The 457911-nt window shown below is 73.7% G+C and carries 404 protein-coding genes, 4 pseudogenes and 3 riboswitches (1 of these 411 only partly in view); of the genes and pseudogenes, 165 read left to right on the top strand and 243 right to left on the bottom strand.

All coding sequences use genetic code 11. From position 1 onward, the window contains the following. Both GA0070213_RS02015 and GA0070213_RS02010 read right to left on the bottom strand, forming a co-directional pair. Window positions 1–883 carry the 5' portion of a L,D-transpeptidase gene (locus tag GA0070213_RS02015; RefSeq protein WP_175441165.1) on the bottom strand. 389 nt of this gene lie to the left of the window's left edge, so only the first 883 of its 1272 coding nucleotides appear in the window; its start codon is at window positions 881–883; its stop codon lies beyond the left edge, outside the window. 194 nt (window positions 884–1077) lie between these two features. After that, entirely contained in the window at window positions 1078–2076 is a 999-nt protein-coding gene (locus tag GA0070213_RS02010; RefSeq protein ID WP_091056111.1) for a helix-turn-helix domain-containing protein, read from the bottom strand. A 71-nt stretch (window positions 2077–2147) separates the two neighbouring features. Between GA0070213_RS02010 and GA0070213_RS02005 the strand changes: the two genes are divergently transcribed. Continuing rightward, window positions 2148–2600 (top strand): rhodanese-like domain-containing protein, encoded by a 453-nt coding sequence (locus tag GA0070213_RS02005; RefSeq protein ID WP_091056109.1) that lies wholly within the window; start codon window positions 2148–2150, stop codon window positions 2598–2600. Between the two features lie 47 nt (window positions 2601–2647). Here GA0070213_RS02005 and GA0070213_RS02000 read toward each other — a convergent pair whose 3' ends face one another. From GA0070213_RS02000 to pdhA, 3 genes are read right to left on the bottom strand one after another with little or no spacing between them, the layout of a single operon-like run. After that, a complete protein-coding gene (locus tag GA0070213_RS02000; protein WP_091056107.1) occupies window positions 2648–4111 on the bottom strand; it encodes a dihydrolipoamide acetyltransferase family protein in 1464 nt (487 codons plus the stop codon). After that, entirely contained in the window at window positions 4096–5100 is a 1005-nt protein-coding gene (locus GA0070213_RS01995) for an alpha-ketoacid dehydrogenase subunit beta (RefSeq protein WP_091056104.1), read from the bottom strand. Before GA0070213_RS01995 ends, GA0070213_RS02000 begins: the two co-directional genes overlap by 16 nt. Then, window positions 5100–6305: a pyruvate dehydrogenase (acetyl-transferring) E1 component subunit alpha gene (pdhA, locus tag GA0070213_RS01990; RefSeq protein WP_175441180.1), complete on the bottom strand. Its 1206-nt coding sequence runs from the start codon at window positions 6303–6305 to the stop codon at window positions 5100–5102. The genes GA0070213_RS01995 and pdhA overlap by 1 nt, the downstream gene beginning before the upstream one ends. A 72-nt stretch (window positions 6306–6377) precedes the next feature. Here pdhA and GA0070213_RS01985 point away from each other — a divergent pair, with 72 nt between their 5' ends. After that, the gene (locus tag GA0070213_RS01985) at window positions 6378–6884 is read left to right on the top strand and encodes an Lrp/AsnC family transcriptional regulator (RefSeq protein WP_091056638.1); all 507 of its coding nucleotides are present in this window, start codon (window positions 6378–6380) and stop codon (window positions 6882–6884) included. A gap of 4 nt (window positions 6885–6888) precedes the next feature. Here GA0070213_RS01985 and GA0070213_RS01980 read toward each other — a convergent pair whose 3' ends face one another. Continuing rightward, entirely contained in the window at window positions 6889–7872 is a 984-nt protein-coding gene (locus tag GA0070213_RS01980) for a DNA polymerase domain-containing protein (protein ID WP_091056099.1), read from the bottom strand. A gap of 35 nt (window positions 7873–7907) precedes the next feature. Continuing rightward, window positions 7908–8237: a hypothetical protein gene (locus GA0070213_RS01975; RefSeq protein WP_091056097.1), complete on the bottom strand. Its 330-nt coding sequence runs from the start codon at window positions 8235–8237 to the stop codon at window positions 7908–7910. A gap of 187 nt (window positions 8238–8424) precedes the next feature. On the opposite strand from GA0070213_RS01975, the gene GA0070213_RS01970 reads away from it, so the two are divergent. The 5 genes from GA0070213_RS01970 (at window position 8425) to GA0070213_RS01950 (ending at window position 13899) form a co-directional block, all read left to right on the top strand. After that, the gene (locus GA0070213_RS01970) at window positions 8425–9156 is read left to right on the top strand and encodes a histidine phosphatase family protein (protein WP_091056094.1); all 732 of its coding nucleotides are present in this window, start codon (window positions 8425–8427) and stop codon (window positions 9154–9156) included. After that, window positions 9140–10003, top strand: coding sequence for an NAD(P)H-hydrate dehydratase (locus GA0070213_RS01965; protein ID WP_091056092.1), 864 nt, complete (start codon window positions 9140–9142; stop codon window positions 10001–10003). The genes GA0070213_RS01970 and GA0070213_RS01965 overlap by 17 nt, the downstream gene beginning before the upstream one ends. 111 nt (window positions 10004–10114) lie before the next feature. Further along, entirely contained in the window at window positions 10115–11590 is a 1476-nt protein-coding gene (locus GA0070213_RS01960) for a S8 family peptidase (protein ID WP_091056090.1), read from the top strand. A 110-nt stretch (window positions 11591–11700) separates the two neighbouring features. Further along, window positions 11701–12201, top strand: coding sequence for a hemerythrin domain-containing protein (locus tag GA0070213_RS01955; protein ID WP_091056088.1), 501 nt, complete (start codon window positions 11701–11703; stop codon window positions 12199–12201). Between the two features lie 153 nt (window positions 12202–12354). Further along, a riboswitch (ZMP/ZTP riboswitch) is annotated at window positions 12355–12444 on the top strand. Window positions 12445–12462: 18 nt separating this feature from the next. Continuing rightward, on the top strand, window positions 12463–13899 hold the full coding sequence (locus tag GA0070213_RS01950; protein WP_091056085.1) for a glycine hydroxymethyltransferase: 1437 nt from the start codon (window positions 12463–12465) through the stop codon (window positions 13897–13899). Window positions 13900–13947: 48 nt separating this feature from the next. Here GA0070213_RS01950 and GA0070213_RS01945 read toward each other — a convergent pair whose 3' ends face one another. From GA0070213_RS01945 to GA0070213_RS01920, 6 genes and pseudogenes are all read right to left on the bottom strand, one after another. Further along, window positions 13948–14199 (bottom strand): hypothetical protein, encoded by a 252-nt coding sequence (locus GA0070213_RS01945; RefSeq protein WP_091056082.1) that lies wholly within the window; start codon window positions 14197–14199, stop codon window positions 13948–13950. A 69-nt stretch (window positions 14200–14268) separates the two neighbouring features. Then, a complete protein-coding gene (locus GA0070213_RS01940) occupies window positions 14269–15573 on the bottom strand; it encodes an aminotransferase-like domain-containing protein (protein WP_091056079.1) in 1305 nt (434 codons plus the stop codon). Between the two features lies 1 nt (window position 15574). After that, complete coding sequence (locus GA0070213_RS01935; RefSeq protein WP_091056636.1) at window positions 15575–16696, bottom strand: alpha-hydroxy acid oxidase; 1122 nt, start codon at window positions 16694–16696, stop codon at window positions 15575–15577. An 82-nt stretch (window positions 16697–16778) separates the two neighbouring features. Beyond that, window positions 16779–17723: pseudogene (locus GA0070213_RS01930) on the bottom strand (alpha/beta hydrolase); the annotation flags it as partial. Further along, entirely contained in the window at window positions 17720–18943 is a 1224-nt protein-coding gene (locus GA0070213_RS01925; RefSeq protein ID WP_091056076.1) for a cytochrome P450, read from the bottom strand. The gene GA0070213_RS01925 and the pseudogene GA0070213_RS01930, both read right to left, overlap by 4 nt. Window positions 18944–19010: 67 nt before the next feature. Then, window positions 19011–20294, bottom strand: a complete 1284-nt coding sequence (locus GA0070213_RS01920) for an SGNH/GDSL hydrolase family protein (protein WP_175441178.1) — start codon at window positions 20292–20294, stop codon at window positions 19011–19013. Window positions 20295–20607: 313 nt separating this feature from the next. On the opposite strand from GA0070213_RS01920, the gene GA0070213_RS01915 reads away from it, so the two are divergent. From GA0070213_RS01915 to GA0070213_RS01900, 4 genes are read left to right on the top strand one after another with little or no spacing between them, the layout of a single operon-like run. After that, on the top strand, window positions 20608–22179 hold the full coding sequence (locus tag GA0070213_RS01915; RefSeq protein ID WP_091056070.1) for a class I adenylate-forming enzyme family protein: 1572 nt from the start codon (window positions 20608–20610) through the stop codon (window positions 22177–22179). Beyond that, window positions 22176–23399: an MFS transporter gene (locus GA0070213_RS01910; RefSeq protein ID WP_091056068.1), complete on the top strand. Its 1224-nt coding sequence runs from the start codon at window positions 22176–22178 to the stop codon at window positions 23397–23399. The genes GA0070213_RS01915 and GA0070213_RS01910 overlap by 4 nt, the downstream gene beginning before the upstream one ends. Before the next feature lie 35 nt (window positions 23400–23434). Then, window positions 23435–23824 carry an MmcQ/YjbR family DNA-binding protein gene (locus GA0070213_RS01905; protein ID WP_091056065.1) on the top strand — a complete coding sequence of 130 codons (390 nt, stop codon included), beginning with the start codon at window positions 23435–23437 and terminating at the stop codon, window positions 23822–23824. Window positions 23825–23864: 40 nt separating this feature from the next. After that, window positions 23865–24563, top strand: coding sequence for an SGNH/GDSL hydrolase family protein (locus GA0070213_RS01900; RefSeq protein WP_091056634.1), 699 nt, complete (start codon window positions 23865–23867; stop codon window positions 24561–24563). Window positions 24564–25145: 582 nt separating this feature from the next. Here the strand turns inward: GA0070213_RS01900 and GA0070213_RS01895 are convergent. Beyond that, complete coding sequence (locus tag GA0070213_RS01895) at window positions 25146–25838, bottom strand: TetR/AcrR family transcriptional regulator (protein WP_091056062.1); 693 nt, start codon at window positions 25836–25838, stop codon at window positions 25146–25148. 57 nt (window positions 25839–25895) lie between these two features. Between GA0070213_RS01895 and GA0070213_RS01890 the strand changes: the two genes are divergently transcribed. Next, a complete protein-coding gene (locus tag GA0070213_RS01890) occupies window positions 25896–26729 on the top strand; it encodes an alpha/beta fold hydrolase (RefSeq protein WP_091056060.1) in 834 nt (277 codons plus the stop codon). Here the strand turns inward: GA0070213_RS01890 and GA0070213_RS01885 are convergent. The 13 genes from GA0070213_RS01885 to GA0070213_RS01825 form a co-directional block, all read right to left on the bottom strand. After that, on the bottom strand, window positions 26719–28068 hold the full coding sequence (locus GA0070213_RS01885; protein ID WP_091056057.1) for an ATP-grasp domain-containing protein: 1350 nt from the start codon (window positions 28066–28068) through the stop codon (window positions 26719–26721). The two genes, GA0070213_RS01890 and GA0070213_RS01885, sit on opposite strands and share 11 nt — an antisense overlap. A 3-nt stretch (window positions 28069–28071) precedes the next feature. Beyond that, window positions 28072–29037, bottom strand: a complete 966-nt coding sequence (locus tag GA0070213_RS01880; RefSeq protein ID WP_091056054.1) for an alpha-ketoacid dehydrogenase subunit beta — start codon at window positions 29035–29037, stop codon at window positions 28072–28074. Continuing rightward, complete coding sequence (locus GA0070213_RS01875; protein ID WP_091056052.1) at window positions 29037–30008, bottom strand: thiamine pyrophosphate-dependent dehydrogenase E1 component subunit alpha; 972 nt, start codon at window positions 30006–30008, stop codon at window positions 29037–29039. The genes GA0070213_RS01880 and GA0070213_RS01875 overlap by 1 nt, the downstream gene beginning before the upstream one ends. After that, on the bottom strand, window positions 30005–30802 hold the full coding sequence (locus GA0070213_RS01870; protein ID WP_091056049.1) for a DUF3050 domain-containing protein: 798 nt from the start codon (window positions 30800–30802) through the stop codon (window positions 30005–30007). Before GA0070213_RS01870 ends, GA0070213_RS01875 begins: the two co-directional genes overlap by 4 nt. A 2-nt stretch (window positions 30803–30804) precedes the next feature. Beyond that, window positions 30805–31728 (bottom strand): phytanoyl-CoA dioxygenase family protein, encoded by a 924-nt coding sequence (locus GA0070213_RS01865; protein ID WP_091056632.1) that lies wholly within the window; start codon window positions 31726–31728, stop codon window positions 30805–30807. Window positions 31729–31781: 53 nt separating this feature from the next. After that, window positions 31782–32855 carry a 4-hydroxyphenylpyruvate dioxygenase gene (gene hppD / locus GA0070213_RS01860; RefSeq protein ID WP_091056046.1) on the bottom strand — a complete coding sequence of 358 codons (1074 nt, stop codon included), beginning with the start codon at window positions 32853–32855 and terminating at the stop codon, window positions 31782–31784. 60 nt (window positions 32856–32915) lie between these two features. Further along, a complete protein-coding gene (locus GA0070213_RS01855) occupies window positions 32916–34157 on the bottom strand; it encodes a beta-ketoacyl-[acyl-carrier-protein] synthase family protein (protein WP_091056044.1) in 1242 nt (413 codons plus the stop codon). Continuing rightward, window positions 34154–35773 carry a class I adenylate-forming enzyme family protein gene (locus tag GA0070213_RS01850; RefSeq protein ID WP_091056041.1) on the bottom strand — a complete coding sequence of 540 codons (1620 nt, stop codon included), beginning with the start codon at window positions 35771–35773 and terminating at the stop codon, window positions 34154–34156. The genes GA0070213_RS01855 and GA0070213_RS01850 overlap by 4 nt, the downstream gene beginning before the upstream one ends. Next, a complete protein-coding gene (locus GA0070213_RS01845) occupies window positions 35770–36261 on the bottom strand; it encodes a hypothetical protein (protein ID WP_091056038.1) in 492 nt (163 codons plus the stop codon). The genes GA0070213_RS01850 and GA0070213_RS01845 overlap by 4 nt, the downstream gene beginning before the upstream one ends. Window positions 36262–36368: 107 nt before the next feature. Continuing rightward, window positions 36369–37499: a beta-ketoacyl-[acyl-carrier-protein] synthase family protein gene (locus GA0070213_RS01840; protein WP_091056036.1), complete on the bottom strand. Its 1131-nt coding sequence runs from the start codon at window positions 37497–37499 to the stop codon at window positions 36369–36371. Further along, a complete protein-coding gene (locus GA0070213_RS01835) occupies window positions 37492–37737 on the bottom strand; it encodes a hypothetical protein (protein WP_091056033.1) in 246 nt (81 codons plus the stop codon). The genes GA0070213_RS01840 and GA0070213_RS01835 overlap by 8 nt, the downstream gene beginning before the upstream one ends. Continuing rightward, complete coding sequence (locus GA0070213_RS01830; protein ID WP_091056030.1) at window positions 37737–38000, bottom strand: acyl carrier protein; 264 nt, start codon at window positions 37998–38000, stop codon at window positions 37737–37739. The genes GA0070213_RS01835 and GA0070213_RS01830 overlap by 1 nt, the downstream gene beginning before the upstream one ends. 214 nt (window positions 38001–38214) lie before the next feature. Then, window positions 38215–39600: a class I adenylate-forming enzyme family protein gene (locus GA0070213_RS01825; protein WP_091056027.1), complete on the bottom strand. Its 1386-nt coding sequence runs from the start codon at window positions 39598–39600 to the stop codon at window positions 38215–38217. A gap of 269 nt (window positions 39601–39869) precedes the next feature. Here GA0070213_RS01825 and GA0070213_RS31370 point away from each other — a divergent pair, with 269 nt between their 5' ends. After that, window positions 39870–40016 (top strand): hypothetical protein, encoded by a 147-nt coding sequence (locus GA0070213_RS31370; protein WP_175441164.1) that lies wholly within the window; start codon window positions 39870–39872, stop codon window positions 40014–40016. 47 nt (window positions 40017–40063) lie between these two features. On the opposite strand, the gene GA0070213_RS01820 is transcribed toward GA0070213_RS31370, so the two are convergent. The 8 genes and pseudogenes from GA0070213_RS01820 to GA0070213_RS01785 form a co-directional block, all read right to left on the bottom strand. Further along, window positions 40064–41311 (bottom strand): beta-ketoacyl synthase N-terminal-like domain-containing protein, encoded by a 1248-nt coding sequence (locus tag GA0070213_RS01820; RefSeq protein ID WP_091056024.1) that lies wholly within the window; start codon window positions 41309–41311, stop codon window positions 40064–40066. Continuing rightward, window positions 41308–42579: a beta-ketoacyl-[acyl-carrier-protein] synthase family protein gene (locus GA0070213_RS01815; protein WP_091056021.1), complete on the bottom strand. Its 1272-nt coding sequence runs from the start codon at window positions 42577–42579 to the stop codon at window positions 41308–41310. Before GA0070213_RS01815 ends, GA0070213_RS01820 begins: the two co-directional genes overlap by 4 nt. After that, the gene (locus tag GA0070213_RS01810) at window positions 42576–42986 is read right to left on the bottom strand and encodes a cupin domain-containing protein (RefSeq protein ID WP_091056018.1); all 411 of its coding nucleotides are present in this window, start codon (window positions 42984–42986) and stop codon (window positions 42576–42578) included. Before GA0070213_RS01810 ends, GA0070213_RS01815 begins: the two co-directional genes overlap by 4 nt. Further along, window positions 42983–43678 (bottom strand): SRPBCC family protein, encoded by a 696-nt coding sequence (locus GA0070213_RS01805; RefSeq protein ID WP_091056016.1) that lies wholly within the window; start codon window positions 43676–43678, stop codon window positions 42983–42985. Before GA0070213_RS01805 ends, GA0070213_RS01810 begins: the two co-directional genes overlap by 4 nt. Next, a complete protein-coding gene (locus tag GA0070213_RS01800; protein WP_091056014.1) occupies window positions 43675–45225 on the bottom strand; it encodes an acetyl-CoA carboxylase biotin carboxylase subunit in 1551 nt (516 codons plus the stop codon). Before GA0070213_RS01800 ends, GA0070213_RS01805 begins: the two co-directional genes overlap by 4 nt. Next, window positions 45225–45701: an acetyl-CoA carboxylase biotin carboxyl carrier protein gene (accB, locus tag GA0070213_RS01795; protein WP_091056011.1), complete on the bottom strand. Its 477-nt coding sequence runs from the start codon at window positions 45699–45701 to the stop codon at window positions 45225–45227. Before accB ends, GA0070213_RS01800 begins: the two co-directional genes overlap by 1 nt. Before the next feature lie 128 nt (window positions 45702–45829). After that, window positions 45830–47521 (bottom strand): annotated as a pseudogene (locus GA0070213_RS01790) (acetyl-CoA carboxylase carboxyltransferase subunit alpha); the annotation flags it as partial. After that, window positions 47518–47880, bottom strand: coding sequence for a TcmI family type II polyketide cyclase (locus GA0070213_RS01785; RefSeq protein ID WP_091056009.1), 363 nt, complete (start codon window positions 47878–47880; stop codon window positions 47518–47520). The pseudogene GA0070213_RS01790 and the gene GA0070213_RS01785, both read right to left, overlap by 4 nt. Before the next feature lie 436 nt (window positions 47881–48316). Here GA0070213_RS01785 and GA0070213_RS01780 point away from each other — a divergent pair, with 436 nt between their 5' ends. The 5 genes from GA0070213_RS01780 (at window position 48317) to GA0070213_RS01760 (ending at window position 52599) form a co-directional block, all read left to right on the top strand. Next, window positions 48317–49156 (top strand): AfsR/SARP family transcriptional regulator, encoded by an 840-nt coding sequence (locus GA0070213_RS01780; RefSeq protein WP_091056006.1) that lies wholly within the window; start codon window positions 48317–48319, stop codon window positions 49154–49156. A gap of 98 nt (window positions 49157–49254) precedes the next feature. After that, a complete protein-coding gene (locus GA0070213_RS01775) occupies window positions 49255–49602 on the top strand; it encodes a TcmI family type II polyketide cyclase (RefSeq protein ID WP_091056003.1) in 348 nt (115 codons plus the stop codon). Between the two features lie 211 nt (window positions 49603–49813). Then, window positions 49814–50908: a helix-hairpin-helix domain-containing protein gene (locus tag GA0070213_RS01770; RefSeq protein WP_091056000.1), complete on the top strand. Its 1095-nt coding sequence runs from the start codon at window positions 49814–49816 to the stop codon at window positions 50906–50908. A 165-nt stretch (window positions 50909–51073) separates the two neighbouring features. After that, a complete protein-coding gene (locus tag GA0070213_RS01765; protein WP_091055997.1) occupies window positions 51074–52276 on the top strand; it encodes a low temperature requirement protein A in 1203 nt (400 codons plus the stop codon). 116 nt (window positions 52277–52392) lie between these two features. Next, on the top strand, window positions 52393–52599 hold the full coding sequence (locus GA0070213_RS01760) for a hypothetical protein (RefSeq protein WP_091055994.1): 207 nt from the start codon (window positions 52393–52395) through the stop codon (window positions 52597–52599). A 193-nt stretch (window positions 52600–52792) separates the two neighbouring features. Here GA0070213_RS01760 and GA0070213_RS01755 read toward each other — a convergent pair whose 3' ends face one another. The 3 genes from GA0070213_RS01755 to GA0070213_RS01745 all read right to left on the bottom strand — a co-directional run bounded on the left by GA0070213_RS01755 (window position 52793) and on the right by GA0070213_RS01745 (window position 58838). Beyond that, on the bottom strand, window positions 52793–54889 hold the full coding sequence (locus GA0070213_RS01755) for an APC family permease (RefSeq protein WP_091055991.1): 2097 nt from the start codon (window positions 54887–54889) through the stop codon (window positions 52793–52795). 123 nt (window positions 54890–55012) lie between these two features. Next, on the bottom strand, window positions 55013–55783 hold the full coding sequence (locus tag GA0070213_RS01750; RefSeq protein WP_091055989.1) for a DUF5995 family protein: 771 nt from the start codon (window positions 55781–55783) through the stop codon (window positions 55013–55015). Between the two features lie 112 nt (window positions 55784–55895). After that, window positions 55896–58838, bottom strand: a complete 2943-nt coding sequence (locus GA0070213_RS01745) for a helix-turn-helix transcriptional regulator (protein WP_091055985.1) — start codon at window positions 58836–58838, stop codon at window positions 55896–55898. Between the two features lie 189 nt (window positions 58839–59027). Here GA0070213_RS01745 and GA0070213_RS32450 point away from each other — a divergent pair, with 189 nt between their 5' ends. Continuing rightward, entirely contained in the window at window positions 59028–61706 is a 2679-nt protein-coding gene (locus tag GA0070213_RS32450; protein WP_091055982.1) for an adenylate/guanylate cyclase domain-containing protein, read from the top strand. Between the two features lie 88 nt (window positions 61707–61794). On the opposite strand, the gene paaI is transcribed toward GA0070213_RS32450, so the two are convergent. The 3 genes from paaI to GA0070213_RS01725 form a co-directional block, all read right to left on the bottom strand. Then, window positions 61795–62211, bottom strand: a complete 417-nt coding sequence (paaI, locus tag GA0070213_RS01735) for a hydroxyphenylacetyl-CoA thioesterase PaaI (protein ID WP_091055979.1) — start codon at window positions 62209–62211, stop codon at window positions 61795–61797. Between the two features lies 1 nt (window position 62212). Then, complete coding sequence (gene paaK, locus GA0070213_RS01730) at window positions 62213–63520, bottom strand: phenylacetate--CoA ligase PaaK (protein ID WP_091055976.1); 1308 nt, start codon at window positions 63518–63520, stop codon at window positions 62213–62215. 106 nt (window positions 63521–63626) lie between these two features. Further along, window positions 63627–64076 carry a MarR family winged helix-turn-helix transcriptional regulator gene (locus GA0070213_RS01725; protein WP_091055974.1) on the bottom strand — a complete coding sequence of 150 codons (450 nt, stop codon included), beginning with the start codon at window positions 64074–64076 and terminating at the stop codon, window positions 63627–63629. 136 nt (window positions 64077–64212) lie between these two features. Between GA0070213_RS01725 and GA0070213_RS01720 the strand changes: the two genes are divergently transcribed. The 4 genes from GA0070213_RS01720 to GA0070213_RS01705 all read left to right on the top strand — a co-directional run bounded on the left by GA0070213_RS01720 (window position 64213) and on the right by GA0070213_RS01705 (window position 67436). Continuing rightward, on the top strand, window positions 64213–65445 hold the full coding sequence (locus GA0070213_RS01720) for an MFS transporter (RefSeq protein WP_091055971.1): 1233 nt from the start codon (window positions 64213–64215) through the stop codon (window positions 65443–65445). 374 nt (window positions 65446–65819) lie between these two features. Then, the gene (locus tag GA0070213_RS01715; protein WP_245716231.1) at window positions 65820–66311 is read left to right on the top strand and encodes a FluC/FEX family fluoride channel; all 492 of its coding nucleotides are present in this window, start codon (window positions 65820–65822) and stop codon (window positions 66309–66311) included. Then, window positions 66308–66670, top strand: coding sequence for a fluoride efflux transporter CrcB (gene crcB / locus GA0070213_RS01710; protein WP_091055966.1), 363 nt, complete (start codon window positions 66308–66310; stop codon window positions 66668–66670). Before GA0070213_RS01715 ends, crcB begins: the two co-directional genes overlap by 4 nt. Window positions 66671–66731: 61 nt before the next feature. Further along, window positions 66732–67436 (top strand): MBL fold metallo-hydrolase, encoded by a 705-nt coding sequence (locus tag GA0070213_RS01705; protein WP_091055964.1) that lies wholly within the window; start codon window positions 66732–66734, stop codon window positions 67434–67436. 21 nt (window positions 67437–67457) lie between these two features. Here GA0070213_RS01705 and GA0070213_RS01700 read toward each other — a convergent pair whose 3' ends face one another. Both GA0070213_RS01700 and GA0070213_RS01695 read right to left on the bottom strand, forming a co-directional pair. Continuing rightward, a complete protein-coding gene (locus GA0070213_RS01700; RefSeq protein WP_091055961.1) occupies window positions 67458–67790 on the bottom strand; it encodes a hypothetical protein in 333 nt (110 codons plus the stop codon). A gap of 89 nt (window positions 67791–67879) precedes the next feature. After that, a complete protein-coding gene (locus GA0070213_RS01695; RefSeq protein ID WP_091055959.1) occupies window positions 67880–69115 on the bottom strand; it encodes an MFS transporter in 1236 nt (411 codons plus the stop codon). A gap of 119 nt (window positions 69116–69234) precedes the next feature. Here GA0070213_RS01695 and GA0070213_RS01690 point away from each other — a divergent pair, with 119 nt between their 5' ends. Then, entirely contained in the window at window positions 69235–70224 is a 990-nt protein-coding gene (locus GA0070213_RS01690) for a LacI family DNA-binding transcriptional regulator (RefSeq protein WP_091055956.1), read from the top strand. A gap of 11 nt (window positions 70225–70235) precedes the next feature. On the opposite strand, the gene GA0070213_RS01685 is transcribed toward GA0070213_RS01690, so the two are convergent. Continuing rightward, on the bottom strand, window positions 70236–71375 hold the full coding sequence (locus GA0070213_RS01685) for an FUSC family protein (protein ID WP_091055953.1): 1140 nt from the start codon (window positions 71373–71375) through the stop codon (window positions 70236–70238). 81 nt (window positions 71376–71456) lie between these two features. Next, on the bottom strand, window positions 71457–72080 hold the full coding sequence (locus tag GA0070213_RS01680; RefSeq protein WP_245716210.1) for a TetR/AcrR family transcriptional regulator: 624 nt from the start codon (window positions 72078–72080) through the stop codon (window positions 71457–71459). A 70-nt stretch (window positions 72081–72150) separates the two neighbouring features. On the opposite strand from GA0070213_RS01680, the gene GA0070213_RS01675 reads away from it, so the two are divergent. Beyond that, entirely contained in the window at window positions 72151–73305 is a 1155-nt protein-coding gene (locus tag GA0070213_RS01675; protein ID WP_091055950.1) for an FAD-dependent oxidoreductase, read from the top strand. 24 nt (window positions 73306–73329) lie between these two features. Here the strand turns inward: GA0070213_RS01675 and GA0070213_RS01670 are convergent, their stop codons facing one another. Next, the gene (locus GA0070213_RS01670; protein ID WP_091055948.1) at window positions 73330–75651 is read right to left on the bottom strand and encodes an isoamylase; all 2322 of its coding nucleotides are present in this window, start codon (window positions 75649–75651) and stop codon (window positions 73330–73332) included. A gap of 193 nt (window positions 75652–75844) precedes the next feature. Here GA0070213_RS01670 and GA0070213_RS01665 point away from each other — a divergent pair, with 193 nt between their 5' ends. The 17 genes from GA0070213_RS01665 (at window position 75845) to GA0070213_RS01585 (ending at window position 91074) form a co-directional block, all read left to right on the top strand. Further along, window positions 75845–76342 (top strand): nitroreductase/quinone reductase family protein, encoded by a 498-nt coding sequence (locus GA0070213_RS01665; RefSeq protein ID WP_091055945.1) that lies wholly within the window; start codon window positions 75845–75847, stop codon window positions 76340–76342. A 131-nt stretch (window positions 76343–76473) separates the two neighbouring features. Further along, window positions 76474–77289, top strand: coding sequence for an LppM family (lipo)protein (locus tag GA0070213_RS01660; protein WP_245716209.1), 816 nt, complete (start codon window positions 76474–76476; stop codon window positions 77287–77289). Window positions 77290–77456: 167 nt separating this feature from the next. Beyond that, a complete protein-coding gene (locus GA0070213_RS01655; RefSeq protein ID WP_091055940.1) occupies window positions 77457–77798 on the top strand; it encodes a hypothetical protein in 342 nt (113 codons plus the stop codon). 14 nt (window positions 77799–77812) lie between these two features. Next, the gene (locus GA0070213_RS01650) at window positions 77813–78421 is read left to right on the top strand and encodes a glycine zipper family protein (RefSeq protein ID WP_091056629.1); all 609 of its coding nucleotides are present in this window, start codon (window positions 77813–77815) and stop codon (window positions 78419–78421) included. Further along, entirely contained in the window at window positions 78418–79101 is a 684-nt protein-coding gene (locus GA0070213_RS01645) for a carboxypeptidase-like regulatory domain-containing protein (protein ID WP_091055937.1), read from the top strand. Before GA0070213_RS01650 ends, GA0070213_RS01645 begins: the two co-directional genes overlap by 4 nt. Window positions 79102–79117: 16 nt before the next feature. Next, complete coding sequence (locus GA0070213_RS01640; protein WP_091055935.1) at window positions 79118–80344, top strand: phage tail sheath family protein; 1227 nt, start codon at window positions 79118–79120, stop codon at window positions 80342–80344. Between the two features lies 1 nt (window position 80345). After that, the gene (locus tag GA0070213_RS01635) at window positions 80346–80828 is read left to right on the top strand and encodes a phage tail protein (protein WP_091055932.1); all 483 of its coding nucleotides are present in this window, start codon (window positions 80346–80348) and stop codon (window positions 80826–80828) included. 1210 nt (window positions 80829–82038) lie between these two features. Then, complete coding sequence (locus tag GA0070213_RS01630) at window positions 82039–82464, top strand: hypothetical protein (protein WP_139128607.1); 426 nt, start codon at window positions 82039–82041, stop codon at window positions 82462–82464. After that, window positions 82464–83225: a CIS tube protein gene (locus tag GA0070213_RS01625; protein ID WP_091055927.1), complete on the top strand. Its 762-nt coding sequence runs from the start codon at window positions 82464–82466 to the stop codon at window positions 83223–83225. Before GA0070213_RS01630 ends, GA0070213_RS01625 begins: the two co-directional genes overlap by 1 nt. Further along, on the top strand, window positions 83222–84793 hold the full coding sequence (locus GA0070213_RS01620; protein WP_091055925.1) for a phage baseplate assembly protein V: 1572 nt from the start codon (window positions 83222–83224) through the stop codon (window positions 84791–84793). The genes GA0070213_RS01625 and GA0070213_RS01620 overlap by 4 nt, the downstream gene beginning before the upstream one ends. Then, window positions 84793–85131 (top strand): hypothetical protein, encoded by a 339-nt coding sequence (locus GA0070213_RS01615; RefSeq protein ID WP_091055923.1) that lies wholly within the window; start codon window positions 84793–84795, stop codon window positions 85129–85131. The genes GA0070213_RS01620 and GA0070213_RS01615 overlap by 1 nt, the downstream gene beginning before the upstream one ends. Beyond that, on the top strand, window positions 85128–85577 hold the full coding sequence (locus tag GA0070213_RS01610; RefSeq protein WP_091055921.1) for a GPW/gp25 family protein: 450 nt from the start codon (window positions 85128–85130) through the stop codon (window positions 85575–85577). Before GA0070213_RS01615 ends, GA0070213_RS01610 begins: the two co-directional genes overlap by 4 nt. Beyond that, complete coding sequence (locus tag GA0070213_RS01605) at window positions 85574–88216, top strand: putative baseplate assembly protein (RefSeq protein ID WP_091055919.1); 2643 nt, start codon at window positions 85574–85576, stop codon at window positions 88214–88216. Before GA0070213_RS01610 ends, GA0070213_RS01605 begins: the two co-directional genes overlap by 4 nt. After that, entirely contained in the window at window positions 88197–88892 is a 696-nt protein-coding gene (locus GA0070213_RS01600; protein WP_091055916.1) for a phage tail protein, read from the top strand. The genes GA0070213_RS01605 and GA0070213_RS01600 overlap by 20 nt, the downstream gene beginning before the upstream one ends. Further along, entirely contained in the window at window positions 88889–89809 is a 921-nt protein-coding gene (locus GA0070213_RS01595) for a hypothetical protein (protein ID WP_091055913.1), read from the top strand. The genes GA0070213_RS01600 and GA0070213_RS01595 overlap by 4 nt, the downstream gene beginning before the upstream one ends. Beyond that, entirely contained in the window at window positions 89806–90282 is a 477-nt protein-coding gene (locus tag GA0070213_RS01590; protein ID WP_091055910.1) for a hypothetical protein, read from the top strand. The genes GA0070213_RS01595 and GA0070213_RS01590 overlap by 4 nt, the downstream gene beginning before the upstream one ends. A gap of 27 nt (window positions 90283–90309) precedes the next feature. Beyond that, window positions 90310–91074: a hypothetical protein gene (locus GA0070213_RS01585; protein WP_091055907.1), complete on the top strand. Its 765-nt coding sequence runs from the start codon at window positions 90310–90312 to the stop codon at window positions 91072–91074. On the opposite strand, the gene GA0070213_RS01580 is transcribed toward GA0070213_RS01585, so the two are convergent. The 8 genes from GA0070213_RS01580 to GA0070213_RS01545 form a co-directional block, all read right to left on the bottom strand. Further along, on the bottom strand, window positions 91067–91681 hold the full coding sequence (locus GA0070213_RS01580; protein ID WP_091056628.1) for a bifunctional 4-hydroxy-2-oxoglutarate aldolase/2-dehydro-3-deoxy-phosphogluconate aldolase: 615 nt from the start codon (window positions 91679–91681) through the stop codon (window positions 91067–91069). The genes GA0070213_RS01585 and GA0070213_RS01580 overlap by 8 nt on opposite strands. Further along, the gene (locus tag GA0070213_RS01575) at window positions 91678–92661 is read right to left on the bottom strand and encodes a sugar kinase (protein ID WP_245716208.1); all 984 of its coding nucleotides are present in this window, start codon (window positions 92659–92661) and stop codon (window positions 91678–91680) included. Before GA0070213_RS01575 ends, GA0070213_RS01580 begins: the two co-directional genes overlap by 4 nt. Next, window positions 92658–93497, bottom strand: coding sequence for a DUF6807 domain-containing protein (locus GA0070213_RS01570; protein ID WP_091055905.1), 840 nt, complete (start codon window positions 93495–93497; stop codon window positions 92658–92660). The genes GA0070213_RS01575 and GA0070213_RS01570 overlap by 4 nt, the downstream gene beginning before the upstream one ends. Beyond that, a complete protein-coding gene (locus tag GA0070213_RS01565) occupies window positions 93494–94102 on the bottom strand; it encodes a hypothetical protein (RefSeq protein ID WP_091055902.1) in 609 nt (202 codons plus the stop codon). The genes GA0070213_RS01570 and GA0070213_RS01565 overlap by 4 nt, the downstream gene beginning before the upstream one ends. Further along, window positions 94099–94962 (bottom strand): carbohydrate ABC transporter permease, encoded by an 864-nt coding sequence (locus GA0070213_RS01560; protein ID WP_091055900.1) that lies wholly within the window; start codon window positions 94960–94962, stop codon window positions 94099–94101. The genes GA0070213_RS01565 and GA0070213_RS01560 overlap by 4 nt, the downstream gene beginning before the upstream one ends. Continuing rightward, window positions 94959–95939, bottom strand: coding sequence for a carbohydrate ABC transporter permease (locus tag GA0070213_RS01555; protein WP_091055898.1), 981 nt, complete (start codon window positions 95937–95939; stop codon window positions 94959–94961). Before GA0070213_RS01555 ends, GA0070213_RS01560 begins: the two co-directional genes overlap by 4 nt. 30 nt (window positions 95940–95969) lie before the next feature. Beyond that, complete coding sequence (locus tag GA0070213_RS01550) at window positions 95970–97307, bottom strand: ABC transporter substrate-binding protein (RefSeq protein WP_091055895.1); 1338 nt, start codon at window positions 97305–97307, stop codon at window positions 95970–95972. 97 nt (window positions 97308–97404) lie between these two features. Then, window positions 97405–98451, bottom strand: a complete 1047-nt coding sequence (locus GA0070213_RS01545) for a LacI family DNA-binding transcriptional regulator (protein WP_091055893.1) — start codon at window positions 98449–98451, stop codon at window positions 97405–97407. A gap of 238 nt (window positions 98452–98689) precedes the next feature. On the opposite strand from GA0070213_RS01545, the gene GA0070213_RS01540 reads away from it, so the two are divergent. The 8 genes from GA0070213_RS01540 (at window position 98690) to GA0070213_RS01505 (ending at window position 108404) form a co-directional block, all read left to right on the top strand. Beyond that, window positions 98690–100018, top strand: a complete 1329-nt coding sequence (locus GA0070213_RS01540) for a Gfo/Idh/MocA family protein (protein WP_091055890.1) — start codon at window positions 98690–98692, stop codon at window positions 100016–100018. 17 nt (window positions 100019–100035) lie between these two features. Continuing rightward, the gene (gene uxaC, locus GA0070213_RS01535) at window positions 100036–101469 is read left to right on the top strand and encodes a glucuronate isomerase (protein ID WP_091055887.1); all 1434 of its coding nucleotides are present in this window, start codon (window positions 100036–100038) and stop codon (window positions 101467–101469) included. Then, window positions 101466–102767 (top strand): enolase C-terminal domain-like protein, encoded by a 1302-nt coding sequence (locus GA0070213_RS01530; RefSeq protein WP_091055884.1) that lies wholly within the window; start codon window positions 101466–101468, stop codon window positions 102765–102767. Before uxaC ends, GA0070213_RS01530 begins: the two co-directional genes overlap by 4 nt. Next, on the top strand, window positions 102758–104248 hold the full coding sequence (locus tag GA0070213_RS01525) for a mannitol dehydrogenase family protein (protein ID WP_091055882.1): 1491 nt from the start codon (window positions 102758–102760) through the stop codon (window positions 104246–104248). The genes GA0070213_RS01530 and GA0070213_RS01525 overlap by 10 nt, the downstream gene beginning before the upstream one ends. Next, window positions 104245–105450 carry a Gfo/Idh/MocA family protein gene (locus GA0070213_RS01520; RefSeq protein WP_091055880.1) on the top strand — a complete coding sequence of 402 codons (1206 nt, stop codon included), beginning with the start codon at window positions 104245–104247 and terminating at the stop codon, window positions 105448–105450. The genes GA0070213_RS01525 and GA0070213_RS01520 overlap by 4 nt, the downstream gene beginning before the upstream one ends. Beyond that, a complete protein-coding gene (locus GA0070213_RS01515) occupies window positions 105443–106822 on the top strand; it encodes a pectate lyase family protein (RefSeq protein ID WP_091055878.1) in 1380 nt (459 codons plus the stop codon). Before GA0070213_RS01520 ends, GA0070213_RS01515 begins: the two co-directional genes overlap by 8 nt. 234 nt (window positions 106823–107056) lie before the next feature. Next, a complete protein-coding gene (locus GA0070213_RS01510) occupies window positions 107057–107467 on the top strand; it encodes an ATP-binding protein (RefSeq protein WP_091055875.1) in 411 nt (136 codons plus the stop codon). A gap of 211 nt (window positions 107468–107678) precedes the next feature. Further along, window positions 107679–108404, top strand: a complete 726-nt coding sequence (locus tag GA0070213_RS01505; protein ID WP_091055873.1) for an HD domain-containing protein — start codon at window positions 107679–107681, stop codon at window positions 108402–108404. A 279-nt stretch (window positions 108405–108683) separates the two neighbouring features. Here the strand turns inward: GA0070213_RS01505 and GA0070213_RS01500 are convergent, their stop codons facing one another. The 7 genes from GA0070213_RS01500 to GA0070213_RS01470 all read right to left on the bottom strand — a co-directional run bounded on the left by GA0070213_RS01500 (window position 108684) and on the right by GA0070213_RS01470 (window position 116392). Beyond that, window positions 108684–109097, bottom strand: coding sequence for a barstar family protein (locus GA0070213_RS01500; protein ID WP_091055870.1), 414 nt, complete (start codon window positions 109095–109097; stop codon window positions 108684–108686). Between the two features lie 28 nt (window positions 109098–109125). Beyond that, window positions 109126–109566: a ribonuclease domain-containing protein gene (locus tag GA0070213_RS01495; RefSeq protein ID WP_091055867.1), complete on the bottom strand. Its 441-nt coding sequence runs from the start codon at window positions 109564–109566 to the stop codon at window positions 109126–109128. 177 nt (window positions 109567–109743) lie between these two features. Beyond that, window positions 109744–112653, bottom strand: coding sequence for a M36 family metallopeptidase (locus GA0070213_RS01490; protein WP_245716207.1), 2910 nt, complete (start codon window positions 112651–112653; stop codon window positions 109744–109746). A 128-nt stretch (window positions 112654–112781) separates the two neighbouring features. Continuing rightward, entirely contained in the window at window positions 112782–113402 is a 621-nt protein-coding gene (locus tag GA0070213_RS01485; RefSeq protein WP_175441163.1) for a hypothetical protein, read from the bottom strand. A gap of 115 nt (window positions 113403–113517) precedes the next feature. Beyond that, window positions 113518–114480 carry a hypothetical protein gene (locus GA0070213_RS01480; protein WP_139128606.1) on the bottom strand — a complete coding sequence of 321 codons (963 nt, stop codon included), beginning with the start codon at window positions 114478–114480 and terminating at the stop codon, window positions 113518–113520. Window positions 114481–114623: 143 nt separating this feature from the next. Further along, window positions 114624–115466 (bottom strand): alpha/beta fold hydrolase, encoded by an 843-nt coding sequence (locus tag GA0070213_RS01475; protein ID WP_091055859.1) that lies wholly within the window; start codon window positions 115464–115466, stop codon window positions 114624–114626. Further along, window positions 115466–116392 carry an oxidoreductase gene (locus GA0070213_RS01470; protein WP_091055857.1) on the bottom strand — a complete coding sequence of 309 codons (927 nt, stop codon included), beginning with the start codon at window positions 116390–116392 and terminating at the stop codon, window positions 115466–115468. Before GA0070213_RS01470 ends, GA0070213_RS01475 begins: the two co-directional genes overlap by 1 nt. Window positions 116393–116455: 63 nt before the next feature. Here GA0070213_RS01470 and GA0070213_RS01465 point away from each other — a divergent pair, with 63 nt between their 5' ends. Beyond that, window positions 116456–117040, top strand: a complete 585-nt coding sequence (locus GA0070213_RS01465) for a TetR/AcrR family transcriptional regulator (RefSeq protein WP_091055854.1) — start codon at window positions 116456–116458, stop codon at window positions 117038–117040. 10 nt (window positions 117041–117050) lie between these two features. On the opposite strand, the gene GA0070213_RS01460 is transcribed toward GA0070213_RS01465, so the two are convergent. Genes GA0070213_RS01460 through pglY form a run of 4 tightly spaced genes read right to left on the bottom strand, consistent with a single transcriptional unit; the run spans window position 117051 to window position 126927 of the window. Then, the gene (locus GA0070213_RS01460) at window positions 117051–119195 is read right to left on the bottom strand and encodes a DEAD/DEAH box helicase (RefSeq protein WP_091055851.1); all 2145 of its coding nucleotides are present in this window, start codon (window positions 119193–119195) and stop codon (window positions 117051–117053) included. A 9-nt stretch (window positions 119196–119204) separates the two neighbouring features. Further along, the gene (gene brxD / locus GA0070213_RS01455; RefSeq protein ID WP_091055849.1) at window positions 119205–120518 is read right to left on the bottom strand and encodes a BREX system ATP-binding protein BrxD; all 1314 of its coding nucleotides are present in this window, start codon (window positions 120516–120518) and stop codon (window positions 119205–119207) included. Further along, window positions 120515–123244: a BREX-2 system phosphatase PglZ gene (gene pglZ / locus GA0070213_RS01450; protein ID WP_091055847.1), complete on the bottom strand. Its 2730-nt coding sequence runs from the start codon at window positions 123242–123244 to the stop codon at window positions 120515–120517. The genes brxD and pglZ overlap by 4 nt, the downstream gene beginning before the upstream one ends. Continuing rightward, complete coding sequence (gene pglY / locus GA0070213_RS01445; RefSeq protein ID WP_091056625.1) at window positions 123241–126927, bottom strand: BREX-2 system ATPase PglY; 3687 nt, start codon at window positions 126925–126927, stop codon at window positions 123241–123243. Before pglY ends, pglZ begins: the two co-directional genes overlap by 4 nt. 303 nt (window positions 126928–127230) lie before the next feature. Between pglY and GA0070213_RS01440 the strand changes: the two genes are divergently transcribed. The 3 genes from GA0070213_RS01440 (at window position 127231) to GA0070213_RS01430 (ending at window position 130980) form a co-directional block, all read left to right on the top strand. Next, window positions 127231–129219: a GmrSD restriction endonuclease domain-containing protein gene (locus tag GA0070213_RS01440; RefSeq protein ID WP_091055845.1), complete on the top strand. Its 1989-nt coding sequence runs from the start codon at window positions 127231–127233 to the stop codon at window positions 129217–129219. Between the two features lie 31 nt (window positions 129220–129250). Beyond that, entirely contained in the window at window positions 129251–130435 is a 1185-nt protein-coding gene (locus tag GA0070213_RS01435; RefSeq protein ID WP_091055843.1) for a restriction endonuclease, read from the top strand. Window positions 130436–130533: 98 nt separating this feature from the next. Then, window positions 130534–130980, top strand: coding sequence for a hypothetical protein (locus GA0070213_RS01430; protein WP_091055841.1), 447 nt, complete (start codon window positions 130534–130536; stop codon window positions 130978–130980). On the opposite strand, the gene GA0070213_RS01425 is transcribed toward GA0070213_RS01430, so the two are convergent. The 5 genes from GA0070213_RS01425 to GA0070213_RS01405 are packed head-to-tail and all read right to left on the bottom strand — an operon-like array spanning window position 130973 to window position 134638. Beyond that, complete coding sequence (locus tag GA0070213_RS01425; protein ID WP_091055838.1) at window positions 130973–131932, bottom strand: hypothetical protein; 960 nt, start codon at window positions 131930–131932, stop codon at window positions 130973–130975. The two genes, GA0070213_RS01430 and GA0070213_RS01425, sit on opposite strands and share 8 nt — an antisense overlap. Next, on the bottom strand, window positions 131929–132537 hold the full coding sequence (locus GA0070213_RS01420; protein ID WP_091055835.1) for a thymidylate synthase: 609 nt from the start codon (window positions 132535–132537) through the stop codon (window positions 131929–131931). The genes GA0070213_RS01425 and GA0070213_RS01420 overlap by 4 nt, the downstream gene beginning before the upstream one ends. Before the next feature lies 1 nt (window position 132538). After that, the gene (locus GA0070213_RS01415) at window positions 132539–133207 is read right to left on the bottom strand and encodes a type 2 periplasmic-binding domain-containing protein (RefSeq protein WP_091055832.1); all 669 of its coding nucleotides are present in this window, start codon (window positions 133205–133207) and stop codon (window positions 132539–132541) included. Further along, entirely contained in the window at window positions 133204–133608 is a 405-nt protein-coding gene (locus GA0070213_RS01410) for a TIR domain-containing protein (RefSeq protein WP_091055830.1), read from the bottom strand. The genes GA0070213_RS01415 and GA0070213_RS01410 overlap by 4 nt, the downstream gene beginning before the upstream one ends. A gap of 22 nt (window positions 133609–133630) precedes the next feature. After that, complete coding sequence (locus tag GA0070213_RS01405) at window positions 133631–134638, bottom strand: radical SAM protein (protein WP_091055828.1); 1008 nt, start codon at window positions 134636–134638, stop codon at window positions 133631–133633. Window positions 134639–135004: 366 nt separating this feature from the next. Between GA0070213_RS01405 and GA0070213_RS31365 the strand changes: the two genes are divergently transcribed. The 3 genes from GA0070213_RS31365 to GA0070213_RS01390 all read left to right on the top strand — a co-directional run bounded on the left by GA0070213_RS31365 (window position 135005) and on the right by GA0070213_RS01390 (window position 136976). Next, complete coding sequence (locus GA0070213_RS31365; protein WP_175441162.1) at window positions 135005–135691, top strand: hypothetical protein; 687 nt, start codon at window positions 135005–135007, stop codon at window positions 135689–135691. A gap of 75 nt (window positions 135692–135766) precedes the next feature. Beyond that, complete coding sequence (locus tag GA0070213_RS01395; protein ID WP_091055823.1) at window positions 135767–136720, top strand: protein NO VEIN domain-containing protein; 954 nt, start codon at window positions 135767–135769, stop codon at window positions 136718–136720. A 4-nt stretch (window positions 136721–136724) separates the two neighbouring features. Beyond that, window positions 136725–136976 (top strand): DUF7662 domain-containing protein, encoded by a 252-nt coding sequence (locus tag GA0070213_RS01390; RefSeq protein WP_139128605.1) that lies wholly within the window; start codon window positions 136725–136727, stop codon window positions 136974–136976. A gap of 21 nt (window positions 136977–136997) precedes the next feature. On the opposite strand, the gene GA0070213_RS01385 is transcribed toward GA0070213_RS01390, so the two are convergent. From GA0070213_RS01385 to GA0070213_RS01365, 5 genes are all read right to left on the bottom strand, one after another. Further along, window positions 136998–137354 (bottom strand): hypothetical protein, encoded by a 357-nt coding sequence (locus GA0070213_RS01385; protein ID WP_245716206.1) that lies wholly within the window; start codon window positions 137352–137354, stop codon window positions 136998–137000. Window positions 137355–137388: 34 nt separating this feature from the next. Next, complete coding sequence (locus GA0070213_RS01380; RefSeq protein WP_091055815.1) at window positions 137389–138387, bottom strand: hypothetical protein; 999 nt, start codon at window positions 138385–138387, stop codon at window positions 137389–137391. 64 nt (window positions 138388–138451) lie between these two features. Next, complete coding sequence (locus tag GA0070213_RS01375; RefSeq protein ID WP_139128604.1) at window positions 138452–139702, bottom strand: hypothetical protein; 1251 nt, start codon at window positions 139700–139702, stop codon at window positions 138452–138454. Beyond that, window positions 139699–143274, bottom strand: coding sequence for a BREX-2 system adenine-specific DNA-methyltransferase PglX (gene pglX, locus GA0070213_RS01370; RefSeq protein ID WP_091055810.1), 3576 nt, complete (start codon window positions 143272–143274; stop codon window positions 139699–139701). The genes GA0070213_RS01375 and pglX overlap by 4 nt, the downstream gene beginning before the upstream one ends. Window positions 143275–143368: 94 nt before the next feature. Next, window positions 143369–144214, bottom strand: a complete 846-nt coding sequence (locus GA0070213_RS01365) for an alpha/beta fold hydrolase (protein ID WP_091055806.1) — start codon at window positions 144212–144214, stop codon at window positions 143369–143371. A gap of 74 nt (window positions 144215–144288) precedes the next feature. Between GA0070213_RS01365 and GA0070213_RS01360 the strand changes: the two genes are divergently transcribed. Continuing rightward, on the top strand, window positions 144289–145059 hold the full coding sequence (locus GA0070213_RS01360) for a phosphotransferase (protein ID WP_091055804.1): 771 nt from the start codon (window positions 144289–144291) through the stop codon (window positions 145057–145059). Between the two features lie 6 nt (window positions 145060–145065). Here the strand turns inward: GA0070213_RS01360 and GA0070213_RS01355 are convergent, their stop codons facing one another. Next, window positions 145066–145305 carry a winged helix-turn-helix domain-containing protein gene (locus GA0070213_RS01355; protein WP_091055801.1) on the bottom strand — a complete coding sequence of 80 codons (240 nt, stop codon included), beginning with the start codon at window positions 145303–145305 and terminating at the stop codon, window positions 145066–145068. Between the two features lie 319 nt (window positions 145306–145624). Here GA0070213_RS01355 and GA0070213_RS01350 point away from each other — a divergent pair, with 319 nt between their 5' ends. From GA0070213_RS01350 to GA0070213_RS01330, 5 genes are all read left to right on the top strand, one after another. Continuing rightward, the gene (locus GA0070213_RS01350) at window positions 145625–145903 is read left to right on the top strand and encodes a cell division protein DivIVA (protein WP_245716205.1); all 279 of its coding nucleotides are present in this window, start codon (window positions 145625–145627) and stop codon (window positions 145901–145903) included. A gap of 2 nt (window positions 145904–145905) precedes the next feature. Then, entirely contained in the window at window positions 145906–146241 is a 336-nt protein-coding gene (locus GA0070213_RS31990; RefSeq protein WP_245716204.1) for a hypothetical protein, read from the top strand. Beyond that, window positions 146174–147214, top strand: a complete 1041-nt coding sequence (locus GA0070213_RS01340; protein WP_217628570.1) for an ADP-ribosylglycohydrolase family protein — start codon at window positions 146174–146176, stop codon at window positions 147212–147214. The genes GA0070213_RS31990 and GA0070213_RS01340 overlap by 68 nt, the downstream gene beginning before the upstream one ends. A gap of 64 nt (window positions 147215–147278) precedes the next feature. Further along, on the top strand, window positions 147279–147596 hold the full coding sequence (locus tag GA0070213_RS01335; RefSeq protein ID WP_091055797.1) for a hypothetical protein: 318 nt from the start codon (window positions 147279–147281) through the stop codon (window positions 147594–147596). Continuing rightward, window positions 147593–148246 (top strand): hypothetical protein, encoded by a 654-nt coding sequence (locus GA0070213_RS01330; RefSeq protein ID WP_139128603.1) that lies wholly within the window; start codon window positions 147593–147595, stop codon window positions 148244–148246. Before GA0070213_RS01335 ends, GA0070213_RS01330 begins: the two co-directional genes overlap by 4 nt. Here GA0070213_RS01330 and GA0070213_RS01325 read toward each other — a convergent pair. The 4 genes from GA0070213_RS01325 to GA0070213_RS01310 all read right to left on the bottom strand — a co-directional run bounded on the left by GA0070213_RS01325 (window position 148243) and on the right by GA0070213_RS01310 (window position 155431). Further along, window positions 148243–149268: a hypothetical protein gene (locus GA0070213_RS01325; protein WP_091055791.1), complete on the bottom strand. Its 1026-nt coding sequence runs from the start codon at window positions 149266–149268 to the stop codon at window positions 148243–148245. The genes GA0070213_RS01330 and GA0070213_RS01325 overlap by 4 nt on opposite strands. A gap of 501 nt (window positions 149269–149769) precedes the next feature. Next, the gene (pglW, locus tag GA0070213_RS01320) at window positions 149770–154185 is read right to left on the bottom strand and encodes a BREX system serine/threonine kinase PglW (RefSeq protein WP_091055788.1); all 4416 of its coding nucleotides are present in this window, start codon (window positions 154183–154185) and stop codon (window positions 149770–149772) included. Between the two features lie 93 nt (window positions 154186–154278). Then, entirely contained in the window at window positions 154279–154824 is a 546-nt protein-coding gene (locus GA0070213_RS01315) for a hypothetical protein (RefSeq protein ID WP_091055785.1), read from the bottom strand. A 4-nt stretch (window positions 154825–154828) separates the two neighbouring features. Next, entirely contained in the window at window positions 154829–155431 is a 603-nt protein-coding gene (locus GA0070213_RS01310; protein WP_139128602.1) for a hypothetical protein, read from the bottom strand. A gap of 436 nt (window positions 155432–155867) precedes the next feature. On the opposite strand from GA0070213_RS01310, the gene GA0070213_RS01305 reads away from it, so the two are divergent. Further along, a complete protein-coding gene (locus GA0070213_RS01305) occupies window positions 155868–156755 on the top strand; it encodes a hypothetical protein (protein ID WP_091055779.1) in 888 nt (295 codons plus the stop codon). A 249-nt stretch (window positions 156756–157004) separates the two neighbouring features. On the opposite strand, the gene GA0070213_RS01300 is transcribed toward GA0070213_RS01305, so the two are convergent. Beyond that, on the bottom strand, window positions 157005–158756 hold the full coding sequence (locus GA0070213_RS01300) for an ABC transporter ATP-binding protein (protein ID WP_245716203.1): 1752 nt from the start codon (window positions 158754–158756) through the stop codon (window positions 157005–157007). A gap of 117 nt (window positions 158757–158873) precedes the next feature. Here GA0070213_RS01300 and GA0070213_RS01295 point away from each other — a divergent pair, with 117 nt between their 5' ends. Continuing rightward, window positions 158874–159293 (top strand): MarR family winged helix-turn-helix transcriptional regulator, encoded by a 420-nt coding sequence (locus GA0070213_RS01295; protein ID WP_091055775.1) that lies wholly within the window; start codon window positions 158874–158876, stop codon window positions 159291–159293. Window positions 159294–159303: 10 nt separating this feature from the next. On the opposite strand, the gene GA0070213_RS01290 is transcribed toward GA0070213_RS01295, so the two are convergent. The 8 genes from GA0070213_RS01290 to GA0070213_RS01255 form a co-directional block, all read right to left on the bottom strand. After that, complete coding sequence (locus tag GA0070213_RS01290; RefSeq protein WP_091055772.1) at window positions 159304–159918, bottom strand: TetR family transcriptional regulator; 615 nt, start codon at window positions 159916–159918, stop codon at window positions 159304–159306. An 87-nt stretch (window positions 159919–160005) separates the two neighbouring features. Then, a complete protein-coding gene (locus GA0070213_RS01285) occupies window positions 160006–161277 on the bottom strand; it encodes an ABC transporter substrate-binding protein (protein WP_091055770.1) in 1272 nt (423 codons plus the stop codon). 39 nt (window positions 161278–161316) lie between these two features. Continuing rightward, window positions 161317–162375, bottom strand: a complete 1059-nt coding sequence (locus GA0070213_RS01280) for a branched-chain amino acid ABC transporter permease (RefSeq protein ID WP_091055767.1) — start codon at window positions 162373–162375, stop codon at window positions 161317–161319. Continuing rightward, window positions 162372–163250 carry a branched-chain amino acid ABC transporter permease gene (locus GA0070213_RS01275; RefSeq protein WP_091055765.1) on the bottom strand — a complete coding sequence of 293 codons (879 nt, stop codon included), beginning with the start codon at window positions 163248–163250 and terminating at the stop codon, window positions 162372–162374. Before GA0070213_RS01275 ends, GA0070213_RS01280 begins: the two co-directional genes overlap by 4 nt. A 22-nt stretch (window positions 163251–163272) precedes the next feature. Then, entirely contained in the window at window positions 163273–163989 is a 717-nt protein-coding gene (locus GA0070213_RS01270) for an ABC transporter ATP-binding protein (RefSeq protein WP_091055762.1), read from the bottom strand. Further along, window positions 163986–164801: an ABC transporter ATP-binding protein gene (locus GA0070213_RS01265; RefSeq protein ID WP_091056620.1), complete on the bottom strand. Its 816-nt coding sequence runs from the start codon at window positions 164799–164801 to the stop codon at window positions 163986–163988. The genes GA0070213_RS01270 and GA0070213_RS01265 overlap by 4 nt, the downstream gene beginning before the upstream one ends. A gap of 70 nt (window positions 164802–164871) precedes the next feature. Beyond that, on the bottom strand, window positions 164872–166092 hold the full coding sequence (locus GA0070213_RS01260) for an RNA polymerase sigma factor (RefSeq protein WP_091055759.1): 1221 nt from the start codon (window positions 166090–166092) through the stop codon (window positions 164872–164874). Continuing rightward, the gene (locus GA0070213_RS01255) at window positions 166089–166439 is read right to left on the bottom strand and encodes a YciI family protein (RefSeq protein WP_091055757.1); all 351 of its coding nucleotides are present in this window, start codon (window positions 166437–166439) and stop codon (window positions 166089–166091) included. The genes GA0070213_RS01260 and GA0070213_RS01255 overlap by 4 nt, the downstream gene beginning before the upstream one ends. Before the next feature lie 121 nt (window positions 166440–166560). Between GA0070213_RS01255 and GA0070213_RS01250 the strand changes: the two genes are divergently transcribed. The 7 genes from GA0070213_RS01250 (at window position 166561) to GA0070213_RS01220 (ending at window position 171851) form a co-directional block, all read left to right on the top strand. Next, a complete protein-coding gene (locus GA0070213_RS01250; RefSeq protein ID WP_091055755.1) occupies window positions 166561–167874 on the top strand; it encodes a flavin monoamine oxidase family protein in 1314 nt (437 codons plus the stop codon). Between the two features lie 122 nt (window positions 167875–167996). After that, the gene (locus GA0070213_RS01245; RefSeq protein ID WP_091055753.1) at window positions 167997–168743 is read left to right on the top strand and encodes a lysozyme; all 747 of its coding nucleotides are present in this window, start codon (window positions 167997–167999) and stop codon (window positions 168741–168743) included. A gap of 68 nt (window positions 168744–168811) precedes the next feature. Then, window positions 168812–169468 carry a peptidoglycan recognition protein family protein gene (locus GA0070213_RS01240; protein WP_091055750.1) on the top strand — a complete coding sequence of 219 codons (657 nt, stop codon included), beginning with the start codon at window positions 168812–168814 and terminating at the stop codon, window positions 169466–169468. 114 nt (window positions 169469–169582) lie between these two features. Further along, complete coding sequence (locus GA0070213_RS01235) at window positions 169583–169948, top strand: ArsR/SmtB family transcription factor (RefSeq protein ID WP_091055748.1); 366 nt, start codon at window positions 169583–169585, stop codon at window positions 169946–169948. Then, window positions 169945–170586, top strand: a complete 642-nt coding sequence (locus tag GA0070213_RS01230) for an SRPBCC family protein (protein ID WP_091055747.1) — start codon at window positions 169945–169947, stop codon at window positions 170584–170586. The genes GA0070213_RS01235 and GA0070213_RS01230 overlap by 4 nt, the downstream gene beginning before the upstream one ends. Before the next feature lie 110 nt (window positions 170587–170696). Next, the gene (locus GA0070213_RS01225; RefSeq protein WP_091055745.1) at window positions 170697–171254 is read left to right on the top strand and encodes a riboflavin biosynthesis intermediates N-glycosidase; all 558 of its coding nucleotides are present in this window, start codon (window positions 170697–170699) and stop codon (window positions 171252–171254) included. 87 nt (window positions 171255–171341) lie between these two features. Next, window positions 171342–171851, top strand: coding sequence for an NUDIX domain-containing protein (locus GA0070213_RS01220; protein WP_091055743.1), 510 nt, complete (start codon window positions 171342–171344; stop codon window positions 171849–171851). A 3-nt stretch (window positions 171852–171854) separates the two neighbouring features. Here the strand turns inward: GA0070213_RS01220 and GA0070213_RS01215 are convergent, their stop codons facing one another. Continuing rightward, window positions 171855–173021: an LLM class flavin-dependent oxidoreductase gene (locus GA0070213_RS01215; protein WP_091055740.1), complete on the bottom strand. Its 1167-nt coding sequence runs from the start codon at window positions 173019–173021 to the stop codon at window positions 171855–171857. 144 nt (window positions 173022–173165) lie between these two features. Between GA0070213_RS01215 and GA0070213_RS01210 the strand changes: the two genes are divergently transcribed. The 6 genes from GA0070213_RS01210 to GA0070213_RS01185 are packed head-to-tail and all read left to right on the top strand — an operon-like array spanning window position 173166 to window position 179047. After that, complete coding sequence (locus GA0070213_RS01210; protein WP_091055737.1) at window positions 173166–174137, top strand: sulfonate ABC transporter substrate-binding protein; 972 nt, start codon at window positions 173166–173168, stop codon at window positions 174135–174137. Further along, window positions 174134–174967: an ABC transporter permease gene (locus GA0070213_RS01205; RefSeq protein ID WP_091055734.1), complete on the top strand. Its 834-nt coding sequence runs from the start codon at window positions 174134–174136 to the stop codon at window positions 174965–174967. The genes GA0070213_RS01210 and GA0070213_RS01205 overlap by 4 nt, the downstream gene beginning before the upstream one ends. Further along, window positions 174940–175665, top strand: coding sequence for an ABC transporter ATP-binding protein (locus tag GA0070213_RS01200; RefSeq protein WP_091055732.1), 726 nt, complete (start codon window positions 174940–174942; stop codon window positions 175663–175665). Before GA0070213_RS01205 ends, GA0070213_RS01200 begins: the two co-directional genes overlap by 28 nt. 16 nt (window positions 175666–175681) lie before the next feature. Continuing rightward, window positions 175682–177088 carry a selenium-binding protein SBP56-related protein gene (locus GA0070213_RS01195; protein WP_091055729.1) on the top strand — a complete coding sequence of 469 codons (1407 nt, stop codon included), beginning with the start codon at window positions 175682–175684 and terminating at the stop codon, window positions 177086–177088. Continuing rightward, complete coding sequence (locus GA0070213_RS01190; RefSeq protein ID WP_091055726.1) at window positions 177085–177723, top strand: hypothetical protein; 639 nt, start codon at window positions 177085–177087, stop codon at window positions 177721–177723. Before GA0070213_RS01195 ends, GA0070213_RS01190 begins: the two co-directional genes overlap by 4 nt. 52 nt (window positions 177724–177775) lie before the next feature. Beyond that, window positions 177776–179047 (top strand): sulfite oxidase, encoded by a 1272-nt coding sequence (locus GA0070213_RS01185; protein WP_091055724.1) that lies wholly within the window; start codon window positions 177776–177778, stop codon window positions 179045–179047. Here the strand turns inward: GA0070213_RS01185 and GA0070213_RS01180 are convergent. The 4 genes from GA0070213_RS01180 to GA0070213_RS01165 all read right to left on the bottom strand — a co-directional run bounded on the left by GA0070213_RS01180 (window position 179034) and on the right by GA0070213_RS01165 (window position 184140). Continuing rightward, complete coding sequence (locus tag GA0070213_RS01180) at window positions 179034–179582, bottom strand: RNA 2'-phosphotransferase (RefSeq protein ID WP_091055722.1); 549 nt, start codon at window positions 179580–179582, stop codon at window positions 179034–179036. The genes GA0070213_RS01185 and GA0070213_RS01180 overlap by 14 nt on opposite strands. Before the next feature lie 41 nt (window positions 179583–179623). Next, window positions 179624–180682, bottom strand: coding sequence for a hypothetical protein (locus GA0070213_RS01175; RefSeq protein ID WP_091055718.1), 1059 nt, complete (start codon window positions 180680–180682; stop codon window positions 179624–179626). A gap of 389 nt (window positions 180683–181071) precedes the next feature. Beyond that, entirely contained in the window at window positions 181072–182121 is a 1050-nt protein-coding gene (locus GA0070213_RS01170; RefSeq protein ID WP_091055715.1) for an aldo/keto reductase, read from the bottom strand. A 78-nt stretch (window positions 182122–182199) separates the two neighbouring features. Beyond that, on the bottom strand, window positions 182200–184140 hold the full coding sequence (locus tag GA0070213_RS01165) for an ABC transporter ATP-binding protein (protein WP_091056618.1): 1941 nt from the start codon (window positions 184138–184140) through the stop codon (window positions 182200–182202). 234 nt (window positions 184141–184374) lie between these two features. On the opposite strand from GA0070213_RS01165, the gene pgi reads away from it, so the two are divergent. Together pgi and GA0070213_RS01155 are read left to right on the top strand one after the other, a co-directional pair. Then, window positions 184375–186006, top strand: coding sequence for a glucose-6-phosphate isomerase (pgi, locus tag GA0070213_RS01160; RefSeq protein WP_091056616.1), 1632 nt, complete (start codon window positions 184375–184377; stop codon window positions 186004–186006). Window positions 186007–186394: 388 nt separating this feature from the next. Continuing rightward, window positions 186395–187819 (top strand): vanadium-dependent haloperoxidase, encoded by a 1425-nt coding sequence (locus GA0070213_RS01155; RefSeq protein ID WP_091055713.1) that lies wholly within the window; start codon window positions 186395–186397, stop codon window positions 187817–187819. Window positions 187820–187986: 167 nt separating this feature from the next. Here the strand turns inward: GA0070213_RS01155 and GA0070213_RS01150 are convergent, their stop codons facing one another. Genes GA0070213_RS01150 through GA0070213_RS01135 form a run of 4 tightly spaced genes read right to left on the bottom strand, consistent with a single transcriptional unit; the run spans window position 187987 to window position 191319 of the window. Further along, window positions 187987–188397: a hypothetical protein gene (locus GA0070213_RS01150; protein ID WP_091055709.1), complete on the bottom strand. Its 411-nt coding sequence runs from the start codon at window positions 188395–188397 to the stop codon at window positions 187987–187989. Between the two features lie 38 nt (window positions 188398–188435). Then, window positions 188436–188978 carry a GNAT family N-acetyltransferase gene (locus GA0070213_RS01145; protein ID WP_091055706.1) on the bottom strand — a complete coding sequence of 181 codons (543 nt, stop codon included), beginning with the start codon at window positions 188976–188978 and terminating at the stop codon, window positions 188436–188438. Window positions 188979–189028: 50 nt separating this feature from the next. Continuing rightward, complete coding sequence (locus GA0070213_RS01140) at window positions 189029–190750, bottom strand: acyl-CoA dehydrogenase family protein (protein WP_091055704.1); 1722 nt, start codon at window positions 190748–190750, stop codon at window positions 189029–189031. Then, entirely contained in the window at window positions 190747–191319 is a 573-nt protein-coding gene (locus tag GA0070213_RS01135; RefSeq protein WP_091056615.1) for a PadR family transcriptional regulator, read from the bottom strand. Before GA0070213_RS01135 ends, GA0070213_RS01140 begins: the two co-directional genes overlap by 4 nt. Before the next feature lie 169 nt (window positions 191320–191488). After that, window positions 191489–191599: riboswitch (SAM riboswitch) on the top strand. A 242-nt stretch (window positions 191600–191841) separates the two neighbouring features. Between GA0070213_RS01135 and GA0070213_RS01130 the strand changes: the two genes are divergently transcribed. Genes GA0070213_RS01130 through GA0070213_RS01120 form a run of 3 tightly spaced genes read left to right on the top strand, consistent with a single transcriptional unit; the run spans window position 191842 to window position 194254 of the window. Then, on the top strand, window positions 191842–192699 hold the full coding sequence (locus GA0070213_RS01130; RefSeq protein WP_091055702.1) for an ABC transporter substrate-binding protein: 858 nt from the start codon (window positions 191842–191844) through the stop codon (window positions 192697–192699). A 38-nt stretch (window positions 192700–192737) separates the two neighbouring features. Beyond that, window positions 192738–193514 carry an amino acid ABC transporter permease gene (locus GA0070213_RS01125; RefSeq protein ID WP_091055699.1) on the top strand — a complete coding sequence of 259 codons (777 nt, stop codon included), beginning with the start codon at window positions 192738–192740 and terminating at the stop codon, window positions 193512–193514. Further along, window positions 193511–194254, top strand: coding sequence for an amino acid ABC transporter ATP-binding protein (locus GA0070213_RS01120; RefSeq protein ID WP_091055696.1), 744 nt, complete (start codon window positions 193511–193513; stop codon window positions 194252–194254). The genes GA0070213_RS01125 and GA0070213_RS01120 overlap by 4 nt, the downstream gene beginning before the upstream one ends. Here GA0070213_RS01120 and GA0070213_RS01115 read toward each other — a convergent pair whose 3' ends face one another. From GA0070213_RS01115 to GA0070213_RS00990, 26 genes are all read right to left on the bottom strand, one after another. After that, on the bottom strand, window positions 194255–195175 hold the full coding sequence (locus GA0070213_RS01115; RefSeq protein ID WP_091055694.1) for a carbohydrate ABC transporter permease: 921 nt from the start codon (window positions 195173–195175) through the stop codon (window positions 194255–194257). Further along, window positions 195172–196185 (bottom strand): ABC transporter permease, encoded by a 1014-nt coding sequence (locus GA0070213_RS01110; RefSeq protein ID WP_091055692.1) that lies wholly within the window; start codon window positions 196183–196185, stop codon window positions 195172–195174. Before GA0070213_RS01110 ends, GA0070213_RS01115 begins: the two co-directional genes overlap by 4 nt. Beyond that, window positions 196182–197861, bottom strand: coding sequence for an extracellular solute-binding protein (locus GA0070213_RS01105; RefSeq protein ID WP_091055689.1), 1680 nt, complete (start codon window positions 197859–197861; stop codon window positions 196182–196184). Before GA0070213_RS01105 ends, GA0070213_RS01110 begins: the two co-directional genes overlap by 4 nt. A gap of 102 nt (window positions 197862–197963) precedes the next feature. Then, window positions 197964–198653, bottom strand: a complete 690-nt coding sequence (locus GA0070213_RS01100; protein ID WP_091055687.1) for a RibD family protein — start codon at window positions 198651–198653, stop codon at window positions 197964–197966. Beyond that, complete coding sequence (locus GA0070213_RS01095; RefSeq protein WP_091055685.1) at window positions 198650–199279, bottom strand: GTP cyclohydrolase II; 630 nt, start codon at window positions 199277–199279, stop codon at window positions 198650–198652. The genes GA0070213_RS01100 and GA0070213_RS01095 overlap by 4 nt, the downstream gene beginning before the upstream one ends. A 67-nt stretch (window positions 199280–199346) precedes the next feature. Continuing rightward, window positions 199347–200288, bottom strand: coding sequence for a lysylphosphatidylglycerol synthase transmembrane domain-containing protein (locus tag GA0070213_RS01090; RefSeq protein WP_175441175.1), 942 nt, complete (start codon window positions 200286–200288; stop codon window positions 199347–199349). Between the two features lie 195 nt (window positions 200289–200483). Continuing rightward, window positions 200484–201290: an SAM-dependent methyltransferase gene (locus GA0070213_RS01085; RefSeq protein ID WP_091055682.1), complete on the bottom strand. Its 807-nt coding sequence runs from the start codon at window positions 201288–201290 to the stop codon at window positions 200484–200486. Continuing rightward, window positions 201287–202324, bottom strand: coding sequence for a glycosyltransferase family 4 protein (locus GA0070213_RS01080; protein WP_091055679.1), 1038 nt, complete (start codon window positions 202322–202324; stop codon window positions 201287–201289). Before GA0070213_RS01080 ends, GA0070213_RS01085 begins: the two co-directional genes overlap by 4 nt. Before the next feature lie 4 nt (window positions 202325–202328). Continuing rightward, on the bottom strand, window positions 202329–202727 hold the full coding sequence (locus GA0070213_RS01075; RefSeq protein ID WP_091055677.1) for a 6-pyruvoyl trahydropterin synthase family protein: 399 nt from the start codon (window positions 202725–202727) through the stop codon (window positions 202329–202331). A 2-nt stretch (window positions 202728–202729) separates the two neighbouring features. Then, complete coding sequence (locus GA0070213_RS01070; RefSeq protein ID WP_091055674.1) at window positions 202730–203707, bottom strand: zinc-dependent alcohol dehydrogenase; 978 nt, start codon at window positions 203705–203707, stop codon at window positions 202730–202732. Between the two features lie 93 nt (window positions 203708–203800). Beyond that, window positions 203801–204079, bottom strand: a complete 279-nt coding sequence (locus GA0070213_RS01065) for a hypothetical protein (protein WP_091055672.1) — start codon at window positions 204077–204079, stop codon at window positions 203801–203803. 110 nt (window positions 204080–204189) lie between these two features. Then, entirely contained in the window at window positions 204190–206307 is a 2118-nt protein-coding gene (locus tag GA0070213_RS01060; RefSeq protein WP_091055669.1) for a heavy metal translocating P-type ATPase, read from the bottom strand. Between the two features lie 16 nt (window positions 206308–206323). After that, the gene (locus GA0070213_RS01055) at window positions 206324–206701 is read right to left on the bottom strand and encodes a DUF1622 domain-containing protein (protein ID WP_091055666.1); all 378 of its coding nucleotides are present in this window, start codon (window positions 206699–206701) and stop codon (window positions 206324–206326) included. 72 nt (window positions 206702–206773) lie between these two features. After that, the gene (locus tag GA0070213_RS01050; protein ID WP_091055664.1) at window positions 206774–207439 is read right to left on the bottom strand and encodes a TcmI family type II polyketide cyclase; all 666 of its coding nucleotides are present in this window, start codon (window positions 207437–207439) and stop codon (window positions 206774–206776) included. A 28-nt stretch (window positions 207440–207467) separates the two neighbouring features. Then, window positions 207468–208694 (bottom strand): cytochrome P450 family protein, encoded by a 1227-nt coding sequence (locus GA0070213_RS01045; RefSeq protein WP_091055661.1) that lies wholly within the window; start codon window positions 208692–208694, stop codon window positions 207468–207470. Then, complete coding sequence (locus GA0070213_RS01040) at window positions 208691–209002, bottom strand: putative quinol monooxygenase (RefSeq protein WP_245716202.1); 312 nt, start codon at window positions 209000–209002, stop codon at window positions 208691–208693. Before GA0070213_RS01040 ends, GA0070213_RS01045 begins: the two co-directional genes overlap by 4 nt. Window positions 209003–209007: 5 nt before the next feature. Continuing rightward, window positions 209008–211287: an FAD-dependent oxidoreductase gene (locus GA0070213_RS01035; RefSeq protein ID WP_091055655.1), complete on the bottom strand. Its 2280-nt coding sequence runs from the start codon at window positions 211285–211287 to the stop codon at window positions 209008–209010. Window positions 211288–211478: 191 nt separating this feature from the next. After that, window positions 211479–214196 carry a helix-turn-helix transcriptional regulator gene (locus GA0070213_RS01030; protein ID WP_091055653.1) on the bottom strand — a complete coding sequence of 906 codons (2718 nt, stop codon included), beginning with the start codon at window positions 214194–214196 and terminating at the stop codon, window positions 211479–211481. Between the two features lie 90 nt (window positions 214197–214286). Beyond that, on the bottom strand, window positions 214287–215183 hold the full coding sequence (locus tag GA0070213_RS01025; protein ID WP_091056612.1) for an alpha/beta hydrolase family protein: 897 nt from the start codon (window positions 215181–215183) through the stop codon (window positions 214287–214289). 110 nt (window positions 215184–215293) lie between these two features. Next, window positions 215294–216403 carry a glycoside hydrolase family 26 protein gene (locus GA0070213_RS01020; RefSeq protein ID WP_091055650.1) on the bottom strand — a complete coding sequence of 370 codons (1110 nt, stop codon included), beginning with the start codon at window positions 216401–216403 and terminating at the stop codon, window positions 215294–215296. Continuing rightward, window positions 216397–218253 carry a glycosyltransferase family 2 protein gene (locus GA0070213_RS01015; RefSeq protein ID WP_091055648.1) on the bottom strand — a complete coding sequence of 619 codons (1857 nt, stop codon included), beginning with the start codon at window positions 218251–218253 and terminating at the stop codon, window positions 216397–216399. Before GA0070213_RS01015 ends, GA0070213_RS01020 begins: the two co-directional genes overlap by 7 nt. Window positions 218254–218310: 57 nt before the next feature. After that, window positions 218311–219450, bottom strand: coding sequence for a glycosyltransferase family 39 protein (locus tag GA0070213_RS01010; RefSeq protein ID WP_091056609.1), 1140 nt, complete (start codon window positions 219448–219450; stop codon window positions 218311–218313). A 178-nt stretch (window positions 219451–219628) separates the two neighbouring features. Continuing rightward, window positions 219629–221953 (bottom strand): beta-xylosidase/alpha-l-arabinosidase, encoded by a 2325-nt coding sequence (locus tag GA0070213_RS01005; protein ID WP_091055646.1) that lies wholly within the window; start codon window positions 221951–221953, stop codon window positions 219629–219631. Between the two features lie 39 nt (window positions 221954–221992). Further along, complete coding sequence (locus GA0070213_RS01000) at window positions 221993–222853, bottom strand: carbohydrate ABC transporter permease (RefSeq protein WP_091055644.1); 861 nt, start codon at window positions 222851–222853, stop codon at window positions 221993–221995. Window positions 222854–222856: 3 nt separating this feature from the next. Continuing rightward, the gene (locus GA0070213_RS00995) at window positions 222857–223855 is read right to left on the bottom strand and encodes a carbohydrate ABC transporter permease (protein WP_091055641.1); all 999 of its coding nucleotides are present in this window, start codon (window positions 223853–223855) and stop codon (window positions 222857–222859) included. Then, a complete protein-coding gene (locus GA0070213_RS00990) occupies window positions 223852–225036 on the bottom strand; it encodes an extracellular solute-binding protein (protein ID WP_245716201.1) in 1185 nt (394 codons plus the stop codon). The genes GA0070213_RS00995 and GA0070213_RS00990 overlap by 4 nt, the downstream gene beginning before the upstream one ends. A gap of 264 nt (window positions 225037–225300) precedes the next feature. On the opposite strand from GA0070213_RS00990, the gene GA0070213_RS00985 reads away from it, so the two are divergent. After that, a complete protein-coding gene (locus GA0070213_RS00985) occupies window positions 225301–226305 on the top strand; it encodes a LacI family DNA-binding transcriptional regulator (RefSeq protein ID WP_091055635.1) in 1005 nt (334 codons plus the stop codon). 7 nt (window positions 226306–226312) lie between these two features. Here the strand turns inward: GA0070213_RS00985 and GA0070213_RS00980 are convergent, their stop codons facing one another. Next, entirely contained in the window at window positions 226313–227797 is a 1485-nt protein-coding gene (locus GA0070213_RS00980) for an RICIN domain-containing protein (protein ID WP_091055633.1), read from the bottom strand. Window positions 227798–227970: 173 nt separating this feature from the next. Here GA0070213_RS00980 and GA0070213_RS00975 point away from each other — a divergent pair, with 173 nt between their 5' ends. Continuing rightward, window positions 227971–229164, top strand: coding sequence for an endo-1,4-beta-xylanase (locus tag GA0070213_RS00975; protein WP_091055630.1), 1194 nt, complete (start codon window positions 227971–227973; stop codon window positions 229162–229164). Between the two features lie 7 nt (window positions 229165–229171). Here the strand turns inward: GA0070213_RS00975 and GA0070213_RS00970 are convergent, their stop codons facing one another. From GA0070213_RS00970 to GA0070213_RS00955, 4 genes are all read right to left on the bottom strand, one after another. Continuing rightward, a complete protein-coding gene (locus GA0070213_RS00970; protein WP_091055628.1) occupies window positions 229172–229729 on the bottom strand; it encodes a DUF5872 domain-containing protein in 558 nt (185 codons plus the stop codon). Between the two features lie 39 nt (window positions 229730–229768). Continuing rightward, complete coding sequence (locus GA0070213_RS00965) at window positions 229769–230278, bottom strand: hypothetical protein (RefSeq protein WP_091055626.1); 510 nt, start codon at window positions 230276–230278, stop codon at window positions 229769–229771. 69 nt (window positions 230279–230347) lie between these two features. Then, the gene (locus GA0070213_RS00960) at window positions 230348–231061 is read right to left on the bottom strand and encodes a hypothetical protein (RefSeq protein WP_091055624.1); all 714 of its coding nucleotides are present in this window, start codon (window positions 231059–231061) and stop codon (window positions 230348–230350) included. After that, on the bottom strand, window positions 231054–231641 hold the full coding sequence (locus GA0070213_RS00955; RefSeq protein WP_245716200.1) for an RNA polymerase sigma factor: 588 nt from the start codon (window positions 231639–231641) through the stop codon (window positions 231054–231056). The genes GA0070213_RS00960 and GA0070213_RS00955 overlap by 8 nt, the downstream gene beginning before the upstream one ends. Window positions 231642–231703: 62 nt before the next feature. On the opposite strand from GA0070213_RS00955, the gene GA0070213_RS00950 reads away from it, so the two are divergent. Continuing rightward, the gene (locus tag GA0070213_RS00950; protein ID WP_091055621.1) at window positions 231704–233278 is read left to right on the top strand and encodes an FMN-binding glutamate synthase family protein; all 1575 of its coding nucleotides are present in this window, start codon (window positions 231704–231706) and stop codon (window positions 233276–233278) included. Between the two features lie 15 nt (window positions 233279–233293). Here the strand turns inward: GA0070213_RS00950 and GA0070213_RS00945 are convergent, their stop codons facing one another. Then, complete coding sequence (locus GA0070213_RS00945; protein WP_091055618.1) at window positions 233294–234535, bottom strand: DUF1501 domain-containing protein; 1242 nt, start codon at window positions 234533–234535, stop codon at window positions 233294–233296. A gap of 12 nt (window positions 234536–234547) precedes the next feature. Next, entirely contained in the window at window positions 234548–235849 is a 1302-nt protein-coding gene (locus GA0070213_RS00940) for a DUF1800 domain-containing protein (RefSeq protein ID WP_091055616.1), read from the bottom strand. 97 nt (window positions 235850–235946) lie between these two features. Here GA0070213_RS00940 and GA0070213_RS00935 point away from each other — a divergent pair, with 97 nt between their 5' ends. Beyond that, the gene (locus tag GA0070213_RS00935; protein WP_245716199.1) at window positions 235947–237152 is read left to right on the top strand and encodes a sugar efflux transporter; all 1206 of its coding nucleotides are present in this window, start codon (window positions 235947–235949) and stop codon (window positions 237150–237152) included. Window positions 237153–237158: 6 nt separating this feature from the next. On the opposite strand, the gene GA0070213_RS00930 is transcribed toward GA0070213_RS00935, so the two are convergent. Then, window positions 237159–237821 (bottom strand): class I SAM-dependent methyltransferase, encoded by a 663-nt coding sequence (locus GA0070213_RS00930; RefSeq protein ID WP_091055613.1) that lies wholly within the window; start codon window positions 237819–237821, stop codon window positions 237159–237161. A gap of 145 nt (window positions 237822–237966) precedes the next feature. Then, complete coding sequence (locus tag GA0070213_RS00925) at window positions 237967–239019, bottom strand: S1 family peptidase (protein ID WP_091055611.1); 1053 nt, start codon at window positions 239017–239019, stop codon at window positions 237967–237969. A gap of 415 nt (window positions 239020–239434) precedes the next feature. On the opposite strand from GA0070213_RS00925, the gene GA0070213_RS00920 reads away from it, so the two are divergent. The 9 genes from GA0070213_RS00920 (at window position 239435) to GA0070213_RS00880 (ending at window position 253596) form a co-directional block, all read left to right on the top strand. Further along, complete coding sequence (locus GA0070213_RS00920) at window positions 239435–239665, top strand: DUF2188 domain-containing protein (protein WP_091055608.1); 231 nt, start codon at window positions 239435–239437, stop codon at window positions 239663–239665. 219 nt (window positions 239666–239884) lie between these two features. Further along, a complete protein-coding gene (locus GA0070213_RS00915) occupies window positions 239885–245347 on the top strand; it encodes an ATP-binding protein (RefSeq protein WP_091055605.1) in 5463 nt (1820 codons plus the stop codon). 152 nt (window positions 245348–245499) lie between these two features. Continuing rightward, window positions 245500–245892 carry an SCO5389 family protein gene (locus GA0070213_RS00910; RefSeq protein ID WP_091055602.1) on the top strand — a complete coding sequence of 131 codons (393 nt, stop codon included), beginning with the start codon at window positions 245500–245502 and terminating at the stop codon, window positions 245890–245892. A gap of 162 nt (window positions 245893–246054) precedes the next feature. Then, window positions 246055–246645 carry a copper chaperone PCu(A)C gene (locus GA0070213_RS00905; RefSeq protein ID WP_091055600.1) on the top strand — a complete coding sequence of 197 codons (591 nt, stop codon included), beginning with the start codon at window positions 246055–246057 and terminating at the stop codon, window positions 246643–246645. Between the two features lie 53 nt (window positions 246646–246698). Then, window positions 246699–247934 (top strand): Dyp-type peroxidase, encoded by a 1236-nt coding sequence (locus tag GA0070213_RS00900; protein ID WP_091056601.1) that lies wholly within the window; start codon window positions 246699–246701, stop codon window positions 247932–247934. Then, on the top strand, window positions 247931–248497 hold the full coding sequence (locus GA0070213_RS00895; protein ID WP_091055596.1) for a copper resistance CopC family protein: 567 nt from the start codon (window positions 247931–247933) through the stop codon (window positions 248495–248497). The genes GA0070213_RS00900 and GA0070213_RS00895 overlap by 4 nt, the downstream gene beginning before the upstream one ends. Window positions 248498–248729: 232 nt before the next feature. Then, a complete protein-coding gene (locus tag GA0070213_RS00890; protein WP_091055594.1) occupies window positions 248730–250709 on the top strand; it encodes a bifunctional copper resistance protein CopD/cytochrome c oxidase assembly protein in 1980 nt (659 codons plus the stop codon). A 137-nt stretch (window positions 250710–250846) separates the two neighbouring features. Then, entirely contained in the window at window positions 250847–252307 is a 1461-nt protein-coding gene (locus GA0070213_RS00885) for a PepSY-associated TM helix domain-containing protein (RefSeq protein WP_091055591.1), read from the top strand. A 65-nt stretch (window positions 252308–252372) separates the two neighbouring features. After that, entirely contained in the window at window positions 252373–253596 is a 1224-nt protein-coding gene (locus tag GA0070213_RS00880) for a cytochrome P450 (RefSeq protein ID WP_091055589.1), read from the top strand. 123 nt (window positions 253597–253719) lie between these two features. Here the strand turns inward: GA0070213_RS00880 and GA0070213_RS00875 are convergent, their stop codons facing one another. Then, a complete protein-coding gene (locus tag GA0070213_RS00875; protein WP_091055586.1) occupies window positions 253720–254523 on the bottom strand; it encodes a PrsW family intramembrane metalloprotease in 804 nt (267 codons plus the stop codon). A 107-nt stretch (window positions 254524–254630) separates the two neighbouring features. Continuing rightward, window positions 254631–254837: riboswitch (cobalamin riboswitch) on the top strand. 123 nt (window positions 254838–254960) lie between these two features. Between GA0070213_RS00875 and GA0070213_RS00870 the strand changes: the two genes are divergently transcribed. Beyond that, window positions 254961–257315 carry a ribonucleoside-diphosphate reductase subunit alpha gene (locus GA0070213_RS00870; RefSeq protein ID WP_091055583.1) on the top strand — a complete coding sequence of 785 codons (2355 nt, stop codon included), beginning with the start codon at window positions 254961–254963 and terminating at the stop codon, window positions 257313–257315. Window positions 257316–257338: 23 nt separating this feature from the next. Then, window positions 257339–258334 (top strand): ribonucleotide-diphosphate reductase subunit beta, encoded by a 996-nt coding sequence (locus tag GA0070213_RS00865; RefSeq protein ID WP_091056599.1) that lies wholly within the window; start codon window positions 257339–257341, stop codon window positions 258332–258334. Between the two features lie 48 nt (window positions 258335–258382). Here the strand turns inward: GA0070213_RS00865 and GA0070213_RS00860 are convergent, their stop codons facing one another. The 3 genes from GA0070213_RS00860 to GA0070213_RS00850 are packed head-to-tail and all read right to left on the bottom strand — an operon-like array spanning window position 258383 to window position 262208. Continuing rightward, window positions 258383–259603, bottom strand: a complete 1221-nt coding sequence (locus GA0070213_RS00860) for an MFS transporter (protein WP_091055580.1) — start codon at window positions 259601–259603, stop codon at window positions 258383–258385. A 39-nt stretch (window positions 259604–259642) separates the two neighbouring features. Next, window positions 259643–261082 carry a condensation domain-containing protein gene (locus tag GA0070213_RS00855; RefSeq protein WP_091055578.1) on the bottom strand — a complete coding sequence of 480 codons (1440 nt, stop codon included), beginning with the start codon at window positions 261080–261082 and terminating at the stop codon, window positions 259643–259645. Window positions 261083–261092: 10 nt separating this feature from the next. Then, complete coding sequence (locus tag GA0070213_RS00850) at window positions 261093–262208, bottom strand: glycosyltransferase (RefSeq protein ID WP_245716198.1); 1116 nt, start codon at window positions 262206–262208, stop codon at window positions 261093–261095. 105 nt (window positions 262209–262313) lie between these two features. On the opposite strand from GA0070213_RS00850, the gene GA0070213_RS00845 reads away from it, so the two are divergent. The 13 genes from GA0070213_RS00845 (at window position 262314) to GA0070213_RS00785 (ending at window position 277211) form a co-directional block, all read left to right on the top strand. After that, window positions 262314–263588, top strand: coding sequence for a DegT/DnrJ/EryC1/StrS family aminotransferase (locus GA0070213_RS00845; protein ID WP_091055575.1), 1275 nt, complete (start codon window positions 262314–262316; stop codon window positions 263586–263588). A gap of 41 nt (window positions 263589–263629) precedes the next feature. After that, on the top strand, window positions 263630–264844 hold the full coding sequence (locus tag GA0070213_RS00840; RefSeq protein WP_091055572.1) for an inositol-3-phosphate synthase: 1215 nt from the start codon (window positions 263630–263632) through the stop codon (window positions 264842–264844). Between the two features lie 77 nt (window positions 264845–264921). Next, entirely contained in the window at window positions 264922–266148 is a 1227-nt protein-coding gene (locus tag GA0070213_RS00835) for an acyl carrier protein (RefSeq protein ID WP_091055569.1), read from the top strand. Further along, window positions 266145–267641 (top strand): class I adenylate-forming enzyme family protein, encoded by a 1497-nt coding sequence (locus GA0070213_RS00830; protein ID WP_091055567.1) that lies wholly within the window; start codon window positions 266145–266147, stop codon window positions 267639–267641. The genes GA0070213_RS00835 and GA0070213_RS00830 overlap by 4 nt, the downstream gene beginning before the upstream one ends. Then, window positions 267634–268881 carry a type III PLP-dependent enzyme domain-containing protein gene (locus GA0070213_RS00825; protein WP_091056597.1) on the top strand — a complete coding sequence of 416 codons (1248 nt, stop codon included), beginning with the start codon at window positions 267634–267636 and terminating at the stop codon, window positions 268879–268881. The genes GA0070213_RS00830 and GA0070213_RS00825 overlap by 8 nt, the downstream gene beginning before the upstream one ends. A 4-nt stretch (window positions 268882–268885) precedes the next feature. Then, window positions 268886–269140 carry a phosphopantetheine-binding protein gene (locus tag GA0070213_RS00820; protein ID WP_091055565.1) on the top strand — a complete coding sequence of 85 codons (255 nt, stop codon included), beginning with the start codon at window positions 268886–268888 and terminating at the stop codon, window positions 269138–269140. Beyond that, window positions 269137–270297 (top strand): acyl-CoA dehydrogenase family protein, encoded by a 1161-nt coding sequence (locus GA0070213_RS00815; protein WP_091055563.1) that lies wholly within the window; start codon window positions 269137–269139, stop codon window positions 270295–270297. The genes GA0070213_RS00820 and GA0070213_RS00815 overlap by 4 nt, the downstream gene beginning before the upstream one ends. Continuing rightward, entirely contained in the window at window positions 270290–271459 is a 1170-nt protein-coding gene (locus GA0070213_RS00810; RefSeq protein WP_245716197.1) for an acyl-CoA dehydrogenase family protein, read from the top strand. The genes GA0070213_RS00815 and GA0070213_RS00810 overlap by 8 nt, the downstream gene beginning before the upstream one ends. A 31-nt stretch (window positions 271460–271490) precedes the next feature. Then, window positions 271491–272990 (top strand): amino acid adenylation domain-containing protein, encoded by a 1500-nt coding sequence (locus tag GA0070213_RS00805; RefSeq protein ID WP_091055561.1) that lies wholly within the window; start codon window positions 271491–271493, stop codon window positions 272988–272990. Further along, window positions 272990–273523, top strand: a complete 534-nt coding sequence (locus tag GA0070213_RS00800; RefSeq protein WP_091055558.1) for a flavin reductase family protein — start codon at window positions 272990–272992, stop codon at window positions 273521–273523. Before GA0070213_RS00805 ends, GA0070213_RS00800 begins: the two co-directional genes overlap by 1 nt. After that, entirely contained in the window at window positions 273520–274359 is an 840-nt protein-coding gene (locus tag GA0070213_RS00795; protein ID WP_091055555.1) for an inositol monophosphatase family protein, read from the top strand. The genes GA0070213_RS00800 and GA0070213_RS00795 overlap by 4 nt, the downstream gene beginning before the upstream one ends. Then, window positions 274346–275302 (top strand): Gfo/Idh/MocA family protein, encoded by a 957-nt coding sequence (locus GA0070213_RS00790; RefSeq protein WP_091055552.1) that lies wholly within the window; start codon window positions 274346–274348, stop codon window positions 275300–275302. Before GA0070213_RS00795 ends, GA0070213_RS00790 begins: the two co-directional genes overlap by 14 nt. A gap of 100 nt (window positions 275303–275402) precedes the next feature. After that, window positions 275403–277211 (top strand): AfsR/SARP family transcriptional regulator, encoded by a 1809-nt coding sequence (locus GA0070213_RS00785; RefSeq protein WP_091055550.1) that lies wholly within the window; start codon window positions 275403–275405, stop codon window positions 277209–277211. Window positions 277212–277266: 55 nt separating this feature from the next. Here GA0070213_RS00785 and GA0070213_RS00780 read toward each other — a convergent pair whose 3' ends face one another. The 9 genes from GA0070213_RS00780 to GA0070213_RS00740 all read right to left on the bottom strand — a co-directional run bounded on the left by GA0070213_RS00780 (window position 277267) and on the right by GA0070213_RS00740 (window position 287964). Then, the gene (locus tag GA0070213_RS00780) at window positions 277267–278265 is read right to left on the bottom strand and encodes a hypothetical protein (RefSeq protein ID WP_091055548.1); all 999 of its coding nucleotides are present in this window, start codon (window positions 278263–278265) and stop codon (window positions 277267–277269) included. 247 nt (window positions 278266–278512) lie between these two features. Next, the gene (locus tag GA0070213_RS00775; protein ID WP_245716196.1) at window positions 278513–279433 is read right to left on the bottom strand and encodes an ROK family protein; all 921 of its coding nucleotides are present in this window, start codon (window positions 279431–279433) and stop codon (window positions 278513–278515) included. 90 nt (window positions 279434–279523) lie between these two features. Further along, complete coding sequence (locus GA0070213_RS00770) at window positions 279524–280981, bottom strand: argininosuccinate lyase (protein ID WP_091055545.1); 1458 nt, start codon at window positions 280979–280981, stop codon at window positions 279524–279526. Beyond that, window positions 280978–281949, bottom strand: coding sequence for an amidohydrolase family protein (locus GA0070213_RS00765; protein ID WP_217628569.1), 972 nt, complete (start codon window positions 281947–281949; stop codon window positions 280978–280980). The genes GA0070213_RS00770 and GA0070213_RS00765 overlap by 4 nt, the downstream gene beginning before the upstream one ends. Next, window positions 281946–282788, bottom strand: coding sequence for a creatininase family protein (locus GA0070213_RS00760; protein ID WP_245716195.1), 843 nt, complete (start codon window positions 282786–282788; stop codon window positions 281946–281948). Before GA0070213_RS00760 ends, GA0070213_RS00765 begins: the two co-directional genes overlap by 4 nt. Beyond that, window positions 282785–284566, bottom strand: a complete 1782-nt coding sequence (locus tag GA0070213_RS00755) for an ABC transporter permease (protein ID WP_245716194.1) — start codon at window positions 284564–284566, stop codon at window positions 282785–282787. The genes GA0070213_RS00760 and GA0070213_RS00755 overlap by 4 nt, the downstream gene beginning before the upstream one ends. Continuing rightward, window positions 284563–285639, bottom strand: a complete 1077-nt coding sequence (locus GA0070213_RS00750; RefSeq protein WP_091055541.1) for an ABC transporter ATP-binding protein — start codon at window positions 285637–285639, stop codon at window positions 284563–284565. Before GA0070213_RS00750 ends, GA0070213_RS00755 begins: the two co-directional genes overlap by 4 nt. Window positions 285640–285718: 79 nt before the next feature. Next, entirely contained in the window at window positions 285719–286762 is a 1044-nt protein-coding gene (locus GA0070213_RS00745) for an extracellular solute-binding protein (protein ID WP_091055538.1), read from the bottom strand. A 35-nt stretch (window positions 286763–286797) separates the two neighbouring features. Beyond that, window positions 286798–287964: an ROK family protein gene (locus tag GA0070213_RS00740; RefSeq protein WP_245716193.1), complete on the bottom strand. Its 1167-nt coding sequence runs from the start codon at window positions 287962–287964 to the stop codon at window positions 286798–286800. A 230-nt stretch (window positions 287965–288194) separates the two neighbouring features. Here GA0070213_RS00740 and GA0070213_RS00735 point away from each other — a divergent pair, with 230 nt between their 5' ends. Beyond that, window positions 288195–288647, top strand: coding sequence for an SDR family oxidoreductase (locus tag GA0070213_RS00735; protein WP_091055535.1), 453 nt, complete (start codon window positions 288195–288197; stop codon window positions 288645–288647). Between the two features lie 92 nt (window positions 288648–288739). Here the strand turns inward: GA0070213_RS00735 and GA0070213_RS00730 are convergent, their stop codons facing one another. Beyond that, the gene (locus GA0070213_RS00730) at window positions 288740–289288 is read right to left on the bottom strand and encodes a YciI family protein (RefSeq protein WP_091055533.1); all 549 of its coding nucleotides are present in this window, start codon (window positions 289286–289288) and stop codon (window positions 288740–288742) included. A 157-nt stretch (window positions 289289–289445) separates the two neighbouring features. Here GA0070213_RS00730 and GA0070213_RS00725 point away from each other — a divergent pair, with 157 nt between their 5' ends. The 3 genes from GA0070213_RS00725 (at window position 289446) to GA0070213_RS00720 (ending at window position 291636) form a co-directional block, all read left to right on the top strand. Then, on the top strand, window positions 289446–290336 hold the full coding sequence (locus GA0070213_RS00725; RefSeq protein ID WP_091055531.1) for an SGNH/GDSL hydrolase family protein: 891 nt from the start codon (window positions 289446–289448) through the stop codon (window positions 290334–290336). Between the two features lie 182 nt (window positions 290337–290518). Further along, a complete protein-coding gene (locus GA0070213_RS31360; protein ID WP_175441161.1) occupies window positions 290519–290671 on the top strand; it encodes a hypothetical protein in 153 nt (50 codons plus the stop codon). Beyond that, the gene (locus GA0070213_RS00720) at window positions 290671–291636 is read left to right on the top strand and encodes a golvesin C-terminal-like domain-containing protein (protein WP_091055529.1); all 966 of its coding nucleotides are present in this window, start codon (window positions 290671–290673) and stop codon (window positions 291634–291636) included. The genes GA0070213_RS31360 and GA0070213_RS00720 overlap by 1 nt, the downstream gene beginning before the upstream one ends. A 223-nt stretch (window positions 291637–291859) precedes the next feature. On the opposite strand, the gene GA0070213_RS31985 is transcribed toward GA0070213_RS00720, so the two are convergent. After that, on the bottom strand, window positions 291860–292405 hold the full coding sequence (locus tag GA0070213_RS31985) for a GNAT family N-acetyltransferase (RefSeq protein WP_245716230.1): 546 nt from the start codon (window positions 292403–292405) through the stop codon (window positions 291860–291862). 39 nt (window positions 292406–292444) lie between these two features. Further along, a pseudogene (locus tag GA0070213_RS00715) lies at window positions 292445–294592 on the bottom strand (penicillin acylase family protein); the annotation flags it as partial. Between the two features lie 96 nt (window positions 294593–294688). Between GA0070213_RS00715 and GA0070213_RS00710 the strand changes: the two are divergent. Genes GA0070213_RS00710 through GA0070213_RS00695 form a run of 4 tightly spaced genes read left to right on the top strand, consistent with a single transcriptional unit; the run spans window position 294689 to window position 299788 of the window. Next, complete coding sequence (locus GA0070213_RS00710) at window positions 294689–296188, top strand: pyridoxal phosphate-dependent decarboxylase family protein (protein WP_091055524.1); 1500 nt, start codon at window positions 294689–294691, stop codon at window positions 296186–296188. A gap of 8 nt (window positions 296189–296196) precedes the next feature. After that, window positions 296197–297453: a lysine N(6)-hydroxylase/L-ornithine N(5)-oxygenase family protein gene (locus GA0070213_RS00705; protein WP_091055521.1), complete on the top strand. Its 1257-nt coding sequence runs from the start codon at window positions 296197–296199 to the stop codon at window positions 297451–297453. After that, window positions 297450–298019: a GNAT family N-acetyltransferase gene (locus GA0070213_RS00700; RefSeq protein ID WP_091055519.1), complete on the top strand. Its 570-nt coding sequence runs from the start codon at window positions 297450–297452 to the stop codon at window positions 298017–298019. Before GA0070213_RS00705 ends, GA0070213_RS00700 begins: the two co-directional genes overlap by 4 nt. Beyond that, entirely contained in the window at window positions 298016–299788 is a 1773-nt protein-coding gene (locus tag GA0070213_RS00695) for an IucA/IucC family protein (protein WP_091055517.1), read from the top strand. The genes GA0070213_RS00700 and GA0070213_RS00695 overlap by 4 nt, the downstream gene beginning before the upstream one ends. Window positions 299789–299801: 13 nt before the next feature. Here GA0070213_RS00695 and GA0070213_RS00690 read toward each other — a convergent pair whose 3' ends face one another. Genes GA0070213_RS00690 through GA0070213_RS32445 form a run of 3 tightly spaced genes read right to left on the bottom strand, consistent with a single transcriptional unit; the run spans window position 299802 to window position 301325 of the window. Then, on the bottom strand, window positions 299802–300083 hold the full coding sequence (locus tag GA0070213_RS00690; RefSeq protein ID WP_175441160.1) for a PqqD family protein: 282 nt from the start codon (window positions 300081–300083) through the stop codon (window positions 299802–299804). After that, window positions 300080–301210, bottom strand: coding sequence for an asparagine synthase-related protein (locus GA0070213_RS31000; RefSeq protein ID WP_175441159.1), 1131 nt, complete (start codon window positions 301208–301210; stop codon window positions 300080–300082). The genes GA0070213_RS00690 and GA0070213_RS31000 overlap by 4 nt, the downstream gene beginning before the upstream one ends. Continuing rightward, window positions 301203–301325 (bottom strand): hypothetical protein, encoded by a 123-nt coding sequence (locus GA0070213_RS32445; protein ID WP_281182208.1) that lies wholly within the window; start codon window positions 301323–301325, stop codon window positions 301203–301205. The genes GA0070213_RS31000 and GA0070213_RS32445 overlap by 8 nt, the downstream gene beginning before the upstream one ends. A 535-nt stretch (window positions 301326–301860) precedes the next feature. Here GA0070213_RS32445 and GA0070213_RS00680 point away from each other — a divergent pair. From GA0070213_RS00680 to GA0070213_RS00670, 3 genes are all read left to right on the top strand, one after another. After that, entirely contained in the window at window positions 301861–302835 is a 975-nt protein-coding gene (locus GA0070213_RS00680; RefSeq protein WP_139128600.1) for an AraC family transcriptional regulator, read from the top strand. Further along, window positions 302832–303800: a helix-turn-helix transcriptional regulator gene (locus GA0070213_RS00675; RefSeq protein ID WP_091055506.1), complete on the top strand. Its 969-nt coding sequence runs from the start codon at window positions 302832–302834 to the stop codon at window positions 303798–303800. The genes GA0070213_RS00680 and GA0070213_RS00675 overlap by 4 nt, the downstream gene beginning before the upstream one ends. An 80-nt stretch (window positions 303801–303880) precedes the next feature. After that, the gene (locus tag GA0070213_RS00670) at window positions 303881–304846 is read left to right on the top strand and encodes an AraC family transcriptional regulator (RefSeq protein WP_139128599.1); all 966 of its coding nucleotides are present in this window, start codon (window positions 303881–303883) and stop codon (window positions 304844–304846) included. A gap of 4 nt (window positions 304847–304850) precedes the next feature. On the opposite strand, the gene GA0070213_RS00665 is transcribed toward GA0070213_RS00670, so the two are convergent. From GA0070213_RS00665 to GA0070213_RS00640, 6 genes are all read right to left on the bottom strand, one after another. Then, window positions 304851–305771 (bottom strand): siderophore-interacting protein, encoded by a 921-nt coding sequence (locus GA0070213_RS00665; RefSeq protein ID WP_091055501.1) that lies wholly within the window; start codon window positions 305769–305771, stop codon window positions 304851–304853. 17 nt (window positions 305772–305788) lie between these two features. After that, a complete protein-coding gene (locus GA0070213_RS00660; protein ID WP_091055498.1) occupies window positions 305789–307882 on the bottom strand; it encodes an iron ABC transporter permease in 2094 nt (697 codons plus the stop codon). A gap of 5 nt (window positions 307883–307887) precedes the next feature. Continuing rightward, complete coding sequence (locus GA0070213_RS00655) at window positions 307888–308874, bottom strand: ABC transporter substrate-binding protein (RefSeq protein ID WP_091055495.1); 987 nt, start codon at window positions 308872–308874, stop codon at window positions 307888–307890. Window positions 308875–308891: 17 nt separating this feature from the next. Beyond that, window positions 308892–309692, bottom strand: a complete 801-nt coding sequence (locus tag GA0070213_RS00650; RefSeq protein WP_091055492.1) for an ABC transporter ATP-binding protein — start codon at window positions 309690–309692, stop codon at window positions 308892–308894. A 225-nt stretch (window positions 309693–309917) separates the two neighbouring features. After that, window positions 309918–310418: an HIT family protein gene (locus tag GA0070213_RS00645; protein WP_091055490.1), complete on the bottom strand. Its 501-nt coding sequence runs from the start codon at window positions 310416–310418 to the stop codon at window positions 309918–309920. Between the two features lie 288 nt (window positions 310419–310706). Next, the gene (locus GA0070213_RS00640; RefSeq protein ID WP_091055488.1) at window positions 310707–312317 is read right to left on the bottom strand and encodes a cellulose-binding domain-containing protein; all 1611 of its coding nucleotides are present in this window, start codon (window positions 312315–312317) and stop codon (window positions 310707–310709) included. A 355-nt stretch (window positions 312318–312672) separates the two neighbouring features. On the opposite strand from GA0070213_RS00640, the gene GA0070213_RS00635 reads away from it, so the two are divergent. Then, window positions 312673–313539, top strand: a complete 867-nt coding sequence (locus GA0070213_RS00635) for a hypothetical protein (RefSeq protein ID WP_091055485.1) — start codon at window positions 312673–312675, stop codon at window positions 313537–313539. A 71-nt stretch (window positions 313540–313610) separates the two neighbouring features. On the opposite strand, the gene GA0070213_RS00630 is transcribed toward GA0070213_RS00635, so the two are convergent. Continuing rightward, window positions 313611–314081: a hemerythrin domain-containing protein gene (locus GA0070213_RS00630; RefSeq protein ID WP_091055483.1), complete on the bottom strand. Its 471-nt coding sequence runs from the start codon at window positions 314079–314081 to the stop codon at window positions 313611–313613. 233 nt (window positions 314082–314314) lie between these two features. On the opposite strand from GA0070213_RS00630, the gene GA0070213_RS00625 reads away from it, so the two are divergent. Then, window positions 314315–315472 carry a serine hydrolase domain-containing protein gene (locus GA0070213_RS00625; protein ID WP_091055481.1) on the top strand — a complete coding sequence of 386 codons (1158 nt, stop codon included), beginning with the start codon at window positions 314315–314317 and terminating at the stop codon, window positions 315470–315472. Window positions 315473–315507: 35 nt separating this feature from the next. Here GA0070213_RS00625 and GA0070213_RS00620 read toward each other — a convergent pair whose 3' ends face one another. The 4 genes from GA0070213_RS00620 to GA0070213_RS00605 form a co-directional block, all read right to left on the bottom strand. Further along, window positions 315508–316170 (bottom strand): response regulator, encoded by a 663-nt coding sequence (locus tag GA0070213_RS00620; RefSeq protein WP_091055479.1) that lies wholly within the window; start codon window positions 316168–316170, stop codon window positions 315508–315510. Beyond that, window positions 316158–317384: a sensor histidine kinase gene (locus GA0070213_RS00615; protein ID WP_091055476.1), complete on the bottom strand. Its 1227-nt coding sequence runs from the start codon at window positions 317382–317384 to the stop codon at window positions 316158–316160. Before GA0070213_RS00615 ends, GA0070213_RS00620 begins: the two co-directional genes overlap by 13 nt. A 104-nt stretch (window positions 317385–317488) precedes the next feature. Further along, a complete protein-coding gene (locus GA0070213_RS00610; protein WP_091055473.1) occupies window positions 317489–318163 on the bottom strand; it encodes an ABC transporter ATP-binding protein in 675 nt (224 codons plus the stop codon). After that, complete coding sequence (locus GA0070213_RS00605; protein WP_245716192.1) at window positions 318160–319167, bottom strand: ABC transporter permease; 1008 nt, start codon at window positions 319165–319167, stop codon at window positions 318160–318162. Before GA0070213_RS00605 ends, GA0070213_RS00610 begins: the two co-directional genes overlap by 4 nt. 221 nt (window positions 319168–319388) lie before the next feature. Here GA0070213_RS00605 and GA0070213_RS00600 point away from each other — a divergent pair, with 221 nt between their 5' ends. Both GA0070213_RS00600 and GA0070213_RS00595 read left to right on the top strand, forming a co-directional pair. Continuing rightward, window positions 319389–320594: a sensor histidine kinase gene (locus tag GA0070213_RS00600; protein ID WP_091055467.1), complete on the top strand. Its 1206-nt coding sequence runs from the start codon at window positions 319389–319391 to the stop codon at window positions 320592–320594. Next, complete coding sequence (locus GA0070213_RS00595; protein ID WP_091055464.1) at window positions 320591–321226, top strand: response regulator; 636 nt, start codon at window positions 320591–320593, stop codon at window positions 321224–321226. The genes GA0070213_RS00600 and GA0070213_RS00595 overlap by 4 nt, the downstream gene beginning before the upstream one ends. Here GA0070213_RS00595 and GA0070213_RS00590 read toward each other — a convergent pair. From GA0070213_RS00590 to GA0070213_RS00560, 7 genes are all read right to left on the bottom strand, one after another. Further along, window positions 321213–322373, bottom strand: coding sequence for a M20/M25/M40 family metallo-hydrolase (locus GA0070213_RS00590; RefSeq protein WP_091055461.1), 1161 nt, complete (start codon window positions 322371–322373; stop codon window positions 321213–321215). The two genes, GA0070213_RS00595 and GA0070213_RS00590, sit on opposite strands and share 14 nt — an antisense overlap. After that, window positions 322373–323134, bottom strand: a complete 762-nt coding sequence (locus tag GA0070213_RS00585; RefSeq protein WP_091055458.1) for an amino acid ABC transporter ATP-binding protein — start codon at window positions 323132–323134, stop codon at window positions 322373–322375. The genes GA0070213_RS00590 and GA0070213_RS00585 overlap by 1 nt, the downstream gene beginning before the upstream one ends. Continuing rightward, window positions 323131–323988 carry an amino acid ABC transporter permease gene (locus GA0070213_RS00580; RefSeq protein ID WP_091055455.1) on the bottom strand — a complete coding sequence of 286 codons (858 nt, stop codon included), beginning with the start codon at window positions 323986–323988 and terminating at the stop codon, window positions 323131–323133. Before GA0070213_RS00580 ends, GA0070213_RS00585 begins: the two co-directional genes overlap by 4 nt. Before the next feature lie 112 nt (window positions 323989–324100). After that, window positions 324101–325042 carry a transporter substrate-binding domain-containing protein gene (locus GA0070213_RS00575; protein WP_091055452.1) on the bottom strand — a complete coding sequence of 314 codons (942 nt, stop codon included), beginning with the start codon at window positions 325040–325042 and terminating at the stop codon, window positions 324101–324103. A gap of 92 nt (window positions 325043–325134) precedes the next feature. Continuing rightward, window positions 325135–326019, bottom strand: coding sequence for a MurR/RpiR family transcriptional regulator (locus GA0070213_RS00570; RefSeq protein ID WP_245716191.1), 885 nt, complete (start codon window positions 326017–326019; stop codon window positions 325135–325137). A 60-nt stretch (window positions 326020–326079) separates the two neighbouring features. After that, on the bottom strand, window positions 326080–327504 hold the full coding sequence (locus tag GA0070213_RS00565) for a pre-peptidase C-terminal domain-containing protein (protein WP_091055448.1): 1425 nt from the start codon (window positions 327502–327504) through the stop codon (window positions 326080–326082). A gap of 133 nt (window positions 327505–327637) precedes the next feature. Then, the gene (locus tag GA0070213_RS00560; RefSeq protein ID WP_091055445.1) at window positions 327638–328900 is read right to left on the bottom strand and encodes a cyanophycinase; all 1263 of its coding nucleotides are present in this window, start codon (window positions 328898–328900) and stop codon (window positions 327638–327640) included. A 202-nt stretch (window positions 328901–329102) separates the two neighbouring features. Here GA0070213_RS00560 and GA0070213_RS00555 point away from each other — a divergent pair, with 202 nt between their 5' ends. Next, complete coding sequence (locus GA0070213_RS00555) at window positions 329103–330581, top strand: arabinofuranosidase catalytic domain-containing protein (protein ID WP_091055442.1); 1479 nt, start codon at window positions 329103–329105, stop codon at window positions 330579–330581. Window positions 330582–330652: 71 nt separating this feature from the next. Continuing rightward, the gene (locus GA0070213_RS00550) at window positions 330653–333409 is read left to right on the top strand and encodes a beta-L-arabinofuranosidase domain-containing protein (protein WP_091055439.1); all 2757 of its coding nucleotides are present in this window, start codon (window positions 330653–330655) and stop codon (window positions 333407–333409) included. Window positions 333410–333665: 256 nt separating this feature from the next. Here the strand turns inward: GA0070213_RS00550 and GA0070213_RS00545 are convergent, their stop codons facing one another. The 9 genes from GA0070213_RS00545 to araB form a co-directional block, all read right to left on the bottom strand. Next, window positions 333666–334655 carry a LacI family DNA-binding transcriptional regulator gene (locus GA0070213_RS00545; protein WP_175441158.1) on the bottom strand — a complete coding sequence of 330 codons (990 nt, stop codon included), beginning with the start codon at window positions 334653–334655 and terminating at the stop codon, window positions 333666–333668. A 309-nt stretch (window positions 334656–334964) separates the two neighbouring features. Beyond that, entirely contained in the window at window positions 334965–337046 is a 2082-nt protein-coding gene (locus GA0070213_RS00540) for an RICIN domain-containing protein (protein WP_245716190.1), read from the bottom strand. 233 nt (window positions 337047–337279) lie between these two features. Further along, complete coding sequence (gene araA / locus GA0070213_RS00535) at window positions 337280–338782, bottom strand: L-arabinose isomerase (RefSeq protein ID WP_091055433.1); 1503 nt, start codon at window positions 338780–338782, stop codon at window positions 337280–337282. Between the two features lie 26 nt (window positions 338783–338808). Next, a complete protein-coding gene (yjfF, locus tag GA0070213_RS00530; RefSeq protein WP_091055431.1) occupies window positions 338809–339801 on the bottom strand; it encodes a galactofuranose ABC transporter, permease protein YjfF in 993 nt (330 codons plus the stop codon). Next, window positions 339798–340868 carry an ABC transporter permease gene (locus GA0070213_RS00525; RefSeq protein WP_091055428.1) on the bottom strand — a complete coding sequence of 357 codons (1071 nt, stop codon included), beginning with the start codon at window positions 340866–340868 and terminating at the stop codon, window positions 339798–339800. The genes yjfF and GA0070213_RS00525 overlap by 4 nt, the downstream gene beginning before the upstream one ends. Continuing rightward, window positions 340865–342406, bottom strand: coding sequence for a sugar ABC transporter ATP-binding protein (locus GA0070213_RS00520; protein WP_091055425.1), 1542 nt, complete (start codon window positions 342404–342406; stop codon window positions 340865–340867). The genes GA0070213_RS00525 and GA0070213_RS00520 overlap by 4 nt, the downstream gene beginning before the upstream one ends. 72 nt (window positions 342407–342478) lie before the next feature. Then, entirely contained in the window at window positions 342479–343477 is a 999-nt protein-coding gene (locus GA0070213_RS00515; protein WP_091055422.1) for an ABC transporter substrate-binding protein, read from the bottom strand. A gap of 93 nt (window positions 343478–343570) precedes the next feature. Next, the gene (locus GA0070213_RS00510) at window positions 343571–344242 is read right to left on the bottom strand and encodes an L-ribulose-5-phosphate 4-epimerase (RefSeq protein WP_091055419.1); all 672 of its coding nucleotides are present in this window, start codon (window positions 344240–344242) and stop codon (window positions 343571–343573) included. Continuing rightward, a complete protein-coding gene (araB, locus tag GA0070213_RS00505; RefSeq protein ID WP_091055417.1) occupies window positions 344239–345921 on the bottom strand; it encodes a ribulokinase in 1683 nt (560 codons plus the stop codon). The genes GA0070213_RS00510 and araB overlap by 4 nt, the downstream gene beginning before the upstream one ends. 645 nt (window positions 345922–346566) lie before the next feature. Here araB and GA0070213_RS00500 point away from each other — a divergent pair. Further along, window positions 346567–348222, top strand: a complete 1656-nt coding sequence (locus GA0070213_RS00500) for a glycoside hydrolase family 27 protein (RefSeq protein ID WP_091055414.1) — start codon at window positions 346567–346569, stop codon at window positions 348220–348222. A gap of 46 nt (window positions 348223–348268) precedes the next feature. Here the strand turns inward: GA0070213_RS00500 and mmsB are convergent, their stop codons facing one another. The 7 genes from mmsB to GA0070213_RS00465 all read right to left on the bottom strand — a co-directional run bounded on the left by mmsB (window position 348269) and on the right by GA0070213_RS00465 (window position 356857). After that, on the bottom strand, window positions 348269–349519 hold the full coding sequence (gene mmsB, locus GA0070213_RS00495; protein ID WP_091055411.1) for a multiple monosaccharide ABC transporter permease: 1251 nt from the start codon (window positions 349517–349519) through the stop codon (window positions 348269–348271). Next, window positions 349516–351054: a multiple monosaccharide ABC transporter ATP-binding protein gene (mmsA, locus tag GA0070213_RS00490; RefSeq protein ID WP_091055408.1), complete on the bottom strand. Its 1539-nt coding sequence runs from the start codon at window positions 351052–351054 to the stop codon at window positions 349516–349518. Before mmsA ends, mmsB begins: the two co-directional genes overlap by 4 nt. Before the next feature lie 82 nt (window positions 351055–351136). Continuing rightward, window positions 351137–352276, bottom strand: coding sequence for a multiple monosaccharide ABC transporter substrate-binding protein (chvE, locus tag GA0070213_RS00485; RefSeq protein ID WP_091055406.1), 1140 nt, complete (start codon window positions 352274–352276; stop codon window positions 351137–351139). A 180-nt stretch (window positions 352277–352456) separates the two neighbouring features. Beyond that, on the bottom strand, window positions 352457–353779 hold the full coding sequence (locus GA0070213_RS00480) for an extracellular catalytic domain type 1 short-chain-length polyhydroxyalkanoate depolymerase (RefSeq protein ID WP_091055403.1): 1323 nt from the start codon (window positions 353777–353779) through the stop codon (window positions 352457–352459). Window positions 353780–353859: 80 nt separating this feature from the next. Then, window positions 353860–355236, bottom strand: a complete 1377-nt coding sequence (locus GA0070213_RS00475; protein WP_091055401.1) for an endo-1,4-beta-xylanase — start codon at window positions 355234–355236, stop codon at window positions 353860–353862. A 126-nt stretch (window positions 355237–355362) separates the two neighbouring features. Then, a complete protein-coding gene (locus tag GA0070213_RS00470; protein WP_091055398.1) occupies window positions 355363–356457 on the bottom strand; it encodes an oxidoreductase in 1095 nt (364 codons plus the stop codon). A gap of 28 nt (window positions 356458–356485) precedes the next feature. Further along, window positions 356486–356857, bottom strand: a complete 372-nt coding sequence (locus tag GA0070213_RS00465) for a MerR family transcriptional regulator (RefSeq protein WP_091055395.1) — start codon at window positions 356855–356857, stop codon at window positions 356486–356488. Window positions 356858–357117: 260 nt separating this feature from the next. Here GA0070213_RS00465 and GA0070213_RS00460 point away from each other — a divergent pair, with 260 nt between their 5' ends. Further along, window positions 357118–358539: an arabinofuranosidase catalytic domain-containing protein gene (locus GA0070213_RS00460; protein WP_091055393.1), complete on the top strand. Its 1422-nt coding sequence runs from the start codon at window positions 357118–357120 to the stop codon at window positions 358537–358539. Window positions 358540–358601: 62 nt separating this feature from the next. Here the strand turns inward: GA0070213_RS00460 and rph are convergent, their stop codons facing one another. Beyond that, a complete protein-coding gene (rph, locus tag GA0070213_RS00455) occupies window positions 358602–361196 on the bottom strand; it encodes a rifamycin-inactivating phosphotransferase (RefSeq protein ID WP_091055390.1) in 2595 nt (864 codons plus the stop codon). A gap of 344 nt (window positions 361197–361540) precedes the next feature. Here rph and GA0070213_RS00450 point away from each other — a divergent pair, with 344 nt between their 5' ends. The 6 genes from GA0070213_RS00450 (at window position 361541) to GA0070213_RS00425 (ending at window position 370935) form a co-directional block, all read left to right on the top strand. After that, window positions 361541–365698 (top strand): SpoIIE family protein phosphatase, encoded by a 4158-nt coding sequence (locus GA0070213_RS00450; RefSeq protein WP_091055387.1) that lies wholly within the window; start codon window positions 361541–361543, stop codon window positions 365696–365698. Further along, a complete protein-coding gene (locus GA0070213_RS00445; protein ID WP_091055384.1) occupies window positions 365695–365994 on the top strand; it encodes an STAS domain-containing protein in 300 nt (99 codons plus the stop codon). The genes GA0070213_RS00450 and GA0070213_RS00445 overlap by 4 nt, the downstream gene beginning before the upstream one ends. Before the next feature lie 218 nt (window positions 365995–366212). Further along, window positions 366213–368195, top strand: coding sequence for an alpha-L-fucosidase (locus tag GA0070213_RS00440; RefSeq protein ID WP_091055381.1), 1983 nt, complete (start codon window positions 366213–366215; stop codon window positions 368193–368195). Between the two features lie 110 nt (window positions 368196–368305). Continuing rightward, window positions 368306–369112 (top strand): hypothetical protein, encoded by an 807-nt coding sequence (locus GA0070213_RS00435; RefSeq protein WP_245716189.1) that lies wholly within the window; start codon window positions 368306–368308, stop codon window positions 369110–369112. Window positions 369113–369137: 25 nt separating this feature from the next. Next, window positions 369138–369614: a hypothetical protein gene (locus GA0070213_RS00430; protein ID WP_245716228.1), complete on the top strand. Its 477-nt coding sequence runs from the start codon at window positions 369138–369140 to the stop codon at window positions 369612–369614. A gap of 67 nt (window positions 369615–369681) precedes the next feature. Then, complete coding sequence (locus tag GA0070213_RS00425; protein WP_091055376.1) at window positions 369682–370935, top strand: MFS transporter; 1254 nt, start codon at window positions 369682–369684, stop codon at window positions 370933–370935. Here the strand turns inward: GA0070213_RS00425 and GA0070213_RS00420 are convergent. Beyond that, window positions 370857–373712, bottom strand: coding sequence for a helix-turn-helix transcriptional regulator (locus GA0070213_RS00420; protein ID WP_091055373.1), 2856 nt, complete (start codon window positions 373710–373712; stop codon window positions 370857–370859). The genes GA0070213_RS00425 and GA0070213_RS00420 overlap by 79 nt on opposite strands. Before the next feature lie 220 nt (window positions 373713–373932). On the opposite strand from GA0070213_RS00420, the gene GA0070213_RS00415 reads away from it, so the two are divergent. Beyond that, entirely contained in the window at window positions 373933–374454 is a 522-nt protein-coding gene (locus GA0070213_RS00415) for an RICIN domain-containing protein (protein ID WP_091055371.1), read from the top strand. Between the two features lie 55 nt (window positions 374455–374509). Here GA0070213_RS00415 and GA0070213_RS00410 read toward each other — a convergent pair whose 3' ends face one another. After that, entirely contained in the window at window positions 374510–376699 is a 2190-nt protein-coding gene (locus GA0070213_RS00410) for a carbohydrate-binding module family 20 domain-containing protein (RefSeq protein ID WP_091055368.1), read from the bottom strand. A gap of 289 nt (window positions 376700–376988) precedes the next feature. Between GA0070213_RS00410 and GA0070213_RS00405 the strand changes: the two genes are divergently transcribed. Further along, window positions 376989–377819, top strand: a complete 831-nt coding sequence (locus GA0070213_RS00405) for a hypothetical protein (protein ID WP_091055365.1) — start codon at window positions 376989–376991, stop codon at window positions 377817–377819. On the opposite strand, the gene GA0070213_RS00400 is transcribed toward GA0070213_RS00405, so the two are convergent. Next, window positions 377797–378567 (bottom strand): hypothetical protein, encoded by a 771-nt coding sequence (locus GA0070213_RS00400; RefSeq protein ID WP_139128597.1) that lies wholly within the window; start codon window positions 378565–378567, stop codon window positions 377797–377799. The two genes, GA0070213_RS00405 and GA0070213_RS00400, sit on opposite strands and share 23 nt — an antisense overlap. Window positions 378568–378702: 135 nt before the next feature. Here GA0070213_RS00400 and GA0070213_RS00395 point away from each other — a divergent pair, with 135 nt between their 5' ends. Continuing rightward, window positions 378703–379869, top strand: a complete 1167-nt coding sequence (locus GA0070213_RS00395) for a sensor histidine kinase (protein ID WP_091055359.1) — start codon at window positions 378703–378705, stop codon at window positions 379867–379869. After that, entirely contained in the window at window positions 379848–380561 is a 714-nt protein-coding gene (locus GA0070213_RS00390) for a response regulator (protein WP_091055357.1), read from the top strand. The genes GA0070213_RS00395 and GA0070213_RS00390 overlap by 22 nt, the downstream gene beginning before the upstream one ends. 43 nt (window positions 380562–380604) lie before the next feature. Here GA0070213_RS00390 and GA0070213_RS31980 read toward each other — a convergent pair whose 3' ends face one another. After that, window positions 380605–381249, bottom strand: coding sequence for a hypothetical protein (locus tag GA0070213_RS31980; protein WP_245716188.1), 645 nt, complete (start codon window positions 381247–381249; stop codon window positions 380605–380607). 247 nt (window positions 381250–381496) lie between these two features. Between GA0070213_RS31980 and GA0070213_RS00380 the strand changes: the two genes are divergently transcribed. Continuing rightward, window positions 381497–382465, top strand: coding sequence for an AraC family transcriptional regulator (locus GA0070213_RS00380; RefSeq protein ID WP_091055355.1), 969 nt, complete (start codon window positions 381497–381499; stop codon window positions 382463–382465). A gap of 69 nt (window positions 382466–382534) precedes the next feature. Here GA0070213_RS00380 and katG read toward each other — a convergent pair whose 3' ends face one another. From katG to GA0070213_RS00360, 4 genes are all read right to left on the bottom strand, one after another. Further along, window positions 382535–384811 (bottom strand): catalase/peroxidase HPI, encoded by a 2277-nt coding sequence (gene katG, locus GA0070213_RS00375; protein WP_091055352.1) that lies wholly within the window; start codon window positions 384809–384811, stop codon window positions 382535–382537. Window positions 384812–384854: 43 nt separating this feature from the next. Then, on the bottom strand, window positions 384855–385283 hold the full coding sequence (locus GA0070213_RS00370) for a Fur family transcriptional regulator (protein WP_091055349.1): 429 nt from the start codon (window positions 385281–385283) through the stop codon (window positions 384855–384857). Between the two features lie 118 nt (window positions 385284–385401). Then, window positions 385402–386409, bottom strand: a complete 1008-nt coding sequence (locus GA0070213_RS00365; RefSeq protein ID WP_091055346.1) for a glycoside hydrolase family 11 protein — start codon at window positions 386407–386409, stop codon at window positions 385402–385404. A 297-nt stretch (window positions 386410–386706) separates the two neighbouring features. Further along, window positions 386707–387243: a TetR/AcrR family transcriptional regulator gene (locus GA0070213_RS00360; RefSeq protein ID WP_091055344.1), complete on the bottom strand. Its 537-nt coding sequence runs from the start codon at window positions 387241–387243 to the stop codon at window positions 386707–386709. Between the two features lie 70 nt (window positions 387244–387313). Between GA0070213_RS00360 and GA0070213_RS00355 the strand changes: the two genes are divergently transcribed. Beyond that, on the top strand, window positions 387314–387787 hold the full coding sequence (locus GA0070213_RS00355; RefSeq protein ID WP_091055341.1) for a nuclear transport factor 2 family protein: 474 nt from the start codon (window positions 387314–387316) through the stop codon (window positions 387785–387787). A gap of 64 nt (window positions 387788–387851) precedes the next feature. Here the strand turns inward: GA0070213_RS00355 and GA0070213_RS00350 are convergent, their stop codons facing one another. Further along, window positions 387852–388640, bottom strand: coding sequence for a nucleotidyltransferase domain-containing protein (locus GA0070213_RS00350; protein WP_091055339.1), 789 nt, complete (start codon window positions 388638–388640; stop codon window positions 387852–387854). A gap of 83 nt (window positions 388641–388723) precedes the next feature. Here GA0070213_RS00350 and GA0070213_RS00345 point away from each other — a divergent pair, with 83 nt between their 5' ends. The 3 genes from GA0070213_RS00345 to GA0070213_RS00335 are packed head-to-tail and all read left to right on the top strand — an operon-like array spanning window position 388724 to window position 389956. Continuing rightward, window positions 388724–389077 (top strand): ArsR/SmtB family transcription factor, encoded by a 354-nt coding sequence (locus GA0070213_RS00345; RefSeq protein ID WP_091055337.1) that lies wholly within the window; start codon window positions 388724–388726, stop codon window positions 389075–389077. Beyond that, complete coding sequence (locus GA0070213_RS00340; RefSeq protein ID WP_091055334.1) at window positions 389074–389541, top strand: SRPBCC family protein; 468 nt, start codon at window positions 389074–389076, stop codon at window positions 389539–389541. The genes GA0070213_RS00345 and GA0070213_RS00340 overlap by 4 nt, the downstream gene beginning before the upstream one ends. Then, on the top strand, window positions 389534–389956 hold the full coding sequence (locus GA0070213_RS00335) for a DUF6069 family protein (RefSeq protein ID WP_091055331.1): 423 nt from the start codon (window positions 389534–389536) through the stop codon (window positions 389954–389956). The genes GA0070213_RS00340 and GA0070213_RS00335 overlap by 8 nt, the downstream gene beginning before the upstream one ends. A gap of 92 nt (window positions 389957–390048) precedes the next feature. On the opposite strand, the gene GA0070213_RS00330 is transcribed toward GA0070213_RS00335, so the two are convergent. After that, window positions 390049–390912, bottom strand: a complete 864-nt coding sequence (locus tag GA0070213_RS00330) for an SDR family oxidoreductase (RefSeq protein WP_091055329.1) — start codon at window positions 390910–390912, stop codon at window positions 390049–390051. An 85-nt stretch (window positions 390913–390997) separates the two neighbouring features. Here GA0070213_RS00330 and GA0070213_RS00325 point away from each other — a divergent pair, with 85 nt between their 5' ends. Further along, window positions 390998–391735, top strand: a complete 738-nt coding sequence (locus GA0070213_RS00325; protein WP_091055326.1) for a TetR/AcrR family transcriptional regulator — start codon at window positions 390998–391000, stop codon at window positions 391733–391735. 28 nt (window positions 391736–391763) lie between these two features. On the opposite strand, the gene GA0070213_RS00320 is transcribed toward GA0070213_RS00325, so the two are convergent. Further along, window positions 391764–392735 (bottom strand): PaaX family transcriptional regulator, encoded by a 972-nt coding sequence (locus GA0070213_RS00320; protein ID WP_091056573.1) that lies wholly within the window; start codon window positions 392733–392735, stop codon window positions 391764–391766. A gap of 204 nt (window positions 392736–392939) precedes the next feature. Here GA0070213_RS00320 and GA0070213_RS00315 point away from each other — a divergent pair, with 204 nt between their 5' ends. Continuing rightward, complete coding sequence (locus GA0070213_RS00315) at window positions 392940–394277, top strand: extracellular catalytic domain type 1 short-chain-length polyhydroxyalkanoate depolymerase (RefSeq protein ID WP_091055323.1); 1338 nt, start codon at window positions 392940–392942, stop codon at window positions 394275–394277. Window positions 394278–394322: 45 nt separating this feature from the next. On the opposite strand, the gene GA0070213_RS00310 is transcribed toward GA0070213_RS00315, so the two are convergent. Further along, window positions 394323–395300 carry an aldo/keto reductase gene (locus tag GA0070213_RS00310; protein WP_217628566.1) on the bottom strand — a complete coding sequence of 326 codons (978 nt, stop codon included), beginning with the start codon at window positions 395298–395300 and terminating at the stop codon, window positions 394323–394325. 58 nt (window positions 395301–395358) lie between these two features. Further along, the gene (locus tag GA0070213_RS00305) at window positions 395359–395673 is read right to left on the bottom strand and encodes a hypothetical protein (protein WP_091055321.1); all 315 of its coding nucleotides are present in this window, start codon (window positions 395671–395673) and stop codon (window positions 395359–395361) included. Between the two features lie 187 nt (window positions 395674–395860). On the opposite strand from GA0070213_RS00305, the gene GA0070213_RS00300 reads away from it, so the two are divergent. Both GA0070213_RS00300 and GA0070213_RS00295 read left to right on the top strand, forming a co-directional pair. Further along, window positions 395861–396658 carry a helix-turn-helix domain-containing protein gene (locus GA0070213_RS00300; RefSeq protein ID WP_091055319.1) on the top strand — a complete coding sequence of 266 codons (798 nt, stop codon included), beginning with the start codon at window positions 395861–395863 and terminating at the stop codon, window positions 396656–396658. Beyond that, window positions 396649–396849: a DUF397 domain-containing protein gene (locus GA0070213_RS00295; RefSeq protein ID WP_425412796.1), complete on the top strand. Its 201-nt coding sequence runs from the start codon at window positions 396649–396651 to the stop codon at window positions 396847–396849. Before GA0070213_RS00300 ends, GA0070213_RS00295 begins: the two co-directional genes overlap by 10 nt. Before the next feature lie 8 nt (window positions 396850–396857). On the opposite strand, the gene GA0070213_RS00290 is transcribed toward GA0070213_RS00295, so the two are convergent. From GA0070213_RS00290 to GA0070213_RS00240, 11 genes are all read right to left on the bottom strand, one after another. Then, window positions 396858–397397, bottom strand: a complete 540-nt coding sequence (locus GA0070213_RS00290; protein ID WP_091056566.1) for a GNAT family N-acetyltransferase — start codon at window positions 397395–397397, stop codon at window positions 396858–396860. 72 nt (window positions 397398–397469) lie between these two features. Further along, window positions 397470–397856, bottom strand: coding sequence for a DUF4913 domain-containing protein (locus GA0070213_RS00285; protein ID WP_091055316.1), 387 nt, complete (start codon window positions 397854–397856; stop codon window positions 397470–397472). Next, a complete protein-coding gene (locus GA0070213_RS30990; protein WP_139128596.1) occupies window positions 397850–399289 on the bottom strand; it encodes a glycoside hydrolase family 19 protein in 1440 nt (479 codons plus the stop codon). Before GA0070213_RS30990 ends, GA0070213_RS00285 begins: the two co-directional genes overlap by 7 nt. Before the next feature lie 6 nt (window positions 399290–399295). After that, window positions 399296–401044, bottom strand: a complete 1749-nt coding sequence (locus GA0070213_RS00275) for a type IV secretory system conjugative DNA transfer family protein (protein WP_091055313.1) — start codon at window positions 401042–401044, stop codon at window positions 399296–399298. Next, window positions 401041–402804, bottom strand: coding sequence for an ATP/GTP-binding protein (locus tag GA0070213_RS00270; protein WP_091055308.1), 1764 nt, complete (start codon window positions 402802–402804; stop codon window positions 401041–401043). Before GA0070213_RS00270 ends, GA0070213_RS00275 begins: the two co-directional genes overlap by 4 nt. Continuing rightward, the gene (locus GA0070213_RS00265) at window positions 402801–404300 is read right to left on the bottom strand and encodes an SCO6880 family protein (RefSeq protein ID WP_091055305.1); all 1500 of its coding nucleotides are present in this window, start codon (window positions 404298–404300) and stop codon (window positions 402801–402803) included. The genes GA0070213_RS00270 and GA0070213_RS00265 overlap by 4 nt, the downstream gene beginning before the upstream one ends. 21 nt (window positions 404301–404321) lie before the next feature. Beyond that, window positions 404322–405818 (bottom strand): hypothetical protein, encoded by a 1497-nt coding sequence (locus GA0070213_RS00260; RefSeq protein ID WP_091055302.1) that lies wholly within the window; start codon window positions 405816–405818, stop codon window positions 404322–404324. Beyond that, the gene (locus GA0070213_RS00255; RefSeq protein ID WP_091055299.1) at window positions 405811–406557 is read right to left on the bottom strand and encodes a DUF8175 domain-containg protein; all 747 of its coding nucleotides are present in this window, start codon (window positions 406555–406557) and stop codon (window positions 405811–405813) included. The genes GA0070213_RS00260 and GA0070213_RS00255 overlap by 8 nt, the downstream gene beginning before the upstream one ends. A 3-nt stretch (window positions 406558–406560) precedes the next feature. Further along, entirely contained in the window at window positions 406561–406932 is a 372-nt protein-coding gene (locus GA0070213_RS00250; protein WP_217628565.1) for a hypothetical protein, read from the bottom strand. A 41-nt stretch (window positions 406933–406973) separates the two neighbouring features. After that, window positions 406974–407663, bottom strand: a complete 690-nt coding sequence (locus GA0070213_RS00245) for a hypothetical protein (RefSeq protein ID WP_091055297.1) — start codon at window positions 407661–407663, stop codon at window positions 406974–406976. Next, window positions 407660–408163 carry a hypothetical protein gene (locus tag GA0070213_RS00240; protein ID WP_245716187.1) on the bottom strand — a complete coding sequence of 168 codons (504 nt, stop codon included), beginning with the start codon at window positions 408161–408163 and terminating at the stop codon, window positions 407660–407662. The genes GA0070213_RS00245 and GA0070213_RS00240 overlap by 4 nt, the downstream gene beginning before the upstream one ends. 265 nt (window positions 408164–408428) lie before the next feature. Between GA0070213_RS00240 and GA0070213_RS00235 the strand changes: the two genes are divergently transcribed. After that, on the top strand, window positions 408429–409367 hold the full coding sequence (locus GA0070213_RS00235; protein WP_091055295.1) for a hypothetical protein: 939 nt from the start codon (window positions 408429–408431) through the stop codon (window positions 409365–409367). A 62-nt stretch (window positions 409368–409429) separates the two neighbouring features. On the opposite strand, the gene GA0070213_RS00230 is transcribed toward GA0070213_RS00235, so the two are convergent. The 3 genes from GA0070213_RS00230 to GA0070213_RS00220 all read right to left on the bottom strand — a co-directional run bounded on the left by GA0070213_RS00230 (window position 409430) and on the right by GA0070213_RS00220 (window position 412488). Further along, window positions 409430–410599, bottom strand: coding sequence for a ricin-type beta-trefoil lectin domain protein (locus tag GA0070213_RS00230; RefSeq protein WP_091055293.1), 1170 nt, complete (start codon window positions 410597–410599; stop codon window positions 409430–409432). A gap of 271 nt (window positions 410600–410870) precedes the next feature. Next, a complete protein-coding gene (locus tag GA0070213_RS32440; protein ID WP_217628564.1) occupies window positions 410871–411917 on the bottom strand; it encodes a zf-HC2 domain-containing protein in 1047 nt (348 codons plus the stop codon). Window positions 411918–411921: 4 nt separating this feature from the next. Then, window positions 411922–412488, bottom strand: coding sequence for a sigma-70 family RNA polymerase sigma factor (locus GA0070213_RS00220; protein WP_245716185.1), 567 nt, complete (start codon window positions 412486–412488; stop codon window positions 411922–411924). 431 nt (window positions 412489–412919) lie between these two features. Here GA0070213_RS00220 and GA0070213_RS00215 point away from each other — a divergent pair, with 431 nt between their 5' ends. Next, a complete protein-coding gene (locus GA0070213_RS00215) occupies window positions 412920–414515 on the top strand; it encodes a ricin-type beta-trefoil lectin domain protein (protein WP_091055290.1) in 1596 nt (531 codons plus the stop codon). Window positions 414516–414584: 69 nt separating this feature from the next. On the opposite strand, the gene GA0070213_RS00210 is transcribed toward GA0070213_RS00215, so the two are convergent. Next, window positions 414585–416069: a S8 family serine peptidase gene (locus GA0070213_RS00210; RefSeq protein ID WP_091055287.1), complete on the bottom strand. Its 1485-nt coding sequence runs from the start codon at window positions 416067–416069 to the stop codon at window positions 414585–414587. A gap of 189 nt (window positions 416070–416258) precedes the next feature. Between GA0070213_RS00210 and GA0070213_RS00205 the strand changes: the two genes are divergently transcribed. Beyond that, window positions 416259–418253, top strand: coding sequence for a hypothetical protein (locus GA0070213_RS00205; protein ID WP_091056554.1), 1995 nt, complete (start codon window positions 416259–416261; stop codon window positions 418251–418253). Here the strand turns inward: GA0070213_RS00205 and GA0070213_RS31355 are convergent. The 6 genes from GA0070213_RS31355 to GA0070213_RS00175 all read right to left on the bottom strand — a co-directional run bounded on the left by GA0070213_RS31355 (window position 418214) and on the right by GA0070213_RS00175 (window position 425356). Continuing rightward, the gene (locus tag GA0070213_RS31355) at window positions 418214–419875 is read right to left on the bottom strand and encodes a hypothetical protein (protein WP_091055285.1); all 1662 of its coding nucleotides are present in this window, start codon (window positions 419873–419875) and stop codon (window positions 418214–418216) included. The two genes, GA0070213_RS00205 and GA0070213_RS31355, sit on opposite strands and share 40 nt — an antisense overlap. 306 nt (window positions 419876–420181) lie before the next feature. Then, complete coding sequence (locus GA0070213_RS00195; RefSeq protein ID WP_091055282.1) at window positions 420182–420667, bottom strand: hypothetical protein; 486 nt, start codon at window positions 420665–420667, stop codon at window positions 420182–420184. Between the two features lie 49 nt (window positions 420668–420716). Continuing rightward, window positions 420717–422360 (bottom strand): class I adenylate-forming enzyme family protein, encoded by a 1644-nt coding sequence (locus GA0070213_RS00190; protein ID WP_091055279.1) that lies wholly within the window; start codon window positions 422358–422360, stop codon window positions 420717–420719. An 80-nt stretch (window positions 422361–422440) separates the two neighbouring features. Beyond that, on the bottom strand, window positions 422441–423205 hold the full coding sequence (locus tag GA0070213_RS00185) for an ABC transporter permease (RefSeq protein ID WP_091055277.1): 765 nt from the start codon (window positions 423203–423205) through the stop codon (window positions 422441–422443). A gap of 1 nt (window position 423206) precedes the next feature. After that, window positions 423207–424184 (bottom strand): ATP-binding cassette domain-containing protein, encoded by a 978-nt coding sequence (locus GA0070213_RS00180; protein WP_091055275.1) that lies wholly within the window; start codon window positions 424182–424184, stop codon window positions 423207–423209. Then, a complete protein-coding gene (locus GA0070213_RS00175) occupies window positions 424181–425356 on the bottom strand; it encodes a glycosyltransferase (RefSeq protein WP_091055273.1) in 1176 nt (391 codons plus the stop codon). Before GA0070213_RS00175 ends, GA0070213_RS00180 begins: the two co-directional genes overlap by 4 nt. A 52-nt stretch (window positions 425357–425408) precedes the next feature. Between GA0070213_RS00175 and GA0070213_RS00170 the strand changes: the two genes are divergently transcribed. From GA0070213_RS00170 to GA0070213_RS00160, 3 genes are all read left to right on the top strand, one after another. Further along, window positions 425409–426365 carry a 3-oxoacyl-[acyl-carrier-protein] synthase III C-terminal domain-containing protein gene (locus GA0070213_RS00170; protein WP_245716184.1) on the top strand — a complete coding sequence of 319 codons (957 nt, stop codon included), beginning with the start codon at window positions 425409–425411 and terminating at the stop codon, window positions 426363–426365. Further along, the gene (locus GA0070213_RS00165) at window positions 426268–427275 is read left to right on the top strand and encodes a 2-hydroxy-acid oxidase (protein WP_245716183.1); all 1008 of its coding nucleotides are present in this window, start codon (window positions 426268–426270) and stop codon (window positions 427273–427275) included. The genes GA0070213_RS00170 and GA0070213_RS00165 overlap by 98 nt, the downstream gene beginning before the upstream one ends. A gap of 121 nt (window positions 427276–427396) precedes the next feature. Beyond that, window positions 427397–428233: a hypothetical protein gene (locus tag GA0070213_RS00160; protein WP_139128594.1), complete on the top strand. Its 837-nt coding sequence runs from the start codon at window positions 427397–427399 to the stop codon at window positions 428231–428233. On the opposite strand, the gene GA0070213_RS31350 is transcribed toward GA0070213_RS00160, so the two are convergent. The 6 genes and pseudogenes from GA0070213_RS31350 to GA0070213_RS00140 form a co-directional block, all read right to left on the bottom strand. Beyond that, window positions 428147–428671, bottom strand: coding sequence for a hypothetical protein (locus tag GA0070213_RS31350; protein ID WP_175441156.1), 525 nt, complete (start codon window positions 428669–428671; stop codon window positions 428147–428149). The two genes, GA0070213_RS00160 and GA0070213_RS31350, sit on opposite strands and share 87 nt — an antisense overlap. A gap of 23 nt (window positions 428672–428694) precedes the next feature. Beyond that, window positions 428695–429300 (bottom strand): hypothetical protein, encoded by a 606-nt coding sequence (locus GA0070213_RS00155; protein ID WP_245716182.1) that lies wholly within the window; start codon window positions 429298–429300, stop codon window positions 428695–428697. Between the two features lie 25 nt (window positions 429301–429325). After that, a complete protein-coding gene (locus tag GA0070213_RS31345) occupies window positions 429326–429472 on the bottom strand; it encodes a hypothetical protein (protein ID WP_175441155.1) in 147 nt (48 codons plus the stop codon). 636 nt (window positions 429473–430108) lie between these two features. Further along, window positions 430109–430456 (bottom strand): annotated as a pseudogene (locus GA0070213_RS00150) (ADP-ribosylation/crystallin J1); the annotation flags it as partial. A 200-nt stretch (window positions 430457–430656) separates the two neighbouring features. Further along, a complete protein-coding gene (locus tag GA0070213_RS00145; RefSeq protein WP_091056548.1) occupies window positions 430657–431019 on the bottom strand; it encodes a cyclic-phosphate processing receiver domain-containing protein in 363 nt (120 codons plus the stop codon). 404 nt (window positions 431020–431423) lie between these two features. Further along, window positions 431424–432776, bottom strand: coding sequence for a glycoside hydrolase family 5 protein (locus GA0070213_RS00140; RefSeq protein WP_245716181.1), 1353 nt, complete (start codon window positions 432774–432776; stop codon window positions 431424–431426). Window positions 432777–433260: 484 nt separating this feature from the next. On the opposite strand from GA0070213_RS00140, the gene GA0070213_RS00135 reads away from it, so the two are divergent. Next, a complete protein-coding gene (locus GA0070213_RS00135; protein ID WP_245716180.1) occupies window positions 433261–433722 on the top strand; it encodes an NUDIX domain-containing protein in 462 nt (153 codons plus the stop codon). Between the two features lie 343 nt (window positions 433723–434065). Here the strand turns inward: GA0070213_RS00135 and GA0070213_RS00130 are convergent, their stop codons facing one another. Together GA0070213_RS00130 and GA0070213_RS00125 are read right to left on the bottom strand one after the other, a co-directional pair. Further along, window positions 434066–434863, bottom strand: a complete 798-nt coding sequence (locus GA0070213_RS00130) for an aminoglycoside phosphotransferase family protein (protein WP_091055260.1) — start codon at window positions 434861–434863, stop codon at window positions 434066–434068. Between the two features lie 19 nt (window positions 434864–434882). Further along, entirely contained in the window at window positions 434883–435332 is a 450-nt protein-coding gene (locus tag GA0070213_RS00125; RefSeq protein WP_091055257.1) for an NUDIX domain-containing protein, read from the bottom strand. Window positions 435333–435404: 72 nt separating this feature from the next. On the opposite strand from GA0070213_RS00125, the gene GA0070213_RS00120 reads away from it, so the two are divergent. Both GA0070213_RS00120 and GA0070213_RS00115 read left to right on the top strand, forming a co-directional pair. After that, window positions 435405–435731 (top strand): DUF6193 family natural product biosynthesis protein, encoded by a 327-nt coding sequence (locus tag GA0070213_RS00120; protein WP_091055254.1) that lies wholly within the window; start codon window positions 435405–435407, stop codon window positions 435729–435731. A gap of 33 nt (window positions 435732–435764) precedes the next feature. After that, entirely contained in the window at window positions 435765–436106 is a 342-nt protein-coding gene (locus tag GA0070213_RS00115) for an MmcQ/YjbR family DNA-binding protein (protein ID WP_091055251.1), read from the top strand. 52 nt (window positions 436107–436158) lie between these two features. On the opposite strand, the gene GA0070213_RS00110 is transcribed toward GA0070213_RS00115, so the two are convergent. The 7 genes from GA0070213_RS00110 to GA0070213_RS00080 form a co-directional block, all read right to left on the bottom strand. Further along, window positions 436159–436917 carry an XRE family transcriptional regulator gene (locus tag GA0070213_RS00110; RefSeq protein WP_139128593.1) on the bottom strand — a complete coding sequence of 253 codons (759 nt, stop codon included), beginning with the start codon at window positions 436915–436917 and terminating at the stop codon, window positions 436159–436161. Between the two features lie 39 nt (window positions 436918–436956). Next, window positions 436957–437526 carry a dihydrofolate reductase family protein gene (locus tag GA0070213_RS00105; protein WP_091055246.1) on the bottom strand — a complete coding sequence of 190 codons (570 nt, stop codon included), beginning with the start codon at window positions 437524–437526 and terminating at the stop codon, window positions 436957–436959. A 94-nt stretch (window positions 437527–437620) separates the two neighbouring features. Next, on the bottom strand, window positions 437621–438637 hold the full coding sequence (locus tag GA0070213_RS00100; protein ID WP_091055244.1) for a histidinol-phosphate transaminase: 1017 nt from the start codon (window positions 438635–438637) through the stop codon (window positions 437621–437623). 6 nt (window positions 438638–438643) lie between these two features. After that, entirely contained in the window at window positions 438644–439900 is a 1257-nt protein-coding gene (locus GA0070213_RS00095; RefSeq protein WP_091055241.1) for an FAD-dependent oxidoreductase, read from the bottom strand. Next, the gene (locus tag GA0070213_RS00090; RefSeq protein WP_091055239.1) at window positions 439897–441597 is read right to left on the bottom strand and encodes a prenyltransferase/squalene oxidase repeat-containing protein; all 1701 of its coding nucleotides are present in this window, start codon (window positions 441595–441597) and stop codon (window positions 439897–439899) included. Before GA0070213_RS00090 ends, GA0070213_RS00095 begins: the two co-directional genes overlap by 4 nt. Beyond that, a complete protein-coding gene (locus tag GA0070213_RS00085; protein ID WP_091055236.1) occupies window positions 441594–442622 on the bottom strand; it encodes a UbiA family prenyltransferase in 1029 nt (342 codons plus the stop codon). Before GA0070213_RS00085 ends, GA0070213_RS00090 begins: the two co-directional genes overlap by 4 nt. Then, entirely contained in the window at window positions 442619–443638 is a 1020-nt protein-coding gene (locus GA0070213_RS00080; protein ID WP_091055233.1) for a polyprenyl synthetase family protein, read from the bottom strand. The genes GA0070213_RS00085 and GA0070213_RS00080 overlap by 4 nt, the downstream gene beginning before the upstream one ends. 219 nt (window positions 443639–443857) lie before the next feature. Here GA0070213_RS00080 and GA0070213_RS00075 point away from each other — a divergent pair, with 219 nt between their 5' ends. After that, a complete protein-coding gene (locus GA0070213_RS00075; RefSeq protein ID WP_091055231.1) occupies window positions 443858–444289 on the top strand; it encodes a DUF1801 domain-containing protein in 432 nt (143 codons plus the stop codon). A gap of 19 nt (window positions 444290–444308) precedes the next feature. Here GA0070213_RS00075 and GA0070213_RS00070 read toward each other — a convergent pair whose 3' ends face one another. Next, window positions 444309–445325, bottom strand: a complete 1017-nt coding sequence (locus GA0070213_RS00070) for a methyltransferase (RefSeq protein WP_245716179.1) — start codon at window positions 445323–445325, stop codon at window positions 444309–444311. 161 nt (window positions 445326–445486) lie between these two features. Here GA0070213_RS00070 and GA0070213_RS00065 point away from each other — a divergent pair, with 161 nt between their 5' ends. Beyond that, window positions 445487–446350 (top strand): TauD/TfdA dioxygenase family protein, encoded by an 864-nt coding sequence (locus GA0070213_RS00065; protein ID WP_091055226.1) that lies wholly within the window; start codon window positions 445487–445489, stop codon window positions 446348–446350. Between the two features lie 7 nt (window positions 446351–446357). Here the strand turns inward: GA0070213_RS00065 and GA0070213_RS00060 are convergent, their stop codons facing one another. Further along, window positions 446358–447545 (bottom strand): cytochrome P450, encoded by a 1188-nt coding sequence (locus GA0070213_RS00060; protein ID WP_245716178.1) that lies wholly within the window; start codon window positions 447543–447545, stop codon window positions 446358–446360. Between the two features lie 91 nt (window positions 447546–447636). Between GA0070213_RS00060 and GA0070213_RS00055 the strand changes: the two genes are divergently transcribed. Both GA0070213_RS00055 and GA0070213_RS00050 read left to right on the top strand, forming a co-directional pair. Further along, window positions 447637–448818, top strand: coding sequence for a nucleotide disphospho-sugar-binding domain-containing protein (locus GA0070213_RS00055; protein WP_175441154.1), 1182 nt, complete (start codon window positions 447637–447639; stop codon window positions 448816–448818). Window positions 448819–448839: 21 nt separating this feature from the next. After that, complete coding sequence (locus tag GA0070213_RS00050) at window positions 448840–450042, top strand: cytochrome P450 (protein WP_091055218.1); 1203 nt, start codon at window positions 448840–448842, stop codon at window positions 450040–450042. Between the two features lie 15 nt (window positions 450043–450057). On the opposite strand, the gene GA0070213_RS00045 is transcribed toward GA0070213_RS00050, so the two are convergent. Further along, window positions 450058–451467, bottom strand: a complete 1410-nt coding sequence (locus tag GA0070213_RS00045; protein WP_091055216.1) for a condensation domain-containing protein — start codon at window positions 451465–451467, stop codon at window positions 450058–450060. A 65-nt stretch (window positions 451468–451532) separates the two neighbouring features. Between GA0070213_RS00045 and GA0070213_RS00040 the strand changes: the two genes are divergently transcribed. Then, entirely contained in the window at window positions 451533–452489 is a 957-nt protein-coding gene (locus GA0070213_RS00040) for a 4'-phosphopantetheinyl transferase family protein (RefSeq protein ID WP_245716177.1), read from the top strand. A 2-nt stretch (window positions 452490–452491) separates the two neighbouring features. Next, entirely contained in the window at window positions 452492–453814 is a 1323-nt protein-coding gene (locus tag GA0070213_RS00030) for a glycosyltransferase (RefSeq protein ID WP_091055214.1), read from the top strand. 6 nt (window positions 453815–453820) lie between these two features. Here the strand turns inward: GA0070213_RS00030 and GA0070213_RS00025 are convergent, their stop codons facing one another. The 4 genes from GA0070213_RS00025 to GA0070213_RS00010 all read right to left on the bottom strand — a co-directional run bounded on the left by GA0070213_RS00025 (window position 453821) and on the right by GA0070213_RS00010 (window position 457286). Next, a complete protein-coding gene (locus tag GA0070213_RS00025; protein ID WP_091055212.1) occupies window positions 453821–455062 on the bottom strand; it encodes a beta-ketoacyl-[acyl-carrier-protein] synthase family protein in 1242 nt (413 codons plus the stop codon). A gap of 14 nt (window positions 455063–455076) precedes the next feature. Beyond that, a complete protein-coding gene (locus GA0070213_RS00020; RefSeq protein ID WP_091055209.1) occupies window positions 455077–455337 on the bottom strand; it encodes an acyl carrier protein in 261 nt (86 codons plus the stop codon). 39 nt (window positions 455338–455376) lie between these two features. Then, entirely contained in the window at window positions 455377–456645 is a 1269-nt protein-coding gene (locus tag GA0070213_RS00015; protein ID WP_245716176.1) for a cytochrome P450, read from the bottom strand. A 68-nt stretch (window positions 456646–456713) separates the two neighbouring features. Beyond that, window positions 456714–457286 carry a hypothetical protein gene (locus GA0070213_RS00010; protein WP_139128592.1) on the bottom strand — a complete coding sequence of 191 codons (573 nt, stop codon included), beginning with the start codon at window positions 457284–457286 and terminating at the stop codon, window positions 456714–456716. Between the two features lie 137 nt (window positions 457287–457423). Here GA0070213_RS00010 and GA0070213_RS00005 point away from each other — a divergent pair. Beyond that, a partial coding sequence (locus tag GA0070213_RS00005) for an ABC transporter permease (protein WP_425412795.1) occupies window positions 457424–457911 on the top strand: 488 nt, incomplete at its 3' end.

The raw sequence follows: 457911 nt of genomic DNA, 5'->3' as shown, positions 1-457911 counted from the left end.
GCTCGCCCCGGGTGTCGAACGTGGTGTGCTCGTGCTTCTCCATGATCACCATGGTGCCGCTGGAACTCGGCGTGCTCGGCTTGCCGAGGCTGACCGGGAGCTTCCGGAGCACCTTGCCGTCCTGGTAGACCGTCATCTGCTTGGTGGTGTTGTCGATGTCGAGCGACACCTGCCGGCCCACCCTGGCGGTCGCCACCCGGTCGACGTCGCCGATCGCCTCCTTGCCGATGGGCAGCCCCTCCAGCGCGCTGCGGACGCTGATCCTCGTGCCAGGCTTCCAGCGGTCGGGCGCCCGGTACTCGGCCTGCTTGCCGTCGGACATCCACGACCAGGCGCCCGGCTGCGGCGGGTCGGTCTTGACGAACAGCCGGCGCTGCACGTCCGCCCGCGCCTGCTCCGGAATCGGCGGGTCGAACCCGAGCACGACCGGCATCGCCGTCCCGTACGTCTGGTTGTCCTGGAAATACAATTCGCTGGTGACGGCCGGTTTGGTGGATTTGGCCATGGTGGTGAACGTCGTCTTCTGTGTCGTCGTCTTCCCCGAATCACCGGCCACGGTCACCTCGGCGGTGTACGTCCGGGAATTGGCCAGCGGGCGGTCCGGCACCCAGCCGGAACCGTCCTCGCGCGCCTGGGCCGGCACCGGGCGACCCTTGTCGTCGGTGAGCTTCACGCCGGTCACCTTGCCGTTGCTGACCCTGGTGCCCACCTCCGCGCTGATCGGCACGTCACGGGCCCGGTCGGCCGGCGTGACCGTGACCGACGGCGGCGCCGCCTCGGCGTGCCGCACCACCGACTTCGGGCCGGCGGTGCACGCGCCGACCGCGAGCGGCGCGGCCGCGACGGTCATCGCGAAAAGCGTCAGTCGCCGCCTCACAAACATATGTCGCCCCCCATTTCCGAACCCCCTCGCCCACATTCTGTAGGCCCGGGACCACCGTGTGGCACCTTCGGCGGAATTGCTCGGAAATGGCTGCGGAGGAAATGAGTCGACTGTTACCGGATCAGCATGTGCGTGGCGGGCTCACCCGTTCTGCGCGAGCCCGCACCGCGCGAGGGGTTCGCCCCGGGCTTTCGTCACTGGCCGCTTTCGGGCGATTGCGCGTCGGCGGCGCGGAACGCTCGACGGTAGGCCGCCGGAGAGTTGCGCATGGCACGACCGAAGTGGTGCCGGTAGGTGATCGGCGACTCGAAGCCGACCGCCCTGGCGATCTGCTCGATGGGGACGGCCGTGGATTCCAGCAGGACGAGGCTGGCCTGCACCCGCTGGTTGATCAACCAGCGGATCGGACTGGTGCCGGTGGCCCGGGCGAAGTGCCGCAGGTACGTGCGGGGCGACATCCGGGCGTGGTGGGCGAGCGTCTCCACCGTGATGGGTCGATCGAGGTGCGCCACCGCCCAGTCCATGCTGCGCGCCACCGCGTCGTCGTCGGCGACGGTGCTCACCGGCGCTTCGACGAACTGGGCCTGCCCGCCGTCGCGGTGCGGTTGGGTCACCAGCCTGCGGGCGACGGCGTTGGCGACGGCGGCACCGTGGTCCTGCCGGACGACGTGCAGGCACAGGTCGAGCCCGGCGGCGCTACCCGCGCTGGTGAGGACGTCCCCACCGTCGACGTAGAGGACGTCGGGGTCGACGTCGACGGTGGGGAACCGGCGGCGCAGCAGGTCGGCGTAGCGCCAGTGGGTGGTGGCCCGGCGCCCGTCGAGCAGTCCCGCGGCCGCCAGGGCGAACGCGCCCGAACAGATCGACATGACGCGCGCGCCGCGCCGGTGCGCCGACCGGAGGGCCTCGGTCACGTCGGGCGAGGGGTCGGCGGTGACGTCCGGAACCCCGGGCACGATCACCGTGGACGCCCGGGCGAAGACGTCCAGGCCGTACGGGGTGTGCAGGCTGGCTCCGCCGAGGACCGGCACCGGCCCGGGCTGCGGGGCGCAGAGGACGACGTCGTACCAGGCGCGGTCGAACTCCGGGCGGGGCAGCCCGAACACCTCGGTGACGATCCCGGTCTCGAAGACCGACATGCCGGGATAGGCCAGCACGGAGACCGTCCGGGCGGCGGTGCTCGGGGTGGGCATGGCGGGATCTTAGCGAGCGACGACGGTCCCGCCACTGGTCCCCGGGGCCGGGCGGCGAGCATGATCACTGCATGTCGAGGTCCTTCTCCGTTCCACCGGCGTCGCCGACGGCGGCGACCGCCCACTTCGCCGCGCGACTGTCCTTCGAGACCGACGTCAGCGACGTCCACGCCGACCTGGAGGCGAACGCCGTCCTGCGGGTGGTCGACTCCCGCGACGAGGCGGCCTGGCGGCAGGGGCACCTCCCCGGCGCCACGCATCTGCCGACGGCCGAGATCGCGGCGCGGGCGGCGGAGTTCATCCCGCCCGGCACCCCGGTGGTGACCTACTGCTGGGGGCCCGGCTGCAACGGCGCGACCAAGGCCGCGTTGGCGTTCGCGCGGCTCGGCTACCCGGTCAAGGAGATGATCGGCGGCTACGAGTACTGGGTCCGGGAGGGCCTCCCGGTGCGGACCGGGTCCGGGCTCACCCGACGCCCGGCCGACGACCTGACCGTTCCCGTCACCGGCTCGTGCGGCTGCTGAGACTCCGCCGGACCCCGGCCCCGCAGGCGGGGCCGGGGTCGCCCGGTTCAGACGTTCGCGACCAGCAGGGCGGGCCGTTCGACGCAGTCGGCCACGTGACGGAGGAACCCGCCGGCCACCCCGCCGTCGCAGACCCGGTGGTCGAAGGTGAGGCTGAGCTGGGTCACCTTGCGAACCGCGAGCTGACCGTCGACCACCCAGGGCTTGTCCACGATCCGCCCGACGCCGAGCAGCGCCGCCTCCGGATGGTTGATGATCGGCGTGGAGCCGTCCACCCCGAACACGCCATAGTTGTTGAGCGTGAACGTGCCGCCGGTCAACCGCCCGGGCGGCAGCGTGCCGGCCCGCGCCGCCGCCGTGGTCTCGGCCAGCGCGGCGGCCAGTTCCCCGGTGGTGAGCCGCTGGGCGTCGCGCAGCACCGGCACGACCAGGCCCCGGTCGGTCTGCGCGGCGATGCCCAGGTGCACCCCGGCGGACTGCACGATCCGCTGGCCCTCGGTGTCGACCCGCGCATTGAGCTGCGGATACTTCCGCAGGCCGCTGAGGCAGATCCGGGCCAGCAGGGCCAGGATGCTCACCGGCGCGTCCGGGCTCGCGGCGTTGATCGTGGCCCGCGTCTCCAGCAGCCCGGTGGCGTCCACGTCCACCCAGATGGTGACCTCGGGGATCTCCCGACGGCTGCGGGACAGCTTGTCCGCGATCACCTTGCGGATGCCGGTGAGCGGCACGACCACGTCGCCGTCGCCCGCCGGGACGAGCCCGACGTGCGCGTCCGGCGCGTCCGGTACCGCCGCCAGCCGCGCCGCCGGAGCGGACCGGGCCGTCTCCACGTCCGCCCGGCGGATCACGCCACCGGGGCCGGTGCCGCGCAGCGACGCCAGGTCGACCCCGCGTTCCTTCGCCAGCCGCCGCACGATCGGCGAGATGACCAGCGGCGCCGCGACCGGGCCACCGGTCCGCACCGGATCGGACGTCCGGTCCACCGACGCGGGCACGCCGGCCGGGCTCGACGGGCCGGCCCCCACCCCCGCGCCGGTCCGGGCCGACGAGCCGGCCGGGGCCGGAGGGCCGGAGCCGGGGTTGGCGGGGGCCGGTGTGCCGGGTTCCTTGGCGACCGACAGGCGAGGTCGGCGCCGCCGCCGCCCCGGCACGCCGTGCCCGGTCCCGTACCCGATCAGGACGTTTCCGGAGCCGGCCCGCTCCTCCTCGCGGTAGGTGGCGTGCGGGTCCGGATCGTCGCCGCCGTCGAGCGCGGCGATGGTGATCAGCGGCTGACCGACCGGGCGGACCTCACCCGCCGCGCCGTGCAGCGCCACGACCCGACCGGGGTACGGGCACGGCACGTCGACCACGGCCTTGGCGGTCTCCACCTCGACCACGGTCTGGTCCACGGTGACCACGTCGCCGACCGCGACCCGCCACTCGACGATCTCCGCCTCGCTCAACCCCTCGCCCAGGTCCGGCAGGAGGAAGTCGCGGGTCCCCACGGTGTCGGTCATGCCGCCACCCACCGGTTGTCGGGCTGGTCGTCCCACTGCAACCGGGCCACCGTGTCCAGTACCCGGTCCACCGAGGGCAGGTGGGTGTGCTCCAGCATCGGCGCGGGATAGGGGATGTCCAGGCCGGACACCCGCAGCACCGGGGCGTGCAACGCGTGGAAGCAGCGCTCCTGCACCCGGGCGGCGATCTCGGCGCCGACGCCGGCGAAGCCCTGCGCCTCCTGGATCACCACGCACCGGCCGGTCCGGCGGACCGACTCGGTGACGGTGGCGTCGTCGAACGGCACGATGCTGCGCACGTCGACCACCTCCAGGTCCCAGCCCTCCTCGCGGGCCGCCTCGGCGGCGGCCAGCGCCACCGGCACCGCCGGGCCGTACGCGACGAGCGTGGCGTCGGTGCCCGGCCGGCGTACCACGGCCGCGCCGATCGGCGCGGTACGCGCCGGCAGCTCCGCCTCCGCGCTGGCGAAGTAGAGCTTCTTCGGCTCCAGGAACACCACCGGGTCCGGGTCGTCGATCGCGGCGCGCAGCAGGGAGTACGCGTCGTCGACGGTGGCCGGCGTGACGACCTTCAGACCAGGGGTGTGCGCGTAGTAGGCCTCGGACGAGTCGCAGTGGTGCTCGACGCCGCCGATGCCGCCGGCGTAGGGCACCCGGATGACGATCGGCACGCTGAGCGCGCCCCGGGTGCGGTTGCGCAGCTTCGCCACGTGCGAGGCGATCTGCTCGAAGGCCGGGTACGCGAACGCGTCGAACTGCATCTCGACCACCGGCCGCAGCCCGGACATGGCCAGGCCGACCGCGAAGCCGACGATGCCCGCCTCGGCCAGCGGGGTGTCGAAGCAGCGCTTGTCGCCGAAGCGGGCCTGCAACCCGTCGGTGATCCGGAAGACGCCGCCGAGCTGGCCGACGTCCTCACCGAAGACGACCACCCGCTCGTCGTCGAGCAGCGCGTCGGCGAGCGCGGCGTTGAGCGCCTTCGCCATGGTCACGGCGGCCATCAGGCGTCCCCCTCCTCGTCGCGGGCCGCGGCCAGCTCGGCGCGGACCAGTTCCCGCTGCTCCACCAGCTGCGGGGTGGGCTCGGCGTAGACGTGGTCGAAGAGGCTGAGCGGGTCGACCGTGGGCTGCTCGTCCATCCGCCGGCGCAGCGTCGCGGCGTACGCCTCGGCCTCCTCGGCGACCGCCGCGACCGCGGCGTCGTCCAGCACGCCCCGGGACCGCAGGTACGCCTCCAGCCGGGCGATCGGGTCGCGGTCGCGCCACGCCTCGACCTCGTCGACGTCGCGGTAGCGGGTCTGGTCGTCGGCGTTGGTGTGCGGTTCCATCCGGTAGGTGTGCGCCTCGATCAGGTAGGGGCCCTGGCCGGAGCGGGCGTGCGCGATCGCCCGGTGCAGCACCGCCAGCACGGCCACCGGGTCGTTGCCGTCGACCTGCTCGCTGGGCACGCCGTAGCCGACGCCCTTGTAGGCCAGGCTCGGCGCGGCGGTCTGCCGGGACAGCGGCACGCTGATCGCGTACTTGTTGTTCTGCACCAGGAACACCACCGGGGCCTTGAACACGGCGGCGAAGTTGACGCCCTCGTGGAAGTCGCCCTCGCTGGTCGCGCCGTCGCCGATGAACGCGAGCGCCACGGTGTCGCGCCCCTGGTAGGACTCGCCGTAGGCCAGCCCGGCGGCGTGCACGGTCTGGGTGGCCAGCGGGGTGCACTGCGGCGCGGTGCGGGTGACGGCCGGGTCGTACCCGCAGTGCCAGTCGCCGCGCAGCAGGGTGAGCACCTCGACCGGGTCGAGGCCGCGCGCGGTCAGCGCCATCGACTCCCGATAGGTGGGGAACACCCAGTCCGAGTCGCGCAGCGCGAGCACGCCGCCGACCTGGCAGGCCTCCTGGCCGCGTGCGGACGGGTAGACGGCGAGGCGGCCCTGCTTGGTCAGCGCGGTGGCCTGGGTGTCGAAGCGGCGGCCGACGACCATCCGGCGGTACATCTCGCGCAACGTCTCGACCGGCGGCTCGGGGTAGTCGTCGCGGGGCGGCAGCGCGGTGCCGTCCGGGTTCAGCAACCGGACCGGCTCGGACTGCGGCAGCAGGCCGGCCGACGGGTCGGCGGCGGCCGGGGTGGCCTTCCGGCGGGTGCGCGGGGATGCCCTGCGGACCGCCTGGGGTGTGGTCGTCACGGCGGGGACCTCCTGGACGTGTGGTGGCCCTATGCTCCTGCCCAGGGATGATTGACTCAACATCCGCGAGGAACGCGGGACGAATGGCATCGGGAGATGAGCACGATGAGCCAGGAGACCGGCGCCACAGCGGGCGCGCCAGGCGGAACGGGACGTTCGGCCGGCCCGCTCGACGAGGTCGACCGGCGGATCCTGGGTGAGCTGGTCGCCGACGCCCGGCTCTCCATCCGCACGCTTGCCGAACGGGTGCACGTCTCGCGCACCAACGCGTACGCCCGGGTGGAGCGGTTGCTGCGCGACGGCGTGCTCACCGGCTTCACCGCGCGGGTGGCGCCCGAGCCGGCCGGGCTGGGCACCTCGGCGTACATCGCGCTGACCATCGAGCAGAACACCTGGCGGGAGGTCTCCGCCGAGCTGGCCCAGGTGCGCTACATCGAGCACGCGGCGCTGCTCAGCGGCGAGCACGACGTGCTGGCGCTGGTCCGCGCGCCGGACAACGCCACCCTGCGGGACGTGGTGCTCGACCGGGTGCAGAGCATCGCCGGCGTGCTCTCCACCCGCACCTGGCTGGTCTTCGAGGAGTTCGACGGCACCCGGAGCCCCTGGGCCTGAGCGCTCAACGCTCAGGTGGCGGCTCCAGCCCCTCGGAGTCGGCCAGGGCCAGCAGCGGCTCCAGCGAGTGCCGGCGGCCGTCCAGGCCGGCGTGCGGATCGCCGCGCTCGGCGAACCGGGCCGGCATGCTGAGCACGTCGAAGTCCTCCGGCCGGGCGTCGTCCAGCTCGGCCCAGTCCAGCGGCGCGGAGACCAGCGCCGCCGGCGTGGGCCGGATCGAGTACGCCGAGGTCATGGTGTGGTCGCGGGCCATCTGGTTGTAGTCGACGAAGACCGGCCGATCACGCTGGTCACGCCACCAGGTCGTGGTGACCAGGTCGGGCAGCCGGCGCTGGACCTCACGGCCGAGCGCCAGCACCGCCCGCCGGCACTCGCCGAAGCTCCACCGCGGCTCGATGGACAGGTAGACGTGGATGCCCCGCCCGCCGGTGGTCTTCGGGAAACCCTCCATCCCCAGCTCGGCCAGGAACGCCCGCACCTCGTGGGCCACCGGCACCACCTGCGCGAACTCCACTCCCGGCATCGGGTCCAGGTCGATGCGCAGCTGGTCGGGGCGTTCCACGTCGCCCTTCGACACCGGCCACGGATGGAACCGCAACGTGCCCAGGTTGGCCGCCCAGACCACCACCGCCAGCTCGCTCGGGGCCACCTCGTCGGCGGTCCGGCCGCTGGGGAACGTGATGTGCGCGGTGCGCACCCAGTCGGGCGCGCCCGCCGGCAGCCGCTTCTGGTAGAACGCGTCACCCTTGTTGGTCTGCCGGGTGGCCACCTTGGCGCCCTCGAACACCCCGCGCGGCCAGCGTTCCAGCATGGTCGGCCGGTCCCGCAGCGCACGCAGGATCCCGTCGCCGACAGCGAGGAAATAGCGCACCACGTCCAGCTTGGTCAGCCCGCGTTCCGGAAAGTAGGGCTTGTCGGGGCTGGAGACACGGACCAGCCGCTCCCCCACCCGGATCTCCTCGGCCGCCGTGGTCGCCACCTGGAACACGGTAGGGCACCGGCCGGCGTCGCGCGGGCATCCGCTCAGGTGATCAGCAGGATCCCCACCACGAACAGCGGGATCGAGACGAAGAGGAAGATGCCGATGCCGGTGAGCACCCGGCCGCCGCCGCCGTCCGCCCGCTCCGGCGCGAGGCCGAACGTGGACCGGGCCGGCAGCATGCCGATCCGGCTCAGGGTGAGGTCGCCGGTCATCCCGATCAGGCCGCCGACCAGCAGGAAGGCCACGCCCAACCGGTGCACGAAGTCGCCCCCGCTGATCGCCACCCAGACGCCCACCGCCACCGCGATCACCACCACCGCGATCACGAAGAGCACCAGCGCCTCGCGCAGCCCTCGCACCACCGTCGACATGCCCACCCCTTCCGCACGGCCCACCCCGACCCGGCGGACATTCTGCCGGGTCGATGCCACTTCGCGCTGCCCCACCGACGGCACCCGGGCGGGTGCGGCCGCGGGCGGGTGCGGCCGCGGGCGGCCGGTGCAGAGCCGGCCGGGCCGGCGCGGTTACCCGGCGCGGGGCCCGGGTACCGGGAGCCGCATGGCGGAGTTGGCAGAGCTCTGGATCGTCCGGCACGGCGAGAGCACCGCGAACGTCGCGGCCACCGCGGCCGAGACGTCCGGCGCCGAGCTGATCGACCTCACCCACCGCGACGCGGACGTGCCGCTGTCGCCGACCGGCGAGGAGCAGGCCCGGGCGACCGGACGGTGGCTGGCCGGCCTGCCCGAGGGGCGCCGGCCCGAGGTGGCCGTGGTGTCGCCCTACCTGCGCGCCCGGCGCACCGCCGAGTTGGCGCTGGCCGGGACCGGGGTGCCGATGAGCCGCGACGAGCGGCTGCGCGACCGGGAGCTGGGCATCCTCGACGGGCTCACCGGGCACGGGGTGCGCCGGCGCCACCCGGAGGAGGCGGGGCGGCGCGACCGGCTCGGCAAGTTCTACTACCGTCCGCCCGGCGGCGAGTCGTGGACGGACGTGGCCCTGCGGCTGCGCACCCTGCTCGGCGACCTGCGGCGCGACCACGACGGCGGCCGGGTGCTGCTGTTCGGCCACGACGCGCTGGTCTTCCTGCTCCGCTACCTGGTGGAGGGGCTCACCGAGGAGGAGCTGATGGCGCTCACCCGCGAGCACGTCATCGCCAACTGCTCGGTGACCGGCTGGCGCGCCGACGACGCCGGGCGGCTGCGCCCGGAGACGTTCAACGACGTCGCCCACCTGCACCGGCAGGGGGCGCGGCCCACCAGGGAGGACGAGGTCCATGCCGAACCGGTCTGACGTGATCACCCCCGCGCTGCTGCGTGACTGGGCGTTGCCCGTGCCCACCGGCGGCAAGGAGGCACGCGGCACGGTGCTGGTGGTCGGCGGTTCCCGGTTCACCCCCGGGGCGGTGCTGCTGGCCGGCGTGGCCGCGCTGCGGGCCGGCGCCGGGGTGCTCCAGCTGGCCGCCGCCGAGTCCACCGCCGCGTCGCTCAGCATCCAGGTCCCCGAGGCCCTCGTGGTCGGCCTGCCGGAGACCGACGACGGCGCGGTCCGCGGCGACCCCGGTGACCTGCTCGGCGGCCTGGTCGCCGACGCGGACGTGGTGACGGTCGGCCCCGGCCTGCGCGACATCGACGCCACCCGGGAGCTGCTGCACGTGGTGCTCGACGCGGCCGGCCGGGAGACCGCGCTGGTGCTCGACGCGTACGCCCTCGGCGCGCTCAGCCACGAGCCGGACCTGCTGGTCGGGTCCGGCCGCAAGGTGGTGCTCACCCCGAACCTCACCGAGGCCCGGCACCTGCTCGACCGCGACCCCGGCGACGACCTGGACACCGAGGCGGTCGAGCTGGCCGGCCGGTACGACGCGGTGGTCTCGCTGTACGGCCACATCGCCACGCCGGACGGCCGGGCCTGGCGGGAGGAGAGCGGCGACGCCGGGCTGGGCACCTCGGGCAGCGGTGACGTGCGGGCCGGCCTGCTCGCCGGGCTGCTGTCCCGGGGCGCCGACCCGGCGCAGGCGGCCTGCTGGGCGGCGTTCGCGCACGCGGTGAGCGGGCAGCGGCTGGTGCCCCGGTACGGCCGGATCGGCTTCCTCGCCCGCGAACTGCTCGACGAGATTCCGTACACGCTGGCGACGGTCTGACGCGCGACGCCGCCGGCCTGTGATGTGTGTAACACCACAGGCACCGCCCACGCTGAACCGGCAACGGCGAGCAGCCTGCTCGTCGGACCGGATCGGCCCCTGGGAGTACGTGTGAAGAACCTTCGTCGCAAGACACTGGCCGGCGCGTCCGCCGCCGCGCTCGGCGCCGGCCTCGCCCTCACCGGTGTGCCGTCACCGGTGGCGGCCGCCGGGCCGGAGACCTCCTACCTGGTCCTCGCCCCGCAGGGCGCCACCACCGGCAAGGCCGCCGCCCGGGTCGCGGCCGCGGACGGCACGGTCGTGGCCAGTTACGACCAGATCGGCGTGCTGGTCGTCCGCTCGACCAACCCGTCGTTCGCCACGCGGGTCGCCGGCGCGGGCGTGCAGTCCGTCGCGTCCACCGCCGGCCTCGGCACCGCCCTCGACGAGGGCGAGACCGTGGAGGTGTCCGCGGCCGACGCCACCGGCGACCCGACCCGCGAGCCGCTCTACGGCCAGCAATGGGACATGGACATGATCCACCTCCCGCAGGCCCACGCGGTGACCACCGGCCGCCCGGACGTGATCGTCGGCGTGCTCGACAGCGGCATCTCCAGCACCCACCCGGACCTGGCGACCCAGATCGCCAAGGACGAGAGCACGTCCTGCGTCGGGGGCGTCACCGACACCGCCGAGGCGGCGTGGAACCCGACCACCAGCGACCACGGCACGCACGTGGCCGGCACCATCGCCGCCGCGCTCAACGGCGTCGGCGTCACCGGTGTCGCGCCGGGGGTCAAGGTCGCCGCCGTCAAGGTGGTCAACGACGACGGCTACATCTTCCCGGAGGCCGCGGTCTGCGGGTTCCTCTGGGCCGCCGACCACGGCATGCGGCTGACCAACAACAGCTACTACATCGACCCGTGGGAGCTGAACTGCCGCAACGACGCCCGGCAGCGCCCGGTGTGGCAGGCCGTGCAGCGGGCGATCCGCTACTCGCAGTCCAAGGGCGTGCTGAACGTGGCATCCGCCGGCAACTCCAACTACGACCTCGCGCACAAGATCACCGACACCGGCAGCCCGAACAACGGCACCCCGGAGGAGCGCGAGAACCTGACCAACGCCTGCCTCGACCTGCCGGCCGAGGTGCCCGGCGTGGTGACCGTCGCCGCGGTCGGCCCGACCGGCGAGAAGAGCTACTACTCCTCGTACGGCCAGGGCGTCATCGACGTGACGGCGCCGGGCGGCGACACCCGGTTCCGCACCCAGGGCGTGCGCTCGACGTCCACCGACGGCATCCTGTCCACCACCTTCAACACGGTCACCCGCACCAACGGGTGGGGGTACAAGCAGGGCACCTCGATGTCCGGCCCGCATGCCACCGGCGTCGCGGCGCTGGCCCTGTCGGCCCACCCGGGCATGACCCCGGGCCAGCTGTCGTCGTTCCTGGAGCGCACGGCGGTGGCGAGGTCCTGCCCGGCCGGCGTCTACAACCCGGTCCCGCTGATTCCGACGGGTCCGAACGCCTACGACGCGACCTGCTCCGGCGGCAAGCGGAACGGGTTCTACGGCGCCGGCCTGGTCGACGCGTACAACGCGGTGCGGTAACCCTCGCGCAGCCACGGACCGGGCCCGGCGACGATCGCCGGGCCCGGTCCGTTTGTCCTGGTCGGACGCCGGGTAGGGGGGCTTCGTCAGCCGACCTAGGAGGTAACCCGGTGTCCACCGACGCGATCGTCCTGCTCAAGGAGGACCACAAGGAGATCCGCCGCCTGTTCAAGGCCTTCCAGGATGCCGAGGACGGGCCGGCGAGCCGGCGCGGGAAGATCGTCACGCAGATCATCGAGGCGCTGACGGTGCACACCTACCTGGAGAACGAGGTGATGTACCCGGAGGTTCGCAAGCTGGTGCCCGACGTCGAGGACGACATCCTCGAGTCGTACGAGGAGCACCACGTCGCGGACGTGCTCTGCCTCGAGCTGTTCGCGATGGACGCCGACGACGAGCGGTTCGTCGCCAAGACGACGGTGCTGATCGAGAACGTGCTGCACCACGTCGAGGAGGAGGAGCAGGAGTGGTTCCCGAAGGTGCGTGACGCGCTCGGCCGTAACCAGCTCCAGGAGATCGGCCAGCGGATGCTCGACCTGCGCCCGAAGGCGCCGAAGACGCCGACCGCCCCCGAGGCGCTGAAGAAGGCCCGCGACGCCGTGACCGCCTGACCCGGACGCACGGCGGGCCCCCGCTCAACACGTGGATGTTAAGCGGGGGCCCCGCCTATGCAGAATGCGTTAACAAGGGGCCCCTCCTTACATCTGTGCCCGCGAGGGGACGCGCGACCCCGCAGGTCCGGCCCGGCGCGGACCGCTAGGATCGGCACGGGCCGTGACTGGCGCGTGGAGATGGAGCACCATCGGGGAGCGGCCTCGTCATGAGGACGCATGCCGAGCGCCTGGGCCTTCCGCACGTCACCAGGAGGTCGCATGTCGCACAACGTCGAGTCCACCGCCTTCCGCAGCGCGATCGAGGTGATCCGCGCCGTCGAGCCGCGGGTGGCGGACGCCATCGGCGCGGAGCTGGCCGACCAGCGTGAGTCGCTGAAGTTGATCGCCAGCGAGAACTACGCCTCCCCCGCGACGCTGCTGGCCATGGGCAACTGGTTCAGCGACAAGTACGCCGAGGGCACGGTCGGCCGCCGCTTCTACGCCGGCTGCCAGAACGTCGACACCGTCGAGGCGCTCGCCGCCGAGCACGCCAAGGAGCTGTTCGGGGCCGCCCACGCCTACGTGCAGCCGCACTCCGGCATCGACGCCAACCTGGTCGCCTTCTGGGCGATCCTGGCCGACCGGGTCGAGTCGCCCGCGTTGAAGAAGGCCCAGGTCCGCCAGGTCAACGACCTCACCGAGGCGGACTGGTTCGCGCTGCGCCGGGAGCTGGGCAACCAGCGGATGCTCGGCATGTCGCTCGACGCCGGCGGGCACCTCACCCACGGCTTCCGGCCGAACATCTCCGGCAAGATGTTCGACCAGCGCAGCTACGGCACCGACCCGGCCACCGGCCTGATCGACTACGACCGGGTGGCCGAGGCGGCCCGGGAGTTCAAGCCGCTGATCCTGGTCGCCGGCTACTCGGCGTACCCCCGGAAGGTCAACTTCCGGGTCATGCGGGAGATCGCCGACTCGGTCGGCGCCACCTTCATGGTCGACATGGCGCACTTCGCCGGGCTGGTCGCCGGCAAGGTCTTCACCGGTGACTTCGACCCGGTGCCGCACGCGCACATCGTCACCACCACCACGCACAAGTCGCTGCGCGGCCCACGCGGCGGCATGGTGCTCTGCGGCCCGGAGCTGGCCGACCAGGTCGACCGGGGCTGCCCGATGGTGCTCGGCGGCCCGCTGCCGCACGTGATGGCCGCCAAGGCGGTCGCGCTGGCCGAGGCCCGGCGCCCCGACTTCGCCGACTACGCCCAGCGGATCGTCGACAACGCCCAGGCGCTCGCCGACGGGCTGCTGCGCCGGGGCGCGACGCTGGTCACCGGCGGCACCGACAACCACCTGGTGCTCATCGACGTCTCCGGGTACGGCCTGACCGGTCGGCAGGCCGAGCAGGCGCTGCTCGACTCCGGCATCGTGACCAACCGCAACGCGGTGCCGCAGGACCCGAACGGCGCGTGGTACACCTCCGGCATCCGGATCGGCACGCCGGCGCTGACCACCCGGGGGCTCGGCACCGCGGAGATGGACGCCACCGCCGAGCTGATGCACACCGTGCTCACCCAGACCAGCGCGGGCACCGGCCCGGACGGCGCCCCGTCGAAGGCGAAGTACGTGCTCGACCCGGCGACCGCCGAATCGGTCGGCAAGCAGGCCGCCGACCTGCTCACCCCGTTCCCGCTCTATCCCGAGGTCGAGCTGGGCTGAGACGCGCCCGCGCCCCTGCCGACCGGGTGGCCGGCAGGGGCGCGGACCTCAGCGCAGCGGGCGCTTGAGGTGATAGCGGTGCACCTCGGTGCTGCCCTGCACGTTGTTCACGTCCTCGGCGGCGGAGACCAGCTCCCAGCCCTCGCGGCCCACCCGGTTGAGGTGCGCGACAGCGGTGTCGCCGTACGCGGTGACGTCGGTGCGGGACCCGTCCGGGCCGTACCAGACGAACGAGACGTGGAAATTCCGGCCCTGCCCCTGATAGCGGCGGACCAGCAACGCGTACTCCCAGGCAACCATCCGTCCATTATCAACGGACACCCGGGCGCGACGGAACACGGGTGGTGCCGGAACGACGACGGTACGGCGTCAGACCGGCGCGGCCGCGGTGTCGGCGACCAGCGCGGCGAGCCGGTCCAGACCCCTGTCGATCTGCGCCGGGGTGACCGCGCTCACCGACAGCCGTAGCGCGTTCACCGGGGTGCCGGCGTCGTAGAAGTGCGCCATCGGGGTCCAGAGCACGCCGTACTCCCGCGCGGAGCGGTGCAGCACCGCGTCGTCGACCGGGAACGGCACGGTCAGCACCACGAAGAAGCCGCCGGCGGGCACGGTCCAGCGCACCGGGCCGCCGGCCGGGAAGCGCCGGGCCAGCCCGTCGACCAGGTGGCCCAGGTTGCGGGCGTACGCGGCCCGCTCCCGGACGTTCGCGGCGACCAGCGAGCAGTCGTGCGCCAGCAGCGCGCCGCCGATCACCGCCTGGCTGATCGGCGACGTGTTCACCGTGACCATGCTCTTGATCTTCGCGAGCTGATCGGCGAGCGGGCCGACGGTGCCGTCCGATCCCCCGACCCGCTGGTCGGCCACCACGTAACCGACCCGGGCGCCGGGCAGCACGGATTTGGCGAACGAGCCGAGGTAGACCACCCGGCGGGCGGTGTCCAGCGCCTTCAGCGTGGGGCGGCGGTCCGTGCCGGCGGCCGGGAAGAGCCCGTACGGGTTGTCCTCGATGAGCAGCAGGTCCTCCTCGGCGGCCAGGTCGAGCAGCCGGCGCCGGCGCGCGGTGTCCATGCTGACCCCGGACGGGTTGGCGAAGTCCGGCATCACGTAGCAGGCCCGTGGCCGCAGCCCCTCGGCGCGGGCCCGGCGCACCCCGGCGCGCAGGTCGGCCAGGTCGACGCCGTCCGGGCCGCCGGCCACCGGGCGCACCGGCAGGTCGACCAGGCGGGCCGCGCCGGTCAGCCCGACGTACGTCGGCGCCACCGCGAACAGCACGTCGGACGGGTCGGCTCGCAACGCGCGCAGCACCAGGAACATCGCCTCCTGGCAGCCGACGGTCACCACGATCGCCTCCGGGTCGACGGTGATCCGCTCGTCGACGGCCAGGTTGCGGGCGATCAGGTGGTGCACGATCCCCTTCGTCCGGCCGTACTGCAACAGCGTCCGGTCCACCTGGGCCGGGTCGAGCCCGAGGTCGTCGGCGAGGTGCCGGCGGAAGCGGTCCAGGTGCTCGGGCAGCCGCGCGGAGTCGAAGAACTCCTCGTAGGGCCGGCCGGCGGCCAGCGACACCGCGTCGGGATAGTGCTGCGCCACCTCGTTGAGGAAGTTCATCGAGTTCAACGCCGGGTCGTCGACGCTGCCGTGCAGCGCCGTGACGGTCAGGTCCACCGGTTCCACGTCAGCCTCCGATCCGGGTGCGCAACCGCCGGGCCGCCGCCGGGTCGGGGCAGCCGCTGAGGATGAGCGCGTCGCGCAACTCGGCCGCGAGCAGGTCGAGGGCGGCCTCCGCGCCGGCCCGGCCGCCGGCGGCGAGCGCCCAGAGCATCGGCCGGCCGACGAGCACGCCGGACGCGCCGAGCGCGAGCGCGCGCAGCACGTCCACGCCCCCGCGCACGCCGCTGTCCAGCAGCACCGCGCACCGCTCCCCCACCGCGTCGACCACCTCCGGCAGCACGCTGACGCTGGCCGGTGCCGCGTCGAGCTGCCGGCCACCGTGGTTGGAGACCACCACCGCGTCCACGCCGGCGTCCGCGGCGCGGACCGCGTCGCGCGCGTCCAGGATGCCCTTGACCAGCAGGGGCACCGGGGTACGCTCGCGCAGCCAGGCCAGGTCCGCCCAGCTCAGCGCCGGGGCGAAGACCGCGCCGGTGTGCACCGCCACGGCCGAGACGCCGGGTGTGCCCCGGTGGGCCAGGTCGTCCCGGCCGCCGGGCAGGTTGGCGGCGGTGACGTGCGGCGGCAGCGCGAAGCCGTTGCGCGCGTCGCGTAACCGCCGGCCCAGCACCGGCACGTCCACGGTCACCACCACCGCCGCGCAACCGGCGCCCAGTGCCCGGTCGAGCAGGTCGGCCACCAGCGCCCGGTCGCGCAGCCAGTAGAGCTGGAACCAGACCGTCCCGCCGGCCGCCGCGATCTCCTCGATCGGCGTGCTGGACAGCGTGCTGGCCACGTAGGGCACCCCGGCCGCGCCGGCCGCCGCCGCGAGCGCCGGCTCGCCGTCGGGATGCACCAACCGCTGGTACGCCATCGGCGCGACCGCCACCGGCAGCGCGGCCCGGCCGCCCGGCAGCGGCGCCGCGGTGGACGCCTCCTCCACGCCGGCCAGCATCCGGGGCACCACCGCCACCCGGTCCAGCGCGGCCCGGTTGGCGGCCAGCGCGGTCTCGGTGCCGCTGCCGCCGTCGACGTAGTCCCACACGTCGGCCGGGAGCACCGCCCGGGCCAGCACCGCGAAGTCGTCCAGGCACGCCGGCGCCCGGCCGGCCACCGGGGTCGGCGTCCCGCCGGTCCGCTCAGCCATGCGCGCGGGCACCCGTCGCGTTCGCGGCCGGCGACCCGCCCGCCCACGTCGGAGCGCCGGACGCGGGAGCCGCCGGCTCCTCGTCCGGCGTCGGGGCCAGGTTGAAGCGCCGGCGCAGGAACGTGGCCGCCCGTTGCTGGGCGTCGCGGCCGGCGTCGAACACGCCGGGCATGGCGAAGAATCCGTGCACCATGCCCGGGTAGTCGGCCGTCTCGGTGGGCACGCCGGCCTCGCGCAGCCGCTCGGCGTAGCGGCGGCCCTCGTCGCGCAGCGGATCGTGCCCGGCGGTGACCACGAGCGCCGGCGGCAGGCCGGACAGGTCCTCGGCGAGCAGCGGTGAGGCGAGCGGGTGGGCCGCGTCGCCCGGGTCGGCCAGGTAGTGCCCGCGGTACCAGCCCACCGAGTGCCTGTTGAACAGCAGCGGGTCCTCGTCGTAGCCCGGACGCCGACCGGGACGCTGGTCGGTGTTCGGGTAGACCAGCACCTGGGCGGCGAGCCGGGGGCCGCCGTCGGCGCGGGCCAGCAGCGTCACCGCGGCGGCCAGGTTGCCGCCGGCGCTGTCCCCGCCGACGGCCAGCCGGCCCGGGTCGACCCGGAACTCGTCGGCGTGGGCGGCCAGGTGGCGCAGCGCGGCGTGGCAGTCGTCCACCGCGGCCGGGAACGGGTGCTCCGGGGCGAGCCGGTAGCCCACGGTCACCGTCTGGCAGCCGGCCAGGTTGACCAGCCGGCGGCAGATCCCGTCGGCGGTGTCCACGCTGCCGAGCGTCCAGCCACCGCCGAAGAAGTAGAGCAGCGTGGGCAGCGGGCCGTCGCCGGCCGGCCGGTGGATCCGCACCGGCAGCGGCCCGGCCGGGCCGGGCACCTGCGTGTCGCGTACCTCCGCCACCGGCTCGACCGCGCCGGCGCCGGCGCGGATCGCGGCGAGGTCGGCGGCGCGGGCCTCGGCGAGGGTCTGGGTGTAGAGCGGCGCGGCGCCGGCGGCCGCGCGCGCGGCCCGCCACGCGACCACCTGCGGATCGAGGGTCATCCGGCCTCCCCGGTGGTGACGAAGAGCTTGTCGATGCCGCGCAGGAAGAGGCTGCCGCTGTAGGTGTGGGGCTGGGTCACCGCGAGCCGGGGAAAACGGGCGAAGAGGCGGGGCAGCGCGAGCCGGCCCTCCAGTTTCGACACCGCCGAGCCGAGGCAGAAGTGCAGCCCGACGCCGAACGCCAACGACGGCGGGCCGTCCCGGTGCGGGTCGAAGCGGTCCGGGTCGGGGAACCGGGCCGGGTCGCGGTTGGCGGCGGCGATCAGCAGCAGCACGTTGTCGTCGCGCTCCACGGGCACGCCGTCCAGCTCGGCGGCGGCGGGCGCGGACCGGGCCAGGAAGTGCACCGGGCTCTCCATCCGCAGCACCTCGTCCACGCAGCCGCGGGCGAGCGCGTCGTCGCCGGGCAGCGCGGCGGTCACCTCCGGGTGGGCGAGCAGCAGCGGCAGTCCGTTGCTGAACATGTAGACGGTGGTGACGAAGCTGGCGTTGAACAGCACGATCAGGTTGCTGATCAGCTCGTCCTCGGTCAGCTCGACCTCGCCGGCGTCGAGCACCTCGACCAGGCCGCTGATCAGGTCGGCGCCCGGCGCGCGGCGGCGGTGCGCGATCAGGTCGCGGTAGAACGACCGGAGTTCCTCGGCGGCCTGGTTCGCCCGGGCCAGCCGCTCCGGCGTCTTGCCGGCGACGTCCATGTACTCGTCGATCCAGTCCACGCGCTGCCGGTACCAGGCCAGGTCCGCCGCCGGCAGGCCGATGAACTCGGCCATCACCAGCGCCGGGACCGGGTACGCGAAGTCGGCGACGAAGTCCACCTCGGTGCCGTCCGCGCCGGCCTCGGCCATCGCCGCCAACCGCTCCTCGACGATCCGCACCACCACCGGCTCCAACGCGCCCAGCCGGCGCGGGGTGAAGGTGCTGGCGAACACCGCGCGCATCCGGGTGTGGTCCGGCGGGTTCACGAACATCATCGAGGTGAGGAAGGTCCGCAGGATCTCCTGCTCCTCCCAGCCGGGCGGAAAGCCCTTGTACCACAGGGGATCGCGCAGGATCCGGTCCACCACGTCGTACCCGCCGGCCACGGCGGTGACGGTGCTGTGCTCGGCGCGGGTGGGAATGGCGTTGATCGGCCCGTGCGCGTGCAGGGCCGTGTAGAAGGGATACGGGTTCTGCCGGCCCTGCTCGCTGTACAGGCCGGTCAGGATCTCACTGACGTCCACGGCGGATCTTCCTCCCCAGGAATGGCGGCGGGGGCGGCCGCCGTGTCGACGCCGCCCCCGCCCGGTGTCACAGCCCGAGCAGTCGCAGTGGGACGGCGTTCGCCATCGCCTGCGCGCCCGCGTCGTTCGGGTGGATGTGGTCCCCGGCGTCGTACGCCGGCAGCAGCCGGCTCGGCCGCGCCGGGTCCCGCAGCACGGCGTCGAAGTCGAGCACGCCGTCGAACTCGGCCCGCCCGGCCCCGCGCAGCCAGGCGTTGACCGCGTTGCGGGTGGCGTCCTTCTCCTCGGTCCACACCCCCGGCCCGCCGTTGCCCTCGTACGGGGTGACGGTGCCGACCAGGCTGGTCAGCCCGCGCGCCTTCACCTGCCGGTTGAGCTTCCGCAGCGACGCGATGATCGCCTCGCTGCTGTCGCCGCTCATCCAGATGTCGTTGATGCCCAGGTGGGTGATGACGGTACGCACCCCGGTCTGCGGGAACACGTCCTCGTTGAGTCGGGCCAGGGCGTTCGGGCCCAGCTCGTAGTAGCCGGGGAAGCCGCCCGCACCGGGCTCGGTGCCCTCGTGGTTGAGGCGGTTGCCGGCCAGGCTGAGGTTGAGCACGCCCGGCGTGCGGACCTCCGGGCGGGCGTCGACGAGCCGCTTCGCGAGCAGGTCCGGCCAGCGCTTGTCGGCGTTGACGGTGCTGCCGTTGCCGTCGCCGATGGAGTCGCCGAGCACGACCACCGAGCCCGGGGTGGCCTTGCGCTCCACGTCGATGCCGGAGAGGAACATCCAGCAGCAGTTCGGCTTGATGGTGAAGCCGGCGCCGTCGGCCGCGGTGGTCAGGTCGGTCGCCCCGATGAAGTTGGTGACCCGGGACTGGCCGTGGAACGTGACCGGCCCGGTGAGCACCGGGAAGTACAGGGTGACGACCAGGTCCTCCTGCTCGGCCACCGGGTAGGCCAGCGGGTCGCTGAGCAGCTCGGCGCCCTTGTTGATGGTCGCCGACGTGCCACCGGAGAAGCGCAGCTCCCGGACGCTGGCCGGGTCGACGTCGGACAGGTCGTCGGCGGTGGCGGTGTTCGGCCGGGCGACGGTGGCGTGACCGACCTTGACGGCCTGCTCGCCGTAGAGGTTGGTGAGCCGCACCCGCAGGCGCGGGCCGCCCACCGTGGTCTGCACCGTCATCCGGATGCTCTGGTCGTTGAGGCCGGTGTTGGTCAGGCCCACGGTGTTCCCGCGGGTCACCGCCGCGGCCCAGCTCCCGGCCCACTCGGCGCGCCCGTGCCCGGCGCGGTCGGTGTCGGTGGGGCCGGCGCTCGCGGTGACCGCCGGGGTGCCGGCGAGCAGCAGCGTTGCGGCGGACGCTATGACGTGCCATCTCTTCGGGGTCGGCATCGAACCTCCATGTTCGGCAGCCCTGGGCGTGGCGCGGTCGGCGCCATCTTCCCGGGCGATGGACCGGAAACTAGCCGTCGGCGGTGACGAGCGTCAATCAACCTGATCGACATGATCAAATGCCCGCGGGATGCCGGGCACCGACGATCGGCTCTGTCCCCGGTGGACCGGCGCTGCCTAGGCTCGGAACCGGCGGCGGTGCGGTCGCCGACCCCGGTACCCGCCGCCTGTGTCCCGGCCCCGACCTGGCCGGACGCCGCTCGCGGACCACGATGGGGGCTGCCCGATGACCGACCGGCCGAACTACGTGCACGAGGCGCTGGAGCTGTTCGCCGGGTTCGGCGACCGGGAGGCGCTGGTCGGCGGTGGACGCCGGCTGACCTACCCGCAGGTGGCGGCCGAGGTGCGCGCCCTGGCCGCCGCGCTGCGCCGGCACGGCGTACGCCCCGGCGCCGCGGTGCTGGTGATGCTCGGCAACACGGTCGAGGGTCCGCTGCTGCAACTGGCCCTGCACCTGCTCGGCTGCCGGAGCATGTGGATCGCCCCGGTCACCTCGCGGCGGGAGATCGACGAGTTCGTCGCGCTCGCCGCGCCGGAGGTCTTCGTGCACGACCCGCGCGACCCACTGGGCGGCGAACTCGCCGCCGGGCTGGCCGGCGTACCGGTGCTCTGCCTCGGCCCCGGCGGCGGCGGGCCGGACCTCACCGCCGGCGGCGACGGCCTGGACCACACCACCGGCGGCGACGACCGGACGGACCCGCCGGCCTCCGGGCCCGCGCCGGAGTCGTTCCTGCAGACCAGCGGCACCACCGGCACGCCGAAGCTGGTGCACCATCGAGAGAGCTTCTACCGGCAGGTGCTCGCGCTCGCGGCCGACTTCCGGGCCGCCGGTTTCCCGCTGCTGCGGCACCTGTCGCACTCGCCGATGTGGCTGGCCAGCGGCCAGGTCACCACGCTGTTCAACCTGTTCACCGGCGGGGTGCTGTTCCTGCGCGAGCGGTGGGACCCGGCCGCGTTCATCGCCACCGCGCACGCCGAGCGGCTCACTTCCACGTTCGTCACCCCGCCGATGCTCTACGAGGTGCTCGACCACCCCGACCTGCCGGGCGCCGACTTCTCCGCCATGTTCATGTTCAACGTCGGCGCCGGGCCCGCCGCCCCGGCCCGGCTGCGCCAGGCGATCGACCGGTTCGGCCCGTGCCTGCGCATCGTCTACGGGCTCAGCGAGGCGGTGATCATCTGCGCGCAGCCGGGGCTCACCGAGGACCCGGCGCACCCGGAGCGGCTGCGTTCCTGCGGCCGCCCGTACGGGGACGTCACGGTCGAGATCCGCGACGCCGACGGCCGGGTGCTGCCGGCCGGCGCCGACGGCGAGGTGTGGGTCCGCACGAAGCTGAGCTTCGTCGGCTACCACGGTCAGCCGGAGCTGACCGCCGAGACGCTGGTCGACGGTTGGGTGCGCACCCGCGACATCGGCCACCTCGACGACGACGGGTTCCTCTACCTGGTCGACCGGATGCAGGACCGGATCCTCACCCGCCAGCGCAGCTGGCCGATCTACTCGCGGCCGATCGAGGACGTGCTCGCCGGGCACCCCGAGGTCCGCGCCGCCGCGGTGATCGGGGTGCCGGACCCGGTGGCGGGGGAACTGCCGCACGCGTACGTGGTGGCGGCGCCGGGCGCGTCGGTCACCGGCGACGAGCTGATCGCCCTGGTGACCCGGGAGCTGAGCGAGACGTGGGCGCCGGGCACGGTCGAGTTCGTTGACGCGCTGCCGCTGAACCGGTCCGCCAAGGTCGACAAACGGGCGCTGCGGGCCCGTTACGCCGCCGCGCACCCGATCGGCAGCCCGGCGTGAACCCGCGCCGGGAGTTGTACACCCTGGTCGGCGCCGACCTGCTGTCCAACCTCGGCACCCGGATCTCGGTGGTCGCCATCCCCTGGCTGGTGCTGGAGACCACCGGCAGCCCCACCCGGATGGGCCTGGTCGCGGCCGCCGAGACGCTGCCGTACATGCTCTCCAGCGCGCTCGCCACGCCGTGGGCGGACCGGTTCGGCGTACGCCGGACGTCGGTCTTCGTGGACGCGGCGAGCGCCGCCGCGATGGCGGTGGTGGCGCTCGCGCCCTGGCTGGGGTTCGGCACGCTGCTGGTGCTGGTGGCGGTCGCCGGCGGGCTGCGGGGCATCGGTGACCGGGTCAAGCACGTGCTGTTCAAGCCGGCCGCCGAGCGGGCCGGGGTGCCGCTGATCCGGCTCACCTCCGCCTACGACGGACTGGCCCGGGGCATGACGTTGTTCGGGGCGGTGCTGGGCGGGCTGCTGATCGACTGGGTGGGGCTGACCCGGGCGATCTGGATCGACGCGGCCACGTTCGCGGTCTGCGCGCTGCTGATCGGGGTGCTGGTCCGGCCGCCCGCGCCCGCGCAGCCGGCGCCCCGCGAGCGCTACCTGCGGGCGCTGCGCGGCGGCTTCGCCTACCTGCGCACCGACCGGACGCTGTTGATCATGCTGATCGTGGTGTCCGCGTCCAACATGTTCGCCAACGCCAGCGTCGCGGTCTGGATCCCGCTCTGGGTGAACCAGGTGCTCGGCGACCCGGCCGGGTTCGGGCTGCTGCTCGGCGTGTTCTCGGCCGGCGCGCTGCTGGGCAATCTGCTGTTCACGCTGGTCGGCACGCGCCTGCCCGGCCGGGCGACGTTCGCCCTCGGGCTGGCGCTCAGCGGCGCGCCCCGGCTGCTGGCGCTGGCGCTCAGCGACGACCTGGTGGTGGTGCTGGTGGTGACGTTCCTGTCCGGCATCGGCATCGCCGCGGTGAACCCGCTGCTCGGCGCCGCGCTCTACCAGCGGGTGCCGGAGGCGTTGCAGACCCGGGTGCTGGGCATCTCCGGCTCGGTGGCGTTCCTCGGCCTGCCGGTGGGGGCGCTGCTCGGTGGCTGGTCGGTGGCGCTGCTGGGCCTGACCCCGGCGCTGCTGGTGATGTCGGTGGCGTGTCTGGTGCTCACCGTGGCGCCGCTGCTGCTCTTCCGTACCGCCGCCGACCGTCCGGCACCGGAACCGGTCAGCCCGACGCCGGCCTGACCGCGCGTGTCGGTGGGTGGGCGTACCGTCGCGGCATGGCCACCTGGGACGACGTCCGGCGCATCGCGCTCGCCCTGCCGGAGACCACCGAGCGCGGGTCCTACGACGACCTGCCGGCCTGGCGGGTGCGCGACAAGATGTTCGTCTGGGAGCGGCCGCTGCGCCGGGGCGACCTCGACGCGCTCGGCGACGCCGCGCCCGTCGGCCCGATCCTCGGCGTCCGGATGCCCGACCCGGGCGCCAAGGAGGCGTTGCTGGCCGACGACCCGGCGGTCCACTTCACCGTGCCGCACCTGGACGGCTCCTCGGTGGTGCTGGTCCGGCTGGACCGGATCGAGGTGGCCGAGCTGACGGAGCTGATCACCGAGGCGTGGTTCGCGCGTGCCCCGAAGCGCCTCGCCGCCGCGCACCGGGCCGACGCCTGACGCCTTCCTCCACGGCGGCGCGTCGGCTAGCGTGCCGGGCATGCCATCGACGTTGACCGAGGCGACCGATCCGTGGTGCCTGCGGCCCGGTGAGGCGGGCGAACTGCTGCGCGGGCATCCGTGGCGCCGGTTCGTGGTGCTGGGCGACAGTGTCGCCGAGGGGTTGTGCGAGCCGGCGGCCGGCTATCCCGACGTGCAGTGGGCCGACCGGATCGCGGCCGAGCTGCGGGCCGTGCGGCCGGAGCTGGCCTACCTGAACCTGGGCCGGCGCGGGCTGCGCGCGCACGAGGTCCGGGCCACCCAACTGGCCGACGCGCTGGCCTTCGCGCCGGACCTGGCGCTGGTGGTGTGCGGCGGCAACGACGCGTTCCGCCCCGGCTACGACCCGGACGCGGTCGACGGCGAACTGACCGAGATCATCACCGCGCTGCGTGCCGCCGGGGCGGACGTGATCACGGTGGGCATGTTCGACGTGTCGCACAGCCCCGCGGTGCCGGCCACCTTGCGGGCCGGCCTCGGCGAGCGGATGCGCCGGCTCTCCCGGCACACCCGGGCGGTGGCCGAGCGGCTCGGCACGCTGCACGTGCACCTGACCGAGCACCCGCTGGTCGCGGACCCGTCGCTGTACAGCAGCGACGGCCGGCACGGCAGCGCTCGCAGCGACGCGGTAGCCACCGCCGAGACGCTCCGCGTCCTGGCCGCCGGCGACCGCGGTGTGCCGTCTGACGGCGGCCGATGATCGCGACCCCCCCGGTCGTCGTCCGCGCCGCCGCGCTACCTCCGGGCCGACCCCGCCGTTCGGACACGCCCCCTCCGGGCCCGCCCCCGCCGTTCGGACACGCTCCCGCCGGGCCCGCCCCCGCCGTTCAGACGTGTCCCATCCAGGCCGACCGCGGCATTCAGACAGTCCCTGCCCATCCGGACCCGCCGCCGCCGGGCAGCCCCGTCGAGGGCGACGCTCACCGCAGCGGTGCCTACAAACTTGATGGCGAGAACGACTCACGGCCGGACGACTGCCGCAGACCCACGCTGATCACCTCGCGGAACGGTGCGGGTCGCGCCGAGGGGGGCGCTCCCCCGCACCCGGGCGACCGGACGAGGTGTCGGTGAGTCAATCACGCCATCAAGTTTGTAGGCGCCTCGGCACTGGCCTTGCGCGCGGCGCGGCGCGCCGCGACGAACGCCCGCCGCGGGCGGACGGCCGCCGCCGGCGGACGGCCGCCCGTGGTCAGGGCCGCACGGACGCACGAGGACCAGGATCGATCGAGAGGCACGGCCGGTCGGGGGTCACGACCGGTCGGAGCACACGGCCGGTCGGGGGTCACGGCCGGTCGGAGGTCAGGAGGCCGGTGAGCAGGGCGCGCAGGGTGCGGTCGAACAGGTCGTCCCCGGGCGGCGGGGCGGACGAGGGGTCGGCGAACGCGGCCGCCAGGTGCGGGTAGGCCGCCATGTCCACGTGGTCGAACGTCACCGTGCCGGTGGCCGCCGCGTTGCGGGCGAAGAGCGTCACCACGCCGGTGACCATGGCGATCGCCTCGAACTTCGCGGCGGAAGCAGCCCGGACCGGTTGCAGGATGCGCAGGCAGGCGTCGAACCAGGCGAGCGTGTTGGGCCCGGGGGCGGTGCGCCGGGTGAGCGCGTCGGCCAGCCACGGGTGCCGCAGGTGCATCGCGAGCTGACGGCGGGCGAGCAGGAGGAACTGCTCCACCCAGTTCCCACCGTCGATGGGGTGGGGACGCAACTCGCCCACGACCCGGTCGACCATCAGGTCCAGCAGGTCGTCGCGGGACGACAGGTGCCGGTAGAGCGAGCCGGCGGCCATGCCGAGCGCTCCGGCCACCGCCCGCATGGAGACGGCGTCGAGACCGCCGGCGTCGGCCAGCGCGACCGCGGCCGAGGTGATCTCGTCCCGGCCGTGCGTCGGGGTCGGTCCCCGGGTGCCGCGGACGGGCCGGGTCCAGATCGACCGACCGGCGGTGCCGTCGCCGGCCGGATTCGTGGATGCGCCGCTCACCCTCCCACTGTAAACTGCAAACGTCGTTCGCACTTTCACGGGTCGGAGGGAACGGTCATGGAGCGGATCACGGCGCCGGACGGCGCGGGCATCGTCCTGCACACCACCGGCACGGGCCCCGGGCTCGTGGTGGTGCACGGCGGCGGGGTGACGATCAGGGAATACCGCCGGCTGGTCGCCCGGCTCGCCGACCGGTTCACGGTGCACATCTACAACCGGCGGGGCCGGGCGGACGCGGCGGCGCGGCGCGAGCCGTACACGGTGGAGCAGGAGATCGACGATCTCGGCGCGGTGCTCGCGCACACCGGCGCCCGCTGGGCGGTCGGGCACAGCTACGGCGCGTTCGTCGTGCTGCGGGCCGCGCTGCGGCTGCCGCTGGAGCGGATCGCGGTCTACGACGCCCCGCTGCGGCTGGCCGGGCACGGCATGTCGACGGCGTTCCTCGACCCGGCCGAGGAGGCCGTCCGGGCCGGGAACACCGCCCGCACCCTGGCGATCGTGGGCGCGGCCGTCAACCCGCAGAGCGCCGCGTCGCGACTGCCGCTGGCGGTGCGCACGGCGCTCTGCCGGGCGTTCCTGCGCACCGAGGTCGGGCGGACGATGGGCGCCTTGGTCGGCATGACGCTCGCCGAGTCGCGGCAGATCGTGGCGTACGAGGGGCCGGCCGAGCAGTACGCCGGGATCACCGCCGAGGCGCTGCTGATCAGCGGCGCCAAGGCCGCGCCGTTCTTCACCGAGACCAACGAGCTGCTGGCCGCCGTCCTCCCCCGGGCGCGCACCCTGCGCGTCCCGGGCAGCCCGCACAACGGCATCGCGGTAGCGCCCCCCGCGCTGATCGACCCCCTGGCCGCCTTCTTCACGGCCCCCGCCACCGGCGGGGTCAGTCGGTGAGCAGGATGCCGGTCATCAGGACGCCCCTGGCCAGGTTGAGCACGCCCTCGCAGCCGGGATAGCCGACGCGCGCCAGCGCGCCGGAGCCGGTGCGGCCGAACAGGTACGGGGCGAGGCTGTACGGGACGTCGGCGGTCACCGTCTCCCCGGTCTCGATCTGCACGAAATCCATCGCCACCCGGTCCGCCTCGTGGTAGCGCTGGAGGATGTGGCCGCCCGCGTCGATCGCGGCGCGGACCCCGTCCTCCCAGGCCACCGCGCTGCACTCCGGCCCGATCAGCACCCCGTGCCCGGCCGAGCCGCCGGCCGGCTTCGCCACCAGGTCGGCCTGCTCGGCCAGCGCCCGGTCGAGCTGGTCGGCGGTGAGCGCGACGGTGTGCGGCACGTACCGGCGGATCAGCGCCCGGTCCGGCTCCGGCAGCAGGTCCAGGTCCTCCCAGAGCCAGGCGTAGTTCAGCTTGTTGCTGAGCAGCCAGGCCGCGCTGCTGACGAACATCGGCAACGTCCCGGCCGCCAGCGCGCCGGCCACCGCGTACAGGCCCGCGCTGGGGGTGACCCGGTTCGGCACGAAGAGCCGGAACAGCGCGTCCACCGGGGCGCCGCCGACGACCAGCCGGCTCTCGTCGTCCAACGTGGCGGTGGCGACCGGGGCGATGACCAGGTCGATGCCGAACCGCCGGGCCTGGTCGGCGAGCGGGGAGAGGATCCGGATGAAGGTCTCCGGGTCGTCCAGCCCCGGATATTCCGCCTCGAAGTCCATCAGCAGCGCCACCCGGGCGCCGTCGGGCAGGCCGAGGCCGTCCCGGATGGCCACGAACCGTTGGTCCAGCAGGGACGGCGCGGGCCGGACGCCGTCGAGCAGGCCGTGCGCCTGGTACAGCTCGGCGTACCGCTGGATGACGGTGTCGGCGTCGAAACCGCCGCCGAGGCTGCTGTCGATGTTGTACTCCACGATGCACGGCACGCCGCCGGAGAACAGCACGTCCGGCCGGTACGCGGCCAGCAGCCCGTCGTGCAGCTCCTCGTCCGGGTCCAGCAGCCGGGTCTCCCCCTCCGGCACGTCGAGCAGCCGGCGCAGCTCCCCGGCGGTGCGGGCCCGCCGCCGGCAGGCGTCCAGGATGAGCTGGACGATCCGGTCGCAGACCTCGTTCAGCTCGCGGAACGCGTCGGCGGTGAGCACCGGCGGGCGGGCCAGCCGCCACTGCTTGTTGTAGGTGGCCCGGCCGTGGAAGATCTTCTCCCAGGCGCCGGCGCCGGCCGTCACCATCGCCGCGCGGGTGGGCTCGGGCAGGTCGGTCCACGCCCGGCCGAGCGGCGGCCACTGATAGTTCGGGTCCATCGTTCATCCGTCCTTGAGGGTCAGTTGGATGGCGGCGGTGAGCTGGTCTCGGCCGGGCTGCACGGCCCGGTCCAGGGCCGGCGCGAAGGGCAGCACGGCACCGTCGGGCCGGGTGACGCGCCGGGGCGGGGCGGCCAGCCGGACCCGCTCCACCACGGTCGCGATGATCTCGCCGGCGATACCGCAGGAGCGGTTGCCGTCGTCGACCACGACCAGCCGGCCGGTGCGGCGCACCGAGTCGACCAGCCCGTCGAAGTCGAACGGGTAGAGCGTGCGGGGGTCGAACACCTCCACCGACGCCTGCCCGGACAGCTCCTCGGCGACCGCGAGCGCGTCGTGCACCAGATGCCCGACCGCGACCACCGTCACGTCGTCGCCCGACCGGCGGACCACGCCCCGACCCAACGGCACCGGCGCCGGCTCGGCCACGTCCTCCCGCAGGTCGAGCGCGCCGGCCGGGGCGAACACCACCACCGGGTCGTCGCAGCGGATCGCGGAGACCAGCAGGCCGTACGCGTCGGCCGGGGTGGCCGGCACCACCGTGGTCACCCCGACGTGGGCGAAGAGCGCGTACGGGTGGTCGGAGTGCTGCCCGGCCCAGCCGGTGCGGGAGCCGGAACCGGGCACCAGGTAGGTGACCGGCACCGCGCACTGGCCGCCGGTCATCAACGGGAACTTGTGCGCGTGGTTGACGATCTGCTCGAAGACCAGGAACAGCAGCGACGGGATCTGGAACTCCACCACCGGGCGGGCCCCGGCCAGCGCCGCGCCGGTGGCGAAGCTGGTGAACGCCTGCTCGGACAGCGGGGTGTCCCGGACCCGCTCCGGGCCGAACTTCTTCAGCAGCCCGGTGGTCACGTTCGCGGCGGCCACCCGGATGTCCTCGCCGAGCACCACTACCGACTCGTCGCGGGTCATCTCGTCGGCGAGCGCCCGGGTGAGCGCCCTGCGGTAGGAGAGCCGGGGCATCAGCCACCTCCGGTCCGGGCGGTCAGCCCGCTGGCGTACAGGTGGTCCAGGGCGGTCGCCGGGTCGGGATGCGGGCCGGCCAGCGCGAAGTCGACGGCGGCGTCGAGGACCGCCTCGACGGATGCGTCCACCTCGGCCCGGACCGCCGGGTCGAGGCGGGCGCCCTGGATGTCGACCGGGTCGCGGGACCGGCCCTCGGCCACCTCCTCCGGCGGCCGGTAGTCGAGGCGTACCCGGTGTTCGAAGGTGTGGTGGGCGTCGAACCGGTAGGTGTGCGCCTCGATCAGCTCGGGACCGCCGCCGGCGCGCATCCGCGCGACGGCGGCGGCGCTCGCCTCGCGTACCCTCTCCGGGTCCTGGCCGTCGACGGCGGTCGACGGCATGCCGAACGCGGCGGCCCGCCCGGCGACGGTGCCGGCGACCGCGCCGGCGACCGGCATGGTGGTGGCGTAGCCGTTGTTCTCGCAGACGAACAGCACCGGCACCTGCCAGAGCGCGGCCAGGTTGAACGCCTCCAGCAGCATCCCCTCGTTGACCGCGCCGTCGCCGAAGAACGTCGCGCCGACGACGTCGGCGCCGCGCCGCCGGCGCTCCCACACCGCGCCGGTGAGGATCGCGCCGGCGGCGCCGACGATGGCGTTGGCGCCGAGCACGCCGACGCCGAAGTCGGCGGCGTGCATCGACCCGCCCCGGCCCCGGTTCAGCCCGGTGACCCGGCCGCACAGCTCGGCCAGCATCCGGGCCGGGTCGGCGCCCTTGGCCAGCACGTGCCCGTGCCCGCGGTGGGTGCCGGTGACCAGGTCGTCGGCGGCCAGCGCCGCGCACACCCCGGCGGCGATCCCCTCCTGGCCCAGGTAGGGGTGGATGCCGCCGACGATTTCCCCGGCGTCGACCAGCTCGATCGCCCGCTCCTCGAAGCGGCGGATCAGCCGGACGGTCCGGTAGAGCCAGACCGGGTCGGGTCCGGTCACGCCGGACGGCCCTCCTTGATCGCGGCGAGGATGTCGTCCCAGAGGCGGGCGCGGGCGGCCAGCGCGCTGTTGACCGTGTCCGCGCACTCCTGCCACTTGGTGTCGTCGTCGCCGCACAGGTCGGCGAGCATCTGCATGGCCATCGGGGTGTGCTGCTCGCCGTCGACCTCGATGTGCCGCTCCAGGTAGTCGACGAACGTGTTCAGCCGGTTGCTGCGCTCGTTGACGGCGACGACCTGGGTGAACATCTCCGGGATGAGGTCCTCCCGGCCGAACGCGAACGCGGCCGCCTGGCAGTGCACCGGGGTGGTCTCGATGATCCGCCAGGTGGTGCCGGCGAACGCGGCCGAGGCCGCCGGCACCCCCGCCTCACCCAGCGCCTCGGTGACCGGCCGGCCGGCGCGCAGCAGGTCGACCAGGCTGTTCACGGCGGTGGTGTCGGCGCCGGCCTCGGTCATGCCGTTGACGTACAGCTCGAAGTGGCTGATGTAGCCCTCGCCCAGTTCGTCGCTCTCCTCCACCATCACGATGTCGTTGATGAGACGGCGGCTGCCGGTCGGGCCGGTCGGGATCCACGGCACCGTGACGCAGGTGAGCTGGCGCTGCAACGACTTCAGCAGCGACATGAAGTCCCAGACCGCGAAGACGTGGTGCTCCATGAACGTGACCAGCGCCTGGTGGGTGTCCAGGTTGGCGTAGAGCGGGTGCTTGACCACCACGTCGCGGCGCTCGGTCACCGCCCGCTCCAGCCGCTCGATGCCCGGGTGCGTCTTTCCCCAGTCGTACCGTGACATTGTCAGCCTCCCTGCTGGGCGCGGTCGCGCCAGATGACCGGGCAGTAATCGGGGTCCGCGTAGTCCGGCCGGCCCTCGTGGGTGCGGCGGACCAGCACGTCGTGGTTGTACGCGGCGAGCGTGCCGTCGGAGAGCGGATACTCCCGCCAGGCGTTCGCGCCGTCCTGCAGGTGCAGCGAGACCGCCCGCCGGGGGCGGCCACTGACGTTCGCGCCGCTGCCGTGGTAGGTGCGGCAGTGGTGGAAGCTCATGTGCCCCTTGGGGATCACCATCGGGATCTTGCGGATCTCGGCGTGGTTGTACGCCGCGTTCTCGGCCAGCATCGCCTCGAGCTGGCCGCGGTCGCGGTCGGCGAAGTGCCGGACCACTGTGTCGTCCGCGCCGATCTCCCGCCACCGGTGGGAGCCGTCGACCACGGTGATGGTGCCCATCTCCTCGCCGCAGTCGTGGAACGGGATGAACGCGGTGAGCATGTCCTCCGACGACGACGAGGCCCAGTAGTGCTTGTCGAAGTGCCAGGGCACGATGTTCGACGGTTCGCCGGCGATCGGCGGCTTCCAGATCAGCGTGGACTGGAAGATCCGGATCTCGGTGGCCCGGGCCAGCCGGGCCGCGACCGCCCCGATCAACGGCTTGCGCAGGATCCGGGCGATCCCGTCGTGCTCGTGGTGGACGTAGTCGTTGTGCCGCTGCACGTCGCCGCGCGACGGCTCCCAGTAGGCGAGCTTCGGCGGGCGCACCGGCAGCCGCCGGTCGCGCTCCCCCGCGTAGTAGCGGTCCGTCGCCGCGACGAGGGCGTCCACCTCGTCGTCGGTGAACAGCTTCTTCGACAGGTACCAGCCGTGCTCGGCGTAGTGCCGGACGTCGTCGTCGGAGGGCAGCAGCGCCTCCTCCTCCGCAGTCAGCCCGGGATCGATGGTGGTCATGCCCAGCTGGCCGGGCATGGCCTCACGGCCCTCGCTTCGCTCGGTGCGTTCACTCATGCCGTAATCCCTTCCGCCGCGGCCAGCTCGCGTTCCTTCGCCTCGTAGAGCGCCTTGATGTTGCCGCTGCCGAAGGTGCGCGCCCCGCGCCGCTCGATCACCTCGAGGAAGAGCGTGCGACGCACGTGCATCGACTCGGTGAAGATCTGCAGGAGCTGCCCGTCGTGGTCGGAGTCGACCAGGATGCTCAGCTCGCGCAGCCGGTCGACGGGCGCGTCGAGCCGCCCGACCCGCTGTTCCAGGTCGTCGTAGTAGGCGCCGGGCGTGCGGGCGAACCGCACCCCCCGGCCGGCGAGCGCGCCGACCGTGGCGACGATGTCGTCGGTGCGCAGCCCCAGGTGCTGCACCCCGGCGCCCGCGTGCCAGCGCAGGAAGTCCTCGATCTGCCCGGGCCGGGCGCCGGTGTCCGGCTCCAGCAGCACCAGCGTCACCTGCCCGGACGGGCTCTGCACCACCTTGGAGTTCATCGCCTGGCCGGCGACCTCGATGTGCTCGTCGAAGATCTCGGCGAAACCGAACACCTTCTCGTAGTGCGCGACCGTCTCGTCGAGCTGCCCGGGCGGCACGCAGACCGCCAGGTGGTCCACCTCGGCGAGCAGCGCGTCGCCGTCCGCGGCCGGCACCGGCTCGATCGCGCCGGGCAGGAACACACTCCGGTCGCCGCGTCGCTCGACGAGGCGGTGCAGCACGTCGCCGAAGCCGCCGACCTCGGCGAGCACCACCTCGGCGTCCGCGCCGGTGTAGGTGCGCGGGGGCGTCACCGGCGTCGCACCCCGGGCCACCAGCTCCGCGTACGCCCCGGCGGCGTCGTCGACCGCGAGGGCCACCACCGCGATGCCGTCGCCGTGCCGGTGCACGTAGCCGGCGGCCGGGTGCTCGGCGGACAGGCCGGTGGTGAGCAGCAGCCGGATGCCGGCCTGTGCCAGCAGCAGCGTGCGTTGCCCGGCGAGCCCGGTCTCCGGGCCGCCCTGGCCGTGCAGCCGGAACCCGACCGCGTTGTCGAAGTAGAAGGCCGCCTGCCGGGCGTCCCCCACGTACAGCTCCAGATGGTCTATGCCGTTGACGTGCATGGGCTTCCCCCTCTTCCCCCGTGATCGCGACCCGGGCACCTCACCCGGGGGTGGAGTCGGTCAGCCCGTCACCGGGGTGGCGACCCGGCGCAGCAGCAGGCTGACGTTCTGGCCGCCGAACCCGAACGAGTTCGTCAGCGCGTGGTCGGTCCGGGTGGGTCGGGGTACGGCGCGGACGTGGTCCGCCTCGCACTCCGGGTCCGGGTCGTCCAGGTGGTACGTGGGTGGGAGCAGGCCGCGCCCGAGCGCCAGCGCGGTGGCCGCCGCCTCCAGCACCCCGGACGCGCCGAGCAGGTGCCCGGTGAGCGCCTTGGTGGAGCTGACCGGCACCCCGCCGACGCCGAACACCTCGGCCAGCGCGGTGGTCTCGGCGACGTCGCCGAGCTTGGTGCCGGTGCCGTGCGCGTTGACGTAGCCGACGTCGGCCGGCGCCATCCCGCCCGCCGCCAGGGCCTTGCGCATGCACGCGGCCGCGCCGGCGCCGTCCGGGCGCGGCGCGGTCGGGTGGTACGCGTCGGTGTTCGTCCCGTAGCCGGCGACCTCGGCGTACCCGGTCACGCCCCGCGCCGCGGCGTGCCCGGCACGCTCCAGCACCAGCAGCGCCGCGCCCTCGGCGAGCACGAACCCGTTGCGCCGCTTGTCGAACGGCCGGCTCGCCTCGGTGGGCTCGTCCCAGCCGCGGGCCAGCGCCCGGGCGTTGCCGAAGGTGTCGGCGAACGTGCCGAACAGCGGCGCCTCGCTCGCCCCGCAGACCACCACGTCGGCCTCGTCGGCGCGGATGAGGCGTACCCCGTCGGCGACGGCCTGGGCGCCGGAGGCGCAGGCCGTGCCGACCGCCGAGCTGTAGCCGCGGATGCCGTGCGCGATGGCGATGCGCGCCGAGGGCATGTTCGGCAGGATGCCGGTGAGCAGGTACGGGCTGACCGCGGCGCGGCCCCGGTCGGCCCGGGCCAGGACCTGGCTCTCCAGCGTGGACATCCCGCCCACCCCGCCGACGATCACCGCGATCCGCTCCGGGTCGACGTCGCGCCCGACCTCGATACCGGCGTCGGCGAGCGCCTCGGCGGCGGTGATCAGGGCCAGCAGCACGACCCGGTCGAGGATCTTCGTCTCCGGTCCGCTGGCGACGCTGCGCGGGTCGATCGGCGGCAGCACCCCGGCCACCTCCAGGCTGTCGTGCGCCGGGTGTCCCTCGGGGGGCCGGCGCAGCCCGGAGCGGCCGGCGAGCAGCGCGTCGATCGTCTCGGCCACGCCGCGCCCGACCGGGGTGAACAGCCCCATGCCGGTGATCAGGGCGGTCATGACGGCGCCTCGGTCAGGTAGCGCTCGCGCAGCGCCACCTTGCGTACCTTGCCGGTCACGGTGACCGGGATGTCGTCGGCGCTCACCGGCACCACCCGGCGCAGCGTGGCCGCGACGTCCGCGCCGAGCGCGGCGCGGATGCGGGCGGTGCGGTCGTGCGCCGGGTCGGCGCCGGCCGCCAGCTCCAGCAGCACGTCCGTGGTGACGCTGCCGTCGTCCGCCTTGACGATCACCACCGTGCAGTCGGTGACGTCGGCGCAGGCGGCGAGGATCCGCTCCTCGGACAGCGCGGTGAAGAAGCGTGTCCCGTCGGCCGTCTCGACCGAGTCGACCGCCCGGTCCAGGTGGTAGTAGCGACCGTCGGCGTCGGCGTACACCAGGTCGCCGGTGAGGTACCAGCCGCGCAGCCGGTAGCGGTAGGTGGTGACCGAGTCGTTCCAGTAGCCGCGGAACAGCGACGGCGAGTCGATGCCCAGCCAGCCGACCTGCCCGGCGGGCAGCTCGTTGCCGTCGGCGTCGAGCACGGCCACGGTGGCGAACCGGTACGGGCGACCGACGCAGCGGCCGTAGTGGTTGGTGTCGACGGTGTGCGTGACGTGGAACATCGAGTGCCCCATCTCGCTGGAGCCGAGCCCGTCGATGAAGACCGAGCCGGGCACCCGGGTCACCCCGGCGCGGGTCACCACGTCCCGCGAGCCGACCGCGACCAGCTTGCGCACGTGCGGCTCGTGCGAGCAGTCACCGGTGTTGAACCACAGCCGCACCGAGTCGAGGTCGTAGCCGGACAGGTCGAAGCGGGCCAGCTCGGCCCAGGTCACCGAGAAGCCGAACACGCCGTCCGGGCGCCAGCGCTGGATCGCGTCGAGGACCCGTTCGCCGCCCTGCTCGGAGAGGAGGAACATCTCGGCCCGGTTGCCCAGCGCCTGGTTGACCATGAGCACGGTGGCGGTGTGCGGGGCGGGCAGCGCGTTGAGGATCCGGCGGGTGCCCTGCGCCTGCGGCATGGACAGCAGGTGCCGGGTGGCGGCGAAGAGGCTGGCGTGCGAGTGCAGCACGGCCTTCGGCACGCCGGTGGTGCCGGAGGTGTGGGTGATCACGATCGGGTCGTCCGGGTGGTGCCGGTAGGGCGCGGGCGCGGCGTCCGGGTCCCCGGCGCCGGCCGTCGCCGGCTCGCCGAGCAGCGGCGCGCCCAGGTCGTGCCCGGCCAGCGCGGCGGCGTGCGCCGCGTCGGCGAGCACCCCGGCGGCGCGCAGCCGGCGGATGTACTCGGCGGCGATCTCCGGGCGCAGCTTGCCGTTCATCAGCGCCGGGATCGCGCCGAGGCGGGTGAGCGCCAGGAACGACAGCACCATGTCGGCCGCGGCGGTGGCCCAGACCGCGACCGGGTCACGCGGCTTCACCCCGCGTTCGTGCAGCCAGGCCGCCCGGGCGGAGACCATCCGGTCCAGCTCGCCGAGCGTCAGCGGGGTCTCCGCCGGCCGCCCGTCGACGGCGGTGTCGAACGTGAGCCCCGGGCCGTCCGGGTCGGCGCCGTGGGCCAGCACCCGGGCCAGCACGTTGCCCGCGCCCAGGTCGGTGTCGGCGGCCAGCGCGCCGCGCAGTCCCTTCGTCCTCATTGACGTGTCCCCTCCCCCAGCAGCACCGCGGTCGCCTCGCCCGGCGTGCCGTCCGGTGCCAGTTCGATCAGGATCAGCAACGCCTGCGCGGCGTCGCCGTCGTGGCGTAACAGCTCGGCCTCGGCCTCCGCCTCGGCCCTCGGGTCGCCGGTGGGGCTCAGGCACACCACCGGCCCGTCCAGTCCCCAGCGCGCCGCGACGTGCCCGGCCACGCTGTTCGGCACCGACTGGAAGAAGAACAGCGGCCCGACCCGCCCGCCGGCGGCCACCGTCGCCCGCACGTGCGCCGCCCCGGCGGTGTCGCCGCTCGCGCTGACCACCAGCACCGCCGTCCGGTTCCCGGCCGGCAGCGGCCCGGACCCGTAGCGCCGTGCGAGGCACCGCTCGGCGACCGCCGCCACCAGCGGCGCGAACTCCGAGTGCACGAACCCCGGCAGGGCCGGAGCTCTCCCGTCCCCGTCCTCGGGCCAGCGCGCCTCGGCCAGCACCCCCCAGCTCGTCGATCTTGCAGTTGGTGCCCCCGGTATGGGCGTTGTGCCACTTCCGTCGGGGCCGAACGTGCAAGATCGCGGAGTGGGGTGGTGCGGTGGGGCGGTCACGGGGCACTCACCAGGAGCGCGGTGTTGGCGCCGCCGAAGGCGGCGTTGAGGGTCAGGGCGTGCCCGCTGGCGGCGGGACGGGGCGCGTCGCGGATGACGTCCAGCGGGCAGTCCGGGTCGGCGGCCAGCCAGCCGGCGGTGGGCGGCAGCGTGCCGTCCCGCAGTGCCAGCACGGTGACCACCAGTTCGAGCAGCCCGGACGCCTCCAACGCGTGCCCGTGCACCGACTTGGTGGAGCTGACCGGAAACCGCCCGGCCCGCTCGCCGAAGACCCGCCGCAACGCCGCCGCCTCGGAGGCGTCGCTGAACGCGGTGCCGGTGGCGTTCGCGTTGACGTAGCCGACCGCGCCCAGGGGCAGCCCGGCGCGGCGCAACGCCGCCTCGACCGCGCGCGCCAGCCCGTCCCCGCCGGGATGCGGCTGGCACGGGTGGTAGGCGTCCCCGGCCCGACCCCACCCGGCCACGGTCGCCACCGTCTCCGCGCCCCGTCGGGCGGCGACGTCGGCCGACTCCAGCACCACCGCCGCCACCCCGTCGCCGAGCAGCAGGCCGGTGCGGCCGGCGCTGAACGGGCGTACCGCGCCGTCGGCGGCGAGCGCCCGGCCGGCGTCGAAGAGTGCGAACTGGTCGGGTTCGACCAGGTAGCCGGCCGCCACCACGACCCGCTCCAGGTCCCCCCGGCGGATCAGCGCGGCCGCGTCGGCGACCGCGGTGCTCGCCGACACGCAGGCGGTGGTGTAGACCCGGGTCCGCCCGCCCAGGCCGCACCGGGACGCCAGGTGGTCGGCGAGCGCCGGCACCGTCGGCTCCGGCGCCCGATCCGGTACGGGCAGCGAGGGCGGCCCGCCGTGGGTGGCCAGGAACAGCGCCGCGCCCGCCCGGTCGGCCGCGCCCAGCCCGGCGACCCGTACCACGTGGTCGATCGCGTCGGTGAGTTCGTCGGCGAGCGTGCCGGTCTCCGGCAGGGTGGCGGCCACGGTGACCCGGCGGCCGGTGGTGTCGAAACGGCGCACCGGGTTGAACGCCGGGGCGCCGGTGAGCACCCCGGCCAGCAGCGCGTCGGCGCCCCTGCCCAGGGCGCTGACCGCGTGCGTGCCGGTGATCCGTACGAGATCCCGGTCAGCCATCAGCGGGAGCGGTGAGCGAGGTGTGGAACACCGCCAGCGCGTCGTCGACGGTGCGGATGCCGGCGAGCTGGTCGTCGGTGAGGTCGAGCCGGCGGTCGTAGCGCTGTTCGACGAGGTGCACCAGCCAGGCCAGCTCCATCGAGCCGACCCGGTCCGGCACCTGGTCGGCGGGTTTCGCGGTCAGTTCGGCGAGCATGCTCACCAGGTCAGCTCGCCCCAGGTCGGGCTGACCGGGCATCAGGAGTGGTCGCTGTTCGCGGCGGCCCGGTCGGCCACCATGGTGGTGAACTCGCCGACCGTCATCAGCGCCAGCTTCTCCGACTCGTCGTCGGCGAACTTCAACCCGTAGCGGTCCTCGACGCGCACGGCGAGGTCGGCCAGCGCCAGCGACTCCAGGTCGACGCCGGACGGGCCGAGGGTGGTGGCGTCGTCGATCTCCTCGACGTCGTAGTTCATGTCGGCGAGCTGCTCGATGACGAAGGTGCGGACCTCGTCGCGCATGGGTGGGACCTCATTTCCGGTGAAACAGTTACCGGTGCCCGGTCGGGACACCGTGTCCTTCAGGGACCGGCCGGGCCGTCGGCGTCGCACGGGAGCGGACGCGGCGGCGAGTCCGGCGCGCGGGTGGCGCGCCGCCCGGCCGGACCGGGTGGGGGATCGGGGTACGCCGAACGCCCGGGCGCCCGGTGGTGGTCGTGCTCGCGCAGCGGGCCGGTCACGAGACCGCCTCCCGCAGCGACGGTACGGAGCGGACCAGCTTGCCGGTGGTGGTGCGCGGCAGCTGTTTCAGCAGGTGCAGGGCGCGGGGTCGTTTGAAGCCGGCCAGCCGCTCGGCGAGCAGGCGGTCCAGCGCGTCCTCGGTCAACGCGCCGTCGTGCTGCACGTAGGCGCTGATCCCGTCGTCCCAGACCACCACCGCGGCGGTGACGCCGGGGAGCCCGGCGACGGTGGCCTCCACCTCGGTCAGGTCGACCTTCAGGCCACCCACCGACACCTGCGAGTCGAGCCGGCCGCGGATGGTCACCAGCCCGGTGTCCGGGTCGACCACGCCGGCGTCGCGGGTGTGCAGCCAGCCGTCGGCCCAGCGGGTCGGGTCGGCGAGCCCGACGTACGGGTTGGCCGGGCAGCTCACCCACAGCTCGCCGTCCTGTTCCCGCACCCGGATGCCGGGGGCGGGGGCGATAGCCGGACGGTGACGCCCGTACAGGTCGGTGCCGATGACGCCGACCTCGGTCATCCCGTACATGTTGCCCAGCGGGACGCCGTAGCGGTCGGTGAAGGCCCGGGCGACCGCGGCGGGCACCAGCTCGCCGCCGGTGGTCATCCGGGTGAGCTGCGGCAGCGGTCCGCCGGGCACGGTGGAGGCGAGCAGGCCGATGTGGAACGGCACGCCGAGCACGGTGGCCGGGGTGTCCTGGGCGGCGACGGCGGCGAGCACCGCGTCGCCGCTGAGCCGCTCCGGCGGGCACAGCTCGACGCCGGCGTGCAGGCCGTAGAGCAGGCCGCCGACCAGGCCGAGCACGTGCACCATGCTGGGCAGCAGGATGATCCGCTCGCCGGGTCGGGCCACCCCGTCGATCTCGGTGTAGCGGCGCACCTCGGCGACCAGGTCCTCGGCGGTGCGACCGATCACCTTGGACGGCCCGGTGGAGCCGGAGCTGAGCTGGATCACCGCGTGCGGGCTGCCGGCGGGCCGGTCGGACCAGGCGCTCACCCCGGCGGTGACGTCGACGAAGACGCGCAGCGCGCCGCCGCCGGAACGCACCGGCGCGACCACGACCTGCGGCTGGAGCCGGTGCAGCGCCCGGTCGACCTCGTGGTCGGTGAGCCGGTGGTCGAGCAGCACCGCCTGGCCGCCGACGCGCCAGGTGGCGAGCAGGTGCGCCACGTACGCCAGCGACGGCGGCAGGCGCAGCGCGACCGCCCCGCCGGGACGCAGCCCGGCCCCGGTCATCCGCTCCTGCGCCTCACCGACCAGCCGGCGCAGCGTGCCCCGGTCGACAGGTTGGGGCAGGCGCAGGCAGACGTCGCCGGCCGGACCGGCGAGCAGGACCTCGTCCACCCAACCCGCCGTCGCCTGTGGATTCTCCGCCCCGGTCACGACCCGCCACCGCCCAGCCTAGAGATACGTGAGACCCGTTCCCCTTGGGAACTGACGGAACCCTACGTCGGGCCTTCTCCGCATCGCCAGATGCAAATGGCTAGATCCAAAACAGCGGCTGGGTGGATTGCTCAGGCTCGATCGGACAGGCAGGATCGGGCGCACGCCGGCTTGGTGGCCCGCCGGCCGCGCCGTCCTGCGCGAGTCGCGGCGGTTGCGCGGCCGGCGTCCGGGGCACTCCGGCATCGGCGGACCGGGGTGGTCCGCCGATGCCGATGGGGGAAGCCATGCGCGGTCTCTACCTGGTCCTGCTCGTCGTGCTGATCGCGGTGCTGATCGGCCTCCGCTTCTGGCTGCCGGGCCGCGCCCGCGACGCCGGCCGCAGCCTGCGCCGTCGCGCCGACCGCCGGCGCTGACCGGCCCGCCGGCCGCCGGTCGGCTCGCCGTCGGCCGGCCGCGCCGGTCAGCTCCCGGCGGCCGGCGGCGGCGCGGCGCCTCGCAGCACCAGCGCGCTGTTGAACCCGTCGAACCCGCGCGCGCCGACGAGCGCGATCCGGCTGCGCGGTGCGCGGGGCTCGCGCAGGAACGTCAGCTCGCATCCGGGCGCCGGCTCCTCCGGGCCGGCGGAGACCGGCAGCACGCCACGGGAGAACGCGAGCAACGCGGTGGCCGCGTCCAACGCCGACGAACCCTGGTGGGCGCGGCCGGTCAGCGGCTTCTGCGTGGTCACCGGCGGGGTCCGGTCGCCGAACACGGCACGCAACGCGCTCGCCTCGGCCCGGTCGTACGCCGGCACGCCGAGCGCGTCCGGCCAGATCACGTCCACGTCGTGCGGGCGGACCGCGGCCCGGTCCAGGGCCAGCTTCACCGCGCGGGCATAGTGCGTCGGGTCCGGCCCGTGCTCCGGGTCGGTGGGTGCGGCGTCGTGGGTGGCCGCCCAGCCGGTGATCTCCCCGTAGATGCGGGCGCCCCGGCCCAGCGCGTGCGCCAGGTCCTCCACCACGAACACCGCGCCCCCCTCTGCCGGCACGTAACCGCTGGCCGCGACGTCGAACGGCCGGTACGCACGCTGCGGGTCGGCGACGTCGCTGAGCAGCCCGGAGCGGAGCTGGCAGGCCAGCGCGTACGGGCTGAGCGGGCACTCGGTGGCCCCGGCGATCACCACCGGGGTGCCCCGCCGCACGGTGCGCACCGCGTGCGCCAGGCTGTCCAGCCCGCCGGCCGACTCGGACACGGTCACCCCGGACGGGCCCTTGAACTGGTGCCGGATCGACAACTGGCCGACGCTCGCCGCGTAGAACCAGGCGATCGACTGGTACGCCCCGACGGTGCGGGTCGGCCCGCCCCAGAGCCGTTGCAGCTCCCGCTGCCCGAACAGGTTGCCGCCGGAGGAACTGGCCAGCGTCACCGCCCACCGGTACGGGTCGGGCGAGACGTCCGCCAGCCCGGCGTCGGCCAGCGCCAGCCGGGTGGCGGCGAAGCCGAGGTGGCTCCACCTGTCGGTCTGCACCCGCTGCCGGGCGTCGACGAACCCGGCCGGGTCGAAGTCGGCCACCTCGCCGGCCACCCGGGTCGGGTAGGACGCCGGGTCGAACAGCGTGATCTGCCCGGTGCGCCGGGTCCCGGCCGCCACGGTGGCCCAGTGCGCGTCCGCGCCGACGCCGCTGGGCGCGACCACGCCGATGCCGGTCACCACCGCCCGCGCGGTCATGCCGGCATCCCGGCGAGCCGGCGGAACACCATCGCGGACTGGAAGCCGCCGAAGCCGCTGCCCACCGAGAGCGCCACGTCCACCGGCACCTCGCGGGCCTCGTTCGGCACGTAGTCCAGGTCGCACTCCGGGTCCCGGGTGGTCCAGTTGGCGGTCGGCGGGACCACGCCGTACTCGATGGCCAGCGCGCAGGCGGCCATCTCGATCGAGCCGATCGCGCCCAGCGAGTGCCCGACCATCGACTTGATCGAGCTGATCGGCACCCGGTACGCGGCCGGGCCGAGGGCCCGCTTGAACGCCGCGGTCTCGTGTCGGTCGTTCTGCCGGGTGCCGGAGCCGTGCGCGCTGACGTACGACACGGCGGACGGGGCGAGCCGGGCCTGGCGCAGCGCGTCGGTGATGGCCACCGCCATCTCCGCGCCGTCCGGCCGCAGGCCGGTCATGTGGAAGCCGTTGCTGCGGCTGGCGTAGCCGGCGACCTCGCAGTAGACGTGCGCGCCCCGGCGGCGGGCGTGCTCGGCCTCCTCCAGCACCAGCACCGCCGCGCCCTCGGCGAGCACGAAGCCGTGCCGGTCGGCGTCGAACGGCCGGGACGCGTGCTCCGGGTCGTCGTTGTCTCCGCTGGTGGCCCCGATGGCGTCGAACGAGGCGACGGTGACCGGGGAGATCGGCGAGTCGGCGGCCCCGGCCAGCACGATGTCGGCCTCGCCGTCGGCGACGAGCTGGTGGGCGTACCCGATCGCGTCGATGCCGGAGGTGCAGCCGGTGGAGACCACCTGGGCCGGGCCGTGCAGGCCGTGCCGGCAGGCCACGTCCGCGGCCAGGCTGCTCGGCACCAGCGCCTGGTAGAGGTACGGGCCGCCGAGGGTGTGGTCGACCAGCCAGTGCCGGCCGGAGTCGCTGACCCGGACGTACTCCTGTTCCAGCGCCATGGTGCCGCCGACGGCGGTGCCCAGCACCACGCCGGCCCGCTCCCGCTCGGCGTCGGTGAGCGTCAGCCCGCTGTCGGCGAGCGCCTCGGCGGAGCAGGCGAGCGCGAACTGCACGTACCTGTCGGCGCGCTGCCGCTCGGCCAGGGTGATCCCGGCGGCGTCCGGGTCGAAGTCGCACTCGGCGGCGATCTGCGAGCGGAACGGCGACGGGTCGAAGAAGCTGATCCGCCGGGTGGCGGTCCGCCCCTCGGTGATCGTCTTCCAGAACCGGTCCCGGGTGGCGCCGCCGGGGGCCACCACCCCGACCCCGGTGACCACGGTGCGCCGGCCGGTCACGACGGCTCCCGTGGCGGTGGGGCGGCGCTCTCGGTGTCGACGTGGCCGAGTTCCGGGCGGGGCGCGAGCGGGCCGAGGTGGAAGACCACCTCGGCGGGCTCGTCGCCGGTGTTGCGCAGCCGGTGCCGGACGTCCTTCGGCACGTACAGCGCCTCGCCGGCGGCCACCGGGACCGGCTGGTCGTCCAGGTCGACGGTGATGGCGCCGCGCGCCACGTAGAGGAACTCCTCGCTGTACGGGTGGTAGTGCTCGGCGATCCGCTCCCCCGGCGCGAGCGTGGCCACCCCCATGAAACCGGAGGTGCTGCCGACGGTCTTCGGGCCGAGCAGCACCCGCAGCTCCCCACCGCGCCGCCGGTCGGCGGGGACGTCGCGCGCGGAGACCCGGGCCGTGGTGGTGTCGGTCATCGCGCCGCCCCCTCGATCTTTTCCTTGATCACGGCGAGCTGGATCGCGCTGTTGGTGTTGATCCGCTCGGTCATGCCGGCGTTGTCGAGCGGCGCCCCGGGTTTCATGGCGAAGTCCTGGATCCAGGTCATCCGGGTGCCGCCGGGGATCTCCTCGTAGCGCCAGTGGATGCGCATGTACTCGAACGGGCCGGTCTCCACCCGCCGGGCGTGCACCTGCCGGGTGACCGGGTCGGCGGTGCGTTCGCTGACCCAGCTCCACGCCACCCCGTTCTCGTCCGGATGCATGGTGAGCCGGAAGCGGACCGTGTCACCGTCGCGGTGCAGGATCTCGGCCACCGCGTACTCGGTGAACAGCTCGGTCCACCGGGCCACATCGTTGGTGACGTCCCAGACCAGTGGCAGCGGCGCGGCGATGTCCACCGCGTTCTCGGTGTGCCCGGGCGGGTCCGCCCGGCGGGCGACCAGGTCGGCGACGCCGGCGATGCTGAGCCCGCCGGCCTGCTCGGGGATCTTCACCCGGTACCGGTCGGCCACGACCGCGGCGAGTTCGAGCAGCGCCAGCGAATCCATGCCCAGCTCCTCCAGGCTGGCCGCCGGCGCGCCGGCGGCGGCGTCCGGGTCCAGGCCGCAGTGCGTCACCAGGATCTCGGTGATCTCGCTGGTCAGCGGGCGGTCGGGGGCGAGGGTCATCGGTTCCTCCAGGTGGTCGGGCCGGCGGCAGGCACGGCGGGAGCGGGGGTACGGGCAGCCGGGTCGGCCTCGGCGCGCGGGTCGGGCACGGTGCGCCCGGCTTCCGGGCGCGGGTCGGCCTCGGGGTACGGGACGGTTTCGGGGTGCGGGACGGCCTCGGCGTGCGGGACGGTTTCGGCGTGCGGGACGGTTTCGGGGCGCGGGGCGAGCAGGTGCTCGACCAGCGCGGTGGTGTGCCGGGCGGCCCGGAACGCGGGGTCGCGCAACACCCGCCGGGCGAACGGGATGGTGGTGCGGACCCCGGGGCCGGCCACGTCGAACTCGGCCAGGGCCCGGTCGAGCCGGTCCAGCGCGGCGTCGCGGTCCGGCGCCCAGACCGCCACCTTGGCCAGCAGCGAGTCGTAGTGCGGGCTGACCAGGTAGCCGACGTGGCCGTGCGTGTCGACCCGGGTGAACGGGCCGCCGGGCGGCCGGAACCGGTCCAGCCGGCCGGGCGCGGGCGCGAAGTCGCGGTCCGGGTCCTCCACGTTGACCCGGCACTCGATCGCCACCCCGTGCAGCCGCACGTCGGACTGCCGCAGGCGCAGCGGCGTGCCGGCGGCGACGTGGAGCTGTTCCCGCACCAGGTCGATGCCGGTGACCATCTCGGTGACCGGGTGCTCCACCTGGATCCGGCAGTTGATCTCCAGGAAGTGGGCGCGTTCCGCGTCGTCGACCAGGAACTCGACGGTGCCGACGCCGGTGAAGCCGACCGACAGCGCGCCGCGCAGGGCCACCTCGGCGAGCGTGTCCAGGGTGGCCGGTCGCAGCGCCGGCGCGGGCGCCTCCTCGATGAGCTTCTGGTGCCGGCGCTGCACCGAGCAGTCCCGGGTGCCCAGGTGCACACCGTTGCCCTGGTCGTCGCAGAGCACCTGCACCTCGACGTGGCGGGCGTCGGCGAGGTAGCGCTCGACGTACACCCGGTCGTCGCCGAAGGCGACCTGCGCGGCGGCGCGGGTACGGGCGTACGCGCGGGGCAGCTCGGCGGCGGAGCGCACCACTGTCATCCCGCGCCCGCCCCCGCCGGCCGCGGCCTTGACGATCACCGGGTAGCCGACCTCGGCGGCCACCTCCTGGGCGTCGGACACGGTCGGCGACGTCCGCACGCTGCCCGGCGGCAGCGGCAGCCCGGCCCGGCTCATCAACGCCCGGGCGGTGGACTTGTCCGCGAGCGCGGCCATCACCTGCGGCGGCGGGCCGACGAAGACGAGCCCGTTCTCGGCGCAGATCTCGGCGAAGTCGGCGTCCTCGGAGAGGAAGCCGTAACCGGGGTGCACCGCCTGGGCGCCGGTCTGCCGGGCCGCCTCGACGATCGCCGCGGCGTTGAGGTAGCTGCGGCGGCTGGCCGCCGGACCGATCCGGACCGCCTCGTCGGCCAGCCGCACCGGCAGCGAGTCGGCGTCGGCGCTGGAGTGCACCACCACCGTCCGCACGCCGAGTTCCCGGCAGGCCCGCAGCACCCGAAGCGCGATCTCGCCCCGGTTGGCGATCAGCACCTTCTCGAACATCAGGCGTCCGCTCCGGCGACCGGGTCCAGCGCGATCAGCGGCTGGTCGTACTCGACCGGCTTGCCGTCTTCGACCAGCACCTCGACCACCCGGCCGGCCTGGCCGGCGGTCACCTCGTTCATCAGCTTCATCGCCTCCACGACGCCGATCACCTGGCCCGGCCGGACCAGGTCGCCGACCGCGACGAACGGTGCGGCGCCCGGCTCCGGGGCCCGGTAGAACGTGCCCACCACCGGTGAGCGCACGGTCGGCCGGTCGGCTGCGGGCGCCGGGTCCGAGTCGGCCCGCGTCACCGGCTCGCCGTCGGGCGGGTGCCCGGCACGCGGCGCCGGCACCGGGTCGTGCCACTCCACCTCCAGCGCGGCGTCACCGCTGCGCAGCCGCACCCGGCGGACCGGGCCGGCCAGGTCGGCGACCAGCCGGTGGGCCTGTCGGCGCAGCCCGTCCAGCAGCTGCTCGGCCTCGCCGTCCGCCATCACGCCACCTCCGTCCGGCCGCCGGCCGACGCGCCCCCGCCCGGCTCGGCGGCGACGCGGCCCGCCACCGGTCCCGGTGAGGGGCCGACGGAGCGGGCCGCCACCGTCGCAGCCGGCGCACCGGCCGCCGCTCCCCCGGCCGACGGGCCGGCGGAGCGCGCCGCGCCGAAGCGACGGAAGCGCTGGCGGCGGCGGCGCACCAGGGTGGCCGGGGGGACCGTGAGCAGCGGGGCGAGGTTCGCCGCGACCGCCCGGCCCAGCAGCTCCGCAGCGCCCACCGGGTCGCCGTGTGCCGCCGGGTGCGGCTCCGGCACCAGTTCGTCGACCACGCCGAGCCGGCACAGGTCGGCGCCGGTCAGCCGCAACGCGCGGGCGGCCTGCGGTGCGGCCGAGCTGTCCGGCCACAGGATCGCGGCGCAGCCCTCCGGGCTGATCACCGAGTAGACGGCGTGCTCCAGCATGAGCACCCGGTCGGCGACGGCCAGGGCCAGCGCGCCGCCGCTGCCGCCCTCCCCGGTGACCACCGCCACCACCGGCGTGGGCAGCACGCTCAGCGCGAGGATGTTCTCCGCGATCGCCGCGGCCTGACCCTGCTGCTCGGCGGTCACCCCCGGGTCGGCGCCCGGGGTGTCCACGAGCGTCACCACCGGCAGCCGGAGCCGGGCCGCGAGGCGCATCAGCCGCAGCGCCTTGCGGTGCCCGGCCGGGGAGGCCATGCCGAAGTTGCGGGCCACCAGCTCGGCGGTGGTGTGCCCCTTCTGGTGGCCGATCACCATCACCGGCCGCCCGTCGAGGCGGGCCACGCCACCGACGATCGCCGGGCAGTCCGCGCCGAGCCGGTCGCCGTGCAGCTCGACGAAACCGTCGAACGCGGTCTCCAGATAGTCCAACGTGGTCGGTCGGCCGGGGTGCCGGGCGGTGCGTACCGTCTCCCAGGGGTCGCGGGCCGGGCGCGCGGCGGCGGGAGACACGGCGGCGGACGGGCGCGGCGCCGGCCCGGTGGCCGGCGGACGGCGGCCGGCCTCGGCGGCGGCGAGCAGCGCGGCCAGCCGGCCCCGCAGGGCGTGCCGGGGCACCACCAGGTCGACCTGCCCGTGCCGCAGCAGATACTCCGCGGTCTGGAACCCGTCCGGCAGCGCCGCGCCGGTGACCTGCCGGATCACCCGGGGGCCGGCGAAGCCCAGCCGGGCGCCGCTCTCGGCCAGCACCACGTCGGTGTTGGTGGCGAACGACGCGGCCACCCCGCCGTACGTCGGGTCGGTGACCACGCTGACCGTGAGCAGACCCGCCTCGCGCAGCCCCGCGAGGGCCTGGCTGACGGTGGCCATCTGCATCAACGACAGCGCGCCCTCCTGCATCCGCGCCCCGCCCGACGCGGTGACCAGCACCAGCGGGATGCCGTCGGCGAGCGCCCGTTCGGCGGTGCGGGTGATCAGCTCGCCGACCGCGCAGCCGAGGCTGCCGCCCAGGAAGCGGAAGTCCATCACCGCCAGCGCGACCGGGTGGCCGCCCAGCCGGGCGGTGCCGCAGACCACCGCCTCGTCCAGGCCGGTGCCGGCGCGGGCGGCGCCGAGCCGGTGCGGATAGGGCAGCGCGTCGACGAAGCCGATCGGGTCGACCCGGACCGCCTGGTCGGGCAGTGGGGCGAACGAGTCCGGGTCGACCAGTTGCGCCACCCGCTCCGGCGCGTCCAACCGGGCGTGCGAGCCGCACTCCGGGCAGACGTCCAGGTTGCGGCGTAGCCGCTTGCGGTAGAGCAGCGAGGCGCAACCGTCGCACCGCGACCAGAGCTGCTCGTCGCGGGGCGCGGTGGTGGTCACGGCCGCCGCCCGGCGGCGTCGTGCGGGTTCGCCTGGCGGCCCGGGGCGTCGTACCGGTAGAAGCAGTGGGCCATGGCGTCGCGGGGCGAGCGCCAGGTCGCCAGGTACGGCGAGACGTACGGCCGCAGCCGCTCGCTGATCCGCACGAACTCGGGGTGCCCGCGGGCGTCCTCGACCGCCCCCTCGGTCGGTGACTCCGTCTCCAGCAGGTGCACGTAGAGGTCGTGCAGCCGGTAGAGGGCGCGGTGGCGCACGCCGACCAGGCCGGGCAGCTCGGTCGCGTCGGACTCGGCGAAGATCTCGGCGACCCGGTCCTCGGCGGTGGGCACCACCTTGGCGACGATGAGCGAACGGTCCATCCGCGGCCTCCCCTGGTACGTCCCGGTGCGCGGCGGATCGGTCACGCCGCACGGATGGCTCACGGTGCCGCCGGCGGCGTCAACCCGGCGTCAACCGGCCACCACCACCGGCCCGCCAGGATGGTGACGCTGCGTTGACGCAAGCTGTGCGCGAGCTATGCGAAGATCCACTTCCGCTTTCCCGTTGACGACACTTTTTCGCAGATCACAGGGGACTTACGAATCCGCTACGGAGCGTCAACGGCAGCTGGGGACGTTGACTGAGAGTAACAGACGTTGATATTCTCCGTTCCGATCGACCCGGCCACGGCACACGTCCGACCACCGTGGTGGAGACGTTCCGACACCGGGGTCGAGGGCGAGAATCCGGGCAGACAGGACAGTCGGGACTCAGGTGCCCGGCGGTGGGGGGTGCGCCGTGTCCGGTGGATCGAGGATGCCGACGGCGGGAGACCACGCCCCCCGGGTGGCGCTGCACCTGCTCGGCGGTTTCCAACTGCTGCACGACGGCACGCCGGTGGTGGTGCCCCGCGGCCTGCAACGCGTCATCGCGCTGATCGGGCTGCGCCCGGGCGCCACCCGCAGCCACCTCGCCGGCCTGCTCTGGCCGGAGAACCCCGAGGAACGGGCGCTCTCCTCGCTGCGTACCGCGCTCTGGCGGCTGCGCCAGGACCCGTGCTGTCCGCTGCGCACCGACGGCGACACCGTCCGCCTCGACCCCACCGTCCACCTCGACACCGACGAACTGGTCGAGGCCGCCGCCCGGGTCCGCGAGGGCGCGGTCCCCCGCGGCGTCACCGGCGCCGGCCGGCACGACCTGCTCCCCGGCTGGTACGACGACTGGGTGCTGCTGGAACGGGAGCGACTGCGCCAACTGCGCCTGCACATGCTGGAGGAGTTGGCCGGCAACCACCTCGTCGCCGGGCGCCACGGCGAGGCCCTCGAAGCGGCGCTGGAGGCGATGGCGGCCGAGCCGCTGCGGGAGACCCCGCACCGCCTGGTCGTCCGCATCCACCTCGCCGAGGGCAACGCGTTCGAGGCGGTGCACTCCTTCTACGTCTACCGCGACCTGCTCCTGCGTGAGCTGCGCCTGGAACCGTCCCCGGCCATGACCGCCCTGCTCGACGACACCCTCGCCCCGATCCGCCGGGCCAGCCGCCCGGAGCCGCCGACACGCCGCGCCGGCCCGGCCACCGGCGCCGCGCCGCGCCGCCCGGCGCCGCATCCGCGCGGCGCGACCACGCCACCGCCATCAATGCCCAGGGGTACGCCGTGACGGCGAGGTGACACCCGCACCGCCACGGTGGAGGCACGACGACCGCCGCCGCCCGGCCCGGGGGCGACGCGGCGGCAGCGCGGCGGAAGGGGACTGCGATGAGTCGACTGTTGGTGGTCAGCCGGATCGTGCCCGGCTCGCAGGGCCGGGTGGCACAGATCTTCGCCGAGTCCGACGCGACCGAGCTGCCCCGGCTCACCGGCGTCCGGCACCGGTCGCTCTACTACCTGCACGACCTGTGCGTGCATCTGATGGAGACCGTCGACGTGGCGCCGGAGCTGGCCGCCGAGCTGCGCGACCACCCGCTCTACGCACACGTCAACGAACGGCTGTCCGCGCACACCGCGCCGTACCTGCCGACCTGGCACTCGCCCCGCGACGCCGTGGCCGGCTGCTTCTACAGCTGGGACTCCGCCGACACCCCCACGCCCGACCGGATCCGCTGACCGGCCACGGGCCACCGACGGGGGCGTCCCGGGACCGCGCACGGCACCAGGTCCCGGGACGCCCTCCCCCACCCACGGTCATCCTCCGGCCACCGGCCGGTCCCACCCGCACGTCCCACCGCCGACCTGCCTGTCGCCCCGCGCGCACGTGTGCGAAGCTGCCCCGAGCTTTCTCGTGACCGTCGTGCACGTACATAGAAGGAGGTTGGCCATGCCGTCGAGCTTCGGGCAGTGGCTGCTCGTGATCCTGGCCCTGCTCATCGGAGTCGGTGTCGGCTGGGTGGCGTTCGGCCGCCGGACCGGCGCCGGCGCGTCGACGCCCACCGTGGAGGGTGCCACCGCCCCGGCCACCGAGGTGACCGCCACCGTCGACGAACCGCACCCGGCAGCGGTGGTCGACGAGACGCCGGCGCCCGCCGCCGTGACCGACCGGCCGGCCCCGGCCGAGGTGGACACCGCCCCCGAGTCCGACCCCGCCACCGAGCCGGTCGTCGTCACCGCCGAGGCCGAGCCCGCTTCCGCGACCGAGCCGGCCGCCGCCGGTTCGACGGAGCCGGTCCTCGAGGCCGAGCCGACCACCACCGCAGAGCCCGTCGCCGCCGCTTCGGCGGAGCCGGTCGCCAGCACGGCCGAGCCCGTCGCCACCACGGCCGAGCCGGTCGCCACCACGGCCGAGCCGGTCGCCGCCACCGCCGAGCCGGAGCCGGCCACCAGGGCGGAGCCCGTCGCCGCCGGTTCGTCGCACCCGGCGCGGGCGGTCGACGCCGCCGAGCCGGCCGGCGCAGGGGCCGAGCCGGCCGCCGAGCCGCTGCCGGCCGCGCCGGCGACCGAGCGGGAGCCCGTGCCCGCCGGCGTGGTGGCGGAACCGGCCGACGCGACGCCCGCGCCCGCCGGCGCGGTGGCGGAACCGGCCGACGCGACGCCCGTACCCGCCGACGCGGTGGCGGAACCGGCCGACGCGACGCCCGCGCCCGTCGGCGCGGTGGCGGAACCGGCCACGTCGGCCGACAGCGAGCCGGCGGCCACGCCGGTCGTCCCGGCGCCCCGGACCTCGGCGGAGAACGCCGGCCCGGACGACTTCCGCCGCATCCAGGGCATCGGGCCGAAGCTGGCCGCCGCGCTCCAGGAGGCCGGCATCCGCACCTACCGGCAACTGGCCGACCTGGACGAGGCCGCGCTGCGGGAGACCGTGAAGGCCGCCGGCCTGCGCGCCGCGCCCGGCCTCGCCACCTGGCCGCAGCAGGCGAAGGTGCTGGCCGGCGCCCGGAGCGAGGCCGAGCAGGTGCTGCCGGCCGGCGCCGAGTAGCCCGTACCGCAGTCCGGGCCGGTGGCGACCGACGGTCGCCACCGGCCCGTCCCGTTCGCGGGCGTCGGAATGCCGAAAGGCCGACGGGCACGCGCGGGCGTGGCTACGGTCGGTGCAGGGGCGGGACGGCCTCACCGCACGATCCGCCACCGCAGGGAGCAGCTCGTGCCCACCGCGACACCGGACCCCGCCGGCCCGCGTCCCCCGGTCCGCGATCCCGAGGCGCCACGCCGGGTGACGCTGCTGGAGCTCTTCTTCGATCTGGTGTACGTGGTGGCGCTCGCCCTGGTCTCCCGCTACCTGATCGGCGGGGTCGGCTGGGAGCGCGCCGCCGAATCGCTGATCATGTTGATGGCCATCTGGTGGACGTGGGCGATCACCACGCTGGTCACCGATCTCTACGATCCGCAGCGCGCCGAGATCAAACTACTGGTGGTGGCGGTGATGTTCGGCGCGCTGCTGATGACCACCGCCATCCCGGAGGCGTTCGGCGCCCGTGGGCTGGTCTTCGCCGGCACGTACGTGGCGATCCATCTCGGACGCGGCCTGTTCCTCATGCCGGCGGTCCGGCGTCACCCGCAGACCCGCCGCCGGGCCATCCGGATCTTCGTCTGGTTCGCGGTGTCGGCGGTGCCCTGGCTGGTTGGGGCGGTCGCCGCGCACGACAACGCCCGGATGTGGTTCTGGGCCGGCGCGCTGGCCATCGACTATCTGGGGTTCCGGCTCGCCTACCCGGTGCCCGGCCTGGGCGCCGTGCCGGACGCCCAGCGCAACGTGACCGCCGAGCACCTCTCCGAGCGCTACCAGCAGTTCTTCATCATCGCGCTGGGCGACGCGGTACTGGTCTCCGGCACCGTGTTCAGCCTGCACCACTCCGAGGTGGAGAACATCGCCGCGTTCACCACCGCGTTCGGCACCACGCTGCTGCTCTGGCGCCTCTACGTGCACAAGTCCGGTGAGCTGCTGCCGGACGCCATCGCGCGGTCGAACCAGCCGAGCAAGTTCCTGAACACCGCCCCGTACACCCACCTGCTGATGGTGGCCGGGGTGGTGACCACCGCGGCCGGCTTCGACCTGGTGCTGCTGGAGCCGACCGGACACACCCCACCGGCCTGGCTGGCGGTCATCCTCGGCGGGCCGGCGCTGTTCCTGGCCGGCCGGGCGGCCTTCGAGTACGAGGTCTTCAGCCGGGTGTCGCCGTCGCGTCCCGGTGGCGTGCTGGCGCTGCTCTGCGTCGCACCGGCGCTGGTGTTCCTGGCGCCGGTGTACGCCTCCCTCGGGGCGATGCTGGTGCTGGCCGGGGTGGCCGCCGCCGACCACCGGCGCAGTCGGGGCCGTCCGCCCGAGGAGCCGATGCCACCGCACTGAGCCGCCGCCGGTAATCGGAATCGGCCGCGCCGCGGCGGTGCGCCGTTTGGCGGATCACCCGCGCGGGGTACATGCCCTCCACCTCGAATCCACCACAACCCCAGTGGAGGCAACTGATGCGCGGCACCTCGATATTCGGCGTCCTGGTCGTCATCTGGCTCATCATCGGCGCCATCGCGGCCGGGCAGCGCGGCTACTACGGCAACGACGAGACCAACTGCGCGGAGGCGGGCACGATCCTCGTCACCATCGTGGCCGGTCCGCTGAACTACATCGGCGCCAACCCGAAGATCGACTGCAAGCTGCCGGAGCCGTCCAAGTAGGCCGCCGCGCTCCGTACTCCCCGCACTTCCCCGGCCCGCGCCCGCCCAGCGAGCGCGGGCCGTTCCGTACCCGCGGTCTGGGGGTCACCACCCCTACAGCATCCTAGGAGGCTGGGTTTGCTGGTCCGGCCGGCGTGTTAAGCGGGGCCCCTTCCTCTACCGAATGCGTTAACAGGGGGCCCCGCCTTACCCCTCAACCACCCACGTGGATACCGGGCCGCCGGGTCGGGTCGGGCTCGGACTTGCGGATGATCTCGCGCACCACCGGCGGGGTGTCGCCGCGCCCCAGGATCAGGTAGCGCAGCAGGTGCGCGATCGGGTTCCCCTCCGACCACTCGAAGTGGCAGTGCGGCCGGACCCCGGTGGCATCGCGCAGCGCGAGCAGGATCGCCGCGATCGCGTTCGGCGCGGCCGGGCTGCGGGCCCGCAGGATCCGGTACTCGCCCACCTCCACCCCGTGCACCCGCAGCACGTCGCTGAACTGCGACGGGTCGCTGATGTCGATCTCCAGGAAGATCACGTCGGCGGCACCGGGCACCGGGTTCATCGACCGCTGGGCCCGCTCCTTGACCCGGTACTCCTTCACCGACCCGCTCTGCCGCTTGTTCGCGATCAGGTGCAGCCGCCCGTCCCGGGCGACGGACTCGTCGACGAACCGGCGGGCCGGCCCGTCGAACTCGATCCGCTCGGCGCGCAGCTCGGTGGTCCGGGTGACCCGGGAGATCAGCGAGACCGCGACGATCCCGGCGATGAAGAACCCGGAGATGGTGATGCCGTCCGGCTTCTCCACCACGTTCTCCGCGAGCGCGTACAGCAGCACGGCGGTGAGCAGCGCGAACCCGGCGGCGGCGACCCGGTGCCGGGCGCGCAGCGCCGAGATGGTCACCGCGATCGCGCCGGAGACCATCATCGCCAGGATGCCGGTGGCGTACGCCCCGGCCTGGGCGTTGACGTCGGCGCGGAACGCGACGGTGATGGCGATGCTGATCGCGGTGTAGACCAGCACCACCGGCCGCACCGCCCGGCCCCACTCCGGCGCCATCCCGTACGACGGCAGGTAGCGCGGCACGATGTTGATCAGCCCGGCCATCGCCGAGGCGCCGGCGAACCAGAGGATGAGCACGCTGCTGATGTCGTAGACGGTGCCGAAGGCCTCACCGAGGCGTTCGTGCGCCAGGTAGGCCAGCGCCCGGCCGTTGGCCGGCCCGCCGGGGGCGAACGCGTCCGGCGGGATCAGCACCGTGGTGACGAACGTGGTCGCCACCAGGTAGACCGACATGATCAGCGCGGCGGTGGTGAGCAGTCGCCGGGTGCTGCGGATCCGGGCGGCCAGCCGCCCTTCCGGGTCCTCGCCGTCGCCTCGGACCAGCGGCATCATGCTCACCCCGGTCTCGAAGCCGGACAGGCCCAGCACCAGCAGCGGGAAGGCGAGCACGCTGGTGGCCAGCACGTCGCCGGCGCCGCCGACCCGGGTCAGCCGGTCGGTCCAGTCGCCGAGCACCCCCGGGTCGGCGGCGACGTCGGCCAGCCCGGCGACCACCACCACCGCGTTCAACGCGAGGAAGACCGCCACCAGCGGGATGGCGACCTGCACGGCCTCGCTGAAGCCGAGCAGGAACACGCCGCCGAGCACCAGCAGCAGCACCACGGTGACGACCACCGCGGCGGTGGTGTCGTGCGGGAACGACCGGGGCAGGACCGGGTTCTCCAGCAGGTGCACGCTGGCGTCGGCGGCGGAGAGCGTGATCGTGATGATCCACGAGGTGGCCACGAAGCCGAGCAGCACCAGCACGAAGACCTTGCCCCGCCAGAACGGCAGCAGCCGCTCCAGCATCGCCACCGAGCCCTGCCCGTGCGGGCTCTCCCGGGCCACCCGCCGATACATGGGCAGCATCCCGAGCAGGGTCAGCGCCACGATGAGCAGGGTGGCCAGCGGGCTGAGCGCGCCGGCCGCGACGGCCGCGATGCCCGGCAGGTAGGACAGGGTGGAGAAGTAGTCGACCCCGGTCAGGCACATCACCTGCCACCACGGGTGCGCCCGGGTCTGGTGTTCCCGCACCTCCGGGCCGACCGGCTCGACCCGGTGCTGGAACAGCCACCGGTGCAGCCGGTCGGCGGGCACCGCCGGCCGGGCCGGCGTCTCCACCCGGTCCGGGAGCGCGCACGGTGCCCGGCCGGCCCCGTCGCCGGGCTCGCCGTGGCGACCGGCCCGGGCCGCGGCGGCGGCGTGCGCCTCGCGGCGCCGGTCCCGCGTACGCCGGGGCTGCTCCCCGTCCCGTGCCTGCGCCATGACCCGACGGTAGGCGGTAGCCGGGTCACGACCCGGCCGAATGCCGATCGAACCAGCGACGAGAGGGACGGCGTCCCCGTGTCCCGCGCCCGGACGGCGGGACACGGGGACCCCCCGTCCCGGCTACTGCAGGAACGCCCCCAGGGGCGACAGCAGCAGCCGGCCGAGCAGCGCGGCGTTGTCGTCCAGCCGCGTCCGCTCACACTCGCGGGCGTCCGGGTCGTGGCGGCAGCGCCAGATCTTCTGGGCGTTGCGCCAGGCCACGTTGCGGGTGTATTCCACCAGCTCGCCCTGGTACCAGTCGTCGATGTCGCCGTTGACCATGTCGATCATGAGTTGCCAGTGGTCCAGGTAGCCCCGCCGCAGCTCCGGGATCCGCTCCGCGAAGATCTTGTTGATCTCCAGGTAGTCGCGGTGCTGGTCGCTGCCGTCGACCGGCTCCGACTCCAGGCTCTCCAGCGTGGTCACCAACGCGAACGGCAGGTCGTAGTTGATGTGCGCGTTGACGCCCGCGGCGGCCGACGGCAGCGGTCGGGCGTCCGGGCCACGCATCCGCTTGAACAGGCAGGACCAGGCCCGCGGCGTGCTCGGGCTGGAGTCGGTCCAGAACCGCAGCGCCTCGAAGTAGCGGGCGGCGAAGTCCACGTCCAGCCGGGCCAGGAACGCCGGGTCGACGAACCGGTCCTCGTAGAGGCCGTCCAGCACGGTGCTGGTGATGACCAGGTAGAGCTTGTTGAAGTCGGCGAGCGGGCAGCTCGCCTCCAGCGGCGGGAGCCGGACCAGCAGGTCCTGCAGCTTCGTCAGATGGTCGACGACCGCCGGCACGTCGGCGGGGTGGTCGGCGAGCAACCCGACGATGTCCTGGTGCACGGGACCCCAGACCGGTTCGGTCATCTCTCCTCCACGATGGTCGGCGTCCCCCACGACGCCACCCGATTCCGCGGCACAGCCTGCCAGCCGGCCCCGGCGCCCCGGATCAGTAGAACGACGTATAACCGACGTACGTCTATTCCGGGCGGTTGCGCAGGAAGATCGCGCTGGCCTGCACCCGCGTGCGGACCTGGAGCTTGTCGAAGATGTGCGACACGTGCACGCCGATGGTCCGTTCGCTGATGAACAGCCGCTGGCCGATCTCCTTGTTCGTCAGCCCCTCGGCGACCGCGGCGAGCACCTCGCGCTCCCGCGCGGTCAGCACCGCCAGCTCGTCCACCGCCGGGGCCGCGGGCACCGCCGTCCGCGGCCGGGGCACCGGCCCGGCCGACGGCGCGTCGTCCAGGGTGACCCGGGCCCGGCCCGCCAGGGTACGGATCTCCGCGCTGAGCGGCACCGCGCCGAGCGACTGCGCCATCGCGTGGGCCTGGCGCAGCAGCTTGCCGGCGGTGGCCACCCGGCTGCGCCGGGCCAGCAGCGCCTCGGCCTGCCGCAACCGCGAGTACGCCGCCGGGTAGGGGTGGTTGCGCCGGTCCCACTCGGTGGCCGAGCGGGCCCACAGCTCGGGGTCGCCCCGGCCGTCGTCGAGCCGGCTCAGCTCGGCGTCGCAGAGCGCCAGGAAGCCGTCGGCCACGTAGCGCACCGGAGCACCGGCCTGGCCGCTCTTGCGGGTCACCCGGTCGACCGCCTCGCGCAGCCGGCGCACCGCGGTCGGGTCCACCTCGACGGTGCGGCTGGCCGTCGCCTCGGCCTCGGCGCGCAGCCCGTGCCAGGCCAGCGTGGCCAGCACGATCACGTCGTCCGAGCGACTCTCGGTCAGGCCCCGCTGGACGGCCTGTCGGGCCAGGTCGTGCCGGCCCTGCCACATGAACAGCCCGGCACGCAGGATCAGCATCGGCAGCACGTGCCGGGCACCGCCGCCGGCCAGCACCGTGGCGACCGCCTCCAGGTCCCGATCGGAGGCCTCGACGTCGCCGTAGCCGACGGAGAGCCGGCACCGGGCCAGCAGCAGCTCGACCGCGTCCGCGCCGGACGGCCGGTGCCGCAGCGCGGCGGCGACGACCTTCTCCGCCTCGGCCCACTGCCCCACCCGGAACAGCCCGTTCGTGGCGACCGCCAGCAGCCGGGTCTCCCAGGTGCGGCCGAGGCCCAGCTCGGCGACCCGCTCGGCGCCGCGGCGGGCCACCACCACCCCCTCCTCGAGGATGTTGAGCGGCCCGGTGAGCAGCTCGGCGAGGTGCAGGTAGGCGCAGGCCACGTCCTCCGGCCGACCGGAGCGTTCGGCGGTCTCCAGCGCCCGGCGCATCACCGCCAGCCCGGCGGTCGGATCCTCCAGGAACGCCTCGCTGAAGCCGAGCGCGGCGCTGGCCAGCACCACCTCGGAGGTGGAGCCGGGGACCTCGGCGGCCAGGTCGAGGGCCTCCCGCGCCTGGGCGCCGGCCTCGGCGTACCGGCCCAGGTGCAGCAGCAGCTCGGCCAGCCGGGCGGCGGCGGTGCACCGCTCGTGCGGCGTGCAGTCGGCCGAGGCGAGCACCCGCCGGTATTCCTCCTCGGCCGGGGCGGAACGGCCGGCGGAGGCCAGGTAGCGGGCCCGCCGGATGTGCAACGCGCAGGCCGGCGGGCCCGCCGGATCGGCGGACAGCTCCTCCAGCAGGGTCAGCGCCCGGGCGTGCTCTCCACTGTGGTGCGCGGCCTCGGCGGCGTGGCTGAGCAGTTCGACCCGGTCCACCTCGACCGGCTCGGGCGGCCGGCTGCCGTCCGGCGGCACCGGGGTCGGGGTGGCCGCCAGGGTCAACGCGGCGGACCAGTGGCGGTGCGCCTCGGCGTACCCGTGCAGCCGTTCCGCCTCGCGGGCGGCGGCCATCGTCGCGGGCAGCGCGCGGGCCGGCTCGCCGGCCTGCCGCCAGTGGTGGGCCAGCCGGGCCTGGTGCAGCTCGGCCGGGGCGGCGGTGAGCGCCTCGGCGTAGCGGCGGTGCAGCGCGGCCCGCTCGGCGGGCAGCAACTCGTGGGCCAGGATCTCGGCGACCAGCCGGTGCCGCAGCCGGTAGCCGTCGTCGGCGCCGACCAGCAGCCGGTGCGCCACCGCCTCGCGCACCGCGTCGAGAAGCTCGTCCTCCGGCAGCCGGACCACCTGGGCCAGCAGCCAGTGCTCGACCGGCTCGACGCCGGCCGCGACCGCCTGCACCACGGCGTGCGCGGGCTGCGGCAACGCGTCCACCCGGTCCAGGAAGACCTCGCGCAGCGTGTCGGAGAGGCCGTCGCGGCCGTCGCGCCGGTCGCGGGCCAGCTCCTCCACCACGAACGGGTTGCCGCCGCTGCGTTGCCACATCTGGTCGGCGGCCTCCGGCGGCAGCGGCGCGCCGGCGATCGCGGCGGCCAGCTCGTCGGTGCCGGCCCGGTCCAGCGGAAGCAGGTCCACCACCCGCACCGACCGCAGGCGGCGCAGTTCGGTGAGCACCCGGCGCAGCGGGTGCGCGCCGCGCAGCGACTCGGCGCGGATCGCGGCGAGCACGGACAGCTGCAGGTCGCCGAGGCCGGCGAGCAGATAGAGCAGGAGCTGGCGGGTGCTCCGGTCGACCCACTGCAGATCGTCGAGGACGAGCACCAGCGGCCGACCGCCGGCAACCAGGTGCAGCCCCTGGGCGACCCGTTCCAGCAGCGCGCCCGCGCCGTCCGGGCCCGGGGTCTCCTCGTCGAAGACCTGCAGCAGGCCACGGACCGCCGACGTGGTGCGCGCCTCGGCCTGGTCGGCGTCGAGCCGGCGCAGCGCCTGGCGCACCGGGTGCAGCGGCGAGGCGTCGCCGATGTCGAGGCAGGTGCCGGTGAGGACCAGGGCGCCGGCCTGCCGCAGGCGCTCACCCACCTCGCCGAGCAGCCGGGTCTTGCCCACCCCGCTCTCGCCGGTGAGGAACACCGCCGCGGTCTGCCCGGGAGCGACGTCGTCGAGCAGTGCCGACCGCAGCGTCGCCAGGGTCCCGGTGCGGCCGACGAGCGGTGCGGTGTCCGGGTCGCTGGCCATGGGACGCAGCCTAGTCACAGGTCCCCGCACCGTTCTACGGCCTCGGGGCCCCACTCGTACTCCTCGCGTCGACAAACCGACTAACGGTTGCGCGTGCCCGACATACGTCGTCCTACCGATCCCCCGACGACCCGGTGGTGAAAGTGTCCGGAGGTCGTCGGGCACCGGACCAGGGAAAGGGTGGGTGCGATGTTGATCACCACGCCCGTGGGGAGTCGGGAAGCCGTCAACGCGTCGCGCTGGCCGGTGCCGGAGGAACGCCGCACCGTCACCGTGCTCTTCGTCGACATCGTCGGCTCGACCGCCCTGGTGGAACGACTCGACCCGGAGGACGTGCGGGCGCTGCAACGGGTCTACTTCGGCACCGTCGGCGGCGTGCTGCGCCGCTGGCGGGGCGTGGTCGAGAAGTACGTCGGCGACGCGGTGATGGCGCTGTTCGGCGCGCCCGACTGCGACGGCTTCGACGCGTACCGGGCGGTGCGGGCCGGGCTGGAGATCCAGGCGGCGCTGGACCGACGGTCGCCGGGCGACGCCCGGCTGCGGGTACGGGTCGGGGTGGCCACCGGCGAGGTGCTGGTCGACCTGACCGGGGCCCGCGACGGCGGACACGGCGCGGCCAGCGGCGCGGTGATCACCACCGCGGCCCGCCTCCAGGAGTACGCGCCGCCCGGCGGGGTGGTGGTCTGCCCGACCACCCGGCGGGCGGTCGCCGGCCTGGTGGACCAGCGCCCGCTCGCCACCGTGAACCTCGCCGGCAAGGCGTCGCCGCTGGACGTCTGGCGGGTGACCGGGCTGTCCCGGCACCGGCCGGCCCGGCATCACGGCCCGTTCATCGGTCGCCGGCGCGAACTGGCGGGCGCTGCCGACGCGGTGACCCGGGCGCTGCGCGAGCGCCGTCCACGATGGATCTCCCTGACCGGGCCGCCCGGCAGTGGACGCAGCCGGCTCCTGCACGAGCTGACCCGGGCCGTCGCCCGGGTGGACGGCACCGCGGTGCGCTGGTGCGTGGCGCACTGCCCGCCGTACCCGGACGGGGACCTCGCTCCGCTGGCCGGCCTGGTCCGCGCGCTGCTCACGCCGGAGCCGGCCGGCGTACGCGCGCTGCCCGGGTCGGTGCCGCGGTGGGTCGCCACCGCCCCCGCGCTGGCCGCGTTCCTCGCCGCGCCCCGCGACCCCGCCGCGGGCGCCCGGGCCGCGGCGGCCTGCCGCGACCTCCTGCTCGACCGGGCCACCGGGAGCCCGGTCGTGGTGGCCGTGGACGACCTGGACCGGGCCGCACCGGCGCTGCACCGCTTCCTGCGCCAGTTGCACGCCGCCGCCGGCGACCGGGGACTCGCGCTGGCGGTGGTCACCACGCACGGCGCCGGACCCGCCGACCCGTGGTCCGGGCCGCTGGGCCACCGGCCCGGGGTGTGGTTGCCGCCGCTGGGCGCCCGCGACACCGGTCGCCTGCTGCGCCACCTGCTCGACCGGGCCGGCCGGCCCGCCGCCCTGGCCGCGCGGCTGCTGCCGCTGGTCGGCGGCAACCCGGGCGTGGCCGCCGCCTACGCCACGGCCGACCCGGCCGACGAGCCGGCCGGGGTGCCCGCCGCGGTACGCCGGCTGGTGGACGCCCGGCTGGACACGCTGGACGGCCGGCAGCGGGCGGTGCTGATGGCCGGGGCCGCGCTGGGCGGCCCGATCGTCGCCGCCACTGTCGAGCGGATGCTCGGCTGGCCGGCCGGGCAGGCCGGGCCGGCGCTGCGCGCCCTGGCTACGGCCGGCCTGCTCCGCCGACCCGACGCCGCCTCGGTGGGCTCGGTCCGCTCGGCCGGCTCGGACCGGTCCACCGGCTCGGCCGGCTGGACGATCGTCGAGCCGGTGGTGGCCCGGGTGGCGGCCCATCGGCTGCCCCGCGCGGTGCGGGCGGAGTTCGCGCGCCGACTGGTCGAGGGCGTGCCGGACGCGGTGCTCCGGACCGACCAACCGAGTGCCCTCGCCACCGCCCGGCCCGCGACCAACGCCGGGCCCGGTGCCGACGACCGGCCGGGTGCCGGTGTCCGGGCCGGAGCCAACGCCGGACCGGGTGCCGGCGCCGCCAGGACCGGCGCCACGAGGTGGACCGGCGCCGCCAGGACCGGCGCCGCGAGGGGGACCGGCGCCGCCAGGACCGGCGCCGCGAGGGGGACCGGCGCGGCGAGGGGGACCGGCGCGGCGAGGGGCGCGGTCGCCGTGCGGGGCGCAGCCTTCGGGCCAGGGGCGGGTGCTGCCGTCCGGGCAGGCACCGGCGTCGCCCGGGACACCGACGGCGGATCGGGTGCCGGCGTCGACCCGGCGGGCGGCGTCCGGCCGGGCCACGACATCGGGACGGCAGCCGCCGCGCGGGCGGGTGCCGGTGTCGTCACGGCCGGAGACATCGGGCCCGAACCGGGTCGCGGGGGCGGCAACCGTGCCACGGGTGGGCCGGACGCGGACGCGGGTCGTCGCACGGCCGGCCCGTCGAACGAGGCTCCCGTCGCATGCCACGCGGCAGCGGCGGGTTCCGGGATCGGCGTTCCCGAGCGGAGCGCCGACGGGCGGGCGAGCTGCCCGCTCGGGGCGGGACGGTCGCGCCGGTCGGGAGGAGGGGCCCGACCGGCGCCCGTCCCGCCGTCCCGCTCCGCCGGATCCGACGCCGGGCCGGTGGTCGGGGCGGGACCCGGGTACGCCGGTTCCGGCGCGACCCGGGCCGGGCCACCGTCGAGGGCCGCGCCGGCCGGCGCGGGACCGGCCGGGGTGGACGCGCCGGCGCACCCGTTCGAGCGGGTCGCTCGCCGGTCCGGGCCGGCGCCGCGTGACCGGCGGGACCGGACGGCGCCGCCGGACACCACGCTCGGGCTCGCGGCCTGAGGAGCGAGTCCGGGTCGGAGCGGGCACGGGGCCACTCCGACCCGGGCGCGGCAGGTGTTAAGCGGGGCCCCTTCCTCTGCAGAATGCGTTAAGAGGGGGCCCCGCCTTTCACGACGCGGCTGCGGCCGCGAAACTCGGCCACCACCTCGTCGCCGCGCCGGACGGTGACGTCGTAGATGCCGCTGCGCCCGTGCCGGACCCGCTCGGTGGCGTACGCCTGGAGCACGTCGCCCTCGCGTACCGGGCGCAGGAAGCTGATCTCGCCGCCGGCCGCCACGGTGACCGGCCCGTGGCTGTTGCAGGCCAGGGCGAAGGCGGTGTCGGCGAGCAGGAACACGAAGCCGCCGTGGCCGATGGCGTGCCCGTTGAGCATCGCCGGGGTGACCCGCATCCGGGCCACCGCCGCGCCGTCGCCGGCCGAGACGAGCTCGATGCCGAGGCCTTTCGACGCCACGTCGGCGTCGAACATGTCGTGCGCCGCGGTGCGGTCGCCGTCGGCCGCCATCTCAGCGCTCCCGTCGCTGGTCGACGATGCGGCGCATCTTGCCCATCGAGCGCTCGACCCCGTCCGGCTCGATCACCCGGACCGCCACGGAGACCCCGATGGTGTTCTTGACCTGCTCGACCAGGGCCGCCCCGGCCCGCTCGGCCTCGTCCACCGCGGCGCCGGCACGCCGTTCCACGTGGACGGTGAGGGTGTCCAGCCGCCCCTGCCGGTCCAGCACGCACTGGAAGTGCGGCGACAGGGCGGGGGTGCGCAGGATCAGCTCCTCGATCTGGGTCGGGAACACGTTCACCCCGCGCAGGATCATCATGTCGTCGGTGCGTCCGGTGATCTTCTCGATCCGCCGCATCGGCCGGGCCGTGCCGGGCAGCAGCCGGGTCAGGTCGCGGGTGCGGTAGCGGACCACCGGCATGGCCTCCTTGGTGAGCGAGGTCAGCACCAGCTCACCCTGCTCGCCGTCGGGCAGCACCGCGCCGGTGAGCGGGTCGATGATCTCCGGGTAGAAGTGGTCCTCCCACAGGTGCAGACCGTCCTTGGTCTCCACGCACTCGACGGCCACCCCGGGGCCCATCACCTCGGAGAGCCCGTAGATGTCGAGCGCGTGCATGTCCAGCCGTTGTTCCAGCTCCCGGCGCATGTCCTCGGTCCACGGCTCGGCGCCGAAGACGCCGACCCGCAGCGAGGTGGCGCGCGGGTCGACGCCCTGGCGCTCCATCTCGTCCACGATGGCCAGCATGTAGCTGGGGGTGACCATGATGACCTCGGGTTCGAGGTCGCGGATCAGCATGACCTGCCGCTCGGTCATGCCGCCGGACACCGGGATCACCGTGCAGCCCAGTTCCTCGGCCCCGTAGTGGGCACCCAACCCACCGGTGAACAGCCCGTAGCCGTACGCGACGTGCACCCGGTCGCCGCGCCGGCCACCGGCGGCCCGGATCGAGCGGGCCATGAGCTTCGCCCAGGTGTCCAGGTCGGCGCGGGTGTAGCCGACCACGGTGGGGCGTCCGGTGGTGCCGGAGGAGGCGTGCAGCCGGGCGATCCGCTCCCGGGGCACGGCGAACATCCCGAACGGGTAGTTCTGCCGCAGCTCGGCCTTGGCGGTGAACGGGAAGCGGGCCAGGTCGGCCAGATCGCGTAGGTCGTCGGGGTGCGCGCCGGCGTCGGCGAACGCGCGCCGGTAGTGCGGCACGTGGTCGTAGGCGTGCCGCAGCGACCGGCGCAGCCGGTCCAGTTGCAGCGCCCGCAGCTCGTCGACGGTGACCCGCTCGACGGGATCCAGCTCGTCCGGACGAGGGGTGCGGTCCTGCACGTTGGCCTCCTGCGCGACGGGCCCGACGCCGCCGCGCCGGGCGAGATGCCGATCACCGTACGCCCGTACGGGCAGTCCTGCCAGGTCAGCGCCGCGGAGGTGACGGTCAGCGGGCGGCCGGCAGGCGGTGCAGCGCGTCGACGAGCGGGGCCAGCTCGGGGGTGCGCTCGGCCTCGGCCAGCGCGTCGGCGAGCACCCGGTCGTGGGTGGGTCGGGCCCGGGCCAGCAGCTCGGACCCGGCGGAGGTGAGCTCGGTGTAGATGCCGCGGCGGTCGTCGGCGCAGAGGATCCGGGTGAGCAGGCCGCGCTCCTCCAGCCGGGTGACCAGGCGGGTGGTGGCGCTGCCGGAGAGCGCGGCGGCGCGGGCCAGCTGCCGCATCCGCATGTGCCAGCCGTCCTGCCGGGACAGCGCGTCGAGCACCGTGTACTCCACGACGGAGAGGTCGTGCTCGGCCTGGAGGGCGCGCTCCAGCGCGGTCTCGATCAGGCCGTGCAGCGCGGCGAGCGTACGCCAGCCCTGGGCGCGGATCTGGACCGCGTCGTCGCCGATGCCCATCGGCCCTCCTCGGGTGTGACGTGGACGTCCCCCAGCCTAGCACGCTTGCGCCTATATAAAGCGCGTGCAACTATTTCGTTGCTGGCGCGGGTAGTTGCACGCGCTTTCTTCATCCTCACGCATGGAATGGGATGTCATGTCCTCACGCACCTCTCCGCTCCCGGGCGGCCTGCTGGCACTGGCGATCGGGGCGTTCGGCATCGGCCTCACCGAGTTCGTGATCATGGGGCTGCTCCCCCAGGTCGCCGCCGACTTCGCGGTCAGCGAGTCGGTCGCCGGCTGGCTCATCTCCGGGTACGCGCTCAGCGTCGCCGTCGGCGGGGTGGCGCTGACCGCCGCGGTCACCCGACTGCGGCGCAAGCCGGTGCTGCTCGGGCTGATGCTGCTCTTCATCGGCGGCAACCTGCTCTCTGCGCTGGCCGGCGACTACGCCACCTTGCTGGCCGGCCGGATCGTTGCGGCGCTCTGCCACGGCGCGTTCTTCGGCATCGGCGCGGTGGTGGCCGCCGGCCTCGTCGCGCCGGCCCGCCGGGCGGGCGCGATCGCGATGATGTTCGCCGGCCTCACCGTGGCGAACGTCCTCGGCGTCCCATTCGGCACGTTCCTCGGCCAGCACTTCGGCTGGCGGTCGACGTTCTGGGCGATCACCGGAATCGGCGTGGTGGCGCTGGCCGGGCTGGCGCTGCTGGTGCCCGGTCGAGGTCCGGCCACCGACGCCGCCACCGGCGGCGGCCTGCGCCGCGAGCTGCGCGCCTTCACCCGTCCGCAGGTCTGGTTCTCGCTGGTGGTCACCGTGCTCGGCTTCGGCGGCATGTTCGGCGCGTTCACCTACATCGCCTACACGCTGACCGAGGTGAGCGGCTTCGCCACCGGCACCGTCCCGTGGTTGCTCGTGCTCTTCGGTGTCGGGCTGTTCGCCGGCAACCTCGCCGGCGGCCGGGCCGCCGACCGGTCGCTGCCGGTCACCCTGGTCACCGTGCTCGCGGTGCTCACCCTGGTGCTCGTCGGCTTCGCGCTCACCGCCGCGAACCCGGTGCTCACCGTGGTCGCGCTGGTGCTGATGGGCGCGTTCGGCTTCGCCACGGTGCCGCCGCTGCAGATGCGGATCATGAGGTACGCCCACCGGGCCCCGACGCTCGCCTCCGGCGCCAACATCGCCGCGTTCAACCTCGGCAACGCGCTCGGCGCCTGGATCGGCGGCCTGACCATCAGCGCCGGCCTGGGCTTCACCGCCCCGATCTGGGCCGGCGCCGGCCTGACCCTGCTCGGCCTGGCGGTCCTGCTGCGCGCCGAACGCGCCGCCCGCCGCACCCCCACCACCCCGCCCCCCACCCCCACCCCACTGGACCTGTCCCCCACCCTTTCCTGACCCACCCACCCCACCCCTTCCGGACCCACCCACCCCGCAGCACCCACCCCCGCCCCGCACCCGCACCGCCACCCGCACCCGCACCCGCACCCGCACCCGCACCCGCACCCGCACCGCGATCTTGCAGTTCCGGCCCCCGAGATGGGCTGTTCGCACCCTTTGTCGGGGCCGAAAGTGCAAGATCGCGGACCGAACCGGAGCGGGCCGAACCGGGGCGGGGCGGACCGGGGCGGGGCGGACCGGGGCGGGGGTGGCGGCGGGGTGGGGAGGGCGGGGTTATGCTCGGGGTCGACCGGCGGTGGGGCCCGCCGTCCCGGGACGCGCCGGGAGAACCGCGACATCGCCAACGGTCCCTGCCAGTGATGCCCGTGCTGGTGGGAGGCACCGTGTCCCGACCGTCCGAGTCCCGCGTCGATCCCGACGTCGATCTCCGCGTACCCGCCGACCGGGCGGAGCTGACCGCGCACCCGGCGGCGGTGCTGGGCGTGATCGCCACCGGTGGCGCGTTGGGCGCGCTGGCCCGCGCCGGCGCCCAGGCCGCCGTGCCGCATCCACCCACCGGTTTTCCGTGGGCCACGTTCGGCGTCAACGTCCTCGGCTGCCTGTTGATCGGCGCGCTGATGGCGGTGCTGACGACCCGCCCGGCCGGCCCGCTGGTGCGGCCGTTCCTCGGCGTCGGGGTGCTCGGCGGGTTCACCACGTTCTCCGCGTACGCGGTCGACGCGCAACACCTGGTGGCGGCCGGGGTGCCGGGTACCGCGCTGGCCTACCTGGCGGCGACCGTGCTCGCCGCGCTGCTGGCGGTCGCCGCCGGGGACGCGCTGACCGGCCGGCTGCTGGCCCTCCGGGGCGGGGCGGCGCGGTGACCGCCCTGCTGATCGTGGTCGGCGCGGCGCTCGGCGCCCCGCTGCGCTACCTCACCGACCGGGCGGTGCAGGCCCGCCACGACTCGGTGTTCCCGTGGGGCACGCTGACCGTCAACGTGGCCGGGTCCCTGCTGCTCGGCGCGGTGCTCGCGGTGCCGGCCGACCCGGGGATCACGGCGCTCGTCGGCACCGGCTTCTGCGGCGCGCTGACCACCTGGTCCACGCTCAGCTACGAGACGCTGCGGCTGGCCCGTACCGGCCCGCGGCTGCACGCGTACGCGAATGTGCTCCTCAGCGTGGTCGCGGGCCTCGGCGCGGCCTTCCTCGGCTACGCGCTGGCCACCGCGGTGGCCGGTTGACGGGGCAGCCGGCGGGGCGGGACGGCGATAGCATCCGGCCAAGCTGCGAGAGGAAGCCGCCATGGAACCGCGCCATCTGGCCGACCGGGTCTGGTTGTTCCCCGGCGATCCCGATCCGGGCGCGATCCGGCCCGCCGTGGCGGTGGTCGCCGACGAGCGCGGCAGCGTGCTGGTCGACGCCGGCCACAGTCCCGCGCACGCCCGGGAGATCCGCGCCGGGCTCGCCGCCGCCCGGCTGCCGGAGCCGCGCTGGCTGGTCTACACCCACCACCACTGGGACCATGTCTGGGGCGCCTGCGCCTGGCCGGGCGTGGAGATCGTCGGGCACGAGGCCGGCGTGGCCCCGCTGCGCGCCGAGGCGGCCCGCCCGTGGAGCCACCGGCACCTGCGTGAGCGGGTGCGCGAGGAGCCCCGGCTCGGCCCCAGCTACCGGGCCCGGGCGCTCGCGATGGACGACTGGGAGGGCTTCGCGGTGCTGCCGCCGACCCGCACGTTCACCGACGAGCTGATGCTGCCCACGGGTGTGGTGCTGCGGCACGTCGGTGGCGGGCACGCACCGGACTCCACGGTGGTGCTGGTGCCGGACTCCCGGGTGCTGCTGCTCGGCGACTGCTGGTACCCGCCTCCGCTGCACGAGCGCTCCCCGACCGACGGGCCGGATCTGGAGCTGGCGCGCAGCCTGCTCTCCGACCACGTCGAGTGGTACGTCTCGGCCCACGACGAGCCGCTGCGTCGGGACCAGGCCCGCGCCGCGCTGGGCGACTGAGCGAGCGCGGCGCGGCACCGGTCAGCGCTTGCGGCGTTCCGGGTGGGCCCGGTTCCAGGCCCGCATCCGCTCCGGGTAGCCGGTGCGGGCCGCCTCGTAGAGCGGCACCGCGTGCCGCCGGGCGATCGTGCCGGCGACCCGGGGCGAGCCGGTGCGGCGGCGGATCCACTCCCCGTCGTGGGCGATGGCGACCACCGTGGTGTCGGTGGCGGTGGTCTCCGGCTCCAGATAGAACTCGACCCCGCGCCGGCTGGTCACGAACGCCTCCAGCTGCGCCAGGTCCTCCCGGTTCGCCTCGCGGTCGAGCTTCGTCGGGGTCGTCGGGTCGGCGGCTCGTCGACTGAACCAGCCCATGCCCGCCTCCTCTCCTCAGCGTCTCGACCAGTGCAGCACGCGCGGCTGGCAGGCGCCTGGGAGCCCGGTGGGAGTCGGCTGGGCCGCGCTCAGCCGGCCGGGCTCTTCGCGGCGGGCGGCTGGCGCAGCACCGGCACCAGCGCGAGCGTGGGCAGCAGGAGCAGCGGCACCACGCCGAGCGCGTTCAGCACGCCGAAGTGGTCGCCGAGGAAGCCGAGCAGCGGCGGCCCGGCGAGGAACGCGGTGTAGCCGATCACCGCGACCACGCTGACCCGGGCGGGTGCCCGGTCCTCGTCGTCGGCGGCGGCGCTCATCCCGACCGGGAACCCGAGCGACGCGCCGATCCCCCACAGCGCCACCCCGACCACGGCCAGCGGGCCGGAGCCGGCCAGCACGGCCAGGGCCGCGCCGGCGGCGGCGAGCCCGATGGTGCCGAACAGCACCGGCACCCGGCCCCAGCGGTCGATGGCGACCGTGCCGGCGGTGCGGCCGAGGGTCATGCCGACCACGAAGACCCCGAACACGGCGGCGCCGACCGCCTCGTCGACGCCGTACCCGTCCACGAACGCCACCGCCAGCCAGTCGTTGGCGCTGCCCTCGGTGAACGCCATGACCAGCACCAGCAGCCCCACCAGCAGGGTGCGCGGCTCCCGCCAGGCGGCCAGCAGCGCGCGCCGCCGGGCCGCCGGCGCGCCCGCGTCGGTCGACTCGGCCGGCGCGGACAGGAACGCCCGGGCACCGAGCAGCGTGCCGGTCAGGATCAGCACGGCCAGCACCGGCAGGTGCACCTCGACCGGTACGCCGAGCCGGGCGGCGCCCGCGCCCAGCCCTGCCCCGGCGACCGAGCCGAGGCTCCAGGCGGCGTGGAAGCGGGGCATGATCGTCCGGCCGAGCCGTTTCTCCACGGCCGCGCCCTCGACGTTCATCGCCACGTCGCACAGGCCGGAGCCGAAGCCGAACGCGGCGAGCCCGAGCCCGACGCCGACCGCCCAGCCGGCCAGGCCGGTGGCGAGGCCGGCCACCGTCATGCCGAGCGCGACCAGCACTGTCGCGACGACCACCGTGCGGGCCGGGCCGAGCCGCTGGGTGACCAGGCCGGCGGCCGGCATGGCCAGCAGCGCGCCCACCGACATGCAGAGCAGCAGCAGGCCGAGCCGGCCCGGGCTGAGGCCGAGCGCCTCCCGGGCCGCCGGCACCCGGGAGAACCAGCTCGCCACCGCGAGCCCGTTGAGGGCGAAGACGACGGCGACCCCGGTGCGGGCGGCCAGCACCGGCCGGGGCGCCGGTGGCCGTCGCGAGGCCGGTGCGTCGAGGGTCTTGCTCACGGTGCGGTCGTCCCTTCCGGCGAATGGTTCCCGACGACGATCGCACACCTGAGAGCGCTACCACCACAAGCCCGCCCGCCCCTTACCCGCCGCGGCCCGGACCGGGCATGATGCGACCCATGGGTACGCCTACCGCACGACCGGCCAGGCTCGACGACGTGGCCCGGGCGGCCGGGGTGTCCCGGGCCACCGCCTCGCGGGTGCTCGGCGGCTACGGCTTCGCCTCGGCGGACGCCCGGGCGCGGGTGGGCGCCGCCGCCGACCGCCTCGGCTACGTGCCGGACCGGACCGCCCGGGCGCTGGTGCGCGGGGCCGGGGTGCGGCTGGTGGTGGCCGTGGTGGGCCGCGACGACCGGGTCTTCGACGACCCGTACGTGCACCGGGTGGTGAGCGCGGCGTCGCGGGTGTGCGCGCCGCACGGGGTCGGGGTGGCGCTGGAGTGGCTGCCGCTGACCGATCCGTCCGGCCTGAGCCGCCTCGGGGCCGACCGGGGCGTCTGCGGCGTGATCCTGGTCAACACCACGCAGGCGGCGCTGGACGCGGTGCCGGCCCGGCTGCGCGGCCGGGTCGTCTCCATCGGACGGGGCTCGGCGACCGTGCCGTCGTTCGACGTGGACAACGCCGGCGGCGCCGGCGCCGTGCTGCGTCACCTGTACGCCACCGGCCGCCGGCGCATCGTCATGGTCACCGGCCCGCGCTGGCTGACCTGCGCGGAGCGGTCGGTGACGGCGTACCGGGAGCTGATGCGCGCGTCGGGGGCGCCGGCCCGGCTGGTGACCGGCGACTTCACCGCGACCCGCGGCGGTTCGGCGGCGCTGGCGGCGCTGCGCCGGTGGCCGGACCTGGACGCGGTCTACGCGGCCAGCGACGCGACCGCGTTCGGCGTGATCGCCGCGTTGCGCGGCCACGGCGTGCGGGTGCCGCACGACGTGGCGGTCGCCGGTTTCGACGACCTGCCGTACGCGGCGATGAGCAGCCCGGCGCTGACCACCGCCACCCATCCGGTCGACCGGATCGCCGCCGCGGCGGCCACGGCCGTGCTGACGGAGGCGCCGGTGGCGCCGAGCACCGCGTTCGCCTCGACGCTGGTGACCCGGGAGAGCGCCTGACCCGACGGCGGTCAGTGCTCCGGCCCGGTGACCGCCGCGTCGACCCGGCTGAGCACGGTGGCGTCGTCGTCCACGCCCACTCCGCGCAGCAGGTCGATGGCGGTGGCCCGGACCTGGCCGATGATCATCGCGAGCGGCAGGGTCGGACCGGCGGTGAAGAGCCGCCCGGCCGACCGCACCGCCTCCAGCGCCGCCGCGTCGGCGCGGCCGGCGTGCCCGTCGGCGACCTGCTCCTGTCCGCCGAGGTCGGCGGCCAGGGCGTCGCCGGCCGCGCGTACCGCCTCGGCCAGCGTGCGGACGGTGCCGCCGAGGTCGGCCGGCACCGGCGCGGCGCCGCGGGTGAACGTGACCGCGGCCCGGGCCAGCACGCGGACGTTGCGCACGGCGTAGTCGATCTGGCGGATCGAACCCTCCACCGAGCGCAGGCGGCCGAGGTGGCGACGGCGTCGGACGTTGAGCCGCAGCGCCTCGCCGGCGGCCTGGACCGCGCCGCGCAGCCGTTCCACAGCGGCGTCGGCGTGCCGGGCCCGTTCCAGCGCGGCCAGCGCGGCGGTGTCGTCGCCGTGGTCGAGCGCGTCGGCGATCTCGTCGAGCACGTCGGCCAGTTCCGCGAACGTGTGCCGGAACTCGGCGACCAGCGGGGCGAGCGGCCGGCGGGCGTCCACCAGCTGGCTGGCGACCACCGCCACCGCGCCGCCGATCAGCGCGTCGACGAACCGGAACGGGATCAGCGACTCGGTCGGCGGTGACACCACCACCAGGTAGAGCGCGGAGACCGCGGCCTGCACCACGGTGACCGAGCTGGCGCCGACCGCCACCGCCAGCGAGACGGTGAGCAGGATGACGGTGAGCACGGTCCAGGTGGTACGCGGGCCGAGCGCCTGCACCACCAGGTCGGCCACGAGCACGCCAGCGGCGACGCCGAGCACCACCTCGACCGCGCGGCGGATCCGCTGGCCGCGCGCCTGGCCGAGCACGATCAGCGCGGCGGCGGGGGCGAAGAACGGCTGCGGGTGCCCGACCAGTCGGGTGGCGAGCATCCAGGCGACGGTGGCCGCCACCGTCGCCTCGACGACCGGCAGCCAGCCCCGCCGCAGCCGCCCGGCCGCCTCGCGTACGGCTGTCGCGGCCCGTCCCGTGGTTCCCGCCATCAGCGACCTTCCTGTTCCACCCGCACCCATCCTGCGGCCTCCCGGGCCGGACGGCAGTGATCGGCGGCATCTGGTCCCGGGTCAGGCGCCGGTGAACGCGCGCAGCAGGGTGCGTACGCCGGCTCTCAGGTCGTCCCGGCTGGCCGGGGTGCCGGGCGGTGGCGCGCTGAGCGCCCCGGCGCCGACCAGGCGGTCGAAGAGCAGCCCGTCGACGAACGCCACGAACTGGTCGCCCTGCCGGACCGGGTCCGCGGCGCCGGCGCGGGCCAGCAGCTCCCGGGCCTGCACCCGCAGGACGCTGCCGTGGTGCAGGATGCGGCGCAGCTCGGGCCGGTGGGTTGCCTCCAGCAGGCACGCGTAGCGGGCGAGGGAGCGGCTGCGCCCGACGGTCAGCCAGCGGTCCAGCACCTCGGCCACCCCGGCGGCGAGCTGGTCGAGCCCGTCCGGCCCGAGCGCCGGGGCGGGGCCGGCCGGGGCCGTGGGCAGGTCGTGCGCGACCAGGTCCTCCCGGTCCAGGTCGGCCAGGCGTTGCACCACCGCCTCGATGAGGGCCTGCCGGGTACGCAGGTACGCCGAGGTGGTGCCGGGTGGCATCCCGGCCCGGGCGTCGACCGCGCGGTGGGTGAGCGCCCGCATGCCGCCGGCGGCGACCAGCTCCACCGCCGCGTCGGCGAGCACGGCCATCCGGGCCGCCCGTGTGCTCACGTCCGCCACCCCCTCGATCGGCTCCGTCGGGCGTAGTATCGCTTTCTACATCTGTAGAAGGAGGCACGGGGTGGACGACACGCACGCGGTGGTGGTCGGCGCGGGCATCGGCGGGCTGGCAGCGGCGCTGGCGCTGCATCGGCGCGGGTGGCGGGTCACCGTGCTGGAGCGCGCCGCCCGCCCCCGCGAACTCGGCACCGGCCTGACCCTGATGACGAACGCGCTGCGCGGTCTCGACGCGCTGGGCCTGGGCGACGCGGTGCGGCGCGACGGCACGCCCGACACCCCCGGCGGGCTGCGCGCCAGCTCCGGCCGGTGGCTGTCCCGGGTCGACGGCGCCGACCTGGAGCGCACGCTCGGCACCTCGGCGCTGGGCATCCACCGGACCGCGCTGCACCGCGTGCTGCGGCACGCGCTGCCCGCCGGGGCGCTCCGCACCGGCGTCGACGTCGTGGACGTCGACGCCGACGCGCCGGCGGTGACCTACCGGGCGGACGGTGGGGTCCACGACCTCGCGGCCGACCTGGTGGTCGGCGCGGACGGGCTGCACAGCCTGCTGCGCCGGCGGTTGTGGCCGGCGCTGCCGCCGCCGGCCTACTCCGGCTCCACCGCGTGGCGCGCGGTGGTCCCCTGGCCCACCCCGGTGGCGACGGCCGTCACCTGGGGCGCCGGGCGCGAGTTCGGCACCGTCCCGCTCGGCGACGGCCGGCTCTACTGGTACGCCGCGGACGTGGCGCCACCGGGCGGCCGGGAGCCGGACGAGCTGGCCGCGGTGCGGGAGCGGTTCGGCGACTGGCACGACCCGATCCCGGCGCTGCTGGCCGCCACGCCGCCGGAGGCGGTGCAGCGCACGGACCTGCTGCACCTGGCCACCCCGCTGCCGAGCTACGTGCGGGGTCGGGTGGCGCTGCTCGGCGACGCCGCGCACGCCATGACACCGCACCTGGGCCAGGGCGCGTGCCAGGCGATCGAGGACGCCGTGGTGCTCGGCGCCACCTGCGCGGGCGGGTCGACCGACCTGGCCGGCGCGCTGGCCGCGTACGACGGGCAACGGCGACCACGCAGCCAGGCCGTGGCCCGGGCGGCGCTGCGCACCGCGCGCTACGGCCAGCAGCTCCGTCACCCGCTGGCGCGGGCCCTGCGCGACACCGCGCTCCGGCTCACCCCGTCCCGGGCGGCGCTGCGCGGCATGGCCCGGTACGCCGACTGGCAGCCACCGGGCTGAGCGTCGGCGTACCGGGCCGGACGCTCAGCGGGCGACCAGCAACAGCAGGCCCCGGCCGCGCAGCAGATAACCGGTGCCCTGGCCGCCCAGCGCCGCCTCGGCGCCCGGCCGGGCCACCTGCTCCGGGCCCTCCGCCCAGGTGGAGGTGTCGGTGACCCGGTACCACTGCCTGCCGGCGCCCGGCGAGGGCAGCGTGAAGCCGACGTCCCCGGACCAGCCGTTGTAGGCGACGTAGATCGCCGACGCCGGATCGCCGAACTCGGTGCCGTCGATCCGCCACCCGAGCGCGTGGTTGTTCGGGTCGTTCCAGTACCCGGCGTCCGGGGCGGTCCCGGCCGGGGTGAACCAGGCGAGCTGGCCCAACCCGTTGCCGTTGCCGTCGGCGGACGAGTAGAACGTCGCCGGCCGCAGCGCCGGGTGCGCGGCGCGGAACGCGGCCAGGCGGGAGGTGAAGGCGCGGAACGCGCTCTGGTTCGCGTCCGGGTTCCAGGTCAGCCAGTTGGCCGACGAGTCGAGGTTGTACGGGTTGTTGTTGCACCGCACGCCGCGCAGCACCTCGTCGCCGCCGGTCATCATCGGGGTGCCGGCGGAGAGCAGCAGCAGCGCCTGGCCGGTGCGGGCGGCCCGGCGCTGGTCGGCCGCGGCGCCGCCCTGGTCCCAGGAGCGGTTGTCGTCGCTGCCGCCGTCGGACGGGCCGTACGGCCAGGGCTGGTTGTTGTTCTTCGCGTTGCAGGCGTAGAGGTCGCGCAGGGTGAACCCGTCGTGGGCGACGAGGAAGTTCACCGAGTTCCCCGGCCGGCGGCCGTCGTCGCCGTACAGGTCCGCGGAGCCGGCGAGCCGGGTGGCGAGCTGGCCCGGGGTGACCGGGTCGTAGCCCATCCGGTTCTGGTCGCTGCGCACCGTGTCCCGGTACTGGCCGTTCCACTCCGACCAGCCGGCCGGCAGGTTGCCCACCTGGTAGGTGCCGGCGCCGATCGCCCACGGCTCGCCGATCCAGTCCACGCCCGCGCCGCCGCCGGCCGGGCGGGCCGGCATCTCCCGGACGATCCGGTTGAGCGCGGTGCCCGGGTCGGTGCGGCTGTAGCGGTAGCAGCCGTGCTGGCAGGTGTTGCCGAGCACGGTGGCCAGGTCGTGTCGGAACCCGTCGACGCCGAGCGTGTCCTTCCAGTACGCCAGCGAGTCGACGATCAGGTCCTGGGCGACCGGGTGGTAGGTGTTGTAGTTGCCACCCACCCCGGTGTTGTCGTACGACGCCTGCCGGTCGGCGGTCAACGAGTAGTAGGTGGGGTTGTCCAGCCCGCGCCAGGACCACAGGTCGTAGGCGGTGGCACCGCCGATCGTGCGCGCCCCGCCCTCGCCGGTGTGGTTGTAGACCACGTCGAGCAGCACCTTGATCCCGGCGTCGTGGAACGCCTTGACCATGGTCTGGAACTCGCGGGTCGGGCCGCCCGGGGAGCGGTCGGCGGCGTACCGCCGGTCGGGGGCGAACCAGTTGAGCGTCATGTAGCCCCAGTAGTTGTCCCCGGCGGTGCCGGTCGGGTCGACGTCGTTGGTGTCGTTCTGCGTCTCCTGCACCGGCAGGAACTCCACCGCTGTCACGCCGAGCGAGGCGAGGTAGCCGGCCTTGGTCGCGGCTCCCCGGTAGGTGCCCCGCCAGGCCGCCGGCACGCTCGGGTCGTCGCGGGTGAGGCCGCGTACGTGCACCTCGTAGAGCACGTCGTCCTTGAACGCCCGGGTGGGTTTGACGCCGGTGGCGCCGGTCGCGACGGCGAGCACCGCGCCCTTCGGGGCGTACGGGCCGCTGTCCACGGTGCGGTGGGCCGGCCCGGAGGCGTAGACGGTGTCGTCGGTAGCGCCGGGGCGCAGCGGGTCGTGGCTGAGTTCCCGGGCGTACGGGTCGACGAGCAGCTTGTTGGGGTTGAACCGGTTGCCGGCGGCGTCCACGTCGGCCACGAAGCCGGCGGACGAACCCTTGGTCCAGGTGCTGGTCCACGGCCAGTTCGGCCCCCAGGCCCGGTAGCCGTACCAGATCGTGCCGGTGAGGCCGTGGGTGTCGCGCAGGGTGGCGACGTCGACGGTGACGCCGAAGACCGCCGACGCGTCGCGGGTGAGCACGTAGCTGACCTTCTCGGCGGCGCCGGTGGGCGCGGCGTACAGGTAGACGGCGATCCGGGTCGCGGCGGCGGAGTGGACCCGGAAGGTGATGGTCGAGCCGGTGGCGTCGTAGCGGGCGCCGAGCGCGCGGGCGTCGACGGCGGCACCGGCGGGTGGTGCGGCGGCGGTGAGGCCGACGGCGGACAGCACCGCGGCGAGCAGCAGGGCGAGGACCGGACGGGGTCTGGGCATGGCGGTCTCCGACGGGGACGCGGGTGGACGGTGCGTGCGGACGTCGGCCGACTTCCGGCTGTTGCAAAAACTTGCAAGTTTTGCCGGAAAGATAACAGTCGATTTCAATCAGGTAAAGAGGTCCGGGCCGATCGACCCTGGCCGCCCCCGGCCCGCCTGGTCCCCAATGGAGGTGAGGAGAGAGGGGGTCCGGATGAGCACGGAATCGTGGCGCCGGCAGCTGAGGTGGATGTACCGGGGTGGCCGACCGAACCGGCTCGCCCGGGTGCTGAACGGGCTCGCCGCGCGGCAGCACGCCGCCGGGCTCGGCCCCCGGCACTGGGTGACGCTGGAGGTGCGGGGCCGGCGCAGCGGCCGGACGGTCGCCCTGCCGCTGGTGGTCGCCGACCACCAGGGTGAGCGCTACCTGGTGTCGATGCTCGGCGACCGGGTCAACTGGGTGGCCAACGTCCGGGCCGCCGGCGGGCGGGCGGTGCTGCGCCACCGCGGCCGGGAGGCGGTCCGACTGGTCGAGGTCGACGTCGCCGACCGGCCGCCGATCCTGCGTCGCCACCTCGCACTCGCCCCCGGCGCGCGCCCGCACGTGCCGGTCGACAGGCACGCCCCGCTCACCGAGTTCGCGCGCGTCGCCCCGACCATCCCGGTCTTCCGGATCGTGGCGGACCGGCCGGCGCCGGAAACGGAGGAATGACAACCTTCCAGGATATCGATCGGGCGCGTTTGCGGGGTCGTCCGAATGGGAGAGGCAGCCGGTAAGATCGGCGACAAAGCGGCGGCTGATCGCTGACTGTCGAGCCCGCCCCGACCGCCCACACTGGGCGCATGAATACGAGACTCCGCCGCAGCCGGATATTCAGCCTCGCGGTGTGTCTCGCCCTCGTGGCGACACTGAGCGGCTGCATGCAGCTCAACCTCGGGTTGACCGTGAACCCCGACGACACGATCTCCGGCCAGCTCCTGCTGACCGCGCAGAAGTCCGTGCTCAAACAGCGCAACCCGGACGTCGCGGTGGCCTTCGCCGAACTGCGGCAGAACATTCCCACGCTTCCCGCCGGAACCGAGACGCGGTACGAGGACCCCAACTTCTACGGCATTCAGATCACCTACCGGAAAACACCGTTGGCGCAATTCACGAGCGAGAGCGTGAATCTTGTTCGGGACAACGATCTCTATCGCTTCTCGCTCCCCCTGGATCCGAAGAAATACGGCGGAAAGGTGGCCGAACAGGATCCACGGAACCAGCAGGCGTTCATGACCTTGATGTCGTTCGAGATCTCGGTGACGTTCCCGGGCCGGGTACTGGACACCAACGGCACGATCACCGGCCGCTCGGTGAGCTGGAAGGTGGTCGCCAACCAGCCCAAGCCGGCCGAACTGCGGGCCGTCGCCGAGGCGCCGCCGGCGCCGCCCACCAGCGCGGTCGCCGCCGTGGTCGACGGTGGCTCCTTCCCCTGGCTGCCGGTCGTCGCCGGCGCGGTCGTGCTGCTGCTGGTCGTGGCCGTGGCGGTCGTGCTGCTGCTGCGCCGCCGCCGGGGCGGGAGCCCGGCCGCGACGCCGGCCGCGCCCACCACCGGACCGGCCACCCCCGCCGCGCCGACGCCCCCCGCGCCGACGCCCCCCGCCGGTCCACCGGCCTGAGTCCCGCCGGCCCGGCCTCCTTCGGAGGTCGACCGTCCGGCCCTCGACCACCGGCGACAACCCGCCGGTTCCACCGCCGACCGGGCGGACCCCGTGGCGACAACCACGGGCCGCCGCACCATCCCACCCGAGGCCGCACCACCGCACCGTCGAAAAGGGGGATCGCCGTGAACGATCTCTTCACCTGGGCCGCTCTGGGCAGTCTGACCGGCGCCAGCGCCGCCACCCTGCTCGCCACCAACGTCATCGGCGGCCTGATCGGGCCGAGCGGCGACAAGGCGCGCAAGTGGATCGCGCTGGGCTTCGCGCTCCTGCTCTCCTACCTGACCGCCGCGTTCGCCGACGCCGGCCCGGAAAAGTGGATCATCGCGTTCTTCAACGGGCTGGTCATCTTCTCCGCCGCGCTCGGCATCAACCAGCTGCCCCCGGGCAACCGGCAGGCGACGCAGGCGTCGCCGACCCAGCTCGCCCAGGGGCGCGAGCCCCGCTACGTCCGCTCCTGGGTCTGAGAGAGGTGACCGTCATGGTCTTCGGCATCCTCAGCGCCGCCGTCCAGGTCGTCTTCGGCGCCGTCCTCGGGCAGTTCGCCGCCGGCACCGTCGGCCTGCTGGTCGGCGCGGTCGTCGGGTTGCTCGTCGGCGCGCCCTTCGGCTGGGCGACCGCCTCGGCCGGCACCTACGGCGCCGACGCGAAGGGGATCTTCCTCTTCGTCGTCGATCACACGTGGAGCCTGCTCAACACGTTCGCCGGGGCGCTCTACCTGGCCCTGCACCTGATCTTCGGCCACCAGCTCGACCGGGTCGTCTCGGCCGGCAGCGGCCGGGTCAATGTGGTCGAGGGCGTCTCGCCCCGCTACGCCACCACCATCGGCACCGTGTGCGCCGGATCCAGCCCGGGCATCCAGCGGCACGAGGACGTGCACGTGTTCCAGGCCCGGCTGCTCGGCCCGCTCTACCTGCCGCTGGTCGCGCTGAACTACGCGCTGTTCACCATCGCCCCGGTGTGGCTGCTCTGGCACGACCACACCAACGCGCCGATCAACCGGTTCACCCGCTACTTCGAGATCGGCGTCTACCCGCACGTCTGGAACGAGGCCATCGCGTACCGGATCCAGGGGACGCCGCCGCGATGACCGGCGCGATCGAGGCGGCCGTCGCGGACGTCACGTCCTGGCTGGCCGGGGCGGCGGGTGAGCCCGTCCCGGTCGGCCCGCCGCGCGACGACCCGGCCGGCGGCCTCACGGTCTGGCCGCTGGACCTGCGGCCGGCCCGGCAGACCGCGACCGGCGGCGCGGCCCGCGAACCGTACCGGTTCGTGGTCCGGCTGCTGGTCAGCGGCGGCGGGCCGGCGGCGCTGCCGGCGCTGGACCGGGTCCTCGCCGCGGCCACCACCGGCACCGGACGGCCGGAGCTGGTGCTCGACGCCGGCGACCCGGCGCTGTGGCGGGCGCTCGGCGTGGCGCCCCGGCCGGCGCTGCTGCTCGACGTGCCGGCGCGGATCGACCGGCCGGCGCCGACCGCGCCGCCGGTGCGGCAGCCGCTGCGGCTGCGGCAGCTCGACATGCGCACCCTCGACGGCCGGGTGGTCGGGCCGCAGGACCAGCCGCTCGCCGCGATGCGGGTGGAGCTGGTCGGCACCGCGCAGGCCACCGAGACCGACGCCGCCGGCCGGTTCCGGCTGGTCGGCGTGCCGCACGACCTCGACGCCCCGGACCGCCCGGTGCGCATCCGGCTGGTCGGCCGGGGGCGCGTGCACACCGCCGAGCTCGACCCGGCCGGCGACGACCTGGTCGTCGTCCACGCCCCCGACTGACTCCCCAGGAGGACCGATGCCCACCTACTTCTCCCCCGGCATCTACGTCGAGGAGGTGCCCTCCGGGGCCCGCCCGATCGGGCCGGTCGGCACCAGCACCGCCGCCTTCGTCGGGGTCGCGCCGAACCCCACCGCCTACGTCGACCGGCCGATGGCGGTCAACAGCTGGACCGAGTTCCTGCGCCTCTACGCCGACGGCGAGCACCTGGAGAGCACGCCGCTGGCCCGGGCCGTGTTCGGCTTCCTGGACAACGGCGGCACCCGCTGCTGGGTGGTCAACGTGGGCGCGGGCGGTCAGCTCACCGGCACCGGCGGCCGGCGCGGCGGCCTGCAGGTGCTGGAGGCGATCGACGAGATCTCCATCCTGGCCGCGCCCGGCTACCACGACCCGGTCTCGCACGAGGCCCTGATCAGCATGGCCGAGCGGCTGCGCACCATGGTCGCGATCTGCGACCCGCCGCCCGAGGTGGCCGACGTCTCCCGGCTCACCCGGGTCGCCACGCCCGCCAAGCCGTCGTCGGGAAAACCCGCCGAGGGTACGCCGAAGGACGGCGACGACGACGCGCCCGGCACCGGCGGCGACCGGCCCCGGCAGTCCGACTTCGCCACCTTCTACTTCCCCTGGATCCGGGTGCGTGACCCGCTCGGCGGCGACCTGGTGCTCACCCCGCCGAGCGGGCACGTGGCCGGCATCTGGGCCCGCACCGACGCGCTGCGCGGGGTGCACAAGGCGCCGGCCAACGAGCCGGTGCGCGGCGCGGTCGACCTGGCGTACCGGGTGACCCGGCCGGAGCACGACGTGCTGAACCCCAAGGGCGTCAACGTGATCCGGTTCTTCGCCGGCGAGGGTATCCGGCTCTGGGGTGCCCGTACGCTCGCCGCCGAGGCCAGCGAGTGGCGCTACCTGAACGTCCGCCGGCTCTCCATCTCCATCGAGCAGGCCATCGCCAACGGCACCCGCTGGATGGTGTTCGAGCCGAACGACTTCACGCTGTGGCGCTCGATCCGGCGCGACATCGGCGCGTTCCTGACCCGGGTGTGGCGCGACGGCGCGCTGCTCGGCCGCACGCCGGAGGAGGCGTTCTTCGTCAAGTGCGACGAGGAGACCAACCCGGCCGACGTCCGCGACGCCGGGATGGTGGTCGCGCACATCGGCATCGCGGTGGTCAAGCCCGCGGAGTTCGTGGTGTTCAAGCTGAGCCAGTGGGCCGGCGGCACCGAGACCGAGACGATCGGAGGCTGACATGCCGACCACTGCCACGCCGCAGCCGGGCGCACCCGTCGACCCGTACCGGGCGTACCACTTCAAGCTGCTCATCAACGGTGTCACCAACGGGCACTTCACCGAGGTCAGCGGCTTCGAGGTGGCGATACCCTCGCTGGCCTACCGGGAGGCCGGCAACGAACGCATCCGGGCCGTGCCCGGGCAGGTCGAGTACGCCCCGGTGACGCTCCACTTCGGCCTGACCAACGCCCGCGAGCTGTGGGACTGGGTGAACGCGGCGGCGAAGGGCACTGTCAACCGGCGCAACGTGTCGGTGGTGCTGCTCGACCCGGCCGGCACCGCCGAGGTGCTGCGCTGGAACATGATCAACGCGTGGCCGACGCGGTGGCGGGGCGCCCACCTGAACACCCTCTCCCAGGAGATCGCGATCGAGGCGCTGACCCTGGCGTACGAGGGACTGGAGCTGGAGTCCGGCAGTGCGGCCGCCCCGGCGACCGCGTGACCGGCTGGCCCGCGCCCTGCGGGCCACCGCCGACCGTCTCTCCGACCCCGCCCACCTCTCGGCGCCCGCCGGAAGCCGGTCCACACTCGCCGGCGAGCCGGCGGCGCGCCGCCCCGGCGAGCCACCCGAGCACTGGCTCCGCCTGGTCGCCGCGCACGCCCCCGGCCTCCTGCACGACCTCCCCGACCTCCCGCGCACGGTCGGTGACCAAGGAGTTCGCGTCGAGAACGACCGCGCAGCCGACACGAACTCCTTGATCACCGACCGGTCGGTGGCGGGTCGGCTGGCCCGACTGTGGCGGGCGTGGCGTGGGGACGGCGTCGGCCGGAGATCTTGGTACGAAAGTGCCCCCCTGGGGGCCGGTTCCTTCCAAGATCTCCCGGCCGTACCGGCTGACGGGAGGGGTGTCCCGTTGGACGGTTCCGGTGCCGACGCGGGGCGTTCCGGCGTGGACGACGTGACGGCGTGGATCGCCGCGGAGTTCGCCCGGCCGGACGGCGCCGGCCCGCGTCCGTCCCGGACGCGGACGGGATCGCGGCCGACCGGAGCCGGACCGACGCGGTGGGGCCGGACCGCCAGGAGTCGCGCGACCGGAGCGTCGTCCGGGCGCGTGCCCGGTGCCGGGCCGGCCGGCGGCGCCGCCGACCCGGGGGCGTCCGGGGGCGGTCCCCCGCCCCTTGCCAGCACGCCGAGGTCGGGCGGAACCGGACCGGACGGAGGGTGGGGAACCGACGGACCGGGCGCTACGCGGGGGACTGCCGCCGCCGGACCGGGCGGCACGTCGGGACGAGCCCGCACCGGACCGGGCGGCAGGTCGGACGCGCCCGGCCGTCCCGGTGCGTCGGGCGGACCCGACAGCACCGACAGGCGGGGCGGACCCGACCCGGCCGACGCGTGGGAGCGGGGCCCCGGAGGATCGGCCGGTCCATGGGGACGGAGCCTCGGGCCAACCGGCACGTCGGGTCCCGGCGGTCCCGCCGGATCGGGGGGAACCGACGGCGTCGCCGGTCCGGGTGACTCCACGGTGCCGGGCGCGTCCGGGGGACGCGGCAGCCGGGCCGACGCGACCGGACCGGCCGGTGGAGACGGGTCGCCGGGGACCACCCGGGCGGGGTGGTCGTCGCGGCGCGAGGGACGGCCCGGCCGGGACGGTGAGCGGGCGGGCCCGCCCGACGGCAGCCGCGCCGCCGCCGGGCCGGAGCGGGGAGGAGTGCCGGGAGTCCGTCCACTCTCGTTCGCCCCGGCGCGGCCCGGTCCGGCGGCCGACGGAGCGGGCGACACCGGCCGCCGCCCGGAGTGGACCGCTGCCGGGCGCCGGGCCGACGACCCGTCGCGCGACGGCGAGCGCCAGGTGCCGCTGTCGTCGCGGCGGCAGTCGACACAGCCAGCGGCGGCGAGCGCGGTGGACGCCGCCGGCCGGCGGCGTCCGTCGAGCCCGTGGCCCACCCTGCCGGACGAGGCCGGCGTCGGGTCACCCGGCAGCGGACGGACGGTCGGGACGCAGCCGGCGGCGGAGATCGGCACGGCGCACCGGGACCCGTGGCCGGCGCTGCCCGACGAGCCGGCGCACCGGCCGGCCGGCGCGGGCGCGACCTGGCGGGAGAGCCGGCTGGACCGGGAACAGGCGGGTGGCTGATGGAACGCGTCGCCTTCCTCGTGGACGAGTCCGGCACCCGGGTCGACTGCCTGCTCAACCCGGAGACCGTGCAGGTCACCCGGCTGGCCGGGCTCAGGCCCCGGGGCGGCCCGGACGGGCCGTTGACCGGCGCCGGCCTGGCCGACGACCCGCTGGTCTTCACCGGCGGCGGGCGCACCGAGCTGGTGCTGGACCTGCTCTTCGACGTCGACTTCGTGGAGTCGCCGGCCCGCCCCGAGGACGTCCGGGCGCTGACCCGGCCGCTGTGGATGCTCGCCGAGAACTCGACCGTGGAGCACGGCTGGCCCCGCCCGCCGCTGGTCCGGCTGGTCTGGGGCAAGACCTGGAACGTGCCGGGCGTGATCGCGGCGATCGCGGAACGGTTCGACGCGTTCACGATCACCGGCACGCCGCGCCGTTCCTGGCTGCGGTTGCGGCTGGTCCGGGTGGCGGAGACCGCCGACGCGGCTCAGGCCGGCTTCGAGGAGGAACTGGCCACGGCGAGCACGCCGACCGTGGCGCCCGGCTCGGCGGTGGTCGCCGCCGCCGACGGCGCGACCGAGCCGGGCTGGTCCGGGGTCCGCTTCGACCTGCTCGCGCACGACGCGCTGGGGTCGCCGCTGCGCTGGCGGCTGCTCGCCGAGCACAACCGGATCACCGACCCGCTGGCGGTGCCGGCCGGTACCGCGCTGGCCGTGCCGGCGATCGGCGGCGCCGCGCCACCACCCGAGGCCGCCACCACGACGGGAGGCACGCCGTGACCCGGGCCGCGACGGTGACCCTGGACGGGCGGCCGTTGGCCGACCCGACCCGGCTGCGCGGGATCCGGGTCGCCGCCCGGCTGGACCGGCCCACGCAGTGCGAACTGGCCCTGGCCACCACGCCCGGCGCGGGCGCCCTCGACCCACCGGTACGCCCCGGCGCCGCCCTCGACGTGCGCCTGGACGGCCACCCGGACGCCCTGTTCGTCGGCGAGGTGACCGCCGTGGAGGTGGAGTACGCCGGTGACGGCGCCGCGCTGCTGCGGATCCGGGGTTACGACAAGCTGCACCGGCTGCGCAAGCGGCAGGAGCTGCGGGTGTTCGAGTCGGTGACGGCCGCCGAGCTGGCCGGTGAGCTGTGCGCCGGGCTGGGCCTGAGCGTGGTCGCCGAGGCCGACGGGCCGCGCCTGGAGCGGCTGCTCCAGCACCGGCACACCGACCTGGAGCTGCTGTGCGAGGTGGCCGGCCGGGCCGGGTTGCACCTGAGCGTGGACGCCGACCGGCTGCGGCTGCTCACCCTGGACGGGCACGGCGAGCCGGTGCCGCTGGCCCTCGGCGAGACCGTGCACGCGCTGCGGGTCACCGAGAACCTGGACCGGGCCGGCGCGCAGTGCGCGGCGCTGGGCTGGCACCCGCAACGCGCCGAGGCGCTGGGGCAGCGGGCCGGCGAGGCGCGCAGCGGGCGGCGGATCCCGCTGCGCCCGGAGCCGGGCGACGTCGGCGCGGACGGGGTGCGTACCGCGGTGGACCAGCCGGCGCGCAGCGACGACGAGCTGGCCGCGCTGGCCCAGGCGGGGCTGGACGCGCGGGTCGCCGCGCTGGTCACCGCCGAGGGCACGGCCGAGGGCGATCCGGCGTTGCGGCCGGGCCGGCGCATCGCGCTGGCCGGTGTCCCGGAGCCGGTGGCCGGCGTGTACGTGCTCACCGAGGTGGTGCACACCGTCGACGCGGACGGCCACCTGACCCGGTTCTCCACCGCCCCGCCCGAGCCGCCCCCGGTCACCGCGCCCCCGGCGGCGACGGTCACGCTCGGCACGGTCACCGACGTCGACGACCCGGACGGGCTGGGCCGGGCCCGGGTGACGCTGCCCGCGTACGGGGACCTGGACGCCGGCTGGCTGGCCGTGCTCTGTCCGGGCGCGGGCCGGGGCAAGGGGATCGTCGCGCTGCCCGACCCGGACGACACCGTGCTGGTGGCGCTGCCCGGCGGCGAGCCGGCGTCGGGCGTGGTGCTCGGTTCGCTGTTCGGCGCCGTCGAGCCCTACGACGCGGGGATCGTCTCCGGGCGGTCCCGGCGGTGGTCGATGCGGACCGGCACCGGCCAGTCGATCGTCATCGACGACGACGGGCGCACGCTGCGGCTGGCCACCGACGCGGGCAGCTTCGTCGAGCTGCGCCCCGAGCTGACCACCGTGCACGCCGCCGGCGACCTGGTGCTCTCCGCGCCGGGACGGGCCATGGTGGTGCGCGCGAAGACCGTCGACTTCCTGCACGCCCCGGCGGCCGAGGACGCCGAGACCGCCGCCGCCCAGGCCCGTACCCTCGCCCGTTCCTCCGGAGGTGGCTGATGCGCTGGATCCACCGCGACTCGCTGATCACCTGCGGGCACGACGGGCGGGTGGCGAACCGCCCGTCGCAGCACTGGGTCACCGTGCGGGGCGTGCCGGCGCTGGTGCGGCCCGACCCGGAGGGGCGCGACATCACCGCCTGCCCGAACTACGGCCCGACGATCAAACCCTGCCTGCACACGATGACCGTGACCGTCGGCTACAGCGCCTGGGTGCGGATCGACCGGCAGCCGGTGGTGCTGTCGCACCTGGACGGCCTCACCGACGGCACCCCGCCGGGCACCGTGCACCACCAGGTCCGCGACCCGCGGCAGATGTTCCTGGGGGCGGACCGGTGAGGGCGTTCCGCTTCGTCGGCGCCGGCTTCGACGCCGGTCGCGCCGGTGGTCTCGCGCTGACCGCCGCCGGCGGGCTCGCCATGACCGAGGGCGACGAGACCGTACGCCAGGCGCTGTACCTGCTGCTGTCCACCACCCCGGGCGAGCGGCTGATGCGCCCCGGATACGGGTCACGGTTGCACCGGCTGGTCTTCGCGCCGAACGACGACACCACCGCCGGGCTGGCCATCCACTACGTGCGGCAGGCGATCCGGCGCTGGGAGCCGCGGGTCGAGGTGCTCGACGTGGACGCCGGGCCGGACCCGGACGACCCGTGGCGCCTGGTGATCCGGCTGGACTACCGGGTGCGCGCCAGCCTCTCCCCCGGCCAGCTGGTGTTCTCCGTCGACCTGCTGCCGCCCGACGACGACCCCGGCGACCGGCCGGGCGAGGAGGTCACGCCATGACGCTGCCGGTGCCGCACCTGGACGACCGCGCCTTCCTCGACCTGGTCACCGAGGCGCGGGAACGGATCCGCCGCTCCTGCCCGGACTGGACGGACCTGTCCGCGCACGACCCGGGGATGGCGCTGCTGGAGGCGTTCGCCTACCTGACCGAAGTGATGATCTACCGGCTGAACCAGTTGCCGGAGAAGGCGTACGTCGCGTTCCTGAACCTGCTCGGCGCGACCCGGCACCCGCCGGCGGCGGCCTGGGCGGACGTGCGGCTGACCCGCACCGGCGCGGACCGCGCCGCGGTGCGGGTGCCGGCCGGGACCCGGGTCGCCGCGGCCCGCGGCGCCGACCCCCGGCCGGTCGTCTTCGTGACCACCGAGCCGGTGGTGCTGCCCGCCGGCGAGACCGAGGTGACGGTACGGGTGCACCACTGCGAGCCGGTCGAGGCGGAGCTGCTGGGCACCGGCACCGGCCAGCCCGGGCAGACGTTCCGGGCGGCCCGCGCGCCGCTGACCCGCACCACCGAGGCGCTGGACCTGCTGCTCGGGGTGGAGGTGCCGGCCGGCTCGGTGGAGCTGGGCGCCGCCGCCCGCGAGCACGAGGGCCGCACGTACGAGATCTGGCGGCCGGTGGACAGCTTCGCCGGCCTGGGCCCGCAGGCCAAGGTCTACCTGGTCGACCGGGCGTCCGGGGTGGTCACGTTCGCCCCGGCGCTGGACCTGCGCCCGGTCGCCGGGACCGGTCCGGACGCGGGGACCGGGACCGCCCCGGCCGACCAGGGGACGGCCGGGGCGACCACGGTGGCGGCGGTGCCGCCGGCCGGGCGGCAGGTGCGGCTCTGGTACCGGTGCGGCGGCGGGCCGGCCGGGAACGTGGCCGCCGGTGTGCTGACCAGCCTGCGCGACCCGCTGCCGGGGTTGAAGGTGGACAATCCGCTGCCGGCCACCGGCGGTCGGGAGCTGGAGTCGCTGGAGTCGGTGCTGGCCCGCGGGCCGTACGAGTTCTTCGCCCAGCAGCGCGCGGTGACCGCGCGGGACTTCGAGATCCTCGCCACCGGCTCCGGCGCGGTGGCCCGGGCCCGCGCGTTCACCCGGGCCACCGTCTACAGCTTCGCCCGGCCCGGCGAGGTGGAGGTGGTGCTGGTGCCGTACGTGCCGGACGCGGCCCGCCCCGGCGGCCGGCTGCCGGTGGCGGTGCTGCGCGAGCACGAGGTGGAGGAGGCGCGCCGCCGGGTCGAGGCCGACCTGGAACGGCGGCGCGCGTTGGGCACGGCGGTGCGGGCCGGCTGGGCCCGTTACAAGGCGGTCTCGGTGCGGGCCCGGGTGGTGGTGCGCCGCGAGGAGGACGTCGACGCGGTCCGCCGCCGGATCCACGACCGGCTGCACCAGACGCTGAGCCCGCTGCCCACGCCGCTCAACCCGACCGGCTGGGCGTTCGGCGAGCCGCTGCGCGCCTCCAACGTCTACCGGATGCTGGAGCACGCCGAGCCGGGCGTGCGGTACGTCGAGTCGGTGCGGTTCGTGGTCGACGAGGCGCCGGACGCGCAGGTCCGCACCGTCGCCGTGGACCAGTACCAGCCGGACACCTGGTACGCCGGGCGCGGACCGGTGCTGTTCCGCTCGACCGACGCCGGCGCGGGCTGGGAGCCGGCCGGCCGGTTCGACGGCGAGACGGTGGTGCGGGTCGCGCCCGCCCCCGCCCCGGTACGCCCCGGCGTGGTGCCCCGGGCCGGCTCGGTGGCGGTAGTGACCGCCCGCGACGCCGGTGGTTCCCGGGTGCGGCTGAGCACCGACCTGGGCGAGACCTGGACGCTGCTCACCGACCTGGAGGCCGGGGTGCGCGACCTGGCCTGGATCGACCGGGACGGCACCGGCGCGCTGCTGCTGGCCACCGACGCCGGCCTCTACGAGGTGCCGCTGCTGCCGGGCGCGGTGCCGTTGCAGATCCTGGTCGACCCGGCCGACGCCGACCGGGGCTTCTACGCGGTGCGGTCGTTCGTCTCCGAGCGCGGCGCGCCCGGGGTGGCGGTGGCCGCGCAGGCCGGCTTCGGGGTCTACCTGTCCACCGCGGCCGGCCGCCCCGGCACGTTCGGCCACGTCGGCCTGGCCAACGTGGACAACCGGGTCCTGGCCGTGCAGTACGACGGCCCGGCCACGCTGCTGTGGTGCGGCGCGGGCGAGCCGGACCCGAAAAAGCCCGGCCAGGGCTGCCACCGGACCCGGCTGTTCGAGTCGGACGTGCAGTGGCAGTCGATGGCCGCCGGCTGGATCGGCGGCACCTGCCGGGACCTGGCGTTCAGTGGCCCGCTGGCGCTCGCCGCGACGCAGAGCGGCGGGGTGGTCCGGCTGGACACCCTCGCCGGGCAGCCGCAGTGGCGGTCGGTATCGGTCAACTGCGGCCTGCCGCTGCGGGACCGGACCCGGTTCTCGCCGGTGGACGCCATCGCCGCGACCGCGCCGTCCGGGAGCGGTGACCGGCTGGTCCTGGCCGGCGGCGAGCGTGGCGTCTACCGCAGCGGCGACGGCGAGGACTGGACGGCCAGCGCCAACCAGTCCACCGCCGACGTGGTCACCGTCCCCGGCACCTGGCTGCTCTGCTCCGGCGAGCACGACATCGAGGTGGTGCGGCAGGATGCGCCGAACGGCGATTGAGCGGCTGCTGCCGGCCGCGTACCAGCGGGCCGCCGGCCCGGGCAGCGTGCTGGGCGCGCTGCTGGACGTGATGGAGGCGCTGCACGCCCCGGACGAGGCGGTGCTCGCCGACGTCGACGCGCTGTTCGGGCCGTACCGGACGCCGGACGGGTTCGTGGCGTACCTGACCCGCTGGGTGGCGATGGATCACGTGGTGGCCGCGCCGCGCACGGACGCCCCGCTGCCGCTGCCGTTGGGCCGGCTGCGTGACCTGGTCGCGCACGGCGCGCTGCTGGCCCGCTGGCGGGGCACGCCGTACGGGATGCGCACCGCGCTGGAGCTGGCCACCGGGGTGACCGGGTTCGTGCTGGACGAGCCGGCCGATCGACCGTTCCACCTGGTGGTGCGCGTGCCGCCGGCCGCCGTGGACCGGCTGGCGCTGGTCGCCCGGATCGTCGAGGCGGAGAAGCCGGCCGCGGTCACCGTCGAGGTGGTCACCGCCGACGCCGACCCGCCCCCCGATCCCCCGCCGCCGACCGAGCCGACGCCACTTCCCGCCGACCCGACGCCGCCGCCGGCCGACCCGACGCCGCCGCCGGCCGAGCCGGTGCCGCCCCCGGCCGAGCCGGTGCGGGCGGTCGGCCGGGCGCACGTGCCCGCACCCCCGCCCCACCATCCGCCCGAGGAGCCGTCATGACCACCGAATGGACCGTCGTCGCCGCCGCCGAGCAGTTCACCCTGGACGCCCGCAACGCCGGCGAGCTGACCTTCACCGTGTCGAACCCGGGTGCGGCCCCGGACACCGTGGTGTTCGACGTCGCACCGGGCGAGGGCAGCCAACGCGCCTGGTTCACGGTGGCCGAGCCGCAGCGGGTGGTGCCCGGGCAGGGCTCGGTGTCGGTCCTGGTCCGGCTCGCCGTGCCGGCCGGCACCCCACCCCGGCGCTACGACATGACCGGGTTCGCGTACTCGGCGAACACCGCCCCGGAGGAGAGTTCCCGCTCCAGCGGCCGGGTGACCTACGACGTGCGGGCGGTGGTGGCGCCGAAGCGTTCGCCGTGGCCGTGGCTGGCCGCTGCGGCGGTGCTGCTGCTGGTGGTGACCGGCGTGGTGGTGTGGCTGGTGACCCGCGGGCCGGACGCTCCGCCGACGCCGCAGGCCCGGCCGGTGTCGGTGGAGGCGGAGACGCTCGTCGCCGGCGCCGAGGTCACCTCGAAGACCGCCGCCAAGGCGGAGGTGGTGGCGCAGGACAACTGCTGCGGCGTGGCCTGGTCCGGCGACAAGCAGCTCTTCTTCCTCGGCAAGGCGGTCGGCGACCGGGTGACCGTGCGGGTGGACCTGCCGGCGGACGGCACCTGGCGGTTCGCCACCGTGCGCACCACCGCGCCCGACTACGCGAACACCATCTGGCTGGTCGACGGCAGGCAGGTCGGCGACACGTTCTTCGGCTTCAGCCCGACCGTGGCCATCACCGACGAGGCGGCGGTGGCCACGCTGGAGCTGGCCCGGGGCGCGCACGAGCTGACGTTGGTGGCGGTGAGCAAGACCCAGGGCACCGACTCCTACTTCGCCGGGGTGGACCTGGTCCGGTTCACCCCGGTCGGCCAACCGTGAGCGGCCGGCAGAAGGTGCTGCTGATCGCGCTGGCCGTGCTGCTGGTGGTGCTCTGGGTGGTGGCGGTGGCCGGGCGGCGCGACGACCCGGGCGACCCGGCGGCCGGGCCGGGCCCGCTGGCCCGGCTCGGGCGCGGCGCCGGGGCGGTGGACCCGGCGACGGTGACCGTGGCGTGCGTGCCGCCGGCCGCCGCGCCGACCACCACCGCCGACGGGGTGGTGGTCGGCTTCGGGGCCACCTGCCGGCTGCGGGTCGCCGACCCGGGCGCGCTGCGCACGCTGGTGCTGCGCGGCGTGACGCCGTTCGAGGTGACGGCCCGCGCCCCCGGCGACGCGGACGTCACGGTCACCGACGAGGTCACCGCCGGGCCGGACGGCGCGACGGTGGCGAAGGTGGCGGTGGACCGGGAGACCGAGGTGGTCCTGCGGTGCCCGGGAGGTGGCGGGTGCACGGTCACTGTCGCCCGGTCCTGACCGGGCCCGCCGACGCGGAGGCGCGACATGGGTGAGCTGCGGAAACCGTTCCTGCTGCTGGCGTTGTTCGCGATCGCGCTGGTGGTCGCCGTGGAGGTGGGCGCGGCGGCGCTGACCGGCGGCGGTGACGCGGGCTCCGCGCTGCGCGGCAGCGCCGGGCAGCTCGGCGTGGAGCTGGGCGACGTGGGCGCGGTGGCCGAGCCGTCCGGGCGGGGCACCGGTTACCTGGCGCTGATCGACGTGGTGGCGCTCTGGACCACCGGGCTGTTCGCGTTGAGTCTGGTGCTGCCCGACCGGGTGCAGGGCCGGGTGCAGGGCGTGGCCACGCTGGTCTTCTCGATCGTGCTGCTGCTGGTGTCGCTGGTCCTGCTGATCGTCGCGTTCGTCGAGCTGACCGTGATGGTGTCGCTGTTCCTGGCGCCGCCGTTCGGCACGCTCGCCTACCTGGCGGTGTGGGGGTTCTTCCCGGTCGACGACGCGGCCGTGCTGCTCGGGCTGGCGCTGCTGCTCAAGCTGGTCTGGGCCGGGCTGCTCCTGGCCGCCCAGCCGCGTTTCGCGCGCAACAAGGGGCTGGTGCTGCTGGCGCTGACGACGCTGCTGTGCACGGTGGTGCTCCAGTTCCTGCACGGCCTGCTGCCGGTGATCCTGGTCAGCATCCTCGACGACCTCGGCGCGGTGGTCTTCGCCGTGGTGGCGTTGATCTGGGCGCTGGTGCTGCTGGTCGGGTCGATCCCGGCGATCGTCAAGGCGGTGCGCACCACGGCGACCACGTCCGGCCGCACGGTCACCTGACCGGGCGGCCACCGGCGAGTTCGGCCAGACGCGGGAGTTGGGCGGAGTCGGTGAGCGCCGAGCCGACCGCCACCACCCGCACGCCGGCGGCCAGGAAGTCCCCCGCGTTGCCGGCGTCGATGCCGCCGGTGGCCACGAACCGGGCCTCCGGCAGCGGCCCGGCGACCGCCCGGAACCAGGCCGGGCCGAGGCTGACCGCCGGGAACGCCTTGAGCCAGACCAGGCCGTGGTCGAGCGCCTGCTGCGCCTCGGTGGGGGTGGCCACGCCGGGCAGGTGCGGGATGCCGTAGCTGTGCGCCGCGTCGGCGACGGCCAGGTCCAGGCCGGGCGCGACGGTGAACGCCGCGCCGGCGCCGACCGCCTGGCGGACCTGGGCCGGGGTGCGGACCGTGCCGGCGCCGACGAGCCGGTCCCGGCGCCGCCCGGCCGTGGCGGCGGCACGCAGCGCGGGCACCGCCCCCGGCGTACGGATGGGCACCTCCACCACGTCGATGCCGAGGTCCCAGGCCAGCTCCGCGAGCCGGACCGTCTCCTCCGGCGGCAGGTCGCGCAGGATCACCATCACCCGCGCGTCGCCGAACAGCGGTGCGAAGTCGTGCCCGGTCATGTGCCGCTCCCTCCGTCGTGGCGCCGTGCCGGCGCCGCCCACTCCCGGTCGGTCAGCGCCAGCGCCCGGGCGATCCGCGCCGGGTCCGGCGGTGGCGCGTTGTCGCCCGGCGCGGCCAGCACCGGCGCCGCGGTCAGGTGGCCCAGGCGCAGACAGGATCTCAGGTCGACCCGACGCAGCAGCCCGGCGAGGAAGCCGGCGGCGAACGCGTCCCCGGCGCCGACCGGCTCCACCACGTCCACCGGCAACGCCGGTACGAAGACCGCCGGCCCGGTACGCGCCAGCGCGGTAGCGCCGACCGCCCCGTCCTTGACCACCACCAGCTCCGGCCCGGGCAGCAGGTCGCGCACGGCGACCGGGTCGGCGGCACCCCACAGCGTGTCGGCCTCGTCCTGCCCGACGAGCACCACGTCGGCGCGGTCGGCCAGCTCCCGCAGCATCGGCCCGGCCCGGTCGGCGGGCCAGAGCGCCGGGCGGTGGTTCACGTCGAAGGTGACCCGGGCGCCCGGTGCCGCCCGCCCGGCGAGCGCGTGCGCGAGCAGGTCCCGGCAGGTGTCGGAGAGCGCGGCGGTGATCCCGGACAGGTGCAGCAGCCGCACCCCGGCCAGCCGCGCGTCGGCGAGGTCCGCCGCGCCGAGGCGGCTCGCCGCCGACCCGGCCCGGTGGTAGTGGACCCGGGTGCCGGCCGGGCCGGGATCCTTGAGGTAGACGCCGGTCGGCGCGGCCGGGTCGACGGTGACCAGGTCGACGTCCACCCCGGCGGCGGCGACCTCGGCGACCACCCGGCGACCGAACGGGTCGTCGCCGACCCGGCTGACCCAGGTGGCCCGGTGCCCGAGCCGGGCCAGTCCCATCGCCACGTTCGACTCGGCCCCGCCGACGGAGACCAGGAGCCGGGCGGCGTGTTGCAGCGGTCCGCCGTCGTCGGGGGTGAGCACCACCATGGTCTCCCCCACGCAGGCGACCTCCGGCCCGCTCACGGCGACACCAGCCGCGCCGGGACGGCGGCCGGGTCGAGGTGGCCGTCGACCACCAGCACCCGGTGCCGGTTGCGGCGGGGCGTGCCGGCGGCGACCACCGCCGGCCGGTCGAAGGCGTACGCGACGCAGACGCCCGGGTACATGGCGGTGCGGACGAACCACCTGTCGCCCGGCCCGAGGCCGGTGAAGACCAGCGTGTACGAGCCGCCGCCGGGTGCGGTGCCGACGAGCGCCAGCCACGGCGCGGCGGAACCGTTGACCGCCTCCTCGCCGGACGCCTCGCCGGTGAAGACGTCGGGTTCGGCGTCGGTGACCGCCCGCCAGAAGAAGCCGCCGTAGCCGGCTCCGCCGGGACGGCCGTTGGTGCCGGGACTGCCCAGGTGGACGTCGGCGCCGGTGGCGGAGGTGAGCGTGCTGGACACCGTCAGCCACCAGGCGTCGTCGCCGGCCGGGGCGGCGGTGAGCCGGCGGTGCTCGCGCAGCAGCGGCCGGCCGGCCCGGTCCCGCCACGCCAGGTCGTGGTCGAGCCGGTCGGCGGCCCGCTCCCGCCAGCCGGTGTGCGCGACGACGCCGTGGTCGTCGCGCCAGGTGTAGCCGCCGCCGCGCACGTAGGTGCGTCCGCCCCAGAGGTTCGCGCCGTCGACGTCCGGCACGGCCAGCGACGCGCCGAGGTGCCAGACGTGGTCGGCGGGAAGCGCGTCGGTGACCGGGGTGCCGGCGCGGGTCCGCACCGGGTGCAGGTAGGGCCGGGGCCCGTGCCGGGGCTCCAGGTCCGGCCGGAGGACGTAGCGGGCCACCTCGACGCCGGCCACCGTCAACCGCTCCGCGTCGGTCATGACGGCTCCGGCACGGCGGACCGGCGGCGGGCGTCGAGCGCGTGCAGGGCCGCCAGGGCGTACCCCCCGAGGATCGGCACCGCGACCGGGGTGACCAGCGCGGCGAGCAGCGTGGCGAGGCCGCAGGCGCCGGCCGCGGCGGCCCAGGCGCCGGGATGCCGCGCGCAGGTGCGGGCGGTGTGCCGGGCGGCGGACCGCCAGCCCCGGCCACCGGTGCGCCCGACCGCGACGGCGACCAGGCCCGCGTACCCGAGCACCGCCGCGACCACGACGGCGGTGACCGCGAGCGCGGGCCCGCCGCCGGGCACCCGGCCGGTGGCCAGCGCGAGCAGGTCGGCGGCGAGCAGCGCGGCGACGGCGAGCGCGACGGCGCTGACCGCCGCGCCCGCCGGCAGCGCCCGGCCGAACCGGGCCAGGCTGGTCCGGGCCGGCGGCCAACTGCCGGTGACCGACCGGTCGTGCAGCGCGGCGGCGGCGGTGGCGACCGCCGGGGCGAGCGTGAGCAGCGGCAGCGCGGCGACCGCCACGACCAGGCCGAGCAGCGCCAGGTCGGCCGCCTCGGCCACGGTGTCCCGCCAGTCCCGGCGGGGGCGCTCGGCGGTCACCCCTTCAACCCGCTGGTGTTGATGCCCTCGACCAGCATCCGCTGGAAGGCGAGGAAGAACAGGAACACCGGCAGCAGGGACAGGACCGACATGGCGAACATCGGGCCGACCGCGCTCTGGCTGGTCGAGTCGATGAACAGGGTCAGCGCCACCGGCACGGTGTAGTCCTCCAGGGTGGACAGGAAGACCAGCTGCCGGAAGAAGTCGTTCCAGGTCCAGATGAACGAGAAGATCGCGGTGGTGACCAGCGCGGGGCGGCTCAGCGGCAGGATCACGTGCCGGAAGACGCCGTACGGGGTGGCGCCGTCGATCTTGGCGGCCTCGTCCAGCTCGCGCGGGATGCCCCGCATGAACTGCACCATCAGGAAGACGAAGAACGCCTCGGTGGCGAGGAAGTGCGGGATGAGCAGCGGCAGGTACGGCCAGTCGCCACCGACCAGGCCGAGGCTGCGGAACAGGATGTACTGCGGCACGATCAGCACGTGCCCGGGCAGCAGCAGGGTGCCGATCATGACGATGAACCAGACCTTGCGCAGCCGGAACCGCAGCCGCCCGAGGGCGTACGCGGCCAGCAGGCAGGACACCGCGTTGCCGACCACGGTGAGCAGGCTGACCATGGCGCTGTTGAGGAAGAACCGGCCGAAGCTGATGTCGAAGTTGGTCCAGCCCTCGACGTAGTTGCCGGGGGTGAAGTCCTCCGGCAGCAGGCCGATGTTGTTGACGATCTCGGCCTGCGACTTGACCGAGGTGCCGAGCATCCAGACCAGCGGGTAGAGCACCACCGCCACGATCGCCACGAGCACCAGCAGGCGCAGCGCCTGCCGGTTGCCCGGCCGCCGGCGGGCGGTCAGGGCCGTCATGAGTCGTCTCCGTCCGAGTAGTGCACCCAGAACCGGCCGGTGCTGAAGAACACGGCGGTGACCAGCGCGATGGCGAGCAGGAACACCCAGGCCATCGCGGAGGCGTAGCCCATCTCCAGGTCGGTGAAGCCGGAGATGTAGAGCTTCAGCGTGTACATCAGGGTGGAGTCGACCGGGCCGCCGGTGCCGTTGCTGAGCACGAACGCGGCGGTGAAGCCCTGGAAGCCGTGGATCGTCTCCAGCACCAGGTTGAAGAAGATCACCGGGGAGAGCATGGGCAGGGTGACCGCGCGGAACCGCCGCCAGGCGCCGGCGCCGTCCACCGCCGCCGCCTCGTACAGCTCGACCGGGACCTGCTTGAGCCCGGCCAGGAAGATCACCATGGGCGCGCCGAACTGCCAGATCGCCAGCACCATCAGCGTCTGCAGGGCCCAGTCCGGGTCGCTGACCCAGGGCAGCCCCTCGACGCCGAAGAGGGCGAGGAACGAGTTGAACGCGCCGTCGCGGTTGAACATGTTGACCCAGACGATGGCCAGCGCGACGCTGCCGCCGAGCAGCGACGGCAGGTAGAACAGGCCGCGGAACAGCCCGACGCCGCGCCAGGCGCGGTTGAGCAGCAGCGCCACGCCGAGCGCGGCGGCCAGCTTCAGCGGCACGGCGACCAGCGCGAACGTCAGCGTGACCCGCACCGCGTGCCAGTACGACGGGTCGGCGGTGAACATCCGCTCGTAGTTGGCCAGCCCGACCCACCGCACCTCGGACAGCGGGGTGAGGATGTCGTAGTCGGTGAAGCTCAGCCAGAGCGAGAGCAGCATCGGGAGCGCCGTGATGCCCATCAGTCCGATGAGCCAGGGCGAGAGGAAGACGTACCCCGCCAGGCCCTCGCCGTACCGGGCCCGGCCGGCCCCGCGCCGCGTGGGGCGGGGGCCGACCGGTCCGGTCCGGGAGGTCCGGCCGGGCGCCGTGGTGAGGGCCACGGGCCGGTTCCTTTCTTCTCGTCGTCGGGGTCAGGCGATCGCGGCCTTGCAGGCGGTGACGAACTGCTCCGCCGCCTGGGCCGGGGTGGCGCGGCCGTACTGGGCGTTCTCGGCGGCCTTGGTCAGCTCGGACTTGACCTTGCTGTGTCCCTTGATCGGCACCTGCGGGGACGGGCCGAACTTCTGCGCCAGCTCGGACTCGACCTGGATGGACTGCTTCATTGCCGGGTCGGTGACGGTCTCGCTGACCTTCGCCCGCAGGTCCAGGTTGGACGGCAGGCCGCGGTCGGTGCCGAGCAGCGCCACCGCCTCCGGGTCGTTGTTCAGGAAGTTGATCACGTCGACCGCGGTGTCGCGGTGCTTGCTGCCCTTGAACACCGACCAGTACATCGAGGCGCGGGCCCACTGGGCGCTCGGGTCACCCGGGTAGGCCACCACGCCCAGCTCGTCCTTGGTGTTCTTCTTCAGGTCCGGCATCTGGTTGACCCAGACCCAGGAGGTCGTCGACTTGCCGGTGACCACCAGCTGCTTGGTGACGTCGCTGGAGTTGCCCTCGTGGATGACGTCCGGCTTCGGGGTGGCGCCCCGGTCCCGGGCGCCCTTCCACAGCGCGAACCACCTGGTCACGTCCTCGACGGTGAAGCCGAGTTCCGTGCCCTTGTACAGGTCCTTGCCCTGCTGGCGCAGCCAGACCCAGAGCGCCTTGTAGTCGGCGCTCGGGTCCTGGGTGCCGGGCACCTTCGTCTTCTTCGCCACCTGCTCGGCCCAGGCGATGTGCTCCTCCCAGCTCATCCCGGTGGTCGGCTCCGGCAGCCCGTTCCTGGTCAGCAGCGTCTTGTTGTAGACCAGGCCCTGGGTGTTCTCCCCGGCGGCCACCCCGGCGAGCTTGCCGTCGACCACGCCGTACTCCAGCAGGCTCTTGGGGAACTTGGACACGTCGAGCTTGCCGGAGTCGCGGTAGCTGCCCAGGTCGAGCGTGGTGCTGCGGCCGGCGTACTCGGCCAGGTAGTTGTCGTCGATCTGGAACAGGTCGGGCGGGTTGCCGCCGGCGGTGAGCGTGGCGAGCTTGTCGAAGTAGCCCTGGTTGGCCTGCCAGGTCTTCTCGAACGTCACGTCCGGGTGCTTCTTCGTGTAGAGCGCCAGGGCGTCCTCGGTGAGTTTGGCCCGGGCGTCGCCGCCCCACCAGAAGACGGAGAGCTTGACCGGGCCGCCGTCGCCGGCGTCGTCGCCGCAGCCGGCCGCGCCCAGGGCGAGCGGCGCGGCCAGCGCGACCGCGGCCAGGCCGCGGACGAGTCGACGTCGGGTCAGAAGGGTACGGTGATTCCGCCCGGCGGGTGCGCCGGCGGTGGGGGGCGTTGCGGGGTGCATCTGCGCTCACTCCTCGGCTGTGGGAGGCGACGACGTCACCGGTGGCCGTCCACGGGCCGCCCGGGTCCGCACCGCTATGCGGACCCGGGCCACCTCGTCAGGCCCCGGCGCCGTTTCGGCCGGGCTCGGGAGCGGGCCCGGTCGAGTCGCGGACGACCAGTACGGTCTGGAGCATTACCTGTGCGGTGGTGCGACGGTCGCCGGCCGCCGCGCCCCGGCCCCGGGCGCCGCGCGGCGCGTCGGAGTCGTGTTGCAGCAGCATGTCGACGGCCGTCCGGCCGGCGGCCGCGGTCGGCGTGGCCACCGTCGTCAACTTGGGGCGGGTGAGCCGGCTCAGCGCGATGTCGTCGACGCCGATCACGCTGACGTCCTGCGGCACCCGCAGCCCGAGGGCGTCGAGCCCCTCGATCAGGCCGAGCGCCATCAGGTCGTTGTAGGCGAGCACGGCGGTGACGCCGCTGCGGCGTACCGCCTCGGCCGTCGCGCCGCCGCCGGTCTCGGTGGGTTGGTTGGGCCCCAGCACGGTCAGGTCGGCGCCGCCGCTGCGGGCGGCGGCCGCCGCGGCCCGGCGCATCTCCCGGTTGGTCCAGGAGCCGCGCGGGCCGCCGAGCAACGCGATCCGCCGGTGGCCGAGGCCGAGCAGGTGCTCGATCGCCGACCGCGCGCCCTGCCCGACGTCCATCATCACGCAGGGCAGGCCGGCGACCTGGCGGTTTATCACCACCACCGGGACCTCGCGGCTGACCTGCTCGATCAGGCTGTTGCTCATCCGGGGGCTGCACAGCAGCACCCCGTCGACCTGCTTGGCGAGCGCGTGGACCAGGTCCTCCTCGGCGACCGGGTCCTCGTTGGTGTCGGCCACGAACACGTGGTAGTCGCGGTGCCGGGCCTGCCCCTCGGCCGCCTTGATCAGCGGCGGGAAGAACGGGTTGGCGATGTCGGCCACGATCAGGCCGATGTTGTGCGTCCGGCCGGTGATCAGGGCCCGGGCGGCCCGGTTGGGCCGGTAGCCGAGGTCCTCCGCGCAGGCCAGCACCCGGACCCGGGTCTCCGGGTTGACCAGGTGCGGGGCCGAGAACGTGCGGGAGACGGTGGAGATGTGCACGCCGGAGGCCCGGGCGACGTCCCGGATGGTGGCTGGCACGGTGGGCTCCCTCGTCCGATGTGGTGGGGGTCACGGGGGTGCCGCCAATTAATGCAAACGGTTGCTCCGGTGTCAACGGTCCATTGTTACGTCTCGATTGCACCACCACTCCCGGCAGGCGCATAAAAGCGCGCCAATGTGGATTCATGGGGCGGGTTGTCCATCGACCGTTGACGACGTGTAAGCCGACGTGGTTTCTTCGCTGCAAACCTTTGCACCACTGCGGGAGGCCGACGTCATGTCACCACCGACCCGGAAACGGGTCCGCCACGCCCTGGTCGGCGCCGGGGCACGCGCCGAGATGTTCGTCCGGGCGCTCGCGCTCGACCACGCCGACACCACCGAGCTGGTCGCCCTGGCCGACGTCAACCAGCGGAGGATGGACGCGCACAACCGCTGGCTGGCCGAGCTGGGTCACCCGGCCGTGCCCACCTACGCCGCCGCCGACTTCACCGCGATGCTGGCGAAGGAACGCGTCGACGTGGTGCTGGTGACGAGCGTCGACGTCACCCACGACGAGTACGTGGTGGCCGCGTTGCGCGCCGGCTGCGACGTGGTCACCGAGAAGCCGATGACCGTCGACGCGCAGCGCTGCCGGCGCATCCTGGACGCGGTCGAGGAGACCGGCCGGCGGGTCACCGTCGCGTTCAACTACCGCTACAACCCGCTCCACGAGCAGCTGCGGCGGATGCTCGCCGACGGCGCGGTGGGCGAGATCGGCTCGGTGCACTTCGAGTGGCTGCTCGACGTGCGCCACGGCGCCGACTACTTCCGCCGCTGGCACCGCGACAAGGCCACCTCCGGCGGCCTGCTGGTGCACAAGGCCAGCCACCACTTCGACCTGGTCAACTGGTGGCTCGACGCCCGGCCGGTCGAGGTGCACGCCGCCGGGCGGCTGTTCTTCTACGGCGCGGACGGCCGCCGGCACGGCTACGCCCGCGACTACGAGCGGGCACACGGCGCCCCCGCCGCCGCCGACGACCCGTTCGCGCTGCGGCTGGCCGAACACCCGCGGCTGCGCGAGCTGTACCTCGACGCCGAGGCCGAGGACGGCTACCACCGCGACCGCAACGTGTTCGCCCCCGGCATCACCATCGAGGACGACCTCGCGGTGCTGGCCCGCTACTCCACCGGCGCCACCATGACCTACCACCTCACCGCGTACGCCCCCTGGGAGGGCTACCGGGTGATGGTCAACGGCAGCCGGGGCCGCCTCGAACTGGAGGTCACCGAGAGCGACCACGTCAGCCCCGGCGGCGCGTCCGCGCTCAAGGGCGCGGCGCTACACGGCGACGAGGCGGCCGTGGAGCGGGGCGCGGCCCGGCTCACGCTGCGCCCGTTCTGGGCGCCGCCGGTGGAGATCCCGGTCGACGGCTGGACCCGGCGCGGGCACGGCGGCGCGGACGCCCGGATGACCCGGGTGCTGCTCGGCGGCGGGACCGACCCGCTGGGCCGCGCCGCCACCGCCCACGACGGGGCGCTCGCGCTGCTCACCGGCCTGGCCGCGAACCGCTCGCTGGAGACCGGCGCGCCCGTCCGGGTCGCCGACCTGCTCACCCTGCCCTGACCGAGGAGCCCTCCCCCGTGCCGATCATCTCCCCCAGCGACCTGCTCCTGCCCGCCGAGCCCGGCCGACGCGCGCTGGCCCGCGAGCTGTACGCGCTCGCCGCCGAGCAGCCGATCATCTCCCCGCACGGGCACGTCGACCCGGCGCTGCTGGCCGAGGACCGCCCGTTCCCCGATCCCGCCCGGCTGCTGATCGTGCCCGACCACTACCTGACCCGGATGCTGCTCAGCCAGGGCGTCCCCCCGGCCGAGCTGGGCGTGCCCAGCGTCGACGGCAGCCCGGTCGAGACCGACGGGCGGACCATCTGGCGGCGCTTCGCCGCGCACTGGCACCTGTTCCGGGGCACCCCGTCGCGGCTGTGGCTGGAGCAGACGTTCCGCAACGTGTTCGACGTGGACACCCCGCTGAGCCCGGCCACCGCCGACACCGTCTACGACGCGCTCGCGGCCCGCCTCGCCGAGCCGGCGTTCCGGCCCCGGGAGCTGTTCACCCGCTTCGGTATCGAGGTGCTCGCCACCACCGAGTCGCCCCTGGACGACCTGGGCCGGCACGCGAAGCTCGCCGCCGACGGCTGGGGCGGCCCGGGTGGGCGGGTGGTCACCACGTTCCGCCCGGACGACGTGGTGGACATGGAGTTCGACGGCTGGGCGGCCAACGTGGACCGGCTCGCCGAGGTCTCCGGCGAGGACACCGGCACGTACGCCGGCTACCTGGCCGCGCTGCGGCGGCGGCGGGAGGCGTTCGCCGCCGCCGGCGCCACCTCCACCGACCACGGCCACCCCACCGCCCGTACCCTCGACCTGGACCCGGCCGAGGCCGCCGCGCTCTACGACCGGGGCCGACGCGGCCGGGCCGACGCGGGCGACGCGGAGGCGTTCCGGGCGCACATGCTGCTGGAGTTCGCCCGGATGTCGCTCGACGACGGCCTGGTGATGCAGCTGCACCCCGGCGCGGTCCGCAACCACAACCGCTGGCTGCACGCCCGGCACGGGCGCGACGTCGGCGGCGACGTGCCGCAGGCCACCGACTACGTGCACGGGCTCGCCCCGCTGCTCGACGCGCACGGCAACGACCCCCGGCTGACCGTGGTGCTCTACACGCTCGACGAGGACACCTTCACCCGGGAGCTGGCGCCCCTGGCCGGCGGCTACGCCGCGCTGCGCCTCGGCGCGCCCTGGTGGTTCCTCGACTCGCCGGAGGTGCTGCGCCGGTTCCGGGAGGCGGTCACCGAGACGGCCGGGTTCTATAACACCGCCGGGTTCGTCGACGACACCCGCGCGTTCTGCTCCATCCCGGTACGCCACGACGTGGCCCGCCGGGTCGACGCCGGTTTCCTGGCCCGCCTGGTCGCCGAGCACCGGCTGGCCGAGGACGAGGCCGCCGAGACCATCGTCGACCTGGCCTACCGGCTGCCCAAGCAGGTCTTCAAGTTCGGAGGTGAGCCGGCATGACCAGGATCGTGGACGTCACGGTGCACGACGTGCGCTTCCCCACCGCCGCCAGCGGCGACGGCTCGGACGCGATCAACCGGGGCGACTACTCGGCCACCTACGTGGAGCTGACCACCGACGGCGGGCCGACCGGCACCGGGTTCACCTTCACCAACGGCCGGGGCAACGAGATCACCTGCGCGGCGGTCCGCGCGCTCGCCCACCACGTACGCGGGCGCACGGTCGCCGAGATCGCCGCCGAGCCGGTGGCGTTCTGGCGCTCGCTCACCGCCGACGTGCAGCTGCGCTGGCTCGGCCCGGAGAAGGGGGTCATCCACATGGCCACCGGCGCGCTGGTCAACGCGGTCTGGGACCTGCGCGCCAAGATCGCCGGCAAGCCCATGTGGCGGTTCCTCGCCGAGATGCCCACCGACGACCTGGTGGCCACCGTCGACTTCCACCACATCACCGACGCGCTCACCCCGGACGAGGCGGCGGCCATCCTGGACAAGGGACGCGACGGTCTCGCCGAGCGGCTCGCCGGGCTGGAGCGTGACGGCTTCCCCTCGTACACCACCTCGGTGGGCTGGCTCGGCTACCCCGACGAGCAGGTGCGGGCACTGACCCGCTACGCGTACGCGGCGGGCTGGCGCGCGATGAAGATGAAGGTCGGCGGGCGGCTCGACGACGACCTGCGCCGGGCCCGGATCATCCGGGCCGAGATCGGCCCGGACGCGTTGCTGATGATGGACGCCAACCAGGTGTGGGACGTCGACGAGGCGATCACCTCGATGGCGGCGCTGGTCGAGGTCGACCCCTACTGGATCGAGGAGCCGACGCACGCCGACGACGTGCTCGGGCACGCCCGGATCGCTCGCGCGGTGTCCGAACTGTCCGCCGGCCGGTGCCGGGTCGCCACCGGCGAGGTAGCCGCCAACCGGGTCGTCTTCAAACAACTGTTGCAGGCCGAGGCGATCGGCGTGATGCAGGTCGACGCGTGCCGGGTCGGCGGGGTCGACGAGGTGCTCGCCGAGCTGCTGCTGGCGGCGAAGTTCGGGGTGCCGGTCTGCCCGCACGCCGGCGGCGTCGGCCTGTGCGAGTACGTGCAGCACCTGGCGGTCTTCGACCACCTGCGGGTGAGCACCGGGCTGGACGGCCGGATGGTCGAGTACGTGGACCACCTGCACGAGCACTTCGTCGACCCGGTCCGCACCCGCGGCGGGCGCTACCTGCTACCCACCGCGCCCGGCTACAGCGCCGCGATGCGGCCGGAGTCGATCGCCGAGTTCCGCTTCCCGGACGGCCCGGCATGGCGCTGACCGTCGACACCGGCCGGCTCGGGCTGGCCACGCTGCGCCGGCTGCCCGAGGATTGCCGGCCGCTGCTGCGCCCGGGCACCGTGCCGGCCGGCATCGTCCACCTGGGGCTCGGCGCGTTCCACCGGGCCCACCAGGCGGTGCACACCGAGGCGGCGGTCGGCGCGGCCGGCGGCGACTGGGGCATCGTCGGCGTCGCGCCGCGCAGCACCGACGTGGTGCGGGCGCTGGCCGCGCAGGACGCGTTGTTCAGCGTGACCACGCTCGCCGCCGGGGGCGCGTCGACCCGGGTGGTCGGCGCGCTGGCCGGGGTACGGCACGCCGCGAGCGACCCGGACGCGGTGGTCCGCCTGCTCGCCGACCCGGCGATCCGGGTGGTCACGCTGACCGTGACCGAGAAGGCGTACCAGCTCGACCCGGTCACCGGCGCGCTGGCCGCCGACGCGGAGCTGACCGCCGACCTGACCACCGACCGGCCGCCGCGTACCGTGCCCGGGCTGCTGGTACGCGGGCTGCTCGCCCGTGCCGCCGCCGACGCCGGGCCGCTGGCGCTGGTCAGCTGCGACAACCTGCCGGCCAACGGACGCCGGCTGCGCAGCCTGGTGGACCAGTGCCTGGCGCTGGCGCGGACGCCCGACGCGACGCTCGACCGGGTGGCGGCGCTGGTCTCCTGCCCCGGCACCATGGTCGACCGGATCGTGCCGGCCAGCACCGACGAGACCCGGGAGAGCGCCCGGCGGGCGCTCGGCGTGACCGATCTGGCGGCGGTCGCGGCCGAGCCGTGGTCGCAGTGGGTGATCGAGGACGACTTCCCCGGCGGCCGCCCCGCCTGGGAGCGGGCCGGCGCGGTCCTCACCGACGACGCCGGACCGTGGGAGCGGTTGAAGCTGCGCGCGCTCAACGGGGTGCACTCGGCCACCGCCTACCTGGGCGCCCTCGCCGGCGCGGAGACCGTCGTCGACGCGCTGGCGCTGCCGCGCCTGGACGTGGTGCTGCGCCGGCTGGTCGGCGAGGAGATCGCGCCGAGCTTCACCCCGCCGCCGGGTGTCTCCGTGCCCGACTACGGGGAGCAGGTGCTCGCCCGGTTCGCCAACCCGGCCATCCGGTACCGCACGGCGCAGGTCGCCTCGGACGGCTCGCAGAAGCTGCCGCAGCGGGTGCTGCACACGGTCACCGACCTGCGCGCGGCCGGCCGGTCGGCGCGGTGGAGCGCGCTGGTGGTGGCGGCCTGGCTGCGGTTCCTGCTCGGCTACGCCGACGACGGCCGCCCGCTGCCGCTGGACGACCCGCTCGCCGACCGGCTGCGCGCGGCGCTGGCCGATGGCCGGCACACCCCGGCCGGCGTGGTCGACGCGGTGTTCGCGGTCCGCGAGGTCTTCCCCGCCGACCTGGCCGCCGACCAGGAGTTCCGCGCGGACGTGACCGGCTGGCTGACCGCGCTGGAACGCCACGGCGTCCGCGCCACCCTGGCGGCCGCCCGGTGACCGGCGGCGTGCCGCCCCGGGTGGCGCTGGTCGGGGCGAACGGGCACGGGCGCTGGCACCGGCGGATGATCGCCGCGCTGCACGCCGCCGGCCGGCTGCGCCTGGTCGCCCTGGTCGACGTGCGAGCGCCGGAGCCCGAGCCGGACGCGCCGACGCCGCCCGGGACGGAGGTCTTCACCGACCACCGGGCGATGCTCGCCGCGTCCCGCCCCGACGTGGTGGTGGTCTGCACGCCACCGCACACCCACCTGCCGATCGCCCGGGACGTGCTCGCCGCCGGCGCCGACCTGCTGCTGGAGAAGCCGCCGGTGCTCGACCTGGCCGAGCACCGGGAGTTGCTGGCCGCGTCCGCCGCCGCCGGCCGGGCGGTGCAGGTCAACTTCCAGGCGCTCGGCTCGGCGGCGCTGGCCGAGCTGACCGGAGCGCTGACCGCCGGCCGCCTCGGCCCGGTCACCGGCATCGCCACGGTCGCCGCCTGGCAGCGCCCCGACGCCTACTACGCCCGCTCCCCCTGGGCCGGACGGCGGTCGGTGGACGGCCGGCCGGCGCTCGACGGCGCGCTGGCCAACCCGCTCGCCCACGCGCTGATGCAGTGCCTGGCGGTGGCCGAGGCGGTGACCGGCGCGCCGGTGCGGCCGGCCCGGATCGAGGTCGAGCGCTACCGGGTGCGCCCGATCGAGGTGGACGACACCGCGATCCTGCGGCTCACCCCGCACGCCGGCCCGCCGGTGCTGGCCGCGCTCACCCTGGCCGCCGAGGAGCACGTCGCCGGCGACGTGCTGGTCACCGGCGGGCGGGGGCGGGCGGTGCTGGAGTACTCGACCGACCGGCTACGCCTGCCCTCGGACGACCGCCCGCGCGCCGTGCCCGGCCGGCAGGGGCTGCTGGCGAACCTGCTCGACCACCGGGCCACCGGGGCGCCGCTGATCGCGCCGCTGGCGCGTACCGGGCCGTTCACCGTGGTGCTGGACGCGCTGCGGGACGCGCCGGAGCCGACGCTGCTCGGCGGCGACCTGGTGCGCGTGGTGGGCGACGGCCCGGAGCGGGTGCGGGTGATCCGGGGCGTCGACGAGGTGTTGCGGGCGGCGGCCGAGACCGGGGCGCTGCCGTCCGAGGCCGGGGTGCCCTGGGCGACCCGGCCGTACGTCGTGGACCCGCCGACACCACCCTCCACCCGACAGGACGGAACGAGTCATGCGTAGACGAACAGTCGGCGCCGCGGCCCTCGCCGCCGCGCTCGCGCTCACCATCGCCGCGCCCGCGCCGGCCGCGCCCGCGAGCGGGAAGCCGACCCGCGCGGCCGAGCCGATCGGCCGCCAGGAGCCGGCGGCGGAGCCGATCGGCCGTCAGCCGCTGGCGGCGAACGACGGCTGGGCCGCCGAGGGCACCGGCACCACCGGCGGCGCGGCCGCCACCGCGGACCGGGTGCGCGTGGTGCGTACCCGCGCCGAGCTGGTCGCCGCGCTCGGCGGCGACAACGCCACGAACGCCACCGACGCCACCCCGAAGATCGTGTACGTGGCCGGCACCATCGACGGTTTCGAGGGCCCCGACGGCGCGCTCCTCGACTGCGCCGACCTGGCCGACCCGGAGTACTCACTGGCGGCCTACCTGGCCGCGTACGACCCGGCGGTCTGGGGACGGGTGAACCCGAGCGGCCCGCTGGAGGCGGCCCGGGTCCGTTCGGTGGCCGCCCAGACCGCCCAGACCCAGATCAACGTCGGGTCGAACACCACGATCGTCGGGCTGCGCGGCGCACGGCTCACCGGGCTGACCCTGATGATCGACCGGGTCACCAACGTGATCGTGCGCAACCTGGAGTTCGTCGACGCCCGGGACTGCTTCCCCGCCTGGTCGCCCACCGACGGCGACACCGGCAACTGGAACTCCCAGTACGACCAGATCTCGGTGCGCCGCAGCGAGCACGTCTGGGTGGACCACAACACGTTCACCGACGGCGACAACCCGGACCGCGCCCAGCCGGTCCACTTCGGCCGTCCCTGGCAGGTGCACGACGGCTCGCTCGACGTCACGCACACCGCCAGCCTGGTCACCGCGTCCTGGAACCGGTTCGTCGGCCGGGACAAGCTGATGCTGATCGGCTCCTCCAACACGGTCGGCCCGGACGTCGGCCGGCTGAAGGTCACCGTGCACCACAACCTCTTCGACGGTGACCTCCAGCGGCTGCCGCGGGTGCGCTTCGGTCAGGTGGACGTGCACGAGAACCACTACCGGCTCGGCGGCGCCGGCTTCGAGTACGCCCTCGGCGTCGGCGTGCAGTCCGCGATCTACGCGGAGAACAACTTCTTCACCCTGACCGACGACGTCGACCCGGCGGACCTCATCCACGACTGGGGCGGCACCGCGCTCACCGAGCGCGGGAGCTGGGTCCGGCGCGGCGGCCGGCTCCCCCGCCCGGTGGACCTGCGCGCCGCGTACAACGCGGTCCACGACCCGGACCTCGACGGCGACGCCGGTTGGACGCCCACCCTGCGCGCCGCCGCGCCGCTGCCGGCGCCGCTGGTCCCGCTGGTGGTCGGCTTCGGAGCCGGCGCCGGCCGGCTGCCGATCTGACCCGTTCCGACCCGCCGCCCGGGCCGGCGTTCCCGCGGGGAGACGCCGGCCCGGGCAGTTCCTCCGGGGGTGTCGGCTGACACACCGGGCGCGATGCGCGATGATCACCTTCGGCGGACCCGTCCGTCGGTGGCATGAAACGGCGGCCACCGGGGACAAGAGGGTGACGAGCAGGGGGTGGCAGCGCGAGTGGGCGCCCAGGCCCGGGGACGGGCACGGGACGGAGGGCCGGACGTGACGGATGGGACGTCCGGCCAGGTCCTCACCATCGACCTCCCGGCCGATCCCAGCCGGCTCGCGCCCACCCGGGAGCGGCTGCGCGCCTGGTTGCACGCACAGGGCGTCGACGAGTGGGACGTCGAGACCGTGCTGATCGCCACCGGGGAGGCCTGCGCCAACGCCATCGAGCACGGCTACCGCTTCGCCTCCGAGGGGATCACCACGCTCCGGGTCGAGCTGCGCGGCGACCGCCTGGAGATCGAGGTACGCGACCACGGCGGCTGGCGCCCCACCGACGGCGAGGACGCCAGCGACCGGGGCCGGGGGCGGCTGATCATGGCCCGGGTGATGGACGAGGCGACGATCGTCGGCACCCCGGAGGGCACCTGCGTCCGCCTGGTCAAGCGGCTCGCGCCGGCCGACTGACCCGAAACATCGTTTCCCCAGCTCAGGGTCGGGTTAGCCTCGACCCGGCGTGGCTGGCTCTGGACACCCGTGGCAGAACAGTGAACGCCGCGCGTTGCGGCGGTTCTGGCAGCAGATGGCCGAACGGACGCTGCCGGGCTGGCGCCGGTGACGGCGGCCCGGGTCGGCCAGCCGACATCCACGGGCAGCGAAGATCAGCTATAAGGGACGCATGGAGTTTCCCGCGTACCTCGCCACCATGCCGATGCACGCGATCACCGAGATCCACGGCGAGCCCGGCCTGCTGGCCCGCTTCCGGCTGGAGGTCGAGGCGTTCGACGAGGCCGACCGCGCCCGGCTGACCGAGGCGCTGGACCTCGCCGCCGACCTGCACCGCGACGACCGCCGGGTCCGCGAGCCGTACCTGAACCACCTGCTGCGGGTGGCGATCCGGCTGATGCACCACTACCAGGTGCGCGACGTGGAGGTGATCGTCGCGGGGTTGCTGCACGACGCGGTCGAGGACCACCCGGCCGAGTTGGCCGGCGCCGGCTCACCGGCCGGCGCCGACGTGACGGCGGCGGCGTTGGCCACGCTCGCCGAGCGGTTCGGCCCGCGGGTGGCGCGGCTGGTCGCGGCGGTCACGAACCCGGCGTACGACCCGGGTCGGGACCGGGACGCGCAGTACCGGGAGCATGTGGCGGCCAGCCTGGACCGGGAGCCCTGGGCGCGGGTGATCAAGGTGTCGGACTTCACCGACAACGGCGTCGGCGTGATCCACACGGTCGGCCCCAAGGTGGCCCGGTCGGCCGCCAAGTACCGCCCCCTGGTGCCGGTCTTCCGCGAGTTGGTCGCCCGCCCGGACACTCCCCTGTCGGCGGCGGTCAAGCGCCACATCTTCGCCCAGCTCGACCTGGCCGAGGAACGCTTCAGCGCCATCCTCGACCTCCCCAACTGACCCACCCCCGCCAACCTCTGATCAAAGCGCTCCCCGCCTCCGGCCGGCCCCCTTCAGCGTGATCAAGGAGTTCGCGTCGGAGGCCGGCCTCCGCGATGACGCACACTCCTTGATCACCGGGCCGTCCCGCGGTCCGGCTCCGGCAACCTCCGCCTCGACCGGGCTGCCGTCTCCACCGACCGGCGCAGCGCTCGCCATGTCGCCGAGGTGGTGGCATCCAGCATCGCCCGACCACACCACCTCGCCGAGGTGGCGGCGGTGAAGGCGGGGCGGGGGTGGTCAGGTGTGGTCGGGGGCGCCGAGGGCGGCGGTGATGCGGTCACGCAGGGCGGGCAGCCGGCCGGGGTGGTCGCGCAGCACCACCCGCAGGGTGCCGTGACCGCCGGCGGCCGCCGCGCCCAGCACGTCGAGCAGCGTGCCGAGCTGGGCGGGCGGCTCGTCGGCGAGCAGGCCCGCGGCGTCGCGCACGACGAGGGTGAGCGAACCCTCCTCGAGCCGGTCGGCGAGGGCGTCGGCCAGCGCGTCCCAGTTGCGGCCGTACCAGTCGGGCAGCGGCAGGGCTCGGGCGAGCGTCTCGTGCAGCGCCGCCCGGGTGCGGGTGGCCGCGCCGGACACCGGCACGCCGACCGGGTCGGCCGCCGACCCGGCGTCGAGCGTGAGCCAGGCCGGCGGCTGCGGGGACGCTGCGCCCATGGGATCTTGTCCTTTCCGAAGGCGGCGCTCAGAGCCGGTAGAAGTTGCCGTAGTGGTCGGGTGAGAACCAGGTCGTCCCGGTGCTCCTGTTGACCACGATCCGGTACGCGTCGCGCGCGGCGTTGCAGGCGCGCGGGTAGACGTCGTACTCGTAGTAGGTGGCGTTGGTGGGCAGTTGGCCCTCGCGGTTGTAGAACTGACCACCGGCGAAGTTGCACGTGCCGCCGGTCCACGAGTACCAGCCTCGGCTGGTCGGGAAGCTCCTCGCCGACCAGCCGGAGCGCGCGGTGCGGGCGTCCGCGCAGCGGGACAGCGTGCAGGAGCTGTAGACGGCGGCCTCGGCGGGCTCGGCGAGCCGGGTGGAGACCGTGGCAGGAGCCACGAGGGCGGCGGCGGCCACCGCGAGGACCAGGGCGGACGCGGCCAGGGCGCGGCGGACGCGGGTGGCGGCGGCGCGGAACGGGGTCAAGGGATCCTCCTTGAACGAGCCGACCAGAAATCGACCACCATCGTTGGATGGCCGGCGTTCAGTCTGCCCAGGATCCTGCCCGGCGTACAGCCCTCACCCGGCGACCGTGCTCGGAATCCCGGGTGAACAGGCGGTGGCGGGTGCGGACGGACCGAGCCGCCCGCACCCGCCGCGTGCTCAGCGCGCGAACGCCTGGAACTCGGCGATCCGCACGTTCTGCGCCTGCGGGCTGGCCGTCGCGCAGTCGGTCGCCGCCCGCGGGTCGGCGTCCTGCTCACCGGCGTAGTCCGGCGCGCCGGTGCACTGGTTGGTCAGCACCTCGACCCGTAGGTGGGTGGCGGTGGTGCGGGGGATGTCGAACGAGCGCAGCACCAGTTCCGGCGCCCGGGGCCGCGGCGCCACCGCCGGGAAGGCATCCGGCCGGCTCGTGAACACCGGCCGGAAGTCCGCCGCGTCGGCGCAGGTCACCGCGCCCTTGGCGGTGCACGCCAGGACCCGGAACTGCCGCACCGCGGAATACCGGCTCTGGGTGCCGGCGTCGGCGTCCCCGGCCACCGGGGGCCGCAGCATCGCGCTGACCTGCACCCGGCGTACCTGCTGGAGCCCGCCGGCCAGGTCGACGGTGACCTGCCGGCCGGCGACCGGCGCGCCCAGCGACGCCCAGTTGGTGGCCTCGTCCTCGTCGACGATCGACGTCAGGTTGATCCCGTCGCCGGCGACCGTCGCGCCCGCGCCGGCCGAGGCCAGGTTGGGTCGCAGCGCCACCGCGAGGGTGCGGGTCTTCCCGGCCTTGACCGTCACCGGGCCGATCCGGGTGTGCCCGTGGCCGGGCGCCCGGAGCACGAACTCGTAGGTGCCGGGCACCAGGAGAACCCGGTCGGTCAGCGGGGTGGCCGCGTCGGTGTCCGCGACCGGCACCGCCCGGGCCTGGTAGCGCCCGACGAAGAGCTGCGCGCCGGCCACCGGCCCGCGCTCGCCCAGCGGCAGCAGCCGCAGCGAGCCCTCGCGGGCGTACGGCGAGGTGAAGCCCGGCGTCGGGTCGGGGTCGGCGTTGCCGACGCTGGCCGCGGTCTCGCCGAGGCCACGCGTGGCGAACGCGTTCCAGAGCAGGTCCTGGTTGGCCCCGCCGAAGCGGATCCGGTCGGCGGCGAGCATCGCGTCGCGGGCGTCGACCATGCTGACCTGGCTGACCGCCATCAGCAGGAACGAGTCGACGACGAGCTGGATCCAGCGCCGGTTGCCCGGGCAGGCGGTCACCGGCCGCTGACCGTTCGCGCAGGCCTTCTGCACGGCCGGCGTGCCGGCACCCCAGCGGCGCATCATCGCGGCGCGGATGTCGGTGTTGGTGGCGCTCCAGACCTCGCCGGACGCGTGCACCTGGAGGCCGGTGACGTCGTAGTCGACCGACGAGTAGTTCAGCGGGCTGGCGCTCATGTTGTAGTTGCGGATGCCCGCGTTGGGGTCCCGGGTGGTGTACTCGCCGATGGTGAAGCCGCGCCGGCCGGGCGCGGCGTACCCGTGCTCGTACAGGTACTCCATGGCGAGCTGGTCCGACCAGCTCTCGCTCATGCCCTGCGGCGAGCTGACCCCGGCGCTCGGACCGGCGATCATGCGGTTGGTGACCGCGTGGCCGTACTCGTGGGCGATCACCGACATGTCGAAGTCACCGTCCACGCAGGGGGCGTAGAACGAGCCGGCGACCGGCTGCCACAGGTACATGTTGGTGGTCGGCGCGACGCCGTCCGGCGGGGTGATCTGGTTGGCGTTGTTGCGCGCCGGGAACGTCGGCGGGCCGCCGCTGACGCCACCGGCCTGCGCGTTGCCCTGCTCGGCGTCGCCGCCGAGGCCACCCCGGCCGAGGTTGTCCTGCTGGAGGTTCCAGGTGTCCTCGGTGAAGCCCAGGTGGTAGGTCCAGTCGTGCATCCGGTTGTGCATCCCGAACAGGTTCGCCCGGGCCGCGTCGATGTCGTTGGCCTGCGGCGAGGTGAACACCTCCGGGTCGCAGCGCCGTTCCTGCCACTGGTTGGTCCACGGGTAGGCGTAGGTGCGGTCCGGGCGCGGGGTGGCGGTCTCGGTGCCGACGCTGAACGGGTCGTTGCTGAACCAGTTCTGCACCGCGATCGCGTTGTTGCCCTTCGTCGTGGTCGTGGACGCCCCGGTGGCCGGGTCCACGTCCCACGCCGGGTGCCCCGGCACCCCGACCACCTCACGGCAGCCGGCGGCCGGCGCGGCGCACCAGCGCACCCGGGTGTCGACCGAGGACCGGTCGACCCGGGGCGAGTTCGGGAAGACGTCCCAGGACGGGTTGTCCGCCGCGTGGTCGATCAGGTTCTCCCGGACCAGCACGGCGCCGTCGCGGGCGTCCACGTAGGTCGCGTAGGCGGCCGGGTCCGCGCCGGTGGTGTCCGCGCCGAGCACGACCTCCCAGGCCGCGCGCGGCCCCCGGTCCGCGGTGGGCACCGCGACCAGGGAGGTACGCGACACCTGCGCGTCGGCGCGGCCGGAGTCCGCGATCGCGGCCCGTCGCGCCTGCGCGGCGTCGATCGTGGCCGGCGCGGGCGCCTGGGCGTCCCGCGCCAGCGAGGAGCTGACGTGCCGGACCGCTCCCTGGCGTACGCCGATCGCCAGGATGCCGTCGACGGCGGCCGGCAGCTCGCCGAAGCGCTGCCGGAACACCACTGTCGCGCCCTGTCCCATCGGCGCCACGGTCAACTGCTCCAGCGCGGCGGCACCCTCGGCGGTCAACCCCAGCACGTCCCGGTTCGCCGCCACGTACGCCCGGGCCGCGGCGGCCGGGTCGGCGGGCAGGCCGGTGGCGAGCGGCTTGCCGGTCGAGGTGAGCGTGGCCGGCGTACCGAAGTCGGTCCAGCGGACCCGCGCGCCGAGCGCGGCGGCCCGGTCCCGCTGCCGCGCGCTGGCCGCGACGCGGCCCCTGCGGTTGTCGGTGGCCTTGGTGTCGTGCCGGTCGCCCGGCAGGTGGTCGGGTGAGGCCTGGGTGTGGGTCTCTTCCCGGGGTGCCGCCTGACCGCCGGCAGCGGCGGTCAGGACCATGCCGGCTGCCATGAGCAGCGCGGTGGTCCCCGTCAACGCACGGGATGGTGTGCGCACGGTCCCTCCTGTCATCGTCGAACGGCGATGTCCGTCCCGACATCCGACCAGGATGATCGGCCCACCGACACCCGCCGAACATCCATTAATGACAGTGCGTCGATGCCTCAGGTGTCCGCCGCCGTGGGTCCGCCGCGGCTCTGCTCCGGGGTGAGCCGCCGCGTCAGTGCCGCCGGCTCGGCCGGAGCGGGTTTGCCGAGCAGGTGCCGCACCTGCTCCACCGAGCCGCCGCGAACACCCAGGCTCGCCCGGGCGGCCCGGTAGAACCGGTCACGCCCCAGGTCGGCCCGCTCGATCATGTCCGACACACCCGTCGGCGGATCAGGCAGCGCCCGGGCGGCCGACTCGATGTCGCGGACCGCGTGCCGCCACTCCGCGGCCGCGCCGACGGTGGCCTCGTCGCCGAGCAGGAGCACCGCCTCCCAGGCCAGGGTGTGCCGGACGTCCGCCTCGGCGAGTCGGGCCCGCCCCTCGTCCCGGTCCAGCGCCGGCCGCCGCGCCCCGGGGCGGTGCTCACTGAGCATCTGGGTCGCCACGGCGTGGATCTCCTTGACCGCCTTCGTCAGCTCCACATAGGCGTCGAGCCGCCGCTCGTCCCAGCGGACCGTCTGGCTCCGGCGCCAGCGGGTCCGCTCGTTGAGGCCGGTGGCGAGCATGGTGCCGGCCGTACCGACCAGGACACCGAGCAGGGCTGGTAGTTGCGCCGCCAGACCGCCCACCACACTCACCGACCTCACCCTGCCGATCCGCTGACGCCGTCACGCTATCGCGAGCCATCGACAGCCCGGCCTGCCACCGATCCGGCACGCCGGTCGACGACGTACGAGGTGAGGTGACTGGGCCCTAAAGATGTAGATGCTCTTTGGACTCGGCAAATTTGGGAGAGAGCTCTGCTTCTTCCAAAAGGAATCTGTCCAGGGTCGCACTGTTCCTTTTCATGCAGTCGATGAGACTGAGTCTATTTGGGAAATCTGCGAACGGATAGCTTTTGCCGTCGTCTTCGTCTGACCAGAAGTAGCCGTCACCCGTCGCTGGGGCGTGCGGGACAGCCACGACGGCCGTACCGGCCGGCAGCCGACTCTTCGTTCCGTCGGCGACCAACTCGAACCGCAGCCGATATATATGAATAGTCACATCATTCTTTCGTTCGGGCGTGCTGAACCGCAGAGCAAAGCGATCCGCCTCATCCGCGCCTTGCTGCTGGCTGACCGGCGCCTCGAGCACAGACCTGCGGGAGGGGAACAATGGCAGCAGCACGTCGTAGGTGGCGGAAACAGCTATTGGGAAGCCCTGCGAGCCACACTGCTCAATGACCACAGATTCCTCAACCGTCATGATGACCCGAGTGATCACCGAACGCCGAACGCCCCGATTGTGCACAGTGAACTCCACAATGGGCTGCGTCCACTCCTCCTCGCCTTGGCTGTTCTCATCGCCAGTACGCTCCGGGTCTCGCACGACTAGGTCGATGAAAGCCAAGCCCGGCGTATCCGGCGAACTAGCCGACGGTTCCGTCGAACCCACACTCAGTGACGGGTCCGCCGAACCCTCAGCAGTGGGTGGCGCGCCCGTCGGATCCGGTGCCTCGCTCAGCATCTCGCGCCAGTCCGGCACAGCGGCCAGCACCCCGACGAACAACGCGGCGAAGGTCGCCAGCGCGACCAGCACGGACAGTCTCGGATGCTGTTCCAGCCGCTGTAGGAACCCAACTTTTCGAGCAGGCTCCGTAGGTGCCGGCTTCGAGGTTGTCGTGCCGACCCCGCCTTCCTCCGACGAGGATTCGGCACCGCCCTCGACCGCGCTCACCGCCACCACCCACATAGGCCGCCCTTGGCATTCGGAAGCACACGTTACTCGTCTTTTGCCGGTCTTCAATGTGTCGGGCGTAGATCACCTACCCGGCGTTCCGAGTTGGGAGCAGTCCGGTACCGGGTGACAGCTGGCCTGGGTCATGGCGGCGTCAGGAAACTGGTCACGGCCTGGCGGAAACCGTCCGGATCCTCCACCCACGGCAGGTGACCGGTCCCGGCCAGGCTCACCCGGGCACAGTTCGGCAACGCCCGGTGCAGCGAGTCGACAGCCCAACGCGGGCGGATGTCCTCGGCGCCGTCGACGATCAGCACGGGCAGGTCGAGCGCCTCGCACCGCGCTGCGAGGTCGGACTCCCGCAACTCCCGCTTCACCTCGGCGTTGACGGCCCGGTTGCACTCCCGGTTGACGCCCCGCCAGGGCGTGGCCATGGCTTCGGCGTGCCGCAGGGCGGCGTCGGGGTCGGCGAAGTCGGCCGACCACTGCAGCACCGCCCACTCGCGTTCCTCGGCGGGCGTGCGGTCGCGGGCGCCGAGCGCCTCCCACCGGTCCCGGTGCGCGCCGAGCCGCCGCCGCAGGTTCCGCTCGTAGTGCGGGTGCCAGCCGCGGTCGGGGTCGATGCCGGTGCCGGAGACGTAGATCAGGTGGCTGACCCGGTCCGGGTGGTCGAGGGCGTACCGCAGCGCCAGGTGCGCGCCCCACGAGTGCCCCAGCAGCGCCACCCGGGGACCGCCGAGTTGCTCGCGGACCGCGTTCAGGTCGGCCACGAAGCGCGCGGTCGTGTACGGCCCGCGCCGCTGCGAGCGACCACAGCCGCGCTGGTCCCATCGGATGGTGCGGGCGTCGGCTTCGAGCAGCCGGGCGACCGGTTCGAGGTGGTCCCAGAGGCCCGGGCCGCCGTGGCAGAACACCAGCGGCGGTCCCGCGCCGGCCCGGTCGGCCCACAGGCGACAGTCGTCATCGGTACGCACGACCACGGCCATCAGGGACAGTATGCCGGCCCGCCGGGGCGGGTGTGCGCCGTGTCCAGCGGGCAGGTGACGCCGGTCAGGTCCTCGGAGAGGGCCCACAGCCGCCGGGCGAGCGTGCTGTCCCGGGCGGTTCTCGACCGGCCGACCAGCGTGGGGGCGCCGCGTCCCTGCAGGAGGCCGGCCGGGCCGGCGTAGCTTCCGCCCGGTACGTCCGCCACGGCCGCGTAGAGGGTGGGCAGCACGCCGTCCTCGTCGCTCTGCGAGAGGCGCTCGGTGACGGTCGCGCGGAGCCGTTGGAGCGGGGAGCGCCCGTGGTCGAGATGCGCGAGGAGGTTGGTGGCTGCCATCCCGGGGTGGGCGGCGGTGGCGCGGACCGGCGAGCCGGCCTCGGTGAGGCGGCGATCGAGTTCCGCGGTGAACAGCAGGTTCGCGAGCTTCGACTGCGCGTACGCGGGGAACGCCCGGTAGGGCCGCCGGTCCCAGTTGAGGTCGTCGAGGTCGATCCTCCCGGTCCGGTGGCCGTTGGAGGAGACGGTGACCACCCGCTCGCGGATCCTCGGCAGCAGCAGGTTCGTGAGCGCGAAGTGCCCGAGATGGTTGATGCCGATCTGCAGTTCGAAGCCGTCGGTGGTGCGGCCGAGCGGGGGGACCATCACGCCCGCGTTGTTGATCAGCACGTCGATCGGATCGGTGAGGTCCGCGGCGAACGCGCGGACCGAGGCGAGGTCGGCGAGGTCGAGTCGCCGGACGACGACGTCGCCGACCATGGTCGCGGCGGCGGCCCGCCCTCTGGTGAGATCGCGGACGGCGAGCACGGTGCGGGCGCCCCTGGCGGCGAGCGCACGGGCGGCGGCGCGACCGATGCCACTGTTCGCGCCGGTCACGACGACGGTGCGACCGGTCATGGCGGGGATCTGCGCGGTCGTGAATGTTGTCATGGACAACAATGTAGGCACCGTCAACAATGCTGTCAACGGCAACATCTGGGCTACGGTGGTGCCGTGCCCGCGTACCACCATGGAAACCTTCGGACGACGTTGCTCGCCGCCGCCGAGCGCAGCCTGCGCCGGCACGGCGCGGACCAGCTCTCGCTGCGCGAGTTGGCCCGCGAGGCCGGAGTCAGTCACGCCGCCCCCCGGCGACACTTCCCGGACCGCCAGGCGCTGCTGGACGCGCTCGCCGAGGCCGGCTTCGCCCGGTTGGACGCGGAACTGCGCGCGGCGCTGGACGCCGCGGGCGAGGAGTTCGCACCGCGCCTGCACGCCGTCACGGCGGCCTACCTGAGGTTCGCCACCGAGGACACCGCGTTGCTGGAGCTGATGTTCACCGGCAAGCACCGCGACGGCGCCGAACGCCTCGTCGCGGCCGCCGCCGCGCCGTTCGGGCTGCTGGACGCCCTGATCCGGCAGGGACAGGCAGAGGGGATCCTCGAGCCCGGCGACTCGCAGCGCGCCGGCATCGTGCTGTTCGCGACCATGCAGGGCATCGCCACCCTGGTCAACGGCAACCTGGTGGCGCCGGAACTGCTCGACGGGATCGCCGAGACCGCCGTCGACCAGTTCATGCGCGGATCCCGGCGCCGCTAGCGCGGCCCTGTCACCGTGGTGCCGGCGGCGGGACGACCAGATGTGTCACGCGCACCGGCTCGCTGAGCACAGCCTCAGCGGCCGGGAAGTCGGCGAGCCGGGTGGCCAGGGTGGCGACGGCGAGACGGTGTGGCAACGCGGCGCTGAACTTGAGACCGTTCACGGCGTTGTCGTCGACGGCAGGCAGGCACAACCGTCCGGCGGTCGCAGCGAGCCCGGAACGGAGTTCGTCCCGGCTCAGGCCGGCCCGCAGCCGGATCGACGCGTCGTCGGGGCGCTGGGTCGGATCGGTCAGCTCGCTGAAGGTGGAGAGCAGGGTGGCGTTCGCGCGATAACCCGCCCACGTCCACCACCGCGCCTCGCCGTCACGGTCCTGCACCACGAGCGTGCCGCCCGGATGGACCAACGCGGAGTGCTCCTCGCGCAGACCCGCCAGCCGGCCGGCGGCTCGGCCGGTCAGCGCGACCGGCGGATCGGCGCCGAGCAGGACCTCCCGCATAGCGCGGAGCATCGGGTACGACCGTCCCGCCGGCGTTCCGCCGGTCATCCAGAGCGCCTTACCCCCGCTCTCGGCCGGTTCCACGAAGCACCGTTGGCGTTTCCAGTCGATGTGGGTGACCCGCCAACTGCGTCCGGCGAGCAGTAGCAGTCGCGGTCCCTGCACCTTGGCGGTGAGCAGCGCCGGGTCGGTGCGTCCGATCTCGGAGCGCCCCGACATCACGGTGAACTGCGGCGGCGCCGTGAACACCGCCAGCATGTCCATGAAGTGCCGCCTACCGAAGCGCCGTTCCGCCTCCGGGCCGACGAAGAGCATTCCGGAGTCGGAGTCGAGGTATCCGTGGTCGACGAGGTGCCGCACGATGACCTCGGCGTTCCCGTCGAACGGGGGCAGGTCGTTCCACCCGTGCCGCCAGAGCCGATCGCCGATCCGGTTTTCCTGCAACGCGAGCGCGAGCACCTGCTGGGCGACGATGTGTCGCGGCTCGGCCGGCGGGACGACCTCCTCGACCCATCCCCGACCCCAGAGGTGGAGCAGCCCGGCCGCCTGAAGCAGCCCGTCGCCGTCGAGCGTCAGGAAGAGACAGTTCCGGCTGGTCCCCGGCCGACGACCGGTCCGGCCGATCCGTTGCAGAAAGGCGGCGACGCTGCGCGGCGCGCCGATCTGGACGACCCGGTCAAGGTCGCCGACATCGATGCCGAGTTCGAGCGTGCTGGTGGCGACGATGACACAGTCGCGTTCCTGGGCGAACGCCTCCTCGGCGCGACGCCGCTCCTCCGCCGACAGGGAGGCGTGGGACAGGAAGGTCGTCACGCCGAGTGAGCGGAGACGCTGCCCGAGCTCTTCGACCAATGCACGGGACTCACAGAAGACCAACCGCTTCTCCCCCCGGTGCAGCGCGGCGAGCACCTTGGCCGCGTTGTGCACCGAGCCCACATAGTCCACCTCCACGTCACCCGGTGGCCGGCCGGTGTGCCCGGCGAGGGCCGGCGGAAGCTCAGGCGCGACGACCCGACCGGGCTCGCGGTCGCGCCCGGCCCCCTGCAGCCAGGTCAACAGCGTCTCGGGGTTGCCGACGGTGGCGGACAGGCCGACGCGCTGCACGGACCGACCGGCGACCCGGCTGAGACGTTCCAGCACGGCCAGGAGGTGCCACCCCCGGTCGTCACCGGCGAACGCGTGCACCTCGTCCACCACGACCGTCCGAAGCGCCCGGAAGAACTCGTCGTGATCGACGGTGGCGCTGACCAGCATCGACTCCAGGGACTCCGGAGTGGTCAGCAGGACGTCGGGCCGCTCCCGAAGGATCCTGCGCCGCCTTCCCGCGGTCACGTCGCCGTGCCAGAGCGCGGCCCGACGTCCCAACCAACTGGTGTAGGTCTCGATGCGAGGCAGCAGATTGTTCAGCAGAGCTTTGAGTGGGCAGACATAGAGCACGGAGGTGCCGGACCAGTCCTCCCGCGCCATCCGGGACAGCAGCGGAAACATGGCCGCCTCGGTCTTGCCGCCGGCGGTGGGCGCGAGAAGCAGCGCGTGCTCACCGTCGAGGAGCGGTCGCACAGCTGCCTCCTGCATCGGACGGAGACCCGGCCACTGCAGCGAGTTCACCACATGGTGCAGGACCACCGGGTGCAGCAACTCGGCGTCCGTCGCCATCCCGCTCCCCTAGAGTTCCAGGTCGACGTCGGCGGCGCTGGAGACGTTGCGTTCCACGTCGGTCATTTCCGCCGTCGACAGGGTCAACGCGTAGTGGCGGCGCGGGTCGAAGTCGGCGAACTGGTCCACCCGGTCGAGCACGTCGGCCACCAGCTTCTTGAGGAACAGCCGCGGTGCCACACCCACCTTGCCGCCCAACCCACCCGCGACGGCGCGGGCAAGGTCACCGAGATAGGTGTCGTCCACCAGCGTTCTCAGACGCTCCGGCGCGACCGCCCCATCCGCGTACAGGTCCCGCACGCGAACGCCCAGTTCGACCAACGAGTCGACGGTGAAGCCGGACAGCCGGACCTGAACCGCCCGTGGGTTGTCGAAGCGCGGGTCCGTGGTGAAGTCGACCGCGAGCCGCTGGGCGAGCGGCGCGAGTCGCTGGACTCCCTGCGGGCCCTCGTAGAAGGCCGGCGTTCCGGTGATCACCAGATACAGGCCGGGGAAGCGGCCGGAGTGCACCTCGTCGATGAGCTGGCGAAGCGCGTTCAGGGCCTTGTCACGGGCGTCCGATCGAACCCGCTGCAGCGTTTCGACCTCGTCCAGGACCAGCAGTAGACCCGGATGACCGCTGTCGCGCAGCACGGCCAGCATCCCCTGAAGGAAGCTGAGCGCGGCGAAGTGGTCGAGGTCGCCCCGCACGCCGGCGACGCGGCGGGCCGACGCGGCAACGTGCGGCTGGCCACCGAGCCAGGCGAGCACCGCGTCGGCCGTGGCCGTGTCACCGTCGAGGCCGGCGCTCCGATAGCCACGCAGAGCGGCCGCGAAGGCGGGCGCGCTCCGGCTGACGGAGGCCAGTCGCCGCTCCAGCAGCGCCGTCACGGCCCGGTCGAGCGCGCCCCCGTCCTCCGGTGGCACCTCCCCGGCCGCGAGCACGTCCTCCTCGAGCGCGTAGAACCAGCTGTCGACCACCGGCCGCAGCGCGCTGGGCGGAAACGTCGCCGTGCTCAGCCGCTCGGTGAGGCGCCGGTAGACCGTCTCCAGCTTGTGCAGGGGTGTCTCGTTCTCGGAGATCTGCACTTCCGCCGTGGCCAGGTTGGCGCGTTTCGCCCGCTCGGCGATCCATCTGGTGAAGAACGTCTTGCCGGATCCGTACTCACCTCGGACAGCCTTGAACACCGATCCCCCGGTGGCAACGGTGTCCAGGTCCTCGCTCACCGAGGTCAGGAAGCGGTCCAGGCCGACAGCCAGCAGGTCCAGGCCGGCCGACGGCACGGCACCACGCCGCAGGGCGTCGATCACCTCCCGGCGCCGGGCGGGGCTGACCGTGGTCACGGCGCATCCTGCGGCAGGCCGAACTGGGTCCGCAGCAACGAGATGTCCAAGCGGACGGTGCGTCCGTCGTCGATCAGGGAGAGCACCGGATAGTTGTCGACGTTGAAGATCCTTTGCAGGGTGGCCAGGAATCCGGACGCCCGCGCGGGCAGTTCTCCTGCTCGCTGGGCCAGGACTGCCAGCGCCAGCACACCCCTGGCATCGACGAGCGCCCGCAACGCGGCCTCGATCTTGCCGAGGTCGACCCTGCGCGGGGTCAGACCATGCTGGGCCCGGAAGATGTCCGAGGCCAGAATGACCGTCACCAGGTCACTCCCGGTCGCCGTGGGTGTCGACGCCACCTCGGGCAGGTCGAACAGCGCGGGTCCGCCCGGGTTCGCCTGCGGTTTACGACGAGGCTTCGGTGCCGCGGCCGGCCGCGGCACGGTCTGCGCCGCCGGTGGTTCGTCCGTCTCCCACCAGCGGGGCCGCTCCGCAGCCAGGGGCACCCACCCGTCGGGGATCTCGTCGGCGTTGGGCAGCAGGAAGGTCAGCAGCGGGATCGTCACCTCGCCCAGCGACGCTCCGCCGTGGTAGCCGGCCTTGGTGGGACGGTAGCGCCGCAGCGGATCCCACAGTGCGACGATCCGATTTCCCTCGGCCACGACCCGAGGTCCGGTGAGTTCCACCTCTCCGTCGTCGGCAGGCCGCGCACCCGTCCGGTGCCGGGCCGAGACCGCATCGTCGGCCCTGACCAGCTCACCACCGCGCTCCAGCACATGACCGTGGTCGCTCGTGATCACGACGATCCGCCCGGACGACCGGGCGAGGTCGAGCAGGCTGCCCAGGAAGCCCAGGTCACTGAGCTGCCAGCCGGCCTCACCGCCTTCCCTACCGAGAGACAGTGAATCGTCCACCGTATTGATCACCACGGAGACGAGGCGCGCGGTGCTGGCCAACGCGTCCGCCAGTTCGCCCGCGAGCACCTCTCCCGCGCCACCACGAGCCGGCCCCTTGTGGAAGATCCGAGCGTCGTCACCCCATCGGCCCCGACCGAAGACCTGTTCCTCGGTGGACTGGGTACCGGAACGAAGCGCGCCGGCGAACAGAGAAGTCCGGGACACGGCCGTCAGGGTGGGCAACGCCGCAGCGATGCCGCGCCGCCGGGCGACACCGCCGCCGGCGAGGGCGTCGTACTCCACCCACTGATGCGACAGCACGTCGGCGAGGTCGACGGAGACCGCCGCGCTCATGCCGTCGAGCACCACCAGGAGCACCTGCCGGTGGGCTCGGATCAGCGGATCGACGACCCGCGGCAGGAGGTTCTCGACCGTCAGGAGGTCACCGTCGTTGCTCGGGCCGGCGGTGGCCCACGCCGCGAGCCGGCCGGCGAAAGCTCGGTCGAGGTCACGGCGGCGCTGGTACGCCCGCTCATGGACGGCACCGAACGCACGCTGCAGCTCCGGGTGAACATCCTCGCCGGCCCAGACATGGTTCAGCGCCAGGTCGACCCAGCCCCACTCCGCGACCTGCCGATGCACGCCGTCGGCGACGCTGACCGGCGGCTCGACCGGAACGCCGAGCCATCGGACCAGTCGCTGGGCCATCCGAACCCGCCGGACCCGGTCCGTTCCCTCCCCGGCCAACCGGTGCGTGGCGAGCCGATCCACCACGGCCGCCAGGTCAGGGACGCCAGCACTGCCCAGCGCGGAGAGGAGCGCCGCGGCGACGTCTCCGATGCACCTGGACAAGCCGGCGCGGAGGATCTGGCTGTGGCCGGCGCTGCCCACCGCATTGAACTGGATGAGGAGCTGTTCGGCCCGGTCCAGCACGGCCTGCCCCTGCCGCCGGACCGCGGGATCCCGGTCGGTCAGCATGCCGTCGACCACGCCGACGGCGGCATCGGCGAACCCGCGTACGGTGGCATCGTCGTCGAGACCACCGAAGTACTGCTCGATCCGTCCGCGTGCGCGGAGAGCCTCGGGCGTGTCGACGGTCCACAGCGCGTCGCACACCAGGCCCAGCGGCAGCGCGTCCGCGCCTCGCCCCACGCCCACGAGGGCGAACAGCGCCCGGGCCGGACGGCGGAATTCGTCGACCAACCAGCGGGTGAGGCCGTCCTGCTCGTCTCGCGTCAGCAGGGTGAACCCCTCCACCGCGGCGGGTTCGACGCTCCACCGCAGCAGCGTTCGGACGTCGAGCGCGTCCGGGTCGTCCCCTCGCCGGGTCAGACCGAGCCGGACCGCCGCGAGGTGCCGCAACGCGATGTCCCGGCTGAGCACCTTCGTGGCGACCCGGGGCCACCCGCCCGGCGGCATCGCGTCGAGCAACGCCTGCCCGGCCCACTCCTCCCGCTCCAACGCGGAGTCAGGCACTCGGGCGCCGAACGCGTCGACCACGAGGTCCCACGGCTCGACGGTGAGCACCCGCTGTCGGAAGACTTGGCTGAGGATGCCCGGTCCGAGCTTCGACTCAGCGGTGCCGGTGAGCAACACCAGCACCTCCCGCTCGCGCTCGGCGACAAGCTGCTCCCAGATCCCCAGCGGCGAGACGCACGGAACGACCCGCATCTGACGTCCGTCGGGCAGCGGCAACGTGGGATCGTGCGGCCAGTCCGGTTCCGCGGCCACCACCATGACCGGGTACGCGTCGCCGTTACGATGCCGGTCGAGTTCCTGCGCCACCTTCTGGGCGAGAGCCGCCGGGCTGATCCGCAGCACCTGGGCGGCAACGGTCGCCTCTGTCATCGCACGATTCTCCAGGTCACCTCGATGGTCGCCTCGGGGTGATCATTGACGTAGTCGCGCAATCTCCCGAACGCCTGATCGGACGCACCGCGAACGATGACTGCCTTCCCCGTGACCGGGGGAGGCGGCGGGGGTGGGAGCGGCGGCGTCCTGGTGGCCCGACGGATGAGATCGACGGTGTCAGCCTGGGCACGACGCAGGGCCGGCGTCAGTGGTGCGGTCAGCTCGTCGGCCGCGGCCACCTGACGCAACTCGAACAGGATGGTGGCAGCGTCACTGGTGTGCGGCTCGGGAAGAGCACCGATGATCTCGAAGTTGTCCCACGAGGCACCGGCTAACGCGGTCGCGATCGCTGCGGCGCTGCTGATGCTCCGGCCCATCCGGTCTGCGGGTCCCGCCAGTTCGGCGCGGGCCATGCGCTCGACGGCTTGCTTTGACGTGCGTGCCGATGCGAGCGCCTCGATCAGCTCGGCGGCAGCGCGGGCGGTTGCGAGCCGCATCGAGTCGCGATCCAACTGGAGTTGGCCCGCGTGCTGCTCCAGCTCCGCGACCAGGGCGTGCACGGCGTCACGGCGTCGCGAAGCCTGCGTGATCAGGTCCCGGCCGAACAGGGCGACCAACCGGCCACGACGCAGGGCGAGGGGCTGGAACCCGAAGATCGCGGCGGCTCGAGCACGCGCCTGTTCCCAGTCGTCCTCGCTCGGCAGGCTCTCCTCGCGCAGGGAGTGGTCGGCGGTGATCCGGCCGATCTCCGGGGCCGGCATGACCTGACTGCCGTGCAGATAGAACGCCCGGTCGGTCTGCTCGGCGAAGGCCGCCACCACGAGCTGCGCCACCATCGGGTCCAGGCCGCGTGGTTTCGGCTCGTCGATCCAGCGCAGCAGGTCGGCGACCCGAAGCTCGCCGGTGATGCCCTCACTGGCGGCCTTCTGGTGGAAGTGTTGCGACCACTCCCCCTCGGCGACGAAGGCGGCTTCGTGCATCGTGCCGAGCCGCAGCGGGTTGGCGATCCGTCGCATGGTCAGCCGGTGGGCCCGCTCCACCTCGACCCGCCCCTCTGGTGACTCGACCGCCTGCTGGACGTAGCCGAACACCGTCCTGACCTCCGGAAGCCGCACCGGTTCGCCCTTGCGGTCCGGGTCGAAGTCCGGGTGCGCCGGGTACTGCTGGCTGAGCATCTGGTCGCCGAGGCTGCGGAGGGCGTCGTTGAAGGTGGCGCCCATGGGCAACTTGGGTTCCAGCGCCCGGGTCAGCGACTGGAGGTGGTCGTCGAAGCCCAGTTGCACGTCGGACGACTGTTTGGTGGCCAGCCCGTACGCCTGACGCAGCACGCCCTGCATTTTCGCCAGCAACGCGCTGCGCTGGTTGGTCAGCGCGCCGTGTGCGCGGCGGCGGTCGTCGGGGTTGAGGTGCTCGGCGTGGCTGTCGAATCGTTGCCCTTCGAGCAGCTTGTCGATGATGACGAGCTTGCCCAGCTCGTTGCGGCGCTCGACCGTGAGGGCCGCCGGGATCCAACAGACGGTCTGCGCGGTGGTACGGCCGAGGAGGTTCTGCACCCGCTGGCGGTCGTCGGCCGGGCCGTGGCTGCCGTCGTCGAAGGGGTAGTCGACGATCATCCGCCAGCCGGCCTGATCGTCCGGGTGGAAGGCTTCGTCCCGGATGTCGTGCGGGTCGCGGACGTTGCCGTAGACCAGCTCGATCACCCGGCGGCTGCCGCGCCAGGTCAGCCCGGCCTCGGCGAAGAACGAGTCGCTCCAGGGCACGCCGAGCTGCGCCCAGAGCAGCCGCTGGACGATGTGCTTGCGTGCGCCGTCGTTGTCGTAGTGCTTGGCGGTGGCGAGGACGCTGTCGACGTCGACGCCGACCAGCTCCAGCGACACCACCGGGTCGTCGCCCTCCCCGATGCGGATCTCGGGGAACTGGCCGGCCCAGTCGGCGAGCTTCCGGTTGACCTGGGCGACCTCGCCGCCGGGGATCGGGCTGGTGATGCTGCCGTGGTTGAGGGCGGAGAGGCGCCGGCCGGTGAGGTTGCGCAGCGCCGGGACGCTCGGCGCGAGCGCGGCCAGCAACAGCGTTTTGATCAGGCGATCGTCGCCGGTGAAGGCTCGGATCCGTCCGGCGATCTGCGCGCTCGGCGGGTCGCCGCGACGTGCCGCGTCGAGATCCTCCTCGACGAGGCCGTGCTGGCCGAGCAGGTGTGGCCGCAGCTTGAGGTCGTAGAGCTTCTGGGCCATCTCGAACTCGGCCTTCAGCTTCTCGGTGAAGGGCTGGTCGCCGCCGCCGCTGATCACGTCGTAGAGGTCGCCGAGGGGCACGAGCTGCCCGAGCCGGAGGGTCTCGCGCCGGTCGACCAGGAGCTGCCGCATGAGCTTGAGCGCGGTGCGGGAGCGTTGCAGCGCGCTGGAGACGTGGACCAGGGTGGAGATGAAGGCGGGGCTGAACGGGTACGTCGACCGGAACGCGTCGATGTCGGCGCCACTGCCGGAGTCGGTGCCGAGCAGGGTGTCGAACACCTCCCGGCGGACCTTCGTGGTGCTCTCGAAGGCGCGTGACATCGCCTCCGCGGCCTCGCTGGTCAGCGGTTTGAGCAGCCGACGGCGGGCGATCTCCGGGAGGTTGCGGTCCTCCAGCTTGATGACGTCGAAGCGACCGCTGGCCAGGTTGAGGTTGTCCTGGTAAGCCAGCTCGTTGGCACCGACCACCTCCTCGCCGACCAGCTCGCGAAGGTCGCGCTGCCGGGCGATGAAGCTGATCACCGGGATGGGTCGCCGGGTGTCGCCGCCCTCGACGAAGTTGGTGATCTTCTGGATCTCCTGGGAGACGAACTTCTGGTCGCCGATGGAGTTGGCCAGCCAGAGGATCAGCTCGTCGAGGAAGAGGATCAGTCCGTGGTAGCCGAGGTCCTTGGCGTGCCGGCTGATCTCGGTGAGCCCCGGGTCGAGCGAGATGAAGGCTGTGGCGTCCTCGCGGGCGTTGCTGAAGAATCCGACGTTCCAGCTGGTCAGCAGTTCGTTGACGAGCTTCCGGCGCAGTTCGTCAGAATAGTCCTTGGCGGCGAACGCCTGGTCCAGTCGCTCGGGCGTCCAGAACGCCTCGGTGTCACCCCACTCGTCCTCGACGTCGCCGCCGGGCAGGCCGGCGATGAACTGCGCGTCGCCGATCTTCTCCCGCAGCGAGGCGGCCTGCCCCAGCAGCGAGTCGGTGCGGTGCACCGCGGGGATGGGCGCCTCCGGGTGCAGGGCGCGCACCCGGTCCACGTATCCGCCGAGGACCCGCTGCTCCAGCGACCGCGCGTCGAGCAGGTGGTAGGGCACGAGCAAGAACGTGCGCCCGTCCAACCAGACACTGTGCTTCGCGACCAGGGGCGCCAACTCGTCCCGCCCGCGAGCCGCCGGCTCACCGCGCAGCAGCGCGTGCAGCACCGCCATGAAGTGCGACTTGCCGGAGCCGAACGACCCGTGCAGGTAGGCGGCCTTGGAGGCGTGCCCCTCGACGGCGGACCGGATCAGCCCGAGCGCCTCGTCGAAGTTCGTCAGCAGTCGGTCCGTCACGACGTAGTCGCGCAGGGTGGTGTCGGCGTCGGCGACGCTGTCGGCCAGCTTGAGCACGAAGTCGCTTGTGCTCGTGCGCTCCGGGATCTCGATGAACTCTCGGAGCAGCGGCGCGGCCGTGGGCGAAGACATGTTGAACACCGTACCGATCACCGTGGGTTCCCTGAGCGTGGGCACACAGTGCCAGAGGCGACATGACACCGACGGCGGACCCCACCACAACCGGACATTCTTTCCAGCCGGCGTAGGGCTGGGATAGAACGGCTGATCATGGGGTGGACACCCGAAACCCGGCAGGGTAGGACATCAGTCGGGGCCATTCCACACCGCTGCCGTCGGCGGCTCGCCGTCGGCAGAGCGGCAAGTCTCGTTCAGTGTGGCGGCAGGGGCCCTGGCTCGGCCTTCACCTTCTCCGCTCGAAGAGGTTATTGACTGATGCACGTCGACAGGATCGAACGGTCCATCGGACAGCTGATCGACGAAATCTCGAATGCCGAGATCCTGCTTCCCGAAATCCAGCGGGAATATGTCTGGAAGCCGACACAGGTGGCCAAGCTGATGGACTCCATCTATCGGGGCTACCCCTTCGGATCCCTGCTGTTCTGGGAGACCGACGAGCCCCCGGAGACCCGCGAGATGTTCATCAGCGGACCCGAAGCGGTCCCGAGCAAGCCGCCGCTCTTCCTTCTCGACGGCCAGCAGCGCCTGACGTCCCTTCACCGAGTGTTCACCGACCACCCGGACGCGCAGGTCGTCTTCCACGTGGAGAACCAGAAGTTCCAGAACCAGAGCGCAGCCACCCAGCGCGACCCGAAGTGGGTCAAGGTGGCGACGGTACTTGACCAGAAGACCTCGATGCTGCGACTGACCCAACAGTTGCTCGAAGCCAAGTCGTCCCTGGAGGACCACGAGATCGAGGAACGACTCCGAAAGATCAAGGAGCTGCGCAACCGCCGGTTCGTCATGGAGGTGCTCAAGGGCTTTCCGTACGACGAGGTCGCGGAGATCTTCGTGCGGGTCAACAGCGGTGGCCGACGTCTCGGCACTCTCGACCTGGCGATGGCCACCCTGTCGACGCGCTGGAAGGGGGTGCTGGCCGAGCTGCAGAGCGAGTCGGAACACTGGCTCCGCCACGGCTACGGGCACATCGACGTCAACTTCCTGTCCCGGGCGTTGGCGGGTGTCGTGCTGGGCCGAGGCCTGTCGGTGTGGTCCCACAGCAAGCTGCGGCAGACCAGCGACACGGATCTGGAGCGGGGCTGGGGGGTGGTCAAGCACGGTCTACGGCGGCTGATCCCGCTGCTCCGCTCGCACCTCGGGCTGACCCGTTCCGACCCACTGCCCTCGATGATCGTCCTGATCCCGCTGGTCGTGCTCCTCGGCGAGCGCGACGACGACACCATCGACTCGGAGACGTCGAACGGGATCATCTACTGGCTGCTGCTGGCCACCATCCGCACCCGCTACAGCGGATCCACCGACACCCGGCTGAGCCAGGACATCCGGGCCGCCCGGCAGCCAGATCCGGTCCGCTCCCTGCTGGAGGGCCTCAACGTCGAGAGCTCCCGGGCCGAGGTCACCGAGCGAGCGCTGCGCGGGCGGACGAAGGAGAGTCCCTACTTCTTCCTCAGCCTGCTGGTGGCCCTGGCCGGCGACGCCCGCGACTGGTGGTACGGCGGCGACATCCTTCCGGACGCCACGGACGCGCCGAAGCTCGAGCACCACCACGTCCACCCGCCTTCGACCCTTGACGACTCCCGGTTCGACAAGGCAATGATCAATGACCTGGCCAACCTCGTGTTCATCTCCGGCCAGGCCAACAAGAAGATCAACGGGCGGAGCCCAGCCGAGTACTTCCAGGAACTGAGCGATGAGGAACTGCGAGCGCACCTCGTGCCGCTTGACGAGTCATTGCGGGACCCGGACAGCTACCAACGATTCCTCAACGCGCGCCGCACCCTCCTCACGGACGCCATGAACTCGCTCCTGGACCGCTTCCGGCCGTCGTTCCTCGACGACGTCACCTCCGAGAGCGCCGACCCGAGTGCCGGCTATTCGCTCGATCTGGCGTTGTACGGAGGCGTCCGTGACGGTGGCCGGATCGTGTTCACCGCTTCCGGCGACGGCATCTCCTGGACCGGCTCGGCCAGCGTGGCCGAGATGGACAGCGCGATCGATTCGGCGCGGGTCTCCGGCATCGACAGCGACGTGACGATCTCCGGTGAGTCCGTACCGGTGGAGACGATCGAGGACTCCTTGCAGGTGCTCATCGGGCCCTTCCTGGTCACCGGGACGCCGGAGGAATGGCGGACCGTCTTCGACCGGGAGCTCGACACGTCGCAGCCGCTCTCCGCCCTGCCCTCCGTCGAGGCGAAGCCGTGGGACGGAAGCGCGGTGAAGTTCCCCATCACCAGCACGGACTGACCGCGTACGCACTCACCCAGAGGAAAACCTGATGGCACAGGCGTGGATCGTGCGGGCCGGCCGCGACGACAGCTACGACGCACTCGCTCTCGACAAGCACCTGATCGCGGTCGGTTGGTCCGCGGCGGGAGACCTGACCGACGCCCTGAGTCCCGGGGAGATCAAGGACCGTGTCCGCGCGGCCTACCCGGACGTCGAGCGGCGCGCGGTGGAGAACTACGCGATCCAACTGATCGCGTTCCGGTCGCGGATGGCCGAGGGTGACATCGTGCTGTTTCTCCGCGCGACGAGCCCCGACGTGGCCGTCGGTCAGGTGGTCGGGCCCTACCAATACCGGACGGACCTGCCGTCCGGGATCCGGCACGCTCGGGCGGTGCACTGGTCCCGGACCGACGTGCCACGAGCGTCGGTGGAGCGGGAGGTGCTCGCCCTGCCGTCGCTCACCACCGTCTACCGGATCAACCAGGCAGACAGCATCGCTCGCCTGGAACGGCTCCGAGGCTCTGCGGCCCCGGTGGCGGTGCTGCCCGACGAGCCCGTCACCGCCGCCGATCTCGACCACGACGCCGCGCCGTTCACCAATCTCAAGCGCAACCTCAACTACGCTCGCAGCCTTGCCACCGCCGGCCAGCATCTGGCCCAGCTCAAGGTGGGCGCCTTCGAGGTGTCCGACGTCTTCCGCGCTGCGTGGGTGCAGAGCGTGGCAGCGCTCGACCACTGGGTGCGCCAGGAGGTCCGTGCCCGCATGCTCAAGTTGGCGGCGCAGCCCTCAATCCAAAGGCCCAGAGCCTTCACCGCGTTCCAGATGTCGCTCGGACTCGTCGAGCAGGTCCAGCTCGGCACGAAGACCCTCGTGGACGCCCTCGACCAGCAACTGCGGGACCAGGGCCACCTTGTCTACCAGAACCCGGACAAGATCCGGGAGGGCTTCGCTCTCGTGCACGACGTCAAGGGCTTCTGGGATCGCGTGGCGCAGGTGCTCACCCAACAGGGTGGGGACGGGGTCTCGTTCACCGGCAAGGAGGTGCAGGAGCAGCTCCGGCAGATCGTGCAGCGCCGGCACAAGATCGCCCACGAGTACGACGAAGACCCGGCCAATCCCAAGGGGAAGCGGCCCATCGACGGTGCCGAGACCACCCGGACGATCGACTACATCGAGCAGGTTGCCGCCGCGATCCTCGATGTCCTCAACAGCGCCGCTGACCAGCCGTCATGACCACCCTCGACGGCGCACGGGAGGATCCTTGAACCAGGGTGGGGCTCGTGGCACGCTCCCCTCATGCCGGCGCCGATCTTCGCACGTAGGGGTCCGGCATGAGGGTGTTCCGTTCCCGGCCTCACCTCGATCGGGGTGAGAGCCTGGCGCTCGTCTCGGCGGCCACCTCGCTCTCCTCGATGTTCGGGGTGGCCTGGACGGTCGAGGACCGGCTCCCGCAGCGGAGTGCGGCGGCTTGTGCCGACGCTCTGCGCCGAACCGGGCGATGGGACGACGCCCGACTCCGCCTTCCGCAGGAGGCGCGACATTGGTTTCACCTGGGTTTCGACGTTCCCGAGGCCGGCTACGCGTTGGCCTTCGTCCTCGTCTGGGCGCTCGCCGGAACGGACAGGGCAGCGGAGACGTCAGGTCGGGATCATGTGGAGGTGGCGATGTGGCACCTCACCCAACTTCTGCCGGCATCGGCGCACCGCGCGCTGCCCGACATCGAGGACGCCCTGAGGCACGCTGGCTGTTCCCGGCGTACGCATGCCCGCCTCAGGTGAACCGGCCGCGACTCGTCTGCCGGAGAGATCTCTCCAGGTGCATCAGGAGCAGGAACGGCTTCGCCCGCTGTGCGGTTTTCCGCCAGGCCAGGGCTCGTAACCCGTACTTGAAGACGACGGTCGGCGGGACGGTGGCGCCGAGGACGTCCCACGCCACCTCCTGCGCCACCTGGCCACCGATGCGGGGCCGCGCGAACTCCGCGATTGTCTCCCGGTATCGACGTGCCAGCTCACGCGCGGTCGCCTCCGGGGTCAGCACCGGGTCATGCCCCCGCGCGACCGCCAGCAGAGACTCGTCCAGCAGTGTCCTAAAGCCCGCGTTGTAGCGCCGCGACTCCAGGACCTGGTCGATGCTGAGCTGATCCAACGGCCCGATCTGGAGTTGCGCGAGCACGTCCCGGACGACCGCGGCCTCGAAGCGTTCCGGTTGTGGCCGGCCGAGATGCCGACTCAGCTCGGCCTTCACCGCGGGGTTGGACAGCATGCCGTCCTGCTCCAGCTCCGACGAGATGACGAGCGAGGCCATGTGGTTGCGCAGGCTCACGATCTCCGCCGCACCCTGGCGCAACGCGCCACCATCGCTGTCGGCACGGTGGTACGCCTCCTCCCGGATGGCGCGCATCACCTCGTCCATGCGGGTCAGGCTCGTACGCATCTGTCCCTGCGGAATGACCAGGTCGGCGCGGCGCCGTGGTCCTGAGGAGCGGCCGAAGCGCACCCGACCGCCGTCGTCGACCTCGTACTCGTGGCCCCACAGGCGCAGGAGCCCGGCCTCGTGCAGTTCGTCGACCCGACGATTGATCTCGCCGGCACGCTCGCGGTAGGCGGAGGCGATCTCGAAGGACGCGCGCAGGACGACACGGTCGGAGAAGAACACCACGGACTGCAGAACCCGGTCGATGGTGTGCGGGTCGACCAGGCCGCTGTCCAGCAGGGTGAGCGAGCGGGTCATGACGTGCCCGTCAGGTAGGTGAGGTAGTCGACCTCGTACATGTGGGCGCTCCACGAGTGGTAGCAGACCTTCGCGCCCCGCGCGCCCAGGGCGAGCGCGGCATCCGCCGCCACCTGCGCGAAGGTCAGTAACTCGGGTACGAACCCGACCCACACGTCGACGCTGCGTGCGGTCAGGAAGAGCACGAGGTCGGCACCGACGATTCGGAGCGCGCCGCCGACCGGGGAGACGGGAAAGCGACCGCCCAGGTCCTCCTCCGGCCGCCACATCGAGAAGACCGCCGACCGGCTGTGCTCGTCCTGCCGAAGCACCTCCGTGGCCTGCGCGAACTGGTCGATCGGCGCACCGTCCGCGCCGATCCAGCCGCGTAGGCGCTGATAGAGCAACGACGACTCCCGTTGGTCGCCGAAAATCCGGTCCCGGTAGTCCTTGATGAGTTCCGGGTAGAGGTAGCCGGGTGGCGGCGTCAGATCCGCCGCGTTGCGCAGCCAGACCGTCAGCCCGGGGATGTCGAAGCAGATACCGTGCCGTGTCGTGACCCGCGCCGGCGCGCCGCGGGCGAACATCGACAGGACGTCGGACCAGCCGGTCGCCACGGTGGCCATCTCAATCTCCACTGCTCAGCTCCCCCGACTGCGTGGTGTCGGTTGCCCGCCCGTCGCCGGCAGTGCAGAAGCTCGGCATGGCGAGCGTCGGCAGTTCGTCCGCCGCCGGCCATCTGACGGCGGACGACCGGGTCACGACGCACATGTCCGTGGCGAGCAGGGGTACGTCGACGTCCAACCCGTTCGCGACAAGCGTCTCCCCCGACGTCACCAGCAACACGCCGGCCCCGTGATCATCGACGCGAATGACACCCTCGGTCGATCCGTGCAACCGCACGATTCGCGATGGCCGTTGGTCGGCGCGGGCGCTCACCCATGCCTCGGTGATAGCGGGGTATTCGGTGTAGATCGTCTCGACGTCTCGGCCGGCGACGGTGCAGTAGGTGACGAAGGAGGTCCGAGCCGCGGGCAGGGCACGCATGAACAGTGGTTTGCCGTTGGCAAGACAGTGCTCGACGCACACGTCGTATCCGGTGATGCCCACGTCAACGGCTCCCGCCGCCACCAGCTCGGGAATGTCGAAGCCCCGACACCGTACGACCACATCCATACCGGATCGCTGCCACAGTGACCGTGGATGCGATCCGTCCGGCCCGGTGAAGAAGTCACCGAACATGTCGGCCACCGGTGCGAACAGGCGGCTGGACGGCGCCGGGACAGCGATGATCATGGTGACGTCCTCGCCGTACCGCCGGCTCGAATGCCGTCACGGATTCCCTCGACCGACACCACCGCGTCGACGAGCGCCCGTAGCGCGAACTCGGCGGGCTGCTCCGAGAACAGGACGGTCTTGCCCTGCCCAGCGGCGTAGCCGACCTCGATACACACGCTCGCTCCGGCGTATCCGCCATTGGCCACCACGAAGACGGCGTCCGACTTGCTGATCTTCGCGAGGAATTCGTGGGTGAGCCGGAACTTGACCGTCTCGTCGACCGTGACCAGCTGTTCGTTGTAGTCGTAACGCGGCGTGTGAACGATCAGCCCGAGGGCGCGGAAGGCTTCCTCCGCCCGGCGGGCTGTGTCGTAGAACTTCGAGCTGCTGCAGATCGTGACGGACGTGAGGTCTGGCATCGCTCCTCCAGGGCGTGAGTGCTCAGGTGAGCGGTATCAGATGCCGCGGCTCGGCAAGGTACCCGACATCGGCGCGCCGCCGAAGAATTCCTTCCCACCTGACCGAGGGGGCCTCACCCGGCGTCGGCTGCGGTAGCCGCCGGCGATCCGCCAACGCCGGATAGTCGAGATGGAACGGCCGCACCGCCAGCCGTAGCGGAAGCCCCGGGCTGATCCGGACCAGCTCCGAGTAGAGCGATTCGAATTGCGTGGTGGTCCAGTCGTTCGCCCCGATCGCCGGGAACACGTCGAAGCCGATCTCAAGCGCCAGGGCGAGCCCGTCGCGAATGGCCGGCCACTCCCGGCTGTCGGGTGGGTGGTGCAGCGTGGTGTGGAGCTTGATGCCGCGCATGGCGGCGGAGTCACCCGCTCCGGGATGACCACCGCTCCGGCGCCAGGCGTAGGTCAGCGTAGACAGATTCGACTCCACCTTGAGGACCACGGAATCGAGCAGACCTCGCACGGCCAGAGCCTGGTAGATCTCGAGGACGAGCGACGGCGCCAGCAGCGGCTCACCGCCGCTGACGCGCAACAGGCTGAGCCTTCGACCGGTGCGCCGGAGCGCCACTCGGAGTGCGACGAACTCCGCCACAACGGCATCGGCGCTCGCCACGAAGTGATCAGCGCCGGCCAGGTGCGCGTAGTCGACGTAGCAGTAGGAGCACCGGAAGTTGCACGCGGCGACGTGGGTGATGGCCGCGAGGTTGTGGTCGGACCATTGGCCGCCGAGCTGGGCGGCCACTGTCACCGGGCTGTCGGACAGGTTGGCCACGTGGCGGAGCTCGGTGAACTCCGGCAGCGAGGTGGGCAGCCTCATCCGGCGCCGGCTGACCGGTGTGAACAGGCGAAACTGCCGCGTCTGCACGCCGCCGAGCGTGGTCCGGCGAAGGTCGGTGAAGGCGTACTCACCATCGCCGGAGTTGACGATTTGATGCGCCCGGCGCAGGAGCGGCCGCGTCTCCGGAGTGACGAGGGCCTCCTTCCTGACCACACGACCTCCCCGAGTTAACGGTGCTATGCCGCATCCATCGCCGATAGTCAACGAATCGTCCCGTCAGCCCGGGAGCCGGGTCAAGGTGTCATGCCCCGTCACTGCGCTGGACGGGCAGGAGAAGGTGCGAAGACAGCCCGAGCCTCGTCATTGACACGCGCTGACGAAACTATTCCGATTCCCACTGCCGTGCCTACCGGCTACGACGAGGGCCACCGCCGGTCGGACCAAGGCTGCTTCTGACGGCCGCTGACCTGGGAGCGGGAGTGTCGCCGACTGGGCTTATCGTGTACGGGAATCCGCGCTCGCGTCTCAGGCGGTCCGGGTCGGTTCTCCACTTCGTCGGCTCTACCCAGCAAGGAAACGATGTTCCGCAATTCAATGGGCATTTCCATGATCGCTGCCTTGGCGACGTCCCTCACCCTTACCGGGTGTGGCCCCGCATCCCCGCGCCCGGAGCCTGCCGCCTCGGGAGCACCCGCACCTTCCACGGCGCCGGCCCCCGAGCCCTCGCCGACGGCACCGACATACAAGATTCTCGACAAGAAGGCCCTCACGAAGGCATTGCTGCCCCTCAGCGCCATGCCGACGGGTTACAGCAGAGACGAGTCCGGCGACTCGGACGGCTCGGACAAGACCTTCTGCAACTACCGGCAGCCGTACGCCGCCAAGGTAAAGGTTTCCCAGTCGTACCAGAAGGGCGGTGGCCTGAGCACGCAGCTGATCATGGTTAGTCTGCGGCAGTACGCCGGCCCGGAGCAGGCGAAGGCGTCCTTCGACAAGATGGCGAAGACGCTGGAAACCTGTCGCAAGGACACGCTCGACGGCCAGAAGGTCACGTACGCCCTGATGAACCTCCCGGGACTCGGCGAGAGGAGCCTCGGCGTCCGCATCGAACTGCGGGGTGGCACCGCCCTGCAGGGCTTCGCCCTCGTCGGGCCGACTCTGGTCGCCGCCGGCACAGGGGGCGTGTTGAACGCCGACGCGGACGAGGTCGCAGATCTGCTCGGCAAGCAGGTGGACGGATATTCCACCGTAGCCGTCGAGGAGTGACAGCGGACGCGAAGGCCAGCGACCCTCAGCCGATCCGGCGATGACGCGCAACGACAGCCCCAGGAGTATGGGCCGATGACAGCGCGCAACGCGGCGGCCAGCCAGGCTCCCGATGCTGGGCGGCATCAGGGCTCGGACGTGAACCGTCTGGTGACAGTTGAGAACCTGGGCGCCTGGATGCTGAAGTGCAACCCCGAGGTGTGGGATCTGGCAGCCTTTAGGGCGGACGGTGGAGAGACAATCGATCAATGGTCGGTCGTCGCCAACTACCGCAGCGCGCTTATGGCTGAAGGGCAGCAGGTTCTGTTCTGGGTGACCGGGCCGGCCCGGGCCTATCCGGAACCCGGGCTGTGGGGACGAGGGACGATCCTCGGGCGGGCCGGCTACTCCGACACTACGGATGATGATCCGGGATACTGGCGAGACGAGCGGCTACGACGGCAGTCCAAGCACTTCGTCCCCCTCGATCTCCGACTCTTCGACGAGCCGATCCCCCGGGCGAGCCTGAAGGGCAAGGCTCGTCTGGCCGATCTGGAAGTCTTCCGGCAGCCTCAGATGGGCAATCCGCTGGCGGTCACGAAGGCCGAACTGGCCCTCCTGGAACGGCTCCTGCCCGCCCAGCCGCAGAAGATCACGGTGACCGCCGCTGGCGCGGGCTTCGGCAACCCGGTCACCAATGCCGAAGTGGAAGCAGCGGGAATGAAGGCGGTGACGAGACACTACAAGCGCGACGGCTGGCGTGTGCAGGACGTGAGCAAGCAGAATCTCGGCTGGGATCTGGCCTGCACCGCGCCGGACGGTGAGGTGCACCGGGTCGAGGTCAAAGCCGTCAGCGGATTGGTGCCGAAGATCCTGCTGACGCGGAACGAAGAGCGTGCCGCACGAGAGAACCCAGGTTGGCGTCTGGCGGTCGTCACCAAGGCCCTGGTCGACCCGACCCTGCACTTCTTCGACGCGGACACCACGGTCAGGGCGGCCGAGCCCTTCCTGTTCGAAGTCGATCTGCGCCGGTCACATGCGGGAAGGTAGCGACTTGTCGAAGTACGACGGGCTGCGCGACCACCTTCGGACCCGAGCTGGCGAGGTGACGTACAGCCTGGAAGAAGTAGCGGACCTGGTGCCCGGCGGCCTGCCGCCCTCCGCCTACCGCTACCCGGCATGGTGGTCCAACGGCGACCGCACCCACCCGCACAGCCGCTCATGGGAAGACGCCGGCTATGCCGCGTACCCCGATCTCGCGCTCCGGCGGGTCCGCTTCGTACCCGCGCCGCCTACCGCCCGCTGATCAGCACCACGCGCACCGAGGCTAGATCTCGATCACCGCGTTCGGGTCCGCCCACACGGAGCGGAGTTCCACGATGTCATTGAGCGGCGAGTGTTTGACGACGTCGACGATGCCAGTCACGCAAGCGCGGATGGTCTCCGGGTCGCGATCCTCGATGGCCTTGTCGAGCCTGGCGAAGAAGGCCTGGTGCAGTTCGCGGCGCTCGTCGAAGACGCGATCCAGATAGTCCCGCAGACCTCGGCTCGCGGCGCTGATCCGGGCGATCTCCTTGTCGCGGTCTGCGGCGATCCGGGCGCGCTCGGTCATGTTGGCGTCGACGCGCTTGGCGACGTCGACGATCGCCATCAGGTACTGAGCGGCGTCCGGGGTCGCGGCCATCCAGCCGGCCCCTTTGGCGGTGTTCCGACGGGCATCAGGCATTCGCGTGCTCCGGTTCGTAGTCGCGATATTTAATCACGAGAAATCCACCATCGGGATCGAGTGTCAAGTCCTCATTGACGACGGGCGCTGCGCTGACTTCGCCGACGCCCTTCACGACGTGGAGCGCCGCCTGAAGACGGTGGGCGTGATCGTCGCTGTCGAGATCGAACCCGCCGGGCTCGCTCTCGGCCTGCTCCAAACTGTCGAGTGTTTCGCCTGCGCACCGCACGAGATCGGCCAACACGCCTTGCATCTCGCCGACCCGCTCGTCAACGCCGTGGAGTAGTTCGTTCTGATGGTGGTACGTGGCGATCGCCGTCTTGACGTCCGCATCGTACTTGGCGACAGCCTTGTCGGCGTCAGACTTCGACTTGATCATCAAGCCGACGCTGAGCGCGACTGCCGGGACCGCGGTGATGATGTTGAGGCGGAAGGCGCCTGCTGCGATCCCCCCGCCTCCTGCCGCCTTGGCGCCGCCTCCGATCGCCGCGAGGGTTGCGTTTCGTGCGGCCGCGCCGCTCAACGCGTTGATCGCAGTGCCCGTCGAGGAGGTGGCCACCTTCGCTACGGTTGTGTAGGCGGCAACACTGAGGCCGTTCCCTGCGGCGGCCGATGCGATGCCGGCCATCGCGGTCGCGACGTCGCCCGGGACCGAGACCTCAGGGGTCGCGTCGATCTCACGCCTCTCGGGTGCCTCCCCGTCCTCAACAATCTGGCGTCCCCGCATCCGCAGTTGACGCTCGTTCCGCTCGGCGAAGGCTTGGATTCGGGGCATGACCGCGTCGAGGGCCGACTGTTGGCACTCGCCCAGTTTTCTCAGCCCTTCCGAAGTGGAGTCGGCGACGGCACGGTGCTTCGCGTACTCCTCGTCGTGCTGGCCCGCTATCTCCCCGATTCTCTTCTTCGCCTGGCTCTCAATGATCTTGTTGCCGATGAAGCTGACTGCCGTCGTCCCTGCGGCGACGGCGACCAGAACTACCGGGAACGGCATGACCCACCTCGAAACCTCGTCGTTGCTTCCGCGGCTGACGGCCGAGCAAGCGCTCGCGTCTGACTCATCCGTGCACCGTCCCTGCCGCCGCGTCGAGCTTTGCGGGCCAGGTCGGCTCCTCTTCCGCGGTCAGCAGCAGCACGCCGCTGTCGGCGCAGATCGCCGGCCAGGCCGGGTCCGTGCAGTGCGAGACCAGCAGGACTGCGGTAGCGGCCACACCGTGAGCCGCGAGTCGATGCCGGTAATCCAGCACCTGCCCGAGGCCGAGCCGGAGCTGCTCGACCTCGTTGCCGGCGAGCACGCTCTTCACCTCGGCGATGAACTGGTGTCCGTCGACGTCCCGCCACGCCAGATCGACGTTCACCCCGGCCAGGCCGGATCCCGCGGCCGAACCCGAACGGGACAGGTGGGCAATCAGCGAGCGGCACAGGCGGTCGTGCTCGTCCCCCCCCGCCCGGTAGGCGTCAGCGTCGAACGACCGCTGCGCGGGCAGGTCACCAGTCATCGTCACACCGGTGTACGGCCGATCAAAGCCGCCACCGGTCAGCGCATCGATGTCGTCGCCGGCCAGCAACTCCGACGCCCGCCAGGCTCGTCCGACGATTTCCGGGCGGTACCGCCCCTCGAACGAGTACGGTCCGGCGGCCACCCAGCAGGACAGCAGCCGAAGACCGGCGACAACCGGCGGCTGCCGCAGCAGCCAGCGCGCGGTGTCGAGGTCGGGACAGCTGAGGAGGACTTTCTCCTCCGCGAGGGTCTTGGTGCCGTCCTCCTCCATGTCGATGCCGCGGCGCCCCCAGTCCTCCAGATCGACCGCACCGACGTCCATGGCCGAGACGATCGGCGCGGCGTGGGACCGGAGCCAGACCCTCTCCCCCGTCTCATCCAGGCCGAGGATCTCCAGCACCCCGACTGTCAGCCGCAATCTGGCAGGTACGGCGTCGGTCAGGTGGGACAGGATCCAGTACTTGCCCGCGGTGTTGGTGGCGTCCGGCACGACCATTCGGGCCACCCAGCCGGCGAACGCCCATGCCTCGTGAACCGCCTCGTCGGGGCCGCTCCCCCAGCCGTCGTCGACGTCTACCGGCGCCGGGTCGACCGGCGACGGAGCTGGCTCCTCGAAGACCCACGCGGCCATCTCGGCGGGGTTCACGACCTGCCAGAGCCGGGAGCGGCGCGAAGCGAGCATTTCCGCGACGTCCTCCACGTCGCCCGCGTCCCACCAGGTTCCGCCGGCATCAACCTCGGCGTCTCCGCGGCGGACGACATCCCCGGGGAGCCCCCACGTCGCGTCGGTTCGGTGGGAGGCGGTCACGGCTTCGCCCTGCGGCCTCGGGTGGCTTTCGGCGGACGCCACGAGGTGAGCGCCTCGTCGGTGAGGTGGAGACGGTTGGTGGTCTCGGCGAGGAAGCCGGCGTAGATGTCCGCCGGCGACGCCCCCCACTCCGGGTCGAACGCGCCGTGCCACTGGCGTACCCAGGGCAGGATTTCGCGCAAGCCGGCGACCAGCGGCAACAGCCGGTCGGCGGCCCAGCCGTCCTCCTGCTCGCGGGCGACGACCAGGGTGGCGAGGGCCTGGGCCTGCTCGCGGTGGTCCCAGCCGGCCCAGCCGACCAGCAGCGACGGGTCACCGTCGCGGCTGGCACCGGGGTACGAGACGAAGCGTTCCTTGGGTACGTCGAGCTTGCCGCGATGCTTCCAGTAGCTGCCCTCGAGGAAGTCCGCCGAGGTGTACTTCGGCGGCACCGGGATCCGCTTGCGGAACTCCCGCTTCGCCGCCTCGTCGGGCAGCGCGTCCTCCTGCCGCTGCAGGTCCCACACCTGCTCCCAGTCGGCCCGCTTGACCAGGCCCGAGTCCTTGTAGCGCAGCGCGGCCAGGTGCGGCACGTGCTCGTCGGCGACCAGGTCGGCGATCACCTTGCCGAGATCCTGGCCGGGCGCGTAGATGCCGGCGACGGTGAGCACGTCGTCGTCGCGACGCAGCTCGTCGGCGAGCTGCGCGGTGGTCAGCGGGCGCGGCTGCTCCAGGCCGTCGACGTGGTGGTACCACAGCTCCCGCGCCTCGCACCGGTTTAGCAGCCAGTCGCGCAGCGCCTTGCGCTGCATCGCGTCCCAGCCCTCGGTGGCCCACCGCCGCTTGCACTCCGGCCGCTCGATCAACCCGATGTTGCGGTTGCCCTCGATGACCGCGATCCGCCGCTCCACGATCGCCCGGTACTCAGGCGACCAGTCCTCGGGTAGCTCGGTGATCGGCTCCGAGCCGTGTCGAGCGAACCACTGCGTCTCCAGGCCCTCATCACGCATCTTCCGGGCGAGCACGATCTCGAACGCCCGCTCCCCCAGCTTCAACTCCGGTACCGAGCCGGCCGGCGCGGTCAACTCCTCGTCCAGCAGCCCGTAGAGCGAGTAGACCTGCCAGTCCAACTCCTCCTGCAACGCAATCATCCGCTTCCGGACCGAGCGCCACTCCTCGGAGGCGGCAGCCAGTCGCTCGCGAGTGGGCACGCCAGAAGCCGCGATCGTCGCCGCGCTCACCGCGGCGAGCCGCTGCGCCAGCCCGTCGATCTCCCGGCTCAGTTCAAGGGGGTACGCCGACGGCAGCGGGAAGTCCTGAAGCTTCGCTCCACTGAACTCGAAGAAGTGCTCCCAGGCATAACGGGCGGTCGACCTCTCCCCACCCCTATTGCCCTTGTCATGACTCACTTGCTTCAACCAAAAGCATCCGGTAGAGCTGTTGATCAGGGCAAGGATCCCCAGAGCCTCCGATTCCCCACCTAACGGGACAGCAGCATGCACATGCTGATTCGTAACGTATCCCGAGCGGTTTAGGAAAGCCCTGTTATGCGTGGCAATTTTCGCGAGACATACTACCCGTGGAGCGGAAGTTCGTCTGTTCGACCACTGATACCACGCCCACCATGGAACGGAGCGAGCGTCACCCGAAAAGTTCGTGAGGCTGCGAAGTTGCTGCCGGGCGAGCCAAAAGTGCCTAGCCCATGGACGGCTGGTATCCAACCGCATGAGCCGCCCGGCGTCATCTTCGTAAGGAGAGATCGCCGAGACATCCGAAATTGCCGCCCACTCATCAATATTTTTTCCGGCAACTAGATCCCGGATCCATGCCTGCGGCGTCCCGAATCGCCGATGCCAGTTTTTCGGAAGATAAAATACGTCATCAGTCGCCGAGAAACCGGCAAACCCAATCGTCCCATCGAGCCGCTCAATGAGCCGTCTCGGTGAAACGCTGTCGATCAGTCCCGCTACCTCGCCAGCGCCTCCACCACTCAGACTCCAGGGATACTTGGAGAATGTGGAGCGTGGGACATCGGCGGACTCAATCCACTCACTCTCTGTTCCCGGCCTCATCAGTTGAGCAACGACTGCTTTCCACACTTCGCCGTCCCGAGGATCATCCGGGACTTCAATTTCCCCCTTCTTGCCTAGCAGTGTGCGGACGCGGCCGGAGACTACCGGCTTCCGACTGCGACCGATTAGGATCACGGTCGGCGTACCATGCCCGGGGATGTAGGCTCCCGAGGTATCGATTACATGAGAGAGTTCAACCTCGTTAGCAAAGAACTGCTCAATGAGAAGCCTCCCGAACTCCCGCTTCATGAAGGAGTTTGCCGTGATCTGCCCGACGTACCCTGCACCAACGGCTCCCGCTCCTGTCCAACATGCCAACTGGAAGAACCTTTGGGCGAAGGGCAGCGAAAGGGAATAGCGGCCAGATGTTGCGCTGTAAGCTTGACGGTAGAGGTCATTCAACCGCTTATCTTTAACTGTGATATAAGGCGGGTTGCCCACTACGACGTGGTAACGGCCTTCTTGGAGGATCCCCGGATGCTCGTCGAGATCCTCAGTGGCGTAGCTTAAATCAGCGAGCACAGCTGTTCCGTCAAAAAGATCGAGTTGGCGGGCCTTGATGAGAGAATCGCCGATCGCGAGGTGCATCGGGAATACGTAGCCGGACGAGTCGGCGAGGTCTTTGACGCCGCACTCACGGAGGGCGGCGACCAGGAGGCGGAAGCGGGCAACGGCTACGGCGAAGGGGTTGATGTCGACGCCGTGGACGGCGTCGAGCGCGAGGCGCACCCGCTCCTGAGGATCGCGGTTGGGGGCGTGCTGCTCCCACTCCTTCAGCAGGCGGTGGAAGGCGCCGAGGACGAAGTGGCCCGAGCCGCACGTCGGGTCGATCATCTTGACCACGTCATGGCCGAACTCGGCGATCGCCGGGGTGAGCGTCAGATCGAGAATGAACTCCTCGACGAACTCAGGTGTCTGGAGCAGCGCGTACGTCTTGCGGGCCGCCTCGGACAGGTCCTGGTAGAGGTCACCGAGGAAGCGGGTGTCCCACTCCGGGTCGGTGAAGTCGTGGACCAGGCCGCCGACCTCGCCGCGCCGACGCCAGAACGCGATCAGGTTCTTCGCCTCGTCGTGCGACAGCGGGATCTGGTAGAGCGGGTTGTGCTGCTCGTCGAACAGCGACTTGCCGGCCTGCGTGCTGGCGATAGCGGCGAAGCCCTGCTTCAGCCAGCCACGAAGCGTCTCGTCCGGCTGGTCCCGGAAGAACTGCGCCTCAGCCTCCTCGGCGAGGACCAGGCGGTCCCCCGGGCCGGACAGGTAGGGGTCGGGCAGCAGGCCGTTGTCCTCGCAGAAGCGCACGAAGACGGTGCCGAGCACCCACGCGACGGCGGCCTGCGTGACGCGCTCGTCGCGCCAGGTGGTCCAGGTGGCGGCGGTGCGCCCGACCTTGAAGGCGTGGTCGTACTCGCCGCGCAGCTTGAGGCGCACCTCCTCGACCGACTCAGCCTGCTCCCGCAGGTCCTTTTCCAGGTTCTTGACCTGCTTCTGCAGGTCTGACAAGAGCAGTTTCCGGTCGATCACGCGACGACTCTAGCCGTCCCGTGGACGGGACGGAGGTACCCGTAAGTACCGATCTGGTCGACAGGCCGCTACCGATTCAGGTTCGCACGACGACTCACGCCATCGCGTCGAGGAAGGTGGTGACGGCTCGACGGAAGTCGTGCGGGTTCTCGGCCCACGGCAGGTGATCGGATCCGGCGAGGCTCACCCGTGAGCAGTTCGGCAGCGCCTGGTGCAGCGAGTCGACGCCCCAGCGGGGACGGATGTCCTCCGGGCCGTCGACGATCAGCACGGGCAGGTCGAGCGCCCGGCACCGCGCGGTGAGGTCGGCTTCTCTCAACTCCCGTTTGACCTCGGCGTTGATGGCCCGGTTGCAGTCACGGTTGAGACCGAGCCACGGCGTGGCCATCTCCTCGGCGTGCCGCAGCCCGGCGTCGGGGTCGGCGAAGTCGGCCGACCACTGCAGGACCGCCCACTCGCGTTCCTCGGCGGGGGTGCGGTCGCGGGCACCAAGCGCCTCCCACCGGTCCAGGCGCGCCCCGAGCCGCCGCCGGAGATTCCGCTCGTAGTGCGGATGCCACCCCCGATCAGCGTCGATGCCGGTGCCGGAGACGTAGATCAGGTGACTGACCCGCTCGGGGTGGTCGAGGGCATACCGCAGCGCCAGGTGCGCGCCCCACGAGTGCCCCAGCAGGACCGTCCGCGGCCCGGCCAGGCGCTCGCGTACCGCGTCGAGGTCGGCGACGAAGCGGGCGACCGTGTACGGCCCGCGCCGCTCCGAGCGCCCGCACCCACGCTGGTCCCACCGGACGACGCGGGCGTGCTCGTCGAGCAGCCGGGCGACCGGGTCGAGGTAGTCCCACATGCCCGGGCCGCCGTGACAGAGCACCAGCGGAGACCCGGCGCCGGCCTGGTCGGCCCACAGGCGACAACCATCTTCGGTACGAACGACCACGGCCATCGCGACAGTATGGCGACCCGTGCGCCCGCTGGCGGGGGCCTGCGGTGGGACGGCCGATGTGGCACGTTTGGCGGATGAGCGTCGAGGAGATCCCGCTCGCCGGCGGGAACGTGTCGGCGGGCGTGGTACGGGTCGGAGACACCGTACGCCGGCAGGCCGGTCCCTGGACCCCGGCGGTGCACTCGCTGCTCGACCATCTCTGGTCGGTCGGTTTTCGGGGCGCGCCCCGGCCGCTCGGCATCGACGAGCAGGGGCGGGAGGTGCTCACCTACGCGGCGGGTGAGGTGCCGTGGCCGCACCACTTCGACCTGCTCGAACCGCTAGACCAACTCGCCCGGGTGGGCCGGCTGGCGCGGGAGCTGCACGACGCGCTCGCGACATTCACCCCGCCGGCCGACGCGCGGTGGAACGCCCTCATTGCGGCTGACCGGGACGAGCTGATCGTCCACCACGACCTCGCGCCGTGGAACCTCGTGATCGGTGACCGCTGGGTCGTCATCGACTGGGACAACGCCGGGCCGGGGTCACGCCTGTGGGATCTCGCAAACGCGGCGCACGGCTTCGTCCCGCTGTCGGCGCATCCCGACTGGCAGCGCGCCGACGCGGGGCGGCGGCTACGCACCCTCGTGGACGCGTACGGGCTGGACCAGCAACAGCGCCGCGACCTGGTGCCGCTGCTGACCGTGCGGACCCGGGCGATGCACGACTTCCTGCGGGACCAGGCCGCGCTCGGGGTGGAGCCGTGGGCGACGCACTGGCGGACCGGGCACGGCGACGTATGGCGCGCCGACGCCGACTACACCGAGCAGCACACCGACCGGTGGCTGAAGGCCCTGCTGGACTGACGCCGCCTACGGCTCGCGCATCCAGAGCTTCGGATCGTTGAGGAAGATTCCCTTGCCCTGGTGCCGCCGGATCACTCGCAGCGCTTCCAGCCGGACGTAGACCATCTGGATGGTCGAGGTGCCCACCTTGTAGTCCGCGGCCATCTGAGCGATCGACGGCAGCTTGTCGTCTGACTTGAGTCGCTTGCCCCTGACACCAGCGATGATGTCGTCGGCGATGCGGATGTAATCGGGTGTTATTGGCATGGCGCTCCTTGCGTGGCACGCCAATTCGATCACGAACCGCCCACGAACGACAACAACCGGTGATTGACTTAAACGGCTAAGCCGTTAGTGTTGTCCTCGGGCCGCTCCTCGCGTGGCAACGAGTTCGGCTCATTCCCCCGGTCGGGGCGGGTGCGCGTGCCCGTCCCGACCTACCGAGTGCGCTCCGCCTCCGTACCGCCGATGTGGGCTGCGGCGGCGGAGCGGGCGGGTTGTCCGCACGCCGGCTGCGGACGGCCCGCCCTTCCACACCCACCGCACCGACCCTCCGCGCTTCCGCCTGCACTGGGAAAGGACCGACGTGACCGAGGTGTATCGCTCCGGCCAGCTCTACGGCACGGGCCTGCCGGCCCGGATGACCCCTTACGAGGCGCGGACCCGCGCCTTTGACAGGCGCCGCCGGGGCGTCGACGGCGAGCAGGTACGCGCGTTCCCGGCCGAGGTCGCCGACGAGCTGACCGACCTGCACCGGCAGATCCGCCGGCTCACCGTGGAGAACGAGCGGCTGAAGCGGGCCGTACGCGACTGGCAGGCGATGCACGCCCGCGAGTGCCGCCCACCGAACCAGGGTCACTGGTAGCGGTGCGTCCGCAACCGGGTGACCGGCTGCGGATCGACGGCCGCGCCTCGGTGCAGTTCGGCGGCGACCGCGCCCTGACGTTCCGGGTCGTCTCGGTCGGACCCGAACTGACCCACCTCGGCTGGATCTGGCTGACCGGTTACGTCCTCGACCGTCGTGGCCTCGCCACCGCGAAGCGGGAGATCTTCGTCCAGCTCGCCGGCCTCCGCCCGCCTGTCAACATCCCGACGCCGAGCCGTGCTCGCGTCACCCGCCCCTATGCTGCTCGGAATGACCAGGGTGACAGCGGAGCAGCTCGCCACGGCTCGGGGGTGCGTGCTCGGGCTGATGCTCGGTGACGCGATCGGTGCGACCGCCGGCACCGCGCCGGCCGGCGGGGCGCTGCGGGCCACCAGCGCCGGCCAGCTCGCCTGCTTCACCATCGACGGCATCATCCGCGCCAACGTCCGAGGCATGCACAAGGGCATCTGTCACCCGCCGAGCGTGGTGTGGCACGCCTACACCAGATGGGCGGCGATGCAGGGCATCCCCGGCATCAAACGCTGGCAGGAGGAAGACTGGCCGGACGGCTGGCTCGCACAGGTCCCCGCCCTCGGGAAGCGGCGTGGATCCGCCCCGGCCACCGTGTCCGCACTGCAGGCGCAGCCGGTCCTGGGCGACGGTGACCGCACCTGGACCAGCACCGGAGCACACGGGCTCACCCGTACCCTGCCCGCCGGACTCATCCGATGGTGGGGGCCGGAGCCCGGCCGCTTCGCGGCGGAGGTCGCGGCCACCACGCACGGCCCTGAGGCGGCCGACGCCGCCGCGCTCGCCGCTACGGTGATCAGCAACATCATCGCGGGCCGGAACATCGAAGAGGCGACGGAACGGGCACAGCGGGAATGCCAGTCCCTGGTCCGGGTCATGAACGACCAGCCGCTCTCCCCGGCGGTGCACGCGGCGCGGGACACTCCACGCCAGGCGGCTGCCCTGGCGCAGCTCTGCCCGGATGCCCGGGCCGCTTCGGCGCTGGCCGGAGCTGTCTACGTGGCGCTCTCGTTTCCCGACCGAGAGCAACTGGGCGACGCTCTGCTGTTCGCCGCGTCCGTCCCGTACGGCAGGCACGTGGCCGCCACCGTCGGAGCGTTCCTCGGCGCCGCGCACGGCGTCGACGCTCTTCCGATCGCGTGGGTCTCCCGGATGGAACTGGCCTGGGTCGCCGACGTCCTGGCCCGCGACCTGGTCACCGAGTTCGTCGACGGGCCGTCCGGGAGCGAGTACAGCGATGCGACGGACCCCCACTGGTGGGATCGATACCCCGGCTGGTGACGCATTCGCTCACGTCGGTCCGCCGGCGCTGCCGTGCTCGGCTCGGAAAAGGTATGAAGGTCCCATGGAACTAACCGTCGAGGTGCAACCGCCGGACAGCCCGGGGGCGCTGTCGACGCGACATGTCGCCGACGAGTCGCGAGTGGATGATCTGGCGACCGCGATAGCCCTGATCAGCAGAAAGTTGGCTGACCAACTCGACGCCGGGGCCGACTCCGGCCAGGTGTGGATGCTCGACGGGCTTGAGGCCACGTTCCAGCTTGACCTGCTACCCGATGCCGGTGTGCTGCTCGTGCGCGACGACGAGCGTCACGCCGTCTCCGTGAAATGCACGTACAAGCGTGTGCCCGGATCCTCGGAGGAGCCGCGGACAGCACCGTGAAGCGGCTACGTCTCTGGCTGGGAATGATCGGCCTTGTCACCACCAGCTATTTGATCTTCGATCCTGCCGAGCGCTTCGCGCTCGCGTGGGCCACGTTCACCGAGTTCGGGCCCTACGCGCTGGCGGCTCTCGCCCTGGTGAATCTCGCGCGAGCGCTGACCCGCTCGGTTGCGGCCTACATCGGCCCAGGCATCCTGGCCACGATCGCCGCCATCGTGGCGCTCCGACCCGCCGTCAGTCCGGCCCAAGTAACGAACATCGCCTTCGCGGTGGTGTTCGTCGGCGCGGTCGCCTTGGCGACGTCGGCGGTGGGCGGCGAACGCCCGTGGACCCGGGTCATGTGGAGCGGACGCGTTGCCGCACTGAACGCCCTACGCGGGCAGCTACGCGCGGTCGCAGTCCTCGGCGAGATTCGGGTGGACATGCTCGGCTCGCAGCCTCATGGTCAGCCCGTCCTCACTGCCGTGGCCTTCGGCGGCCGGGTGGTGGTCGACGTTCCCCGGGAGTGGCGGGTGTTGGCCCGACCGCCGGCCGGACCACTGCTTCTCGTACGGGAATCGGGCCGTCGCGAACTGCCTGACACGGACGGCCACGACCTTGAGGTTCGACTGATCGGCTTCGGTGGAGCCCTGGAACTCCGCCGAAGCTAGTCACGCCTCGGATGCACATAGGACAGGTTCAGCTCGTCCGCGGCGGACGGTGGGTCCGGCGTGTCGTCGCTGACCATGAAGAAGTGGGACAACTGCCTGTTGCGCTCCGCTTCATTCTTCGTGGTCGAGGGAAGCCCAAGGTGAAGACCCTCGATGAGGTCGAAGCGGTGCAGGTCGTAGGCGACCGACATCGCCAGGCCCTGACCGCCCGCTGCCGCGATAGCGGCACGGTAGGCGGCGACAGCGAGCAGCAGCAGAGCGGCCGGAACCAGCCGCATCCACCCGTCGTTGGCGAAGGCCACAAACCCCAGCGCAGCCATGACCAGGAAGGTGACCGCAAGATTCGCCGAGGCGTCCACGCCGTCGCTGTCCGAGTCGAACTCGTCCGCGACCTTCTTGCTGAGCAGCGGATAGAGGCGGGGCCACGTTCTGAGGGTGTCCATCGCGTAGCGCTCACCCGCTACCCGCTCGTTGCGCCGAAGGGTATTGCCGAGCATCGTCGGCAGCACCGGCTCCGTCCCGGGCGGGTATGACATGAGCTTTGTCTCGGCGCGTTCCGACCGGGCTTCGATCCTCCGCGCCCGCCGCTGCACCCGGACCTGCGCGGCGATCGGCATGCGGGCGAGTTCAACGTCGTTGACATTCGGAACGGAGGAGTTCGCTGCTCGACGTAGCCTTGCCCGTCTCCAGGTGTGGACCCCAGTGGCGAGGCGACTAGGAAAAACTCCCAGCCGTCCATGCCAATAGCCCTCGAGCATTCGAACGAGCCGAATCTGGAACGGCTGGATGACCACGGTGAGTGTGATCACCGAAAGCACGAACACCAGCAGCCCGCCCGCGTCCGTCTTGAAGCTGATGTTTGAGAGCGCCTCCGGAAACACCAACGGAGCGGTGTTGGTGAAGGCACCGATCATCAGAAGGACCCAGACGTACGCCACGAGGATGGCGTTCGGAAGCAGGCCGACGATCAGCAACCGTCCGAAATTGGCAGCAGTCGAGGTGAACAGCGCACCCAGCCACATGTCTCACACCTCACTCGGTACGCAGAGGACGAGGGTCGTGCGCGCCAGGGCTTATGTGTTGGCTCCCCTCGGCATCGAAGTCACGCGGATACACCAACGTCTGGGAGCAACCGCTGCATGAGTAAAGCCTCACGAAGACCTTTCGCACTCCCATGTGCGAATGCTGCTCACACCGGATACTGGTCTCATCCGAACGCAGTAGACGACTGACCCATGGACAGCCTGCGGCCGGACAGAGATAGACGAAGCGAGGGCGATCGTTCGGCAGGCCGCGAAGCTGAAACCGATGCCCGAACCAGGTGATCGGCAACCGGGAAATGATGATCAGCAGGAGCCATGATCTCACCCGGCTTCCTCCAGGAGTGAGGCTGTGGTGACAGCGAGTTTGCCACGACGTCTCAGCGAGAGGAACGACCCGATCGGTTGACTGGGTACCACCAGTGGGACTGGGGGGGGATCGAACCGATCAGACGGGCTGCCGTCAGCTCGGACCGGACGGTCTCACGCGAGTGCCGCGCTGCGGTGGGCGTTGACCACCCAGGCGTCCGGCAGCGCGATCCACTCGTTGTCACCCACCCGCACCACCGTCCCGTCCAGCTTCGGCAGTAGCCCCGGATCGTCCATCGGGCAGAGCACCCACACGCCGCCCGCCCCGGCTCGCGCCGCGTCGGCCAACTCGTGCAGCCGCTCCATCGCCCGGTAGCGGGCCAGCACCGCCGCGTCGTGCAGCAGCACCGGCCCCGCCTCGACGCTCAACCGCTCGCGCAGGCGCGGCGCGACGAGCTGCCACGCCTGCTCGACGTACTCGCCGAGCTTGATGGCGGCGCGCGAGTTCTCCGGCGCGTTGTCGGCGCCGACCACGGTCTCCCAGGTGGGTTTCGGGCGGGCGTCGACCAGGCCGCGAAGCTCCCGCACGAACTCCTCCGCCACGCTGACCGGGCGGGCGTCGAAGCGGCGTACCAGTTCGTCGCGGGCCGGCGCGTAGCGGCTGAGGCGTACCGTCAGGGCCCGGAACCCACCGGCGGACCTGGCCCCGGCCAGGCGTTCCTCGGCCCGCATCGCGTCGGCCAGCTCGGGCGACTCGGCCGCCCACCGGCTCGGCACCGTGCTGGCCGACGGGCGCCGCTGGATGATCGACATGGACGACGAGCCGGCGCGGGGCGGCGGCGGGAGGAACCGGTCGCGATCCCGGCGAAGCTCGAAGCCCGCCTCGGCGAGCAGGCGGTCCAGTCTCCGGTCCGTCGGCAGCGGCGCCAGCTCGGGGAAGCGCGCCGAGACGCGCTGCTGCACCAGCTCCGGGCTGAGCGCGCGCTGGTTGTCCGACGCCGGGGGCACCACGCCGGCCTGGGCGAGCCGCAACGCCCGCACCGGGTCCAGGTCGCGGGGATAGAGCTCCAGTCGGGCGGTGGCGGCGGCGCGGTCCGAGGCCACCGCGGCGAGCAGCACCCGCCGCCGTTCGTCGATGACGTCCGCCGCGCCGCCGGGCGCGGTCACCGTGGCGAGGGTACGCATCACCGTGGCGGCGCTGGGCAACACCTCACTGGCGGCGAGCCGGTCGGCGGCCTTCCCGAGCGCGTCGGCGTAGTCGAGCAGCGCGGGCGCGGTCGGCGTGTCCGGCGCGTCGTCCTCACCGGCCTCCAACGCGACGAGCAGGCGATCGCCGCGCGGGTGCGGCTTGCCGTCGATGTCGTCGCGACCGTGCCGGCGCAGCAGCAGGCGCGGCTCCTCCTCCAGCGCGTCGATCTCGACGGCGGCCCGCACGGCGGCGACCGCCACCGCGAGCCGCAGCGCGTCGCCGGTGCGCACCGAGCCGCGGCTGGTCAGCAGCGCCGCGGCCAGCTCGGCGACGCCCATCACCCGGCCACCGTCGCGCAGCAGCTCCACGATCTGGGTACGCACGCTGCGTACCACCGCAAGCTCGTGCCAGCGTTTGCGCTGCTTGCCGAGAATCTGCGCGATCCGGCCGGCGGTCACCCCGACGGCGGCGGCGACCAGCGGCTGCTGCGGCCAGAGTGGCAGCGCGGGTAGGGCGCCGGTGTCGTCGGGCAGGTTCAGCAGCAGTCGCGTCGCCTCCGCCTCGGCGGTGTTGCGGCCGTTTCGGGCGGGCACGAGCAGGGTGGCGACGGCGTCCAGGCCGACGCGCACCGGGTCGGTGTCGCCGGCCGTGGTCTCCGTGGCGGCCTCGGCGCTGGCGGCCCGGCGGGCGGCCGCTGAGGTGGGGATGGTTTCCCGCTCCCCCAGCCGGCTGCGCCACTCCTTGACCCGGCGCTGCAGCTCCTTGCGCGTCTTCGCGCCGAGGCCGGGGAGCGTGGCGAAGGTGTTGTTGCCGACCGCCAGCAGCTCGCCGACCGTGGTGGCCTCGACCCGGTGCGCGGCGGAGACCGCCCGTGGGGTGAGCCCGGCGGCCTCCAGCGCGGTCGCCCTGGTCGCCCGGGCCGCCGCCTCCTCACGGACCTGCTCGGCGACCTGCTCGTCCGGCTCCTCGGCCTCGGTCTCCGGGTGCTCCGAGCCGACCGGGGTGCTGGCGTCGGACCGCCGGAAGATCTGCTGCCAGGCGTCGCGCATGTCCTTCAGCGAGCTGAAGCGCCGGCGGTGGTCGCGGTGCAGCGCCTGGTGGAGGAACTCGACCAGGCCGTCGCGTACCGCCGGGTCGAACGCCTCCGCCGCCAGCACCGGGGGTCCCTCGGTGAGCTGCGGCTCGGTGCCGCCGTCACCCCAGACCGGCAGCTCACCGGAGGCCATCTCGTGCAGCGTGACCGCGAGGGCGTACCACTCGGCGTGCTTGTCGTAGACCTGCCGGTTCGCGGTGCCGAGGAACGGGTCCAGGTAGCGGGGGGTGCCGGCGGCGAGCTCCTTGACCGAGACCCCGGCCAGCGAGAAGTCGAAGAGCACGAGCTGGCGGGTGCGGTTGGGCCGGATCCGGATGGCGATGTTGTCCGGCTTGATGTCCCGGTGGTAGACGCCCTCGCCCTCCAGGTAGTCGAGCGCGCCGAACAGGTAGTCGCTGTAGGTCTCCAGCTCGTCGACGGTCAGGCGGCCCTCGTCGCGAAGCTTCCGGGCCAGGGTCAGCTCGCCGGCGTGCTCCAGCACGACCACGGTGCGGTCGGCGATCCGCAGCGGCTCCGGCCTCGCCAGCCGGATGACCCGCGAGTCGGTGAGCGGGCGGAGCACCTTCGCCTCGTGGGCGAGCCGGCCGGCCTTCTCGTCGGAGAGGCCGACCTTCAGCACCTCGTCCCGGCCGGTGCGCTCGTTGTGGGCGAGGAACGCGCGACAGGTCGACCCGGTGCCCAGCCGCTTCCTGATCGTCCACTCCGCGACCCGATCACCGCCGCGCGCCTCCAGCGGGTCGGTCTCCTCCGGCTCCGGCTCACCCGGATGCGTCGACGGCGGCGGCGCGGTGAGCTCGTTCTCGACCTCCTCGAGCATCTCGACGAAGTCGGCGACAGTGGTGAGGCGCTGCGCGGGCACCGGGGCGGTGGCCGCCTGGATCAGCTCGTCGGCGAACTCGCTGATCCCGTCCGTCACCGACGAGGGGCGCAGGCCGTTGTCGCGGGCCAGCCGGGACAGCAACTCCTGCCGCTTGGCCGCGGGCGGCTGGCCGGTGAGGATCAGGTAGGCCAACGCGCCCAGACCGAACACGTCCATGGCGATCGGGTCCGGTCGCGGCGCGGTCAGCTCGGGCGCGAGGTAGGGCTCGGCGGACAGCTCGATGTGCGCGGCGGCGTGCGAGGAGATGCTGACCGGGTCGCCGCTACTGCCGCCGCTGGTGTCCACCGCACGGGTGGCGGCCTGCCAGTCGCTGAGCTGCAACTGCGGGGTGAGCCACGCCTCCTCCTCGCTGCCCCCGCGCCGCCTGCGGCCGGGCGTGACGAGCACGCTGCGCGCCGACAGCGCGCGGTGGTGGAGGTGACGCCGGTGTGCGTACGCGACGGCGTCGGCGAGTTGGCGCACCAGCGCCACCCGGGTCAGCGGGTCGAGGCGCTCGCCGTACTGGGCGACGTAGTGGTCGAGCCGGACGGCTCGGGGGTCGTGCCGGAAGATCAACGCCGGACCCGCCTCGTGCGACTCCAACGCATCGACCCGCACGATGCCGGGGTGGTTGATGCCGTGCAGCACCGTCATCTCGCGCCGGGCCGCCCGTTCGATGCTGGCCCGGTCGGCCTGCACGGCGTTCCGCTCCACCAGGTAGATGCGGATGCGCCGGTGCTCCCGCTCCAGCTCGCGGTGGCGGGCGTGATGGTCCTGCCAGGTGGGGCCGAGATCGTACGGCCGCGACTCCAGCTCCCACGCCCCCACCTGGTAGTGCCGGCGACTGCGGGCCACCCCCACGGCTTCCAGCAGGGCGGGCAGGGCGGCGGAGACCTCCTTGTTCACCCGCTGCCGTTCGTCCTGCGGTGGCCGTTGCAGCAGCGAGCCGATCGCCGGCAGCGGGCCGGGCTGGTGCCCGGGCGCCGGCTCGGGCCCGTAGACCCCGTGCAGGTGGTGCTCGGAGAGCTCGATGTGCAGGCCCGGCTTGGACAGGAAGACCGCCGCCTGCACGAACGGCACCCGGACCGGCGCACCCTTGCGTCGGGATGCGGCGGTCTGGAGCAGTCCCTTGAGCTTCTTGGCCTTCATGTCGGCGAGGTGCAGGGGGTTGTCGAACGTCCGGGTGCGGCCCGGGCTGGTCTGGATCCAGTTGGAGCCGCTGGAGGTCAGCCGGCCGGTCAGGCTCTTGATCTCGATCAGGTAGAGCCCACCGGGGCCCGCCACCAGGAGGTCGACCTCGTAGGGGTGCCCGGTCGGGGCGGTGAAGGTGAAGTTCGACCAGGCGCGGTAGGGCTCGGTGTCGGGCAGCAGCGCCTGGACGTACGCCAGGGCCTCCCGCTCGTGCGCGAACTGCGACGGGGTGATCGTCGTCCACCGGCCTTCCTGCATGCAGGAGATCCTAGGCTGCCAGCCGACGGACCCGGACTCGCCACTCGTCGTGGGTGGGCCCGTCCGCGCCGCTTCTGACTCTGGCGTCACCTGTCAGCCCCAGGCGCAGTCGAACAGGGTCCGCACATCCGCCTCGGTCGCCTCCAACGGCCGGGCCGCGAGGTAGGCGGACAGGTCGCGGAAGTCGGCGGCGGCGTTGTGCACGCACGTCGCCAGCGCGCCGTCGAGCAGGTCGAGCGCCACCATCGCGTCGGGCGCGGTCGGGTCCGCCATCGGCGGCGTGCGGACGTCCCGGGTGAACACCACGTGGCAGGCGTGCCGGTCGGCCGTGACGACGCAGCGGTAGCGGCCGGCGTCGGTCAACTGGTTCCTGATGTCCGCCCACACCGTCGCCTCGGCGACGTCCGTCACGTCCGCGCCGGCCGCGCAGGCCGCCCGGACGAGGCAGCGGGTCGGGTCGCCGGGGGTGCTCGTCACGTGGACCAGCGCCAGACCGCCACGGTGGAAGACGGCGAAGCCCTGCACGTCGGGCGCGCGACGCAGGAAGTCGGGAGTCCACACCCGGTCGTACCGCCGCTGGGCCAACGACCTGAGGAATTCGACGGTACGGCCGGCGGCCCGGCGAGCCTCGACGCCCATGCGGTCAGTCCCGCCCCGCGACCGGCACCGCGAGCCAGCGGAACCGGCCGTGCCGCCCCGGCAGCTCGGTGAAGTCCTGCCAGTCGAGCCGGTAGTCGCCGCTCAGCTGACGCTCGTTGGGCGGGAAGTAGCGCCCGTCGACCCCCCACCGGAGGACGCCGGTGAGCCGCCGACCGTCGTGGAGCCGGAACTCGCGGTCCCGGGTGGGCTGGTCGACGGCGGGCGCCCGCCACAGCGCGTGGTCGTTGGTGAGCAGCAGCGCGAGGCCGGTCGTCCCGGCCGCCCCGGGCCGGCAGAGCTGCTCCAGCCGCTCGACGTCGGCGACGAAGCGGTTCCGCACGATCTCGGCGGCGGTGTGGCTGCGCAGGCCGTACTCCTCACCGGTGTGCGGGTCGGTGCCGTTCCAGCGGATGGTGACGTAGGTCAGTTCGATCGCCGTCCGGCCACCCGGGCCGTGGCAGAGCAGGTCCAGGTGTTCGTTCTGCTCCTGCCGCACGGCGAGGCGGACCTGGAGGGCACCGTCGAGTTGGCGCAGCGTCCACGCGAACGCGTGCTGGAAGTCCGCCTCGGAGTGGAACAGGGACCGCTCGGCGCCGAGTTCCGCCATGACGCTCGTGACCGGTACGGATCCGGCGATCAGCATTCACACCCCACAGTGACGACGAATCCTTCCGGCGGCGCCCCACCGCCGGAAGGATTGCGGAGCCTCACGCTACGAAGCGCCACCTAGCGGAATCAAGACATCACGCTGAGATCGGCGTCCGGTCTGGACGGTCGGTCCCGTCAACGGGACCGACCGCATGAGCACGTTAACAGACTCTCGGCCTTCCGTCCCGTCGATAGGACTAGCCGACCCGTCCTCCGAACGGCCGGTCACGTGTCGGGGCGCACGCCCGCGCGGCTGCCGGCCACCGCCGTCGTCAGTTGTTAGGTTGGATCGCGGATCGCCGCGCACGTCGATCCGTACACCCCTCGCCCGACCGGCCCGCAGCCGCCGACCCCGGCTCCCGGGCGGACGGCTGCCGGCCGCGGAGAGGGGTGCGATGAGCGGAGAGCCGGAGGGCTCCGGCGCGCGGCCGGCACCCGGCGACGGGTGGCGGGGCCGCTGGGCCGCCCGGGCCCGGACGCTCGGCGACGCGGCGCGCTCGCGTACCCGGAGGTTCTGGGCCGGCGCGCGGCCGACGCTGCGGCAACTGTGGTGGACCGAGGAGCCGGCGACGCCGGTGACCACCGTCGACCGCCGCTTCCCGGAGCCGCTGGTGGCGCCGGCGCAGGGGCAGGTCTACGTCTTCCTGGTGCGCGCCACGTTCACCTGGTCCTCCGACACCGCCCGGCCGGAGCTGTTCGGCTGGTACGTCGACTACTTCCAGCCACAGGCGACCCAGCGCCTGCACCGCCTGGCGCTGCGCTGCGCGGTCGAGGTGCCGCCGCACCGCCCGCGTGAGCTGCTCAGCGCGCTGACCGCGGCGCTGGCCGCCGACGATCCACCGCCCTGGACGTACGCGCGCGGGGAGGTGACGTTCGCCTGCGAGCCGGACGTCACGGTGCAGCTGGACGAGCGGGTCCGCCAGTTGCTCCAGCCGTACTGGGAGCGGCGCATCGCGCTGGAGTGCGAGCGCGACCTGGCGCGCCGGCGCGCCGAGTACGCGCAGGAGCGCGACCGCAACGACCCACCCCGCCCCGACCCACCTCGCCCCGACCCACCTCGCCCCGATCCACCTCGCCCCGATCCACCTCGCCCCGATCCACCTCGCCCCGATCCGGCGATCCCGGTCCGACCGCCCCGGGACAGCACGCGCCCGGCGAGCCCCCGCCGCGGACCACGCCCCGACGCCCCGACGGAGTCGTTCACCCCGCTCGAGCCGCTGCTACCCCCACCCACCCCACGCCCAGCCCCCGACCAGAACCCACCCCCACCCCCTGCGCGTTGATCATGAAGTTGACGGCAGACGTCGACCGTTTTGTCGCCCCCAACTTCACGGTCAACGCGGCCAGCGCCGGAGCCGGGACGGAAAGTGCAAGATCCGTGAGCCGGGCGGCACCTGAACGGCTCCTCCGTCGATCTTGAACTTGTGGCACCTCCGATAGCCGTCATAACCGAAATGACAGGCACCACAAGTCCAAGATCGACGGGGCGGGCGGGCGCGGGGGCGGGGGGCGGGGCGGGGGCGGGCGGGGGATCAGCCGAGCAGGGTGGCGTAGCGGCCCTGGTGGGTCAGGAGGGTGTGGTGGGTGCCGGACTCGACGATGCGGCCGTGGTCCAGGACGGCGATGCGGTCGGCGTCGCGGACCGTGGAGAGGCGGTGCGCGATGGTCACCACGGTGCGGCCGCGGGCCAGCTCGTCCAGCGCCCGCTGCACCGCGCGCTCGGTCTCGGTGTCCAGCGCGCTGGTCGCCTCGTCGAGGACCAGGATCCGCGGGTCGCGCAGCAGCGTCCGGGCGATGGCCAGGCGCTGCTGCTCCCCGCCGGAGAAGCGGTGACCGCGGGAGCCGACCATGGTGTCGTACCCGTCGGGCAGCGCGGCGATCAGGTCGTGGATCCGGGCGGCGCGGGCGGCGGCCTCGAGGTCGGCGTCGGTGGCGTCGGGGCGGGCGTACCGGAGGTTCTCGCGCACGGTGGCGTGCAGCAGGTAGGTCTCCTGGCTGACCACGCCCACCACGGCGGCCAGGTCGGCCAGGCGCAGGTCGCGCAGGTCGACGCCGTCGATGGTGATCCGGCCGGCGTCCGGGTCGTGCAGGCGGCTGAGCAGGGCGGCGAGCGTGCTCTTGCCGGAGCCGGTCTCGCCGACCAGGGCCAGGCTGGTGCCGGCCGGGACGTCCAGGCTGACGCCGGCCAGCGCGGCGGTGTCGCTGCCCGGGTAGCTGAAGGTGACGTCCTCGACGCGCAGGTGGCCGCGGACCGTGGCCGGGTCCAGCGCCGCCGGGCGGGCCGGCTCGGCGACCTCGACCGGCAGGTCGAGGTATTCGAAGATGCGGGCGAACAGCGCGAGCGAGGCGGTGAGCGTGACGCCGACGTTGAGCAGGCCCATCAGCGGGCGGAACAGGTTGCCCTGCAACGCGGTGAACGCGACCAGCGTGCCGATGGTGAGTGTGCCGGCGGTGCCGGGCAGGCCGGCGCCGAGGTAGATCACCGCGGGGATGGCGGCGAAGACGATCGTCATGGCGGCCATCCGCCAGCGGCCGGCCAGCTCGGAGCGCAGCTCCAGGTCGACCAGGCGGGCCGAGGAGGCGGTGAACCGGTCGACCAGCGCCGCGCCGGTGCCCAGCGTCTTGGCCAGCCGGACGCCGCTGACCGACAGCCCCTCCTCGATGGTGACGGTGAGGTCGGCCAGTTCCCGCTGGCGGCGGGCGGTGATCTCCCGGCGCAGCCGGGCGACCCGGCGGGTGAGCCAGAGCGCGGGCGGCAGCACGACCAGCGAGACGAGGGTGAGTCGCCAGCTCAGCGCCAGCATCGCGACGGTGGTGGCGACCACCGTGGTGAGGTTGGCGGCGATCGAGGTGGCGGTGGAGGTGACCACCGCCTGCATGCCGCCGATGTCGTTGGTGATGCGGGACTGCACCTCGCCGGTGCGGGTGCGCACGAAGAAGCCGATCGACTGCCGCTGGAGGTGGGCGAAGACGTCGGTGCGCAGTCGGTGCATGACCTCCTGGCCGACCCGGGTGGAGATCCAGGTCTGGGCGACGCCGAGCACGGCGGTGACCGCGGCCACCGCGACCATGGCCGCGACCAGCCAGGCCAGCAGCGTCAGGTCACGCTCGGGCAGGGCCCGGTCGATGACGGTACGCAGCAGGAACGGCGAGGCCATCGCGATGATCGAGGACGCCACGATGATCGCCACCACGGCGGCGAGCGGGCCGCGGTGGGCGGTGAAGAGGCCGCCGATGCGGCGTAGCGACACGTCGCGGGCCTGTGCCTTCTCGGCGGCGGACACGGTTCGGCCGGCTCCGCGGCCGTCGGGGATGTGATCCAAGGGGTTCTCCTCTGTCCGGATAATGCTGAGGTTACCTCATCATGAGGGAACAACAGGAGATGCTGCTACCGTATTCCCGTGGACGGCAGCGACGAGGAGAGCCTGGCCGAGACGTTCTGGGCGGTGACCCGGCGGCTGCGCCACCAGACCAAACGCGCGCTCGAACCGTGGGAGATCAGCCCCGGTCAGGCGCGGGCGCTCGGCGTGCTGCTGCGCCACGGCGCACTGCGGCCCGGCACGCTCGCCGAGCACCTGCGCATCGCCCCCCGCTCGGCCACCGAGGTGGTCGACGGCCTCCAGGAGCGCGGCCTGGTCGAACGGCGGCCCGACCCGGACGACCGGCGGGCCACGCTCGTCGCGCCGACCGCCGAGGGCGACCGCGTCGGCACCGCCATCCAGGTGGCCCGGGCCACCGAGGCGGAACGGTTCTTCGCCGCGCTCGACCCGGGCGACCGGGCGGAGCTGACCCGGATCCTGCGCCGGCTCCGGGAGGAGTAGGCCGGACCGGTCAGCGGGAGGCGGCGGTGAGCAGCGCGCCCAGCGTGCGGGCCATGACCTCCCGGGCCGCCTCGACGTCGAGCCCCATGGCGTCGCGCATCATCGACCAGGCGGCCCAGGTGGAGGCCACGGTCAGCGCGTCCAGCAGCTGCGCCCGCCCCGACCCGGCGTGCGCCAGCTCGGCGGCGAACACGGTCTCGATCTCCTCCCGGACCCGGGCGACGGCCACCTCCCGGTTGCGCCGCAACTGCGGCGAGAACGGCTCCCGCAACGCGGACGCGCGGGCCGGCGGCGCCAGCACCTCGAGCAGCCGGGCGCGCTGGCCGCAGAACTCGGCGATGCGCACGGTGAGCGGCAGCTCCGGCGGGACGGGCCGCCAGAGCGCGGCCTGCCGTTCGCCGATCCGCCGCCCGGTGGCGGCGAACAGCGTCTCCATGTCCTTGAAGTTGGTCCACAGGGTACGCAGCGACACGCCGGCCCGCTCCGCGATCCGCTCCCCCGTCGGCCGCAGGTCGCCGGCGTCGATGAGGGCCAGGTGTGCCTCGACGATCGCGGCCCGGGTCCGCTCGGCCCGCGCCGCCCGGCCGTCCACCCGCGCCGGCGGGTCGCTCTCCACCTCGATCACGGACGGCTCCCTGTGCTCGGCTACCGGCGGCAACTCTACGTGCGCGCCGTCGGGCGGCCGGCACCCGCCCGACGGCGCGCGGGCCGCTCAGGCGGTCGGCACCGCGTCCGCCGGCGGGGTGGCCGGCGCCTCGATGAACTCGGTGACCGCCGCCCCGCCGTCGTCGGTGGTGTACGTCGGGCCGAAGTAGGTCTGCGCACCACCGCTGACCCGGCTCAGCCGGACCCCGCTGTAGCCCGCGTGCACGCCCTCGGCGTACCGGAAGGGGGTGAGACCGGGCCCGCGGAAGCCGCCCCTGCGCACGGCCTCGACCAGCTTCTCCCGGGTGGGCTCGGGCCCGGCGGCGAGCAGCGCCTGCACGAAGGTGTAGGCCATCGAATAGCCGTAGACCGCGTTGCCGTCGATCGGGTTGCCCGCGTTGAACCGCTGGTGGATCCGGCTGTACTCCCGGATCCACGGGTTGGTGGTGTCACCCACCATGGGCAGGTAGTTGTCGGCGACCATGCCCTCGAGGATCACCTTCTTGTCGCCGAGCTGGGCGGCGAGCGTGGTGTAGTCGGCGCCCACGTTGGACACCACCCACTGCGCCCGGAAGCCCTGCCCGGCGGCCTGGCCCATGGCCAGGGCGGTGAACCCGGGGATGCTCGCCGAGATCACCACCTGGCAGCCGGCCGCCCGCAGCGCGCCGATCGCGGGCCCGACCTGCTGGTTGGTGGTGGTGTACGTCTGCTTCGCCGCGACCGGGCCGAGCACCTGCTCCACCCCGGCCAGCGAGTCCCGGCCGAAGTCGTCGTTCTGCCCGAAGTGGCAGACCGTGGCGCCGGGGAACTCCCGCTTGACCCAACTGGCCAGGATCTTGCCCTCGACCGTGTAGTCGGGCTGCCACCCGAACGTGGTCGGGTACTTCGCCGGCTGGTTCCAGTTGCGGCTGCCCGAGGCGACGAAGAGGTCCGGCACCCGCTGGGCCTTGACGAACTCCAGCACGGTGGTGTGCGTCGGCGTGCCGAGCCCGCCGAGCAGCGCGAAGACCTTGTCGTCGAGGACCAGCTTGCGGACCACGTTCTCGGTGTTGGCCGGGTTGTAGCCGTCGTCCATGACCTTGTAGACGATCTTCCGGCCGTGCACCCCGCCCTTGCCGTTGACGTGCTCGAAGTACGCCTTCACCGCGGCGGAGATCTTCGAGTAGCCGGGCGCGGCGGGGCCGGTGAGCGGTTGGTGGGTGCCGACGACGATCTCGCCGTCGGTGACGCCGGGGACGTTCTCGGCGGCCTGCTTCGCGTCGTCGGCGCAGGCCGGCAGCGTGGCCAGCAGGGCCAGGCCGGCGGCGGCCGCGAGAACGCGGCGGGTGGTGGGGCGCATGGTTCTCCAATCCGGTGCGGGTGGTGGGGACCGATGAGGTCAGCGGTCCGGTGCGCGGCGTACGGCGGCGCGGAGCCGGGTGGCGAGGGCGCGGACGCCACCCTGCAGTCCGCCCGGGGCGGCGAGCATGACGACGATGAGGATCAGGCCGAACACGGCCAGCGCGAGGTTGCCCTCCAGCCGCTGCGCCAGCCCGGTGGACAGGTCGAGGTGTTCGGTGAGCAGGGCGGGCAGGTCCTGCAGGGCGACCAGCAGCAGCGCACCCCAGACCGCGCCGGCCAGGCTGCCGAGGCCGCCGATCACGATGGCCATGAGCAGGAACAGCGACAGGTCGAGGGGAAACTTGCCCGGGGCCACGGTGGCGGTGAGCACCGCGTACACGCCGCCGCCGAGGCCGGCGCAGCCGGCGCTGACCACGAACGCGAGCACCTGGGTGCGGGCCACCGGAATGCCGGCGAGCCGGGCCGCGACCTCGTCGTCGCGGACCGCCCGCAGCGACCGGCCGTACCGGCTGCGCACCAGGTTGGCCAGCAGCAGCATGGTGAGCAGGGCGGCGGCGAGCGCGATCCAGGCCAGCCAGCGTTCCGGCTGGAAGTACGGACCGAGCGCCGCCGGTGGGGCCTGCGCCGGGAAGCGCAGCCCCTGCTCACCGTTGAACACCCCGGTGAAGATCGTGGTGACGGCCGGCACCAGCGTCGCCACCGCCAGCGTCACGCCGGCCAGGTACGGGCCGCGCAGCCGGGCCGCGGCCAGCCCGACCACCAGCCCGCCCAGCGCGGTCACCGCGACGGCGGCCAGCAGCGAGCCCGGCAGGACCCACCACCCGCCGCCGACCGCCCGCTCGTCGAGGCCCCGCTGCACCAGGGCCACCGTGTAGGCGCCGGTGGCCATCAGCGCGCCGTGGCCCAGGGAGAGCTGGCCGTTGAGCCCGACCAGCACGGTGTGCCCGGCGGTGACGCAGAGGAACGCGCAGACCCGGGCCACCTGGAGGTTCTCGTACGGCGGGAGCTGGTTGGTGAGCAGCACGACGAGCGTGCCGGCGAGCACCGCACCGGCGAGGTGCCGCAGCAGGGTCGACCCGGTTCGGGGGGTGGTCACACGTGCCTCGCTCTCGCCGCGGAGAAGAGCCCGCCCGGGCGGACCAGCAGGACGGCCAGCAGCAGCACCAGCACGGCCAGCGGGGTGGTGTCCGGGCCCAGGTAGCCGGTGACGTACGACAGGATCAGCCCGACCAGCAGCCCGCCGACCACGGCGCCGACCGGGCTGTCCAGCCCGCCGACCACGGCGGCGGTGAACGCGACGACGAAGACCAGGTCCATGGCGTGCGGGTGCAGGCCGAGGCCGGTGGGGACGACGAGCATGCCGGCGAGCGCGCCGACCCCGGCGGCCAGCGCCCAGCCGAGCGTCAGCATCCGGCCGACGCTCACGCCGAGCAGCCGGGAGACCTCCGGGGCGAACGCCGCCGCCCGCATCCGCAGGCCGACGGGCGTCCGGGTGAACAGCAGCGCGAGCAGCGCCACGACCGTCAGCGCCGCGCCGAGCACCCAGAGGTCGTAGGGGGACAGCGCGGCGACCCCGCCGACGGTGAGCGCGTCGGTGTCGAACGGCGCCGGGGCCGGCCGGTAGCCGTTGCCGAAGACCATGCCGAGCACCGCCTGGACCAGCAGCACCAGGCCGAGCGCGACGATCACCTGGTTGAGCGGGCCGGCGGGCCCGACGAACCGCATCAGCACCCGCTCCACCAGCGCGCCCAGCGCGAGCCCGGCCAGCACCGCGGCGGCCAGGCCCAGCCAGTAGGAGCCGGTCGCGCCGACCACCGCGTAGCCGACGTACGCGGTGGCGACGGCCATCGCGCCCTGGGCGAAGTTGACCACCCGGGCGGCCCGCCAGATGAGCACCAGCGCGAGCGCGAACGCCGCGTACACCGCGCCCGCGGCCAGCCCGTCGAAGGTGAGGAACCAGAACCGCTGCATCCGCGACCCTTCCGCTCGCCGGTCAGAACCCGAGGTACGCGTGTCGCAGCCGGTCGTCGTCGCGCAGCCGGGCCGCCGGCGCGGCGGTCACCACCCGGCCGAGCGACATGACGATCCCCTGGTCGGCGACGGAGAGCGCGGTGCGGACGTTCTGCTCGACCAGCAGCACGGTCAGCCCCTGCTCGTCGCGCAGCCGTCGCAGCAGCGCCATGATCTGCGCGGCCACCGTGGGGGCCAACCCGAGCGACGGCTCGTCGAGCAGCAGCAGCCGGGGGCGGGCGATCAACGCCCGGCCGAGCGCGAGCATCTGCCGCTCCCCGCCGGAGAGCTGGTGGCCGAGGTGGTCCCGGCGGCGGGCCAGCGCCGGGAAGATCTCGTACACCTCGTCGCGCGCCCGCCGCGCGTCGGCCCGGTCCCGCCGCCAGAGGCCGCCGAGGCGCAGGTTCTCCGCCACGGTCAGCTCGGTCACCACGCCGCGGCCCTCCGGCACGTGCGCCAGGCCCCGCCGGACCAGGTGTTCCACCCGGACGCCGCGCAGGTCCTCCCCCGCGTACCGGATCCGGCCGCCGGTGGGGCGCAGCAGACCCGAGAGGGTACGCAGCAGCGTGGTCTTCCCGGCGCCGTTGGCGCCGAGCACGGCGGCGACGGTGCCGGCCGGCACCGTGAACGCCACGTCCCGCAGCACCGGCACCGGGCCGTAGCCGGCGTGGAGCGCCTCGACCTCCAGCACCGCGGTCACGGCGTGCCGCCGGCATCGGCCGGCACGTCCGCGCCGAGGTAGGCCTCGGCGACCCGTGGGTCGTCGCGGATCCGCTCCGGCGGGCCGGCGGCGATCACCCGGCCGAAGTCGAGCACCACCAGCTCGTGGCAGACGGACATGACCAGGTCCATGTGGTGTTCGACGAGCAGCACGGCGCAGCCGTCGGCGCGTTGCGGCAGGGCGCGGACCAGGTCGGCCAGCTCGGCCACGTCGTCGGCGCCGAGCCCGCCGGCGGGCTCGTCGAGCAGCAGCAGCCGGGGCCGGGCGATCAGGGCGCGGGCCAGCGCGACCCGTTTGCGCACCGGGTAGGGCAGCGTGGCGGGTGCGGCTGCGGCGTGCCGGTCGATGCCCAGCTCGGCGAGCAGGGCGAGGGCCTCGGCGCGCAGCCGCCGCTCGTCGCGGTCGCTGCCGGGCAGGCCGAACAGCGCGGCGGCGAAGCCGGCGCGGGCCGCGTGGCTGGCGCCGGCCGTCACGTTCTCCAGCACGGTCAGGCCGGGGAACAGGCCGACGCCCTGGAGCGTGCGGCCGATGCCCAGCCGGGTGAGCCGGTGCGGGCGGGGTCGGAACGGGCGCCCGTCGAGGGTGAGTGAGCCTCCGCTCGGCCGGACGAAGCCGCAGACCACGTTGAACAGCGTGGTCTTGCCGGCGCCGTTGGGCCCGATGACGCCGACCACGCGGCCGGGCGGCACCCGCAGCGAGACGTCGTCGAGCGCGACCAGGCCGCCGAAGCGCACGCCGACGTGGTGCAGCGCCAGACCGGGGTCGTCCGTGGGGGTGGCCGGTGGGCTCATCGTCACCTCGCGCGGTCGACGGCGCACGGAAACTAATTACACTGAGAGTGTACTTTTCTCCGCCGTCGCGTCAATGCCCGTCGATCCGTTCCGGCAACCGGTCCCGGGCCCGGGCGAGGAACGCCCGTTCCGCCGCGTTCCCGGTGCCGGCGATCGCCGCGTCGTACGCGGCCCGGGCCTCGGCCGGCCGGTCGAGCCGGCGCAGCAGGTCGGCCCGGACCGCGTGCCACACGTGGTAAGCGGCCAGGTCCAGCCGTTCGACCTCGGCCAGCGCGGCGGCCGGTCCGCGTACCTCGGCCAGCGCGACCGCCCGGTTCAGCGCCACCACCGGCCCCGGCGCGCGGGCCGCCAACTGGTCGTAGAGCGCGAGGATCTGGGTCCAGTCGGTGTCGGCGGCGGTCGCCGCGTCCGCGTGCACCGCGTTGATCGCGGCCTGGATCTGGTACGGGCCGGGGCGGTCGCGCCGCAGGCAGCGCCGCACCAGGTCCTGCCCCTCGGCGACGAGTGCCCGGTCCCACCGACCCCGGTCCTGCTCGGACAGCGACACCGCCACCTGGTCCGGCCCGGTGCGGGCGGCCCGCCGCGCCTCGGTGAGCAGCATCAGCGCGAGCAGCCCGAGCGCCTCCGGCTCGTCCGGCATCAGCGTCACCAGCAGCCGGCCCAGCCGGATCGCCTCGGCGCCCAGCTCGGCGCGGCCCAACCGCTCCCCCGCGCTGGCGGTGTGCCCCTCGTTGAAGATCAGGTAGATCACCGCCAGCACCCCGCGCAGCCGGTCGGGCAGGTCGGCGTCGCCCGGCACCCGGTACGGGATCCCGGCGTCGCGGATCTTGGCCTTGGCCCGGGACAGGCGCTGCGCCATGGTCGGCTCCGGCACCAGGAAGGCCCGCGCGATCTCGGTGGTGCTCAGGCCGCCGAGCAGGCGCAACGTCAACGCCACCCGGGCGGCGGGGCGCAGCGCCGGGTGGCAGCAGGTGAAGATCAGGCGCAGCCGGTCGTCGGGCACGGGCCCCTCCTCGGTGGGCGGGTCGGCGGCGTGCAGCAGGGCGGCCTCGGCGTGCCGGGCGGCGCGGGTGGACTCGCGGCGCAGCCGGTCGATCGCCCGGTTGCGGGCGGTGGTGACGATCCAGCCGGCCGGGCTGGGCGGTGGGCCGTCGACGGCCCACCGCCGCACCGCGACCGTGAACGCCTCCTGGACCGCCTCCTCGGCGAGGTCGATGTCGCCGAGGAAGCGGGTCAGGACGGCGACCGCGCGGCCGTACTCGGCCCGGAAGACCCGTTCGACAGCGGTCATCCCTCGCCCTGGAACGGGCGGACCTCGATCGGCAGGCGGGTGGCGCGGGCGTAGCGGCGGCCCCACTCCAGTGCGGCGTCCAGGTCGGGCGCGCGGACGATGGTGAAGCCGCCCAGGTATTCCTTGGCCTCGGCGAACGGCCCGTCGGTGACCAGCACCTCGTCGCCGTCGGCGCGCAGCACGGTGGCGGTCTCCGGCTCGTGCAGCCCGTCGCCGAACACCCAGCTCCCGGCCGCCCGCAGGTCCCGGCCGATGGCCTCGACCTCGCGCATCACCCCGGCCAGGAACTCCGGGTCCGGCCGGTCGACGCCGGCCGGCTGGTACATGCTGATCAGGTACTGCTTCACGGGTTCCTCCTCGTGCCCCCGGGCGGCCCGGTGCCACCCTCCACCCTTCACACGAACGGCGGACGCCGGTTTCGACACGCCGGGATGCGGGATTCCCGCCGGGATCCGGGTATGCCGGCGCGTGCGCGGCGGCCGGGTGATCGTGGTGGGGGCGGGGTTCTCCGGGTTGGCCTGCGCGCTCGCCCTGGCCGAGGCCGGCGCCGAGCCGCTCGTGCTGGAGGCCCGCGACCGGGTGGGCGGCCGGACGCTGAGCCGCCCGCTGCCCGACGGCGGGTGGCTCGACCTCGGCGCGCAGTGGATCGGCCCCACCCAGGACCGGATGTACGCGTTGGTCTCCGCGTACGGCCTGGAGACCTTTCCCTCGCCGGCGCACGGCGCGCCCACGCTGCTGCTGGACGGCCGACCGGCGGCGGAGCCGGCCGGGCTGGCCGCGCTGCTCGGCACGCTGGACGAGTTGGCGGCCGCTGTCGACCCGGCCGCGCCGTGGCGGGCCGCCGCGGCGGCGGAGTGGGACCGGACCACGCTCGGCTGCTGGCTCGCCGCCACGGCGGGAGACCCGGTCACCGCCCGCTACGCCGGCCGCCTGCTCGCCGGTGGCCTGCTGGCCGCCTCGCCGGACGAGGTGTCGCTGTTGCAGATGCTGTTCTACCTGCGCAGCGGCGGTGGCGCCGGCTCGCTGCTCGGGATGGCCGGCGGCGCCCAGCAGGACCGGATCGTCGGCGGCCCGGCCGCGCTGGCGCAGCGGATGGCCGCCGCGCTGCCGCCGGAGTGGCTGCGCCTGGGCGCGCCGGTGGACGGGATCGCGCAGGACGCCGCCGGTGTGCGGGTCCGCGCCGGTGACCAGGTGCACCGGGGCGACGCGGTGGTGGTCGCGCTGGCCCCGGCGCTGGCCGGCCGGATCCGGTACGACCCGCCGCTGCCGGCGCTGCGCGACGGGTTGACCCAGCGGATGCCGATGGGCGCGGCGTTGAAGGTGCACGCGCGCTATCCGGAGCCGTTCTGGCGGGCCGACGGCCGTTCCGGGGTGGCCACCACGGACACCGGGCCGCTGACCGAGACGGTGGACAACTCGCTGCCCGGGCGGCCGGGCGGGGTGCTCACCGGGTTCAGCTACGGCGCGCAGGCCCGGGCGCTGCGCCGGTTGCCGGACGCCGCGCGCCGCGCCGCGTTGCGGGACGCGCTCGTCGCGCTCGTCGGCCCGGCCGCCGCCGAGCCCGAGGACCTCGTCGAGTACGACTGGTCGGCCGACCCGTGGACCCGGGGCTGCTTCTGCGGCCTGGTGACGCCCGGCTCGTGGTGCGACTACGGACCCGAGCTGCGGGCGCCGGTGGGCCGGGTGCACTGGGCCGGGACGGAGACCGCGACCCGGTGGAGCGGCTACCTGGAGGGCGCGGTGACCGCCGGCGAGCGCGCCGCCGCCGAGGCCCTCGACTGAGGCAATTCCAAAGAAAATCTTCGATACGTCTATTGAAAAGTTTCTCCGTCATGTGACCTAATGTTGACAGTTCCTTTCGTCCGACTCCCGCCGCCGCGAGCGGCAACCCCCAGGGAGGAAAGATGCACCGACTCCTGCGAAGCGTGCTGCGCACGACCGGCGCCGCCGCGCTCGCCACCGTCACCGCCGCCGCCGCGGCCCTGATCGGCGCCGCCCCCGCCCACGCCGCCCCGGCCGGCCTGCCCGGCATGGACGTCTCCAGCTACCAGGGCAACGTGAACTGGTCGACCGCCTGGGCCAACGGCGCCCGGTTCGCGTACGTCAAGGCGACCGAGGGCACCTACTACACGAACGCCTACTTCGCCCAGCAGTACAACGGCTCCTACAACGTCGGGATGATCCGCGGGGCGTACCACTTCGCCCGTCCGGACACCACCACCGGCGCTACCCAGGCCAACTACTTCGTCGACCACGGCGGCGGCTGGTCGCGGGACGGCAAGACGCTGCCCGGCGCGCTCGACATCGAGTACAACCCGTACGGCGCCACCTGCTACGGGCTGAGCCAGGCGTCGATGCGGAGCTGGATCGCCTCGTTCGTCAACCAGTACTACGCCCGCACCGGCCGGTGGGCCACCATCTACACCACCACCGACTGGTGGAGCACCTGCACCGGCAACACGTCGCAGTTCGCCGCCAACAACCCACTGTGGATCGCGCGCTACTCCTCCAGCGTCGGCACGCTGCCGGCCGGCTGGGGCACGTACTCGTTCTGGCAGTGGTCCTCCTCCGGCACCTTCCCCGGTGACCAGAACGTCTGGAACGGCACCCTGGACCGGCTCCGGGTGCTGGCCTGCAACGGCACCTGCTGACCCACCGCGGCGGGACGGGCCACCACGGTCCGTCCCGCCGCGGCGTCCGTACCCACGAGGAGGCCCCGATGTCCGTTCCCCTCCCCCGGCGGGCCGTGCTGCGCGGCGCGGTCCTGCTCGGCGCCACCACGCTCACCCAGGCCGGCGCCGGCGGCGCGCGGGCCGCCGCGACCCGGGTCGACCAGCCGACCATCGCCAACTGCGCGACCTGGGGCGCCCGGCCGCCGTCGTCGCCGGTGAGCGTGGTGCAGAACCGACCCAACAAGATCATCATTCACCACACGGCGTTCCCGAACACCAGCGACTACAGCCTCGCCCAGGCCTACCGGAACTCCCGCGACATCCAGAACCTGCACATGGACTCCAACGGGTGGCTCGACTCCGGCCAGCACTTCACCAACAGCCGGGGCGGCTACCTGACCGAGGGCCGGCACGGCAGCCTCTACGGGCTGCTGCACGGGCAGAGCATGGTGCAGGGCGCGCACTGCGTCGGGCAGAACAGCCAGGCCATCGGCATCGAGAACGACGGCATCTACCTCGACGTGCAGCCACCGCAGGCGCTCTGGGACAGCCTGGTCTGGTTCTGCGCGTTCACCTGCCAGCAGTACGGCATCGCGCCGACCGAGATCTACGGGCACAGGGACTTCAACTCCACCCAGTGCCCCGGCCTGCTGCACGACCGGCTGCCCGAGCTGCGCCGCACCGTCGCCGCCCGCCTCGGCTGAGGTGTAAGGCGGGGCCCCTTCTTAACGCATTCGGTAGAGGAAGGGGCCCCGCTTAACGCAACGGATGGTAATACAGCGCTCGCTTATATAAGCTCGTTGTGATAAAAAGGGTTCGTGCACGCCTTCGACGTCCTCGGCGATCCGGTCCGACGGCGGATCCTGGAGCTGCTCGCCGACGGTGAGCAGCCGGCCGGCGCGCTCGCCGACACCGTGCGGCGCGAGTTCGGCATCAGCCAGCCCGCCGTCTCCCAGCACCTCAAGGTGCTGCGCGAGCACGGCTTCACCACCGTGCGCGCCGAGGGCACCCGCCGGCTCTACGCGGTCGACCCCGGCCCGCTGCGCGAGATCGACGCGTGGCTGGCCGGCTTCCGCCGCTTCTGGGCGCCGCCGCTGGCCGCGCTCGCCACCGAGCTGGCCCGGGGCCGCCGCGAACGGCGGCTGCGGGAGGACGTTCCCGACGACGAGAGGACCAACCCGTGATCGACGTGACCGGTCAGATCAGCGCCGTCGAGCGCCGGATCGGCGACCGTACGCTCCCCGCCGGGCAGGCGCGGGTGCTGACCATCAGCCAGACGTACGACGCGCCGGTCGACGACGTCTTCGACGCCTGCACCAACCCGGAACGGATCCCGCGCTGGTTCCTGCCGGTCTCCGGCGAGCTGAGCGTCGGCGGCCGCTACCGGCTGGAGGGCAACGCCGAGGGCACCGTGCAGCGGTGCGACCCGCCGCACGGTTTCGCCGCCACCTGGGAGTTCGGCGGCGAGGTCAGCTGGATCGAGGTGCGCCTGAGCGACGTCGGCGCCGGCCGTACCCGATTCGAGCTGGAGCACGTCGCGCACGTCGACGACCAGCGCTGGGCCGAGTTCGGGCCGGGCGCGGTCGGCATCGGCTGGGACCTGGCGCTGCTCGGCCTCGCCTCCCACCTGGGCGCCGCCGGCGAGGGCGTCGACCCGGCCGCGGCGGCCGAGTGGATGGGCTCCGACGAGGGCCGCCGGTTCGTCACCGGATCCGGCGAGCGGTGGACCGCGGCCAGCGTGGACGCCGGCACCCCGGCCGACCAGGCGCGCGCCGCGGGCGAGCGGGTCACCGCCTTCTACACCGGCGCCCCCACCGGTTGAGATGTCAGGCGGGGCACCTTCTCGACGCGTACGGCAGAGGATCACCTCGACGGCCCCGTCGAGCGAGCGGCGTGGGTGGGAATGTCGGTGGGGGCTGGCAGGATCGGGCCATGCCGATCCGTTCCGTCGCCGCGCTGACCGCCGCCGAAGAATCCGGTGAACACGTCACCTACCTGCACTTCTGGGGGCATCAGCCGCAGCGCGACGGCAGCGTCGGGGCCGGCTGCCTGAGCCAGTGGTGGCCGGCGGCGTTCACCGTGGACGGTCGGGAGTTCGCCACCGCCGAGCACTGGATGATGTGGCACAAGGCCGTCCTCTTCGACGACCACGCGATCGCCGAAGAGGTGCTCGCCACGACGCAACCGCAGCGGGCCAAGGCGCTCGGCCGGCAGGTGCGCGGCTTCGACCAGGCGGTCTGGGCGGTCCGGCGTTACGAGATCGTGGTGGCCGGCAGCGTCGCCAAGTTCGGCCAGCACGAGCCGTTGAAGCGGTTCCTGCTCGGCACCGGTGACCGGGTGCTGGTGGAGGCGAGCCCGCGGGACCGGATCTGGGGCATCGGTCTCTCCGCGAGCAATCCCCGCGCCGCCGACCCGACGACCTGGCGGGGCCAGAATCTGCTCGGCTTCGCCCTGATGGAGGCGCGTGCCGAGTTGGCGGGCCGGGCGTGACGGCGGCCGGACCGGCTCCGGCGTCGCACCGAGCGACGTCGGCCGGCGGCGCGCCTCGACGGCCGGCCGGCGGGTAACGTGCCCGGGGTGACCGCGTACTCGCACTGTTCCTTCTGCGGCGCGGCCTACCCGGCGGGCGCCGGGTGGCCGCGCACCTGCCCGACCTGCGGGGAGACGGTGTGGCGCAACCCGCTGCCCGTCGCGGTGGCGGTGCTGCCGGTCCGCACACCCGAGGGCCTCGGGGTGGTGGCGGTACGCCGCGACATCGAGCCGGCCCGCGGCGAGCTGGCGCTGCCGGGCGGCTTCGTCGAATACGGCGAGGAGTGGTCCGAGGCGCTGGTGCGGGAGCTGCGGGAGGAGACCGGGCTGCTCGCCGAGGCCGACGAGGCGCGGCTGTTCGCGGTGCACGGCGCGCCGGCCGGCGGCACCATGATGGTCTTCGGGGTGCTGCCGGAGCGGCCGGCGGGTGACCTGCCGCCGTCCGCGCCGACCGAGGAGGCCACCGAGTGGCTGGTGCTCACCGAGCCGGTCGAGCTGGCCTTCTCCACGCACACCCGGGTGCTCGCCGACTTCCTCGCCGGGCAGCGTCCGATCTGACCGTCAGGCCCGGGCCGGCACCGGCTGGGGGGAGAACGGCACGCTTGCCGGCACCTCGGTGGCCGGTTCACCGGCCGGGTGCCGCCACAGGCCGCGCCGGCGCAGGATCGGCAGCACCCCCTCGCCGAACCAGTACGCCTCCTCCAGGTGCGGATACCCGGAGAGGATGAACTCGTCGATGCCGAGCGCGTGATATTCGGCGATCCGGTCGACGACCTCGGTGTGGCTGCCGACCAGCGCGGTGCCGGCGCCGCCGCGCACCAGGCCCACCCCGGCCCACAGGTTGGGCGCGATCTCCAGCCCGTCGCGGGAGCCGCCGTGCAGGTCCAGCATCCGCCGCTGCCCCTCGGACTCGCTGCGCCGCAGCCCCTCCTGCACGGCCCGGACCTCGTCCTCGGCGATGCCGTCGAGCAGCCTGCGGGCCTGCGCCCAGGCCTCGTCGGCGGTGTCCCGGCTGATCACGTGCAGCCGGATGCCGTAGCGCAGCTCGCGTCCTGCCGCGCCGGCCAACCCCCGGATCCAGTCGAGCTTGCCGGCGACCTGGGCGGGCGGCTCACCCCAGGTCAGGTAGACGTCGCTGTGCCGGGCGGCGACCGGCCCGGCGGCGGCGGACGACCCACCGAAGTAGACGGGCGGCACCGGGTCGGGCACCCGGGCCAGCCGGGCGCCCTCCACCCGGACGTGGGCGCCGTCGTGGTCGACCGTCTCGCCGCGCCACAGCGTCCGCACCACGTGCAGGAACTCGTCGGTACGCGCGTAGCGGGCGTCCTTGTCCAGGAAGTCGCCGTAGGCGCGCTGCTCGGTGGACTCACCGCCGGTCACCACGTTGAGCAGCAGCCGGCCGCCGGAGAGGCGCTGGAAGGTGGAGGCCATCTGCGCAGCGAGCGTGGGTGAGAGCAGGCCGGGCCGGAACGCGACGAGGAACTTCAGCCGCTCGGTCACCTCGGCGAGCATGGCGGTGGCCAGCCAGGCGTCCTCGCACCAGGCGCCGGTGGGGGTGAGCGCGCCGGCGAAGCCGAGCTGTTCGGCGCTGCGGGCGATCTGCCCGAGGTAGGCGACGCTGGCCGGGCGGGCGCCGCCGGCGGCGCCGACCGGCACGCCGTGCCCGCCGCCCACGATGGCCCGGCTGTCGCCGTTGGTCGGCAGGAACCAGTGGAAGGTGAGCGTCATGGTGGCCTCCGGCGCGGGTCGGACGGGCCGCCTCCTGAGGGGTGGGACGACCACGCCGACACACTACCCATAAAACCTATCGGGTTGGTAGGTTGCTGAACGCCCGCCGACGGCCGGGCCCATCCCCCTCCCCGAGGAGTCGCCATGCGTACCCCGTCGAGACCCCGCCACCGCCGGGTGGGCGCGCTGCTCACCACGCTCGCGCTGGTCGCCGCCACCGCGCTGGCGGCCTGCGGCGGCGAGCCGGCCGACGCCCGCGGCGACGACGCTCCGCTGCGGATCGGCTACCAACGCTTCGGCGGCCTCAGCCTGGTCAAGGCACGCGGCGCCGCGAAGAACGTCACCTGGTCGCTGTTCGAGAGCGGCCCGGCGCTGACCGAGGCGCTCAAGGCCGGCTCCATCGACATCGGACAGACCGGCGAGGCGCCACCCGTCTTCGCCGCCGCCGGGAAGATCCCGTTCTCCGTGGTCGGCACGTCCGAGCCCATCCCGCAGGGCGAGGCGGTACTGGTCAAGGCGGACAGCCCGTACCGGAGCTTCGCCGACCTGCGCGGGAAGACGGTGGCGCTGAACAAGGGCTCCAACGTGCACTGGCTGCTGGTGAAGCTGCTGGAGGCGAACAAGATGACGCTCGCCGACGTCAACGTCAAGTACCTCAAGCCGGCCGAGGGGCGGCCCGCGTTCGACAACGGGCAGGTCGACGCGTGGATCATCTGGGACCCCTACTTCGCGCTCGCCGAACGGCCCGACGTGCGGGTACTCGCCGACGCCACCGGCCTGGCCGGCAACCGCGAGTACGTGCTGGCCGCGCCGGACGCGGTGAAGAACCGCACCGACGACGTGCGTGCCTTCCTGGACACCTACCGGCAGACCACCGACTGGGGCATCGCCCACCCAGACGAGCGGGCCGCCGTCCTCGCCCCGGAGCTGAAGATCCCGCTGGACGTGACCACCCGGGCGCTGGCCCGCAGCGCCAAGCCGCTCGCGCCGGTCACCCCGGAGATCGGCGCGGAGTTGCAGGCCATCGCGGACAGCTTCGTCGGGCTGAAGCTGGTGCCCGGGCCGGTCGACATCGCCGGCCGGGTCGACGGCCGGTTCAACGAGGCGTTCCGGTGACCGGCCCGGCGCTCGCCGAGGCGCCCGCTCCGGTCGTACCCTCGCCGGCGCCGCGACGGCCGCGGGCCGGGACCGCCCGGCGGTGGCGGCGGCTGGTCAGCCCGGTGGCGCTGGTGCTGGCCTGGGAAGCCGCCGCCCGGGTCGGCCTGCTGTCGGCGGAGAAGCTGCCGGCGCCCAGCACGGTGCTCGCCACCGGCTGGCGGCTGGCCGCCGACGGCACGCTCGGCGTGCACCTGCTCGACTCGCTCACCCGCGCCGCGCTCGGCCTGCTCATCGGCGGCGGCCTGGCGCTGGTGCTCGGCGCCGCGGCCGGGCTGCTGCGCCTCGGCGACGACCTGGTCGACCCGCCGGTGCAGGCGGCCCGGATGCTGCCGCACCTGGGCCTCGTCCCGCTGCTGATCATCTGGGTCGGCATCGGTGAGTCGCTGAAGGTCACCCTGGTCGCGCTGGGCGCGTTCTTCCCGATCTACTTCAACCTGTACGCCGGCATCCGGGACATCGACGAGCGGCTGGTGGAGGCGGCCCGCACGTGCGGGCTCGGCCCGGCCGCGCGGCTGCGGCACGTGGTGCTGCCCGGCGCGCTGCCCGCACTCTTCCTCGGCCTGCGGCTCGCCATCGGCGCGGCCTGGCTCAGCCTGGTCGTCGGCGAGCAGGTCAACGCCCAGACCGGCGTCGGCTTCCTGATGATGGAGGCGCGCGAGTTCAGCCAGACCGACGTGGTGGTGCTCGGCCTGCTCGTCTACGCGCTGCTCGGCCTGGCGTCCGACCTGCTCATCCGCTTCGCGGAGAGGAGGACGCTGACGTGGCGACGCGGCCTGCGCGCGACCTGATCGGCCCGGTGCTCACCGCCCGCGCGGTGACCCGCTCCTTCGGCCCGACCGTGGTGCTGGCCGGCGTGGACCTGACCGTCGCCGCCGGCGAGACGGTGGCGCTGCTCGGCGGCAGCGGCTCCGGCAAGAGCACGCTGCTGCGCGTGCTCGCCGGGCTGGACGACGCCGCCGGCGGGCACTGGACGCTGCCCGGCGCCGCCGCCGTGGTGTTCCAGGAACACCGGCTGCTGCCGTGGAAGCGGGCCGCCGACAACGTCGCGCTCGGCCTCGCCGGCCCGGACGTCGGCGGCCGGGTCGCCCGCGCGCTGGCCGAGGTCGGGCTCGCCGACCGGGGCCGGGCCTGGCCGGCCGAACTCTCCGGCGGGCAGGCGCAGCGGGTCGCGGTGGCCCGGGCGCTGGTCCGCGAACCGGACCTGCTGCTGCTCGACGAGCCGTTCGGCGCGCTCGACGCGCTGACCCGGCTGCGCATGCAGGGGCTGTTGCGCCGGCTGCGCGCCCAGCACGGGTTCGCCGCGCTGCTGGTCACCCACGACGTGGAGGAGGCGCTGCTGCTCGCCGACCGCGTCCTGCTGCTCGACGGGGGTGTGATCGCGGAGGAGATCCCGGTCCGCCTCGGCCCCGCGCCGAGCCCCGACGACCCCGCCTTCGGCGCGCTGCGCCGGCGGCTGCTCGACCGCCTCGGCGTGCCCGCCGCCTGACCGTCAGGGAGACCCGATGACCCGCTGGACCCCCGACCCGTCCTTCTACCCCTCCCCCGCCCTGGCCGCCGCCGCGCCGGCCGAGAAGCTCGCCTACGTGGCCGCGTTCGACCGCGCCGGGCAGCGCCCCGACGCCATCGCGGTGCTCGACACCGACCCGGACTCCGACACGTACGGCCGGGTGGTGGGCTGGACCGAACTGCCGCACACCGGCGACGAGGTGCACCACTTCGGGTGGAACGCGTGCAGCAGCGCGCTCTGCCCGACCGCGCCGCATCCGCACGTGGAGCGCCGCTACCTGATCGTGCCCGGGCTGCGCTCGTCGCGGATCCACGTGCTGGACACCAAGCCGGACCCGCGCCGCCCCGAGCTGGTCAAGGTGATCGAGGCGGAGGAGTTGGGGAAGCGGGCCGGCTACTCCCGCCCGCACACCGTGCACTGCGGGCCGGACGGCATCTACGTCTCCGCCCTCGGCGGCGCCGACGGGCAGGAGGGCCCCGGCGGGATCGCGGTGCTCGACCACACCACCTTCGAGGTACGCGGGGCGTGGGAGGCCGACCGGGGGCCACAGTTCCTGGCGTACGACTTCTGGTGGCACTACACCCAGGACGTGCTGGTCACCAGCGAGTGGGGCACGCCGTCGATGATCGAGGACGGCATCGTCGGTGAGCTGCTGCTGGGCCGCCGCTACGGGCACGCGCTGCACTTCTGGGACCTGGCGAAGCGCCGTCACGTGCAGCGGGTCGACCTGGGCGACGCGTACCAGATGGCGCTGGAGCTGCGCCCCGCGCACGACCCGACCAGGTCGTACGGCTTCGTCGGCGTGGTGATCAGCGTCGAGGACCTCTCCGCCTCGGTGTGGCTGTGGCACCGCGACGGCGACGCCTGGGCGGTGACCAGGGTGATCGACATCCCGGCCGAGCCGGCCGACCCGGCCGACCTGCCGGAGCTGCTCAAGCCGTTCGGCGCGGTGCCGCCGCTGGTCACCGACATCGACCTGTCGGTGGACGACCGGTTCCTGCACGTCTCCTGCTGGGGCACCGGCGAGCTGATCCGCTACGACGTCAGCGACCCGCTCCACCCGGTGCGGGTCGGCTCGGTGCGCCTCGGCGGCATCGTCGGCCGTACCCCGCACCCGGCCTTCCCCGACGAGCCGCTGGCCGGCGGCCCCCAGATGGTGGAGATCAGCCGCGACGGCCGCCGCGTCTACGTCAGCAACTCGCTCTACGGCGCCTGGGACGACCAGTTCTATCCCGACGGCGTGGGCGCCTGGGTGGCGAAGCTGGATGTCGACCCGGAGACCGGTGGCCTGGTCCCGGACCCGCGCTTCTTCCCGCGCGGCGACGAGTTCCGGGGCCGGCGGGTGCACCAGACCCGGTTGCAGGGCGGGGACGCCTCGTCCGACTCGTACTGCTTCCCGTGACCGGCGCGACCTGGGCGGCGCTGGTCGGCCTCGGCGCGTTCCACGGCCTGAACCCGGCGATGGGCTGGCTCTTCGCGGTGGCTCGGGGCCTGCAGGAGCGGAGTCGCAGCGCGCTGCTGGCCGCGCTGCCGCCGATCGCCGCCGGTCACCTGGCGTCGGTGGCGGTGGTCGCCGCGCTGGTCAGCGCGACCCGCTCGGTGACCGCCGGCACCGTGCTCGCGGTGGCCGGTGGGGTGCTGCTGGTCGGGTTCGGGCTGTGGCGACTGCTCTCCGAACGGCACTTCCGCTGGGCCGGCATGCGACTGTCGGCGGCCCAGCTCACCGCCTGGTCCTTCCTCATGTCGGCGGCGCACGGCGCGGGCCTGATGCTGCTGCCGGTGCTGCTCGCCGAGCCGGCGACCGGCGGTGGTCCCCATGCCGGGCACCTGGCCGCGGCGCCGGCCGGCGCGCTGACCGGGCTGGCCGCGGCGGCCGTGCACACCGCCGCCATGCTCGGCGTCGCGGTGGTCGTCGCGCTGCTGGTGTACGAGGTGCTCGGCGTCGGGGTGCTGCGCCGTGCCTGGTTCAACGTCGACCGGCTCTGGGCCGGTGTGCTGGTGGCGGCCGGTGTGGTGACCCTGCTCGCCGCCACCTAGTCCTACTGGTTCAATAGGGAAAGGCAGCGTCGCCGAACCCCGGAGGTCACCCGTGAGCCCTTCCCACGCCGAAGCCGTCCACGACGCGCAGCGGAGCCGGCAGTGGCTCGCCGGTGAGGCGCGCGGCGACGGCGTCGACCGCGACGCGCTGCGGGAGCTGGGCGCGGCGATGGCCGCGGTCACCGCCGCGGCGGCGGAACGTGAGCCGGTGGCGGTGGCCTCCGCCCCGGTCGGCGTCGACCCGCCGATCGCCAAGCCGCTGCCGCCGGAGCTGCTGCGCCCGCTGGGCAGCAACGCCGAGATGCGGTGGTCGGCGATGGCGGGTCAGGGCCACGTGGTGCCGACCGACCGCTTCTTCGTCCGCAACCACACCGTCACCCCGCACCTCGACCCGACCGCCTGGCGGCTGCGCCTGTTCGGCGACGGGCTGCGTGGCGCGCCCACCCGGTCCGCGCCTGTCGAGGTCGGCCTCGACGAGCTGCGTCGGCTGCCGGCCGAGGAGAGCACCGCGCTCGTCGAGTGCGCCGGCAACGGGCGACGGTTCTTCGCCGAGCAGCAGGGTGTGGCCGCCCCGGGAGTGGCCTGGGGGCTGGGCGGCGTCGGCGTGGCCCGCTGGCGGGGCGTGTCGCTGGGGACCGTGCTGCGCCGGGCCGGCCTGCGCGACGACGCGGTCGACGTGATGCCCGAGGGCCTCGACCCCGACTACGTCACCGGCGGGGTGAACCTGGGCCGGGTCCGCCGGCCGCTGCCGATCGCCAAGGCGCTCGACGACGTGCTGCTGGCGTACGAGATGAACGGCGAGCCGCTGCCCGCCGACCACGGCTTCCCGGTGCGGGTGGTGGTGCCCGGCTGGATCGGCATCTCCTCGATCAAGTGGGTGGGCCCGGTCGAGGTCTCCACCACGCCCCTGTTCTCGCCGTGGAACACCCAGTTCTACCGGCTGTTCGGCCCCGGCCACCCGACCGACGGCACGGCGCTCGGCGCGCAGCCGGTGAAGAGCGCGTTCGAGCTGGCCTGGGACGCGCGGGTGCCGGCCGGCGAGGAACTGCTGCTGCGCGGCCGCTCCTGGTCCGGCAACGGCCCGATCGAACGGGTCGAGGTGGACACCGGCGACGGGTGGCGCCCGGCCGACCTGGTCACCGCCGACCGGGGCGGCCCCTGGCAGCGCTGGACCGTCCGCTGGCGTCCACCGGCGATCGGCCGGCACACGTTGCGCGCCCGCGCCACCGACCGCACCGGTGCCGGCCAACCGGACCGGGCCGCCCCGAACACGCTCGCGTACCTCTTCGACGCCGTGGTGGCGCACCCGATCACGGCGTGCTGACGCTCAGATAGGCCGGCGGGACGGTGTCGGTCAACCACACCCCGTTCGCGGACCGGTAGAAGGCGTAGCCGTTCGCGGCCATCGCGGTGGCGTCGACCTCCAGCACCACCACCGCGCCGCCGCGGCGCGCCCCGACCCGCCGGGCCGTGGGCACGTCCGCCGACAGGTGTACGTGGTGTCGCCGCCCCCGGCGCAGCCCCTGCGCCCGGATGGCGGGCAGCACGTCCTCGGCGGTGCCGTGGAAGAGCCGCCCCGGCGGCACGGCCGGGGTCAGCCCGAGGTCGACCGGGACCGAGTGCCCCTGGCTGGCGCGGATCCGGTCGTCCCCGTCCGGGCCGGGCTCGACCGCGAATCGCTGCTTGTCGTTGCCGGCCACCACCGCGTCCAGCTCCGGGCGGCTGATCCGCATCGCGGCGAGCAGGTCGGCGACCGGCACCCAGCCGGCGCGGTCGAGGGTCAGGCCGAACCGGTCGGGACGGTGGCGCAACGCCAGCGACATCCGCTTGCTCACCCGGACCAGGTCACGGTGTTCCATCCGCACAGTGTGGACGCTCGGCCCGGCCGCGTCGATCGGGTTCAGCGGACGGCGGCCGACCTCGGGTTGGTCATCAGGCCGGCGGCGTCCACCACCTCGAAGTCGCTGCCGCGCAGGCGGTCCAGGGCGTGCAACGCGTCGTTGTCCCAACGCGGGTCCGGTGCGCCGGAGAGGTACCAGGCCGAGCCGTGGTCGGCCACGATCATCCCGTGGGTCCGCATCGCCTCGGCCACGATCCGGGCCTGCCGGGGCAGCCCGGACACGTCGACCGAACGCTTGAGCCGCAGCCGCTGGCCGAGCTGCGGCAGGGCCGGGTCGGTGGCCGACGAGGCGGAGTGGCTGGCCGGCCACGTCCAGCCGGTGCGGGTACGCGGCACGGTCACCCGGATCGCGTGGTCGATCCGGCCGGCCGCCACCTCGTCGTAGCGGACCAGCCCGGCCAGCACCGACAACCCGGCCGCGTCGGCGGACGTCCAGCCCGCCCGGCGCATCCGGTTCGAGCGCAGGTCGAAGACCGCACCCGAGCCGGCCCGCCAGCCACTGCCGGAGCGGTGCGCGTCGAACAGCTCGTACGCCCGGCAGGCGGCCCGGTCCCAGACGATCACGTGCCGGTCCCCGGTGCCGGACGGGCCGCCCTCCACCTTCGCGTCGGCCGGGATCGGGTACGGCCCCGGGTCGCTCTCGTCGGCGTACCCGAAGGTGACCGGGACCTTCCGCTGCCCGGCCGGGACGACGGTGACCGGGATGCCGATCGGCGCGCCCTCCCACTGTCCGGAGCCGAAGTCGGCGTGCACGTTCGCGCCGGCCCCGATCGCGCCGACCATCGCGGCGGAGCGGGAGTGCACCGGCAACCGGGAGACGTCGGCGTGCCAGACGTTGTCGGCCGGGAAGACGGTGCACGCCCGAGCTGCCGCGGCGCTCGGTCGGGCGCCGATCCCGGCCCGGCCCGCCGGCGCGGACGACGCCGACGGCGCGCCCGATCCGCCGACGGCCGCCGAGGCACCGGGCGCGGCGGAGGAGGTGACGCCGGGAGCGGTGGCGCCGGTTCCGGCCCCGGACGCGGAGCAACCGGCGGTGACCAGGGCGAGCGCGGCGATCACCGCGGCACGGCAAGGGCGGGGACGGAGCATTCCGGCGATCCTGCCCCACCCCGCCCTCCCCGGCAACCACCCGGCACGCTCGGACCAGCCCGCCACGCCCACTCCCTCGCCCAAGCCCCGCGCCCCGGTCACCCGACACGCCCGAACGCGACGCCGCCCCTCGGCAAACCGAGCCCGGCCAGGGCAGCCACGCCATCCGGCCCGTCCGCCTCACGACTGCGAATTCCCGCCGATCACACTTCAGGATCGACGTCTCGAACAGCAGGATCGTCGTAGATCTTGGAAGGAAAAGGCCCCCGGAGGGGCCGTTCCTCACCAAGATCTACGGGCGGCGGGCCGGCGACAGACGAGGCACCGCGGCACGCGCGGCGGGAGTGGGCACGCGCGGGTCAGGCGGCGGCGCGTTCCGCCAGCGGGCGGCGGCGCAGCGCGGGATCGGTGAGCGTCGGCGGGGACCACGCCCCGTCCGGCTGGTAGAGGTTCACCCCCGGCGGCACGATCTCGTCGATCCGGTCGAGCACCGCGTCGTCGAGTGTCAGCGTCGCGCCGGCGAGCAGCGCGTCCAACTGGTCCATGGTGCGCGGCCCGATGATCGTCGAGGTGACCGCCGGGTGCGCCGCGGTGAACGCCACCGCGAGTTGCGGCAGCGTGCACCCGATCTCGTCGGCGAGCGCCGCCAGGTCCTCGACGGCGGCGTACTTCGCGGCGTTGCCGGGCAGCGCCGGGTCGAACCGGGCCGGGGTGAGCGCCGGCCGGCCGGCGGTGAGGTCGACCGGCCGGTCCCGCCGATAGCGCCCGGACAGAAAGCCGGCGGCCAGCGGGCTCCAGACCAGCACGCCCATCCGGTAGCGGCGGCAGACCGGCAGCACCGACGTCTCGATCCCGCGCGCCAGGATCGAGTACGGCGGCTGCTCGGTGCGGAACCGGCCGAGCGCCCGCCGTTCGGCGACGTGCTGCGCCTCCACGATCTCGTCGGCCGGGAAGGTCGAGCAGCCGAACGCGCGGATCTTGCCGGCCCGGACCAGGTCGGTGAGCGCGCCGAGGGTCTCCTCGACATCGGTGGTGTGGTCGGGCCGGTGGACCTGGTAGAGGTCGATCCAGTCGGTGCCCAGCCGGCGCAGGCTCTCCTCGACCGCGCGGACGATCCAGCGCCGCGAGTTGCCGCCCCGGTTGGGGCCCTCGCCCATCGGGAAGTGCACCTTGGTGGCGAGCACCACGTCGTCACGCCGGCCGCGCAGCGCTTTGCCGACGATCACCTCGGACTCCCCCGCCGAGTACATGTCGGCGGTGTCCACGACGTTGACGCCGCGATCCAGCGCCGCGTGCACGATCCGTCCGCAGTCGTCGTGGTCGGGGTTGCCGACCGCGCCGAACATCATGGTGCCGAGACAGTGGACGCTGACCTCGATGCCGGTGCCGCCGAGGACGCGGTAGCGCATGGGAACTCCAGGGTGTGACGCCGCGCTGACCGGGCGGCGGCCGGTCCGGTCACGGTAGGAGTTCGAGTGCGCTGGAGGTCAACGGTCGGCGGCCGGCCCGCCGGCGCCGGCCAGGTAGCCGGACGCCTGCAACTCGAACAGCTCCCGGTAGAGCCCGTCGGAGGCCATCAGCGTGTCGTGGTCGCCGGACTGCACCAGCCGGCCGTGGTCCATGACGAAGATCCGGTCGGCGTGCCGGACGTTCGCGAGCCGGTGGGTGATCAGCACGACGGCCCGGTCCGGGTGCCGGCGCAGGTGCGCGAAGAGGGCGTGCTCGGCGCGCGCGTCCAGGGCCGCGGAGGGCTCGTCGCAGATCAGCAGCCGGGCGTCGCGGTAGAGGCCACGCGCGGCCACCAGCCGCTGCCACTGCCCGCCGGACAGGTCCTGGCCGTTCTTGAACTGCCGGTCCAGCAAGGTGTCGTACCCGAACGGCAGCTCGCTGATCATGTCGTGCGCCGCGGCGTCCCGAGCGGCGGCCTCCACGCTGGGTCCGTCCCGGCCGGTCCGGTCGTGGCGGCCGACGCGGATGTTCTGCCCGGCGGTGAACGGGAACTTCCACCAGTCCTGGCTCATCACCGCGACCTGGGCAGCGAGCTGCCGGGGGTCGAGGTCGGCGGCGTCCACGCCGTCCCAACGGATGCTGCCGCCGGTGGGCCGGTAGAGGCCGGCGATCAGCTTGGCCAGCGTGGTCTTGCCGGAGCCGTTCTCCCCCACCAGCGCGACCACCTCACCGCGCCGGAAGCTGAGGCTGACCTCGTCCACGGCGGCGGCCTCGGTGTCCGGGTAGCGCAGGCTGACCCGGTCGAGGTCGATCCGGTCGAACCCGTCGACCGGGCGGTCGCCGCCGGTCGGGATGCGCCGGCCGGCGCGGTCGAGGAAGTCCCGGTAGTCCTGGTAGTAGAGGGCGTCCTCGTAGAGCGAGTTGGTGGCGAAGATGGCGGTACGCAGGCTGCTGCGCGCGGACTGCAGGGCGAGCAGCGCGGTGGCCGCCGCGGCCAGCGCGACCACACCGGTGAGCAGCAGGCCACCGAGCACGGCGTAGACGGCGAACGCGGCGACCCCGGTGACGGAGAGGCCGAGTGCGCGGGTGACGGTCTGGGAGCGGGCCAGCCGTAGCTGTGCCCCGGTCTCCACGGTCATCATCCGGTGGTATTCGGCGAGCAGGAAGTCGCGCATCTGGTAGGCGCGGATCTCCGCGGCCGTGTGCCGGTCGGCCATCAGCCGGGCCAGCATGTACATCCGGCGACGGCGGGTGATCCAGGCCAGCAGGGCGAGGTATTGCCGGCGGGCCAGCTTGACCGCGGTGGCCGCCTCGGGCACGGCGGCCAGGAGCAGGCAGGGCAGCAGCAAGGGCTGGATGACGGTGACCGCGGCGGCGGTGGCCAGCACGCCCACCAGACCGGTCACCAGGTTGACGCTGTGGTCCACGATCGACGCGGCCTCGGCCATGCCGCGGTCACGGGCCCGGTCCATCTCCTCGGCGAAGCCGGCGTCGTCGAAGGCGGCCAGCTCGACGGCGGTGGTGGCCTCGAAGAGCCGCAGCTCCACCTGGTAGTTGATCTGTGGGATGAGCCGGGCCTGCGCCCATCCCGCGGCGATGGTCAGCGCGCCGCGACCGGTCACGGCGGCGGCCGCGACCAGCAGCGCCGGCAGGGCCGCGCGGATCCGGTCCGGGGTGGGCCCGGCGGCGAAGAGCTGCCGGAGCACGCCGGTCGTGGCGAGCAGGCCGAGCGTGGTGAGCACTCCGGCGGCGACGTTGAGCCCGATCGAGGCGATCGTGTCCCGCCGGCTGGTCGACCAGGCCAGGCCGACGGCTTCACGGACGAGCGCGGGCAGCCGCCGGGCCACCGCCCAGAAGCTGGTGTGGGCGAACTCGGTGGCCCGGTTCATCCAGTGTCCGTCCGCCAGCTCCGGCAACGGCGACTCCTCGGTCGTCGCCTCCCCCTCCGACGGGGTCCGGGGGCCGATCACCCTCGCCATGTGCGCCTCCTCCTCCGGCAAGCCTCCCGGAGCTTACGTTCCGCTATCGGTCGGTGTCTCCCCGTGTTCGGCGTGTCGAACACGTGTCCCAACCGCGTGTCGCGGCGTCGCCTCCCCGGCGCGCCCGGCGGGTGGGCGACGCCGGGTCGCGTCGCGACGAGCGGCTCCGGGTGGCAGGCTGGTGGGGTCGCCGGCGAGAGCCGACCGCCCGTCGTGAAGGAGAAGATCGACCCGATGGCTGACGTCACCACCACGGACGAATGGCAGGCGCTGCGCAAGCACGCCGAGGCGATGCGCGGCACCCACCTGCGTGAGCTCTTCGCCGCCGACGGGCAGCGGGGCGAACGGCTCACCGGCGAGGTCGCCGACCTGCACGTGGACTACAGCAAGAACCTGGTCACCGACGAGACGGTCGCGCTGCTCACCGCGCTGGCCGAGCGGGTCGACCTGACCGGGAGGATCGCGGCGATGTTCGCCGGGCGGCACATCAACGTCACCGAGGACCGCGCCGTGCTGCACACGGCGCTGCGGCTGCCCCGCGACGCCTCGCTCACCGTCGACGGCCAGGACGTCGTCGCCGACGTGCACGCGGTGCTGGACCGGATGTCGACGTTCGCCGAGCGGGTGCGCTCCGGCGCGTGGCGCGGCCACACCGGCGAGCGGATCACCACCGTGGTCAACATCGGCATCGGGGGCTCCGACCTGGGCCCGGTGATGGCGTACGAGGCGTTGAAGGCCTACCGCGACGCGGGGATCAGCTGCCGGTTCGTGTCCAACATCGACCCGACCGACATCCACGACAAGACCACCGACCTGGACCCGGCGTCTACGCTGTTCGTGGTGGTCTCCAAGACGTTCTCCACCCAGGAGACGCTGGCCAACGCCGACCAGGCGCGGCGCTGGCTGCTCGCCGGGCTGGACGCCGACGACGACGCCGTCGCCCGGCACTTCGTCGCGGTCAGCACCAACGAGCAGCGGGTCCGCGACTTCGGCATCGACCCGGAGAACATGTTCGGTTTCTGGGACTGGGTGGGCGGGCGCTACTCGCTGCCGTCCGCGGTCGGGCTGTCGGTGATGCTGGCGGTCGGCCCGGACCGGTTCCGCGAGATGCTGGCCGGCTACCACGCCGTCGACGAGCACTTCCGCTCCACGCCGGTCGAGCGCAACGTGCCGGCGCTGCTCGGCCTGCTCAACGTCTGGTACACCGACTTCCTCGGCGCGGAAACCCACGCGGTGCTCCCGTACGCGCAGTACCTGCACCGTTTCCCGGCCTACCTGCAGCAGCTGACCATGGAGAGCAACGGCAAGTCGGTGCGTGTCGACGGCGCGCCGGTGACGTACCCCACCGGGGAGATCTTCTGGGGCGAGCCCGGCACCAACGGTCAGCACGCCTTCTACCAGCTCATCCACCAGGGCACCCGGCTGATTCCGGCGGACTTCATCGCGTTCAGCCGGCCCAACCACGACCTGGGCGACATGCACGACCTGTTCATGTCGAACTTCTTCGCCCAGACCGCCGCGCTCGCCTTCGGGCGGACCCGGGAGCAGGTGGAGGCCGAGGGCACCGCGGCCGAGGTGGTGCCGCACCGGGTGATGGCCGGCAACCACCCGACCACGTCGATCCTGGCGCCGAAGCTCACGCCGGCGACGCTGGGGCAGTTGATCGCGCTCTACGAGCACATCGTCTTCACCGAGGCCGCGGTCTGGGACATCAACGCCTTCGACCAGTGGGGCGTCGAGTTGGGCAAGGTGATGGCCAACCAGCTGGCCCCGAAGCTCACCGGGTCGGATCCGGACCTCGCCGAGGTGGACACCTCCACGGCCGAGCTGATCCGCCGCTACCGCGCCGAGCGCGGCCGGAGCTGACCGACCGGCGACGCCCGGGCGCACCGACCCGCCCGGGCGTCGCCGTGACCTGCGGGTACGCCGACCCGCAATTCGGTTGCATCGAATTGCCCACTGATTACTCCCCGACACTCGTCACATTCGTCACCGTCTCGCCTTGACCCGCCGCACAGGCCGCCGCAACCATGGATGAGCCGACATCGATTCGCATTTCGAGAGCGGCACGGCGGACCACCCAACGGTGGGCGGCCGATTCACGACGGGGGCTCGACGGGAAACAGTTTTCGCACGTCAGTAGCCGGATGTCATTCCGGTTGCACTGGCGCGCGCACATTTCCCCGCACCCGGAATCCGTTGTGGAACGGCATTGCCGCCACCATTCGTCAACGGAGCGACAACGGGGGAAATCGTGGATCAGATCCTGTACTGGAACGAGGTGGCACTGGAGGCGAACCGGGTCACCCACACCACGGGTGACGCGGCCGAGGCGCGGTCGCAGGGCCCGGTGGGCAGCGCCCGCGCGCTGGCCGTCGTCCACCTGGCCATGCACGACGCGTACGTCGGTCTCACCGGGGCGTACGAGCCGTGGCTGGGCGACCGGCTGCCGGAGCCGCCGGCCGACGCCGACCCGGACAGCGCCGTGGCCGCGGCGGCCCGGACCGCGTTGGTCGCGCTCCACCCCGCGCAGCGGGCGTTCTTCGAGACCCGTCACCTGGCCGCGGGGCTGGTGGCCGGCAAGCACGACGCGGCCGGGCACGCCTGGGGCCGGCGGGTCGCCGAGGAGGTGCTGCGGCTGCGCGCCGCCGACCCGGGCCTGGGCGACGAGGGCTACGTGCCGTCACCGGCCCGGCAGCACCACCGCGTCGACCCGGACAACCCGGGGCAGGGCTACCACGCGCCGTTCTACGGCGCACGCTCCCACTGCTTCGCGGTCACCGCCCGCCACCAGCTCGACGAGCCGCCCCGCCCGGGCGACCGGGCGTACGAGCGGGCGCTGCGCCAGGTGCGCGGCAAGGGCATCGCCCCGCACCTGGCCGGCACGCTGCCGGACCGGCTGCCGCAGCGCACCGCCGCCGAGACCGCCGTCGGGCTGTTCTGGGCGTACGACGGCGCACGCGGCATCGGCACGCCGCCCCGGCTGTACAACCAGATCGTCCGGGCCGTCGCCCGGGCGCAGGGCAACGACACGGCCCGCAACGCGCGCCTCTTCGCGCTGGTCAACGTCGCGATGGCCGACGCCGGGATCCTCTGCTGGACGGACAAGTACCGGTACGACCTGTGGCGTCCGGTCCTCGGCATCCGCGAGCACGACAGCTCACTCGGCCCGACCGCCGCCGGTGACGCCGCGCTCGACCCCGCCACCGACATCGGCTGGTTGCCGTTGGGCGCGCCGAACACGAACAGCGTCGGGCAGAAGAACCGGACGCCGAACTTCCCGGCGTACCCGTCCGGACACGCCACGTTCGGCGCGGCGGCGTTGCAGTCGGTGCGCCAGTTCTACGGACGGGGCGGGGACGGCCCGGACGGCCTCGCCGACGGGTTGGAGTTCGTCTCCGACGAGCTGAACGGGATCAGCGTGGACAACACCGGGACGGTGCGCCCGCGGTGGGCCCGCCGCTTCCCGGACGGGTTGTGGCAGATGATCGAGGAGAACGGTCTGAGCCGGGTCTACCTGGGCGTGCACTGGTCGTTCGACGCGTTCGCGCTGGACGACGACGGCCGGGTCGACCTGGCACGGAACATCGGCGGGGTCCGTCTCGGGCTGGACGTGGCCGACGACCTGGCCGCGAACGGGCTGCGCGCCGACGCCGCCGCCGGCCCCGTCGAACCCTGAGCTGTCCGTCCGCCCGGTCGGACGGCGGAGCCTGAACCGCGGCGGTCGCTGGGCCGCCGCCCGGACGGCCGTCGTGCCGCGCGCCACGGGGGTGCGCGCGGCACGACGGCACCTCCCCGGACCGCGGCTTCCGTCGGCGATCGCGCCCACCCGGCTCGCGGGTGGGGTCAGCGGCGCAGGAGGTCGGCGTGGGCCGCCTTCAGGCGGGCGAGCGCGGGGTCGCCAGCGGGGGCGCGGCGATCCAGCTCGGCCCACGCCTCGGCGAGCGCGTCGGTCAGGGCGCGCAGCTCGGCGGCGTGTCGCCGGCCGGACTGGCGGTGCAGCTCCTCCAGGCGGCGGGCCCAGCCGGCGCTGACCGCGGCCACCCGCTCCGCGTCGGCCCGGGCCTGCGCGCCGGTGCGGGCGGCCGGCGCGGGCACGATCGCGGCGATCGGGCGGGGGTCGCCGTCGCGGGTGACCACGGTGACGGTGTCGGTCAGCTCGGCCAGGGAGACGAGCTGGGTGAGCCGGGTGCGGACCTCGCGCAGCGGCAGGGCGCGCGGCTGGGGGGACCGGTCGGCCAGTGCGGGGACAGCCATGGACACATGTTGACGTCCGGGTACGACAAGAAAGACGCTCAGGCCGTCCACTCCGGCGCCAGCACCGACCAGACCTCCATGTCGGCCCGGCCCTCCGGCACCGGCGCGGCGTCGCGGAGCACCCCGTCGCGGCGCATGCCGAGGCGCCGGGCGACCGCGATGCTGCGTTCGTTGCCGGCCCGCGTCACCCACTCGACCCGGTGGATGCCGCGCTCCCGGACCGCCCAGTCGACGACGATCCGGGCGGCCCGGGTGACCAGGCCCTGGCCCTGGGCCTCCGCCTCCAGCCAGCAGCCGGCCTCGCACACCCCGCGGGCGGTGCTCAGCGACACCAGCAGCACTCCCCCGACGAGCGTGCCGCGCTGCCAGATGCCCCAGATCCCGCCGTCGTCGCGGGCCCACCGGTCGGCGTACGCCTGGAGGACCCGGCGGGCCGACTCGGCGTCGGTGGCGACGAAGGACGCGCCGACCCAGGGCGCGATGTGCTCCCGGCAGCGGTCAAGGTTGGCGAGGAACTCGTCGGCGTGCCAGGGCTGCAACGGCCGCAGCTCGGCGTCGTCGGTCAGGGCGATCGCGAACATCCGTGCAACCTACCGGCCGGGCCTGCCGTCCCGCCTGCCGATTTCGCCGGTTACTGCCGCATCTCGTACGCCCCGGCCAGGTCGGCCACCCGCTGCCACACCCGGGCCGTGCGGTCGGCGTCGACGACCGGGCGTCGCAGGTGGGCGAGCGCCCAGGCGGCCTGCTCGTCGGTGGTGGCCGGCTTGCCGTGCAACTCGGTGGCGTAGCCGGAGAAGTCCCGCACCAGCAGGTCGAAGATCTCGTCCAGCAGGTCCGGGTCGAGGCCGGCCGGCTCGGCCTGCTCCAGGATGAGCTGGCCGTAGACCACCAGCGCGAAGAGCTGGCCGGTGGTGAGCAGGAAGTCCAGGTCGCGCTGCTGCGTCTCGTCCGGCGCGTGCGCGGCGAGCAGCGCGACCAGGCCGTCGGCCTGCTCCCGGAACCGGGCCACGTTGGGCACCCGGGCGTACGCGTCGTAGGCGGCGCGCCAGTCGTGGAACCGGATCGCGCCGAGGCCCCGCGCCGGGCCCTGCCGGAACAGGAACTCGTCGTCGGCCGCGTCGCGGCGGGTCGGCACCGCCGGGTGCGGCTGCGGCCGGAACAGGTAGTTGGGCATGAACTTGAGGATCAGCGCGAGGTTGACGTGCACCGTCCCCTCCAGCTTCGGCAGGCCGCGGATGTCCTTGGCGGCCTTGTCGAAGTAGGTGTCGGCCTCGAAGCCCTTGGCGGCGATGACGTCCCAGAGCAGGTCGATCACCTTCTCGCCCTCGGTGGTGACCTTCATCTTGGTCATCGGGTTGAACAACAGGTAGCGGCGGTCGTCCGGGCCGGCCGAGCGGAAGTAGTCCACCGCCCGGTCGCTGAACAGCTTCATCGCGACCAGGCGGGCGTACGCGTCGGTCAGCTCGCGGCGCACGTGCGGGAAGTCGGTGACCCGCCGGCCGTAGAGCACCCGGCCGTGGGCGTGGGTGACCGCCTCGTACATGGCGTGCTCGCAGATGCCGATGGAGGCGGTGCAGAGGTTGAACTTGCCGACGTTGACGGTGTTCAGCGCCGCGTCGAAGGCGGCCGGCCCGGTGTGCAGCACGTCCTCGGCGCGTACCGGGTAGTCCTCCAACCGGAACTCGGAGACGTACATCTGGGCGTTGACCACGTTGCGGACCAGCCGGTACGCCGGGTGCCGGCTGTCGGCGGCGAAGAACACGTAGCCCTCGGGGCCCTCGACGTCGGCGCGCCGACCGAACACCGAGACCAGGCCGGCGACGTTGCCGTTGCCGATGTAGTACTTGCCGCCGGTGGCCCGGAACCCGCCCTCGCCGTCGGGGGTGAGCAGCATGTCGGTGGCGTAGATGTCGGCGCCGTGCGGCCGTTCGGAGAGGCCGAACGCCATCACGTGTCCCTGGTCGAGCAGCTCGGCGGCGCGGGCCCGGGCGGCGGCGTTGTCGCTCTGCCAGACCGGCCCGAGGCCGAGCACGGTGACCTGCCAGGTGTACCAGTAGCCGAGCCCGTAGAAGCCGAGGATCTCGCTGAGCGCCGCGTTGCGGGCGGTGTCCCAGCGCTTGTCCTTGTCGTCCGCGCCGTCGGCGGACGGGGTGAGGAAGGTGGCGAAGAGGCGTTCGCGGGCGGCGAAGTCGAGGAAGTCGGCGTACCACTCGCGCTCGTGGTAGCTGTCGACGAGCGCGCGCTTGCCCCGGTTCTCGAACCAGTCGATCGTGGCGCGCAGCAGTCGACGGGAGGTCTCGTCGAGGTCGGCGGGGTCGTAGCGGTGCGGGTGGAACAGCAGTGGGTCGCTCACGGCGCGGGCCTTTCCGGGTCGGGGTCGAGGGCGCGGAGGGTGGCCAGGACGTCGTCCAGCCAGGCCAGCACCATCCGCTCGTACGCGATGCCGCCGCGCAGCACGACGTGCTGCAACGCCGCCCGGGCGTCCGGTGCGGCCGGGTCGGCGAAGTCGCGGCGTTCGCCGGCCAGGTAGCCGGCGAGGACGGACTCGTGGTCGGCGCGGTAGCGCTCGACCTCGGCCAGCAGGGCGGCGCGCCCGGCGGCGTCGTCGAACGCGGCACCGCGGATCTTCACGGCCAGCTCGTGCCGGACGGCCTCCGGGCGCACCGGGGCGTGCAGCCAGTCGAGCAGCGCGGCCCGGCCGGCGGGAGTGACCGACCAGACCTTCTTGTCCGGCAGGCTCTCCTGGCCGACCTGGACGCCGGTGATCCGGTCGTCGTCGGCCATCTGTTTGAGGACGCGGTAGATCTGCTGGTGGGTGGCGGTCCAGAAGCGGCCGATCGAGCGGTCGAAGCGACGGGCCAGCTCGTAGCCGGAGGCGGGTTGCTCCAGGAGCGAGACGAGGATGGCGTGCTCCAACGACATGCCGGTCATCCTGCTATGCACTTTGTTGCATAGCAAGCCCTGGTCGGTCAGGTACCACCGCGGCAGCGCCCGGCGCACCCGCCACGGCTCGTCGAGGTAAGGCGCGGCGCGTGAGGGTGGTCATAACGGCTGGACGTCCGGCGTACCGGTGCTGCTAGCCTTCTCCGCAGGTCATGAGCGCCAGCGTCAAGCCCCGGCTCGCTGGCCGGCAACCCTCCACCACGGTGGGGTGCTCCGGGTGAGGACCAGGCGCCGGCAGCCGTCGGCGCAAGCGTGGCCTGGCACCCAGGTCAGCACCGACGACCAGGGAGACCCGATGTTCGCCCCACCCCTCGCGCAGGCCCGCCCTCTGCTGGTCAAGCGCCGCCACGTCGACCTGATGCGGGTGTGCAGCGACCGCTGTCGCGTCGCGCGCTGACCGAGCGTTCCCGCCCTTTTCCCGATCCACCCTCCCGGCTCCGCCGTGCCCGGCGGCGCCGGCACCGGCGCGCGTCGCGCGTCCGTCCACTCTGGAGAGTTTCTGTGCGTATCCGTACCGCCCTGACCCGCGTCGCCGCGCTCGGCGCCGCCGCCGTGCTCACCGCCACCGCGCTGACCGCCTGCGGCGGCGGTGGCACCACCGACCAGGCCGACAACCCGTACGGCCTGCTCCAGCCCGGCGTGATCCGGGCCGGCACGCTCACCGACGCCCCGCCGAACGTCTACCTGAAGGACGGGACGTTCACCGGCTTCGACAACGACCTGCTCACCGCCGTCGCCGGCAAGGTCGGCCTGAAGGTGGAGTTCGTCGGCACCGACTTCTCCGCACTGCTCTCCCAGGTCAACAACCGCAAGTTCGACGTGGGCAGCTCCTCGATCACGGTCACCGAGGCCCGGAAGAAGACGGTGGACTTCGGCAACGGCTACGACTTCGGCTACTTCGGCCTGGACGTGCCGGCCGGCTCCCCGATCACCGGCTTCGACCAGCTCGCCGGCAAGCGGGTGGTGGTCGTCCAGGGCACCGTGCAGGACGACTTCGCCACCCGGGAGAAGCTGAACCCGGTGCGGGTGCCCGACTACAACGGCGCGGTCAACCAGCTCAAGGCCGGCACCGCCGACGCCTGGATCGCCCCGGCCGAGATCGGCGACAAGTCCGCCGCCGACAGCACCGGCAAGATCAAGGTGGCGGCGAAGCAGCTCAGCCCCGCCCCCACCGCGTACGCGGTGGCGAAGGGCAACGACAAGCTGCGCGAGGCGCTGAACAAGGGCCTCGACGAGGTGATCGCGGACGGCACCTGGAGCCGGCTGCAGGCGCAGTACTACCCGGGCCGGCCGATCCCGGCCGACTTCACGCCCGGCAGCGGCTCGGTCCCGGTGCCCTCGCCGTCGGCCGCCTCCTGACCAGGTAACCGCGAACGAGCAGGGCGGACGGAGGAACGATGGATCCACTGCGCACCCTCTGGGAAACCTTCTTCGACGGTGACTCGATGCGCGAGGCGCTGCCCGAGATGCTGACCGTCGGGTTGCCCAACACGCTGATCCTGGCCGCCTCCGCCGCCCTGCTCGGCTCGGTGCTGGGCATGCTGCTGGCGGTCGCGGGCATCTCGCGTACCCGATGGTTGCGGTGGCCGGCCCGGGTCTACACCGACGTGTTCCGCGGCCTGCCGGCCGCGGCGACCATCCTGCTCATCGGCGTCGGCCTGGCGCCACTGGGGATGGAGGTCTGGGGGCCCAACCCCTACCCGCTGGGCGTGCTGGCGCTGTCGCTGATCGCCGCCGCCTACCTCGGCGAGATCTTCCGGGCCGGGATCCTCAGCGTCGAGGCCGCCCAGTTGGAGGGCGCCCGGGCGCTCGGCTTCTCCTGGGGCGAGTCGATGCGGCTGGTGATCATCCCGCAGGGCGTACGCCGGGTGCTGCCCGCCTGGGTCAACCAGCTCATCGCGCTGATCAAGGACTCCAGCCTGGTCTACTTCCTCGGCCTGCTGGCCAGCCAGCGGGAGCTGTTCCGGATCGGGCAGGACTACGCGGCGAACACCGGCAACCAGTCCGCGCTGCTGCTCGCCGGTCTGTTCTACCTGCTGCTGACCGTGCCGCTGACGCACGCGGTCAACTGGCTGGACCGACGGCTGCGCCAGGGCCGCCCGACCGCGCCGCCCGAGCCCGAGCCCGACCTGGCGCCGGCCGGCGTCACCCCGACCGGAAGGGAACCGCGATGAGCACGAGCACCGCCACCTCGGTCAGCCTCGCCGTCCGCGACGTGCACCTGGCCTTCGGCGCGCACCGGGTGCTGCGCGGCGCCGACCTGGACGTGGCCCGGGGCGGCACCGCCTGCGTGATCGGGCCGTCCGGCTCCGGCAAGTCCACGCTGCTGCGCACGATCAACCGCCTGATCGAACCGGACCGCGGTGACGTGCTGCTGGACGGACGCAGCGTGCTGCGCGACGACCCGGACGCCCTGCGGCAGCGAATCGGCATGGTGTTCCAGCAGTTCAACCTCTTCCCGCACCTGAGTGTGCTGCGCAACGTCACGCTCGCGCTGCGCAAGCTGAAGAAGCTCGGCGAGGACGAGGCGGTGGCGCTCGCCCGGGCGCAGCTCGACCTGGTCGGGCTGGCCGCCAAGGCCGACGCCCGCCCGGCGCAGCTCTCCGGCGGGCAGCAGCAGCGCGTCGCCATCGCCCGGGCGCTCGCGCTGCGCCCGCAGGTGATGCTCTTCGACGAGGCCACCTCGGCGCTGGACCCGGAACTGGTCAAGGGTGTGCTCGCGGTGATGGCGGACCTCGCCGCCGCCGGCATGACCATGGTGGTGGTCACGCACGAGATGGGCTTCGCCCGCACCGTCGCGGACACTGTCGCGTTCATGGACGCCGGCGTGGTGCTGGAGGCCGGGCCGCCGGCCGCCGTGTTCGAGGCGCCGGAGCACCCCCGGCTGCGGCGGTTCCTGTCCCAGGTGCTCTGATCAGCCCTTGACCGCGCCGATCAGCACACCCTTGATGAAGTGCCGCTGCACGAACGGATAGACCGCGACGATCGGCGCGACGGTCAGCACCACCACCGCCATCTTGACCGCCTCGGTCGGCGGCATGCTCACCCCGGTGGTGCCGCCGGCGGTGTGCGGCGCCTGCCCGGCCAGCAGGTAGCTCTGGAGCACCCGCTGGATCGGGTACATGTCGTTGCGGTCCATGAACAGCAGCGCGTCGAACCAGACGTTCCAGTAGCTGACCGCGTAGAAGAGGCCGACGACGGCGATGACCGCGCGCGACAGCGGCAGCACGATCCGGGCCAGGGTACGGAAGTCGCTCGCCCCGTCGATGCGGGCGCTGTCCAACAGCTCCTGCGGGATGCCCTGGAAGAAACCGCGCACCACGACGAGGTTGAACACGCTGATGGCCGGCGGCAGGACCAGCGCCCAGATGGTGTCCTTGAGCCCCAGCCCGGTGACCACCAGGTAGCGGGGCACCAGCGGCGGGTAGACCAGGAACGGGACCAGGAAGTAGGCCAGCAGCCAGCGGTGACCGAGCGACCCCGGCCGGGACAGCCCGTACGCGGCCAGCACGGTGACGGTCAGCGCGATCGCGGTGCCGCAGACGGTGACCAGCGTGCTGATCCAGAGCGCCCGGGTGACCGCGCCGCCGGCCAGGATGGTCTGGTAGGCCGAGGTGTCGATGCCCTTCGGCACGACCACCAGGCCGCCGGCGTCGGCGATGGTCTGCCGGGAGGAGAGGCTGGTCACCAGCACCACCCAGAGCGGGAAGAGCACCCCGAGTACCAGCAGCGTGAGCAGGACGGCCTTGACTCCCTGACCGAGCGGGGTCGGGGGCTCCTCCCAGGCCGGACGGCGGGCGCGGGCGCCGGGCGGCCGGCGGATGGTCACGGTCATGACTTCGAGTAGATCCCTCGTTCGCCGAGCAGGTGCGCCACCCGGTTCGCGGCCAGGATCAGCACGAGACCGACGACGGCCTTGAACAGGCCGGCCGCCGCGCCGTAGCCGTAGTTTCCGGTGGCGATGGAGAAGTGGTAGACGAAGGTGTCGAGCACCTCGGCCGCCTGCCGGCCGACCGCGTCGCGTTGCAGCAGGAACTGCTCGAAGCCGACCGAGAGCGCGTCGCCGAGGCGCAGGATGAGCAGCAGGACGACCACCGGGCGCAGACCGGGCAGGGTGATGTGCCACAGCCGCCGCCACCGCCCGGCACCGTCCGCGGCGGCCGCCTCGTAGAGGTTCTGGTCGATGGTGGACAGCGCGGCCAGGAAGACGATGGTGCCCCAGCCCACGTCCTTCCAGACCGCCTCGGCCGTGACCAGGACGATGAACGTGTCCGGGTTGGTCATCACGTTCCACGGCTGCATGCCGGCCTCGCGCATGGTCTGCGCCAGCAGCCCGGCGCCGCCGAGCATCGCGACGAAGAAGCTGACCACCAGCACCCAGCTGAAGAAGTGGGGCAGGTAGACGACGGTCTGCACGAGGCCGCGCAGCCGGCTGGAGAGCAGGTTGTGCAGCATGACCGCGAGCAGGATCGGCAGCGGGAAGAAGAAGACGAGCTGGAACGCGGTGATGGCGAGCGTGTTGCGGAAGGCGTCCCAGAAGGCCGGGTCGTCGAAGAGGAGCTGGAACTGGCCGAAGCCGATCCAGTTGCTGTGCGTGAACGCCGCCCACGGGTTGTCGCCCAGGTAGGGGTTGTAGTCCTGGAACGCGATGACGTTGCCGGCGATCGGCAGGTAGCTGAAAATCAGCAGCACCAGGAAGCCGGGCGCCACCATGGCCAGCATCTGCCAGTCGCGACGCAGCCGGCTGACCAGCGGCACACGCCGACCACGGGGCGCGCGGGCCGGTGGGGCCGGGTCGTCGGGTCGGGCCCGCTCGGGCCCGACCACGACGGCCGGCTCGCTCATTTGGCCGCCTTGGGCAGCGAGTCGGCGAGCAGCTTGCGGGCTTCCTCCCCGCCGTTGGTCTTCCACTCGGCGACGATGGCGTCCACGTCGCTCAGCGGACGCCGGCCACGCAGGACGTCGGTGAACTTGTCCTCCGTGGGCACCTGGTTGGCCTTGTAGGCGGCCGGCATCTCCAACTTCACCCCGGCCCAGGGGTTCTTCTCCAGGAACGTGACCATCTGGTTGGAGTAGGTCAGCACGTCCGGCACGTAGCGGGGGGTCTCCGGGAACGGCCCGATGGTGGGGTTACGGCCGCTGATGAAGAAGTACTGGTTGGCGATCTCCTTGAACGCCAGGTCGGTCTTCACCGGCCCGTTCGGCGACCTGGTGTGGTGCTTGCCCTCGACGCCGAAGTCGCGCAGCTGCGCCTCCTGGCTGCCCAGCGGCGCGGAGCACCAGTTGATGATCCGCAGCAACTCCTGGACCCGGTCCTTGCCGAGGCCCTTCTTGACGAAGGTGTAGGAGATCGGCTTGTCCTCGCCCCAGACGAGCGGGTCGCCGCCGGTGGCGGAGAAGACCGGCACCGGCTGGATGTTCAACGTCGGGTTGGTCTTCTGGTGCTCGGCCTGGGCGCCCTGCCAGAAGCCGACGCCATCCTGCTTGAACACGATCGCGCCGTTCTTGGCGAACAGTTGCTTGGCGTCCGCGCCCTTGCTGGCCACCACGTCCGGGTGGACCAGGCCGTCGGAGTAGATCTTGGCCATAACCTCGAGCGCCTGGCGGAACTCCGGGGTCTCGTACTTGAACTCGGGCGTGCCGTCGGAGCGCAGCCGCCACCCCTGGTTGGCGCCGGGCACCCGGTGGAACATCTGGATCATGGCGAAGACGTCGTCGAACGCCCACACCTTGCGGGCCGGGTCGGTGACCTGCTTGGCGGCGGAGAGCAGATCGTCCAGGTTGGCCGGCAGCGCCAGGCCGCGCGCGTCGAGCAGGTCCTTGCGGGCGAACAGCGCCCAGGGGAAGGGCCCGTCGGTGGGGTTGGGCACGGACACCAGCCGCTCGTTCCACACCGCCTGGCGCCAGGCCCCGGTCGGGAAGCTCGCCAGCATCGGGTACGCGTTCACGGCGTCGCCCCTGAGGTGGTCGGTGAGGTCCTCGAAGAGCACCTTGATCGCCTCGGCGAAGCGTGGGATCTTCTCCACCTCCCAACTCGGCACGCAGAGCAGCTCCGGCACGTCCCGGGCACCGAGCATCGCGTTGAGCTTGTCGGCGTAGGTGTTGCCGTCCTGGATGGTGAAGTTGACCGGCGTGCCCAGCTCGGCGTTGACGGCCTGGAGGTAGGCGCTCTGCGCGATGCCGGTCGGCGCCGGACCCCAGGCGGGCGTCATCGCGGTGACCTGCTTGCCGCTGGTGCCCGGCTTCTCGGTGACGGCGTCGACGAGGGTGGCCGGGTAGCTGGTGTAGCCGTCGGGCACCGGGCGGGTGCCGACGATGTCGGGCTTGATGGCGTTGGTCAGATCCTGGTGCGTCGGCAGCACGCCGGAGACGGCGTCGAGCTGCTGGGCGGCGCCGGAGCCGGCCGGCTTCTCGGAGCAGCCGGCGAGCAGCGGGCCGGCGGTGGTGGCGGCCACGCCGAGACCCACCAGGCCGAGGAAGTGGCGGCGGGAGGAGCCCGGCTCGGGGTGGTGCACGCTCATCGGTCCCCCTTCGGGAGGGATGCACGGTGGAGTGTTCGTATGGATGGTCAACAAACTAATCTCGACCGTGAGCTTGCACAAGAGCGAACCGGACAGCGTCGGTCAGGCGCGGCAGCGGTCGGAGAGCGCGTAGCGGGTGAGCACCACGTCACCGATCTGGCGCACCTCGACCACCCGGGCCCGACGGCCCGGATGCCAGGGGAAGCGGCCCTCCCCCACGAACCGGGGCGCCCGGCCGTCCCCCACGAAGAACGGCGCGACCACCAGGTGCAACTCGTCGGCGAGGCCGGCGGTGAGGAACTGGCGGTGCATCGTGCCGCCGCCCTCGACCATCAACTGGCCGATCCCGCGCCCGGCGAGGTCGGCCACCACCGCCTCCGGGGTGACCGGTTCACCGGCGTCGACCACGGTCGCCACCGTGCCCACCTGCTCGCGGGCCTTCTCCACCACCCCGCTCGGGCAGTAGACGAGCTTCAGCCCGTCACCGAGGCTGAAGAACCGCGCCGTCGGGTCGAGGTCACCGCTGCCGGTGACCGTCACCTTGACCGGTGACGGCGGCAGCCCCCGGGCCACCCGCTCGGCCCGCCGCCGCTCGCTGCGGACCAGCAACCGGGGGTCGTCGCGGCGGACCGTGGCCGCACCCACCATGATCGCGTCACACCCGGCCCGCGTCGCGTCGACCCGGTCCAGGTCGTCGTCGTTGGAGAGCAGCAGCCGCTCGGTGGTCGCGTCGTCGATGTAGCCGTCGATCGACATCGCGCAGCTGAGCAGCACGTACGGGCGGGTGGTCACGGCACGAACGGCAGGTCGAGGGCGTGGTCGGCCCGGCTCACCTTGGCCGCCAGGTAGTCGGCGTTCGCCGGGGACAGGTGCACGCCGGTGACCACCCGGTCGGAAACCGTGACGCCCAGCCGCTCCAGCTGGGCCGCCTTGTCGGGGTTGTTGCTGAGCAGGGCCACCCGGTCCACGCCCAGCGCGGCGAGCATCTGCGCGGCGACGGTGTAGTCCCGCTCGTCGGCGCCCCGGCCCAGCGCCAGGTTCGCCTCGTAGGTGTCGAGGCCGCCGTCCTGCAACGCGTAGGCGTCGAGCTTGGCGTAGAGGCCGATGCCCCGGCCCTCCTGACGCAGGTAGAGCAGGTAGCCCCCGGCGTCGGCGATCCGCTCGACCGCCTCGCGCAACTGCGGGCCGCAGTCGCAGCGCTGGCTGCCGAACACGTCGCCGGTGAGGCACTCGCTGTGCGGGCGCACCAGCGGCGGATCGGCCTTCCCGTGCTCACCCAGGCCGAACGCCAGGTGCTCACGACCGTCCACCAGGCCGTGGAAGGTGTGCACCAGGGCGGTGGTCACGTAACCGTCGGGGAACCGAAGCGGGACCGTGACCCGGGTCCGGACCGTCGCGGTGGGCAGGGTTTCGTCCATGGTTCTCCTCCGTCCAGTCGCCGGGCTGACCGACGACTCACACCTCGCACCCTCACCGTATGCGGGATCACCGACAGTTGCCGGGCTCCCGCCGGGGCAGCCGGCGCGCCAGCAGCACCACCGCGCCGGGCAGGCTGGCCACCAGCACCAGCGCGCCGTAGACCGTTCCGGTGGCCACACCCTGCGCGGCGGTCAGGCCGGCCGCCGCGAACGCCCAGGCGGCCACCCCCTCACGCGGCCCGAAACCGCCCACGTTGAGCGGCAGGGCCATGGCCAACAGGGCGAGCAGGGTGAGCGGCAGGAGGCGGGACATCGGGGCGTCGGCACCCGCGGTGCGGGCCGCCACCATGAAGGTGGCCAGGTGGCCGGCGAACACCACGGCTGAGGCGATCACCACACCGGCCCAGGTCCGGCGGGCCAGCAGCCCGGAGCGGACGTCGGCGACCGCGGTGCGGGCCGCCCGGGCGAGGCGGGACGCGCCGGAGCGCGGCACCGCCCGGGCGGCCAGCACCAGCGCCACGGCGGCCACCGCGAACACGACGGCCAGCGCCGGCAGGTACGGGCGCACCGGTGACGGGAACGCGGCCAGCACCGCCACCGCGATGACCAGCTGCACCACCTGCCCCGCGGTGCGCTCCCACACCACCGCGCGTACGCCCCGGGCCAGGTCCCCGGCGTCGCGCCCGTGGCGCACCGCGCGGTGCACGTCGCCGAGCACCCCGCCGGGCAGGGTGGAGTTGAGGAAGATCGCCCGGTAGCAGTGCGCCACGGCGGCCCGCATCGGCAGCCGTACGCCCAGCCCGCCGGCGACCAGCGACCAGCGCCAGGCGCAGCAGACGGTGGTGATCACGCCGATGCCCAGCGCGGCGGCGAGCGCCGGCACGTCGATCAGCCGCAGCCCGGCCAGGAACGGCCCGGTGCCCACGTACGCGACGAGCGCGGCGAGCACGGCCAGCCCGGCGGCCGGGCGTACCCACGCTCGACCGCGCCGGGCCGGACGGGGCCGCACCGGCGTCGGCGCGGGCCCGACGGCCGGCGGCGGTCCGACCGGTGGCACCACGGCGACCGGCAGCGGCCCGGGCGGCACGACCGGCACCACGGCGGTGGGCACCGGCCTGGCCGGCACGGACACGGCGACGGCGACGTGTGACAAGCGGTCCTCCCTCGTTCCCACCGGATGTCACGTGTCGGCGGGCCGTACGGTTCAGCCGGCGAGCAGGTCGGCGTGGTGCAGCACCACGTCGACCCGGCCGGCGGCGGCCTCGTCGAGCCGCCACTGGGTATACGTCCGGGCGGGCCCGGCCAGATGCGGGCGTTCCTCGACGGCCGCCTCGACCCAGCCGGTCAGCCACTCGACGGTCAGCGCGGCCTGCTCCGGCCCGAGCCGCCACGGGGTGGGCCGCACGGCCACCTCGACCCCGTGCCGGCCGAACGCGGCCACGGTGGCCGCCACCGCGTCCGGTCCGAGCAGCGTCCGCCCGTCGACGGTCCGCCGCTGGTGGGCGTTGAACGCGTCGGCCAACTCCCGGTCGAGCGGGTCGGCCGGGGTGAACTCGGCCCGGCCGGAGACGGTGAGCGCGAACAGCGTCGGGTGACCGGCGCACGCCGCCACCATCCGGTCGATCTCGTCGGCGGTGAGCATGTCCAGCAGCGCCGACGCGGTGACCAGGTGGGCGTCGGCCAGGTCGGCGGCGGTCAGGCGGGTGATGTCCGAGCCGCGGGTGGTCACCGTGACCGGGGCGCGGTCGGCGGCGGTGAGCGCGCCGTCGGCCAGCGCCAGCAACGCCGCGTCGCGCTCGTGCAGCACCCAGTGCTGCGGGCCGGGCAGCCGGGGGGCGAGCCAGCGGGCCATCGAGCCGGTGCCGCTGCCCAGGTCGTGCACGACCAGCGGGCGGTCGGCGGGCAGCCGGTCGCGGACCGCGTCGGCCAGCTCGACCGAGCGGGCGGCCGCGTCGGCCGGCTCGCGCAGCCGCAGCCAGTCCGCGAAGCCGGGTGGGAGTGAGGTGGTCATGCCGCGGTCGCCTCCTTCAACGCCGTTGCCAGCCGGTCCACGGTGACCGGCCAGCCGGTGAGGGTGTCCCGCCGCTGCCGGGCGGCGCGGCGCAGCCGGTCCCGAAGGCCGGGATCGGTGAGCCAGCGGCGCAACGCGGCGGCGGTCGCGCCCGGATCGTCCGGCGGCACCAGCAGGCCGGGCCGGTCGCCACCGGGGGCGTGCCCGAGCGTGGCCGGCAGGCCGCCGGTGTCGGCGGCCAGCACCGGCACGCCCCGGGCCAGGGCCTCGGTGACCACCATGCCGTACGTCTCCCGCCGGGACGGCTGGACCAGCAGATCGGCGGCGGCGTACGCGTCTGCCAGGTCCGCGCCGGAGCGCGCGCCGACCAACCGGACCCGGGCGGTCAGCCCGGCGTCGGTGAGCCGCCGGCGCACCCGGTCGACGAACGCCGGGTCCCGGTCGAGCGGGCCGATCCAGTCACAGGTCCAGCCCAGCTCCGCGACCTCGGCGAGCGCGTCGGCCAGCACGTCGTGGCCCTTGACCGGGGTGACCGCCGCGACGCAGAGCAGCCGGCCGCCGCCGGGTGTGCCGGGGGCGGCCGGCGCCGGTTCGACGCCGGGCGGGGCGACCGCCACCCGGCCCGGGGCGAGCGGGTAACGCTCCAGCAGCCGGCGCCGGGTCCACTCGCTGGTGGCGACCACCGCGGTCGCCGTGGCGAGGGCCCGCCGCTCGGCGTCGTCCTCGATCGGCAGGTGCACCAGCACCACCAGGCGCAGCCGCGCGGCGTGCGGGACGAGCACGCCCGGCACGGTCGAGGCGACCAGGCCGTCGAGCAGCACTGTCGCGCCGTCGGGCAACCCGCCGAGCAGCGCACCCAGCGCGGCCCGTTCCGGTGGGCCGGGGCGTGGCCAGCCACCCGGCACCTGGTGCTCGCGCACGGTCCAGCCGAGCCCGGCCAGCCCGTCGCAGACGTGCCGGTCGTAGGCGTTGCCGCCGCTGGGGTTCGCCGGGTCGTCGATGTCGCCCGGCAGCACCACGTGGACGGCGGTCATCCGGTCACAGCGACCGCTCGTAGCTCGCCCACGCGACGTGCGACTCGTGCAGGGTGACGGTGATCCCGGCCAGGCCCCGCGCCCCCTCCCCCAGCCGGCCGGCGTGCACCGCGTCGGCGAGCCGGTCGGCGACCGTGCGGGCCAGCATCTCGGTGGTGGTGTTCACCCCGGCGAAGGCCGGCTCGTCGTCCAGGTTGCGGTAGGTCAGCTCGCCGAGCACGGCCTTGAGCTGCTCGGTGGCCAGCCCGATGTCGACCACGATCCCGTCGTCGTCCAGCTCGGTCCGGCGGAAGGTGGCGTCGACGACGAAGGTCGCGCCGTGCAGCCGCTGGGCCGGGCCGAAGACCTCGCCGCGGAAACTGTGGGCGACCATCATGTGGTCCCGGACGGTCACGCTGAACACGTTCACTCCTCGCCGTAGGTGATGAGATGACAGAGCGCCGGCAACCGGCCCGAGGCGAGCCGGTCCAGCACGTCGGGCAGGTCGGTGAAGCGGGACCGGCCGGTGAGCAGCGCGTCGAACGCCGGGTCGGCCAGCAGGTCCAGAGCCAGGGCGAGCCGGTCGGCATAGCTGCGGTCGGCGCGCCGCGGCGACACGGTGCCGACCTGGCTGCTGCGGATGCCGAGCCGTCGGGAGTGGAACGCGCCGCCGAGCGCGAGGGTGACCGGGCGGTCGCCGTACCAGCTCAGCTCCAGCACGGTGCCCTCCGGGCGGAGCAGCTCCAGGCCGCGTTGCAGCCCGGCGGCGCTGGCGCTGGCATGCACCACCAGGTCGCGGTCGCCGGTCGCGTCGGCGGGCAGGGCGAAGTCGACGCCGAGCGCCTCGGCCACCCCGGCCCGGGCCGGGTCGGCGTCGACCAGCTCGACCCGCACGCCGGGAAACCGGGCCAGCAGCGCGGTCACGCCGCACCCGACCATCCCGCCGCCGATCACCGTGACCCGGTCGCCGACCAGCGGCGCGGCGTCCCAGAGCGCGTTCACCGCGGTCTCCACGGTGCCGGCCAGCACCGCGCGTTCGGCCGGCACGCCGTCCGGTACGACCACCACGGCGTCGGCCGGGACCACGTACGCGCTCTGGTGCGGGTACAGGCAGAACACGGTCCTACCGCGCAGCTCCGCCGGGCCGGCCTCGACCGTGCCCACGTTGAGGTAGCCGTACTTCACCGGGGCCGGGAAGTCGCCCTCCTGGTGGGGCGCGCGCATGGTCGCGTACTGGTCGGTGGGGACGCGGCCGGTGAAGACAAGCGTCTCGGTGCCCCGGCTGACCCCGGAGAACCGGGTGCGGACCAGCACCTCGCCCGGGCCCGGCGGGTCGAGGCGGACCGGCCGGATCTCCCCCTCACCGGGAGCGCGGACCCAGAAGGCGTGGGCGTCGACGGTCACGAACCCTCCTCATCTCCCGCATTCCGACCGAGTTGTCGATCATAAACACGGAAGCGGGGCGGCCATGGTTCGAACCGCCCGGCACCGGACCGATCAGGCCGCGCGCCGCCGCCGCGCGGCGACCCGGGCGTCGGGCTCGCCGCGCTCGGCGCGGCGGTCGGCGTCCCCGGCCAGGCGCATCGCCCGGCGTGCCGCCTCCGACGGACCGCACGGCGCGGGCCGGCCGGCGCAGAGCAGGCTGGAGCACCGGCCGGCGTCGTCCGGCCGGTGCGCCTCGGCCACGTCGTAGGCGGAGCGCCACAGCAGCGGGTCGGTGACGCCGCGAGGCAGCACGGCGTCCTGACTGGACCTGGTCCGGTTCGTCTCGGGCACCGGCGTTCCCCTTCCGTCGTCACTCCCGGTATCAGTGACCCGGTGAGTCGAGATCAAACCTCCCACCTGCGGACACGTGCCGGCCAGCAATACATCTCACGTTCGGCCGGTCAGTCGGCCGGGGCGAGCCGGACCCGGCGCAGCAACTGCGCGTTGAGCGCCACCACGATGGTGGAGGCGGACATCAGCACCGCGCCGAGCGCCGGGCTGAGCGCCACGCCCGCCCAGGCGAGCACGCCGGCGGCGAGCGGGATCGCGACCACGTTGTAGCCGGCCGCCCAGGCCAGGTTCTGCCGCATCTTCCGGTACGACGCCCGGGACAGCCGGACCACACCGCCGACGCCGCGCGGGTCGGAGCCGGCCAGCACCACCCCGGCGGACTCGATCGCCACGTCGGTGCCGGCGCCGATGGCCACCCCGACGTCGGCGCGGGCCAGGGCGGGCGCGTCGTTGACGCCGTCACCGACCATGGCCACGGTCAGTCCGCGTGACTGCAGGTCGGCCACCGCCTTGTCCTTGTCGGCCGGGAGCACCTCGGCGAAGACCTCGTCGACGCCGGGCCGGAAGCCGAGGTCGGCGGCGACCGCGTCGGCGACCGGGCGGGCGTCGCCGGTGATCATCACGATCTTGCGTACGCCCAGCTCACGCAGCTCGGCGACGGCGGACCGGGCCTCCGGGCGGACCTGGTCCTCCAGCGCGAACGCGGCCACCGCCTCGGCGCCGCCGGCACCGGGCAGCCGAACCAGGTGCAGCACCGCGGCACCCCGGCCGGACCAGTCCCCGGTGGCTTGGGTCAACTCGCCCGGCACCGCGGCGTCCAGCTCACGCAGCAGGGCCGGCCCACCCACCGCCCAGTCGACGCCGTCCACGGTGGCCCGCACGCCGCGCCCGGTGAGCGACCGGAAGCCGTGCGCGACCGGCCGCGCCGGACCGGCATCGGCCGGGCGCCCTGGGCCGGAGTCGGCGTCGGCGTCCGCGTCGGAGTCGGTGTCGGCATCGACCGGCGGACGCGACCGGTCGGCGTCGGACGCGGTCGAGCGCGCGTCGGCGGCGGCGACCAGGGCCCGGGCGAGCGGGTGCTCGCTGTCCGCCTCCACGGCGCCGGCCAGGCGCAACGCGGCGTCGTCGGTCAGCCCGCCGGTGGCGGCCACGCCGGTGACCGCGTGCCGGCCACTGGTGAGCGTGCCGGTCTTGTCGAACAGGACCGTGTCGACCGTGCGCATCCGCTCCAGCGCGAGCCGGTCCTTCACCAGGATGCCGGCGCGGGCGGAGAGCGCCGTGGAGAGTGCCACCACCAGCGGGATGGCCAGCCCGAGGGCGTGCGGGCAGGCGATCACCAGCACGGTCACGGTGCGCACCACGGCCTGGTCGGGGTCGCCGAGCAGCAGCCAGACCACGAACGTGGCGAGGCCGGCGGACGCCGCCAGGTAGAACAGCAGCGCGGCGAACCGGTCGGCGAGGGCCTGCGCGCGCCCGCCGGAGGACTGCGCCTCGGCCACCAGCCGGCCGATGCCGGCCAGCGCGGTGTCCGCGCCGACGGCCTCGACGCGTACCCGCAGGGTGGAGTCGGTGGCCACGGTGCCGGCGACCACCCGGTCCCCGGTGGCGCGGGGCACCGGCCGGGACTCCCCGGTGATCATCGACTCGTCCAGTTCGGCCGCGCCCTCGACGATCCGCCCGTCGGCCGGCACCCGACCGCCGGAGCGGACCAGCACCAGGTCGCCCACCCGCAGGTCGGCCACCGGCACCGGCTGCGGCCGTCCGGCGTCGTCGAGGCGCTCGGCGTCGTCGGGCAGCAGGGCGGCCAGCGCGCCGAGCGCCCCGCGCGCCTGGCCGACCGCGCGCATCTCCTGCCAGTGGCCGAGCAGCATGATGGTGACGAGCGCCGCCAGCTCCCACCAGAAGTCCAGGTCGAACGCGCCGAGGCTGGTGGCTGCCGAGGCGAGGTAGGCGACCACGATGGCCATCGAGATCAGCAGCATCATCCCGGGGGCGCGGTCGCGCAGCTCGCGGAGCCCACCGGCCAGGAACGGCCAGCCGCCGTACCCGAAGGCGACAGTGCCGAGCACCGGACCGACCCAGCGCGCGCCCGGGACGTCGAGCGAGTAGCCGAACCAGTCCATCACCATGTGGCTGGTGAGCACGATCGGCACGGTCAGCGCCAGGCTCAGCCAGAACCGGCGGCGGAACTGCTCCGGGTCGTGCCCGGCGTGGTGTGTGTGGTCCATGACGCGACGATACCCCCTAGGGGTATCTTCGACTACCGACGGTCGGGATCGGCGGCTTGCCCTGCCAGGGCCAGCGGCCGTCCAGCTCCACCTCCAGCGAGAAGCTGAGGAACGTCCGGACCAGCACGATCAACGCCAGCACGCCGACGCTGGTGAACGTGGGCGACACCGCGACGGTACGGATGATGTCGCCGCCGACCAGGAACTCCAGGCCGAGCAGGATGGCCCGCCCCACCCCCTGCCGGAACGCCCGGTAGTGGGGCACCACCTCCCGGGTCCGGCCGCAGCGCAGCGCGAACACCACTGTCGCGACCGCCACACCCACCGCGATGACCAGCACCCCGGCCAGGTCCAGCAACGCGCCGACGTGCTGGATGATCTGCTTGGTCGGCACCCGACACCCCCGTACGCCTCGGTCTCAGCCTGGCCCACGGGGGTGCGGCGGGGGGCGGTTTTCCCGCGCGGCTCAGTCCTGCGCGCGCCAGCGGTAGAACACCTTCGCCACCTGGTCCTGCGGGCCGTGGCAGAGATCCGGCCGGTACGGCTCGACGTACGGCCCGAGATCCTGCATCACCTTGCCGAAGGCCGGCTTGTCGGCGTGCTGGTTCCGGGTCGCCTCGGCCGCCGACGACTCCTGCTCCAGCAGGTGCACGTAGACGTCGTCGATCGAGTAGAGCCATCGCCCGGTGACGCCCAGGTCCCGCGGGAGCGACCCGGCGTCGGACTCGCCGAACACCCGGGCCACGTCCGGCTCGGCGCCCGGCTTGATCCGCCCCACGATCACGGTCAGCGTGGTGTCCGCGGGCGGCTCACCCTCGGGCGCCCAGTGGTAGAACTCCTTCGCCACCGAGTCCGACGGGTTCTTCCAGTAACGCGGGTACGGCGTCACGTACGGGCCGATCTCCTCGGCGATCTTCTGGAAGGCGGGCAGGCCACGGGTCTGCCCGGAGATCCTCGGGTCCTGCTCACGCTCGATCACGTGCAGGTAGAGGTCGTGGTGCGACAGCAGGTACCGGCCGACGACCCCGAGATCCTGGGGCCGGGTGACCTGGTCGTAGTGGCCGAAGACGTTGCCGACGATCTCGTCGCTGCCGGGGACCATGTGGCAGACGATCACGTTCCGGAAGACCATGGGTGTGCTCCTTGGCTGGGTGGACGGGCTAGGCGGTGAAGGTGACCGGCAGTTCCAGCAGGCCGCGGAAGGGCGAGGCGGCCGGCAGCCGGCGCACCTCGGCGAGCGGGACGGCGAGCCGCAGCCCGGGCAGCCGGCGCAGCAGCGCGGAGAGCGCGAGCAGCGCCTCCATCCGAGCCAGCGAGACGCCCAGGCAGTAGTGCACGCCGTGGCCGAAGCCCAGGTGCGGACCACGGACCCGCCGCAGGTCGAGCCGGTCCGGGTCGGTGAAATGCGCGGGGTCGTGGTTCGCCGCGTTGATCGCCACCCCGACGATCGCGCCGCGCGGGATGCGTACCCCCTGGTAGTCGACGTCCTCGGTGGCGATGCGCGGGCTGGCCACCGGCAGCGGACCGTCGAAGCGCAGCAGCTCCTCGATCGCGGTCGGCAGCAGGCGCGGCGTGGTCCGCAGCAGCTCCAGCTGCTCCGGATGGGTGAGCAGCGCCAGCACCGCGTTGCCGAGGAAGTCGGCGGTGGTCTGGTGACCGGCGAACAGCAGCAGGAACGTGGTGGTGACCAGCTCCGCCTCGGACAGCGTCCGGTCCCGGTCGACCGCGTCCACCAGCGCGCCGATGATGTCGTCCGCCGGGTCGTCGCGCTTGGCCCGGACCAGGTCGGCCAGGTAGTGGTGCAGCCGCAGCTGGGCCTCCTGCACCGCGGCCCGCTCCTCGGCCGGGGGCCGGCTGGTCGAGCCGGAGGTGCGGATCACCTGGGTCCAGTCGAGCACCCGGTCGTGGTCGGCCGGCGGGACGCCGAGCAGCTCGCAGATGACCGTCATCGGCAGCGGGATGGCGAAGTCCCGCATCAGGTCCGCCGCACCCTGCGGAACCATCTTGTCGATCAGCTGGTCGACGATCGCGGCCACCCGGGGACGCAGCGCCTCGATCCGCCGCGGCGCGAACGCCTGCGACACGACCCGGCGCAGGCGGGTGTGCTCCGGCGGGTCCGAGTTGAGCATGTTGCGGTTCAACCCCTCCGAGTTCGGGCCGAAGATCCGCAGGTAGTGCTGGTCGGGCCCGTAGAGGTCCTTGGACAGGCGCGGATCGGTCAGCGCCGTGCGCGCGTCGTCGAAGCGGGTGATCAACCACGAGTCGAAGCGCGGCGAGCCGACCGGGCAGACCGGCCGCTGCGCCCGCAGCCGGGCGAACGTGGGATAGGGATCGGCCGCGAACGCGTCCGTGTACAGCTCACTCGCCGGTACGACGTCGTCGGTCATCGGGCCTCCCCCGGCTCGCCGGTCACGCTGTGCAGCACCTGGTAGGTGTGTCGCTCGGCGGACTCGCGCAGCTCCCGGACCACCCGCAGCAGCCGGTCGCGGTGCGCGCTGCGGCCGAACGCGTCCAACCGCTCCCGGTCCGCCCAGTCGCTGATCACCAGATAGACGCGCGGGTCGTCGGCGTCGCGGACCAGGTCCTGGTGCAGGCAGCCGTCCAGGGTGCGGATCTCCTCGGCGGCGGCGCGCCACTCCGCCTCGAACCGCTCCTCGCAGCCCTCCCGGGTCCGCATCGCCAGCACCGTGCGCACCCGGTTCACCGCGGGCCGCCGAAGATCAGGTGCAGGTGCTTGCGCAGCGCGTCGGCGTCGACCGGGGCGCCGCGGAACCCGACGTGCCCGTCCGGGCGGATCAGGTAGAGCCCGGTGCCGGCCAGGCCGTACCCGGCGCGGAAGCGGCGGTCGCCGTCGCGCAGCACCGGCGGGCCGGCCCGGCGCGGTTCGGCGACGTCCGGGTCGAGCAGCAGGTACGCGTCGAGTTCCCCGCCGGCCTGCCGCCGCGCGTCGGCGCAGAGGTCGGCGAACCCGGCCAGCTCCGCCGCGTCGGCCGTGGCGTCGGCGTAGAGCAGCAGCGTGTGCCGGGTGCCCCGGGTCAGGTCCCGCAGCCGCAGCGGGTGCCCGACGCCGCGTCGGCGCAGACCCTCGACGTCCGGCGCGCGGTCGCCGGGGCGAGGCGCGTCACCGAGCGCGGCCGGGTCGGAGACGGTCTCCCCGACCAGCGGACTGCCGGCGTAGCTGAGCAGCAACGACATCTCCTGGAGGAACTGCCGTTCCAGGTCGGCCCGGTCCACCTCCTCGGTGCCGGCCATCCGCACCGCGCGGCCGACGATCTCCTCGCCCTCCGGGCGCCGTTCCGCCTCGTAGCTGTCCAGCAGGCCGGGGGCGGCCTGCCCGCGTACCGCCAGGGCCAGCTTCCAGGCCAGGTTCCAGGAGTCCTGGATGCCGGTGTTCATGCCCTGGCCGCCGGCCGGCGGGTGCAGGTGGGCGGCGTCGCCGGCGACGAAGACCCGGCCCTGGCGGTAGCGGTCGACGATGCCGTGGCTGATCCGGAACACCGACGACCAGCGCAGGTTCGTCGCCCGGGTGCCGGGCGGAGCGAGGCGGTCGAGGGCGGCCTGCACGTCGTCGAGGGTCGGCTCGCCGAGCTCCTCGCTGAAGCCGGGCGGGGCGTCCTGCCCGCCGGTGCGGGCGAAGAACCGGGGCGGGGCCAGGGTGGCGATGCGGTAGCGGTGCGCGCCGCGCAGCGGCACGCAGACCAGCATCCCGTCCATCCGCCCGTCGGTGGTGTGCAGGAAGCGCAGCAGGTGCCCGTCGGGCATGTCCCAGTCGACATCCACGTCGACGAGCATGAACAGTTGCGGGAACCGCCCCAGGCCGCCGGTGAAGGTGAGGCCGAGCCGGTCCCGGACCCGGCTGTGCGCGCCGTCGCAGCCGACCAGGTACGTCGCGCGCACCGTCTCGGTGGCGCCGTCGGCGGTGCGCACGGTGGCGGTCACCCCGTCCGCGTCCTGGGTGAAGTCGACCAGTTCGGCGCCGAGCCGCGGGCGCACCCCGAGCGTGGCCAGTCGGGCGGTGAGGATGCGTTCGGTCTCGTACTGCGGCAGCCCGAGGTGGGCGTAGGGCAGGCCGGGCAGCTCCCAGCTCATCCGGTGGGTCTGCTCGCCGTTGACGAAGACCATGTTGCCGGTGAGCCAGATGCCGGCGTCCATGGCTTCCCGGACGACGCCCTGCTCCTCCCAGATCTCCATGGTCCGGCAGTGCACGCCGATCGCCTTGTCCGCCTGCCCGGCCGGGGTCGCCCGCTTGTCGATCACCCGGCAGTCGATGCCGCGCCGGGCCAGCTCGACGGCGGCGGTCAGCCCGGTGGGGCCCGCCCCGACGACCAGTACGTCCGTTGTCCTCTGCACGTCGGCCTCCCTGCCGGTGGTGTGGGGTCGCCGGTCGTCCCCACCGGGCACGACGTGGAACAGGCGGCGGCGGATGTCGAGAAGGAACGGCGCGATCGGGCCGGCCTGCGCCGAGGCGTGCGCCGGATCGGCGATCCAGTCGAGGAACGGCGCGGCGGCGTCCCACTCCGCGAAGATGTGGTGCGTGTCGGAGCCGGGTACGCGGAGCAGCTGCTCGCGTCGGTAGCCGGGTATCGCCGCCATCCGCCGCACCACCTCGGGGTAGCCCCGGTGGAACTCGGCGAGCCGGTCCCGCGGCACGGTCAGCTCGACGTCCACGTAGACCGGGCCGTCGCCGTCGCCGTCCTCCCGCATCGGCGGGTAGTCGGACGGACCGGCCGGTTCGGTCAGCGGCCGGAGCAGGTCGGCCAGGCGGGCGGCCACCGGGCCGTCCCGGTAGGCGCGCAGCGCCTCGTCGTCGACCCACTCGGTGACCACGACGAAGCCGTACGGGTCCAGCGCGTCGGCCAGCAGCTCGTGCCGGAGGCCGCCGGGGAGCGCGCCGAGCTGCCCGGCGATCATCTCCCAGGCGGGCCCCACGGCGGGCTCGCATCCCGGGTGCGCGCGCAGCCGGAGCATCGTCCTGATCATGCCGTCCCCTCGCGCCGTGCCGTCCTCGTGCCGCGACCCTGCCGGAGCCCGCGTCACCCGCCCGTCACCGGCGCACCGGGCGGTGTCGCCCGGTGGTGACGCCGCCGCGACGCCACCGGTCCCGGCCGGTGGCACGGCGTCGGCCGCCGGCCTCGACGCGCCGCGCCGTGGCCGGCTCCGCCCGGCGCGCCTCAGGCGAGGAGGCGGGCCAGCTCGGTACGGGAGCGCACGCCGAGCCGGTGGAAGACGTTGCGCAGGTGGTGGTCGACGGTCCGGATGGACAACGACATCCGGACGGCGATCTCCCGGTTGGTCGCCCCCTCGGCGACCAGTCGGGCGATGTGCAGCTGCTGCCCGGTCAACAGCAGCTCCGGTGGCCGTCGCACCGCCCCGACCGACTCCCCCGCCGCGCGCAGCTCCTCGCCCGCCCGCTCGCCCCAGACCGTGGCGCCGAGCAGGAGGAACGCCTCCCGGGCCCGGTGCAGGTGTGCCCGGGCGTCGCGCGGCCGGCGGCTGCGCCGCAGCTCGCAGCCGAACAGCAACTCGGTGCGGGCCCGCTCGAAGCGGTCGGTGTCGGCCGGGTGCAGCCGTAGCGCCGTGCGGAACTCCCGTTCGGCCTCGGCGCCGCCCCGGGGCGCGAGCAGGGCGCGGCAGCGGGCGGCGAGCGCCCGGCGGGACGGGCTGGCGGTGCTGCTGGCCCAGTGGTCGAAGACCGCCAGCGCGGCGGTGGGCCGGCCACCGTCGTGGGCGGCGGCCTCAACCAGGTACGGGGTGGCCATGACCTGCACCAGCACCTGTCCCCGGCCGGTGCCGACGCGGGCGAGCGCGGCCAGCCGGGCGGCGGCGTCGGCGTGCCGCCCGTCGACCAGGTCGAGCACCCCGAGCGCCCAGCGCGCGTAGGCGTCCGGCCGGCTGCCGGGAGCGGCACGGTCACCGATCTCGGCGATCCGCGCGAGCGCGGTGGCCCGGTCCGCCCGCACGGCGGCCAGCACCGCGAGGATGCCCAGGTGCACCTGGGCACCGGCGTCCTGCCCGGTGGACCGGGCCACCCGCAGCCCCTCGCGGGCGGTCTCCGCCGCGAGCTCGTGTCGACCCAACCAGTACTCCGCCACCGCCCGCAGCTCCAGGGCCCGGGGCAGCAGCGACAGCTCACCACGGGCCCGCGCCGAGGCCACGGCCCGCCCGGCGAGGTGGTGGGCGGCGCCGTCCACCGCCACCAGCAGTCCGGCCGCGGCGGCACACACCAGCGCGGCCGGGCCGGGCGCCGGTCCGGCGAGCCGGCCACCGAGAACCACGACCCGCCGCAGCGCCGGACCGCCCCACGCGTGGTCGCCGCGCAGTGTCGCACCGACCCCCGTGGCGAACGTGGCCAGCAGTTCGACGTCCGGCGGGTCCCCGGTGCCGCGCAGCGCCTCCGCACGGCGTGCCACCTCGGCGTAGCGGTAGTGGTCGCCGGTGACGCAGATGGCCTCCCCGGCGCGGACCAACGCGAGCAGGGCCTGCCGCCGGTCGGTCGGGGCGAGGGCGTCCGCGGCGGCCAGCAGCGTGGCCACCGCGGCACCCGGGGCCTCGCAGCGCAGTTGGATGTCGCCCCGCAGCAGGTCGACCGGGCCGCCAGCGGCGGCGGTCGGCAGCCGGCGCAGCAGGTCCCGCGCCTGTGCCGGGTCGCCCCCGGCCCAGGCGTGGCGGGCGGCCGCCACCATCCGTTCCGCCGCGCGCGCCGGCTCGACGGTCAGCTCCGCGGCGCGGCGCAGCGCGGCGATCGCGCCGGCCCGCTCGGTGGTCCGTTCGGCGACCGCCTCCAGCTCGGCGGCGAGCGCCGGATCCGGGCCGTCGGCGACGGCGGCGCGGTGCAGGGTACGGCGCAGCGGCCCGATGCCGTGTGCCCCGGCCAGCAGCAGGTGGGCCGCGCGCAGCTCGGCCAACGGCGCGACGGCCTCGATCATGGTGCGGGCCAGCGGGTGCGGGAACGTCACGCCCGCCGGACCGGTCCGCAGCAGGCCGGCGGCCTCGGCCGGAGCGAGCGCGTCGACGGTCAGGCCGACCGACCGCGCGGCGTGGACCAGGGTGCGCGGGTCGTCGTCGGTGTCGAGCGCTGCCAGCAGCACCATCCGGCGTGTCGACGCCGGTAACCGGTCGAGGCGGGCGCGGTACGCGGCGCCGAGCGCGCCGTCCGCCGGCGGCGCGTCGGGCAGCGGCTCCTCGCCCTGCCACTGGGCCGGCGTGAGCGCCTCGGCCAGGTCGGTCAGCGCCTGCGGGTTGCCACCGCCGAGCGCGGCGAGGGCGGCGGCCACCCGGGCCGGTGGCGGTGGGTCCCGGCGGTCGGCGAGCAGTGCCCGGCACTGGTGCGGGTCGAGTGGGCGCAGCCGGTGCGCCGGGATGCCGTCGACCGGCGCCGGCACGCCGGCGGTGAGCAGCAGGGTCACCGGCAGCCGGCGCAGCCGGCGGGCCACCACCGCCAGCGTCCAGGCGGTCTGCCGGTCGCCGAGGTCGACGTCGTCCACGGTGCACAGCAGGGGGCGGTCGCGCGCCGTGGCGGCGAGCACGGAGCGTACCGCCGCGGCGAGGGCCAGCCGCTGGTCGGACGGGCACTCCCCACCGGTGAGCGCGCGGCGCAGCAACCGCCGCTGGCGGGTCGGCAGCGCCCGGGCCGCGTCGAGCACCGGGTCGAGCAGGCGGTGCAGCCCGGCGTAGGGCAGGGCCGCCTCGTCGGCGAGGCCGGCGCCGGTGAGCACCGCGCGGTCGCCGCCCTCCCGCCGGGCGTACGCCAGCAGCGCGCTGCGCCCCGAGCCGGGCGGGCCGTGGCAGAGCAACGCGCCGCCGTCGGCCTGCTCGAGGAGGCGCCGGATCGCGGCGCACTCGTCGGCCCGACCGCGCAAGGCTATTTGCACTGTCGATGCAGTAACCATGCGTCCAGTGTCACCCATCGGCAACCGGCCGGAAAGGACGCACGCGCAGCCCGGGGGCGACCGCCGTGGCGGCCGCCCCCGGAACCGGCGTCAGGAGCTGGGACAGGTGTTGCGGTACTCCTCGATCGCGCTGCCGCTCGGACCGGGGCAGAGGAACTGCTCGTAGCGGGTGTCGTCGTCGACGAAACGCTTCAACCAGGCCACGGTCTGCCTGGCCGTCGGCGTGTTCACGGTCTGCGGGAAGAAGTGGCTGGCGCCGTTCAACTCCAGGTACGCCTTCTCCGACGAGGCCGGGATGCTGGTGTAGAACGGGACGGAGTGGGTGGCGACCGGCGCGATCGAGTCGCTCTCACCGCCCACGATGAGCGTCGGCACCCGTACCCCCGACCAGGTCTTGTCCAGGTTCCACGGTGCGAGCGGGACGGCGGCCTGCAGGGACGGCCGCGCCGCGGCGGCCTCCAGGCTGCCCCCGCCGCCCATCGAGTGTCCGGCCACGGCGAGCCGACCGGCGTCGATCCGGCCGCGCACCGAGCTGCGCTGCACCAGGTAGTCCAACGCGGCCAGGAGCTGGCGGCCCCGGCTGTCCGGCTGGTCCAGCAGGGTGTTGGTCTCGATGCCGATCACCACGAAGCCGTGCGAGGCGATCCGCGGGCCCAACCAGCTCAGGCTGGACCAGGTGGCGGTGTAGCCGGGCGAGATGGCGACCGCCCCGAAGGTGCCCTCGGCGGTGCTGGTCGGGTAGTAGACGACGCCACCGCCGAAGCCGGTGACGCTCAGCGCGGAGACGCTGTAGGACGAGGTGGCGAACGGCCCGCGGCTGGCCTCGAGGACGGCGACGGTCGGCGCCGGGCCGCGCTGGTAGGGGTTGTCGGCGGCGGCCGCCGCGGACGGGACGGCCAGTGCGCCGCCGGCGGCGAGCACGGCCGCCACGGCGAGCCGGGCCAGGGCACGGACGGGGATGCGGGGGCGGGTGGCGGTGGTGGGCACGTCGGTCACTCCTTGCCGGGCGGGGGAACATCGACATGCGTCAGCATCGATGCCCGGCCCGCCGACCGCATCGGCGAAATCGCCGGTCGTCGGCGAGGAGACCGCCGGGTCTACCCGTCCGGCCCGGTCCGCGGCGTCATCGCCGGCGACCATGTCAGGTCGTAGCGGTCGGTGGCCACCGACTCGGCGAACGCCTCCGCCGCCGCCGGCGAGTCGGCGATGCGCCAGTCCTGCTCCTTGTCCACCTCGAACCAGACCAGTCCGATCAGGTTCCGGTAGCGCGGCAGCGAGTCGAACGTCTCCCGGATCCAGCGGGCCTTGCGGGCGTCGACGTCGGAGGCGCCGGTCTCGGTGACGACGAGCGGCTTCCCGGTGACGCCGCGGATCTCGGCGATGGTCGGACCGAAGATCTGGTCGAACGACCAGTAGGTCTTGGTGAACGCGCCGGTGCCGTAGTAGCCGGTGACGCCGACCCAGTCGACGTAGTCGTCACCCGGGTAGAGCCCGCCCAGCCCGGCGGTCGTCTTGTCCCACCGCGCGTTCGGGCTCCACACCCAGGTGACGTTGGTGGCGCCGGCGGCGGTGAAGACGTCGTGCACGTGCCGCCAGGCCCGCACGTAGTCACCGCGCCGGTTGCCGTTGGCCCGCTCGCACCAGGGGTACCAGTCGCCGTTCATCTCGTGCGCGAAGCGGATGGCGACCGGGTAGCCCAGCGACCGCACCCCGTCCGCCCAGGACCGCAGGTAGCCGTCGAAGTCGCCAGCGGCGATGCGGTCCAGCCGGAAGTCCGGCTGGGTGGCCCGGATCCGGTCCACCCGGCGGGCCGGCAGCCCGGTCCGCCGGGCCGCCTCGTCCACGGTGTGGTCCCACGGCTCCCAGCCCAGCATCGGCATCATGCCGCGCTCGGCGATCCGGTCGAACAGGCTCCGGTCGAAGGCGGCCGACGCCCAGCTCGCGCCGAAGAGCATCAGCTGCGGCGCGCGCCGGGCCGCGGCGGCGAACCGGTCGGTGTCGGTGAGGTCGTAGGGGCCCTTGTCGGTCATCACCCCGAAGAACGCCCGGCCGGCCGGCGGGAACACGCCGCCGGCCGGGACGGACGCGGTGGCCGCCGGGGCGTCGGCCGTCGCGCGCCACGCGCCGGGCGCCACCACGAAGGCGTACGCCAGCAGCAGCACACCGGCCAGCGCCAGGCCGACCCGGGGCACGGTCAGCCTCAGCACGCCGCCCCCTCGCGGACCGGCGCCGGCCGCTCGGGCGCGGGCGCCGGCTCGTCCCGGCGGGCGCGGGCGTTCTCCGCCCAGGCGATCAGCGGCGGTGCGATCCCGGTGAGCAGCGTCAGCACCGGCCAGACCCGCAGCAGCGGGTGTCCGTGGTCCAGCGCGACGCTCGCCGCGAGCAGGCCGGCCGCCGCCCCCGCCCAGCACAGGTGCAGCCGGAAGGTGCGCGGCGACTCGACGGTGCGCAGCGCCCCCTTGGCGGTGACCACGAAGCCGAGCCGGCGACGCAGCAACGCGCCGGCCGCGGCGGCCAGGTAGACCGGGCCGGCGAACAGCGCGAGCGCCATGCCGACCATGCCGACCTCCTCCCGCTCGTGCGGGGCGATGTTGAACCGGCGCAACCAGAGCCACAGCAGGAACCAGGTGCCGATGGTGGCGCCCCACAGCGTCGCCCACACCTGCGGGTCGAGCCGGCCCGCCGACACGCCGGTGAGCAGGTACAGCGCGGTGGCGGCGTTGCCCAGCAGCAGGCTGACCGCCACACTCGGGTAGTAGAACTGGAGCAGGCGGTACTGCCAGCGACGCCGGGACGGCAGCTCACGCGGCGCGCGCAGCTCACGCCGGAGCAGGATCTCGCAGATGCCGGCCGCCCAGCGCTTCTGCTGGTTGAAGTAGTCGGCCCAGGAGGTCGGCCCCTCCCCCAGCGCCACCACGTCCGGGGTGTAGACCCCCTTCCACCGCCGGCCGGTGGCCGGGTTGACGGCGGCGTGGATCCGGATGCTGGTGAGATGGTCCTCGATGATCGAGTCCTGGTAGCCGCCGATGGTCCGCCAGGCCGCCGGGCGGTAGAGGTGACCGGTGCCGGTGAGCAGCGGCGCGTCCAGGCCGTTGCCGCCGCGCGCGATCAGCCCGTTGTAGAGGTACTGCTGCACCGAGGCGCCGTGGGCGACGAAGTTCTGGTGCATGTTGCCGTACACCTGGGGGGTCACCACGAACGCCACGTCGGGGTCGCGGAAGTAGCCGAGCGTGCGTTCCAGGAAGTTCGGCAGCGGCACGTGGTCCGGGTCGACGTTGGCCACCACGTCGTAGCGGTGCTCGTGCTCGGCGCGCCAGGCGTTGTGGTTGCCGGACTTGGTGCGGGCCCGGAACTCGCCGCGCGGTTGGTTGTACTCCGGCCGGCCCCTGCGGGTGAAGTGGCGCACGCCCAGGCGCGCGGCCATCGCCCGTACCGCCGGGTCGTCGCCCTCGTCGAGGATCCACACGTCGACACGTCCGCAGTAGACGATCTCCCGCAGCCGGCGCAGGGTGCGCTCCGCGACGTCGAGCGGCTCCTTGCTCGGCACGATCGTGGTGAGCAGGGCCACCCGCAGGCCGACCGGCGGGTCGACGGGCACCGGGTCCTTGGCGTGGAAGGCGAAGACCCACACCACCGCGTTCTGCGCCAGCCGGATCAGCTCGATGCCGATGACCACGCAGAACGCGAGCCGGGCGGCGGCCGTCTGCCAGCCGCCCAGCCCGACCACGCCCGGGCCGGGCACGTGCTGCGGCAGCAGCAGCCAACCGACGAAGAGCAGGCCGGCCGCGCTGTTGACCAGCACCAGCAGAGTGAGCACCAGCCGCGCGGCGACCGAGGCGGCGGGGCGGAGCTCGACCGGCGCGTCGGGACGGCGGGGCGGGCGCAGCGGCCCGGTGGTCGCGCCGCAGCGGGCGTACGCCAGGCGGGCCCGGATGTTGCGCTGCCGGCGGTCCGGCCCCGGGTGGACGGGCCGCCCGGGTGGCGTGGTCGGCGGGCGGTCGCCCGGAGTGCCCGGCCGGGTGGCGCGGGACAGGCGTGTATCGGCGGCGACGGCCACGTTTCCCCCATGGTCTGCATCGGGCTCGCCCGAACGTGACCGATCCTAAGCCGACAATCAACCGCAAAGTGCCTGAATCAGGCGGATTGCCGGCGCCCCGGCCGCCTGCGCCGGCACGCCCGTCAGGGCGATCGCCGCCAGCCCGGCCACCGCCCAGCGTGCACCCAGCCGGGACAGCGCGACCGCGCCGAGCACCGCCCAGGCCGGCAGCGTGAAGAACAGGGCCGCCGGCGACCAGACCGGGACCGCCCACGCGACGAGCAGCATCACCAGCGCCGGCACCAGCGCCCAGGCCGTGCAGATCGCGGCCGCGTAACGCAGCGGGAGGCTGAACAGGGCCAGGCCGGCCAGCACCACGCCGAGCGCGGTGACGCCGAACAGCTCTCGCGGCGCCGCCGCCAGGACGGCCGGATCGGGCCGGACACCGGGCGGGAGGAACCCACCGCCCCGCGAGAGCAACACGATCACCAGCAGCACCCCGGGCGCCGCGGCGGCGAACCAGCGACCCGCCGCCCGGCGCCGGAAGGCCAGCACGACCCAACCGTGGCCGGCGAGCAGCAGCAGCGCCCCGGGCTGACACAGGCCGAGCAGGGCCACCCCGGCGGCGTACGCCACGAGTCGGCGTGCGGTCGGCCGGTCGAGGACCGGCAGCAGCAGCCAGGTGGCGAGCACGGCGGCGAGCAGCGCCACCGCGTCCGGCCGGGCCTCCTGCGCGTACCGGGTGGTGGTCGGCAGCACCGCGAGAAGCGCGCCGGCCAGCACGCCCGTGCCTGGCGCGAACAACCGGGCGGCCAGCCCACCGACGAGCGCCACGGCCACGGTCACCGCCAGCAGCGAGGGCAGCCGCAGGGCGACGTCGGAGGTGCCGAACAGCTCCGCCCACCCCCGCATCAGCAGGTGGTACGGCATCGAGGCGGCGTCGCCCGCGGTCAGCGCGGCGCGCCAGGGGGACGTCGCGGCACGCCAGGCCGCCAGCTCCTCGGTCCGCGGCCCCGGCGTGGCAAGCCCGGCGCCGCCGAGGCCGCCCGCCAGCAGCGCCGGCAGCAGCCACGGGACCGCCCGCCACCGGCCGGCGCCGGCCGCGGCGCGCGCGGCGGCCCGGCTGCGGCGCGGCGGCCGGTCCTCGCCCCACGGGTCCTCGACGCCGGCCTCGGTGGGCCCGAGGCGGGGCAGGACCATGGTGTCCGCATCCATCATCGTCGACTCACGCATCCCTGTCGGGCCGGCACCGGGAGCCCCGGTCCAGGGGCTGGATGACATCCCGGAGCCTACGGAGGGCAAGCCCGACATAGGCCGCATATGCGGTTAAAACGATGAGAAGGGGAGGAAGTGCCTCCACCGCCGGCCGACCCGGAGGCGGCCGGCGGCGGAAACCTCAGCTCAGCTCGGTGGTCGTCCAACGCGCGGACGCGTTGGTGACCGGGACCGTGTCGCCGACCAGCGTGGTCGACGCCTCGGTGTCCCGCCGCGCGCTGGTGCCGACCCACAGCTCCACCGCACCGGGCTCCACGACCCGGGTCAGCGTGCGGTCGGAGAAGGCCAACCGCGTCGTGGGCACCGTCAGGCCGACCGTCACCGACTCCCCCGGCTCCAGGCGCACCCGCCGGTAGCCGAGCAACTGCGCCACCGGCCGGGTCACCGGGGCCACCACGTCGTGGCCGTAGAGCTGGACCACGTCGTCGCCGGCGACCGCGCCCGTGTTGGTGACGCGCACCGTCACCGGCAGCGCGCCGTCGGTGGGCACGGTGGCCGGCACGGTCAGGTCGCTGTGCACGAACGTCGTGTACGACAGGCCGTGGCCGAACGGCGCCGCCGGCGTCGCCGGCAGGTTGGTGCCGTTGGCGCCCGCGCCGAGCGTCGGGTGCAGATACGAGTACGGCTGCGCGCCGGCCGAGCCGGGCAGGCTGACCGGCAGCCGGCCCGACGGGTTGACCCGCCCGCGGAGCACGCCCGCGATCGCGCCCGCGCCCTCCTCGCCGGGGAAGAACGACTGCACCACGGCCGCGCACCGGGTCAGCGCCCAGTCGATCGCGTACGGGCGGCCGGTGAGCAGCACCAGCACGACCGGGGTGCCGGTCGCCAGCACCGCCTCGACCAGCTCCCGCTGGACACCGGGCAGCTCCAGGTCGTCCCGGTCGCAGCCCTCGCCGACCGTGCCCCGGCCGAAGAGGCCGGCGTGGTCGCCGACGACCAGGACGGCGACCTCGGCGGCGGACGCGGTGGCGACCGCCTCGTCGAAGCCGGACCGGTCGTCACTGTCCACGTCGCAGCCACCGGCCCAGGTGACGAGGTCGGCGCCCAGTTCGGCGCGCATCGCGTCCAGGACGGTCGGCACCTCGAAACCGGCCTCCACGCCGGGGTGCTGGACCAGCACGTGGTTGAGGAAGGAGTAGCACCCGAAGAGCGCGCCCGGCCGGTCCGCGTTCGGGCCGACGACCGCCACCCGCCGGCCCGCCGGCAGCGGGAGCACGCCCTGGTTGGCGACCAGCACGATCGACTCCTCGGCGAGGCGGCGGGCGATCGCCCGGTGCTCCGGCGGGTCCAGGTCGATCGCCCGGGGCGGCTCGTCGGCGAACGTGGCGTCGAGCAGCCCCAACTCCTGCTTCTGGCGCAGGACCCGCAGCACCGCCCGGTCCACCAGCGCCTCGTCGACGGTGCCGGCCCGGACCGATTCGGCCAGGGTCAGGTAGGCGTCGCCGGTCGGCAGCTCGATGTCCAGGCCCGCGGCCAGCGCCTGCCCGGCCGCGTCCGCGTTGTCGGCCGCGACGTGGTGCAGCAGGTTCAGGAAGGCGACCCCGTAGTAGTCGGCCACCACCGTGCCGTCGAAGCCCCACCGGTCCCGCAGCACGCCGGTCAGCATCGCCGGGTCGGCGGCCACCGGCACCCCGTCGATCTCGGCGTAGGAGTGCATGACACTGCGCGCGTCACCGTCGAGGATCGCCATCTCGAACGGCAGGAACAAGACGTCCGCGAGTTCCCGGGGGCCGGCGTGCACCGGGCCGAAGTTGCGCCCGGCCCGCGACGCGGAGTAGCCCGCGAAGTGCTTCAACGTCGCGAGCACCCCCTGCGACTGCAGGCCGCGCACGTACGACGTGCCGATGGTGCCGACCAGGTAGGGGTCCTCGGCGACGCACTCGTCGACCCGGCCCCAGCGCGGGTCCCGGATCACGTCGAGCACCGGGGCGAGCCCCTGGTGGATGCCGAGCGCCCGCATCGACGACCCGATCGCCGCGGCCATCTCGGTCACCAGCTCCGGGTCGAACGCGGCGCCCCAGGCCAGTGGCGTGGGGAAGGTGGCCGCCTTCCACGCCGACAGGCCGGTGAGGCACTCCTCGTGCACGATCGCCGGGATGCCCAGCCGGGTGCCGGTGACCAGGTTCCGCTGGAACTCCCACAGCCAGGCCGCGCGCGCCACGGCGTCGACCGGACGGGTGCCGTAGGCGCGGGTGAGATGACCCAGCCCGTGCCGGACGAAGTCCTCGAGCCGGACGGCGTCGGCGAACTCGCCCTGCAGGGGCGCGACCGCCTCGCCGTCCGCCTTCTCCCAGAACCCGACGAGCTGCGCGACCTTCTCGTCGAGCGTCATCCGGCCGAGCAACTCGCGCACCCGTGCCTCACCGGTGCGCCCGTCGGGCCGGTCGTGGTCCGGAACTGCCTGGACCGGCGCCGGCCCGCCCACCACCGCGTGGACCTCTGTCATGGTGTGCCTTTCCCTTGGTTGTGCTCGTACCGCTGCCGCTCAGCCCTTGACGGCGCCTTGCAGGCCGCCGACGATCTGCTTCTCGGCGAGCGTGAAGAAGAGCAACGCCGGCAGCATCGCCAGCGAGGTGAAGGCGAGAACGCCCGCCGTGTCGGTGGTGTACTGGCTGGAAAAGTTCTGCACGCCCAGCGGCAGGGTGTGCAGGTTGGCGTCACCGAGGACCAGCAGCGGCAGCAGGAACGCGTTCCAGCTCGCCACGAACGCGAGGATCCCGACGGTGACCAGCGCGGGTCGCGACAGCGGCAGCACGATGCGCCAGAGGAAGCCGAGCCGGTCCGCGCCGTCGATCGCGGCGGCGTCCTCCAACTCCCGGGGGATGGCGGACAGGAACGGTCGCAGGATGACGATCGTGATCGGCAGTGAGAAGGCGACCTGCGGGAGGATCACCGCGTAGTAGGAGTTGATCAGGTTCAGGTCGCGCAGCATCAGGTAGAGCGGCAGGATCGCCGCACCGGCCGGGAAGAGCAGGCCCAGCGTGAAGAAGGTGTGCAACGCCTCCCGCCCACGGAAGGTGTAGCGGGCGATCACGAACGCGGCGCAGAGGCCGAGCACCACGACGCCGAGCGTGGTGCCGAGCGCGATCACCGCGCTGTTGAACGCCTGCCGCCAGAAGTCGCTCTGGGTCAGCACCCGGGCGTAGTTGTCCCAGACCCACGGGTCGGGCAGCCCGGCCGGGTCCGCGACGATCTGCGGAGTGGTGCGAAAGCCGCCGACGATCACGTAGACGATCGGCGCGATCGACACCGCCGCGACGGCGAGCGCGAGCGCGTACGTCAGCGGCGTGCCCCAGGTGAGCGGGCGACGGCTGGCGGGCCGGGAGAGGACGGAGTTCGCGGTCACGTGTCAGTTCGCCCTTCTCGTGATGGCGCCCTCGATGTCCCGGCGGAGCAGGAAACGCTGGAACAGCAGCGCCGCGACGAAGGAGATGACGAACAGGATCACGGCAACCGCGTTGCCGTAGCCCCACAGCCGGGCGAAGAACCCGTTGTCCACCATGTAGGTCGCCATGGTGGCCGACGCGCCCAGGGAGCGGACCGCGGGCACCGAGGTCACCCAGACCACGTCGAAGACCTGCAACGAACCGATCATGGACAGGAACATCCAGATCCGGATCGTCGGGCCCAGCAGCGGCAGCGTGATGTGGCGCTGGATCTGCCACCAGCTCGCGCCGTCGATGGCGGCGGCCTCGGTCAGCTCGTCCGGCACGTTGGACAGGCCGGCGAGCAGCAGGATGATGGCGAAGCCGACGTACTTCCAGGTGAGGACGAACAGCAGGGTCCAGATGACCACGTCGAGGTCGGCGAGCCACGCCTGCACGAAGCCGCCCAGGCCCACCGCCCGCAGCAGCACGTCGACGGTGCCGTCGCCGGTCAGGATCAGCTTCCACATGATGCCGACGGTGACCTCGGCGAGCACGTACGGCACGAACGCCAGCAGGCGGAACGTGGAGCGCCCGCGGAAGCGCCGGTTGAGCAGCAGCGCGACGCCCAGCGCGATCGGGCCCTGGATCAGCAGCGACCCGAACACGACGATGGCGTTGTTGCGCAGCGCGTCGAGGAAGATCGGGTCCTGGAAGGCCAGGACGTAGTTCTTGAAGCCGACGTACTCGGTGGGCGGGCCCACCCCGCGCCACCGGAACAGGCTGTAGTAGAACGCGAAGCCCATCGGCACCAGCACGAAGGTCACGTAGACGACGAGCGCCGGCGTGGTGAGCCCGACGATCTCGTACCACTTGCGACGGGTCTGGGCCCGGCGGGCGGACGGGCGCGCGGCGGGCCGGAGGCCCGCCGGCGGCGCGGAGACGCCGCCGGCGGGGAACCGGGTCTGGTCGGTGGAGGTCACTTGCTCGCGGCCGCCTTCATGGCCGCGACGACCTTCTCCGGGCTGCCGTTGCCGGCGAAGATGGCGACGATGGCGTCGTTCATCGCGTTGCCGACCGTGCTGCCGTAGGCGGTGTCCAGCCAGAGCTGCACGTAGGTGGCGTCGGAGGTGGCGGTCAGGATGGACTTCAGCGCCGGGTCGGTCACGCCGTCCGCGGCGCCCTTGGCGACCGGGAGGCCGGTGCCGGTGGCCGCGTAGCCCTTCTGCACCTCGGGGCTGACGATGTACTTGAGGAACTCGACGCACTCCGCCGGGGCCTGCTTGGCACAGGCGAACCCGTCGCCGCCGCCGAGGGCCGCCTTGGGGTCACCCGCCGATCCGGAGATCGCCGGCACCGGGAACCAGCCGAGGAACTTGGCGAGCTTCGCCTTGTCGGTGGCGACCGTGTCCAGCGTGCCGCGGTTCCAGTCGCCCATCAGCTCCATCGCGGCCTTGCCGTTGGCCAGCAGGCCGTTCGCGCTGGTCGGGTCGTTCTGACCGGGCGTGGCGATGAAGTTGTTCTGGAACGGCTTGGTGTCGATGAAGGCCTTGAGGTCCTGGCCGGCCTTGACGAAGCACGGGTCGTCGAAGTTCCGGTCGGTGGTCGCCTTCTTCAGCGTGTCGACCGAGCAGGCCCGCAGCGCGAAGTTGTACCACCAGTGGGCGGCCGGCCACTTGTCCCCCGCGCCGAGGGCGATCGGGATGACGTTGGTCGCCTTCAGCTTGGCGACCGCCGCGTTCAGCTCGTCGAACGTGGTCGGCGGGGCCGTGATGCCCGCCTTGGCGAACATGTCCTTGTTGTACCAGACGCCCTCGATGCCCATCCGGAACGGCAGGCCGTACTGCTTGCCGTTCACCTGCCAGATCTCGGAGGCGCTGCCGATGTCGGCGACCTCGCCCTTGACCTGCTCGGTGATGTCCTTGAGGTAGTCGGCCTCGACCTGCTCGCGCATCTCGCCGCCGCCCCACGCCTGGAAGATGTCCGGCGGGTCGTTGCTCAGCAGCGCGGCGGGAAGCCGGGTGCGCTGGAGCTGGTTCGTCTCGATCGCCTCGATCTCGATCTTGACGGTCGGGTGGGCGGTGGAGAAGTCCTTGGCGACCTTCTCCCAGTACGTCTTGCCGGGGCCGTCCTGGGAGGCGTTGTGCCACCAGGTCAACGTCACCGGGTTCTTGTACAGCTCACTTCCCGTGTCTGCTGCTTCGTCGTCGCCACCGCCGCTACATCCGGCGGCGACGAGGGCGCTTGTCATCAACAGTGCCAGGACGGCACCGGCGCGGCGCTTCATCGCCATTAGATGTCTCCTCGACCGCTCAGTCGGGTTACCTGTCGGGGAGTTTTACAGTCACGAAACTTGATGTCAATCGGTATCGATAACGTTTTCGAAACCGTCGCGACGCGGCCCCGGACGCCCTCTATCATCGTCGGCGTGGCCTTCCCGCAGCGCGTCAAGATGTCCGACGTGGCACGTACCGCCGGCGTCTCGGTGGCGACCGTATCAAAGGTTGTCAATGGTCGGTACGGCGTCGCCCAGGCCACCGTCGAGCGCGTGCAGCAGGTCATCCACGACCTCGGGTACGAGGCCGACCTGGGGGCGCAGAGCCTGCGCAGCCACCGCACGAACGTCCTGGGCATCCTGGTCGCCGAGTTCGAGCCGTTCTCCACCGAGCTGCTGAAGGGCGCCTCCCGGGAGGTCGCCGGCAGCGGCTACCAACTGCTCGCCTACTCCAGCGGCGACGGCGAGGGCGCCGCGATCGGCTGGGAACGACGCTCCCTGGCCCGGCTCTCCGGCACGCTCATCGACGGCGCGGTGATCGTCACGCCGACCGTGGTCGAGACCAAACACGGCTTCCACGTGGTGGCCGTCGACCCGCACACCGGCCCGTCCGGCCTGCCCACCGTCGACTCGGACAACTTCGCCGGCGCCGTGCTCGCGACGAACTACCTGCTCTCCCTCGGCCACCGGCGGATCGGGCACATCAGCGGGCGCCCCGACCTCGAGTCGGCGCGCCTGCGCGAGGCCGGCTTCCGACAGGCCATGGCCGACGCGGGCGTGGCGGTGGACGAACGGCTCGTGCGCGTCGGCGGCTTCCGGATCGAGGGCGCCGCCGGCACCGCCGCGGAGCTGCTCGCGCTCCCCGACCGGCCGACCGCCATCTTCGCCGGCAACGACCTGTCGGCGATCTCCACGCTCGACGTCGCCCGGGCCATCGGCATCGCGGTCCCGGACGAGCTGTCGGTGATCGGCTTCGACAACGTCCCGGAGTCGGCGCTCGTCGACCCGCCGCTGACCACCATCCGGCAACCGCTGCAACGGATGGGCGCCGAGTCGCTGCGCCTGCTGATCGACCTGATCGCCGGCGTGGAACGCGACGCGCACATCCGGCTTCCCACCGAGCTGGTGGTGCGGGCCTCCTGCCGGCCAATCGGCTAGCCGAGCGTCAGACGGCCGAGCGCGACCACCGCTGGTTGGCGCCGCTGTTGCACGGATACTGCTTGAGCACCACGCCGTCCGCGGTCGACGCGGCCGGCACGTCCACGCACTTGCCGCTGTGCCGGGCCCGGAGCTGGAACCAGCCGCCGTCGGCGACCATCTGGAACTGCTGGTTCGCGCCGCTGCCACAGGTGTACTGGATCAGCTCGGCGCCGTCGGCGGTGGAGGCGCCCACCACGTCGAGGCACTTCCCGCTGTGCCGGCTGACGAGGCGCCACCAGCCACCGCCGGCGTCGGCGAACTGCCACTGCTGCCACGCGTTGCCGCCGTAGGTGTACTGGCCGACGCGGGCGCCGTTGTCGGTGTTCGGTGACTGGACGTCCATGGCCTTGCCGCTGTGGCGCACGACGACCCGGTAGAACGTCCCGGTCGACGGCGGAGGCGTGGTGGGGCCGCCGCCGACGGTGTCGCCCCACCCGTAGCGGATTCGGTCCGCGCCCGAGGGGTTGCGGACGGCAAGGCGGAGGTCGGTGCCGCTGCCGCCGAGGGAGAACATCGAGTACCAGTCGTACCCGATGGTGCCGGGCTTGCCGCCGAGGGCGGGCCAGTAGGTGCCGCCCATCCGGTTGTCGCGCATCACCTGGGCCATGGCGCGGATGTGCCGCACGAAGTTGTCCGTGCTGTTCGCGTCGGCGTAGTCGCGGCCGTCGTTCATGGGCGCGCCGAACTCGGTGACCACCGCGCGGGAGGCGCAGTTGCCGAGGCGGGTCCGGATGTGGCTCCGGAAGGCGTCGTAGCTCATCGGCTCGTAGAAGAACGCGTAGTGGTGGAAGGAGAAGAGCGTCGAGGCGAAGCGCGGGTCGTCGCAGACGTCACGCAGGTCCTGGCTGAACCCGGTGCCGCCGATCAGCACCCGGGCGGGCACCGCCGAGTAGTGGTAGCGGAGCCACTCGGCCGCCACGTCGCGCCACTGCGCCGAGCTGTAGCCGTGCGGCTCGTTCATCGGCTCGAAGTAGACGTTCGGGTTCGCGCCGTAGGTGTTGGTCACCGTCGACCACATCGCGTTCCACGCGGCGAGGTTCGTGATCCGACCGCCGGAGGCGGCGCCGTCCTCCCAGTAGGCCAGGATGACCTTGAAGCCGCGGGCGGTGGCGGCGTCGACCGCACCCCGGTAGGCCTCCCACCAGGTGGTGCCCACCGTGTGGGTGTTGATCGGCAGCCGGACGGTGTTGACCCCCATGCTGGCCGCCATGGCGTCGTAGAGGGCGTCGGCCTTGGCGCGCACCGTGGCGTTGCTGTCGGACGCGGTCAGGCCCTGCACGACGAGCGGACCGGTGCTGAAGTTGTCGCCCAGCACGGCCCAGTTCATGCCCCGGAAGCCGTCGGTGGCGGCGGTGGCCGGCGGCGACGCGACGACCACGCCGCCGATCGTCGCGGTCAGGGCCGCCACCAGGGCGATCAGCGTGCGACGAACCGATCGACCTCGCGCCATGACGCCTCCATTTAACGATGCTCATCTATGTTCACGTTAACAGCCGCGCACGTCAAGGCACCGAGGAGTGGCGCGGGCGATTGACGGGCCGCATCGACCGCCGTAACGTTCCGGCCGAGTTTCGGAAATGTTCCCGGAAGTTTCGGACGTTCGCGCTCGCCGGAAGGACCACCATGAAACCGAGCCGCTGGCTCGCCGCCGGCCTCGTCGCCGTCGCGACCGCCGCCGCCCTCAACGTCGTGCCCGCCACCGCCGGGCGCCCCTACGACCCGACCACGCAGAGCCTGCGCGACCTGGCCAAGCGCCACGGCCTGTACGTGGGCACCGCAGTCGACATGGCCGCTCTCGACAACGCCGCCGAGCCCCGCTACCGGGAGTTGGCCGGCTCCGAGTTCTCCACGGTCACCGCCGAGAACGTGATGAAGTGGGAGAGCCTGGAGCCCACCCGGGGCACCTACAACTGGGGTCCGGCCGACGAGCTGGTCGCCTTCGCCCGCCAGCACCAGCAGCGGGTCCGCGGCCACGTGCTGGTCTGGCACAACCAGTTGCCGACCTGGCTCACCGAGGGCGTCGCGGACGGCTCGATCGACACCGCCGAGCTACGGAAGATCCTGCGCGACCACATCACCGCCGTGGTCCGCCACTTCAAGGGCCAGATCTGGCAGTGGGACGTGGTCAACGAGGCGGTCAGCGACCCCTGGGACACCCCGTCCACCCTGCACTACAAGGGCTTCTGGGCGCAGCACCTCGGCCCCGGCTACGTCGCCGACGCCTTCCGCTGGGCCCGCGCCGCCGACCCGAAGGCGCTGCTGTTCTACAACGACTACAACATCGAGGCCTTCGGCTCCGGCAACCCGGCCGACGACAAGACGCAGTTCGTCTACGAGATGGCTCGTGACCTGCGGGCCCGGGGCGTGCCGATCGACGGCGTCGGCAGCCAGGGCCACCTGGGCACCCAGTACGGCAACTACGACACCCTCCAGGTCGTCGCCGCGCTGCGGAAGTTCGCCGGGCTGGGTCTGGCGACGGCGTTCACCGAGGTGGACGTGCGCAGCCAGATGACCGCCGGGGTGCAGGCGGGCGACTCCGCCGAGATCAACCCCCGGTTGCAGGCGTCCGCGGCCAACTTCAGCACGCTGCTGCGGGCCTGCCTGGCCGAGCGGCACTGCCTGTCGTTCACGCTCTGGGGCTTCACCGACAAGCACTCCTGGGTGCCGGGCGCGTTCTCGGACCCGCCGGAGGGGCTGGCCACCGTCTACGACGAGAACTACCGGCCGAAGCGGTCCTACCAGGAGTTGAAGGCGGACCTCATCTACTCCGGGCCGCCGTTCGTGCTGCCCCGCGTACCGCAGCAGCCGCGCCGGTAGGCCACGCTCACGCTGTCCGGCGGCGGAGTTCCGACTCCAGCCGCCGGATCAGCGTGCTGCGGGCCTTGCCGCGGCGCTCCCGGCGCAGCGCCGCGTCGAGCTGGCGCCGGTCGAGTCCGCGCACGAGCTTGGCCGCCTCCGCCACCGGCAGCTCGGTCACCTGCTCGGCGGCGGTCGCGTCCCGCCGGGCCCGCTTCGCCGGGCCGGTGTTCGGGACGTACTGCCGGCCGGAGCGCGACGCGCGCCGCTTGCGGGTGTCGGTCGCCCGCCGGTCCTTCTCCGACAGCTCCTCCCATGCCTGTTTCGGCAGGTAACGCTCGGTTTCGCCGTCGTGCCGGGCACGGGTGTCACCGGAGCGGGTCTGCCACTGCTCGCCGCCCCAGCGCTGCAACGAGCGCTGTCGTGCGTCCTTCGGGCCCTCGAAGCCCCCGCCGCGCTTCTTGTACTCGTTGGTCAGCAGCTGCGACTTGCGGGCCGACCACTGCCCCGGCCGGCCCCCCTTGTCGGAGGCCTTGATCTCCTCCTTGAGCTGCTCCCGGAGCTCCGGCTTCGTGTACTTCGCCATGACCCGGCGTTACCCGGAGCGGGCGCGGCCATGCCCACCTCAGGCGGCGGCGTAGGCGAGGTCCATCGTGTCGACCCGGCCGGACCAGGCAAGCCGCAGGTGCCAGCACCCGGCCGCGGGCAGGTCGACGATGGACGGTCCGGGGCCACCGGCGACCTCCCGGGTGACCCGGGCGCCGCTGCCGTCGCGCGTCGCGGTGATCACCAGCGTGGTGGACGCCGCCGGGTCGGGCGAGGCGGACGCCGGACGCCCCACCCAGAGGATCTTGTTGGTCGGCCCCCCGCTCCGGCTGACGGTGAGCGGGTGCCCGAACAGGATCGCGACGATCTCGCCCCGGTCGCCGAGCACGTGTGCCATCCGGGTGTCCCCGCTGAACCCGGCGTCCGCCCAGTCCGGCAGCCGACCCGTCGCCACCGGGGAGTGACAGCCGGTCGACGCGGCCGGTGTGGCGGCGCTCGACGCGGCCGGCGGCGGAGTCGGCGATCCGGAGCTCGTGCAGCCGCCCAGCAGCAGCACCGACACCAGCGAGATCCTGCCCGGACGGGACATCCGGCACCCCCGATCGATCGACGACGAACCCGTCACCAGGACACCGGCCACGCCCGGGAGGTTCCCCGCTCAGCCCAGCGAGCCCGCGATGTCGAGCGCCTCGCCCTCGGTGAGGTCGCCCTCCAGGCGGTAGCTCACCCCGGCGTCCTGCCAGATCAGCGTCGCGGCGGACAGGCGCGCGGTGGCCACCCGCACCGTCCCGCGCCGATCGACGTACGCCAGCGCGTGCGGGCCACCGACCCAGATCGCGAAGTCGCCGTGCACCTGGGTGAACGTCACGTCCGCGCCGGCGGCCTGCTTGTGGAACGCGACGTCGAGCGAACCGTCGAACGCGTCCAGGCGCAACGCCCCGCCCCGCCAGAGCAGGCTCGCCACCCGGTGGGCGCCCGCGCCGTCCGGGTCGGCGACCAGCACCCGTTCGGGGGCGCCGAGCCGGGCCGGCACCCGGATCGGGAAGCGGACCTGCCGCTGCGCCTCGGCGGGCGCGACCGGGCGCTGCCCCGGCAGCGGCGACGGCGTTCCGGTGGGTGACGCCGGGGCGCCCGAGGTGTCCACGACCACCCCGGCGAACCGCAGCAACCCGGACACCGCGTCGGCGACGGCGGCGCGCCCCGGCGGCAGCGCCGCCACGAGCAGCGCGGCGAGCGCGGCGGACAACCAGTACCGCCGGCGCCGGCGCGGCGGCGCGGCGACACGGGCGTGGACCCGGGCGACCACGTCCGGCGGCGCGGTCGGCTCCAGCCAGGCGGACAGCGCCCGCAGCTCCCGCTCCAGCTCATCCACGGTGTGCCACCTCGCGGTCGAGCAGGCCACGCAGCTTCGCCAGCGCGCGGTGGGTGCGCGACTTCACCGTGCCCCGGGGCAGCCCCAGCACGGTCACGGTCTCCTCCTCGGTGAGGTCGAGCAGGTAGCGGCAGGCGATCACCGCACGGTCCCGGGCGGGCAGCCGGCGCAGCGCCCCCACCAGCGCGGCCCGGCGCTCGGCGGCGAGGACCGCGCCGAGCCCGTCGTCCGCGGTCGCCTCCGTCCCCGGTGCCGCCGCCGCGGCCCGCAACACCAACCCGTCGCGCCGGCCGCGGGAGCGGTGCAGGTTGCGGCTCTCGTTGGCCACGATCGCGAGCAGCCAGGAACGGAACGACGCGTCCCCCCGGTAGCGGGACAGCTTCCGGTAGGCCTTCACGAACGCCTCCTGGATGACGTCCTCGGCGTCCGGGCCGGCGCCGAGCAGCACCGCCGTCCGGTACGCGGACGCGGTGTGCCGGGCGACCAGGAGGTCGTACGCCTCCCGGTCACCGGCGCGTACGCGGGTGACGATCTCCTCGTCGTCCAGGGCAACCTCCGCCTCGGTCCACTTCCCTGACACCGCCCGCGCGGCGGGGGTTCCACCGGAGTTTGACCGGTGGCCCCGGCGGAAAGAGTGGCGGGATGAGCTGGGCCAGAAGAGCCGTACCCGCCGCCGTCGCCGCCGTCGCCGCCGTCGCGGCCCGGGACCTGCTGCAACGTGACCACGCGCTGCGGCGCAACTTCCCCGTCCTGGGCCGCGCCCGCTACCTGCTCGAGTCGATCGGGCCCGAGCTGCGCCAGTACATCGTGGCCGGCAACGACGAGGAACGGCCCTTCACCCGCGACCAGCGCCGCTGGGTGTACGCCTCGGCGAAGCAGGAGAACAACTACTTCGGCTTCGGCACCGACAACGACATCGAGCACACCCGCGGCTACCCGATCATCAAGCACCGCACATTTGGTCGGGCCGTACCGCCGTCGACGCCGGCCGCCGGGCACGACGTGGCGCTGCCCTGCGCCAAGGTGCTGGGCGCGGCCCGTGGGCGGGCGCGGGCCTTCCGGCCGGAGTCGGTGGTCAACATCTCCGGGATGAGCTTCGGTTCGCTCTCCGGCAACGCGATCGAGGCGCTCAACCGCGGCGCCGCGCTCGCCGGCTGCCTGCACAACACCGGCGAGGGTGGGCTGTCGCCGTACCACCGCAACGGCGGCGAGGTGGTCTTCCAGCTCGGCACCGCCTACTTCGGCTGTCGGGACGAGCGCGGCCGGTTCAGCCTGGACCGGCTCAAGGACCTGGTGGCCGGCGCGCCGGTGCGGGCGTTGGAGATCAAGCTCAGCCAGGGCGCCAAGCCGAGCCTCGGCGGGCTGCTGCCGGCGGCGAAGGTCTCCGCCGAGATCGCCGCCACCCGGGGCATCCCGGCCGGGCAGGACTGCGTCAGCCCGTCCCGGCACGCCGAGTTCTCCGACTGCGACAGCCTGCTGGACTGGGTGGAGCTGCTGGCCGCCGAGACCGGCCTGCCGGTCGGCATCAAGTCCGCCGTGGGTGACCTGGGCTTCTGGGAGGAGCTGACCACGCTGATGCGCGAGACCGGCCGCGGCGTGGACTTCGTGACCGTCGACGGCGGCGAGGGCGGCACCGGCGCCGCCCCGCTGATCTTCAGCGACTCCGTGTCGCTGCCGTTCCAGCAGGGCTTCTCCCGCGTCTACCGGACGTTCGCCGAGCGCGGCCTGCACGAGCAGGTGGTGTTCGTCGGCGCCGGCAAGCTCGGCCTGCCGGACAACGCGGTGGTCGCGTTCGCGCTCGGCGCCGACCTGGTCAACGTGGGCCGGGAGGCGATGCTGGCGATCGGCTGCATCCAGGCGCAGAAGTGCCACACCGACACCTGCCCGACCGGCGTCGCCACCCAGAACGCGTGGCTGGCGCGGGGCCTGGACCCGGCCCGCAAGTCGGTGCGGGCCGCCAACTACATCCGTACGCTCCGGCGGGACCTGGTCAAGGTCGCCGAGGCGTGCGGCGTCGAACACCCCGGGCTGATCGGCACCGACTCCGTCGAGATCGTCGACGGCCGGACCGCCTCCACCCCGCTGGACGAGGTGTACGGCTACCGGCCGGAGTGGGGGCTGCCGTCGGCCGCCGACCGGGCGGAGATCGTCCGGCTGATGACGCCGGAGGCGCCGCAGGGCGGGAGCGCGCCGCCGTCGGCCACCGCCGTCGGCTGACCGGCGGTCGCGTGGTCAGAGCACCCCGGTGAGCCGCCCCCGCCAGCCGGCGAGCACCGCGCCGGGGTCGGTGTCCAGCACCCGCTCCAGCAGGGTGGCGTAGACGTCCCGGAAGTCGGTGGTGAACTTCAGGTCACCGTCGTCGAGGTCGGTCAGGCTGGGCGGCTCGCCGTGCAGGCCGCCGTCGACCGGTGCGCCCAGGAGCAGCACGTTCGAGGCGGTGCCGTGGTCGGTGCCGTCGGAGGCGTTGGCCCGGACCCGCCGGCCGAACTCGGAGTAGACCGCCACGACCACCCGGCGGCCGGCGTCGGTGCGGCCCATCCGGTCGGCGAACCGGCTCAACGCGGCGTCGAGCTGCCCGAGCAGCACCTGCTGGAGCTGCTTCTCGTCGGCGTGGGTGTCGAAGCCGCCGAGCGAGACCGAGAAGACCCGGGTGACCACGCCCGCCTCGACGCACCGGGCGACCAGGTCGAGCTGCGCGTCCAGGGACGCCCGGGCACCACCGGTGGCGGTGGCCGGTGCGGACTCCCCGTCGTCCTCCGCGCCCTCGCCGTCGTCGGCGGCCCGGACCTGCCGGACCATCCCGTCGACCGCCCGCAGGTCGGCGAAGCAGGCCGCGGCGCGGGCCCGGGCCGGCGACTCGCCGGGTGCCGCGGCACCGAGGGCGGCGAGCGCCTCCGCGCCGAGTCGCGGCGTCGTCTCCCGCTCGGTCACCGGCACCGACGCCCCCGCACCGCGCTCGCCGGCCAGCAGCGGGGGCAGGGCCGGCTCGAACGAGACCGCCAGCCGGGGGTCACCGCCGGCGCCGTCGAGCCACCGGCCCAGCCAGCCCGTGGTGCCCGGCCGGTCCGGCTGGGCGGTGTGCCAGATGTCCATGGACCGGAAGTGGCTGCGGTCCGGCTTCGGATAGCCGACGCCGCGCACCACCGCGAGCCGGCCCTCGCCGTACGCGCGGTGCAGGCCGGGGAGCGCCGGGTTGAGGCCGACACCGTCGTCGAGCCGCAGCACCTCCTCGGCGGAGTACGCCAGGTCGGGCCGCGCGTCCCGGTAGGCCGGGTCGGCGTGGGGCACGACGGTGTGCAGGCCGTCGTTGCCGCCGTACAGGGTGACCAGCACCAGGGTGCGGGCCCGCGGGTCACCGTCGCCCGCGGTGGCGAGCACGTCACGCAGGCGGTACGCGGCGGCGCCGCCGGCCAGCGCGGTCGCGCCGACCACGCCGCTGGCCACCAGGAACCGCCGTCGGGTCAGGACATCCACGGATCGCTCCTCTCAACTGACCGCGTACTCGGGGCTGACCAGGGCGGCCACCAGCAGCCGGCGCGGCTCACCGGCCAACGGGGCCAGGGCGGCCCGGGTGCGGTCGCTCCACCGGTCGACCACCAACAGCCGGGCCAGCGCCTCGGGCCGGCCGGCCGGCGGTGCGGCGGCGAGGCGGTCCAGCACCGCCGCGTCGGCGGCACCGGCCAACTGGTCGGCCAGGCGCAGCCGGGCCTGCAACGACGAGGTGGTCAGCCAGGCCGTGCCGGCCGGCCAGCCGCCGACGCTCGGCGGGCGCAACGGCACCTGGTCGAGGGCGTTCAGCCCGGACAGCAGCCGCCGCCGACCCGCCTCGGACAGCGCCGCCGGGCGCACGCCCAACTGTCGGGCCGCGCCGACCAGCCACTCGACGGGTTGCTTGACCAGGGTGTCGCGGGTCTGCGCGAACGCGGGGGCGGTGAAGATCCGGCGCAGCGTGCCGACGGTGTCCGGGCCGGCCAGGTCGGTCGGGGCCGGCACCTGCGCGCCGGCGTAGCGGAACCAGAGCCGGCCGGCGACGAACCGGGCGGCTTCCGGGCGGCCGGCGAGCAGCGCGGCGAACGAGGCGGCGTCGAAGGCGGCGCGTCGGCCGAGGATCACCTTCGGGCCCGGGTCGTGCCGCCGGGCGACGAAACGCGCCGTGCCGGTGCCCCGGTCCACCGTCCAGCCGGTGAGCGCCCGGGCGCCCTCCTTGACGTCCACCTCGCCGTAGCCGCCACCGATCCCGAGCGTGAACAGCTCCATCAGCTCCCGGGCCAGGTTCTCGTTCGGCGCCCGGCGGGTGTTCTGCTGGCCGTCGAGCCAGAGGATCAGCGCCGGGTCACGCACCATGGCGTCGACGAGCGGGACGAGCGGGCCCCGACCGAGCCGCCGCAGCGTCTGCAACTGCCGCTGCATCAGCGCCGCCGACCGGACCTTCTGCGCGCCGGTGGCCCAGTGTCCGTGCCAGAAGAACAGCAGCTTCTCGTCGCACTGGTGCTCGGCGGCGACCATCCGCGCCAGCCACCACGCGGTCAGCGCGGTCACCTGTGCCCGGCGCTCGCGGTTGGCCTGCTGGCGTTGCTCCCGTCCGGCGTCCTTGCCGAGCGCCGCCGCCGGGTCGGGACCGAACGCCGGGGCCGGGGTGGCCGCGGCGCCCCGGTCCGGCCCGTCGGGAGTGAGCAGCCGGTCGAGGGTGGCCCCGAAGCCGGCCCGTTCGGCGGCGTCCACCTCGTCGGCGGTCGGCCCGAACGTCGCCCGGCGCAGCAGGTGCGCCACCGCTTCGCGTTCCGTCATGTGAGCCGACGTTAGCGGCGCGATGTTCGAGGGCGGTAAGGACGGTGTACGGGTCACCTGCGCGAGCGTGTCACCGGTACGGCGTACCGTGATCGCCATGGCTGTGGACACCAGGCCGGCGGTGCGCGCCGGCCGCCTCCGGCTGCTGCCGCTGGTGCTGGTGTTCCTGGCCGCCGGCACCTCCTTCGCCGTGGTGATGCCGTTCCTGACGCTGTTCCTCGACTCCGAGGTGCGCGCCGACCCGCTGCGGGTCACCGTGTTCCTGGTCGTCGCGCCGCTGTCCGGGGTGGCCGTCGCGGCGCTGGTCGGGCGCCTGTCGGACCGGTGGCCGATCCGCCGGCGGCTGCTCGTGGGCGCCTCGCTGGCCGGGATGGTGGGCACCGGGCTGACCGCGTTCGTGCGCGACTACTGGATCCTGCTGGGGCTGGCCGTGACCCTCACGGCGCTGGCCGGGTCGTTGCTCCCGCAGTCGTTCGCCTACGCCCGCCAGCTCTTCGACCGGGACAGTCCGGGGCGGGCCGCGCTCGGCATCAGCGCCATGCGTACGGTCTTCTCACTGGCCTGGGTGGGCGGGCCGCCGCTGGCCGCGGTCCTGCTCTCCGTCGGCGGCTTCCGGCTGGTCTACGGCGCAGCCGCCGTCCTGTACGCGCTGGCGGCGCTGATCGCCGCGATCCGGCTGGAGGAGCTGCCCGTGCCGCCGCGGTCGGCCCCCGACGAGCGGGGCGCCGACCCACCGGGCGCGTCGCGGTGGCGGCTGGCGCTGACCGTTGTCGCGTTCACCATGTTGCAGTGCCCGCTGACGCTCGGCGTGCAGGTGCTGCCGTTGTTCATCGGGCGTGACCTGCGCGGTGACCCGGCGGACGCGGGCCTGGTGCTGGGTCTCTGCGCGGCGCTGGAGATCCCGCTGATGCTGGGGCTGGGTGCGCTCACCGCGAAAGTCCGGCTGCGGCCGCTGATCCTGCTCGGCGGCGGCTGCGGGGCCGCCTACTACGCGATCGCGGCCGTGGCTTCCAGCGTCGGCGTGCTGCTCGGCGCGCAGCTGGTCAACGCGCTGTTCATCGCCGCGGTGTCCGGCGTCGGCATCGCCTACGTGCAGGACCTGCTGCCGGGCCAGCCCGGCCGCGCCACCACGCTGTTCACCAACACGTTCCCGATCGGCGCCATGCTCGCCGGCCCGTTGCTGGGGCTCGCCACGCAGGTCGGCTTCCGGTGGGCGTACGTCATGAACACGGCGTTGTGCGCGGCCGGCCTGCTGGTCCTGCTGCTGACCCGGCCCCGGCCCCGGCCGGCCGCGCCGGCCTGACGGCGGTCAGCGGCGACGGGCCAGGACCACGTGGTCGACCAGTTCCCCCGGGTGGCCGTCCGGACCGGTGGCGGTGCGGCGGGCCGCGCCGCACCGCTCGGTCTCCCAGCGGTCCGGGTCGGGGCCGATCGCGGCGAGGATCTCCTCCGGGCTGGCGAAGCGCGGGTCGTCGGGGTCGAGCCCGGACCACGGCGGCGGCGCGCCGTGCTCGACGACGAGCAGCCGGCCGCCGGGCGCTACCGCCTCGGCCGCCGGGGGCAGCACCTTCTCCCGGGGCAGGACCAGCGGGGACTGGAAGAACTGCGCCGACACCAGGTCGTAACGGCCGGCCGGGAAGCCCTCGGCCAGCACGTCGCGGCGTACGGCGGTGATCCGGTCCGCCACACCGGCGCGCGCGGCCTCGGCCGTGAGCCGCTCCAGCGCGACGGCGGAGATGTCCACGGCGGTGACCCGCCAGCCCTGCCCGGCCAGCCAGATCGCGTCGCCGCCCTCGCCGCAGCCCAGGTCGAGCGCGGTGCCGGGCGGCAGGGCGCCGGCCACCTCGGCGAGCACCGGGTTGACCCGGCCGCTCCAGATCCGGTCGGACTGCCCGTAGCGCTCGTCCCAGAACTCGGCCGGGTCGGTGTCCGCCGGCGGGTTCTGCTGGTGCTGGTGGTGGTGCCCGGTCATGCCTGCCTCCTTCGCCGCCGGGCGCTTCGGCGGCCCGGCACCGTCATCGTGCGCGAGCGACGACGGGCCGGCAAGGAAACTTGCTGGCACGGCAAAACGGGAGGCCACCGGTCGCCCGATGACCTCCCGTGCCGGTGCGGATCGCTCAGAGGATGCTCACGCCGTACGCGTTGAGCGCCTCGGTGACCGGCTGGAAGTAGGTGGTCCCGCCGGAGGAGCAGTCACCGTTGCCACCGGAGGTCAGGCCGATCGCACTGCTGCCGCTGAACAGCGAGCCGCCACTGTCGCCCGGCTCGGCGCACACGGTGGTGCGGATCAGCCCGGAGACGCTGCCCTCCGCGTAGTTCACCGTGGCGTTCAGCGCCTCGACCGTGCCGCCGTGCAGGCCGGTGGTGCTGCCGGAGCGCTGCACCGACTGCCCGACGTAGGCGTCGGCCGCCCCGGTGATGGCCTGCTTGCCGCCGTTGTAGAGCGAGACGCTGCCCTCGGCCGCGGCGCCGTTCGTGTGCTGCACGATGCCGTAGTCGTTGCCCGGGAAGCTTCCGGTGCCGCCGGTGCCGAGCTGGCTGCTCTGGCCGGAGTCGGCGTACCAGGTGGCCGCGATGGCGGTGCAGTGCCCGGCGGTCAGGAAGTAGGTGGTGCTGCCGCTGCGCACGTTGAAGCCGAGCGAGCAGCGTCCGCCGCCCTGGGCGTAGATGGCCTCGCCGCCGGCGATGCGGGTGCCGAGCGTGCCGGCCTCGCGCTCGATCCGGACGGTGCCGTCGAGCTGCTTCGCGACGGCCTCGACCCGGGCGAGCTTCGCGCCGGTGACGGTGCTGTCGACGGAGACGACGACCTGGTTCGTCGCCGGGTCGGTCCACCAGGCGGTGCCGGGGATGCGGGCGGACCTGTCGAGCGCCGAGGTGGCACGGGCCAGCTCGTCGGCGCCGCGGGTGACGAGCCTGGGGGTGGCGCCGGCCGCGCGGACCTTCGCCGCGGCGGCGTCGTCGGTCACCGTGACGACCATGGTGCCGCCGGTGGCGGCGTACGTGCCGGCCGAGCGGTCGCCGAGTGCGGCGGCGAGCGCGGTGGCCTTCTCGGGGGTGGCGGACATCTCGGGTGCGGCGTGTGCGGGTGCGCCGGCCAGGGAGCCGGCGACCAGCGCGCCGGCCACCGTGAGGGCGGTGGCGGAACGCCGCGTTGACCCGGAGAGTCGCATGTGGATACCTCCTGGAGCTGAGCACGGGCGGCCTTTCGGCAGCCCCGGGCAGCCGTTTCGGCCGGTGAGGCTCGGCCGTTCGGGCTTCGCCGAAGTTGTCACACGTTCGTCATCAATGGCAAGCGTCCCGGTTGCTCCCGGAGGGCCTGATCTCATCCTTTGGATCACGTAGGCCCGATCGGCTCCGACTCGGCCGATTGGCGGTATTCGGCCACGTCCTTACTGGTGAGTAACGCGATCGGGGCCACCCCTGCGGAACCCCGGGCCGACCCCACCGACCAGATGACGGGACCCGGCAAGATATCGAGCAATCGACACGCGCCCACCCGGGTCGGCCCGGGACGCGGCAGGATTAGCACACGGCTCCCCGGGGCAGACATTTGTCATCGACCACGGATCCGAGGGAGCTGACGGCATGGCCAAGGGCGACATCGACACCTACCAGCAGGACGGGCAGTGGAAGAACCGCCCCGAGGGCAACGAGCGGGCGACCAGCCGCCACGACACCAAGGCGGAGGCGGAGGCGGCCGGCCGGGACATGGCGGCCGAGCGCGGCACCGAGCACGTGATCAAGAAGCAGGACGGCACGATCGGCGAGAAGAACACGTACCCGCGCAGCCGCGACCCCCGCGAGATCCCGGGCTGAGCCACAGCCCCACGAGCGCCGGACGGCGCCGGACCCGCGAGGGTCCGGCGCCGTCCGCATTTCCGCTAAAAACTTTTGTTGGGTTCCTACAACTGCTCCCGGTCAGGGTTCGGTGATTACGATATGGCGCCACTCGCTGGCAGACGGAAGGGTGAGGCAGGCCGGGGGCACCGCCGCCGCCCGGCGCTCCACCGTGGGTCAACCGAAGGGGACGGTCACGTGTTCACCCGTGTCGCCATCGTCAACCGTGGTGAGGCCGCCATGCGGCTCATCCACGCGGTCCGGGAACTGGCCGCGGAGACCGGCAGCCGGATCGAGACCGTCGCGCTGTACACCGACGTCGACCGCACCGCCACGTTCGTCCGCGAGGCGGACGTCGCCTACGACCTGGGGCCGGCGTCCGCCCGCCCGTACCTCGACCTGAAGGTGCTGGAACGCGCGCTGGTGGAGACCGGCGCGGACGCCGCGTGGGTCGGGTGGGGGTTCGTGGCCGAGGACCCGGCCTTCGCCGAGCTGTGCGAGAAGGTGGGCATCACGTTCGTCGGGCCGAGCCCGGACGCCATGCGCAAGCTCGGCGACAAGATCGGCGCGAAGCTGATCGCCGAGGAGGTCGGCGTGCCGGTCGCGCCGTGGAGCCGCGGCGCGGTGGAGAGCCTGGAGGCGGCGACGACCGCCGCGAAGCAGATCGGCTACCCGCTGATGCTGAAGGCGACCGCGGGCGGCGGCGGGCGCGGCATCCGGGTGGTCCGCAGCGACGCCGACCTGGCCGACGCCTACGAGCGCACCAGCCAGGAGGCCGCCCGGGCGTTCGGCAGCGGCGTGGTGTTCCTGGAGCGCCTGGTCACCGGCGCCCGGCACGTCGAGGTGCAGGTGATCGCGGACGGGCAGGGCACCGCGTGGGCGCTCGGCGTCCGGGACTGCTCGGTGCAGCGGCGCAACCAGAAGGTGATCGAGGAGTCGGCGTCGCCGGTGCTGAGCCCGGAGCAGACCGCCGAGCTGAAGGCGTCGGCGGAGCGGCTGGCCGTGGCGGTCGGCTACCGGGGCGCGGCGACGGTGGAGTTCCTCTACCACCCCGGCGACCGGCTGTTCGCCTTCCTGGAGGTCAACACCCGGCTCCAGGTGGAGCACCCGATCACCGAGTCGACCACCGGGTTCGACCTGGTCAAGGCGCAGTTGCACGTCGCCGGGGGCGGGCGGCTGGAGGGCAGCCCGCCGGCCGAGCGGGGGCACGCGATCGAGGCGCGGCTGAACGCCGAGGACCCGGACCGCGACTTCGCCCCCTCCCCCGGCCGGATCACCCGGCTGGACCTGCCCGCCGGCCCGGGCATCCGGGTGGACACCGGGGTCAGCGAGGGCGACACCATCCCGGCCGACTTCGACTCGATGATCGCCAAGATCATCGCGTACGGCCGGGACCGGGACGAGGCGCTCGGCCGGCTGCGCCGGGCGATGGCGAACACCGTCGTGGTGATCGAGGGCGGGGCCACCAACAAGAGCTTCGTGCTCGACCTGCTCGACCAGCCCGAGGTGATCGACGCCAGCGCGGACACCGGCTGGATCGACCGGGTCCGGGGCGAGGGGCGGCTCGTCGCGCACCGGCACTCCGCGGTGGCGCTGGCCGCCGCCGCGATCGAGGCGTACGAGGAGGACGAGACCGCCGAACGGCAGCGGCTGCTGTCCACCGCCGCCGGCGGTCGCCCCCAGGTGCAGCACCGCAGCGGCCGGCCGCTGGACCTGAAGCTGCGCGGCGTGAGCTACCGGATGCGGGTGGCCCGGGTCGGCCCGCACCGGTTCCGGGTCGGCATCGAGGTCGGCGGCGACGCGCGTACCGCCGACGTCGAGCTGGACCGCTTCGACCGGCACACCGGGCAGATCGCCGTCAACGGCGTCCGCTACCGGCTGCTCACCGGCACCCACGGGCCGGTCCACCTGGTCGAGGTGGACGGCGTCACGCACCGGATCAGCCGCGACGAGGGCGGCGTGGTCCGCTCCCCGATGCCGGCGCTGGTCGTCGCCACCCCGCTGGAGATCGGCGCGGAGGTCGAGGCCGGCGCGCCGGTGCTGGTGCTGGAGGCGATGAAGATGGAGACGGTGCTGCGCGCGCCGTTCCGGGCCCGCCTCAAGGAGTCCGCCGTCGCGGTCGGCACCCAGGTCGAGGCCGGCGCGCCGCTGCTGCGCCTGGAGCCGCTCGCCGACACCGACGACGAGACCGCCGCCGCCCCGGACGAGCCGGCGGTGGAGCTGGACCTGCCGGCCGCCCCCGCCGACGCGCCGGCGCGCAGCCGGGCCGAGCGCGGCCGGGAGGACCTGCGCGGCCTGCTGCTCGGCTTCGACGTCGACCCGCACGACGAGCGCCGGGTGCTCGACGACTACCTCGACGCGCGACGGGCCGCCACCGACGCCGGGCACCGACCGCTGGCCGAGGAGTTGGAGCTGGTCGACGTCTTCGCCGACCTGGCCGAGCTGAGCCGCAACCGGCCCTCCGGCGACGACGGCCCGGGCGGTCACCTGCACAGCGCCCGCGAGCACTTCCACACCTACCTGCAGAGCCTCGACGTGGAGCGGGCCGGGTCGCCGGAGCAGTTCCGGGCCCGCCTGGCCAAGGCGCTCGGCCACTACGGCGTCACCGAGCTGGACCGCTCCCCCGCGCTCGAGGCCGCGGTGTTCCGGATCTTCCTGGCCCAGCAGCGGGCCACCGCCGACGCCACCGCGATCGCCGCGCTGCTGCGCTCCTGGCTGCGGGAGCCACCGCCGGACGAGGCGCTGCGCGAGCCGGCCGGGCTGGCCCTGGAGCGGCTGATCTCGGCCACCCAGGTCCGCTTCCCGGTCGTCGCCGACCTGGCCCGGGGCGTGGTGTTCGCCTGGTTCGCCCAGCCGCTGCTGCGCCGTAACCGGGCCGGGGTGTACGCGCGGGTCCGCGCGCACCTGCGACACCTCGACATCCACCCGGACGCGCCGGACCGCGCCGAGCGGGTGGCCGACATGGTGCGCAGCACCGAGCCGCTGGTCCGGCTGCTCGGCCAGCGTCTGGTCCGGGACAACCTGGACAACGCCACCATGCTGGAGGTGCTGACCCGGCGCTACTACGGCAACCGGGCGCTCACCGGGGTGAGCACCCGCACGGCCGGGGGCTGCGTGTTCGTGGTGGCCGGCCGCGCCTCCTCGAGCGTCGTCTCCGCCGCGGTCCGGTTCGACGCGCTCGGCGACGCGCTGCGCGGGCTGGCCGAGGTGTCCCAGGGCGAGGAGGCCGTCGACGCCGACATCTACCTGGCCTGGGAGAGCCAGCCGGAGGACCAGGACGCCACCGCCGCCGCGCTGCTCGACGTGATCAACGCGCATCCGCTGCCCGAGCGGGTCCGCCGGCTCACCACCACCGTGGCCGGTCGCAGCGGCGCGGTGATGCACCACCACTTCACGTTCCGCCCGGACGGGACCGCGATGGCCGAGGAGCGGCTGATCCGCGGCCTGCACCCGTACATCGCGCAGCGGATGCAGCTGGAGCGGCTGCACGGGTTCGACCTGACCCGGCTGCCGTCGCTGGACGAGGAGGTCTACCTCTTCCAGGCCGCCGCGCGGGAGAACCCGTCGGACCAGCGACTGGTGGCGTTCGCCCAGGTCCGCGACCTGACCGAGCTGCGCGAGCAGGACGGCCGGCTGGTCGCGCTGCCGACCACCGAGGACACGGTGGCGGCCTGCATCGACTCGATCCGCCGGGCGCAGTCCCGGCGGCCGTCGAAGGTCCGGTTCCCGACCAACCGGATCGTCATCTACGTCTGGCCGCCGAGCGAGCTGACCCGCGAGGAGATGGAACTGATCGCCGCCCGGGTGCGCCCGACGACGGTCGGCGCCGACCTGGAGGAGATCCTGTTCATCGGGCGGCAGCGTGACCGCCGCACCGGTGAGCTGGTCAAGGTGGGCGTGCGGATCGCCTTCGACGTCACCGGGCACGGCCGGCTCACCGTCGGCGAGCCGCCGACCGAGGCGGTCCAGCCGCTGGACGACTACCGGCTCAAGGTGCTGCGGGCGGCCAGCCGCAACACGGTCTACCCCTACGAGCTGACCGGCCTGCTCGGCGACTTCACCGAGCACGACCTGGACGCCGACCACACGCTGGTGCCGGTGGACCGGCCGAAGGGGCGCAACGCCGCGGCGATCGTGGCCGGCGTGGTGACCACGCCGACGCCGCGGCACCCGCAGGGCGTCACGCGGGTGGTGCTGCTCGGCGATCCGACGAAGTCGCTCGGCGCGCTCTCCGAGCCGGAGTGCCGGCGGGTGATCGCCGCGCTCGACCTGGCCGAGCGGATGGGCGTGCCGCTGGAGTGGTACGCGCTCTCCGCCGGCGCCCGGATCTCGATGACCTCGGGCACCGAGAACATGGACTGGGTCGCCGCCGCGCTCAAGCGGATCGTCGAGTTCACCCAGGCCGGCGGCGAGATCAACATCGTGGTGGCGGGCATCACCGTGGGCGCCCAGCCGTACTGGAACGCCGAGGCCACGATGCTCATGCACACCAAGGGCGTGCTGGTCATGACGCCCGACTCGGCCATGGTGCTGACCGGCAAGCAGTCGCTGGACTTCTCCGGCGGCGTGTCCGCCGAGGACAACTTCGGCATCGGCGGCTACGACCGGGTGATGGGCCCGAACGGGCAGGCACAGTACTGGGCGCCGGACCTGCCGGCCGCGCGCGACGTGCTGATGGCGCACTACGACCACACGTACGTGGCGCCGGGCGAGGACGCGCCGCGCCGGGCCACCACCACCGACCCGGTGGACCGGGACGTCACCACGTTCCCGCACACGGTGGCCGGCGGCGACTTCACCACGGTCGGCGAGATCTTCTCCGCCACCGCGAACCCGGACCGGAAGAAGCCGTTCGACATCCGTACCGTGATGCGCGCCCTCGCGGACCAGGACCACCCGGTGCTGGAGCGGTGGGCCGGCATGGCCGACGCGGAGACCGCGGTGGTGCAGGACGTGCACCTCGGCGGCATCCCGGTGTGCCTGCTCGGCATCGAGTCCCGGTCGGTGCCTCGGCACGGCTTCCCGCCCACCGACGGCCCGGACACCTACACCGCCGGCACGCTGTTCCCCCGCTCGTCGAAGAAGGCGGCGCGGGCGATCAACGCGGCCAGCGGCAACCGGCCGCTGGTGGTGCTGGCCAACCTGTCCGGCTTCGACGGTTCGCCGGAGTCGATGCGCAAGCTGCAACTGGAGTACGGCGCCGAGATCGGCCGGGCGATCGTGAACTTCCGCGGCCCGATCGTGTTCTGCGTGATCTCCCGCTATCACGGCGGCGCGTTCGTGGTGTTCTCCAAGGCGCTCAACCCGGCGATGACCGTGCTGGCGATCGAGGGCTCGTTCGCCTCGGTGCTCGGCGGCGCGCCGGCCGCCGCCGTGGTCTTCGCCGGCGAGGTCGCCGCGCGCACCGCGGCCGATCCCCGGGTACGCGAGCTGGAGGGCCGGATCGCGGCCGCCGCGGTCACCGACCGCGCGACGTTGACCGCCGAGCTGGACGAGCTGCGCTCGTCGGTGCGGGCGGAGAAGCTGGGCGAGGTGGCCACGGAGTTCGACCGGGTGCACAGCATCCAGCGGGCGGTGGAGGTCGGCTCGGTGGACGCGGTGGTCCGCGCCGCCGAGCTGCGTCCCCGCGTCATCGAGGCGATCGAGGCGCGCCTGGGCTGACCCCGGTCGCGCCGACTGCGGCGGGCGGACCCCTTCGGGGGCCGTCCGCCGCTTCGTGTGCGCCGGTGCTTGACCCGATCCGCGGCTCGTGGTCTGCTCACCTCGTCACGTTAATGGAAACGGTTGTCGTTTCCGAAGACAGGAGGAGACCCGTGTCGCTCACCGTTCCGCCCACCCTGCTGCACGCCGCCGAGACCGGGGAGGTCGACGAGGAGGCGTTCGTCGCCTGCGTCCGCGACTCCCTGCCGTACGCCTGGGAGACCGTCAGCCGGGTCGTCGACGACCTGGCGACCACCGACGCCGACTTCACCGACAACGTCGTCCCGCCACCGGGCGACGCCGAACGCGGGCAACTGCTGCGCGCGCTGGCCAGCGACGCGATCCGCGCTGGCCTGGAACGCCACTTCGGGGTACGGCTGGCGTTCCAGAACTGCCACCGGGTGGCCGCGTTCCGGCCGTCCGCCGCCGACTCCGAGGCGTACCGCCGGTTCACCTCCAGCCGCGGCCAACTGCTCAACCAGTCCCCCACGCTGCGCAACTGCTGACCGCCGGGCCCGCGGTGGGTGCGTTTGTTGTCGCCCAGGCGACAACGAACGCACCCGGACCGGGGAGCCGACGCGTGCGGGTGACCGATCGCACCGGCCGGAACTATCCGCCCCTCGGTCCCGACCAACGGTACGAACACCGATCGTCGAGGGGACACCGTCATGCCCAGCACCACCACCGGCCGACTCCGGCGCCCGGCGGCCCTGATCGGCGCGGCCCTGCTGGCCGCGTCCGTCGCCGCCTGCGGTTCCGCCGACGGCTCGACCACCGCCGCGCCGACGGCGTCGGCGTCGGCCTCGGCCTCGGCGAGCGCGGCGGCCGGGGTGCTCGGCATCAGTGACCCGTGGGTGAAGGCCGCCGACAAGGGCATGACCGCCGCGTTCGGCACGCTCGTCAACGACGGCGACGCCGACGTGACGATCACCAAGGCCGCCACCGAGGTGTCCCCGATGGAGCTGCACGAGATGACCATGAAGGACGGGAAGATGGTCATGCAGCCCAAGGAGGGCGGCATCGTGGTCAAGGCGCACTCCCGCGCCACGCTGGAGCCCGGCGGCGACCACCTGATGCTGATGAACATCGCCAAGCCGGTCAAGGCCGGCGACGAGCTGAGCTTCACGCTCACCTTCGCCGACGGCCGCACCCAGACCTTCAGCGCCGTGGCCAAGCCGTTCACCGGTGCCCAGGAGTCCTACGCCCCGGGCCACGGCGACTCCCCGATGCCGGAGATGAGCACGAGCCCCACGGCATGACCGAACGCACCGAGCGAAGCGAGGGCCGTGAGGGCATGCCCAGTCGGCACGGCATGACCGAGGGCTCTCCCACGGGCCGTGCGGTGAGCAGGCGTGGCCTGCTCACCGGCGGCGCGCTCACCGTCGGGGGCACGCTCGCTGGCGCTGGCGCCGGCGCCGTCGCCGCCACCCGCACCGACGCCCCGGCGGTACGCCCCGAGCCGGTGCCGGTGGCGCAGGTCGGCGACGCCGTGGAGCCGTTCCACGGCGCCCGGCAGTCCGGGGTGACCACCGAGCCGCAGGCGCACGCCGCATTCGTGGCGTTCACCCTGAAGCCGGGCGTCGACCGGGCCGCGCTCGGCCGGATGCTGCGACTGCTCTCCGACGACGCCGCCCGACTGACCCAGGGCCGGCCGTCACTCGCCGACACCGAACCGGAACTCGGCCTGCTGCCCGCCCGGCTCACCGTCACGGTCGGCTTCGGCCCCGGCCTGTACGCCGCCGCCGGGCGCGCCGACCGCCGGCCCGCGTCGGTGGCCGACCTGCCGGCGTTCCGCGTCGACCGGCTGCAACCCCGCTGGACCGGCGGGGACCTGCTGCTGCAGATCTGCGCCGACGACCCGCTCACCGTCGCCCACGCCCAACGCGTCCTGGTCAAGGACAGCCGGCCGTTCGCCGCCGTGCGCTGGGTGCAGCAGGGCTTCCGCCGGGCCGCCGGCGCCGAGCCGGGGCGCACCCAGCGCAACCTGTTCGGGCAGCTCGACGGCACCGCCAACCCGAAGCCGGGCACCCCGGCCGACACCGCCGTGTGGGTGACCGACGGGCCGCGCTGGCTGCGCGACTCCACCACCCTCGTGGTGCGGCGGATCAGCATGAACCTGGAGACCTGGGACCTGCTGGGCCGCGCCGACCGGGAGGTCGCGGTGGGCCGCCGACTGGACACCGGCGCGCCGCTGACCGGCGCCGCCGAGCACGACGAGCCGGACTTCGCCGCGCTCGGGCCGGACGGGCTCACCGTCATCCCGGACTTCTCGCACCTCACCCGGGCCCGCGTCACCGACGACCGGCTGAGGATCCTGCGCCGGCCCTACAACTACGACGGCGCGCCGACCGCCGAGGGACACGCGGACAGCGGCCTGATCTTCGCCGCGTACCAGGCCGACATCGCCCGCCAGTTCCTGCCCATCCAGCGCCGGCTGGCCGAACGGGACCTGCTCAACGAGTGGACCACCCCGATCGGCTCGGCCGTCTTCGCCGTGCCGCCCGGCTGCCCGGAGGGCGGCTGGATCGGCGAGCAGGTGCTGGGATGACCACGGCCGGGAAGGCTCGCTCCGCCGCCGCCGCGCTCGCCGCGGTGCTCACCGCGCTGCTGCTGGCGCCGGCCACACCCGCCGCGGCGCACAACGCGTTGCAGTCGGCCACGCCCGCCCAGGACGCCCGGCTCACCGCCGCGCCGACCTCGGTGACGCTGCGCTTCCGGCAACGACTCAACCCGGAGTTCACCACCATCGTGCTCAGCGACGCCGACCGTCGGAAGGTGCCGACCGGCGCGCCGGCGGTGGCGGGCACGGCGGGCACCGTGACCGTGGACCAACCGCTGGCCAACGGCACCTACACCGTCGCCTACCGGGTGGTCTCCGCCGACGGGCATCCGGTGCAGGGGTCGTACCGCTTCACCGTGGCCGACCCGGCCGCGCCCACGGCGTCGACCACGCCCGCGACGGCCGGCGCCGACGCGTCGGCGAGCCCCGCCTCCGCCGCCGGTGACGGCGACGACGGGCCCCCGGTGGCCCTGGTGGCCGGTGCCGTGGCCGGCGCCCTCGCCGTGGCGGGCGCGGGCGTGTTGCTGTCTCGGCGCCGTCGCGCCTCCTGACCCATGCGGCCGGGGCCACCCGGCGACCCGATCCGAAACCAGGTTCCGCACCGTGCACCAGCCCACGTCCCCGTCCCCGCGGCCTCCGGCCCACCGGCGGCCCGATCCGGCCGGACCGTCCACCACGAAACGGCCCGACGCGGCGGAGACGGACGCCGCCGGATCGACGGCGGGTCTGCCGGGGAGCGGCCGGTCGACCGCCACCGGAGGGCCGACGGCCGGACCGGGTGCCGTGGGCGCGACGGGACCGGCCGGCTGGCTCGTCGGGCTGGTGGCGGTCGGCGCGGCGGTGGCCGTACTGCTGCTCGCGCTGCGGGCCGGCGGCGCGCTCGCCGCCGCGATCCCCGGCCTGCCCGATCCCGGCCCGGTCACCTCGTGGGCGCTGCCACCGGTCCGGCTGCTCGCCGACGGGCTGGCCACGCTCGCCGTCGGGTTCGCGGTGACCGCCGCGTTCCTGCTGCCCGGCGACGGGGCGAGCGTGTCCGCGCACGGCTGGCTGCTGCTGCGCCGCGCCGGCCTGGCGGCGGCCGGCTGGGCCGTGGCGGCGCTGGTGCTGCTGGTGCTGACCGCCTCCGACCTGCTCGGTGTGCCGCTCGACCGGCTCGGTGCGGCGAGCGTGGTCAGTTTCGGTGTCGACATCTCGCAGGGGCAGTCGTTGCTGGTGCAGGCCGGGCTCGCGGCGGTCGTCGCGGTGGCGGCCCGGGTCGGCGTGTCCCGTGGTACGGCCGCGGTCGCGGCCGGGCTGGCACTGGTCGGCCTGCTGCCGCCGGCGTTGACCGGGCACGCCGCCGGGGCCGGCAACCACCAGATCGCGGTGTCCAGCCTCGCCCTGCACGTGCTCGCCGCCGCGCTGTGGGCCGGCGGCCTGGCCGCGCTGCTGACCATCCGCCGCAGCCGGCACCTGCCCGGGGCCGCCGCGCGCTACAGCCGGCTCGCACTGGCCTGCTTCGTGACGGTCGCGGTCAGCGGCCTGGCCAACGCGGCGGTCCGACTCGGCGCGCTCGACCAGCTCTGGCGGTCCGGCTACGGCGGGCTGGTGCTCGGCAAGCTGGCCGCGCTCGTGCTGCTCGGCCTGCTCGGCGCCGCGCACCGCGGGCGTACGCTGCCGGGCCTCGCGGCCGGGCGACGCGGCGCGTTCGCCCGGCTGGCCGCCGGCGAGCTGGTGGTCTTCGCCGCCACGGTCGGACTGGCCGTGGCGCTGTCCCGCAGCCCGACGCCGGTCGCCGGCACCGCCGACGCCGACCCGGCGACCGAGGTGCTCGGCTTCGGCATGCCGGCCGCGCCCACCGCGGCGCACCTGCTCGGCCAGCCGCTGCCCGATCTGTTCTTCCTGACCGTGACCCTGGTCGGCATCGGCGGCTACCTGGCCGGGGTGCGCCGGCTGCGCCGGGGCGGGCACCACTGGCCGGTGGCCCGCACCGCGAGTTGGATCGGCGGTCTGCTGGTGCTGGCCGCCGCCACCGGCCTCGGCTTCGCCCGGTACGCCTACGTGCTGTTCAGCGCGCACATGGCCCAGCACATGGTGCTGTCCATGGTGGTGCCGATCCTGCTGGTCGGCGGCGCCCCGGTCACGCTCGCGCTGCGGGCGCTGCGCCGCCCGGCCGAGCCGGGGGTGCGCGGCGCGCGGGAGTGGCTGCTCCGCGTCCTGCACAGCCGGGTCACCCGGCTGCTCACCCATCCGCTGGTGGCGCTCGGCATCTACACCGCCGGCCTGTTCGGCCTCTACTTCAGCGAGCTGCTCGGCACGCTGATGCGCTCCCACCTCGGGCACCTGGCCATGCTGGGGCACTTCGTGCTCTCCGGGTACCTGCTGTTCTGGGTGCTCATCGGCATCGACCCGGGCCGGCCCCGGCTCCCCCACCCGATCCTGGTGCTCATCCACCTGGCCTCGATGATGGCGCACGGCTTCTTCGGTCTCGCGCTGATGCAGACCACCACCGTCATCGCCCCCGACTGGTACCTCGGCGTCCATCCCGACTGGGCGGCGTCGCCGCTCGACGACCAGAAGCTCGGCGCCGGCATCGCCTGGGCGTTCGGTGAGATCCCCGCCGCCGTCGTCATGGTCCTGCTGGTGCGGCAGTGGATCCGGGCCGACCAGCGCGAGCAACGCCGCCTCGACCGGGCCGCGGACCGGGCCGCGGCCACCGGCGAGGACGACGACCTGGCCCGCTACAACGCGTTCCTCGCCGCCACGGCGCGCGACCGGAACTGATCGGCACATCGGCGGGAACTTCCGCGCGGTCCGGCCCGACCATTCACCCGGGAGGCGGCAACCGCGCACCACGGCACGGCTCGACGGGCAGCGGGCCGGCCATCCCCCATTCCTCTTTCCCGATCGGAGTTGCCCTGATGTCCGTGACCGAACTGCCCGGCGACCGCGCGCCGGACTCCCCCACCGCGCCGCCCGACCCGGCCCGGCCGGCGCGTCGATCGACGCCGCTGACCGCGCTGCTGACCCGCCTGCACTTCTACGCCGGCATCCTGGTCGCGCCGTTTCTGCTGGTCGCCGCGCTCACCGGCCTGGCCTACACGCTCACCCCCCAGCTCGACGACGCGCTCTACGGCGACACACTCACCGTCTCGACCGTCGGCGAACAGGCCCGGCCGCTCGCCGAGCAGATCGCCGCCGCCCGCGCCGCGCACCCCGACGGCACGCTCACCGGGGTGCAGCCCGGCGACGGCGACCGGACCACCCGGGTGGTGTTCGCCCGGGACGACCTCGGCGACCGGCAGCACACCGTCTACGTCGACCCGTACACCGCGCAGGTCACCGGCCGGTTGACCACCTGGTTCGGCTCGACGCCGGCCACCACCTGGCTGGACGACCTGCACCGCAACCTGCACCTGGGCGACGTCGGCCGGCACTACTCGGAGATCGCGGCGAGCTGGCTGTGGGTGCTGGTGCTGGGCGGGGTGGTGCTGTGGTGGCGCCGGCGCGCCGCCGGCCGGGCCCGCGCCCGGCACCTGCTCGTGCCCGACCTGTCCGCCGGCCGGGGCGTGCGGCGCACCCGGGGCTGGCACGCCACCACCGGCGTCTGGCTCGCCGTCGGCCTGCTGTTCCTCTCCGCCACCGGCCTGACCTGGTCCCGCTACGCGGGGGCGAACTTCTCCGCCGGCCTGGACGCGCTGCGCGCCGGCACGCCGGAGATCTCCACCGCGCTCGCCGGGCCGCCGCCCGCCGCCGGGAGCGGGCACCACGGCGGCTCGCCCGTCGCCCCGGCGGCGGACCCGGCGACCTACGACCGGGTGCTGGGCAGCGCCCGCGCCGCCGGCCTGTCCGGACCGGTAGCGATCACCCCCGCGGCCGAGGACGGCGCCGCGTGGACGGTCGCGCAGACCGACGACCGGTGGCCGGTCGGGTACGACCGGGTCGCCGTCGACCCGGTCGCCGGCACCGTGACCGCCCGCAGCGACTTCGCCGACTGGCCGGTGCTGGCGAAGCTGAGCAAGCTCGGCATCCAGGCCCACATGGGCCGGCTCCTCGGGCCGGTCAACCAGATCCTGCTCGCCGCGCTCGCACTCGGCCTGCTCTGCGTCGTCGTCTGGGGATACCGGATGTGGTGGCAGCGCCGCCCCACCCGCGCCGACCGCCGGGCCCCGCTGGGCGGGCCGCCGGCCCGCGGGGCGGTACGCGGGATGCGCTGGTGGGCGCTGCTGATCGGGGTGCCGGTGGTGGCGGCGCTCGGGTGGGCACTGCCCTGGTTCGGCGTCCCGCTGCTCGGCTTCCTGGTGGTCGACGCCGCGGTCGGGCTGTTCCGGCGGCGTCGGCGTCCGGCCGCCCCGGTCTCGCCCGCCCCGGCCGGCGGCTGACCGGCCGCGCGGTGGGGCCCCACGTCGGGGCCCCACCGCCGGCCCGGAGCTGGCACTGTGGACGGATGACGGACACCGACGCCCGCCGGCCCCACCCCTTCTACCAGGACGCGGACGGCGTCAACCGGCCGCCCGGCCCGCGCAAGCACCCGGACTACGCCCGGTTCGCCGCCGGCTCCGGCGTGGTGCCGATCGTGCGGCAGGTGAACGGGGAGGCGGTCCCCGCGTTGCTGGTCTGCCGGTACGCCGACGTGCGGGAGGTGCTGCGCCGGCAGGACGTCTTCTCCCGGGCGGCCGCCGCGCACGCCGACGAGGTCGACGTGGCGGGCACCATGCTCGGCATGGACGGCGACGAGCACGCCCGGGTGCGGGGCACGGTGAAGGACGCGTTCACCCGGCCGGCGGTCGACGAACTGCGCGACGCCGTACGGGCGGCGGCCGAGGCGAGGTTGGCGTCGATGGTGGACGCCGGCGCCCCGGCGGACCTGGTTCGCGACTTCGCGGTCCCGTTCGCGCTGGACGTGATCTGCGACCTGCTCGGCCTGCCCACCGAGGACCGGATGCGGTTCCGCCGGTGGGGCGACATGTTCCTCGGCGCCGGCGACCTGAGCCGCGAGGACGCCGCCCGGTCGGCCGAGGAGATGGGCGGCTACCTGTGGGGTCAGTTGGAGCAGCGACGCGGGCGGCCCGACGTGGACCTGCTCGGCCGGATCGCGACCGCCGCCGCGGACCAGCCGGCGGACGTCCAGATCAAGCTGCCGATCTCACTGGTGGTGGGCGGGTGGGAGACCACGGCCAGTTCGATCGCCACGTTCGTCCACGTGCTCCAGACCGAGCCGTACGGGCCGGGCGGGACGGCTTGGGCCCACCTGGTCGCGCACCCCGACCGGCTGGACGCGGCGGTCGCCGAGCTGGAACGGCTGCACTCCACGTCCAACGGCGACGAGATGCCGCGGCGGGTGATGGCGGACGTGACGCTGCCCAGCGGCGCCCGGCTCGCCGAGGGTGACATCGTCGTCCCGTCGCACGACGCGGCGAACCGCGACCCGGACGTGTTCGGAGACCCGGAGCGGATGGACTTCGACCGGGCGCCCACGCCGCACCTGTCGTTCGGGCACGGCCCGCACTACTGCATCGGGGCGCACCTGGGCGCGCTGGAGGTCCGCACCGCGCTCGGCCTGCTGCTGCGGGAGCTGCCCGGGCTGCGCCTCGCGGTCCCGCCGGCGGAGGTCGGGTGGAAGGCGGGGCACGCGATCCTCGGCCCGGAGGGCCTGCCGGTCACCTGGTAGGCGGTGGCCGCGGGGCCGGCGCGAGCAATCGCCTGCCTCCATACCGGGGCCACCTGCCGCGTGGCCCGAGTCGCGCCTTCCCCGAGGTGTCGTTCCTGCCCTGAGCCGGTGCGGTGTCCGGGGTTAAGCGGGGCCCCCTCCTATACCGTAAGCGTTAACCGGGGGCCCCTCCTTCGGCTCGCGGTCGAGGTGCAGGCGCAGCAGGAGCCAGCCGAGCGACACCGCGCCGATGAAGAGGTACGCGGCCGGCGTGCCGACCGTGTCCCAGCAGGTGTGCAGCGCGACGGCGGCGGCGAAGGTCAGCAGGAACGCGCCCAGCCGGCGGCCACCGGGCGCGGCGGCGAACGCGAACAACGCGCCGGCGGTCAGGCCCGTCCAGGACAGGTGCGCGGCGGGCGCGGTCAGGCCACGGATCAGCAGCGTCTGCTCCACCGCACCGAGGTTGCCCTGCGACCCGACCAGCGTGGTGAACGCGTAACCCATCGTCTCCAGCGCGGCGAAGCCGGCGCCGGAGGCCACCCCGATCACCAGCCCCTCGCCCGGCGTCCGGTGCCGCCGCCACAGCAGCAGGATGCCGACCGGCACGATCAGCTTCGCGGTCTCCTCGATCAGGCCGACGAACACCATCGGCAGTACGCCGAGCCGGCGCAGCGTGTCGAACTCCAGCCAGCCGGCGGCGACCACGCCGATGACGCCGCCGAGGAACGCGGCCAGGCCGACGACCGCGCCCGGCACCCGCCACCGGCCCGACCGCCCCTCGGCGAAGGTCAGGAACGTGGCCGGGGCGACGGCGGCGCCGAGCACGATCAGCGCGGGTACGAAGGTGATGTTCCGGGTGCCGATCAGTGTCTCCAGCACCAGCAGGAACAGGCCGACACCGACCAACAGGACCACGACCCACGCCCAGCGGCGTCCCCGATTCGCCATGCCGCCGAGTATCGTCGTCGCCTCTCCGCAGCGCCATTCCTGGGCTGAGACGTAGCCGACACGCGGACCCGACATCTGGTGTTGCCCGCGCACCACCACCGCCATATATGGTGTTCCCCGCAGCTGGTTCGGCCGCGTCCCACGGGCGCGGACGAGGCAAGAGGGAACCCGGTGGAAGTCCGGGACTGCCCCGCAGCGGTGAGTGGGAACGACCGCCGTCATCAGCACTGGGCCACCGGCCTGGGAAGCGACGGCCAGTAGGAACGAGTACGACGCCCGCGAGTCCGAAGACCTGCCAGCGCGCCGTGCGCTGCCGCGCACGGCGGTCGACGGTCGCGCGGGACGACCGACGCCAGCAGCCGGGCCGGCCGTGCGTGCCGTGCCCGTTGGCGTTCTCCCGCCGTCCGAGGCCATCGGAGTGACAGCGAGGAGAGGTCATGACGGTCCTACGGGAGCACTCCCCGGAGCAGCGCCGGCTGGCGATGCGGGTCCGCAAGCGGGACGGCGACACCGAGCCGGTCGACGTCAACCGGATCGTCCGGGCGGTGGAACGGTGGGTCGCCGACCTGGACGAGGTGGACCCGCTGCGGGTCGCCACGAAGACGATCAGTGGGCTCTACGACGGGGCGACCACGTCGGAGCTGGACCGGTTGTCGATCCAGACGGCGGCGGAGCTGATCGGCGAGGAGCCGCAGTACTCGAAGCTGGCCGCCCGCCTGCTGGCCGCGTACGTGGCCGAGGAGGTGCGGGGGCAGCAGGTGACGCGCTTCAGCGAGTCCATCGGGTACGCGCACGGGCTCGGGCTGGTCGGCGACGGCACCGCCGCGTTCGTGGCCCGCCACGCCGACGCGCTCGACGACGCCGTGGACCCGGACGGCGACCTGCGGTTCGAGTACTTCGGACTGCGTACGGTGGCGGACCGCTACCTGCTGCGGCATCCGGAGTCGCGGCTGGTGGTGGAGACGCCGCAGTACTGGCTGCTGCGGGTGGCCTGCGGGCTGTCGCACACGCCGGCCGAGGCGGTCGACTTCTACCGGCTGATGTCCCGGCTGGCCTACCTGCCCAGCTCGCCGACGCTGTTCAACTCCGGCACCCGGCACACCCAGATGTCGTCGTGCTTCCTGGTGGACTCGCCGCGCGACGAGCTGGACTCGATCTACGAGCGCTACCACCAGGTCGCGAAGCTGTCGAAGTTCTCCGGCGGCATCGGCATCTCCTGGTCGCGGGTGCGGGGCCGGGGCGCGCTGATCCGGGGCACGAACGGCCGGTCGAACGGCATCGTGCCGTTCCTCAAGACGCTCGACGCCGGGGTCGCGGCGGTCAACCAGGGCGGCCGGCGCAAGGGCGCGGCCTGCGTCTACCTGGAGCCGTGGCACCCGGACGTGGAGGAGTTCCTGGAACTGCGGGACAACACCGGCGAGGAGTCCCGGCGTACCCACAACCTGAACCTGGCCAACTGGATCCCGGACGAGTTCATGCGCCGGGTCGAAGCCGACGAGGACTGGTCGCTGATCGACCCGTCGGACGCGCCGGAACTGCCCGACCTGTACGGCGAGGCGTTCGACGCCGCGTACCGGGCGGCCGAGAAGAACGCCGTGCGCACCGTGCGGGCCCGGGACCTGTACGGGCGGATGATGCGCACGCTCGCGCAGACCGGCAACGGCTGGATGACGTTCAAGGACGCCGCGAACCGGCTGTCCAACCAGACCGGCGAGCCGGGCAACGTCATCCACCTGTCCAACCTGTGCACCGAGATCCTGGAGGTCAACGACGACGCCGAGACGGCGGTCTGCAACCTCGGCTCGGTCAACCTCGGCGCGCACGTCACCGCCGACGGGGTCGACTGGGAGACGCTGCGGGCCACGGTGCGCACCGCCGTGGTCTTCCTGGACCGGGTGATCGACATCAACTACTACCCGGCCGCGCAGGCGGCGGCGTCGAACCCGCGCTGGCGGCCGGTCGGGCTCGGGCTGATGGGCCTGCAGGACGCGTTCTTCACGCTGCGCCTGCCGTTCGACTCGGCGGCGGCCCGGGAGCTGTCCACCCGGGTGCAGGAGGAGATCCTGCTGACCGCGCTGGAGACGTCCGCCGGGCTGGCCGAACGGTTCGGCAGGCATCCGGCGTACCCGCAGACCCGGGCCGCGAAGGGTGACCTGCACCCGGACCTGTGGGGCGCGGAGCCCGCGCAGCGCGACCGGTGGGCCGCGCTGCGAGCCCGGATCGCCGCGCACGGGCTGCGCAACTCGCTCCTGGTGGCGATCGCGCCGACCGCCACCATCGCCTCGATCGCCGGCTGCTACGAGTGCATCGAGCCGCAGGTGTCCAACCTGTTCAAGCGCGAGACCATGTCCGGCGAGTTCCTCCAGGTCAACACGTACCTGGTGCGGGAGCTGAAGGCCCGCGGCATGTGGACGCCGCAGGTCCGCGACCGGATCCGGCGCGCGGAGGGCTCGGTGCAGGGCCTCGACGAGCTGCCCGCCGACGTGCGGGAGCTGTTCCGCACCGCGTGGGAGTTGCCGCAGCGGGCACTGATCGACCTGGCCGCCGCCCGCGCGCCCTACGTCGACCAGTCGCAGTCGCTGAACCTGTTCCTGAGCGCGCCGACCATCGGCAAGCTCTCCTCGATGTACCGCTACGCCTGGAAGTCCGGCCTGAAGACCACCTACTACCTGCGGTCCCGACCCGCCACCCGGATCCAGCAGGCCACCGTCACGCCGGTGCTCGCCCCGGTCGTCGACGCGGCCACGGCCTGCTCCCTGGAGAACCCCGAGAGCTGCGAGGCCTGCCAGTGACCACGACCGCCGAGAACCGACCGATGCTGCTCGACCCGGGGATGAACCTCACCCTGCGCCCGATGCGCTACCCGCACTTCTTCGACAGGTACAAGGACGCGATCAGGAACACCTGGACCGTGGAGGAGGTGGACCTGCACGCCGACCTGGCCGACCTGGGCCGGCTCTCCCCCGCCGAACGGCACCTGGTGTCCCGCCTGGTGGCGTTCTTCGCCACCGGCGACACCATCGTCGCCAACAACCTGGTGCTCAACCTCTATCAGCACGTCAACTCCCCGGAGGGGCGGCTCTATCTGTCCCGGCAGCTGTTCGAGGAGGCGGTGCACGTCCAGTTCTACCTGAACCTGCTGGACACCTACGTGCCCGACGAGGCCGAACGGTTCGCCGCGTTCGCGGCGGTGGAGAACATCCCGTCGATCGCCCGCAAGGCCGAGTTCTGCTTCCGCTGGATCGACTCGGTCTTCGCGCTACGGGAGCTGCGCACCCGCGACGACCGACGGGCGTTCCTGCTCAACCTGATCTGCTTCGCCGCCTGCATCGAGGGGCTGTTCTTCTACGGCGCGTTCGCCTACGTCTACTTCCTGCGCTCCCGGGGGCTGCTCAACGGGCTGGCGTCCGGCACCAACTGGGTGTTCCGCGACGAGTCGATGCACATGGCGTTCGCCTTCGACGTGGTGGACACCGTGCGCGCCGAGGAGCCGGAGCTGTTCGACGCCGGCATGGAACGGCAGGTGCGGGAGATGCTGGCCGAGGCGGTGGAGTGCGAGGCGCAGTTCGCCGAGGACCTGCTGGAGCAGGGCGTCTCCGGGATGTCCTCGGCCGACATGCGGGTCTACCTGCAACACGTGGCCGACCGCCGGCTGGCCGCGCTGGGCATGGCGCCGATGTACGGCAGCGGCAACCCGTTCGCGTTCATGGAGTTGCAGGACGTGCAGGAGCTGTCCAACTTCTTCGAGCGGCGGGTGTCGGCCTACCAGGTCGGCGTGACCGGCCGGGTCACCTTCGACGACGACTTCTGACCGTCGTCGGCGCCCCGGCCGTCGCGCACGCGGCCGGGGCGCGGGCGGTCAGGTCGCCGCGCCCTCGCCCGGCAGCGCGCGGGCCCGCACCGGGCCCATCAGCGCCACGATGGCCAGCGCCAGCACGGCCACGACCAGGAACGCGGTCCGCAGGTTCAGCGCGCCGGCGAGCAGGCCGATCACCGGCGCCGCGAGCAGCGCGCCGGGCCACTGGCCCATCGCCACCACCGAGACGCCCTCGCCGGAGGTCAGGCCGGGCTGCTCGCCGGCGAAGCCGAGCACCGTCGGGGTCACGCAGGCCAGGCCGAAGCCGAGCAGCGCGAAGCCGGCCATCACCGCGACCGGATGGGGGTACGCCACCGGCAGCGCCACGCCGACCGCGGCGACCAGCGCGGACGCCCGGACGAAGCGGATCCGGCCGATCCGGCCGGCCAGCCGGTCGCCGAACAGCCGGGCCACTGTGGCGGCCAGCGAGAGACAGGTGTACGTGGCGGCGGCGAGCACCGCCGCGGCGCCGGCCACCTCGGTGGCGTAGAGCGCACTCCACTGTGCGCCGGCCATCTCGACGAACGAGGCGAGGAACGCGATCACCGCGAGCAGCAGCAGTTGCGGGGTGAACCGCTCACGCAGACCGCGCCGGGCCTCGCCGTTCTTCGTCTCCTGCCGGGGCGTGTCCGGTAGCCACCGCTGGGTGCCGATGAGCAGCGCGCCGAGCAGCACGCTGGTGACCGCCATCTGCGCGGACGGGGAGAGCCCGACCGCGGCGGCGCCGGTGCCGCAGAGCCCGCCGGCGAGCATGCCGATGCTGAAACCGGCGTGGAAGGTGGACAGGATCGGTCGCCCGTAGCGCTTCTGCACCTCCACCGACTGGGCGTTCATCGGGGTGGCCAGCAGGTTGGCGGCGAAGCCCCAGACCGCGAGGCCGGCGACGAGCGCCACCACCGTGGTCGAGGCGGCCAGCAGCGGCGCGTTGACCAGGATCAGCGCGGCCCCGGCCAGCGCCAGCCGGCGGGTGTTGATCCGGCTGATCAGCACCGCGACCACGACCAGGGAGACCAGCTCCCCCGCGTTGGTGGCGATGTTGGCCAGGCCCCAGCCGGTGTTGCCGACACCGACCGCGTCGCGGACCTCCGGCACGCGGGCGGACCAGCCGCCGATGGCCAGGCCCATGATGACGAAGAGCAGCACCACCGACCAGCGGGCCCGGACGGCCGACGGGGGCGGCGCGGGCGACTCCGTCGCGTCCTGGTGCGTCGAGGTGTCCGTCATGATCGTCGTCCCTCTCTCGGATCGGTGCCGGTCAGTGTCCTACCCCGTGGTGTGGTCGAGGAAGCACGCGCCGTCAGGCAGGCGCAGCCGCGCCGGGGGCAGGCCGGGGTCGGTGACGAGCGCCGAGACCACCGCCACGTAGTCGTCGATCAGGCCCTGGACGAGATCGTCGCCGAAGACGCCCCGGTTGCGGATGACCACGCCGCCGGCCCGGTCGTCGTCGACCACGACGATCGGCGAGCCCCGCTTCACCCAGACCGGCAGGCAGTCCGGCGGCACGTCGGCGGCGCGCACCGGCGGCGGGGTGCCGGGTGCGGCCCGGGCGGTCACGTCGATCGGCTCGACCCGCAGCCCCGGGCCGCTCAGCACCGGCGAGGCGGACGCGGCGGACTGGAACCAGGCGTCGAAGAGGTGGTTGTCCGGCCACGGGCGCATCCGGGGGAAGTCCGGCCGGACCGCGCGGGCCACCCGGTGGAACGGGGCGGCGTGGTCGATCGCCCCGGCCAGCGCGGCGTGCGCGGCGGCGACCACCGCACGCATCGGCGCGTGCGGGTCGACCGTCGCCGGCAGGTAGACGTTGTTGGTGAACTGCCCGATGAGCTGCCGGGACAGTGGGCTCTCCCGGCCCAGCGTGGTGGTGCCGAGCACCATCCGCCGCCGTCCGGCCCGCAGCGACAGCAGCACCAGGTAGGCGGCGAGCAGCAGCACGTACGGGCTGGTCCGCTCCGCCCGGGCGGCCGGGCGCAGCCACGCGGTGATCTCCGGCGGGAACGCGAACCGGGTGGCCACCTCGGCGCTGAGCGCGACGTCCGGCGCGGGCGAGGGCGCCGGGAAGAGCTGGTACGGCTCGACCGGCCGCAGCCGGTCGGCCCACCAGCCGGCCCGGGTGGCGGCGTCGATCCCGCCCCCGGCCAGTTCCGCCTCCTGGAGCGCGGCGAGCCCGGCGAAGTCCACCCCGAGCGGCGGCTGCGGGTCGACCGCGCCGAGCCGGGCCGCGTACGCGTGGCACAGGTCCTCCACGAACACCCGGCAGGACCAGCCGTCGGACACCATGTGGAAGAAGCAGAGCGCGAGCACGTGCTCGGTCGCGGAGAGCCGGACCAGCGCGGCCCGCCACAGCGGCGCCCGCCCCGGGTCGAACGCCACGTTGCGGTGCTCGTACGCGATCTGCTCGACGCGGGCCCGCTGCTCGGCGGGCGGGAGCCCGGTCAGGTCGACGTACTCCAGCGGCGACTCGACGTGCGGCAGGATGGTGACGGCCGGGTCGGCGCCGATCCGGTCGAACCGCATCCGGAGCGCGTCGTGCCGGTCCACCACGTCCTGCATGGCCTGCCGCAGCGCGTCGACGCGCAGCGTGCCGCGTAACCGGCGGAACTCCACCACCACGAGCCGGGCGTCGCCGGGGTGGGCCGGGTCGAGCGCGGTCATGAACTCCCACATCATCTGCTGGCTGGGCGCCAGCGGCAGCGTCGTCGACACGTCCGCCTCCTCAGGCCGCCACCGGCTGCGCCGGCGTCGGGTCGAGGAGTTGGTAGTCGGCCTCGTCCGGCGCGCGGAAGCCGGTGAAGAGCAGGTCGGGCCGGCGCAGCCGGAGCGCGGTGACGAACGCGGCGCCGTCAAAGAGCGTCTCGACGGCCACGCAGGCCACCGACTCGGCCACCGCCCGGGGGCCGCGGTCGCCGCCGAGCCGGCCGGGTGTCTTCGCGGCGATCACCGCCGCCGCGACGGCCGGCACCGCGAGCAGACTGCGCCCGCCGCTGCGCCGGGCGGTGAGCAGCCCGGCCAGCGCGGTGACGGCGAGCGTGCTGGCGGTGTTCAGCACGAACCGGCGCCGGTGCGGATGGGCCAGGCAGAGCCACTGCTCGGAGCGGCCGTACGTGGTGAACCGGTAGGCCGCCGCGCGGAACGTGTCGGCGACGCCGGTGTCGTGGGTGACCACCCCGTCCGGCTCGGCGAGCAGCACGTAGCCGGCGTCGGTCAGGAGCAGCCCGAGGTGCAGGTCCTCCCCGCCGATCGGCATCGGCGAGTCCTCGGGGAACCCGCCGACCGCGTCGAACGCGGCGCGTTTCAGCGCGGTGTTCGCCCCGGCACCCCAGGAGACCCGCTCGTGGTGCAGCGGCCGGGTCAGGTCGCCGAGCAGCAGGTAGGAGCGGCTCATCACGCGGAAGAAGGCGCCGTCGCCGGGCTCCACGAGCACCGGGCCGGTGACGCCGGCGACCTCCTGGCCGCTGGCGCGCAGCCGGGCCGCGTACCGGGTGATCAGGTCGGCCGGCACCCGGCAGTCGGAGTCGGTGAAGAGCAGCAGGTCGTGGCGGGCGTGCCGGACGCCCAGGTTCCGCTTGGCGCCGACGTGCCGGGGCCCGCGCACGTAGCGGGCACCGAACTCGGCGCAGGCGGCGCGGTGCGCGGCGGCCGCGGCGGGCGCCGAGTCGTCGACCACCACCACCTCCACCGGCTCGGGACAGTTCGGTGCGGCGTCGCGCAGGCTGCGGAGCTGGCGGCGCATCTCCGGCACCCGGTCCTTGACCGGGATGACGACGGAGACGCCGCGCGTGACGGCGCGGGGTTCGGTCGGTTCGCCCACGGGCGATGCGGATCGGCTCATGTCCGAAGCGTCGGCCACATCGATACAGGATTGATACACGGAAACCTCTTGCGGAGGTATCCGGCATGTATCGCCGATGTATCGACGGCCATCAAGGTCGGTGACATGACGACCTCCACTCCGCTCGACCGGCGGCTCGCCGTCGACGGCGGCCGGCCGGTCCGTCCACCGGACCGCCCGTGGCCGCGCTGGCCGATCCCCGCACCGGACGCCGCCCGCAACCTCTCCGCCGTGCTGCACGGCGGGCGGTGGGCGATCAGCAGCCCCGCCGTCGGCGACGGCGAGCTGTTCGAACGCCGCTTCGCCGCCGACTTCGCCCGCTACGTCGGCACCCGACACTGCGTACCCGTCGACCACGGGTCCAGCGCCCTGGTGGTGGCGCTCGAGTCGCTCGGCCTCGGCTACGGCGAGACCGTGCTCGTGCCGGCGCTGACCTGGACCGCCTCCGCCACCGCCGCGCTGCGCGCCGGCCTGGTGCCGGTCCTCGTCGACGTGGACCGCGACACCGGCTGCGTCGGGCCCGACGACCTCGACCTGTCGGTGGACCCGCGGGCCGTGGTGGCCGTGCACTGGGCCTCGAACATGGCCGACGTGCCGGCGCTCGACGCCGTCACCGGCCCGCGCGGCATCTCGATCGTGGAGGACTGCGCCCAGGCGCACGGCGCCACCTGGCAGGGCCGCCAGGCCGGCTCGTTCGGCCGGCTCGGCTGCTTCAGCTTCCAGCACGGCAAGGTCCTCACCTGCGGGGAGGGCGGGGCCGTGGTCACCGACGACGACGCACTCGCACCGATCCTCCAGGAGCTGCGGGCCGACTCGCGCCGCTACCGGGACGACCGGACGCCGCCGGGCGAGCTGGACCTGGAGGAGAGCGCCGGCGTGCAGGGCGCCAACTTCTGCCTGGGCGAGTTCTCCGCCGCGGTGGCGTGCGCGCAACTGTCCACCCTGGATGCCCAGCACGACGTGCGCAACCAGAACTACCGGCTGCTCACCGAGCTGCTGGCCGGCGTCGACGGCGTCCGGCTGCTGCAACCGGCACCGGGACAGACCCGCATCTCGATCTACGAGGGCACGATCGTCCTCGACGAGCTGCCCGCCGGCATGGACAACGCCGCCGTGGCCGCCGCGCTCACCGCCGAGCTGGGCAAGCGGTTCTACTGCACCGACGAGCCGCTGCACCGCAGCCGACTGCTCCAGCCGTGGACCAAGCCACTGCTCGCGCCGCTGGCCGAGCGCTTCGCCGCCATCCACGCCGACCGCGCCTACCCGAAGACCGAATGGCTGGCCGCGCACACCGTCCAGACCCACCACAGCACCTTCCTCGGCACCGAGCAGGACATGCACGACGTCGCTGCCGCCGTCGCCAAGGTGCTCGCCCGCTGATCGGCGCCACCGTCGGCGCACCCACCAGAAGGGACCATCCCGTGACCGTCACCCAGCGTGAGACCTCGCACAACCCGACCCCCGAGGCCGACGGACCCGTCGGCGTGTGGCTCAACGGCGCCCGCGGCTCGGTCGCCACCACCGCGATCACCGGACTGCTGGCGTTGCGCGCCGGCATGGCCGACTCGACCGGCTGCGTCACCGACACCGGCATGCTGCGCGACGCGCCGCTGGCCGACTGGACGGACATGGTCGTCGGCGGCCACGACATCGTCGACACGCCGCTGGAGAAGAAGGCCGAGTCGCTCGTCGACTCCGGGGTGATCCCCGCGCCGGTGCTCGCCGCCGTGCGGGGCAGCCTGCCCGCGGTCGAGCGCGACCTGCGCACCGGCTACGACGCGCGGACCGAGACCGGATCGCTGGCCGATGTGATCGACCGGCTCGCCGGTGACATCGAGGAGTTCCGCGACCGCCACGGGCTGTCCCGGGTGGTCGTGATCAACGTGTCCTCGACCGAGCCGCCGGTCGACCACCGCCCCGAGTACGACGACCTGGACGCGCTCACCCGCAGCCTGGCCGACCCGGACGACAAGGTGCTGCCGGCCAGCTCGGTGGTCGCGTACGCGGCGTTCCGCGCCGGGTGCGGCTTCGTCGACTTCACCCCGTCGACCGGCGCGCGGCTGCCCGCGCTGGAGATGATGGCGCAGCGCGAGCGGGTGCCGTTCGCCGGCTCGGACGGCAAGACCGGCGAGACGCTGCTGCGCACCGCGCTGGCGCCGATGTTCACCTGCCGCGCCCTGCACGTGCTCTCCTGGGCCGGGGTCAACCTGCTTGGCGGCGGCGACGGCGCCACGCTGGAGGACCCGCGCAACGCCCGGAGCAAGCTCAGCTCCAAGTCCGGTGTGCTGCCCGCGCTGCTCGGCGAGGACGTCACCGCCCCGCTGCACATCGACAACGTGCCGGACCTCGGCGACCACAAGACCGCCTGGGACCACGTCTCGTTCGAGGGTTTCCTCGGCGTACGGATGTCGATGCAGCTGACCTGGAGCGGTGTCGACTCGACGCTGGCCGCCCCGCTGGTGCTCGACCTGGCCCGGCTGACCGCCGCGGCGCACCGGGCCGGGCACGTGGGCGCGATCGAGGAGCTGGGGTTCTTCTTCAAGGACCCGATCGGCTCCGACGAGCACGCGCTGGCCGAGCAGGCGCAGGTGCTCTCCACCTGGGCCGGCGGGCTGGACGGCCGCTGCGCCGACTGAGCGTCGCCCCGGCCGCCGGCGCGGCACGTTCCGCGCCGGCGGCCCCGCCCCCGTGTATCCGCTTCGAGGAGCCCACCATGTCACACGCCCGGAACGCACCCGACCCGCCGACCACGGACCCGGTGTGGACGCCGATCCTGACCGGTCTGCGCGCGACCGCGCTGGACTGCCTCCAGACGAGCTTCGCCCTGCTCGCCGACCACGCCCACGGGTCCGGCAGCCACCTCGCCCTCGGCGCCCGCTACGGGTTCCGCACCCGGGAACGGGACGGCCTGGTCACCGTCGAGGCCACCTCGGACGACCGGGCCGCCGAGGCGGTCGACCTGCTCGGCCTGCGGGTCGAGGGCCGCTGGATGCAGCTCGACGGCCCGCAGGTCCGCCGGCTGTGCGGCCCGGGCCAGCCGCTCTACGTCACCGCCGACGCCTACGACCTGCCCTGGTGTCCCTACCACGGGCACGAGCGCATGCGGCACAGCTTCCTGGTCACCGACGCCGCCGGCGGCGAGGTGACAGTGGTCGACGGCTACCACAACGACACCGCCTGGGGCGCCGCGCGGCCCGGCGTGTGGCGGCTGCCCACCGCCGACTTCGACGCGGCGCTGGCCGGTGGCGCGCACACGCTGGCCGTGGCGGCACACCCGGCGCCGGCGATCGACGTGCCGGCCATGCTCGCCGGCAACGCCGAGCGGGCCCAACGGTCCCGCCCGGAGATCGCCGACTACCTGGCCCGCATCGGCGCCGCGCTGGGCACGGTGGCCGGCCTGCACCGCTTCGTGCTCGACGTCTGGCTGCTCGGACGCGCCCGCGACCTGCACGAGCAGTGGCTCGCCACCGCCCGGCCGGACGCCGCCGCCGCGCTGGCCGGGCAGGGCCCCCGCTGGCAGGCGCTCTCCGCACGCAGCTACGTGGCGTTGCGGCGGGCCCAGGCGGGACGCCCGGCCACGCCGGAGTTGGCGGACGCGCTCGGCACGCTGATCGCCGAGCACCTGGACGCGCTGGAGTCGATCGCCGCGCCCACCGGCCCGCAGGACGCCGACGCCGCGCCGGCCGGCGGGGACGGCGTACGGGCGGCCGTGCTCGGCGCGCTCGGCGACACCCTGCACCTGGACGGCTCCGCGCTGCACACCACCGACGTGCTGCGGGAACTACCGGGCTTCGACTCGTTCCGGCTGGTCGACGTGATCGACCGGGTGGAGCGGCGGCTCGGCGTCGAGGTGCCGGCGACCGCGCTCTCCGCGGCCGACCTGCGCGACGTCGGCTCGCTGTGTGCCATGTTCGGCGCCGCCGCCGGAGGTGTCCGATGAGTACCGAACTGCTGTCCGACCTGCTGGACGCCACCGCCGGCGCGCGCCCCGACGCACCCGCCGTCGACGACGGGACCACCTGCCGCACGTACCGTGAGGTCCGGGACGCCAGCGTGCGCCTCGCCCGCCGGCTGGGCGCCGAGGGTGTCCGGCGCGGCGACCGGGTGCTCGTCGCGCTCCCCGCCGACGCGGCGCTGCCGGCGCTGCTGTACGCGGTCGCCCGCGCCGGCGCGGTCTTCGTGGTGGTCCGGACACCGGCCCCGGACGTGGCGCTGGCGCACGTGCTGGACGACGCGGAACCGGCAGTGGTCCTCACCGACGACGCCGCGCTCGGCGAGCTGGCCCGCGCCCGGCACCTCCCGGTTCGCGGCGCGGCCGACCTGGCCCGCGCGGCGGCGACCGGCGACGGCGATGCGCCGGCCGGCGACCGGCCGCTGGCGGTCGACCCGGTCTGCCTGATCTACACCTCCGGCAGCACCGGCATGCCGAAGGCGGTGGTCTCCACGCACGCCCAGGTCACGTTCGCGGTCCGGGCGATCCAGTCGGAGCTGCGCTACCGGCCCGACGACGTGGTGCACGACGTGCTGCCGACCTCGTTCGACTACGGCCTCTACCAGATCTTCCTCAGCACGGTGGCCGGCGCTCGGCTGCGCCTGGGCGACAGCGCCGAGACCGGCGGCCGGCTGCTGGTCGGCCTGGTCGAGTCCGGCGCGACAGTGCTGCCCTGCGTGCCGTCGCTCGCCATCAACCTGGTGCGGCTGCTGGGCCGGCCCGGCGCGCCGCGCCCGCCGCTGCGTCTGGTCACCAACACCGGGGCGGCGATGCCGCCGGAGGTGCTGGCCGACCTGCGCCGGCTGCTGCCCGGCCTGACCGTCCAGTTGATGTTCGGCCTCACCGAGTGCAAGCGCGCGGCGATCATGCCGCCGGACGAGGACCTGCGCCGGCCCGGCGCCTGCGGCCGGGCGCTGCCCGGCACCGAGATCTTCACCGTGGACGCCGACGGCCGGCGGCAGCCGGCCGGGGTCACCGGCGAGCTGGTGGTCCGCGGCCCGCACGTGATGGCCGGCTACTGGCGGCGCCCCGAGCTGACCGCCGAGCGGTTCCGGCGCGTGCACGGTCTCTTCCCGCAACTGCACACCGGCGACCACGGCCTGGTCGACACCGACGGCTACGTCCACTTCGCCGGCCGCCGCGACGACGTCTACAAGGAGAAGGGCACCCGGGTCAGCGCCACCGAGGTGGAGGCCGCCGCGTACCGGGTGGACGGCGTGGACGCCGCGGGCGTGCTGCCGCCGGTCGACGGCCACGACGGCGCGACGCTGTTCGTGGTGGCCGCGCTGACACCGGGCGACGTCCTGCGTCGGCTGCGCGGCCAACTGGAGGAGATGAAGGTGCCGGCGCGCTGCGTCGTGCTGCCCGACCTCCCGCTGACCGGCAACGGCAAGGTGGACCGGCGGGCGCTGGCCCGGCTGGCGGGTGAGCGCCGTGGCTGACCTGCCCTTCGACACGCCCGCCTACCGCTACGACCTGGCCGGGGTACGCGCCAACCACGCCACGCTGCGCGCGGCGCTGCCGTCCCCGAGCCGGCTCTACTACTCGCTCAAGGCCAACCCGCACCCGGCCGTGGTGGCCGCGCTGCACGAGGCCGGCTGCGACGCCGAGATCTGCTCCCCCGGCGAGCTGACCGCGGCGCTGCGGGCCGGGGTGCCGGGCGGCCGGATGCTCTACACCGGGCCGGGCAAACGCGACGCCGAGGTGGCCGGCGCGATCCGCGCCGGGGTCCGCTGGTTCTCCGTCGACTCGCCGGTCGCCCTCGACCAGGCCGACCGGATCGCCGCCGCGCACGGCGTCGAGGTGAGGTGCCTGCTGCGGGTCAACGACCGGGTGCCGAACCCGGGCCAGGGGCTGACCATGACCGGTGTCGCGTCGCAGTTCGGCGCGGACGTCGACTGGATCGAGAGCGAACCGGAACGGTTCGCGTCCCGCCCGGCGGCGCGGATGTGCGGGTTCCACCTCTACACCGGCAGCAACGTCGACTCGGTGGACGCGCTGGTCGCGCAGTTCACCGCCGCCGCGACCACCGCCCGCCGGCTGCGCGACCTGCTCGGGATCGAACTGAGCGTGCTCGACCTGGGCGGCGGCTTCGGCGCGCCGTTCGCCCGCCCCGGCGGCAACGCGGACCTGTCCGGGCTCGCCGAGCGCGTCGGCGCGGCGCTGGACGGCCTGTTCCCCGGGTGGCGCGACGACGGGCCGACAGTGGCGTTCGAGTCGGGACGCTTCCTCACCGCCACCGCCGGCACGCTGCTGACCCGGGTGCTCGACGTGAAGCGGTCGCAGGGCACGCCGGTGGTGGTGCTGGAGTCCGGCATCAACCACCTGGGCGGGATGTCCGGCCTGCGCCGGCTGCCGCCGCTGGTGCCCGCCCTGCACCCGGCCGACGCCCGCGACGGCGAGCCGCTGAGCGCCGCCATCGTGGCCGGGCCGCTGTGCACGCCGCTGGACACCTGGGCCCGCGCCGCGAACCTGCCCGACGTGCGCCCCGGGGACGTGCTGGCCGTGCCGAACGTCGGCGCGTACGGGCTGTCGGCCAGCCTGCTGGCCTTCCTCGGCCACCCGGCCCCGGTCGAGGTGATCTGCGACGGCGACCGGGTCGTCGAGACGTCCCGGTTGACGCTGACCCGGCTCCCGGCCGACGTGCCGGAGGCCGACGAAGAACCACGAGATGAGAGGTGACGTCATGAACGCCGAATTCACCGAGCTGCTCCGACCGTTCCTCAAGTTCGCCGGCGCCGACGAGATCACCGAGGAGTCGCGCCTGCGCGACCTCGGCCTGGACTCGATGCGTGAGATCGAGCTGCTCTTCGCCATCGAGGAGACGTTCGGGGTGGCGGTGCCCGACGACAAGCTGGTCGACTCCACCTTCGCCACCGCCGGCGGGCTGTGGAGCGTGGTCGAGGACCTGCGCACACCGGTCGGCGGTGGGTCCCGATGACCGCCGGCGCCGGGTACGCCCCGGCCGTCGAGACCGTGGCCGAGGTGGCGGCGACGCACGCGCGGGAGGCGGACGAGACCGCCACCTTCCCGACCGAGGCGCTGGCCGCGATGCGGCGCACCGGGCTGCTGGGGCTGCTCGTCCCGGCCGACGATGGTGGCGCCGGCGGCACGCTGACCGACCTGGTCGACGTCACGCTGGCACTGGGCCGGGTGGACATGTCGGTGGCGATGGTCTTCGCCATGCACTGCCAGCAGGTCGCCGCGATCACCGCGTACGGCGGGGAGAAGCTGCGCGCCGAGGTGCTGCCGGCGGTGGCCCGGGGCGAGCGCTACCTCGGCTCGGTCACCACCGAGGCCGGCAAGGGCGGGCACCTGCTGACCGCCGAGTCGGCGCTGACGCACGACGGCGAGATGCTCGGCATCGACCGGGCCGCGCCGATCGTCACCGGAGGCCCGTACGCGGACGCGTTCCTCATCACCACCCGGGCGCCGGACGCCGGATCGGCGGCGCGGGTGGACCTGGTCTACGCCGACCGCGACCAGTTGGAGGTCGAGGTGACCGGCGGGTGGCGCCCGCTGGGTATGCGGGCCACCCACAGCGTGCCGATGCGGCTGCGCGGCGCGGTGCCGCAGTGGCAGGTCGTCGGCGAGCACGGCGCGTTCCGGGAGATCGCCACCACGGTCTTCGCGCCGCTGGCGCACGTCGGCTGGGCGGCCGCCTGGCTCGGCGCGGCGGCCGGGGCGTACGCGCGGGTGCTGCGGCACGCGCGCAGCGAGGCGGGACGGCGACAGTTCGCCCCGTCGTCGGAGCTGGTGCTGCTGCGGCTGGCGGGCATCCGGACCCGGCTGGACGCGGCGCACGCGCTGCTGCGGCACACCGTCGCGGTGGTCGACGACGCGCCGGACATGTCGGCGTCGCCGGTGCAGCTGCTGCTGAACACGCTGAAGATCCGGGCGGCGGAGGAGTCGTTCGCCGCCGCGCACGAGCTGGTCGAGCTGACCGGACTGCGCCACGGCTACCTGACCGACTCGCCGCTGGCGCTGGAGCGCACCTTCCGGGACCTGCGCTCGGCGTCGCTGAACTACGCCAACGACCGGCTGCGCCTGGCGAACGGGGCGCTGTCGCTGCGCGACCCGGGGGTGCGTCTTGCCTGAGTCGACGCGCCACGCGCCGGGCGGGGAGGTCACCGCGCCGGCCGGGGACGATGCCGCGCCCGGAGAGCACCGCGCCGCGCCGGGCGGGGACCGCGCCGAGGTGCGCGCGGTCCTGGCCGGCGTGGACCCGGCCGACGCCCGCGCCGTGTGGCGGGCGCTGGGCGCCGGCGGCGTCACCGCCGCCCTCTACCCGCACGGCGTCCAGCCGGACCCGGGCCGGCTCGCCGCGCTGCTCACCGAGCTGGACGCGCACTGCCCGCTGGGCGTGACGCTGTCGGTCTGCGTGCAGGTCGCCACCGTGCTGCCGCTGCTGGCCGGCGCGGGCGGGCCGGCGGAGCACGCGCGGCGCGGCATGCTGCGCGGCGAGACGGTGGTGGCGCTGGCCGTGACCGACGCGGCCGGGTCCGGCTCGGACCTGCTCGACGCCACCACCCGGGTGAAGCTGGGCGAGGGCACGGCCACCCTGGACGGCGCGAAGACCTGGATCACCAACGCGACGACGGGCGACGCGGCGCTGGTGCTGGCCCGGCACCGCGAGGCCCGGCACTTCACCAGCTTCTGCTGGGTGCTCACGCCGGCCTCCGCGCCGGGCGTGACGGTCTCCTCCGCCGGCCGGGCGTTCGCCGGCGCCGGCGTGGGACACCTGCGCCTCGACGGCGTCGCGCTCGACCCGGACGCCGTGGTGGGCCGGCCCGGCCGGGCGCTGGCCGGCTTCGCCCGGCAGGTCGGCGTCGAGCGGTTGGCCGGGGCGTTGTGGGCGCGGGCGATGTGCCACCGGCTGCTGGCCGGCCTGCGCGAGTGGCTGCGGCGGCGACCGGCCGCCGAGGGCACGCTCTGGGACCGCCCGGCGATCCGGGAACGGTACGCCCGCTGCCTGGTGGCCGTCCGCCAGCTCGACGCGCTGTGCGCGCCGCCGCTGGCCTCGACGGACGCCGTGGTGTCCACGGTCGACGGCATGGTGCTCAAGGTCGCCGCCGCCGAGGCGGTGGACCAGGTCGCCGCCGAGGCTGTGCGCCTGCGCGGCGCGGACGCGTTCCGCGACGGCGGCGAGGCGCACCTGCGCGGCGAGGTGGCCATGTTCGGCATCGCCGGCGGCGCCACCGGAGCGATGTTGGCCGGCATCGCCGACCACGCCGACGACCTGGTCGGCGCCGGGATCTGACCCCACCGACAGCACGGAAGGGAGCAACGCCGTGAGTCTCTACCAGTGGTTCCGACGCAGCGCGGAGCGCGTGCCCGAGGCGGTCGCGCTGGAGGTCGGCGGCGAGTCGCTGACCTACCGCCGGTTGCGGGAGGTCGCCGACGGTCTCGCCGGGCGGATCCACGCCCGGGTGGGCCGCCGCCCACGGGCGGTCGGCCTGTTGGCCGCGCGCAGCCTGCCGGCGTACGCCGGTTATCTGGCCGCGCTGCGGGCCGGCGCGGTCGTGGTGCCGCTCAACCCGGCCTTCCCGGCGGCCCGCAACGCCCGGCTGTGCCGCGACGCCGGGGTGGACGCCCTGGTGGTCGACGCCGCCGGCGCGGCGGTGGCGGCCGACGTCGCGGGCGACGCCGTCACGGTCCGGCTCGACGGCCCGCCGCCCGCCGCCGCGCCGGAGCCGGTCGTGCGCCCGGACGACGTGGCCTACCTGCTCTTCACGTCCGGCTCGACCGGCCGGCCCAAGGGGGTGCCGATCCGGCACCGCAACGTGGACGCCTACCTGGCGCGCTGTCTCTCCGGCTACCGCGTCGGCCCGGGCGACCGGCTGTCGCAGACCTTCGACCTGACCTTCGACCCGTCGGTGTTCGACATGTTCGTCGCCTGGGGCGGCGGCGCCACGCTCGTGGTGCCACAGCCGGACGAGGTGCTCACCCCGGTGCGGTTCGTCAACGAGCGGCGGATCACCCACTGGTTCTCGGTGCCGTCGGTGGTGTCGCTGGCCCGCCGGATGCGGATGCTCTCCCCCGGTGCCATGCCCGGCCTGCGGCACAGCCTCTTCGCCGGCGAGCAGCTCACCGTCGAACAGGCGCGGGCGTGGGCGGCGGCGGCCCCGGGCAGCGTGGTGGAGAACCTCTACGGCCCCACCGAGCTGACCGTCACCTGCACCGCGCACCGGTTGCCGGCCGATCCGGCGACCTGGCCGGCGACCTCGAACGGCACCGTGCCGATCGGCGACGTGCACGACGACCTCGACGCGATCCTGCGGGCCGAGGACGGCACGACCGGCGGCGACGACGGCGAGCTGTGCGTACGGGGACCGCAGTGCTTCGCCGGCTACCTCGACCCGGCCGACGACGAGGGCCGGTTCGTCACACACGACGGCTCGCGCTACTACCGCACCGGCGACCGGGTCCGCCGCGAGCACGGCACGCTCGTGCACCACGGCCGCCTCGACGACCAGGTGAAGCTGCGCGGCTACCGGATCGAGCTGGGCGAGGTCGAGATGGTGCTGCGTGGGCACGCCGGCGTGCAGGACGCGGTGGTGCTGGCGCTCGGCGCCGGCGACGACGTGACGTTGCAGGCGGTCTACACCGGCGCCGCCGGGATCGCCGCCGAGCTGTCCCGCCGCTGCGCGGACCGGCTGCCCGGCTACATGGTGCCGGTCCGGATCCACCACGTGGCCGCGCTGCCCACCAACGGCAACGGCAAGACCGACCGACGCCGGACCGCCGCCCTGGTCGGCGACGGGACCGGCGGGACGAGAGGAGAACGGTGATGACCGGGATCAGCAACGCGTACGAGCAGGAGCGGGCCTTCCGTTCCGTGGCGGGGCGTTTCGCCACCGGGGTGGCGGTGGCGACGGCCCTCGGACCGGACGGGCCGCTCGGCATGACCGTCAACTCGTTCACCACGGTGTCGTTGTCCCCCCGGATGCTGCTGGTCTGCCTGCGCCGGGACTGCCGGCTGCTGGACGCGGTCCAGGGCAGCGGCCGGTTCGCGGTCACCGTGCTCGCCGACGACCAGCGCGAGGACGCGGCCTGGTTCGCCAGCCGGGGCCGGCCCACCGGCGCGGAGGGCTTCGCCGGCGTCGCGTACGACGCGGAGCGGGAGACCGGCTGTCCACGGCTGACCGACGGGGTGGCGTACTTCGGGTGCGAGGCGGTGTCGGCCGAGCCGGCCGGTGACCACGCGGTGCTGATGGGCACCGTCCGCGCCGCCGGCCTGCTGCGGTCCACGCCGCCGCTGCTCTTCGTGGACGGGCACTACGCCCAGGTCGCCGACCTGCGGGAGACGGAGGTGGCGCGATGAGCATCGGCGCCGCGCCCGGCGACCTGCGCCACCTCAGCCTGCGCGCCGCGCGGGCCGGCGCGGACGCCATCCGCCAGGCACGTCACCGGGGCTTCCAGACCGTGCACAAGGGGGGCGCGGCGCAGGACCCGGTGACCACGGCCGACCACGCCAGCGAACGGGCGATCCTCGACCTGCTCGCCCGCGACCGCCCGCAGGACGCCGTGCTGGCCGAGGAGTCCGGGCTGAGCGCCGGCTGCTCCGGCCTGCGCTGGATAGTCGATCCGCTGGACGGCACGCTGAACTTCAGCCACGGTGCGAGCCGCTACGCGGTCAGCATCGCCGTGGCGGCGGGCTGCGACGTGGGCGACGGCGAGGGCCGGGTGGTCGCGGCCACCATCCTGCAACCGGCCTCCGGCGCCTGCCTGGTACTCGACGCCGACGGCGCGCACGACGGCGACGCCACGGTGGCGGTCAACCGCGACGCGGTGCCCGAGCACGCGCTGGTGGCGTTCGCGGTGCCGAACGCGCCCGGCCCCCGGCGGCGGGCCTACCAGGCGCTGGTCGGCCTCGCGCCGCGCGTCGCGGACCTGCGCAACTCCGGCTCCACGGTCTGCGACCTGGCGGCGGTGGCCTGCGGGGAGTTGGACGCGTTCGTCAGCTTCGACCCCGCGGCGTGGGACGTCGCCGCCGGCACCGCGCTGGTGGAGGCCGGTGGCGGGGTGAGCCGCCGGTGGCGCCGGGACGGGCAGACCGTCTTCGCCACCGGCGCCCCGGCCGTGGTGGCGGCGCTGGCGGACTGGCTGGGCACGGACCACGTCGACGACGAGGAGGGCAACGACGATGAGCAGCGATGACGAGTTCCGGCTGGCGCTGGTGGGTGCGGGGCGGATGGGCCGCCACCACCTGCGGGCGCTGGCGGGCCACCGGACGGTTCGGATCAGCCACGTGGTCGACCCGGTGCCGCAGGCGCGGGCGGCGGTCGTCGCCGCCGGGCTGCCGGCGTACCCGAGCGTGGAGGACATGCTCGCGGACGCCGCGCCGGACGGTCTGCTGGTGACCGCGCCGACCGGCCGGCACGGCGCGCTGGTCGCGGCCGCCGCGAAGGCGGGCCTGCCGGTGCTGTGCGAGAAGCCGGCCGGGCTGGACGCGGCCGAGGCCGCGGAGGCCGGCCGGGTCGCCGCGGCCGCCGGCGTCGGCTTCCAGGTCGCCTACTGGCGCCGGTACGTGCCCGAGCTGCGGCGGCTGCGCGAGCGGATCGCCGGCGGCGAGCTCGGTGAGGTGCTGTTCGTGGCCGCGTCGCAGTGGGACGGTGAGCCGCCCGCGGCGGCGTTCCGCACCGGCAGCGGCGGCATCTTCGTGGACATGGGGGTGCACGAGTTCGACCAGATCCGGTGGCTGACCGGGCAGGACGTCGCCCGGGTCGCCGCCCAGCCGGCCGGGCACGTCACCGACCCGGCGGTACGCGGCCGGGACGTGGACAGCGCGCACGCGTTGCTCGGCCTCTCCGGCGGCGGCACCGCGCTGGTCTCGCTCGGCCGGCACTATCCGGGCGGGGACATGGCCGCGGTGGAGGTGTTCGGCACCCGCGACCACGTCCGGCTGATGTTCCTCGACCCGGCCGACGGGGACGCCACCATGTACGCGGCGCTGGCCCGCCAGGCGGAGGACTTCGCCGAGCTGGTCCGCACCGGCCGCTCCGAGGGCGCTCAGGTGGCGGACGCGGTCGCCGTGCTCGACGCGGCGCACCGGGCGACGGCGCAACTCACCCAGAGTCACGAAGTGCACCCCGATCGGTGAGTCCTTTCACCATCTGGGGGCGCGTTATTTCCTAGCCGAAGGTGGGAAATTCAGCCGTCGCAACACTGTGGACGGTACTGCGGAGCGAGGGACTACATCCATGCAGTTCAGTGTTCTCGGTCCGCTGACCCTGTCCGCGGGCGACCGCGCGGTCACGCTGACCGGCACCAAACCGCGGCTCCTGCTCGCCGTGCTGCTGTTGAGCCCGGGTCGCACCGTCTCCACCGCCCGGCTGGTCGACGGCCTCTGGCCGGACGCGCCGCCCGCATCGGCGGTACGCAACCTGCGCACGTACGTGCACCGGCTGCGGCAGGTGCTGGACCGCGGCGGCGACTCGGCCGACCGGCTGGTCCACGACGGCACCGGCTACCACCTGCGCGTCGACGAGCACGAGCTGGACCTGCTCCGGTTCCAGCGCCTCGCCGACGACGCGCGTCGGGCCGCGCGGGAGGACCGACCGGACGCCGCCGCCGACCTGTTCGACCGGGCCGCCGGGCTGTGGCGGGGTCATCCGCTGGAGGACCTGCCGGATCTCGGCACCGAGCTGGGCGCGGCGGTCACCGCGCTGCGGGAGCAGCACCGCGAGATGACCACCGAGCTGACCGACCTGCGCCTGCGCCTGGGCCAGCCGGCCCGGGTCATCCCGGCGTTGCGCCGGCTGGTGGCCGAGGAGCCGCTCGACGAGCGCCACCAGGCGCAACTGGTGACCGCGCTGACGCTCGAGGGGCGCGTCGCCGAGGCGCTGGCCGCCTACCAGCAGGCCCGGCGCGGCATCGTCGACGAACTCGGCGTCGATCCCGGCCCGACCCTGCAGGGCGCCCTGCAGAACGCGCTGGACGCGGACTCGGCCGAGGCCCGTCCACCGTCCGGCCGGGCCGCCGGTGCGGGTCCGGCCACGCCGCCGGCCGGCCGGCAGGCGCTGCCGATGAAACCGCCGTCCCTGGTCGGCCGGGACACCACCGCCGGCCAGCTCCGCGCCATCGCCGAGGGGATCGCCGACTCGACCGGCGCGGACGAGCACGCCGCCGTCGTGCTGGTCTCCGGCGCGCCCGGCGTGGGCAAGTCGTCCTTCTCGGTGTCCAGCGGCTACGAGCTGGCCGACCTCTTCCCCGACGGGCAGCTCTTCGTCAGCTTCGACAGCGGTGACGAGCCGCCACGCGGCAGCGGGGAGCTGATCCGGGAACTACTGGTCGAGCTGGGGGTGCCGCTGACCGACGTGTCCGACGACATCCGGGAGCGGGCCGCGGTGCTGCGGTGCGCGCTCGCCGGCCGGCGGCTGCTGCTCATCATCGACGACGTCGAGTGCGCGCAGCAGGTCCGCCCGCTGCTGCCGGGCGCCGGCCGCAGCCTGGTGCTGGTCAACAGTCGCCAGCGCCTGCTGGACCTGGACGTCGGCTGGCGGCTGACGCTGGGCGCGCTGGACCGGGACGAGGCGGTGGAGCTGCTGGCGACGATCGCGGGTGAGGCCCGGGTCCGCGAGCAGCCGGAGGTGTTCGGCCGGATCGCCGACGCCTGCGACCAGTTGCCGCTGGCCCTGCGGATCGTCGGCAGCCGGCTGGTCACCCAGCCGGACGGCGCGCTCCCCGGCTTCGCCGAGCACCTGGAGATCGAGGAGAACCGGCTCGCCGAGCTGGTGGTCGGGGACATCTCGGTGCGGGACACGCTCTCGGTCAGCTACCGGGGGCTGGACGTCGACGCCCGCCGGGCGCTGCGCGAGCTGGCCGCCGCCGACTCGCTGATCACCCCGACCAGCGCGGTGGAGATCCTGCGCCTGCCCCGGCAGCAGGCCAACCGGCTGGTCGAGCACCTGGTCCAGCACAACATGCTGGTGCCGGTCGACTCCGGCGGCCTGGGCCAACGCTTCCACCTGCCGGAGCTGCTCCGGATCTTCGCCAACGAATGCCCGTAAGGCGGGGGCCCCGCTTAACGCATTCTGCATAAGCGGGGCCCCCTGTTAACGCTCGTTACTTCAGGAACCGGTCCAGCGCCGCCTCGATGGTGCCGCTGTCCGGGGCCGCGTACGACTTCATCGTCACCTTGTTGTAGGAGATGAAGCTCGGGCAGCGGGCGGCCGGCGCGGTCACCGTGCCGCCGTCGCCGATCTTCTCCCCGGTCTTGGCCGCGTGGAACGTCAGCGTGTACCGCGAGGAGATGTAGTCGACCGTGACGATCTTGCCGTCGGTGGCCTTGTACTGGCACTTCTTCGGCGCGCCCTCGCTGCCGTCGACCATCTTGAGGCAGCCGATCACCGACGCGGTGGCGAAGTCCGCCGACTTGGCGTAGTAGCGCTTGTCCGAGCTGAACGACTTCTGCGACCAGAACGTCGGCCGGTCCGGGGCGTTGGAGAAGACGTACGCCTTCGCGGTCGACGGCCCGGTGTACGGGGCGGCGTTGAGGATCGAACCGCCCTCGCAGACCGCGGACAGGTCGCTGGAGTAGCGGGCGGTCGTGGCGTCGTTGTTGGTGGGCTCGTCCGGCCCGGTCGACTCCGACGGAGACTCGGTGGGGGCCGAGGTCGGCCCCGGGGTGGCACTGCCGGAGGCGATCGGCGTCGGGTCGTCCTTGTCGTCGCCGCCGAACGCGACGTAGGCGAGACCGCCGCCGCAGCAGAGCAACGTCAACGTCACCGCGCCGGCGGCGAGGCCGACGATCAGGCCCTTCTTCGACCGGCCGCCGGGCGGCGGGGCCGCCGCGAACGGCGCCGGCTGCCCGGGATAGCCGGGCTGACCCGGGTACGGAGCCCCGGGCTGCGCGCCGTACGGGGCGCCGGAACCCGGCTGCGCGCCGTACGGGGCGCCGGACGCCGGCGGGGTGCCGTAGGGCGCGCCCGAACCGGGCTGCCCACCGTAGGGCGCGCCGGAGGCCGGCTGCTGGCCGTACGGGGCGTTGGGGTCGGGCTGGTTGCCCCACGCTCCGGCGTTCGGGTCCGGATAGCCTCCGTAGGGAGGGTGATTGTCACTCATCTGAGGTTCTTCCACCTGTCGTCCGTGGTTCCGGCGATCAACCACCCGCAGCGTAATGACGGCTGCAAATTCACGATCGCCGACATCTGCTCGGCCTTCACGATCGGTGCCGACACCGTTCCGGTGCGTACCCGGGCGGCATCCTCCCCCACCGCGCGACCGCGCTCCACCTGGTGGGATCCGTTGCCCGGCAAGGGATCGCGGGTCCGGACCCGGCCGCCGTGAGCGCCGGAAAATGTGACGCACACTACAGTGACGCGGGCACCGTGTCCCGGGCCAGGGCCAGCGCGCCGTACAACGCCGCGTCGTCGGCGAAGTCGGACCGCACCACGTCGGGCGGGTGCGGCAGCGCCTCGGTGAGCCGGTCGACGAGCATCCGCCGGATCAACCCGCTGCGGGTGACGCCGCCGACCAGCACGATCCGCTGTGGATCGAGCAGCAGGCAGCAGGTAGCCAGCGCGCGGGCCGCCTCGTCGACCCGGGCGGCCAGCGCGTCACGCGCCGCGCCCGGCTGCTCGGCGGCGGCGGCGAGACCGGCCGTCCCGCCGGGCACGTCGAGGTCGGCGGCGAGCCGGTCCAGCGCCCGGCCGGAGAAGTCCAGCTCCAGCATCGTCCCCGGCCAGGGGCCGCCGGCCACCGCGTACCCGATCTCGCCGGCCGCGCCACGGTGACCGGGCAGCACCGCGCCGCCAACCGTGACGGCCGCGGCCACCCCGGTCCCGATCCCCACCACCAGGCCGGGGTCGACGCCGCGCAGGGCGCCGTGACGCAGCTCGGCCAGGGCGGCGGCGTTCAGGTCGTTGTCCACCGCGACCCGGGGCACGTCCAACGCGTCGCGGACCGCGTCGGCCAGCCGCAGCCGCTCCCAGCCGGGCACGTTGGGCGCCAGGTCGATGCCGTCCGGGCGCACCACGCCGGGCGAGGCCACCCCGGCCGCGGCGAGCGGGCCACCGACCTCGCCGACCAGGTCACCGGCGAGCGCCAGCGCCCGGGCCAGCGCCTGCGGCGCGCCCTGCTCGGCGTGGGTGGGCACCCGGCGGTGGGCCAGCAGCCGGCCGTCGGCGTCGGACACCCCGACCGCCATCTTGGTGCCACCGAAGTCGATGCCGAGCAGCAGCCCCGCGCCGCGCGTACCGGCGGCGGGCGGACCGGAGAGCCGCGCGCTCACGATGTGATCTCCGTTCGCGACTGCGGGGCTTGCAAACCCGGCTCACTCCTCGCGCTCACGATGTGATCTCCGTTCGCGACTGCGGGGCTCTCACGCTCGGTTGGCTCCCAGCTCGGCGGCGACGGCGTCCAGCGCCTCGTCGGCGCGGCGCAGCAGGCCCCGCACCGCGTCCAGCCGGTCGGCGACCGGCTCCAGCGCGGCCCGCAGCACACCCACCTGGGCGCGGACCGCGGCGGCGCCCGGCCCGTCGGCCTGGGCCCGCCGGAGGACCAGCTCCGGGCGGACGGCGGCGGCGATCAGGTCGGCCACCGCCGCGTCGTCCAGCTCGCCGGCGACATCGGCGGCGGCGGCGCGTACGCCCTCGGGGGTCCAGGTGTCCGGCCCGCCGGCGCGCACCAGCCGGCCGACCAGCGAGTGCGCGGCCCGGAACGGCACCCCGTGGCGGGTCAGCGCGTCCGCGGCGGCGGTGGTGGTGGCGCCGGAGGCGACGATCTCCTCCCGGCTCGGCGGGTTCAGCGGCGCGATCTCGGCGAGGAAGCCGCCGACCAGCGCGAAGAACCGCTCCGCCCGGTCGTTGCTCTCCCAGAGCCGCACCTGCACGTCGGTGGTGGCGTTGTTGGAGTCCTCCCACCAGGCGGCGCCGACGTTGTTGAGCACCGAGGCGGCGTCCGCGGCGGCCTGACCGGCGTAGGAGACCAGGTGCTCCAGCACCACCGGGTTGCGCTTCTGCGGCATGATGCTGCTGCCCTGGGTGAAGTCACCCGGGGTGGTCACCCACTGCCAGCTCAGCCAGTCCATCAGCGTGCGCGCCAGCCGGGCGCCGGTGGCCAGCGCGCGGGCGTTGATCGTGCCGACCCGGACCAGGTGGTCGGCGCCGGCGACGGCCTCGTACGAGTTGGTGACCAGGCCGGCGAAGCCGAGCAGCTCGGCCAACCGGGCCGGGTCGATGTCCAGGTCGGTGCCGGCGAACGCGCAGGAGCCCAGCGGCGAGACGTTGAGCTGGTCGATCACGTCGGCGTAGGTGGCGGCCTGACCGGCGAGCGCCTCGGCGTAGCCGGCGAGCGCGTGCCCGATCGTGGTGGGCTGGGCCGGGCGGCGGTGGGTGTAGCCGGTGATGACCACGTCGGCGTACCGGTCGGCCTGGTCCAGGGCGGTGCGCCCGGTGTCCAGCACCCGCTGGAGCACCTCGACGAGCTGGTCGCGCAGCAGCATCCGGAACACGCCGGCGTCCAGGTCGTTGCGGCTGCGGGCGAGCTGCACGTCCAGCTCGGACGTGGGGATGCCGCACGCCGCGGCGAGCCGCTTCTCCAGCAGGTAGTAGGTGTCCTCGAAGCTGCCGTCGTACGCCGGGGTGGCGGTGGTGTCGGCGCGCAGCTCGGCCAGCCCGCGCAGCAGCCGGGCCCCCCGCTCGGCCGGGATCAGCCCCTGCTCGGTCAGCATCACCACGTGCGCCTGGCTGGCGCGCACCATCGCCGGATAGAGCTTGCCGACGTGGTGGTCGTACGTCGGCGCCAGGTGGTTGCGCTGGTAGGTGGTCAGCGTGCTCATCGGGTTTCCTTCCGGTCCGCGGTCAGGCCGAGCAGTCGCTCGGCGTTCCCGGCGAAGATCGCGCGCAGGTGGTCCTCGGGCAGGCCCAGCTCGTGGCAGACGCGCAGCTGGTCGTCGAGGTAGCGGGTGACGTAGCCGCGCGGGAACCAGGACGAGTCGCTGCCGAACACGATGCGGTGCGGGCCGATCGTCTCGTAGGCGCGGCGGAACAGGTCCTCCAGCGTGAGCCGGTAGGGCATCCAGCGGACCCACTGGTTCGAGCCGGACGTGTCGATGGAGATGTTGGGGCAGCCCCAGGCGGCGAAGAACAGCTCCTGCACGTGCTGCACGCCGAAGTGCGGCACCACCACGGCCAGCTCGGGGAAGCGACGGGCCATCCGGACCAGCTCGTCCGGGCCGCCGTACCGGCCGACGGGGAGGCCGCCGGCGCTGCCGTAGTGACCGATGTGGATCAGCACCGGCACGCCGAGGCGTTGGGCGGTGGCCCAGAGCGGGTCCAGGTCCTCGTGGTCGAGCGGGCCGCGCAGCAGCGGCGCGAACAGTTTCAGCCCGCGCAGCCCCCGCTCGGTGACCGCGCGCTCCAGCTCGACCGCCGCGTCCGGCGAACAGGGGTCGTGGTGGGCGAGGCCGAGCAGCAGGTCGGGGTGCCGGTCGACCACGTCGGCCAGCGCGTCGTTGCCGCCGCCGGTGACGAAGACGGCCCGGCGCACCCGGGCGGCGCGCAGTTCGTCGACCCACCGGTCCGCCTCGTCCTGCCAGCGCTCGGCGGGCGGTTCCGGCTCCGGGAAGCTCCAGGCCCGGCGCCACTGCCGGGCGTACGGCGCGGAGCCGGCGGCCCGCACCTCCCGCTCGTGCGCGCCGCCCGGGTGCATCCCGGCGGCCTCCTCGCAGGCGTGGACCGTCTCGTCCGCGCCGATACGGAAGTGCAGGTGGAAGTCGACGACGTCCAGTCCCCGGTCGGCGGTCACGCGTCCTCCTCGGGCAACGGATCGGGCGGCGAGTCGGGCAGCGGGTCGGCGGTGGGCGGGGCCGGCATCGGTGCGGCCACCCAGGCGGCGACGATCTCGCGCAGCCGCGCGCCGGCGGTGGTGCGCACCGTGCGGCCGGCCTGCTCGGTGGCCCGCGAGACGTGCCCGGACCAGCCCTGCCACGGGTCGGGCCGGGACTCGACCAGCACGTACGGGTGCGTCACCGGCAGCTTCGGTCGCGGCGGCAGGTCGGCGGCGGCGGCCAGGCGCACCGTCTCCGGCGCGAAGCCGAGCACCCCGGACGTCTCGTACGCGCCGCCGTGACCGCGGGCGATCACGTCGCCGTACAGCTCGCCGGTCTCCGCCGGGGTGACCAGCTGGAACCAGTTGACCAGCAGCAGGCTGGCGGTGCGCCGCCCGGAGACCCACTCCATGGCGGCCCGCACTGTGGACATGTTGGCGTCGTGGCCGTTGACGACCAGCAGCCGGGGGAAGCCGGCGGCGACGATGCCCTCGATCACGTCGGCGAGGTAGCCGACCGCGATCTCGGGGCGGATCGCCACCGTGCCCGGCCAGGGCCGGGTCTGCCCGGGGCAGGCCGCGTAGGCGACGGCCGGGAACAGCACGCCGCGCGGGCCGGGCCCGGGGGCGGCGCTCTCGGAGGCGAAGCCCTCGGCGAGGATCAGGTCGGCGCCGAGCGGCAGGTGCGGCCCGTGCCACTCGACCGCGCCGACCGGCAGCACCGCGAAGTCCGCCGCCGCGACCACGTCGGCCAGTTCACCGCCGGGGATCCCGGCGGCGGGCAGCAGCCCGCCGCCGTCGGCCCAGCGGGCGGTCACGCCGTCCACTTCGTCGCCTCCCGCGCCGCCCGGCCGCCGTTCTGCAGCCGGCCGGAGACCACCATCACCACGAAGATCAACACCACCTGGAGCATCCCGTACGCGGCGGCGGTGCCGACCTCGAACGAGTACATCCGGTTGTTGATCTCCACCGAGATCGGCGCGGTCTCCGAGGTGTAGATCAGCACCGAGGCGACGAACTCCCCGACGCCGTTGACGAAGGCGAGCAGCGCGCCGGCCAGCACGCCCGGCAGCATCAGCCGCAGCGTGACCGTGCCGAACGCCCGCCACCAGGACGCGCCGAGGTTGCGCGCGGCCTCCTCCAGCGACGGGTCGAGCTGGGCCAGCGTGGCCGAGCTGGAGCGGAACACCAACGGCAGGAACCGCACGAAGTAGGCCAGCGGCATGATCCAGAAGGTGCCGATCAGCACCTGCCCGAAGCTGAACGCGTTACCGGTGCTGAACGCCGAGATCAGGTTGATCGCGACCACCGTGCCGGGCAGCGCCCAGGCCAGCATGACCGCCACGTCGAGCAGGCCACGCCCGCGGAAGTCCAGGCGGCGCACGGCGTACGCGATGAGCACGCCGACCACGACGCAGCCGACGGTGGCGAGCAGGCTCATCTGCAACGAGTTCAGGATCGGCCGGTAGGCGTCCGGGTCGGAGAAGATGGTGGTGAAGTTCTGCGCGGTGTAGCCGGACGGGATCACCTCGGTGGTCCACGTCCCGTCCTCGGAGAACGCCACCAGCGCGATGGTCGCCACCGGGGCGAGCAGCACCACCACGGCGAGCAGCGAGGCGGCCAGCGCCAGCCAGCGGGCGAACGGGTTGGTCAGCTCCCGACGGTGGCTGGCCACGCCCTTGGACTGGGAGCGGTAGCTGCGCCGCCCCTCGTACCAGCGCATCCCGAGCAGGAACAGCACCGACACCACCGCGAGCACCGACGCGTAGGTCGAGGCCATCGGCAGGTCGCCGTTGGTGCGGTTGATGTAGATCTGCATGGTCATCGTGCGGTCCACCCCGAACAGCAGCGGAGCGGTGTACGACGCCAGCGACGTCATGAAGACCAGCAGCGAGGCGGAGACCAGCGCCGGGGTGAGCATCGGCAGCAGCACGGTGCGCCAGACCCGGACCCGGCCGGCGCCCAGGTTGTAGGCGGCCTCCTCCACCGACGGGTCCATTCCGGTCAACGCGGCGGACGTGGCCAGGTAGAAGAACGGGTACATGGTGAACGTGTGCACCACCAGGACACCGGCGATGCCGCTGAACGGCAGCACCGGGTTCTCGGTGCCGAAGAGCTGTTGCAGCGCGCGCGGCAGGATGCCGGTCTCGCTGTAGAGCAGCTGGAACGAGATCGCCCCGATCAGCGGCGGCAGCGCCGCCGGCACCAGGATGATCGCCTCGATGAGCCGGCGGCCGGGGAACGAGAACCGCTTCAGCAGGAACGCCATGGCCACGCCGACGACGCCGCACAGCAGCACGCTCGCGGCGGAGATCATCAGCGAGGTGAGCAGCGCGGAGCGGGCCACGCCGTCGCCGGTGAGGAAGCTGGCCCAGTTCTCCGGGCCGTCCACCCCGACGCTCTCGCCGAAGGTGGCGAGCATCGGCTGCACCACGTAGCCGAACAGGATCAGCACGAGCGGGAAGACCAGGACGTACGGGAACCAGCGCGAGTTGGCGTTGAGCCCCGGGCGGCGGGACCGTCGGCCCGGCGGCGTGGGGTCCTCGGTGATCGGCGGGACGGTGGCCGCGCTCGGTGTCGCGGGGATGGTGCTCAAGCTGCCACCACCCACATCCGCTCCGCCGGCAGGCGCAGCCCGACCTGGTCGCCCACGGCGATCCGGGCCGGCACGTCGATGGCGGTCACCTGCACCGGCTCGCCGCCGCCCACGTCGACCAGGAGGTTGGTGGCCATGCCGGTGAACTCCAGCTCGGTGACCCGGCCGGTGATCGCGTCCTCGTCCGTGGCGGCGCCGAGCGTGATGTGCTCAGGCCGCACCGACACCTGCGCCGTGCCACCCTCGTGGAGCCCGTGGTCGGCGGGCGCGGCGACCGGGACCTCCCGGCCACCGGGCAGCGCCACGGTGACCGTGTCCGGACCGGCGGTCACCACCGGCACGCTCAGCACGTTGCTGCGGCCGATGAACCGGGCCACGAAGGCGGTGGCCGGGCGGTGGTAGATCTCCTGCGGCGTGCCGACCTGGCGGACCCGGCCGGACTCCATCACCGCGATCCGGTCGGACATGGCCATCGCCTCGGCCTGGTCGTGGGTGACGTAGAGCGCGGTGGTGCCGCTGTCCTTCTGGATCCGGCGGATCTCGACCCGGGTCTCCTCGCGCAGCTTCGCGTCCAGGTTCGACAGCGGCTCGTCGAGCAGCAGCGTGCGGGGCCGGATCACCAGGGCCCGGGCCAGCGCGACGCGCTGCTGCTGGCCGCCGGAGAGCTGGTCGATGCGCCGGTCGCCGTAGCCGGCCAGGTGCACCTCGCCGAGCGCCTCGTCGACCCGCCGCTTGGCGTCCGCCCGGCCGACCTTGCGGATCTTCAGGCCGTACGCGACGTTCTGGGCGACGCTCAGGTGCGGGAAGAGCGCGTAGTTCTGGAACACCATGCCGGTGTCGCGCTTGTTCGGCGGCCGGTTGGTGACGTCCTCGGCGCCGAACCGGATCCGGCCCGAGCTGGGGAAGTAGAAGCCGGCCACCATGCGCAGGGTGGTGGTCTTGCCGCAGCCGCTCGGGCCGAGCAGGGTGAAGAACTCCCCCGCCGCGATGCGCAGGTCGACGTCGTCGACCGCCGCGGTGTCGCCGGCTCGTGGGAAGCGCTTGCTCACCGACTCCAGCGTGACATCGATCATGACGTCTCTCCTTGCGTCCGGTCTGAGTGGGGCGCGAGCGGTACGCCGGGCGCGATGACGCGCCCGGCGTAGCGGCCGGTCAGCCCTTGTTCTTGATCTGGCTGTTCCAGTGGTTGATCCACTCGGTCTCGTTCTTGCCGACCACGTCCCAGTCGACGTCCATCGGCTTGAGGTCGAGCTGGGCCAGCCACTCCGGCTTCTCGGCGATGTCGACGGCCGGGATCTGGAAGTAGTCCTTCGCCAGCTCGGCGCGGAGCGAGTCGTCGAAGAGGAACTCGAGGAACTTCTGCGCGCCCTCGCTGTTGCCGCCCTTGACCTGGGCCAGGCCGTCGACCAGGACCGGGGCGCCGGAGGCCGGCATGACGTAGTCGAACGGCATGTTGGCCTGGTTGGCCTGCAGCAGGATGTCCTGGAGGTTCCAGGCGCTCAGCGTGCCCTGCTGGCGGGAGAGCTTGAGGTAGAGGTCGGTGGGGTTGGCCGCGTACGCGCCGGTGTTGGCGTCGAGCTTCTTCAGCCAGTCGTAGCCGGGCTGCGGGTTGCTGCCGTCCTTGCTCCGCTGCTGGATCATCGAGGCGTAGATCGACCGCATGGTGCCGGAGGCCGCCACGTCGCGGATGATGATCTTGTCCTTGAACTCCGGCTTCAGCAGGTCGTCCCAGTCCTTCGGGGCCTGCTCCGGGGTGAGCGCCTTGTTGTTGTACATGATGACCTCGGGCAGCAGGATCTCGCCGAACCACCGGCCCTGCGGGTCCTTGTACTTCTCGTCCATCTTGCCGGCGAACGACGGCTGCCAGCCGGTGAGCAGGTCCTCGGACGCGCCCGAGGCGAGACCCTGCTGGGTGCCGCCCCACCAGACGTCGGCCTGCGGGTTGGCCTTCTCCGCGCGGACCCGCTCCAGGATCTCCTGGGCGCCCAGGTTGAGCACCTCGACCTTGCCCTTGTACTCGGGGTACTTGGCGGTGAACTCGTCGACGACGAAGGTGGTGACCTTCTTGTCGCGGGCCGAGTAGATCGTCAGCTTCTCGGTGTCACCGGCGGCCGAGTCACCGGAGCCGCCGCCGCAGGCGGTGCCGGCGGCGAGGACGGTGGCGAGCGCTCCGGCGAGCAGGAGTCGACGTCTCATGGGGTACCTCCGAGGGGTGTTGTGGGGGTGGAGCTTCAGGGGGCGGGTAGCAGGGTGGACAGGCCGGACGCGGCGGCGGAGAGCGCGTAGCTGACCGCGCCGTGCAGCACCGCCTGGTCGCCGAGGATCGCGCGGCGGACCTCGGTCGGGCTCGGCGCGCCGAGGGACACCAGGGCCTGGAGCCGGTCCACGGCGGCGTCGTCGAGGTCGGCCGCGGCACCGCTGAGCAGCACCCGACCGGGGTCGACCACGCAGGCGCAGGAGACGACGAGCCGGGCCCAGGCGGCGAGCACCTCGGCCAGGTAGGCCCCGGCTCGCTCGTCGGTGGCGGCCAACTCCACCAGCTCCCGCACCGGCGCGACCGGCCGGCGTCCGGGAGCCAGGGCCACCACCCGCTCGGCGATGGCGCTGGACGACCAGCGGGCCTCGAACGGCCCGACCCCGTCGTGCCCCTGGTCGGCCGGGTCGAGCGGCAGGAAGCCGACCTCGCCGGCCGCGCCGCCGGAGCCGCGCCGGACCTGCCCGTCGAGCACCAGGCCGGCCCCGATGCCGTCACCGACGTGCAGCAGGAGAAGGTCGGCCACGTCCGTGCCCGCGCCGGCCGCGTGCTCGCCGGCGGCCATCAGGTTCACGTCGTTGTCGACCACCACCGGCACGCCCAGCCGGCGCTGGACCGACTCCCCCACCGGGCGCGCCTCGACCAGCCCCACCGAGGGGGCGAGCCGGACCGCGCCGCCGGTGGAGACGCCGGGCGCGGCGATGGCCACGCCGCGCAGCGCGGGCAGCCCGTCGCCGGCCAGCTCGGGCACGGCGGCGCAGATGAGGTCGACGATGTCCCCGGTACGGCGCACCGTGCGGTGGGCGATCACGGCGCCGTCGCTGTCGGCGATCTCGCAGCTGATCCGCGTCGGCTCCAGCGCCACGGCGGCGACCAGCTCGGCGCGGGGGTTGAACTCCAGGATCGCCCGGGGGCGGCCGGCCCGGGAGGCGCCGGGACCGCGCTCGATCAGGTAGCCCTCGGCGACGAGGTCCCGGACCAGCGGGGTGAGCGTGGCCGGGCTCAGCCCGGTCAGCTCGGTCAGCTCGGCCCGGGAGAGCACCCGGGCCTGGCGGGCGGCGGAGATCACGCTGCTGCGCTTGATCTCCTTCGACCGCTCCCGGCTCACCGGGCTCGTCGGTGGGGTCACCACGTCTGTCACCATTCCTTCCTACGGCGAACGAACTATCTAGTCAAGTAACGATCTGATCTCGCGGCATCGGCTCTGTCGGCGATGAACTGGCATTTTGGGTGCAGTCCCGAGCCTCCGAGGACGATCGGGTCGGTCGGTGACACGGCTTCGGCATCACCCTCGACCCCGCCTTTAGTTCGGATCACGAAGAAAGCGCCTCGTAGACCAGCCGGACGCCCGGATCAGCCTGCCATTGTGGACGGATGACCGCGGCGGGTGGCGGCCTCGGTTGCGCCGCCGAGGGAGCTGATGGCAGAAACGACTCACGCCTGCTGGCCCGGGAGGTCGTGCCGCGGATGCTCGCCGCCGGCGGTGGCCGCGTCGTCAACGTCTCGGTGAGCCGCTCGACCATGCACCGTGCCGGGTTCGTCCCCTACGGGCCGTCGCGCGCCGGCAGCGAGGCGCTGTCCCGGGTGATGGCCGCCGACCTGCGCGGCACGGGCGTCACCGTGAATCTGCTGCTGCCCGGCGGCGTGACGGCCACCGGAATGCTGCCGCCCGACGCGGTGCCGCAGGGCCGGGAGGTCCTGGCGCCCGACGTGATGGGCCCGCCCATCGTCTGGCTGGCGTCGGCAGACGCGGCCGACGTGCACGACGAGCGCATCATCGCCGTCGAGTTCGCGCAGTGGCTACGTGACCGCCGCCCGGTGAGGTGATCAAGGGCTTCGGGTCGGGCCGTCCTGACGCGAAGTCCTTGGTCTTCGGCGCGAGCGCCGCCCGCGCCGCCGTCGGGCGGGCGGGCGGGCGCTCAACGACGGCCACCGAACTGCCAGGTGTGCACCTCGACGTCGGCGTATCGACGCGCGGTCAGGAGGGCGCGCGCCGTGTCCGGATCCGGCGCCCGGGCCAGCAGCGCGGTGCCCAACCAGGTCGTACCGTCGTCGGACAGCAGGGGGCCGTAGGCGATCAGCCGGTCCGGATCGCCGGGCACGGCCAGGTCGGCGGGCTGCCCCGCGCCGAGGGCCAGCACCAGGTAGCGGTTGCCGCCGACCGGGCCGCCGGGAAAGTCCCACATCCGTCGGCGCAGCGTGTTGCGCCATCGCCGGAGCAGGACGTCGCGATACACGCCGGCCTGGTAGTTGGGCTCGTCGAACGCGAACGCGCGGGCGGCGGCGGAACCGGGCAGGTCGACGATGTGCAGGGTGCCGGTGGGCGTCTCACCGTCGTCGGCGAGGGTCGGCCCGCGAGCGATCATCCCGGTCGCGAAGCGGTCCATGTAGGCCCAGTGCTCCTCTCGCCACTCGTCGCGCAGCGCGACGGAGTCCGGCCGGTCGCGGTGGTAGCACAGAAACTCCATGCGGACAGTCTCGACCCCCGTCGAGGACACCGACGTCGACGGGGCGTTTCCCCACCCCTGCCACCCCTTAATGGCGCTCATCTATATTGACGCTCATCAGAGGCGCGGACAGACTTCCGGAACCACCACCCCCATGATCCCGCTCCGGGAGGACGCAATGAACCGTCCCCGCCTGTCGTCGACGCGCACGGCCGCACGCCTGGCCGCACTCGCCGTCGCCACCGCCGGCGTGCTGCTCGCCGTCGCCGCACCCGCCAACGCCGCCGTGCCGTCCGGGCGCTACGTGGCGCTCGGTGACTCGTACACCGCCGGCCCGCTCATCCCGACCCAGACCGACCTGAACTGCCTGCGCTCCAACCGCAACTACCCGTCAGTGGTCGCGACGGCCGCCGGCTCGTCGTCGTTCGCGGACGTGAGCTGCTCCGGGGCCACCACCGACGACATCCTGTACGGCGGCGACGGGCAGCTCGGCATCACCGTGCCGCCGCAGGTCAACGCCGTCACGTCGAGCACGGCGCTGGTCACGGTGCAGATCGGCGGCAACGACATCGGGTTCTCCGGGATCATCAGCGACTGCGCGCAGGCGAGCGTCAGCAGCCCGCTCGGCTCGCCGTGCAAGGACCGGTTCACCGCCGGCGGCACCGACCAGTTGCGGGCCCGGATCGCCGCCACCGCGCCGAAGGTGACGTCGGTGCTGCGCGCGGTCAAGCAGGCCGCGCCGGGCGCCCGGGTCGTGGTGCTCGGCTACCCGGCGATCCTGCCCGACAGCGGCTACGGCTGCTGGCCGGTGGTGCCGATCGCCTACCAGGACGTGCCCTACCTGCGTGGCGTCGAGAAGGCGCTGAACGCGATGCTGGCCGACACGGCGGCGGCGAACGGCGCGAGCTACGCCGACGTCTACACCCCGTCGATCGGCCGCGACGCGTGCAAGGGCAGTGGCACCCGCTGGGTCGAGGGGTTGGTGCCGCAGAACGCGGCCGCGCCGTTCCACCCGAACGCCCGGGGCGAGCAGGGCATGGCCGACGCCCTGCGGGCGCACCTGAGCTGACAGCGCTCCGCCCGAGCCGGTCCCGCCACGCGGCGGGGCCGGCTCGCGGCCGCTTGGCAAAAGCTTTCAGCCCGAACCATGGCGGTGAAGGGTATCGACATCAGGGCCCGCTCCGGGATAGCGTGCCGGCACTCACATCCGTCGATCGGTTGGTCGCCGAGCGCCGTCGCCGAAGGAGCGCCATGCCCACGTCCCGATCCGTCCGTCTGCGACGTCGAGGCCTGCTCGGCCTCCCGGCCCTGGTGGCCGCCGCGCTCGCCGTGGCCGTCCGGCCCACCCCGGCCGCCGCCGCGCCGAAGGTCGAATGCCTGGCCGACCTGCTCCAGGAGAAGTGATGGCCACCATCGGCTGGCTGGTGGACGTGCTGCGCGCCGCCGGGGTTCAGGTCGTGGTCGAGGGCGACTGGCTCAACCGCGCCCGCCCCGGCTCCTTCGACCCGATCGGCGTGCTGTGGCACCACACCGCCGCCACCTCCAGCGCGAGCAACCCGCACCCGGCGCTCAACATCTGCATCAACGGCCGCCCCGACCTGGCCGGCCCGCTCTGCCAGGCGCTCGTCGACTACCACGGCGTGTTCCACGTGATCTCGGCCGGCCGGTGCAACCACGCCGGCGTCAGCGGCGGCAGCGGCCCGATCCCGGCCGGGGACGGCAACACCCTGATGATCGGCTGGGAGATCGACTACAACGGCGTCGACCAGCGGATGACCACCGCGCAGTACGACGCCGCCGTGGCCGCCACCGCGGCCGTGCTCACCCGACTCGGCAGGGACGCCAGCTACGCCCGCGGGCACCGGGAGACCAGCACCACCGGCAAGATCGACCCGTCCTTCATCGACCTGAACGCGATGCGGGCCGACGTCGCGGCGAAGATGTCCGGCGGGGGCGGCGGCTGGTCCTCGATCGTGGACAACTCGACAGCGGGTCGCTTCACCGCCAGCGGCAACTGGGGCGTGTCGACGTACTCCGGCCAGCGCTACGGCGCCGACTACCGCTACGCCGACCCGGTCGCGGCCAGCGACGCCGCCTGGTACCGGTTCAACGTCCCGCGCACCGGCAACTACCGGGTCGAGGCGTGGTGGCCGGCGAACGCGGGCTACAACGCCGCCACGCCCTACGTCGTCGCCACCACCATCGGCAACCGGACCGTCTACGTGGACCAGCGGGCCACCGGCGGCCAGTGGCGCACCCTGGGCACGTTCACGCTGGCCGCCGGCGACGCCGACCGGGTGGCGGTCAGCCGGTGGAGTTCCGCCGCCGGCCTGGTCGTCGCCGACGCCGTCCGGCTCACCGAGGTCTGACCGATCAGCGCGCGGCCGGGGGCCCAGCACCCGGCCGCGCGGCGTCAGCTCGCCGGCGCCGGATCCCGGTGTGGGCCCGGCACCACCGCCCACCCCGCCCCACCGACGGCGACGAGCCGGGTTGATCGACACCGGCTCGGCGACGTGGCGGGGTCGGACAGGCGGTGATGCCGCCACCTCGCCGAACGGGAGTGGATCAAGTTACCCGCTGGACCAGCGTGGGTCATGCTGACTCGAAGCGCTCCCGCGTCAGGAAGGCCAACTGCGCCCGCTTCTCCGGCAGGTCGATCTCGTCGGCGAACGTGAAACCCTCCGTCCGCAGCCGACGCAGCGCGGCGTCGTTGCGGACGTCCGGCTCGGCCACCACCCGCCGCGCCGCCGGATCCCGCAGCAGGAACCGGATCAACGCCGGCACCACCGCCGAGGCGAGGCCGCGCGCAAAGCGCCGGGGCGGATTGAGCAGCAGGTGCATCCCCACGTCGCCGGGCTGCACCGGGTAGCGCTCCCCCACCGGGTCCGCCTCCGGCCGGTAGGTCTGGAACAGGCCGACCGCCTCGCCGTCGAGCCGGATCAGGTACGCGTGGTGGGTGTCCAGCCCGTCGAGGAAGGCGTAGACCTCGCGGACGTCGTCACGGGTGTGCGCGCCCATCCCCCAGAACCGGTTGCGGGGCAGCGTCACCCAGCCGTGCAGCAGCTCGGCGTGCCGGTCCGGGCGCACCGGCTCCAGCGCCAGCTCGCCGAGGTCGGGGTTCCGTTCCAGGTGGATCACGAGGTCGTCCTTCGGTAGGGGCCCGGCGGGCACCGGGATCAGCGTCCCGGCGGCCCAGTGGGCGAGTTGGTCGGTGAAGTGCGGGTCGTCGGGTCGCCCGGACGCCCCGAACGGGACGATCCAGCGGCTGGCGGCCCGGTCGGTCAGGTCCCACACGTAACGGGCGACCGGGCCGCGCCAGCAGGCGTCGGAGACGCCGGGGACGCTGGAGGTGGCCAGCACGCAGTCGGTGTCACCGGCGAGCGGCACCGCTCGCACCGCGTCCGCGGTCGCGGCGACCACGCCCAGGTGCACCGGGTGCAGCAGATGACGCCGGCCCCACGGCTCCGGCGCCCGCCCGGCGGCCACCTCCGCCAACGCCTCGGCGGCGAGCGACGCCACGTCGACACCGAAGGCCCCGAGCGACGCCACGTCGACACCGAAGGCCCCGAGCGACGCGTCGCCGGACCCGGCAGGCCGGGGCGACGCCGGACCGACCCCGGATGGCGCAACCACCGGCGACGCAGGCCGGGCGGGCCCGTCGACCAGGTGGTCCAGGGCCAGGCCGATCCGGGTCGCCGGATCGGTCCAGGGGGCGAACAGCTCGTCGTACCCGGACGGCTCGTGCAGCGCGCGCAGCGACGGGTGCGCGCAGAGCCGGCGGGCGAGCGCCGCACGCCAGGCCGCGTGGACGCCGGCGTCGGCCGAGTCGGCCGCCATCGCGCCGTCCCAGGCCAGCAGCCGGGCGTGCAGGGTACGCGCCGCCACGGTGAGGCGGGCCGGGTCGAGCCGGGCGAGCAGCCGGCGCACCGGTGTCGCCGGGAGGCGGGCGTCGGTGTGCACGCCGGCCGCCTCGACGCCGTCGGTGAGCAGGGCGCGGATCCGCCGGGCGCGGTGCGGCGGCGCGAAGTCGACCCCGTGCGCGGCGACGTCCGGGCGCCGGTCGTTGGCGCAGACCGCGACGCCGTCGGCCGCTGACGTCCGGCCGGCGCGACCGCCGCCGTCCCCCGCGACGGTCTCGTCCACCATCGGCAGGTGGTCGCCGGTCCAGTGGTGTCGCGCCTCCCAGGCGGGTACCGGCTCGCGGCGGCACCGCTCGTCGCGTACCGGAACGAGGCCGGCGACCAGGCGGCGGACCGCGCCGCCGGTGTCGGCGGCGAGCACGCTGTTGACCGGCTCGACCCAGGCGCGCAGCGCGTCCGCGACGTCGCCGGCGCGCCGGGCACGCAGCAGCGGGAGCAGCGCCTCGAAGCCGAGGCGGGCCTCGACCCGGCTCGGTGTGCGGAGGCTGAGCGCCTCGCCGGTGACCCGGTCGTGGTCGATCACCGGGCCGCGCGGCGTCTCGATGATCTCGACACGTTCGGCCGAGCCGCCGCGCACCGAGATCTCCTCGACGTGCCGGGTGACCGGCGCCCAGCCGGACGGGCCGCGGGCCAGCAGCCGGTCGCCGTCGCGGCGGAGCTGTTCGCGGTAGAGGTCCTGGTAGTCGGCCATCGCGTTGGTGACGGCCCAGGCCACGTGGCCGGTGTGAGCGAAGTGCGGCAGCCCGGGTACGCCGGGGAAGGCCAGCCCGACCACGTCGAACTCCGGGCAGGCCAGCCGGATCTGCTGGTAGACGCCGGGCAGTTCGAGCAGCCGGTGCGGGTCGCCGGCGAGCACCGGGCCCCGTCCGGTCGCCGGGTCGGCGGGTAACGCCCAGGCGTTGCTGCCGGCGGACGCCGGTCCCTCCACCGCGAACAGGCCGACCGCGTCCGGGCCGAGCGTGCGGGTGACGTGCGCGTGCCAGAGCTTGTTCGGGAACGTCGAGAAGAGCACGTGCTGCACCAGGAACACGCCGAGCGGTGTCCACGGGTGCCAGGGCTCCGGCGCGGTGCCGGTGGCGGCGTACTCGGGCGCGGCGGCGGCGCCCTCGGCGAGGCCGGCGTTGACGCCGTCGACGTACGCCTCGACCCACCGGCGGGTGTCCGGGTCGAGCCGTTCGTGGCAGCGCCGGGCGGTGTCGTCCAGTCGGGCCCGCCGGGCGAACCGGTCCCAGGCCAGCTCGGCGGGCCCGACGTGCGCGGCGAGCCGGCCCTCGGACCGCCACCGCTCGACGCCGAGCTGCCAGGCCCGGTCGTACGCGGCGACCCGGCCCTGAAGCCGGGCCAGCGCGTCGACGTCGGCGGCCCACAACTGCGGTACGCCCCAGCGGTCGCGCGTGACACGCATCCCGACCCCCTGCTTGAAAGTTAGGTGAGCCTAACCTAATCTTACGCCGCGCGGCGGTCGCCGCGCCCCCTGTCCGCACGACCACCGGGACGTCGCATGAGTTCGATCGGCAGCGCGGCACGCGCCCACCTGTTCCACGACGGCACCGTCGAGCGCTACCGGGACGTGCTGGCGCGCGGCGTCGACCGGGTCGCCCGCCGGGTCGCCGCGGTGGACCGGCCGGGCACCGGCGCCCCGCCGGAGGCGCTCGCCCCGCTGGTCGGCGCGGTCGACCTGGACCGGCCGCTGGGCGACACCGACGCCGCCCTCGACGAGCTGCACGACGTGTGGCTGCGCGACGCGGTGTGGTTCCACCACCGGCGCTACCTGGCCCACCTGAACTGCCCGGTGGTGATCCCGGCGCTGCTCGGCGAGGCGGTGCTCAGCGCGGTCAACTCCTCGCTGGACACCTGGGACCAGAGCGCCGGTGCCACGCTGATGGAACGCCGGCTGATCGACTGGACGGCGGAGCGGATCGGGCTGGGCGGCGCCGCGGACGGCGTGTTCACCAGCGGCGGCACCCAGTCCAACCTGCAGGCCATGCTGCTGGCCCGGGAGGAGGCCCACCGGCGGGTGGTGGGCGGCGCTCCGGTCCGGCCGGCGCGGCCGGAGGTGCTGGCCCGGCTGCGGATCGTCACCTCGGCCGCCGGCCACTTCAGCGTGCAGAAGGCGGCCACACTGCTCGGCCTGGCCGCCGACGCGGTGCTCACCGTGCCCACCGACGCGAGCCGCCGGATGCGCACCGACGAGCTGGCCCGCACCATCGACCGCTGCCGCCGCGACGGGCAGGTGGTGATGGCGGTCGTCGCCACCGCCGGCACCACCGACTTCGGCACCATCGACCCGCTGCCGGAGGTCGCCGACATCTGCACCGCCGCCGGGATCTGGCTGCACGTCGACGCCGCGTACGGCTGCGGGTTGCTGGTCTCCCCCACCCGCCGGCACCTGCTCGACGGCATCGAGCGGGCGGCCTCGGTGACCGTCGACTACCACAAGTCGTTCTTCCAACCGGTCAGCTCCAGCGCGCTGCTGGTGCGCGACGGCCGGACGCTGCGCCACGCCACCTGGCACGCCGACTACCTCAACCCGGCCCGCGCGGCCGAGCAGGGCATCCCCAACCAGGTCGACAAGAGCATCCAGACCACCCGCCGCTTCGACGCCTGCAAGCTCTGGCTGACCTTGCGGATCATGGGCCCGGACGCGGTCGGCGCGCTCTTCGACCAGGTCGTCGACCTTGCCACCGAGGTCTGGCGGCGCGTCGACGCCGATCCCCGCTTCGAGGTGGCGGCCCCTGCCCAGTTGAGCACCGTGGTCTTCCGATACGCGAACGCCGACCCGAACCTGGCCGACGAGGCCAACCTGCACGCCCGCGAGGCCCTCGCCGCCTCCGGCGCGGCGCTCGTGGCCGGCACCAGGGTCGACGGCGCGCACTGGCTGAAGCTCACCCTGCTCAACCCGGAGACCACAGTGGACGACGTCACCGCCGTGCTCGACCTGATCGCCGGCCACGCCGCCTGGTACGCCCGGACCGCCGCCACGCCGGCCCCGGTCGGGTGAGGAGCGACATGCCCGACTTCATCGCCATCGGCCTCGGCCCGTACAACCTCGGCCTGGCCTGCCTCACCGCACCGATCGACGACCTCGACGGGCTGTTCCTGGAGGCCCGCGACGGCTTCGACTGGCATCCCGGGATGCTGCTCGAATCCGCCCGGTTGCAGACGCCGTTCCTCGCCGACCTGGTGACGCTCGCGGACCCCACCTCGCCGTACTCGTTCCTCAACTATCTGAAGGAGACCGGCCGGCTCTACCCGTTCTACATCCGGGAGAGCTTCTTCCCGCTGCGCGCCGAGTACGACGCCTACTGCCGGTGGGCCGCCGGCAAGCTGCCGAACCTGCGCTTCCGGCACACCGTCACCCGGGTCGAGCACGACGGCGAGCACTACGTGGCGCACGCCGACACGCCCGACGGTCCGGTCACCCACCGGGCCCGGCGCCTGGTGCTGGGCACCGGCACCCCGCCGTACCTGCCGCCGGCCTGCGCCGGGCTGGGCGGCGACCTGATCCACAACTCGCGCTACCGGGAACACCGGGACGCGCTGCGGGCCAAGCGCAGCATCACCGTCGTCGGCAGCGGCCAGAGCGCCGCCGAGATCTACCACGACCTGCTGGGCGACATCGACAGGTACGACTACCAGCTCACCTGGGTCACCCGCTCGCCGCGGTTCTTCCCGCTGGAATACACCAAGCTCACGCTGGAGATGACCTCACCGGACTACGTGGACTACTTCCACGCCCTGCCGGAGGCGACCCGCTACCGGCTGGAGGCGGACCAGAAGCCGCTGTTCAAGGGCATCGACGCCGACCTGATCAACGACATCTACGACACGCTCTACGCGAAGAGCCTGCACGGACCGACGCGGACCCGGCTGCTGACCAACACCGAGCTGGTCGACGCCGACCACGTCGACGGCCGTTACCGGCTCGGGCTGCGCCACACCGAGCAGGGCCGCTCGTGCACGCTGGACACCGAGGGCCTGGTGCTGGCCACCGGCTACCGGCACCGGGTGCCGGAGTTCCTCGCGCCGGTGCGCGACCGGCTCCGCTGGGACGCGCACGGCCGCCTCGACGTGGCCCGCAACTACAGCGTCGACCACACCGGCCGGGGCGTGTTCCTGCAGAACGGCGGCACCCACACGCACAGCATCACCTCCCCCGACCTGGGCATGGGCGCGTACCGCAACTCGTGGATCATCCGGGAGCTGACCGGCCGGGAGCACTACCCGATCGAGCGGCGCATCGCGTTCCAGGAGTTCGGGGTATGAGCACGTTCTCCCGTCTGGACGCGCGGCTCGGCGCGTTCACGCTGCGACCACTCGACGCCGACGCGGACGCCCCGCTGCTGCACCGCTGGGTCACCCACCCGAAGGCGGCGTTCTGGCTGATGCAGGGCACCGACGCGGCCGGCGTCGCCGAGGAGTACCGGCGGATCGCCGCCCACCCGCACCACGACGCGTACCTCGGCTCGTGGCGCGGCCGACCGGCGTTCCTGGCCGAACGGTACGACCCGGCCCGGGTGGAGTTGGTCGGGTTGTACGACCCGGAGCCCGGCGACGTCGGCATGCACTTCCTCTGCGCGCCCACCGACACACCCGTGCACGGCTTCACCCGGGCGGTGATCACCACGGTGCTGGCCTGGCTCTTCGCCGACCCGGCGACCCGGCGGGTGGTGGCGGAGCCGGACGTGCGCAACACCGCCGTGCACACGCTCAACGCCGCCGTCGGCTTCACCGTCGTCGGCGAGATCCGCAAGCCGGAGAAGACCGCGCTGCTCAGCGTCTGCACCCGCGAGCGGTTCCACGCGGCCACCGAAGGAGACCTGCGGGCATGATCGACCACCTGAACCCCGAGGCCTGGGCGACCGCCAACCGGCTGCTGGTCCGCAAGGCGCTGGCCGAGTTCGCCCACGAACGCCTGATCACGCCGGAGCCGGCCGGCGACGGGTGGTGGCTGGTGCGCGGCGGCGCGGTGGACTACCGCTTCGCGGCGCAGCGGCTCGCGCTGGACCACTGGCAGATCGACGCCGCCAGCATCACCCGGCACCGCGACGGCGAGGAACTGCCGCCCGACGCGGTCGACCTCTGCCTGGAGCTGCGCGACGCGCTCGGCCTCACCGACGCGGTCCTGCCGGTCTACCTGGAGGAGATCACCTCCACCCTGGCGAGCGCCGCGTACAAGCTGGGCAAGCCGGCGGTCACCGCCGCCGAGCTGGCCGCCGCCGACTTCCAGGCGATCGAGACCGGGATGACCGAGGGACACCCGTGCTTCGTGGCCAACAACGGCCGGCTCGGCTTCGGCGCGCAGGACTACCACCGGTACGCCCCGGAGACCGCCGCCGGAGTCCGGCTGCTCTGGTTGGCCGCGCACCGCGACCACACCACGTTCACCAGCGCCGCCGGCCTGGACCACGACACGCTGATGCGGGCCGAGCTGGGCGAGCAGACTCTGGCGGGTTTCGCCGCCACGCTCACCGGGCTCGGCCTCGATCCGACCGACTACCTGCTCATCCCGGTGCACCCGTGGCAGTGGTGGAACCGGCTCGCCGTCACGTTCGCCGGCGAGGTGGCCCGACGCCGGCTCGTCTGCCTCGGCGAAGGGCCGGACGACCATCTCGCCCAGCAGTCCGTCCGGACCTTCTTCAACGTCAGCGACCCGGCCCGGCACTACGTGAAGACCGCGCTGTCGGTGCTGAACATGGGCTTCCTGCGCGGCCTGTCCGCCGCGTACATGGAGGCGACACCGGCGATCAACGACTGGCTCGCCGAGCTGATCGGCGGCGACCCGGTGTTCGCCCGCACCGGGCTGACCATCCTGCGGGAGCGGGCCGCGATCGGTTACCGGCACCGGCAGTACGAGGCGGCGACCGCCCCGGGGTCGCCGTACCGGAAGATGCTGGCCGCCCTCTGGCGGGAGAGCCCGGTGCCCGGCCTGGCGCCCGGCCGGCGGCTGGCCACCATGGCCGCGCTGGTGCACGTCGACCGGGACGGCCGGACGCTGGCCGGAGCGCTGATCGCGGAGTCGGGGCTGGCGCCGGCGCGCTGGCTGCGCCGCTACCTGGACGCCTACCTGGTGCCGCTGCTGCACAGCCTGTACGCCCACGACCTGGCGTTCATGCCGCACGGCGAGAACGTCATCCTGGTGCTCGACGGCGGCGCGGTGGAGCGGGTGATCTTCAAGGACATCGCCGAGGAGATCGTGGTGATGGACCCGGACGCGGACCTGCCGGCGCCGGTGCGCCGGGTGCGGGCGGCGATTCCCGAGGACGAGAAGGTCCTGGCCATCTTCACCGACGTGTTCGACTGCTTCCTACGGCACCTGAGCGCCGCCCTGCACACGGCCGGCGTGCTCGACCAGGACGACTTCTGGCGCACCGTCGCCGAGTGCGTCACCGGGTACGCCGCTTCGGTGCCGCAGCTGGCCGACCGGATCCGCCGGTACGACCTGTTCGCACCGGAGTTCCCGCTGTCCTGCCTCAACCGGCTCCAGTTGCGCGACAACCGGCAGATGGTGGATCTGGCCGACCCGTCCGCCGCGTTGCAGTTCGCCGGCACGCTGACCAACCCGCTGGCCCCCTTCGTACCGGCCGCCCGGCACCCGTGAGGCGTCGGGCGGATCACACGTGTTCGATCAGGTCGGCCGCCTCCAGGTCGGCCAGGAAGGAGCGCACGTCGGCCACCGCCCGCTCCCGTTCCACGGTGGCGCGGCGGGTCAGCACGTCGCTCAACTGGGCGGCGGTGGCGCCCGCCACCAGGTACGGCCAGAGCACCGTGGCCCAGCGGTCCAGCGCGAAGTAGACGGACCGGCCGAGGTCGAGCAGCACCGTCTCGTCCCCGCTCGTCCGCCAGGCGACCCGGTCACCCGGAATCCGGTACACGACGGACGGGTCGCTGGTCACCGCGGCGCCTCCAGGTCGGGTAGTCCGGGCGCGACCGAGAGTCCGGCCAGCCACACCTGCTGCACCAGCGCCGCCGTGCCCGCGTTGATCGGCCAGGCCGACCATTCCCGGCGCAGCGCCGCCACGTCGACCAGCGACCCGTCGACGCCGCTGCCGTCCCAACCGCGCACCAACTCCCGGGTGGCTTCCCGAAAGAACACCTCGTCGAGGGCCGCCCTGGTCCGGCGCGCGGCGATCACCGGCGGCAGCGCGGCGTCGGCGATCGCGTCGAGCAGTTCCGGTCGCGAGGGTGACCGCGTCCGGCCGTGGTGCGTGGCCAGGGCGGCGGCGAAGCCGTCGCTCATCAGCGGCGACACGGCCAGCACGTCGTGGTCGGCGGCGACCGCGGCGAGGCTCAGCGCGGCCATGGTCAGGTCGCGCCGGCGCAGGTGCCAGGCGACCCGTCCCGCGAGCCGGTGCGGCTCGGCGCGCTGCTCGGCGCGGTACGTGCGCCACGCCTGCCGCCGAGCCTCCGGGCGCAGCCAGGGGAACAGGTCGGGCGCCGCGCGCCGCGAGCCGGCACTTAACCGGCCCAGCCGGGTCCGGAGCGAGCCGGGACGGCGCCGCCATCCGGCCAGGACCTGCTCTCCGCCCAAGCCGGTGAGCAGCGCGCCGCTACGGGCCAGCTCCACGATCGGCAGGTGCAGGTGCCGGTCCGCCGGGTACAGCTGTCCGTAGCGGGTCAACAACCGGCGGGCGACCGGACCGACCAGGTCCAGGTCGTCGCCGGCCTGGAGGATCTGCCACTGCCGACCCAGGTCCAGCTCGGCGATGATCTTCGCCTGCCAGGGCGTCTCGTATGCGCGGGGCGCCTCCGTGAAGCGCCAGGTGACCGGCACCGGGTCGGGGAGTCCCTCCCGCCGTGCCACCCGGGCGGCGACCGCCAGCACCAGCGACGAGTCCAGCCCGCCGGAGAAGCTGACCAGGCAGGGTGGTCGGCGCAGCGCCGGCAACACCGCCCGTTCCAGCGCGGCCAGTGGCGTCGGCACCGGACCGAGCCGGGCCGGCACGGTTCTCGGTGGATCCAGGCCCAGGGCGATGCCGTACGCCACGTCACGGTCGGTGGGGCGTGGGATGAGGTCAGTCACGGGTGAGCACCCCTCTGCGCCGGGAGGACCAGAGCGCGCGGTTGACGATCCGGGCGGACAGCGGGAGCAGGACGGCGCCCGCCGCACGGCCGTGCGCGGCTTCCGCACTCCCCATCCCGCACCTCCTCGGCCTGCGGCCTGTCGATCCGGACGCGGTCGCGCCGGGCACGGGACCGGCCGACCGGGGTCGGCATCGTCGCCTGACTCCGATCGGCCGGCCGTATCTGCCGGGCCAAGGGACAGTGGCGCGGACAGGGCAGACGTTAGGGCCGCGGAACGGCACCGTCCCGGACGGCGGAACAGTCCGATACCCGACAATTTCGCTGATGCCGTCGCGTAACCACAAAGACTCCTTCGATCGGTCGAACCGATTCGCCATTGCGGTTTCGCGCGTGGCGGGAGCCGGTTGTTGCCGACTGATGAAAACCGCCGCCCTGCCGCTGTCGCCTCCCCATTCGCGAAACGACCAGTCGCTTGCGGAAAACGGATCGGCTGATCTACTCGGCGTGTCGCGGGGCCCACGAGGTCGACGGCGAACCGTTGCCGACCGACAAGCAGCCCGTTCATCCAGGCGAATGACCCCGCACCGGTGCACCGGGAGGTGAGACGTGACCCTGCGACGGACGGAACCCCCCACCGGACGGAAGCCGGTGACACGCGACGTCGTGGAGACAGTGGACCCCGAGCGCGCGCACCACCTCATCGCGCGCCGATACGGCGGACACCAGGCTCGGCTCTCCGGGCCACGGGGACGCTTCCACTACCGGCGACGCACACTGCGCGCCGACGAGCTCGAAATCGACGAGATGCGTTACACGTTCGGCATCCGCACGCAGACCCCGCCCTTTCCCGACTTCGCCGCGGTGACCGTGTCCCACGGCCGCTCCACACTCCGCACCCGCCACGAGGAGCTGTGCCTGGCCCCCGGCTCGACCGGCAGGTATCCCGACGTCGGATCGACGCTCTTCTCCGAGGATCTGGCGGCCTCCATCGTGCGGCTGCCGATGCCGCGGATCGCCGAGGTGGCCGCCGCCCGCACCGGTCTGCCCGCCACCGAGTTCCGCTTCACCGCGCTCGCGCCGCTGTCGCCCACGATGGCGGCGCTGTGGCAGTCGACAGCGGCGTTCCTCCGGGCCCAGCTCGCCGACGACGCCGTGGCGGCCAGCCCGCTGACCCGGGCCGGCCTGGTCGACCTGGCCGCCGCCACCGCCGTGTCGGTGTTCCCCAACACCATCATGACCCTCCCCTACCTGGCCGGACCGCCCGGCGTACGCCCCGCGCTGGTGCGCCGGGCCGCCGAGTTCATCGAGGCGCACGCCGCGCAGCCGCTGACCGTGACGCGGATCGCCGACGCCTGCGAGACCGGACCGCGCGCGTTGCAAATCGCGTTCCAACGGCACCACGGGCAGAGCCCGATGGCGTTCCTGCGCGCGGTCCGGCTGCGCCGGGCGCACCGGGACCTGACACAGGCCCGACCGGGGCAGACCGTCGCGGACACGGCCCGCCGCTGGGGCTGGGCCCACGCCGGCCGGTTCGCCCAGGCCTACCGCGAGACGTACGGCTGCCGCCCCGGCGACACGCTGCGCGGGACGGCAGCGGCCGCCCCGGCGGAGCGGACCCGGTGACGGACCACACGCCGGTGCGGCGGACCGAACTGTCCACCCGGGACCCCGACGTCGCCCGCACCGCCATCGCCGAGGCGTGCGGCGAGCACCGGCCGCACTTCCGCGGCGGCCGGCGCGAATTCCGCTTCGCGATGCGGATCGTGCAGGCCGGCCCGCTCGCCCTGTACCGGGCCGCCCACTCCATGGACGCGTGGGTCGAGTCCGGGCCGTACCCCGACTTCATGGCCGCCCACGTGGTCCGGGGCCGGTTCCGGTTCGTCGAGGGCGACGACGAGTTGCTGGTGCCGGCCGGCGGCGTCGGTCGGTACCCGTCGCGCCGGTCGGTGCTGCACTGGACCGACGTGATCGGCACCACGGTCCGGCTGCCGATGGAGCAGGTGGCGCGGATCGCGCAGCGCCGGGTGGAGACCCCGCCGCGCGACTTCCGCTTCCTCGGTCTCGCGCCGGTGTCGCCGGCCATGGCCCACGCCTGGGCCCACCTGTCCACGTTCCTCACCCGGATGGCCGCCACGCCCGACAACGGCCTCGACCAACCGCTGGTGCGGGCCTCCCTGACCGACCTGGTGGCGACCACCGCGCTCGCGGTCTTCCCGAACACCACGATGACCGCCGCGTACGTGCCGGAGCCACGCCGGGTGGCACCGTCGGTGGTCCGACGCGCGCAGGCCTACCTGGAGGAGCATGCCGCCGAGCCGGTGACCGTGGCGCAGGTCGCCGCCGCCTGCGGCGTCGGACCACGGGGCCTGCAGGCCGCCTTCCAACGGCATCTGGGCTACAGCCCGCTGACCTACCTGCGTCAGGTCCGCATCGCCCGCGCCCACCGCGATCTCGCCGCCGCCGACCCGGCCACCGGCGAGACGGTCGCCGGAATCGCCCGCCGCTGGGGCTGGACCAGCCCCGGCCGCTTCGCCGCCGCCTACCGGGAGACGTACGGCAGTCGCCCCAGCGAGACCCTACGAAAATGAACGGACAACGAGTCCGTCGGCGATCCGTCGCGGGTCCCATCCTGCCCGAAGGAAGTCCGCGTCAGATGGAAGGACGGCCGATGCGCACCGGAGCGGGCGCGATGCGGGTGCGGCGGCACGAGGTGGTCACGACTGATCCGGATGTCGCGTGCCAGGCCATCCTCGCGTTGACCGGGCATCGGGTGGTCCTCGACGGATCGCGCCGCGACTTCCGATTCGCGCTCTGGACGGCGCAGGCCGGCCTGCTCGGTCTCGACCGGATGGCGCACTCGATGACGGCCCGCTCACGGACCGGGCCGTACGCCGACTTCATGGCCGTGCACGTGGTACGCGGTCGGCTCGGGCTCGCCGCCGGCCGGGCGGACGTGCGGACGTCGCCCGGCGGCGTCCGCACGTCCGCCCCCGTCGAGTCGTCGGTCTCGTGGACCGACCTGGCCGGCCTGGTCGTCCGGCTGCCGGCCGAGCGGGTGGCGCTGGTCGCGGCCGTCCGGGCTGGGGCCAACCCGCAGACCTTCCGGTTCCTGGGGCTCGCGCCGGTGTCGACCGCGACGGCTCAGGCGTGGGCGCGGCTGTCGTTGTTCCTGCACGGGCTGCCCGACGACGCCCTTGGGCAGCCACTGGTGCAGGAGTCCCTGGTCGACCTGGCAGCGACCACCGCGCTCGCGGTGTTCCCCAACACCACCATGACGGCCGACTACGTGCCGGGCCCACGCCGGGTCCCGCCGGCCGTGGTCCGCCGCGCCCAGCAATACCTCGACGACCACGCCGCCGAGCCGGTGACCGTGGCCCAGGTCGCCGCCGCCTGCGGCGTCGGGGCCCGCGCGCTGCAGGCGGCGTTCCACCGGCACGTCGGTCACAGCCCGCTGACCCACCTGCGCCGAGTCCGGCTCGCCCGCGCGCACCGGGACCTGGTCGCCGCGGAGCCGGGCGGGGACGAGACGGTCGCCGGCATCGCCCGCCGCTGGGGCTGGACCAGCCCCGGCCGCTTCGCCGCCGCCTACCGCGAGGCGTACGGCAGGCCACCCAGCGCGACACTGCACGGGTGACCGGTCAGCACTCGGCCCGGCCGGCCCGCCAGTAGCCCATGAACGCCACCGCCCGCCGGTCGAGCCCGCGGTCGGTGACCAGGTGCCGGCGCAGGCCCCGGATCACCGCCGCCTCGCCGGCCAGCCACGCGTAGAGCGCCGCCCCGTCGGGCCGCTCCGGCACCTCCCACAGGATCTCCCGGTCGACGTCCACCTCGGCCGGCGGCGGGCCGGACGACGGCGCCCGAGCCGGCGGCTCCACCGGGGCGGGCAGCAGCCGTGCGGCGAGTTCCGTCACGGCCGGGGTGAGGCGGCTGCCGTGCGGGGTGCCGGCCCGGGGCAGCCAGGTCACGGTGACGCCGGCCGGCACTCGGCACGGCAGCACGTCGCCGGCCTCCGGCACCTCCACCAGGGCGTGGCCGTGCGCGCCGCCGGGCAGCCGGTCCAGGATCGCGCAGATCGCCGGCGCGGCGGTCTCGTCGCCGGCCAGTAGCAGCGTCGCCCCGGCCGGCGGCCGGAACTCGACGCCGCCGTGCTCGCCGGGCCAGCCCGCGTCCGGCCCGACCAGCGCGAGCCGGTCACCGGGGCGGGCCCGCCGCGCCCACCGGGTCGCCGGGCCGCCGTCACCGTGCAACGCCAGGTCCACGTCCACCTCGTACGCCTCCGGTCGGGCCGCCCGGACCGTGTAGGTGCGGATCGGACTGCGCCGCTCCGCCGGCAGGTCCCGCCACCGCTGGTACCAGTCCGGACCGTCCGGCAGCTCCCCCGGCACGCCCTCGGCCACCGGCAACGCCAGCTTGATCCGCTGGTCGTACCCGTTGTCGGCGAACCGGTCCAGGTCCGCCCCGGTGAAGGTGACCCGCAGGAACGACGGGCCGAGCCGGCGCAGCGCGCGCACCTCGACGGTGAAGACGCGCCACGGCGCGACGGCCACGGTGCTGGTCATGAGACGTCCTTTCGATGTCATCGGTGGGCGGCGCGGGAGCGCCACAGCAGCCAGACGAAGTAGGGGGTGCCGATCAACGCGGTGACCAGCCCGGCCGGGACCTGCGCGGGTGCGATGACGGTGCGCCCGAGCGTGTCGGCGAGGCTGACCACTGTGGCGCCGAGCAGCACCGCGACCGGCAGCACCCGGGTGTGCCGGCCGCCGACCAGCGCCCGCGCGGCGTGCGGCGCGACCAGGCCGACGAAACCGATGACGCCGACGGCCGACACGGCGGTGGCGGTGAGCAGCGCCGCCAGGCCGAGCGCGACCAACCGGGCGCGCTCCAGCCGGACGCCGAGCACCCGGGGCGTGTCGTCGTCCAGGGCGAGCAGGTCCAGCTCCCGCCGCACCGCGGCGACCACCGGGACGGCGATCAGCAGGGCGAGCGCCACCGGCAGCACCTGCGGCGCGGTGCGCCCGTAGGTGGAGCCGGACAGCCAGGTCAGGGCCTTGCCGGTGTTCCACGGGTCGGAGGAGACGACGATGAAGGTGATCACCGCGGCACCGCCCTGCCAGACCGCGAAGCCGATCAGCACGAGCCGGTCCGAGTTGAGCCCACGCCGCCGCGCCAGCCCGTAGACCAGCGTGAACGCGGCGACCGCGCCGAGCCCGGCCGCGCCGGAGAGCGCGAGCACCCCGGCCGTCGGGGCGAACGTCAGCAGCGACACCGCGCCGATCCCGGCGCCGCCGGTGATGCCGAGGATGCCCGGCTCCGCGAGCGGGTTGCGGCAGACCGCCTGCACGGTGGTGCCGGCCAGGGCGAGGGCGGCGCCGGCCAGCAGCGCCGCCGCGACGCGCGGCCACCGCGCGTCCAGCACGAAGGTGTACGCCGGCCCGGTGCGCTCCTGCGCCCAGTTGACGACGTCGCCGAGCAGCACCATCGTGTCCCCGGCGAGCATGCCGAGCACCAGCGCGCCGACGGCCGCCACCGCGCAGGTGGCGACGACTGCGGTGTGGACGGCGCGGGAGCGTACCGCCGCGTGGCCGCCCGGCGGCTGCCGGGTGGGGCCGGCGTCGCGGTGCCGGCGGGCCAGCCAGACCAGCAGGACCGCGCCGAAGAGCGTGGTGACCACGCCGGTCGGCACGTCCACGCCGGCCTGCCCGCCGAGCACGGCCCGCAGCAGCACGTCGGAGCCGAGCACGACGGCCACGCCGACCAGCCCGGACAGCGGCAGCAGCACCCGGTGCCGGTGGACCTCCGGCACCCAGCGGCCGAGCAGCCGGACGATCACCGGAGCGCCCAGCCCGACGAAGCCGATCGGCCCGGCCAGGGTGACCGCGGCGGCGGAGAGCAGCACCGCGAGCAGCACCACGGCGAGCCGGGTCCGGCGCACGTCCAGCCCCAGCACGGTGGCGGTGTCGTCGCCGAGGGCGAGCAGGTCGAGCCGGTGCCCGAGCGCGACGAGCACCAGCGCGGCGACCGCGATCACCGGGGCGAGCTGGGTGAACGCCACCAGGTCGCCCTGCACGAGGGAGCCGTTTCCCCAGGCGAACAGCCCGATGGTGGCCTGTTCGAAGAGGAGCAGGAGCAGCATGGTAAGCGAGGCGAGCGCCATCGCGGTGGCCGAGCCGGCGAGGATCAGCCGGGTGGTCGCGGCCTGGCCGCCGGCCGACAGCAGCATGACCAGGCCGGCCGCGGCGAGCCCGCCGCAGAACGCGAGCCCGCCGGCGGGCAGCGCGGGCAGCGCGATCCCGAACGCGGCGGCGGACACGATCGCCAGGTGCGCGCCGGCGTTGACGGCGAGCGTGTCCGGCGAGGCGAGCGGATTGCGGGTGGTCGACTGGAGGGCCGCGCCGGCGAAGCCGAGCGCGACGCCGACGGCCAGCCCGGTGAGCAGTCGCGGCAGCCGGGAGGCGACGAGCACCCGGGCGGTCTCGTCGTCCGCGCCGGTGAGCAGCCGGAGCAGGTCGGCCGCCCCGACCGACGAGGTGCCCTGGGTGAGGTGCACCGCCGTGATGGCCACGAGCAGCGCGGCGGCGAGCAGGAACGCGCCGGCGACCCGGCGGCGGGCGGGGGGTGGCCCGACCGGGGCCGGCCGGGTGGCCGGCTCCGGTCGGACGGTGGCGATCATCGGGGTCAGGCCGTGTAGACGGCGACGAGCTGGTCGACGTACTGCTTCGCGGACAGGGTGCCGCCGAACGTCCAGATGCCGTTGGGCATCTTGTGCAGCTTGTTCTGCTGCACGAACGGCAGCGACCGCCAGATCGCGTTGCCCGCGAGACCGTCGGCGAAGACGTCCTGCCCGTCCGAGGCGTTGTAGAAGAAGTGCAGGTCCTGGCCCTTGAGGACGGTCAGCCCTTCGACGTCGGTCTGGCCGAGGCCCCACATCGCGTCGGTCTTGCCGGTCCAGGCGTTCTTCAGGCCGAGCTGGATGCCGAGTTGGGAGACGAGGGCGCCCTGGCCGAACATCCGGATCGACACGGTGCTGCCCTCCTTCCAGCCGTCGGCGAAGGCGAACTGCCGGCCGGCCGCGCCGGCGTCGGCGATCTTCTTCCGGCCGTCGGCGAGCGCGGCGTCGAAGTCGGCGAGCAGCTTCTCCGCCTGTGCGGTGCGCCCGGTCGCGGTGGCGATCATGGTGAGGTCGGACCGCATCCGCCCGAGGTTGTCAGCCGCGTCGCTGCCCTTGGTGACCAGCACCGGCACGTACTTCTCCAGCTGGGTGACGATGGCCGCGCCGCGCTCGGCCTCCATCACCACCAGGTCCGGCTGGAGCGCCACGACGGCGTCGACGCTCGGCTCGCCCCGGGTGCCGACGTCCTTGACGCCCGCATCCAGCGGCGCGGCGGTGACCCAGGTGGCGTACCCCTTGGGGTCGGCGACGCCGACCGGCATCACGCCGAGGCCGACGAGCATCTCGACCTCGCCCCACTCCAGGCCGACGACCTTGGTGGCCGGGTTCTTCAGGGTGATCGCCTTGCCGCGGCTGTCGGTGACGGTGACCGGGCCGGTGGCCGCGGGGGCGGAGGCGGACGGGGCCGCGGCGGGCGTCTCGGTGGTGCCGCAGCCGGCGACCAGCAGCGCGGTCGCCGCGGCGGCGAGCAGGGTGAATCGGGTACGCGACATCGGTTTCTCTTCTGTAGTCAGGACGTGGTGTGTTTGCCGACGGGACGGGTGGAGAGCCGGCCGGTGACCGGGTCGACGATCACCTCGACGCGAATGCCGTACGCCTCGGTGAGCGCCGCCTCGGTGAGCACCTCGCGCGGGGCGCCGGTGCCGCGCACCCGCCCCTCGTGCAGGAGCACCACCTCGTCGGCGACGGCGGCGGCCTGGTTGAGGTCGTGCAGCACCACGCCGACGGCGACGTCGGCGGTGTCGGCGAGGTCCCGCACCAGGTCGAGGATCTCCACCTGGTAGCGCAGGTCGAGGAACGTGGTGGGTTCGTCCAGCAGCAGCACGGCGGTGTCCTGGGCCAGGCAGGTGGCCAGCCAGACCCGTTGGAGTTCGCCGCCGGACAGCTCGTCGACCGGCCGGGCGGCCATGGCGTCAACGCCGGTCACCGCCATCGCCCGGTCGATCGCCGCCGGCCCGTCCGGGTCACCGGCCCGCCACCGTTGCCGGTACGGGTGCCGGCCGTAGCCGACCACGTCCCGGACGGTGACCCCGCTGGGGGTGGGACGGCTCTGCGCCAGCAACGTGACCCGGCGGGCGAAGTCGCGGGCGGACAGCGCCCGGGCCGGCGTGCCGTCGGCGAGCACGATCTCGCCGTGCTCCAGCGGGTGCAGGCGGGCCAGCCCGCGCAGCAGCGTCGACTTGCCGCTGCCGTTCGGGCCGACCAGCGCGGTCACCGCCGCCGGCCGCAGCGTGATGTCGGCGTCGTGCACCACAGTCGTCCCGTGGTAGCCCAGCCGCAGCGCACTGCCCCGCAGGCCGTCGGCCCGCACCGTTTCGCTCGTCACGAAGGTTAGGCTAACCTAACTACTGATCACGCTGTCAACCCGCCCTCGAATTGCGCATGCCTCGGCGCTTGCACCCGGGCAACGGGCCGGCGGACGGGCGCACCGACACGGCGGGCGCCGGGAAAGAATCCACTTTTCAGCGTCATACCTCTCGGTCATATTTATGCCTGAGAGGCATGACGATGAAAAGTGATGCCTTCTCCGGCGGCGTCACGCTCCGTGTGCGAGCGCCGCCCGGAGGCGCGCGCCGAGCGCAGCGAGCTGGTCCGGCGACTGCGGCACCACGCCGTGCTCGGCCATCAACGCGTGATACTGCTGCCGCTCGTACGGCACCCCCGGCGGCAGCGGCGCGACGTGCCAGTGCACGTGCGCGTTGCCCTGCGCGCTGCCGAGCGACAGCAGGTAGGTGCGCTCCGGCCCCAGCACCTCCGCGACGGCGCGGGCGACCCGGTGCACCACCGCCTGGAGGTCCAGGTACTCCCCCGGCGTCAGCTCGTTGACGACGTCCTCGACGTGCCGACGAGGCGCCACCAACGTGGAGCCGACCAGTGTGGGATACCGGTTGAGGAACGCGACGTGCGGGCCGTCGTCATAGACCACCTCGTGGGCGAAGTCGGGTTCACCGGCCAGGTAGGCGCAGACGAAGCACCGCCCGGATCGCGCCCGGCGCTCGTAGGCCGCCAGATCCCACGGCTCCCGCGCCCCGGCCATCCCCCACCGCCCCTCAGGTCCGTTCGTCGTCCGCGCCGCGTGGTTGGTTCGGCCGGTAGCGCCTGATCCACGCCTCCACGTCCGCGCGGTCCCACACCCGCACCTTGCCACTGGCCACGGTGTCGACGGGAGTCGGAAAGGCGGATCGGTTGGTGACCGCCTCAAAACCCGCCGCCTCCCCCGACAACCAGCGTCGATCTTGCGGTTGCGGCCCCTGACTCGTACCTTTTGTCGGGTTTGTGGGGGCAGCAACCGCAAGATCGACGATGCGGGGTGGGCGGCGCGGAGCTACAGGGAGACCGGGCGGCCGCCGAGGGTGACCGCCAGGCGGCCGTCGGAGGTGAAGGACCAGCCGAGGGCTCCGGAGTAGGTGGCGCAGCGGGAGCCGTTGGCGCCGGACCAGAACTGGTTCGAGCCGTCCACGTTGCCGACCGTCTTGTCGTTCGACCCGCTGCCGCTGCGGCAGGACGTGTTGCCGCGGAAGACCGAGGTGCCGGCGTCGAAGGAGAAGTTGCGCTCGGTGTTGTCGATGCTCAGGTTGTTGGAGATCGTCATGGTGCCGGGGTTCCGGTTGTAGGTGAAGCCGTGCTTGCCGTTGCGGTACGCGATGGTGCGACGAACGGTGTGGTTGACCGCGATGTCCTCGCCGCCGAGCTTGAAGCCGTTGCGGTCGCCGTTGCCGTTCTGGGTTCCGTTGCTGAGCGTGCCGTTGTGGTACGACAGGGAGTCCTCGATGGTCACCGCGCCGATCGCGCCGGTGTCGGTCTTGGTGTAGAGGTCCCAGCCGTCGTCGATGTTGTGGTGCGACACCGCGTACCGGAAGACGTTGCCGCCGCCGACGGTGAGCTTGGCGGCGAACCCGTCGGCGTCCTCGCCGTCGGAGTCGGCGTTGTCGTGCGACTCGACGCTGACCATGAGGTTGTTCGCGGGCCACTGGTCACGTGGGGTGCTGGACGCGATCCGGGACAGCTGCAGGCCGGTGTCGCGGTTGAACCGGGTCACCGTCCGTTCGATGATGTTGTTGCTGCCGCCGACGAAGATGCCGTTGTCGCCGGCGCGTTCGACAACGATCCCCCGCACGTGCCACCAGGACGCGTTCAGCGCGAGCCCTCGGTTCGCCGGGTCCTCGGCCATCGCGGAGAAGTTCAGGATCGGCGTCTCGCCCGGGTAGGCGTACAGATTCTTGCGCGCGCTCGCGGTGCCGTTGTTGCCGGCGGCGACGGTGACGGTCTGGGCCAGGCTGTAGGTGCCGCCGCGCAGGTAGACGGTGCCGCCCGCGCCGACCCGGGTGATCGCCGCGGCGATCGTGGTGGGGTTCGCCTGGGTGCCGGCCGCGCCGGCGGTGCCGTTCGGCGCGGCGTACACCGCTCCGCTCGTCGGCGGCGGAGTCGTCGGCGACGGCGGGGTGGTGGGCGACGGCGGCGGGGTCGTCGGCCCCGGCGGCGGGGTGAGGGTCCCACCGGGGTCGGTGGGGACGGCGCCGCCGCAGAGGACGCCGTTGACCGCGAACGAGGACGGCGTGGAGTTGGTGCTGTTGTTCCAGGCGCCGTTGAAGCCGAACGAGGTGCTCGCGTTGGTGCCGAGGCTGCCGTTGTAGCTGACGTTGGCGGCCCGCACCGACGCACCGGTCTGGGTGATGTCGGCGCCCCAGGCCTGGCTGACGGTCTGGCCGTCGTTGAAGTTCCACGTGACGGTCCAGCCGGTCAGCGGATCGCCGAGGTTGGTGAGGTTGACGTTGGCGGTGAAGCCGCCGGACCACTGCGCGGTGACCGCGTAGTCGACTCGGCAGCCGGCGGCCGCCTGGGCGGCGGTCGCGCCGAGGGCGAGGCCGGAGGCGGCGAGCGTCGCGGCCGCGCCCGCGGCCGTCCACAGCACCGTGCGGCGCCTGCGGTTGATCATGAAGTTCTCCTGCGGGTGGTGGTTCGGTGCCGCGCCGGAAAGGCACCGATGCCCGGTCGGTGCCGTCGGTGGGCCTTCCCTGCCCCGGACGTCCGTCCTCGACGGACCCGTCACGCCTCCCGCGCAGAAAGCGCTTTCGCCGCAGGCTACTGACACCCGTCGATGCGGTCAATCGGGTCACCGGACGCTGAACGATCCGGCAGCCGCGCCCGTATCCATACCCGACAGGGAGATCGTCCGGAACCGCGATGCCGGAGCGGGCACGACACGATCCCTGCGTCTCACTTCGCACCGCGGAGCGGCGACGCGGCACGCATGCCGCGCCGGCCCTCCAGGTCAACCAAAGGAGAGGTGCATGGCCAGGGGTACGCGCAACAACGCGGTCCTGAAACTCGGTGGGGTGGGCGTCCTCGCGGCGCTCCTGTTCGCCGGCGGGCTGCAACTGGCGTCCGCCGACACCAACGGCGGCGGAGCCGCCTCGGCCGCACAGACCGTGAACTGCCCGACCGTACGCGACAAGCTGCCCGCCGTGCCGGCGGCGGCGAACGCGCAGGTGGAACGGGAACTGGCCAACCTGGACGAGGAGATCGCCCGACAGAACGAGCGGCTGGCCCGGCTCGCGGTCAAGCCCGAGGGTGGGCCGAACTTCGTCAACAACGCCATCCTCGGCCCGCTGAAGAACAAGCGCACCGCCGTGCTCCACCGGATCGAGATCGCGTTCAACCGGGTCGGCGCGCAGCGCCCGAACCTGGACGCGCTGGCCACCTGCGGGCTCAACGCCGCCGGCGTGCCCAGCGCCGTCAACGGCGGCGCCGCCCAGGGCGGGGCGAACGGCGGCGCGCAGAACGGCGGAGCTGCCCAGAACGGCGGCGCACAGAACGGCGGCGGACAGAACGGCGCCGGGCAGAACGGTGGGGCGGCGGTCGGGCAGGCCCGCACCGTGAACTGCCCCGGAGTGCAGCTCCCCGCCGTGCCGGCGGCTGCCGCCGGTCAGGTGCAGGCCGAGCTGGCCAACCTGGACAAGCAGATCGCCGAGGCGAACGCCCGCCTGGCCCGGCTCGCGGCCCGGCCCGAGGGTGGGCCCGCCTTCATCGACAACGCGATCCTCGGGCCGCTGAAGAGCAAGAGGGGCGCCGCGCTCGACCGGATCGAGATCGCCTTCAACCGGGTCGGCGCGCAGCGCCCGAACCTCGACGCGCTAGCCGCCTGCGGCCTGAACTGAGGTGAGCTGTTAGGAGGGGCCCCTTGTTATCGCCTGGCGATAACAAGGGGCCCCTCCTAACACGGCTGTGCTCACAGTGGACCCAGCACCACAGCCGGATCGGCGTCCAGCGCCAGCGTCTCCAGCACGGTGAGCAGTTGGCGCTCCTCGTACCGGAAGTGCGACTCCATGATCGCCGCCACGCCCTCCAGGTGCCGGCCCAGTTCCGCGGGCGGGGCGTCCCGGGCCACCGCGGCCGCCAGCGCGCCCAACAGGTGCCCGATCATCGAATGGTCCTGCCGCAGGCGGCGCAGCGTGTCGCCCAGCTCGGGGTACGCAGCCGCGATCGCCGGGAACAGTTCCCGGTCCTCCCCCTCGTGGTGCGCGGTGAGCGCGGCGCAGAACCCGTGACAGAACAACAGCAGGTCCCGGGTGGCCGGCCCGGCCGCCGCGCCGTCGGCCAGCGCCTCCCGGGTCACCCGTAGCGCCTCGCGCAGCCGTCCGTGGACGTCGCGCAACTCTCGACTCCAGGCAACCAGCCTGGTCTGCTCGCCGTCACGCATCGGGTGACGGCGAAGGGACGACGGTGGTCATCGTCGTGCTCCCTTACGGTCCGGCGCCTCCATGCCTGACACGGTCTGCCACCGGCACGCGACGCTGCCCCGACCCTACCGGCTGACGTGCCGTAGGTCGGTAGCGCCTGCGGTACCCGGACCGGGCAGCAGGCGGGATTCCGAACCGGACGGCACTGATCGAGGCTGGAAGCCGTACCGGAACCGCGACGACGAGGAGCCCGATGACACCCCGAAACCTGGCCGCCGGCGCGGTGGCCGTGCTGACCGCCACCGCCCTGGGCGTGCCCGCCGCGTCCGCCGCCCCCGCCCGGGCCGACCGGTCCGACGTGGTCCAGCAACGCCTCGACCGCCTGGTCTCCGAGCAGCGCTTCCCCGGGGCGCTGGCCTCCGTCCGCGACGCCGGCGGCCGGGTCCGCGACCGTACCGCCGGGGTCGGCGACCTGCGGACCGGCCGGGGCGTGCCGACCGACGGCCGGGTGCGCATCGGCAGCAACACCAAGACCTTCACCGCCGTGGTCGTCCTCCAACTCGTCGGCGAGGGCCGCATCGACCTGGACGCCACCGTCGAGCGCTACCTGCCCGGCATGGTGCGCGGCCACGGCAACGACGGGCGCCGGATCACGGTACGCCAGTTGCTCCAGCAGACCAGCGGCCTGCCCGACTACGACGAGGTGCTGTTCACCGAGCCGCAGGACCTGGTGGACCGCGCCCACGCCTACCTGGAACCGCGCCGGCTGGTGGACGCGGCGCTGACCCGGCCGCGGCGGTTCGCCCCGGGCGCGAAGTGGGAGTACAGCAACACCAACTACGTCCTGGCCGGGCTGATCGTCGAGCGGGTCACCGAACGCCCGGTCGGCGAGGAGATCACCCGGCGGATCATCGAGCCGCTGCGGCTGCGCCACACCTCCTGGCCCGGCGTGGGCGACCAGCGCATCCCCGGCCGACACCCGCAGGGGTACGTGGCGGTCGCGCCGGACGCGCCGTGGGTCGACGTGACCGAGATGGACCCGTCGCTGGGCTGGTCCGCCGGCCAGCTGATCTCGACGCCGGGCGACCTGCGCGTCTTCTTCGAGGCGCTGCTGGCCGGGCGGCTGTTGAAGCCGGCGCAGCAGGCCGCCATGCTGCGGACCGTTCCGGCGCCGGAGTTCGAGCCCGGCGGCGTCTGGTCGTACGGCCTCGGCATCGCCCGGCACGACCTGCCCTGCGGCGGTCACGCCTGGGGGCACGGCGGCGACATCCAGGGCTTCGAGACACGCAACCTGGCCACCACCGACGGGCGCAGCGCCGTGGTCGCGGTGACCGGGCTCCCCACGTCACTGGCGATGGCCGAGGCCGTCTCGGACAGCGTCGACGCGGCGCTCTGCGCGCCCGCCCGCTGACCGCTCGCCGAAGCGCCGGCGCGCCGCCCGACTCCTCAGGCGGCGCGCCGGCCGTCGTTCAGGTAGCGCAGCACGGCGGTGACCCGGCGGTCGGCACGGTCGTCCGGCGGCAGGTGCAGCTTGGCGAAGATGTTGCGGATGTGCTTGTGCACCGCACCCTCGGTGACGAACAGCCGCTCGGCGATCGCGGAGTTGCCGAGGCCCTCCGCCATCAGCGCCAGCACCTCGTGCTCGCGCGGTGACAGCTGGGCCAGCGCGTCGTCCGGCCGACGGTTGCGGGCGAGCAACTGCCCGACCACCTCCGGGTCGATCACGCTGCCGCCGGCGGCGACCCGGTGCAGCGCGCCGAGAAACTCCTCGACCCGGCCGACCCGCTCCTTGAGCAGGTAGCCGAGCCCGGTCGCGCCGACCGAGAACAGCTCGGTGGCGAACGCCTGCTCGACGTACGCGGAGAGCACCAGCACCGCGAGACCCGGCCGGCGGCGGCGGGCCTCCACCGCGGCGACGATGCCCTCGTCGGTGTGGCTGGGCGGCATCCGCACGTCCACGATCGCCACGTCGGGCCCGTGGGCGTCCACCGCGGCCAGGAACTCGTCCGGGTCGCCGGCGGTGGCCACCACGTCCAGGTCCTCGGCCCGCAGCAGCAGCGCCAACCCCTCGCGCAGCAACGCGTCGTCCTCGGCGATCACGATCCGCATGGCAGCTCCACGTGCATCCTCGTCGGTCCTCCGGTGGGACTGGTCAGTGTCATCCGGCCGTCGTACGCCTCGACCCGCCGCCGGATGCCGGTCAGGCCGGAGCCGCGCGCCTCGTCCGCGCCGCCGTGCCCGTCGTCGACGACGGTCACCAGCAGCCGGTCCCGGCGCCGGCGCACCGCGACGTCGACCGCGCCGGCCCCGCTGTGCCGGGCCGCGTTGGTCAGCGCCTCGGCCACCACGAAGTAGGCGGTGGCCTCCACCGCGACCGCGCACCGCACCGGCACGTCCACGGTGAGCCGGCACGGCACCGGGGAACCGCCGGCCAGGCCGGCGAGCGCCCCGGCGAGCCCACGGTCGTCCAGCACCGGCGGCAGGATGCCGCGCACCACGGTACGCAGCTCGCCGAGCGCCTGCTCGGCCGCGTGCTGCGCCCGTCCGAGGATCTCGTCGGCCCGGCCCGGGTCCCGTCGCAGGGCCCGCCGCGCGGCGCCCAGCAGCACGTTCACCGCGACCAGCCGGTTCTGGGTGCCGTCGTGCAGCGACCGTTCGATGCGGCGCAGCTCCACCGCGTGCGCGTCCAGCGCGGCGGCCCGGGTGGCGGTGAGCTGGGCGACCCGCAGCGACAGGTCGACCCCGGGTGGCGGGCTGAGCAGCCACCGGCCCGGCCAGGCCTGGACGCGCGCCAGCGCCGGGCCGGCGCCGACCCCGACGGCCAGCCATCCGACGCCGAGCAGCCCGACCGCGAGCGCGTCGGGCAGCCCGTCGATTCGCCACCAGCCGATCCCCGGCGCGCCGGCATCGGGCGGCACCAGCCGGAACCACAGCGGGAAGGTGAGGTCCTGCACGGCGTAGAGCGGAAGCGCGAGACCGATCAGCCCGGTGCCGAAGCCCAGCACCGCGTGCAGCGCCACCCAGCCGAGCTCGCGCCGGACCACCGGGTCGCGCAGCGCGGCGCGCCCGTCGACCGGCGTCGGCCCGACCTCGGGGACCGGCGGGCCCCAGCGGGACAACCGGGCGCGTTCCCGGTCGGCGACCGAGCGCAGCACGCTCAGCGCCCCGGGCGCCAGCAGCACGCCGACGCCGACCAGGCAGGCGGCCGCCACGGCGAGCACCCAGAACAGCGCGCCCAGCGCCAGCAGCGCGGTGCCCAGCCCGCCGACCAGGTGCTCCAACGCGTCCACCGAGGCGCGGACCCGCCTGCGCACGTACCCCAAATCGGCCCACCTCCGGCGCCACGATAGGTCACCGGGTTCGCCGCCGGCAGCGCCGGCGGCGAAGAGTACAGCCTGCTGTACGTCGGTGCCGCAGTCCGTAGGTCTCAGGCCACGGCGCGCAGGCGGCCGTCGCGCATCTCGACGGTCCGGTCGGCGGCGGCGAGGTGGTCGCGGTCGTGGGTGACCAGCACCGTGGCGGTGCCCCGCTCGCGGGTGAGCCGGCCGATCAGGTCGACGACGGCGGCGCCCCGCTCCTGGTCGAGCGCGCTGGTCGGCTCGTCGACCAACAGGACCACCGGGTCGTTCATCAGCGCGCGGGCGATGTTGACCCGCTGGCGCTGCCCGCCGGAGAGCTGGTGGGGCCGGCGGCCGGCCTGGGCGGCGAGCCCGACCGCGTCGAGCAGGTCCCGGGCCCGGCCGGCGGCCCGGGCCGGCGACCGGCCGTCCAGGGTGGCCATCACCTGGAGCTGCTCGGCGGCGGTCAGCGACGGCAGCAGGTGGGGTTGTTGGAAGACGATGCCGATCGCGCGCCGGCGCAGGGCGGCGAGCGCGCCGCGGCTCATCCCCGCGGTGGCGACACCGTCGACGTCGACCGCGCCGGTCTCCGGCGTGACGAGCGTGGCGGCGACCGCGAGCAGGCTGGACTTGCCGGAGCCGGACGGGCCGACGACGGCGGTCAGGTCACCCTTGGCGACCGACAGCGTCACGTGGTCGAGCGCGGTCAGCCGGGTCTCGCCGTCCGGGTAGGTGAGGGTGACGTCGGTCAGGTCGAGGCTCATCGGGCGCTCCCCAGGGCGGTCAGCGGGTCGACGGCGGTGATGCGGCGCACCGACAGGGCGGCGCCGAGCATGCCGAGCAGGATCGTCACCGCGGCCGGGACGGCGACGGTGGCGGGCGTCAACACGAACGGCACGTCCGAGCCGGCGACGAGCGCGCCGAGCCCGGCGGCCAGGCCGGTGCCGAGCGCGGTGCCGCCGACCAGCAGGACACCGGCCTGCCCGAGCGCGTCGGCGAGCAGCGCGGCGGTGGAGGCGCCGAGCGCCTTCAGGACCGCCACGTCGCCGCTGCGCTGGATCGTCCACACCGTGAAGAAGGCGCCGATGACCAGGGCGGAGATGGCGAACAGGAAGCCGCGCATGAGCTGGAGCGAGCCGTTCTCGGAGCGGTAGGAGCCGATCCCGGCCAGCGAGTCGCCGGTGCGGACGGTCCGGGTGCCGGCGGCCCGGTCGGCGGCGGCGACGTCCACCCCGGCGCGGGTGCGCAGCGCGATCACGGTGGCGGTGTCCGCGCCGGCGTCGCCGGTCCGCCGCCACGTGTCGAGGCCGGTCCACACCACGGGGGTGTGGCTGTAGGAGGCGTCCCCGCGTACCGCCGCGACGGTCAGCTCCCGGCCGGCCACGGCGAGGCGGTCGCCGGCACGCAGGCCGAGGTCGGTGGCGGCGGTGGTGGACAGCACCGCCGTGTCGTCGTCGAGGTCGCCGGGGGCGAGGCGGGAACCGGGCCGGACACCGAACACGGAGACCGCGGCGCTCCGGGCACCGGCGGTGACCCGGGTGGTGCCGATGCCGAGCGGCTCGGCGGCGGTGACGCCGGGCGTGCCGGCCCAGCGCTGCCACTGCCGCTGCGTGACGGTCGAGTCGGCGTACGACGGCTGCGGGCTGCCGAAGGCGATCCGGTCGGCGGGCAGGCCGGTGATCGCGGAGGTGTTCTGCCGGCCCAGCCCGGCGGTCAGGCCGGACAGCAGGCCGACCAGCAGGGTGATCAGCACGATGACGGTTCCCATCAGGGCGAACCGCCCCTTGGCGAACCTCAGGTCTCTCCAGGCCACGAACACGTGTCGACCGGTCCTTTCCACGGCGGTTGCGGTCGCTGTCCACGGTCGCCGCCGGAGGGTGGGCCGGGCATCCGGCGACGGACGGCACTTCCCGGGCGGAACGGCGGCGGCCCGGTTACACCTTTCGACAGAGGCCGGCTGACCTGCGTCTCCTCTAGGCTGGGAGGGCCGTGACCACCACCGTTCCCGCCCTCACCTCCACTGCCCGTGTGCTGGCCTGGTGCCTGCACCTGCTGGTGGCCGTGCTGTTCGCCCTCGCCGGCCTGCGTGCCATCGCCACCGGACGACCGCACGCCGTGGGGATCGCGGCGGTGGCGGCGGCGGGCCTGCTGACGTACGCGGCCGGCGCGTTCCTGCCCGGCGTCCGCCGCTCCCGACGGGTGGCCGGCTGGTGGCTGGCGGCGGTCGGCGCCTCGTGGCTGGCGCTGACCGCGCTCACCGTCGACGCTCTGTGGCTCGCCTTCCCGCTCTACCTGCTGCACCTGCACCTGCTGCCCCGGCGCGCCGGCCTGGCCGCCGTCACGGCGACCGCCGCGGCGGCGGTGGTCGCCTTCGCCGCCCACCGCGGCACGGTCAGCGTGGCCGGCACGATCGGGCCGGTGCTCGGCGCCGCGGTCGCGGTGGCCGTGGTCCGCGGCTACCAGGCGCTCCACCAGGAGAACGAGCGCCGCCGACGGCTGATCGAGGAGCTGACCGCCACCCGCGCCGACCTGGCCCGGGCGCAGCACGAGGCCGGCGTGGCGGCGGAACGCGAGCGCCTGGCCGCCGAGATCCACGACACGCTGGCGCAGGGTCTGACCAGCATCCAGCTGCTGCTGCGCGCCGCCGGCCGGGTGCTGCCGGACCGGCCGGACACCGCCGCCCGCCACGTCGAGCAGGCCCGGCAGGCGGCGGCGGACAACCTCGCCGAGGCCCGACGTTTCGTCGCCGCGCTCACCCCACCGGCGCTGGACGACACCACGCTCGCCGACGCGTTGGCGCGCCTCTGCGCGACCACCGGCGCCCGGCACCGCCTCACCGCCCGGTTCACGGTCACCGGGTGCCCGGTCCCGCTGCCCACCGCGTCCGAGGTGGCGTTGCTGCGCATCGCCCAGGCGGCGCTGGCCAACACCGTTCGCCACGCCCGGGCCACCACGGTCGAGGTGACGCTCGGCTACCGCGCCGACCGGGTCACCCTGGACGTGGCCGACGACGGCGCCGGCTTCGACCCCGAACGGCTGCCCGGACCCGGGCCCGACGGCGGCGGCTTCGGTCTCGCCGCCATGCGCGCCCGCACCCGCGCGCTGGGCGGTGGCCTGACCGTCGCCGCCGCACCCGGACGTGGCGCGACCGTCTCGGCCCGGCTCCCCCGCACCCCGCCCGGCGGTCGTCCGTGACCGGGCCGCCGATCCGGCTGCTGCTCGCCGACGACCATCCCGTCGTGCGGGCCGGGCTGCGCGCGGTGCTGGAGACCGAACCCGGTCTGGTCGTGGTGGCCGAGGCCGCCACCGCCGAGGACGCGGTGGCTCGCGCCGCCGCCGGGGACGTCGACGTGGTGCTGATGGACCTGCGGTTCGGCGGCGGCATGACCGGGGTGGCGGCCACCGCCGCCATCACCGCCCGGCCGCACGCGCCCCGGGTACTGATCGTCACCACCTACGACTCGGACGCCGACACGCTGCCCGCGATCGAGGCCGGCGCGACCGGCTACCTGCTCAAGGACGCCTCCCCGGACGAGCTGGCCGTCGCCGTGCGCACCGCCGCCGCCGGCCGCACCGCGCTCGCCCCGGCCGTCGCGGACCGGCTGATGAACCGGCTGCGCACACCGGACACCGCGCTGACCCGGCGGGAGACGGAGGTGCTCGGCCTGGTCGCGGCCGGGCTGTCCAACCAGGCCATCGGCCGGCGGCTGCACCTGACCGAGGGCACCGTCAAGTCGCACCTGTCGCGCATCTACACCAAGCTGCGCGTCGATTCCCGGACCGCGGCGGTCGCCGCCGCCACCGACCTCGGCATCATCCGCCGCTGACCGCGTCGATCAGGCCGGCCAGCAGCGCCACCCGCGGGACCACCGAGTCGAGGTCGAGCCACTCCCCCGGGCTGTGGTCGGCGCCGCCGACCGGCCCGAGCCCGTCGAGCACTGTCGCGCCGGCCTCGGCGAGCAGGTTGGCGTCGGCGCAACCGCCGGTCGCGGTGTGCGAGACCGGCACGCCGAGCCCGGCGCCCACCTTCGCGGCCAGCTCGGCCAGCCGGCGGCCGGCCGGGTCCGGCTCCCAGGGCGGGGTGGGTGCCTGCACGGTCAGCTCGGCGTGCACCCCGGACACGGTCGGCGCGGCGACCAGGCGGCGGATCTCGGCGAGCGCCGCCTCGTACTCGCCGGTGCGCCAGGCGCGCAGGTCGACGAGCATCCGCGCCCGGTCGGCGACCACGTTGGGCCGGCCGCCCGCCTCCAGCGCCCCGACGTTCACCGTCACCCCGGGCCAGCGCCCGTTGAGCTGGTCCAGCGCCACGGTCAGCCGGGCGGCGGCGAGCAGCGCGTTGGCGCCGCGTTCCGGCTCGATGCCGGCGTGCGCGGCCCGGCCCCGCAGGGTCACCACGAGGTCCGCGACGCCCTTGCGGGCCGAGACCAGGTCGCCGTTGTCGCGGGCGCACTCCAGGCAGAGCGCCACGTCGGCCTCGGAGCCGAGGGTACGCAGCAGCGCCCGGCTGCCCACCGAGCCGATCTCCTCGTCCGGCGTGCAGAGCAGCACCAGTTCGCCGTACCGGTGCCGGTCGGTCGCGGCGAGCACCTCGACGGCGGCCAGCCCGGCGAGCACGCCGCCCTTGTCGTCGCTGACCCCCGGCCCGTACGCGCGGCCGTCGTGCACCCGGAACGGGCGGGCGGCGGCCGTGCCGGGCGGGAACACGGTGTCCAGGTGACCGGCGAGCAGGATCCGGCGGGTGCCGGTGCCCCGGCGGCGGGCGGTCAGCACGTCCCCGAGCGGCCGGCCGGCCGGGTCGGCGACCGGTGCCCGCTCGACGGCCATCCCGGCGGCCAGGCACCAGCGCTGCACCAGGTCGGCGGCCTCGCGCAGCCCGTCGACGTGGCCGGAGCCGGAGTCGACGGCGACCAGCCGGGCGAGCCGGTCGTGGTAGGCGGTCAGCCGGTCGCCGGCGGCGCGCAGCAGGGGATCCATCAGAGCACCTTGTCGAGGAAGGCGCGGGTGCGCTCGTGGCGGGGGCGGCCGAGCACCTCGTCGGGTGGGCCGGTCTCCACCACCACGCCGTCGTCGAGGAAGGCGACCTGGTCGGCGACCTCGCGGGCGAAGCCCATCTCGTGGGTCACCACCACCATGGTCATGCCGTCGGCGGCGAGGCCCTTCATGACGTCCAGCACCTCGCCGACCAGTTCCGGGTCGAGCGCGGAGGTGGGCTCGTCGAAGAGCATCAGCTTCGGGCGCATGGCGAGCGCCCGGGCGATGGCGACGCGCTGCTGCTGCCCGCCGGAGAGCTGGCTCGGGTAGTTGTGCGCGCGGTCGGCCAGCCCGACCCGCTCCAGCAGCCGCAGCGCCTCCTCGCGGGCCCGCTCGCGCGGGGTGCGCAGCACCCGCACCGGCGCCTCGGTCACGTTGCCGAGCGCGGTGAGGTGCGGGAAGAGGTTGAAGCGCTGGAACACCATGCCGATGTCGCGGCGGCGCACGGCCACCTCGCGGGCCTTCAGCTCGTGCAGCCTGTCGCCCTGGCGGCGGTAGCCCACCAGCTCGCCGTCGACCGCGAGCTGCCCGCCGTCGATGCGTTCCAGGTGGTTGACGCAGCGCAGGAACGTGGACTTGCCGGAGCCGGAGGGGCCGAGCAGGCAGGCCACCTCACCGGCGGCCACGGTGAGGTCGATGCCCTTGAGCACCTCGACCGCGCCGAACCGCTTGGTCACCTGTTCGGCACGGACCATCGCCGTCATCGCACGCCTCCCCGGGCGAAGCCGCGGCCGAACCGGCGCTCCACCAGCCACTGGCCGGCGGAGAGGAGGCTGACCAGGGCGAGGTACCAGATCGCCGCCACCAGCAGCAGCGGGATCACCTTGTAGTTGTTCTGGTAGACGCTCTGCACGGCGGTCATCAGGTCCCGGCCGGCGATGATCGACACCAGCGCTGTCGACTTGAGCATGGTGATGGTCTCGTTGCCCATCGGCGGGATGATCACGCGCATGGCCTGGGGCAGCACCACCCGGCGCAGGGTGAGCGTCGGGCCCATGCCGAGCGCGGCGGCGGCCTCGGTCTGTCCCTGGTCGACGGCGAGGATGCCGCCGCGGATGACCTCGGCGGCGTACGCCATCTCGTTGAGCGAGAGCGCGAGCACGGCGGCGACCGTGCCGGTGACCACCACGCTGGTGGGCCGGTCGAACAGGACGGTGCCGGTGAACGGCACGCTGAGGGTGAGCCGGGGGAAGAGCGCGCCGAGGAACCCGAAGAAGATGATCTGCACCAGCAGCGGGGTGCCGCGGAAGACCCAGATGAACGTCCACGAGACGCCGCGCAGCACCGGGTTGTCGGACAGCCGCAGCACGGCGAGCAGGATGCCGCCGGTGGTGCCGAGCACCATGGCGAGCACCGTGAGCCAGAGCGTGGTGACCACGCCGTCGAGCACGTAGTCCTGGAAGAGGTAGTGGGCGACGGTGCCGGGTTCGAGGTTGGGGCTGCTCAGCAGCGCCCGCAGGAACAGCGCGGCCAGCCCGGCCACGAGCAGCGCGGTGAGCCAGCGGCCGTAGTGGCGGACGGGGACGACCCGTACCGCGGGGGGTTCGGTGGTGGTCATCGTGGGGGTGCCTCCGGCAGGGGTTCGGCGGTCGCCGGGCGCCTCCGGGCCCGCCCTCACGGAAGTGGAGGGCGCCCGGCGACCGCGGATCGGGGGGCGGTGGTCCGCCGGGTCAGTCGATGGCCTGGTCGACGGTGGCCTTCTCGACCGCGATCGGGGTCTGCTTCCAGTGGGCGAGGATCTTGCCGTAGGTGCCGTCGTCGATCAGCGACTGCACGGCCGCCCGGTACGCCTCGGCGAGCTCCTTGTTGGCCTTGAGGAACCCGAAGCCGTTCGGGCTGGCCAGCCAGCCGTTGGGCGAGGACGGGTCGTCGACCAGGTCGGCCTTGCCGGCGAGCGAGCCGGCGGTGTCCACCAGGTTGACCCGGGTGGCGGCGACGACCTGCACGTTGCCGGCGATCAGTGCCTGCACCGCCTGCGGGTTCTCCGGATACTCCTTGACCTCGAGCGGCCGGCCGGCGCAGCTCTGCTTGGCGTACGTCGCCAGGTTCTTCGCCTGGTTGCTGGCCTTCTGCACGGCGACCGTGCGGCCGCAGAGGTCGGCGACGGTCTTCACGCCGAGCGGGTTGCCGGCGGCGACCAGGAACCCGGTGCCGGAGGCGGAGTAGTCGACGAACGTGGCGACCTGCTGGCGTTCCTTCTTGTCGGTGATGCCGCCGGCGATGGCGTCGTACTTGGCGGCCTGGAGGCCGGGCACGAGGCCGTCGAACGGCTGCTGGGTGAAGGTGGCCTTGAGGCCGAGGCGGGCCGACGCGGCCTGGAACAGGTCGTGGTCGAGGCCGACGAACTGGTCGGTGCGGCCCTCCACCTTGAAGTCGATGAACGGCTGGTAGGGGGCGTTGGTGGCGACCGTGACCGCGCCACGGCCGCGCACGTCGGACGGGACCTTGCCGGCGAGTGCCTTGTCGGTCTCGACCGCACCGACGCCGTCGATGGTGACCGAGACGGGCGTGACCTCGTCGGTGGAGCCACCGGCCGAGGAGGTGCCGCAGGCGGCGGTGGCGGCGAGCAGCGCCGTGGTGGTGGCGAGCAGGGCGAGGGAACGGATGCGCATGGGGAGTCCTTCCGGGGGCCGGAACAGCCAGCCCCCGGACTGTAACTCACGTTACGATCTCAGTGGGGTTACGGTTTTCTGTAACGCACGTTTCAGCGCCCGCCGAACGCCTGCTGCGCCCCCTCCATCGCCTTGAGCCGGGCACCGGCCACCGGGCCGAGCCGGTCGATCAGCGCCGCCACCAGCGTCTCCACCAGCGCCAACGTGGGCACGAAGCTGTCGTACGGCGACGGCGAGTCGACCCGGGCGGGCAGCACCACCTCGGCCAGACCGGCCACCGGCGAGAGCCACCGGTCGGTGAACAGCACCACCCGGGCGCCCCGGCCGGTGACCTGCCGGGCCAGCTCCAGGGTGGGCTCCTCGTAGCGACGGAAGTCGAAGAGCACCACCAGGTCGCGCCGGCCGACGTCGACGAGCATGTCGGCGCGCTCCACCGGGCCGGCGGGCAGCAGCCGGCTGTTGCCGCGCACCTGCATCAGGTGCAGCACCAGATAGTGGGCGAACAACGCGGAGAACCGGCCACCGGCCGCGGTGATCCGCACCTGCTGGTCGGCGAGGAGGCGCACGGCCGCATCCAGTTCGCCCTGCGGCAGGTCGGCCAGCGTGCCGGCCACCGCCTCGGGCAGCGTCGCCGCGGCCCGGGGCAATGCGCCCTCGGGTGGCGCCCCGCCGCGTTCGGTCGCCCGGTAGGCGGTCAGCGGCGAGGTCTCCCGCTCCGCCAGCTCGTCGCGCAGCGCCTGCTGGAACTCGGGATAGCCGCCGAAGCCGAGCCGGGACAGCAGACGCAGCACCGTCGGCGCGCTCACCTCGGCCCGCTCGGCCAACGCGGCCACCGTGCCCAGGCCGGCGGACGGGTAGGCGGCGAGCAGGGCGCGGGCGACCCGGCGCTCGGCCGGGCTGCACTCGCCGAGCCGGCGGCGGATCAGCGCCGCCACCCCCACCGCGTGCGGGTCGTCGACAGCATCGGAGTTCGACACGAGCCGAGCGTAGCGGCCCCCGCCCGGGCCGACGGATGCCCGGGCGGGAGCCACGGCTGGTCAGGACTTCGCAACCGCGCAGGCGTAGTCGGCGGTCCCGGAGCCGGCGTACGCCTCCAGGTCGAGGTGGTACGTGGCGGTGCCGGACGCGGTGCGGGTCAGCGTGACCGACTCGTCGGTCCCGGCGCCGTCGTTCACCGACCGGGTCAGCGTGCTCCCGGTCGCGCTGAGCAGGTAGAGATCCGCGTCGTACGCCGGCGGGATCGCACAGGTCACGGTGAGCGTCTGCCCGGCGCCGAGCGTGAGCGAGAAGTAGTCGCGGTCGGTGGTGCTCTTCATGTCCCCGGTGACGGTGGCCGGATAGGTCAGCCCGGTGATGTCGTTGGCGGCCGTGCGGGAGTCGTTCGGCTCCACCTCGGCGTAGGAGGAGCCGCCGGAGGGCGGCGGGGTGGACGAGCAGTCGGTGACCGGCGTGCCGTCGTAGAGGCTGCCGTCCGCCACCCCGGCGCGCACGCTGCGCAGGTAGTAGCCGCAGCTCGGCCGGTTGGCGAAGTCGTAGCTCTGGCCGTTAGTCAGCTTCCAGATCTTGACGTCGCGGTAGGTGAGCGGTTGCCCGGAGACGGCGACCTCGGGCTGGTGGTCGCCGAGCACGACGTAGGCGCTCGGGCCGCTGAGCGTGGCCCGGCCGGCCCGGTCGACGAACAGCGAGGCGCCCTCCTCGACCCCGACGCCCCACGCCTTGCCGCCGGTGACCAGCCCGTCCTTGACCGCCCGGGCGACGAACGCGATGGTCCGGCCCATCCGGTCGCGGGTGACGAAGTGCGAGTCGTTGATGGTGTTGGCGTAGTTCGGCCAGCGGAACATGCCGGTGGTGAACGTCATCGACCTGTCGTACGGGTTGGCCAGCGCGGTCGCCGAGGTGGCGCTCGCGGTGCAGGCGTCGTAGACCACGTCGCTGTTGACGTGGTGTCCGGCGCTGCCGCCGCCGACCCCGCCGCCCTTGGCCACCACCGACTCGACCGACGCCTCCAGCGCGGTGCCCTTCCAGGCCACGTAGCGGCACTGGTCGCCACCGGCGAAGTAGACGAACTCGGCGTTGCGGATGTCCGTGTTGACCTGGCTGTTGTTGCCGTCGGCGGCGGTGAGGGTGAGCGTGGTGCACGAGTTGACGCCGGTCAGGCCGGTGATCACGTCGCACTCCGGGGTGCCGGTGCCGGAGCCGGCGACCACCACCACGTCGATCGCGCCGGTGCCGCCGCGGATCGCGTCGATCGCCCTGGTCATGGTGGCGGTGACGATGCCACCGGATCCGTTCATGGTGTACGCCGGCCCGGACCAGCTCGCCCGGCTGGCGTCGGTGGCGCTGCCCTGGCGTACCCGGGTGACCTGGGCGTGTGCGGCGGTGACGCCGAGCGGGGCGACGGTGAGCAGCGCGGCGGCGGCCGCCGTCACGGCGAGTCGGCGGGAGTGGCGGGATGGGGACATGGGCACCTCCGAGGGGCCACGAAGCGATGAAACAGAAGTTACATCCATTAAGTTCACTGCTCAATACGTAACTTCTGTTACATGTTCGTGACGGCGGCGCCGGACCGGGCGGGTCCGGCGCCGCCGCACCACGTCAGGCCGGCCGGACGCCGACCACGACGTCGGTGAACGTGGTCGCCGACGCGCCCCGGAACGCGGTGAACCCGGCGCCCCGGGTCAGCCGGGCCGCCCATCGCGGGTCCTTCTCGTAGGACGTCCCGCCGACCGCCACGCAGCCCGTACGGGCGGCCAGCCCGGTCTCCACCAGGCCGACCATCGCGTAGTCGTAGAAGACGTCCTCGGACGGGGTCGCCGTGCACGGCCCCGCCTCCGGTCGCACGCGCGGCTTGCCGGCGGCCGGCACGACGGTCCACCGTGGCGCGAGGTACGCGTCACCGGCGGTCAGCCGGCTCCACCGCACACCCTCGATCCCCCACACCCCACCGTGGTCGGTCACCCGGGCCCGGCGCAGGTCGAGCACGCTCACCCCGCGTTGTCCGAGCACCCGCAGCGACGGGTGGCGCCCGCCGACGCCGGTGACCTCCAGCGCCGTGTTCTCGTCCAGGCCGAACACCCGGGTGTGCCGGGTGTCCGAGGCGAGCCGGATCGAGCGCGCCTCGCGCCCCCGCCGGGAGAAGTGGGTGTCCACCAGCCCGGCGGTGAAGAACCCGAAGCCGCCGCGCGGCAGGTAGCCGAGCACGTCCGGGTCGTCGAAGTAGCCCGGCTTCGCGCCGTCGCGCAGGCCCGGCTCGGTGGACCCGCCGGTGATCATGTCGCGGCCGGCCATGATCTGCGCGCCCGCGCTGGTGCCGGCGACCACCGCGCCGCCGCGCAGCTTGCGCCGGATCGCGGCGAGCGCGGCGGTGTCCCGCTGCGCCGCTCCCCGGGTCATCGTGGTGACGTAGCGGTACTGGTCGCCGCCGCCGAGGAAGAACCCGGTCATCGACTCGATCTGCCGGACCACGGCCGGGTCGTCGGCCGCGCCCGGACGGTCCAGGTCGATCGGGATCCATCGGGCGTCGGCCGCCCGGTAGGACCGGAACAGCTCGGCGTAGTAGTCGCCGTTGCAGACGCTGTTGTTGCAGTCCGGCGTGCCGGCGTCGGGATCCTCGGCCGGCACCGGGGCGCCGGCGGTGAGGATGCCGATCCGAGCCTTGCCGTGGCCACCGGCGAGCCGGACGATCTCGTCGTAGATCTCCCGGTTGTCGTCGGCCAGCGCGCCGCCGACCAGCACCAGGCTGCCGCCGGAGCGATGATGGGACGCGGTGGCCGAGGCCGGGACGGCGGCGACCGGAACGCTGAGCGCGACCGCCGCACAGGCGCCGACCCCGAGGGTCAGCAGGCGGTTCAGGGGCATGGGTGCTCCTCACGTGACCGTGAGGGCGGACCGCGAGCCAGAGCGTACGGCACCGCGAACCGAGCGACAACCATGAGAGCGCTAACATCGTCGTCCGCAAATCTTATGCCTCCGTGAGGCGTTGACAGTCGCCTATGTAAACGCCACGCTAAGACCGATTGTTAACGTTAACTCGTTCGTCATCTCCGCTGGAGGAGGATCGATGGACCCCACCACCACCCGTCGCCGCCTGGCGACCGCGCTCGTACCCCTGGCCCTGCTGGTCGCCGCCACCGCGACGGTGGTCGGCTCCGCCGCGCCCCCGGCGCGGGCCGCCGGCACCGGCCCCTGCGACATCTACGCCGCCGGCGGCACGCCCTGCGTGGCCGCGCACAGCACCACCCGGGCGCTCTACGGCGCCTACGCCGGCCCGCTCTACCAGGTGCGACGCGCCTCCGACAACGCCACCCGCGACGTCGCCCCGCTCGCCGCCGGCGACGTCGCCAACGCCGCCACCCAGGACGCCTTCTGCGCCAGCACGAGCTGCCTGATCAGCGTCATCTACGACCAGTCCGGCGGCGGCAACCACCTGACCCAGGCCCCGCCGGGCGGATTCTCCGGCCCCGCCGCCGGCGGCTACGACAACCTCGCCGACGCCACGCTGGCCCCGGTCACGCTGGGCGGCCGAAAGGCGTACGGCGTGTTCGTCGCCCCCGGCACCGGCTACCGCGACAACACCACCAACGGCATCGCCAAGGGTGACCAACCCGAAGGCATGTACGCCATCTTCGACGGCACCCACTACAACGGCGGCTGCTGCTTCGACTACGGCAACGCCGAGACCAACAGCCGGGACAACGGCAACGGCACCATGGAGGCCATCTACTTCGGCAACATCAAGGTCTGGGGGTACGGCACCGGCAACGGCCCCTGGATCATGGCCGACCTGGAGAACGGGCTCTTCTCCGGCGTCAACCCCGGCTACAACGCCAACGACCCGTCGATCAGCCACCGCTTCCTCACCGCGATCGTCAAGGGCGAACCGAACCACTGGGCCATCCGGGGCGGCAACGCCCAGTCCGGCGGCCTGTCCACCTTCTACGACGGCAAGCGGCCCAACGCCTCCGGCTACAACCCGATGAAGAAGGAGGGCGCGATCATCCTCGGCATCGGCGGCGACAACAGCATCGGCGCAACCGGCACGTTCTACGAGGGCGTGATGACCTCCGGCTACCCGTCGAACGCCACCGAGGACGCGGTCCAGGCCAACATCACCGCCGCCGGGTACGCGGCGAGCACCGGCGGTGGCCGGCAGAACGTCGAGATCGTCGGCGGCCAGTCCGGGCGCTGCGTCGACGTGCCGAACGGCGCCACCACCAACGGCACCCAGACGCAGCTCTGGGACTGCTGGGGCGGGACCATGCAGCGTTGGACCCACACCGCGGCGCGGCAGCTCCAGGTGTACGGCAACAAGTGCCTCGACGCCAACGGCCAGGGCACTGCCAACGGCACCGCCGTCATCATCTGGGACTGCAACGGCCAGGCCAACCAACAGTGGAACGTCAACGGCAACGGCACCATCACCGGCCAGCAGTCCGGCCTCTGCCTCGACGCCAACGCCGCCGGCACCGCCAACGGCACCAAACTCATCCTCTGGGCCTGCAACGGCGGCGCCAACCAGCAGTGGTCCCTGCGCAACTGACCGCGTCGGCCGGGCGGACCACGATCCGCCCGGCCCGCGCGCCACCCGCACCCCACCACGAAAGGCCCCTCATGCCCGCTCCCCTGATGAACCGCCGGGCGCTCCTGCGCGCCACCGGCGCGACCGCGGTCGCGACCGCGGCCGGCGCCACCGTCGGCTCCCTCGCCGGTGGCGGCGCGGCAGGTGCCGCGCTGGCGCCGGCCCGCCCCGACATCGGAGTCTCCGCCTACGCGTTCGACAGCGGTCAGGCGCGGCTGACCGCCGGCCGCTGGCTGGACAACCAGAACCGCACGCTGTCCTACCTGCGCTTCGTCGACGTCGGCCGGCTGCTCTACAACTTCCGCGCCAACCACCGACTCTCCACCGCCGGTGCCGCCTCGAACGGCGGCTGGGACGCGCCGAACTTCCCGTTCCGCACCCACATGCAGGGCCACTTCCTGACCGCCTGGGCGCAGGCCTGGGCGGTGGCCGGCGACACCACCTGCCGGGACAAGGCGGTCACCATGGTGGCCGAGCTGGCGAAGTGCCAGGCCAACAACGGCGCGGCCGGCTTCAACGCCGGCTACCTGTCCGGCTTTCCCGAGTCCGACTTCACCGCGCTCGAGGCCCGCACGCTGAGCAACGGCAACGTGCCCTACTACTGCGTACACAAGACGCTCGCCGGCCTGCTCGACGTGTGGCGCCTGATCGGCAGCACCCAGGCCCGCGACGTGCTGCTGGCGCTCGCCGGCTGGGTCGACTGGCGCACCGGCCGGCTCAGCTCGGCCCAGATGCAGGCCATGCTGGGCACCGAGTTCGGCGGCATGAACGCGGTGCTGACGGACATCTACCAGCAGACCGGCGACGCCCGCTGGCTGAGCACCGCCCAGCGCTTCGACCACGCCGCCGTGTTCAACCCGCTCGCGTCCAACTCCGACCAGCTCAACGGGCTGCACGCCAACACGCAGGTGCCCAAGTGGATCGGCGCGGCCCGGGAGTACAAGGCCACCGGGACCACCCGCTACCGCGACATCGCCGCGAACGCCTGGAACATCACGGTCGGCGCGCACACGTACGCCATCGGCGGCAACAGCCAGGCCGAGCACTTCCGCGCCCCGAACGCCATCGCCGGCTACCTGCGCAACGACACCTGCGAGGCGTGCAACACCTACAACATGCTCAAGCTGACCCGGGAGCTGTGGCAGCTCGACCCGGACCGGGTCGCCTACGTCGACTTCTACGAGCGCGCGCTGCTCAACCACATGATCGGCCAGCAGAACCCGGCCGACGCCCACGGCCACGTCACCTACTTCACCCCGCTCAACCCGGGCGGGCGGCGCGGCGTCGGCCCGGCGTGGGGCGGTGGCACCTGGAGCACCGACTACAACTCGTTCTGGTGCTGCCAGGGCACCGGGTTGGAGACCAACACCACGCTGGCCGACGCGATCTACTTCCACAACGGCACCACGCTGACCGTGAATCTGTTCGTGCCGTCGGTGCTCACCTGGAGCCAGCGCGGCATCACGGTCACCCAGACCACCTCGTACCCCGTAGAGGACACCACGACGCTGACCGTCACCGGCGCGGTCGGCGGCTCGTGGACGATGCGGATCCGGATCCCGTCGTGGACCACCGGCGCGACGATCAGCGTCAACGGCACGGCACAGGGCATCGCCACCACCCCGGGCAGCTACGCGGTGCTGACCCGGGCCTGGGTCTCCGGGGACGTGGTCACGGTCCGGCTGCCGATGCGCGTGACCACCGTCGCCGCGAACGACGACGCGGCGGTCCAGGCGATCATGTACGGACCGGTGGTGCTCTCCGGCAACTACGGCAACACCACGTTGAGCGCCCTGCCCACGCTGGAGGCCGGATCGATCACGCGCACCGGCAGCGGCTCGCTGGCGTTCACCGCCCGGGCCAACGGCGCGACAGTGAACCTCGGGCCCTTCTACGACGCGCACGGGTTCAACTACACCGTCTACTGGCGGGCCGGCACGGGTGGTGGCGGTGGCGGCGAGGCGAGCTTCCGCCTGGCCAACGCGGCCAGCGGCCTCGTGCTCGGGATCCAGAACATGTCCACCACCGACGGGGGCCTCGCCCTCCAGTGGGGCGACACCGGCACCGCGGACCACGACTGGCAGCTCGTGGTCGACGGGTCGTCGCTGAAGCTCCGCAACGTCAACAGCGGCAGGGTGCTCGGGGTGGAGAACATGTCCACCGCCGACAACGCCCGGATCCTCCAGTGGGCCGACAACGGCACCGCCGACCACCTCTGGACCGTGGTCGACGTCGGCGACGGCACCCACAAGCTGCGCAACGCCAACAGCGGCAAGCTGCTCGGCATCTCCGGGGGCTCGACCGGCCAGGGCGCGCAGGCCGTGCAGGACGCGGACAACGGCAGCCTCGACAACCAGTGGCGGTTCCTGCCGAACGGTGCCCGCCGGCTGCAGAACCTCGGCAGCGGGCTGGTGCTCGGCGTGCAGGACATGTCCGCCTCCGACGGTGGGCTCGTCATCCAGTGGGGCGACACCGGCACCGCCGACCACCTGTGGACCGCGCTCGTGGACACCGGCGGCTACCTGCGGCTGCGCGTCTCGCACAGCGGCAAGGTGCTCGGCGTCGAGGGCGGCTCCACCGCCGCCGGCGCCCGGATCGTGCAGTGGGCCGACAACGGCGCCGCCGACCACCGGTGGCGGCTGCGTCACGGCGGGAACGGGTACTTCCGGATCCAGTGCGCCAACGGCGGCCGGGTGCTGGGCCTCAGCGGCGGTTCCGGCAGCCAGGGCGCGCAGGCCGTCCTCGACGACGACTCCGGCGCCGCGCACCAGCGCTGGCGGTTCGTCTGAGGTCTCGGGTACGCGGGTCGGTCGGTCGCGGCCGGCGCGCGTACCCCTGGTGACGCCGCCGTCGTCGGGCCGGGCGACCCGGCGGCGGCGGCTCCGCCCGGAGACCTCGACGTGCGGGCGGGCGCGGCGGAGAAGGACCTGCTTGTCAGCCTGATGACTCTCCGTCACTTTTATGACCGAGAGGTATGCCGCCGACAAGCGATACCTGGCCCGGCGACATCACGCTCCGTGCAGCACAGCAGCCGCCGGCGGCGGGTCAGCGCTGCGGGGGCGGGCCGACGCTGCGCCGGGGCACCAGCGTCGGCGCGATGGTCTGTCGCAGCGGCCCGACGTCGGCGGACTCGATCTGGGCCAGCAGCATGCCGAGACTCGCCCGGGCCACCGCCCCGAAGTCGGGGCGGACGGTGGTCAGCGGCGGGATGAAGTAGGCCGCCTCCGGCACGTCGTCGAACCCGACCACGCTGATGTCGTCGGGCACCCGCCGGCCGTGCTCGTGCAGCGCGCGCAGCACACCCAGCGCCAGGTGGTCGTTGGCGGTGAAGACGGCGGTGACCTCCGGCATCCGGGCCAGCATCTGCCCGCACCGGTAACCCGCCGCGGCGGACCAGTCGGCCGGGACCAGCGGCGGGATCTCGGCGCCGGCGAGCCGCAGGGCCTCGCGCCAGCCCTCGATCCGGCCGGCGCTGTCGAACCAGTCGGACGGGCCGGACACGTGCCAGACCGTCCGGTGCCCGGCGTCGAGCAGGTGCTGGGTGGCGGCCCGGGCGCCGGCGACCTGGTCGACCGTCACCAGCGGGATCGGCCGGCGCGGGTCGCCGTCGACGGTCACCAGCGGCACGTCGTGGGGCAGCCGTTCGAGCGCCGCGCCGGCCGACTCGACCGGCGCGATCACCACGATGCCGGCCACCCGGTGCGCCAGGTGCCGTTCCACCGCCGCCGAGATGGACCGGTGGTCGAGGTCGCTGACGCTGCCGACGCTGACCGCGAAGCCGGCCTCGGCCGCGGTCTGCTCCAGCGCGGCCAGCAGGGAGGCCGGACCGTAGAGGGTGGTGTTCTGCGCGACCACGCCGATCACCTGGGACCGGCCGGTGACCAGCGCGCGGGCCGCGCGGTTGGGCCGGTAGCCGAGTTCGGTGATGGCCGCCTGCACCCGCAACCGGGTCTGCTCGCGCACGTTGGGGTGCCCGTTGAGGACCCGGGAGACCGTCTGGTGGGAGACACCGGCGAGGCGAGCCACATCAGTCATCGCAGGACCGCGCACGGCCACCTCACTTTCGCACATGCCCGCGTGGCCGAACCATGTCGACGTCGACCGGACCGGCCGGGGTGGCGACAGTCTACGCCAGTTGTTCCACCGGTCACGGCACGGTCGATCGACGAATCGATTCGTCGCGCCGGATTGTCGGGGAATGGCCGGCAGCGCCCATTCCCTTTTCCTCCCCGGCGGCGCGAAGTGGCAGCTCCGGCCGCCCGGGGCGGAGCATTTCCGACGGTTGTCGGACCCCGCCCCGGGCAATTCTCGTCGCGCGTCAAGGACCGGAAATGGTGACCCGCGTCACGGCGTTGTCACGGAGAACTGGCGCGCCGTCACCGCACCGCCCAGCGATTGGGTGGCGTAGTTGAAGATGCCGAACCGGTATCCCATGAAGAACTGCCACGCGTTGTTGAGCGTCAGCGCGTTGCCCAGCGGGACGAAGGTGACCCCGTCGGTGCTGTAGGAGAAGCGCGCCTGCCGGCCCGAGCCGGGCCGGATGTCGGCGTTGACCCGCAACCAGATCCGCCCGCCGGAGACCGCCGCGCCGGCGACCTCGCTGCCGGTGGAGGTGGTGTTCCAGGCGCCGCTGGCCATGGTCAGCCCGTTGGTCATGACCACCCGGGTGGCGCCGTTGTCCCGCCGCACGCCGATCCACGCCGAACTGTCGCGCAGCATGGCGAGCCCGGACCGGTCCCCGTCGCGCATGGCCGAGTAGTCCAACTCGACGGTCGCGGTGGAGGTCGGACCCTGGATCCGGTGGGTCAACGTGTTGCGGGCCTGGTAGAGGTCGTTGGTCACGGACGCGGTCTGCAGGCGCAGACCGTTGTTCACCGACCACCGGCTGTTGTCCGGGTTGTGGTTCCACTCGTACTGCACGCCGAGCGTGGTGCCGGCGAACGTGTCGGTGCCGGTGAGCGGCTTCACCGGGTGCAGCGGCAGTGGGTTGGGGTAGCTCGCGCCCCACGCCCCGTTGACGGTCTGCACCTGCGGCCAGCCGTCGGCGGTCCAGGTGATCGGCGCCAGCGTCGGCATCCGCCCGCCCGGGTACGCGTCGGTGAAGGCCATGTAGTACCAGGAGCCGTTCTGGGTCTGCACCAACCCGCCCTGGTGCGGCACGCCGCCGCCGGAGATCGGACCGGGCAGGTTGAGCAGCACCTGACGCTGCTCGTACGGGCCGAACGGGCCGTTGGTGGACTTGAGCACGTACTGGCCGTTGGCCGGCCGGGTCAGCCAGATGTAGTAGGCGCCGTTGCGCTTGTAGAAGCGCGCCCCCTCGAGCGTGCCGATGCTCGACGGCGTCTGGTAGACCTGCTGGGACCGCACCTGGCTGCGCCCGTCCGCGGACAGCTGCGCCACGTTGATCGTGCCGTTGCCGTACGCGACGTACATGGTGTCGTTGTCGTCGATCAGCATGCCGGCGTCGTAGTAGCAGTTGGGGATCGTGGTGAGCTTGCTCCACGTGCTGTCGACCGCCGAGGCGGTGTAGATGTGCGTCTGGGCGAAGTCGATGCACCCGGCCCAGTAGTAGGTCTTGTTGCTCGGCCGGTAGTTCAACGTCGAGGCCCAGATGCCGTCCACGTACGCCTGGCTGCCCGGGGGCAGGTCGTACTTGGTGCCGAAGTCCAGCCGGGGCACCGAGTGCCCGGCGAACTCCCAGTTCACCAGGTCCCAGGAGCGCAGCACCGGGGCCCCGGGCGAGTAGTGCATGGTCGAGGCGGACATGTAGTAGACGTCGCCGACCCGGATGATGTCGACGTCGGCGAAGTCCTGCCAGATCGCCGGGTTGGTGAAGGTGCCGCTCGGCGGCGGGGTGGTCGGCGGGGGGTCGGTCGGGGTGCCGCCGCCGTCGACGCGGACCAGCTGCCACTGCTGGTTGGTGCCGTTCCAGTCGTCGTACTGCACGATGTTGCCGCCGTCCGCGGTCGAGGCGTTCTGCACCTCCACCGCCTTGTTCGAGTTGCGGTTGACCAGCCGGACGTAGCCGCCGTCCGAGTCCGCCAGCCGGAACTGCTGGTTGGTGCCGCCGTGGTCGCTCCACTGCACCACTGCCGCGCCGTTGGCGGTGGACGCGCCGGTCACGTCCAGCACCTTGCCGGAGTGCCGCGACCGCACCCGGTAGTAGCCGCCGCCGGAGTCCACGAACTGCCACTGCTGCCAGGCCCCGTTGTTGCGCGTCCACTGGGTGATCCGCGCCCCGTCGTTCGTGGCCTGGTTGTAGAGGTCCAGCGCCTTGCCGCTGTTGCGGTTGACCAGCACGTACCACGCGCTGGTGTCCACCGTCGCCGCCGAGGCCGGCGCCGGGACGAGCCCCACCAGCACACCGCCGACCACCATCGCCACCAACCCCGCCAGGAGCCGGGACAGCCGAGCTGTCACCACCATGACCCTCCTCATGTGATCGTTAACAGTCGTCCCTGCCCGAGGGGAATCGGAGCCTGGTGGCAGCCACGACGGCGGTCCGGCCCGGAACGGCCCGCGGAAGCTGCCGGCAATCCGACACATCGACTGTGAGCGATAACAAGAGGTTCGTCAAGGCGTAACGTCGCGGACACGAGCGGGTGGCGTGCCCCCGGCGCGAGCCCGGGGTACGCCACCCGTGACGAGCGTCCGCGCGGTCAGAACCCGCGCGCGAGCCGGTGGTACGCCTGGTTCCAGCGCAGTTCGTCGGCGAACCGGTGCGGCACGGTGTCGCCGTCGATGACCGCCAGCTCGGTACGCGTCATCGCGGCCAGGTCACGCAGCTCCTCCAGGCCCACCGCCTGGGAGAGCACGGTGTGGTGCGGAGCGCCCGCGGTGATCCACGCCTCCGCCGACCCGGGCAGGTCGGGGCGGGGCCGCCAGACCGCCCGGGCCACCGGCAGCCGGCGCAACGGCTGCGGCGGCGGCACCACGTCGACCACGTTGGCCACCAGCCGGAACCGCTCCCCCAGGTCCGACATGCCGAGCACCACGGCCGGGCCGGCCGCCGCGTCGAAGACCAGCCGGACCGGATCCTCCCGCCCGCCGATGCCCAACGGGTGCACCTCCGCGGTCGGCACGTCGGCGGCGATGCTCGGGCACACCTCCAGCATGTGCGCGCCGAGGACCAGCTCGTGACCGAACGTCAGGTCGTAGGTGTAGTCCTCCATGAAGGACGTGCCGCCCGCGACGCCGACCGCCATCGCCTTCAGCGTGCGCACCAGCACCGAGGTCTTCCAGTCCCCCTCGCCGCCGAACCCGTACCCGTCGGCCATCAGCCGCTGCACGGCGATGCCGGGGAGCTGGCGCAGCCCGCCGAGGTCCTCGAAGTTGGTGGTGAACGCGCGGAACCCGCCGTCGTCCAGGAACGCCCGCAGCCCCAGCTCCTGGCGCGCGGCGTAGCGCAGCGACTCGTGCCGGTCGCCGCCGGCACGCAGCGCGGCGTCCAGCCGGTAGGTGTCGTCGTACTCCTTCACCAGGTCGTCGACCTGCGCCTCGGCGACCTGGTCGACCACCGCGACCAGGTCGTTGACGCCGTAGGTGTTGACCGAGACGCCGAAGCGCAGCTCCGCCTCGACCTTGTCCCCCTCGGTGACCGCGACGTCGCGCATGTTGTCGCCGAAGCGGGCCAGGCGCAGCGTCCGCACCGACGACCAGCCGATCGCCGCACGGGCCCAGGCCGCCACCCGGGAGACCACCCGCGGGTCGGTGACGTGCCCGGCGACGGTCTTGCGGGCCACCCCCAGGCGGGTCTGGATGTAGCCGAACTCGCGGTCGCCGTGCGCGGCCTGGTTCAGGTTCATGAAGTCCATGTCGATGGTGTCCCACGGCAGCGCCACGTTCGCCTGGGTGTGCAGGTGCAGCAACGGCGTCTGCAGCGCGTCCAGCCCGGCGATCCACATCTTGGCCGGCGAGAACGTGTGCATCCAGGCGATCACCCCGACCGCGCCCTGCACTGCCGCGTCCCGGCAGATCGCCAGGATGTCCGTGCTGGAGGTCAGGACCGGCTTCCAGACCACCCGGACCGGAATGTCCGACGACTCGTCCAGCCGGGCGGCGATCTGCCGGGACTGGTCGGCGACCTGCCGCAGGGTGTCCTCGCCGTAGAGGCCCTGGCTACCGGTGAGGAACCAGACCTCGGGCTGGGGATGAGGTGCCATGTTGTTGCCTTCCGCGCTAGTTGCCGTCACTTGAACCGGATGCCGATGAGGCGCTGGAGGAGGATGAACGCGAAGAGCAGCCCGCCGATCACGATCTTGGTCCACCAGGAGTTGAGGCTGCCGTCGAAGGTGATCAGCGTCTGGATCACGCCCAGCACCAGCACCCCGAGCACGGTGCCGAAGACGTAGCCCGACCCGCCGGTGAGCACCGTGCCGCCGATGACGACCGCGGCGATCACGTCCAGTTCCATCCCGACGGCGATCAGCGGCGCGCCGGAGAGCGTGTAGAACGACAGCAGGATGCCGCCGATCGCCGAACACAGGCCGCTGATCGTGTAGACGGCGATCCGGGTCCGCGCCACCGGCAGGCCCATCAGCAGCGCCGACTGCGCGTTGCCGCCGACCGCGTAGACGTTGCGGCCGAACCGGGTGTACGCCAGCACGTACGCGGCGACCAGGACCACCGCGAACGCGATCAGCACGCTGATCGACACGAAGTTCCCCGCCGGGTCACCGATGCGCTCCTGGGACATGCCGGTCCAGAAACCGTCGGTGATGGAGATCGAGGAGTCGCTGATGAACGTGCACATGCCACGGGCGAAGAACATGCCGGCGAGCGTGACGATGAACGGCTGGATCTCGAAAAAGTGGATCGCGCAGCCCATCAGGAACCCGAGCGTCGGACCGATGAGCAGCGCGACAACGAGCACCAGCGCGGCGGGCAGGCCGGCGCGGAGCAGGGCGGCCGACACCATCGCGGTCATCGCGACCACCGAGCCGACGGACAGGTCGATGCCACCGGTGAGGATCACGAACGTCATGCCGACCGCGACCACCAGCAGGAAGCCGTTGTCGATGAAGACGTTGAAGACGACCTGGACGTTGGAGAACGCCCGGTACTGCGACACGCCGATGCCGTACATGACCAGCAGCAGCGCGAGCGTCGCCAGGACCGGGACGTGCCGCCGGGGCAGGCTGGGCCGCCAGGACCGGACGGCGGACAACGACGTGCTGCTCATGCCGGGACCTGCTCCTTCTCCCGCTGCGGCGCCGCCGGACCGGGCTCGACGCCGCGTCGGCGGCGACGGAACCGGGCCCGGAACGCCGGGGCCTGCACCAGGCAGACGGCGATCACGACGACGGCCTTGAACAGCAAGGACGTCTGCGGCGAGATGTTCATGGCGTACACCGTGGTGGTCAGGGTCTGGATGATCAGCGCGCCCAGGACCGTGCCGCTGAGCGAGAACCGGCCGCCGGCCAGCGACGTCCCGCCGATCACCACCGCGAGGATCGCGTCCAGCTCGATCCACAGCCCGGCCGCGTTGCCGTCGGCGCTCGACACGTTCGCGGTGACCATGAAGCCGGCCAGCGCGGCGCAGGCGGCGCTGACCACGTAGACGAGGAAGACGACGCGACGCGACCGGATGCCGGCCAGCCGGCTGGCCTCGGCGTTGCCGCCGACCGACTCGACGATCAGCCCGAGCGCGGTGCGCCTGGTGAACGCGGCCACCAGCAGCGCGGCGGCCAGCGCGATGAGGATGGCCAGCGGCAGCGTCAGGAAGCTGCCCAGCCCGATCGCCCGGTACGGCCCGGAGTTGATCGTGATGATCTGCCCCTCCGTGACCAGCTGGGCGATGCCCCGGCCGGCCACCATGAGGATCAGCGTGGCGATGATGGGCTGGATGCCGATGACGGCGACCAGCACCCCGTTCCACGCGCCGAGCACGAGCGCGGCCCCGAAGGCCAGGGCCAACGCGGTCGCCACCGTGGCCGGGCTGTTCTGGTCGGCCGCGCCGCTGATGTGCAGGCACGCGATCGCGCCGCTGATGGCGCAGAGCGAGCCGACGGACAGGTCGATGCCGCCGGTGGCGATGACCAGGGTCATGCCGAGCGCGACGAGGATCAGCGGCGCGCTCAACCGGAGGATGTCGACCGGCGTGCCGTACAGGTGACCGTTCTTGACCTCGACGGCGAGGAAGCCGGGCCGGTAGACGGTGTTCGCGGCGATCATCACCACGAGCACCAGGGCCGGCCAGAACAGCCGGTGCCCGGTCAGCGGACGGAGGCGGTCGGCGACGGTGTTCATCGGGTCACCTCCTCCCGGGGAGTTCCGCTGGCGATGGTGCGCATGACGCGGTCGGCGTCGAGCGTGTCGTCGTTGGTGAGCTGGGCGACCATCTCGCGGTCGCGCATGACCGCGACCCGGTGGCTCAGGCGCAGCACCTCCTCCAGCTCGGCGGAGATGAACAGCACCGCCATGCCGCCGTCGGAGAGCTGCACCACCAGCTTCTGGATCTCGGCCTTGGCGCCGACGTCGATGCCGCGGGTGGGCTCGTCGAGGATGAGCAGGCGCGGCTCGGTGATGAGCCAGCGCGCCAGCAGCACCTTCTGCTGGTTGCCGCCGGAGAGGTTGCGCACCGGCAGTTCCGGGTTCGCCGGTCGGATGCTGAGCGCCTCGACGTACTTCTGCACCAGCTCGTCCTGCCGTCGGCGTGGGATCGGCCGCAGCCAGCCGCGCGCGGCCTGCATCGCCAGGATCATGTTCTCCCGCACCGACAGCTCCGGCACGATGCCCTCCGCGCGGCGGTTCTCCGAGCAGAAGCCGATGCCCTGGTCGATGGCGTGGATCGGGGTACGCAGCGGCGAGCGCGCGCCGTCGGTGCGGACCTGACCGTGGTCGGCGCGGTCGGCGCCGAAGATCAGCCGGGCCACCTCGGTACGGCCGGAGCCGAGCAGGCCGGCCAGGCCGACCACCTCACCGGCGTGGATGCGCAGGCTGAACGGGGCGACCGCACCCCGGCGGCCCACCTCCTCGGCGTCGACCAACGGGGCCTGCCCGTCGAGCGCGACGGTGGCCCGCTTCTGCTGCTCGTCCAGCCGTTCCAGGACGTCCAGCTCCTGGCCGATCATCTTCTCCACGAGGCTGAACTGCGGCAGCTCCCCGGTGCGGTACTCCCCCACCAGCGCGCCGTTGCGCAGCACCGTGATCCGGTCGGCGATGCCGTAGACCTGGTCGAGGAAGTGGGTGACGAACAGGATCGCGATCCCCTCGTCGCGCAGTTGCCGCATGATGCGGAACAGCTGGGCCACCTCGCCGGCGTCCAGGCTGGACGTCGGCTCGTCCAGGATGAGCACCCGGGCCCGCACGTCGATCGCCCGGGCGATGGCGACCATCTGCTGCACGGCCAGCGAAAACGTGCCGAGCTGCGCGCTCACGTCGAGGTCGAGGTCGAGGCGGGCCAGCAGGTCGCGGGCCCGCCGGCGCATCTCGCCCCAGCGCACCGCGCCCAGGCGGCGCGGCTCCCGGCCGATGAAGATGTTCTCCGCCACCGACAGGTTGGTGCAGAGGTTGACCTCCTGGTAGACGGTGCTCACGCCGGCCGCGGCGGCCTGCATCGGCCCGGTGAAGGACACCTGCTCGCCGTCGAGCGTGACGGTGCCGGCGTCGGTGCCGTAGACGCCGGTCAACACCTTGATCAGGGTCGACTTGCCGGCGCCGTTCTCGCCCATCAGGGCGTGGACCTCGCCCGGGAACAGCCGGAAGTCGACGTCGTGCAGCGCGCGGACCCCGGGGAAGGTCTTGCTGATTCCGGTCATGGTCAGGACCGGACGGTCACCCGTCATCCCATCGGACCTCTTCTTGAGCGGTGGTGGCACGGGGGCCGCCGTCGGCGCGACGGCGACCCCCGGTGTGGGTCAGTACTTGCGGTTGGGCAGTGCCTCCTTGGCCGTCTCCTGCGTGAAGGTGGTCTCCTCGGTCTCGATCCGGGCCGGCACCTCCTCGCCGGCCTTGACCTTCTTCGCCAGGTCCATCAGCTGCGGGCCGAGCAGCGGGCTGCACTCCGCGATGAAGTTGAACTTGCCGTCCGCGAGCGCCTGCATGCCGTCCTTCACCGCGTCGACGGTGATGATGGTGATGTCCTTGCCGGGCACCTTGCCGGCCGCGGTGATCGCCTCGAGCGCGCCCAGCCCCATGTCGTCGTTGTGCGCGAAGAGCACGTCGATCTTCGGGTTGGCCTTCAGGAACTGCTCCATCACCTGCTTGCCGCCGGCCCGGGTGAAGTCACCGGACTGCGACGCGATGATCTTCAGGTTCGGGTTGGCCGCGATCGCCTCGCCGAAGCCCGCCTTGCGGTCGTTCGCCGGGGCCGAGCCGGTCGTGCCCTGCAGCTCGACGATGTTGACCGGGCCGGTGGCCGCCTTCTTCTGCTCCACCAGCCACTCGCCGGCGAGCCGGCCCTCCTTCTTGAAGTCGGAGCCGAGGAACGTCTTGTAGAGCGACTTGTCGGCCGAGTCGACCGCGCGGTCGGTCAGGATCACCGGGATCTTGGCGTCCTTGGCCTCCTTGAGCACGGTGTCCCAGCCGGACTCCACCACCGGCGAGAAGGCGATCACGTCGACCTTCTGCTGGATGAAGTTCCGGATCGCCTTGATCTGGTTCTCCTGCTTCTGCTGCGCGTCGTCGAACTTCAGCTCGACGCCGGCCTCGCCCGCCGCCTCCTTGATCGAGGTGGTGTTGGCGGTACGCCAGCCGCTCTCCGCGCCGACCTGGGAGAAGCCCAGGACGAGCTTGTCGTTGCCGCCGCCGCCGGAATCGCCGCCGGTGTCGCTGTTGCCGCAGGCGGCCATGCCGGCGGCGAGCAGCACGCCGGCCAGGGCCGCGACGACCGTCCGTGCCGTACTCCTGGTTCTCATCGAATCTCCTCGGGGTGGGGTGATCCGGGCGCGCGACCGGCGGGGCCGGGGCGACCGGTTGTGGTGGTGGGGATGAGGTGGTGCGGGTCGGTGTCAGCCGCTCGACGGGCGTTGGCCGTACACGTTCTGGTAGCGGTCGTGCAGCGCGTCGACGTCGGCCGGCGCGATCGGCAGCGGTTGCCCGAGCGCGCGGGCCAGGTGCGCGGTGCGCGCGACGTCCTCGCACATCACCGCGGCCTTGACCGCCGCGCGGGCGTCCCTGCCGATGGTGAACACGCCGTGGTTGCGCATGAGCACCGCCGGCGAGCGGTGCCCGGACAGCGTGCTGACGATGCCCTTGCCGATGTCGTCGCCGCCGATCAGCGCGAACGGCCCGATCGGGATCTCCCCGCCGAACTCGTCGGCCTGGGCGGTCAGCCAGCACGGGATCGCCTCGCCCCGGGCCGCCCAGGCCGTGGCGTAGCCGCTGTGCGTGTGCACGACGCCGCCGACCTCGGGCATCGCGCGGTAGACGTAGGCGTGCGCGGCGGTGTCGCTGGACGGCGAGCCGCCGCCGTCGACCACCACGCCGTTCAGGTCGCAGACCACCATGGTGTCGGCGGTCAGGTCGTCGTAGTCCACCCCGCTCGGCTTGATCACCATGAGGTCCTGCCCCGGGACGCGCGCCGAGACGTTGCCGGACGTCCAGGCCACCAGGTCGTAGCGGGTCAGTTCGCGGTGCAGGCGGGCGACGGTCTCGCGGAGCACGGCGATCTCGGTGTTCATCCGACCACCTCCAGGGTCGAGGCGGTCCGCTCGGCGGCGGCGTCGACCGCCGCGTTCCGGATCGCCCGCAGGCGCAGCATGACGTCGTTCGCGCCGCGGCCGAAGTGGTCGTGCAGCGCCCGGTACTCGGCGTAGAGCGCGTCGTACGCCCGCACGTTCTCCGGGATCGGCCGGTAGACGCCCTCGTCCACCCGCCCCATGGCCGCCGACGCCTCGTGCACCGTCGGGTAGGCCCCGGCGGCGACGGCCGCGTGGATGGCCGAGCCGAGCGCCGGGCCCTGCGCCGAGCCGATGATGCCCAGCGGTCGGTCGGTGACGTCGGCGTAGATCTGCATCAGCAGCCGGTTCGAGGTGAGCCCGCCGGCCACCACCAGGTCGTCGACCGGCACGCCCGCCTCGGCGAACGCCTCGACGATCATGCGGGTGCCGTACGCGGTGGCCTCCAGCAGCGCGCGGTAGACGTCCGGCGGCCGGGTGGCGAGCGTCAGCCCGACGACGAGCCCGCTGAGGTCGTGGTTGACCAGCAGGGAGCGGTTGCCGTTCCACCAGTCCAGCGCCACCAGCCCGTGCGCGCCGACCGGCTGGGCGGCGGCCAGCTCGGTGAGCCGTTCGTGCGAGTCGAGGCCGGCCGGCGCGCCGTGCCGCACGAACCAGCCGAAGATGTCGCCGACGCCGCTCTGCCCGGCCTCGTAGCCCCAGGCGCCCGGGCTGATGCCGCCGTCGACCACGCCGCACATGCCGGGCACCTCGGCGGGGTGCGTGCCGTTGAGCACGTGGCAGGTCGAGGTGCCCATGATCGCCACCAGCCGCCCCGGGCGCAGCGCCTGGGCCGCGGCGGCGGTGACGTGCGCGTCGACGTTGCCGACCGCGACCGCGATGCCCTCGGGCAGGCCGGTCCAGGCCGCGGCGCGGGCGCCGAGCACACCGGCGCGGGCACCCAACGGCAGCAGCGGGCCGTCCAGCTTGGCCACGAAGTCGGTGAAGCCGGGGTCCAGCGCGGCCAGGTAGTCGGCCGACGGGTACCGGCCGTCCTGGCGGATGCCCTTGTAGCCGGCGGTGCAGGCGTTGCGGGTCTCGGCGCCGCAGAGCTCCCAGACGATCCAGTCGGCGGCCTCGACGAAGCGCTCGGCCCGCCGGTAGACCTCCGGGTCCTCGGCCAGCATCTGCAGCCCCTTGGCGAACTGCCACTCGGCGGAGATCTTGCCGCCGTAGCGGCCGATCCAGGGCTCACCGCGCTCGTGCGCGAGCGCGTTGATCCGGTCGGCCTGCGGCTGCGCGGCGTGGTGCTTCCACAGCTTGACCCAGGCGTGCGGCCGGCGACGCAGCTCGGGCAGCTCGCACAGCGGGGTGCCGTCGGCGAGCGTGGGCAGCACGGTGCAGGCGGTGAAGTCGGTGCCGATCCCGATCACCGCGGTCGGGTCCACCCCGGCCGCGGCCAGCGCGGCGGGCACCGCCTCGCGCAGCACGTCGCGGTAGTCGTCGGGGTCCTGCAACGCCCAGTCCGGGGGCAGCGACGGGCCGCCGTCGGGCAGGACCGTCTCGATCACCCCGTGCCGGTACTCGTGCACCGCGGTGCCGACCTCGGCACCGTCGCGGACCCGCACCACGAGCGCCCGCCCGGACAACGTGCCGAAATCGACCCCGACCACGTAGCGGTCGGGTCCCTCCACCTCGCTCATCTGCACCTCTCCCGTGTCACGGAGTTAGTGTTAGCGCTCACATATACATCCGTCAAGACACCTGAGCGCAACGGCTGCGTAACGAGGACCCGCGCATTCCGAGGACCGTCGGCGCCCGCGTCCGGACCGGCCCGGCGGCATCCCGCCGGAGGTCGTCCGGCGGTGCCGACATCGCGGCGCAGCGGGCCGGGACGCCTCGGTGTTAGCGACAACAATTTATGCCTTAATGAGATCACTGCGAGGTCAGGTCGCACCGCCCGTACCGTCGGCTCGAACCGTTGCCTCCCAGGCCGACACACGGCCTCTCAACGGCCTGTTTCCTCCAGGGCGGATCGCCCGCCGGGCCCGCCGAGGGCCTCCGGGAGGGTCGCCAAGCTATTTACACAGTTTGATGTCAGCGATAACATCCGCGACATCGCCATGCCGGCGGGACGTCCCCGGGCGGACACCGGCGGCACGGCAGCGAGGCGACGGCCGGCGGCGTCCCCGGCCACCGCCGACCCACCACCCGAACGGCCACCGCCGGTACACCGGTCCCCTTCGACGCCACGGCCTCCCGGCGACCCGCCGGCGCCGTGACGCGGGCCGCCGCGAGTGGCCGCTCCCGCCGGGCGCCCGTCCGCGCCCGTCAACCGAGGAGGACCTGTGCGCAGAAGAACACGACGGCTGTTGGCCGCCCTGGGCGTCGCGGCGGTCGCGCTCGCCGCCACCGTCGTCGGTGGGGCCGTCGGCCCGCAGCCGGCGCGGGCGCTCGACAACGGTGTCGCCCGCACACCGCCGATGGGCTGGAACAGTTGGAACACGTTCGGCTGCAACATCAACGAGACGCTCATCCGGCAGATGACCGACGCGATGGTCAGCTCCGGCATGCGCGACGCCGGCTACCAGTACGTCGTCGTCGACGACTGCTGGATGAACCCGAACCGGGACTCCGCGGGGAACCTGCAGGGCGACCCGAGCCGCTTCCCGTCGGGCATGAAGGCGCTCGGCGACTACATCCACGCCCGGGGGCTGAAGTTCGGCATCTACCAGGGCCCGTTGGACAAGACGTGCGCGCAGTACTTCAACAGCTATCCCGGCGCCACCGGGGCCCAGGGGCACGAGGCCCAGGACGCCCGGCAGTTCGCCGCCTGGGGGGTCGACTACCTCAAGTACGACTGGTGCTCGCCCAGCGGCAGCATCGACGACCAGGTCCGCGTGTTCGCCATCATGCGCGACGCGCTCGCCGCCGCCGGTCGACCGATCGTCTACAGCATCAACTCGAACAGCGTCCACTCCAAGACCGGCCCGCAGCGTGACTGGGGCGACGTGGCGAACATGTGGCGCACCACCGAGGACATCACCAACACCTGGAACAGCGGCCAGACCAACGGCTACCCGATGGGCATCCAGAACATCGTCGACGTCACCGTGCCGCTGGCCGGGCGGGCGAAGCCCGGCGCGTTCAACGACATGGACATGTTGGAGGTCGGCCGCGGCGGCATGACCGACACCGAGATGCGCAGCCACTTCGCGCTGTGGGCGGTCATGGCCTCCCCGCTCATCGCCGGCAACGACCTGCGCTCCATGAACGCGGCCACCCAGACGATCCTGAAGAACGCCAACCTCATCGGCATCAGCCAGGACCCGCTCGCCCGGCAGGCGAGCCAGGTCTCGTTCGACGGCACCCGCCGCGTGCTGGCCAAGCCGCTGGCCAACGGCGACGTGGCGGTCGCGCTGTTCAACCAGGGCAGCGCCACCACCACGGTCTCCACCACGGCGGCGGCGGTGGGCAAGAGCGGCAGCTCGTTCACGCTGCGCGACGCGTGGACCGACGCCACCTCCACCAGCACCGGCGCCATCTCCGCCAGCGTGCCCGCGCACGGCACGGTGGTCTACCGGGTCAGCGGCGGCGGCACCACCACCCCGCCGCCCACGCCGACCACGTTCCGGCTGCGCAGCGAGTCGGCCGGCCGCTGCCTCGACGTCGACAACGGCGGCACCGCCAACGGCACCGGCACGCTGATCTGGGACTGTCACGGCAACCCCAACCAGCAGTTCACCGCCAGCGGCCAGACGCTCCAGGTGCTCGGCAAGTGCCTGGACGTGCCGACCGGCGCGACCGCGGGCACCCGGGTGCAGATCTGGGACTGCAACAGCGGCACCAACCAGCAGTGGACGTTCAACGGCAACGGCACGGTGAGCAACGGCCGCTTCCCGACCCTGTGCCTGGACGTCGAGGGCGCCGGCACCGCCAACGGCACCCGGGTGGTCCTCTGGACCTGCCACGGCAACACCAACCAGCGGTGGAGCCGGGTGTGACGACGCGGCCGGCCGGACGGCGTTCCCGCCGTCCGGCCGGCCGGGCTCACCGGCTGCCCGCGGCCCGGCGCTTGTTCCAGATGTCGAACGCCACGGCGGCGAGCAGCACCAGACCCTTCACCACCGACTGGATCGACTGGTCGACGCCCATCAGCTGCATGCCGTTGCTCATCACCGCCATGATCAGGCCACCCACCATCGCGCCGACGACGGTGCCGACACCGCCGGTGACCGCCGCGCCGCCGATGAAGGCCGCCGCGATGGCGTCCAGCTCGAACATGTTGCCCGCCGCCGGCTGGGCCCCGTTGGAGCGGGAGGAGTAGATCACCCCGGCCACCGCGGAGAGGAAGCCCATGTTGACGAAGACCCAGAAGTTGACCGTCTTCACCCGGACGCCGGACAGCGTCGCCGCCGGCAGGTTGCCGCCGATCGCGTAGACCTGGCGGCCGAAGACGGTGCGGCGGGTGAGCAGGCCGTAGACGAGCACCAGCACGGCCAGCACGATCAGCACGATCGGCAGGCCCCGCGCGTGGGCGAGCTGCCAGGCGAACCACATGACGACGGCGCCGACCACCACCACCCGCAGGACGAACAGCGGGAACGACTCCACCGGCTGCTCGTGGCGGACCCGGGCCAGCCGGGTCCGGAACACGCTCGCGGCGTAACCGACCACCGCGAAGACGCCGATGAACAGCGTGAAGGCGTCGAAGCCCTGCCCGCCGAGCAGGCCGTTGAGGAAGCCGGCGGCGACCCGCTGGTATTCCGCCGGGAACGGCGACAGCGAGATGTTGTCCAGCACCCGCAGCGTCAGGCCGCGGAACAGCAGCATGCCGGCCAGCGTGACGATGAACGCCGGGATCCCGGCGTAGGCGACCCAGAGGCCGTGCCAGGCGCCCACCGCCACGCCCACCGCGAGCGCGGCGAGGATGCCGACCCACCAGGGCATGCCCTCCCGGATGACGAGCACGGCGGAGACCGCGCCGGTCAGCGCCACCACCGACCCGACGGACAGGTCGATGTGGCCGCCGATGATCACGATGACCATGCCGATCGCGAGCACCAGGATGTACGAGTACTGGAGAACGATGTTGGTGAGGTTGCCGGGGCTGAGCGAGACGCCGTCGGTGAGCACCGCGAACAGCGCGACGATCACCACCAGGGCGATGTAGATGCCGCTCTGCCGCAGGTTGCCCAGGATCAGCGTGCGCGGGTCGCTGGTGCCGGTGTGCAGGGTGGCGACCGGCCCGGAGTCGGGCGCGTCGACCTTCGGTGAGGTGGAGGGCTTCGTGCTGGTCATCGGACGAGATCCCGGTCCTTGGTCATGAGTTCCATCAGGTTCTCCTGGGTGGCCTCGCCCACCGGCAGCTCACCGGTGATCCGGCCGGCGGCCAGGGTGTAGATGCGGTCGCACATGCCGAGCAGCTCGGGCAGCTCGGACGAGATGATGACGACGGCCTTGCCGTCGGCCACCAGACGGTTGACGATCGTGTAGATCTCGAACTTCGCCCCGACGTCGATGCCCCGGGTCGGCTCGTCGAGGATCAGCACGTCGGGGTCGGTGAACAGCCACTTCGCCAGCACGACCTTCTGCTGGTTGCCGCCCGAGAGCTTGCCCACCACCGACATGACGGTCGGCGCCTTGATGTTCATGTCGCGCCGGCCCCGCTCGGCGACCTTGATCTCCTCGTTGCCGTCGATCCAACCGTTGCGCGCCAGCTTGCCGAGCGCCGCGGCCGAGATGTTGCCCCGCACGTCGTCGATCAGGTTGAGGCCGTAGTGCTTGCGGTCCTCGGTCGCGTACGCGATGCCGTTGGCGATCGCCTCGGCCACCGTCCGGGTCCGCACCTGGAGGCCGTTGACGAAGATCCGCCCGGAGATGTCCCGCCCGTACGCCCGGCCGAACACGCTCATCGCCAGCTCGGTGCGGCCCGCGCCCATCAGCCCGGCGATGCCGACCACCTCGCCGGCGCGGACGGTGAGCGAGGCCCGGTCGACCACCAGTCGGTCCTGGGTCGGATGGCGCACGGTCCAGTCCTCGATCCGCAGCACCTCGGCCCCGGGCGTCGACGTCCGGGTCGGGTAGAACGCCGCGAGGTCGCGGCCGACCATGCCGCGGATGATCCGATCCTGGGTCGCGGTGCCGTCGCCCATGTCGAGCGTCTCCACCGTCCGGCCGTCGCGGATCACCGTGGTGGAGTCCGCGACCGCGGTGATCTCACCGAGCTTGTGGGAGATCATGATGCAGGTGATGCCCTGGTCGCGCAGCCGGCGCAGCAGGTTCAGCAGGTGCGCCGAGTCGACGTCGTTGAGCGCCGCGGTGGGCTCGTCCAGGATGAGCAGCCGCACCTTCTTGGACAGCGCCTTGGCGATCTCCACCAGCTGCTGCTTGCCCACCCCGAGCTGGATGACCGGGGTCACCGGGTTCTCGTCCAACCCGACCGACCGCAGCAGCGCCGCGGCCTCGGCGTTGGTCCGGTGCCAGTCGATCAGACCGCTGCGCCCGCGGCGCTCGTTGCCGAGGAAGATGTTCTCCGCGATCGACAGGTACGGCACCAGCGCCAGCTCCTGGTGGATGATGACGATGCCGTGCGACTCGCTGTCCCGGATGCCCCGGAACTCGACCGGCTCGCCGTCGAGGACGATCTGCCCGTCGTAGCTCCCCGTCGGATAGACACCGGAGAGCACCTTCATCAGGGTCGACTTGCCGGCGCCGTTCTCGCCGCAGATCGCGTGGATCTCGCCGCGCCGCACGGCGAGCGAGACGTCCTGGAGCGCGGCCACTCCGGGAAAGGTCTTGGTGATGTTCCGCATTTCGAGGATGTGATCGCTCATGGAAACCGTCCTGCTCGGGGCCGTCGCGTCGGTGCGCCGACGGACCCGGTGACGCGGCGCGCCACCGGGTCCGTCGGGCCTGTCAGCCGGCCCGGCCGGCGGCGACCTCCTGGGCGGTCAGGTAGCCGGAGTCGATGAGCGCGGACTTGATGTCGTCCTTGTAGACGGTCTGCACCGGCAGCAGGAACGCGGGCACGACCTTGTTGCCGTTGTCGTACGCCTTGGTGTCGTTCGCCTTGGGCTCCTCCTTCTTGAGGAACGCCTCGGCGGCGACCACGGCCTGGTCGGCCAGCAGGCGGGTGTCCTTGAAGACGGTGGAGCTCTGCACCCCGTCGTTGATCAGCTTGACCGAGGCGACCTCGGCGTCCTGGCCGGTGATCACCGGCATCTTCTTGGCCCCGCCGCGGTAGCCGGCGTTCTGCAGTGCGGTGATGATGCCCCGGGACAGGCCGTCGAACGGCGACAGCACGCCGTCGACCTTGCTGCCGTCGTTGTAGCTGGAGGTGAGCAGGTCCTCCATCCGCTTCTGCGCGGTCTCCTGCTGCCAGCGCAGGATGGCCACCTGCTCGATCTTCGTCTGGCCGGACTTCACCTTCAGCGTGCCGGCGTCGAAGTACGGCTTGAGCGTGTCCATCGCGCCGTTGAAGAAGAAGTGGGCGTTGTTGTCGTCCAGGGAGCCGGCGAACAGCTCCACGTTGAACGGGCCGGTCGCGCTGCCCTTCGAGCCGTCCTTGTTCTGCAGCCCGAGGCCGACCAGGAGCGCGTTGGCCTGCGCCACGCCGACCTTGTAGTTGTCGAAGCTGACGTAGAAGTCGACGTTCGGGCTGTTGCGGATGAGCCGGTCGTAGGAGATGACCGGGATCTTCGCGGCCGCGGCGGCCTGGAGCTGGCCGCTGAGCGCGGTGCCGTCGATCGGGGCGATCACCAGCACGTCCGCACCCTGGGTGATCATCTGGTCGATCTGCTGGGACTGGGTGGGGATCTCGTCCCCGGCGTACTGCAGGTCGACCTTGTAGCCCTTGGCCTGCAGCTTCTCCTTCACCGAGTTGCCGTCGGCGATCCACCGCTCCGAGGTCTGGGTCGGCATCGACACGCCGATCGTCAGATCGCTGGGCTTCGCCGAGCTGGTGTCGCCCCCGCCTCCCGCGCCCTCACCGCTGCAGGCGGCCAGGCTGACGGCCATCGCGACGCCGCCGAGCACGGCCAGAAATCGTCTGCGCACGAGCTTTCCTCTCCCCTACGTGTGGCACCTACCGCACAGGTAACCCTCCCGGGGAGTGTTAACGCTCACAAGTTGCATCGTCAACCGATCGGGCGAAACGCGCGTGTCTCGGTCTCGTAACAGAACGCCCGCGGGGCGGCACGCCGACGGATCGACGCACCGCCCCGACGGCCGGTGGGATCAGGACGCCGCGCAGGTGGGGGTGATCCCCGCGGCGCTGCCGTTGCCCTGGAACCCGAACTCGGTGCTCTGGCCGGCGCCGAGCTGGCCGTTGTAGTCCACGTTGGTGAACCGCACCGCGCCGGAGCTGCCGCTGGCCGTCGCGCTCCACGTGTTGGTCACGCTCGCCCCGCCGGGCAGCGTCACGCCGACCGTCCAACCCCGGGTGCCACCCGAGCCGGCCGTCACCTTCACCGTGGCCACGAAACCACCGGTCCACGAGTTCAGCGACACCGTCGCCGCACAGCCACCCGTACCCGGCGGCGGCGTGGTCGGGCTCGGCGGCGGGGTGGTCGGCGTGGGCGGCGGCGTCGTCGGGCTGGGCGGCGGCGTGGTCGGGCTGGGCGGCGGCGTGGTCGCGCCGGTGCCGTCGAAGCCGAGGAACCGCACCGCCTGGGCGGCGTCGAACGGGATCGAGTGGCCGTAGCCCTGGAAGCTGATCGCCTCCACCGGCGGCGTGCCACCGGTGCCGCCGTATCGGGTCCGGACGGCGCTGGCCTGCGGGTAGTCGGTCAGGCTGGGGGTCTGCGAGACGCCCAGCACGTTCGTCCACTGCTTGATCTGCTCGCCGAAGTTGACGTAGCTCAGCGTGGTGTCCGTGGTGCCGTGCCAGATCTGCATCCGGGGCCGCCGGCCGGTGTAGCCGGGGTAGGCGTTGCGGACCAGGTCACCCCACTGCTGCGGGGTCTTGGTGATCCGCCCGCCGGAGCACTCGCTGTTCCACTCCGAGCCGTTGGTGGTGGCGAAGCAGCCGAACGGCACGCCCGACGAGCTGACCCCGGCGTGGAAGACGTCCGGGTAGACGCCGGCCATCACGTTGGTCATCATCGCGCCGGACGACGCGCCGGCGACGCCGATGCGGGCCGGGTCGACCGGGTAACGGCTCGACACGTAGTCGATCATCGACTTGAGACCGACCGGGTCGCTGCCGCCGCCGCGCCGCAGCGCCTGCGGCGACGACACGTCCCAGCACTTGCTGCTGCGGGTCACCGACGGGTAGATCACGATGAACCCGTAGCGGTCGGCCAACGGGCTGTAGCCGGAACCGGTGTGCATCGCCGGACCGCTGCCGGTGCAGTAGTGCAGGACCAGTAGCAGGGCCGGCCGGGCCGGGAGCCGGTCCGGCACGTACAGGTGCATTTGCAGGTTTGTCGGGTTGGTGCCGAAGTTGGTCACCTGGGTGAGCGCGGCGGCGGACGCCGGGCCGGCGGCGGTGACGACGGCGACCGCCGTCGTCAGGGCCGTCGCCAGGACGGCCGCGAGCAGCGCGATCTTCGCTCTCATCGACGGTTCCTCCACGGTGGGGTACGGACTACAGGCCGCCGGTCCGGCCCACGGTGACGCGGGCCGGACCGGCGAGGAACTCAGCTGGCGGAGCAGGTGGGCGTGAGGCCCGAGGCGCTGCCGTTGCCCTGGAACCCGAACTCGGTGCTCTGGCCGGCGCCGAGCTGGCCGTTGTAGTCCACGTTGGTGAACCGCACCGTGCCGGAGCTGCCGCTGGCGGTCGCGCTCCACGTGTTGGTGACGCTGGCACCACCGGGCAGCGTCAGACTGACCGTCCAACCCCGGGTACCGCCGGAACCGGCCGTCACCTTCACCGTGGCCACGAAGCCACCGGTCCACGAGTTCAGCGACACCGAGGCCGAACAACCACCGGTGTTGGGCGGCGGGGACGTCGTGCTCGGCGGCGGCGTGGTGTTGTTCGGCGGCGGCGAGGTCGTGTTCGGCGGCGGCGTGGTGGTGCCACCGGCGTTGAGCGCGTTCAGCACCGACGTGTAGGCGGCCTTCTTGTTGCCGCTGCAGTCGAAGAGCAGCGCGTTGTCCGAGCCGCGCCACGAGTCGCAGTCCCGCACGCCCCACACGGTGATGCCGGTGCAGCGCGACACCGCCATGCACGAGCGGGTGACCGTGCCGAAGATGTTCGCCTGGTTGCCGCCGGTCATCACGTCCAGCTCGGTGATCTGCACGTCCACGCCGAGGTCGGCGAAGCGCTGGAGGTTGGCCTGGTAGTCGCCCGGGATCGTGGTGCCCAGGTGCGACTGGAAGCCGACGCAGTCGATCGGCACGCCACGGGACCTGAAGTCCCGCACCATGTTGTAGACACCCGTCGACTTCGCGTTGATGCCGTCGGTGTTGTAGTCGTTGTAGCAGAGCTTCGCGCCCGGGTCGGCGGCCCGCGCGGCCCGGAAGGCCGCCTCGATCCAGTCGTTGCCGGTGCGCTGGAGGTTGGAGTCGCGGCGCCCGCCGCCGCCACCGTCGGCGAACGCCTCGTTCACCACGTCCCAGGCGTAGATCTGGCCGCGGAAGTGGGTCGCGACCTGGGTGACGTGGTTGATCGCGGCGTTGCGCAGCGCGGTGCCGGACAGGCCCTGCGCCCAGCTCGGCTGCTGCGCGTGCCAGAGCAGGGTGTGGCCGCGCACGCTCATCCCGTTGGCCCGGGCGTGGCTGACCAGCCGGTCACCCCCGGTGTAGGAGAACCGCCCCTGCTGGGGCTCGGTGGCGTCCCACTTCATCTCGTTCTCGGCCACCACGGAGTTGAACTCGCGGTTCAGCACCGTCACGTACGTGTTGTCGGACAGCTTGTTGGTGGCGACCGCCGCGCCGAAGTAGCGGCCCTTCTCGGCCGCCGAGGCGCGCAGGGTGGTGCCGGCGCTGGCGGTGGGCGCCAGCGCCACCGCCATGCCGGCGGCCAGCGCCCCGGCCAGCAGGCCGGTGGACAGCAAGGCTCTCGTGGGTCTCATGCAGGATTCCTCTTCCGGGTTGCACGGTGGTGATGCGACCAGCGCGGCTCGCCCGGAGAGCCTGTGCTGCGAATGCCCTGCCATCGACTGTGAGCGATAACATGCCCACGCGTCAAGCCCGGCCGCCTACGGGTACACCTCCTCGTGCGACTTGCGGTAGTCCACGATCGCAGCCGACCGGCCGGCCGCCGCGTGCGTCACCCAGGCCGGATTACCGAGCAGGGCGCGTCCCAACGCGACCAGGTCGAACTCGCCGGCCGCCAACCGGCTGGCCAGCCCGGACACCGACTCCGGGCCGCCCCGACGCAGGAAGTCGCGGGTCAGGCCGACCGAGCCCACGGTGATCGACGGCAACCCGGTGAGGTGCTTCGCCCAGCCGGCCAGGTTCCACGGCGACCCGGCGAACGCCGGCTGCCAGAAGCGGCGCTGCGACGCGTGCAGGACGTCCGCGCCGGCCGCGACGAAGGCGGTCAGGATCTCGGCCAGCTCGGCCGGGGTGTCCGCGATGCGGGCGTCGAAGGCGCGCTCCTTGAACTGCGAGAACCGGACGATCACCGGGCGGTCCGCCGGGAGGTTCGCGCGGACCGCCCGGACCACCGCGGCCGGGAACGCCGCCCGGCGCGCCGGGGAGCCGCCGAACGCGTCGGTCCGCCGGTTCGTGTACGGCCACAGGAACTCGTCCAGCAGATAGCCGTGCGCGGCGTGGATCTCCACCGCGTCGAACCCGACCCGGGCGGCCACCCGCGCCGCCGCCGCGTACGACGCCAGCAGCTCGTCCATGTCGGCGCCGGTCATGACGTGTCCGGCCGGGCGGCCCGGCTCGCGCACGCCCGACGGCGTCCAGGCCGCCCGGCCGTCGACCGGCTCGCGCAGGCTGCCCAGGTGCCACAGCTGCGCGGCGATCCGGCCGCCCGCGCCGTGGACCGCCTCGACCACCCGCCGCCAGCCCGCCTCGACCGGCCCCGGCGTCAGCCGCGGCACGGTGTCCTCGTGGCCGGCGGTCGGGTGGTCGACCAGGACCCCCTCGGTGACGATCAGCCCGACGCCCTGCTCGGCGCGCCGCCGGTAGTAGTCGGCGACCTCCGGCGTCGGCACGCCGCCGGGCGCGCGGTTGCGGGTCATCGGCGCCATGACGAAGCGGGTGCGCAACGGCATTCCGGCGACGGTGACGGGTGCGATCAGCGGCGCCACCGGCGATCCGGCGGCCAACGTGGCGGTCATGTCCCGACGGTAGGAGGTGACACCGGTGTCAGGGGCAAGCCCCGCCCGGCACCGCGTCCGCGACGGTCATGTCGGTGACGATCTCGTCGAGCACCGCGACGGCGTGGGCGAGCTGCGCCATCTCGGCCTCCATCCGGGTCCGCTCCTCGCGCAGCCGATCGGTCAGCCAGCGCGTGCGGATGGCCGGGTCGGTCACGCAGGGCAGCAGCTCGGACATCCGCCGGCTGCTCAACCCGGCGTCGAAGAGCCGCCGGATGAGGCGTACCCGCTCGACCGCAGACTCGGCGAACACCCGCTGCCCGGCGGCGGTGCGCACCGCCGCGAGCAGGCCCTGCTGCTCGTAGTAGCGGATCGACCGGGCACTCACCCCGGTGCGAGCCGACAGCTCCCCGATCCGCATCGCCCCTCCCCGTCCGGACCCGGCGTCGTCACCCAGCATGCCAGGCGCGGGCGTCACCCGGCATGCGCGCGGGGTTGCGGAGCATCCGTTGACATCTATGAGTGTTAACGCAAACATTGAGCGTCTCCGCCGGGTGGACAGCGGGAGCCGCCGCGTCGCACCGTCGCCGGTCCAGGGCAGACCGGCTCCGCTCGCACGTTCCCATCCGGACCCGGGAGGTCCCCGTGCGTCTCACCGACCAAGCCCGTCGACGGTGGGCGATGACCGCCTCCGCCGCCGCGCTCACCCTCACCACCGCCGGTCTCACCGGCACCCAGCTCGCCTCGGCGGCCACCGCCGGCTGTTCGGTCGACTACTCCGTGTCCTCGTCCTGGTCCGGCGGCTTCGGCGCCAACGTCACCGTCACCAACCTCGGCGACCCGGTCAACACCTGGCGGCTGACCTGGACCTTCACGGCGGGCCAGACCGTCACGCAGTACTGGAACACCGCCCTCACCCAGACCGGCGCGGCCGTCACCGCCGCCAACGTCTCCTACAACGGCGCCATCGGAACCGGTGGCAGCACCAGCTTCGGCTTCAACGGCTCGTGGACCGGGAGCAACCCCGCGCCGGCCAGCTTCGCCCTCAACGGCGTGACCTGCACCGGCGGCGTCGGCACCCCACCGACCACCGCGCCACCCACGAGCGCGCCACCCACCACGCCACCGCCCACGACGCCACCGCCGGCCGCCGGCGGACCGTGCGACATCTACGCCGCCGGCGGCACGCCCTGCGTCGCCGCGCACAGCACCACCCGGGCGCTCTTCCGCGCCTACAGCGGCCGGCTCTACCAGGTCCGCCGTTCCTCCGACAACACCACCCGCGACATCACCACGCTCACCGCGGGCGGACCCGCCGACGCGGCCGCGCAGGACTCGTTCTGCGCCACCACCACATGCGTCATCACCTGGATCTACGACCAGACGACCCGGGGCAACAACCTCGGCTACCAGGGGTCCGGCGGCATCGGCGGCGCGGTCCAGCCGGCGGTCGCGAACCGCGAGTCGGTGACCGTCGGCGGCGCGAAGGCGTACTCGCTGTTCATTCCCGGCAACAGCAGCTACTGGCGGGACGGTCACCTGACCGGCGTCCCGACCGGCAGCGCCCCCGAGGGCATGTACATGGTCACCAGCGGCACCCACGTCAACAGCGGCTGCTGCTTCGACTACGGCAACAGCGAGACCACCCGGCGGGCCGACGGGGCCGGGGCGATGGACGCGATCTACTTCGGCACCAGTTGCTGGTTCGGCGGCTGCTCCGGCACCGGGCCCTGGGTGCAGGCCGACCTCGAGTACGGTCTCTACCCCGGTGGCAGCTCGGCGTGGAACCCGAACCAGCGCGCCTTCACCAGCAAGTTCGTCACCGCCACCCTGAAGAACAACGGCACCTCACGCTTCGCCATCAAGGGCAGCAACGCCCAGTCCGGCAACCTCTACACCCTCTACGACGGAGCACTGCCCCCCGGCTACAGCCCGATGAGGAAGCAGGGCGCGATCATCCTCGGCAGCGGCGGCGACTGCTGCATCGACAACCGGAACCAGAGCGTCGGCACGTTCTACGAGGGCGCCATGGTCGCCGGCTACCCCTCGGACGCCACCGAGAACGCCGTCCAGGCCAACGTGGTGGCCGCCGGCTACCGCTGAGAGCGACGCGGCCGCCGCCCGCCCGGGCGGGCGGCGGCCGTCCCGCCGGGTGCTCCGGTGGGTCACAACAGTTCGACGTAGCCGGCGGAGCCGTGCACCCGGATCCGCCGGCCGTCGGCGATCAGGCGGGTGGCGTCCGGCACGTTCACCACGGCCGGCAGGCCGTACTCCCGGGCGATCACCGCGCCGTGGGTCATCTGGCCGCCGACCTCGGTCACCAGACCGGCCACGGCCACGAACAGGGGCGTCCAGCTGGGGTCGGTGTGGGCGGTGACCAGGATGTCGCCCGGTGCCAGGTCGGCGCGGGCCAGGTCCAGCACGACCCGGGCCCGCCCCTCGACGGTCCCGTGCGAGACCGGCAGCCCGACCAGGGCGCCGCTCGGCACGTCGTCGCGCCGGTACGCCCCGGCCAACGCCTCGCCGTCGGAGGTGAGCACGCGCGGCGGCGTCAACGTCCGGTGCCACCGGAACGCGTCCCGGCGCTCGCGGACGAGCCGCGCGTCCACCCGCCGCGTGCGCACCGCGTCGCGGAACTCGTCGAAGGTCAGGAAGAAGGCGTCCTCCCGGTCGGCGAGCACGCCGGTCCGGACGAGCCGGTCGGCCTCCGCCGTCAACGCCTGCCGGTAGGCGAAGTAGCGGCTGATGATGTCGTACTTGGGGTACTCCCGGTAGCCGATGAAGGTCCGCACCCGGTCGATCATGCGCCGGGTCTCGTCGGCCTTGCGCTCGCCGTCCGGCAGCGCCCGCAGCCGGGCCAGCACCTCCTCGGCCTTGCGCTCCGCCGCCCGCTGCCCCTGCGCGAAGCGCCGCCGGGACTCGCCCGGGGCGAAGGTGCGGACGTGGTCGAGGATCAGCGGTACGAGGGTGGCCGGTTGCTCGCTCCACCGCGGCCGGGTGATGTCGATCTCGCCGACGCACCGCATGCCGTACCGGTCGAGGTAGTCCTCGACGGCGGCGCGCGCCTCGCTCCCGCCGGGGAGCTTCGGCAGCTCGTCGAGGAAGTCCCCGTCCCCGACGTCACGCAGGAACGCCACCACCTCCGGATGCGGGCGGATCACGTCGGCGACGTCGAGGAGCGCCAGCCCCATCTCCGAGGTGACGTTGCCGGGGGCGGAGAGCGTCAGCGTGTCGGCGGCGTTCGGCTCGCCCAGCCACTCGCCCAGCTTGTCGTTGAGCCACCAGGTGGCTTCCATCCCGGCCATGATCGCCTGGATGCTGACCGGGTCGGTGAGGACCCGCTTGTGTTCCTCGAACGCCTCGGTCAGGAAGTCGAAGAGCGCCGGACCGGACCGGGTACGGATGTCGCGCCGCAGCGCGGCGATGCTGTCCCGGCTCCCCTCGATCAGCGCCGCGACGATGGCCGGATCCGTCTCGATCGTCGCCGGCGGGAGGCCGGCCGGGGGGCCGGCGGGTCCCGTGTCCGGCAGCGTCGGCACGACGTCGCCGCGCTCCAGGACCGTCTCCAGCGCGTCCCGGGTCAGCGGGTCGGACCGGGTCATGAGATTCAGGAACGCGGCGCGGCCGGCCGGGGTGGCCAGGTGCCGGGTGGCGTCGACGAAGAGCCGACCGCCGGCGGAGTGCATGGGCGCCATGGCGGTCCGTTGCCACATCGACAGCCCCAGCGGTCTCATCGCGTCGGTCATCATCTGCTGGTGGCCGACGGAGAGGTAGACGTGCTTCTCCCCGTCGTCGACCGCCGGGACCGGGAACAGGGTGGTGATCGGCCGGCTCTGCAGGATCTGGAAGTCGCCGTCGACCAGGGCCCACTCGACGTCCTGCGGGCGACCGAACCGGGCCTCGATCCGCCGGCCGAGCCGGACCAGCCGCAGCACCTGCGCGTCGGTGAGCGCCGGCTGCTCCCGGCGGGCCGGGTCGACCTCGGTCACCCGCGTCCCACCGCCCGGCACGGCGTGCACGGCGACCCGCTTGGCGGCGATCGTCCGGGTGACGACCGCGTCGTCGCGCACCGTGAACACGTCCGGGTTCACCAGGCCGGCGACCAGCGCCTCACCGAGCCCGAAACCGGCGTCCACCGACGAGACCGTCCGGTTGCCGGTGACCGGGTCGGCGGTGAAGAGGATCCCGGCCGCGTCCGGGTGGACCATCCGCTGCACGACCACGGCCATCCGCACGGCGCGGTGGTCGATGCCGTTGCGGAGGCGGTAGCTCACGGCCCGCTCGGTGAACAGCGACGCCCAGCACCTGCCGACGTGGGCGAGGACCGCCTCCGGACCGACCACGTTGAGGTAGGTGTCCTGCTGCCCGGCGAACGAGGCCGTGGGCAGGTCCTCCGCCGTGGCGCTGGAACGGACCGCGAAGGCGTCGTGCGCGCCCAGGTCGGCCGTCGCGGCGGCGATCGCCGTCGCGACGTCGCCGGGAACCGCCGCCTCCTCGACGGCGCGGCGGATCTCCGCGCTGAGCGCGCGGATCGCCTCCCGGTCGTCCGGCCCGAGCCGGGCGAGCCGGTCGAGTCGCTCGTCGAGCGCCGGGACGCCCGCGACGACCTGCCGGAACGCGTCCGTCGTGACGCAGAAGCCGACCGGTACGCGCACCCCGTCGGTGCGGGACAACGCCCCCAGGTGGGCGCCCTTGCCGCCGACGAGCGCGACCTGCGTCTCGTCGACCTCGTCGAACCCCACCACGTACCGTCCGGCCATCACGTGCCCCCCGTTTTCCCAGCTCGAACCACGTCCGGCCGACGATTCTGCGGCACCACCCGGGTCTTGCCACAAGCCCCCGGTTGCGATATACGTTAGAAGTGGCAGGGAGGTCTCTCCCTGCCTTTGCTGTGTCCCCCGCCGGTCGGCCGGCGCGACGGAAATGTGGCACTCCCGACCTCGGCCGCCGGCATGACCGGGACGCATCGGGGGCAAGACCACCGCGGAGAGCTACCCGGGAGGCCGGTCGGGCAGCGCAGTGCCGCTGGTGTCCGCATGTGCCGCCCTGGGTGGCGCCACGACCTGGACGAGCGGGATCCGATGCGGTGAGGGAGACTCGGGCGATGACCGGCGCTGGCACCGACCCGCGGACACGTGCCGACGTGTTCGCCGTCGACGGCGAGATCGGCCCGGATCTGGCCCGGGTCGACTGGTCCAACCATCCGCTGGGGCCGCCCGACGGCTGGCCGCAGAGCCTGCGCACCGCGGTGCGCATCCTGCTCTCCTCCCGCTTCCCGATGTGGATGGCCTGGGGCCCCGAGCTGACCTTCTTCTGCAACGCCGCCTACCGGCGCGACACGCTGGGCCGCAAGTACCCGTGGGCGCTGGGCCGGCCGGCGAACGAGGTGTGGGCGGAGATCTGGGACGACATCGGCCCGCGGATCGACACCGTGCTGCGCACCGGCGCGGCCACCTGGGACGAGGGGCTGCTGCTGTTCCTGGAGCGCTCCGACTACCGGGAGGAGACCTACCACACGTTCTCCTACAGCCCGCTGCGCGACGACGACGGGGCGCTGGTCGGGATGCTCTGCGTGGTCAGCGAGGAGACCGAGCGGGTCATCGGCGAACGGCGGATGGCCACCCTGCGGGACCTCGGCTCGGACCCGAGCGTGATCCGCACCGAGCAGGAGACGCTCGCCTTCGCCGGCCGCCAGCTCGGGCGCAACCCGTGGGACCTGCCGTTCACGCTGACGTACCTGTTCGGCGACGACGGTGCGGCGCGGCTGGCGGAGGCGACCGGCGTCACCGCCGGCCACCCGGCGGCCCCGGCGACGCTGTCGCCCGACGACCCGGGGGCCCGCTGGCCGACGCGGACCCTGTGCGAGGGCGAGCCGGTCCTGGTGCCGCTGGACGGCGACGGGTTCGCCGACCTGCCGACCGGCGGCTGGCCGGACCCGCCGGTCCAGGCCCTGCTGGTGCCGCTGCGCCAGCAGGGCGGCACGCCGTACGGCTTCCTGGTGGCCGGGCTGAACCGCTACCGCGAACTCGACGACGGCTACCGCGGTTTCGTGGAGCTGACCGCCGGCCACGTGGCCACCGGGATCGCCAGCGCCCGCAGCTACCAGGCCCAGCAGCGGCGGGCCGAGGAGCTGGCCGAGCTGGACCGGGCGAAGACCACGTTCTTCTCCAACATCAGCCACGAGTTCCGCACCCCGCTGACGCTGATCATGGGGCCCGTGGACGAGCTGCGCGGCCGGCTGCGGGACGCCGACGAGCGGACCCGCGAGGAGCTGGAGGTCGTCCGCCGCAACGGGCTGCGCCTGGGCAAGCTGGTCAACAGCCTGCTCGACTTCTCCCGCATCGAGGCCGGGCGGATGCAGGCCCGCTACCAGCCGGTGGACCTGGCCGCGGTCACCGCCGACCTGGCCAGCGTCTTCCGCTCCGCGATCGAACGCGCCGGCCTCGTCTTCGAGGTCGACTGCCGACCGCTGCCCCAGCCGGTGCACATCGACCCGGCGATGTGGGAGAAGGTGGTGCTCAACCTGCTGAGCAACGCGTTGAAGTTCACCTTCGACGGCACCGTCCGGGTGGTGCTGCGCGCCGAGGACGGGCAGGCCGTGCTGCGGGTGGCCGACACCGGCATCGGCGTCGCCGCGGACGAGATGCCCCGGCTGTTCGAGCGGTTCCACCGGATCGAGAACGCCCGGTCCCGGTCCGACGAGGGCAGCGGGATCGGCCTGGCGCTGGTCAAGGAGCTGGTCGGGCTGCACGGCGGCACCATCACCGCCACCAGCGCGCCCGAGCGCGGCACCGAGTTCACGGTCCGGCTGCCGCTCGGCGTCGCCCACCTGCCCGCCGACGCCCTCGCCCCGGCCGGCGCCGGCCGGGCCCCGGTCTCCGCCGAGCCGTTCGTGCAGGAGGCGCTGCGCTGGCTACCGACCGACCCGGCCGCGGGGATGGTCCCGGACGACCCGGCGCCGGTCGACGGGCCGACGCCCGCCCTGTCGGGCCAGGTCGCGACCCGGGTCCTGGTCGCCGACGACAACGCCGACATGCGCGAGTACCTCACCCGCCTGCTGCGCTCCGCCGGGCACCGGGTGCACACCGTCGCCGACGGTCAGGCGGCCCTGGAGGCCGCCCGCACGTACACCCCCGACCTGGTGGTCAGCGACGTGATGATGCCGCGACTCGACGGCCTGCAACTGGTGGCGGCGCTGCGGGCCGACCCGCGGACCGCCGGCACGCCGGTGCTGCTGCTCTCCGCCCGGGCCGGTGAGGAGGCCTCGATCGAGGGGTTGGAGGCCGGCGCCGACGACTATCTGGTCAAGCCGTTCCCGGCCGCCGAGTTGCTGGCCCGGGTACGGGCCAACGTGGAGCTGGCCCGGCTGCGCAACCACCACGCCCGCTGGCGCACCGCGCTGATCGACTCGTTGCAGGAGGCGTTCTTCATCTGCGACTCCGACGGCGCGGTCGTGGAGATCAACGCGGCGTTCACCGACATCCTCGGCTACGGGCCGGAAGGGCTGCCGTACCGGTCGACGCAGCAGCCGTGGTGGCCGGACCCGAAGGCCGAACCCGAGGCACACCGTCAGGTCTCCGCCGCGTTCTCCGTGCTGCTCGGGCAGACCCAGGGCACGTACACCGTGCCGGTGACGCACCGCAACGGGCACCGGCTCTGGATCGCGGCCGCGTTCAACCAGGTCGACGATCCGGACACCGGTCGCCGGGTGATCGTGGGGACGTTCCGCGACGTGACCGCCGAGCACTACGCGGTGCAGCGTGAGACCGCGCTGGCCGGGCTGAGCATGCGCCTGTCCCAGGCGGAGGATCTCGCCGGCGCCCTGCACGGGGTGCTGGACGAGATGCGCAAACTGTGGCGGGCCACCGCCGTGGTCACCGCCGTCTTCGGCGACTCACCCGACCCCGACGTCACCGCGACCGATCCGGCGCTGCGCTGGGAGTCACTGCCGGACGCGCGCCGCCAGGCGCTGCTCGCGCTGCGCGACACGCCGCTGCTGACGCCGGTGGCGACCCGGGCACACGGCGCGGGCATCGCGGTGGAGCACCCGGACGGCACGATGGCGCTCTGGATCGACCTGGACGAGAAGCGGCCCTTCACCGAGCAGGACCAGACGCTGCTGGCGCTGCTCGCCGGCCACGTCGGTCAGGGACTGCACCGCGTGCACCAGATCGACCAGCAGCGGGAGACCGCCCTGGCCCTGCAGCGGGCGATCCTCGGCCCGGCCCAACTGCCGGCCGGCTTCGCCGTGCGCTACGCCCCCGCCACCCTTCCGCTCAAGGTCGGCGGCGACTGGTACGACACCGTCGAACTGCCGGACGGGCGGATCGGGATCGTGGTCGGCGACTGTGTGGGCCACGGCCTGCGGGCCGCGACCGTGATGGGGCAGTTGCGCAGTGCCTGCCGGGCACTGCTGCTCCAGGACGCCAGCCCGGGCCGGACGCTGGCGGCCCTGGACCGGTTCGCCGCGATGCTCCCGGGCGCGCAGTGCGCCACGGTCTTCTGCGGCGTGCTCGATCCGGCCACCGGCCGGCTGCGCTACTCCAGCGCCGGGCACCCGCCGGCCATCGTGGTGCATCCGGACGGCACGCCCGTGTTCCTCGACCAGGGCCGCTCCCGGCCGCTCGCGGTCCGCACCGGACGGGACCGCCCGGAAGCCGAGGCCACGGTGCCGGCCCGGGCGACCCTGATGCTCTACACCGACGGCCTCGTCGAGCGGCGCCGCCAGCCGCTGACCGCCGGCATCGACCGGGCCACCGCCACCCTCCAGGAGGGCCGGTCCATCCCGGTCGACGCCCTGGCCAGCGAGGTGATGGACCGGCTCACCCCGGACGGCGGGTACGACGACGACGTGGCCCTGCTGCTCTACCGCCACCCGGGGCCGCTGGAGCTGGACTTCCCCGCCGAGTCGTCGCGCCTGGCCGAGGTCCGCACCGCGCTGCGCGGCTGGCTGGACCGGTGCGGCCTGGCGCCGGCGCACTCCTACAACGTCCTGGTGGCCGCCGGTGAGGCGTGCGCCAACGCCATCGAGCACGGCCACCGGGACAAGCCCGGCGGCCGGATCCGGCTGCGCGCCGCCGCCACCGCCGACGCGCTGCGGGTGAGCGTCACCGACAGCGGGCACTGGCGGGACCAGAACCGCCCGGCGGACCCGAGCCGGGGTCGAGGGTTGGTCCTGATGCGTGCTCTCATGGACAGCATCACCGTGACGCCGGGCGTCACCGGCACGACCGTCGACATGCAGGCAAGGATCATCCGATGAGTACGGCTCTGAAGCTCAGCACCAGCGGTGGCCCCGACGGCACCCGCGTGCTGACCGCGGTCGGTGAGATCGACATGAGCAACGCGGCCGCATTCGGCGCCGCGCTGGACGACGCGGTACGCCCCGACGGCGACCCGCTCGTGGTGGACCTGACCGAGGTGGAATACCTGGACAGCGCCGGCCTGGCGGTGCTGTTCCCGCACGCCGAGCGCATCGCGCTGGTCGCCGGCCCGCTGCTGGAGCCGCTGCTCACCATCTCCGGGCTGGCCGACCTCACGACGGTGCGCAGCGGCTGAGGCGCCTCTGCGCCGGCCGTTTCGGCCGACGACGGTCATCGCGGCGCGGTGAGTCCCCCGGAGTCGACACCTACCCAGCGTCCGGGTATTCATAAGATGTATCACGCCATGGAGCGATGACAGCCGACGCGCGAAGACATTGACGTCGCACGATGAAGCCGCCTAACGTCTGATGTCTAACCGTCGAGCACCCTCACCACCACCCCGGAGGGATCGCCATGTCCCGCTCCCACCTCACCCGTCGCGCCCTGCTGGCCGCCCTCGGCGCGGGCGGCGCCGCGGTCGCCGTCGGCGGAGTCGCCCGCCCGCTGCCCGCCACCGCCGCCATTCCCGGTCCGTCGAACTACGCCGAGACCTGGGCGTCGGTCGGCCAGCATCCGGCCGCGCCCGAGTGGTTCCAGGACGCCAAGTTCGGCATCTACTTCCACTGGGGCGTGTTCAGCGTGCCGGCCTACGCCAACGAGTGGTACCCGCGCAACATGTACAACAACGGCTCGAACGAGAACAACCACCACAAGTCCGTCTACGGTGACCCGGCGGCCTGGCCCTACCACAACTTCATCAACGGAGCCCGCGACAAGGCCGGCACCTTCGTCCAGTTCGCCCCGAAGCTCACATCCGCCGGCGGCAACTTCGACCCCAACGAGTGGGCGCAGCTCTTCGCCGACGCCGGCGCCAGGTTCGCCGGCCCGGTCGCCGAGCACCACGACGGCTTCTCCATGTGGAACAGCCAGGTCAACGAGTGGAACTCGGTGGCCAAGGGCCCGAAGCTCGACCTGCTCAAGCTGCACACCGACGCGATCCGCGCGCGCGGCATGAAGGTCATGGTCGCCATGCACCACGCGTACAACTTCACCGGCTTCTACCAGTGGGCGCCGCAGCAGTCCGACGCCAGCCTGCGCAAGCTCTACGGTCAGCTCGGCACCGCCGCCGAGGAGCAACTCTGGTACGACAAGCTGCGCGAGGTGATCGACCAGTCCCAGCCGGACATGATCTGGCAGGACTTCAACCTGCCCCGGATCAGCGAGGCACAACGCCTGCGGTTCCTGGCCTACTACTACAACCGGGCGGTGGCGTGGGACAAGGAGGTCGTCGCCACCTACAAGGACGGCCTGGATCTCGGCGGGACGGTCTTCGACTACGAGCGCGGCGGCCCGGCCGCGCGGCGCGACCCCTACTGGCTCACCGACGACAGCATCAGCAGTTCGAGCTGGTGCTACACGGTGGGAATCGGCTACTACTCGCTCAACCAGATGCTGCACTCGCTGCTGGACCGGGTCAGCAAGAACGGCAACATGGTGCTCAACATCGCGCCGATGGCCGACGGCACCATCCCGAGCGGGCAGCGCACCATCCTGCTCGGCATCGGCGACTACCTACGCCGCTTCGGCGAGTCCGTCTACGCCACCCGCGCCTGGACCACGTTCGGCGAGGGCCCGACGCAGATGGGCGGCGGCTCCTTCAGCACGCCGCGCGCCGGCACCGCGCAGGACATCCGGTTCACCCGCAACAAGGCCAACACCGTGCTGTACGCGACGATCCTCGGCTGGCCGGGCAGCTCGGTGACCATCACCACGCTGGCGGCGAACCGGATCAACCTGAGCAGCCTGGCCGGCGTGCAACTGCTCGGGTCCACCGCCGGCAGCTACGTCAACCTGCCGACCCGTACCCAGGACACCGGCGGCCTGCGGATCACGCTGCCCTCGTCCTCCGCGCCGTTCAGCGCGCCCGCCTACGTGCTCAAGCTGACCTTCAACGGCACCATCCCCGCGCCGGGCGGCGGCTCGACCACCTGGCAGCGGATCACGAACGTGACCAACGGCCTGGCCCTGGACAGCGGCGGCAACGTCGCCTCCGGGTCGGCGCTCAAGCAGTGGAGCTGGGACGGCAGCACGAATCTCCAGTGGCAGCTGGTCGACCTGGGCACCGGCTACCACCGGATCGTCAACCGGACCAACGGCATGGTCGTCGACGGCTTCGGCCAGACCACCAACGGCGCCAGCGCTCAGCAGGCCGCGTGGAACGGCGGCAACACCCAGCAGTGGCAGCTCACCGACCAGGGCGGCGGTCGCTACCGGATCGCCAACCGGGCGACCGGGCTGGTGCTCGACGGCGGCGGCCAGGTGGCCTCCGGGTCCCCGGCCAAGCAGTGGACCTGGGACGGCAGCACGAACCTGATGTGGACGATCACCGGCGTGTGAGCGACGACGTGTTAAGCGGGGGCCCCGCCTCTACCGATTGCGTTAACAGGGGCCCCCGCCTTACCGACCACGGCCGGTCCGGGTTGCCACGCGGCGGTACGGTGTCGCGGATGGACGGGGATCGGGTGACCGGGCGTGGTGTGTCGCGATCCGGCCGCCGCCGGACGCGGGTGATGGCCGGCGTGGCGGTCGCGTTGACGCTGACCGGGTGCGGCGATCATCGCGGCGACGTGCTGGCCGAGGACACGGCGACGGCCGACGCGAAGCACCTCAACGAGGCGCTGGGGGATCGCAGCCGCCCCCGCGACGCCGCGTCGATCGCCGCGACCGAGATCCCGGTGGAAGCCCGGCCGCTCGCGGAACCGGAGGAGGGCTCGACCGTACGCCGGGAGGTCCTGGCCTGGTCGGGTCGCGTCTTCGGCGACGAGCTGGCCACCATCGACGTCCGGTTCGTCGTCTCCGTGCCGCAGCGGTCGGCGCGCGCGTTCGGCGACACCGGGCACACCGCCGGCTCGGCCACCCGCTGCTACCGCTACGAGCTGCGGCTCTATCGCTCCACGTCCTACCGGGAGATCGACTGCCCGTCCGGGGCCGCTCCCCCGCCGCCCAGCGCCGCGCCGGTGCCGAAGGTTCCGGACGACGGACGCGCGCGACTCACCGCGGTGCTGCGCACGGCCACCCCGGAGACGCTGGCCGGCGCGGTGCGGGCCGCGTTCCCGCAGGAGTGGATCACCGTCGACACGACGACTCACGAGGGCGCGCTGGTCGCCGCCGTGGGCGTGCCGGCGGAACGGGACTGCCTGCTGCTGGTACGCACGCCGGCGGGGCGGATCGAGACGCCCGGGTACGACCGGGAGTGGCTGGAGCCGGGCGAGACCGGCTGCCGGACCGGCCTGTACGTCGCCCCACCGCGCTGATCCGTCAATGTAGCGTTGACAGGTGATCCCGGAACCGACGCGGCTGGCCGAGATCGGGGCCGCCCGCGCCCGTCTGGACGAGCGGGAACTGGAGCTGATCGACCGGGCCCGGCACGACGGCGTCACCTGGGCGCGGATCGCCGACGCCCTGGGCCTGAGCAGCCGGCAGGCCGCCGAGCAGCGCCGGCAACGGCTCGTGGCGGCCCGCCGTTCGCGGTTGGGGCGGCTCGACCGGGCCTGGTCGGTCGAGGTGGTGGCGCTGCGGGCGGCGGTCGCCGACCTGGACCGGTGGATCGCTGCGGATCGGGCGTGGGACGGCCGGTTCCGCCGGGCGGCGCTGGCGCGCCATACGTGCGCGTCGGCCCGGGACGCCCCGCCGGGACCGCTGTTCGCGCTGGCCGCGTACCTCGTCGGCGACCTGGTGAAGGTCGGACCGCGACTGCCGGCGCCGGCCCGGGAGGCCGCCCGGCGAATCGCGGCGACCGTGTCAACGAAACATTGACGGCCTTGCTTCGCCCACGCTCAAGAATTGAGGATGTGAGTCTTCCCCGCTCGATCTCGGAGGGCTCATGCGCCGCAACGCCGTGCTGTTCGTGGCCATCTCGCTGCTCTCCGGGCTCGGCGGCAGCGCCATGTCGTTGGTCGCCGGCATCTGGGTGCTCGACCTGACCGGTTCCACCGGGCTGGCCGCGCTCGCCGGGCTCTGCGTCTACGCCCCGGTGCTGGCCGGCCCCTGGCTCGGCGGGCTGCTCGACCGCGCGCCGCGCCGGCCTCTGGTCATCGGCGTCAACCTGGCGCTGGCCGCCGCCCTGCTCAGCCTGCTCGCGGTGCACGGGCCGGGCCAGGCGTGGCTGATCTTCACGGTCCTGTTCGCCTACGGCGTCAGCTACGTGCTGATCGACGCCGGCGAGACGGCGTTGCTGCCGGCGGCGCTGCCCCCGGCGCGGCTCGCCGACGTCAACGGCTGGCGGTCCAGCGCGCAGGAGGGCATGAAGCTGGTGGCGCCGCTGGCCGGGGCGGGCCTCTACGCGTGGCGGGGCGGGCACCCGGTCGCCGTGCTCAGCGCCGTCGTGCCGGTGCTCGTCGCCGTCGGGTACGGCGCGCTGCGGTTGCGGGCCACCACCTCCGACGCGGCCCGGGGCGACCGGCCCGCGGCGGCGGCGCGCCCACCCGGCCTCCGGGTCGGACTCGCCGTCCTCCTGCGCCGGCGCGCGGTGCGGGTACCCGTCGCGCTCGCCGCGGTGTCGATCGCCATGTCCGGCTTCACCACCGCGGCGCTCTACGCCGTGGTGGTCGAGGAGCTCGCCCTGCCGTCGACGTTCCTCGGCGTGCTGGCCAGCGCACAGGGCGCCGGCTCGGTGGTCGCCGGGCTGGTCGTCGGCCGGCTGGTCGCCCGCCGGGGCGCGTCCGCGGTCGGCGTCGCCGGCGCGGCGCTGTTCGCCGCCGGCTGTCTGGGCCGCTGCCTGCCCTGGTGGCCGGCCACGGTGACCGCCTCCGCGATCGTCGGCGTGGGTCTGCCGTGGACGCTCGTCGCCGCCGTCACGGCGGTGCAGACGCACACGCCCGCGGAGCTGCTCGGACGGGTGGCCGGCACCGCGAACACCGCGATGTTCGGGCCGATAACGCTGGCCATCCCGCTCGGCTCGGTCGCCGTGCACGCCGGCGGGCGGCCCCCGCTCGTCGCCGCGGCCGGGGCGTGCCTGGCCGCCGCGCTGGTCGCGATCGCCCCGGCCGGGTGGAGGCGTCAGCCCGGTTCGGACGACGAGAGGCGGGCCAGGTGGCGGATCAACTCCGGCCGCGAGCGGAGCTGCAACTTCCGGTAGACGTTGCCGAGGTGGTACTCCACCGTCTTCGGCGACAGAAAGATCCGGGTGGCGATCTCCCGGTTCGTCAGCCCGTCCGCCACGTGCAGGGCGATCTGCCGTTCCTGGCTGGTCAACCGGTCGACACCCCGGTCGTCGGGGGCCGGCGCCCGCCGGCCGGTCGCGTCGATCTCGGCCCGGCAGCGTCGCGCCCACCCCTGGGCGCCGGCCGTCTCGAACAGCCGCAGGGCGGCATGCAACTGGACCCGCGCGTCGCGACGCCGCTTCGCCCGACGCAGCCGCTGGCCGTGGTCGAACAGCGTCCGCGCCCGCTCCAGCGGGGCGTCCGCCCCGTCACCGCGGGCCAGCGCCGCCGCGAACGCCTCGTCCAGGTCCGGTTCCGGGGCGAGCAGGGCGGCGACCCGCGCCGCCACCACCCGGGCAGCGACCCGGCCGTCGCCCAGCTCCGCCAGCAGCTCCGCCGTCCGCTCCGGGCGGCCCAGCCGGGCGTACGCCTGGGCCAGCTCGCCGACCACCGGGAGCCAGCCCGGCTCCACCATCCCGCCGCGACGCTGGGCGGAGCGGATCCACTCCAACTCGGTCACGGCCTCGCTCCAGCGCGCCGCGACGACCGACGTCATGGCGGTGGCGTACCGGAGCCGCACCTCGACCTCGCGGAACTCCGCCGGCAGGAGCCGGCGGGCGTCCTCGACACGCGCCAGCGCCCGCGACTCCGCGCCCAGCAGGGCCTCCACGACGGCGAGCCCGGCCAGGGCCTCCGCCCGCAGCAGCGGCAGGGCCACCTGCTCGGCGATCCGCACCGCCTCGGTGGCCGCCCGGTAGGCGTCGTGCAACCGGCCGCCCCGCCACTCCAGCTCGGCGAGCCGGGGCAGGGCGTACGCCAGCAGGAACATGTCGTCGCTCGCCCGCGCCCGCTCGATCTCCGGTGCCAGCAGCGCCCGCGCGGCGTCCTGGTCGTCGAGCCAGCAGAACACCTCGGCCAGTTCCGCGGCCGAGCCGTCGGCGTGACCGGCGCAGACGGCGACGCACTCCCGGGCCAGCGCGGCACCCTCGGGCAGCCCGGCCAGCACCTGCGCGGCGGCCAGTCGGATCAGCCCCTTGGGCCAGGGCGGGCCGCCGGCCGTCGCGGCGAGCGTCGCGACCCGCGTGCACAGCGGCAGCATGCCGGTGATGTCGAACCGCGCCCAGAACTGGTTGACCCCGGCGCTCATCAGCTTGGCCGCGCCGAGCGGATCGACGCCCGCGTACGCCTCCGCCTCGGCCAGGAACGTCTCGTCGCGCACGGCGGCGCCGCCGTGCTGGTGGGCGAGGTGGACCAGCAGCGGCTTCACCCGGCACACCAGGTCGACCCGGCTGGTGAGCCTGAGCGCCTCCTCCCCCAGCGCCACGGCGTGCCGGCCGGCGCCCGCGTTGGCCCAGACCCGGGTGGCGCTCATCAGGCGCGACGCCCGTAGGTCCAGGTCCGGGGTCAGGCGCGCCGACCGCTCGTACGCCCGCGCCTCGGCCACCACCCCGCCCCGCCGCTGCGCCCGCTCGGCCGACCCGGCCAGCAACGCGGCCACCCGCTCGTCCGGTGCGGTCGTCGCGGCGGCGAGGTGCCAGGCCCGGCGGTCGGCAGCGTCGGCGTCGGTCAGCACCGAGGCGATCGCCCGGTGCGCCGCCCGGCGTTGCCCCGGCCCGGCGACGGAATGCACCGCGGCCCGGGTCAGCGGGTGGCGGAACGTCACCTCCCGGTCGGCCACCCGGATCAGCCCGGCGTCGACCGCCGGATCGAGCACGTCCAGGTGCAACCCCTCCACGGCCAGCACCTGCGCCAGCAGCGTCGGCCCGGTCGTACCGGCCACCGCGCAGACGACCAGCGCGCGCCAGGTCGCCTCCGGCAGACCGTGGGCGTGCGCCAGGACGCTCGTGCGGATGCGGTCCGCCAGCACCAGCGGCTGGTCCAGCGGCAACCAGCCGTGCCGGTGCTCCTCGCCCAGCGTCGCCGGCAGCTCGATCAGGGCCAGCGGGTTGCCGGCGGTGGCCGCCGCCAGGTCGGTGGCGGCCCGCCGGTCGAGCCCGGCGCGCATGGCGAGCCGGACGGCGGCGTCGGGCGCGAGCCCGGCCACCGGCAACTCCGGCACGCCGCGCGCCTCGAAGCCGGGGACGTCGCGGGCGGCGAAGACCACCGCGACGCGGTCGGCGAGCAGGCGCCGCGCGGTGAACAGCAACGCCTCGGCCGAGGCGGGGTCGATCCAGTGCGCGTCGTCCACCAGGCACAGCACCGGCGTACGCTCGGCCGCCGTCGTGAGCAGCGTCAACGTCGCGACGTACGCGGCCAGCCGGTTGACCGTGCCGGACCCGCCGTCGATGGCCAGCACGGTGCGCAGCGCGTCGGCCTGGCGTGCCGGCAGCTCGTCGAGCCGGTCCAGCAGCGGGCGCACCAGCTCGTGCAGCGCGGAGAACGGCAGCTCCGCCTCGAACGGCACCCCCGTCGCGCGCAGCACCCGCATCCCGGCGGCGTGCGCGGCGCAGTGGTCCAGCAGGGCCGTCTTGCCCACGCCCGCCGCGCCGCGCAGCACCAGGGCCCCTCCGCGACCGTCCACGGCGTCGGCCAGCAGGCCGGTCAGGTGGCGGCACTCGTCGGCCCGGCCGAGCAGGTCGTCCCCACCGCCGTCGACGACAGTGCCGGCCCCGGCCGTCGTGCCGCGGTCGTCGAAGGCCGTGCCGCCGTCCACTTCCGTGCCGCGCCCGGCTGCCGTGCCGCCGGCGGCGGCCGGAACCGCCGTTCCCCCCATGGCCGCACGTTAGCCGCTGATCCGTTCCGGACCGACGGTGGCGACACGTTCCCGACAGCGACCCGTCGTGGCCGCATCGACTAGGAGGTTCCCGGATCCGGGCGACGCCGGCCGTCCCTAGCGTCGTCACCAGCCGGGAAGCGGTGCCGGGGGGCGGGACGACCCGGATCGGCGCGTCCCGGCGCAGGGAAGCGGGTTCGAGTCGAGGGGAGACACGGCAATGATCAGAAAAAGGGTCGGCGGGGTACTGGCGGCGGGCGTGCTGGCCACCGGGCTCGGGGCGGTCCTCGCCCCACCGGCGCAGGCGGCGAGCGGCTACTACGGCATCGTCAACTACGGCAGCGGCAAGTGCCTGGAGGTGGACCGGTACGGCGCGCCCTCGTCGCTGGGCGGGCTCGTCGTGCAGCGGACCTGCGACGGGCAGGCCGTGCAGCACTGGTCGCCGGTCGGCCAGAGCCCCTACACGTTCGTCAACCGGTTCAGCGGCATGTGCCTGGACGTCCGCAACGCGGTCAACGCCGACGGCACACCGCTGCAGCAGTGGGCCTGCACCGGCACGTCGAGCATGAAGTGGACGCTGAACCCGAACTCGTTCACCGGCGTGCACCAGGTCAAGTCCCAGGTCGGCGGCCGGTGCATGGACGTGCGCGCGGGGTCGTCCAGCGACGGCGCGACCGTCCAGATCTACCACTGCACCGGGTTCGGCAATCCGGCCCAGGTCTGGTCGTTCTCGCCGGCCTGACCGCCGGTCGCGGCCCGTCCCCCGCTGCGGGGACGGGCCGCGCCGGGTCCGGTCGTCAGCGCCAGGTGTCGGTGGTGGCGCGGGTGCCGCCGGCCGGGGTGGTGAAGCTCCGGTTCGCCCCGGACTCCCAGGTCACCGAGCCGTCCGGGTTCTTCTTCACGTACTTGTACTCGACCGCGGTGTTCGGCGGCAGGTCCACCGTGGCCCGCCACACCGGGTAGGTGGCCGCGGAGAGCGCCACCCCGTTGGCCGGGTTCCACCCGCCCAGCGCCGCGACGTTGCCGACCACGAACACGTTCTGCCCGTAGGCGGTGGTCGCGGTGACCGCGAACGAGGTGGCCACCGCCGTCGAGACGGTGTCGCCGCGGAACGTCTCGGTCACCGCGTACGTGCCGGCGGACGGCGTGGTGAGGCTCCGGTTCGCGCCGGACTCCCAGGTGACCGCGCCGGCCGTGGTCACCTTGACGAACTTGTACTCGACCGCCGTGGAGCGGGGCAGGGCGACGGTGGCACGGTAGGCGCCGCCGCCCTGGGCGGTGAGCTTGACGCCGTTGGCCGGCGTCCAGGAGCCCAGCTCGGGGACGTTGCCGACGACGTACACGTCCTGTCCGGCGGCCGGGGTGGCGCTCACCGTGAACGTGGTGGCGACCCGGTCGGTGGGGTTGGTGGTCGGGGACGCGGTCGGCGAGGGCGTCGGGGACGCGGTCGGCGAGGGGTTCGCGCCGGCGCGGGCGTTGACGTGAACCGCGACCGCGCCGTTGGCCGGGACGGTGACGGTGGCCCGGCCGCCGGAGACGGTCACCGTGCCGCCGGTGCAGCCGGCGGCGTCGGCGACTCCGGAGATGACGTCGCAGTAGCGGCCGTCGGCCAGCCCGGTGGTGAACGTGGCGGTGGCGGCCGAGCCGGAGTCGTTGATGCCGATCCAGGCCCGGTCACCCCGGTGGAAGCCGATCACGTTGCTGTTCACCGTGGTGAAGTCGGAGACCGTCTTCACCGGCCGGGCGGTGTTGGCCCAGCCGACCATGCCCTTGATGCCGGCGCTGCGGCTCAGGCAGTTCCAGGCCGCGCCGCAGGCCGTGTCGGTGACGCGCCCGGTGCCGTCGCTCGGCGGGGACTGGTTGCGGTTCGACCAGGTGAAGCTGTCGTAGACCGACGGCTTGCCGTGCGGATACGCCAGTGCGAAGTAGTTGGCGAGCACGTAGTCGGTGCCGTTCTTGTACGACAGGACCACGCCGTCGCGTTCCAGGTCGTGGTTGGTGACCATGGCGAAGACGTTGGCGCTCGGCGCGTCGAGGTTCCAGTTCGGCACGTTGGCCAGCGTGGAGATGGAGCCGAGGAACGCCGAGCGGATGCCCTTGGCGTACCCGAAGTCGAGCACGTCGCCGTTGCCGGTGAACGCCCGGGCCTGCAACGCCGGGTTGCTGGATCCGTCGAAGATCTCCTGGGCGACGTACGGGCGGCGGCCCTCGGCGACGGTGTCGTCCAGCTTGCCGATGATCGCCGCGAAGTCGTCCTTCCTGATGTGCTTGACCGCGTCCACCCGGAAGCCGTCGACGCCGAGCCCGATCAGGTCGTTCAGGTAGCCGGCGATCTTGTCGCGGACCGGCTCCTTCTCGGTGTAGAGGTCCGACAGGGACAGCAGCTCGCAGCTGGTCACCTGGGCCTCGTTGTTCCAGTCGCTGATGCCGCCGCCGGTCGGGCAGTTGTCCCCCGGCCGGTGGAAGTCCCCGCTGCCGTACGGCACGGCCGGGTAGCCGTAGCCGGAGAACTCGGTGCCGGCGTAACCGCGCGTGCCGGCCGGGTTGTTGGTGCCGGCCATGTGGTTGACCACCGCGTCGACGTAGACCCGCACACCGGCGGCGTGGCAGGCGGTGACCATGGCGGCGAACTGCTGCCGGTTGCCGAACCGGCTGTCCAGTTTGTACGACACCGGCTGGTACACCTCGAACCAGGGGTGCACGCCGTCGGGGCTGTTCGGCAGGCTGACCGACTCCTGCGGCGGGGCCACCTGCACCGCGCCGTAGCCGGCGGGTCCGAGGTAGTCGGTGCAGGCGGCGGCGACCGAGGGCCAGTTCCACTCCCAGAGGTTGGCGGTCACCTCGCTGTCGTTGAGGGTGACGGCGGCACGGGCGGGGGTGGCGGCGGTGGTGGCGGTGACGACGGCCGTGCCGCCGGCCGCGACGAGCGCGGCGGCGAGCAACAGGCGGCCGGCCCGGCGTCGCGGGTGTGGCCTGGCGGATTCCATGGCAGGGGGACCTCTTCCGGGTGCTCGAAGGGGTGCGCGGGGGTGGACGGCCGTCCGGGTGCGACAACGATGCGGCATTCATGAAAGCCTTTGCAATACCTTGCGGCAAAGTTTTCGAAACCGGCGCGCAACACCCGCGCCACTTTGGCGGCCCGCACCAGGGGAAACCCACTCAGGACGCGCTACGGGCGTTGCAAGAATTCCCACGCTTGCGACTCCGCTGGCGGGATTGCGGGCGACCGGCATGATCGTGACGACGGGCACAGACCCCCGACCGGAAGGGACACCCATGGCACAGGTCCGGAGCAGGTGGGCCTCGACGATCATCCGGCGGGCGCTGGGCGGGCTGGCCGGCATCGCGTTGCTGACCCCGGCGACCGGTTGCGGCAACTCGGCCGCACCGGTCCGGGAGCCGGCAGCTCCCGGCTCGAGCGCCGCCTCCGGCACGCCGGGCGGGCCGTCAGCCGGTCCGGAGCAGGGCGACCGGGTCGAGGTGGACGGCCGGACCGTCCTCGGGGTCGCGCCGGGTCTCGGGTTCCCGGCCGGCAGCAGAGTCGACACCGCCTTCGGCGACCCGGGCGCGGCGACCGTGATCCTGACCGCGCCCCCGCCGGAGCAGGCGCTCGCCCACTACCGCACGGCGGGACCGGCCTCCGGCTATCCGGTACGCACCGACACCGGCGGGACGCTGCACCTCGAGGGAAAGGGGTGGACCGTCGCGGTCATCGCCTCATCCCGCGACACCACTGTCACCTTCTCCCACGACCGGCCGGCGGCGACGTCGCAGGCGCCGTCGCCGGACGGAGCGGATGTCCCGTTGACCGGCCGGGACGTCGGCGTGACGAACCTGCCGTTCAACTTCCGCCTGCCGCCCGGCAGCCGGCTGCGTGACCTCTCCGACACCGCCGCCGGCGCGCGTTTCACCCTTGTCGCACCGGCGCCCGAACGGGTGCTCGCCTTCTACCGCGACTACCTTCCCGCCGGCTTCTTCGACGTCACCGGCGACCGCACCGCCGACGGGACCACCATCATCACGTTCGACAAGGACGACGGCGAGTGGACCGGCACCATCGAGGCGACCGACGACGGGGTCACCGTCACCACCGTGCACCATCGATAGGCAGGTCTTCCCCCGGCCGGTCCGGCCGATCGCCGAGGGCGGCACCGAACGCGGGCACGCCGTGTCGCTCGCCCGGGCGAGCGCGACCGGCGCGCCGGCGCGAGACGACGACACCCGCCGCGTTGAGCACGACGCCCCACAGCAGCGCCGCGATCGCCCACCGCGGCCACCCCGCGCCGCCGAGGACGTGCCGCATGGCGCCGTACGGGGTGAGCCAGTCCCGGGTCGTGCCCAACGGCGTGAGCAACGCGTACGCCCCGAGCGGCAGCACGATCGTGGCCGGGCAGCCCCACACCGGCCGGGCGAACAGCAGCCCCAGCCCGGTGCCGACGAGCTGCGCGAGCACCTGCACCAGCACACCCGCCACGGCGATCCGGCCGACGTTCGCCCACGGCTCGGGCGCGGTGGACCCGGACGCGGCCGACGCGGCGAGGACGATCGCGTCACCGACCAGCCCGACGGCCACCGCGATCAGCGTCGCGCCGGCGAGCGTGGGCAGCACCCGCGCGCCGGCTGTCCTGCGGAGATCGCTCGCGATCAGGACGCCGACGAACGGCAGCGGCACGGAGATGAACGAGTGCACCGGCTCGCCGAACGTGGCGACGGTGCGTTCCGCCGGCGGGAGCCCGGCCATGAGCGCCAGCGCGGCGAGGACCCCGACCCCGACCGTCACCAGCAGGAGGACCCGACGGCCTCGGGTCCCGACCGCACGCCGCAGCGTGCCGGCGATCGTCTCGTCAGCTGTCACCTGATCCTCCACATCGATGAGATCGAGCGGTACGAGGATCACCGGCGGGCACGCGCCCGCGCACGGACCGGCGGATCCGCCCTCCCCCCTACTTTCGTAGCTGGCGCCGTCCGCCGTACCGCCTAGGCTGCCGGCATGGCCGCCGCGCTGTTCGCCCTGCTCGTGCCGGACCCGACGAGCGACCGGGCGGCCGCACGTGACCGCCTCGCCGACGGCGTGGCGGTCACCGTGGCGCTGGGTTACGGCCTGACGATGCTGCGCATCGGCGACGCGACAGCGGCCGGCGCGGCGATCCCGTGGCCGGTCGACGTGCTGATCGGCCTGCTCTGCGCCGTCCCGCTGCTGGTCCGGCGACGCCGGCCGGTGGCCGTGCTGCTGGCGCTGCTGCCGTTCGGGGCGATCTCGGTGACCGCGACCGGACCGATCCTGGCCGCGTTGTTCACCGCTGCCGTCCGCCACCGGGCCCGGCTGCTGTTCACCCTGGGCGCGACGCACGTCGGCACCGGGGTGGTCTACTTCCTGCTCCAGACCGATCCGCCGTACCCGATCTGGGTGGACGTCGTCATGCGTACGGTGACCGGCGCCGCGGCGATCGGCTGGGGTCAGTTCGTGCAGGCCTACCGGCGGCTCACCGCGTCGCTGCGCGCGCACGCCGCCCGGTTGGAGGCCGAGCAGCACCTGCGCGTCGACCAGGCGCGACTCACCGAGCGGGCGCGGATCGCCCGGGAGATGCACGACGTGCTGGCACACCGGATGTCGTTGATCAGCCTGCACGCGGGCGCGCTCGAGGTGCGGACCGACGCGCGGCCCGACGAGGTCGCGATCGCGGCCGGCGCGATCCGGTCCAGCGCCCACGAGGCGCTCGAGGAGCTGCGGGCGGTCGTCGGCGTCGCGGGCCGCCCGGAGCCGCCGCAACCCGGCCTCGGCGACGTGCCGGAGCTGGTCGCCAGCGTCCGCGCGGCGGGGATGCGCGTCGAGTTCGCCGCCGAGGTGGCCGGCGACGATCCGCCGACGATGGTGGGGCGGACGGTCTACCGGATCGCGCAGGAGGCGCTGACCAACGCCCGCCGGCACGGCAGCGACGCGAGCGCGGCGATCCGGCTGGCCGGCCGGCCGGGCGACGGGCTGCGCATCGAGGTGGTCAATCCGTCCGCGCCGCCGGACGGACGCACCGCCGGGCGGCTCGGTGGGATGGGGCTGGTCGGCATCGGCGAACGGGTGGCACTGGCCGGCGGCCGGGTACGGTACGGCGCGGAGGACGGGGAGTACCGGCTGGAGGCATGGCTGCCGTGGCCGAGGTGAGCGGCGCACCGCCCACCGCCGCGCCGGATCCCGGCCGGCGACCGATCCGGCTGGCCGTCGTGGACGACGACCCGCTGGTCCGGGCCGGGTTGCGCATCCTGGTCGGCGGGTCGCCCGACATCGAGGTGGTCGCGGAGGCGGCCGACGGCGCGCAGGCCGTGTCGATGGCCCACGCGCACTGGCCGGACGTGATCCTCATGGACGTCCGGATGCCCCGCCTCGACGGGCTGGTCGCCACCCGCCGGATCCGGTCCCGACCGGGCGCGCCGGAGATCATCGTGCTGACCACGTTCGACGCCGACGAGTACGTGCTGGACGCGCTGCGCGGCGGCGCGTGCGGATTCCTGCTCAAGGACACCCCGCCGCGGGAGATCCTCGCCGCCGTCCGCACCGTCGCCGCCGGAGCGGCGATCCTCTCCCCGGCGGTGGTCCGCCGGCTGATCGACCACGTCGCGGACCCGGTCGCGGGAAGCCGCCGGGCCCGTGCCCGGGAACGGCTGGCCGCGCTCACCGACCGGGAACGGGACGTGGCGGTGCTCGTCGGCCAGGGCCGGTCGAACGCCGAGATCGCCGCCGGGCTGCGCGTGAGCGTACCGACCGTGAAGGGGCACGTGTCGCGGTTGCTGGCCAAGTTGGGCCTGAACAACCGGGTGCAGATCGCCCTGCTCGTGCACGACGCGGAACTGCTCTGAGCCGGGCGCCCGTCGCCGGCTCACCCGCAACGCGACGGGCGGGTCAGTACCGCCGCCGGGGCAGCCAGCCCAGGAAGCGCGCTCGGGCCTGCGGCACGGTCATGGCGGGCAGGTCCTGGGCGGCGGCGACCAGGCAGGTGCCGAGATAGACGGCGAGCCCCGCGGTGGTGCCGCCGAACTCGACCAGCAACTGGCTCTGCTTGGTGGGGCAGGGCCACTCGGCGGCGCAGCCACTGCACCGCCAGTTCGGCGGGAGCGGCAGGTGCGCCGGCGGGACCGCGTAGCGGTGGGACGCGTCGTTGCGGACGTACCCGTTACGGCGGGTCGGACGCGCCTCGGGGGGTGGCGGTTGGGCCAGGCACCGGCGCGCGCGGGTGAGCATCGCGCCGACGCGGACCAGCGCCTCCGGCCCGAGGCGGTGGGTGAGCACCACCGTGAGCAGGTGGTGCCCGAGCGCGTCGAACTCGTCGATCGTCCACTCCAGCCGGCCACACAGCTCGCCCAGCGGCCGGCCGTCCACCCTGGACCACTGCCCGAGCAGGGCCTCGTGCAGTGTCTCGCGCAGGGCCACGCCGAGGGCCGCCTCGTGCCCGTCGAACCGGCCTCCCCCACCGGAGTCGCCGTCGAGGCGGCGCATCGTCTCGGCCGCCACCATCCACGCCAGTCGTCGTGCCTCGGTCACGTCCACCTGCGCCCCCTCTTCCGCCCACCGCCCCGACGCGACGGCCCCGAACAACGACCCTTCCCGATCGATCGAGTCCCGGACTACGTCGCAGAACGAACGGAGACCGCAATCCCTGACCGCTGGGCGCAAGTCCCATGAGTGGGATCAACGGTGAGCGCAATTCCTATCAAGGAAATACCATTGAGCGGGCCAGGCGACCAATACGCTCACGAATTCCGGAAAGTAAGTTCCCAATTTTGCAGGGGACGACGTGGCACTCGCATCGACCACCAGTCAGCACTTCGACAGCCGGCAACCCGAGCTCATCCACCAGTATCTCGCCGAGGCATACGGCACCCGGGGGATGTCCATCAGCAGCGGCGGCCACGATTACCGGCTCCGCCACCGCCGTCTGCACGCCGGCCCGTTCCGCGCCGACCGCACCACGCAGTCCGGCGATCTGCGGGTCACCGTCGAAGGAATGGAATCCGTGGTCGTCTGCGAGACCACGACCAGCTCGGTGAGCCGCACGTGTGACGGTGAGGAGGGGTGGTTCCGGCCCGGGGACGTGTTCCTGAGCGCCCGGCCGGGCCGCCCGTACCGGATCCGCTGGCGACCCGGCGAGATGCTCGTGGTCCAGCTCGACCCACGACTGTGCGCCCAGGTCGTGAGCCCGGCCCCACGGCGGCGCCCCGTCCCGGTCCAGTTCACCGGCCTGGCGCCCGCGTCGCCGGCGCTCGCCGACCACTGGCGGGCGACCGCCCACTACGTCCGCCTCGCCGTGCTGACCAACCCGGAGGCCAGCCGACAGCCACTGGTCCTCGGCGCGGCGGCGCGCACGCTCGCCGCGGCCGCGCTCGCCGTCTTCCCCAACACCGCGCTGACCGACCCGACCTGGCAGGACCGCCGGGACGCGGTGGCGCCGGCGGTGCGCCGGGCGATCTCCTTCATGGAGGAGCACGCCGGCCAGGACATCAACCCGGCCGACGTGGCGGCCGCCGCCGCGGTGTCCGTCCGCTCGCTGCAACTGGCGTTCCGGCGACACCTGGACACCACACCCATGGCCCACCTGCGGCGGATCCGGCTGGAACGGGCCCACGAGGACCTCCGGCTGTCGGACCCGCGGCACGAGACGGTGAGCCGCATCGCCGGCCGGTGGGGCTTCCTCAACCACAGCCGGTTCACCGCCCACTACCGGTCCGTCTTCGGCGTACCGCCGAGCCGGACGCTGTACGACTGAGCCGGGTGACGGGACGAGCCCCGGTCGATCCGGGACGGATCGGCCGGGGCTCGGTGGTGGAACGGTGGATCAGACCAGGTCGAAGCGGTCCAGCTCCATCACCTTGGTCCAGGCGGCGACGAAGTCGGTCACGAACTTCTCCCGCGCGTCCTCGCTGGCGTAGACCTCGGCGAGCGCCCGCAGCTGCGAGTTCGAGCCGAAGACGAGGTCGACCGCGGTGGCGGTCCACCGCACCTGGTCGGTGGCCAGGTCCCGGATCTCGTAGACGTGCTCCTCGGACTCCGACGCCTTCCACCGGGTGCCCGGGGAGAGCAGGTTGGCGAAGAAGTCGTTGGTCAGCACGCCCGGCCGGTCGGTGAGCACGCCGTGCGCCGTGCCGCCGACGTTGTTGCCGAGGGCGCGCAGGCCGCCCACCAGGACGGTCATCTCCGGCGCGGTCAGGTTGAGCATGTACGCGCGGTCGACGAGCAGCACCTCCGGCTCGGTCTTCTCGCCCGGCCGCAGGTAGTTGCGGAACCCGTCGGCGCGCGGCTCCATCACCCGGAACGACTCGACGTCGGTCTGCTCCTGGGTGGCGTCGGTGCGACCCGCCCGGAACGGCACTGTCACCTCGACACCGGCGTCCCGCGCGGCCTTCTCCACGGCGGCCGTACCGGCCAGCACGATCAGGTCGGCGAGCGAGATCCGGGCGCCACCGGCGGAGTTGAACTCCTGCTGGATGCCCTCCAGGGTGGCCAGCACGGTGGCGAGCTGCTCGGGCTGGTTGACCTCCCAGTTGCGCTGCGGCTCCAGCCGGATCCGCGCCCCGTTGGCGCCACCGCGCTTGTCGGTCGAGCGGTAGCTGGCGGCCGACGCCCAGGCGGTGGAGACCAGTTGGGCGGTGGTGAGGCCGGAGTCGAGGACCTTCGCCTTGAGCGCGGCGACGTCGGCGTCACCGACCAGCTCGTGGTCGGCGGCCGGCACCGGGTCCTGCCACAGCTGCGCCTCGGGGACCCACGGGCCGAGGAAGCGGCTGACCGGGCCCATGTCGCGGTGCAGCAGCTTGTACCACGCCTTGGCGAACGCCAGCGCGAACTCGTCCGGGTGCTCCAGGAAGCGGCGCGAGATCTTCTCGTACGCCGGGTCGACGCGCAGCGACAGGTCGGTGGTCAGCATCGTCGGCCGGTGCTTCTTCGCCGGGTCGTGGGCGTCCGGGATGATCGCCTCGGCGTCCTTGGCGACCCACTGCTTGGCCCCACCCGGGCTGGTGGTCAGCTCCCACTCGTAGCCGAAGAGGATCTCGAAGAAGCGGTTGCTCCACTCGGTCGGCCGGTCGGTCCACGTCACCTCGAGACCGCTGGTGATCGTGTCCCCGCCCTTGCCGCTGCCGTGGGTGCTCAGCCAGCCGAGGCCCTGCGCCTCCAGCGGCGCGCCCTCCGGCTCCGGGCCGACGTGGTTGTCGGCGACGCCGGCGCCGTGGGTCTTGCCGAACGTGTGACCGCCGGCGATGAGGGCGACGGTCTCCTCGTCGTTCATCGCCATCCGACGGAACGTCTCGCGGATGAAGTGCGCCGCCGCCAGCGGGTCGGCGTTGCCGCGGGGGCCCTCCGGGTTGACGTAGATGAGGCCCATCTCGGTGGCGCCGACGCCGGCCGCCATCTCCTGCTCGGAGGCGTAGCGCTCGTCGCCGAGCCAGGTGTCCTCCGGGCCCCAGAAGATCTCCTCGGGCTCCCAGACGTCCTGGCGGCCGAAGCCGAAGCCGAAGGTCTTGAAGCCCATCGACTCCAGCGCGACGTTGCCGGCCAGCACCAGCAGGTCGGCCCAGGAGATCTTCTGGCCGTACTTCTGCTTCACCGGCCAGAGCAGCCGGCGGGCCTTGTCCAGGTTGGCGTTGTCCGGCCAGCTGTTCAGCGGGGCGAAGCGCTGCCCGCCGTCGCCGGCGCCGCCGCGGCCGTCCTCGATCCGGTAGGTGCCGGCGGCGTGCCAGCTCATCCGGATCATCAGGCCGCCGTAGTGGCCGAAGTCGGCCGGCCACCACTCCTGCGAGGTGGTGAGCACCTCGGTGATGTCGCGCTTGAGGGCCTCGACGTCGAGCTTGGCGAACTCCCGGGCGTAGCTGAAGTCGGCCCCCAGCGGGTTGCCCTTGGACGAGTGGGCGTGCAGCACCGACAGGTCGAGCTGGTTGGGCCACCAGTCGCGGTTGGTGCGCGGACGGCCACCGGTCTTCGGGGTCGGCGAGTCGATCGCCGGGTTCTCGCTCTCGCTGCCCTGCGCGGTCGCGGAGTCGTGCGCGACCGGGCAGCCGGCCGCCTCCTTGGCGTCCACGCCCTGGGCGCTGACGGGCCCGTTGTCCTGGGTGTCGCTCATCTGTTTCCTTCCGAACTGGCGGGTCACTGGCCGAACTGGCGGATCAGTGGGCGGTGCGGTCGGTCGCGCAGTCGGGGCAGGTGCCCCAGTAGACGACCTCCGCCTCGTCGACCACGAAGCCGTGGTCGTCGGAGGCGGTGAGGCAGGGGGCGTGACCGACGGCGCACTCCACGTCGGCGATCGCGCCGCACGAGCGGCAGACGATGTGGTGGTGGTTGTCCCCCACCCGGGACTCGTAGCGGGCGACGGCGCCGGCCGGCTGGATGCGGCGCACCAGGCCGGCGTCGGTGAGCGCCCGGAGCACGTCGTAGACCGCCTGGTGGGAGACCGTCGGCTGGTCCGCCCGGACCAGCGCGATCACGGTGTCGGTGTCGACGTGCGGATGGTCCCGCAGGGCGGCGAGCACCGCCAGGCGGGGCCGGGTCACGCGCAACGAGACCGCCCGCAACTGGGTCTCGAAGTCGGACGTCATGCCCCGACCCTAGTCCACTCTTCTGGAATGAATCAAGTTTCCGCCACGGTGTGTCGGCCGGCACACACGGACGTGGGGGGCGCCGCGATCGCGGCGCCCCCCACCCGGAAAGGCCTGCTCAGCTGGTCGAGCAGGTTGCCGTCGGCGTGGTGTTGTTGCCGTTCTTGTAGAGCGTGATGCCGAAGTTGTTGCCGTTGCCGTTGGGCCGGGCGGTGAGCGTGCCGCTGGTGCCGCTGACCGACGCGTTCCAGCTGTTCTGCAGGCTCTGCCCGCCCTGGGTCTGGATCCGGACCGTCCAGTTGCTGCTGCCGCTGACCGAGAACGTGGTGTTGAACCGGTCGCTCCAGTCCTCGGCCCGGCTCACGCTGACCGTGCAGCCGCCGCCGTTGTTGGGCGGCGGGGTGGTCGGGGTGGTGCCGCCGGAGCCGCCCACCGTGATGTTGGAGTTACCGCTGCTCTGGTAACCCTCGGTGGCCAGGATCTGGTAGTCGTGGTTGCCCAGGTTCATGCCGAGCCGGGACCAGGCGCTGAAGTGGTTGCCCGCGGAGATGGTGCCGCCGACCCGCTTCGACTGCCGGACGCTCCAGTACTGGTAGAAGGTCTTGTTGTCACCCTCGATCGACGGCGCGTTGACCCGCTGGGTGCGGTAGATGTCGTACGTGCCGCCGTCGGAGCTGACCGAGCCCATGTAGCCGCTGCCCGGCGGGCGCCAGCTGCCCCAGCTGTCGACGATGTAGTACTCGACGAGCGGGTTGTGGGTCCAGCCGTACAACGTGAGGTAGGCGTTGCCGGACGGGTTGAAGCTGCCGGAGTACGTGACGTTGCGGGCGGTGCCGGGGTTCCAGCCCTTGCCGGCCACGAAGTTGTTGATGCCGCTCCACTGGGTGCTGTACTGACCGCCGTTCCCCATGGTCATGGAGACGTTGCCACTGTCCTTCCAGAAGGAGAAGAAGTAGCCGTTGTTGGTGCCGGTCTGGTTCGACGTGACGGTCGTGTCGGCGTAGGCCGGACCCGCCAGGACCGCGGTCGTGCCGGCGGCGGCGAGCGCCACGGCGCAGGCACCGCCGAGGAGCATCCTGAGGCGTCCGCGCCTGCGGCTGCCCGAGCGGACGGGGGCGTCGTTCATGGGCGAGTTTCCTCCCTGTGGTGGCTGGCGCGCGGCCGATTGTCATAGAGGTGAATCGATGGTCAGTATCGAAGGCGGTCGTTCATCGTGTCAACAACTTCCGGAAACATCATGGAAACCGCTCTTGGCACGGATGGGTCACCACGAAGACATAGACGCAGTTGGCTGCCCATGCGAAGCGCTTCGACATCCGGCACACACCGTCGGATCCCACGGGTAGCCGCATGACGAGGAACATCGGCAGCCGAAACTTTCGGAAGATTTTCGGGCCGGAGGTGCGTCGAGGGAAAGCCAGGGCTACCGGGCGGCGAGGCCGTCCAGGATGACGTCGACGGCACGGTGGAGCAGCCGTGCGGGCACCGGCGTGGCGGCCGCGGTCTGCGCCAGACCGCGGATCAGCAGGTAGATCTCGTCCACGTCGACATCCGGCCGCACCGCGCCGGCGGCCTGGGCGCGCCGCAACGCCGCGCCCACCGCCGCCTTGAGTTCCCCCGCCACGGCGACGACGGCAGGCGGGGGGCCACCCAGCATCGAGGCCAGGGTGAGCTTGCTCGCGCCGCGCTCGATCATCTCGCGTATCAGCGCGGCAAGGGCCGCCGTCGGATCGGGCGCGGCGGCGGCCAGGCGAGTGCGGTCGAGCAGGCCGCTGAAATGCCTCACCAACGCGGCCTCGATCAACGCCTCCTTGGTCGGGAAGTGGCGGAAGACGGTCGCGATGCCCACCCCGGCCAGCCGTGCGACCTCCTCGGTGGAGCCGGATTCGCCCTTCGTGCCGAAGACCTGTTCGGCGGCGGCGAGAATGCGCTCGCGGTTCTCCCGAGCATCCTGGCGCATGCGACCACTTTAACCGAAGTCCAGACTTCGTTAGGCTAACCGGAGTCTCGACTTCGCCTGGAGGAGCGTCATGCGTACACCCGAGGAAACCGTCCGTGCCGTGGCCGCCGGCGTCTGTCGCCTCATGCGCGGCGGACTCACCGACGCCGAAGAAACGGCGCAGCTCGACGCGCTGGCCGCCTGCTACGCCGAGGAGACCGATGTGTGCCATCCGTTCGACCCGGTCGGTGGCACCCCGCTGCGCAGCCGGGCCGCACTGCGCGAGCACTTCGGCGCCGGCGGCCGCCCGGCCGGCGTGGAGCGCTACGACGTCGTCGACGACCGCGTGCACCTGACACCGGACCCCGAGGTGGTCGTCTTCGAGTTCCGGTACGCCGGCGTGATCGACGGTCGCGCCTTCACGCTGCCCTGCATCTTCGTGGTACGGGTCCGGGACGGCGAGATCGTCGAGTCCCGCGACTACGTCGACCACCTGGCCGGCGCCCGCGCCTTCGGCCGCCTGCCCGCTCTGGCCGCCGCGCTCACCGCGGCTCAGCCCACCTGACCCGCCCCTCGCCGACCCGGCCGAGCGGGAACGCGACGCCACCCGGACGTGTCGGCGTCGCAGATCAGCGGACCCGACCCCCGCCACCGGGCTCGCCGGCCAGGACGGCGGCACTCACCTCGCGCACGAACGCCGGCACGTCGTCGCCCCGGTCGGGATCGCCGTCCGGGCCGGCGTCGTACCACCAGTCGCGCGCCCACCCGATGAGGTCGGCCCGGTGCGGGAAGGCGGCGGCGGTCGGGGCGGCGGCCTGCCGCTTGGAGAGTTGCCGGTCGCACCGGAGGCGCTGGTAGGCCCGGCACAGGGTGAGCACCGCGTAGGACCGGGCACCGGGGGTGGTCATCTCCACCACCCAGTCCGGCCAGTCGCGGACATGGTCGAGCAGGGCCGCGCGGACGAGGTCGGGGTCGATCGCCGGCAGCAGCTCGCCGGCCTCCGGGCCGAGCAACGCACGCCCCTGGTCGCGTACCGACGACCAGGTGACGACGCGGTGGCTGGTGGCGGGCAGCAGGTGCAGCAGCTCACCGGGGCTCACCCGGGCGATGACGTGCTCGCGGTCGAGGTGTCCCCGCGCCGCGTCCCGGACGGCGTGCAGGGACACGTACTCGACCTCGATCCGGCCGGCCCACTGCGGACGCCGACGGTCCAGGCCGGTGTGCAACCCGCCGAGCACGTCGAGGAGCGCCTCGTCCGGGTCGCGGTCGGGCACCGCGAGCAGGTCGAGATCGCTGCGCGCGGGCGCGAAGTCGCCGGCCACGAGCGAGCCGTGCAGGTAGAGACCGACCAGCCGGCCGGCGAGCGCCTCCGCCCAGGTGGTGCGGAGGTCGGCCAGGACCACGTCGGGTGAGGTCATCGCGTCATCCTGCCGGATGCCCGGCCGGGGCGGACGGCGCGTCGACGTTGAACCCGGGAGTTCAGTGCCATAAGGTGAACCATGTGGTTCAGCAAGAGATTCTCAACCGGGTGTTCGCCAGCCTGGCCGATCCCACCCGGCGCGACATCCTCGTCCGACTCGGCGCGGGCCCGGCCACGATCAGCGAACTCACCGCGCCCAGCGGGATGAGCCTCACCGGCATGAAGAAGCACGTCCAGGCGCTGGAGAACGCCGGCCTGGTGGTGACGCGGAAGGTCGGCCGGTCCCGGCAGTGCCGCCTGGCCGACGCCCCGCTCGACGACGCGATGGCCTGGATCGCCTTCTACCAGCGGCTCTGGGCCCGCCGCCTGGACGGCCTCGACGCCTACCTCACGCTCCGACCCGACCGGACCGACCCGAAGGACCGAGACACATGACCATCGACATGCGGATGACCCGACAGCTCCCGGCGCTCCCGGAGGAGGTCTTCGACGCCTACACCGACGCCGAGAAGCAGAAGATCTGGTTCGGCATCCTCGACACCGAGCCCGGCATCGTCGAGATCGACGTGGACCTGCGGGTCGGCGGCCAGCAGACGGCGGTCTGGGGGCCCTCGCCCGACATGCTGTTCCGGGAGACGCAGACGTTCCTGGAGATCGACCGCCCGCACCGGCTCGTCACCGAGTCCACCGGCAGCGGTCCCGACGGCGCCACGATGACCACCCGCATCGAGATCACGTTCGAGGAGCGGGACGGCGGCACGCTGATGACCGTGGTGCAGAGCGGATTCCCGACGCCGGAGCTGCGCGACTTCTTCGTCGGCGAGGTCATGCCCGGGGCGTTCGACCGGATCGAGGCCTACCTGGTCCGGGAGCAGGGACGGGAGCGGTCGCGTGGCTGACCTGTCCCGGGCGGCGGTCGTCACCGGGGCCACCGTGGGCGCGGTGGTCGTCAACCTGGTCGTCTACGCGGTCGGCCGGGCCGCCGGCGGCACGTTCCGGTTCACCGCCGCGGCCGGGCCGGCCGAGGTGAACGGGGCGACGGTCGCGGCCTTCAGCGCGCTGCCGCTGCTGGTCGGGCTGACCGCGGTCGCGCTGCTGGCGCCCCGGTTCGACTGGGTCGTCCGGGCCGCGTCGATCGTCGGCCCGGCGCTCGCGGTGCTCACCATCGTCGCGATGACGCTCCCCACCGACCTGGACGCCACCAGCAAGACCACGCTGGCGGTGTGTCACCTGACGCTCGTGCCGATCATCCTCGTCGCGGTGGCCGCCCTCGGCCGGCGTACCCGACCGGAGGCGGACGCGGTGGCGGCCTGAGCGGACCGACGGGCGGTCGGCCCGGCGGAGCGCCGTCGGGCCGACCGCGACGACCGCCCGTGGCGCCGTTCCGTCCGGGAGGAGGACCGCCGTCAGCCGTCTGACCCGGCCGCCGCCCGCAGGGCGTCCCGCGCGTCGCGAGGTCGACGGCCGAGGAGTTCACCGAGCAGCGGGTCGACACCGGCGAAGAAGCCGGCCCGCGCGGCCCGGTAGAAGCCCAGCAGGAAACGCGTCCGCTGCTCCGGCAGCCCGGCCGCGAGCTGCGCGGCGAGCCAGTCCGCCTCGTCCGTCGGTCGGTACCGGATGGTGCGTCCGGACAGCTCGGAGGCGATCTCGGCGATCTCGGCGAAGGTCGGGGCCGAGGGCGCGGTCAGGGTCGTCGGGCCGTCGTACCCGCCGTCGGAGGTGAGGATCACGGCGGCCGCCTCGGCGGCGTCCTCGCGGGCGGTCCAGGACACCGGTCCGTCGCCGGGCACGGCGATCACCCCGGTCTCGCGCCACGGCCCGGCGAACCACGGGAGACTGTGGGCGTAGAAGCCGTTGCGTAGCGAGGTCCAGGCGATCCCGGAGGCGGCCAGGAGCTGCTCGGTCGCGAAGTGGCTCCGTCCGGGGAGGAACGGGTTGTCCGGCGCGGCGGCCTGGTGGCTGGTGTACACGATCCGTTTCACCCCGGCGGCGAGCGCGGCCTCGATCGCCGCGCGGTGCAGGCCGGTCACGTCCGCGACCGGGTCGTTGGAGGAGACGAGCAGCAGTTGGTCGGCGCCGGCGAACGCCGCCGGCAGGGAACCCGGGTCGGCGTAGTCGCCGCGCCGGACCTCGACGCCTCGCCGCGCGAACCGCTCCGCCTTCGCGGGGTCGCGCACGGCAACCACGATCTCGCTCTCGGGCAGACGTTCGAGCAGGTGGTCGACGGTCGCGCCGTTGAGGGCACCGGTCGCACCGGTCACGATGATCATTGGTTCGTCCTTCGCGTTAGCAGTGAAAACAATCGCACCGTAACGCCCGCGATCGCCGATAGCAAGTTAGTGTTATCGTTGGTTCATGAGCGATGGGGTCAGGAGCCGGGCGGACACCCGGGCGGCGATCGTCGACGCCGCGGCGTCGCTGTTGCACGAGAACGGGCCCGGCGCCGTGACGACCCGTGGGGTCGCGGAGCGCGCCGGCGTGCAGGCGCCGACCATCTACCGCCTGTTCGGTGACAAGGACGGCCTGCTGGAGGCGGTCGCCGAGCGGGTGCTGGCCAGGTTCGTCTCGGACAAGGCCGCTGCGGTGGCCGCGGCAGCCGACGTCGACCCCCTCGACGACCTGCGCACGAGTTGGCGCCGGCAGATCGAGTTCGGTCTCGCCAACCCGGCCGTGTTCCGGCTGCTGAGCGACCCGGAGCGCGCATCCGGCTCACCGGCCGCCCGCACGGGCAGACAGATCCTGGCGACCCGGGTCCACCGACTGGCGGCGGGCGGCCGACTCCGGGTCGCCGAGGCGCACGCGGTCAACCTCATCCACGCCGCGGGCGTCGGAGCCGTCCAGACCCTGCTGGCGACCCCGCCGGAGCAACGGGATCCCGCCCTGGCCGACGCGATGATCGACGCCATCCTGGGCCGGATCCTGACCGACGCGCCGGCCGGGACACCGGACGGCCCCCGCGCGGCGGCCGTCGCGCTCCGCGCTCTCGCACCGCACCTGCGGGTGCTCAGCGGCGCCGAACGTCACCTGTTGGTCGAGTGGCTCGACCGCATCACGGAGAGCCCCGCCGGAGGGAGCGGTGCGACCGGAAGGTGACGCGCTCGTCAGCCCGGTGACGCGCTCGTCAGCCCGGTGACGCGCCGCAGCCGTCCCCGCGTACCCCGGCGAGCATGTCGGCGGTGGTGTGCGCCCGCACGTCGGCCGGCGGCGCGCCGCCGGCGTGGCGCGCGACGACCGCGCGGACGTGGCGCTCGGCGGTGTCGGCGAGGCCGTCGTAGACGGCCGCGAACAGGTCCCGGGCCGCCTGCCGGGGCCAGCCGGCCGGCAACAGCTCCCGCGGCAGTTGCGGGTCGAGTGTGGGAAACCGCCGGTAGGTGTCCATCACCTCGGTGCGCGCCCGGACGGCCGTCGGACCGTCGACGGCATCCGTCCGGGACGCCAGCGGGGTCCACCGGCGCAGGAACTCCTCGTACCGGCCGGCGATGCCGGCGACGTCCCAGGCCTCGACCGGCGCGCGCTGCCCGATCGCGTCCAGCTCGGCCTGCCGCCCCCGGAAGACGGTGACCGCGCCGGACGCCAGCCCGGCCAGCAGCGAGCGGGCCGGCGGGGTCAGCTCGTACGGCGAGACCCAGAGCCCGTCGTACAGCGGTGCGAAGCCGAGCCAGCGGAGCTGGCCGCGCAGCGTCCGCCGCTGCGCGGCGTGCTCCTGGGGCAGCGAGAACGCGATGACCGTCCAGCACCCGTCCCACGGCGCCGAGGCCGTGGTGGAGGTGAGGATCCAGTTCCCGCCGGCGGAGAGGTCGGTGGCGACGGCGGGGCTGAGCCGGTAGGAGCTGTTGCGGCCCTGCCGGCTGCGCTCCAGCACCCCCCGGCGGGCCAGCCGGCTGATCGCGGTCCGCGCGCCGGCGCTGGTCACCCCCGTCTCGGCGAGCAACGCCACGATGGCGGCGGACGGCAGCGCCGCGCGGGTACGCAGGGTGTAGTCCGCCATCAGCGTCACGACGACGCCCTGCGGCGCGGCACCGGACTGTCGCCGGGGCAGCCGCACCGACGGCTCGTCCGGATAGATCTCCTCGATGTCGAACGCGCTGGCCACGGGCACTCCGGACTCGCCTCGGGAACGGTGCCTCGACTGTAGACGGAGATCGTCCCCCGACACGCATCGTGGTTCATCGATTGACACTTCCCGGACCGGCGGGAACACTATCTGCTACCCGACACGGAGCCGGGCAGGGCGCACCACCGACGACCCCAACCTGCACAGGTGATCGAAGGAGTCTCCGTGACACTCAGAGGCAAGATGTTGCTCGCCCTGGCCGCGACGCTGGCGGCGGCCGGCCTGATGGTCCCCGCGACGCAACCCGCCTACGCGGCCTCGCTGACCGAGGTGACCAGCTTCGGCGACAACCCCGGGCGGATGCGCATGCACGTCTACGTCCCGGACAACCGCCCGGCCCGGCCGGCGACCGTGGTGGCCATGCACGGCTGCGGCGGCTCCGGCCCCGGCTTCTACTCCGGCAGCGAGTTCGCCTCCCTGGCCGACCGGTACGGCTACATCGTGATCTATCCGAGCGCGACGCAGCAGGCCGGCTTCGGCAACTGCTTCGACACGTGGTCCGACGCCGCCAAGCGCCGCGGCGGCGGCAGCGACCCGGTGTCGATCATCTCGATGGTCCGGTACGTCCAGCAGCAGTACGGCGCCGACCCCGACCGGGTCTACGCCACCGGCAGCTCGTCCGGCGGCATGATGACCAACCACATGCTGGCGCTCTACCCCGACGTGTTCAAGGCCGGCGCGGCGTTCATGGGCGTGCCGTACAACTGCTTCGCGAACGCGGCGGACTACCCGCCCGGCAGCAGCCAGTGCACCGGCGGCAGCATGAACCGCACGCCGCAGCAGTGGGGTGACGCGGTCCGCCAGGCCTACCCCGGCTACACCGGCCCCCGCCCCCGGGTGCAGCTCTGGCACGGCACCGCCGACAACCTGGTGCCGTACTCGCTGCTCCAGGAGGAGATCGAGCAGTGGACCAACGTGTTCGGGCTCAGCCAGACGCCCACCTCCACGGACACGCCGCAGGCCAACTGGAACCGGCGCCGCTGGGCCGACGCCAACGGCACCGTCCAGGTCGAGGCGTACAGCATCCAGGGCGCCGGGCACAGCCTGCCGTCCGGCGGCATGGCCGCGGTCGCCCTCGCGTTCTTCGGCCTGACCGGCACGGTCACCCCGACCACGCCGCCGACCACCTCGCCCAGCCCGACCACCTCGCCGACGACGTCACCGACCCCCACCCCGACCCCGACCACGCCGCCGCCGGCCTCCGGCGCCTGCCGGGTGAGCGTCGACGTCAACGCCTGGAACTCCGGCCTGACGGAGAACATCACCATCACCAACACCGGGTCCGCCGCGCTGAACGGCTGGTCCCTGGCGTTCGCACTGCCCGGCGGCCAGAGCATCACCTCGGGCTGGAACGCCTCCTACTCCCCCACCTCCGGGCAGGTGACGGCCCGCAACGTCGCCTACAACGCCGCCATCCCGGCGAACGGGTCGATCACCATCGGATTCCAGGCCACCCACACCGGTAACACCGCCAAGCCCGCTTCCTTCACCCTCAACGGCGCGACCTGCTCGCTGGCCTGACCTCACGCGTTCCGGGGGCGGCCCGACCGGGCCGCCCCCGGCACGTCACGGCAGCGGCGCGCCGCGCGCGACCACCCAGAGGCCGTACCACTCCTCGCGGGTCAGCTCCGGCTCCCGCCGCACCGCGTCCCCGCAGGCCCGGATGCGGTCCGGGTTCGCGGTGCCGATCACCGGCGCCACCCGCGCCGGGTGCCGCCGGAGCCACCACAGCACGATCGCCTCCGGGGTCGTCCCCTTCGCGGCGGCGAGCGCGGCCACCCGGTCGGCCGTCTCCCGGTCGGCCGGCGTCCTCGCGGCGCCGGTGAAGCGCCCCTTGGCCAGCGGACCCCAGGCCTGCAGGCCGATCCGGTGCGCCCGGCAGTGCTCCAGCGTGCCGAGCGGGAACCCGGTCCCGGTGGACTCCGCGGTGTTCACCAGCACGCCGGCCTCGACCCAGTCGCGGCGGGCCAGGCTCATCTCCAACTGGTTGGCGACCAGCGGCACGTCGAGCGCCGCCTGGAGGTGGGCGATCTGCGCCGCCGCCATGTTCGACACGCCGAACTGCCGCACCAGGCCCTGCCGGTGCAGCGTGCCCAGCGCCTCGGCCACGTCGTCCGGGTCGGCCAGCGGGTCCGGCCGGTGCAGCAGCAGGACGTCGAGCACGTCGGTCCGCAGCCGGGCCAGGCTCCGCTCGACGCTGCGCACGATGTGCGCGCCACGCAGGTCGTAGCGGCCCGGCCCGTCGTCGCCGGCCAGGTGGATCCCGCACTTCGACTGGAGCACGACGCGCGAGCGGAGCTCCGGCGCGCGGGCGAGAACCTCACCGAAGACGGCCTCCGATTTGCCGTTGCGGTAGATGTCCGCGTGGTCGAACGCGGTGACGCCGATCTCCAGGGCGGCCTCGACCGCCGCCTCGGCCTCCGCGATCTCCGGCGCGCCGTAGGGCTCGGCGTCCCACCCGCCGCCCAGCCCCATGCAGCCGTAGATCAGTCGGTGGTCGCGGATGTCGGCGCTCGCCGGGGAAACGTGCTGGTCGTCGGCCATGACACGTGGATAGCACAGATGCGGGCCGACGGCGCCTCCTGCTCGACGCCTGACCGGTTCAGTCCGGCGGTTCGACGATCGGGCGGCGGAACGGGCTCCAGCCGAGGAAGCGCTGGTACATCTGCTGCGGGCTGGGGCCGTCGTGCGGGTTCAGGTGGTAGAGGTCGCGCATCGCCTCGAAGAGCAGGCCGGCCAGGTAGATGGTGAGCGCGGCGAGGTTGCGGTCGTACTCGGCCTTGAGCGCGAGCCGGGCGTGCGGGCAGGGCCACGGCGCGCCGTCGGCCCGGCACGCCCACGACGGGCGCAGCGGCGTGTGCGGTACGGCCGTGCCGTAGCCGCGCGGGCGGTCGGGTTCCGGGCCGGGGCCGGGCATCGGCAGTCTCGTCGTGAACACGGAACCTCCCTCGGGTGGCGGCGTGGACCGGGCTCCGCGCCGGTGACAGTCTGGTGAGCAACCGACTACTGTCGACACATGCTCGGCACGTCCGCGCAGCTCAGGCGGGCGGTTGAGCAGCCGTGGGCGGCACTGCGGCGGCGACCGGGCGGAGGGTGGGGAGACGATGGGGAGCGCGACGACCTACGTGCTGGGCGAGCTGCGCCTGTTCCGGGCGTCGGTGGAGCTGAGCCAGGAGGAGTTCGGCCGGCGGATCGACTACTCGGGGTCGCACGTCAGCTCGGTGGAGACCGGAGGGCGCGCGCCGACCCGGGAGTACACGCGGGCGATCGACGAGCGGTTCGCGACCGGCGGGCGGTTCGAGCGGATGCTGCGCGCGCTGGCCACGCTCGACGCCGATCCGGCGTGGCTACGAGAGGGGATCGAGGTGGAACGGGAGGCGACCACGCTGCGCTGGTTCGAGCTGTCCTACCTGCCCGGCCTGCTCCAGACCGAGCGCTACGCCCGCGCGACGCTGGCCGGCGGCCGGTTCACCCCGGAGGAGTGCGACCGCATCGTCACGAGCCGACTCGGCCGGCAGTCGATCCTGACCGGGCCGCGCCCGCCGCAGCTCATCGCCGTCGTCGACGAGTCGGTGCTCCGCCGGCCGGTGCTCGACGCGCCGGGGCTGATGGCGGAGCAGTTCGACCGCCTGGTGGAGCTGGCCGTGCTGGAGCACGTCCAGGTGCACGTGGTGCCGGTCGACGCCGGCATGTACCTGGGCCTCGCCGGGCAGTTCATCATCGCCGAACTGCCCGACGGCAGCCGGGTGATCCACGCCGACAACCAGCTCACCGCGCAGATCGTCGACGCGCCGGCCGACGTTGCTAGGCTCGCCAGGACGTGGGAGATCGTGCGCAACGAGGCGCTCCCCCGCCGGCAGTCCCTCAAGCTGATCAAGGAAGTGGCGAAGTCATGGCACTGACCACCCCTCAGTGGCGGAAGTCGACCCGGTCCGGCGGTAACGGTGGCTCCTGCGTGGAGGTCGCCGACAACCTGCCCGGCGTCGTACTGGTCCGCGACACCAAGGACCGCGACGGCGGCACCCTGCACGTCGACACCGCGTCCTGGCGGTCCTTCGTGGACCTGTCCAAGCGGATCGGCCCCACCGGCTGACCGCAGGCTCAGGCTGACGGCGTCGACGGGGGCCGCGCCCCGAGCCACTGCTCGGCGTCCCAGGCGTCGAACCGCTCCACCTCGGTGAACCCCAGCTTCGCCGCGAGGCGCATGGAGGTTGCGTTGGCGGACTGGGTGGTCAGCATGACCGGCTCGCCCGGAAGGACGCGGTCGAACCAGTCGAGCGCCGCCGCGCACGCCTCGGTCGCGTACCCGAAGCCCCACGCCCGCGGCAGGAACTGGTAGCCGAGGTCGGCGTTGCCCACCACCACCGGACGATGATGCTCGACGGAGCGCCGCAGCAGGACCCGGCCGATCATCGCGCCGTCGAGGTCGACCACGAAACACCCCGGCCACTGCCCGGGCACCTCGGGCAGCTCCCGCTCCAACTCGTCGCGCGGCCTCGGGCCGCCGAGGTAGACGTGCGCCTCCGCCGACGCCAACAGCTCGACGAACGCCGACCGGTCCCGGGCCTCGGAGGCCCGCAGCACCAGCCGCTCGGTGCGGATCGGCGTGGGCGGCCAGGCGACGGGTCCGATTCCGGTCATGCCGACCATCCCACCAAGTCCCCGCCCCTCGCGCTAGCTCGGGCGCCGTCCTTTCGGCCGGTTCTCCCGCCGTCACCCGTCCTCGTAGCGCTCGACCCAGGGGCGGTCCTTGGGTCGGTGCCCGCCGGGTTTGCAGCCGGCGAACGGGCCGGCGGGATCGCGCAGCGTGCTCATCGTCGGCCACAGGTGGTTCTGGTGCCACGTCGCCGGGTCGGACGGCGTGGCCCTCGGGGAGGTCCGCTCCTGCCAGGCGAGCCAGAGCCCGTGCAGGTAGGCGATCGCCTCCGGGTGCTCCCACCAGCGGGGGCACCACGGCGCGCCGGAGGTGACCTCGCCGCCGTAGACCGGCAGCAGCAGGCCCTCCACCCAGGCGGCCAGCCGGCGCAGCTCCTCGGCGTACTCGGGGCCGTCCAGGTAGAGGATGAAGAACGGCTTGCGCGGCGGCTCGTCGGTCAGCACGTCAGCGTCCCCTCGTCGCCGGGGTCGACGTCGAGCGCGGCGGTGATCCGCCGGTACGCGTCGACCCGCTTGCCGACCAGCCCGCCGTTGCCGCCGCCGCACTCCAGCGCGCCGTTGATGCTGCGGATCGTCCCGCCGAAGCCACCGCCCCCGGTGATCGCCGCGTGCGGGGTGGTGGTGCCCGCGCCGGGCTGGGTCATCCAGAACCAGAGCGCGGTCCGCCACGCCACCGACGGGTCGGTCGCCACCAGGTCGGGGTTGCCGAGCAGGTCGAGCCCGAGCGCCTCGCCGGCCGCCCGGTAGTTGTAGTTCCAGCTCAGTTGCAGCGGCCCGCGCCCGTGGTAGGCGGTTCGGCCGGCCGGGCACCCGTAGGGCTGGCCGCCGTCGCAGTAGGTGCCCCAGGCGGCCCGGTCGATCTCGTCGACGTGCGCCAGGCCGCCGGTCTCGTGGTCGACGTTGGCCAGGAACGCGGCCAGTTCCCGCCGCCGGGTCGCCTCGTCGCCGGTGGCGGCGAACGCGGGGAACGTCGCCATCGCGTCGGTGAGCCCGGCGTACGTGTAGAAGGAGTTTCGGCCCGGGAACAGGGTGTCGAACGTCGACCCGGTCAGCGGCGCGCCGTCGCCGTCCGGGACCACACGCTTCCTCGAACCGGTGGACGGCGACGGGGACGGCGCCGCCGTCGGTGACGTGGTGGACGTTTCCGTGCCGCCGATGGTGTAGCGGGCGAACAGGCCACGCACCCGCAACGGGTAACTGTCCATCAGGATGACCGGCATGCCGCCCTGCTCCCGCACCGCCTCCACGCCCTGGTCCCAGGCCATCAGCGTGAGCGTGAGGTGGTCACCGACGACGGTCTTGTCGTCGAGCATCCGCTGGGTCTCCTCGGCCAGGTGGCAGAAGTAGCGCGCGTGGGCGTGGATCGAGTCCTCCGGGTCCAGCGCCGACGCCTCGCCGCTGTCGTCGTCGTCCTCGCCGTAGCGCTCGAACACCTCGGGGGTCAACTGGGACAACCCCTTGCGGCCCTCCTGACCCTCCTTGTCCGCGTCGAAGTCCGACGCGTACTCGATCTGCGCCGCGAGGATCACCGGGGTGAGCAGGTCGCACTCCCGGGCGGCGGCCCGGATCGGCGCGACCAGGTCCCGCTCCGGCACCCCGGACTCCCGGAACCCGCCGCGGCCGTCGCCGCCGGCGAGTTCGGTGAGCACGCTGCCGCCGGCGCCCGGCCCGAGCGTGCTCTCCGGGTCCGGCGAGTAGGAGGTCATCTGCGAGCCGCTGAGCAGGATGACGACCACCAGGACGATCAGGGCCAGCGCCGCCATCGCGGCGAGCGGGAGCATCCCGACCATCGAGATGACCAGCCAGGCGAGCTGGGTGCTCCCGAACCGGTTCGTCGCGGTCTGGTGCGCGGCCCGCGCGGCCGCCAGCTTGGACACCGGCGCTCACCCGGCCCGCTGGCGCCAGGCCGCCGCCGCGCGTTCGGTCACGGCCCGCGCCTCGTCCTTCGCCGCCGCCGCGATCGGCGCCGCGTCCGGCTCCTTGAACCAGGGCCGCAGCCGGATCACCGCCGGCCGTACGCCGGTCGCCAGCAACAGCGCCGTCCCCTTGGGCAACGCCCGGATCCGGTCCGCCGGCAGCGCCTGCTCCTGCCGGTAGGACACCGACCGGGAGGAGCCGTCGCGGGACCGGGAGTAGGTCGGGGTACGCACGTCGTGCTGCCCCACCAGGCGGGCCACCTTGTCCACGAAGTCGGCGTCGTCCAGCCCGGCGCCCAGCAGCTTGACCGTGGCCGCGCTCCACAACGCGTCCATCCCGGCGTCGCCCCAGACCCGCACCCCCTGCCGATAGCTCTGCAGCAGCGTCACCACGCTGATGCCGCGCGAGCCGAGGTGGCTGTAGAGGTCGGGCAGGTCGGCGATGCGGCACACGTTCGCCGCCTCGTCCAGCACGGCGGTCATCGGCGGGTCCAGCCGGCCGCCCATCCGCTCGGCGGCCACCACGCCGGCCCGCACCACGGCGTCCGCCAGCCCGGCGATCACCCCGGCGGCCGACCCGCCGCCGTCCTTGGACAGCAGGTAGAGCGTGTCCCGGCCGAGCACGTGCTCCTCCGGCACGAACTCCGGGCGGTCCGGGTCCGGGCTCACCCAGGCCAGGATCTCCGGGTCGAGCAGGCAGGCGACGCACTGCCGGGACGTCTCGTAGATGCCGTCGCGGGTCTGCACCGCCCCGCGTACGGTGCCCTGGAGCTGGTCGGCCATCGCGTCCAGGCCGGCGTCGCGGAGCAGGTCGATCGGGGTACGGTCGCCCGGGTCGGCGAGCCAGCCCAGCATCTCGCCGACCGTCGCGCCACCGTGCGCGGCGGCCAGGAACAACGCGGTCAGGGTGTTCTGCGCGGCGGCGATCCAGAAGTCCTTCTTGGACGCGTCGTCGTTGACCGAGCTGACGAAGTGCCCGGCGAGCCGCCGCGCGCCCTCCAGCGTGCGGCACCCGCCGAGCATGTCCCACCACATGTCGCGCTCGGAGTAGACGATGCCCTGCGGGTCGAACGTCCACACCCGGCCCACCCGCGCCCGCTCCTGCCGGGTGACCAGGTAGACGTCGGACTTGTTGGAGGTCAGCAGCACCGCGCCGGGCGCCCGCAGCACCCGGGGCACGGCGATGCCGGTGGACTTGCCGGCGCGCGGGGCCATCAGGTCCAGTTCCACGTCCTCGTACGAGGACCGCAGCTCCGGGCCCGACGGCAGCAGGTCGCCGAGCAGGTTGCCGGTGTCGTCCGGGCGCAGCCGGGGCACGTCCCGCAACGAGGGGCGCAGCTCCCGGGCCCGGGCCTCGGCCGCCTTGCCGGTCATCCCCCGCAGATCGGCGGGGCCGGCCAGGTTCGACGACGGGGCGCCCAGCCGGCGGACCACCGCCCGGGTCCCGGCGACCACCGGCGCGGCGAGCAGCGGCAGCAGCGCGATCGCGCCCGCGTACACCAGGGCCGGGGGCACGCCCGGCCACACCGCTGCGGCGCCGCCGCCGAGCAGGCTCAGGTAGACGTCCAGGCGGAACGGCGGTGGCCGCCAGCCGTAGCCGCCGAGCGCGGCGGCGAGCGTGCCGCCGAGCCACAGCAGCACGAAGGCGGCGAGGTTGACCAACGCCAGCCCGGGGATGAGCCAGGGCAGCAGGTCGCCGCCCGCGCCGCGCCTCACCGGGCCGCCCCGCCGGGCCGGTCGCCGGCCGTGACGGCACGCACCACCGCGGCCCGTTCGGCGAGCATCCGCTCGGCGTCGCCGTTGGCGATCCACCGCGTGTTCGTGTCGTGCAGGTGCCGCTCGGCGTCGGTGATCGCGACCCGGATCGGGATACCGGGCCGCCCACCCACCTTGATCAGGAACCGGCCCCGGCCGGGCGGCTCCTCGTTGCCGCCGTCCTGGGCCCAGCCGGCCGGCGACGACCAGGACGACACCAGGTCGATCTCCCGCCGGGACAGGCCCACCACGCGGGCCAACTCCTCCATCTCCGCCCTCGGCAGGCCGGCGCAGGCGACCATGCCGGCGCGCTCGACGAAGCCGCGCGCCTTGGCCTTGTCCGCCTCGCTCCCCAGCGCCTCGGCGTCCTTCAGGGTGTGGGTGATCTTCGCGTCGGCCAGGCCGAGCGAACGGTTCAGCCGGGTCAGCGCGTCGATCCGGTCGACGATGCCGGACGCCGCCCGCAGCGGGCGCCACAGCTCGTCCAGCACGGTGAAGAACCAGCGGCGCGGCGCCAGCCCGGCGTCGGCGAGGGCGTGCGAGGCGGACACCGTACCCAGGCCGTCGGACCAGGCGGCGAGCATCGCGGCGGCGGTCAACTGGCCGTCCGCCTCCCCGATGCGGGAGATGTCGATGCAGACCGCGGTGGCGTCCGGGTCGATCCGGGTGGCGGTCTCCGAGGCGAACGTGTCGCCCAGCGGGCCGTCCACGATGCCCAGCAGCGACCGGTGCAGCGGGTCGACGGCGTCCCGGTACCGGGACTCCTGACCCCGGTCCAGGGTGACCTGCCGGACCTGCGGCGGCCCCTCCTCCAGCACCGCGAGCAGGTCCGGCAGCCGGTACGTCCGGCCCGGCGTGGTGCGCTCGCGCAGGTGCCGCAGGCAGGCCGAGAGCACCGACTGCTCGTGGTCGCTGATCGGCGCGCCGCGCACGATGGTCAGCAACGCGGCGACCATGTTCAGCACCCGGCCGTGGGACTCGGCGGCCAGCGCCTCGCCGGCCTGCCCACCGATGCGCGCGGCCGCCGCGCCCATCGCGCCCGGATCCAGCACGTTGAGGCCGCCGACGCCCCGGGCGATGGAGATGACCTGCCCGCCGAGCGCGCGGACGGTGTCCGCGTAGTCCGGCTTCAGGTCACCGAGCACCAGCGGGACGACGCCCTGCCCGGCCAGGCCGATCAGCATCCGGTTGATCAGCGTGGACTTGCCGAGACCCGGCATGCCGAGCATGAACAGCGACGGGTTGGAGATGTAGCGCGCCCGGGTGAACCAGTTGAGCGGGTCGCCGCAGACCGTCGCGCCGGTGCTGATGTGCTGGCCCAGCGGGACACCGGTCATCGGGGCGCCGGAACCGGAGGCGAACGGCCAGAGGCCGCACGCCTGCACGGTGGTGGCCCGCCACATCGTCGGTGGGTCCAGCGTGGCCACCCGACCGCCGCCCACGGCGGGCGCGCCGCGGTGCGGCACCCCGTCGGCGTCGTCCTGCCGGGCCAGCCGCTGCCGGTACCGCCGCTCGGCCGCCTCCTCGGCGGCCCGTCGCCGCCGGGCCCGCCGCAGCGCCCGGGGGGTCTGCCCGTCGGTCTCGTCGGGCTCCCGCTCCTGCGCGTCGAGGTCCGGCACGACCAGGCCGGACATCGCGGTGGTCGGCCCGGACGTGCGGCGGGGCCAGCCCGCGGCGAAGTGCGGCACCCGGGCGTCCTCCGCGCCCGCCCCGGCCGTCACAGCGCCTCCTGGAGGTCCTGCGGGACGATCGACTGCTCCCAGGGCAGGATGCCGACCGGCAGGGCGCAGGTGAACGCCGCCGCCTGCATCCGGTCCGCCGGTCGCATCGCGATCCGGGTGGCGCCGAGCAGGTTGCGCATCGTCACGTTCGCGTCGCGTACCTCGGCGGCCGAGTCGACGGTCAGCGTCACGAGCATCGAGAACTCCACCAGACCGGCGCCGGAGGCCTCCTCCGCCGCGGTCTGCTCGGCCGCCTGGATCTCCGCCACCGCACGCGCCCGGACCAGGCCCTTCGTCGAGTTCGCCATGAACTGGGCGGACCGGCGGTCCGACTCGACGATCCGGGCGGAGGTCGCCGGGTCGATCGGGCGGTAGACGAGCGCCACCCGCTTGCGGCGGACGCCGGCGGTCGGGTCGAGGATGCTGCGCAGGATGCCCGAACGCACCACGCCGCGCGGCGCCATGGTCAGCAGCCAACTCCGGGACACCCCGGAGTCGTGCTGGTAGGAGGTGACCGACTCGACCGCCGCGGCCGGGCCGGCGTCCTCCCACTCCAGCCCGGTCGCGCCGTGCCGGGCGCGTACGTCGAGCACCTCGGCCGCGGCGGCCGGGTCGTACGCGACCCGGACGACCTCGGCGATCCGCTCCGCGGACAGCGGCTCCGCCGACCCGCCGCCGGCGGCCACCAGCCCGTTCAGGATCCCCTGCAACCGCAGCGCCAGGTCGGCCAGCATGGTGTCGTCGTCACGCCGGGCCCCACCCGGCGCCGAGTAGGTGAGCGTCAGGTAGGTGTTCATCTCCGACGACGCGTCCGGATAGGAGCGCACCACCTCCTCCATCACCGCCCGCGCGGCGGGCGGGGCGTCCGGGGAGAGCCGGCCCAGCACCTCGGTGGCGAGCCGGGTGCCCGGGTCCGGCGCGGTCTCCACCACCACCGACGCGCCGCGCAACCCCGGCTCGTGGGCCAGCCGGGACAGCCACTCCCCCCACAGCGCCACCCAGGTGTCCACCTGGTCCGGGTCGACGAGCGACCCGCCGTCGGGCTCGCAGCTCAGCACGATCGTGTACTGGTGCCGGTTGCGGTGGTGCAGCACCCCGAACGGCCGGTCGTACGGATCGCGTCCCTCCAGCATGGTCACCCGGCTCAGCAGGCCGGGTGGGCGGAACCGGCCGCCGGGCCGGGACGACAGCGGCCCGGACACGTAGAGGTGCTGCCGCTTCGACCTGCGGCGCAGCCAGCCGACCCGGACGCCGGCCATCTGGAAGACGTTGCGGCCGTCCTGGGTGCGGATCGCCAGCGGCGCCAGCGTCAGCGCGAACGGCAGCCCCACCACCACTGCCGCGTCCAGCGAGATCATGGACGCGAGCAGGACCACCACCAGGCCGCCGAAGAGGCCGAAGGTGCCGATCAGGCCCAACGAGCCCAGGCCGGCCTTGCGGGGGCGGCGCCAGTTGCCGTACGTGGGTGTCTTGATCTGGTCGATTGCGGTGCTCATGGTCGTCCTCCTGGGCCGGGCCTAGTCGCGGTCGGGGTCCGGCAGCGCGCCGCGGGCGATGCCGGCGGCGTGCCGGTGGGTGCCGGCGACGGCACCGGCGCTCTTCTGCACGGTCCAGGCGGCGGCCCCGACCGCGCCGCTGACCACCCGCCCGGCCGTCGACACGGCGCGGCGCCCGCCGCCACCGCCCGATCCGCCGCCTGCCGGGTCGCCGCCGGACGGTGCGCTGCTCGCCGGTGCCGGCTCACTCGCCGGTGCGGGGGTGCTGCCGGAAGCGGTGCCGGCGGGCGCGGGCTCGCTCGGGGGCGCGGGCGTGCTCCCCGACGCCGGCTCGCCGCCGGACGCCGGTGTGCCGCCCGACGCCGGTGTGCCGCCCGACGCCTTCTGCCCGCCGCCGCCGGACGTGGACGCGGTGTCGGACGTCGACGCGGTGTCGGACGCGCCGTCGGCGGTGGCACCGCCCTCGGTCTGCGTCGCACCGTCCGCCGTGGTTGCGCCGTCGGCCTTCGAGGCGCCGTCCGTCTTCGAGGCGCCGCCACCCTTGGCCACCGCGCCGGAGGGTGAGCCGCCGCCGCCCGACGACCGGGCCGCACCACCGCCCCCGCCCCCGCCGTGACCGCCGCCGGCGATCCGCTTGGCCCCGCTGGCCACCGCGCCCGCCGCGGCCGCGCCGGCAGCCACGCCCGCGCCCACCCCGTCGGACGAGCCGAGCGCCGCCATCGCGGGTACGACCAGCCGCATCAGCGCGGGCAGCGCGACGGCGGCCATCAGCAGGATGGCGGCGCCGGCCAGCTTGTAGTGCTTGGCGTCGCCGTCGACCGAGCCGATCATCGCCGCCCCGGAATACATGATCAGACCGACCACCGGCTTGAACGCCAGCCAGGCCACCATCCAGGCGATGTGCTTGCGCCACCACCCGCCGCCCGACTCGGTCATCGACGCCGCGGCGGCCAGCGGCAGGGTGCCGGTGAGCAGCACCATCGCGCCGAGCCGCACATACATCAGGATCACGTGGACGCAGCCGGCAATGAGCAGGAGCAGACCGATGATGATCAGCAGGAACGCGGTCAGGCCGTCGGTCCCGCAGTTCGCGATCAGCTTGAGCTGCGCCTTGATGCCCTGGTCGTAGAGGTGGTCGCTGTACCGGTCGGCCTCGGTGGCGAGCAGGTTGAGCACGGTCCAGGCCGCGCCCACGGTCAGCACCATGCGGACCAGGCCCAGCAGCGCCGTCCACAGCGCCTGCCCCCGGCGCAGCAACGCCATCCGGAACGCGGCGGCCAGCAGCGACGCCACCGCGATGGTCACCACGAGCCAGTCGGTCTGCAGGTGGATCTGGTCGTTGATCGTCTCGTCGCCCAGCGTCGGCACGTCGCCGAGGTTGGCGAACAGCTCCACCGCCGCGCCCATGATCGCGCCGGCGATGTCGCTGAGGATGCCGTCGATGCCCCGCTCGAAGAAGCCGACGACCTGCCCGATCTCGCCGATGTAGACGGCGTCGCCGGTCGCGCACTCAGCCATGCCCGGCCTCGTTCCACAGCACGAAGCCGGCCAGCGACAGGACCGGGGTGACCGGGCCGTACAGGCCGCCGGAGTTCAACGGGCGCAGCCGCCAGTCCACGCCGTTCCAGTCCGCCGTGTAGTCCACCGAGAAGTACCGCGCGGTCGCCTGCCGCACCAGCACCCGCACCACCGCCGTGCGGGGCGTGTAGCGCACCACCAGGAACCCGGCGAGCCGGTTGGCGGTCTGCGGCGGGCCGTCCTCCGGCAGCGACTCGCGCATCGCGTCGAAGTAGTCCCGCCCCAGGCCGGGCACGAGCTGCTGCCCGCTGACCACCCGCCAGTCCGGGCCGCTCATCTGCCGCGAGATGGTGTGCACCGCCAGCACCGCGCCCATCGGGGTGTGCGCGAAACACCAGCGCAGCGGCCCGGTGCTCCGCAGCGGCCCGGCCGAGGCGGAGAAGGGCGTCTGCGCGCCGTTCACCGGCCGCCAGGTGACGTCGTCCGGCGCCGCGGTCGGGATCGGCTGCGCGGTGTCCACCGTGCGGCAGCCCTGCGGCCGCGACCCGTCCGGCGCCAGCCCACCGATCGTCGGGCCGGCCGGCGGCGCGGCCCGGGACCCGACGTCCCCGCCCCCGTAGAGCGCCGCGCCGATGCCGGCGCAGAGCGCCAGCACCAGGAACCCCGCCGACACCTGCCACCGGCGGTGCCGCCAGAACGGCCCGTCCTCCGCCGGCTCGGGTACGTGTCGCGCACGCATGTGTCAGTTCCCCTCGCCCTCGCCGCCGCCGGTGCCGAAGACCCAGGTCACGATCGGGCCGGCGGTGGCGACCAGGATGCAGCCGCCCAGCACCATGCCGAGCCGGCTCATGTGCTCGGAGCTCTCCCCGCGCTTGTGCGAGATGGCCATCACCGCACCGGTGATCAGGACGCCGAGCACGCCCGCCGCGGTGCCCGCCCAGGCGACCAGGCCGAGCGCCTGCTCGACCTTCGTGGCGAGTTCGGTGGGCACCGCGTCATCGCCGGTGCTCGGCTTCGGCACCTCGCCGCCGCCGGACGGTCCCAGGTGGGGCGCGAGTCGGATGCCGAACGGGATCCGCACCAGACCGCTGTAGTAGAGGTCGGAGAGAACCATGGATGCTCCTTCGATGCAGAAAAGGGGGGTCGGTGGGGTGGTCACTGGCTGAATCCGAGGGCCTGCACGATCGGCCCGGCGGTGGTCGCGAGCAGGCACGCCGCCATCACGAACGCGATCTGCTTGGTGTACTCGGTGCGCTCCTCCAGCGCGCCGCGCCGCAACTGCGACGCCAGCGTCATGCCGGTCAGCAGCAGGCCGACCACGGCGGCGGCGCTCACGCACCACGCCATCAGCGTGAGCAGCTGCACCACCGGGGCGTTCGGGTCGTCCACGGCCACCTGGTACGGCTCGATCGACGGCGCTTCGAAGCTCTTCTTGTTGATCGCGTTCTCGCACTTGAACTTGCCCGCGTACAGGGCGCCCTTGAGGGTGCACGAGTGCGACCCGGTGATGTCCACGTCGTCCTTGGTCCGCGAGTGGCCGCTCAGGTCGACCAGCATCTCGACGTCCATCCAGACCGTGTCGCCGTCGGTGTACTCGGCGGTCAGGTCGAACGACCCGTCCGTCGAGCCCTTCTTGCCGGAGCAGACCCGGTCGCCGCCACCGGCCGGGTAGGTGTTCACCGTGGTGGTGGTCTTCAGGCAGATCTTGTAGAGGAACCCGGCGCCGCCGCCGTCCACCGTCACCGTGTAGCTGCCCGCGGCGACCGCCGCGCCCGGCGGCGCGAGCGCGAGCAGCGCCAGGACCAGAACGACGATCGTCGCGCCGGAGCGGACCGGCCGGCTCACCGCGACCCCCGCCCGGGTCGGGCGTCGGCCAGGGCCGCCAGCCGGGCCAGTTGGCGCGGCGGCCGCTGCGGTTCCACCCCGATCCGGTACGACGGGATCCACGGCACCCGGTGCACCGGGGCGACCGCCCGCAGCAGCCGGATCCGGCCGAGCAGCGGCGCCGGCAGCCGGCCCGGGGCGTCGGCGATCAGCACCACGCCCACCAGTCGCATCCCCGCCGGGTGCCGGCCCTCCCGCATCGCGTTCAGCGCCCGGGAGACCGCCCGCAGGCCGTCGGAGTTGGTCCGGCCCACCACCGCGACCCGGGCCGGCTCGCCGATCGCCGGATCCGGCCACCGGCAGCCGATGTCCACGCCGCCGAGCAGGCGGGTCAGCGTGCTGGCGCCGGCGCCGCCGTGCGCGCCGATCCAGCCGATGCCCTCGTCGACGAGAGCGTCGGGGCCCCGCACCGGACGCTCGTCGCGCTCGCGCGGTCGCCCCAGCACCATCGGTCGGCTCATCGCCCGCCCCGCCTCCCCTCCCGGTCGTCCGTCGCGCGCCGACCGCACCCGGCGGAACCCGGCCGGAGCGATCGACGGCCGCACTACGACGCGACCGCCCGCTCGGTTCGACCGGTATCCCAGGTTTTTTCTCGGGTCCGGCGCTGAACCGCGCCCGGCACCGGCTCGTAGTCGGTGCATCGCGAACCGTGGAAGGAGGCGGCACCCCGAGCCGGCGGCGGACCGCCGGCCGACCCAGCCAGGCACAGCGCTCGAAGGAGTGACCATGTCCGACCCCAGGTACGGCTACGAGCCGGACCCGCTGGACCCGACGCGACGCGCACAGACGTTCTCCACCGCGCCGCCGCCGACCCAGCCCACCGAGCGGCACTACAGCGTGCCGGTCAACCAGTACAGCCAGTCGGCGTACGCGTCGTCGTCCACCGCGACCGCGCCGCCGCAGTTCACCGACTCGTTCAACAACGGACGGCGGGTGTCCCCGCCGGTCCCGTCGCGGTCCAGCCGACAGAACTCGGCCGCGGCCCGCAACTCCGCGGCCGCCAGCCACCAGGTGGACCGGCTCCGCCGCCGGTCCACCTTCGTGGCCACCGATCCGGACCGGCTCGTGCAGACGGCCCTGGACGTGGGGGCGGTGAGCACGCCGGAGCCGGTCGCACCCCGGCGGGGCAGCCAGGTGAACCCGCGCAACCCCAACCGGCCGACCGAGAGTGAGGCACGCAAGGGCGCCCAGAACGCCGGTTTCAAAGGCCTGACCGACTTCAAGAACTACATGAACACCTATCTGCCGCCCGGGTCGGAGTTCACCGCCAACGCCTTGAACGCCACGGCCGGCCTCCTCGAGGGGTGGGCCGCGCGCGGCACGCAGATCGGCGCCTCCGCCGTCACCGCCCTGAAGTCCGGCGTGGAGTTCATCGACGCCGCGCAGAAGGGCGACTGGACCAAGGCCGCCGTCCATGCCGGAAACCTCAGCGGCATGGGCCTGAGCATCGCCGGCACGGCCGCGAACGTCCCGCAGCTCAGCGCCGCCGGCGCGTTCGTCGCGGCCGGGTCCGCGGTCACCAACGCGGCGGTCGACCAGCGGCGGAGCGCGATCCAGCAGCAGTCGCAGAACGTCGACCTGGAGAGCGGGCAGAACCGCCGGCAGTCGAACCCCGCCCCGGCGGCGGGGGCGGCGCAGCAGCAGGCGCCGGCGCGCGGTCGCTGACCGAAACCGCACGACAAGGCGGGCCCGGGTGATCGTCACCCGGGCCCGCCGTCGTCCCGCGGTCAGCGGGCCGCGCGCCAGTTCTGGTTGCTCTGGCTCGCCGCGCACTCCCAGATCTGCAACGGCGCGCCGTCGTCGGAGTTCCAGTCCCGCACGTCCAGGCACTTGCCGGAGTTCGGGTTGCGCACCAGCCCGCCCTCGGTCACCCACACCTGCGCCGGGCCGCCGGTGCACCAGGCGAGCTGCACCTTGGCCGCGTTGTCCCGGGACGCCCACGCGACGTCCATGCACTTGTCCAGCACCTTCAACGTGTCGCCGGGGCCGCGGGTGAACCGCTGCGCCGGGGAGCCGTTGCACTGCCAGAGTTGCAGCCGCACCCCGTCGGCCGACTCGCCGTTCGGCACGTCGACGCACTTGTCCGCGTACCCGCGCAGTGCGAACCCGCCGGTCGAACTGACCGCCTTGCGCTCGGCCGGCGGGGCGGCCGGCGCCCCGCCGCCACCGCCACCGCCACGGAACGTCACCACGACCTCGCCGCAGCCGGGGCAGTTGTAGACCGTCTCGTTGCCGGCCACCCGGTCGTGGGTGGACCACAGGTAGGCGCGCGGGCCGAACGGCAGCAGCGCGGCGGTGTAGGCGCTCTCCGCGTCCCGGCTCGGGTTGACGCAGTTCACCCGATCGCCCTTCGCCGGGTCGCGTACGGCGTGCGCCTCCGGGCAGGCGGCCAGCATCTGCCCGGCCGAGCAGTCCCACCGTGCGCAGCTGCCCGCCTTCTCCGGCCGGGGCGCACCGGGCGCGTCGATGGTGATCGTGGTGGACACGGCGTCCACGTAGCTGACGTTGTACCAGGGCGCGGCCGGGTCGCGACTGTCGAAGTTGAACTCGGCCAGGCTCACCGGTTCCGCGCCCCGCTCGCACCGGTCGGCGTACGCGCCGCAGTCACCGACGAGGCAGCGGAAGCCGCCGTTCGGGTCGCCGTCGCAGCGCTGGCGGGCGAAGAACCGGCCGCGCCAGTAACCCGGCTCGCCCGCGTCCGGGATGGCGATCGTGCCCCGTTCGCCGGGGCGCAGCACGGGCAGGCCGGTGATCGGCCGGGAGCCGTCCCCGCTCTCCCCCGCGCCGATCCACAGCGTCTCCGCGGTGCCGTTGACGAACGTCAACCGCGCTCCGGCGGCGGCGGTCGCCGTACCACCCGGCACGCCCACGCCCAGCCCGAGCGCGAGCAACACCACCGCGAGCAGTGCAAGGAGGGGCCCCCTGTTAACGCTTTCGGAGGTGGCGGGGCCCCCTGTCAACACCCCCGCCCATTCTCCGCGCTCCCGTGACGATCCGGTCCTCACAGCCATCTAGCCCTCCCTCGGCCCGGCGGGGACGCGCCGCGTCCCCCGACGTGTGCGGCTGACGCACGGCCACACGACGGCACGGGAGGTCCTTCGGTTCACCGGAAAATGGGCCGGATCCAGAAGTCCGGTCGACGCCGTCCCGCGTGACGGGGCCCGCGGGTCAGCGGGAGATCGGGGCGGTGACGACGGAGGTGCCGTCGGGCAGCCCCACCCCGACGAAGGAGAGCTGGTCGACCGGCGGGCTCAACTCCCCGGTCACCTCCTGCGGGCCGGTCGAGGCGGTCCAGTCCCGCACCGGATGGGTGACGCCGTCGCGGGTCACCGCGAAGAGCCGGTAGCGCAGGCCGGGACGCAGCCCGGTCGCGGTGATCCGGATCGTCGAGCCCTGCCCCTCGTGGGTGGTGATCGACACGGAGAGACCGACGCCCTGGCCGGGCGCCTCCCCGGTCGCGGTCAGCACCAGGTCGTCGCGGCCACCACCGCCGCCGACCGCGGCCACGATCCCGCCGGTGAGCACCGCCACCGCCAGCACCACCGCCCCGGCCCAGAGCAGCAGCCGGCGACGTGGGGACGGGGCCCGGGACCGGCCACCGCCGGGACGTACGCCGCCGGGCGCCGACGCCGGAGCGGTCGTGCCGCCGGGTCCCCGGCCGGAGCGCACCAGCCGTCGGCCCGCGGTCACCGCCGCCCCGTCCGGCGCGGACGCATCCCCGGGGTCCGGCGACGAACCGGGTACGGAGGCGGACGACGCACCGACGGCCGGTGCCTCCGGCTCGGCGGCCGTCGGCGTAGCCGACCCGGAGGCGACCGGCGTGACGGGTTCGGGGGCGACCGGCTCGACCAGCGCGGGGACGGCGGGCGGAGCGGATTCCGGCGCGGACCTCGGTGGCAGGACGGCGGTCGGCGGGAGGTCGAACTCCGCCCAGTCGCCCGCGTCGAGGGTGCCGAGCCCGCTGGTCGCGTCGCCCAGGTCGGCGGCGGCGGTGAGGCACTCGTCGCAGCCGGCGAGGTGCGCCTCGAAGGCGACGCGGTCGGCGTCGTCGAGCGCGCCGAGCAGGTAGAGCGCCAGTGCCTCGTGCTCGGACGTGTAATTCTCACCGCCGGTACGCATCACGCCCCCCTCCCGACCCGACCACGGGTGCGCCGGCGTGACGACCCGGGCCACCACGACGGTGCCGGGGAATCGGACGGGGAGCCGCTGGGACACGTCATCAGGCCGACTCGATCGGGCCGATCGCCGCGTGCAGCGCCCGCACCGCGTAGTACGTCCGTGACTTTACCGTACCCTCGGGTATCCCCAGCCGCTCCGCGGCCTCCGCGACCGAGGCGCCCTTGTAGTACATCTCGATCAGGACCGCCCGGTGCTCCGGCTTGATCTGCCGCAGGGCGAGGCGGACGGTGTGCGCGCTGACCACCCGTTCCATCTCGTCCTCGGCCGTGGTGAGCCGGTTGAGGTCGGGCACCGCCACCTCCGGCGGCCGGGCCTGCCGGGCCCGACCGGCGTCGACGGCCACGTGCCGGGCGACGGTGTAGAGCCAGGGCGCGATCCGGCGCGGCTCCTCGGCCAACGTCGCCAGGTTGCGCCAGGCCCGCAGGAAGGTCTCCTGCACCAGGTCCTCGGCCAGCTCCTGCCGGCCGAGCACGAGCCGGGTGACGAACCGCAGCAGCGGCTCCCGGTAGGTCTCGTGGATCCACCGCATCAGGCTCTCGGGGGAACCCTGACCGACGGCCTCACCCGGCGCTCCGGGATCCACCGCCTCGTTGGGCACCGCCGACACAGAACGCCTCCCCCTGACGTGTGGGGCGCGCCCGCACGGTCGACCCGACGCCACGGCGTCGAGCCCCTCTGAGGGGAAAGGATAACCGTACTGATCGGACGGTGCCGCCGACCGGCGCACCGCGACCAGGGTGCCGGCGCTCATCCGACCCGCCCGGTACGTCGCGTCGCAGCCCGGCGCGGGTGCGGCCGGCGGGCGGCGGTGCTTGTCGGTCCCGCGACCGGCGGGTGGTGGCGAGTCGACATCGAGCGCTCCGATCGGCGGTCCGGCAGCCCCGGCGCGGTCCGTCCGGCGGCGGCCACATTGACGGCCCGGTGTGCCGGTCGGTTCAATGGCGGCCGGACCGGAATCGGATCCGATTCCGGTCGGGTGAACCGAGGACGTCGCGCATACGTCACGCCTGGCGACGTCATCACCGGAAGGGAAGCCCCGTGACACCCGATCTTCCTGGCATCCGATCCCGGCTCGCCCGGATCCCGCGTCGTGTCGTCGCCGCCATCGCGGCCGGCCTCGCGGTGCTGTGCATGGTGGTCGCCTCCGTGAGCTGGGGCATCGCCACGGCCCGGGACGACAAGCTGACCGGCCGTACCGTCTCCGCCGAGCATCTGACCGCGATCCGGGCGGCGGCCCGGTCCTGCCCCACGCTGACCCCGGCCCGCCTGGCCGGCCAGTTGATGACCGAGTCCGGCCTGGACGGACGTGTGAAGAAGACCACATCGGGCGGTCGCGGCTTCGCCGGGCTCGACGACGACCGGTGGAAGTCCTGGGCGCCGTGGCCCGGCGCGGACCGCACCGACGCCGCCGCGAACATCCTCGCGCTGGCCCACCAGATGTGCGACCTCAGCGGGCAGCTACGCCTCGCCGGCATCCCCGGTGACCAGTGGCGGTTGTCCCTGGCCGCGTTCCACACCGGACTCGACCCGGTGCGCGACGCCAAGGGTGTGCCGTCCGGGGCGGTCGAGTACGTCGACGATGTGAGCCGCTACGCGGCGTACTACGGCGAGCTGACCGCGTTCGGCGGTTCCGGAGCGACCGGCCCCGAGCCGGAGCGCCGACAGCCCAAGGCGGTGCCGGCGGGCTACGTACGCCTGGTGGTGCGGGCCGGGTCGGTGTGCCCGGAGGTGCCGCCCGCGGCGGTGGCCGCGCAGCTCATGGCCGTGTCCGGATTCGACGCGAACCTGCTCGGCGACGACGGCCGACGCGGGATCGCCCAGTTCCTGCCCGAGGTGTGGCGGGCGCACGGGCCGGCGGCCGCCTCGCCGTGGGATCCGCAGGTCGCCGTGCCGGCGGTCGGCGCCGCGCTGTGCGCGCTGCGGCGGGACCTGGCCGGCCTCGACGGCGACCCGGGCCTGCTGGCGCTGGCCGCCTACCGCAACGGCCCCACCGCCCTCCGGCAGACCGGCGGCGAGCTGGACGACGCGACGCAGGCGTTCGTGCGGCAGGTGCGGGAGTTCACCGACTTCTACGCGCTCGACGACCGGCTGCGGGTCCGCTCGGCCGGCCCGAGCCCGTCCCCCGCGTCGCCGTCACCCTCGCCCTCGCCGTCACCGTCGCCGACGGCCGGTTCCCCCGTGCCGCGGCCCAGCGTGTCGCCCTCGACCCGGCCGCCGGCCGAGCCGGCGAAGCCGGCCACGCCGAAGCGCCCGTCCGGGGCCAAGCAGCTCGTCGGCAAGGAGACCGGGCTCTGCGCCACCGGCGGCACCGGCGACGGCATACGCGTCGTCCTGCGGCCGTGCAAGGAGCACAAGCTGCACTGGTGGACGTTCCCGTCCGACGGCAGCGTCCGGGTCAACGGCCTCTGCCTGGACGTGGCCTGGGGCGAGAAGCGCGACGGCGCGCCGGTGCAGACCGCGATCTGCAGCGGCAACCCGGCGCAGAAGTGGCAGTGGATCGAACGCGACGGTCGGCGGTCGCTGTTCAACCGGGAGACGGACCGCTGTCTGGACGTCGACGGGCACGGCGCGGACGCCCCGCTGAATGCGTGGACGTGCGTGTTCAACCCGAAGCAGACCTGGTCGCTGCGCTAGCTGTGGGTGTAAGGAGGGGCCCCTTTTTAACAGACGTCTGTTAAAAAGGGGCCCCTCCTTACACCGCGGTCAGCCGGCGAAGCGGCGGCGACGTAGCCGGTAGACCAGGAAGCCGCCGACGCCGAACAGCACCGCGAACCCCAGCAGCACGGCGACGAGCGTGCCCCCGCCGCGGCCCGCCTGCGCGGCGGCCGGGGCCGGGCCCTCCACCGACGGCGCGACCGCGGCCGCCGGGTTGATCATGCCGGCACCGTAGCGCGCGTCGCCCTCGGCCACCTGCCCGCCCACCGGGTCGGCGGTGCCGCGGATGCGCTCCTCGACCTGCCTGGCGGTGAGGCCGGGCTCGACGGCCCGGACCAACGCGGCCGCGCCGGCCACGAACGCCACCGCGAGTTCGGTGCCGGTGTTGCCGACCACCTTGCCCCCGCCCACGCCGAGCGTCGCCACCTCGACGCCGGGCGCGACCACCTCGACGGAACCGTCAAGGTACTTCTCGGCGAGCTGCCCGCCGGCCCCGACACCGCCGGTGAGCACCAGCGCCCCGCCGCCGGAGCCTTCCCGCGGCGACGGCGGCGTCGTGGGCTTGACCGGCGCGCCCGCCACCACCAGCACGTCGTGTTCGAGCGCGGTGGCCAGCGCGGCGGCCACCGCCGGGTCGGCCAGGTCGACGCGGGAGCCGAGCGCCACCACCTGGGCGCCGGTGCTGACCGCCACCTCGATGGCGGTGGCGGCGTCGGCCGGCCGGGCGTCGCCCGAGGAGCGGACCATCCGCACCGGCACGATCGTCGCGTCCGGGGCCAGCCCCACCGGGCTGCCGTCGACGCTGTCGTCGGCGGCGATGATGCCCGCCATCGCCGTACCGGAACCGAGGCAGTCCTCGTCGCCGCGCCCGTTGCCGACGGTGACGTCCGCGCCCACCGCGACCCGGCCGCTGAGCTGTTGGAGTCCGGCGTCGACGCCGGTGTCCACGACGGCGACCTTGACCCCGTTGCCCCGGGTCAGGGTCCACGCGCTGTCCGCCGCCATGCGCAGCTGCGCCCACTCCGACCGGCCACTCGACGCGGATTTGGCGGTGCACTTCGTTGCCGGCGTGGAGCCGGTGGGCGAGCCGGCCGGGGTGCCGCTGGCGCTGGGCGTCGGACTGCTGTCCGCCCGCGGGCTCGGCGAGGCGGCCGGGGTGGGGCGGGCCGACGGGCGACGGGCGGCCGGCAACTGTCCGTACTCGACGCCCTGGCCGGCGGCGTCCCAGGGCAGCACCACGTACCACCCGGCCCGCAGCGCGGCCGGATCGGTCAGGCGTCGCCCGTCGGGCTGGACCCGACCGGTGTTGAGCTGGTAGATCTCGGCGGACCGCTCGCCGCTGCCGAGGAACCGCCGGGCGATCTCGGTGAGGTTCTCCGGCTGGCCCTGGTAGCGCGCCGTGACGACGTAGTACTTCACGTACGGCTCGGTGTCCGGCGCGGACCCGGCGGCCGGCCGGGGCGCCGCCAGGAACGCGCAGCCGACCATCACCACCACGAGCAGTCGAGCAAGGATGGAGTGCTTCGCCAGCACCGGGGTCCCCTTCCGTCACCGCGGCCCAGACCGTTCGGCCGTCACCGTCTATTGCGGATCAGCGCCGACTTCGTTCAAATCAATCTGAACCAGATTTCCATGGCGTCCGTCATGGAGACCGCCGAGGGTACCGGCCCTCGATGTCGGACAGCTCCGGCCGGCGGGGCGTCGGTGGAAGGCGGGACGGCGGTGACAGATCTGGCGCGGGCCGTGGACGGCCGGGGCATCGACCGGGTGCCCAGCACCCGGCGCTTCGACCCGCGCCGGCACCGCCGGGTGCCCGGCCTGCTGGATCTCTGGCTGGTGTGCGGGCCACGGGGCCGGCCGGCGCTGCCCAGCGCGCCCGAGCGCCCGCTGGACGCCCCCGCCGTGGCCGAGCTGGTGCGGCGCACCGGTGACGCCGCCGACGACGTGCGGATCCTCACCGACGACGGCGCCCGCCACGCCGAGCTGTTCACCGAGGTCGCCGGGTTGCTGGGGCACGACGTGCTGGTCAGCCCGGACGGCGCGGACATCCGGCAGGTGCTGCCCGGCCGCACCTCCGACGCCGACGACGGGCCGCTGCACGCGTTGCCGCTGGACCGGGTCACCCGCCAGCCGATGGACTGGCTGGTGTTGCAGCCACCGGGCCTGGCCACGCCGCTGCCCGGCTGGTTCGCGGTGGAGGACGGGCTGGTCCGACCCCGTACCGGCGTGGTCAACCTGCCGTTGGCGACCGGTGTGGCGTTGGCCACCCGCGCGGACTTCGTGGCCCGTCGGGCCACCGCGCACCGGCTCGGCGCCACCGCACCGGAACTGGTCACGGTGTCGGTCACGGCTCGCGCCGGCGGTTTCCTGATCGGCGACTACAGCGGCACCCAGCAGGTACGCGACGCCGGGCACCTGGCCGCGCTCCTCGGTGAGCTGCCGCTCTACGGCGCCGACCTGCGGCTGTGGCTGACCTGGCCGTCCGAGCCGGACGAGCAGGCGAAGCTGCGGGCGCAGGCCGCCGAGTTGGCCGAGACGACCGGCGCCACGATCTGGACCCCACCGCCGGGCGGTCGGGCGGAGCTGGTCGACGACCACCGCCACCTGCGCGCGCTCGACGCGGCCGGCGGCGTGGCGCCGTGGCAGGCCCACCGACCGAGGTACGCCGACGGCCCGCCGGCCGTCGATGCGACGCCCGACGGCCTGTTGGTGCCCCGCTCGTCGCGGCAGCGCATCGTGGTGGCAACCGACGCGCCGGACGACACCGGTACGGGCGACTCCGCGCCGGACGACGCAGCCCCGGACGGGCCGGCGGTTGCCGTCCCGGCGCCCGCCCCCCGCCCCGCCCTCGCCATGGAGCACCGCCGCGCCGCCCGGTACGGGCCGCCCTGGCTCCGCCCCGGCCAGCAGGTCACGGTCACCGAGTTCGAGGCGTTCGTGCCGGTCGACGGCGAGCTGGAGCGGGCCGCCGCCGAGGGCGTACCCACGCCCGAGCTGTTCCTGGTCGCCCACCTCGACCCGCGGTCCGCGCCGCACCGGGCCGATCTCCTGCGGGTCCGGATCGCCCCCGGCGGGGCGATCCCGGTGCAGGCGCTGCGCTCCCACGTCCCGGCCCGGCTGCAGTACCTGCTCGGCGCCCCGGACACCTATCTGCTGCCGGCGGGGCGGCTGGACCGGGCCCGGGTGCGGGACGGGTTCCGGGCCACCGACGACGGCCGGCTGCGCCCGGTCGACGGGCTCGACGGCGCGGCGCTGCGGATCCGCTCCGCGCCGGCGGGGGTGTCCACCGGCGGGCTGCCGCACGACGTGAGCCGGTGGCCCGCGCACGGCGCCCGGCGGGCGTACGCGCTGCTGCCGGAGCGGTCCCGCGGCCTGGCCCCGGGCTGGTTGCCGTTGGCCCGGCGGCGGCCGGCGGCGCGCGCCGGCCGGCTGCTGGTGGAGCTGCGGGTGCCCCGCGGCCGCACGGTCGACGTCGAGGCCACCGCCGACGCGGTCGGCGAACTGCCGCTGGTCCGTGGTCGCGCGCAGCGGCTGCGCGAGGCGGGCGTCGAGCTGATCCTCACCAGCCGCTCCTACGACCGGATCCAGGTGGAGCGGGTCCACCGGGTGCGCGACGGCGGGTGGGAGCCGGTGCCCGGGGTGGCGGCGGGGCCGCTGCCCGTGGTGCTGCGGGCCGCTCAGTCCCCGCCGGCCTCCGGCGCGTCCGCGTCGAGCTGAAGCGACCAGCGGCCGGCCGGCACCGGGCCGAGCACCACCGGCACGCACCGCCCGCCGGTGGCGGTGGCGAGCCCTCGCGCACCGGCCGGGGACGGTCCGGCGGTGAACACCACGCCGGGCGCCGGCAGGTCGTCGCCCGGGCCGGGCGGCTCGGGCAGGCCGGGCAGCCGGCGGGCGCCGTCCGGCGGCGCCACGCCCAGCGCGTCGCCCACCACCGCGACGCCGACACCTGCGGCGGTGAGCCCGCCGGCGAGGGCCACGGCGGCCCGGCGGCACACCGCCACCGGGCCGACGAGCGTGAGCACGTCGGGCACCCGGGCGAGATCCACGTGCAGGCGCCACGGCCCGCGGCGTCCCAGCACCAGCGGGAGCACCGCCGGCGGGGCCGTCTCCCCCGGGCCCAACCAGGCGTACGGCGGCGCGCCCCGCCCGGCCGCCACCCCGACCAGCCGGACCCGGGCCGGGCCGACGTCGGTGTCCAGGTCGGCGGTGAGGTACGGCAGCTCGCCCGCTGCCGGCAGCGGCGGCCGGGGCAGGTCGACCGGGGCGCCGGCGTCCGGCCGGTCAGCGGTGACGTCGGTCGCGGCCGAGGGCCCGGGCTCATCGCGCCCGGACGCGTCGGACCCGGGCTCGTCGCCGCGCGGAGCGGGTCGGCCGGGCTCGACGGGCGGCACGGTGGCCGGGGCCCCGGCCGTGGGCTCCACGGCGGACGGTGCGGCGATCATCGCCGCGCCCGGCACGGACGCCCCGGCCGGAGCCGCCGGTCGGTCCGTCGGGGACGGTGGGGCGGTGAGGATCGCGGGACCCGGCGGGGGCGACGTCGGCGCGGCGGGCCGGTCCGTCGCCCGGCGTACCGGCGCCTGCGGGGCGCGGGCCGGCGCGCCGTCGCCCGGCGTGCCGGTCGGCTCGGGCCGGCCGGCGTCACCGGGGACCGGTGTGTGGTGTCGCTCGGGCGGCCAGGGCCCGTCGTCGCCGGCCAGGGCCGGGCCACGGGCGGAGCGGCCCGGGCGCAGCAGCACGATCGCCACCACCGCGAGCAGCACCGACAGGACACCCGCACCGACCCGGATCACCAGCGGGTCGATCCCGCCCGGGGTGGTGGGCTCCCGCCGTCGGGGCGCGGCGACCTCCGTGGTGGCCGGCGGCCGGGCCGCGCCCGACGGCGGAACCCGGGTTGGCGCGGCCGAGGTCCGGGGCGGCATGGCCGAGGTGGGTGGCGGGGCTGGCGGGGCGGACGGCGGCACGGACCGGGGGGTGGGCGGGGTCCGGGTCGCGGGCGGGGCGGAGCGGGCCCGGATCCGTGGCAACGGGCCGACGCGTACCCCCTGGCCCCTGGCGTCGCGGGGCAGCACGAGCACCCAGCCCGGGTTCAGCGCCAGCCCGTCGGTGAACGTCTCACCGTCCGGCTGGGCCCGGCCGGTGTTCAGCTCGACGATCTCCCGGTAGCGGTTGCCGTTGCCGAGCGTGCGCAGCGCGATGGCGTACAGGTATTCGCGCTGCCCGTCGACCGGCGGACCGACCACGTAGTACCTGCCGGTCTCGGCCGGCGCCGCCTGCACCGGAACGCCGGGCACCAGCCAGATCCCGACCAGCACCAGCACCGCCTGAACGGCCCACCGCATCCGCACCCGTCGTCCTCCCTGTCCCCGCCCACCGTCGTCCTGCCGTCCGGGTCACTACGGCCACGACCGCCGACGGTTCAACCGTGATCGCGGTCCGCCTGATCGGACCCCCGGGCCCGACCCACCCCCGGCCTGGAGTCCGCTGTCTCGGGCGTGTCGCGGCCGACGACATGGACTGGTGGAGAGAGACATACCTGTCAGTCATAATCATGACTCAGAGGTATGTCGCTCCGATGTGGTCGTTTCTTCGGAGGGGTCACGCACGGTGACCGGTGCTGCGAGAAGCGCCGGTTCGCGCGGTCCGCGTCACGGGGCGGCGGAGAACGCGCCGACCAGCGCGAGCCCGCCGCAGCAGAGCGGCACGATGACGGCCAGCGCGACGAGCATGATGCTGTAGTTGGACCACAGGCCGAACCGGGTCACGTCGGTGCCGTGACCGTCGTGCACCCGGTTGCGCCAGCCGCCGAAGCGGAACGACAGGTGGTGTGCGGCACCCGGGTGGGCCACCACCGACGTGGTGACGATCGGCACGCCCAGGAAGTCGGTGTAGCGGACGTCGTGCGGACCGGCGGGGACCGCGATGTGCCAGGTGCCCTCGCCGGGGATCGGCACCGGTCGCCGGTCGATCTTGAAGCGGCTGGTGGTCGGCACCGGCACCAGGTAGGGCCCGCGGTTCACCGACACGACGAGCACCGCGCAGCCGGGCGGCGGCGCGATCGGATGGGGGTAGGCGACGAACGGCGTGACACCGCCGGGCATGGGCGGGTACGGCTGCGCGGGAAGGTAGGACACGGCTGCCGATTCTGGCACGGTCGCGCACGCCGCCGGATCGGCGGACCGGTCAGGGCGCTCCGGTGCCGGCCAGCAGCCGCTGGCGCATCAGGAACTTGCGGACCTTGCCGGTGGGGCCCATGACCACCCCGTCGTCCGGGACGGTCACCACCCGGCGCAGCGTCGCCGCCACGGCCGGGCCCAACGCCGCCCGCACCCGATCGGTGCGGTCCAGCGAGGCGTCGGCGTCGTCGGCGAGCAGGAGCAGCACCTCGGTGACGGGCGCGCCGTCGTCGGCGGTGGCCGCGACGACCGTGCAGTCCCGCACGTCCGGGCAGTGGGTGAGGATGCGTTCCTCGGACAACGCGGTGTAGAGCCAGGCGCCGTCGCCCAGGTCGACCGCGTCGCTGGCCCGGTCGACGTGGTGGTAGTCGCCGACCGCGTCGCGGTACATCAGGTCGCCGGTCAGGTACCACCCGTCGAGACGGGTGCGCCAGGTGGTGACCGAGTCGTTCCAGTAGCCGATCGCCAGCGTCGGCGACTTCAGCCCGACGTGCCCGACCTGCCCGTCGGGGACCTCCTCGCCGGTGGTCACGTCGAGCAGGGCGATCCGGGCGAACGGGTACGGCTTGCCGACGCACCGGTCGTAGCGGTCGCTGCCGAGGCGGTGGGTGATCCGGAACGCGCCGTGTCCCATCTCGGTGGAGCCGAGCATGTCGACGAACTTCGAGCCGGGCACGTCGACCAGGCCGTCGCGCGTCCAGGTGGGATGGCTGCCAACGGCCACCAGCCGGCGTACGTGCGCCTCGTGCGCGCAGTCGCCGGTGTTGAACCAGTTGCGCACCGAACGCAGGTCGCGCCTGCTCAGGTCGACACGGGCCAGCTCGGACCAGGTGACGGCGAAGCCGAACACCCCGGTCGGGCGCCACCGTTCGATGGCGTCGAGGATCGTCTCGGCGCTGCGCGCGAACGGGCCGCCCTGCGCCGACAGGCAGAGCAGCTGGTAGCCGTTGCAGAGCGCCTGGTTGAGGGTGATGATGCCGGCGGCGTGCGCGGCCGGCAGCGCGGACAGCTCCCGCACCTCCCCGTACGGTCGGGACTCGGTGAGCCGGACCGCGCGGATCGCGGCGAAGAGGCCGTGGTGCGAGTGCACGATCGCCGCCGGGACCCGGGTGGTGCCCGAGGAGTGGGTGATGACCACCGGGTCCTCGGGGTGGTGGCGGTGGTGCGGCGGCGCCAGTGCGGGGTCGCCGGTGCCGGTCTCGGCCGCGTCGCCGAGGACCGGCGCGCCGAGGTCGTGCTCGCGCAGCGCGGCGTGGTCGGCGTCGACCACCACACCGACGCCGCGCAGCCGCCGGACGAACTCGGCGGCCAGCTCGATCGGCATGTTGCCGTTCATCAGGGCCGGGATCGCGCCGAGCCGGGTGAGGGCGAGGAAGTTCAGGAACACGTCCGGGGCGGAGGTCACGTAGACCGCCACCGGGTCGCGCCGGCCGACGCCGCGTGCCGCGAACCAGGCAGCCCGGGCGGCCACCCGTTCGGTCAGCGTGGCCAGCGACAGCGGGGTCCAGGCGGGGATGTCGTCGACGTCGACGTCGAACGTCACCCGGGGAACGTCCATGTCGGCCCCGTGCGCGGCCAGCCGCGGCAACACGTTGCCCGCGCCCAGTTCCGCATCCGCCGCCAGGGTCGCCCGGAAGTTGTCGGCACCCAACGCGTCGCCTCCTCACGTAGCCGGGACACGATCAGGCTAGAGCGCCCACCACGGTGAGACAATGGTCGATGCACGGACGGTCAGGAGACCTCCCGGTTGAACAGGTGCGACGACCAGAGGAGGCTGGCGGCGGCCAGCCCGATCATGATGAGCGCGCCCTGCCAGACCACGGTCTGGAAGACCTGCCCGGCGAAGAGCGCCCGCATCCCGTCGGTGGCCCAGGCGAACGGGTTCCACAGCGCGACCCGCTGGATCCACATCGGCGCGAGCACGAGCGGAATGAGCACGCCGGCCAGCAGCGAGATCGGCTGGCCGACGGTGTTCACCAGCACGCCGAGGCTGTTCTCGTTGCGCACCAGCAACGCGATGTCGTACGAGATGGATGTGCTGAGCAGCACCATCACGCCCAGCAGCGCGTACGAGACGAGCAGGTTGGCCAGGTGCACGCGCAGGCCGAACGGCAGCGCCACGAGCGTGACCACGACCGCCTGCACCACGTTGAGGCACACGTGCATCAGGGCCCGGCCGAGCAGCAGCGCGGTGCGGCTGACCGGGGTCACCCGGCACCTGTCGATGATGCCGGCGCGCAGCGCGCTGAGCAGCCCGTAGCCCGCGAAGAGTCCGCCGAACAGACCCATCGCCACGAACAGGCCGGGCACGTAGATGCGGTAGGCGTCGGCGTACGTGGCGGCGCCCCGGTCGACCATCACCACCTTGAGGAACGGGGCGAAGAGGATGAGGTAGGTGATCGGCTGGGCCAGGCTGAACGCGACCATCACGGGGTTGCGCACCATCAGACCGGCCTCCTGCTGGAAGATCAGCCAGGTGTCCCGGACGAGCTTCACGTCACTCCTCCAGTGAGCGGCCGGTCTTGGCCAGGAACACGTCGTCGAGGCTCGGCCGGCGGGTCTCGATCGCGCCGGGTTCGATGCCCCGGTCGTAGAGCGCCCGCATGATCTGCGGGATGGCGGTGGCGGCACCGTCGACGTAGAGCCGCAGGGCGCCGTCGACCGGCTCCGCCGCGCGCACGTAGGGCGCCTCGGCCAGCAGCTTCGTCGCGGCCGGCAGGTCACCGCCGGCCGCGTCGAGCAGTTCGGACGCGGCGAGGTCGACGGTGACCACGTCGCCGGAGATCTCCCGCTTGAGGTCCGACGGGGTGCCCTCCGCGACGATCCGGCCGGCGTCGATGATCGAGACCCGGTCGCAGAGGCTGTCCGCCTCGTCCAGGTAGTGCGTGGTCAGGAAGATCGTCATGCCCTCGTCACGCAGCCGCCGGACCTCCCGCCACATCCGCGCCCGGCTGGGCGGGTCGAGCCCGGCGGTGGGCTCGTCCAGGAACATGACCTGCGGCGAGTGGATGACGCCGAGCGCGACGTCGAGGCGCCGGCGCTGCCCGCCGGAGTACGTCCGGATCTTCCGGTCGGCGAAGTCGTCGAGCTGGAACGCGCGGATCGCCGCCGCCGCCAGCTCCTGCGCCACGCTCTTCGCCCGACCGTGCATGCGGGCCTGGAGGACCAGGTCCCGGCGGGCGGTGGAGTCGTCGTAGGTGCCGCTGGCCTGTGCCACGAAGCCGATCCGCCGGCGCACCTCGGCGGGCGAGCGCAACAGGTCGACACCCGCGATGGTCGCCACCCCACCGCTGGGCCTCAGCAGCGTGGCGAGCATCTTCAGGGTGGTGGACTTGCCCGCGCCGTTGGGGCCGAGGAAGCCGACGATCTCGCCGCGCCGCACCGCGAAGTCGACGCCGCGTACCGCCTCCACCGTGCTCGCGCCGCGACCGCGGCCCACCCGGAACGACTTGCGCAGGCCGGTGGCCTCGATCATCGAGCCTCCTGGTGGGACAGCGGGGCACTGGCGGCCAGCGCGGCGAGGTGCGCGGCGGCGGCCCGGGCGCCGCCGGCCGCGGCGAACGACTCGGCGACCCGGCGCGCGCCGGCGGCGTAGGCCGGGTCGTCGAGGACCGCTGCCAACGCCGAGGTCAGCTCCGCCGGGGTGGCGGTGCGGAAGGAGACCGTGCGGCCGGCCCCGGCCCGCGTCACCTGCCGCGCGACGGTCGGGTGGTCGTGCCGGATCGGCGCCACCACCACGGGTACGCCGTGCGCCAGCGCCTCGGAGACCGTGCCCAGCCCGCCGTGCGACACGACCGCGTCCAGCCGGGGCATCAGCTCCAGCACCGGCACCCGGGGCGCGACGAGCACGTGCGCGGGCGGGTCGGGCACCAGGCCCGGCGGGGCGGTGAGGATCACCTGGACCCGGTCGGCGAGCGGCGCGGTCGCGACGACGATCCGGCGGTAGAAGTCGTGGGCCAGGTGCTCGGCCATGGTGCCGACGGTGACCAGCACGTGCCGGCGGACCGGGTCCCAGGCGTCCCAGGCGAACCCGGGCGCGTTCGGCCGCCGGCCCAGGGCCGGCCCGATGAGCACGCACCGCGCCGGCAGCGCCGCCGGGCCGGTCAGCGCCGCCGTGGTCAGGCCGATCACGAGGTACGGCGAGAAACGCAGGTCGAGCGCCGGGTCGACGGGCAGGTCGGTCATCGCCCACACCCGGGCCAGCTGCGCGTGCACGTAGTCGTCGAACTCGGGCATCTCGTCGGTCGGCGGGGTCAGCTCCAGCACGCCCACGCAGAGCGTCGCCCACGGCACGCCGTGGCGGTGCGCGGCCAACGCGCCGGCCAGCGCGTACTGGTCGGCGACGACCACGTCGGGCCGGTAGTCGGCGACCGCCCGGTCGGCAGCGTCGCGGATGAACCGGTTGGCCGGCAGCACGTGCCCCGCCCAGAGGCTGCGCACCGAGTCCATCCCGGACGCCGCGTCCGGCCGGTAGTGGCGCTTGCCGGTCGGGTGGAGCGTGGCGTCCGGCCCGATCAGCGGTCGCAGGTCGCTGCGGGGCCCGCACCAGGCCACCTCGTGCCCGGCGGCCTCCAACGCCTGGCCGACGGCGAGTGGCGCGGACAGGTGCGACACCACCGGCAGCACCACGAAGAGGAACCGAGCCACGTCGATATGATGCCACGCGCGTTGACATCCACCGGTGTCATTGGTGTGATCCGTGCGTGACGGTGTGCGGATGACGGCGCTCGACGCCGTCTCGGTGTTCCTGCCGAGCCGCCGGGTGCCGATCGAGACGCTGGCCGCGCCGCTGCGCCTGACCGAGATGCAGATTCGGCTGTTCCGCCGCTTCCACGGCCTGACCGAGGTCCGCCGCGCCCCCGACCTGCCCCTGCCCGACCTGCTGCGGCGCGCCGCGAACGGCCTGACCGCGCTGCGCGGCGCGGAACGCCGGGTGCGGTTCGTGCTGTACGCCCGCGCGTTCCCGGTGGTGGCGCCGTACCCGGCCAATCCGCTGCACGACGTGTGCCGGGCGCTCGGGCTGGGCCACGCGCTGGCGTTCACGCTGACCCAGCAGTCCTGCGCGGGCGCGCTGGCCGCGATCGACGTGGCCGGCAAGCTGCTGGCCGCCGAGCCGCCCGGTCCGGACGGCGACCCGCTCGCCCTGGTGCTCACCGGGGAGAAGGCGTTCACCCGCGACGCCCAGTTCATCCCGGAGACCTCGGTGTTCAGCGAGGGCGCGTCGGCCTGCCTGGTCAGCGCGCACGGCGGCCGGGACCGGCTGCTCTCCTACGCGTACGCGCAGCGCGGCGAGTTCGACGTGGCCGGCGGCGCCTCCCCGGCCCGGTTCCAGCGCGAGTACCGCCCGGCGCTGGCCGAGGTCATCGACCGGGCCCTGAAGGATGCCGAAACCGAGCTGGCGGACCTGCGGCTGGTGCTGCCGCACAACGTCAACCTGTTGACCTGGAAGCGGCTGGGCAAGCTGATCGGGCTCCCGCTCGACAGGGTGCTGCTGGACAACGTCACCGGCACGGGCCACGTGTTCTGCGCCGACGCGTTCGTCAACTACCGCACCGCCCGTGAGCGCGATCTGCTGCGCCCGGGCGACCGCTACCTGGTCGCGGCGGTGGGCGCCGGCGACGGGGCGACGTTCGCCGCCATGGTGTTCGAGCACTGACCGGGGAGGCATCCTGCTGCACCTCATCCGGGCCGCGCGCCGGGAGTTCACCGGCCCGGCCGAGCTGCTCGACGACCCGGTGCTGCGGTCGCGCGCCGGCGAGTACCTGACCGACCTGACCCGCCCCTACGGCCTACGGGTCGACCCGGCGGCGCAGGGCCAGTCCTACGGCGAGATGGCCGCCGAGCTGATCCGGACGCTCGTGCCCGACGACGAGCCGGTGGACCTGCTGATGCTGGCGTTCGCCGTGCATGACGCGCTGCCCGGGCGGGCCACCGCCACCTACCTCAGCCACGTCTGCCCCGGCACACCGATGTCGTTCGCGCTCTGCGACCAGGGCTCGGCGGCGGCCTTCACCGGGTTACGCATCGCCGCCGCCTCGGCGTACCGCCGGGCCCTGCTGCTCGTCGTGGAGCAGGCCGTCCTGCCGTACGACCCGGGGGTTGCCGTGCCGCAGCGGCACCGGGCGGTGGCCCTGCTGCTCGGCGGCGGCCCGGCCGACGGCGGCGCGCGGGTGACCGCGCTGCGGCAGCACGCGGGCGTCGGGCCGGACGACGTGGCCGGGCTGGCGGCGGCCGAGCTGCGCGGGCTGGGCGCGGGGCAGCCGGACGTGGCGGTGGTGCTGGGCGCGGGCCTCGCCAGGGTCGCGACCGCGGTCGTCGCCTCCACCGGAAGCCCGGTGACGGTGGCACCGCCGGGGCAACCGTCAACGGGCGTGTGGTGGGCGCTGCTGGACTGGCTCGACGACGGCCCGGGCCGGGCCGGAACCGTGGTGGTCGCCGACTACGACGCCGAGCGGCGCTACCTGTGCCTGGTCGCGATCGTGACAGGGCATCCGCACGAGACTTGCGACCGCCGCGGAGACGCCCGGTCGAGCACCACGTCCACCAACATCCGGGTCTGCCGATGACAGCGCATGTGATCAAGAGGGCTGCGCCGTCGCAGTCGTACGCGTACCGGCCCTGCGATGCCGGCCACGTCTTGTCAGAAGGCGGTTGTGGCCGCGGTGCGGGTGGCTTACCGTGCGCGGCGTGCCGTCGACGTTGTGGGAGTTCCAAGACTTGTTCGTCGAGCTGCGGGATGGTCCGGCTGCGGGCTGGGGTGGCGAGGTGTTACAGCCTTGGCTCGATAGGCGTCCTCACCTCGTAGCCGAGTTGCACGAGCTGGGCCGTCCGGACAGCCGTCGGGTGCGTGTTCCGCGCGAGGGCAACCACTACACGGCCCTGGAGGGGATGTACGCGTTCAGTCGCATCGTCGATGTGCTGCTGTCGGCCTTTCAACCGGGCAACTCCGATCCGCAGTTGCTGGACTGGACCAGCGGCAAGCCGTGGTGGCGAGGCACCATTCCGGGGACGTCGGCATGGCCGACGTTTCGCGCGGCGATCAGGGCGGCACCGCTGGCCGAGTCGTCGTTCCATCCGTTCTTCCACGAGATCGTTTCGGTGCAGGTCAGCGACGACGCCGACGAGCCGCCAAGCGTCATCGGCGAGTTCTGGCCGGGCGCGATCGTCGGCAGCATGTTGGTGGCCCGAGCAGGCGTGGCGATCCGCGCCGGCGCTCATCACCTCGACGCCGACGTGGCGGCCCGCTCGGCGCTGTACTGGGCCTGGTGGCGGTGTAACCGCAGAGTGGTGGATCCATCCCACGGGTGGGGTCACAACTCCCAATGGAGTACGGACTTTCGTCGCGACTACATCACCGAGGGCAACCTGTACTACAACGTCGACGCCGACCCGTCGAGACAGCCCGACCGGGACCTCAACGACGCGGACCGGATCGACCTACTCAGGTACCGGTGCAGCATCCGAACCGATCTCGGCGCCGATCAACTGCCGTTCGACGACACGTTTGTGGAGCCGGCACCGTAGAGCCGCCCAAGGTGCGCGAACAGGCCGCCGACAACGCGCGCCGAACGGCTCCGCCACCATCGCGCTTCTGCAGGTCAGTGCCGGGTCCCGGCGAAGCCAAAGCAGCTTGTGTCGGTCCCCGTCGCTCATGGCGAGTCGGAGCGCATCGCTTGTTCTGCCCTTGACCAGCCGCGCAGTGACCACGGCGTCGAAGTAAATAACCTTGCTGGTGGGATGCTCGGCCAGCAGCGTAGCGATATCGAACGAGTTCAAGGCGGATTCAGGCAACGGTGTGCCCATCGTCGGCCCGAGGCCGTGCGACTTCGACTCGCTCCAGCTCAGCCGGCGCGCCGTCGTGCCGTCCCCCAGAGCCTGGTCGGCGGAACCTCTGCACATCTGGCGTATCTGCCTCTGCATGAAGTTGGCTCCGGCAAGATTTTCGTAGCCGGAGATCGCCATGGCGTCCTGACCCGGTGACGGGATCAGACTTCCTTATTGTCGACCCAGCGACAAAACGGGTCTGTGGTGTCGTCGTCGCCCATCTCGGCGGGCTCCGCCACGATCTCCAGCCCGGTCGCCGGGGCGGTGGCACCGAAGGTGCGTTGCAGCCAGTCCCGGTAGGGCGCATTGACGATCTCGTGGTCGGCGTCCCACGGCTCGGGCGGCGCGCTGAACTCCTCGTTCCAGCAGATCTCCCGGTAACCGATCGCCAGCAGCCGCAGAAAGTCGACCGCATCGTCGGCGAGCACACACGTCATCATCGAACCGCTGCCCGAACCGAGATGAACGATCCTCACCTGTCCCCGGCCGTCGCGCCACAGCGCGGCCATCGAACCCTCACCACCGGTCTGCGCGAACGGCCACAACCGTGCGGCCGCATCCGGGACCGACTCGTCGAACCAGGACCGTGCGTACGACAGGGTCTGCTCGGCGGTGTAGCCACGCAACTCGATCGAGGTGCCCACCCAGCCGTTGTCGCTCAACGAGCCGTACAGATCCCCGTCATGCCCTTTCACCACGAAACCCTGCTCGTCGACCCAGGCGAAGAGCAGGCGCAGCGGCTCCGGCAGGCCGAATCCGTCCGGCACCCGGGCCAGCGTCGTCTTGAGGAAGTCACCCACGCCCGGCAGCGTACGAGATGATCTCGCCCTCCCACAGTCCCAGCCGCACTGCGCGGTCGCCGACGTGCAGGGTGCCGCCGACCAGCTGGCCGACCTCGCCGTGCTCCGGGTTCCCACCGCTCAGCACTCCCGCGATCACCGAACCGGCCTTGGCGCCCCAGCACCGGCGAAACCGCCACTTGAGCCGTACGGGCGGGGATCGTTGCCCCCCGGCATCATAGAGATGTCGCTGTTCACACAGCTCTACGAGCCCGCAGCAATCCGCCCTCGGTCCGCGATGTGTGGTCGATTCATCGACCGCCACGACCGCTGGCGCGCCTCAGCACGAGTCAACGCACTGATCTGCCGCGAGCTGCGCGACGCTCATCTCTGCCGGCGTTTGCTAATCCTCGCGGTGGAACTCGAATACGCCTGCCTCGATACGGTCGATGAGCTGTCTGACATCGTCGGCTTGCCGAATCGCGTCTTCCCAGCCGCTGCTGGCGATATCGACCAGTAGCACCGGTGCAGGGTCGCTGCGCAGGTCCAGCACAAGCTGTTCACGTGAGCCGTCACCACCGATGATCGCGACGCCGGGATGCTCTTCGGTGGCTTGGTCCCATGCGTCATGTAGCGCGATCATCTCGCGTGGCGAGTTGAGCCAGACGTAGGCTCCGCTGGACATCCAGCCTCGCCGGAACCACGACTCACCATGCAGGTAGCTTCGCCAAGCGGCCGGCAGAGGCCGGCCCAAGGCCGTTTCGGCGTCTGCGAACTCCTGGTCGTTCACTGGGCCGCGGTACTCGGCTTCCTCAATAATGGTGCCGACGATGTGGGCGTTGAGGTCGGTCAGCTCCTCGGCGGGAATCCAGTACTCCAACACGTCGCGGCCACCAGCCTGGTGAACCTCGTAGCGGTCCAGGTACGACCGCTCGACGTCGAACCGGGTCACGTGGCCGACGCCCTCGGCAGGGACGTTCCACTCGCGGGCGATCTTCGTGGCGTACCAGCGGCTGAGAACGGGGTAGAAGATCGGCTGGTCCGCCAGGCGTGGTGGCCAAGCCCGCCACCCCGACGCCGCCACGAGGTCAAGCTCGGCCTGCCCGGACGGCCGCCACAGGGTGATCGTGTCTGAGTTGTCGATCGTCTTCTCCTCGCCGTTCGTGGATTGCGGGGTGTTCGTGGCGAGCCACGCGTCCGGCATTCTGATGATCGGCCCTGAGCTTGCCGCGGCCCGGCCGGCTCAGCCATCCGAAGATGGCGTGCACGAGCGATCCCGCATGCGCCCATCTGGCGCCGTCCGAGGTGTGACAGCCGTTGGGCGGCGCGATCGTGCCGGTCAGCTTACGCGGGGCTGTCGAGATAGCCGACCTCCGTGGAGCCCGAGGTGACGCGGACGCGATAGCCCCGGTGTCCGAGGACCTGGGCCATCTTTGCGGCGCCGGCCGGGTTGGCGGAGTGAATGTTGATGACGCTGACGTCAAAGGGGCGCCCGTCGAAGGCAGCGCGCTCCAGGACCTCCACGACCGGCCAGATCGTGTCGCCCCCGCCTAGGTCGTGGTCCAGCCACAGCTCGTCCAGGCGCCGGTCCCGGTAACGATCGAGCAGTTCAACTCCGGTGGAACTGGTGCGGGCCACCTCGGCATGACGGCCATCCACGAACGAGCGGAGGTCATCAACCAGGACGATCTTTCGGCGGGCATCCACCCGATGATGATGGGCGGCGGTCATCACGTCGTCGGCCTGCGCCTCGGCGAGGCGGAGGATCTGCTCCACCCGGGGGCCCAGGCCACTGAGGGTGGGCCGCTGCCGGGTCCGCCGTCGTTCCGTGGCTCCTGAGTCGCTCCGGTCGACCACCGACACCGAGTCCACGTCGCCCGTGCCGTCCCCGACGAGATCGGATTCGCTCGTGCCGACCAGCGAGAGCGCGACACCGAGCGTGGCGAGCGCGATGCCGGCGTAGACCGCGGCCGGCCCGAGGGACGGACCGACCGCGACGCCTACACCGAGCCCGACCAGGACGGCGGCGGTCTTGACCGGCTTACGCACAGGTCCTCCTGGACGGATGCGGGATGTGCTTCAGGTTGCAGCATGACTTGCGCGTCGGGCGCTCAACCGTTCGGGTTGCCGACGCCGGTGAGGATCCGGCTGCGGAGGTACCGGCCCGCCTCGGTCAGCACGCCGTTGCCGGTGAAGTTCCCACCGGCGCAGGTGCCCTGATGGAACGCCGAGTTGGTCTCCCGGCCGTCCGAGAAGCTCCACATCCCGTACGAGATCTTGTTGCCCTTGAGCAGGTCCAGCCAGGCGGTGGTGCTGGCGAAGTCGTTGGTGCCGTCGCCGGTGAAGGTCTGCGTGCCGAACTCGCTGACGAACAGCGGCAGGCTCTTGGCCGCCCGAGCCACCACCGCGCGTCGGTCGGCGCCGTGCGAGGCCGCGTAGAAGTGGAACGTGTACATGACATTCTCGGCGTCGACCGGATCGTTGACGACCTCGGTCTCGTCGCTGCCCTCGCTGAGACCCAGCGACGAGAAGCCGCGGGTGCCGACCAGCACGACGCTGTCCGGCGAGTTCTTCCGGATCACCGGGATGACCTGCTCGGCGTACGTCTTGATGCCGTCCCAGCTCACACCGTTCGGCTCGTTCGCGACCTCGTAGATCACGTTGTTGTTCGCCGCGTGCCGGGCCGAGACGTCCGCGAAGAACGTCTTGGCCAGGCCCAGGTTCACGTTGGGGTCACCCGGGGTGAGGATGTGGAAGTCGACCAGAACGTAGAGCCCGAGCCGGGTGGCCTCGTCGACGAGGCCGTTCACCTTGGCGGTGAAGCCGACCGGGTCGGTCTCCAGGCCGCCCTCCTGCACGTACATCGACAGCCGGATGAAGTCGGCCTTCCAATCGTTGCGCAGCGCCGCGAGCGAGTCGGCGTTCACACAGTTCGGGAAGAACTGCAGGCCGTGACTACTCATGCCACGCAGTTGGATCGCCTCGCCAGCCTGGTTGCACAACTGCACGCCGCACACGCTGAGCTGACCGTTGACCGACACGGGCGTACCGGCCGGCGCGGCAGCGGATTCCGTGGGTGCCGGCTCGGCCGCCGCGGCGGTCGTCGGGGCGTCGGTGGGCTTCGCGACCGGGGCCGCCTCGGTGCCGTCGCTCAGCGCGCAGGCCGACAGGCCCTCGGCGTCCAGGTCGGGCTTCGCGGCGTTGCGGCCGATCGCCGTCTCGATCCGGTTGATGGTGGCGAATCGCTTGTCCCGCAGCGGGCCGAGGACCGCGTTCTGGGCGAAGTCGGGACCACCCTGACCGACGGAGTCCCGTAGCCGCTTGTCGGCCTCGGCGATCTGGGTGTCGAGCAGTTCGAGGTCGCGCCGCACCTCGGCCTGCTGTTGCGCCGGGATGTTCACCCCGACCGTGACCTTCGGGCAACTGACGGTGGGCGCCGACTCACCGGCGGAGGCGATGCCCAATCCGACACCGACGAGGAGAACCGCGACCCCGGCGACGGCGCCGAGCCGCCAACGACGCTCTGACGTGCGTGAACTGCCAGACCTCGAACTGCGCATCGGAACCGCCACCTCTCGCCGGGTGCACTGACATCCGTACGGAGGGATTTACGGGAGCGCTCCCGCGCTCGGATCAACGATCCGCCTGAAACATCGACCGGACGATCGCACGGTCACGCCTTCTCGCCCGCCTCGGGCTGACGCTGATGGACACGTTCGAGCCGGGCTACCGGGTTCGCCCGGGGATCTTGGGATTGCGCTTCACGTCGATCCGGTCCGCCCACGACGCGCTCACCCGCCCCGGTATCATCAGGGCTGCCCGCAAGCTCAACCCTGGACCTCATGCGTAAGGGCCCCGGCAGTGAACTGGAAGTCCCCCTGTCCGGACCTCGTCGAGCGCGTCCTGTCCAGCTGACCAATGACGACCGGAGTCCGCTGCCCGATGGGCATGTCCTCGCATCTCGCCCGGCTGCGGGCCGTGATCGGCCACGAACTGATCCAGATGCCGTCGGTGTCGGTCGTCATCGTCGACGATCACGCACGGCTCCTACTGGTGCGCCACGCCGGGCACCGGGACGGGTGGGCGGTGCCCGGCGGCGCGGTCGAACTCGGCGAATCCCCGGCCGACGCCGCCGTGCGTGAGATCCGCGAGGAGATCGGCATCCGGATCGGCAAGCTGCGGCTGCTGGACGTGCTCGGCGGCGCGGACTACGAGGTGACCTACCCGAACGGCGACCGGGTCGCCTACGTCACCGCCGTCTATCAGGCGGGCATCGCGGACGGGACACCGGCCGCGGACCTTGACGAGATCAGTGAGCTGGGCTGGTTCACCCCGGCGCAGCTCCCCGGCGTCGGCCTCAACCGGTTCACCCGGGCGCTGCTGCGGGCCACCGGTCACCTGACCGGATGACGGCGGCGACCGCCACGGGCATCGACCTCAGCCGAACCCGGTCGACGGATCTCTGCCGGTATGGGTCGCAATCTCGCCTACCGGCTTGTGCTTTCGCAGCGGCCGAACCGGCCGGCGCTGCTGCGGGAGGCGGCCGACAGCGTGTCCATGCACGGACCCGACCGGGACGACCGTGCGGCAGCGCTCCGCCGCCAGGCCGACGCACCGGAAGCTCGCGACCACGACACCTGACCTGCCTCTGAGCGCGGCGGACGTCGCGCCAGAGCTTGGTCGACGAGATGGATGCCGGAGAGACGGCCGGCGGTGCTCGGCGGTCGTCCGAACCACCATGAGCACCATGCCGTCAGACACGGCTCCGGATCTGGCTGAGCCACTCGGCGGCCAGCCGGCGCCCGTCCGGGAGCCGGTCGCGCCGGTCCCAGCGCCAGGTGGTGGCCATCGCCAGCGTGAGTGTGCGGCAGGCGTCCAGCAGGTCGTGGTCGACGCCCGGATAGTGCCCGGCCACGTCCTCGGGGGCGTGCGCGAGGTCGAACTCGACCGGTCCCCGGCAGCAGGTCTCCAGATCGACGAAGAGCGGCCCGGACCTCGTCGGCAGCAGATTCCCCGGGTGCGGCTCGCCGTGCAGGATCTGCTCGGCGTGCCCGCCCGCGGCGACGGCGTGGCGAAGCCCGCGCAGCGTGGAGTCGAGAAGCTCGCGGTCCGCGTCGACAAGGTCGGGCGTGCGGTCGCGGTCGGCCACCAACCGCTGTGCCTGCTCGACCCGGTCCGTCCAGTGCGGCGTCGGCAGGCGCAGGGCGCGCATGCCGGCGTGCAGCCGTACGAGTGTCGCCGCGTAGTCGGCCGGTATGACCGGCCGGGCCGACGGCTCGTAGTAGCGCCACAGCGTGACCGCGTGGCCCTCGTGCTCGTGCACGCGTGGCGGCACGCGGGGGTCGAGCACCGCCACCGGGCTGCCCTCGGCGGCCAACCGCTGCGCGAGCCGGAGCTCGAACCGGGCGGCGGCGTGGTCCGCCGCCGGTGACACCCGGGCCAGCACGTCACACGGCAGCAGACGCAGCGTGACCCGGTTCGAAGCCTGCAGGACTGTCGCGTCCCGGCTCGCCAGACCGAGTGACGCGGCGATCGATCGGGCCGCGCTCACGGCCTCCCTCGTCGCCACCTCAGCGTACGGTCCCGCGCCGCGACGTCGCGGCGTGCCCGGCGAGCGCGGCGGTCAGCAGCGGAAGAAGGGGCTCATGGGCGAAGCGCAGGTGGTCGAGCTCGGACGCCTCGAACCACGCGACCGCGTCGTGCTCGTCCGGCGCGGCGTTGACGGGTGTTCCGGTCCAGTCGTCTACCAGCCAGATGCGCATGTGGAACGTCTCGCCCCGGATCTGGTGCATCGGTGGACCGGACGGCTCCGACGCCGTGATGCCCAACTCCTCCCGAAGCTCGCGGACCAGACTCTCCGTCGGCGTCTCCCCCGCGTCGACGTGACCACCGGGCAGGTCCCACACGTCGGGATACCACCGACGCCCGGCGTTCCGGTGCACCAGCAGGACCCGTTCGTCGTCGCGAAGGACGGCGGTCACGATCCGGGCCGGGCCGGCGTCGTCAGCGGAGATCGTCATCGGCCCAGTCTGACGCACCCCGTGCCGATGGCGCGGGTACGGTCACTCACCGGCACGTGCGAAGATGCGCATATGGAACCGGTGGCCGAGGCCGATGGCGCCTGGCGCGCGCTCTTGGACGTCAGGCACCAGTGGTGGTCGGATCACCCGGTCTTCCTGGCCGCCTACGCGAACCCCACGCTGCGCACGCTCTTCCCCTTCGCCACGCACGGCACGCTGAGGTTCTTCCGGACCCCGTGGAGTTGGCCCGACACACCCGTGCACGACCTGCCACTCATCTCCTGCGGCGGCCCGCCCTACCAGGTGATCTCCGCCGGATACGAACGGCTCATCGGCCTGGCCGAGTCGGCGGAGGAAGCCGCCGACCTCGTCGTCGCCAACCTGCCGCCCGCCAGGTGACCCGGACGTCGGGTTCATGCGTACGGTCGGACCATGGTGACCGTCGCCGACGTCCGCGCGTTGGCGCGGACGCTGCCGCGCAGCAGTGAACACCTGATCCGGGACCGCGTGAAGTTCCGGGTCGGCGCCATCGTCTACGTCGCGTTCTCCCGCGACGAGGAGACGATGGGCTTCGGATATCCGAAGGAGGAGCGCGACGGGCTCATCGCCGGCGATCCCGACCTGTTCTTCCTGCCAGGTGTCTCGGACCAGCGCTTCAACTGGGTGTGCTGCCACGTCGCCCGGCTCGACCACGACCACATGACCGAACTGGTGACCGAGGCGTGGCGCATGGTCGTGCCCAAGTTCCTCGCCCGGCAGCGGCTCGGACGCTGACCGAGGGCCGTGCGGGCTCTTCGACCGTCCTGGCCCGGCGGACGAGAAGCGATCAGTCGTGTCGTGCGGCCTGCGCGGCGGTCATCACCGCGCTCAGTTGCTCGTCGTCGAGTCGTCGGGCCTGCCAGGCCAGTGCGGCGATCTCGGCGCTGGCCGGATGAACCCGCGCATCCTCGACGACCGGTCCGATCCCCGTCAGCGCGACCATTTCCCCGGGCGCATAGCCGAGCAGGTGCGCGAACGCGCCCACGTACCGTGGGGTGACGGCGACCGTGCCGCGGCCCAGCCCGAAGAGGGTGGAGTCGGAGACGTACGGACCGTCGCCGACCGCCTTGAGAATCCGTGCGTTGTGCGGACGGATGTTGCGATTGCGCAGCAGGCGCAGCAGCAGTGCTCCCGGCGTGTCCGGCCAGTCGTCGCTCGGCGCGGGCCCACGGCGAGGCCGGGCAGGCAGCGACCGGACCAGCGCCGCCAGTCGACGGCGCTGGTCCGCGCTCATCCCGACGGCGTGTCGGAGGATCGCGCCGACGTCCCACGGCGACGTCGGCCAGGCCGAGGCCAGATCGTCCGGTACGGGCAGTCCCGCGACGACGAACAGGTCAGCGGTGTGGATGCCGAGCACCGGCGCCAGTTTCCGGACAAGGTCGGGGTCCGGTACCGCACCGTCCTCGATGACCGCGGCGAGTTCCCCGCTCGGCACCCCGGCGTCCCCGGCGAGGACCACCCGCATCCGCTCCACCGACGTGTCGAATGTCGGCCGACGCTGCGACAGCAGACGCCACAACCGCAGGCCGAACGGCGACTCCCGCACGGGGTGCGACACTACCGCCTTCCGGCGTACGCCAACTGGTCAGTCGTCCGAGACGAGGGTGCGGTAACGGAGGTGGAGGACGCCGTTGCCGAACCGGCGCTCGTCGAGGAGCGCGAAGTCGGTCCGTACGCCGGTGGGTAGCCCCGGCTTGCCACCTCCGACGGCGACGGGCCACACGATCAGCTGGCACTCGTCGACCAGCCCGGCCCGCAGGGCCTGCGCCGCCAGGTCGGCGCCGCCGATCATGAGGTCGCTGTCGGCGGTGGCCTTGAGCCGGCGCACGGCGGCGGGGTCGAAACGGCGCTCCAGGCTGGTGCGAGCCGTCGACGTGGCGCTGAGGGTGGTGGAGTAGACGACCTTGTCCGCCGCCTGCCACGCGCGCGCGAACTCGGCCATCCGCGCGGACTGCGCGGCCAGGGCGGGGTCGGTCTCCCAGACCGCCATCGACTCGTACAGGCGCCGCCCGTAGAGGAAGGTGCCCACTGAGCGCACGAGGTCGGTGGTGAACGTGAACACCTCGTCGTCGAGCGGGAGCCAGGCGAAGACCCCTTTCTCGTCCTCGATGTAGCCGTCGACCGACACGTTGTTCACATAGATCAGTTTTGCCACGCCTCTGCCTCCCGGTGCGTCGTGCGGAAGCCTCCGCCTCTCGACCGTTCCACGAACGACCCGGCCCGGATGCGACGACATCCCGGGAAAAAGTTCAGAGCCCTTCGGCGAGCGCCGACCGGACGAACGCGAGGAGCCGGTCGTTCGCCTCGTCGGAGCCGACCGTGATCCGCACCCCCGCGCCGGGCAACGCCATCACCAGGATCCCCGCCGCGCGGGCCCGATCCGCGAACGACGCCGCCCGCTCCCCCAGCGGCAGCCACACGAAGTTCGCCTCGCTGGGCGCCACGGTGACACCCAGACCGCGCAGCGCGCCGACGAGGCGGGTCCGCGACGCCACCAGCTCCGTGCACCGGTGGGTCAGCTCCGCGGTCACGTCCGGGGCGAGGCTCGCCACGGCCGCCGCCTGGCCGAGCGCGTTCGGGAAGAACACCGCGCCGGTCAGCGCCGCCGCCGCGGCCAGCCGGGGCGGCACCACGGCGTAGCCGACCCGCAGCGCGGCCAGCCCGTACGCCTTGGAGAAGGTGCGCAGCACGCAGACGTTGTCGTAGGACCGGTACAGCTCCATCCCGTCCGGCGCCGCCGGGTCGGTGACGAACTCCCGGTACGCCTCGTCCAGAACGACCGGCACGTCGGCCGGGATCCGGCCGAGGAACGCCTCGACCCGGTCGCGGCGCAGCGCCGCCCCGGTCGGGTTGTTCGGGCTGCACAGCAGCACGCACCGGGTCCGGTCGGTGACCGCGTCCGCCATCGCGGGCAGGTCGTGGTCGTACCCGTCCATCGGCACCGGCACCGCGCGGGCGCCCGCGTTGCGCACGATCAGCGGGTAGCCCTCGAACGACAGCGCCGCGTGCACGACCTCCGGGCGGGGCCCGAGCGACTGCACCAGGTGCTGGCACAGCCCGGCCGAGCCGGGGCCGACCACTATCGCCTCCGGCCCCACCCCGAGCCGAGCGGACAACGCCGACACCAGCGTCGACGAGGTGCGGTCCGGATACCGCTGGAGCGCGGCGGCCCCGTCGGCGACGACGCGTCGGACGCCCGGCAGCGGCGGGTACGGCGTCTCGTTCATCGACAGGTCGGCCGGGTCGACAACGGTGGCACGGGTCATGGCGGCTCACTTCTCTGACAGGGCGGGGTGGGCGTGCCGGTCGGCGAGCAGCCCGAGCTGGTGCAGCCGGTCGACCAGGGAGAGCGGCCGGACGTCCGTACCGGAGAGGTTGCCGGCGGTCAGCCCGAGCAGCCGGGGGTTGGCGGCGGTGCGGCGCATCATCCGCCCGCCGAGCAGTTTCGGCAGGCCGGAGACGCTGGTGATCATGCGGGAGGCGTTGTGGCTGACGGTGGCGACGTGGTCGAGCCGGGGCCGGCGGGCGGCCTCGAACGCCCGCAGCGCCCGGTCCACCGCCCCGGGCTCCGGTGTGCCGCCCTCGGCGGCGAGCGTGGCGGCGAGCGTCTCGGCGTCACCGAGGGAGCTGTTGACGCCCTGCGCCGCCATCGGGTGCACCGCGTGGGCGGCCTCGCCGACCAGCGCGAGGCCGGGCACGGTGAGGCGGGCGGTGCGCAGCCGGTAGACCGCGAGGAGTTGGCGGCGGTGCAGGCTGGCCCGGATCGCCGACGCCAGCGGCCGGAGAGCCGGCACGTCGGCGACCAGTCGGTCGCACCAGCGGCCCAGGTCGGCGCCGCCCCGGAACTCGCCCGGCGTCACCTGCACGTAGAGGCGGCACCGGCCGCCCGGCAGCGGGTAGACCAGACACAGGCCACGACCGGTCCGGTAGGCGGTCACCTCGTCGGCCACCTCGGCGCCGGCCACGTCGAACGCGACCAGGCCGTGCGGGTACTCGCGGCGCTCGACCGTGACGCCGGCCGCCCGGCGCACCGGCGAGGACATCCCGTCGGCGGCCACCACCAGCGCCGCCGGCACGTCCTGGTCACCGCCGTCGCCGGTGACCCGGACGCCGCGGACCCGCCCGCCGGCGTCGCGCAGCAGGCCGGTCACCCGCCGCCCCCAGCGCAGGTCGACGGTTGCGGGCAGCCCGTCGGCGAGCACGCCGCGCAGGTCGCCGTAGTCGGCGCAGAGGATCTCCCGGTACGCCCCGGGCAGGCCGGCGTAGTCCAGGCAGAGCAACGGCCCGCCGTACGGGTCCCGGATGGCCAGCCGCCCGACCGGGCGCGCGCCGGTGGCCCGCAGCGCGTCGAGCGCACCCCAGGCGTCGAGGATGCGGACCGTCTCGGGTTGCAGGATCTCGCCCTTGGCGATCGACGCGGGGGTGCGCTGCCGGTCGAGCACGAGCACCCGCAGCCCGAGCGCGCCGAGCGCGCGGGCGCTCGCCAGACCGCCGGCGCCGGCGCCCACCACCACCACGTCGGCGCTCATCGGGCCACCGTCCCGGGGGTGACGTCCGATCGGGCCTGGGCGGCCCTGCGGTGCTCACCGAGCGCGCGCAGCGCGAGCGCCTGGGTGATCACCGCGTTGGGGTAGCGCATGTGGTGGCGGATGTAGTTGCACACCCGGGCCGCCGGCCATCCGCCGTCCGGTCCGGCGGCCGCCACCAGCCGGGCGACGCCCCGGTCGACCGCGTGGCGATGCTCCGGACCGCCGGTGGCGAGCAGGCCCTGGACGGCCCAGGCGGTCTCCTCGACCGTGCCGGCGGTGCCGTCGCCCGGCCCCCACGAGCCGTCCGGCAGTTGGGTGTCGCGCAGCCAGCGAGCCGCCCGGCGGACCACGTCGTGTCGGGCGTGACCGACCCGGGACAGCGCCGCCACCACCACGGCCGTGCCGGAGGTGTGGTCGCGGTACCAGAGGTTCTCGAACCTGCCGTCGGGCGCGGCCCGGGTCAGCAGCCAGGCCACCGCCCGTGCGATCGCCGGGTGGTCGTCGGGGTGGCCGGCGTCGTGCAGGGCGAGGATCGCCTGGCTGGTGATGGCCGGGCACGGGCCGTCGTTGGCGAGCTGCGTGTCGCGTACCCACAGGCTCCACGAGCCGCGGCTGTCCTGCCGGCCGACCAGCCACTCCAGGCCGGTACGCAGGACCGGGTCCGCGTCCGCGTCGGGGTAGCCGGCGAGCGCCGACAGGATCTCGGCCGACTCCAGCGTCACCGGCCAGCCGCCCACGTTCGAGTAGCTCCAGCCGCCCGGCGGCACGTCCAGCACCTCGAACGCGGCCGGTTTCTGGGTGGCGTGGAAGAAGTCCCGGGTGGCGCGCAGCCGCGGGTCGGCGGCGTACCCGGCCGCGGCCAGGCCGGTCACCGCGTAGCCGGAGCGGGTCAGGTCCAGGTTCGTCACGGCGTCCCAGGCCCCGTCGGGGCGGACCGCCCGCCGCAGCCAGCCCACCACCGCCTCGGCGATGTCGGGCGCCTCCCCGCTGCGGGCCAGGCCGAGCAGCACCAGGGCGGCGGGCCACGGGTCCTCGCTCAGCGCGCCGGTGCGTCCCTCGTGGTCGTAGACGGCGCGCAGCAGGCCCACCGCCACCGGCCGGGCCCGGCGCAGCGTGGCGCGGCGCAGGCGGCCGGCGGGCAACAGGTCGGCCTGCATGAGGGCGAGACCGACGAACGGTGTGGTGCGGAACGACAGGCGCCGGCGGCGGACCCGGTCGAACAGCACGATCTCCAGGGGCAGCCGGCGCAGCGGGCCGGCCTCGGCGGTCAGCCCGGCCATGGTCAGGAGTTGCCGGCACAGCAGCGCGATGGCCCGGTCGGTGACCGCGTCCACGCCGCCCATCGCGGCCAGCCGGGCCCGCCCGGCCGCGACCGCCTCCGCGCCGGTCGCGGGCGCGCTGAGCGCGAGCGCCGCGACCGCGACGGCGGTGGGCACGACCTCGCTCTCGGCGCCTTCCACGCCGCCCCAGCCGCCGTCGTCGTGCTGCTGCCGGAGCAGCCATCCGACGCCGGCGTCGACCAGGTCCGCGCTGCCCGCCGGGTCGGCGGCGTGCAGCGCGGCCACCGCGCCGGCGGTGCCCAGCACCGAGGCCGGCGGGTCGTCGCCGAAGACGCCGTCGGCGCGCCGACGGCGTAGCAGCGCCTCGGCGCCGGCGGTGAGCGCCTTCGCGACGGCCTCGGCGGTCACAGCGGTCATGGCGCGTCCTCCAGAGACACTCGACGGTGGGTGGCCAGGGCCAGGCCCGCGGTCGCCGGGCCGAGTTCGTGCCGGGCGCGCATCCCGCGCTGCGCCCACCAGGTCAGCGCGACCATCGGCAGCACGAGCGCGAGCTGCACGGCGACACCGAGGCCGAGGCCGACCACGGCCGAGGCCAGCACCACCCGCTCGACGACCAGCACGGAGTGGGCGCGCAACGCCACCACGACCGGCATCCCGGCGCGCCGGGTCACGAGCGGCGCGAGCGCGGCGACGCCCGCGACCGCGACCACGAGCAACGTCACCAGGTAGGCGGCGCGCACGTCGGGGTCGGCCAGCAGACCGGCGGTGAGGGCGGCGCCGATCGTGACGGCGTGCAGCGCGACGACGGTCCGGACCGCGAACGGTACGCCCCGGCGGACCGGCAGCGTCTCGTACCCGCCCGCGCGGTCGCCGTCGATGTCGCGCAGCGCGCCGACCAGGTTGGACATCGCGTCGTGCGCCCAGAACGCGACGGTCAGCGCCAGCAGCACCGGCAGCGCCGACGACGGGCCCGGCGCAAGCCCGACGGCGAGCGCGCCGTAGAGCAGCGCGACCGCGCCGAGCGCGCCACGGACCAGGTTGCCGGCGATCCCGCGGGCCTTGAGCCAGCGGCTGTAGGCGACGATGCCGAAACCGGCCAGCAGCGCCACCGCCGTGGTGCGCCAGCCGCCGGCCGCCGCCAGGACGGCGAGCACGGCGAAGCAGGCGCATCCGCACGCCACCGCCGTGCGGGCCCGCAGCCGGTCGGACGGGATCGGCCGGTGCGGCTTGCTGCCGGCGTCCAGTTCCCGGTCGAACCAGTCACCGAGGTAGTGGCCGCCGAGCCAGCCGGCGGTCGGCGCGGCCCAGGCCGACAGGAGCCGCCACGGATGGTGGGGGCCGGCGGCCACCGCCGCGCCGCCGAGCCCGACCAGCCCCACGTACCAGAGGGTGTAGGGCCGCCAGGTCTCCAGGTGCGCCCGCAGTGTCCGGGCGGCACTCACGCCATCTCGCTCGTCAACCAGCGCGCGATGCCGGCCAGCACGTCCGCGCTCGCGGAGGGGGCGAGCACGGCCAGCTCGGCCCGCGCGCGCTCGGCGTGCTCGACCATCCGCCGGTGCGCTCCCCCGACCGCGTCGAGGTCGCGCAGCAGCGCGGTGACCCACTCGACGTCGCCGGGGCCCGCGCCACGGCGGTGCAGCACCGCCATCAGTTCGACCCGGTCGGTGTCGGTGGCCGCGTCGTAGGCCAGCAGCAGCGGCAGGGTCGGCCGGCCGTTGTTGAGGTCGCTGGTCGCCGGCTTCCCGGTCTGCTCCGGGGTGGCGACGTAGGACAGCAGGTCGTCGCGGATCTGGAAGGCGACGCCCAGGTGCTCGCCGTAGCGGGCGAGCGCGGACGCCACGGCCGGTTCCGCGCCGCCGAGCAGCGCGCCGATCTGGCACACCGCACGGAACAGCGACCCGGTCTTGAGACGGATCATCTCCGGGTACCAGCGCGCCCCCGCGTCCAGGTCGCCGACCAGACCCGCCTCGATCGACTGGCCCCGGCACAGGTCCTGCCCCGCCTCGGCCAGCGCGGTGAGCGCGGCGACCACGTGCCCCGGTGGGACCGCGGCGCCGCCGTCCACGATGGCCCGGAACGCGGTGAAGATGAGGTGGTCGCCGGCGACGATGGCGCCCGGGATGCCGAACGCCACCGGCACCGCCGGGCGGCCGCGGCGCAGCGTGTCGGCGTCGATGATGTCGTCGTGCACGAGCGTCGCGACGTGCAGGTATTCCGTGCCGAGCGCGGCGGCGAGCACGTCGCGGGGGGATCCGCCCACCGCCTCCGCGGCGTGCAGCGTCATCATCGGGCGGAGCAGCTTGCCGGCCGGCAGCAGCGCGTACCGGGCGGTCGCGGTGAGCTGGTCGGTGGTCTCCGGCCAGCGGCGGCCGAGTTCGGCGTGCAGCAGCCGTCCCGATTCGCTTCGGGCGAGGTCGTCGATGAAGGGCGGATATCGCGTGAAGCCAGCAACCGTCATGACGCGTCGACCCTTTCACGAAGGCTCGGCTAGTCGCCATGCGAGACGTTACCGGCCGGAACTCCCGCGAACAACCATTGATAAATGCACCAATTCATGGGTGCCGACCAATGTGATGACGATATTCTTCGGCAAATTGGCCGATGCGCAGCCAAATGAGCCTTTCCGGCGCCAGGCCGGTCGCCACCGGATGTCGGACCCGGGTGGGAGCATGCGGCCATGACGAGAGCGAAGGGTCCGGTGACCGTGCCGGTCGACACGGACGTCGACGACTTCCTGGCGGCGGTCCCCGACGACCGGCGGCGGGCCGACGCGCGACGGCTCCGGGCCATCCTCCAGGACGCCACCGGAGAGCCACCGGTGATGTGGGGCACGAGCATCGTGGGCTTCGGCAGCCACCGCGGCCCCACCGGCGATTTCTTCCTGGTCGGCTTCTCGCCGCGCAAGCAGCATCTCGTGCTCTACCTGGCCGGTGACTACGCCGAGCGGCACGCCGCGGCGCTCGCGCGGCTCGGCCCGCACCGGACGGCGAAGGCGTGCCTCTACCTCACCCGGCTCGACGCCGTCGACGAGAGCGTCCTTCGCGAGCTGGTCGACGCATCCGTCCAGGAGCGCCGGGGCGCCGACGGGGGTCGACCCGCCGGGGCGTGACGGCGGGGCGGGTCACCCGTCAGCGCGCGGCCGCGAACTCCATCAGCGTGAGCCCGTCCGGGCCGGTGAAGGTGCGCCGCGGTGCCAGGCCGGCGGCCGAAGCCAGCGCGGTGTGCTCGGCCACGCTCCGCTCGCGACCACCCACCAGCACCAGCATCCGCAGGTCGTAAGCGGACAGGTGCGGCACGTGCGGCACGGTCGGCAGCACCTCGACGACCAGCACCCGGCCGCTGTCACCGGCCGCCTCGGCGCAGCGCCGCAGGATCGCGGTGGCGTGGGTGTCGCTCCAGTCGGTCAGCGCGCGGGACACCACGTAGACGTCGCCGCCGGCCGGCAGCGGGGCGAAGAAGTCGCCGACCACGGTCTCGGCCCGCCCGGTGAGGCCGTGCGCGGCGAACGTCCGGGCGGCGGTCGCCACCGGTTCGTCGCGGTCGACGAGCGTGCCGCGCAGGTGCGGGTGCGCGCCCAGCAGCTCCCGCAGCAGCCCGCCGGCGCCGCCGGCCACGTCGACCACGTGCGCCACCTCGTGCCAGGGATAGCGCGTGGCCACCTCCGGCGCGGTGAACCGCTGCTGGCTGAGCATCAACGCGTCGAAGTAGGCACGGTGCTCCGGGTGGGCGTCCAGGTCGGCCCAGAAGTCACGCCCGTACACCGAGGCGTAGCCGGGCTCGCCGGTGCGGATCGCGTGCGGCAGCCCGGCCCAGGCCAGGTCCATCCGCGCGCCGAGGCCGCCGAGGTCGAGGTCGGCGCCGCGCCCGCCGCCGTCGCGCCCGCGGAGCAGCTCGCCGACGTCGGTCAGGGTGAACACGCCCGGCGGCGTCTCGACGAAGACGCCCCGGTGGGTGAGGTACCGCAGCAGGCGGCCCAGCGCGGCGGGGTGGACGCCGCACGCCGCCGCCAGCTCGCCCAGGCCGGTGACGCCGGCCGCGATCCGGTCCGGCACCCGCAGCGTCACCGCGGTGCGCACCGCGAACGGGGTCGCCAGGTCGGTGAGGCGGTCCAGGCGCGCGGCCGCGTCGTCCCCGTCGATCGCCACCGAGTTCCTCCCCCGCACGCCGGCCGGGACGACCGCCCGCCGGCGGAGCGAATGATCCCAAGCCGCCGGCGGGCGCGTCAACGGCGACGCTGGTGAGGACATTCACGAACGTGGAAGAATGCGGGGACGGGGGCGCCGCGTGCAGACCGGGAGGACCATCGATGACCACTTCCACCGCCGCCGACGTCCGACTCGTCGCGGGCGCCCTGGGCGCGCGGGTCCGCGGCATCGACCTCAACACGCTCACCGACTCCGGCTTCGCGCTGATCCACGACCTGCTGCTCGCGCACCAGGTGGTGTTCGTCGCCGGGCAGACCGGGCTGACGCCCGAGGCGCACGTCGCGTTCGGCCGCCGCTTCGGCGAGGTGGAGCTGCACCCCTACCTGCCCCGCCTGGAGGGGCATCCGGAGATCGTCGTCATCGACTCCACCGACGGCGGGAAGGTCGACGTCTGGCACACCGACATGACGTTCCACCAGAGCCCGCCGATCGCGTCCATCCTGCACCTGACCGAGCTGCCCGAGGTCGGCGGCGACACCATGTGGACCAACCAGTGCCGGGTCTACGAGGCGCTCTCCGCGCCGTTGCGCGACCTGGTCGACGGGCTGACCGCGATCCACGTCATCCGGATCGGCACCGAGTTCACCAGCCGCGCGGAGCACCCGGTGGTGCGCGTGCACCCGGAGACCGGGCGCCGCTCGCTCTACGTCAACCGGCTCTTCACCTCGCACATCCCGCAGCTGACCCGCACCGAGAGCGACGCGCTGCTGGAGCACCTGTTCCGGTTCTCCGAGAGCCCGCAGTTCACCTGCCGCTACCGCTGGCGGGTGGGCGACGTCGCGGTGTGGGACAACCGGGTCACCCAGCACTACGCGATCAACGACTACGACGGCGTCCGGCGCGGCCAGCGGATCACCGTGCTCGGCGACCATCCGACCGGGAACCCGCCCCGCTGGGAGCACTACGCGCCGGCGCCGGGCGAGCGCTACTGGCCGGACCGGGTCAACGCGGTGGAGAGCTACTGACCGTCGGTCACCAGGTGACCGGGAAGGCCGCGATGCCGCCGTTCACCCGGTCGTGCCGCCACGGGATCTCCTCGATCGGCACGGCCGGCGCCAGTTCCGGCATCCGGCTCAGCAGCGCGCCGAGGGAGAGTTCCACCTGCATCCGGCCCAGCGCGGTGCCGAGGCAGAAGTGCGGCCCGAAGCCGAAGGTCAGGTGCGGCACGGTCGGTGCCCGGTCGATGTCGAACCGGTTGGGCTCGGGGAAGTGCCGGGGGTCGCGGTTGCCGGCCCACGGGATCGCCATCACGCAGTCGCCGGCCCGCATCGCGACGCCGCCGAGGGTCAGGTCCTCCCGCACCACCTGCACCCGGAACATGCTGCTCACCGACGTGTAGCGGAGGATCTCGTCGGTGGCCGCGGCGAGTTTCCCGGGCGCCGCGCGCAGCTTCGCCAGCTGTTCCGGGTGCTGGAACAACGCGCGCAGCCCCGCGCTCGTGGCGTTGATCTCCAGCCCGCCGAGCAGCACCCCCATGGCCAGCTCGACCAGCTCGGCGTCGACCAGCGCGTGCGCGTCCTGGCCGAGGACCCACGCCGAGAGCAGGTCGTCGCCGGGCGCCGAGCGCTTGCGCGCCAGTTGCCCGGTCAGGTAGGCCCGCAGCGCCGCCTGGGCGTCGGCGGCACCGGCCGAGCCGTACGCGGTGACCGAGTTGAGGCCGGAGATCCAGTCGTAGAAGCGGGGACGGTCGGCGACCGGGACACCCAGGACGTCGCAGACCACGAACACCGGCAGCGGGGCCACCAGCCCGGCCACCAGATCGGCCGGGCGGGGACCGGCGAGCATCGCGTCGACCAACTCGTCCACCAGCCGCCGCACCCGGGGGCGGAACGTCTCGATGCGGCGCGCGGTGAACGCCCGGCCGGCCACCCGGCGCACCGCCGCGTGCGCCGGACCGTCCATGTTCAACTCACGCGGGCCCCCGGCGCCGGGCGTCGTGGTCGCGCCGAGCGGGAGCCGGGAGAACCGGGGGTCGGCCAGGACCGTGCAGCAGTGCGCGTAGCTGAGCACGAGCCAGGCTGCCCGCCCGTCGGGCAGGAGCACCCGGCTGACCGGCTCGGTGACGACCATGTCGAGCAGTTCGGTGGGCAGGTCGCCGGTGAACGGCTCGAACGGATATGGCCGCAGCCCGGAATTGACCGGCACTCGGTAAGAGTCCACCACGGGTAGCCCACCGTCAATATCCATTGCTAGCATCTGTTGGTCCGGGACTGCCGTTTCGCGCGCGGATTGGTGGGATTTGACTGCGGCCTTGCGCATTCTGATGTCGACATGGGGCTGGCGGTCGCATTTCTACGGCCTGGCTCCGCTCGGCTGGGCGCTCCAGGCAGCCGGTCACGAGGTGCGGGTGGCCAGCCATCCGTCCATGGTCGCCCCGATCAGCTCGGCCGGGCTCGCCGCCGTGCCGCTGGGCGAGGACATCGACTTCGCCGAGGCGTTCGCCGGGCGGATCGGCGCGGTGGCCACGCCGGACCGGGCCGGCAGCGCGCCGACGGGTGCCCTCGAACCGGCGATCACCGCCGACGGCGGCGTGGTCCGCTTCGCCGACGCCCTCCTCGACGACCTGGTCGCGTTCGGCCGGGCCTGGTCGCCCGACCTGATGGTCTGGGAACCGTTCAACCTGGCCGCGCCGGTGGCCGCCGCCGCGCTGGGTGTGCCCGGCGTGCGGCACCTGTGGGGCCCGGACTCCTCGGTGACGCTGCGCCTGGACCCGGAGACGGTGCTCGGGCCGCTCGCCGCCCGGTTCGGGCTCTCCGCCGCCGACGTGGCGGTGCACGGCGACCTGACGCTCGATCCGGCCCCGCCGCCGATGCGGGTGCCGACGACCCGCCCCGGGCAGCCGGTGCGTTTCGTGCCGTACAACGGCACGGCCGTGGTGCCGCCCTGGCTGCACCGCCCGGCGGACCGGCCCCGGGTCTGCGTCACGGCCGGCACCATGATGGCCGGCGCCGGGCTGGCCGACCGGCTGGACCTGGCCCGGGTCGTGCGGTCGGTGGCCGAGCTGGACGTGGAGGTCGTCGTGGTGGTCGAACCCGACCAACGGCGCGGGCTGGGCGCGGTGCCGGCCAACGTCCGGCTGGCCGACGCGCCGCTCGCGCTGCGCCTGGTGCTGCCGACCTGCGCCGCGATCGTCCAACAGGGCGGCGCCGGCACCACCATGACCGCGCTCGCCCACGGCGTGCCGCAGCTGATCCTGCCGCGGGTGAGCGACCAGCACTTCAACGGCGAGCGGCTGGCGGCCACCGGCGCCGGCACCTGGCTGGCGCCGGAGCGCGCCGACGGCGACGTGCTGCGCGACACCGTGGGCGAGTTGATCGGCGACGGACCGGCGCGGGCCGCCGCCGCGCTGATGCGCGACCGGGTCCGCGCGCTGCCCAGCCCCGCCGCGGTGGTGCCGGTGCTGGCCGCCCTCGCCCGACGCACCCCGACCTGACCGTCCACCGAGGAGTCGCAGATGACGCAGCCGAGACCCGTCGCGTACCCGCTCGCGCCGGCTCCCACGATCTACCACCCGTCGCCGGACTACACCCGGCTGCGCGAGACCTGCCCGGTGGCCCGCGTCGAGCTGCCCGACGGCGGGTCGGCCTACCTCGCCACCCGGCACGCCGACGTACGCCGGGTCTTCACCGACCACCGGTTCAGCCGGGCGGCGGCGGCCGGCCCCGACCGGCCGACCCGGGAACTCGGCTCGCTCGCGGAGGACTCGCTGATCGGCATGGACCCGCCCCGGCACACGCTGATGCGCCGCGCGGTGTCGCACGCGTTCACGGTCCGCCGGGTGGAGGAGCTGCGGCCCACCGTGGCGGCGCTGGTGGCTGGGATGATCGACCGGATGGAGGCGGCCGGGCGCCCGGCCGACCTGGTCACCCACCTCTCCGCGCCGCTGCCGCTGGTCGTGATCAGCCGGCTGTTCGGCATCGGCGAGCACGACCGGGAACGGGTCCGGCAGTGGTCCGACGCGCTGGTCGGCGACTGGGACGCCGACCCGGCGGCGCCGCAGGCCGCCCTCGACGCGTTCCGGGCGATGATCGACGAACGTCGGCGGCACCCCGGCGACGACCTGATGAGCGCGCTCATCGCCGCCTGGGACGAGCACGACGGCCTCACCGAACGGGAACTCGTCTCGGTCACCGCCGGCATCTTCGTGGGCGGGCACGAGACCACCACCAACCAGCTCAACCTGTTCCTGCTGGTGCTGGCCCGCCACCCGGAGCAACTGGCCGGGCTGCGCGGGGACGACCCGGCCGCGGTCGCCCGGGCGGTCGAGGAGCTGTCCCGCTTCATCCAGCTCGGCGACAACGGGGTGCTGCTGCCCCGGGTCACCACCGAGGAGGTGGAGCTCGGCGGCGTACGGCTGCCGGTCGGCTCGGCGGTGATGCCGGCGATCGCCTCGGCCAACCGGGACGCGACCGTGTTCCCCGACGCGGACACGCTCGACCTGGACCGCGCCCACAACCCGCACCTGGCGTTCGGCGCCGGCCCGCACCACTGCCTCGGCGCGGCGCTGGCCCGGATGGAGTTGCAGGAAGCGCTGGGCGCCCTGCTGCGCCGGCTGCCCGGCCTGCGGCTCGCGGTCGACGAGTCGGAGCTGCGGTTCCGGCCGGGCCTGGTCGTCCGCAGCCTGGAGTCGCTGCCGGTGACCTGGGACGACCGGTGAGCGACACCCCGCCGGTCAGCCGGTCGAACCGGGCGTGACCCGGGTCGGCGCGGCGGCGTCGAGGGCCGCTTCCACGGCGACCTCCTCCACGCCGCGCAGCAGGCGCTCGGCCTGCTCCTCGGTGAAGCTCGCGAAGTCGAAGATGACCTGGAGGAACACCGTCTCCGGTTGGTCCTCGACGGTGATGAACGCCTGCTCGGGGAGGTGGTCCAGCGGACCGTCCCAGACCAGGAACGTCTCGGCGGTCCGGCGGCGGATCGCCGCCGGCGTCACCTCGTCGTCCCGGACGCCCTCCTCGGCCGCCGCCCGGGTGGTCACCCGCCGGTCGTTGATCCGGCAGCTGACCCGGGCCGGATAGCCGCGTTCCGCGTCCCAGCGGGCCGCGCACTCCTCGAGCCGTGCCGGGTCGTAGTAGGCGTACATGCCGGCGGCCACCGACGCCCGGCGGGCGCGGGACACCACCTCGTCCACCGTGGTGTCGGCGGTGTCGACGGTCAGCACGCCGTTCTGGCTGAGCGGGGCGATCGCCTCGGCGAAGCCGGGCCGGAACCGGTTGCCGACGATGAGCTTCGCGGTGAGCGGGCTGACGCCGGTGGCCCGGCCGATCGCGACCGCGATGACCGCGAGCAGCACCCGCGAGGTGTCGGTGCGGGTCCGCCGGGCGACGGCCCGCACCGCCAGGTACGCCGCCGACGAGCTGAACCGGCCGTGCCAGTACCGGTGGCCCCGCCGGCCACCCCCGACGGTGGGCTCGCCGAACGTCAGCGGCGGGACGGACCGCAGGTGTGTCTGCCAGTGGCGGACCGCCCGGTCGCTGACCCGGCGCAGCGGCGGCGTCGCCTCCCGCCGCCCGAGGTCGAGGAGCTGCACCGTACGCGGGTCGTCGGTCCGGCGGACCGCCGGTGCGGCCAGCCCGAGGTCGGCCAGGAGCAACGAGGTGGCGGTCCCGTCCACCACGAGGTGGTCGAACGTCAGCACCCGGTGCACCAGCGCGCCCCGGTGCCGGACCACCGCCATCCGCACCGCCCAGTCCCGGTGGAGGTCGTAGGGGGTCAGCAGGCGCTCGTGGCCCAGTTGGTAGGCGAACGCCGCCACGTCGGCCGGATCGGCCTCGTCGGGGACGTCCACCACGTCGAGGACCGTCTCTCCGGCGGCCGAGACGACCTGGCAGGCCTCGCCCCGCTCGTCGTGGCCGAGCCGCATCCGCAGCGCCGGGTGCCGGCCCATCAGGTCGGCCAGTTCCGCGGCCACCTGCGCGACGGTGACGCCGGCCGGCATCGGGTGCGCGCCGCTGACGTTGTGCGTCCACCCGGTCTCCCGCATGTCCTGCAGGATCGCCTTCTGCCCCCAGGTCAGGGGCGCGACACCGGCGCCCGGCCCGGCGAACGGAACCGGGACCCGGGCCTGGGCCGTCTGCGCCAACACCGGCCTATCAGAGCAACGCGCATCGGCGCGTGTCAACGTCTGCCCGGCCCGTTACGCTGCCGTGCATGCGGGACGCCGTACGGGTCTGGGTGGTTCCGGTCGGTGCGACGCCGACGGAGCTGGCCCGCTGCCAGGCGGTGCTCGACGCCGGCGAGCGCGCCCGCGCGGCGGCGCTCGGCACCGCCGCGCTGCGGGGACGGTTCACCGTCGCGCACGGCGTGCTGCGTGTGCTCGCCGGGCGGGCGGCGGGCGCGCCGCCGCGGACGCTGGTCTGGCGGCCGGGCCGCCACGGCAGGCCGGCGCTGACCGGACCGCACGCCGGGCTGCACACCAGCCTCTCCTACTCCGGGGACCTGGTCGCGGTGGCGCTCGCCCAGGGCGGCCCGGTCGGGGTGGACGTCCAACACCTCCCGCCCGGTGGGGATCCGGTGTCCCTGGCCGAGCGCTTCTTCCATCCCGAGGAGGCACGGCACGTCGCCGACGGGGCCGATGCCGGGGCGCGGGCGGACCGGTGCACCCGGCTGTGGGTCCGCAAGGAGGCGGCGGTCAAGGCCGCCGGCGGCCGGCTCTGGCCCAACCTGGCCGTGCCGGTGCACGCGCGCGACGTCGTGGAGTGTGTCGAGCCGCCCGGCAGGCACCGCCTCACCGACGTGCCGACGCCGGCCGGCTACCGGGTGGCGGTGGCCCGGGCCGGTGACGCGGAGTACGCGGTCGAGTTCTACCCGTTGACACTCGCCGATGTCCTTTGCTCTGATGACTCCATGCTGGAGCGCGGGCGCGATCAAGTCGTCAAGAGCCTGACCGCGTTGCTGGAGCGCATGTTGCGGCCGGACGCTCCGGTCACCGAGGGCACCCAGTTGATGGACGAGTTGGGGCTCAGCTCCTCGCTCGCCCTGGAGCTGCTGCTGGAGCTGGAGGACGAGCTGGAGATCCAGATCGACGTGGAGGATCTCGACGAGGACCGGATGACCACCCTCGGCGACCTGGCGGACCACATCGTCGCCAACTCCACCCCCCGCTGAGCATGCCGACCGGAGGCCGGCCGGGCCTGAGCGTGGTGGTGCCGGCGCACAACAACGGCGCCGCGCTGGACGCGACCCTGCACTCGCTCACCCGGCAGACCCTGCCGCGCGACGACTTCGAGGTGATCGTCGGCGACGACGGCTCCACCGTGGCGCTAAGCCCGGTGGTGGAGAAGTACGGCGACCGGTTGGCCGTCAGCTGCGTCCGTAGCGAACGCAACCGCGGGCGCAGCGCCAACCGCAACGCCGCCGCGGCCCGGGCGCGCGCCGACACGCTGATGTTCCTGGACGCCGACACGGTGGCGCATCCCCGGCTGCTGGAGCGGCACCGGGCCTTCCACACCGGCCGCGGCGGGCGGCCCGGCGTGCTGCTCGGGCAGCGCTACGACCTGGACTGGGCCGGCGCGGACGCGCTACGCCGCGGCGAGCCGATCGGGCCGGCGATGCTCGACGCCGAGCGCGGCGACCCGCGTCTGGAGGACACCGCCCTTCCGCAGCGGATGCGGGACTTCCCGCACGCGCCCTGGGTGCTGGGGTTGACCCACAACGCCTCGGTCGACCACGAGTCGTTCCGGCGGGTCGGCGGCTTCGACGAGGCCATGGTCAAGTGGGGCTTCGAGGATCTCGACTTCTTCTACCGCGTCTTCCACCTGCACGGGGCGCCACCCGAGCTGTTCCGGCTCGACGTGGACGCGTTCTCCTACCACCTCCCCCACTTCCGGCGGACCACCAACGGGCTCGCCTCGATGGACAACATGAAGTACCTGCTGCGCAAGCACCTGCGCTACGACGTCGAGGTGCTGTACGCGATCAACACGTTCGGCCGGCACCTGGGCCGCATCCGCCTCTACGGCGACGCGATCGACGCGTACCGGCGGGGTGGGCTGGGGCGCCCGGCGGCGGTGCCCGCGGCGCTCCGCGACGAGCTGGCCGCCAGCCGGGCCCTGGTCGTCGGCAACGGTGTGTCCGCGATGGACCTCGGCGCCGGCTCGCACACCTTCGACCACGCGGCGCCGCCGGGCGAGACGAACTCGCACCTGCTCGGCACCGTGCTGCAACAGTTCCGGACCGGCGCGCTGGACGTGATCGTCAACGTCGACCTGTGGCGGTGCCTGCTCCCCGACGACCTGCCGGCGTTCCTGACCCGGGGGCTGCTCAAGGCCGACCGGATCGAGCTGGTCGCCAGCCGCACCGACCTCGACCAGCGGACGCTGCTGCCGGTGCCGCTGGTCGCGGATCTGGACTACCTGGTCGACATGCTGGACCCGCACTTCGCCGTGACGGTCACGCGGCACGACACGGCGACCGTCGTCACGGTGCGCTGAGCGGGCTCAGCCGGCCGACGCCGGATGCCCGAGCACGAGACTGACGTTGTGGCCGCCGAAGCCGAACGAGTTGGACAGCACCGCGTCCACCGCCACCGCACGCGCCTGCTTGCGGATGTGGTCGACGTCGCCGGCCGGATCCGGGTCGTCGAGGTTGTGGGTGGGCGGCAGCAGGCCGTGCCGCAGCGCCTCGATGCCGACGGCCGCCTCGACCACGCCGGAGACCCCGAGCATGTGCCCGGTCACGCCTTTGGTGGAACTCAGCGGCGGCGGGTGCGCGCCGTAGACGTCGCGCAGCGCGGCCAGCTCGGCCGCGTCACCGGCCCTGGTGCTGGTGCCGTGCGCGTTGACGTATCCGATGTCGCCGAGGCCAAGGCCGGCGTCGCGGACGGCCATCCGCATGCAGTGCGCCGCGCCGGCGCCGTCGGGCCGGGGCGTGGTCGGATGGTACGCGTCGTTGGTCGCGCCCCAGCCGAGCACGTCGGCGTGGCGGCGGGCGCCGCGCGCGGCGGCGTGCGCGGCGCGCTCCAGCACCAGGACCCCGGCGCCCTCGCCGAGGACGAGACCGTTGCGCCGGCGGTCGAACGGTCGGCTCGCGGCCGTCGGGTCGGCCCAGCCGCGGGCGAGCGCCCGGGCGTTGCCGAACGCGTCGGCGAACGCCGGGAACAGCGGCGCCTCGGCGCACCCGGCGAGCACCACGTCCGCCTCGCCGGCGCGCAGGATGCGCAGCCCCTCGCCGACGGACTGGGCGCCGGCCGCGCAGGCGGTGCCGATCGACGAGGTGTAGCCGCGGACGCCGAACGCGATGGCGATGCGCGCCGCACCCATGTTCGGCAGCGTCCCGGGCAACATGTACGGGCTGACCCCGAACCGGCCCCGCTCGGCCCGCCGCAGGACCTGGTCGGCCAGCGTGGAGAGGCCGCCGACGCCGGAGACGACGACGGCCACCCGGTAGGGGTCGACGTCGTGGCCGACGCGCAGGCCGGCGTCGGCCAGCGCGTCCCCGGCCGCGCGCAACGCCATCACGATCGAGCGGTCCACCACCCGCGACTCCGGGCCGGGCAGCACGCTCGCCGGGTCGATCGCCGGGGCGAACGCCGCGACGTCGACCACCCCGTGGACCGGGTGGCCCTCCGGCGGCCGGGCCAGCCCGGACCGGCCCTCGCACACCGCGTCGAACACCTCGGCGGCGGTCGCACCGACCGGGCTGACCAGCCCGATGCCGGTGACCGTCACGCTTCCGGGCACGGCCGGCGCGCCGGTCAGCGCGCCGACGCCGGCTGGATGCGCTGGGCCACCGTGTGGGAGAACTCGCCGAGGGTCATCATGGCGAGCATCTCCGCCTCGTCGTCGTCGAACGCCACCCCGAACCGGTCCTCCACCCGGACCGCCAGCTCGGCCAGGCCGAGGGAGTCCACGTCGAGACCGGCCGGGCCGAAGACGGTGTCGTCGTCGACGTCCTCGACGTCGTACTTCATCTCGGTCAGGGCGGCGAGCAGGAACGCGCGGATCTCATCGGTCATGACCGGTGTGTCCTTTCCCCAGCGTGATATCGACCCTACTCAATCGGAAATGTTTGGCAAGGCGCCGATCGGTCGGTGCGCCACGCCCAGCCGGACCGGCAGGCGGTCGTAGCCGCGCAGCATGAGCTGGCGCCGTTCGCCCGGCTCGGCGGCGAGCGCCACCGCCGGAAAGCGCTCCACCACGCGGGGCAGGACCAGCCGGCCCTCCGCCCGGGCCAGCGCCGCCCCGAAGCAGTGGTGCGGCCCCGCGCTGAACGCCAGGTGCCGGTTGTCCGTCCGGGACGGGTCGAACGAGTCCGGGTCGGGGAAGCGGCGCGGGTCACGGTTGGCGGCGCCGGTCAGCACCACCACGGTCCGGCCGGCCGGCACCGGCAGGCCGGCGACCTCGGTGTCCTCGGCGGCGTAGCGGACCGCGAAGTGCACCGGCGGCTCGTACCGGAGGATCTCCTCGACGTAGGACGCGGCGAGTGCCGGGTCCGCGCGCAGCGCGGCCAGCGCGTCGGGCCGCGCCAGCAGCAGGACCAGGCCGTTGCCGAGCAGGTTCGCGGTGGTCCGGAACCCGGCGTTGTACATGATGATCAGGTTGGCCAGCAGCTCGTCGGCGGAGAGCTGGCCGGGGTCGCGGTCGCGGATCCCCACCAACGCCGAGACGAGGTCCGCGCGCGGGCGCGCCCGGCGCTCGGCCAGCAACCCGGTGAAGTACGCGGTCAGCTCCGTCGCCGCGACGTTCGCGGCCCGCACCTCCCGCATCGAGCGACGGCCTATCTCCAGCACCGCGTCGAACGCCCGGACCCGGGCCGGGAACCACTGCCGGTCCCGCTCCGGCACGCCCAGCAGCTCGCCGACCACGTCACTGGGCAGGGTGAGCGCGAACGCGCCCATGAAGTCGACCGGACGGCCGCCCGCGCCCGCCGCGGCGAGCCGGTCCAGCAGGCCGTCGGCGATGCGCACGATCGCCGGCTCCAGGGCGGTGACCCGGCGCGGGGTCAACGCCTGGCTGAACACCTGCCGAACCCGCAGGTGGTCGCCGGACGCGGCGTTGAGCATGGACGTCTGCATGATCCGGATCGCCGGGTGCGCACGCCAGCGCACCCCGGCCCGGTCCAGGTACTCGGCGCCGAGGACCCGGAAGACCGGGTCGCGCAGCACCCGGTTGACCGCCGCCCAGCCGTGTACGACCAGGGCGTGCGGCTCGTCCGGCCGCAGCGCGACCGCCTCCCCCATCGCGTGCAGGCGCGCGTAGAACGGGTACGGGTCGCGCCGCACCCGCGCGCCGAGCAGGTCGTCCAGGGAGATGGAGACACCCATGGGCCGCTCCTCGTGGGGCACTGACGTGCGGTGACCATAGACTCATCGCCACCGATGTGTCCACGGCCTCAGGAGCCGACGGTCACCGCCGGTGGCTCCTGCCCACGAACGGCGAGGATCTGGCCGCCGTACTCCTCCTTGGTCGCCTCGAACGCGTCACGGAAGGAGCGGAACCGCCGACGCAGCTCGGCGGTGGACAGCGACTCGTCCCACTCGCTGTGGAACAGGCGCAGCACCCGCTGAAGCCGGACCGCGAGCTGGTGGCCGAGCAGCGACTGCTCCCGGTCGCGGAGGATCTGCTGCCCGAGCTGCCCGGCGGCGGCCAGGAACCCGAGCGCCGCCGGCACCCAGGCGGGCGCCGCGACCGCGAGCGCCACCGGCACCGCGAGTGCCGACAGGCCGGACGCGAGCGCGAGGCTCTGGTGCCGGATCGACCGGGCCCGCGCCACCCGCACGATCCCCGCGATGTGCCCCTGCGCCCAGCTCAGGTAGGCGCGTTCGGCACGCCCCAGCTCACCGGGCGGGTCGTATCGCCGAAACGCGCGCGGGTCGGGCCGGCTCTCCTCGCTCAGGCGGGTGCGGACGACGGTCAGGATCGCCGCCAGGGCCAGCAACGACACGGCCCGTCTCGGTCGCGGCATGGACACCTCCAGAAGTCCGACCCGCAGGGTAGGACCCACGCGCCAGGCCGCTTTGCGCACTTCGTTCCCACGGGGTCACCGGGCGGCCTCCCGGCCGCTACCGTGGGTGCACGTCGTCGACCCTGCGAGGTGCCGGCATGAGCGACCCGTCCATCGCGTCGATCGTCTCCACCCCGCCCGCGACCATGCCCACCGAGGCCGGGTCCGGCGCGCCCACCAACGCCGGCCTGCCGCAGAGCGCCACGCAGCAGAAGCCCCGTGGCCTGCTCGGTGACGCGTGGATCGACCTGCGTCGCAAGCCGCTGTTCTGGATCTCCGCGGCGTTCATCGTGTTCTTCCTGGTGATGGCCGCGTTCCCGTCGCTGTTCACCTCCGGCGACGCGGTCAACGGCGCGCTGGAGCGCAGCCGGGTCGAGCCGTCGTCGTCGGCCTGGTTCGGCTACGACGTGCAGGGCCGCGACGTCTACGCCCGCACCATCTACGGCGCCCGCGCCTCGATCGTGGTGGCCGTCGTGTCCACCCTGCTCACCCTGCTCGTCGGCGGCGCGATGGGCATCATCGCCGGCTACCGCGGCGGCTGGGTCGACGCGCTGCTCTCCCGCGTCGCGGACATCTTCTTCGGCCT

This window comes from Micromonospora humi (assembly GCF_900090105.1).
GTDB classification, from domain to species: Bacteria; Actinomycetota; Actinomycetes; order Mycobacteriales; family Micromonosporaceae; genus Micromonospora; species Micromonospora humi.
The sequence above is the reverse complement of the archived record's forward strand: the minus strand, read 5'-3'. Positions and strand labels throughout refer to the sequence as shown.

Bases quoted from the DNA above. Each gene is read 5' to 3' on its own strand.
- GA0070213_RS00635 (WP_091055485.1), top strand. From the start codon at position 312,673: ATGGCCAGGGGTACGCGCAACAACGCGGTCCTGAAACTCGGTGGGGTG.
- GA0070213_RS00740 (WP_245716193.1), bottom strand. From the start codon at position 287,964: ATGGTGACAGACGTGGTGACCCCACCGACGAGCCCGGTGAGCCGGGAG.
- GA0070213_RS00405 (WP_091055365.1), top strand. From the start codon at position 376,989: ATGGCACAGGTCCGGAGCAGGTGGGCCTCGACGATCATCCGGCGGGCG.
- GA0070213_RS00620 (WP_091055479.1), bottom strand. From the start codon at position 316,170: ATGCGGATCGTGATCGCCGAGGACGACGCGTTGCTGCGCGAGGGGTTG.
- GA0070213_RS00550 (WP_091055439.1), top strand. From the start codon at position 330,653: ATGCCCGCTCCCCTGATGAACCGCCGGGCGCTCCTGCGCGCCACCGGC.
- GA0070213_RS01665 (WP_091055945.1), top strand. From the start codon at position 75,845: ATGAGCACGGAATCGTGGCGCCGGCAGCTGAGGTGGATGTACCGGGGT.
- GA0070213_RS01700 (WP_091055961.1), bottom strand. From the start codon at position 67,790: ATGGGCTGGTTCAGTCGACGAGCCGCCGACCCGACGACCCCGACGAAG.
- GA0070213_RS00180 (WP_091055275.1), bottom strand. From the start codon at position 424,184: ATGATCGAGGCCACCGGCCTGCGCAAGTCGTTCCGGGTGGGCCGCGGT.
- GA0070213_RS31370 (WP_175441164.1), top strand. From the start codon at position 39,870: ATGCCGATGGGGGAAGCCATGCGCGGTCTCTACCTGGTCCTGCTCGTC.
- pglZ (WP_091055847.1), bottom strand. From the start codon at position 123,244: ATGACAGAGGCGACCGTTGCCGCCCAGGTGCTGCGGATCAGCCCGGCG.
- GA0070213_RS01870 (WP_091056049.1), bottom strand. From the start codon at position 30,802: ATGTCACGGTACGACTGGGGAAAGACGCACCCGGGCATCGAGCGGCTG.
- GA0070213_RS01950 (WP_091056085.1), top strand. From the start codon at position 12,463: ATGTCGCACAACGTCGAGTCCACCGCCTTCCGCAGCGCGATCGAGGTG.
- GA0070213_RS31365 (WP_175441162.1), top strand. From the start codon at position 135,005: ATGTTCCGCAATTCAATGGGCATTTCCATGATCGCTGCCTTGGCGACG.
- GA0070213_RS00420 (WP_091055373.1), bottom strand. From the start codon at position 373,712: ATGGGGGGAACGGCGGTTCCGGCCGCCGCCGGCGGCACGGCAGCCGGG.
- GA0070213_RS00930 (WP_091055613.1), bottom strand. From the start codon at position 237,821: ATGACCGGGCACCACCACCAGCACCAGCAGAACCCGCCGGCGGACACC.
- GA0070213_RS00785 (WP_091055550.1), top strand. From the start codon at position 275,403: ATGCAGTTCAGTGTTCTCGGTCCGCTGACCCTGTCCGCGGGCGACCGC.
- GA0070213_RS00075 (WP_091055231.1), top strand. From the start codon at position 443,858: ATGACGAGAGCGAAGGGTCCGGTGACCGTGCCGGTCGACACGGACGTC.
- GA0070213_RS00585 (WP_091055458.1), bottom strand. From the start codon at position 323,134: ATGACGGCGATGGTCCGTGCCGAACAGGTGACCAAGCGGTTCGGCGCG.
- GA0070213_RS00935 (WP_245716199.1), top strand. From the start codon at position 235,947: ATGGCTGTGGACACCAGGCCGGCGGTGCGCGCCGGCCGCCTCCGGCTG.
- GA0070213_RS01685 (WP_091055953.1), bottom strand. From the start codon at position 71,375: ATGGCGGGAACCACGGGACGGGCCGCGACAGCCGTACGCGAGGCGGCC.
- GA0070213_RS00235 (WP_091055295.1), top strand. From the start codon at position 408,429: ATGTCCGACCCCAGGTACGGCTACGAGCCGGACCCGCTGGACCCGACG.
- GA0070213_RS00800 (WP_091055558.1), top strand. From the start codon at position 272,990: ATGACCGGGATCAGCAACGCGTACGAGCAGGAGCGGGCCTTCCGTTCC.
- GA0070213_RS00905 (WP_091055600.1), top strand. From the start codon at position 246,055: ATGCCCAGCACCACCACCGGCCGACTCCGGCGCCCGGCGGCCCTGATC.
- GA0070213_RS01225 (WP_091055745.1), top strand. From the start codon at position 170,697: ATGCCGATCCGTTCCGTCGCCGCGCTGACCGCCGCCGAAGAATCCGGT.
- GA0070213_RS01670 (WP_091055948.1), bottom strand. From the start codon at position 75,651: ATGCCCAGACCCCGTCCGGTCCTCGCCCTGCTGCTCGCCGCGGTGCTG.
- GA0070213_RS01365 (WP_091055806.1), bottom strand. From the start codon at position 144,214: ATGGCCGTGGTCGTTCGTACCGAAGATGGTTGTCGCCTGTGGGCCGAC.
- GA0070213_RS00120 (WP_091055254.1), top strand. From the start codon at position 435,405: ATGGAACCGGTGGCCGAGGCCGATGGCGCCTGGCGCGCGCTCTTGGAC.
- GA0070213_RS01785 (WP_091056009.1), bottom strand. From the start codon at position 47,880: ATGGACCGTTCGCTCATCGTCGCCAAGGTGGTGCCCACCGCCGAGGAC.
- GA0070213_RS00395 (WP_091055359.1), top strand. From the start codon at position 378,703: ATGGCCGCCGCGCTGTTCGCCCTGCTCGTGCCGGACCCGACGAGCGAC.
- GA0070213_RS01460 (WP_091055851.1), bottom strand. From the start codon at position 119,195: ATGGCGACGGACGCCGAGTTGCTGCACCCGGTGGTCCTGCACCATGTG.
- GA0070213_RS02010 (WP_091056111.1), bottom strand. From the start codon at position 2,076: ATGCCCACCCCGAGCACCGCCGCCCGGACGGTCTCCGTGCTGGCCTAT.
- GA0070213_RS00605 (WP_245716192.1), bottom strand. From the start codon at position 319,167: ATGGGAACCGTCATCGTGCTGATCACCCTGCTGGTCGGCCTGCTGTCC.
- GA0070213_RS01385 (WP_245716206.1), bottom strand. From the start codon at position 137,354: ATGGCCGCGACCCCGGACGCCGCTCAGTACCTGATGGCGATCGTCGAC.
- GA0070213_RS01975 (WP_091056097.1), bottom strand. From the start codon at position 8,237: ATGTCGACGGTGGTGCGAGGGCTGCGCGAGGCGCTGGTGCTCTTCGTG.
- GA0070213_RS00445 (WP_091055384.1), top strand. From the start codon at position 365,695: ATGAGTACGGCTCTGAAGCTCAGCACCAGCGGTGGCCCCGACGGCACC.
- GA0070213_RS00355 (WP_091055341.1), top strand. From the start codon at position 387,314: ATGCGTACACCCGAGGAAACCGTCCGTGCCGTGGCCGCCGGCGTCTGT.
- GA0070213_RS01215 (WP_091055740.1), bottom strand. From the start codon at position 173,021: ATGACGCTCACCTTCCACTGGTTCCTGCCGACCAACGGCGACAGCCGG.
- rph (WP_091055390.1), bottom strand. From the start codon at position 361,196: ATGGCCGGACGGTACGTGGTGGGGTTCGACGAGGTCGACGAGACGCAG.
- GA0070213_RS00325 (WP_091055326.1), top strand. From the start codon at position 390,998: ATGAGCGATGGGGTCAGGAGCCGGGCGGACACCCGGGCGGCGATCGTC.
- GA0070213_RS01830 (WP_091056030.1), bottom strand. From the start codon at position 38,000: ATGCGCGACGAGGTCCGCACCTTCGTCATCGAGCAGCTCGCCGACATG.
- GA0070213_RS01410 (WP_091055830.1), bottom strand. From the start codon at position 133,608: ATGCCAGACCTCACGTCCGTCACGATCTGCAGCAGCTCGAAGTTCTAC.
- GA0070213_RS01770 (WP_091056000.1), top strand. From the start codon at position 49,814: ATGCCGTCGAGCTTCGGGCAGTGGCTGCTCGTGATCCTGGCCCTGCTC.
- GA0070213_RS01170 (WP_091055715.1), bottom strand. From the start codon at position 182,121: ATGCGCTACCGCGTCCTCGGCGGCACCGGCATCGAGGTCAGCGTCCAC.
- GA0070213_RS01985 (WP_091056638.1), top strand. From the start codon at position 6,378: ATGAGCCAGGAGACCGGCGCCACAGCGGGCGCGCCAGGCGGAACGGGA.
- GA0070213_RS01095 (WP_091055685.1), bottom strand. From the start codon at position 199,279: ATGGACGAAACCCTGCCCACCGCGACGGTCCGGACCCGGGTCACGGTC.
- GA0070213_RS00830 (WP_091055567.1), top strand. From the start codon at position 266,145: ATGAGTACCGAACTGCTGTCCGACCTGCTGGACGCCACCGCCGGCGCG.
- GA0070213_RS01310 (WP_139128602.1), bottom strand. From the start codon at position 155,431: ATGGCGGAACTCGGCGCCGAGCGGTCCCTGTTCCACTCCGAGGCGGAC.
- GA0070213_RS01780 (WP_091056006.1), top strand. From the start codon at position 48,317: ATGCCGACGGCGGGAGACCACGCCCCCCGGGTGGCGCTGCACCTGCTC.
- GA0070213_RS01800 (WP_091056014.1), bottom strand. From the start codon at position 45,225: ATGTTCGAGAAGGTGCTGATCGCCAACCGGGGCGAGATCGCGCTTCGG.
- GA0070213_RS00745 (WP_091055538.1), bottom strand. From the start codon at position 286,762: ATGAGACGTCGACTCCTGCTCGCCGGAGCGCTCGCCACCGTCCTCGCC.
- GA0070213_RS00410 (WP_091055368.1), bottom strand. From the start codon at position 376,699: ATGGAATCCGCCAGGCCACACCCGCGACGCCGGGCCGGCCGCCTGTTG.
- GA0070213_RS01425 (WP_091055838.1), bottom strand. From the start codon at position 131,932: ATGACCCGCTCGCTCACCCTGCTGGACAGCGGCCTGGTCGACCCGCAC.
- GA0070213_RS00590 (WP_091055461.1), bottom strand. From the start codon at position 322,373: ATGGATCCCCTGCTGCGCGCCGCCGGCGACCGGCTGACCGCCTACCAC.
- GA0070213_RS00735 (WP_091055535.1), top strand. From the start codon at position 288,195: ATGACCGCGGCGGGTGGCGGCCTCGGTTGCGCCGCCGAGGGAGCTGAT.
- GA0070213_RS01970 (WP_091056094.1), top strand. From the start codon at position 8,425: ATGGCGGAGTTGGCAGAGCTCTGGATCGTCCGGCACGGCGAGAGCACC.
- GA0070213_RS00660 (WP_091055498.1), bottom strand. From the start codon at position 307,882: ATGATCGCCACCGTCCGACCGGAGCCGGCCACCCGGCCGGCCCCGGTC.
- GA0070213_RS01890 (WP_091056060.1), top strand. From the start codon at position 25,896: ATGGAGCGGATCACGGCGCCGGACGGCGCGGGCATCGTCCTGCACACC.
- GA0070213_RS00475 (WP_091055401.1), bottom strand. From the start codon at position 355,236: ATGAGACCCACGAGAGCCTTGCTGTCCACCGGCCTGCTGGCCGGGGCG.
- GA0070213_RS01440 (WP_091055845.1), top strand. From the start codon at position 127,231: ATGCACGTCGACAGGATCGAACGGTCCATCGGACAGCTGATCGACGAA.
- GA0070213_RS01275 (WP_091055765.1), bottom strand. From the start codon at position 163,250: ATGCAGCGGTTCTGGTTCCTCACCTTCGACGGGCTGGCCGCGGGCGCG.
- GA0070213_RS00880 (WP_091055589.1), top strand. From the start codon at position 252,373: ATGACGGACACCGACGCCCGCCGGCCCCACCCCTTCTACCAGGACGCG.
- GA0070213_RS01690 (WP_091055956.1), top strand. From the start codon at position 69,235: ATGGGTACGCCTACCGCACGACCGGCCAGGCTCGACGACGTGGCCCGG.
- GA0070213_RS01660 (WP_245716209.1), top strand. From the start codon at position 76,474: ATGAATACGAGACTCCGCCGCAGCCGGATATTCAGCCTCGCGGTGTGT.
- GA0070213_RS01260 (WP_091055759.1), bottom strand. From the start codon at position 166,092: ATGACCGCTGTCGAACGGGTCTTCCGGGCCGAGTACGGCCGCGCGGTC.
- GA0070213_RS01530 (WP_091055884.1), top strand. From the start codon at position 101,466: ATGACCAGGATCGTGGACGTCACGGTGCACGACGTGCGCTTCCCCACC.
- GA0070213_RS00625 (WP_091055481.1), top strand. From the start codon at position 314,315: ATGACACCCCGAAACCTGGCCGCCGGCGCGGTGGCCGTGCTGACCGCC.
- GA0070213_RS00670 (WP_139128599.1), top strand. From the start codon at position 303,881: ATGCGCACCGGAGCGGGCGCGATGCGGGTGCGGCGGCACGAGGTGGTC.
- GA0070213_RS00250 (WP_217628565.1), bottom strand. From the start codon at position 406,932: ATGGTTCTCTCCGACCTCTACTACAGCGGTCTGGTGCGGATCCCGTTC.
- GA0070213_RS01115 (WP_091055694.1), bottom strand. From the start codon at position 195,175: ATGACCGTGACCATCCGCCGGCCGCCCGGCGCCCGCGCCCGCCGTCCG.
- GA0070213_RS00575 (WP_091055452.1), bottom strand. From the start codon at position 325,042: ATGCGCATCCGTTCCCTCGCCCTGCTCGCCACCACCACGGCGCTGCTC.
- pglW (WP_091055788.1), bottom strand. From the start codon at position 154,185: ATGCAGGAAGGCCGGTGGACGACGATCACCCCGTCGCAGTTCGCGCAC.
- GA0070213_RS00750 (WP_091055541.1), bottom strand. From the start codon at position 285,639: ATGATCGATGTCACGCTGGAGTCGGTGAGCAAGCGCTTCCCACGAGCC.
- GA0070213_RS00980 (WP_091055633.1), bottom strand. From the start codon at position 227,797: ATGGCGCGAGGTCGATCGGTTCGTCGCACGCTGATCGCCCTGGTGGCG.
- GA0070213_RS00090 (WP_091055239.1), bottom strand. From the start codon at position 441,597: ATGACCGCTGTGACCGCCGAGGCCGTCGCGAAGGCGCTCACCGCCGGC.
- GA0070213_RS00780 (WP_091055548.1), bottom strand. From the start codon at position 278,265: ATGAGTGACAATCACCCTCCCTACGGAGGCTATCCGGACCCGAACGCC.
- GA0070213_RS01605 (WP_091055919.1), top strand. From the start codon at position 85,574: ATGACGCTGCCGGTGCCGCACCTGGACGACCGCGCCTTCCTCGACCTG.
- GA0070213_RS01540 (WP_091055890.1), top strand. From the start codon at position 98,690: ATGTCACCACCGACCCGGAAACGGGTCCGCCACGCCCTGGTCGGCGCC.
- GA0070213_RS01430 (WP_091055841.1), top strand. From the start codon at position 130,534: ATGAGGGTGTTCCGTTCCCGGCCTCACCTCGATCGGGGTGAGAGCCTG.
- GA0070213_RS00700 (WP_091055519.1), top strand. From the start codon at position 297,450: ATGAGCACGTTCTCCCGTCTGGACGCGCGGCTCGGCGCGTTCACGCTG.
- GA0070213_RS00100 (WP_091055244.1), bottom strand. From the start codon at position 438,637: ATGACCCGTGCCACCGTTGTCGACCCGGCCGACCTGTCGATGAACGAG.
- GA0070213_RS01110 (WP_091055692.1), bottom strand. From the start codon at position 196,185: ATGAGCGAGCCGGCCGTCGTGGTCGGGCCCGAGCGGGCCCGACCCGAC.
- GA0070213_RS01165 (WP_091056618.1), bottom strand. From the start codon at position 184,140: ATGGCGAGGGTGATCGGCCCCCGGACCCCGTCGGAGGGGGAGGCGACG.
- araA (WP_091055433.1), bottom strand. From the start codon at position 338,782: ATGGCACCTCATCCCCAGCCCGAGGTCTGGTTCCTCACCGGTAGCCAG.
- GA0070213_RS00645 (WP_091055490.1), bottom strand. From the start codon at position 310,418: ATGGCCGGGGCGCGGGAGCCGTGGGATCTGGCGGCCTACGAGCGCCGG.
- GA0070213_RS01360 (WP_091055804.1), top strand. From the start codon at position 144,289: ATGAGCGTCGAGGAGATCCCGCTCGCCGGCGGGAACGTGTCGGCGGGC.
- GA0070213_RS00340 (WP_091055334.1), top strand. From the start codon at position 389,074: ATGACCATCGACATGCGGATGACCCGACAGCTCCCGGCGCTCCCGGAG.
- GA0070213_RS00330 (WP_091055329.1), bottom strand. From the start codon at position 390,912: ATGATCATCGTGACCGGTGCGACCGGTGCCCTCAACGGCGCGACCGTC.
- GA0070213_RS01820 (WP_091056024.1), bottom strand. From the start codon at position 41,311: ATGACCGCGCGGGCGGTGGTGACCGGCATCGGCGTGGTCGCGCCCAGC.
- GA0070213_RS00725 (WP_091055531.1), top strand. From the start codon at position 289,446: ATGAACCGTCCCCGCCTGTCGTCGACGCGCACGGCCGCACGCCTGGCC.
- GA0070213_RS00315 (WP_091055323.1), top strand. From the start codon at position 392,940: ATGTTGCTCGCCCTGGCCGCGACGCTGGCGGCGGCCGGCCTGATGGTC.
- GA0070213_RS01550 (WP_091055895.1), bottom strand. From the start codon at position 97,307: ATGCACCCCGCAACGCCCCCCACCGCCGGCGCACCCGCCGGGCGGAAT.
- GA0070213_RS00305 (WP_091055321.1), bottom strand. From the start codon at position 395,673: ATGCCCGGCCCCGGCCCGGAACCCGACCGCCCGCGCGGCTACGGCACG.
- GA0070213_RS00260 (WP_091055302.1), bottom strand. From the start codon at position 405,818: ATGGCTGAGTGCGCGACCGGCGACGCCGTCTACATCGGCGAGATCGGG.
- GA0070213_RS00555 (WP_091055442.1), top strand. From the start codon at position 329,103: ATGGACCCCACCACCACCCGTCGCCGCCTGGCGACCGCGCTCGTACCC.
- GA0070213_RS00580 (WP_091055455.1), bottom strand. From the start codon at position 323,988: ATGACCACCACCGAACCCCCCGCGGTACGGGTCGTCCCCGTCCGCCAC.
- araB (WP_091055417.1), bottom strand. From the start codon at position 345,921: ATGAGCGAGGTGGAGGGACCCGACCGCTACGTGGTCGGGGTCGATTTC.
- GA0070213_RS01755 (WP_091055991.1), bottom strand. From the start codon at position 54,889: ATGGCGCAGGCACGGGACGGGGAGCAGCCCCGGCGTACGCGGGACCGG.
- GA0070213_RS00870 (WP_091055583.1), top strand. From the start codon at position 254,961: ATGACGGTCCTACGGGAGCACTCCCCGGAGCAGCGCCGGCTGGCGATG.
- GA0070213_RS01240 (WP_091055750.1), top strand. From the start codon at position 168,812: ATGTCCGTTCCCCTCCCCCGGCGGGCCGTGCTGCGCGGCGCGGTCCTG.
- GA0070213_RS01085 (WP_091055682.1), bottom strand. From the start codon at position 201,290: ATGACCACCTCACTCCCACCCGGCTTCGCGGACTGGCTGCGGCTGCGC.
- mmsB (WP_091055411.1), bottom strand. From the start codon at position 349,519: ATGACCAGCACGAAGCCCTCCACCTCACCGAAGGTCGACGCGCCCGAC.
- GA0070213_RS00795 (WP_091055555.1), top strand. From the start codon at position 273,520: ATGAGCATCGGCGCCGCGCCCGGCGACCTGCGCCACCTCAGCCTGCGC.
- GA0070213_RS01945 (WP_091056082.1), bottom strand. From the start codon at position 14,199: ATGGTTGCCTGGGAGTACGCGTTGCTGGTCCGCCGCTATCAGGGGCAG.
- paaI (WP_091055979.1), bottom strand. From the start codon at position 62,211: ATGGCGGCCGACGGCGACCGCACCGCGGCGCACGACATGTTCGACGCC.
- GA0070213_RS00465 (WP_091055395.1), bottom strand. From the start codon at position 356,857: ATGCGGATCGGGGAGCTGTCGGCTCGCACCGGGGTGAGTGCCCGGTCG.
- pgi (WP_091056616.1), top strand. From the start codon at position 184,375: ATGGCTGACGTCACCACCACGGACGAATGGCAGGCGCTGCGCAAGCAC.
- GA0070213_RS01245 (WP_091055753.1), top strand. From the start codon at position 167,997: ATGCACCGACTCCTGCGAAGCGTGCTGCGCACGACCGGCGCCGCCGCG.
- GA0070213_RS01325 (WP_091055791.1), bottom strand. From the start codon at position 149,268: ATGTGGCTGGGTGCGCTGTTCACCTCGACTGCTGCCAATTTCGGACGG.
- GA0070213_RS01645 (WP_091055937.1), top strand. From the start codon at position 78,418: ATGACCGGCGCGATCGAGGCGGCCGTCGCGGACGTCACGTCCTGGCTG.
- GA0070213_RS01395 (WP_091055823.1), top strand. From the start codon at position 135,767: ATGACAGCGCGCAACGCGGCGGCCAGCCAGGCTCCCGATGCTGGGCGG.
- GA0070213_RS01180 (WP_091055722.1), bottom strand. From the start codon at position 179,582: ATGGAACACCGTGACCTGGTCCGGGTGAGCAAGCGGATGTCGCTGGCG.
- GA0070213_RS00310 (WP_217628566.1), bottom strand. From the start codon at position 395,300: ATGGCCGACGACCAGCACGTTTCCCCGGCGAGCGCCGACATCCGCGAC.
- GA0070213_RS01840 (WP_091056036.1), bottom strand. From the start codon at position 37,499: ATGGCTGACCGGGATCTCGTACGGATCACCGGCACGCACGCGGTCAGC.
- GA0070213_RS01050 (WP_091055664.1), bottom strand. From the start codon at position 207,439: ATGGTCTTCCGGAACGTGATCGTCTGCCACATGGTCCCCGGCAGCGAC.
- GA0070213_RS00115 (WP_091055251.1), top strand. From the start codon at position 435,765: ATGGTGACCGTCGCCGACGTCCGCGCGTTGGCGCGGACGCTGCCGCGC.
- GA0070213_RS00050 (WP_091055218.1), top strand. From the start codon at position 448,840: ATGACGCAGCCGAGACCCGTCGCGTACCCGCTCGCGCCGGCTCCCACG.
- GA0070213_RS01885 (WP_091056057.1), bottom strand. From the start codon at position 28,068: ATGGACCCGAACTATCAGTGGCCGCCGCTCGGCCGGGCGTGGACCGAC.
- GA0070213_RS01850 (WP_091056041.1), bottom strand. From the start codon at position 35,773: ATGAGGACGAAGGGACTGCGCGGCGCGCTGGCCGCCGACACCGACCTG.
- GA0070213_RS00470 (WP_091055398.1), bottom strand. From the start codon at position 356,457: ATGACCGCCACGTTGGCCGCCGGATCGCCGGTGGCGCCGCTGATCGCA.
- GA0070213_RS00360 (WP_091055344.1), bottom strand. From the start codon at position 387,243: ATGCGCCAGGATGCTCGGGAGAACCGCGAGCGCATTCTCGCCGCCGCC.
- GA0070213_RS01500 (WP_091055870.1), bottom strand. From the start codon at position 109,097: ATGGGCGCAGCGTCCCCGCAGCCGCCGGCCTGGCTCACGCTCGACGCC.
- GA0070213_RS00925 (WP_091055611.1), bottom strand. From the start codon at position 239,019: ATGCGACTCTCCGGGTCAACGCGGCGTTCCGCCACCGCCCTCACGGTG.
- GA0070213_RS01135 (WP_091056615.1), bottom strand. From the start codon at position 191,319: ATGTCGTTGGAGCACGCCATCCTCGTCTCGCTCCTGGAGCAACCCGCC.
- GA0070213_RS00665 (WP_091055501.1), bottom strand. From the start codon at position 305,771: ATGACCAGCACCGTGGCCGTCGCGCCGTGGCGCGTCTTCACCGTCGAG.
- GA0070213_RS00640 (WP_091055488.1), bottom strand. From the start codon at position 312,317: ATGATCAACCGCAGGCGCCGCACGGTGCTGTGGACGGCCGCGGGCGCG.
- GA0070213_RS01105 (WP_091055689.1), bottom strand. From the start codon at position 197,861: ATGAGCGTGCACCACCCCGAGCCGGGCTCCTCCCGCCGCCACTTCCTC.
- GA0070213_RS01315 (WP_091055785.1), bottom strand. From the start codon at position 154,824: ATGGGCGTCGAGGCTCGCCGGGCCGCCGGCCGTACCGTCGAATTCCTC.
- GA0070213_RS01305 (WP_091055779.1), top strand. From the start codon at position 155,868: ATGAGCGGAGAGCCGGAGGGCTCCGGCGCGCGGCCGGCACCCGGCGAC.
- GA0070213_RS01995 (WP_091056104.1), bottom strand. From the start codon at position 5,100: ATGGCCGCCGTGACCATGGCGAAGGCGCTCAACGCCGCGCTCGCCGAC.
- GA0070213_RS00965 (WP_091055626.1), bottom strand. From the start codon at position 230,278: ATGTCCCGTCCGGGCAGGATCTCGCTGGTGTCGGTGCTGCTGCTGGGC.
- GA0070213_RS01865 (WP_091056632.1), bottom strand. From the start codon at position 31,728: ATGACCACCATCGATCCCGGGCTGACTGCGGAGGAGGAGGCGCTGCTG.
- GA0070213_RS00860 (WP_091055580.1), bottom strand. From the start codon at position 259,603: ATGACGGACACCTCGACGCACCAGGACGCGACGGAGTCGCCCGCGCCG.
- GA0070213_RS00135 (WP_245716180.1), top strand. From the start codon at position 433,261: ATGTCCTCGCATCTCGCCCGGCTGCGGGCCGTGATCGGCCACGAACTG.
- GA0070213_RS01210 (WP_091055737.1), top strand. From the start codon at position 173,166: ATGCGTACCCCGTCGAGACCCCGCCACCGCCGGGTGGGCGCGCTGCTC.
- GA0070213_RS01060 (WP_091055669.1), bottom strand. From the start codon at position 206,307: ATGGACCACACACACCACGCCGGGCACGACCCGGAGCAGTTCCGCCGC.
- yjfF (WP_091055431.1), bottom strand. From the start codon at position 339,801: ATGAGCAGCACGTCGTTGTCCGCCGTCCGGTCCTGGCGGCCCAGCCTG.
- GA0070213_RS02005 (WP_091056109.1), top strand. From the start codon at position 2,148: ATGTCGAGGTCCTTCTCCGTTCCACCGGCGTCGCCGACGGCGGCGACC.
- GA0070213_RS01415 (WP_091055832.1), bottom strand. From the start codon at position 133,207: ATGATCATCGCTGTCCCGGCGCCGTCCAGCCGCCTGTTCGCACCGGTG.
- GA0070213_RS01335 (WP_091055797.1), top strand. From the start codon at position 147,279: ATGGAACTAACCGTCGAGGTGCAACCGCCGGACAGCCCGGGGGCGCTG.
- GA0070213_RS00610 (WP_091055473.1), bottom strand. From the start codon at position 318,163: ATGAGCCTCGACCTGACCGACGTCACCCTCACCTACCCGGACGGCGAG.
- hppD (WP_091056046.1), bottom strand. From the start codon at position 32,855: ATGCACGTCAACGGCATAGACCATCTGGAGCTGTACGTGGGGGACGCC.
- GA0070213_RS01635 (WP_091055932.1), top strand. From the start codon at position 80,346: ATGCCGACCACTGCCACGCCGCAGCCGGGCGCACCCGTCGACCCGTAC.
- GA0070213_RS00125 (WP_091055257.1), bottom strand. From the start codon at position 435,332: ATGACGATCTCCGCTGACGACGCCGGCCCGGCCCGGATCGTGACCGCC.
- GA0070213_RS00695 (WP_091055517.1), top strand. From the start codon at position 298,016: ATGATCGACCACCTGAACCCCGAGGCCTGGGCGACCGCCAACCGGCTG.
- GA0070213_RS00940 (WP_091055616.1), bottom strand. From the start codon at position 235,849: ATGACGGAACGCGAAGCGGTGGCGCACCTGCTGCGCCGGGCGACGTTC.
- GA0070213_RS01355 (WP_091055801.1), bottom strand. From the start codon at position 145,305: ATGCCAATAACACCCGATTACATCCGCATCGCCGACGACATCATCGCT.
- GA0070213_RS01265 (WP_091056620.1), bottom strand. From the start codon at position 164,801: ATGAGCCCACCGGCCACCCCCACGGACGACCCCGGTCTGGCGCTGCAC.
- GA0070213_RS01905 (WP_091056065.1), top strand. From the start codon at position 23,435: ATGGCCACCTGGGACGACGTCCGGCGCATCGCGCTCGCCCTGCCGGAG.
- GA0070213_RS01705 (WP_091055964.1), top strand. From the start codon at position 66,732: ATGGAACCGCGCCATCTGGCCGACCGGGTCTGGTTGTTCCCCGGCGAT.
- GA0070213_RS00295 (WP_425412796.1), top strand. From the start codon at position 396,649: ATGGCACTGACCACCCCTCAGTGGCGGAAGTCGACCCGGTCCGGCGGT.
- GA0070213_RS00815 (WP_091055563.1), top strand. From the start codon at position 269,137: ATGACCGCCGGCGCCGGGTACGCCCCGGCCGTCGAGACCGTGGCCGAG.
- GA0070213_RS00520 (WP_091055425.1), bottom strand. From the start codon at position 342,406: ATGACGGGTGACCGTCCGGTCCTGACCATGACCGGAATCAGCAAGACC.
- GA0070213_RS01640 (WP_091055935.1), top strand. From the start codon at position 79,118: ATGCCCACCTACTTCTCCCCCGGCATCTACGTCGAGGAGGTGCCCTCC.
- GA0070213_RS00450 (WP_091055387.1), top strand. From the start codon at position 361,541: ATGACCGGCGCTGGCACCGACCCGCGGACACGTGCCGACGTGTTCGCC.
- GA0070213_RS01600 (WP_091055916.1), top strand. From the start codon at position 88,197: ATGCGCCGAACGGCGATTGAGCGGCTGCTGCCGGCCGCGTACCAGCGG.
- GA0070213_RS01615 (WP_091055923.1), top strand. From the start codon at position 84,793: ATGCGCTGGATCCACCGCGACTCGCTGATCACCTGCGGGCACGACGGG.
- GA0070213_RS00900 (WP_091056601.1), top strand. From the start codon at position 246,699: ATGACCGAGGGCTCTCCCACGGGCCGTGCGGTGAGCAGGCGTGGCCTG.
- GA0070213_RS00440 (WP_091055381.1), top strand. From the start codon at position 366,213: ATGTCCCGCTCCCACCTCACCCGTCGCGCCCTGCTGGCCGCCCTCGGC.
- GA0070213_RS00065 (WP_091055226.1), top strand. From the start codon at position 445,487: ATGACCACTTCCACCGCCGCCGACGTCCGACTCGTCGCGGGCGCCCTG.
- GA0070213_RS01005 (WP_091055646.1), bottom strand. From the start codon at position 221,953: ATGACAGAGGTCCACGCGGTGGTGGGCGGGCCGGCGCCGGTCCAGGCA.
- GA0070213_RS01125 (WP_091055699.1), top strand. From the start codon at position 192,738: ATGGATCCACTGCGCACCCTCTGGGAAACCTTCTTCGACGGTGACTCG.
- GA0070213_RS31355 (WP_091055285.1), bottom strand. From the start codon at position 419,875: ATGCGGTGGGCCGTTCAGGCGGTGCTGGTGCTGGTCGGGATCTGGCTG.
- GA0070213_RS00975 (WP_091055630.1), top strand. From the start codon at position 227,971: ATGAAACCGAGCCGCTGGCTCGCCGCCGGCCTCGTCGCCGTCGCGACC.
- GA0070213_RS00560 (WP_091055445.1), bottom strand. From the start codon at position 328,900: ATGCCCCTGAACCGCCTGCTGACCCTCGGGGTCGGCGCCTGTGCGGCG.
- GA0070213_RS01340 (WP_217628570.1), top strand. From the start codon at position 146,174: ATGACCAGGGTGACAGCGGAGCAGCTCGCCACGGCTCGGGGGTGCGTG.
- GA0070213_RS01745 (WP_091055985.1), bottom strand. From the start codon at position 58,838: ATGGCCAGCGACCCGGACACCGCACCGCTCGTCGGCCGCACCGGGACC.
- GA0070213_RS00390 (WP_091055357.1), top strand. From the start codon at position 379,848: ATGGCTGCCGTGGCCGAGGTGAGCGGCGCACCGCCCACCGCCGCGCCG.
- GA0070213_RS01035 (WP_091055655.1), bottom strand. From the start codon at position 211,287: ATGATCAGGACGATGCTCCGGCTGCGCGCGCACCCGGGATGCGAGCCC.
- mmsA (WP_091055408.1), bottom strand. From the start codon at position 351,054: ATGAGCGATCACATCCTCGAAATGCGGAACATCACCAAGACCTTTCCC.
- GA0070213_RS01915 (WP_091056070.1), top strand. From the start codon at position 20,608: ATGACCGACCGGCCGAACTACGTGCACGAGGCGCTGGAGCTGTTCGCC.
- GA0070213_RS00895 (WP_091055596.1), top strand. From the start codon at position 247,931: ATGACCACGGCCGGGAAGGCTCGCTCCGCCGCCGCCGCGCTCGCCGCG.
- pglY (WP_091056625.1), bottom strand. From the start codon at position 126,927: ATGTCTTCGCCCACGGCCGCGCCGCTGCTCCGAGAGTTCATCGAGATC.
- GA0070213_RS01935 (WP_091056636.1), bottom strand. From the start codon at position 16,696: ATGGCTGAGCGGACCGGCGGGACGCCGACCCCGGTGGCCGGCCGGGCG.
- GA0070213_RS01470 (WP_091055857.1), bottom strand. From the start codon at position 116,392: ATGACAACATTCACGACCGCGCAGATCCCCGCCATGACCGGTCGCACC.
- GA0070213_RS00255 (WP_091055299.1), bottom strand. From the start codon at position 406,557: ATGCGTGCGCGACACGTACCCGAGCCGGCGGAGGACGGGCCGTTCTGG.
- GA0070213_RS00525 (WP_091055428.1), bottom strand. From the start codon at position 340,868: ATGAACACCGTCGCCGACCGCCTCCGTCCGCTGACCGGGCACCGGCTG.
- GA0070213_RS01150 (WP_091055709.1), bottom strand. From the start codon at position 188,397: ATGGCTGTCCCCGCACTGGCCGACCGGTCCCCCCAGCCGCGCGCCCTG.
- GA0070213_RS01835 (WP_091056033.1), bottom strand. From the start codon at position 37,737: ATGCCCGGTCAGCCCGACCTGGGGCGAGCTGACCTGGTGAGCATGCTC.
- GA0070213_RS01775 (WP_091056003.1), top strand. From the start codon at position 49,255: ATGAGTCGACTGTTGGTGGTCAGCCGGATCGTGCCCGGCTCGCAGGGC.
- GA0070213_RS00435 (WP_245716189.1), top strand. From the start codon at position 368,306: ATGGACGGGGATCGGGTGACCGGGCGTGGTGTGTCGCGATCCGGCCGC.
- GA0070213_RS01505 (WP_091055873.1), top strand. From the start codon at position 107,679: ATGGAGTTTCCCGCGTACCTCGCCACCATGCCGATGCACGCGATCACC.
- GA0070213_RS00770 (WP_091055545.1), bottom strand. From the start codon at position 280,981: ATGAGCACGCTGACCACCTACCAGCGCAACCACCTGGCGCCGACGTAC.
- GA0070213_RS32450 (WP_091055982.1), top strand. From the start codon at position 59,028: ATGTTGATCACCACGCCCGTGGGGAGTCGGGAAGCCGTCAACGCGTCG.
- GA0070213_RS00365 (WP_091055346.1), bottom strand. From the start codon at position 386,409: ATGAACGACGCCCCCGTCCGCTCGGGCAGCCGCAGGCGCGGACGCCTC.
- GA0070213_RS01570 (WP_091055905.1), bottom strand. From the start codon at position 93,497: ATGACCGACGCGGAGCGGTTGACGGTGGCCGGCGTCGAGGTGGCCCGC.
- GA0070213_RS01525 (WP_091055882.1), top strand. From the start codon at position 102,758: ATGGCGCTGACCGTCGACACCGGCCGGCTCGGGCTGGCCACGCTGCGC.
- GA0070213_RS00710 (WP_091055524.1), top strand. From the start codon at position 294,689: ATGAGTTCGATCGGCAGCGCGGCACGCGCCCACCTGTTCCACGACGGC.
- GA0070213_RS00875 (WP_091055586.1), bottom strand. From the start codon at position 254,523: ATGGCGAATCGGGGACGCCGCTGGGCGTGGGTCGTGGTCCTGTTGGTC.
- GA0070213_RS01810 (WP_091056018.1), bottom strand. From the start codon at position 42,986: ATGACCGACACCACCACGGCCCGGGTCTCCGCGCGCGACGTCCCCGCC.
- GA0070213_RS00010 (WP_139128592.1), bottom strand. From the start codon at position 457,286: ATGCCGCGACCGAGACGGGCCGTGTCGTTGCTGGCCCTGGCGGCGATC.
- GA0070213_RS00015 (WP_245716176.1), bottom strand. From the start codon at position 456,645: ATGGGTGTCTCCATCTCCCTGGACGACCTGCTCGGCGCGCGGGTGCGG.
- GA0070213_RS00885 (WP_091055591.1), top strand. From the start codon at position 250,847: ATGTCCGTGACCGAACTGCCCGGCGACCGCGCGCCGGACTCCCCCACC.
- GA0070213_RS01900 (WP_091056634.1), top strand. From the start codon at position 23,865: ATGCCATCGACGTTGACCGAGGCGACCGATCCGTGGTGCCTGCGGCCC.
- GA0070213_RS00095 (WP_091055241.1), bottom strand. From the start codon at position 439,900: ATGAGCGCCGACGTGGTGGTGGTGGGCGCCGGCGCCGGCGGTCTGGCG.
- GA0070213_RS01475 (WP_091055859.1), bottom strand. From the start codon at position 115,466: ATGGCCGTGGTCGTGCGTACCGATGACGACTGTCGCCTGTGGGCCGAC.
- GA0070213_RS00845 (WP_091055575.1), top strand. From the start codon at position 262,314: ATGACGACCTCCACTCCGCTCGACCGGCGGCTCGCCGTCGACGGCGGC.
- GA0070213_RS01580 (WP_091056628.1), bottom strand. From the start codon at position 91,681: ATGACCGGGCACGACTTCGCACCGCTGTTCGGCGACGCGCGGGTGATG.
- GA0070213_RS00040 (WP_245716177.1), top strand. From the start codon at position 451,533: ATGCGGGACGCCGTACGGGTCTGGGTGGTTCCGGTCGGTGCGACGCCG.
- GA0070213_RS00630 (WP_091055483.1), bottom strand. From the start codon at position 314,081: ATGCGTGACGGCGAGCAGACCAGGCTGGTTGCCTGGAGTCGAGAGTTG.
- GA0070213_RS00720 (WP_091055529.1), top strand. From the start codon at position 290,671: ATGGCCACCATCGGCTGGCTGGTGGACGTGCTGCGCGCCGCCGGGGTT.
- GA0070213_RS00850 (WP_245716198.1), bottom strand. From the start codon at position 262,208: ATGAGCCGATCCGCATCGCCCGTGGGCGAACCGACCGAACCCCGCGCC.
- GA0070213_RS01420 (WP_091055835.1), bottom strand. From the start codon at position 132,537: ATGGCCACCGTGGCGACCGGCTGGTCCGACGTCCTGTCGATGTTCGCC.
- GA0070213_RS00730 (WP_091055533.1), bottom strand. From the start codon at position 289,288: ATGGAGTTTCTGTGCTACCACCGCGACCGGCCGGACTCCGTCGCGCTG.
- GA0070213_RS00820 (WP_091055565.1), top strand. From the start codon at position 268,886: ATGAACGCCGAATTCACCGAGCTGCTCCGACCGTTCCTCAAGTTCGCC.
- GA0070213_RS01120 (WP_091055696.1), top strand. From the start codon at position 193,511: ATGAGCACGAGCACCGCCACCTCGGTCAGCCTCGCCGTCCGCGACGTG.
- GA0070213_RS00545 (WP_175441158.1), bottom strand. From the start codon at position 334,655: ATGACTGATGTGGCTCGCCTCGCCGGTGTCTCCCACCAGACGGTCTCC.
- GA0070213_RS00370 (WP_091055349.1), bottom strand. From the start codon at position 385,283: ATGACGTCCGACTTCGAGACCCAGTTGCGGGCGGTCTCGTTGCGCGTG.
- GA0070213_RS00460 (WP_091055393.1), top strand. From the start codon at position 357,118: ATGACCGCCTCCGCCGCCGCGCTCACCCTCACCACCGCCGGTCTCACC.
- GA0070213_RS01145 (WP_091055706.1), bottom strand. From the start codon at position 188,978: ATGTTCGCGATCGCCCTGACCGACGACGCCGAGCTGCGGCCGTTGCAG.
- GA0070213_RS00425 (WP_091055376.1), top strand. From the start codon at position 369,682: ATGCGCCGCAACGCCGTGCTGTTCGTGGCCATCTCGCTGCTCTCCGGG.
- GA0070213_RS00655 (WP_091055495.1), bottom strand. From the start codon at position 308,874: ATGTCGCGTACCCGATTCACCCTGCTCGCCGCCGCGGCGACCGCGCTG.
- GA0070213_RS01650 (WP_091056629.1), top strand. From the start codon at position 77,813: ATGGTCTTCGGCATCCTCAGCGCCGCCGTCCAGGTCGTCTTCGGCGCC.
- GA0070213_RS01725 (WP_091055974.1), bottom strand. From the start codon at position 64,076: ATGGGCATCGGCGACGACGCGGTCCAGATCCGCGCCCAGGGCTGGCGT.
- GA0070213_RS00705 (WP_091055521.1), top strand. From the start codon at position 296,197: ATGCCCGACTTCATCGCCATCGGCCTCGGCCCGTACAACCTCGGCCTG.
- GA0070213_RS31360 (WP_175441161.1), top strand. From the start codon at position 290,519: ATGCCCACGTCCCGATCCGTCCGTCTGCGACGTCGAGGCCTGCTCGGC.
- GA0070213_RS00240 (WP_245716187.1), bottom strand. From the start codon at position 408,163: ATGAGCCGACCGATGGTGCTGGGGCGACCGCGCGAGCGCGACGAGCGT.
- GA0070213_RS00515 (WP_091055422.1), bottom strand. From the start codon at position 343,477: ATGAGAACCAGGAGTACGGCACGGACGGTCGTCGCGGCCCTGGCCGGC.
- GA0070213_RS01720 (WP_091055971.1), top strand. From the start codon at position 64,213: ATGTCCTCACGCACCTCTCCGCTCCCGGGCGGCCTGCTGGCACTGGCG.
- GA0070213_RS00865 (WP_091056599.1), top strand. From the start codon at position 257,339: ATGCTGCTCGACCCGGGGATGAACCTCACCCTGCGCCCGATGCGCTAC.
- GA0070213_RS01750 (WP_091055989.1), bottom strand. From the start codon at position 55,783: ATGACCGAACCGGTCTGGGGTCCCGTGCACCAGGACATCGTCGGGTTG.
- GA0070213_RS01965 (WP_091056092.1), top strand. From the start codon at position 9,140: ATGCCGAACCGGTCTGACGTGATCACCCCCGCGCTGCTGCGTGACTGG.
- GA0070213_RS01380 (WP_091055815.1), bottom strand. From the start codon at position 138,387: ATGCCGTTCCCGGTAGTTCTGGTCGCCGTCGCCGCAGGGACGACGGCA.
- GA0070213_RS00920 (WP_091055608.1), top strand. From the start codon at position 239,435: ATGGCCAAGGGCGACATCGACACCTACCAGCAGGACGGGCAGTGGAAG.
- GA0070213_RS01045 (WP_091055661.1), bottom strand. From the start codon at position 208,694: ATGACCGACGACGTCGTACCGGCGAGTGAGCTGTACACGGACGCGTTC.
- GA0070213_RS01435 (WP_091055843.1), top strand. From the start codon at position 129,251: ATGGCACAGGCGTGGATCGTGCGGGCCGGCCGCGACGACAGCTACGAC.
- GA0070213_RS00030 (WP_091055214.1), top strand. From the start codon at position 452,492: ATGCCGACCGGAGGCCGGCCGGGCCTGAGCGTGGTGGTGCCGGCGCAC.
- GA0070213_RS00480 (WP_091055403.1), bottom strand. From the start codon at position 353,779: ATGAGAGCGAAGATCGCGCTGCTCGCGGCCGTCCTGGCGACGGCCCTG.
- GA0070213_RS00290 (WP_091056566.1), bottom strand. From the start codon at position 397,397: ATGACCGGAATCGGACCCGTCGCCTGGCCGCCCACGCCGATCCGCACC.
- GA0070213_RS01880 (WP_091056054.1), bottom strand. From the start codon at position 29,037: ATGCCCCGGCTCTCCTACCGCAGGGCGCTCACCCGGGCGCTCGCCGAC.
- GA0070213_RS01855 (WP_091056044.1), bottom strand. From the start codon at position 34,157: ATGACCGCCCTGATCACCGGCATGGGGCTGTTCACCCCGGTCGGGCGC.
- GA0070213_RS01560 (WP_091055900.1), bottom strand. From the start codon at position 94,962: ATGACGGCCCTGACCGCCCGCCGGCGGCCGGGCAACCGGCAGGCGCTG.
- GA0070213_RS00510 (WP_091055419.1), bottom strand. From the start codon at position 344,242: ATGAACACCGAGATCGCCGTGCTCCGCGAGACCGTCGCCCGCCTGCAC.
- GA0070213_RS01585 (WP_091055907.1), top strand. From the start codon at position 90,310: ATGGGTGAGCTGCGGAAACCGTTCCTGCTGCTGGCGTTGTTCGCGATC.
- GA0070213_RS00970 (WP_091055628.1), bottom strand. From the start codon at position 229,729: ATGGCGAAGTACACGAAGCCGGAGCTCCGGGAGCAGCTCAAGGAGGAG.
- GA0070213_RS01760 (WP_091055994.1), top strand. From the start codon at position 52,393: ATGCGCGGCACCTCGATATTCGGCGTCCTGGTCGTCATCTGGCTCATC.
- GA0070213_RS00265 (WP_091055305.1), bottom strand. From the start codon at position 404,300: ATGAGCACCGCAATCGACCAGATCAAGACACCCACGTACGGCAACTGG.
- accB (WP_091056011.1), bottom strand. From the start codon at position 45,701: ATGGCGGACGGCGAGGCCGAGCAGCTGCTGGACGGGCTGCGCCGACAG.
- GA0070213_RS01515 (WP_091055878.1), top strand. From the start codon at position 105,443: ATGCGTAGACGAACAGTCGGCGCCGCGGCCCTCGCCGCCGCGCTCGCG.
- GA0070213_RS01625 (WP_091055927.1), top strand. From the start codon at position 82,464: ATGGAACGCGTCGCCTTCCTCGTGGACGAGTCCGGCACCCGGGTCGAC.
- GA0070213_RS00350 (WP_091055339.1), bottom strand. From the start codon at position 388,640: ATGACCTCACCCGACGTGGTCCTGGCCGACCTCCGCACCACCTGGGCG.
- GA0070213_RS00415 (WP_091055371.1), top strand. From the start codon at position 373,933: ATGATCAGAAAAAGGGTCGGCGGGGTACTGGCGGCGGGCGTGCTGGCC.
- GA0070213_RS00950 (WP_091055621.1), top strand. From the start codon at position 231,704: ATGAGCTGGGCCAGAAGAGCCGTACCCGCCGCCGTCGCCGCCGTCGCC.
- GA0070213_RS00540 (WP_245716190.1), bottom strand. From the start codon at position 337,046: ATGGTGGTGACAGCTCGGCTGTCCCGGCTCCTGGCGGGGTTGGTGGCG.
- GA0070213_RS01010 (WP_091056609.1), bottom strand. From the start codon at position 219,450: ATGATGGATGCGGACACCATGGTCCTGCCCCGCCTCGGGCCCACCGAG.
- GA0070213_RS00300 (WP_091055319.1), top strand. From the start codon at position 395,861: ATGGGGAGCGCGACGACCTACGTGCTGGGCGAGCTGCGCCTGTTCCGG.
- GA0070213_RS01080 (WP_091055679.1), bottom strand. From the start codon at position 202,324: ATGACCGCCGTCCACGTGGTGCTGCCGGGCGACATCGACGACCCGGCG.
- GA0070213_RS01195 (WP_091055729.1), top strand. From the start codon at position 175,682: ATGACCCGCTGGACCCCCGACCCGTCCTTCTACCCCTCCCCCGCCCTG.
- GA0070213_RS00790 (WP_091055552.1), top strand. From the start codon at position 274,346: ATGAGCAGCGATGACGAGTTCCGGCTGGCGCTGGTGGGTGCGGGGCGG.
- GA0070213_RS00080 (WP_091055233.1), bottom strand. From the start codon at position 443,638: ATGACGGTTGCTGGCTTCACGCGATATCCGCCCTTCATCGACGACCTC.
- GA0070213_RS00020 (WP_091055209.1), bottom strand. From the start codon at position 455,337: ATGACCGATGAGATCCGCGCGTTCCTGCTCGCCGCCCTGACCGAGATG.
- GA0070213_RS01805 (WP_091056016.1), bottom strand. From the start codon at position 43,678: ATGACCCTCGCCCCCGACCGCCCGCTGACCAGCGAGATCACCGAGATC.
- GA0070213_RS32445 (WP_281182208.1), bottom strand. From the start codon at position 301,325: ATGGGGAGTGCGGAAGCCGCGCACGGCCGTGCGGCGGGCGCCGTCCTG.
- GA0070213_RS01595 (WP_091055913.1), top strand. From the start codon at position 88,889: ATGACCACCGAATGGACCGTCGTCGCCGCCGCCGAGCAGTTCACCCTG.
- GA0070213_RS00835 (WP_091055569.1), top strand. From the start codon at position 264,922: ATGTCACACGCCCGGAACGCACCCGACCCGCCGACCACGGACCCGGTG.
- GA0070213_RS00565 (WP_091055448.1), bottom strand. From the start codon at position 327,504: ATGTCCCCATCCCGCCACTCCCGCCGACTCGCCGTGACGGCGGCCGCC.
- GA0070213_RS01285 (WP_091055770.1), bottom strand. From the start codon at position 161,277: ATGCGCCCCACCACCCGCCGCGTTCTCGCGGCCGCCGCCGGCCTGGCC.
- GA0070213_RS01030 (WP_091055653.1), bottom strand. From the start codon at position 214,196: ATGGTTACTGCATCGACAGTGCAAATAGCCTTGCGCGGTCGGGCCGAC.
- katG (WP_091055352.1), bottom strand. From the start codon at position 384,811: ATGAGCGACACCCAGGACAACGGGCCCGTCAGCGCCCAGGGCGTGGAC.
- GA0070213_RS31350 (WP_175441156.1), bottom strand. From the start codon at position 428,671: ATGGCGATCTCCGGCTACGAAAATCTTGCCGGAGCCAACTTCATGCAG.